At 44.1% G+C, this 461,373-nt stretch carries 429 protein-coding genes, 9 pseudogenes, 3 riboswitches and 1 other annotated feature (2 of these 442 only partly in view); of the genes and pseudogenes, 333 read left to right on the top strand and 105 right to left on the bottom strand.

All coding sequences use genetic code 11. The annotated features are described in order from the left end of the window. The 7 genes from PUW25_RS15495 to PUW25_RS15465 all read left to right on the top strand — a co-directional run. On the top strand, positions 1-54 hold the final stretch of the coding sequence (locus tag PUW25_RS15495) for an ABC transporter substrate-binding protein (RefSeq protein ID WP_205052862.1). The gene continues 972 nt to the left of window position 1, outside the view; the window shows 54 of its 1,026 coding nt (coding positions 973-1,026); its start codon lies beyond the left edge, outside the window; the stop codon is at positions 52-54. A gap of 215 nt (positions 55-269) precedes the next feature. After that, the gene (locus PUW25_RS15490; RefSeq protein WP_081872244.1) at positions 270-599 is read left to right on the top strand and encodes a YnfA family protein; all 330 of its coding nucleotides are present in this window, start codon (positions 270-272) and stop codon (positions 597-599) included. A 135-nt stretch (positions 600-734) separates the two neighbouring features. After that, positions 735-1,814 (top strand): class II fructose-bisphosphatase, encoded by a 1,080-nt coding sequence (gene glpX / locus PUW25_RS15485; protein ID WP_205052863.1) that lies wholly within the window; start codon positions 735-737, stop codon positions 1,812-1,814. A 183-nt stretch (positions 1,815-1,997) separates the two neighbouring features. Further along, entirely contained in the window at positions 1,998-3,059 is a 1,062-nt protein-coding gene (locus PUW25_RS15480) for a LacI family DNA-binding transcriptional regulator (RefSeq protein ID WP_205053775.1), read from the top strand. A gap of 4 nt (positions 3,060-3,063) precedes the next feature. Further along, complete coding sequence (locus PUW25_RS15475; RefSeq protein ID WP_047910519.1) at positions 3,064-4,233, top strand: Gfo/Idh/MocA family protein; 1,170 nt, start codon at positions 3,064-3,066, stop codon at positions 4,231-4,233. 95 nt (positions 4,234-4,328) lie between these two features. Further along, positions 4,329-5,051 carry a ThuA domain-containing protein gene (locus tag PUW25_RS15470; protein WP_205052864.1) on the top strand — a complete coding sequence of 241 codons (723 nt, stop codon included), beginning with the start codon at positions 4,329-4,331 and terminating at the stop codon, positions 5,049-5,051. Positions 5,052-5,090: 39 nt separating this feature from the next. Further along, positions 5,091-6,197 (top strand): Gfo/Idh/MocA family protein, encoded by a 1,107-nt coding sequence (locus PUW25_RS15465; protein ID WP_205052865.1) that lies wholly within the window; start codon positions 5,091-5,093, stop codon positions 6,195-6,197. 166 nt (positions 6,198-6,363) lie between these two features. Here PUW25_RS15465 and PUW25_RS15460 read toward each other — a convergent pair whose 3' ends face one another. Further along, positions 6,364-8,895, bottom strand: coding sequence for a pectate lyase family protein (locus PUW25_RS15460; RefSeq protein ID WP_274337277.1), 2,532 nt, complete (start codon positions 8,893-8,895; stop codon positions 6,364-6,366). A 253-nt stretch (positions 8,896-9,148) separates the two neighbouring features. On the opposite strand from PUW25_RS15460, the gene PUW25_RS15455 reads away from it, so the two are divergent. The 4 genes from PUW25_RS15455 to PUW25_RS15440 all read left to right on the top strand — a co-directional run bounded on the left by PUW25_RS15455 (position 9,149) and on the right by PUW25_RS15440 (position 13,210). Continuing rightward, positions 9,149-9,928 (top strand): AraC family transcriptional regulator, encoded by a 780-nt coding sequence (locus tag PUW25_RS15455; protein WP_274337276.1) that lies wholly within the window; start codon positions 9,149-9,151, stop codon positions 9,926-9,928. A gap of 195 nt (positions 9,929-10,123) precedes the next feature. Continuing rightward, a complete protein-coding gene (locus PUW25_RS15450; protein ID WP_047910515.1) occupies positions 10,124-10,477 on the top strand; it encodes a hypothetical protein in 354 nt (117 codons plus the stop codon). A 267-nt stretch (positions 10,478-10,744) separates the two neighbouring features. Continuing rightward, entirely contained in the window at positions 10,745-12,097 is a 1,353-nt protein-coding gene (locus PUW25_RS15445; protein ID WP_274338418.1) for a cation:dicarboxylate symporter family transporter, read from the top strand. 243 nt (positions 12,098-12,340) lie between these two features. Beyond that, positions 12,341-13,210, top strand: coding sequence for an SDR family oxidoreductase (locus tag PUW25_RS15440; protein WP_047910514.1), 870 nt, complete (start codon positions 12,341-12,343; stop codon positions 13,208-13,210). Positions 13,211-13,326: 116 nt separating this feature from the next. Here PUW25_RS15440 and PUW25_RS15435 read toward each other — a convergent pair whose 3' ends face one another. Next, positions 13,327-14,682, bottom strand: coding sequence for a lytic polysaccharide monooxygenase (locus PUW25_RS15435; protein WP_047910513.1), 1,356 nt, complete (start codon positions 14,680-14,682; stop codon positions 13,327-13,329). 293 nt (positions 14,683-14,975) lie between these two features. Here PUW25_RS15435 and PUW25_RS15430 point away from each other — a divergent pair, with 293 nt between their 5' ends. The 5 genes from PUW25_RS15430 (at position 14,976) to PUW25_RS15410 (ending at position 19,500) form a co-directional block, all read left to right on the top strand. Beyond that, a complete protein-coding gene (locus PUW25_RS15430; protein WP_047910512.1) occupies positions 14,976-16,130 on the top strand; it encodes a type III polyketide synthase in 1,155 nt (384 codons plus the stop codon). Further along, positions 16,117-16,830: a methyltransferase domain-containing protein gene (locus tag PUW25_RS15425; RefSeq protein ID WP_047910511.1), complete on the top strand. Its 714-nt coding sequence runs from the start codon at positions 16,117-16,119 to the stop codon at positions 16,828-16,830. Before PUW25_RS15430 ends, PUW25_RS15425 begins: the two co-directional genes overlap by 14 nt. Positions 16,831-16,865: 35 nt before the next feature. Next, positions 16,866-18,047 (top strand): NAD(P)/FAD-dependent oxidoreductase, encoded by a 1,182-nt coding sequence (locus tag PUW25_RS15420; RefSeq protein WP_238546291.1) that lies wholly within the window; start codon positions 16,866-16,868, stop codon positions 18,045-18,047. A gap of 469 nt (positions 18,048-18,516) precedes the next feature. Beyond that, complete coding sequence (locus PUW25_RS15415; RefSeq protein ID WP_047910510.1) at positions 18,517-18,852, top strand: hypothetical protein; 336 nt, start codon at positions 18,517-18,519, stop codon at positions 18,850-18,852. Positions 18,853-18,921: 69 nt separating this feature from the next. Beyond that, complete coding sequence (locus PUW25_RS15410; protein ID WP_152557652.1) at positions 18,922-19,500, top strand: hypothetical protein; 579 nt, start codon at positions 18,922-18,924, stop codon at positions 19,498-19,500. Positions 19,501-19,523: 23 nt separating this feature from the next. Here PUW25_RS15410 and PUW25_RS15405 read toward each other — a convergent pair whose 3' ends face one another. The 4 genes from PUW25_RS15405 to PUW25_RS15390 form a co-directional block, all read right to left on the bottom strand. After that, positions 19,524-21,230 (bottom strand): recombinase family protein, encoded by a 1,707-nt coding sequence (locus PUW25_RS15405; protein ID WP_274338417.1) that lies wholly within the window; start codon positions 21,228-21,230, stop codon positions 19,524-19,526. A 103-nt stretch (positions 21,231-21,333) separates the two neighbouring features. After that, complete coding sequence (locus PUW25_RS15400; protein ID WP_047912606.1) at positions 21,334-21,630, bottom strand: hypothetical protein; 297 nt, start codon at positions 21,628-21,630, stop codon at positions 21,334-21,336. Between the two features lie 61 nt (positions 21,631-21,691). Then, a complete protein-coding gene (locus tag PUW25_RS15395; protein WP_193746061.1) occupies positions 21,692-21,853 on the bottom strand; it encodes a hypothetical protein in 162 nt (53 codons plus the stop codon). Beyond that, the gene (locus PUW25_RS15390) at positions 21,853-22,425 is read right to left on the bottom strand and encodes a helix-turn-helix domain-containing protein (RefSeq protein WP_047912607.1); all 573 of its coding nucleotides are present in this window, start codon (positions 22,423-22,425) and stop codon (positions 21,853-21,855) included. Before PUW25_RS15390 ends, PUW25_RS15395 begins: the two co-directional genes overlap by 1 nt. 152 nt (positions 22,426-22,577) lie before the next feature. Between PUW25_RS15390 and PUW25_RS15385 the strand changes: the two genes are divergently transcribed. Next, positions 22,578-23,522, top strand: coding sequence for a hypothetical protein (locus PUW25_RS15385; protein WP_274338416.1), 945 nt, complete (start codon positions 22,578-22,580; stop codon positions 23,520-23,522). A 766-nt stretch (positions 23,523-24,288) separates the two neighbouring features. Here the strand turns inward: PUW25_RS15385 and radC are convergent. From radC to PUW25_RS15370, 3 genes are all read right to left on the bottom strand, one after another. Next, a complete protein-coding gene (radC, locus tag PUW25_RS15380; RefSeq protein ID WP_274338415.1) occupies positions 24,289-24,897 on the bottom strand; it encodes a RadC family protein in 609 nt (202 codons plus the stop codon). Positions 24,898-25,129: 232 nt separating this feature from the next. Next, the gene (locus PUW25_RS15375; protein ID WP_274338414.1) at positions 25,130-25,858 is read right to left on the bottom strand and encodes a hypothetical protein; all 729 of its coding nucleotides are present in this window, start codon (positions 25,856-25,858) and stop codon (positions 25,130-25,132) included. Between the two features lie 47 nt (positions 25,859-25,905). Further along, on the bottom strand, positions 25,906-26,136 hold the full coding sequence (locus PUW25_RS15370) for a hypothetical protein (RefSeq protein ID WP_274338413.1): 231 nt from the start codon (positions 26,134-26,136) through the stop codon (positions 25,906-25,908). Positions 26,137-26,432: 296 nt separating this feature from the next. Here PUW25_RS15370 and PUW25_RS15365 point away from each other — a divergent pair, with 296 nt between their 5' ends. From PUW25_RS15365 to PUW25_RS15330, 8 genes are all read left to right on the top strand, one after another. Then, complete coding sequence (locus PUW25_RS15365) at positions 26,433-29,675, top strand: helicase-related protein (protein ID WP_274338412.1); 3,243 nt, start codon at positions 26,433-26,435, stop codon at positions 29,673-29,675. A gap of 20 nt (positions 29,676-29,695) precedes the next feature. Next, the gene (locus PUW25_RS15360; protein ID WP_274338411.1) at positions 29,696-30,448 is read left to right on the top strand and encodes a DUF4391 domain-containing protein; all 753 of its coding nucleotides are present in this window, start codon (positions 29,696-29,698) and stop codon (positions 30,446-30,448) included. Beyond that, a complete protein-coding gene (locus PUW25_RS15355) occupies positions 30,449-32,287 on the top strand; it encodes a site-specific DNA-methyltransferase (RefSeq protein WP_274338410.1) in 1,839 nt (612 codons plus the stop codon). Between the two features lie 14 nt (positions 32,288-32,301). Then, positions 32,302-35,289 (top strand): type III restriction-modification system endonuclease, encoded by a 2,988-nt coding sequence (locus PUW25_RS15350; RefSeq protein WP_274338409.1) that lies wholly within the window; start codon positions 32,302-32,304, stop codon positions 35,287-35,289. A gap of 109 nt (positions 35,290-35,398) precedes the next feature. Beyond that, a complete protein-coding gene (locus tag PUW25_RS15345; protein WP_274338408.1) occupies positions 35,399-35,731 on the top strand; it encodes a helix-turn-helix transcriptional regulator in 333 nt (110 codons plus the stop codon). Positions 35,732-35,870: 139 nt separating this feature from the next. Continuing rightward, positions 35,871-36,293 carry a hypothetical protein gene (locus tag PUW25_RS15340; protein ID WP_274338407.1) on the top strand — a complete coding sequence of 141 codons (423 nt, stop codon included), beginning with the start codon at positions 35,871-35,873 and terminating at the stop codon, positions 36,291-36,293. Beyond that, entirely contained in the window at positions 36,293-37,480 is a 1,188-nt protein-coding gene (locus tag PUW25_RS15335) for a DUF6575 domain-containing protein (protein WP_274338406.1), read from the top strand. The genes PUW25_RS15340 and PUW25_RS15335 overlap by 1 nt, the downstream gene beginning before the upstream one ends. Positions 37,481-37,574: 94 nt before the next feature. Then, a complete protein-coding gene (locus tag PUW25_RS15330; protein WP_274338405.1) occupies positions 37,575-38,078 on the top strand; it encodes an LURP-one-related family protein in 504 nt (167 codons plus the stop codon). Between the two features lies 1 nt (position 38,079). Here the strand turns inward: PUW25_RS15330 and PUW25_RS15325 are convergent, their stop codons facing one another. Further along, the gene (locus tag PUW25_RS15325; protein ID WP_047910507.1) at positions 38,080-39,321 is read right to left on the bottom strand and encodes an MDR family MFS transporter; all 1,242 of its coding nucleotides are present in this window, start codon (positions 39,319-39,321) and stop codon (positions 38,080-38,082) included. 393 nt (positions 39,322-39,714) lie between these two features. Between PUW25_RS15325 and PUW25_RS15320 the strand changes: the two genes are divergently transcribed. The 8 genes from PUW25_RS15320 to leuA all read left to right on the top strand — a co-directional run bounded on the left by PUW25_RS15320 (position 39,715) and on the right by leuA (position 48,141). Beyond that, a complete protein-coding gene (locus PUW25_RS15320; RefSeq protein WP_047910506.1) occupies positions 39,715-40,278 on the top strand; it encodes an RNA polymerase sigma factor in 564 nt (187 codons plus the stop codon). Then, entirely contained in the window at positions 40,268-41,038 is a 771-nt protein-coding gene (locus PUW25_RS15315; RefSeq protein ID WP_047910505.1) for a hypothetical protein, read from the top strand. The genes PUW25_RS15320 and PUW25_RS15315 overlap by 11 nt, the downstream gene beginning before the upstream one ends. A gap of 3 nt (positions 41,039-41,041) precedes the next feature. Further along, positions 41,042-41,941 carry an ABC transporter ATP-binding protein gene (locus PUW25_RS15310; protein ID WP_047910504.1) on the top strand — a complete coding sequence of 300 codons (900 nt, stop codon included), beginning with the start codon at positions 41,042-41,044 and terminating at the stop codon, positions 41,939-41,941. Then, complete coding sequence (locus tag PUW25_RS15305; protein WP_274337273.1) at positions 41,928-43,061, top strand: hypothetical protein; 1,134 nt, start codon at positions 41,928-41,930, stop codon at positions 43,059-43,061. The genes PUW25_RS15310 and PUW25_RS15305 overlap by 14 nt, the downstream gene beginning before the upstream one ends. A 160-nt stretch (positions 43,062-43,221) precedes the next feature. Beyond that, entirely contained in the window at positions 43,222-44,364 is a 1,143-nt protein-coding gene (locus PUW25_RS15300) for a hypothetical protein (RefSeq protein ID WP_047910502.1), read from the top strand. Between the two features lie 152 nt (positions 44,365-44,516). Then, a complete protein-coding gene (locus PUW25_RS15295; RefSeq protein ID WP_274338404.1) occupies positions 44,517-45,443 on the top strand; it encodes a sugar phosphate isomerase/epimerase in 927 nt (308 codons plus the stop codon). Positions 45,444-45,509: 66 nt separating this feature from the next. Further along, complete coding sequence (locus tag PUW25_RS15290; RefSeq protein ID WP_047910500.1) at positions 45,510-45,998, top strand: tetratricopeptide repeat protein; 489 nt, start codon at positions 45,510-45,512, stop codon at positions 45,996-45,998. Between the two features lie 148 nt (positions 45,999-46,146). Further along, positions 46,147-46,404 (top strand) — a binding site (T-box leader). Between the two features lie 72 nt (positions 46,405-46,476). Further along, positions 46,477-48,141 carry a 2-isopropylmalate synthase gene (gene leuA, locus PUW25_RS15285; RefSeq protein WP_205053777.1) on the top strand — a complete coding sequence of 555 codons (1,665 nt, stop codon included), beginning with the start codon at positions 46,477-46,479 and terminating at the stop codon, positions 48,139-48,141. A gap of 123 nt (positions 48,142-48,264) precedes the next feature. Here leuA and PUW25_RS15280 read toward each other — a convergent pair whose 3' ends face one another. Together PUW25_RS15280 and PUW25_RS15275 are read right to left on the bottom strand one after the other, a co-directional pair. Further along, a complete protein-coding gene (locus PUW25_RS15280; protein ID WP_193745991.1) occupies positions 48,265-48,396 on the bottom strand; it encodes a sporulation protein YjcZ in 132 nt (43 codons plus the stop codon). Between the two features lie 115 nt (positions 48,397-48,511). Continuing rightward, positions 48,512-48,655: a sporulation protein YjcZ gene (locus PUW25_RS15275; RefSeq protein ID WP_193745990.1), complete on the bottom strand. Its 144-nt coding sequence runs from the start codon at positions 48,653-48,655 to the stop codon at positions 48,512-48,514. A 165-nt stretch (positions 48,656-48,820) separates the two neighbouring features. Here PUW25_RS15275 and PUW25_RS15270 point away from each other — a divergent pair, with 165 nt between their 5' ends. The 10 genes from PUW25_RS15270 (at position 48,821) to PUW25_RS15225 (ending at position 64,822) form a co-directional block, all read left to right on the top strand. Next, positions 48,821-50,599 carry a cache domain-containing sensor histidine kinase gene (locus PUW25_RS15270; protein ID WP_205052884.1) on the top strand — a complete coding sequence of 593 codons (1,779 nt, stop codon included), beginning with the start codon at positions 48,821-48,823 and terminating at the stop codon, positions 50,597-50,599. Beyond that, complete coding sequence (locus PUW25_RS15265; RefSeq protein WP_205052885.1) at positions 50,592-51,797, top strand: response regulator transcription factor; 1,206 nt, start codon at positions 50,592-50,594, stop codon at positions 51,795-51,797. Before PUW25_RS15270 ends, PUW25_RS15265 begins: the two co-directional genes overlap by 8 nt. 72 nt (positions 51,798-51,869) lie before the next feature. Further along, the gene (locus PUW25_RS15260; protein ID WP_205052886.1) at positions 51,870-53,186 is read left to right on the top strand and encodes an ABC transporter substrate-binding protein; all 1,317 of its coding nucleotides are present in this window, start codon (positions 51,870-51,872) and stop codon (positions 53,184-53,186) included. 7 nt (positions 53,187-53,193) lie between these two features. Beyond that, positions 53,194-54,060, top strand: a complete 867-nt coding sequence (locus PUW25_RS15255) for a carbohydrate ABC transporter permease (protein WP_047910496.1) — start codon at positions 53,194-53,196, stop codon at positions 54,058-54,060. Then, positions 54,057-54,887: a carbohydrate ABC transporter permease gene (locus PUW25_RS15250; protein ID WP_205052887.1), complete on the top strand. Its 831-nt coding sequence runs from the start codon at positions 54,057-54,059 to the stop codon at positions 54,885-54,887. The genes PUW25_RS15255 and PUW25_RS15250 overlap by 4 nt, the downstream gene beginning before the upstream one ends. A gap of 27 nt (positions 54,888-54,914) precedes the next feature. Beyond that, complete coding sequence (locus PUW25_RS15245; protein WP_274337272.1) at positions 54,915-56,468, top strand: alpha-L-rhamnosidase-related protein; 1,554 nt, start codon at positions 54,915-54,917, stop codon at positions 56,466-56,468. 200 nt (positions 56,469-56,668) lie between these two features. Then, on the top strand, positions 56,669-57,643 hold the full coding sequence (locus tag PUW25_RS15240) for a GNAT family N-acetyltransferase (RefSeq protein WP_274337271.1): 975 nt from the start codon (positions 56,669-56,671) through the stop codon (positions 57,641-57,643). A 697-nt stretch (positions 57,644-58,340) separates the two neighbouring features. Next, entirely contained in the window at positions 58,341-62,294 is a 3,954-nt protein-coding gene (locus PUW25_RS15235; RefSeq protein ID WP_274338403.1) for a S8 family serine peptidase, read from the top strand. An 89-nt stretch (positions 62,295-62,383) separates the two neighbouring features. Further along, a complete protein-coding gene (locus PUW25_RS15230; RefSeq protein WP_274338625.1) occupies positions 62,384-63,616 on the top strand; it encodes an S-layer homology domain-containing protein in 1,233 nt (410 codons plus the stop codon). Positions 63,617-63,781: 165 nt separating this feature from the next. Beyond that, the gene (locus PUW25_RS15225) at positions 63,782-64,822 is read left to right on the top strand and encodes a serine hydrolase domain-containing protein (protein WP_274338402.1); all 1,041 of its coding nucleotides are present in this window, start codon (positions 63,782-63,784) and stop codon (positions 64,820-64,822) included. A 130-nt stretch (positions 64,823-64,952) separates the two neighbouring features. Here the strand turns inward: PUW25_RS15225 and PUW25_RS15220 are convergent, their stop codons facing one another. Genes PUW25_RS15220 through garR form a run of 3 tightly spaced genes read right to left on the bottom strand, consistent with a single transcriptional unit; the run spans position 64,953 to position 68,704 of the window. Continuing rightward, complete coding sequence (locus PUW25_RS15220; RefSeq protein WP_274338401.1) at positions 64,953-66,395, bottom strand: four-carbon acid sugar kinase family protein; 1,443 nt, start codon at positions 66,393-66,395, stop codon at positions 64,953-64,955. 41 nt (positions 66,396-66,436) lie between these two features. Beyond that, positions 66,437-67,780, bottom strand: a complete 1,344-nt coding sequence (locus PUW25_RS15215) for a GntP family permease (RefSeq protein WP_047910489.1) — start codon at positions 67,778-67,780, stop codon at positions 66,437-66,439. A 30-nt stretch (positions 67,781-67,810) separates the two neighbouring features. Beyond that, complete coding sequence (garR, locus tag PUW25_RS15210) at positions 67,811-68,704, bottom strand: 2-hydroxy-3-oxopropionate reductase (RefSeq protein ID WP_047910488.1); 894 nt, start codon at positions 68,702-68,704, stop codon at positions 67,811-67,813. A gap of 281 nt (positions 68,705-68,985) precedes the next feature. On the opposite strand from garR, the gene PUW25_RS15205 reads away from it, so the two are divergent. The 5 genes from PUW25_RS15205 to PUW25_RS15185 all read left to right on the top strand — a co-directional run bounded on the left by PUW25_RS15205 (position 68,986) and on the right by PUW25_RS15185 (position 74,677). Beyond that, the gene (locus tag PUW25_RS15205; protein ID WP_047910487.1) at positions 68,986-69,603 is read left to right on the top strand and encodes a GntR family transcriptional regulator; all 618 of its coding nucleotides are present in this window, start codon (positions 68,986-68,988) and stop codon (positions 69,601-69,603) included. Positions 69,604-69,798: 195 nt separating this feature from the next. Beyond that, on the top strand, positions 69,799-70,083 hold the full coding sequence (locus tag PUW25_RS15200; protein ID WP_047910726.1) for an HPr family phosphocarrier protein: 285 nt from the start codon (positions 69,799-69,801) through the stop codon (positions 70,081-70,083). 287 nt (positions 70,084-70,370) lie between these two features. Further along, a complete protein-coding gene (locus PUW25_RS15195) occupies positions 70,371-72,587 on the top strand; it encodes a bifunctional alpha,alpha-trehalose-phosphate synthase (UDP-forming)/trehalose-phosphatase (RefSeq protein ID WP_205052893.1) in 2,217 nt (738 codons plus the stop codon). Between the two features lie 16 nt (positions 72,588-72,603). Then, entirely contained in the window at positions 72,604-73,482 is an 879-nt protein-coding gene (galU, locus tag PUW25_RS15190; RefSeq protein ID WP_047910485.1) for a UTP--glucose-1-phosphate uridylyltransferase GalU, read from the top strand. A gap of 220 nt (positions 73,483-73,702) precedes the next feature. After that, on the top strand, positions 73,703-74,677 hold the full coding sequence (locus PUW25_RS15185) for a phosphotransferase (protein WP_052511750.1): 975 nt from the start codon (positions 73,703-73,705) through the stop codon (positions 74,675-74,677). A 25-nt stretch (positions 74,678-74,702) separates the two neighbouring features. Here the strand turns inward: PUW25_RS15185 and PUW25_RS15180 are convergent, their stop codons facing one another. From PUW25_RS15180 to PUW25_RS15165, 4 genes are all read right to left on the bottom strand, one after another. Further along, complete coding sequence (locus tag PUW25_RS15180) at positions 74,703-75,725, bottom strand: serine hydrolase domain-containing protein (RefSeq protein WP_274338400.1); 1,023 nt, start codon at positions 75,723-75,725, stop codon at positions 74,703-74,705. Between the two features lie 276 nt (positions 75,726-76,001). Beyond that, positions 76,002-77,831 carry a UbiD family decarboxylase gene (locus tag PUW25_RS15175; protein ID WP_274338399.1) on the bottom strand — a complete coding sequence of 610 codons (1,830 nt, stop codon included), beginning with the start codon at positions 77,829-77,831 and terminating at the stop codon, positions 76,002-76,004. 140 nt (positions 77,832-77,971) lie between these two features. Further along, complete coding sequence (locus PUW25_RS15170; protein WP_274338398.1) at positions 77,972-78,508, bottom strand: chromate transporter; 537 nt, start codon at positions 78,506-78,508, stop codon at positions 77,972-77,974. Between the two features lie 10 nt (positions 78,509-78,518). Continuing rightward, positions 78,519-79,148: a chromate transporter gene (locus tag PUW25_RS15165; RefSeq protein ID WP_274338397.1), complete on the bottom strand. Its 630-nt coding sequence runs from the start codon at positions 79,146-79,148 to the stop codon at positions 78,519-78,521. A 343-nt stretch (positions 79,149-79,491) separates the two neighbouring features. Between PUW25_RS15165 and PUW25_RS15160 the strand changes: the two genes are divergently transcribed. The 3 genes from PUW25_RS15160 to PUW25_RS15150 all read left to right on the top strand — a co-directional run bounded on the left by PUW25_RS15160 (position 79,492) and on the right by PUW25_RS15150 (position 82,333). Then, entirely contained in the window at positions 79,492-80,340 is an 849-nt protein-coding gene (locus PUW25_RS15160) for a serine/threonine protein kinase (protein WP_274338396.1), read from the top strand. 35 nt (positions 80,341-80,375) lie between these two features. Continuing rightward, positions 80,376-81,302 carry an AEC family transporter gene (locus tag PUW25_RS15155; RefSeq protein ID WP_274338395.1) on the top strand — a complete coding sequence of 309 codons (927 nt, stop codon included), beginning with the start codon at positions 80,376-80,378 and terminating at the stop codon, positions 81,300-81,302. Between the two features lie 128 nt (positions 81,303-81,430). Beyond that, on the top strand, positions 81,431-82,333 hold the full coding sequence (locus tag PUW25_RS15150; protein WP_047910479.1) for a hypothetical protein: 903 nt from the start codon (positions 81,431-81,433) through the stop codon (positions 82,331-82,333). A gap of 79 nt (positions 82,334-82,412) precedes the next feature. Here the strand turns inward: PUW25_RS15150 and PUW25_RS15145 are convergent, their stop codons facing one another. From PUW25_RS15145 to PUW25_RS15125, 5 genes are all read right to left on the bottom strand, one after another. Further along, a complete protein-coding gene (locus PUW25_RS15145) occupies positions 82,413-83,393 on the bottom strand; it encodes an HD domain-containing protein (protein ID WP_047910478.1) in 981 nt (326 codons plus the stop codon). Positions 83,394-83,420: 27 nt separating this feature from the next. After that, complete coding sequence (locus PUW25_RS15140) at positions 83,421-84,776, bottom strand: MFS transporter (RefSeq protein ID WP_047910477.1); 1,356 nt, start codon at positions 84,774-84,776, stop codon at positions 83,421-83,423. Positions 84,777-84,913: 137 nt separating this feature from the next. Continuing rightward, the gene (gene tatC / locus PUW25_RS15135; protein ID WP_047910476.1) at positions 84,914-85,654 is read right to left on the bottom strand and encodes a twin-arginine translocase subunit TatC; all 741 of its coding nucleotides are present in this window, start codon (positions 85,652-85,654) and stop codon (positions 84,914-84,916) included. Beyond that, positions 85,651-85,890: a twin-arginine translocase TatA/TatE family subunit gene (gene tatA / locus PUW25_RS15130; protein WP_047910475.1), complete on the bottom strand. Its 240-nt coding sequence runs from the start codon at positions 85,888-85,890 to the stop codon at positions 85,651-85,653. The genes tatC and tatA overlap by 4 nt, the downstream gene beginning before the upstream one ends. Before the next feature lie 63 nt (positions 85,891-85,953). Continuing rightward, positions 85,954-87,630: a PhoX family protein gene (locus PUW25_RS15125; RefSeq protein WP_238546286.1), complete on the bottom strand. Its 1,677-nt coding sequence runs from the start codon at positions 87,628-87,630 to the stop codon at positions 85,954-85,956. 383 nt (positions 87,631-88,013) lie between these two features. On the opposite strand from PUW25_RS15125, the gene PUW25_RS15120 reads away from it, so the two are divergent. The 18 genes from PUW25_RS15120 to PUW25_RS15035 all read left to right on the top strand — a co-directional run bounded on the left by PUW25_RS15120 (position 88,014) and on the right by PUW25_RS15035 (position 104,929). After that, positions 88,014-88,337: a DUF3870 domain-containing protein gene (locus PUW25_RS15120; protein ID WP_047910474.1), complete on the top strand. Its 324-nt coding sequence runs from the start codon at positions 88,014-88,016 to the stop codon at positions 88,335-88,337. 223 nt (positions 88,338-88,560) lie between these two features. Continuing rightward, complete coding sequence (locus tag PUW25_RS15115) at positions 88,561-89,385, top strand: M55 family metallopeptidase (RefSeq protein ID WP_047910473.1); 825 nt, start codon at positions 88,561-88,563, stop codon at positions 89,383-89,385. Between the two features lie 15 nt (positions 89,386-89,400). Beyond that, complete coding sequence (locus PUW25_RS15110; protein ID WP_047910472.1) at positions 89,401-90,333, top strand: ABC transporter permease; 933 nt, start codon at positions 89,401-89,403, stop codon at positions 90,331-90,333. Between the two features lie 3 nt (positions 90,334-90,336). Next, positions 90,337-91,263 (top strand): ABC transporter permease, encoded by a 927-nt coding sequence (locus PUW25_RS15105; protein ID WP_047910471.1) that lies wholly within the window; start codon positions 90,337-90,339, stop codon positions 91,261-91,263. A 3-nt stretch (positions 91,264-91,266) separates the two neighbouring features. Continuing rightward, the gene (locus PUW25_RS15100) at positions 91,267-92,346 is read left to right on the top strand and encodes an ABC transporter ATP-binding protein (protein WP_274337270.1); all 1,080 of its coding nucleotides are present in this window, start codon (positions 91,267-91,269) and stop codon (positions 92,344-92,346) included. 104 nt (positions 92,347-92,450) lie between these two features. Then, the gene (locus PUW25_RS15095; protein WP_047910469.1) at positions 92,451-94,076 is read left to right on the top strand and encodes a peptide ABC transporter substrate-binding protein; all 1,626 of its coding nucleotides are present in this window, start codon (positions 92,451-92,453) and stop codon (positions 94,074-94,076) included. Between the two features lie 104 nt (positions 94,077-94,180). After that, a complete protein-coding gene (locus tag PUW25_RS15090; protein ID WP_047910468.1) occupies positions 94,181-95,110 on the top strand; it encodes a S66 peptidase family protein in 930 nt (309 codons plus the stop codon). 70 nt (positions 95,111-95,180) lie between these two features. Further along, positions 95,181-96,284: a dipeptide epimerase gene (locus PUW25_RS15085; protein WP_047910467.1), complete on the top strand. Its 1,104-nt coding sequence runs from the start codon at positions 95,181-95,183 to the stop codon at positions 96,282-96,284. Further along, complete coding sequence (locus PUW25_RS15080) at positions 96,281-97,429, top strand: C40 family peptidase (RefSeq protein ID WP_274337269.1); 1,149 nt, start codon at positions 96,281-96,283, stop codon at positions 97,427-97,429. Before PUW25_RS15085 ends, PUW25_RS15080 begins: the two co-directional genes overlap by 4 nt. 48 nt (positions 97,430-97,477) lie before the next feature. Continuing rightward, a complete protein-coding gene (locus PUW25_RS15075; protein WP_047910466.1) occupies positions 97,478-98,566 on the top strand; it encodes a DUF1835 domain-containing protein in 1,089 nt (362 codons plus the stop codon). A gap of 59 nt (positions 98,567-98,625) precedes the next feature. Beyond that, positions 98,626-99,498 (top strand): DUF1835 domain-containing protein, encoded by an 873-nt coding sequence (locus tag PUW25_RS15070; RefSeq protein ID WP_047910465.1) that lies wholly within the window; start codon positions 98,626-98,628, stop codon positions 99,496-99,498. A 114-nt stretch (positions 99,499-99,612) separates the two neighbouring features. Then, positions 99,613-99,891 carry a YkgJ family cysteine cluster protein gene (locus PUW25_RS15065; protein ID WP_047910464.1) on the top strand — a complete coding sequence of 93 codons (279 nt, stop codon included), beginning with the start codon at positions 99,613-99,615 and terminating at the stop codon, positions 99,889-99,891. Positions 99,892-100,064: 173 nt separating this feature from the next. After that, positions 100,065-100,718 carry a hypothetical protein gene (locus PUW25_RS15060; RefSeq protein WP_047910463.1) on the top strand — a complete coding sequence of 218 codons (654 nt, stop codon included), beginning with the start codon at positions 100,065-100,067 and terminating at the stop codon, positions 100,716-100,718. A 500-nt stretch (positions 100,719-101,218) separates the two neighbouring features. Beyond that, the gene (locus PUW25_RS15055; protein ID WP_047910462.1) at positions 101,219-101,599 is read left to right on the top strand and encodes a GntR family transcriptional regulator; all 381 of its coding nucleotides are present in this window, start codon (positions 101,219-101,221) and stop codon (positions 101,597-101,599) included. Between the two features lie 33 nt (positions 101,600-101,632). Continuing rightward, the gene (locus PUW25_RS15050) at positions 101,633-102,733 is read left to right on the top strand and encodes a DUF1648 domain-containing protein (RefSeq protein WP_047910461.1); all 1,101 of its coding nucleotides are present in this window, start codon (positions 101,633-101,635) and stop codon (positions 102,731-102,733) included. 200 nt (positions 102,734-102,933) lie between these two features. Continuing rightward, on the top strand, positions 102,934-103,314 hold the full coding sequence (locus PUW25_RS15045; protein WP_047910460.1) for a GntR family transcriptional regulator: 381 nt from the start codon (positions 102,934-102,936) through the stop codon (positions 103,312-103,314). Further along, positions 103,311-104,180: an ATP-binding cassette domain-containing protein gene (locus PUW25_RS15040; protein WP_047910459.1), complete on the top strand. Its 870-nt coding sequence runs from the start codon at positions 103,311-103,313 to the stop codon at positions 104,178-104,180. The genes PUW25_RS15045 and PUW25_RS15040 overlap by 4 nt, the downstream gene beginning before the upstream one ends. Continuing rightward, entirely contained in the window at positions 104,177-104,929 is a 753-nt protein-coding gene (locus tag PUW25_RS15035) for a hypothetical protein (RefSeq protein WP_047910458.1), read from the top strand. The genes PUW25_RS15040 and PUW25_RS15035 overlap by 4 nt, the downstream gene beginning before the upstream one ends. Positions 104,930-105,031: 102 nt before the next feature. Here the strand turns inward: PUW25_RS15035 and PUW25_RS15030 are convergent, their stop codons facing one another. Then, a complete protein-coding gene (locus PUW25_RS15030) occupies positions 105,032-105,808 on the bottom strand; it encodes a sporulation protein (protein ID WP_047910457.1) in 777 nt (258 codons plus the stop codon). A gap of 235 nt (positions 105,809-106,043) precedes the next feature. Here PUW25_RS15030 and PUW25_RS15025 point away from each other — a divergent pair, with 235 nt between their 5' ends. Both PUW25_RS15025 and bshB2 read left to right on the top strand, forming a co-directional pair. Then, complete coding sequence (locus PUW25_RS15025; protein ID WP_047910456.1) at positions 106,044-106,388, top strand: YojF family protein; 345 nt, start codon at positions 106,044-106,046, stop codon at positions 106,386-106,388. A gap of 15 nt (positions 106,389-106,403) precedes the next feature. Beyond that, complete coding sequence (gene bshB2, locus PUW25_RS15020; protein WP_047910455.1) at positions 106,404-107,054, top strand: bacillithiol biosynthesis deacetylase BshB2; 651 nt, start codon at positions 106,404-106,406, stop codon at positions 107,052-107,054. A gap of 97 nt (positions 107,055-107,151) precedes the next feature. Here the strand turns inward: bshB2 and hflX are convergent, their stop codons facing one another. Further along, positions 107,152-108,423: a GTPase HflX gene (gene hflX, locus PUW25_RS15015; RefSeq protein WP_047910454.1), complete on the bottom strand. Its 1,272-nt coding sequence runs from the start codon at positions 108,421-108,423 to the stop codon at positions 107,152-107,154. A gap of 503 nt (positions 108,424-108,926) precedes the next feature. Between hflX and PUW25_RS15010 the strand changes: the two genes are divergently transcribed. The 5 genes from PUW25_RS15010 (at position 108,927) to PUW25_RS14990 (ending at position 112,271) form a co-directional block, all read left to right on the top strand. After that, positions 108,927-109,274, top strand: a complete 348-nt coding sequence (locus tag PUW25_RS15010) for a hypothetical protein (protein ID WP_047910453.1) — start codon at positions 108,927-108,929, stop codon at positions 109,272-109,274. Between the two features lie 84 nt (positions 109,275-109,358). After that, positions 109,359-109,949, top strand: a complete 591-nt coding sequence (locus tag PUW25_RS15005) for an SLOG family protein (RefSeq protein ID WP_047910452.1) — start codon at positions 109,359-109,361, stop codon at positions 109,947-109,949. A 100-nt stretch (positions 109,950-110,049) separates the two neighbouring features. Beyond that, positions 110,050-110,376 carry an antibiotic biosynthesis monooxygenase family protein gene (locus PUW25_RS15000; RefSeq protein ID WP_047910451.1) on the top strand — a complete coding sequence of 109 codons (327 nt, stop codon included), beginning with the start codon at positions 110,050-110,052 and terminating at the stop codon, positions 110,374-110,376. A gap of 314 nt (positions 110,377-110,690) precedes the next feature. After that, positions 110,691-111,707 (top strand): pectinesterase family protein, encoded by a 1,017-nt coding sequence (locus PUW25_RS14995; RefSeq protein WP_202964129.1) that lies wholly within the window; start codon positions 110,691-110,693, stop codon positions 111,705-111,707. Positions 111,708-111,815: 108 nt separating this feature from the next. Continuing rightward, a complete protein-coding gene (locus PUW25_RS14990; protein ID WP_047910450.1) occupies positions 111,816-112,271 on the top strand; it encodes a GNAT family N-acetyltransferase in 456 nt (151 codons plus the stop codon). A gap of 74 nt (positions 112,272-112,345) precedes the next feature. On the opposite strand, the gene psiE is transcribed toward PUW25_RS14990, so the two are convergent. Further along, positions 112,346-112,753 carry a phosphate-starvation-inducible protein PsiE gene (psiE, locus tag PUW25_RS14985; protein ID WP_274338394.1) on the bottom strand — a complete coding sequence of 136 codons (408 nt, stop codon included), beginning with the start codon at positions 112,751-112,753 and terminating at the stop codon, positions 112,346-112,348. Positions 112,754-112,924: 171 nt separating this feature from the next. On the opposite strand from psiE, the gene PUW25_RS14980 reads away from it, so the two are divergent. Then, positions 112,925-113,614 carry an N-acetylmuramoyl-L-alanine amidase gene (locus PUW25_RS14980; RefSeq protein ID WP_047910448.1) on the top strand — a complete coding sequence of 230 codons (690 nt, stop codon included), beginning with the start codon at positions 112,925-112,927 and terminating at the stop codon, positions 113,612-113,614. A 64-nt stretch (positions 113,615-113,678) separates the two neighbouring features. Beyond that, positions 113,679-113,999 carry a hypothetical protein gene (locus tag PUW25_RS14975; protein WP_152557650.1) on the top strand — a complete coding sequence of 107 codons (321 nt, stop codon included), beginning with the start codon at positions 113,679-113,681 and terminating at the stop codon, positions 113,997-113,999. 93 nt (positions 114,000-114,092) lie between these two features. On the opposite strand, the gene PUW25_RS14970 is transcribed toward PUW25_RS14975, so the two are convergent. The 3 genes from PUW25_RS14970 to nirB (PUW25_RS14960) are packed head-to-tail and all read right to left on the bottom strand — an operon-like array spanning position 114,093 to position 117,721. Beyond that, positions 114,093-114,926: a formate/nitrite transporter family protein gene (locus tag PUW25_RS14970; protein ID WP_047910447.1), complete on the bottom strand. Its 834-nt coding sequence runs from the start codon at positions 114,924-114,926 to the stop codon at positions 114,093-114,095. A gap of 31 nt (positions 114,927-114,957) precedes the next feature. Further along, positions 114,958-115,281, bottom strand: a complete 324-nt coding sequence (gene nirD / locus PUW25_RS14965) for a nitrite reductase small subunit NirD (RefSeq protein ID WP_047910446.1) — start codon at positions 115,279-115,281, stop codon at positions 114,958-114,960. 22 nt (positions 115,282-115,303) lie between these two features. Continuing rightward, positions 115,304-117,721 (bottom strand): nitrite reductase large subunit NirB, encoded by a 2,418-nt coding sequence (gene nirB, locus PUW25_RS14960; RefSeq protein ID WP_274338308.1) that lies wholly within the window; start codon positions 117,719-117,721, stop codon positions 115,304-115,306. Positions 117,722-117,999: 278 nt separating this feature from the next. On the opposite strand from nirB (PUW25_RS14960), the gene PUW25_RS14955 reads away from it, so the two are divergent. The 20 genes from PUW25_RS14955 (at position 118,000) to PUW25_RS14860 (ending at position 147,008) form a co-directional block, all read left to right on the top strand. Beyond that, positions 118,000-119,793 carry a sensor histidine kinase gene (locus PUW25_RS14955; RefSeq protein ID WP_047910444.1) on the top strand — a complete coding sequence of 598 codons (1,794 nt, stop codon included), beginning with the start codon at positions 118,000-118,002 and terminating at the stop codon, positions 119,791-119,793. Further along, entirely contained in the window at positions 119,768-121,381 is a 1,614-nt protein-coding gene (locus PUW25_RS14950; protein WP_274337268.1) for a response regulator transcription factor, read from the top strand. Before PUW25_RS14955 ends, PUW25_RS14950 begins: the two co-directional genes overlap by 26 nt. A 186-nt stretch (positions 121,382-121,567) precedes the next feature. Next, on the top strand, positions 121,568-122,506 hold the full coding sequence (locus tag PUW25_RS14945) for an ABC transporter permease (RefSeq protein WP_047910443.1): 939 nt from the start codon (positions 121,568-121,570) through the stop codon (positions 122,504-122,506). A 21-nt stretch (positions 122,507-122,527) separates the two neighbouring features. Beyond that, complete coding sequence (locus PUW25_RS14940; protein WP_047910442.1) at positions 122,528-123,436, top strand: carbohydrate ABC transporter permease; 909 nt, start codon at positions 122,528-122,530, stop codon at positions 123,434-123,436. 40 nt (positions 123,437-123,476) lie between these two features. Then, complete coding sequence (locus PUW25_RS14935; RefSeq protein WP_047910441.1) at positions 123,477-125,036, top strand: ABC transporter substrate-binding protein; 1,560 nt, start codon at positions 123,477-123,479, stop codon at positions 125,034-125,036. Positions 125,037-125,224: 188 nt separating this feature from the next. Next, positions 125,225-126,235 (top strand): LacI family DNA-binding transcriptional regulator, encoded by a 1,011-nt coding sequence (locus PUW25_RS14930; protein WP_047910440.1) that lies wholly within the window; start codon positions 125,225-125,227, stop codon positions 126,233-126,235. A 332-nt stretch (positions 126,236-126,567) separates the two neighbouring features. Beyond that, on the top strand, positions 126,568-127,551 hold the full coding sequence (gene iolC, locus PUW25_RS14925) for a 5-dehydro-2-deoxygluconokinase (RefSeq protein ID WP_047910720.1): 984 nt from the start codon (positions 126,568-126,570) through the stop codon (positions 127,549-127,551). A 65-nt stretch (positions 127,552-127,616) separates the two neighbouring features. Next, positions 127,617-129,080 (top strand): CoA-acylating methylmalonate-semialdehyde dehydrogenase, encoded by a 1,464-nt coding sequence (locus PUW25_RS14920; RefSeq protein ID WP_047910439.1) that lies wholly within the window; start codon positions 127,617-127,619, stop codon positions 129,078-129,080. A 20-nt stretch (positions 129,081-129,100) separates the two neighbouring features. Further along, positions 129,101-131,038 carry a 3D-(3,5/4)-trihydroxycyclohexane-1,2-dione acylhydrolase (decyclizing) gene (gene iolD / locus PUW25_RS14915; RefSeq protein WP_274338393.1) on the top strand — a complete coding sequence of 646 codons (1,938 nt, stop codon included), beginning with the start codon at positions 129,101-129,103 and terminating at the stop codon, positions 131,036-131,038. 57 nt (positions 131,039-131,095) lie between these two features. Beyond that, complete coding sequence (gene iolE, locus PUW25_RS14910; protein ID WP_047910437.1) at positions 131,096-131,992, top strand: myo-inosose-2 dehydratase; 897 nt, start codon at positions 131,096-131,098, stop codon at positions 131,990-131,992. A gap of 30 nt (positions 131,993-132,022) precedes the next feature. Next, the gene (locus tag PUW25_RS14905; RefSeq protein ID WP_047910436.1) at positions 132,023-133,123 is read left to right on the top strand and encodes a glycoside hydrolase family 88/105 protein; all 1,101 of its coding nucleotides are present in this window, start codon (positions 132,023-132,025) and stop codon (positions 133,121-133,123) included. Between the two features lie 55 nt (positions 133,124-133,178). Then, entirely contained in the window at positions 133,179-134,231 is a 1,053-nt protein-coding gene (iolG, locus tag PUW25_RS14900; protein ID WP_047910435.1) for an inositol 2-dehydrogenase, read from the top strand. 22 nt (positions 134,232-134,253) lie between these two features. Next, positions 134,254-135,060 (top strand): 5-deoxy-glucuronate isomerase, encoded by an 807-nt coding sequence (gene iolB, locus PUW25_RS14895; protein WP_047910434.1) that lies wholly within the window; start codon positions 134,254-134,256, stop codon positions 135,058-135,060. Between the two features lie 336 nt (positions 135,061-135,396). After that, positions 135,397-137,649: a helix-turn-helix domain-containing protein gene (locus PUW25_RS14890; RefSeq protein WP_047910433.1), complete on the top strand. Its 2,253-nt coding sequence runs from the start codon at positions 135,397-135,399 to the stop codon at positions 137,647-137,649. Between the two features lie 360 nt (positions 137,650-138,009). Beyond that, positions 138,010-139,611: an extracellular solute-binding protein gene (locus PUW25_RS14885; RefSeq protein WP_047910432.1), complete on the top strand. Its 1,602-nt coding sequence runs from the start codon at positions 138,010-138,012 to the stop codon at positions 139,609-139,611. Positions 139,612-139,694: 83 nt separating this feature from the next. Beyond that, a complete protein-coding gene (locus tag PUW25_RS14880; protein ID WP_047910431.1) occupies positions 139,695-140,597 on the top strand; it encodes an ABC transporter permease in 903 nt (300 codons plus the stop codon). Positions 140,598-140,621: 24 nt separating this feature from the next. After that, positions 140,622-141,494, top strand: coding sequence for a carbohydrate ABC transporter permease (locus PUW25_RS14875; protein WP_047910430.1), 873 nt, complete (start codon positions 140,622-140,624; stop codon positions 141,492-141,494). A gap of 88 nt (positions 141,495-141,582) precedes the next feature. Then, the gene (locus tag PUW25_RS14870; protein ID WP_047910429.1) at positions 141,583-142,545 is read left to right on the top strand and encodes a sugar phosphate isomerase/epimerase family protein; all 963 of its coding nucleotides are present in this window, start codon (positions 141,583-141,585) and stop codon (positions 142,543-142,545) included. A 28-nt stretch (positions 142,546-142,573) separates the two neighbouring features. After that, positions 142,574-144,346, top strand: coding sequence for a hypothetical protein (locus PUW25_RS14865; RefSeq protein WP_047910428.1), 1,773 nt, complete (start codon positions 142,574-142,576; stop codon positions 144,344-144,346). A 106-nt stretch (positions 144,347-144,452) separates the two neighbouring features. Then, positions 144,453-147,008 (top strand): beta-mannosidase, encoded by a 2,556-nt coding sequence (locus PUW25_RS14860; protein ID WP_047910427.1) that lies wholly within the window; start codon positions 144,453-144,455, stop codon positions 147,006-147,008. Between the two features lie 134 nt (positions 147,009-147,142). Here PUW25_RS14860 and PUW25_RS14855 read toward each other — a convergent pair whose 3' ends face one another. Beyond that, positions 147,143-148,204, bottom strand: coding sequence for an anthranilate phosphoribosyltransferase (locus PUW25_RS14855; RefSeq protein ID WP_047910426.1), 1,062 nt, complete (start codon positions 148,202-148,204; stop codon positions 147,143-147,145). A 21-nt stretch (positions 148,205-148,225) separates the two neighbouring features. Continuing rightward, on the bottom strand, positions 148,226-148,813 hold the full coding sequence (locus PUW25_RS14850; protein WP_047910425.1) for an ANTAR domain-containing response regulator: 588 nt from the start codon (positions 148,811-148,813) through the stop codon (positions 148,226-148,228). A 412-nt stretch (positions 148,814-149,225) separates the two neighbouring features. On the opposite strand from PUW25_RS14850, the gene nirB (PUW25_RS14845) reads away from it, so the two are divergent. The 23 genes and pseudogenes from nirB (PUW25_RS14845) (at position 149,226) to PUW25_RS14735 (ending at position 166,811) form a co-directional block, all read left to right on the top strand. Next, entirely contained in the window at positions 149,226-151,652 is a 2,427-nt protein-coding gene (gene nirB / locus PUW25_RS14845; protein ID WP_274337267.1) for a nitrite reductase large subunit NirB, read from the top strand. A 24-nt stretch (positions 151,653-151,676) separates the two neighbouring features. Further along, positions 151,677-151,991: a Rieske 2Fe-2S domain-containing protein gene (locus PUW25_RS14840; protein ID WP_047910423.1), complete on the top strand. Its 315-nt coding sequence runs from the start codon at positions 151,677-151,679 to the stop codon at positions 151,989-151,991. After that, entirely contained in the window at positions 151,988-152,770 is a 783-nt protein-coding gene (cobA, locus tag PUW25_RS14835) for a uroporphyrinogen-III C-methyltransferase (RefSeq protein ID WP_047910422.1), read from the top strand. Before PUW25_RS14840 ends, cobA begins: the two co-directional genes overlap by 4 nt. A gap of 222 nt (positions 152,771-152,992) precedes the next feature. Continuing rightward, the gene (locus PUW25_RS14830; protein ID WP_274337266.1) at positions 152,993-153,883 is read left to right on the top strand and encodes a serine hydrolase domain-containing protein; all 891 of its coding nucleotides are present in this window, start codon (positions 152,993-152,995) and stop codon (positions 153,881-153,883) included. Between the two features lie 6 nt (positions 153,884-153,889). Next, complete coding sequence (locus PUW25_RS14825) at positions 153,890-154,063, top strand: NUDIX domain-containing protein (protein WP_274337265.1); 174 nt, start codon at positions 153,890-153,892, stop codon at positions 154,061-154,063. Positions 154,064-154,101: 38 nt separating this feature from the next. Beyond that, positions 154,102-154,344, top strand: a complete 243-nt coding sequence (locus tag PUW25_RS14820) for a hypothetical protein (protein WP_274337264.1) — start codon at positions 154,102-154,104, stop codon at positions 154,342-154,344. A 46-nt stretch (positions 154,345-154,390) separates the two neighbouring features. Continuing rightward, positions 154,391-154,870: a hypothetical protein gene (locus PUW25_RS14815; protein WP_274337263.1), complete on the top strand. Its 480-nt coding sequence runs from the start codon at positions 154,391-154,393 to the stop codon at positions 154,868-154,870. Between the two features lie 82 nt (positions 154,871-154,952). Next, positions 154,953-155,333 carry a glyoxalase superfamily protein gene (locus PUW25_RS14810; RefSeq protein ID WP_420799953.1) on the top strand — a complete coding sequence of 127 codons (381 nt, stop codon included), beginning with the start codon at positions 154,953-154,955 and terminating at the stop codon, positions 155,331-155,333. Positions 155,334-155,356: 23 nt separating this feature from the next. Beyond that, complete coding sequence (locus PUW25_RS14805; protein ID WP_274337262.1) at positions 155,357-156,226, top strand: serine/threonine protein kinase; 870 nt, start codon at positions 155,357-155,359, stop codon at positions 156,224-156,226. A 67-nt stretch (positions 156,227-156,293) separates the two neighbouring features. Further along, positions 156,294-156,764 carry a hypothetical protein gene (locus tag PUW25_RS14800; protein ID WP_274337261.1) on the top strand — a complete coding sequence of 157 codons (471 nt, stop codon included), beginning with the start codon at positions 156,294-156,296 and terminating at the stop codon, positions 156,762-156,764. 235 nt (positions 156,765-156,999) lie between these two features. Continuing rightward, on the top strand, positions 157,000-157,239 hold the full coding sequence (locus PUW25_RS14795) for a DUF3977 family protein (RefSeq protein WP_274337260.1): 240 nt from the start codon (positions 157,000-157,002) through the stop codon (positions 157,237-157,239). Positions 157,240-157,460: 221 nt separating this feature from the next. Next, positions 157,461-158,459 carry a phosphotransferase gene (locus PUW25_RS14790; RefSeq protein WP_274337259.1) on the top strand — a complete coding sequence of 333 codons (999 nt, stop codon included), beginning with the start codon at positions 157,461-157,463 and terminating at the stop codon, positions 158,457-158,459. Positions 158,460-158,613: 154 nt separating this feature from the next. Then, positions 158,614-159,462 (top strand): MBL fold metallo-hydrolase, encoded by an 849-nt coding sequence (locus PUW25_RS14785; RefSeq protein WP_274337258.1) that lies wholly within the window; start codon positions 158,614-158,616, stop codon positions 159,460-159,462. 181 nt (positions 159,463-159,643) lie between these two features. After that, a complete protein-coding gene (locus PUW25_RS14780) occupies positions 159,644-159,853 on the top strand; it encodes a hypothetical protein (RefSeq protein WP_274337257.1) in 210 nt (69 codons plus the stop codon). A 55-nt stretch (positions 159,854-159,908) separates the two neighbouring features. After that, complete coding sequence (locus tag PUW25_RS14775) at positions 159,909-160,391, top strand: GNAT family N-acetyltransferase (protein WP_274337256.1); 483 nt, start codon at positions 159,909-159,911, stop codon at positions 160,389-160,391. A 32-nt stretch (positions 160,392-160,423) separates the two neighbouring features. Beyond that, positions 160,424-160,909, top strand: a complete 486-nt coding sequence (locus tag PUW25_RS14770; protein WP_274337255.1) for a hypothetical protein — start codon at positions 160,424-160,426, stop codon at positions 160,907-160,909. An 18-nt stretch (positions 160,910-160,927) separates the two neighbouring features. Further along, positions 160,928-161,323, top strand: coding sequence for a DUF6508 domain-containing protein (locus PUW25_RS14765; protein WP_274337254.1), 396 nt, complete (start codon positions 160,928-160,930; stop codon positions 161,321-161,323). A 148-nt stretch (positions 161,324-161,471) separates the two neighbouring features. Further along, positions 161,472-161,720 (top strand): annotated as a pseudogene (locus tag PUW25_RS14760) (NucA/NucB deoxyribonuclease domain-containing protein); the annotation flags it as partial. A 168-nt stretch (positions 161,721-161,888) separates the two neighbouring features. Then, positions 161,889-162,626, top strand: coding sequence for a response regulator transcription factor (locus PUW25_RS14755; protein WP_274337253.1), 738 nt, complete (start codon positions 161,889-161,891; stop codon positions 162,624-162,626). Further along, complete coding sequence (locus PUW25_RS14750; RefSeq protein WP_274337252.1) at positions 162,623-164,149, top strand: HAMP domain-containing sensor histidine kinase; 1,527 nt, start codon at positions 162,623-162,625, stop codon at positions 164,147-164,149. Before PUW25_RS14755 ends, PUW25_RS14750 begins: the two co-directional genes overlap by 4 nt. Then, entirely contained in the window at positions 164,106-165,233 is a 1,128-nt protein-coding gene (locus tag PUW25_RS14745) for a LolA family protein (RefSeq protein WP_274337251.1), read from the top strand. The genes PUW25_RS14750 and PUW25_RS14745 overlap by 44 nt, the downstream gene beginning before the upstream one ends. Positions 165,234-165,433: 200 nt before the next feature. Next, the gene (locus PUW25_RS14740; protein WP_274337250.1) at positions 165,434-166,048 is read left to right on the top strand and encodes an AAA family ATPase; all 615 of its coding nucleotides are present in this window, start codon (positions 165,434-165,436) and stop codon (positions 166,046-166,048) included. 154 nt (positions 166,049-166,202) lie between these two features. Beyond that, entirely contained in the window at positions 166,203-166,811 is a 609-nt protein-coding gene (locus PUW25_RS14735) for a TetR/AcrR family transcriptional regulator (protein ID WP_274337249.1), read from the top strand. Positions 166,812-166,861: 50 nt separating this feature from the next. Here PUW25_RS14735 and PUW25_RS14730 read toward each other — a convergent pair whose 3' ends face one another. Then, positions 166,862-167,632 carry an SDR family NAD(P)-dependent oxidoreductase gene (locus PUW25_RS14730; RefSeq protein ID WP_274337248.1) on the bottom strand — a complete coding sequence of 257 codons (771 nt, stop codon included), beginning with the start codon at positions 167,630-167,632 and terminating at the stop codon, positions 166,862-166,864. A gap of 275 nt (positions 167,633-167,907) precedes the next feature. Here PUW25_RS14730 and PUW25_RS14725 point away from each other — a divergent pair, with 275 nt between their 5' ends. From PUW25_RS14725 to PUW25_RS14670, 12 genes and pseudogenes are all read left to right on the top strand, one after another. Then, positions 167,908-168,744: an arylamine N-acetyltransferase gene (locus tag PUW25_RS14725; protein ID WP_274337247.1), complete on the top strand. Its 837-nt coding sequence runs from the start codon at positions 167,908-167,910 to the stop codon at positions 168,742-168,744. 20 nt (positions 168,745-168,764) lie between these two features. Further along, the gene (locus tag PUW25_RS14720; protein ID WP_274337246.1) at positions 168,765-169,349 is read left to right on the top strand and encodes a GNAT family N-acetyltransferase; all 585 of its coding nucleotides are present in this window, start codon (positions 168,765-168,767) and stop codon (positions 169,347-169,349) included. 48 nt (positions 169,350-169,397) lie between these two features. Continuing rightward, on the top strand, positions 169,398-169,925 hold the full coding sequence (locus PUW25_RS14715; protein WP_274337245.1) for an ATP-binding protein: 528 nt from the start codon (positions 169,398-169,400) through the stop codon (positions 169,923-169,925). Between the two features lie 19 nt (positions 169,926-169,944). After that, complete coding sequence (locus PUW25_RS14710) at positions 169,945-170,409, top strand: DUF402 domain-containing protein (protein WP_047910404.1); 465 nt, start codon at positions 169,945-169,947, stop codon at positions 170,407-170,409. Next, positions 170,406-171,464, top strand: a complete 1,059-nt coding sequence (locus PUW25_RS14705; RefSeq protein WP_274338392.1) for an aminoglycoside phosphotransferase family protein — start codon at positions 170,406-170,408, stop codon at positions 171,462-171,464. Before PUW25_RS14710 ends, PUW25_RS14705 begins: the two co-directional genes overlap by 4 nt. 1 nt (position 171,465) lies before the next feature. Beyond that, the gene (locus PUW25_RS14700) at positions 171,466-172,155 is read left to right on the top strand and encodes an HAD family hydrolase (RefSeq protein WP_205052978.1); all 690 of its coding nucleotides are present in this window, start codon (positions 171,466-171,468) and stop codon (positions 172,153-172,155) included. A gap of 35 nt (positions 172,156-172,190) precedes the next feature. Next, positions 172,191-172,718, top strand: coding sequence for a GNAT family N-acetyltransferase (locus PUW25_RS14695; protein WP_205052979.1), 528 nt, complete (start codon positions 172,191-172,193; stop codon positions 172,716-172,718). A gap of 193 nt (positions 172,719-172,911) precedes the next feature. Further along, positions 172,912-173,406: pseudogene (locus PUW25_RS27535) on the top strand (RICIN domain-containing protein); the annotation flags it as partial. A 48-nt stretch (positions 173,407-173,454) separates the two neighbouring features. Beyond that, positions 173,455-174,027, top strand: a pseudogene (locus PUW25_RS27530) (pectate lyase); the annotation flags it as partial. 192 nt (positions 174,028-174,219) lie between these two features. After that, positions 174,220-175,074 (top strand): SPFH domain-containing protein, encoded by an 855-nt coding sequence (locus PUW25_RS14680; RefSeq protein ID WP_047910400.1) that lies wholly within the window; start codon positions 174,220-174,222, stop codon positions 175,072-175,074. A gap of 18 nt (positions 175,075-175,092) precedes the next feature. Next, positions 175,093-175,278 (top strand): type II toxin-antitoxin system antitoxin, encoded by a 186-nt coding sequence (locus PUW25_RS14675; protein ID WP_047910399.1) that lies wholly within the window; start codon positions 175,093-175,095, stop codon positions 175,276-175,278. A 273-nt stretch (positions 175,279-175,551) separates the two neighbouring features. Beyond that, positions 175,552-175,974, top strand: coding sequence for a cupredoxin domain-containing protein (locus PUW25_RS14670; RefSeq protein ID WP_047910398.1), 423 nt, complete (start codon positions 175,552-175,554; stop codon positions 175,972-175,974). Positions 175,975-176,095: 121 nt separating this feature from the next. Here the strand turns inward: PUW25_RS14670 and PUW25_RS14665 are convergent, their stop codons facing one another. Next, positions 176,096-177,328 (bottom strand): nitrate/nitrite transporter, encoded by a 1,233-nt coding sequence (locus PUW25_RS14665; protein ID WP_047910397.1) that lies wholly within the window; start codon positions 177,326-177,328, stop codon positions 176,096-176,098. 461 nt (positions 177,329-177,789) lie between these two features. Here PUW25_RS14665 and PUW25_RS14660 point away from each other — a divergent pair, with 461 nt between their 5' ends. The 3 genes from PUW25_RS14660 to nasC are packed head-to-tail and all read left to right on the top strand — an operon-like array spanning position 177,790 to position 182,022. Next, a complete protein-coding gene (locus tag PUW25_RS14660) occupies positions 177,790-178,962 on the top strand; it encodes an NAD(P)/FAD-dependent oxidoreductase (protein WP_274338391.1) in 1,173 nt (390 codons plus the stop codon). Continuing rightward, entirely contained in the window at positions 178,851-179,807 is a 957-nt protein-coding gene (locus tag PUW25_RS14655; protein ID WP_420800548.1) for a (2Fe-2S)-binding protein, read from the top strand. Before PUW25_RS14660 ends, PUW25_RS14655 begins: the two co-directional genes overlap by 112 nt. 55 nt (positions 179,808-179,862) lie before the next feature. Continuing rightward, on the top strand, positions 179,863-182,022 hold the full coding sequence (gene nasC / locus PUW25_RS14650; protein ID WP_274338389.1) for an assimilatory nitrate reductase catalytic subunit NasC: 2,160 nt from the start codon (positions 179,863-179,865) through the stop codon (positions 182,020-182,022). Positions 182,023-182,486: 464 nt separating this feature from the next. On the opposite strand, the gene PUW25_RS14645 is transcribed toward nasC, so the two are convergent. Together PUW25_RS14645 and PUW25_RS14640 are read right to left on the bottom strand one after the other, a co-directional pair. Continuing rightward, positions 182,487-182,969 (bottom strand): hypothetical protein, encoded by a 483-nt coding sequence (locus PUW25_RS14645; protein ID WP_274338388.1) that lies wholly within the window; start codon positions 182,967-182,969, stop codon positions 182,487-182,489. 47 nt (positions 182,970-183,016) lie between these two features. Next, positions 183,017-183,511, bottom strand: coding sequence for a hypothetical protein (locus PUW25_RS14640; RefSeq protein WP_274338387.1), 495 nt, complete (start codon positions 183,509-183,511; stop codon positions 183,017-183,019). A gap of 154 nt (positions 183,512-183,665) precedes the next feature. On the opposite strand from PUW25_RS14640, the gene PUW25_RS14635 reads away from it, so the two are divergent. The 6 genes from PUW25_RS14635 to rbsB are packed head-to-tail and all read left to right on the top strand — an operon-like array spanning position 183,666 to position 189,352. Next, positions 183,666-184,655: a LacI family DNA-binding transcriptional regulator gene (locus PUW25_RS14635; protein ID WP_274338386.1), complete on the top strand. Its 990-nt coding sequence runs from the start codon at positions 183,666-183,668 to the stop codon at positions 184,653-184,655. Then, positions 184,652-185,539 carry a ribokinase gene (gene rbsK / locus PUW25_RS14630; protein ID WP_274338385.1) on the top strand — a complete coding sequence of 296 codons (888 nt, stop codon included), beginning with the start codon at positions 184,652-184,654 and terminating at the stop codon, positions 185,537-185,539. The genes PUW25_RS14635 and rbsK overlap by 4 nt, the downstream gene beginning before the upstream one ends. After that, positions 185,539-185,934 carry a D-ribose pyranase gene (rbsD, locus tag PUW25_RS14625; RefSeq protein ID WP_274338384.1) on the top strand — a complete coding sequence of 132 codons (396 nt, stop codon included), beginning with the start codon at positions 185,539-185,541 and terminating at the stop codon, positions 185,932-185,934. Before rbsK ends, rbsD begins: the two co-directional genes overlap by 1 nt. 29 nt (positions 185,935-185,963) lie before the next feature. Further along, a complete protein-coding gene (locus tag PUW25_RS14620) occupies positions 185,964-187,448 on the top strand; it encodes a sugar ABC transporter ATP-binding protein (RefSeq protein ID WP_274338383.1) in 1,485 nt (494 codons plus the stop codon). 1 nt (position 187,449) lies between these two features. Next, positions 187,450-188,418, top strand: a complete 969-nt coding sequence (locus PUW25_RS14615) for an ABC transporter permease subunit (protein WP_274338381.1) — start codon at positions 187,450-187,452, stop codon at positions 188,416-188,418. A gap of 16 nt (positions 188,419-188,434) precedes the next feature. Beyond that, positions 188,435-189,352 carry a ribose ABC transporter substrate-binding protein RbsB gene (gene rbsB, locus PUW25_RS14610; RefSeq protein ID WP_047910713.1) on the top strand — a complete coding sequence of 306 codons (918 nt, stop codon included), beginning with the start codon at positions 188,435-188,437 and terminating at the stop codon, positions 189,350-189,352. A gap of 474 nt (positions 189,353-189,826) precedes the next feature. Here the strand turns inward: rbsB and PUW25_RS14605 are convergent, their stop codons facing one another. Together PUW25_RS14605 and PUW25_RS14600 are read right to left on the bottom strand one after the other, a co-directional pair. After that, positions 189,827-190,006, bottom strand: coding sequence for a hypothetical protein (locus PUW25_RS14605; RefSeq protein ID WP_047910388.1), 180 nt, complete (start codon positions 190,004-190,006; stop codon positions 189,827-189,829). An 18-nt stretch (positions 190,007-190,024) separates the two neighbouring features. Beyond that, positions 190,025-190,453, bottom strand: coding sequence for a hypothetical protein (locus PUW25_RS14600; RefSeq protein WP_047910387.1), 429 nt, complete (start codon positions 190,451-190,453; stop codon positions 190,025-190,027). A 30-nt stretch (positions 190,454-190,483) separates the two neighbouring features. On the opposite strand from PUW25_RS14600, the gene PUW25_RS14595 reads away from it, so the two are divergent. Continuing rightward, positions 190,484-191,020: a DinB family protein gene (locus PUW25_RS14595; RefSeq protein WP_047910386.1), complete on the top strand. Its 537-nt coding sequence runs from the start codon at positions 190,484-190,486 to the stop codon at positions 191,018-191,020. On the opposite strand, the gene PUW25_RS14590 is transcribed toward PUW25_RS14595, so the two are convergent. Continuing rightward, positions 191,011-191,859 (bottom strand): AraC family transcriptional regulator, encoded by an 849-nt coding sequence (locus PUW25_RS14590; RefSeq protein WP_047910385.1) that lies wholly within the window; start codon positions 191,857-191,859, stop codon positions 191,011-191,013. The two genes, PUW25_RS14595 and PUW25_RS14590, sit on opposite strands and share 10 nt — an antisense overlap. Positions 191,860-192,118: 259 nt before the next feature. On the opposite strand from PUW25_RS14590, the gene PUW25_RS14585 reads away from it, so the two are divergent. The 5 genes and pseudogenes from PUW25_RS14585 to PUW25_RS14565 all read left to right on the top strand — a co-directional run bounded on the left by PUW25_RS14585 (position 192,119) and on the right by PUW25_RS14565 (position 197,683). Then, on the top strand, positions 192,119-194,410 hold the full coding sequence (locus PUW25_RS14585) for a beta-L-arabinofuranosidase domain-containing protein (RefSeq protein ID WP_274338380.1): 2,292 nt from the start codon (positions 192,119-192,121) through the stop codon (positions 194,408-194,410). Positions 194,411-194,479: 69 nt separating this feature from the next. Continuing rightward, a complete protein-coding gene (locus PUW25_RS14580) occupies positions 194,480-195,451 on the top strand; it encodes a glycoside hydrolase family 43 protein (RefSeq protein WP_047910383.1) in 972 nt (323 codons plus the stop codon). A 167-nt stretch (positions 195,452-195,618) separates the two neighbouring features. Beyond that, a pseudogene (locus PUW25_RS14575) lies at positions 195,619-195,822 on the top strand (class II aldolase/adducin family protein); the annotation flags it as partial. 117 nt (positions 195,823-195,939) lie between these two features. Then, complete coding sequence (locus tag PUW25_RS14570) at positions 195,940-196,791, top strand: amidohydrolase family protein (protein ID WP_205052988.1); 852 nt, start codon at positions 195,940-195,942, stop codon at positions 196,789-196,791. Between the two features lie 142 nt (positions 196,792-196,933). Continuing rightward, a complete protein-coding gene (locus PUW25_RS14565; RefSeq protein WP_205052989.1) occupies positions 196,934-197,683 on the top strand; it encodes a glycerophosphodiester phosphodiesterase in 750 nt (249 codons plus the stop codon). A gap of 132 nt (positions 197,684-197,815) precedes the next feature. On the opposite strand, the gene PUW25_RS14560 is transcribed toward PUW25_RS14565, so the two are convergent. Then, a complete protein-coding gene (locus tag PUW25_RS14560; RefSeq protein WP_205052990.1) occupies positions 197,816-198,673 on the bottom strand; it encodes a helix-turn-helix domain-containing protein in 858 nt (285 codons plus the stop codon). A gap of 165 nt (positions 198,674-198,838) precedes the next feature. On the opposite strand from PUW25_RS14560, the gene PUW25_RS14555 reads away from it, so the two are divergent. Beyond that, positions 198,839-201,544 carry an alpha-L-rhamnosidase gene (locus PUW25_RS14555; RefSeq protein ID WP_205052991.1) on the top strand — a complete coding sequence of 902 codons (2,706 nt, stop codon included), beginning with the start codon at positions 198,839-198,841 and terminating at the stop codon, positions 201,542-201,544. A 123-nt stretch (positions 201,545-201,667) separates the two neighbouring features. Here PUW25_RS14555 and PUW25_RS14550 read toward each other — a convergent pair whose 3' ends face one another. Next, a complete protein-coding gene (locus PUW25_RS14550) occupies positions 201,668-201,838 on the bottom strand; it encodes a hypothetical protein (RefSeq protein WP_193745988.1) in 171 nt (56 codons plus the stop codon). Between the two features lie 145 nt (positions 201,839-201,983). Then, positions 201,984-202,562: a TetR/AcrR family transcriptional regulator gene (locus PUW25_RS14545; RefSeq protein ID WP_205052992.1), complete on the bottom strand. Its 579-nt coding sequence runs from the start codon at positions 202,560-202,562 to the stop codon at positions 201,984-201,986. Positions 202,563-202,765: 203 nt separating this feature from the next. Between PUW25_RS14545 and PUW25_RS14540 the strand changes: the two genes are divergently transcribed. After that, the gene (locus PUW25_RS14540) at positions 202,766-203,524 is read left to right on the top strand and encodes an SDR family oxidoreductase (protein ID WP_047910377.1); all 759 of its coding nucleotides are present in this window, start codon (positions 202,766-202,768) and stop codon (positions 203,522-203,524) included. 186 nt (positions 203,525-203,710) lie between these two features. Further along, a complete protein-coding gene (locus PUW25_RS14535) occupies positions 203,711-204,346 on the top strand; it encodes a DUF1796 family putative cysteine peptidase (protein ID WP_047910376.1) in 636 nt (211 codons plus the stop codon). Here PUW25_RS14535 and nrdG read toward each other — a convergent pair. Then, positions 204,343-204,855 (bottom strand): anaerobic ribonucleoside-triphosphate reductase activating protein, encoded by a 513-nt coding sequence (nrdG, locus tag PUW25_RS14530; protein ID WP_205052993.1) that lies wholly within the window; start codon positions 204,853-204,855, stop codon positions 204,343-204,345. The genes PUW25_RS14535 and nrdG overlap by 4 nt on opposite strands. After that, on the bottom strand, positions 204,852-206,810 hold the full coding sequence (locus PUW25_RS14525) for an anaerobic ribonucleoside triphosphate reductase (RefSeq protein WP_274338306.1): 1,959 nt from the start codon (positions 206,808-206,810) through the stop codon (positions 204,852-204,854). Before PUW25_RS14525 ends, nrdG begins: the two co-directional genes overlap by 4 nt. 299 nt (positions 206,811-207,109) lie before the next feature. Between PUW25_RS14525 and PUW25_RS14520 the strand changes: the two genes are divergently transcribed. From PUW25_RS14520 to PUW25_RS14485, 8 genes are all read left to right on the top strand, one after another. Continuing rightward, the gene (locus PUW25_RS14520; RefSeq protein WP_274337241.1) at positions 207,110-208,633 is read left to right on the top strand and encodes an MDR family MFS transporter; all 1,524 of its coding nucleotides are present in this window, start codon (positions 207,110-207,112) and stop codon (positions 208,631-208,633) included. Positions 208,634-208,863: 230 nt separating this feature from the next. After that, positions 208,864-209,697, top strand: a complete 834-nt coding sequence (locus tag PUW25_RS14515; RefSeq protein WP_047910373.1) for a hypothetical protein — start codon at positions 208,864-208,866, stop codon at positions 209,695-209,697. Next, positions 209,697-210,293, top strand: a complete 597-nt coding sequence (locus PUW25_RS14510; RefSeq protein WP_047910372.1) for a hypothetical protein — start codon at positions 209,697-209,699, stop codon at positions 210,291-210,293. Before PUW25_RS14515 ends, PUW25_RS14510 begins: the two co-directional genes overlap by 1 nt. A gap of 77 nt (positions 210,294-210,370) precedes the next feature. Next, the gene (locus PUW25_RS14505; RefSeq protein ID WP_047910371.1) at positions 210,371-210,913 is read left to right on the top strand and encodes a hypothetical protein; all 543 of its coding nucleotides are present in this window, start codon (positions 210,371-210,373) and stop codon (positions 210,911-210,913) included. Between the two features lie 396 nt (positions 210,914-211,309). Further along, positions 211,310-211,786 carry a DUF2975 domain-containing protein gene (locus PUW25_RS14500; protein ID WP_047910370.1) on the top strand — a complete coding sequence of 159 codons (477 nt, stop codon included), beginning with the start codon at positions 211,310-211,312 and terminating at the stop codon, positions 211,784-211,786. An 11-nt stretch (positions 211,787-211,797) separates the two neighbouring features. Then, positions 211,798-212,028: a helix-turn-helix domain-containing protein gene (locus PUW25_RS14495; protein WP_047910369.1), complete on the top strand. Its 231-nt coding sequence runs from the start codon at positions 211,798-211,800 to the stop codon at positions 212,026-212,028. A 406-nt stretch (positions 212,029-212,434) separates the two neighbouring features. Then, a complete protein-coding gene (locus PUW25_RS14490; protein ID WP_274338379.1) occupies positions 212,435-213,499 on the top strand; it encodes a copper amine oxidase N-terminal domain-containing protein in 1,065 nt (354 codons plus the stop codon). A 208-nt stretch (positions 213,500-213,707) separates the two neighbouring features. Further along, complete coding sequence (locus tag PUW25_RS14485) at positions 213,708-214,217, top strand: PTS sugar transporter subunit IIA (protein WP_205052995.1); 510 nt, start codon at positions 213,708-213,710, stop codon at positions 214,215-214,217. Between the two features lie 59 nt (positions 214,218-214,276). On the opposite strand, the gene PUW25_RS14480 is transcribed toward PUW25_RS14485, so the two are convergent. Together PUW25_RS14480 and PUW25_RS14475 are read right to left on the bottom strand one after the other, a co-directional pair. Continuing rightward, the gene (locus PUW25_RS14480) at positions 214,277-215,014 is read right to left on the bottom strand and encodes a class I SAM-dependent methyltransferase (protein WP_205052996.1); all 738 of its coding nucleotides are present in this window, start codon (positions 215,012-215,014) and stop codon (positions 214,277-214,279) included. Positions 215,015-215,209: 195 nt separating this feature from the next. Further along, the gene (locus tag PUW25_RS14475; RefSeq protein ID WP_205052997.1) at positions 215,210-215,953 is read right to left on the bottom strand and encodes a cupin domain-containing protein; all 744 of its coding nucleotides are present in this window, start codon (positions 215,951-215,953) and stop codon (positions 215,210-215,212) included. A 213-nt stretch (positions 215,954-216,166) separates the two neighbouring features. On the opposite strand from PUW25_RS14475, the gene PUW25_RS14470 reads away from it, so the two are divergent. Beyond that, complete coding sequence (locus tag PUW25_RS14470) at positions 216,167-218,410, top strand: AraC family transcriptional regulator (protein ID WP_205052998.1); 2,244 nt, start codon at positions 216,167-216,169, stop codon at positions 218,408-218,410. A 101-nt stretch (positions 218,411-218,511) separates the two neighbouring features. On the opposite strand, the gene PUW25_RS14465 is transcribed toward PUW25_RS14470, so the two are convergent. After that, the gene (locus tag PUW25_RS14465; protein ID WP_047910364.1) at positions 218,512-219,408 is read right to left on the bottom strand and encodes a carbohydrate ABC transporter permease; all 897 of its coding nucleotides are present in this window, start codon (positions 219,406-219,408) and stop codon (positions 218,512-218,514) included. Between the two features lie 374 nt (positions 219,409-219,782). On the opposite strand from PUW25_RS14465, the gene PUW25_RS14460 reads away from it, so the two are divergent. The 6 genes from PUW25_RS14460 (at position 219,783) to PUW25_RS14435 (ending at position 227,427) form a co-directional block, all read left to right on the top strand. Beyond that, positions 219,783-220,688 carry an ABC transporter permease gene (locus PUW25_RS14460; RefSeq protein ID WP_081872274.1) on the top strand — a complete coding sequence of 302 codons (906 nt, stop codon included), beginning with the start codon at positions 219,783-219,785 and terminating at the stop codon, positions 220,686-220,688. Positions 220,689-220,723: 35 nt separating this feature from the next. Continuing rightward, complete coding sequence (locus PUW25_RS14455) at positions 220,724-222,238, top strand: extracellular solute-binding protein (protein ID WP_047910363.1); 1,515 nt, start codon at positions 220,724-220,726, stop codon at positions 222,236-222,238. A gap of 148 nt (positions 222,239-222,386) precedes the next feature. Beyond that, positions 222,387-223,553 carry a glycoside hydrolase family 88/105 protein gene (locus PUW25_RS14450; RefSeq protein WP_047910362.1) on the top strand — a complete coding sequence of 389 codons (1,167 nt, stop codon included), beginning with the start codon at positions 222,387-222,389 and terminating at the stop codon, positions 223,551-223,553. Next, entirely contained in the window at positions 223,550-224,908 is a 1,359-nt protein-coding gene (locus tag PUW25_RS14445; protein WP_047910361.1) for a glycoside hydrolase family 28 protein, read from the top strand. The genes PUW25_RS14450 and PUW25_RS14445 overlap by 4 nt, the downstream gene beginning before the upstream one ends. Further along, positions 224,905-225,804, top strand: coding sequence for an alpha/beta hydrolase family protein (locus PUW25_RS14440; protein WP_047910360.1), 900 nt, complete (start codon positions 224,905-224,907; stop codon positions 225,802-225,804). Before PUW25_RS14445 ends, PUW25_RS14440 begins: the two co-directional genes overlap by 4 nt. A gap of 114 nt (positions 225,805-225,918) precedes the next feature. Continuing rightward, positions 225,919-227,427: a glycoside hydrolase family 43 protein gene (locus tag PUW25_RS14435; RefSeq protein ID WP_047910709.1), complete on the top strand. Its 1,509-nt coding sequence runs from the start codon at positions 225,919-225,921 to the stop codon at positions 227,425-227,427. Positions 227,428-227,568: 141 nt separating this feature from the next. Here the strand turns inward: PUW25_RS14435 and PUW25_RS14430 are convergent, their stop codons facing one another. After that, positions 227,569-229,089 (bottom strand): phytoene desaturase family protein, encoded by a 1,521-nt coding sequence (locus PUW25_RS14430; RefSeq protein ID WP_047910359.1) that lies wholly within the window; start codon positions 229,087-229,089, stop codon positions 227,569-227,571. Positions 229,090-229,260: 171 nt separating this feature from the next. Between PUW25_RS14430 and PUW25_RS14425 the strand changes: the two genes are divergently transcribed. Continuing rightward, the gene (locus PUW25_RS14425; RefSeq protein ID WP_052511734.1) at positions 229,261-230,388 is read left to right on the top strand and encodes a glycosyltransferase family 2 protein; all 1,128 of its coding nucleotides are present in this window, start codon (positions 229,261-229,263) and stop codon (positions 230,386-230,388) included. Between the two features lie 20 nt (positions 230,389-230,408). Continuing rightward, on the top strand, positions 230,409-230,927 hold the full coding sequence (locus PUW25_RS14420) for a glycosyl-4,4'-diaponeurosporenoate acyltransferase CrtO family protein (protein ID WP_052511732.1): 519 nt from the start codon (positions 230,409-230,411) through the stop codon (positions 230,925-230,927). Between the two features lie 28 nt (positions 230,928-230,955). On the opposite strand, the gene PUW25_RS14415 is transcribed toward PUW25_RS14420, so the two are convergent. The 3 genes from PUW25_RS14415 to PUW25_RS14405 form a co-directional block, all read right to left on the bottom strand. Continuing rightward, positions 230,956-231,519, bottom strand: coding sequence for a sugar O-acetyltransferase (locus tag PUW25_RS14415; protein WP_047910358.1), 564 nt, complete (start codon positions 231,517-231,519; stop codon positions 230,956-230,958). A 128-nt stretch (positions 231,520-231,647) separates the two neighbouring features. Next, positions 231,648-232,592, bottom strand: coding sequence for an aldo/keto reductase (locus PUW25_RS14410; RefSeq protein WP_274338378.1), 945 nt, complete (start codon positions 232,590-232,592; stop codon positions 231,648-231,650). A 49-nt stretch (positions 232,593-232,641) separates the two neighbouring features. After that, entirely contained in the window at positions 232,642-233,640 is a 999-nt protein-coding gene (locus tag PUW25_RS14405) for a Gfo/Idh/MocA family protein (RefSeq protein ID WP_047910356.1), read from the bottom strand. A gap of 127 nt (positions 233,641-233,767) precedes the next feature. On the opposite strand from PUW25_RS14405, the gene PUW25_RS14400 reads away from it, so the two are divergent. After that, the gene (locus PUW25_RS14400) at positions 233,768-234,616 is read left to right on the top strand and encodes an AraC family transcriptional regulator (RefSeq protein WP_047910355.1); all 849 of its coding nucleotides are present in this window, start codon (positions 233,768-233,770) and stop codon (positions 234,614-234,616) included. A 254-nt stretch (positions 234,617-234,870) separates the two neighbouring features. Here the strand turns inward: PUW25_RS14400 and PUW25_RS14395 are convergent, their stop codons facing one another. After that, positions 234,871-235,764, bottom strand: coding sequence for a helix-turn-helix domain-containing protein (locus PUW25_RS14395; protein WP_047910354.1), 894 nt, complete (start codon positions 235,762-235,764; stop codon positions 234,871-234,873). A 148-nt stretch (positions 235,765-235,912) separates the two neighbouring features. Here PUW25_RS14395 and PUW25_RS14390 point away from each other — a divergent pair, with 148 nt between their 5' ends. Next, entirely contained in the window at positions 235,913-236,821 is a 909-nt protein-coding gene (locus tag PUW25_RS14390) for a DMT family transporter (protein ID WP_047910353.1), read from the top strand. A gap of 62 nt (positions 236,822-236,883) precedes the next feature. After that, the gene (locus PUW25_RS14385) at positions 236,884-237,132 is read left to right on the top strand and encodes a hypothetical protein (RefSeq protein WP_047910352.1); all 249 of its coding nucleotides are present in this window, start codon (positions 236,884-236,886) and stop codon (positions 237,130-237,132) included. Positions 237,133-237,195: 63 nt separating this feature from the next. Here the strand turns inward: PUW25_RS14385 and PUW25_RS14380 are convergent, their stop codons facing one another. Then, positions 237,196-238,914, bottom strand: coding sequence for an ABC transporter substrate-binding protein (locus PUW25_RS14380; protein ID WP_047910351.1), 1,719 nt, complete (start codon positions 238,912-238,914; stop codon positions 237,196-237,198). A 116-nt stretch (positions 238,915-239,030) separates the two neighbouring features. Here PUW25_RS14380 and PUW25_RS14375 point away from each other — a divergent pair, with 116 nt between their 5' ends. The 22 genes and pseudogenes from PUW25_RS14375 to PUW25_RS14270 all read left to right on the top strand — a co-directional run bounded on the left by PUW25_RS14375 (position 239,031) and on the right by PUW25_RS14270 (position 255,296). Beyond that, positions 239,031-240,644: a DUF4153 domain-containing protein gene (locus tag PUW25_RS14375; protein ID WP_047910350.1), complete on the top strand. Its 1,614-nt coding sequence runs from the start codon at positions 239,031-239,033 to the stop codon at positions 240,642-240,644. Positions 240,645-240,691: 47 nt separating this feature from the next. Continuing rightward, positions 240,692-241,357 carry an HD domain-containing protein gene (locus PUW25_RS14370; protein WP_047910349.1) on the top strand — a complete coding sequence of 222 codons (666 nt, stop codon included), beginning with the start codon at positions 240,692-240,694 and terminating at the stop codon, positions 241,355-241,357. Between the two features lie 81 nt (positions 241,358-241,438). Next, on the top strand, positions 241,439-241,939 hold the full coding sequence (locus PUW25_RS14365; protein WP_047910348.1) for a CYTH domain-containing protein: 501 nt from the start codon (positions 241,439-241,441) through the stop codon (positions 241,937-241,939). 184 nt (positions 241,940-242,123) lie between these two features. Then, positions 242,124-242,309, top strand: coding sequence for a hypothetical protein (locus PUW25_RS14360; RefSeq protein ID WP_047910347.1), 186 nt, complete (start codon positions 242,124-242,126; stop codon positions 242,307-242,309). Positions 242,310-242,479: 170 nt separating this feature from the next. Further along, positions 242,480-242,884: a hypothetical protein gene (locus PUW25_RS14355; protein ID WP_193745987.1), complete on the top strand. Its 405-nt coding sequence runs from the start codon at positions 242,480-242,482 to the stop codon at positions 242,882-242,884. Further along, entirely contained in the window at positions 242,782-243,627 is an 846-nt protein-coding gene (gene yidC / locus PUW25_RS14350) for a membrane protein insertase YidC (RefSeq protein ID WP_047910346.1), read from the top strand. The genes PUW25_RS14355 and yidC overlap by 103 nt, the downstream gene beginning before the upstream one ends. A gap of 153 nt (positions 243,628-243,780) precedes the next feature. Further along, entirely contained in the window at positions 243,781-245,799 is a 2,019-nt protein-coding gene (locus tag PUW25_RS14345) for a bifunctional diguanylate cyclase/phosphodiesterase (protein WP_274337234.1), read from the top strand. A 105-nt stretch (positions 245,800-245,904) separates the two neighbouring features. Further along, positions 245,905-246,318: a hypothetical protein gene (locus tag PUW25_RS14340; RefSeq protein ID WP_047910344.1), complete on the top strand. Its 414-nt coding sequence runs from the start codon at positions 245,905-245,907 to the stop codon at positions 246,316-246,318. A gap of 299 nt (positions 246,319-246,617) precedes the next feature. Then, a complete protein-coding gene (comI, locus tag PUW25_RS14335) occupies positions 246,618-246,713 on the top strand; it encodes a competence inhibitor ComI (RefSeq protein WP_019419116.1) in 96 nt (31 codons plus the stop codon). 426 nt (positions 246,714-247,139) lie between these two features. Then, on the top strand, positions 247,140-247,700 hold the full coding sequence (locus PUW25_RS14330) for a GNAT family N-acetyltransferase (RefSeq protein ID WP_047910343.1): 561 nt from the start codon (positions 247,140-247,142) through the stop codon (positions 247,698-247,700). A gap of 214 nt (positions 247,701-247,914) precedes the next feature. Next, positions 247,915-248,317, top strand: a pseudogene (locus PUW25_RS14325) (VOC family protein). 76 nt (positions 248,318-248,393) lie between these two features. After that, entirely contained in the window at positions 248,394-248,489 is a 96-nt protein-coding gene (gene comI / locus PUW25_RS14320) for a competence inhibitor ComI (protein WP_152557644.1), read from the top strand. A 533-nt stretch (positions 248,490-249,022) separates the two neighbouring features. Next, positions 249,023-249,532, top strand: coding sequence for a DinB family protein (locus PUW25_RS14315; protein ID WP_047910342.1), 510 nt, complete (start codon positions 249,023-249,025; stop codon positions 249,530-249,532). A gap of 114 nt (positions 249,533-249,646) precedes the next feature. Next, positions 249,647-250,069 (top strand): NUDIX hydrolase, encoded by a 423-nt coding sequence (locus tag PUW25_RS14310; protein WP_047910341.1) that lies wholly within the window; start codon positions 249,647-249,649, stop codon positions 250,067-250,069. 111 nt (positions 250,070-250,180) lie between these two features. Continuing rightward, positions 250,181-250,651 (top strand): DinB family protein, encoded by a 471-nt coding sequence (locus PUW25_RS14305; RefSeq protein WP_047910340.1) that lies wholly within the window; start codon positions 250,181-250,183, stop codon positions 250,649-250,651. Positions 250,652-250,848: 197 nt separating this feature from the next. Further along, the gene (locus tag PUW25_RS14300) at positions 250,849-251,664 is read left to right on the top strand and encodes an AAA family ATPase (protein ID WP_047910339.1); all 816 of its coding nucleotides are present in this window, start codon (positions 250,849-250,851) and stop codon (positions 251,662-251,664) included. 134 nt (positions 251,665-251,798) lie between these two features. Next, positions 251,799-252,047 carry a type B 50S ribosomal protein L31 gene (locus PUW25_RS14295; RefSeq protein ID WP_047910338.1) on the top strand — a complete coding sequence of 83 codons (249 nt, stop codon included), beginning with the start codon at positions 251,799-251,801 and terminating at the stop codon, positions 252,045-252,047. 29 nt (positions 252,048-252,076) lie between these two features. After that, the gene (gene rpmG, locus PUW25_RS14290; protein ID WP_076313791.1) at positions 252,077-252,226 is read left to right on the top strand and encodes a 50S ribosomal protein L33; all 150 of its coding nucleotides are present in this window, start codon (positions 252,077-252,079) and stop codon (positions 252,224-252,226) included. Between the two features lie 64 nt (positions 252,227-252,290). After that, entirely contained in the window at positions 252,291-252,560 is a 270-nt protein-coding gene (gene rpsN / locus PUW25_RS14285) for a 30S ribosomal protein S14 (RefSeq protein WP_047910337.1), read from the top strand. A gap of 127 nt (positions 252,561-252,687) precedes the next feature. Further along, positions 252,688-253,890, top strand: a complete 1,203-nt coding sequence (locus PUW25_RS14280) for a GTP-binding protein (protein WP_047910336.1) — start codon at positions 252,688-252,690, stop codon at positions 253,888-253,890. Positions 253,891-254,019: 129 nt separating this feature from the next. Further along, positions 254,020-254,544, top strand: a complete 525-nt coding sequence (locus PUW25_RS14275; RefSeq protein WP_047910335.1) for a GNAT family N-acetyltransferase — start codon at positions 254,020-254,022, stop codon at positions 254,542-254,544. Between the two features lie 194 nt (positions 254,545-254,738). Beyond that, on the top strand, positions 254,739-255,296 hold the full coding sequence (locus PUW25_RS14270; protein WP_047910334.1) for a hypothetical protein: 558 nt from the start codon (positions 254,739-254,741) through the stop codon (positions 255,294-255,296). Between the two features lie 133 nt (positions 255,297-255,429). Here the strand turns inward: PUW25_RS14270 and PUW25_RS14265 are convergent, their stop codons facing one another. Next, the gene (locus tag PUW25_RS14265) at positions 255,430-255,882 is read right to left on the bottom strand and encodes a hypothetical protein (protein ID WP_047910333.1); all 453 of its coding nucleotides are present in this window, start codon (positions 255,880-255,882) and stop codon (positions 255,430-255,432) included. A 421-nt stretch (positions 255,883-256,303) separates the two neighbouring features. Between PUW25_RS14265 and PUW25_RS14260 the strand changes: the two genes are divergently transcribed. Both PUW25_RS14260 and PUW25_RS14255 read left to right on the top strand, forming a co-directional pair. Next, the gene (locus PUW25_RS14260) at positions 256,304-256,921 is read left to right on the top strand and encodes an RNA polymerase sigma factor (RefSeq protein WP_047910332.1); all 618 of its coding nucleotides are present in this window, start codon (positions 256,304-256,306) and stop codon (positions 256,919-256,921) included. Then, positions 256,833-258,134 (top strand): DUF4179 domain-containing protein, encoded by a 1,302-nt coding sequence (locus PUW25_RS14255; RefSeq protein ID WP_047910331.1) that lies wholly within the window; start codon positions 256,833-256,835, stop codon positions 258,132-258,134. The genes PUW25_RS14260 and PUW25_RS14255 overlap by 89 nt, the downstream gene beginning before the upstream one ends. Before the next feature lie 177 nt (positions 258,135-258,311). Here PUW25_RS14255 and PUW25_RS14250 read toward each other — a convergent pair whose 3' ends face one another. Continuing rightward, entirely contained in the window at positions 258,312-258,431 is a 120-nt protein-coding gene (locus PUW25_RS14250) for a YjcZ family sporulation protein (RefSeq protein ID WP_152557642.1), read from the bottom strand. Between the two features lie 216 nt (positions 258,432-258,647). Between PUW25_RS14250 and PUW25_RS14245 the strand changes: the two genes are divergently transcribed. The 4 genes from PUW25_RS14245 to PUW25_RS14230 all read left to right on the top strand — a co-directional run bounded on the left by PUW25_RS14245 (position 258,648) and on the right by PUW25_RS14230 (position 262,251). After that, entirely contained in the window at positions 258,648-259,928 is a 1,281-nt protein-coding gene (locus PUW25_RS14245) for a TolB-like translocation protein (RefSeq protein WP_274337233.1), read from the top strand. A 295-nt stretch (positions 259,929-260,223) separates the two neighbouring features. Continuing rightward, positions 260,224-260,748: a P-loop nucleotide/nucleoside kinase family protein gene (locus tag PUW25_RS14240; RefSeq protein ID WP_337999950.1), complete on the top strand. Its 525-nt coding sequence runs from the start codon at positions 260,224-260,226 to the stop codon at positions 260,746-260,748. 121 nt (positions 260,749-260,869) lie between these two features. Beyond that, the gene (locus PUW25_RS14235) at positions 260,870-261,826 is read left to right on the top strand and encodes an IS30 family transposase (RefSeq protein WP_274337161.1); all 957 of its coding nucleotides are present in this window, start codon (positions 260,870-260,872) and stop codon (positions 261,824-261,826) included. A 188-nt stretch (positions 261,827-262,014) separates the two neighbouring features. Further along, positions 262,015-262,251: a hypothetical protein gene (locus PUW25_RS14230; RefSeq protein ID WP_274337232.1), complete on the top strand. Its 237-nt coding sequence runs from the start codon at positions 262,015-262,017 to the stop codon at positions 262,249-262,251. Between the two features lie 119 nt (positions 262,252-262,370). On the opposite strand, the gene PUW25_RS14225 is transcribed toward PUW25_RS14230, so the two are convergent. After that, on the bottom strand, positions 262,371-262,499 hold the full coding sequence (locus PUW25_RS14225) for a sporulation protein YjcZ (RefSeq protein WP_143042106.1): 129 nt from the start codon (positions 262,497-262,499) through the stop codon (positions 262,371-262,373). Positions 262,500-262,698: 199 nt separating this feature from the next. On the opposite strand from PUW25_RS14225, the gene PUW25_RS14220 reads away from it, so the two are divergent. Next, entirely contained in the window at positions 262,699-263,979 is a 1,281-nt protein-coding gene (locus PUW25_RS14220; RefSeq protein WP_274337231.1) for a TolB-like translocation protein, read from the top strand. Positions 263,980-264,269: 290 nt separating this feature from the next. Next, the gene (locus tag PUW25_RS14215; protein ID WP_193745985.1) at positions 264,270-264,803 is read left to right on the top strand and encodes a P-loop nucleotide/nucleoside kinase family protein; all 534 of its coding nucleotides are present in this window, start codon (positions 264,270-264,272) and stop codon (positions 264,801-264,803) included. A gap of 91 nt (positions 264,804-264,894) precedes the next feature. Here PUW25_RS14215 and cyoE read toward each other — a convergent pair whose 3' ends face one another. The 3 genes from cyoE to PUW25_RS14200 all read right to left on the bottom strand — a co-directional run bounded on the left by cyoE (position 264,895) and on the right by PUW25_RS14200 (position 267,461). After that, complete coding sequence (gene cyoE / locus PUW25_RS14210) at positions 264,895-265,824, bottom strand: heme o synthase (protein ID WP_047910330.1); 930 nt, start codon at positions 265,822-265,824, stop codon at positions 264,895-264,897. A gap of 245 nt (positions 265,825-266,069) precedes the next feature. Beyond that, complete coding sequence (locus tag PUW25_RS14205) at positions 266,070-266,528, bottom strand: DUF4385 domain-containing protein (RefSeq protein ID WP_193746001.1); 459 nt, start codon at positions 266,526-266,528, stop codon at positions 266,070-266,072. A 54-nt stretch (positions 266,529-266,582) separates the two neighbouring features. Then, positions 266,583-267,461, bottom strand: coding sequence for a LysR family transcriptional regulator (locus PUW25_RS14200; RefSeq protein ID WP_047910328.1), 879 nt, complete (start codon positions 267,459-267,461; stop codon positions 266,583-266,585). 152 nt (positions 267,462-267,613) lie between these two features. Here PUW25_RS14200 and zwf point away from each other — a divergent pair, with 152 nt between their 5' ends. The 8 genes from zwf (at position 267,614) to PUW25_RS14160 (ending at position 281,216) form a co-directional block, all read left to right on the top strand. Beyond that, the gene (gene zwf / locus PUW25_RS14195; protein ID WP_047910704.1) at positions 267,614-269,170 is read left to right on the top strand and encodes a glucose-6-phosphate dehydrogenase; all 1,557 of its coding nucleotides are present in this window, start codon (positions 267,614-267,616) and stop codon (positions 269,168-269,170) included. Positions 269,171-269,312: 142 nt separating this feature from the next. Then, entirely contained in the window at positions 269,313-269,978 is a 666-nt protein-coding gene (gene fsa / locus PUW25_RS14190; protein ID WP_047910327.1) for a fructose-6-phosphate aldolase, read from the top strand. A 41-nt stretch (positions 269,979-270,019) separates the two neighbouring features. Then, a complete protein-coding gene (gene gndA / locus PUW25_RS14185; RefSeq protein ID WP_047910326.1) occupies positions 270,020-271,456 on the top strand; it encodes an NADP-dependent phosphogluconate dehydrogenase in 1,437 nt (478 codons plus the stop codon). A 387-nt stretch (positions 271,457-271,843) separates the two neighbouring features. After that, positions 271,844-273,484 carry a hydroxysqualene dehydroxylase gene (locus tag PUW25_RS14180; protein ID WP_047910325.1) on the top strand — a complete coding sequence of 547 codons (1,641 nt, stop codon included), beginning with the start codon at positions 271,844-271,846 and terminating at the stop codon, positions 273,482-273,484. 183 nt (positions 273,485-273,667) lie between these two features. Continuing rightward, positions 273,668-274,000 (top strand): hypothetical protein, encoded by a 333-nt coding sequence (locus tag PUW25_RS14175; protein WP_047910324.1) that lies wholly within the window; start codon positions 273,668-273,670, stop codon positions 273,998-274,000. Next, positions 273,993-274,796 carry a lipase family protein gene (locus PUW25_RS14170; RefSeq protein ID WP_052511730.1) on the top strand — a complete coding sequence of 268 codons (804 nt, stop codon included), beginning with the start codon at positions 273,993-273,995 and terminating at the stop codon, positions 274,794-274,796. The genes PUW25_RS14175 and PUW25_RS14170 overlap by 8 nt, the downstream gene beginning before the upstream one ends. A gap of 1 nt (position 274,797) precedes the next feature. Continuing rightward, positions 274,798-275,949 carry a hypothetical protein gene (locus PUW25_RS14165; RefSeq protein WP_047910323.1) on the top strand — a complete coding sequence of 384 codons (1,152 nt, stop codon included), beginning with the start codon at positions 274,798-274,800 and terminating at the stop codon, positions 275,947-275,949. Between the two features lie 110 nt (positions 275,950-276,059). Then, positions 276,060-281,216: a protein kinase domain-containing protein gene (locus PUW25_RS14160; protein ID WP_193745983.1), complete on the top strand. Its 5,157-nt coding sequence runs from the start codon at positions 276,060-276,062 to the stop codon at positions 281,214-281,216. Here PUW25_RS14160 and PUW25_RS14155 read toward each other — a convergent pair. After that, the gene (locus tag PUW25_RS14155) at positions 281,189-281,947 is read right to left on the bottom strand and encodes a response regulator transcription factor (RefSeq protein ID WP_047910321.1); all 759 of its coding nucleotides are present in this window, start codon (positions 281,945-281,947) and stop codon (positions 281,189-281,191) included. The genes PUW25_RS14160 and PUW25_RS14155 overlap by 28 nt on opposite strands. Positions 281,948-282,162: 215 nt before the next feature. Between PUW25_RS14155 and PUW25_RS14150 the strand changes: the two genes are divergently transcribed. Further along, positions 282,163-283,365: a hypothetical protein gene (locus tag PUW25_RS14150; RefSeq protein WP_047910320.1), complete on the top strand. Its 1,203-nt coding sequence runs from the start codon at positions 282,163-282,165 to the stop codon at positions 283,363-283,365. Between the two features lie 53 nt (positions 283,366-283,418). Here PUW25_RS14150 and PUW25_RS14145 read toward each other — a convergent pair whose 3' ends face one another. Next, on the bottom strand, positions 283,419-283,943 hold the full coding sequence (locus PUW25_RS14145) for a hypothetical protein (protein ID WP_047910319.1): 525 nt from the start codon (positions 283,941-283,943) through the stop codon (positions 283,419-283,421). A gap of 162 nt (positions 283,944-284,105) precedes the next feature. On the opposite strand from PUW25_RS14145, the gene PUW25_RS14140 reads away from it, so the two are divergent. Next, positions 284,106-284,786 carry a CPBP family intramembrane glutamic endopeptidase gene (locus PUW25_RS14140; RefSeq protein WP_047910318.1) on the top strand — a complete coding sequence of 227 codons (681 nt, stop codon included), beginning with the start codon at positions 284,106-284,108 and terminating at the stop codon, positions 284,784-284,786. An 88-nt stretch (positions 284,787-284,874) separates the two neighbouring features. Here the strand turns inward: PUW25_RS14140 and PUW25_RS14135 are convergent, their stop codons facing one another. The 5 genes from PUW25_RS14135 to tlp all read right to left on the bottom strand — a co-directional run bounded on the left by PUW25_RS14135 (position 284,875) and on the right by tlp (position 287,062). Beyond that, entirely contained in the window at positions 284,875-285,171 is a 297-nt protein-coding gene (locus PUW25_RS14135; protein WP_047910317.1) for a putative quinol monooxygenase, read from the bottom strand. Positions 285,172-285,201: 30 nt separating this feature from the next. After that, positions 285,202-285,630 carry a MarR family winged helix-turn-helix transcriptional regulator gene (locus PUW25_RS14130; protein ID WP_047910316.1) on the bottom strand — a complete coding sequence of 143 codons (429 nt, stop codon included), beginning with the start codon at positions 285,628-285,630 and terminating at the stop codon, positions 285,202-285,204. Between the two features lie 110 nt (positions 285,631-285,740). Beyond that, complete coding sequence (locus PUW25_RS14125; RefSeq protein WP_047910315.1) at positions 285,741-286,379, bottom strand: nitroreductase family protein; 639 nt, start codon at positions 286,377-286,379, stop codon at positions 285,741-285,743. A 227-nt stretch (positions 286,380-286,606) separates the two neighbouring features. Continuing rightward, positions 286,607-286,795 (bottom strand): hypothetical protein, encoded by a 189-nt coding sequence (locus PUW25_RS14120; RefSeq protein WP_047910314.1) that lies wholly within the window; start codon positions 286,793-286,795, stop codon positions 286,607-286,609. A 39-nt stretch (positions 286,796-286,834) separates the two neighbouring features. Further along, positions 286,835-287,062 carry a small acid-soluble spore protein Tlp gene (tlp, locus tag PUW25_RS14115; protein ID WP_047910313.1) on the bottom strand — a complete coding sequence of 76 codons (228 nt, stop codon included), beginning with the start codon at positions 287,060-287,062 and terminating at the stop codon, positions 286,835-286,837. Positions 287,063-287,365: 303 nt separating this feature from the next. Between tlp and PUW25_RS14110 the strand changes: the two genes are divergently transcribed. From PUW25_RS14110 to PUW25_RS14090, 5 genes are all read left to right on the top strand, one after another. Continuing rightward, the gene (locus PUW25_RS14110; RefSeq protein WP_047910312.1) at positions 287,366-288,718 is read left to right on the top strand and encodes an amino acid permease; all 1,353 of its coding nucleotides are present in this window, start codon (positions 287,366-287,368) and stop codon (positions 288,716-288,718) included. A 276-nt stretch (positions 288,719-288,994) separates the two neighbouring features. Continuing rightward, positions 288,995-289,981 (top strand): ABC transporter substrate-binding protein, encoded by a 987-nt coding sequence (locus PUW25_RS14105; protein WP_274337230.1) that lies wholly within the window; start codon positions 288,995-288,997, stop codon positions 289,979-289,981. A 32-nt stretch (positions 289,982-290,013) separates the two neighbouring features. Then, a complete protein-coding gene (locus PUW25_RS14100; protein ID WP_274337229.1) occupies positions 290,014-291,249 on the top strand; it encodes an amidohydrolase in 1,236 nt (411 codons plus the stop codon). Then, positions 291,246-292,442 (top strand): amidohydrolase family protein, encoded by a 1,197-nt coding sequence (locus PUW25_RS14095; protein ID WP_274337228.1) that lies wholly within the window; start codon positions 291,246-291,248, stop codon positions 292,440-292,442. Before PUW25_RS14100 ends, PUW25_RS14095 begins: the two co-directional genes overlap by 4 nt. After that, the gene (locus tag PUW25_RS14090; RefSeq protein ID WP_274337227.1) at positions 292,439-293,734 is read left to right on the top strand and encodes an amidohydrolase family protein; all 1,296 of its coding nucleotides are present in this window, start codon (positions 292,439-292,441) and stop codon (positions 293,732-293,734) included. The genes PUW25_RS14095 and PUW25_RS14090 overlap by 4 nt, the downstream gene beginning before the upstream one ends. Before the next feature lie 114 nt (positions 293,735-293,848). Here PUW25_RS14090 and PUW25_RS14085 read toward each other — a convergent pair whose 3' ends face one another. Further along, complete coding sequence (locus tag PUW25_RS14085; protein ID WP_047910308.1) at positions 293,849-295,510, bottom strand: PucR family transcriptional regulator; 1,662 nt, start codon at positions 295,508-295,510, stop codon at positions 293,849-293,851. Between the two features lie 155 nt (positions 295,511-295,665). Here PUW25_RS14085 and PUW25_RS14080 point away from each other — a divergent pair, with 155 nt between their 5' ends. The 4 genes from PUW25_RS14080 to PUW25_RS14065 all read left to right on the top strand — a co-directional run bounded on the left by PUW25_RS14080 (position 295,666) and on the right by PUW25_RS14065 (position 299,936). Next, positions 295,666-296,148: a hypothetical protein gene (locus PUW25_RS14080; protein ID WP_047910307.1), complete on the top strand. Its 483-nt coding sequence runs from the start codon at positions 295,666-295,668 to the stop codon at positions 296,146-296,148. Between the two features lie 178 nt (positions 296,149-296,326). Continuing rightward, complete coding sequence (gene pdxR / locus PUW25_RS14075) at positions 296,327-297,790, top strand: MocR-like pyridoxine biosynthesis transcription factor PdxR (protein WP_047910306.1); 1,464 nt, start codon at positions 296,327-296,329, stop codon at positions 297,788-297,790. Positions 297,791-297,822: 32 nt separating this feature from the next. Then, on the top strand, positions 297,823-298,758 hold the full coding sequence (locus PUW25_RS14070) for a D-alanine--D-alanine ligase (RefSeq protein WP_047910305.1): 936 nt from the start codon (positions 297,823-297,825) through the stop codon (positions 298,756-298,758). Beyond that, a complete protein-coding gene (locus PUW25_RS14065; protein ID WP_205053792.1) occupies positions 298,758-299,936 on the top strand; it encodes an aminotransferase class I/II-fold pyridoxal phosphate-dependent enzyme in 1,179 nt (392 codons plus the stop codon). The genes PUW25_RS14070 and PUW25_RS14065 overlap by 1 nt, the downstream gene beginning before the upstream one ends. Here PUW25_RS14065 and PUW25_RS14060 read toward each other — a convergent pair. Continuing rightward, a complete protein-coding gene (locus PUW25_RS14060; protein WP_274337226.1) occupies positions 299,911-300,792 on the bottom strand; it encodes a PhzF family phenazine biosynthesis protein in 882 nt (293 codons plus the stop codon). The genes PUW25_RS14065 and PUW25_RS14060 overlap by 26 nt on opposite strands. 385 nt (positions 300,793-301,177) lie before the next feature. Between PUW25_RS14060 and nhaC the strand changes: the two genes are divergently transcribed. Further along, positions 301,178-302,575, top strand: a complete 1,398-nt coding sequence (nhaC, locus tag PUW25_RS14055; protein WP_205053030.1) for a Na+/H+ antiporter NhaC — start codon at positions 301,178-301,180, stop codon at positions 302,573-302,575. A 151-nt stretch (positions 302,576-302,726) separates the two neighbouring features. On the opposite strand, the gene PUW25_RS14050 is transcribed toward nhaC, so the two are convergent. Continuing rightward, the gene (locus PUW25_RS14050) at positions 302,727-303,242 is read right to left on the bottom strand and encodes a hypothetical protein (protein ID WP_205053031.1); all 516 of its coding nucleotides are present in this window, start codon (positions 303,240-303,242) and stop codon (positions 302,727-302,729) included. Positions 303,243-303,514: 272 nt separating this feature from the next. Between PUW25_RS14050 and PUW25_RS14045 the strand changes: the two genes are divergently transcribed. Then, complete coding sequence (locus PUW25_RS14045; protein ID WP_238546282.1) at positions 303,515-304,828, top strand: alkaline phosphatase; 1,314 nt, start codon at positions 303,515-303,517, stop codon at positions 304,826-304,828. A gap of 259 nt (positions 304,829-305,087) precedes the next feature. On the opposite strand, the gene PUW25_RS14040 is transcribed toward PUW25_RS14045, so the two are convergent. After that, positions 305,088-305,963 (bottom strand): hypothetical protein, encoded by an 876-nt coding sequence (locus tag PUW25_RS14040; protein ID WP_047910302.1) that lies wholly within the window; start codon positions 305,961-305,963, stop codon positions 305,088-305,090. 291 nt (positions 305,964-306,254) lie between these two features. Here PUW25_RS14040 and PUW25_RS14035 point away from each other — a divergent pair, with 291 nt between their 5' ends. The 3 genes from PUW25_RS14035 to PUW25_RS14025 all read left to right on the top strand — a co-directional run bounded on the left by PUW25_RS14035 (position 306,255) and on the right by PUW25_RS14025 (position 310,541). Beyond that, the gene (locus tag PUW25_RS14035; RefSeq protein WP_047910301.1) at positions 306,255-306,833 is read left to right on the top strand and encodes a TetR/AcrR family transcriptional regulator; all 579 of its coding nucleotides are present in this window, start codon (positions 306,255-306,257) and stop codon (positions 306,831-306,833) included. A gap of 58 nt (positions 306,834-306,891) precedes the next feature. Continuing rightward, positions 306,892-308,379 (top strand): DHA2 family efflux MFS transporter permease subunit, encoded by a 1,488-nt coding sequence (locus PUW25_RS14030; protein ID WP_047910698.1) that lies wholly within the window; start codon positions 306,892-306,894, stop codon positions 308,377-308,379. A gap of 452 nt (positions 308,380-308,831) precedes the next feature. Next, positions 308,832-310,541, top strand: coding sequence for an ABC transporter substrate-binding protein (locus PUW25_RS14025; RefSeq protein WP_047910300.1), 1,710 nt, complete (start codon positions 308,832-308,834; stop codon positions 310,539-310,541). 98 nt (positions 310,542-310,639) lie between these two features. Here PUW25_RS14025 and PUW25_RS14020 read toward each other — a convergent pair whose 3' ends face one another. Beyond that, positions 310,640-311,620 (bottom strand): YpdA family putative bacillithiol disulfide reductase, encoded by a 981-nt coding sequence (locus PUW25_RS14020; protein ID WP_047910299.1) that lies wholly within the window; start codon positions 311,618-311,620, stop codon positions 310,640-310,642. A 249-nt stretch (positions 311,621-311,869) separates the two neighbouring features. Then, positions 311,870-313,348: a DHA2 family efflux MFS transporter permease subunit gene (locus PUW25_RS14015; protein WP_047910298.1), complete on the bottom strand. Its 1,479-nt coding sequence runs from the start codon at positions 313,346-313,348 to the stop codon at positions 311,870-311,872. A gap of 167 nt (positions 313,349-313,515) precedes the next feature. Here PUW25_RS14015 and PUW25_RS14010 point away from each other — a divergent pair, with 167 nt between their 5' ends. Then, on the top strand, positions 313,516-314,079 hold the full coding sequence (locus PUW25_RS14010) for a TetR/AcrR family transcriptional regulator (protein ID WP_047910297.1): 564 nt from the start codon (positions 313,516-313,518) through the stop codon (positions 314,077-314,079). Between the two features lie 55 nt (positions 314,080-314,134). Here PUW25_RS14010 and PUW25_RS14005 read toward each other — a convergent pair whose 3' ends face one another. Further along, positions 314,135-315,088 carry an L-lactate dehydrogenase gene (locus PUW25_RS14005; protein ID WP_047910296.1) on the bottom strand — a complete coding sequence of 318 codons (954 nt, stop codon included), beginning with the start codon at positions 315,086-315,088 and terminating at the stop codon, positions 314,135-314,137. Between the two features lie 89 nt (positions 315,089-315,177). Between PUW25_RS14005 and PUW25_RS14000 the strand changes: the two genes are divergently transcribed. The 3 genes from PUW25_RS14000 to PUW25_RS13990 are packed head-to-tail and all read left to right on the top strand — an operon-like array spanning position 315,178 to position 318,956. Continuing rightward, positions 315,178-316,734, top strand: a complete 1,557-nt coding sequence (locus PUW25_RS14000; protein ID WP_081872222.1) for a spore germination protein — start codon at positions 315,178-315,180, stop codon at positions 316,732-316,734. A 3-nt stretch (positions 316,735-316,737) separates the two neighbouring features. Then, positions 316,738-317,832 (top strand): GerAB/ArcD/ProY family transporter, encoded by a 1,095-nt coding sequence (locus PUW25_RS13995; protein ID WP_047910697.1) that lies wholly within the window; start codon positions 316,738-316,740, stop codon positions 317,830-317,832. A 2-nt stretch (positions 317,833-317,834) separates the two neighbouring features. Further along, on the top strand, positions 317,835-318,956 hold the full coding sequence (locus tag PUW25_RS13990; RefSeq protein ID WP_274338624.1) for a Ger(x)C family spore germination protein: 1,122 nt from the start codon (positions 317,835-317,837) through the stop codon (positions 318,954-318,956). A gap of 87 nt (positions 318,957-319,043) precedes the next feature. On the opposite strand, the gene PUW25_RS13985 is transcribed toward PUW25_RS13990, so the two are convergent. Further along, the gene (locus tag PUW25_RS13985; protein WP_238546281.1) at positions 319,044-319,148 is read right to left on the bottom strand and encodes a DUF6254 family protein; all 105 of its coding nucleotides are present in this window, start codon (positions 319,146-319,148) and stop codon (positions 319,044-319,046) included. Between the two features lie 279 nt (positions 319,149-319,427). Between PUW25_RS13985 and PUW25_RS13980 the strand changes: the two genes are divergently transcribed. From PUW25_RS13980 to PUW25_RS13920, 13 genes are all read left to right on the top strand, one after another. Beyond that, a complete protein-coding gene (locus tag PUW25_RS13980) occupies positions 319,428-320,204 on the top strand; it encodes a TerC family protein (protein ID WP_047910293.1) in 777 nt (258 codons plus the stop codon). 265 nt (positions 320,205-320,469) lie between these two features. Next, on the top strand, positions 320,470-321,618 hold the full coding sequence (locus PUW25_RS13975; protein WP_274337224.1) for a glycosyltransferase family 4 protein: 1,149 nt from the start codon (positions 320,470-320,472) through the stop codon (positions 321,616-321,618). A gap of 25 nt (positions 321,619-321,643) precedes the next feature. Beyond that, positions 321,644-322,525 (top strand): patatin-like phospholipase family protein, encoded by an 882-nt coding sequence (locus tag PUW25_RS13970; RefSeq protein WP_274338304.1) that lies wholly within the window; start codon positions 321,644-321,646, stop codon positions 322,523-322,525. Positions 322,526-322,539: 14 nt separating this feature from the next. Next, on the top strand, positions 322,540-323,745 hold the full coding sequence (locus PUW25_RS13965; RefSeq protein WP_274337223.1) for an NAD-dependent epimerase/dehydratase family protein: 1,206 nt from the start codon (positions 322,540-322,542) through the stop codon (positions 323,743-323,745). Positions 323,746-324,011: 266 nt separating this feature from the next. Next, positions 324,012-325,211 (top strand): MFS transporter, encoded by a 1,200-nt coding sequence (locus PUW25_RS13960; protein ID WP_152557664.1) that lies wholly within the window; start codon positions 324,012-324,014, stop codon positions 325,209-325,211. 36 nt (positions 325,212-325,247) lie between these two features. Further along, complete coding sequence (locus PUW25_RS13955; protein WP_177178700.1) at positions 325,248-325,424, top strand: hypothetical protein; 177 nt, start codon at positions 325,248-325,250, stop codon at positions 325,422-325,424. Between the two features lie 186 nt (positions 325,425-325,610). Then, positions 325,611-327,866 carry an excinuclease ABC subunit UvrA gene (locus tag PUW25_RS13950; protein WP_274337222.1) on the top strand — a complete coding sequence of 752 codons (2,256 nt, stop codon included), beginning with the start codon at positions 325,611-325,613 and terminating at the stop codon, positions 327,864-327,866. Between the two features lie 14 nt (positions 327,867-327,880). Next, positions 327,881-328,591 carry a ferredoxin--NADP reductase gene (locus PUW25_RS13945; protein WP_047910289.1) on the top strand — a complete coding sequence of 237 codons (711 nt, stop codon included), beginning with the start codon at positions 327,881-327,883 and terminating at the stop codon, positions 328,589-328,591. A 48-nt stretch (positions 328,592-328,639) separates the two neighbouring features. Beyond that, entirely contained in the window at positions 328,640-328,948 is a 309-nt protein-coding gene (locus tag PUW25_RS13940) for a hypothetical protein (protein ID WP_274337221.1), read from the top strand. 328 nt (positions 328,949-329,276) lie between these two features. Next, a complete protein-coding gene (helD, locus tag PUW25_RS13935; protein WP_274338302.1) occupies positions 329,277-331,700 on the top strand; it encodes an RNA polymerase recycling motor HelD in 2,424 nt (807 codons plus the stop codon). Positions 331,701-331,845: 145 nt separating this feature from the next. Further along, positions 331,846-333,030, top strand: coding sequence for a serine hydrolase domain-containing protein (locus tag PUW25_RS13930; protein ID WP_274337220.1), 1,185 nt, complete (start codon positions 331,846-331,848; stop codon positions 333,028-333,030). A 33-nt stretch (positions 333,031-333,063) separates the two neighbouring features. Continuing rightward, entirely contained in the window at positions 333,064-333,603 is a 540-nt protein-coding gene (locus tag PUW25_RS13925) for a LytTR family DNA-binding domain-containing protein (RefSeq protein ID WP_274338377.1), read from the top strand. 10 nt (positions 333,604-333,613) lie between these two features. Next, on the top strand, positions 333,614-334,051 hold the full coding sequence (locus tag PUW25_RS13920; RefSeq protein ID WP_274337218.1) for a hypothetical protein: 438 nt from the start codon (positions 333,614-333,616) through the stop codon (positions 334,049-334,051). Between the two features lie 153 nt (positions 334,052-334,204). On the opposite strand, the gene PUW25_RS13915 is transcribed toward PUW25_RS13920, so the two are convergent. Then, positions 334,205-335,536, bottom strand: coding sequence for an APC family permease (locus PUW25_RS13915; protein ID WP_274337217.1), 1,332 nt, complete (start codon positions 335,534-335,536; stop codon positions 334,205-334,207). Between the two features lie 253 nt (positions 335,537-335,789). Next, a riboswitch (guanidine-I (ykkC/yxkD leader) is annotated at positions 335,790-335,897 on the top strand. Between the two features lie 71 nt (positions 335,898-335,968). On the opposite strand from PUW25_RS13915, the gene PUW25_RS13910 reads away from it, so the two are divergent. The 8 genes and pseudogenes from PUW25_RS13910 (at position 335,969) to PUW25_RS13875 (ending at position 345,467) form a co-directional block, all read left to right on the top strand. Beyond that, positions 335,969-336,694 carry an urea amidolyase associated protein UAAP1 gene (locus tag PUW25_RS13910; RefSeq protein WP_047910284.1) on the top strand — a complete coding sequence of 242 codons (726 nt, stop codon included), beginning with the start codon at positions 335,969-335,971 and terminating at the stop codon, positions 336,692-336,694. Next, positions 336,694-337,362, top strand: a complete 669-nt coding sequence (locus PUW25_RS13905; protein WP_047910283.1) for an urea amidolyase associated protein UAAP2 — start codon at positions 336,694-336,696, stop codon at positions 337,360-337,362. Before PUW25_RS13910 ends, PUW25_RS13905 begins: the two co-directional genes overlap by 1 nt. After that, on the top strand, positions 337,355-340,972 hold the full coding sequence (gene uca, locus PUW25_RS13900; protein WP_047910282.1) for an urea carboxylase: 3,618 nt from the start codon (positions 337,355-337,357) through the stop codon (positions 340,970-340,972). Before PUW25_RS13905 ends, uca begins: the two co-directional genes overlap by 8 nt. After that, the gene (locus PUW25_RS13895) at positions 340,969-342,702 is read left to right on the top strand and encodes an allophanate hydrolase (protein ID WP_274337216.1); all 1,734 of its coding nucleotides are present in this window, start codon (positions 340,969-340,971) and stop codon (positions 342,700-342,702) included. The genes uca and PUW25_RS13895 overlap by 4 nt, the downstream gene beginning before the upstream one ends. 165 nt (positions 342,703-342,867) lie before the next feature. Beyond that, a riboswitch (guanidine-I (ykkC/yxkD leader) is annotated at positions 342,868-342,966 on the top strand. A gap of 101 nt (positions 342,967-343,067) precedes the next feature. Continuing rightward, positions 343,068-343,400, top strand: coding sequence for a DMT family transporter (locus tag PUW25_RS13890; protein ID WP_047910280.1), 333 nt, complete (start codon positions 343,068-343,070; stop codon positions 343,398-343,400). 3 nt (positions 343,401-343,403) lie between these two features. Further along, the gene (locus tag PUW25_RS13885; protein ID WP_047910279.1) at positions 343,404-343,718 is read left to right on the top strand and encodes a DMT family transporter; all 315 of its coding nucleotides are present in this window, start codon (positions 343,404-343,406) and stop codon (positions 343,716-343,718) included. Positions 343,719-344,083: 365 nt separating this feature from the next. Continuing rightward, the gene (locus PUW25_RS13880; protein ID WP_274337215.1) at positions 344,084-344,659 is read left to right on the top strand and encodes a LysE family translocator; all 576 of its coding nucleotides are present in this window, start codon (positions 344,084-344,086) and stop codon (positions 344,657-344,659) included. A 21-nt stretch (positions 344,660-344,680) separates the two neighbouring features. Further along, positions 344,681-345,467: pseudogene (locus PUW25_RS13875) on the top strand (helix-turn-helix domain-containing protein). A gap of 51 nt (positions 345,468-345,518) precedes the next feature. Here PUW25_RS13875 and PUW25_RS13870 read toward each other — a convergent pair. Next, positions 345,519-346,481: a helix-turn-helix transcriptional regulator gene (locus tag PUW25_RS13870; RefSeq protein WP_047910276.1), complete on the bottom strand. Its 963-nt coding sequence runs from the start codon at positions 346,479-346,481 to the stop codon at positions 345,519-345,521. A gap of 106 nt (positions 346,482-346,587) precedes the next feature. Between PUW25_RS13870 and PUW25_RS13865 the strand changes: the two genes are divergently transcribed. The 3 genes from PUW25_RS13865 to PUW25_RS13855 all read left to right on the top strand — a co-directional run bounded on the left by PUW25_RS13865 (position 346,588) and on the right by PUW25_RS13855 (position 348,562). Continuing rightward, positions 346,588-347,067 carry a GyrI-like domain-containing protein gene (locus PUW25_RS13865; RefSeq protein WP_047910275.1) on the top strand — a complete coding sequence of 160 codons (480 nt, stop codon included), beginning with the start codon at positions 346,588-346,590 and terminating at the stop codon, positions 347,065-347,067. 19 nt (positions 347,068-347,086) lie between these two features. Further along, complete coding sequence (locus PUW25_RS13860) at positions 347,087-347,566, top strand: phage tail protein (RefSeq protein WP_274337214.1); 480 nt, start codon at positions 347,087-347,089, stop codon at positions 347,564-347,566. A 213-nt stretch (positions 347,567-347,779) separates the two neighbouring features. After that, positions 347,780-348,562, top strand: coding sequence for a tyrosine-protein phosphatase (locus tag PUW25_RS13855; RefSeq protein WP_274337213.1), 783 nt, complete (start codon positions 347,780-347,782; stop codon positions 348,560-348,562). A gap of 98 nt (positions 348,563-348,660) precedes the next feature. On the opposite strand, the gene PUW25_RS13850 is transcribed toward PUW25_RS13855, so the two are convergent. After that, on the bottom strand, positions 348,661-349,431 hold the full coding sequence (locus tag PUW25_RS13850; protein WP_274337212.1) for an EcsC family protein: 771 nt from the start codon (positions 349,429-349,431) through the stop codon (positions 348,661-348,663). 395 nt (positions 349,432-349,826) lie between these two features. Here PUW25_RS13850 and PUW25_RS13845 point away from each other — a divergent pair, with 395 nt between their 5' ends. Then, positions 349,827-350,471 carry a FusB/FusC family EF-G-binding protein gene (locus PUW25_RS13845; RefSeq protein ID WP_274337211.1) on the top strand — a complete coding sequence of 215 codons (645 nt, stop codon included), beginning with the start codon at positions 349,827-349,829 and terminating at the stop codon, positions 350,469-350,471. A gap of 110 nt (positions 350,472-350,581) precedes the next feature. On the opposite strand, the gene PUW25_RS13840 is transcribed toward PUW25_RS13845, so the two are convergent. Both PUW25_RS13840 and PUW25_RS13835 read right to left on the bottom strand, forming a co-directional pair. Next, complete coding sequence (locus PUW25_RS13840; protein ID WP_274337210.1) at positions 350,582-351,343, bottom strand: SDR family NAD(P)-dependent oxidoreductase; 762 nt, start codon at positions 351,341-351,343, stop codon at positions 350,582-350,584. A gap of 60 nt (positions 351,344-351,403) precedes the next feature. Beyond that, entirely contained in the window at positions 351,404-352,165 is a 762-nt protein-coding gene (locus tag PUW25_RS13835; protein ID WP_047910270.1) for a glucose 1-dehydrogenase, read from the bottom strand. Between the two features lie 175 nt (positions 352,166-352,340). Between PUW25_RS13835 and PUW25_RS13830 the strand changes: the two genes are divergently transcribed. From PUW25_RS13830 to PUW25_RS13795, 8 genes and pseudogenes are all read left to right on the top strand, one after another. Next, positions 352,341-352,916 (top strand): TetR/AcrR family transcriptional regulator, encoded by a 576-nt coding sequence (locus PUW25_RS13830; RefSeq protein WP_274337209.1) that lies wholly within the window; start codon positions 352,341-352,343, stop codon positions 352,914-352,916. Between the two features lie 6 nt (positions 352,917-352,922). Continuing rightward, positions 352,923-353,648: pseudogene (locus PUW25_RS27525) on the top strand (DUF3885 domain-containing protein). A gap of 99 nt (positions 353,649-353,747) precedes the next feature. Continuing rightward, on the top strand, positions 353,748-354,146 hold the full coding sequence (gene tnpA / locus PUW25_RS13820; protein ID WP_205054219.1) for an IS200/IS605 family transposase: 399 nt from the start codon (positions 353,748-353,750) through the stop codon (positions 354,144-354,146). A 5-nt stretch (positions 354,147-354,151) separates the two neighbouring features. Continuing rightward, positions 354,152-355,213, top strand: coding sequence for an RNA-guided endonuclease InsQ/TnpB family protein (locus PUW25_RS13815; RefSeq protein WP_274338301.1), 1,062 nt, complete (start codon positions 354,152-354,154; stop codon positions 355,211-355,213). Between the two features lie 160 nt (positions 355,214-355,373). Beyond that, positions 355,374-355,733, top strand: coding sequence for a hypothetical protein (locus tag PUW25_RS13810; protein WP_274337207.1), 360 nt, complete (start codon positions 355,374-355,376; stop codon positions 355,731-355,733). A 129-nt stretch (positions 355,734-355,862) separates the two neighbouring features. Continuing rightward, the gene (locus tag PUW25_RS13805) at positions 355,863-356,846 is read left to right on the top strand and encodes an aldo/keto reductase (RefSeq protein ID WP_047910266.1); all 984 of its coding nucleotides are present in this window, start codon (positions 355,863-355,865) and stop codon (positions 356,844-356,846) included. Positions 356,847-356,900: 54 nt separating this feature from the next. Then, positions 356,901-357,437 carry a P-loop NTPase family protein gene (locus tag PUW25_RS13800; protein ID WP_274337206.1) on the top strand — a complete coding sequence of 179 codons (537 nt, stop codon included), beginning with the start codon at positions 356,901-356,903 and terminating at the stop codon, positions 357,435-357,437. A gap of 73 nt (positions 357,438-357,510) precedes the next feature. Next, a complete protein-coding gene (locus PUW25_RS13795) occupies positions 357,511-357,873 on the top strand; it encodes a DUF423 domain-containing protein (RefSeq protein WP_152557636.1) in 363 nt (120 codons plus the stop codon). A 98-nt stretch (positions 357,874-357,971) separates the two neighbouring features. Here the strand turns inward: PUW25_RS13795 and PUW25_RS13790 are convergent, their stop codons facing one another. Then, positions 357,972-358,649, bottom strand: a complete 678-nt coding sequence (locus tag PUW25_RS13790; RefSeq protein WP_420799952.1) for a TetR/AcrR family transcriptional regulator — start codon at positions 358,647-358,649, stop codon at positions 357,972-357,974. A gap of 135 nt (positions 358,650-358,784) precedes the next feature. Here PUW25_RS13790 and PUW25_RS13785 point away from each other — a divergent pair, with 135 nt between their 5' ends. Further along, positions 358,785-359,978, top strand: a complete 1,194-nt coding sequence (locus PUW25_RS13785) for a YhgE/Pip domain-containing protein (RefSeq protein ID WP_274337204.1) — start codon at positions 358,785-358,787, stop codon at positions 359,976-359,978. A gap of 69 nt (positions 359,979-360,047) precedes the next feature. Here PUW25_RS13785 and PUW25_RS13780 read toward each other — a convergent pair whose 3' ends face one another. Continuing rightward, on the bottom strand, positions 360,048-360,863 hold the full coding sequence (locus PUW25_RS13780; protein ID WP_274337203.1) for a MerR family transcriptional regulator: 816 nt from the start codon (positions 360,861-360,863) through the stop codon (positions 360,048-360,050). 158 nt (positions 360,864-361,021) lie between these two features. Between PUW25_RS13780 and PUW25_RS13775 the strand changes: the two genes are divergently transcribed. Beyond that, entirely contained in the window at positions 361,022-362,227 is a 1,206-nt protein-coding gene (locus PUW25_RS13775) for an MFS transporter (RefSeq protein ID WP_338000031.1), read from the top strand. 60 nt (positions 362,228-362,287) lie between these two features. On the opposite strand, the gene PUW25_RS13770 is transcribed toward PUW25_RS13775, so the two are convergent. Continuing rightward, positions 362,288-362,647, bottom strand: coding sequence for a MerR family transcriptional regulator (locus PUW25_RS13770; protein ID WP_047911964.1), 360 nt, complete (start codon positions 362,645-362,647; stop codon positions 362,288-362,290). A gap of 120 nt (positions 362,648-362,767) precedes the next feature. Here PUW25_RS13770 and PUW25_RS13765 point away from each other — a divergent pair, with 120 nt between their 5' ends. Beyond that, a complete protein-coding gene (locus tag PUW25_RS13765) occupies positions 362,768-363,406 on the top strand; it encodes a nitroreductase family protein (protein WP_047911963.1) in 639 nt (212 codons plus the stop codon). 124 nt (positions 363,407-363,530) lie between these two features. Further along, positions 363,531-364,073 (top strand): hypothetical protein, encoded by a 543-nt coding sequence (locus PUW25_RS13760; RefSeq protein ID WP_152557727.1) that lies wholly within the window; start codon positions 363,531-363,533, stop codon positions 364,071-364,073. 1 nt (position 364,074) lies between these two features. Here the strand turns inward: PUW25_RS13760 and arsC are convergent. The 3 genes and pseudogenes from arsC to PUW25_RS13745 all read right to left on the bottom strand — a co-directional run bounded on the left by arsC (position 364,075) and on the right by PUW25_RS13745 (position 366,162). Beyond that, positions 364,075-364,498: pseudogene (gene arsC / locus PUW25_RS13755) on the bottom strand (arsenate reductase (thioredoxin)). A 40-nt stretch (positions 364,499-364,538) separates the two neighbouring features. Next, a pseudogene (locus PUW25_RS13750) lies at positions 364,539-365,830 on the bottom strand (arsenic transporter). 14 nt (positions 365,831-365,844) lie between these two features. Then, entirely contained in the window at positions 365,845-366,162 is a 318-nt protein-coding gene (locus PUW25_RS13745) for an ArsR/SmtB family transcription factor (protein ID WP_047911960.1), read from the bottom strand. A gap of 243 nt (positions 366,163-366,405) precedes the next feature. On the opposite strand from PUW25_RS13745, the gene PUW25_RS13740 reads away from it, so the two are divergent. Further along, positions 366,406-366,741, top strand: coding sequence for an ArsR/SmtB family transcription factor (locus PUW25_RS13740; RefSeq protein WP_370510355.1), 336 nt, complete (start codon positions 366,406-366,408; stop codon positions 366,739-366,741). Positions 366,742-366,807: 66 nt separating this feature from the next. After that, positions 366,808-368,130 (top strand): NAD(P)-binding domain-containing protein, encoded by a 1,323-nt coding sequence (locus PUW25_RS13735; protein ID WP_081872474.1) that lies wholly within the window; start codon positions 366,808-366,810, stop codon positions 368,128-368,130. A gap of 89 nt (positions 368,131-368,219) precedes the next feature. Here PUW25_RS13735 and PUW25_RS13730 read toward each other — a convergent pair whose 3' ends face one another. After that, the gene (locus tag PUW25_RS13730; protein WP_047911959.1) at positions 368,220-368,699 is read right to left on the bottom strand and encodes a hypothetical protein; all 480 of its coding nucleotides are present in this window, start codon (positions 368,697-368,699) and stop codon (positions 368,220-368,222) included. A 134-nt stretch (positions 368,700-368,833) separates the two neighbouring features. Here PUW25_RS13730 and PUW25_RS13725 point away from each other — a divergent pair, with 134 nt between their 5' ends. The 8 genes from PUW25_RS13725 (at position 368,834) to PUW25_RS13690 (ending at position 376,937) form a co-directional block, all read left to right on the top strand. Then, a complete protein-coding gene (locus tag PUW25_RS13725; protein WP_047911958.1) occupies positions 368,834-369,586 on the top strand; it encodes an alpha/beta hydrolase in 753 nt (250 codons plus the stop codon). 75 nt (positions 369,587-369,661) lie between these two features. Beyond that, on the top strand, positions 369,662-370,108 hold the full coding sequence (locus tag PUW25_RS13720) for a VOC family protein (protein WP_047911957.1): 447 nt from the start codon (positions 369,662-369,664) through the stop codon (positions 370,106-370,108). Positions 370,109-370,222: 114 nt separating this feature from the next. After that, the gene (locus PUW25_RS13715; RefSeq protein ID WP_047911956.1) at positions 370,223-370,855 is read left to right on the top strand and encodes a LysE family translocator; all 633 of its coding nucleotides are present in this window, start codon (positions 370,223-370,225) and stop codon (positions 370,853-370,855) included. 87 nt (positions 370,856-370,942) lie between these two features. Further along, positions 370,943-371,773 (top strand): manganese catalase, encoded by an 831-nt coding sequence (locus PUW25_RS13710; RefSeq protein ID WP_047911955.1) that lies wholly within the window; start codon positions 370,943-370,945, stop codon positions 371,771-371,773. 244 nt (positions 371,774-372,017) lie between these two features. Next, positions 372,018-372,590, top strand: a complete 573-nt coding sequence (locus PUW25_RS13705) for a DUF6609 family protein (protein WP_274337202.1) — start codon at positions 372,018-372,020, stop codon at positions 372,588-372,590. A 157-nt stretch (positions 372,591-372,747) separates the two neighbouring features. Beyond that, a complete protein-coding gene (locus PUW25_RS13700) occupies positions 372,748-373,527 on the top strand; it encodes an IclR family transcriptional regulator (protein WP_238546376.1) in 780 nt (259 codons plus the stop codon). 220 nt (positions 373,528-373,747) lie between these two features. Then, complete coding sequence (locus tag PUW25_RS13695) at positions 373,748-374,482, top strand: type 1 glutamine amidotransferase (protein ID WP_238546375.1); 735 nt, start codon at positions 373,748-373,750, stop codon at positions 374,480-374,482. A 154-nt stretch (positions 374,483-374,636) separates the two neighbouring features. Continuing rightward, the gene (locus PUW25_RS13690; RefSeq protein ID WP_047911951.1) at positions 374,637-376,937 is read left to right on the top strand and encodes a heavy metal translocating P-type ATPase; all 2,301 of its coding nucleotides are present in this window, start codon (positions 374,637-374,639) and stop codon (positions 376,935-376,937) included. A gap of 177 nt (positions 376,938-377,114) precedes the next feature. Here the strand turns inward: PUW25_RS13690 and PUW25_RS13685 are convergent, their stop codons facing one another. Next, on the bottom strand, positions 377,115-379,700 hold the full coding sequence (locus PUW25_RS13685; RefSeq protein ID WP_274337201.1) for a glycosyl hydrolase: 2,586 nt from the start codon (positions 379,698-379,700) through the stop codon (positions 377,115-377,117). A gap of 260 nt (positions 379,701-379,960) precedes the next feature. Between PUW25_RS13685 and PUW25_RS13680 the strand changes: the two genes are divergently transcribed. Both PUW25_RS13680 and PUW25_RS13675 read left to right on the top strand, forming a co-directional pair. Continuing rightward, positions 379,961-380,596 carry a hypothetical protein gene (locus PUW25_RS13680; protein WP_047911949.1) on the top strand — a complete coding sequence of 212 codons (636 nt, stop codon included), beginning with the start codon at positions 379,961-379,963 and terminating at the stop codon, positions 380,594-380,596. Between the two features lie 160 nt (positions 380,597-380,756). Further along, complete coding sequence (locus tag PUW25_RS13675; RefSeq protein ID WP_047911948.1) at positions 380,757-382,100, top strand: FAD-binding oxidoreductase; 1,344 nt, start codon at positions 380,757-380,759, stop codon at positions 382,098-382,100. A gap of 65 nt (positions 382,101-382,165) precedes the next feature. Here the strand turns inward: PUW25_RS13675 and PUW25_RS13670 are convergent, their stop codons facing one another. Further along, entirely contained in the window at positions 382,166-383,002 is an 837-nt protein-coding gene (locus PUW25_RS13670) for an alpha/beta hydrolase (RefSeq protein WP_047911947.1), read from the bottom strand. A 297-nt stretch (positions 383,003-383,299) separates the two neighbouring features. Here PUW25_RS13670 and PUW25_RS13665 point away from each other — a divergent pair, with 297 nt between their 5' ends. After that, positions 383,300-384,301, top strand: a complete 1,002-nt coding sequence (locus tag PUW25_RS13665; protein WP_193746036.1) for a WxL protein peptidoglycan domain-containing protein — start codon at positions 383,300-383,302, stop codon at positions 384,299-384,301. A 57-nt stretch (positions 384,302-384,358) separates the two neighbouring features. Beyond that, positions 384,359-385,012 carry a hypothetical protein gene (locus PUW25_RS13660; protein WP_047911945.1) on the top strand — a complete coding sequence of 218 codons (654 nt, stop codon included), beginning with the start codon at positions 384,359-384,361 and terminating at the stop codon, positions 385,010-385,012. A gap of 430 nt (positions 385,013-385,442) precedes the next feature. On the opposite strand, the gene PUW25_RS13655 is transcribed toward PUW25_RS13660, so the two are convergent. After that, positions 385,443-386,288 carry an SDR family oxidoreductase gene (locus PUW25_RS13655; protein ID WP_274337200.1) on the bottom strand — a complete coding sequence of 282 codons (846 nt, stop codon included), beginning with the start codon at positions 386,286-386,288 and terminating at the stop codon, positions 385,443-385,445. Between the two features lie 70 nt (positions 386,289-386,358). Then, a complete protein-coding gene (locus tag PUW25_RS13650) occupies positions 386,359-386,907 on the bottom strand; it encodes a TetR/AcrR family transcriptional regulator (protein ID WP_047911943.1) in 549 nt (182 codons plus the stop codon). 233 nt (positions 386,908-387,140) lie between these two features. Between PUW25_RS13650 and PUW25_RS13645 the strand changes: the two genes are divergently transcribed. The 6 genes from PUW25_RS13645 to PUW25_RS13620 all read left to right on the top strand — a co-directional run bounded on the left by PUW25_RS13645 (position 387,141) and on the right by PUW25_RS13620 (position 392,331). After that, the gene (locus tag PUW25_RS13645) at positions 387,141-388,199 is read left to right on the top strand and encodes an NAD(P)-dependent alcohol dehydrogenase (RefSeq protein WP_047911942.1); all 1,059 of its coding nucleotides are present in this window, start codon (positions 387,141-387,143) and stop codon (positions 388,197-388,199) included. 228 nt (positions 388,200-388,427) lie between these two features. Beyond that, complete coding sequence (locus tag PUW25_RS13640) at positions 388,428-389,066, top strand: SDR family oxidoreductase (protein WP_047911941.1); 639 nt, start codon at positions 388,428-388,430, stop codon at positions 389,064-389,066. 35 nt (positions 389,067-389,101) lie between these two features. Then, complete coding sequence (locus PUW25_RS13635; RefSeq protein ID WP_238546374.1) at positions 389,102-389,947, top strand: SDR family oxidoreductase; 846 nt, start codon at positions 389,102-389,104, stop codon at positions 389,945-389,947. A 49-nt stretch (positions 389,948-389,996) separates the two neighbouring features. Continuing rightward, positions 389,997-390,398, top strand: coding sequence for a cupin domain-containing protein (locus PUW25_RS13630; RefSeq protein ID WP_047911940.1), 402 nt, complete (start codon positions 389,997-389,999; stop codon positions 390,396-390,398). Between the two features lie 59 nt (positions 390,399-390,457). After that, positions 390,458-391,438, top strand: coding sequence for an aldo/keto reductase (locus PUW25_RS13625; RefSeq protein WP_047911939.1), 981 nt, complete (start codon positions 390,458-390,460; stop codon positions 391,436-391,438). A gap of 35 nt (positions 391,439-391,473) precedes the next feature. Further along, the gene (locus PUW25_RS13620) at positions 391,474-392,331 is read left to right on the top strand and encodes an aldo/keto reductase (RefSeq protein ID WP_047911938.1); all 858 of its coding nucleotides are present in this window, start codon (positions 391,474-391,476) and stop codon (positions 392,329-392,331) included. A 127-nt stretch (positions 392,332-392,458) separates the two neighbouring features. Here the strand turns inward: PUW25_RS13620 and PUW25_RS13615 are convergent, their stop codons facing one another. Further along, entirely contained in the window at positions 392,459-393,241 is a 783-nt protein-coding gene (locus tag PUW25_RS13615) for a helix-turn-helix domain-containing protein (protein WP_047911937.1), read from the bottom strand. Positions 393,242-393,359: 118 nt separating this feature from the next. Here PUW25_RS13615 and PUW25_RS13610 point away from each other — a divergent pair, with 118 nt between their 5' ends. Next, on the top strand, positions 393,360-394,499 hold the full coding sequence (locus PUW25_RS13610) for a DUF2264 domain-containing protein (RefSeq protein ID WP_047911936.1): 1,140 nt from the start codon (positions 393,360-393,362) through the stop codon (positions 394,497-394,499). Between the two features lie 29 nt (positions 394,500-394,528). Then, positions 394,529-395,644, top strand: a complete 1,116-nt coding sequence (locus PUW25_RS13605) for a glycoside hydrolase family 88 protein (protein WP_047911935.1) — start codon at positions 394,529-394,531, stop codon at positions 395,642-395,644. A gap of 81 nt (positions 395,645-395,725) precedes the next feature. On the opposite strand, the gene PUW25_RS13600 is transcribed toward PUW25_RS13605, so the two are convergent. Continuing rightward, entirely contained in the window at positions 395,726-396,517 is a 792-nt protein-coding gene (locus PUW25_RS13600) for an SDR family oxidoreductase (RefSeq protein WP_047911934.1), read from the bottom strand. Between the two features lie 185 nt (positions 396,518-396,702). Between PUW25_RS13600 and PUW25_RS13595 the strand changes: the two genes are divergently transcribed. From PUW25_RS13595 to PUW25_RS13575, 5 genes are all read left to right on the top strand, one after another. Then, complete coding sequence (locus PUW25_RS13595) at positions 396,703-397,902, top strand: YhgE/Pip domain-containing protein (RefSeq protein ID WP_047911933.1); 1,200 nt, start codon at positions 396,703-396,705, stop codon at positions 397,900-397,902. Between the two features lie 50 nt (positions 397,903-397,952). Further along, entirely contained in the window at positions 397,953-398,492 is a 540-nt protein-coding gene (locus PUW25_RS13590) for a PadR family transcriptional regulator (protein WP_047911932.1), read from the top strand. 311 nt (positions 398,493-398,803) lie between these two features. Then, positions 398,804-399,244, top strand: a complete 441-nt coding sequence (locus PUW25_RS13585) for a helix-turn-helix transcriptional regulator (protein WP_205053060.1) — start codon at positions 398,804-398,806, stop codon at positions 399,242-399,244. Continuing rightward, positions 399,241-400,422: a macrolide family glycosyltransferase gene (locus PUW25_RS13580; RefSeq protein ID WP_274337197.1), complete on the top strand. Its 1,182-nt coding sequence runs from the start codon at positions 399,241-399,243 to the stop codon at positions 400,420-400,422. Before PUW25_RS13585 ends, PUW25_RS13580 begins: the two co-directional genes overlap by 4 nt. A gap of 29 nt (positions 400,423-400,451) precedes the next feature. Continuing rightward, positions 400,452-401,021 (top strand): cysteine hydrolase family protein, encoded by a 570-nt coding sequence (locus PUW25_RS13575; RefSeq protein ID WP_047911929.1) that lies wholly within the window; start codon positions 400,452-400,454, stop codon positions 401,019-401,021. A 91-nt stretch (positions 401,022-401,112) separates the two neighbouring features. On the opposite strand, the gene PUW25_RS13570 is transcribed toward PUW25_RS13575, so the two are convergent. Both PUW25_RS13570 and PUW25_RS13565 read right to left on the bottom strand, forming a co-directional pair. Beyond that, the gene (locus PUW25_RS13570; protein WP_047911928.1) at positions 401,113-401,874 is read right to left on the bottom strand and encodes an SDR family NAD(P)-dependent oxidoreductase; all 762 of its coding nucleotides are present in this window, start codon (positions 401,872-401,874) and stop codon (positions 401,113-401,115) included. A 116-nt stretch (positions 401,875-401,990) separates the two neighbouring features. Further along, a complete protein-coding gene (locus tag PUW25_RS13565; RefSeq protein WP_047911927.1) occupies positions 401,991-403,508 on the bottom strand; it encodes a PucR family transcriptional regulator in 1,518 nt (505 codons plus the stop codon). 166 nt (positions 403,509-403,674) lie between these two features. Here PUW25_RS13565 and PUW25_RS13560 point away from each other — a divergent pair, with 166 nt between their 5' ends. Both PUW25_RS13560 and ppsA read left to right on the top strand, forming a co-directional pair. Beyond that, complete coding sequence (locus PUW25_RS13560; protein ID WP_047911926.1) at positions 403,675-404,415, top strand: SDR family NAD(P)-dependent oxidoreductase; 741 nt, start codon at positions 403,675-403,677, stop codon at positions 404,413-404,415. Positions 404,416-404,719: 304 nt separating this feature from the next. Continuing rightward, positions 404,720-407,338, top strand: coding sequence for a phosphoenolpyruvate synthase (gene ppsA / locus PUW25_RS13555; protein WP_047911925.1), 2,619 nt, complete (start codon positions 404,720-404,722; stop codon positions 407,336-407,338). A gap of 84 nt (positions 407,339-407,422) precedes the next feature. Here the strand turns inward: ppsA and PUW25_RS13550 are convergent, their stop codons facing one another. Then, positions 407,423-408,418, bottom strand: a complete 996-nt coding sequence (locus tag PUW25_RS13550) for a tyrosine-protein phosphatase (protein WP_047911924.1) — start codon at positions 408,416-408,418, stop codon at positions 407,423-407,425. Between the two features lie 535 nt (positions 408,419-408,953). Beyond that, positions 408,954-409,691, bottom strand: coding sequence for a class I SAM-dependent methyltransferase (locus tag PUW25_RS13545; RefSeq protein ID WP_047911923.1), 738 nt, complete (start codon positions 409,689-409,691; stop codon positions 408,954-408,956). Positions 409,692-409,885: 194 nt separating this feature from the next. Here PUW25_RS13545 and PUW25_RS13540 point away from each other — a divergent pair, with 194 nt between their 5' ends. Beyond that, positions 409,886-410,815, top strand: coding sequence for a VanW family protein (locus PUW25_RS13540; protein ID WP_370510351.1), 930 nt, complete (start codon positions 409,886-409,888; stop codon positions 410,813-410,815). Between the two features lie 14 nt (positions 410,816-410,829). Here the strand turns inward: PUW25_RS13540 and PUW25_RS13535 are convergent, their stop codons facing one another. After that, the gene (locus PUW25_RS13535) at positions 410,830-411,747 is read right to left on the bottom strand and encodes an EamA family transporter (RefSeq protein ID WP_047911922.1); all 918 of its coding nucleotides are present in this window, start codon (positions 411,745-411,747) and stop codon (positions 410,830-410,832) included. Between the two features lie 123 nt (positions 411,748-411,870). On the opposite strand from PUW25_RS13535, the gene PUW25_RS13530 reads away from it, so the two are divergent. From PUW25_RS13530 to PUW25_RS13510, 5 genes are all read left to right on the top strand, one after another. After that, positions 411,871-412,761, top strand: coding sequence for an AraC family transcriptional regulator (locus PUW25_RS13530; protein ID WP_047911921.1), 891 nt, complete (start codon positions 411,871-411,873; stop codon positions 412,759-412,761). Between the two features lie 78 nt (positions 412,762-412,839). Then, positions 412,840-413,586, top strand: a complete 747-nt coding sequence (gene map / locus PUW25_RS13525) for a type I methionyl aminopeptidase (protein WP_047911920.1) — start codon at positions 412,840-412,842, stop codon at positions 413,584-413,586. A 734-nt stretch (positions 413,587-414,320) separates the two neighbouring features. Next, a complete protein-coding gene (yfmT, locus tag PUW25_RS13520) occupies positions 414,321-415,775 on the top strand; it encodes a benzaldehyde dehydrogenase (protein WP_047911919.1) in 1,455 nt (484 codons plus the stop codon). Positions 415,776-415,793: 18 nt separating this feature from the next. After that, positions 415,794-416,660: a methyl-accepting chemotaxis protein gene (locus tag PUW25_RS13515; RefSeq protein WP_047911918.1), complete on the top strand. Its 867-nt coding sequence runs from the start codon at positions 415,794-415,796 to the stop codon at positions 416,658-416,660. 63 nt (positions 416,661-416,723) lie between these two features. Then, a complete protein-coding gene (locus PUW25_RS13510; protein ID WP_047911917.1) occupies positions 416,724-416,957 on the top strand; it encodes a helix-turn-helix domain-containing protein in 234 nt (77 codons plus the stop codon). Positions 416,958-417,041: 84 nt separating this feature from the next. On the opposite strand, the gene PUW25_RS13505 is transcribed toward PUW25_RS13510, so the two are convergent. Next, positions 417,042-417,962, bottom strand: coding sequence for a TauD/TfdA dioxygenase family protein (locus PUW25_RS13505; protein ID WP_047911916.1), 921 nt, complete (start codon positions 417,960-417,962; stop codon positions 417,042-417,044). 489 nt (positions 417,963-418,451) lie between these two features. Between PUW25_RS13505 and PUW25_RS13500 the strand changes: the two genes are divergently transcribed. Next, the gene (locus tag PUW25_RS13500; RefSeq protein WP_274337196.1) at positions 418,452-419,228 is read left to right on the top strand and encodes an ABC transporter ATP-binding protein; all 777 of its coding nucleotides are present in this window, start codon (positions 418,452-418,454) and stop codon (positions 419,226-419,228) included. 165 nt (positions 419,229-419,393) lie between these two features. Here the strand turns inward: PUW25_RS13500 and PUW25_RS13495 are convergent, their stop codons facing one another. Beyond that, positions 419,394-420,026 (bottom strand): TetR/AcrR family transcriptional regulator, encoded by a 633-nt coding sequence (locus tag PUW25_RS13495; RefSeq protein ID WP_274337195.1) that lies wholly within the window; start codon positions 420,024-420,026, stop codon positions 419,394-419,396. A gap of 117 nt (positions 420,027-420,143) precedes the next feature. On the opposite strand from PUW25_RS13495, the gene PUW25_RS13490 reads away from it, so the two are divergent. The 6 genes from PUW25_RS13490 to PUW25_RS13465 all read left to right on the top strand — a co-directional run bounded on the left by PUW25_RS13490 (position 420,144) and on the right by PUW25_RS13465 (position 423,396). Then, positions 420,144-420,272, top strand: coding sequence for a hypothetical protein (locus PUW25_RS13490; protein WP_274337194.1), 129 nt, complete (start codon positions 420,144-420,146; stop codon positions 420,270-420,272). A gap of 2 nt (positions 420,273-420,274) precedes the next feature. Further along, positions 420,275-421,042, top strand: a complete 768-nt coding sequence (locus PUW25_RS13485; protein ID WP_047911914.1) for an alpha/beta fold hydrolase — start codon at positions 420,275-420,277, stop codon at positions 421,040-421,042. 213 nt (positions 421,043-421,255) lie between these two features. Continuing rightward, positions 421,256-422,281 (top strand): NAD(P)-dependent alcohol dehydrogenase, encoded by a 1,026-nt coding sequence (locus tag PUW25_RS13480; RefSeq protein ID WP_081872479.1) that lies wholly within the window; start codon positions 421,256-421,258, stop codon positions 422,279-422,281. Between the two features lie 135 nt (positions 422,282-422,416). Beyond that, a complete protein-coding gene (locus tag PUW25_RS13475; RefSeq protein WP_274338300.1) occupies positions 422,417-422,725 on the top strand; it encodes a PadR family transcriptional regulator in 309 nt (102 codons plus the stop codon). Then, positions 422,722-423,069: a DUF1048 domain-containing protein gene (locus PUW25_RS13470; RefSeq protein ID WP_047911912.1), complete on the top strand. Its 348-nt coding sequence runs from the start codon at positions 422,722-422,724 to the stop codon at positions 423,067-423,069. The genes PUW25_RS13475 and PUW25_RS13470 overlap by 4 nt, the downstream gene beginning before the upstream one ends. 9 nt (positions 423,070-423,078) lie before the next feature. Next, positions 423,079-423,396: a DUF1048 domain-containing protein gene (locus PUW25_RS13465; protein ID WP_047911911.1), complete on the top strand. Its 318-nt coding sequence runs from the start codon at positions 423,079-423,081 to the stop codon at positions 423,394-423,396. Between the two features lie 98 nt (positions 423,397-423,494). Here the strand turns inward: PUW25_RS13465 and PUW25_RS13460 are convergent, their stop codons facing one another. Then, positions 423,495-424,472: an NAD-dependent epimerase/dehydratase family protein gene (locus PUW25_RS13460; protein WP_047911910.1), complete on the bottom strand. Its 978-nt coding sequence runs from the start codon at positions 424,470-424,472 to the stop codon at positions 423,495-423,497. A 297-nt stretch (positions 424,473-424,769) separates the two neighbouring features. On the opposite strand from PUW25_RS13460, the gene PUW25_RS13455 reads away from it, so the two are divergent. The 4 genes from PUW25_RS13455 to PUW25_RS13440 all read left to right on the top strand — a co-directional run bounded on the left by PUW25_RS13455 (position 424,770) and on the right by PUW25_RS13440 (position 431,391). Continuing rightward, positions 424,770-426,374, top strand: a complete 1,605-nt coding sequence (locus PUW25_RS13455) for a response regulator transcription factor (protein ID WP_081872471.1) — start codon at positions 424,770-424,772, stop codon at positions 426,372-426,374. A 53-nt stretch (positions 426,375-426,427) separates the two neighbouring features. Next, positions 426,428-427,588 carry a family 43 glycosylhydrolase gene (locus PUW25_RS13450; protein WP_047911908.1) on the top strand — a complete coding sequence of 387 codons (1,161 nt, stop codon included), beginning with the start codon at positions 426,428-426,430 and terminating at the stop codon, positions 427,586-427,588. 494 nt (positions 427,589-428,082) lie between these two features. Beyond that, the gene (gene ltrA, locus PUW25_RS13445; RefSeq protein WP_047911907.1) at positions 428,083-429,483 is read left to right on the top strand and encodes a group II intron reverse transcriptase/maturase; all 1,401 of its coding nucleotides are present in this window, start codon (positions 428,083-428,085) and stop codon (positions 429,481-429,483) included. A gap of 126 nt (positions 429,484-429,609) precedes the next feature. After that, positions 429,610-431,391 (top strand): cache domain-containing sensor histidine kinase, encoded by a 1,782-nt coding sequence (locus PUW25_RS13440; protein WP_274337193.1) that lies wholly within the window; start codon positions 429,610-429,612, stop codon positions 431,389-431,391. An 82-nt stretch (positions 431,392-431,473) separates the two neighbouring features. Here the strand turns inward: PUW25_RS13440 and PUW25_RS13435 are convergent, their stop codons facing one another. The 3 genes from PUW25_RS13435 to PUW25_RS13425 form a co-directional block, all read right to left on the bottom strand. Next, positions 431,474-432,364, bottom strand: coding sequence for a carbohydrate ABC transporter permease (locus PUW25_RS13435; RefSeq protein WP_047911905.1), 891 nt, complete (start codon positions 432,362-432,364; stop codon positions 431,474-431,476). Positions 432,365-432,380: 16 nt separating this feature from the next. Beyond that, on the bottom strand, positions 432,381-433,271 hold the full coding sequence (locus tag PUW25_RS13430; protein WP_047912007.1) for an ABC transporter permease: 891 nt from the start codon (positions 433,269-433,271) through the stop codon (positions 432,381-432,383). A 95-nt stretch (positions 433,272-433,366) separates the two neighbouring features. After that, positions 433,367-434,968 carry a type 2 periplasmic-binding domain-containing protein gene (locus PUW25_RS13425; protein ID WP_052511958.1) on the bottom strand — a complete coding sequence of 534 codons (1,602 nt, stop codon included), beginning with the start codon at positions 434,966-434,968 and terminating at the stop codon, positions 433,367-433,369. A 298-nt stretch (positions 434,969-435,266) separates the two neighbouring features. Here PUW25_RS13425 and PUW25_RS13420 point away from each other — a divergent pair, with 298 nt between their 5' ends. From PUW25_RS13420 to rarD, 3 genes are all read left to right on the top strand, one after another. Further along, positions 435,267-435,980 (top strand): glycosyltransferase family 2 protein, encoded by a 714-nt coding sequence (locus PUW25_RS13420; protein ID WP_047911904.1) that lies wholly within the window; start codon positions 435,267-435,269, stop codon positions 435,978-435,980. 131 nt (positions 435,981-436,111) lie between these two features. Continuing rightward, entirely contained in the window at positions 436,112-436,687 is a 576-nt protein-coding gene (locus tag PUW25_RS13415; RefSeq protein WP_238546372.1) for a sugar O-acetyltransferase, read from the top strand. A 186-nt stretch (positions 436,688-436,873) separates the two neighbouring features. After that, positions 436,874-437,752, top strand: a complete 879-nt coding sequence (gene rarD, locus PUW25_RS13410) for an EamA family transporter RarD (protein WP_047911903.1) — start codon at positions 436,874-436,876, stop codon at positions 437,750-437,752. Between the two features lie 136 nt (positions 437,753-437,888). Here the strand turns inward: rarD and PUW25_RS13405 are convergent, their stop codons facing one another. Then, the gene (locus PUW25_RS13405; RefSeq protein WP_052511955.1) at positions 437,889-438,527 is read right to left on the bottom strand and encodes an NADPH-dependent F420 reductase; all 639 of its coding nucleotides are present in this window, start codon (positions 438,525-438,527) and stop codon (positions 437,889-437,891) included. 126 nt (positions 438,528-438,653) lie between these two features. On the opposite strand from PUW25_RS13405, the gene PUW25_RS13400 reads away from it, so the two are divergent. Together PUW25_RS13400 and PUW25_RS13395 are read left to right on the top strand one after the other, a co-directional pair. After that, positions 438,654-438,968, top strand: coding sequence for a winged helix-turn-helix transcriptional regulator (locus tag PUW25_RS13400; protein WP_047911902.1), 315 nt, complete (start codon positions 438,654-438,656; stop codon positions 438,966-438,968). Positions 438,969-439,015: 47 nt separating this feature from the next. Beyond that, a complete protein-coding gene (locus PUW25_RS13395) occupies positions 439,016-439,834 on the top strand; it encodes a pentapeptide repeat-containing protein (protein WP_047911901.1) in 819 nt (272 codons plus the stop codon). Positions 439,835-439,855: 21 nt separating this feature from the next. Here PUW25_RS13395 and PUW25_RS13390 read toward each other — a convergent pair whose 3' ends face one another. Then, the gene (locus PUW25_RS13390; protein WP_047911900.1) at positions 439,856-440,740 is read right to left on the bottom strand and encodes an AraC family transcriptional regulator; all 885 of its coding nucleotides are present in this window, start codon (positions 440,738-440,740) and stop codon (positions 439,856-439,858) included. Positions 440,741-440,905: 165 nt separating this feature from the next. Here PUW25_RS13390 and PUW25_RS13385 point away from each other — a divergent pair, with 165 nt between their 5' ends. The 16 genes from PUW25_RS13385 to PUW25_RS13310 all read left to right on the top strand — a co-directional run. Continuing rightward, a complete protein-coding gene (locus PUW25_RS13385; RefSeq protein ID WP_047911899.1) occupies positions 440,906-442,057 on the top strand; it encodes a Gfo/Idh/MocA family protein in 1,152 nt (383 codons plus the stop codon). 305 nt (positions 442,058-442,362) lie between these two features. Continuing rightward, entirely contained in the window at positions 442,363-443,565 is a 1,203-nt protein-coding gene (locus PUW25_RS13380; protein WP_047911898.1) for a glycoside hydrolase family 5 protein, read from the top strand. Between the two features lie 325 nt (positions 443,566-443,890). Beyond that, positions 443,891-444,034, top strand: a riboswitch (cyclic di-AMP (ydaO/yuaA leader). Between the two features lie 287 nt (positions 444,035-444,321). Continuing rightward, on the top strand, positions 444,322-445,221 hold the full coding sequence (ehuB, locus tag PUW25_RS13375) for an ectoine/hydroxyectoine ABC transporter substrate-binding protein EhuB (protein WP_052511953.1): 900 nt from the start codon (positions 444,322-444,324) through the stop codon (positions 445,219-445,221). 1 nt (position 445,222) lies between these two features. Beyond that, positions 445,223-445,876, top strand: coding sequence for an ectoine/hydroxyectoine ABC transporter permease subunit EhuC (gene ehuC, locus PUW25_RS13370; RefSeq protein ID WP_047911897.1), 654 nt, complete (start codon positions 445,223-445,225; stop codon positions 445,874-445,876). A 2-nt stretch (positions 445,877-445,878) separates the two neighbouring features. After that, positions 445,879-446,541 carry an ectoine/hydroxyectoine ABC transporter permease subunit EhuD gene (ehuD, locus tag PUW25_RS13365; protein WP_047911896.1) on the top strand — a complete coding sequence of 221 codons (663 nt, stop codon included), beginning with the start codon at positions 445,879-445,881 and terminating at the stop codon, positions 446,539-446,541. A gap of 83 nt (positions 446,542-446,624) precedes the next feature. Further along, positions 446,625-447,407, top strand: a complete 783-nt coding sequence (gene ehuA, locus PUW25_RS13360) for an ectoine/hydroxyectoine ABC transporter ATP-binding protein EhuA (protein WP_081872477.1) — start codon at positions 446,625-446,627, stop codon at positions 447,405-447,407. Between the two features lie 30 nt (positions 447,408-447,437). Beyond that, positions 447,438-447,950 (top strand): diaminobutyrate acetyltransferase, encoded by a 513-nt coding sequence (ectA, locus tag PUW25_RS13355; RefSeq protein WP_047911895.1) that lies wholly within the window; start codon positions 447,438-447,440, stop codon positions 447,948-447,950. A gap of 17 nt (positions 447,951-447,967) precedes the next feature. Then, entirely contained in the window at positions 447,968-449,260 is a 1,293-nt protein-coding gene (gene ectB / locus PUW25_RS13350; protein ID WP_047911894.1) for a diaminobutyrate--2-oxoglutarate transaminase, read from the top strand. Beyond that, complete coding sequence (locus tag PUW25_RS13345; protein ID WP_047911893.1) at positions 449,257-449,634, top strand: ectoine synthase; 378 nt, start codon at positions 449,257-449,259, stop codon at positions 449,632-449,634. The genes ectB and PUW25_RS13345 overlap by 4 nt, the downstream gene beginning before the upstream one ends. A 28-nt stretch (positions 449,635-449,662) precedes the next feature. Beyond that, a complete protein-coding gene (gene thpD / locus PUW25_RS13340) occupies positions 449,663-450,568 on the top strand; it encodes an ectoine hydroxylase (protein ID WP_047911892.1) in 906 nt (301 codons plus the stop codon). Positions 450,569-451,014: 446 nt separating this feature from the next. Next, positions 451,015-452,610, top strand: a complete 1,596-nt coding sequence (locus PUW25_RS13335; RefSeq protein WP_047911891.1) for a sensor histidine kinase — start codon at positions 451,015-451,017, stop codon at positions 452,608-452,610. After that, on the top strand, positions 452,607-454,112 hold the full coding sequence (locus PUW25_RS13330; protein WP_047911890.1) for a response regulator transcription factor: 1,506 nt from the start codon (positions 452,607-452,609) through the stop codon (positions 454,110-454,112). Before PUW25_RS13335 ends, PUW25_RS13330 begins: the two co-directional genes overlap by 4 nt. A gap of 218 nt (positions 454,113-454,330) precedes the next feature. Beyond that, complete coding sequence (locus tag PUW25_RS13325) at positions 454,331-455,269, top strand: ABC transporter permease (protein ID WP_152557736.1); 939 nt, start codon at positions 454,331-454,333, stop codon at positions 455,267-455,269. Positions 455,270-455,281: 12 nt separating this feature from the next. Further along, complete coding sequence (locus PUW25_RS13320; protein ID WP_047911888.1) at positions 455,282-456,151, top strand: carbohydrate ABC transporter permease; 870 nt, start codon at positions 455,282-455,284, stop codon at positions 456,149-456,151. A 51-nt stretch (positions 456,152-456,202) separates the two neighbouring features. Then, the gene (locus PUW25_RS13315) at positions 456,203-457,858 is read left to right on the top strand and encodes an extracellular solute-binding protein (protein WP_047911887.1); all 1,656 of its coding nucleotides are present in this window, start codon (positions 456,203-456,205) and stop codon (positions 457,856-457,858) included. Between the two features lie 198 nt (positions 457,859-458,056). Beyond that, positions 458,057-461,373, top strand: partial view of a DUF5107 domain-containing protein gene (locus tag PUW25_RS13310; RefSeq protein WP_047912001.1) — the 5' portion only. The gene runs 16 nt beyond the window's last position; only the first 3,317 of its 3,333 coding nucleotides appear in the window; it begins with the start codon at positions 458,057-458,059; the stop codon falls past the right edge of the window.

Raw genomic sequence — 461,373 nt, 5'->3', positions numbered from 1 at the left:
AAAGATTTGGATGTTAGTGAAGTATTCACGACAGAATATTTACCTGCCAAATAAGTGGATACTGGGTTATTAGCAGGATATTACTCGGTTATAAATGGATAGACAAAGGCACAGAGTACATTCATTATTGAATGAGGCTCTTTGCCTTTTTTTTTATTGAGCTGCGAATTCGATTCAAATGAAATTCATGACATAAAATTGAGGTGTATGACAGCCTCGGGATGAATACTTAATCCGATCATTTCATTATAGAGGAGTAGAGAATCTCAATGGGTGTATCTATCATTTTGTTTATACTTGCCGGACTTGCCGAAATTGGCGGAGGATATTTAGTGTGGCTGTGGCTTAGAGAAGGAAGACATTATTTCTATGGAATTGCAGGAAGCTTAATTCTAGTACTCTATGGCATCATCCCTACGCTGCAGCAATTTCCCACATTTGGCAGAGTGTATGCGGCATATGGAGGCGTCTTCGTCATTATGGCAATATTGTGGGGCTGGGGAGTCGATAAGAAAACACCGGACTTCTACGATTGGCTTGGCTCCTTCATTTGTCTTGCGGGGGTTGCAATTATTCTATGGGGACCAAGAAACGGTTAGCACTTCACTTATATGAAGGGGAATATTCATTTAAAATTCATCCATTTCATTATAAAATAAGGGATGAATTGGTAGATTTATGCTTCCTATTCTATTATGATAAGACTCAAACGGGAGAAAGGGTGTGGAAGCAAAGTGGAACGTGAATTGGCGCTTGAGATAGTCAGAGTAACAGAACTAGCTGCATTGGCATCAGCTCCTTGGATGGGCAGGGGGGATAAGAATAGTGCGGATGAGGCCGCCACTCTGGCGATGCGCGCCATGTTTGACTCTGTATCCATTAAAGGGACGGTAGTCATTGGCGAAGGGGAAATGGATGAGGCTCCAATGCTGTATATCGGTGAAGAAGTAGGAAACAGTGAGGGGCCGGAAGTGGATGTTGCTGTGGACCCGCTGGAAGGAACCGAGATTGTAGCCAAGGGACTGAATAATGCGTTATCTGTTATCGCTGTTGCAGGCAAAGGGAATTTGCTTCATGCTCCAGATATGTATATGGAGAAGCTTGCTGTCGGACCAGCGCTGGTCGGAAAAGTAAGTATTGAAGATCCGATTGATGTCACCCTGCGCAAAGCGGCCACTGAGTTAAACAAGAATATCTCTGATCTAACCGTTATGATTCTAGACCGTGATCGCCATGAGAGCATCATTAAGACGCTGCGTAAAGTAGGCGTTCGAATTAAATTTTTGAGTGATGGAGATGTGGCTGGAGCGATGGCACCGGCATTTCCAGAAGCGGGGATTGATATTTATGTCGGTTCAGGAGGGGCGCCTGAAGGAGTGCTGGCTGCTGCAGCGCTGTCTTGCCTCGGAGGAGAAATCCAAGGTAGATTAATGCCTGCGAATGCAGATGAATATCAGCGCTGCTTGAAGATGGGAATTACCGAGCCTTATCGAGTGCTGACAATGGAGGATATGATCGGTAAGGACGATGTCATTTTTGCAGCCACGGGAGTCACTCCAGGTGAAATTCTTGGCGGAGTCAGATATCTGGCAGATGACAGGGCCGAGACGCAGTCGATTGTCATGAGAGTCAAGACCCGAACCATCCGCTACATAAGAACTCAGCATTTTCTTCCGGGCAAAGAGGTGCTGCATAAAGTCAGACAAGCCCAGTCCTCAGAATCTGCACCTAGCAGTACGCTGAAGAAGCAGTCCAAAGCGAGTAAAGAGGAAAATATTGCGGGCTCCGTAAAAGAAGCATTGAAGCAAAGCTGATGTAAAAAGAACATTACCGTTGTCCATACATACGCTCATGAATCTCTAACACCTGTAAATGAACCATTTCTTCATGGTCAGGTAGAGATCATGGGCGTATTATTTTTTGTAAAATATGTATCAAATCAATTGACAATCGAACCTCTCCATGAGAAAATGTACGCGCGTACATTAGATAAGGAAATGAGTGGATCTATTATTGCAACACGAAGAGAAGTTGCTGATTTAGCGGGTGTATCTGAGGCTACGGTTTCCCGAGTACTGAATGGCGTGGGTCCTATTAAAGAAGAGACGCGGATCAGAGTTCTGGATGCTGCCAACCAGCTTGGTTATGTGCCCAGTAATCTCGCGCGCAGCTTTGCCCGCCGCAAGAGCGGGAATATTGGCGTAGTTCTGCCTTATATTCCGAAGGCAAGGCTGTTCTCAAGCTACTATTTCTCTGAAATACTCAGTGGCATGGGAAATACGGTGCGGGAGCAAGGCTACGATCTTCTGGTTCTGTTTCGCAGTGGAGAGGAAACACCGGAGTATGAATCATTTTTCCGGATGCAGAAGGTGGATGCCCTTGTTGTGCTCGGTGCAAAGGATGAGCCGGGAGAACGGGAAGCCCTTCGAAAGCTGCGGGAGTCAGGGCATCCCTTTATTGTGGTCAATCAGCATTTTGACGGGGAGAATTTCCCGGAAGTGGATGTAGATCATGAGGAAGGAAGCCGAATGGCTGTCGAGCACTTAATGGATCAGGGTTATCGCAGTATTGCATTCCTGAACGGACCACTCACGTATTCGAACAGTCTGGATCGTTTCAAGGGTTTTGAGAAAGCGCTTCAGCAGCGGGGGCTTGAACCGGATGACAGACTTCTATTTGAAGGGAATTTTGGCAGACGAAGCGGCTATGCCATAGGTGATGACATTGCGAAGAGGATCGATGAGGTAGATGCCGTCTTTGTAGCCAATGATCGGATGGCTGTTGGTCTGCTTCAGAGGCTGCGGGAATTACTCCCGGATCAAGAGCGTTTTCCCGCAATTGTCGGTTACGATGATTCGGATTCTGCAGACATTTGTGTACCTCCGCTCAGCAGTGTCAGAGTCCCATTTTATGAGATGGGGGAGCTGGCTGCACGACTGATGCTGACGGCATGTGAAGATTCATCCAATGGGGCCGAGGTGTTCAAGGAGCATCCGAGATATTTGTTACAAGCTGAACTAATCGTTCGAGATTCATCCAAAAAACGTACAGGAGGGTAATTTCATGAGTTCTGTTCGCGTAGGTATGATTGGTTATAAATTTATGGGTAAGGCGCACAGCAATGCGTATCGCAGTGTCCCTATGTTCTTCCCCCAAGCCGTGAAACCTGAAATGTCGGTTATTTGCGGCCGTGATCCCAAGGGAGTGAAGGAAGCACAGGAGCAGTTCGGCTGGCAGGAGAGTGTGACCGACTGGAGAGAGCTTGTGACTAGAGAAGATATTGACCTTATCGATATCAATGCGCCAAGTGATGTCCACAAAGAAATTGCCATTGCTGCAGCGCAGGCAGGCAAGCATATTTTCTGCGAAAAGCCGCTTGCCTTGAATCTTAAGGATTCCCGTGAAATGCTGGAAGCGGCCGAAACTGCAGGCATCAAGCATATGATTGGCTTTAACTATCGTTTCTCACCGGCCGTTCAGCTGGCCAAGGATCTTGTGGAGAGCGGCAGACTGGGGAAGATTTATCATTTCAGAGCGAATTTCCTGCAGGACTGGATCTTGGACCCTGAATTCCCGCTCGTCTGGAGACTCCAGAAGGAAATTGCTGGATCTGGTTCACACGGCGATCTGGGAGCGCACTTGATTGATATGGCTCGCTATTTGGTTGGAGAATTTACAGAGGTTATCGGTATGAGCGAGACCTTCATCAAGGAGCGTCCGATTGCATCGGAGATGACAGGACTAACTGCGAAGGGGAATAGCAACACGGAAAAAGGACCTGTAACCGTCGATGATGCGACACTGTTCCTAGCCCGGTTTGAAAGCGGTGCCATCGGCAGCTTTGAGGCAACTCGCTTTGCGGCGGGTCATCGCAGCACCAACTCGTTTGAAATTAATGGCAGCCTGGGCAGCGTAAAGTTTGATTTTGAACGGATGAATGAGCTTGAGGTTTACTTTGTAAATGATGCAGAGGATGTGCAGGGCTTCCGCCGAGTCATGGCGACAGATGGGGTTCACAAGTATGCGGAGGCATGGTGGCCGACAGGGCATCCGATTGGATTTGATCACACCTTCACTCATGAAGTAGTGGAGTTTATGAATGCGATTGAAGAAGACAGACAGCCTGTACCGAATTTCCATGATGGAGTTGCCTGCCAGGCGGTTCTTGAAGCGGTAGAGCGCTCGGTGGAAGAGCGCCGCTGGGTGACACTGTCTGAAATGGCTGAAGACTAATTGTTTAGAAATCTATATGACCAAAGTATAGGTCAAATTTTGTTTTACACGAATCCACGATTTAATCTAATAACGTTTAAGGAGAGTGTATCAGGATGAAAAAAGCACTGATCGTATGGGGCGGCTGGGACGGCCACGAGCCGGAGCAGGTATCAGCATTGTTTAAAGCATGGCTGACGGAGCAAAATTTCGAGGTGGAAGTAGCGAATACACTTGAAGCATATCGTGATGCGGAGAAGCTGAAGGCTCTAGATCTCATTATTCCCTGCTGGACTATGGGTGAGATTGAGAAGGACCTCGCAAGCAACGTTTCAACAGCTGTCATGGAAGGGGTGGGACTTGCAGGACTCCATGGAGGAATGTGTGATGCCTTCCGCACGAATGTTGACTGGCAGTTTATGACGGGTGGCCAGTGGGTAGCACATCCGGGGAATGACGGCGTGGAGTATATGGTAAATATCAAGAACAGCTCCAGTACACTGCTTGCTGGTATTGAAGATTTCCAAGTGAAAAGTGAACAGTATTATCTCCACATCGACCCCGCTGTCGAAGTGCTGGCTACGACAAGATTCCCGATTGTAGAGGGGCCGCATTCTACGAACGGTGCAGTTGATATGCCTGTCGTATGGACGAAGCGCTGGGGACAAGGCAGAGTGTTCTACAACTCGCTTGGCCATCACGCGGATATTGTGGAAATGCCACAGGTCAAAGAAATCATGGTCCGCGGATTCTTGTGGGCTGCAGAGGGCAAGCAAGCAGCAGCGGCTAAGAAAGGTAAGGCGATACAATATACAGGCATGGGCGATAGTCAGATCTAATACGAGACCTTACACAGGTTGAAGGGAGAACAACATTCGATGGATAAAGTGAAGGTGGGTATTATCGGCTGCGGTAAAATCAGCAGCATCTACATGGAGAACTGTAATAAATTCGAATGTCTTGAATTGGTGGCCTGTGCTGACCTTGACCTGTCAAGAGCAGAAGAGCAGGCCAAGACATACGGTATACCAAGAGCGGTCAGCGTTCAGGAGCTGCTGAATGATCCCGAGATTGAGCTGGTTATCAATCTGACGATTCCTGCCGTGCATGCGGATGTTTGTCTGCAGGCAATAGAAGCGGGCAAGCATGTGTATGTCGAGAAGCCTCTGGCGGTTACCCGGGAAGAGGGGGCTGCGGTACTTCAGGCTGCGAAGGAGAAGGGACTGCTCGTTGGTTCTGCACCCGAAACCTTCTTTGGCACAGGCATTCAAACCTCATTGAAAATAATCGAAGAGGGGCTTATCGGCACACCTGTAGCGGCGACCGCTTTTATGATGAGTCGTGGTCATGAATTCTGGCATCCGGACCCTGAATTTTACTATGCCAAAGGGGGAGGCCCGATGTTTGATATGGGGCCCTACTACCTGACTGCACTCATTCAACTGCTGGGTCCGATCTCAAGTATCACAGGGATGACAGGTAAGGCACTTGATGAACGTACGATCAGCAGCGAGAAGAAGTACGGTCAGAAGATCAAGGTAGAAATTCCTACCCATGTCGCAGGTTTGCTTCGGTTTGAGCAAGGCGCAATCGGCACCATTGTAACCAGCTTTGATATTTTTGGAGGAAGCCAGCTCCCTAATATTGAGATTTACGGAACTGAGGGGACACTTCGTGTGCCGGATCCGAATACTTTCGGCGGACCTGTACTGCTGAAGCGCATGGGAGAGCAGGATTGGCAGGAGGTTGAGCTATTGCCAGGCTACGATCAGAACACCCGGGGAATTGGACCGGCAGATATGGCGTATGCCATTCGGAGTGGACGTGAACACCGGGCCAGCGGTGAGCTCGCCTATCATGTCCTTGAAGCCATGTGGGCCTTCCATGACGCATCAGATGACGGTCATCACTACACGATGAAGAGTACTTGTAAGCGCCCGGCATCACTTCCAGCAGATCTTCCACTATATACGCTGGATAACTAGTCATAAATCCGGAATATATATGGATTCGAATGTAAAATAAATAATGACCACAATAGCCGCTTATTTGCGGCTATTTGTGTTTTTCATAATAAAAAAGCGCCGGTGCTTGTAACTCACACCCTGCGCTTTGCAAATAGGAACAAGAATTATATGATGGCTTCATCAGCTAATCAGTTATAGGTTCAAAGCCCTCGGTCAAGGAAAGATTAGAGAATTTTGCATAATTCAACTGTTCAATTTCATTAGCAACATCATTACTGTCAACCGCAAAGCCGACATAGACGGAGTCCGGCATGGCAACAGTCTTTTCTCCGATATTGCTCCAGTCAGCTCCGTTCGTAGAACCATAAGCATAGAAAGTGTCGCCCTTACGGCCAAGCTTGAGCCAGTATCCCTGTGAGGCACCGTTGACTTTGAAAGGAATGTCGGCTAACAACTGGATTCCGGCAGATTCAGCTGCCACTGGACTATCCAGCGTCTCAGTCAGCTCATCAAATGGGGCTCCCGCCTGATTTCTACCGGCGAGATAAGCTGACCAGCTGGTGTCCTTCGACAGCTTCACCCAAGATAGACCAAGTACGGCCGCCGGGCTGTCCAAACGGAGATCCTCACGAATCATCAGTCCAGTAAAAGCGTGGTTATCGATTGAGCCGATGTCTTCCAGTTTTGCGGTAAGCTCCATATCGCCACTCATCTTCTTGTATACAAAATGGAAATCATCCTTCGCAGCGTCTCGCTCAGGTGACCGTTCACTGCTGCCTTCGCTTTTGCCAAGTTTACCGTTCCCTTTTACCGTCAGAATCCCATCGGATATACTGCCCAAGCCTCTGAGATCTGGTGAACCGATGTCCTTCGAAGACCAGCCGGCTTGAGCAAGCGTATGATCGCTCGTGTTCACATGAATGCTGGCAGCTGTCGTTTGTGTCTCATGACCCTCTGAATCGGTCACTCGGGCAGAGATAAAGTAAGAAGCATCCTTCAGCCCCTTGATGGTGTATTGATACGTATTTCCTCTCTTCACAGCGTCTCCAAGATACTCAGAACCGTTATATATTGCAACTTTCTTGATTTTGTGCTTGAACTTGGAGGCAGCATTGACTCTAACCTGAATGGGTTCTCCGAGCTTAAATTGATCATTATTAGAAGGGGATTGGAGCTTCGCTTCAGGGTTCTCAGCAACATGCTCCATATCGACCAGACTGTTTATATATAGCTCAAGCCAAGTGTAGCCAGAACGAGTAACGGTCTTATATGCATCCTCAACATCCCAGATCTTGTTCTTCTTCTCCCACTTGTCTTCAATCCCGTTAAGGTTGGAATCATACCCATCCGAATGCTGATCTTCGATTACACCGAAGCTGCTGATATATCCACCAACCTCGTGCTCCGTATTGATATATCTTCCGAGACCTTGCTCTACTTCGGCTACAATCCGAGCATCGATGGCATCTCGGCGGGGATACGTTGCACCGGCCTGACGAAGAATGGTATTCAGCAAATGCCCATTGGCATCGACTACGCCTTGGAGGACATGCTGGTCGAAGCTCTTGTTCGTTACGCCGTGATTAACCCCTGTGCTGTCCGCGGATAAATAAGGCTCGGCTGCAAATGTCGTTAACTGATCACCGCTTGAATCACCGGAGCTCTTTACATAAGCCGAAGAACCATCCAGCCAGCCGGTGAGCTTACCGTTGATTCGGTTACCTGAAATATAGAATCCGCCAAGCTTGCCGGACTCTCCAGCATCAATGACACGATGGGTTACATTATCCCTGGTGCCGGGCCCTGCAATTTCAATATTGTTCATAAAATTCGTGAAATTGAAGCCGCCACCATATGTGCCGTTAAAGCCCCAATTGTAAATTACATTGTTAGCAAATTGGACAACGGCCACATGATCCTTATCTGCTTTGCCTGCATATCCACCCCCGAGTCTGGGGTTTCTGGACGTATGACTCGTGTAAAGATTATGATGGAATGTCGTTTTGTCACCGCCGGCAATACCGCCATAGCCATGTCTACCCTTGGAATGTCCAGATAGCGTCAGACTTTCGGAGATGATCGACCACTGAACGGTCCCATTCTCACCTCGGTATAACGATAAGGTCTCATCAGTGTTCCAGCTGAAGGAGCAATGGTCAATTATAAATTGGTTATTGTCTCTGCCCCAGAGTGCATCCATGGAATCACTGCCATTCAATACGTTGCTAGCACCGGGCCTAAAGGATAGGTAACGAATGATGATGTTTTCTGAATTGCTGATATTTGTATCCCAGCCCGCAATCGTTATACCATTACCAGGGGCAGTTTGACCTGCAATCGTCAAATTTTTAATATTGTTTAAGCGCAAGGAGCTCTCAAGCTCAATCGTACCGGAAACATGAAAGACGATGGTGCGTCCTTCTTGCGGCGTGGATAAGATACCGTACCGCAGCGAGCCTTCAATCGGTTCCTCATTTTCCTTATAATCTTCTAGGTTAGTTACGATGTATACATCTCCACCCCGGCCGCCTGTTGCATAAGCACCGCCGCCTTCCGCACCCGGAAATGCAAGAACAGAGGCATCAGGAACAGGTTTCTTAGTGGCCTCAAGAGCCATGGCAGCAGTAGGGGCTTGGACACTCATAATTGAAAGCGCTACCGAAAAACTCAAGCCGATAGACATTAATCCTTTGAATCGCTTATGATTCGATTTCATTTGCAATTTGTCTCCCTCCGGTTCAATTTTATAAGTCAAAAGCTTCCGTATGTGAATTCACTCCTCCTTATCGATCTTCCTTACATCTATATACTTTAAGACTTTTGGAAAATATTTACCTGCCACAATTTTGCGCTTTCGTGCCAAAAATTGATCTTTTCTCTTGTGCGCAGGTGCAAATACATATTATGTTTTGGTTAGTGTGAGATGCAGAATTTGCAGGTGCTTCTATACTGTGTTGGAGGGATCGATTATGAAGATTAAATATCAGCAGCGTGACCAGCAGTTCCATGCATTCATATCCAGGAATAACACGTATCCTCTTCATTTGCACAAGAACGTTGAGATCGCCATGCTTCTCTCGGGAAGCATTCAAGCGAATATTAACCGTGATACGTATTTGCTCACGACAGGAGATATGCTCCTGATTTTTCCTAATCAGCCTCACAGCTATAAGACCATTGAGCACAGCGAAATGATGCTCATCTTCTTCGATGCTTCTTTTCCTGGGGATTATACGGGAGATCTGCTTCACTATGCTCCGAGTCGTCCTTTGATTACCGAGAATGAATTACTGACTCAAGTGATGTGGACGCTATACCATCTCTATAAAGAACAGGGCGAGCAGCGGCTGCTAAAGGCCTATACCTCAGTCATTCTAGGACATGCAATGCCGTTACTTTCCTTGCGGAGAGTGGAATATTTGAAGGAGGTTGACGAGGTTCAGAAAATTTTAGCTTATATCGATCGTCACTTTTTGGAACCCCTTACATTGGATGTGTTAGAGCAAGAGCTTGCCATTAATAAATATCTTATTTCCCGAATCTTCTCAGAACAGTTTCATGTCTCCTTCCGTGATTATATCAATGGTTTGCGTGCGGCTTTTGCCCATATGCTGCTAAGATCGACGACGGATGCCGTAACCGATATCGCTTTTGATTCAGGGTTTAACAGCCTGCGTTCATTTTACCGCGTCTTCAAAAAGGAGTATGGGGTCACTCCGAATGAATATCGGCGTCAGACATATATGTGAGGTATATCACATAGGATCGGATCAAATTAGATTAGAATAAAATGGAAAGTGAAGTGAAGTTACGGAATCAATAAGTAACGATTTAAGTAACTTTTCAAGTTAACTTTTGCAAGAAGATCAATTGAACTCTTGAAATTCTTATAAAACCTAGTATAATACTTGGTAAAAGAGAGTAAAGGAGACACTGGATCAATCATGACAATACAACGCATGACCAATTCATTACAAATAGATGATTATTTGGATCTCCTGAATTATGCGATCCGAATGAATGACACAGAATGGCAGCAAGAAATCATCAATTCGATGAAGAATTATACAGAGGAAGAGACGAACAAGGATACACCGGTATTGCGAAATGAATTATGGATGCAATTTGATGCGTTGAACGACGAGCTGTTGTCCTTATTCAGGCAGTTAAATCTGGAGAAGGATGAAGCGGAGAAAGCCAAAGTAACCGAACGGATATGGGAATTGAAACATGAACGGGTTATGATCTCCCAGAAGCTGGAGTCTATTGTGAATAGGAAGCATCACCCTTCTAAATAATAGAGAAGAGATAGATTGTGTATAGAACCGGATTGCATTTGCGATCCGGTTATTTATATGTGATATGATAGTGAATGTAACGTGAATACCAAATGAATTACATATAATACCATTAATTATGATGTATACTTGCATTTTTTGTGTATCATGCCCAGTTTGTCTTCGCTAAATAAGCATTCCTCCAAAATTATGTTAGATAAATTGACGTCAAATATTGCCCGGCATATAGTTATAAAAAAAGTACAGGATGGATATGGGGGCGTTATGATGGAGGCTGCACAAACGATAGAGCGGAAGCCTTTTTACAAAGGTTTGTTTTTTCAAATTATGGTGGCCATTGCACTCGGAATTGCTGTGGGTTATTTCTGGCCTTCCTTCGGCATAGCACTCAAGCCACTCGGTGACGGATTTATCAAATTAATTAAGATGATCATATCACCGCTTGTCTTCGTCGTTGTTGTGCTAGGCATAGCAAAGGTAGGTAACATCAAAACTGTTGGCAGAATCGGCGGAAAGGCTTTGATCTATTTTGAAGTGGTTACCACCATTGCGCTGATCGTCGGTCTAGTAGCTGCTAATGTCATGAAGCCAGGACAAGGAATGAATGTGGATCCTGCCAGCTTGTCCGTTGACGAGGTTGGACAGGCCACGAAAAATTCTGAGCTGCCAACAGGGACCGAGTTTATCATGAACATCATTCCAGAGAGTGTCGTGTCCGCATTCGCATCGAATGCTATGCTGCAAGTACTGCTTGTCTCTTGTTTATTCGGTTTCGCACTCGTTCGAATCGGAGGCCGGACATCCGAATTTTTGATTGATCTGCTGGATCATGTCAGCAAAGTTATTTTTCAAATTATGGGCTTCATCATGAAGCTGACCGTCATTGCGACTTTTGGAGCGATGGCTTATGCGGTAAGTCAATATGGAATGCAGACCCTGCTCGCTTTCGGCAAGCTGTTCCTGGCCATGGCCGTTGCCTGCCTCATTTTTCTGCTTGTTCTTGAAGTCATTATGCGGATCTTTGTCGGCATTGGTTTGTGGGGTGCGATTAAACTAATTCGAGAGGAAATTATTTTCTCGTTTGCTACCGGTTCAACAGAAGCGGTTATGCCGCAGCTGATGACGAAGCTGGAGAAAGCAGGCTGTGATCGATCCGTCGTAGGATTGGTGGTGCCAACAGGCTACTCCTTTAACCTTGACGGGGCCTCGATTTATCTGTCACTCGCACTTGTATTCTTGGCTCAAGCGACAGGAACAGATCTCGGCTTGTACGAACAGCTGGTGCTCCTTGCTGTGCTGCTGCTTACATCCAAAGGGATGGCAGGTATACCGGGTTCTGCGTTTGTTGCCTTGTCTGCAACGGCGGCAAGCACAGGCTTCATTCCCATCGCAGCTGTTGCACTGATGCTGGCTCCAGACCGAATTATGGGGAATTTCCGTACGACAATTAACTTGATTGGTTATGCCGTAGCAACGTTCGTCGTTGCGAGATGGGAAGGACTTCTAGATAAAGAACAGGCTGTACAGGTGATGAAATCTGGATTGATTACAGAAGAAGTGGTATCTCCTGCACCGACTGTCTCTGATTTACCTGCAGCTAGAAAACTAGAAGTAGAGTAATCGTGCTGAAATGAAATAGAAGCCGCTGACCCCGATAAACCGCTGAAAAGGAATGATTTATTCCTTTCAGCGGTTTTTTTATACAATACATACTCTTGATTGAAGCAGTTAAAGGTAAGATACAAAGAATTTTTGGATTTAACTACGACAGGTATTGTCATATTTCACATTTACAATAAGAAAGAAGGACAGCAGAAGTTTGCGATTTATAAGAAAAAGAATACCAGAGGAGTGAAAGAATAAGTGACAGCCTTAAAAGGTCAAGTTGCAGTTGTAGCAGGTGCCACCCGCGGAGCAGGAAGGGCGATTGCCGTTCAGCTGGGAGCGAGCGGAGCCGTTGTTTATTGTACGGGAAGGAGTACTCGACAGGATAAATCGGATATGAACCGAGCAGAAACGATTGAAGAAACGGCAGAGCTGGTGACAGAGGCTGGAGGAATCGGAATTGCGGTACAGGTCGACCACACAGATCCAGAGCAGGTAGAGCGGTTGTTTGCGCGTGTTGCCCAGGAAAGAGAAGGCAGGCTGGATATACTCGTAAATGATGTGTGGGGAGGTGATCCGCTTACAGACTGGTCCAAACCGTTCTGGGAGCACTCGCTGGAGGATGGATTAACGATGCAGAAGCGGGCAGTCCATTCGCACATGATCACCAGCAAATTTGGAGCACCGCTTATGGTGGCAAGGAAGCAAGGGTTGATTATTGAAATAACGGACGGTGTTGATGATAGATACCGAGGTAATCTTTACTATAGCTTGGCAAAAGTGTCTGTTATTCATTTAGCAAAGGCCATGGCTGAGGAACTGAAGCCGCACAACGTTACAGCACTGGCACTCACCCCGGGCTTCTTACGTTCAGAAGCCATGCTGGATTACTTCGGCGTGACGGAAGACAACTGGAGAGATGCTGTACGTACGGAGCCTCATTTCATTGCTTCGGAAACACCTGATTATGTAGGCAAGGCGGCCGCATGTCTCGCAGCAGATCCCAAGGTGCATGAGAAGAGCGGGCTTGCACTCAGCTCATGGGGATTGTCCGATGAGTATGGATTTACAGACAGGGATGGTAGCCGGCCTCACTGGGGCAGATATGCAATAGAAAAAGGACTGTAACGATATATTCTGATTAAGCAGCTGATAGAGAAATAATAAAAAGCAAACAAAAACAAAGCTCCTGCCTTTCCTGGAGCTTTGTTTTGTTTGTTCATTTTTAACTCACTGCATATGTGTTAATTCTCGATCCACAGCGCCAAAGTGGTTGCCGGTTCCCATCCGGTCAAAGCCGTATGAGCCTGGCGGCATTTGTACACTACGCCGTTGTAAGTTACAAGATCATTCACTTTATACGCGGTTCCTGGTGTCCACGCAGGTGCTGTCGTTGAAGGCGGCGCCGAAGTGGAAATGGTTAGTGTATTGCTCGCAGGAGAGACGTTGCCTGCCGCATCCTTGGCTTTTACTGTAAAGGAATAGCTCGTATTGGCAGTAAGACCCGTTACATTATATTCCAAGGTAGTACCGGATACCGTAGCGACCAGTGTGGAGCCTCTGTAGATTTCATATCCTGTTACGGCTGTATTATCTGTTGCTGCTGACCACATTAGGGATACGGAGCTCGCCGTTACACCCATCGAATGCAGCCCGCTTGGAGCTGTTGGGGCAGAAGTATCGGGTGTACCCGCGCCGGAGGTTGTAATGCTTAACGCGTTGCTCGCTGCAGATACATTGCCCGCCGCATCCTTCGCTTTAACTGTGAAGGAATAGCTTGTATTGGCTGTAAGACCTGTAGCATTGTAAGTCAGGGTTGAACCCGATACGGTAGCGACCAATGTAGAGCCTCTGTAGATTTCATACCCAGTGACACCTACATTGTCTGTCGCTGCTGACCACATCAGGGAAACGGAGTTAGCAGTAACACCCATGGAGTGCAGTCCGCTTGGCGCTGTTGGGGCTGTCGTATCGCCAGGGTTTCCTCCGCTGCCACCAGATAAATTGACATCAATCGTGTTGTAAAATGCATTCCCTGTATCTGCAACTTCCCACACGGCAAGAATAAGATGGTAGCCGCTGCGGTCAGCAGGAATGTTGCAAGTATGTGTTACGGTATAGTCCGGTCTTTTACCGCCGTCATTGATGGAACAGAACAATTCAATATCGGAGCGAGCAAGTGCTTTGCTCTGATCCCAGCCTGGTTTCGTAATGTAATATTTCCATTCCTTTGTCGCATGAGCAGCTGTAAGCGTCCAAGTAAATGTGTTTGAACCTGTGTTCATGTTGACCTTATTCCAGCGAGTAGGAGACTGTTCATTCATCTGCGGGAAGATTCCAGCTCCTGAGATCTGTCCGTCGGCAGGTCCTCCTGTCGGGAAATTACCCTTCGCCTCTAAGGATTGGGGCTCATACTGTACATTTCCGCAATTTGTGTTCTGACCCAGCTTACATTGATATGCACGGCTTTGTGGAGCACTTATGTAACCATGAGCCGAGGCAATCTCTGCAATGATCAAGCATGTGATGAATGCGAATACGATTCCAAGCAACAATCGAAAGTGGAACTTCTTTTTGCTTTGGACCAACACATTTTCCATTTACTACATTCCTCCTCAACATTTTTGGACTGGCGAATTCTGTTTATCGCCTCCTAATTCTAATTTTAAAGATTCCAGATGAGTTGGTAAGGGTAAATAGTTTTAAAACATGGGATAAAAATATAAGAAACATCACAGTGATGACCGATTTATTAACATTTTATGTAATTAAAATTGGTTAAAAAGTACGTTGTCAACAGAATATATGGAGTAGTGATTGGCTTGTACAAAATTCTGACGGTGGGGAAATACTCTATTTACAGGCATATACGCAAAAATAGGAGGAAAATTGGATGAACGATATGTTAAACTCACGTATTTCTATAATAGGACTTGGGACTGCGCTCCCAACTCACTCATTGTCGCAGACAGATGCAGCCAAGTTGATGGAATCAACACTCGGGGAGAAGCCAGAGCTGGCTCGTTTCGCGAGAAGAATATTTAGATCCTGCGGTGTTGAGATGAGATATACGTGTGAACCCAGCTTTACAGGGAACCCGGAGGACTGTGAGTATCTGCCTTCCAATCCAGATCACGAGGTTCCATCTACGGAAGAGCGCATGAATACATATAAAAAAGAAGCGGTACCGCTTGGGATCCAGGCGGCGGAAAGAGCACTCAAAGATTCGAATACGGCACCTGAGGCAATTACGCATTTGGTTACCGTCAGTTGTACAGGTCAATTCTTGCCAGGGCTGGATGTGCTGCTGATCAAGCATTTGGGCTTGTCCCCACGAACGACGCGTATTCCACTGATCTTCCAAGGGTGTGCGGCAGGACTGAGAGCCATTCAAGCTGCAAGGGACGTAGTGCAGGGTTCACCAGATGCTAAAGTGCTCGTTGTGTGTGTGGAGCTGTGTACACTTCATTTTCAACCGGTGATGGAACGGGAAGCGCTGTTCGCCGCTTCATTCTTCGGAGATGGAGCTTCGTCATGTGTTGTGAGCATGGCTGAAGAGCAGCATCAGCATTACTATCAGCTGGGTAAGGGCTACTCAGTTCTATTGCCGGATTGTGCCGAGGATATGACTTGGGATGTGGGGAACACGGGCTTTGATCTGTATCTGTCTCCGCGAATTCCCAAGCTGCTCGGAACCCATCTGGCTGAAGAAATGGATTATCTGCTCGAAGGTGCACCTCAGCCTGAATTATATGCCATTCATCCGGGTGGGCGAGGCATTGTAGATTCGGTTCAGGAAGTCCTTGGACTTCGTGACGATCAGACCAAATACAGCCGGGACATCCTGAAAAATTACGGCAACCTGTCTTCTGTGACCATCATGTTTGTGCTGGATGCGATGCGCAGCGAGCTGAGATCTCAGCAGCGTGAGACAGCAGAAGGAGTGGCGATGGCTTTTGGCCCCGGGTTAACGGCAGAGCTTATGAGATTCTCCTATGTTCCTTCATACCGTTCTTCATCCGTAGAGGCAGATCATGTCTATCTTTAGGAAGCTGGATCGAAGAGCAAAGGAAGAGGAATTAATGGATGATTTCTCCTTGGGCGGAGCGGAGCTGACCGAAGCGCTTAAGCATTTAAGGAGATTAAATAAAATTTTTGCAGCTCCGGGCCCAACGAAATATGGAGTTGAGAAGCTGTGGAAGGAGATGGGCAGGCCGAATTCCTTGTCCATTCTAGATGTAGGTGCAGGGTCGGGTGACGTGAACCGCAAGCTGCTTCGCTGGGCAGATGAACGGGGTATCCAGCTGAGTATCACGCTTGTTGATATGACAGCAGAAGCATGTGATGAAGCAAGGGCTCTATTCAAGGGAGAGAACAGAGTAACTGTGCTGCAGGCTGATGTATGTGACCTGCCGGATGCATCAGCTGATATCGTCACAGGCTCCCAGTTCGTACATCATTTTGACGGTGAGAAGCTCGTTGAGATCGTATCCCATATGCTGCGTGCGTCGAGATACGGGGTTGTCATTAATGATATTCATAGGCATACCGTTTCCTATACGGCCGTATGGATCACAACAAGGATTATCTCGAGAAATCGTTATATACGGCATGATGGACCGCTATCTGTCGCAAAAGGGTTTAAAGGCTCGGACTGGAAGGAGCTGCAAACACGGCTTAATCATCAATCCATGACTTATAACTGGAAGCCTTTGTTCCGATATGCCGTAATTATCCCGAGACAGTAAAGGAGCCGCAAATAGAAGAAGGGAAGGTGAGGCATGTGGACAATCAGAGTGAATTACACATGGAGCAACAAGTGGATGTCATTGTCATAGGAGCAGGAATCGCGGGAAGTGCATGTGCTGTGCAGCTTGCAGGTATGGGCCATGACACAGTCTTGTTAGACCGCAAAGCATTTCCTAGACATAAAACATGCGGGGAGTTCATGTCACCGGAGACTTTAGAGATGCTGGCTTATGTGGGTGTTGATCCGTTTGCTTTTCAAGTGGAGCCCAGCGTGATGAACAGTGCAAAGATCATCATGCCAAATGGAGGCGAGATCGATTCAGCTCTTCCAGGCCAAGCCTGGGGAATCAGCCGATATGAGCTGGATATGATGCTGCATCAACAAGCCGTCGAAGCAGGTGCAAGCATCGTATCTAAAGCGATGGTGCTGGATATTGTTCAGCTTGATGATCACAGCTATCGTGTATCCGTACGGCAAGGGAAGGAGGTCGTCCATTATCATGCCAAGTCCGTTATTGGCGCCTATGGAACTCCTAGACCCAAGTTTGTCCAAGGGGTGGATATCGATGCCCCACTAGATTCGGAGGTTTATGTCGGGGTAAAATCCCATTATACTGGCATCAAGACAGAGCCCCGAGTGGAGCTGTATTTCTGTGAAGGCGGCTATGTTGGGATATCTCCAATTGAAGGAGGAGAGATAGCCAATGTTGCTGCACTGCTTCCGTTGAAGACGGTTCAGCGTATAGGGAAGTCGGTATCCGAAATATTACAGGCGGCAGCACAGGATAATGAGAAGCTGTTCGCCAGACTGAACGAAGGAGCCCCTGCCCCAGGAACGCAGGTATCTATTGCTCCGGTCAGATTATCTACGGTTCCCGAGCCGTGGTCGATCTTCCCCCATATTGGAGATGCCCTAATGGTGATCCCTCCTTTGTGTGGTGACGGGATGTCTGTTGCCTTAAGATCCTCTATGATCTGCTCGGCTGTAACCGATCAATATTTAAAATCAGAGATTACTTATGAAGAGTGGCAGAGCGAGTATACTTTGGAGGCAAACCACCATTTTGGCAAGCTGCTGAAACGGGCTAACCGTATTCAGAAGCTGGCTTTTGCCAAGACCAATCGTCTCTATCCCGGAGCCGCAAAATTGTTCCCAAGCCTGGCTTCTTATCTCGTGAAAGCGACACGTTTGTCCGAAATGGGGATTCATCGTTAAATTAAATCTTCAAAAGCTGAGCCCAGTTTTATTAATAAGCTGGGTTTTTTAATGGTGTTTTATGAGTTAGATCGGTAAGTTCAGGAATCAGATTCATTCTTCGAAGTTAAATATTATATTCAGAAAAAAACATGATATGAAAAATTCACAAAAGATCATATTCCTTCATTATACCACCATACCTGAATCCATTTTATAATACCTTTAGCTGCTTCAATCAGGTTATAAATTTAATTATGGCAGTAATATGGTAGTTGGAGTGGTAAAGAAGGGCTAATCCATGAATTATTTCTCGGGTAATCGCACGATTCTGTATTTTTCGACATGGAATTATTAATAACTCAACTATTTAATTAAATGAGAATAACTGGTATTATAATTAATATTAAATGTGCCATGATATTTCAAAAATAACTTTTGCTGCTTGAATAAGAGTTGATGTAGATGAGAGAAAAAAGGAGTGGATTAAATGGATATTCAAATCAACAAAGATCTTATTGAAGATGATCGAGGCAATATTTACCTAGTCGTCGATAAGAGTAATGACACCCTGGTGCTGGTTAATGCTTTTGTCAATGCATCATTTAAGCATCGGATCATGTTTGATACAGCATTTAAGGACCAGTTCAAAGATTACGAGGGACAATACATAGGCAAACCAGCCATGGATGAGGTAAGACATGATTATGTGTTCGCACTGCGTGAATGGGATGGGAAATTATTTTCCCTTAGCGAAGTGGAGAGCAACTATTCATTACAGTTCATTAAGATGATTGAGTATTACAAGCATCCGGGGACGTTATAAGTGAGAGGAACGATGATGATGTATTTTTGGAAAAAACATAAGAGTAAACTAATCATAGGATTGCTATCGATGCTGCTCGTTTCAAGTGTAGTGCTGAATATTCATCTAATGAATTATAAGGATGCCCAAAGGGAAACCAACGAGAGCTTATGGAATGAAGCGGTTGGCAGGGGGTTCACTCTGCCGATAGAGGATATTGCCTATTTGACAGAGAAGCTTAAGACAAATGAATTTGTAGAGACTGATCAGGTGGTGAATCGACTTGATGAGGCAGCGCGCAGTCTGGAACTGGGCAGCATGTCGCTGCAGAAGATGGAGCCTTACTTTAGGCAGCAAGACAGTGCATCCACCCGTGTGATGGCAAATCTCTTGCAGGACTATCACCAATATGTTGAGAGTGATCTCTTGCAGCCATTGCAATCGACAAATCACCTGCGTCATAAATCACATCAGCTGCTTCTGAAGGATTTGAATCGCCTGCAGGAGGATCTGGTATATCTCAAGAGCGTGATGAGCAAGCAGTCGATTACAAACGATAAGCCGACAGAGATCCAGCAGACATGGAAGCAGGCCATCCAGAAGATGGTTGAGCAGAATCCGGATCATGCCTTTCATCAGGGGATAAGAGAGAAGTATGACTGGATCTAAGTCATTGTAAGGTGTGTATTACCTTATGGAGAGGGGAACCGTATCATAAGTGAGGGTAAAATAGAAAGGGACTTCAATGTGTCCCTTATCTCTTTATCCGTTGGATTTTGCTTATCTAAAGCTGATAAATCAACCTTCTTATCAGGAGCATAGCTTCCCATCTTCCTTATGAGGTCTTTTGACTTTTTTTTTATACCAGCTGGCGTGAAATCGAAGTGTAGATGTATCTTGTGTATTTGTCTTCCTTCTTTTCGAGAGGCAGCCGTAGGCGTGATCTCTATTTCTTTAATGATCATCCGAAGGAGTTCTTTCTTTTCCTCGCTATCAGCCTGTTCTAAAATGCTATCGAGATTTCTGACAAGGTAAAGCAACGCCATAAGGTCGATAGGTTTACTCGTTGTATTTGCTAGCTTTTCTTCGGTATCTTCTAGTTGCTGCTGATAGGAAAGTTTTGCTTGTTGCTGTTCATTTAGTTTTTCTCTGAATATAGGCAATAGTTCAGGATCTTTCATTAAGTTGTCAGTAATATTAGCAATATACTTTTCGCATTTATTTAAGGATGCTTCAAGCCGTTTCTTTTCTTCCAATAGTGGTTCTTTAGCGTGCTCTCTTTCCTTATTCATTTTTTGAACTAGTCGCTGCAAAAATTGCGACTCTGTGACAATACGTTTGAACTCTTCTAGAACCTGGCGCTCTGCGACATCAGCATTAATGCTATTGGAAGAGCATTCTGAAGCTCCTTTATTATGAAAGGTACCGCATTTATAGTATCGATAAGTTTTATTTGCACCTTTGGATTTGCCAGCCACCATCCCAGCACCGCACTGTGGGCAGCGTATAAGTTTGGTAAGAATATAAGGCTGGTCAGATTGAACAGCTTTGTATGAACGAGCAGAGCGCTTCTGCTGAACCCTTTCCCATAAGTCTTCAGGAATAATTGCTTTATGTTCACCCTCAACTATAATGGCATCTTTGTTTTTACCTGACCTTCTTTTTTCAGCCCAGTTCTCATACTGGTTAAAGCGAACTTTTCCAATGTAAACTGGGTTGTCCAAAATGCCTTTCAACGTACCTATTGAAAAAACATTGCCTCTCTTGGTGATGTAACCCTTACGGTTTAATAGGCCTACAATTTTTTTATAGCCAAACCCCTGATCAGCATAATCAAATATTTCACGTACAATCTTGGCTTCAGCATCGTTTATTTCAAGCCTTTTATCCTTTGCGTCATAGCCAAAGCATAGGCCACCATTCCATTTGCCTTCCTTGGCTCTTTGAGTCATCCCCATTTTCACACGGCCCACGATTTGCTTTCTTTCCATTTCAGCAATGGAACTTAGTATTGTAAAAAACATGTAACCATGTGGTGTAGTGGTGTCGATGTTCTCTGATAGGCTTATCAGCTGAATTCCGTGGCTACTCAGTAATTCTGCTATATCAATTGAATCCCTTGTACTTCTTGCTAAACGATCCAATTTGTACACAATAACTGCATCAAATGAATTTTTCTGAGCATCCTCAAGTAGGCGGGACATTTGAGGACGACCAGCGATGCTCTTTCCACTTTTTCCGTTATCTATATATTCATCGGTGATAGTAAGGTTGTGCCTTTTAGCATAATCTACTAATAGCTCGATTTGAGCTGGGATACTGTATCCTTCAGCTGCTTGCTCATCTGTACTTACACGGGCATATATCACAGCTTTTAATGTTTTTATCACTTTAATCATTCCTCTCGTATTTATAAATGAAGAGGCATAAATGTATGCCTCTTTTTAGATAGGTTGACGCACAGTTCATCTACTCTGCTACTACCTGTTTTTTTCGTAGAATTTACTTTGGATAATTTGGATAGTACCCTTGTAAGTTTTCTCCGATTTTATATACCTCATCATAGACTTCAGAGTAGTTTACCATTAATACGGATAAAGCATATTCCTCAGAGTGAAGTAATTCAAGAATATGACCATGAAGTTCGTCAATATCTTTAAAAAGGGCTGATTTCTCTGCATCATCCACTTCAGTGAGTTCAGCTTTTTCAACCATAGAGCGTAATAAATCTTGTAATGATTCTATGCTTTGCCCCTTATATTTAAATAACGCTGGAAAAATAGACTTAAAATCATGCATAAAATATCCTCCTCAATAATTATTAAATAAAATGCTGCTTATCAAATGTTGAAGATGAAAGCTATCCTTCCTTTTCCTCCACGGTCTTAGTTCGCTCCCACTCTGCTATTCCTTTTTTGGCAATACTGATGAATGCATTAAGAAATGCTTCTTCATGCGGAATAGTCAGCGAAGCTTCGAATCCTTTATTTTGACTTTTTATGCATTCTGGAATTTTCTTCATTAGAATTCCTCCACTCCATTTACTAGCTTTTCATAAGCTGCCTGTTTGATCTTCCAGTGTTTTCGTCTATTTCTTACCTTTAAAATAAGTGCATCCACTTCATTAGCGAACTCCTCGTGTTCAATTGGTGATAGAAAAACTGTTTCTTCAATGTTTTTATAGTCCAGCCCCTGATGTGTTTTTATTGATAATGAAAGAGTTGCCTCATATTGAGTGTCGAGCAAGCTAAAGGGTCTCTTTGTTGAACCTTGTAGATTACTGTCTTTCTTTTCACAAATGGTAAAAGGTTTTCCACCATCTTCGTAATAGGAATCAGTAAACACAGCGATAGAGACTCCTAATTGTGCAGCAATCTTTTCGAGTAGATCGACTCTTGGTTGAGTACCCGACTCAATACGGGATATTGTTGATTGAGCGACTGAAATGCTTTCTGCAAGTCGATAAACCGTGAATAAAGGACTGTTATATTCATTTGCTTTCTCCCTTATCCACTTTAAACGCCCACCTAAGTTTTCGTTTTTGAGATACATTAAATCATTTTCTTCCACTCGGTACATCTTTAAATCTGTCATGAAATCACTTCCTTTTTTGTATTTGTCTCAAGATTATCACGGTTAATGCGTTATTGCAAGTAATGTGCATAATACTTGCTTAAACGGATACAACTTGATATCTTTTACATAAAGGCATGCACTTAGTGTTGTCGAGGAAAGGAGGAAATCTTATGAGTAAGTCACAACTTACAAAAATATTAGAGCAGGCAGTAGATGGAGCTCTTACAGCTGAACAAGCCCGTAAAGAAATTGGTAGCAAATATGATGTTCGAAATAAAAACCAAATGGCAGGATTTCAGAAAAAGTTCAAGAAAAGATATGAACATGTTATAGAGTTTCATACTGTTCACGACCTGTATTCTCAAATGAATCATGCAGAAGTGGGGACATTCTATAAATTGGTGCTCTATCTTCAATGGGACAAAGAAGGTGTCTTAATTAAAGATGGAAAATCAATGAAACTGAAAGAGCTAAGAACCATTACTGGTCTTGGGGACCGTCAACTTCGGAAGGTACTTAATCGATTAGAGGAACTTGGGTTAATCATTAAGAGTGGTTCTAAGAAAGATCAAGAGTACATTGTTAATCCAATGTTCGTAAGAATAGGTAACACGAAAGGAAACAAAGCTCCATTTACACGGCTCTACAAAAAAACTGGGCGCTATATCCAAGATAAATTGGATACTAAACAGTTGGGATTTCTATTGAAGTTAAGTCTTTTCATTGACTTTAACACGCTCATAATAGCTCAGGACCCATACGAAAAGAATCCTGATAAATTGGTACCACTCAGGGTTAAAGAAATAGCTCAACAAATGGGTGACAGTGAACAGACAACGAAAGCCTATATTAAGGCACTAGGAAATGCAGGCATACTATATGAAGACGGACCAGCAGGGAGCCCATTAACAAAGAAGATTTTCTACATCCATCCACAGCTTGTCTCCAGAGGAAATGAAGAAGGAGATGTCTATTCAAAAGTGATGGGATATTTCGCTAATCTACACCGACAAATGAAATATGACTCAGAAAGAGACATTAAAGCAAAGATGAACCTATTAATTGAAAGATGTGATATTGCTAAGAAAGCCCATTCAAAGAAGGTCACTAAATAAACTAAACAACTGCACAATGAGTTAGAAATCCTCCACAATTAGCGGGAGGATATGGTTGCTGCCTTAATGGATAAACAACTGCGGGGCATAGACCAGTCCTCCACACTCTATGTGGGCAAACGGCATCTTTAAAAGAAGAGCTCCTTGGCTAGAACGAAGTAACTTTCATTTTATAAGGCTGGATGGATTCATTGTCGTATCCACTCCCATTCACCATCACGCATGTATAGTTCTCTAGTGGGATCACGCATGTAATATCTGAATTACCTTCACTACGTTTGGTAAGTGGCATTTCGCTTTTACGCTCATGCCTATTGTCTCTACCACGCAGTTACTTTTTGGTGGTGGGTTTTTCTAATTTGAATTAGCTAACAAAAGGATGCTCTCTGCTCAAGATGATTCAGTTTAAGTACAGCATGCATGAATAGATATAAATACTAAGAGGGTAAAAGGCTATTTTAACCTTAGATTCATTGTTATAGCAGGGTTTATAGATGATTTTTAATCGGCATTATTTTATCGTTTTATTAGGTTTAATCGGCACTTTTTCACTAGAACAGTAGCAAGCCCCACCTTAGATGTACCATGAAAGACATTCTGTAATAAAGTGATCTTGGATTAGAAAGTCCTGTCACATAGCGGTTTATGCAACTTTTCGAAGGAGATTTTATGAAGGGTGGTGTAATTTTAATAGAAATCAGATATTCTTGGCTGACATATTATTTAAAGAGGGCTAACTGGATATAGATAGCCCCCACAATAATTCTTACAAATATCCTTTTTCCTTTAAGCTGACATACTTTTCATGTCCAATGATAATGTGATCAAGCACTTCAATGCCGACTACTTTTCCGACCTCTGCAAGGCGTTTCGTAACATCAATGTCTTCCCTTGAAGGGTCTGGCTGTCCTGATGGATGGTTATGAGCCACAATACAACTAGCGCAACTTCTTTTTATTAATGGCAGGAAGGTTTCTCTTGGATGGACGATTGATGCGTTAAGAGAGCCAGTGAAGACAGTTTGTCTAAACAATATTTCATTCTTGGTGTTCAGTCCTAAGCAAACGAATTCCTCACGAGTCAGATACTGCATGTCTTTAAGGTAATCGTATGCATCCTGTGGTGAACGGATAGCATATCTTTCCTCTGCCGTAGTTGGATTTAATCTCGCCAGCCTTAATGCAGCGATAATTTGCTGAGCTTTGATTCTTCCAATACCTTTAATAGATAGAAGCTCTTCCTCAGTAACATCCAATAACTCCTGAATTGAAGGGAAGCGGGTAAAGATTTCACTAACGATGTAGCTGTCATCCTTTTCACGGATTGTGGTAGCCAGCAATAGTTTGAATGTAAATTTATCGAATTGAGTAGTCATTATATTTTTCCTCCTAATAATTGAAATGAAAAAAGGAGAGACGAATGAACGCCTCTCCAATTGATTGATATTGATTTTTTCTGTATGATATAGTTAGTCGATATTATTACTGATGAGTCCGTTCTAGCGGCTCATCTTTTTTGTGCAAAAAAAAAGCCCTCTGAATGCGTGCTGCACTCATAGAGCTTCATTGATTCAAGGTATTAACTGATTCCATACATTCTCACCTCCTTTAAGGCTTGATTTTCAATAGTAACAAGTCTTGTATGAAAGAGGATGCTTGTTGTTTTGTGAGCTTGGTACTGTGATCTACTTGAAACATCATTTGCATCATTTCTTTTGCGACTTCTGGACGCATATTCAACTCTGATACCGTTCCGAATATCATTTGTAGTTGCTTATCTGTGGCTGGTGCCTCACCCCCTTTGTTTTGCGGGATATCCTTAGGTAAGTCCTCGATATCCTGTGTGAATAGACCACTAGCTCTTGTAGCTGAAAGAACAGCATCAATTAATGCTCTTTTCTTAGCCATCTTAAGAAGTGTATTAACAACGCTAAAAGGGTCCTGGTCTATAAAGGACTGTTCTTTATTGTTGCAAGTCCCGATCCCTTCTGCTTCCATAAAACCTGTTTGTTTGCTGACAAGAGTCACCTTCACTTCATAAGCAAAAATTCCTTTTTCCCAGTTTTCAATACGGTTAATAATATTCACATGTTTGGAAAAACCGAAGATGTCACAAAGCTTCTCTGCCCCAGGTTTAAAAAGAGTCGGCTTCCGAAAGCCTTCAATAATTCCGTAATCCAATCCTTCTTTCATCATTTCTTTTACAAATTGCTGCAACATGTCTATTCTTTCTTTGGCTTCAGCTAATGAGATAGCTAGACTTGGTACTAGACTCACTTTTACATTTCTTTCCCTAATGGGTATCACGTTACGATTGCCACCATTTTTTTCAAGCATTTTGTAAGTTCGCTCCTTCATATAATTTTCGCTTACTAAAAATCATCCTACTTTTTATAGAAGGACACACGATTTCCTAATTCACGATTACAGTTGTAGTAAGCAAACCGATTAATGGCTTTATCAAGTTCTTCTATGCTAGATACCGTGACTCTAAAGCCTAAATGCCAACACCCCTTAACATGAACAGGATTCACTTTGTTTGCTACAAGAAAGCCAGTCCAGTAACCATTCTTAGCGATTAAAGACTTTACCGTATTTTTATGCTGCTTTTCCATTTGACTCACCTCCTTTCATTGATATAAATAGCATTGTTAATGCCAACAGCAACTTCGCCTCCTTTTAAAAGGAACGGGTGGGCACCGAACAAAGTACAAACCTTTCAAATAACACATTACCTGGGGTCAAAAAATTTCAAAATTTTCCACTGTATAACATTTACATATTTTTACATATAGCAAGCTGGTAGAATGTGCAATTACTATTTTTGTAAAATTGATTTAACGATGATAGAAAGTCTTGTAGAATAAAAGTAGTAGAATAGTTATATTTTTGTCTTTTTGGGGGTGTAGGAATGATAGGGAAAATGTTAGATAACAAAAGGTCTGGCATTGTAGGAGATGCATTGAAACCATATTTTAAAAAAGATGCCAAGGTAGCGATCATGTCATCCTACTTTACGATATATGCGTTCGAGGCTTTAAAGAAGGAATTAATGAAGGTGGAAGAGGTACGGTTTTTATTTATCGATCCTACCTTTACTTCAGAAAAACATACAAAAGGTACTACAGACATTGATAAGTCAGGTCGAGAGAAAAGGTTATCTGGTTCAGAACTCGAAATTAAGATGCGGAATGAACTTACACAGGCGAAAATCGCTAAAGAATGTGCTGACTGGATAAGTTCAAAAGTAAAGATGAAGTCTTTGACGTCACCATTAACACAGAATCGCCTGTTCCATATTGAAAACAAAGATGGTTCATCAGTGGCTATTCAAGGGAGCTCCGATTTTACTAGCAGCGGATTAGGCTATACATACTCGCCTAGTCTTCATATGAATTCACTAATGGATGAACCTCTATTAACAAAACAATATATCCAGTGGTTCAATGATGTTTGGAAGAACGATGCTATTGTTGAAGAGGTACAAGAGGAAGTTTTGGGAAGAATCGCAGCAATTTATGAAAATCATTCTCCAGAATTTCTTTACTATGTCACGCTATATAATATTTTCAGTGACTACCTGGAAGAATTCGATGAAGATGCGATTGTAAAATCAAAAACAGGCTTTAAAGACACCACGATATGGAATAAGCTTTATAAATTCCAAAAAGATGGTGTACTCGGAGCTATTGATAAATTGGAAAAGCATAACGGTTGTATCATTGCAGATAGTGTAGGTTTGGGGAAGACATTCGAAGCCCTTGCAGTTATTAAGTATTACGAGTTGAGAAATGACAGAGTACTAGTTTTGTGCCCAAAAAAATTAAGAGAAAACTGGCTGATTTACACTCAAAATGATAAGAGAAATGTCCTCTCTACTGATCGCTTCAACTACGATGTGTTAAATCATACCGATTTGAGCCGTACAGGCGGTTTGTCAGGGGATATTAATTTGTCTACTGTGAACTGGAGTAACTACGACTTAGTTGTTATTGATGAGTCACATAATTTCAGGAATAACCAGGCTAGAAATGACAGGGAAACTCGTTATTCGAGATTGATGAACCAAATCATTAAAGCAGGTGTTAAGACAAAGGTCTTAATGCTATCAGCGACGCCAGTAAATAACAAAATGAATGATTTGAAAAACCAAGTTGCTTTTATTACGGAAGGTAATGATGAAGCACTGGAATCTGCAGGTATTGAAAGCATCGAACAAACATTAAGAAAAGCACAGCTTTCATTCAATAAATGGCTCAAGTTAGGTGATGAGGAGCGCAAGTCCGACACCCTACTTGAAATGTTAAACTTTGACTACTTCAAATTGCTCGATGCAGTGACTATTGCTCGTTCAAGAAAACATATTGAAAAATACTATAATATGTCGGAGATTGGGAAATTTCCAGAACGGTTGAAACCAAGAAATGTACATGCTGATATTGATGAGAGCAATGAGTTCCCTGAAATAAAGGAAGTCAATAAGTTAATTAACAGGCTGAATTTAAGTGCGTATTCTCCATTAAAATATGTAATGCCCGAAAAGCAAGAGGAATACAGCAGAAAATATGATATGAAGGTAAAGGGTGGTTCAGTATTTAAGCAGATTGACCGTGAACGCAGTCTTGTCCATTTAATGAGGGTTAACTTGCTTAAACGGATGGAAAGCTCTATACATTCATTTGGTATGACAGTAGCAGCTCTTTTGACAAAAATTGATGACCTGTTATTAAAGCTTGATAACATCCAACAATACTCCAATGCCGATATTAATATTAATGAAATCGATATTGACGATGATGATGTTGAAAACATGCTGATAGGATCGAAAGTAAAAGTACTCCTTCAAGATATCGACCGCATTAAGTGGAAGCAAGATTTGCATGATGATAAGGAAAAACTTGAGCAGCTACTTATTGAATCAGCAAAAGTTCAAGCTCCACGTGATGCCAAGTTGAATAAGCTTAAATCCATGATTGACCAAAAGCTCCTTCAACCCATTAATGGAGAAAATAAGAAAATCATCATTTTTACAGCTTTTGCAGACACAGCAAGTTATTTGTATAAAGAGTTATCACAATGGGTGGCCAAAAAGCATGGTGTTAACTCGGCGCTTGTCACAGGTTCTGGAGGCAACCAGACTACATTAAAGGGTATCCAAAAAGATCTAAACTCCATTTTGACCAACTTTTCACCCGTATCGAAGGAAAGAAATAAAATTGATTCAAAGATACGTGAAGAGATCGACATATTGATTGCAACTGACTGCATTTCGGAAGGTCAGAACCTCCAAGATTGTGATTTTTTAATCAATTATGACATTCATTGGAACCCAGTCCGAATTATCCAACGGTTCGGTCGAATCGATCGTTTAGGCTCAAAGAATGATGTTATTCAACTGGTAAACTTCTGGCCGAATATGGATCTTGATGAGTATATTAATTTAGAAGCACGTGTAAGCGGCAGAATGGTGCTTCTTGATATTTCAGCAACAGGTGAAGAGAACGTAATTGAATATGATGAAAAGAAGCAAATGAATGATTTGGAATATCGTAAAAAGCAATTGAAACAGCTACAAGAAGAAGTGGTTGATTTAGAGGATATCTCTGGCGGAATCTCTATCACTGATTTGACTCTGAACGACTTTAAAATGGATCTACTTGATTATATGGAAGCCAATAAGAAGAAAATTGAGACTGCTCCCCTAGGATTACACGCAGTTACCTCGCTTCAGTTGGCTCCATCTTCTGATACTGAACCAGGGGTGATATTCTGTATCAAACAACGAAATGCAGCAGCACAAGTAAAAGAAACAAGCGCACTGTATCCATATTATCTTGTGTATATGAATATGGATGGAGAGGTCTCACTAGGACATTTAAAGACAAAGCAGATACTGGATCTCTTCCGTAAAGTTGCTAATGGTCAATCAGACGTGTTCAATGAGTTAATTCATCAGTTCAATCAAGAAACAGAGGATATGAACGACATGTCTTCTTACAAGTATCTACTAGACAAAGCGGTCGAATTTGTTCTCGGTATTGTTGAAGAGCAAGGAATGGAATCGTTATTCAGTCTTGGGAATTCTAGTCTTTTACAGGATACAGCAACAACTTCGGATGACTTTGAATTAATATCATTTTTAGTGATAAAGTAGGTGATGGAATGAGGGAATGGTTGATTAATCGATTGGAGTTTCCTCCCCGTACTGTTTTAAATCGTAAGATACCTAAGAAAGCCTTTTTTACACAAACCGATCTTTCTACAACGGAAAAGGAAATGTTTACTTCCGATATAGAGGGGATTTATTTGTTAAGTATTATGAATCAGCAGAGTACAAATATCCCCATCTACCAAGATGATGAATTCAATTATGCAGAAGTAGTATGGATATACGTTGAGCTTCGAACGGACAAAAATATAAATAGGATTATTGGTGCTATTCATAAGACTATCCCTAATCCAGCCGTATTAATAATGAATTCATCAGAAGATCAGATTCTTTTGAGTACCAGTCACAAAAGGCTAAATAAAACTGACAAGACCAAAGTTGTTGTCGAACAACCTACCATTACTCAACGGTTTAATCCCAAGGAACCTGATATTGGATACTCGAAATTACTGAACTCATTGGTCGTTACAAATTTATCTTTTGAAAACCTATATAGCATATACGAGGACATTCAACAATGGATAAAATGCGAAGAAGTAATTCAGTTAGTAGGAACAATACCTACCAGTAAAGAAAAGCGAGAAGAAGTGGTCAACATATTAAGAAATGTTCAGAAACATCGTAAGGGTATCGAACAATTGCAGCTTGAGCAGAAAGGCCAAGTTGACTTTGGTAAAAAGATGGATTTGCACATGAAGATAAAGCGGCATGAACAGCAAATCAACATTCAAATTCAACAAATAAGGGAGTTGTGTTAATTGCAAAAATTAGAAGGAAAAACATTCAATGTAGTACAAGATAATATTGAGAAGTTAAAAGAGCTATTCCCTGAAATACTGACAGAAAATAAGATTGATATTGATAAGTTACGTATTGCTCTTGGTGAGCATGTAGAAAAAGAAAAAGAACGCTACGAGTTTTCTTGGAATGGGAAAACAGAAGCGATTCAACTTGCTCAAAAGCAAACAACAGGAACACTACTTCCATGTAAAGAAGAGAGTGTTAATTGGGATTCAACTCAAAACCTGTTTATTGAAGGTGATAACCTTGAAGTTCTTCGAATACTTCAAAGCTCTTATCGTAACAAAGTAAAAATTATCTATATAGACCCGCCTTATAACACTGGAAATGATTTTGTTTATAATGATGATTTTCGAGATAATCTAAAAAATTATAAAGAAGTAATTTCTGAAAATATGAAATCAAATCCTGAAACAAATGGTAGATTCCATACGGATTGGTTAAATATGATGTACCCTAGGTTAAAGATTGCAAAAAATCTATTAAAAGACGATGGATTAATACTAATTAGTATTGATGCTAATGAAATGAAAAATCTGAAAGCAATATGTGATGAAATTTTTGGTGAAGAGAACTTTGTAGAAAATATAATCTGGAAAAAAAGATACGGGGCAGGAGGAGGAACAAAAGGCTTTGCTAATATTCATGAATATATTTTAGTTTATAGTAAACGCCCAATTGAAAACCTTGAGTCTCCATTAAGTGAAGAACAAATTGAAGCATATAAAAGTAAAGACGAAAAATATCCTCAACGTGGTGGTTATATTACCCAACCATTAGCAACAAGTAGTAAAGGGGAAAGAAGTAATTTAATGTATTCAATTTCACATAATGGTAAGGAAATTTCACCTAAAAAGGGAAGCAGATGGTTATGGTCAAAAGAGAAATTCGAAAAAGCTTATGCAAATAATGAAATTGTAATTAATGAAAGTAAAAGTGGTTTCAGTGTAAGATTTAAACAATATTTAAAAGACGAAAATGGGAAAATAAGAAATGGTAAACCATTATCCATAAAAGCAGATGTTTTTAATCAAGAGGGAACTCGAGAAGTAGCAGATTTGCTCGGAAAAAGAGGAATCTTTGATTTCCCAAAACCAGTAAAACTAATCGAGTATTTGTTTTCATTTATAATTAACGATAATGATGATGACAAAGATGGACTTTATTTAGATTTTTTTGCTGGTTCAGCAAGCTCCGCTCATGCTGTCATGAAGCTTAATTCAGAAGATGGAGGTAATCGGAGGTATATAATGGTTCAATTTCCAGAACCTTGTGGAAGTGATTCGGAGGCGTATAAATCAGGTTATAATAATATCTGTGAAATAGGTAAGGAGCGTATTAAAAGAGCAGGTCAAAAAATTATAGAAGAAAAAAACAATGCCTTAAAAAATATAGATATCGGTTTTAAGGTGTTTAAGCTTGATGAAACCAACTTGAAGGTTTGGGACCAGGAGTCAATGAATCTAGAAAAAGAATTATTGGACTTTGTAGAACCAGTTAAAGAGGGCCGTACTCAAGAGGATGTTGTTTATGAAATATTACTTAAATATGGTATTGATTTAACAGTACCTATTGAGGAAACTACGATTGCTGAGAAGGCAGTTTATTCCGTTGGTATGGGGTATTTGCTAATCTGTCTTGAACGTGATTTAACTTTGGAACAAATTGAAGAAATGGCTAAACAACAACCAGAACGTATTGTTTTTTATGATGAGGGATTCGAAAACGATACTGTTCGTACAAATGCCCAGCAAATATTGAAACGTTACGGTGTTGAAGATATCCGTGTAATTTAAGGAGGAATGGCGATATGAAGATTAAGTTTGATGAACAACAATACCAGCTTGATGCCATTCAATCAATCACTGATATCTTTGAGGGTCAAGCGGTTAAGGTCTCTAACTTTACTGTAAGTATGGGTGATATTGTTGGGCAAGAAATAACAGAGCTTGGAATTGGAAACAAGCTGGAGCTATCGGCAGCAGAAGTACTTGAAAATGTACAAAAGGTACAGCTGAGAAATCACCTTAAAAAAAGCGCTAGCATTCAAGATTGGAATTTCACTGTTGAAATGGAAACAGGTACTGGAAAAACATATGTTTATACCAGAAGTATATTTGAATTAAATAAAAGATATGGCTTTTCAAAATTCATCATTGTTGTGCCTAGTGTTGCTATTCGTGAAGGCGTATATAAATCGTTTCAGATGACTGAAGAGCATTTTGCAAACGAGTACCCTGGGCAGCATTGTCACTACTTTAAATATGATTCATCTAAACTGGAGCAGGTTCGTGAATATGCAACAAGCACAAATATTGAAGTAATGATTATTAATATTGATGCCTTTAAGAAAAGCTTTGATGACCCAGAAAAAGAAAACAAAGCTAACCTTATTCACCGTGAAAGAGACACAATGAACGGGAAAAAACCCATTCAATTTATTCAAGAAACAAACCCTATCGTTATTATTGATGAACCGCAAAGTGTTGATAACACGGATAAAGCAAAGGAAGCTATTGCCTCTTTAAATCCACTTTGTAAATTGAGGTATTCTGCTACCCATAGGGACACATACAATCTAATGTACAAGCTAGACCCCGTTGATGCTTATGAGAAGAAGCTTGTAAAAAAAATCGAAGTACTATCTGTCAATTCAGATGACGATTTTAATGATCCATATATTAAGCTTATCAGTGTCTCTAATAAAAATGGATATAAGGCCACTGTTGAAATAGATGAGAAAAAGAAAAATGGTACTGTCACCAGAGTGAAAAAAGAAATAAATCCTAACAATAAAAACAACTTATATTTATTATCTGGTGAGCGGGAACTATATCGTGGTTATATTGTAGAAGGTATCGACTGTTATCCTGGAAACGAAATGATTGAATTCGAAAATGGCAAGGTACTGAAACTGGAAGAATCGATTGGTGCTATCGATGATGGCTTACTCAAGAGATACCAAATAAGAGAAGCGATTCGCACTCATTTAGATAAGGAAAAAAGGCTTGTCCACCAAGGAATCAAAGTACTTACCCTTTTCTTTATAGATAAAGTAGAAAACTATCGAGTTTATCCAAAAGGACAGCCTTGGCAAAAAGGAAAGTATGCCAAGATTTTCGAAGAAGAGTATGTTTCCCTTATTAGGACACCAAAATATCGATCGCTCTTTGAAGAAGACCAGTATATTTCGAACCAAAGTGCTGAAGAGGTTCATGACGGATACTTTTCACAGGATAAGAGCGGAAACTATAAAGACAGTAAAGTTGCGAAAGATGGCAGCCTGCGGTCGAATAAAGATGATGAATCAGCATTTGAACTCATCATGAAAGAAAAAGAAAAGCTACTAAGCTTTGAGACGCCGTTGCGATTTATCTTTTCCCACTCTGCCCTTAAAGAAGGATGGGATAACCCAAATGTCTTCCAAATATGCACTTTAGTTGAAACCAAGGACCCTTTCACTAAGCGGCAAAAAATTGGTCGTGGCTTGCGCTTATCTGTAAATCAAGATGGACAAAGACAGTATGACGAGAATATTAATGTTCTTACAGTAATAGCAAATGAATCGTATCAACAATTTGCTGAATCGCTTCAGAAGGAAATGGAAGATGAGACAGGTGTTAAGTTTGGATACCTTGAAGAACAATCCTTCTCTACAATTACTCTGACAGATGAGGTCACTGGAGAGTCCAAGGAAATAGGCTATGACTATTCTGCCAAAGTTTATTCCTTCCTTGTTAAAGAAAAATTCCTTGATAAAAAAGGAAAGGTTGAAAACAAGCTGAAGGAAGCAATTGCAGCTGAAACTTTCGATGTTCCATATGAATTTAAGGAAATAAAGCAGGATATTGAAAGGGTCATAAGAAATTCCATTAAGAAGCTGCCGATCTTCAATAAGAAAGACGAAGTGGATATTAAGCTGAATAAAGAGGTTCTCCTAAGCGACGAGTTTAATCAATTATGGAACCAGATAAAATACAAGACGACTTATTCAGTAGATTTGGACTCCGATACACTTAAGGGCAGATGTATAGATGCAATACAAAAGCTGGATGCATTTAAGGCTAGGAAAATTAAACGAGAAAATGCCCTATTGAAAGTGGACCAATCAGGTGTGTCTGGAGAAGGGCAGACAATGCGTGTATATGAAGCGCTGGAAGAGAAACGACGTCTGCCAGACATTCTGCGTTATTTACAGGAACAGACCAACCTTAAGAGACGTACACTTGTTGATATATTAATTGGCTCCAAACGCTTGAAAGACTTTGAGAAGAATCCACAAGCATTCATGGAAGCTGTTATGAAAATCATTAACAGAGAAAAGAAGAAGTTAATTGTGGATGGTATTAAATATGAGCGTATAGGTGACCATGCGTTTTATCAGCAATCATTATTCGAGCATCAGGAGCTTGTCGGTTATATGAAGGCTAATGCAGTTGAAGTGTCAAATGATAAATCAGTCTATAACTATATCCGCTATGATTCCAATGTAGAGCGAGCATTTGCAGAAAAGCTTAACAATGATGAGGACGTTAAGTTATTTGTTAAGCTCCCTTCATCATTTGTAATAGATACACCACTGGGCAATTATAACCCTGACTGGGCAGTATTGGTTGAAAAAGAGGGAGTGGAAACCCTATTCTTCGTTGTTGAAACAAAGGGGAGCACCGACCAGGAGGATCTTCGATTGAAAGAAGATGGGAAGATCACATGTGGTCGGAAGCACTTTGCTGCATTGGAGAACGGGGTCACATACAAGCTCGCTAACAGCTATGAAAAATTCAAAATGGGAATATAGACCCATCTTTTCCCCTTGCATTATCTGTACCTAATGGTTCTACTCAAATTAACAGACGGGATAAACACAATACACTCTGTTTGTAATTTGACTAAAAGGTGCGGATAATATGAAAAGCAATTTATGCCATGGTTTTATGTATGAAACAGAAGAAGAACTCCGAGCGCTAGTGGGTATAGAGGAATACCTGGACATGGAGTTTAATAAAGGTAATGGCGAATGGGAACCAGATTGGGATGATGACAGCGATGCTTACGAGCTGCCGTCATCATTAGCAATGGACGTTTATTGTAAACGGAAAGCCGAAGGCCTAACGCAAAAAGAGCTAGCTCTGAAACTAGGGATTGGTCTAGAAACCTTATCAAAGATTGAGAATGGTCATGAGAACCTTCGAACTAAAGTGAAAAAGAAAATAAAAGATTATTTGAATGAAGAAGATTAGGGTAATCGAATTCCAGATCCGAGATATCATTTTATCTCGTGATCTGGATTTTTTTGTTTATTAAGCAGGAAAAAAGTAACGTTATATCGAAATAAGGCTTATGATTCCGATATATTAGAGCAGTTTAGAGGTGATTTAAATGGGAGAGAATGATTTGAAGGAGTTCCCAAATTATTTTCCAGATAGTTGTCCCCCAATTGATAAAGCGATAAAAGAAGAGATGAAAGTATATAGAATAGTTCCTTCGAGCTCTATAAAAGCAAAGGATTTTATAGCACCTGGTGTTAGAAGAAAGCAATATGCATCTGCTACCTGTGATAATCTTGCTCTTTCTGTTTTGAGTAGTACTAATGACATACCTGTTGCACACAAATTTTTTTCTGGGATAGGCATGAAGAAAATGAATAAGGTAGCGGTCGGACATATTTCACCAGATACTGGTGTCTTCGTTCATGACCCTAGTCAAACAGTTGGATATTCTCATGTAAATTGGTGGACATTTATGGGTGTTGAACCTCATACATATTTTAATGAGATATTAAAGATAGGAGAGGACATATAATGCATGGTGAGCTATACACACCATTAGGATGTCTGAAAATTTTGGATGTATTTTTCTATTATGATGGACCTCGTATATTTACATGTAAAAATAAATCAATTGAATTTCTTGCTTTTTTGGTCGATGAACTAGAGGAATCAGACCATTGGTTGTTTATTCCCGTAAGCAAATCAAGAGTTCAGGAGATTAAAAGTGGTAGGATTTCTATTAGAGATGCAATTACAAATGCTGAAGACCACCTATATGAGGTACACCTTCCTGTAACAGAAGAATTTAAACCCATTATCCAAATCCTATCCAGTGATGATATTCCAGATGAATATTTACCAGAGGAAGATTCCTATGCACCTTTAAGTACAGATACTCACTACTCAGAACTTCCGCCAAAGCCTTCCCCTACATTGGAAGAAGCTTTTGAAAGCCGTAGGGACATTTTGGATATTGCTATAGAAGGTGGAGAGGAAGCTTATGAGCTTGGTTGCCAAAAACTTGGTGATACACTAACCTCAATCCAATATACCTTATATTCATTAGATCCAAGATGGGATGCAAATATGAGAAAGCCTCCTTTAGCTGTTATAGAGGATAATTCAGCGAATGTTACATCTTTATTTGAATCTTCATTTGGAATTAGAATAAAGTCAAAAAAATCAGCGAATATATTTAATGTAACACCAGCTACTGAAGCAATGAATCAACTATCTGACCTTCTAATTAAAAGTAAGAACAATGAAACATTAAAGCAGAGTTTGAGGGGGATTAATCCAAGAGCGGTTATGTGGTATCAGAAGTTTCTTAATTCTGTTCAAAGTACCTCTGGAAGCTTAAAATTTGAATGGGCATCACCTAATTCAGAAAATAGATCCGACTCAATATCGAAAGACCAGTTGGATTCAGCCATTAAACTTATCAATGAAAACTCTGAAACATATCACCAAATGACTGTAAAAGGAAAGCTAATAGCAATCAATCTGAAAAGGAACACTTTCTACATAGAAGGTGATGACGAAAATGACTACTCTGGAAATTTATCTGAACAGATTAAAACAATAGTACAGAATGGTTACACTTTTGAGGTTCCGATGGAAGTAAATGCATTGATTGAGACAAAAAAGGTCATTAGTACATGTACAGATAAAGAAAGCGTATCGTATAAGTTACTTGAAGTTCATACAAAACAGTCTTAAGAGCATTTATAATATATAAAGGGTAAAAGGCTGCGTAAGTCCTTCTACCCTTTTTTGTTTTAGTTTACCCTATCCAACGTTACGGTGAAGCGGAATGGAGCTTAATTTCAGGAATAACTTTTTCAGCTCGGGTATGACAGAAATTGTGGATGGCACGGGACAGGAAGCCGGAAGTATCGATTTAAAGAGTGCTTTCGGCACTTCTCTGGACATTTATGGTCCATCCCGAGATTTGGTTTATTCAGGTAAATTTCGTGCGTTCTCGGGAAAGTGGAATGTAATGGATCCTGGTGAAGAGATTGTTGGAATCGTCAGAGCCAAGATGAGCTTTTTCACGAAAAGGTATGAATATCATGCGGGCTCACGAGGAATCTATTCCATCACTTCTCCGGCTTTCTCCAAAGAATATACGATTGAGGATGAGTCAGGGAAGGTTGCTGCGACCTTTACAAGAACCTCGGGCTTCTTCGGACCCGGCTCGTATCGTTTGGATAACCTGTCAAGTGAAGTGGATTCTTACGCCGTAAAAGACACAAGTACTGTGTCTCTTTTTTTCTATTATAGGCAATTGCACGCCATATTTCGGATGCTGGAATGATTTATACGCCACTTGATTGAAGTCCTCGAAATAACCCATAGTACAGTAATGCACTGATCATCGATGAAGCAAAAATCAGGCTGAAGATACCGAGCGGGGCAACCCAGGCAGATAAAAAAACAGTAACGGGTGCAAACAGACGTCCGGCAATATACTGCAAATGGTCTGCCCCCATATATTGACCTCTGGCGTGCTCTGGAGCGTAATGGCTGATGAAGCTATGCATCACGGGTGATCTTACGATTTCTCCGATTGTGAAAATGATTGTGCAGCCAAACAAGTACCAGATATTCGTGCCCAGTCCGAGTAGAAATGTACCGATTCCTGTCAGCAATGCAGACAGAATGAATACGTTCCGGTCTTGAACAGGACGCAGCCATCGGGTGACTGGAAGTACAAACAGCACAAACATCAGACCGTTCAAGCCGAGAACCCAGCCCAATATTTCAGTATGCTCCAACTGGATGTGTATATCAAACATAGAAATTAAGGACTGTGCTGGCACGTAATTTGTAATATAGACTGCTAAATAAAGATCCAGCTGCATGATTGAAATGAGTGAGAATATTCCTGCCAGCAAGTATAGAAGAAACATTTTGTCTCGGAAAATAATCCCGTAGCCTGTCCATTGTTCCCTCAGTAAGCTCATAAATGAATGGGATGATGTACGATCGGTATCATATTCAGGCTTGCTCTCATGAACGAAGAACAAGATCAGAGCCGAGTAGATCAGCATGATGGATGTACAGCACCACAGCAGCTCTTGCCGATATTCGAAGAAGAAAACAGCGCCTAAGGCAGGCCCAAGCACGGCTCCTAAATTGTTCGCCGTCGTATAAGCAGCAAATACTTGTCTACGGTCCTCCTGCGGGACCAGATCTGCCACCATTGCGGAACTGGCGGGTTTGTACAGGGCGGAACCGAGACCAATACCAATAAAAGCCGCATAATCCACTACATGATGAGTCGATACGGCAAACAGGGCAAACATGATGGTCTGCAGTGCTGTACCGATAAGCATTACGGTACGTCTGCCCAGACGGTCAGCCATGTATCCGCCAATTAAGCTGCCAGCCAAACTGAACAAGGGAGGAACCGTCATCATTAGCCCAGCTGTCTGTAATCCAAACACTTCGCTGAAATAAACCGTAATGAAGGGGAAGTACATCCAGTACAGCATGTTGAACAGCGATTCCCCAAATAATCGGATCTTCAGATTGGTACTCCACAACCGAATCTTCACTTCCAGCTAGCCTCCATTCATGAACCCAATGTATTCACCTGGCCAGGTCTATCAAAATATAGATGATTTATTTGGAAAAATATAGACTTATATTTATTCAGGATTTATACTAATAATATGAAAAGCGAGGCGACGCCTGTCTAATTCCGAAGCTGCAATTATCGAACATATGTTCTTTTATTGGGGTTCTAAATGACCATTTAGCTTAATCTAAACATACAGCTGTTTTCAAATAGTTAACCTATTTGAGGACAGCTTTTTTTTGCTTGAACATCATTTATAGTTCGTTTTGCTGCTGTAATGAAAAATATATTTAATCTTGTGTCAAACTATTTGGACAAGGACTACGCATATATAAACGAACCGGTTTGATAGGAATGGAGCGCTTTGTTTATGGAATCTGAGAAACAGTGGATCAGGCAGATCAAGAGACAATCGAATAAAGCCGCGGCGGATAAGCTGGTATCGTCCTATTACAAGGAGATTTACAGCTACGTATATAGACAGACGATGGACAAGGAGCAGTCGATGGACCTCACACAGGAAATTTTTATTTCCATGCTGCAGTCCATTCAGCACTTTGACGGGAAGAGAGCTGCGTTTCGTACCTGGCTGTATCGGATCGCCACCAATCGAGTGATCGATTATTATCGGTCCAGAGCCTTCCGCTATCGTCAATCGACGGAAACGATGGAGGAGGACCAGCATGTCATGTCCGAGCCGGAAGACTTTACGATCCGTGTAGAGAACAGAGAGGAAGTCATGAGAATTATGCACGTTGTTAGTGAATTGGAACCGGGCAGCCAGTCCATATTCAGGCTTAAAATTTTTGGCGAATATACGTTTCTTGAGATCGCGGATATGCTGCAACTCCCGGAATCTACAGTAAAATCCAAATACTATGCAATGATTCGCAAAATAAAAAAGAAGCTGGAGGTGAATACCGATGCCTCATAATGACAAGCCGTTCTATGTTGAATTCCCGGATGAGGATACCATCCGTACCGAGGTGGAGCACATCGTAGCAAGAGGATTGATGCCGAAGCCATCGCTCTCACGGAACTTGATGGATATGGCACGCCAGCTAGGCCTGCGGGTGCTGTTCAAGGATCGAGCAGAAATTGCGTTGATTACAATTGTTGGACTCCTCATTATGGTGCTGTTTGGCTATGCTGCCGGAGAACAAGTAAATTCAGCTTCTCCATGGTCTATGTCCGTACTTATCTTCACGACATCGCCTGTGCTGTATTTTACGATTGCGGTAATGTTCTTCGTTCAGCTTCGTACCAAGAGCACCTACGAAACAGAGATGGCGTGCAAATATAACGTCCATCAGCTGGCTGCATTTCGAATGCTCATATTCAGCCTGCTCAGCCTTGCCGCAAATATGATCTCAATTATGGTGCTTGCCGTGCAAATTGAAGGGTTTGATGTGGCAAGAAGCATCCTTATGTCAGCCAGCTCGCTGTTTATTTTTTCAGCCTTGTTCATGTACTTTCAGCTGCATGTGAAATCGGGCTGGTCCTGGCTTATCGCTGGTATGAGCTGGATTAGTGTTAATGTACTGCTCTCCTTGGGGCTGGGACCGGTCTTTGAGCAGGTCTTGAACCAGGTTCCACTTCTCGTGTACGGATTTATCGCGATAGCGGGCTTTATGCTGTATGCCCGTCATCTCAAACAAATGTTTCAATTACAGCAGGCAGGAGGCTATAGATAATTCATGTTAACCATTAATCAAGTAACGAAGAAATTCGGTACCTTCACTGCGCTGGAGGAGATCAGCTGTGAGCTTGCGAGCGGGGTGTACGGTTTGCTTGCTCCGAACGGAGCGGGCAAAACGACACTGATTAAAATGCTGACAACCCTTCTTTTTCCAACAAAAGGCGAGATTCTGTATGGCGGAGAAGACATCGTGCAGATGGGGGAGAGATACCGAGATCGACTCGGCTATTTGCCGCAGCAGTTCGGATATTATAAGAATGATACGCCGGTGCAGTACCTGCACTACATTGCTGCTCTGAAAGGAATGGGCAGGGAGCAGGCCTCGACCAAGATTAATGAATTGCTGGCACTTGTAGCATTGGAGAGTGTCAAAAACAAGAAAATGAAAAAATTCTCTGGCGGGATGATCCAGAGAGTTGGCATTGCTCAAGCGATGCTGAATGATCCTGAGATATTGATTCTGGATGAACCAACGGCAGGGCTTGACCCGAAGGAGCGGGTGAGATTCCGTAATTTGCTTACCCGGCTGGCACGGGATCGAATTATCATTTTATCTACGCATATTGTGTCTGATGTGGAGCTCATTGCAAACGAAATCCTGATGATCAAGGATCGGCGTTTGCTGTATAAGGAGAGTGTGGAATCCTTGTGCGCACGTCTTGAAGATAAAGTGTACGAGACGGAGCTGAGCTATGAGGAGGCAGAAGTGCTGAAAGAAAAATATTTGATCTTGTCCGAGAAGCAGGAGCTCGGCAGGCTGAAGGTTCGCTTCTTAACAGAAGCAGGCGAGCCGGATATCGTTTCGAGTAAAGTCATACCAAGTCTTGAGGATGTGTTCATATACACTTATCAGGATGAGGTGAACCTAGCAGGAGATGAAGTCTATGCGGGGCATTAAAGGGTATGAGCTGAGAAAAGTGCTGAAAGCACCGGTATTCCCGATCCTGCTCGTTATATTCATTCTGTGGAATGTGTTTCTGATCTGGCCCGTGACTTACATTAAGGAGGATTTACAGCTGGTTAATGCGCTTACGGCAGAATATGGAGCGGAAATGGATGAGGCAGCTCTTGCGGGTTTGAGTCAGAAGGCGAACGAATCGCTGGGTGAAATGAATGCGGTGACGGAGTCTAGAACAGAGCAGAGTTATGAAACGGCTGCAAGCTTTTTTGAGAAGGATAATCTGACGAAATACGTTTATAATCAACCTGGCTTATACACGGAAGATGAGCTGCAAATATTTCATCAAGCGATGCTGATTGAGCATTATTACGTGAAGTCACAAACCGCAGATACCGTATATAAGCAGCTAGATGTAGAAGCTTATGCGGAAGATGCAATGGAGCTGTATGGTGTTACAGGCAGCCCGGCTGAATTTATTAGGACACAATTTGCTGCACTTGGTGAACGGCTGGGAGAGCTGATCGACAAGGAAGAGCATAAGCAGTTGTTCTTTGATGGGGGCATGTATCGCATGCATTCGAAGTTGTTCGAGACCCTCTTCGGCGGAATCGCGATCGAGCTTATGGTGCTGGCGGTACTGATCACAGGCTTGATCTGCAAATACGAAACGGAGCACCGCAGCGAGCATGTCGTCTATTCGACCCGAAGAGGCCGCAAGCTGATGTGGGACAAGCTCTTCGCCTCATTGACCGGTTCATTCATCTCGGGTGTGCTCCTGATTATAGCGAGCTTGGGAGTCTATTTTCTCATGGCAGATTATTCAGGACTGTGGAATGTATCCATGAGCAGCCTATTTATATCCGATAAAAACTTCCCTTATATCCCTTGGTGGGAATTAAGCTTCTTAGAATATCTCATGCTGGTCATTCTCATATTTGTGATGGCTCAGCTGATGTTTAGCAGCATGGCGTTCATTATATCGATCTTGGTCAGGAACAGCTACTATGTATTTGGGGTATTTGCCCTATGTCTGGGCATCATTGTGGCATGGCGGTCATTTATATACCATCAGACAGCTTCCTCATTCTGGCCAGTTTATTTAACTCATTTCATATGATCTTGGAAGCTCAATATATGTTCATGGGTCAATCGATCTTTCGCACATACCAATGGTACGAACTTGTTACACTCCTGAGCTGGACTGTCCTGCTGGCATTTGGGGTTGTCTTATGCATGCGCAAATTCAAGAAGCAGGGGCTGTGAAAGGAGGGGAATACATGAAATTAATTGGTTATGAGCTGCGGGAAATTTTTAATCCGAAGGTGCTTATCTTTCTTGCTTTGTTCCATGTGATCTTTTATTTCTTGTTTTTGGAATTTTCATTTAAATATTTTCCTAATGGCAGACCGAATGGGGACGTGCACCAAGTGACGATACAGATGCTCGGACAATACGGGGACCATATGGGTACAGAAGAATTTGAGGATTTCAAGCAGCAATTAACGGATCTGGAGCAGAAGGCAGACCAGCTTATCAAATCAGATCCTTATTTCAAGGAATACAGGGTCAATTCTTATGAGGAATACAAACAAAAGTCGGGTGAAGGAATTCTGCCCTTTGAAGTCAGCAGTTATGTCTACAATCATAAGGAGCGCAACGACTTGTTTTATGGAATAGGGGCAAGAGGGAGACTAATTGAGCAATATGAGAGCAAAAATACTGCTGCAATAATGGATTTAAATGATGCACAGCTCGAGAAAGTTGAACAATATGAAAAAGAAGGCATCTTTACTTCTCTTTTCTCCGATGAGTTAATGCAAAATTATACGATTCTGCTTGGGTTCCTTCAAATCTTGGTCCTCGTGAGCAGCATGTTCCTGCTTATTCCCTTATATATCAGGGATCGAAGTAATGGGGTCATCTATTTGCAATATTCGTCCAAAACAGGGCGGAAACACTTCCTGATCAAATGGTTAACAGCAATTCTGGCGGTGACCGTACTATATGCCATTCAGCTCTCCGCATTCTTTATGTTTTATTCAGATGAGATTAAGAGTGTGTTCTACCCGATCTCGATTAACTCCTATTTTAACAGCTGGCTGGGCCCGTATTGGTATGATCTAAGCTTCATGGAATTCATCTTCATAACGATGGGGCTCTTGTATGTGCTGCTGCTCCTGTTCACCACCTTGACGGCGATGATCTCAAGTCTGGCTCGTAATTACGTTATCATTATCGCAGCGCTGGTGCCCTGCGTCATATGGATGCTGAGTCCGTTCTTCGATATCATGCTGGTAAGAACCGCAAGGATTGTTGATCCGTTACTTTTACAGCCAATTCTGTATGTGGTCTTGATACTAATGATCGGCCTGTTCTTGCTGCTTCGGTGGAGAAGGGAACGAGTGGGAGATATAAATTAACTGTTGGAAGTGACGCAAAATGATCTCTTATTTAGAGGTCATTTTGTGCATTTTATTGCATTCATTGTTGTATGGGAGAATTTAACTATTGAGGTGGTAATATGATATAGTACTAGAGAAATATCACTTGTACATATGAGGAGAGAAGTTAGATGCCTGCCCAATTTTTAATCGGACAATATGGTGGATTTGACCTGGGTAAATATGAAAGGGATTTCAAAAGTCATTTTTTCGGGATTGAGAATTGTTTATATGAGTCTGAGGAGGATTTTGATAGGCTCTTGTCCTTGTCGCATAAGGATGTGTTTAAATATGGGTTCCATTTCGCTCCCCGATCTGGACAGCATGAATTTCGGGATGCGCTGTTTATGTCTTCAGATGAGAATGTAAGAGAGGAAGCCTTTGGTTTCATTGAGCAAGAGCTAGAGTATCTACGTGACCGTCATTTAACTCCGGCATATGTACTGTTCCATTATCCTAAGCCGGTAAGGCTGGATCCGCAGAAGGATTGGGAGCTGTGGTATTTCGACAATGAAGCGGAGTATGAATGGGACAGGGAGGATTCGGAGTTATCCTTTGAAGCCAGAAGTGAAGAGGTATTTCAGAGATTATCTCATTATGGAGAGCTCTACGATTTTACACCGGTTCTTGAATTTGATGCCGTACCGCGTGTTATCGTGGAAACCGATTTGCTGATTCGATTACTGGAGAAGTATCCCTCTATTCGAATCTGTCTGGATACGGCGCGGCTGTTCCTTCAGACATTGACCGATCCGGATTTTGATGCAATGAAAGTGATTCACGAGTACGCCCGCTATGCCAAGCTAATACATTTATCCAATGCCCGTTATACAGATAATGCGGTTCTAAGACACCATCCGGTACTTCCGGGATTATCTCCTATTGATGGCTGGGCACCGATCGAGGATTATTTGATCGCCATTCGGGAGCTGAATTCGAATGTCCTTATACTGTTCGAGCACCGATCTGATCGTATCACGGATGTTGAACTTGCGGAATGCTATGAGTGGGTAGATGGACTTATGAACAGGGAAAAAACAAGTATAATTAATCAGTGACTTCAATGTGGATTATGAGCTTGTTAAGATATAACTGCAAGCATGCTACGAGAAGGAGTATTCATTATGGATCTAATCGAGGAAGCCATTAAATTAAGAAATGAAGGAAACAAGGAAGAAGCGCTGGAGAGATTACTGCATATTAAAAATAGATCTGAAACTGAGGAAACGGCGCAATTAAGCTATCAAATTGCCTGGACTTACGATTCATTAGGCCTTGAGCAAGAAGCTGTTCCTTATTATTTGGAGGCCATCTCTATAGGGATCCAGGGAGAAGATAGATCAGGAGCTCTGTTGGGACTGGGCAGTACATATCGAAACTTGGGTCAGTATGAAGCTGCCGAGAACGTATTACGGCAAGGCATAGAAGAATTCCCAGATAATAGAGAGTTTAGAGTCTTTCTAGCAATGGTTCAGTATAATCTCAAAGAATATGCATCCGCCATGAGGCTGCTGCTCGAGGAAATTGCTGAAAATTCTAATCATTCCGGAGTTCAGAGCTACAGACAGGCTATTGCCTTCTATGCAGACAAACTGGATCAGCGCTGGGATTAACTGGAAAAAGTTCTTTCGTTGAAGAAACGTTAAGTATTCTGCTCCCGATTGTTCGGGACTTCGATGTCATTGAATTTACGGAACTTGTAAGTTTTTTCGTGAATTCACTTGCTAACTTCAATTTTGTAGTATAAAATGACATCAATATTTAAATACGATGAAGAGGAATAGTACATCAATTCCAAGCGATCAGAGAGCTGTTGTCCGGTGCAAAACAGCCGCATAGGAATGTTGGAACTCGCCTTGAAGTAGCTCGCTGAACTGTAGTAGGTGGAGCCGGAGTCCTAACCGTTATCAATTAGGGGATATAAGTTCACTGCAAATGGACCTGTATCTGCCTGAGTGCATACCATATGGTATGAATTAGAGTGGTACCACGTAAGATGTAAAGTCTTTCGTCTCTTATGAAGAGATGGAAGGCTTTTTTTGCATCCATAAATCAGATGTACATACTATTGGGAAAAGGGTGGTCGTTATGATGAAAAATGTGGAGAAATATGCCAGAGGTTATTTTATGCCCCCGAAGACTAGCATGAACTGGGCAAAGAAAGAATACATTTCCGAAGCACCAACCTGGTGCAGTGTCGATCTTAGAGATGGAAATCAGGCGCTCGTGGTACCCATGAACCTTGAAGAGAAGTTGGAGTATTTTAATCTCCTTGTGAACATTGGATTCAAAGAGATTGAGGTCGGCTTTCCAGCCGCCTCCGAGACCGAATTCGCTTTCCTTAGAACCTTGATTGAGCAGAACCTTATTCCAGATGACGTAACGATCCAAGTACTTACCCAATCCAGAGAGCATATTATTCGCAAGACCTTTGAATCCCTTAGAGGAGCCAAAAAAGCGGTCGTCCATCTGTACAACTCAACAAGCCTTGCTCAGCGTGAGCAGGTGTTCCGTAAATCCAAGGAAGAAATTATTGATATTGCGGTATCCGGGGCAAAGCTGTTGAAGCAGTGTGCAGAGGATACAGAAGGGAACTTCAAGTTCCAGTATTCGCCTGAGAGCTTTACCGGTACGGAGATTGAATTTGCTCTTGATATCTGTAATAGTGTGCTTGATGTATGGCAGCCTGCAGCTGACAATCAGGTAATCATTAATCTGCCAGCTACCGTATCGATGTCCATGCCGCACATTTATGCGAGCCAGATCGAATATATGAGTGAACACTTAAGCCATCGGGAACATGTAATCTTGTCGGTCCATCCGCATAATGATAGAGGAACGGGTGTAGCAGATGCGGAGCTGGCGATGCTGGCAGGAGCACAGCGGGTAGAAGGAACCTTATTTGGGAATGGAGAACGCACAGGGAATGTAGATATCGTCACTTTGGCACTGAATATGTATTCTCATGGTGTAGATCCTCAGCTTGATCTTACCAATATTCCTGAGATTATCTCGGTATATGAACGCCTGACGAAAATGAATGTGGATGAAAGACATCCATATGGCGGCGAACTGGTATTTACGGCCTTCTCAGGCTCGCATCAGGATGCCATTGCCAAAGGGATGAAATGGCGTGAGGAGGAGCAGCGTGCTCACTGGTCTGTTCCTTATCTGCTGATTGATCCAATCGATATTGGCCGTGAATATGAAGGTGACATCATTCGAATCAACAGTCAATCCGGCAAGGGCGGTATCGGCTTCGTACTACAGCAGAAATATGGTCTTGATCTTCCGCCGAAGATGCGCGAAGACTTTGGTTATGTCGTCAAGAATGTGTCAGATCGTACTCAAAAAGAGCTGATGCCTAATGAAATTTACGAGATCTTCATGAAGGAATATGTAAACATTTCAGCACCCGTCGAATTTGTCAAATACCAGTTCCCGGATGATGAGGACTTCCATACGATCGTAACGATTCAATCTGGAGGAGAGGTTAAACAAATTACCGGTAACGGTAACGGAAGACTGGATGCCATCAGTAATGCGCTGCAGAAGCATTGCGGATTGGAGTATACCGATCTCGTATACCGCGAGCATGCACTTGAGACGGGCTCCAAATCACAGGCCGTTTCTTACATCGGTATTACATCCAGTAATGGAACCGTATTTTGGGGCTGCGGCGTTGACGCCGATATCGCCAAATCTTCAGTTAAGGCTTTGTTTAGCGCCGTGAATAAGATGAACCAGAAGCAGTAAATGATGATGGCCAGTCAGAACTGGCTACAGATGGATTGGTTTGAGCGGGGTTTCATATCTCTGCAGTACAGCACACAAAAAGAGGCGTTCCACGCATGGAACACCTCTTTTGTGCTTAATCCATTAGTAACCGCCGAATCCGCCCCATCCGAAAGATGCAGCAATGATAACCAAGAGGATAAAGAGAACCAGGATTGCACCGATTCCGTATCCGCCGCCTTGGCCGTAACCGAAACCTCCAACTACTCCGCTCACAGAAATTCCTCCTTTACCATCAAGATAAAATATTTTTATGTTGCATTGAGTCCATTGGTCTGGACTTTTTTACCCTGAATTTCACGATCAGAGCCCTGTCTTAATGACTCAAATATCAGTAACCGCCAAATCCGCCAAGTCCGCCCCATCCGAATGAAGCCGCAATAATGACGAGAAGAATAAAGAGTACCAAGATTGCACCAATTTTATTTCCACCGCCGTAGCCACCTACGCCGCAACTTTCTACTACTCCACCCATCTGAACTCCTCCTTTGATCGAAGATAAGATAGGGTATGACAGAAATATGGAATTGATCTAGACGAATGTGGAATTGGCAAAAAGAGAAAATTCTTTAACAATGCTATGAAATTGTAATATAATCTGCTCATCCTCATCGAGATAATTAGGGAAAGGAGGTTATGTATGAATAATTGGAAACGCTTTCTCGTGAGTTCTATACGTTTCAAGAAGCTGAGAACCCGGTTTTTATTTGCAATGATTGCTCTATCGATCCCTCCTTTGTTTATTCTCGGCTATTTCTCCTTTCAAACGACTACAAATACAATGATGCGAACTCATGCGCAGACCAATTCCGATCATTTAAAGACGGCTAGCGAGATGGCAGATTTGTTATTTCGTAATTTAATCAATCTGAATCGGGCTCTAGTGCTTAATGAATCGATTCGCAATGAGCTTATACATATCAAGAACGGTGAGCAAGCGGCTTCACCATCGGGAACAAGTGAGCGAATGGCTGCTCAAATTCAGCGTGTTATCAATACCCATCTCCTGGACAACCGCTTCGTTAATTCCATCTGCATACTGGATTATCACTTTCAAATCTACTGTTTAGGCCGCTCAGACGATGCAGGCACATATGAGCATGATACGAAAATAACACAGATTCAAAATGCAGAATGGTACCAAAAGGCCGTTAACGCCGAGGGTAGAGTCATTTTTTATGGAACAGACGTGCTTAGTGATACGAAAGATTCCTTCTCGACCATCAAGCTGTTTCGAGATTCGGAAGGTATGAATGGAGAGAGCTTGGGCGTGATTATTGTCAATGTATCCAAAAATATATTTGACAGTGCATTTAATGTTCATCACCATACCGGAAGCTATATGGCAATTGAGGATACGCAGCTGAGAAGCAGGGTCGTATTTCCTGACGCCTCGGAAGGAGATCATCTGGTCTCTCCATACAGCTCTGCCAGTGAAGCGATTCAAAAATTAAAGGAGGAAAAATATCTGGTAAGCTCCTATCGGAACGAGACGACGAATTGGACCTTTATTCATTCAGTACAGAAGAAGGAGCTGCTGGCAGAGTCAAACCGGATCGGTACGGCAACTATGGTCATTGCACTGTTAATTTCACTTACCGCTCTTGTTCTGTCGTACATATTGTCCGGCACCATTACCAAACCGCTGATCTCGATTAAAAAAATGATGATGGAATGGAACAAAGGAAAAAGAGAGTTCACGGCTACATTTGAGCAGGATGAAGTCGGTGTCATCGGCGAGACTTTTAAGCGTATGGCTTCTGAAAATGATGAACTGAATGAAAAAGTCGTGTCCCTTGTACTTAAGGAAAGGGAAGCTGAGCTAAGGGCACTACAGGCACAGATCAAGCCGCATTTCTTATATAACACGCTTGATTCCATCTATTGGATGGCCATGCTCAAGGGAAGTCCGGAGGCCGCTCAGATGGCTATTTCTTTATCCGAGAGCTTTAAGCTTAGCCTGAACAAGGGCAAAGAGCTGATTCCTATTTTTAAAGAGCTGCAGCATATTAAGCATTACTTGAACATTCAAAATATCCGGTACAATAACCGTTTTCACTTTGAGGAGGACATCGAAGAATCCATGATGAGCATGGAGATGATCAAGCTGCTTCTGCAGCCGCTGGTTGAAAATGCAATTTATCATGGACTCGAGCCCAAAGTTGGGGAAGGCCGGATTCGGCTGACAGGACGAAGAGAAGGTGAATTCATTGTATTTCGTGTTGAGGATGACGGGGTGGGAATTGAAGACCCGGCAGCAATCGAGCATGGTTATGGTTTGAGCAATGTGAAGGAAAGGCTGCGGCTCTATTATGGATCCTCAAGCAGATTTCAGATTGCCAGCATTCCAGGGAAGGGTACGTGTATTGAGCTAAGCTTTAAACCATTAACACAAGAGGAGGGACGCAGGCATGCATAAAGCCGTAATCTTTGATGACGAATACATTGTAGTAGAAGGGCTGAGGCAAATGGTAGATTGGAACGGCCTTGGCATTCAGCTTGCCGGTACAGCGAATGACGGCTGCAGGGCACTGGAGCTTGTGAGAGATGTTCGGCCGGATTTAATTCTTACCGATATTCGCATGCCGGGAATGGATGGACTGAAGCTGATCGAGTTGGCAGCGAAGGAGGTACAGAACGCTTCTTTTATTGTCTTCAGCGGCTTTAACGAATTCGAATATGTCAAAAGAGCGATCCAGCTCGGAGTAGCCGATTATTTGGAGAAGCCCTTTACGATCGAGCACATCAATCAGGCATTGACCAAGGTCCTGGGCCACATATCTAAACGGGAAGAAATGGAGGTGCTCCGCAGCGATTGGGAGGGCAATAGAAAGGCGCTGGTCGAAAGAGCGCTGCTGAACCTCCTGCTCAATAACGAAAGCTGTCCGAATGCATGGTCTGAGCTTCATGAGCTGGAGCATACCGGCGTTATCTGCGCTACAGTTCTTGCATTTCGTGCCGATCATTTTACAATTCACGCTAGTGAAGAAGCAGTCATTCAGCTTCAGATGGGTAAGGATAAGCTCGCAGTGATGCTGCACCGTACAATGCCAGGCGAAGATTACTGGGCACAGCATGCACAATATTACCGTGACAAGGATTATCCCATTGGGCAGGGGGAGATCGCGATTCAACCAGCGGATCTGTTCATCAGCCTGGAGACGGCAAGATATGCTCTGAAGCAAGCGGAGGAAGTGGGATGGACAGGGCTGTGCCCGTATAAGGCCAAAGCTCGAGATAAGAACGAATCTAAAGGCAAGGAAGCGATCGAGAAGGCTCTTGCCTATATCCATCTGAACGGAATGCGGGACCTGTCACTCGCTGAGGTTGCTGAGCATGTTGGCTTGAATGCAGCCTACCTCAGTGTCCTATTCAAGGATTCTGCGGGAGAGTCCTTTATCAAATATTTGACCAGACTGCGGATGGAGAAGGCAAAGTGGCTGCTGCAGAGAGGATTGAAGGTCGCGGACGTCAGTGAACGGGTTGGTTATCATACGTATCGCCATTTTTCCGAGGTATTCAAGAAATATACAGGTGTTCTTCCAGGTCAATATAAGGAGGACCCAAAAAATACGGACATCAATCCAAAAAATGACCCACTGACTGAACCTGAATGAAAGCATTTACAATGTACTCAGGGGATGTAGTAGTCCCGAATGTCAATTCATTCAGGTAGGGGGCCAGTATTTATGAAAAAAGGAAGAAAAAGAGCTGCACTGATCATTTCTGTACTGCTTGCGGTTGGGTTACTATCAGGATGTGCTGCTGGTGGAGAAGAGGGAGCTCCATCATCCGCAGAGGGAGATGTGACATTGACGCTGCTTAGTGATAACACGCAGGATGCACTAAACAGTGCAAAAGCGATGATCGCTGCTTTTGAAGAGAAGAACCCGAATATTAAAGTAGAAGTCGAGACGAGACCCGGAGGAGATGAAGGAGACAATCTGGTCAAGACAAGGCTGTCTACTGGGGATATGACCGACATCATCATGTATAATTCAGGTTCATTAATGCAAGCGCTTAACCCGGAAGTGAATCTGCTGGATTTGACCAATGAATCGCTTATGGACAATGTAATGGACACCTTCAAACCGACAGTTACGTATAACGGGAAAATTTATGGAGTCCCTGCGGGTTCCACGATGGCTGGCGGCTGGTTCTACAACAAGAAGGTATATGAGCAGCTGGGGCTGACCGTCCCTGAAACCTGGGAAGAGCTGATGGTGAACAACGAGACAATTAAGGCTGCCGGCATCACTCCGGTCATTGGCACATACAAGGACAGCTGGACCTCTCAGCTAGTGGTTCTTGCGGATTATTATAACGTTCAATCTGATGCTCCGGGGTTCGCAGACGATTACACCGCAGGAACAGCGAAATATGCGACCACACCTGCAGCGCTTCGCAGCTTCGAGAAGCTTCAGGAAATATTTAATAAAGGTTATCTGAATAAAGATTTTCTGGCAACAACTTATGATGCTGGATTGAAGATGCTGGTTGAAGGAACAGGCGCACATTATCCAATGCTGACGTTTGCCATCCCTCCGCTTGTCCAGAACTATGCGGATCAGATCGAAGACATCGGATTTTTCCCTCAGCCGGGTGACCGTGCTGATGATCACGGCTTGACCGTCTGGATGCCAGGCGCAGCCTACATCTATAAGAATACGGAACACCCTGAGGAGGCTAAGAAATTTGTATCATTTATTGCTTCTCCAGAAGGAATGGCAGCCAGTGCTACCGTATCCATGCCGACAGGGCCTTATGTAATCAATGGGGCCGAGATGCCGGAAGATGTAGCTCCTGCCGTTAAAGATATGGTGCCTTATTTTGAATCGGGAAAAACAGCTCCTGCCCTGGAATTCCTCTCTCCAATTAAAGGACCGAGCTTGCCGCAAATTACGGTGGAAGTAGGTGCCGGAATCAAATCCTCCGCCGAAGGTGCCGAGGTATACGACAAGGATGTAGAGAAACAAGCCAAACAGCTTGGACTGGAAGGCTGGTAATTGCCGTATGTCCAAAGTATTCCGAAAAACCTATTCTTACATGTTTCTGCTCCCAGCAGCCATCATCTATTTCGTGATCTTTATTTTTCCTACCATCATGTCCTTTTTCTTCAGTATGACGAGGTGGACATTGGCCGATTGGGAATTTATCGGATTCGAAAATTTCATTACCTTTTTCCAGGAATCCTCACTAAGCATCGGATTTAAAAATACATTCATCTATGCGGTCGTGACTTGCAGTCTAAAAGTAATCCTCGGTCTGCTGCTGGGTGTGTTTCTTACCTCCAAGCTGCGTACCAAAGGGTTTCTGCAGTCTGTAATCTTTTTCCCGACCCTAGTGAGCACCATCGCCATCGGTATAGCCTTCAGCATGATGATGCATCCGACCGAGGGGCTGATTAATACTGCGCTGTCCTTCATAGGCATCACCGGTCCGGATTGGCTGGGTGATACGCGGATCGCCCTGCTGTCGGTCGCTCTGGTGGATGTATGGAAGGGAGTCGGCTTTGCAACAGTCATATACATTGCGGGGATCTTATCGATCCCTGCTGAATATTACGAAGCTCTTCAAATCGATGGGGGCGGCTCTTTCCGCAAGTTTTGGAATATTATCATGCCTCTGAGCCGGCCGGCCACCAACTCCGTAATTATTCTGTCCTTTATCGGCGGGCTGCGCTCCTTCGATCTTGTATGGGCGATGACCAAGGGAGGCCCTGGCTTCACGACAGACCTTATTGCGTCTATTATTTATAAGCAATATCAAGGAGGGTTCTACGGACTCGCGACAGCGGGCAATGTCATTCTGTTCCTGTTTGTAACGGCACTCGCTTTTCCGCTGTACATGTATTTGAACCGGAAAGAGGTTGACCTATGAAGAAGTCCATTCAGAGAGCTATTGTCGAGATTGTATCTGTCCTTCTTACGGTCATTATATTTATCGTTCCGCTGTATTTCGTGCTGGTCAATGCATTGAAGGATCAAAAGGAGGCGGCGGTACTTAATCTGAGCTGGCCCTCTCAAGTTCATCTGTGGGACAATATCCGTGAAGTGATCACAGCCCGTGATTATATGTTACTTACTGCATTTGTGAATAGTACCGTCCTCACTTTGCTATCCATCTTTGTTCTAATTGCCGTCTGTGCGATGGCCGGGTATGTCGTTCAGCGAAGGGTCAGCAAAGCGACGCCATTCATAAACTTTTTTATTCTCGCCGGGCTGATCATCCCTCCTGCAATTGTCCCAACGATCTGGGTACTGGATAGTATCGGTCTATACAAAACGATGATGGGTCTCGTACTGGTAGAAGTGGCGCTCAGCTTTCCTTTTGGCGTGCTGCTGTATAAAGGGTTTATGTCCCAAATTCCCCGGGAGGTTGATGAGGCGGCGGTAGTGGATGGGGCTAACGGCTTTACATTGTTTTACCGAATCATTTTTCCTTTGCTTCAGCCGGTTACGGCGACGATTATTATTACTTCCTCGGTCAGCATCTTTAACGATTTTACTAACCCGCTGTATTTCTTCCCAGGCGCGAAGAATGCAACGGTCCAGCTGACACTATACAATTTTCAGAGCCAGTTTAATACACAATGGAATCTTCTATTCATGAATATTTTGCTGATTACTATACCGCCTCTGCTGCTGTTCATTATATTCAACAAAAAGATTGTTGCCGGAATGACGGCGGGTGCCGTGAAGGGCTGACATTATGAATGAAGGGAAGATTACAACATGCCAATGCTCGTACCTGGAGGAAGTCTGCTGGAGCGTGCCCAAGATTTACTCCCCAAATTATATGAATCTACTATTTATCCAAGAGAAGCGGTACAGGTCATCGCTGACGAAACTGCATTTCAAGGCTGGAGGATGCAGCCCCAGTCGGCAGTGGAGGATGTATTGGACAGAACGTACAATAGTAACGAGAGCTTCATTCTGGATTTTGGTGATCATCATGTAGGCTATGTATCCTTTAGCGTTCGTGCTGCCGGAAGCCCCCAGGATGCCCCGCTGCGGCTGAAGCTTGTCTTTGGGGAGATGCCCTGTGAGATGGGGGAAGAATTCGATTCCTATAACGGATGGCTCAGCCGTTCCTGGCTTCAGGATGAGGTTATCATTATTGATGTATTGCCACAGCGGATTGAGCTGCCGCGTCGGTATACCTTCCGCTATATGAAGGTCATTGTGCTGAGTACCTCTCAGAAATACAAAGTTCAATTTGCGGACATTCAGGCAAGAGCAGTCACATCAGGGAACTTGGCAGAGGTTAAGCCGCTGCCCGCAGGTCTTCCGGCGGATATTGCAGAAATGGATCGAATCGGCATTCGCACCCTGCAAAACTGTATGCATACGGTCTTTGAGGACGGGCCCAAAAGGGATCGCAGACTATGGCTTGGAGACCTGAGGCTGCAAGCACTGGCGAACTATTACACATTTAACAATCATGATCTGGTTAAGCGCTGTTTGTACTTATTTGCCGGACTGCGAGCGGATCAAGGCCAGATATCAGCATGTATCTTTGAACAGCCTGAGCCTCATGCAGATGATACCTTCTTGTTTGATTATTCACTGTTTTTTGCATCAACCCTCTATGATTACTACAATGCGACAAAGGATAAAGCCACAGCGGAGCTGCTCTGGCCGGCAGCGAAAGACCAGATACGATTTGCGCTCGAACGAGTGGATGATCGGGGAATCGTGAGAGATGATCCCCAGTGGTGGTGCTTTGTTGATTGGCATCCGGAGTTGAATAAACAGGCCCCTGCACAGGCTGTATTGATCTATTGCCTTAAGCGTGCAAGGCTGCTGGCTCAAGAGCTATCGGAGTTAGAATTAAGCAGCATGCTTTCAATGGAGATCGATCGATTGACCCAAGCTGCACTGGAGTATTTGTGGGACGAGAATCTAGGTTACTTCATTAGTGGCGAGGATAGAAACCTGTCTTGGGCCTCCCAAATCTGGATGGTGCTTGCGGAAGTGCCGGATAAGGAAGATCGGGCTGAATTGCTCGACAGACTGTTTATAGATCCACCGACGGTTGCTCCCATGACACCTTACATGGTGCATCATCTCATCGAGGCGTTGTTTGAAGCAGGCAAGAAGGAGAAGGCCTTGGATGAAATGCGCAAATATTGGGGCGAAATGATTAAGGACGGGGCGGATACCTTCTGGGAGGTATACAATCCAGATGATAAAAAAATGTCGCCATACGGCAGCAATCTGATCAACAGTTATTGTCATGCCTGGAGCTGTACACCGACCTATTTTATTAGAAAATATCTGATTTGAGCTATTAGGCCAAAGGCTGTCTTCTACTAAGGGGACAGCTTCTTTTTGTTATAGAGAGCTCAATGAGATATATTGGCTGAAAAATGAATTGGCTATAATTATTCTTACCCTTGCGGGAAAGTAGAAGAGACGGTAAGGTGATTGTCGAATAAATAAGTACAGATCTATTAACTTGTGAAAAAAAAAGGAGGACTTGCAGCGTGGCTGAATTTGTCCGTACACCCCCGATTCAAGAGATCGCAACGTTTATCGCCAGAATGAATAGCAGTAAGAGCAGCAATGTTGGTTATGCAGGAATGAATAGACACGAGATTGAGGCTAGTCTGACAGAAGAATTCTCAGATTTGTCTCTTGAAGACTCTATCGTAGTTTATATGGAGGAAGGAAAAATTGTTGGCATCCTTGGGTTTGATGTCGAACTGGAAGCAGGAGCAGCAGAAATTTGGGGGCCTTTTATCGACACGGAGTTTGGACCCTTGTGGCAGAGGATTGCCACTGATCTATGGAATACAGGCCTAGCCAAGCTAGAGAGTCGTGTACATACATTCAAAGGCTTCTATAATACGGCGAACGATCGTGGAAGAGAGTTAATGAACCAGTTAAAGGCTGATTATAAACAGAAGGAAACGGTTCTTGTAATTAAACCAGATGCATTAATAAAGGAACAAGGAGGGGCATACTTCCATCATGCTTCAAATGGTTCAATAGAAGCTTGGGATGAGCGGTGGGCAGCGCCCTTCTCGACGTTGCATGATCAGTGCTTTCCAAGTACCTACTATAATTCAACAGCAATTCTAGAACGACGGAGTAACGAGAATCGACTATTTCTATATACTCAAGAAGAAGAGCTCCTCGGTTATGTCTACACGGAAGGAAACGAAGAGCATGCTGAAGGCAGCTTGGAATATATTGCGGTAGCTGCTGCAGCTCGAAATAAGGGGATTGGTACTGCACTAATGCGGTATGCGGTAACGGATTTGTTTGAAAGAGCTATTGAAGAGGTAAAGTTATGCGTGTCGAGCTCTAATCATACAGCGCTTGGGGTCTATTTAAGGGCGGGTTTTACTGTCGAGCAGGAGCTCGAATTCTACATTTTAAATACTGAAGAATGCACAAGTGCTATCAAGAGAAGGAAACAGAATGAAATCAAATATGATGGACCCAGCAATTGTTGACGTTGCCGACTTACCATTAGGGTGGGTTGCATGGCGAGAAGACATAGTTAGCCCTTGAAACAGAGAGAAGAATCAAATTAGATTAGTAAACCTTGATTGGCTTCCCGCCTCTCAAGGTTTTTTTGATGGTTCGACTCAATGCCGAACAAATCAAACATTTATAAGATTACACCTATTTTCTCAAATAATTCTCGATAGATTGACCAACCCACTTACTTCTAGATGTAATTTACAGCTTCTTTAGTTCTAGTACAATTCGACTAAGTATATAACCATTTCGATACAATGTGTAGCACTAAATTCCTGTTTTTTAATATTCGATTCCGAGAATACGAGTCGATATGACAAAAGATCTATCCATTATACAGCATTCAACCAATGGTAGATTAGAATCGATGTCAAATAACTTCACCTAAGCAGTTTGGTATGTTCGATTTTATGCGAAAATAGCTCGAGTTTTGTGTAAAAATAAGGCGTTTGACAACAATTCTACCATCATGTGAGGTATATCAGGAAATTCTACAATGTTTTTAAGCGTGTTGAATTAAAATAGTTTTCGAAGAACGATAGTGTTACTTCAAGCTACATAAGAAGAAGTTTATCGAAAAAGGAGACATGCGATGAGGAGAGGACATGAAGAAGATTGATAGAGTATTGCAGAAACTTAGCTTACATTGAATAGTATAGGAGGAGTAGTATGCAGTCTAAGCCCATTCGACGTAGATTGATGTCATTATCGGTTGTCTCCACGTTATTCCTATCCACAGTATTTCCCGCGGTAGTCTCCGGAGCTGAAGCAACGAATAGAAAGTTTGATCCTTCCTTATTTAATTTAGATGAGAGCAAGCTGAACTCTCAGATGAATGGTGTCACATTGAATAGTAGCAAGAAGCAAGCTGCATTAAATAACACAGATCAGAGTACGAATACCGGTTCGAAAATTGAATCCTATACACAGAGTGATAATTCCGAACGAGCTTCCTCAGTAATTACCCCGCAAAATTATGTTCCTGAATCAGACAGTACAAGTACAATCAGTGTAATCGTAGAGTTATCAGAAGAGCCGATCGCACTCTATGAATCGAAGTCTTCTCAAAATTTAAACTCGGGAAATAACGATCAGCGCAGCCTCATTCAGAAACAGCAACAGTCTTTTGCCTCTGCTGCAAAAAGACTGAATGCCACGCTGAAGACACCATATTCTGTTGTTTTTAACGGGTATGCAGTAGATATCCGGGCTGATCGGGTTGAAAGCCTGTTAGCGATTCCGGGTGTCAAAGCCGTGTATCCGGATAGTGAGATGAAAGCGACGCCAATCAACAGTATTACTCCTAATATGGATGAAAGTGCACCGTTTATTGGTTCAGATACGTTCTGGGATATCGGATATGATGGGGCAGGCATTAAGGTAGGTGTACTGGATACGGGAATTGATTATGAGCATCCAAGCTTAGCTGATGCATATAAAGGCGGATATGATTTCATTGATAATGATGATGATCCTTACGAAACACCTCCAGATCCTAATGATCCTGAAGCTGCTACCGATCATGGAACGCATGTGTCCGGTACGATTGCCGGCCGCGGCAATCCGCTTGATCCAGAAAGTGGAACAGGCTGGGTACGGGGCGTAGCCTATGGAGCTGATATATATGCGTATCGGGTGCTCGGTCCAGGCGGCAGCGGTCCAACATCAGGAGTAATTGCAGCAATTGAACAGTCGGTTGAGGATGACATGGATATCATAAATCTATCTTTGGGAAGCGAAATGAACAACGAATTTGATCCTGCTTCCGTTGCACTAAACAATGCGGCTCTGGCTGGTGTTGTTGCCGTGGTTGCTAATGGTAATTCGGGACCAGATGATTATACACTTGGTTCGCCGGGAGCTGCCGAAATACCCATCTCGGTAGGTGCTTCTACTCCCCCTCTTAATGTACCAACAGTTGATGGTGAGGGGCTACTTACTTCTTATGGCAGCCTGATGACATTCTCTCCGGATTTATCCACACTGGATGGAGAAACAATAGAAGTCGTTTATGCAGGTCTTGGAACGACGGACGAAACAGAAGCAGTCGATTTGACTGGAAAGGTTGCACTTATCCAAAGAGGAAGCATTTCCTTTACAGAGAAATCTGTAAATGCACAGGCTGCGGGTGCTGTAGCTGCCATCATTTATAATAACGAACCAGGGAACTTTGGTGGAACCTTGGGTGTACCAGGGGATTACATCCCAACCCTTAGTATATCTCTTGAGGATGGTACAGCCTTGAAGAGCAAGATCGAGGCTACTCCTGGTTATGAAATTACATTCGGAATTGACTTACAGCAGGACTTAATGGCAGATTTCAGCTCCAGAGGTCCCGCTCTTCCTAAATATGGAATCAAACCGGATATCTCCGCACCTGGTGTTGCGATTCGTTCTTCAATTCCAGCCTATGGTGGAGATTATTCAGAAGCTTATGCGGACTTCCAGGGTACAAGTATGGCTACACCGCATGTTGCGGGAGCAGCTGCACTGCTACTGGATAAGGATGCGAGCTTAACCCTATCTGAAATCAAAGGTTTAATGACCAATAATGCACTTAAACTGAGTGATCTAAATGGAAACCGGTATGAGCACAACATTCAAGGGGCAGGCAGGCTTGATCTGGAGAGTACCTTGGAAGCGAAGGCAGTAGCCTTGGTTCAGGAGGAAACAACCGCAGTAGAGTCGGGTGAAGAGACTCCTTATGAGACAGGACTACTGAGCTATGGAATACTTGATGGAGGATCGACATCAACCAAAACGATTGAAGTCAGTGATGTGGTGGGTGAAGGATCTTCCTACAGCGTATCCACAGAGTGGTATGGTACTCCTCCAGGGACGCTGAGTGTCAGTGAATCCAGCATTTCTGTTCCCGTTAATGGAGAAGCTTCGATTGATGTAACGATTGCAATGAGTAATGGGATAGCGGATGGAAATTACGAAGGCGAGCTTATATTGACGGAAGCTGGCGGTCACCAGCTGAAAATTCCAGTCTATGTGTACGTTGGTGAGCCTGTTGAAATCCCTGTCGTATCCGATGTTGCGGTTGACCCTCAATTTTTCTCACCTAATGAAGATGAGCTGTATGACTATACAGATGTATATTTCTCCGTGAATGCAGGGAACGAAAAAATAGCTTTAGATATTCTTAATCCTAATGGAAAATGGCTGGGTTCAATTGATGAATCTAATGGAGAAATGGAGCCTGGAGATTACTGGATACAACAATGGGATGGAACGATCATTAATGGGCCTAACATTATCAAACTTGAGGATGGAATTTACTTTGCCTCTGGATCAGCTTTAATAAATGGAGGCTGGATAGAGTATCTAGATGAAGCGTATCCATTTGTTCTCGATACGGCAGCACCAGTGTCGACTCTGGATGACCCACAAATTACCGTCGAAGGTGACGTCGGGACCATCCGGGGGCAGATTGAATCCGACCTTATGGTAGATGCTCTGGGTGATTATTCAGGTATTGGTGTTGAGGCAGGTTACCTTGTTGATGGCGAGTGGGACTATGCAATTGGATCGATCTCGGATAACGGTGAATTTACAATTGAAGTACCCATTGTAGAAGGCCAAAATGATTTCGAAGTGTATGTCTATGATTACACAGGCAATGGGTTTATTGAACCTTCACATCTTGTCAGCTACGAAAGTGACGGAGAAGAACCTGGCGAACCGACACCAGGCGAAATCTCCTTAACGGTGGATCCTTCCGCTGATGAAGTTGGTGTCAATGAATCCTTCAATCTGGACATTGATTTCTCCGAAGTGGAGGATCTCTATTCTGCTCAGTTCAGCTTGACGTATGACGAGGATCTGGTAAAAGGCACAACAGCACCAAGCGTGGTTCTCGCAACGTATCAAGAAGAGCAGAATCCGGGCGTAACACCATACGTCTATGAAGAAACAACGGCACTCGGTAATGGGCTGGCGAAAACAGACTACGTCATTACTTTGGTAGGATTGGAGTCTGGGTATACCGGAGAGGGTGCACTTGCATCGTTCAACTTCGCTGGCGCAAGTGAAGGCGAATACGACTTCGAATTATCGAATGTTCGTGCACTGAACAGTACTTCTGCAGATATTGCTGTAGGTGACATAACCGGAGCGTCTGTAACGGTAACAAGTGATCCTTCACCAGGTCAATACTCCATTACAGGCAGCATTGATGCCGAAGCCTTCGCTGACGGTGTTGACTACAGCGAGACTTGGTACCAAGGTGCGGATGGCGTACACAAGGTCGTTGTTGAAGCTGTTGATAGCAACGGTTCAGTAGCAGGTGTTGGAACGGTTCGGGCTGACGGTACGTACACCATTGAGGTTCCTGAAGGAACTTACACAGTACGCGTTGTTGTTCCGGGTCACATCACGGAAACAGCAGGCGTAACCGTAGACGGCAATGAAACATTGAACTTCGGACCGCTGACAGCAGGTGATGTCAATAATGACGGTGCAGTGAATCTCGTAGATCTGCAGCTGACAGCCAAAGAGTTCGGCAAAACGAAAGGTTCCGCTTGGACAAATGCTAAAGCCTCTGCAGCGGACATCAATCGTGACAGCGCAATAGACCTGCTGGACATCTCATACATCATCGGAAACTACGAGCTGTAATTTCGAATGAATGAACGAATCAGTAAGCTGGAGGGAGGACCACAAGTCCTCTCTCCTTACATATTAAGATGACAGGAGCTGTACTCTTGATGACCAATTCTCCGATATCGAAGAAATTAGCCGCAATTCTACTGGTAAGCAGTCTAGTACTTACTATAAATTCTACAGCGATCTTTGCTGCAGAATCGACAGCCGTTACTTCTGCCTCGAACAGCCAATCCGATCTTCCGATGGTTCGTCTCGTGCCCTCTTCATACCATGTCAAGACAGGAGATGTCGTTGAAGTTGCGATATGGCTGCAGGGTTTTACGGGAGACTACAGCAAAGTACAGGGCTATGAGGTTCACTTGAATTTTGATAAAACACTGCTTGCGCCTGTCGAGGGAGAGACCAAGCTTACGCCAAGCGTTTTTAAGAAAACGAGCAATCCGATGAGCCTGCTTAATAAAGTGAATGCGTCAGGTAACGTACAAATTGCCGAGGCAATTACATCGAAGAATGCGAAGCTGTTTATGGGCTATGGTAAAGTAGGTACGGTAAAATTTCGCGCATTGAAGGCCGGGGCAGCTAAACTGACCCAGTCCAAGTCGATCATTATTCAGCCGGATAATCCTGGCATTAACATCATACATCGTGTGAACCATCCTACAATTACGATCTCAGGGAGCGGATCAGGAGCAGGTAAAGTAAATGAAGTCATTGAGACCGTGGGAGATAAAGCTGAGCAAAAAGTGAGTCTGCCGACAAGTAAAGAGATCATCTCCGGGTTTAAAGATCAGTCGGCATTAACCAAAGTCAAATGGGCAGAGAATGCCATCATTCGTCTGGCTACAAGTGAAGTGCTTGTCGGCACGAATGAGGGCAACTTTGAACCGCTCCGCAATATGACAAGGGCTGAATTCGCCAAAGCGGTTGTAACTGCACTTGAGCTTAATATGGCTCAGACGATGGCACCCTCATTCTCGGATATCAAAACGACCGATTGGTATTATGATTATGTGGAAACCGCTGCGAGTTACGGTCTGATTCAGGGCTCCAAGGATAAGAGTGGGGCGCTGACGTTCAAGCCGAATGCTCCCATTACAAGAGCAGAATTAGCTGCGATCCTATCCAGGCATCTTACGGCAGGGACAAGTGAGTCGACCGTTAAAACGGCACCATTTACAGATATTCAGAATCACTGGGCCCAGTCCTCCATCTCCTATCTGTACAACAACCAGCTGATCCAAGGTAAATCCCAGTCCAAATTTGCACCGAATGACATGGCGAATCGTGCTGAGGTCAGTGTCATGCTGAATCGAATTCAAGAGTGGACTGACTAAATGTTCTGCTCCCCGAAATTTCATAGGAACATCGTCTGCTTCCTTTGCTAAGGAGCAGACGTTTTTTTGTAACCAATAAATTTCCGTGTTACGATATGGGATGGGCTAGTAGTAAGCACGACAAAATCAGCCCCAAATTTACATATTTAGATGGAGGTATCAGGAGTGAGCCAGCAATTAAGTCAATTTGAACCCATGTATCGTTACATCGAACAGAAAGTGCAGGCTGGAGCATGGCCATCTGCTGTACTTGGCATCACAGATAAAGAGCATTCCATTGATCTGCGGTCTTATGGCATGCATGATCATGGAACAAATATAGACAGTACGAGCACTTATCCGGTATTTTCCATCACGAAGCCCATGTTTGGATTAGCCATTATGCAGTTATGGGAGCAGGGGTTACTTCATCCATCCCAGCTTATAACTGAGCTGCTCCCTGAGTTCGGTGAACAGGGAAAAGACAAGCTTGCCTTATGGCATTTGCTGACCCATACGTCAGGATTGGATGAGTCCTATATGGCAAGATGGGCTCAAGGCAAGCTTGAAGCAGACGGAATGAATCATTCCAAGATCTTCACTTCTCTCGTATCCAGTACCTTAACAGCTGCTCCAGGTACTTCAGTAAGCTACAACAATATTGCATTTACTGTGCTTGCGGAGATCATCGAGCGTATCAGCGGCATGACCTATGAAGATTATCTGAAGACACATATTTTTGATCCGCTGGGGATGAAGGATACCGGCTTTGGTGAACCTGGTGCAGATCAGTCCAGAATGGCACCTATAGGAAGCTTAGAAGCGATAGCGGGGCGAATGGACCAGCTGATGAGTGCGAAGCTGCCCTTTGGCGGCTTGATCAGTACAGCGGATGATCTGATGATCTTCGCAAAAGCCATGCTGAATGAAACGAAGTATGCGGAAGACAAGCGTCTTCTACAGCCACTGACGTTCAGACAGATGGTTACACCTCAGACGCTTCATATTGATGAGGTCGATTCGGATTACGGATTTGTATGGAAAATGCCTGCGCGTCACAAAGGGTACATCGAACGGGATATTTTTGGTCATAACGGTATAGGCGGCTGTATGGTCTGGATGTATCCGAAGCAAGGATATGCATTTGTACTGATGACGGCGCAGCTGGCCAAAACGGTAGACAATATTCATGTGCACAATGTATTTAGCTCCTGTCTGAATGAGTAGAGACACATGTAACCTGAGCATCCCTTCGTAATGAACGAGAATTCAAGAGCGAAGTTTCGATAATATAAACAAGGGCTGACGGATATCCGTCAGCCCTTGTTTATATTGAATACGTGATAATACTCCTGAACTATTGTTGATCTAACAGCTCGACCGTTTCTTTGAGCGTGTTCTGATCTCCGACATTACCAGGGAAGATGATATAAGGAATGTGAGGGAACTTGCTCTCTTCACCTGTAATCCACACCGGAACGCCGGGTTTGATCTGACCAGCAACGGTAGCACGCTGCACCTTGAGTCCCTTGGTCCCGATATCGCTCGAAGTAATACCGCCCTTGGCTACGATAAAGCGCGGACGCACGTTGAGCTGCTGGACGATACTTGTTACGGCATCGGATATTTTTACAGACTGCTTCAATTCCTCATTCTTCATGCCTTCACCGAGATCCAGCCGTTCACGGCGAGTATATACGGTACAGGTCTTGCCTGATGCAATGGTTTGCTCGGCTTCCAAGATGACCCGTTCTGTTTCAGCTGCAAATGCGGTGTCATCGGTAACGAGATGTACATCAAATTCGATAAATGCGATATCCGCCATTGTTTTTAGTTGTTCAAGCTGTTCTGTCGTCTTTTGAACATGGGAACCGACCAGAATCAGTCCGCCTTCATTAGAAGGGGAGGGGATTAGCTCTTCCCTGTTTAGCAGCGGCTTGTCGCTGATTCCTCCAATGACCTTGGTGAAGGAGGCTGCTGTACGGAACATGAAATTTTTCCCGCCGCGGATGGCACGGATCAGCGCTATTGTAAAGACCTTCACATCTACATCGTCAACGGCGTTAACCACGACTTTGTTAAAGTGCTGGACCTGCATAAGCTGCTCTACAATCGTATCAATATCCATAGAGCGCAGTGTATCCAGAGCAATGTAAGTGGTGTTCTTGGCCAGATAAGCACCCTCAGATTTCTCCTCAACCCAATCCCCCAGATGAGAGCTGGTATAACCAAAGGTTCGATCCTTGGCAAATTCAGTTTCGCCAGCAGGAACTAGCTTATCGCCATACTGTACATAGTGAATGTTGTCGATCGTATAACGTCCGCCTGCCTTGAAATAAGGAAGAATAACTTCTCCATCAAATGTGGAGCCTGACTCCGCTTGAATCGTATCCTTCAATGTATCTGTTTCCAGCGGATAATGGCCCCGTAATGTGGAATCACCTCGGCTGATGATGAGAAAAGGCTTATTAAGCTCTTTAGAAGCCGCAGCGGCATTGCGGGCAATTTCCTTGTGAGCCTCTTCTGATTCAGTGGCCACCATGGCACGGGAATTCGTCAGGATGAAGAACATGGACTGCTCCTCGCGAAAACCATTCAGCATGGTGGACATAGACCAGTCCGTGTATACAGATATGCCGTGTACGGTCTGCACTCCTGTCGGATCATCATCCAGAACGATAATTTTTCGATCCAGCTCCTTAATTTCTATGGACAGAAGCTGCTGCACCATCTCATGATCTAGTGAAGGGAGCTGGTCTAATATTTCCGCAGCATCTCGTTTCTCTGTCGTTCCACTCATCGTATCCACACCTTATCTATATATTGTAATTATGGTATTGATTAAATTCCCGGCAGAATTCCGCTGAACAAGCTTAATACATAGACTGTCGCAAGCGCTGTCAATCCTGCGATAAATCCACCCAGTGTCCATACCTTCAGAGTCTGGGTAACCGTCAGCTTACCAAACCGGTTAACAACCCAGAATCCGGAATCATTCGGAAGGGACAAGCCGATACCCCCGGCACAGATGGCCAGTCCAAGCAGGATCGGAGATACACCAAGATCCGCAACGAGCGGTCCCATAATGCTTGATGTAGTAACGAGGGCAACAGTTGAAGATCCTAAGGATGCTCTCAGAATTTGTGTGAATATGAATGCCAGCAGCAGCACAGGTATGCTCCAGCTCTGCATCGTCGTAATCAGATAGTCACCAATTCCGCTGTGATTAATGACAGCACCGAACGCGCCGCCGGCACCGGTAATCAGAATGATCATACCGCCTGTTGCGATGGCTTCGGTGTACAATTTGCCTGAATCTTCTGCAATATAAGGGCGAAGCAGGACAATAGCAGCTAATACACTGATCAGCAGCGCAACATTCTTGTCTCCCAGAAATCCGAACAACGTTTCAATGAATGTCCCAGGAAACAGCATCTGTGAAATTGTGTTGGCAAGGATCAGGATGATCGGAAGGGAGAGCATGCCGAAGGACATCGCTGTGCTGATTTCCTTACGCGGCAGTTGTTTAACTTCTTCCTCAACGGTTTCAACTTCATCCTCCGTCTTGATGCGCTTTCCTATGAACATTCCATAGATGTATCCCCCAACAAGAGTTGCCGGAATCGCTACGATAATGCCGTACAGAATAAACAGTCCTAAATCCGAGCCTGTATTCTCAGCTACAACCATCGGGCCTGGCGTTGGCGCAATCATATTATGTGCGGTAATTAATCCAACTCCGAGAGCGGTTACAAAGGTAACGATTGAGATACCTGTACGTGAAGCAAGACTCTTAAGCAGTCCGCTCAAAATGACAAATGCAGCGTCAAAATAGACGGGGATCGACACCACGGTACCGGACAGCGCCAGTCCTGCAGGCGATTTTTTGATACCGAATATTTTCAGCATGGAGCTGGCAATTTTCTCAACGGCACCAGATGCCCCCAGAAATTGACCGAAAATCACACCAAGACCGATTAATATACCGACCCCGGTCAGTGTGCTTCCGAAACCGGAGGTAACAACGCCGGGAACCTCCTTCATAGGAATGCCAATGGCAATTGCTGTTGCAAATGCAGTGAAGGCGAGAGCCAGAAACGGCTCAACCTTCCACTTGATAATAAGAAGAAACAGAAATGCTAATGCAATCAGAAACACGACGATCAGCATAGGTCCTGTCAACATGTTGTTTCCACCTTTACTAGAAGATTAGGATTATTGCTGCGCTTTGCGGACTTCTACACCAGCCAGCTTCTCATAATATTGCACGATGCCCCCATGATCATCAGCTTGTTTTCCTTCATTTTTCAGGGACTCGAATATATGCTTCACGTGTTCAGTAAGAGGGAGTGACATCTCATAAGCATCTGCCGTCTCCATAACATTGGTCAGATCCTTCAAATTAATGTCTACACGTCCTCCGGCTTTGAAGTTGCGTTCAATAATCATGGGAAGCTTAGCATCTAATACAGCGCTTCCAGCCAGTCCGCCGCGAATGGCGTGATACATTTTCTCGATGTCAATGCCGGCCTTGGCTGCCAGTACTAGAGCCTCTGACATCGCGGCAATGTTAACGTTTACCATAATTTGATTCGCCAGCTTGGCTGTAGCTCCACTGCCGCTCGGACCAACCCAGGTAATATCCTTACCCATGCAGGCCAGAATAGGCTTAACTTGATTAAATGCGTTTTCATTTCCACCCGCCATAACAGACAGGGTTCCGTCGATCGCTTTAGGTTCTCCACCGCTGACAGGTGCATCCAGCATTTCGATCCCTTGCTTCTTCAAAGCCTCGGCAATTTCAGTTGCCGCAACCGGTGAGATGGAGCTCATATCAACGACAATCGAGCCTTCCTTCGCTCCATGGATGATGCCTTCTTCACCCAAAATGACACTTTTAACAATCGCATTGTTAGGAAGCATGGTAATGATGATATCGCTTTCAAATGCAACCTGCTTAGGGGTGTCGCCCGTGTCTGCCCCAAGTGCCTTCAGCTCTTCCACAGCCGAATGGTTTAAGTCATTGACGATAATGCTGTATCCCTTCTTTAAGAGATTCGCTGCCATCGGCTTACCCATAATTCCTAGTCCTATGAAGCCAATTCTCATGATGAAATCCTCCTTGTATGATCGTTTGACCATTATTTTGTAATCTTGTTTGGGTCTTAAGATTTTCGTATTTTCAAATGTATTGTACACAAAAAGTTCAAATATGTACACAATAAATATAAAATTGTATACAAAAATAATAAAAATGAATACAAAATATCATAGATCTTCTGCTTTATTTTGGTGATTTTGCTTTTATTAGAACGGATTTTCCCCTATAATGAAGGTCAGATTCCCATTTATAGAGGGTTTTAAGAGGATGAAAAGGATGAGAACAACATATGGCAAAGCAAGGTTTACAAGCGGCGTACCTCCATTGCTATGAGCAAATTAGAGACAAAATCTTAAACGGGGATCTGCCTGCTGGTACAAAGCTCGTGGAGGAGAGACTGGCAGAAGAGATGGGAGTCAGCCGTACGCCGGTCAGAGAATCCATTCGGAAGCTGGAGCAAGAGGGTCTGATTAAACGCAAGCGAGTCGTTAGTCCGACAGATGAGGACCTGAGGCATATATTTGAAGTGCGGATCCTGCTTGAGGGATATTCAGCTCGATGTGCTGCGATATATATGGACGAGGCTTCCCAGAATCAACTTCAGCATTGTATCGATATGGCACAGCACGGCAATGTGGAGGAGACGATGGAAGCGAACAAGCAGTTCCATGATATCATTGTCAAGGCAAGCCGCAACCCTGAGCTGGTTAACATTATTGAACGCATGCAGTCCATTATTTACTTATTCCGCAAAGCAGTCGTCCACTACAAGCGTCCTTTTTTGATCGAGGAGCATCAGCAAATTCTGGACGCCATTAAGACACATAATGGAGAAGAGGCCGAGCGGCTGATGAAGATTCATCTTGAGTCTGATCTTAATTTCTATCTGCATTTAAGCAAGGATTGAAGAAGCTGCCACCCAACATATGAACATCACGATGCTCAGAATATGAGCACGTACTTTGATTCTTTGTAACCGTTTACCAATGGGCTCATTTCCTTTAAAATAACTGTACAATCAGATATGGCTGATAGCCTGTATCACCAACGGATCTATATCTGCATAAAGCTATTATCAAAAGACAGACGAAGGGTGATGGATGTGAGGGTACATGAATTCATTGTGCAATCGGAATATGCTCAGCAGGAACTCATTCAAATTTCGAATCTGGCTTCAAGCTTTGTCTCTCAAATTATCATCACGTACACTGATCCTAACGACAATGAGCATGTAATAGATGTGAAGAGTCTGCTAGGTATGATCCTGCAGCCCATTCACGCGGGGACGAGGATTCGATTGTCCACGAGAGGGAAGGATGAGCTCGAGGCGCTTGAAACGTTGATTGATTGCTTTAGCAGAGTACCGGGATTGGAAGCGGAGCATTAGATTCATATCAGATTTATATATTGAAGAAGAGAAAGGCCTGGAAACCTGATTTCCAGGTTTTTTTGCTGTGCTTATTGTCCTCGTAAACTACTTGTCTATTGTTCGGAAAAAGACCGCCATTATCGGGTTTATCCTATGCGTTTGCGTCATTTCGGTTGAAAGCGGGTATGAAAGTTACAGGTAACTTGCTTGGAAGAGCGCAATTTCAAGCAAAACAGAATTATATAATCTAGAGAACAGAATAATCTAGAGAACAGAGAAACCTTTACTGGAAAGGGGATCAACACTTGAGTAAACTTATTTTTGTATCAAATCGTTTGCCTGTTACTGTCAAGAAGAACGAGTCGGAACTCACCTACAGTAAGAGTATTGGTGGTCTGGCAACGGGACTAAAGAGCTACCATGAACAAGGAAACAGTGTCTGGGCCGGATGGCCGGGTATCTCCAGCAATGAGCTGTCTGACGCGGAGCAAGCCTCCATTAACACCGAACTGTCAGAGCAATACAACTGTCTTCCTATTTTTCTATCAGAGCAGGAGATTGATCAATATTATCATGGCTTCTGTAACGAAACGATCTGGCCTTTATTTCATTACTTCACGAGCAATACGGAATACAGCATAGATACTTGGGAGGCCTATAAGCGAGTTAATCAGAAGTTCTTTGATGCACTGGATGAAGTCATTGAGCCTGATGACACGATATGGGTGCATGATTATCAGCTGATGCTGCTGCCCCAAATGATTCGAGAGAAATACCCGAATGCCAAAATCGGATTTTTCCTCCACATTCCTTTCCCTTCATTCGAGATATTCAGACTATTGATCTGGCGCGAAGAGATACTTCAGGGATTGCTCGGGGCCAACTTGATCGGCTTCCATACTTATGATTATGTTCGGCACTTCCTCAGTACCGTACGCAGAATACTTGGCGTGGAACACAGCTTGAACAAGCTAAGCTATGAGACACATACGGTGCAGGTCGAAGCCTTCCCAATGGGTATTGATTATGATTATTTCTCCAAATCAGGCACAGTGGAATTGTCGAGCGAACTGCAGGATTTTGTAGAAAGCACACGCAGCATCCAGAACATTCTGTCAATCGACCGACTGGATTATACTAAGGGTATTCCTGACCGAATCAAAGCCTTTAAGCGGTTCTTGACGAAATATCCGGAATATCACGAGAAGGTTCGTCTGAATCTGATCGTTGCTCCGTCCCGAGTGGAAGTGGAAACCTATGACACGTTAAAAAAACATATCGAAGTGCTCGTCAGTGAAGTAAACGGTCAGTTCGGTACAGTCAACTGGATGCCGATATGGTTCTTCTTCCGAACGTTCAGTCAGGATGATCTGATCGCTTTCTATCGCCATAGCGATGTGCTTCTGGTGACTCCGCTTCGAGACGGTATGAACCTTGTAGCGAAGGAGTATATTGCTTCCCGCAATGATTTCAAGGGCATGCTGGTGATGAGTGAAACAGCCGGAGCGGCGAGTGAGCTGGGTGAGGCAGTTATCGTTAATGCGAATGATCATGGTGCCATTGCTGAAGGTCTGAAGACCGCACTAGATATGCCGGATCATGAGAAGATTGAACGCAATAAAATGATGCATCATCGTCTATCCAGATACAATATTAACTTCTGGGCAGATGAATTTATTACAGCTCTGGGGAATAGCGAGACCGGGGCCCTGCAAACGAAGCCTTTGGTCGAGGTCTCTGATTCTTCGGTGATAAAAACCGCCTATACGGATGCAGAGCGGCGCCTGATCCTTCTGGATTATGATGGAACGCTTGTCGGCTTCAAGCCGACGCCGGATCAAGCTAAGCCAGATGAAGAGCTAAGGCAGATGCTGGCTGGTTTATCACAGGATCCGAAGAATACAGTCGTTATTATTACTGGCAGAGATCGCGGCGTTATCGAAAAATGGCTTGGAGATCTGAATCTCCATTTGATCGCCTCCCATGGATTGTGGTTTAAGCAAGCTGGAGGGGAATGGATCAAGACCATTAATGTCGATAATGATTGGAAGGATAAAATTCGCCACATTCTCGAAATGTATACAGATCGGATGCCAGGCTCGTTAATTGAGGAGAAGGAATATTCCCTGGCTTGGCACTATAGGCAGTGTGAGCCTGATGTCATCGCACTCAAGCGGGATGAGCTTAGAGAAGCATTGATATCCATTACGCAGTCCATGAGCCTTGGTGTACTTGAAGGAAATAAAGTGCTCGAGGTGAAGGACAGCCGAATCAATAAGGGACACGGGGTTCATTTGCTGACACGGGCAGAGGCCTTTGATTTCATTATTGGTGCGGGTGATGATTATACAGATGAAGATATGTTTAATGCACTTCCGGATGAAGCATTCTCTATCAAGATTGGTTCTGGGAACACGAATGCCAAATATCAGCTGAAGACCAATAAGGAATTCAGAACACTGCTTAAAAGACTTGAGGAACTAAGTGACACAGCTAAGTTGCATCCACAACAGCAGCAATGAGGAGGAGGAGAACAACATGAAAATTCGTAAAGCCATTATACCGGCAGCAGGTATGGGAACTCGCTTCCTGCCGGCAACAAAAGCAATGCCCAAGGAAATGCTCCCAATTGTCGATAAACCGACAATTCAATATATTGTAGAGGAAGCCGTTGCTTCCGGTATTGAAGATATTATTATTGTGACAGGAAAGAGCAAACGCGCAATCGAAGACCATTTCGACAATTCGTTTGAGCTAGAGTATAATCTGGCTGAGCAGCATAAATGGAAACTGCTGGATGAAGTGCGCAAATCGTCTGAAATGGCAGACATTCACTACATTCGCCAAGGTGAACCACTTGGACTCGGCCATGCGATATGGTGTGCCCGTAAATTTGTCGGCAATGAACCCTTTGCCGTAATGCTTGGGGACGACATTGTAGAGTCCAAGGTGCCATGTCTCAAGCAGATGATGGACATATACGAGAAGCATGAATCTTCCATTGTCGGCGTACAGCCGGTGCCTTGGGAGCAGGTCTCGCGATATGGTCTCGTCGATGGTGAAGAGCTGTCAGAGCGAGTATACAAGGCGAATCGCTTTGTAGAGAAACCGAAGCGTGAGGATGCACCGTCCAATCTGGCCATTCTCGGCCGTTATATTTTGACACCTCGTATTTTCGATATTCTGGGTGAAACTCCAGCCGGGGTTGGCGGGGAGATCCAGCTGACCGATGCGCTCGCTAAATTAGGTCTTGAAGAGGATCTGATCGCGTATCACTTCGATGGTACTCGTCACGATGTAGGCGAGAAGCTGGGCTTCATTCAAACGACCATTCATTATGCCATGCAGAATGAAGAATTGAAGGATGACCTCGCGGTTTATTTGAAGAAGGTGCTTGAGCAGCGTGAATTGGTTTAAGGGATTTTGAATTACGCTAATCAAGAGTAACGAAGGATACGCCTTATTGCTGCAGTACTCACTGCTTCTGTGCCCTTGATAGCAGCAGGAAGCGGAGACTGGGCAATGAGGCGTTACTTTTTGCTGCCCATTTAGAGTATACTTGAATCAATTTTGTAAATCAGATGGATTCACTTCATGCTGATTTAACGTTCTGTTAACAAAAGGGAGATGCTTGAGATTGAAGGAAACAATAGAATCCGGGGATAGGCCCCTCCCTAAAGGGATGCTTGATCAGGGGTTCATTGTCCGTAACCGTGCAGTGCTGCATGTCGGGCTGGAAGGACGACAAGTAGAGCGTCTGACAGGGGATGATACAGTCAGTTATATATTAAAATACCTTCCAGACGAGACGGTTCTTACAGGTGAAAGCTGGGCCTATGCCAAAGTACTGACACAGCTTCCTGTCATCTATCCTCGACTAATTGCTCAATCGGATCAGGAGGGAGAGGAGAGACCTTGGCTTCTTTTTGAAGATGTAGGCACCATTAGTCACGAAGCAGAGGAAGAGGTACTGATCCAAATTGCCGAATGGATGGCGATATGGCATGCAGTTCCGCTAGATTCGTATCCGGAGCTGCCTCATGCAGGTCAGAAGCCGCGGCTTGAGCAAGTCGTATCTGATCTCTTGGCCCAGCAGACCAGCATCAGTGCATTGCTCGAGGCCCTAGGCTTCAATTGGAGCGAGGTAAATACGTTTTATCAATTGCTGGATACATTTCAGCTCTCCCCAATAGAGGTCTACTCGCACGGCGATCTGCATCCCGGTAATTATGGAAGGACATCCTCCGGCAGAATCGTTGTGCTGGATTGGGAGCATAATCATCGTAACACCCCGATGTGGGACTTATACCATCTGCTGGATATATCACATCCGCTGTTTCCAAGAGCTCATGCCGCGCACATTCGCAGCAAGGTGCTGGATACATATCTTCTATACTCCAGACAGCTCGGCAAAGACTACGAGGAAGAAGTGTTCAAGAGAGAGTATCAGCTGTTCTCTGCCTTCTTCTCCCTGTGGATGCTGCTCTTGATTGACCGGGATTTACAGAGTCCAACGCCGTTCTGGCCTCATGACAACCTGGTTACACAGCGGGAAGAGACATTGCTGTCGATCAGGGAGCTGCTGTACATATTATTGAAGGGGCAGGCGTAGAGCTAGAATTGTATTACCTCATGACCTATGCTCTAAAGGCTTGCTCAATCTCCCGGATAATCTCATAAGCGCCGTCTGATTGATTCGAGCACACGACAACATGCAGCGACGCATCAGGATAGAACAACGCACGGAAGTTAATTCCGGGATCGTAGCCCATAAGTACGTATTTCTCAACCTGCTCGGAAGCTGAATGCTTCGTCATCCATATTCCGTATCCATAGCTTGTATGATCATCTACCTCCGCATGCGGTGTCAGCAGGAGATCCGTCATTTCTGCACGGATGAGCTGCCCGCTGCACACGGTTTCCCACAGCTTCATCATGTCACCCACTGTTACATAGGCACCTCCATCAGACCCTCCTCTTGCCGGCAGCGAATAGATGTTAGTACGATAGCCATTTTCCGTCTGGATGTAGCCAAGCGCTGTCCGTTCAGGCAAGTGATCCATTTCAAAATAACCTGAATCAGTCATTCCTGCCTTGGCAAAAATATGGGCTTCCACGTACTCCTGAAAACCCATTTGGCTTATCTGCTCGACAATGAGCCCAAGCAAAATATACCCAGCATTGTTGTAATGAAATGGACTCCCGGCTGAATGCTTCATAGGCTCATTCTGGAACAAAGGGAGGAAATCCTCCAGACGACGGATATGATACATAGGTCGTTGAACCCACAGTTCCTCAAAGTCATCCATTACATCTTCATCGAAATAGTCGGGGATACCTGAAGTATGCGTTAGCAATTGATGAACGGTAACGCTGAGATCCAAATAAGGAAAGGAATAGGCGCTGAGACATTCTTCAATTGTTGTAGTGAAAGCGAGTTTCTTCTGCTCAACCAGCTGACAGATTGCAATCGCAGTGAACAACTTACAACCCGAAGCCATACCGAAGCGTGTATTCTCTTGGTTTGGAATCTGCTCTGAACGATTTGCATAACCATGACTTAGCTTAAGCATATCGATATTATTCGATTTGACGTGAATGCTTCCTGAAAAATGGATTTGTTCCATTCGCTCTTGAATTCGTTCTCGTAGAGTGTTCATATCATTGATCTCCATTCTAAGTAAGTGTACTCATCCATGTTAGCATGGTAATTGCCGCCAAAGTGGTGATAAATCAATATAATGGTTTTTTACAATACTTCATGCTTGGAGAGCTATTTCGTACAGTGGCTGTTTGATTTTGCTCTACACCCTCATCGGTTTATGCCCCAATCGGTACAATATCAAAGACTCCAAGCCTAACAAAAAGGCGAGCGTCCAATCACATGGAGCTCGCCTTGACTTGAAAATCAGGAGGGTACTGTTTACGATTTTGGGTTACAGAACACCATGTAAGCTGCCGCTCTTCGCAAACAAGCGGTCGATTCGTTGCTCAACAGCCTGATCCGGAATGAGTGGTGGGGCATGATGAGGCTTGGTTCGAGCATCAATAATGATGTTGTCGCAGCCCCAATGCTTATATGTATATTCCGCATTTACTCCGTAAATATCATGAGATGGGTTACTCCGTGTAAAAGTTGCCCATAAGAAATTATCGATGGATCCACTTAGAAAATGGCTGTCATCACATAAAATTATGAGCGGGCAGCCCGGCATGTCTCCTCGCACACGGATCGCGCTTGTCAGTTCTTCGAGCTGCTGTGCTGCATCAGAATAACTGCTGAAAGCAGGGCCTTCCAGCGCCACAACACCTGGCAGCACAAGCCTAGGATTAACGAAATTCCGCAGCCCTTGAAGGTGTTCTGGAGCTTCCGTACAGAGCTCGCGCTTCTTGTCTCCACATGCAGCGAAGACCACCTTGCTCCCTTGATTCAGTCCGCTGCCTGAGTAGTCCAGCGTATCGATCGTAGTATTGGTCTGGAAATGAATATCCCGCTTGAGATCGATGCGCTCCAGTATGTATGAGAAAAATTCGGATACATGATGTGTGCTGAGCGGCTGCTCTTCCTCAGCAGCGATGAATAAGTACTTAGCAAGGCTGAGCTGTCCAGTGCCGAGAATTCGATTCGCAATCGTAAGCAGCTCGGCTGGCTGCTTCACCTTGGTATAAGGTGTATATCGTTCCGAGCCAATTGCAAGTAGAAGAGGGTGAACGCCTGCTGCATCGACAGCGTGAACCTCTTTTACTCCGGGTACCTCCTGCTTAACTGCCCCTCCGGTCAGCTGGTGAATGAGATCTCCAAATGCAGTGTCTTCCTGTGGAGGACGGCCAACGACAGTGAACGGCCAGATGGCATTCTGCTTGGCGTACACCTTTCGAACCCGCATCATCGGAAACGGGTGAATCAAGCTATAGTAGCCAAAATGGTCTCCGAACGGACCCTCCGGCTTGGTTTCGCCGGGATGAATCTCACCGGTTATGACAAAATCCGCATCGTGACTAATGCAGAAACCGTCCGCATCATATCCGTACCTGAATCTTCTTCCCGATAACAGACCTGCAAATAATAGTTCACTTAACCCTTCTGGCAGCGGCATAACCGCCGATAGCGTGTGTGCGGGTGGTCCACCTATGAAGATGCTCACCTTAAGGGGCTCACCTTTGCGATTGGCTTTATGCTGGTGAATCCCGATTCCGCGGTGAATTTGATAATGCAAACCGATATCTTCATTGGCTGTGTAATCATTCCCGGTAAGCTGTACGCGGTACATCCCCAGGTTGGCTTTCATGATCCCTGGCTTGTCAGGATCTTCTGTATACACTTGAGGAAGTGTCACGAAGGCGCCTCCGTCCATGGGCCAGTGCTTGATTAACGGAAGATCGGTTATTCGAATTTCTTTGAAGCCTGAGACGCTGCTTCCCCGTTTGAGCGGGAGGGCTTTGATTGCCGAAGTCGCCGCACTGACGTGGCGAAACGGATTTTTAAGTGCTTTCATGGGATCGTTGCGGAGCGCAATCACATTTTGAGTTGAATCCCAGGTCTGCCGAAACATAAATTTGCTGCGTTCAATCGTTCCAAACAGGTTCGATACCGCACGATATGACGAGCCTTTTACATTTTCAAATAAGAGAGCGGGTCCCCCTGCTTCAAATACTCTCAGGTGGATAGCGGCCATTTCGAGCTCGGGGTCCACTTCTTCCCGAATCCGAACCAGATGTCCGTTCCGCTCCAAGTCAATTAAACATGATTCCAGTGTTGTGTACATTAATATAAAGTCACTCCTAGCTGAGCCTATTCTACATGTTCTGACGATATGAAGCTGAGCTTAAATACAATAGCTCTTCCTTTAATAGTACTTTCCAGCCATTAAATACTCAACTTCATATTGTTTAGTTCGCTGATTTGTCAAAATAAGACGATTCCGACACATGCAGAGAGCAGGATGACCACGAGCGGATGAAGCTTATATTTGATATTCGCCAGAAAAGCAGTTGCAGCCGTAAATAAGGTGGCAAATGTACTCCATTGAAAAATCGTTTCACCATTTCCACTGAAGCCGAAATGAAGGGCAGCATAGACAATCAGTCCGGTAATGATCGGACGAAGTCCGTAGAACGAGGATTGTACCAGAGGATTCTTGTTGATCTTGAAAAAGAAGGCGGCAATCAGTATGACGATTAGCAGGGAGGGAAGGATGATGCCTGTTGTTGCTGTAACTGCCCCCGGAATACCAGCGGTATGATAGCCTATAAGTGTAGCGCTGTTGGTAGCAACCGGGCCGGGGGACATTCCGGCGAGAGAGACGATTCGTTGAAACTCTTCAGCGGAGAGCCAGCTATATTTTTCAACCTCGAACTGAACCATCGGGATAACAGCGTAGCCACCACCGAAGGATAGAAGTCCAATCTTAAGAAAAGTAATGAATAATTCCCAGTACAGCATAGTAAGTCTCCTAAATGTAATATTCGATTGTTGCTGCATGTTCCGAAGCGGATTTTTTCTCGGTTTGTACGCTCATTCCGAGTTTTTTCTTAACAGAGATAATGATCATCCCTAATACAAGTCCAATCAGGATCATGAAGGTTGGATTGATGCTTGTTGCGATCAATACGATGAGAGATGCTGCGGCAATGGCAATCGTGGTACGATCAAACAGGGCGTTCTTACCCATGTTATAGGCAGCGACGGCAATCAGACCGATAATCGCACCGTGAATTCCCTTCATTGCGGCCTGTACCTTCGGTTCATGCTGAAAGACAGAATAGATGCTGCTTAGAATAAAAACGATAATAAAGGTCGGAAGCGTAATCCCGACAGTGGCGGCAATAGCTCCCGGCACTTTACCTATTCGGTACCCGATAAAAGCAGAGGCATTAACGCCAACCCCGCCCGGAGCAGATCCGGCCAAGGACATTAAGTCATTCATTTCCTGTCTGCTGATCCAACCCCGCTTCTCCACGATCTCTCGTTCCAGCACGGGGATCATAGCATATCCACCGCCAAAGGTTGATGGTCCTATTTTAAAGAAGAGCCAGAATAATTGAAAATAACGTGAAATGGTGTTCTTCATGCCTGATGTCATGCGGCGATTTCACCTCTTGTAGACTGAATATATCGTCATTATAGCATCTTTTTATCAAAATGAAATTAACTTATGGTAAATTAGCGATTATAAGTGATATATCCACATCAAAGTTCGAATACATTTGTAAAATTAAGTAATCTTTATTCTAATATGGAATAAACTTCGTCTGTGCTCATGTACTATCCGCTAACCCTCTCGTTATTGAAGATAACGCAAAACTATCCCAATCATTAGTGTAATCGCGAAGTCCACGTTCACGGATTGGTGCTATAATAGATGGGCAATGCGAACATAAAAAATAGCGTTCACAGTCTATTCATCAAAGGAGAATCGTTGATTTATGCGTTTTTTTTCATTCCTGAGCTCATTCCTATCTGCGTGGCGGGATTATCCGGCTGAAATAAATACGGTGCTTGGGGATCGTTATGTCAATATGCAGCTGCTGGGTGAAGGAAGCTATGGCATGACATACAAATGCTTGGATCAGAAGAGTGGAGCGGTCGTTGCTCTTAAGCAGTCCAGGCCCAGTAAGGGGGAGTATGCACAGTATTTGCTTCGAAGAGAGAGGAACATCCTGCAGGCCCTCCGTCATTCGCAGATTCCTGAACCGCTTGATTTTTTTGTTGAAGGCAAGCATACCTATCTTGTCATGACCTATGTGGAGGGAGATACACTCGAGGATTTGATCTTTGAGCAGGGCTGCACATATGATGAAGTCTCTTGCATTGAAATGACTCTGAAGCTGCTGGATGTAATCCAGTATATTCATAAGAAAGGGTATGTTCATCTGGACCTGCGAATTCCGAATGTGCTATTTCGGGAGGAGAGACTCTCATTAATTGATTTTGGCCTGGCAAGACAGATCGGTGAAGCTCCCCCGACGACAAGGAGGTCAACGACTGCTCACCCGTGGAAGAAAGCCCGCAGTTCCTATGCAGCACAGTTCAAGTTGGCTGAGGAGCAATCTGATCTTACCGATATTGGTCATTTTATGCTGTTCATGCTGTATTCGACCTATGAGTCTGAGGATGGCACAGATACTGAGCGGAGCTGGCAGGAGGAGCTGTCAATTTCGACCGAGCTACAGGAGGTCATTGAGCGGCTGCTCGAGCTGAAGGAGCCCTATTTAAGTACCGATGAGTTCATTCATGATTTGCATGTTTTGAAACAAAATCATTCCTCTAAGTAGAGGAAGTCTTTTTTCATAGAAAGGATATTACCATCATGGCCTTATTTTTAAACATATTGCTGAACAACGTCATCCCCTTATTTCTTGTCATTGCTGTGGGCTTTATCGTCCGCCGTACGAGAGGACTCGATGTCAAAACCTTATCGAACATTAACTTTTACATCCTGTCCCCGGCTGTCGTTTTTAATCTTTTATACACGACAGACATTACCGTGTCTCTGTTTGGGCAGGTGATCGGCTTCTTCTTTATTTTCATGCTGCTGCAATACATCGTATGCTCTGTCATTATCAAAATTCGTAAGCTGGAGGGTGGAATGCCAGCAGCACTGCGAAACAGTGTCTTGTTCGCCAACAGCGCAAATTATGGACTTCCGATTAATCAGCTTGCCTTCTCGGGCAACCCGCTGACGCTTGGAGTGCAGGTCATTATTCTTATGCTTCAATCCTTTATACCCAATACATATGGAATATACAGCGTCAATGCGCATCGTGCCAAGCTGAAGGATATTTGGAGAACTATCGCAGGGCAGCCCGTAATTTATGCAATTCCTGCAGCGCTTCTGTTGAGGTTCCTTGAAGTACCTCTCCCCAATAGCATTCAGACGCCGCTGAATTATTTGTATACTGCCTTTATCGGTATGGCATTACTGACGCTGGGTGTACAGCTCGGAGCGATGAAATGGACTTTTGCGAAAAAGGGCAGCACGAATGTAGCCATATCTGTGTTTTTAAAACTGATTGCCGGTCCGCTTCTTGCCGCACTAACCGTATGGATGATGGGGATTGAGGGGCTCGTTGCCAAGGCCTTGATCGTTTCCTCTGCAGTACCGACATCACTCAGCAGCATGATTCTTGCGGTACAGTTCGATAATGAACCGGAATTTTCTTCGCAAACGGTCTTTTTTTCGACACTGCTGAGTACGCTGACAGTAACGGGAACGATTGCAGTTCTGCAAATTTAAGCCAATGAGTGCCTGCTCCTATACGGAAAACAAGGACTTCTGACCAATGTTCGAACGCAGCTGCATCGTATATAATAGGGGAACATACATACCCATATATCCAGACCTGACGATGATGGAGGGAGAGGATGAATGTGCAGAAGATTGCGGTCATTGTGGTGCATGGACTCGGGCTTCAGAAGAAGGAATATGCTGAGAAGTTCATGAAAAAGCTCGATAAAGCCTTCTCAAGTGTGATGCAAGTGCCTTCCGCCAGACCATATATTGAAGTAGAGCCTGTATACTGGGCTGATGTATTTGGTAAGGAGGAGGAACGGATCTATCAGGAGCTGGTGTTGAGTAAGAAGCTTCGCTACAAGCATCTCCGTCGTTATCTTATCTACTATTTGGCGGATGCTGTCGCATACCAGCCGGTCGATACGAACGGGCATAATTATGATGCCGTACACCAGACCATTAGTAATGCACTGCACAGCTTATCGCAAAGAGTAGGGAAGAATGCCCCGCTATGTGTCGTATCACATAGCTTGGGCAGCGTGATAGCCAGTAACTTCTTCTACGATTTGCAGTACACTTCCAGGCACTTTCCAGGAGTGATCGATACGACTTCTCCCTTGGAGAGGGGAGATACCCTGACGCATTTTTATTCACTCGGTACAACGCTGCCGTTATGGAGTCTGAGATATCGTGATTTTAGCAAGCCGATTGTTGTACCTTCCAAGGAAGGTCAAGCGATTTTCCCGGGGCTGCAAGGAGAATGGGTTAATTTTTTTGATAAGGATGATATTTTGGGATATCCCCTTCGAAATATTGATCCCGCCTATGAGAAGGCGGTGAAGCAGGACATTGATCTGAATGTGGGGAATCCGCTGACCTTCTGGAATCCGTTCTGTCATAATGGCTATATGAAGAACCGCAAGGTGGTCAGGCATATTGCGGAGAAGCTGGCCGAAACGTATACGTTTGTTAACCGGGATAAGGATTCATTAAACACGGGGAGCTCTTCTAGTAAAGGACGAAAAAAGAAGTAAGCATGCCTAATGATGCTGAGTATAAATAGAAGCGATCCACTATGAACTGATATAAGTTCGTAGTGGATCGCTTTTTCATTCAGAAAGATATAATTCTTACGCAAACCCCTTGTTGTGCTTTGATACGGGCATTCTCATTTATAATACAAACTTCCTCTGATCGTTGAGAAGCTGGAATAAGTTCGGTTCCGTGAAGAATAAATGGGTCAATGAGTCTTACTTTTGTGCTACGACACATATCATAACTGTTCTCATCTACAATAACGGTCACATTTGAATGGAGCATGGACAGAATATTCTGAATATTCTGATCATAAGATGTCCGTAGTAGAGACATGATGTCATTATCCGTTCCTAACATCATTTCTAGGCTAATTATTTGTTTATCTAATGCGAGCTTCAGAATTCTAGTTAGAAGTTCATTTGCGTAAATATTGAGAGGATCTAAGAAAAAATCAATGACCTCCTTGTAATAGACTCTAACAAACCAATTCGCAGTCGCTACATTTTGGACAACAATTATTCCATTTGCGACAGTTATATTGTCTAAAAAGGATTGAATTTCTTCTAACGTGATGATTCCATAGTGATACAAGTCTCTAAGTGTATAATCGATTCGGTCTGCACAGAGCTCAGGAGCGGGTCGTTCAAGCAATGTCCATGATAAGTTGTCAAAAAGGATCTTTTTATAATCATAATTATGACGACTTAAGATATCCGGAATTGATGACTCGATAATGATTTTTTGATAAATGTGCTCATGGTAATTTTCCTCTGTGTTATCTAATACAAAGTCAACAACATGTGAAAAGGCAGTATGAGAAATGTCGTGTAATAGTCCTGCAATTTGTTCTTCAATTGAACCTCCCAGTTTCCTAATCAGCAGCATTACCCCTATCGAATGATCATATCGGGTCACATTCCATTTTTCATTAACCAAATAACTTGCTCCGCCTTGATGAATTTCCTTTAACCTTTGAAACGCACTACTACATATCAACTCCTCAAAAACTTCTTCAATTTCATCCCATTCACCGTAAATCGGGCAAGTCAGCTTCAATAGTCAAATCCCCTTTTTAGAAAATAGTTAAATAGGTTTACTTGGACTGGATGATTTGCCTGACACAGATTGCTCCAGTTTGTTGTTATGTTTGTTTCGGAACACCAGATAGAACCAGGTAGAAGCCAGGACATATAGAACGCCGGTGATTGTAAATGTGATGGCATAGCCGTGGTAGCTGCCGTAAGTTGTAACGAGATAGGATTGGACAGGTCCCATTGTAGCCCAGCCGATCATGAAAGCAGTCTGCATGAGTGAGTTCGCAATACCTCGTCTTCGATCTGACACGTGGTCAATTAATATCGATGAAAAAATCGGATTGGCTGCATTCATGAGCGCTTGTCTAAACAAGAAGCTGACGGAAGCAATGAGCACCGAATAGGTGAACCCGGTCAGCAGAAGGAAAGGCAGAGACATCGTTTGGAAAATGAAAACGGCTCGCACGGGTCCAACCCGGCTCACAAGAGAAGGTCCAATCATCATCGAGATGATGGTCATGACTTGGCCTAACGATATCAGGGCACTCATGAGACTGAGACTGATATGAAACCGGTCCGTAAAATACAAATTTAAATATGGAACGACAAGACCTGATCCAATGCCGATCAGCAGCTGTGTCATCACAAAGTGCTTAATAATCCGAAAGTCTGATTTGGACTGCTCTGCTGCCATATTGGAAGATACACTTCTGTTCATATTCGATGCAGACACGGTGTTCGAGCGAATAGCAGATACAGGGTTATGTATAACGGGTGAATCTTTTACTAGAAATAACGGAAGTGTACCAAGAAATGTAGCTATACCGCCCAGGAGCAGAACGATCTGTAAGCTGGAAATGCTATGGATCCCAATAAACCCAAGCACATCAGCAAGCACTCCGCCGCCGAAGCTGCCGATGACCTGAGCCGCCAGCACGAGGGAAGCGTGAATGCTAAACAGCCGAAGTCGATTATGCTCGGAGACATTGGCCGCTAGAAAAGGGATCGCGAGCACTTGAAAGAAGGAAGCAAATAATCCTGAAGATATCGCCAGCCATAAGAGATGGGGCTCCCCTATAGCAAAGGCTCGTCCAACAAAGGTTAGTCCGCTGAAGAGTGCACCAATAATGAGAATCGGCTTCTTGCTTATACGGTCTCCGAGCAGCCCTATAGGGATGAACATGATTGCCGTGGCAATGGATTGCACGCTGATAATGGTGCCGTTCATCGTTGCGTCGTAGCCCAGATCTTGTATGTACAAATTGTAGAGCACGGAGAACATGCCTCCGCCCATTTGATATAGGATGTTTGCAAGAAAAAAAAGCTGGATATTGCGGGGCCAGCTTCTGATTTCCGCTTTCCATTTTTGCCAGATACTCAAGATGTCTTCTCCTCCTGTTCTCATCTATTAAGCCTCTATGCAGAGCTGTTTGTCAAGATAAGGATAACAAAACGTAAACAGCCCTGAGCATGCTCCACCCGGGAATGAAGGAGCATGCTCAGGGCTGTTGGTGATGTAACCTGAGAAGCGGAACGGTCAGCTTACGCGGCCAGGCTCGTCTCGGACTGAGCCTGAAGCTGCTTGCGGTAGACCATTCTTGAGATCGTCAAACTTACTTCATATAGCAGGAATAAAGGGATAATGACTAGAATGTCGGACATGATATCCGGCGGTGTAATCGTGACGGCAACGACGACGAGAATAAAATAGGACACCTTGCGTGCCTTGGCGAGCTTGGCCGGATTTAATATCCCAAGCTTGGTTAGGAACATGACAACGACAGGCATTTCAAACAAGAGTCCAAATGGGACCGTCATGTGAATCATAAACGTGAAGTATTTCTGTGCGGTATACATCGTCTCAAACGAATCAGCTGCCATCTCATTCAGAAAATGCAGCACCATCGGGAACAAAATAAAGTAACCGAAGGATATGCCTAGAATGAACATTAGAGTGAGCACGGGAATAAAGATCAGCGTAGATCGCTGGGCAGCAGTCGGTACAGCAGGCTGAACGAATTTCCATATTTGATAAGCTGCCACAGGAATCGTTAATGTAACAGCAACCACACCTGCGATCATGAAGTACACCCACATGACATCTGAAGGACCAAGAATGATCAGCTTGCGCTCCATATCCGAAACGAGAATATCATAGATGTCCTTCACGAAGATAAAGGCGATGACCATCCAGAGCAGGAAAGTGATGAGCGTCCGGATGAGCCGGCTTCGCAGCTCATCCAAATGCCCAATCATATTTAATTCGTTTGGATTGTTACTCATTGTGACTTAGATCCGGAGCTGCTAACCGAAGCGGAAGTGCCAGCTTCCGCAGGTTTTTTCTTCTCATCCTCATCATTGTCCCCGCCCATGAGTCCGCGAGTGGCTCCCTTGAACTCACTGAGCGTCCGGCCAAAGGCACGTCCAAGCTCAGGCAGCTTCGAAGGGCCAAATATGATGAGTGCGATGATAAGAATCAGAATGAGTCCGCCGATTCCGATATTTCCGATTCCGGGCATAATATCATCTCCTGTTGAATGTTAGATTACAATATGATTGAATAAAAAGCTTATCGTCGAAACTTACAGTCCTAGCTTGAATCCACTAATCGCCGCAACGCCACAGCGGGCCTTCTTATCTCCCTTTCGGTGAGGCCATGTGCTTGTTGGGTTGTTCAGGTCTGTAGTCATTTCGCCGGGATGCTGTACAGAGATGAACAGTGTTTGCTCATCTGGTGTGAAGTATGGACCGGTCAGCTCCGAATCCTTAGGACCAGATGCGAATTGCAGTGCTTGTCCCTGGCTCTTGCCGCTTGTAGGGATGACGAACAAACCGTTGTTCATGAACGATTTATATACGCCCTTGTTGTGACTGCTCGTGGAAATGTCGGTCACGACCCACAAATTGCCGTTCGAATCGAATGCCAGATTATCCGGTGAGCTGAAGCCGGACTGTCTGCCGCCGGCAGCAAAGATTTCGAAGTTGAATTCAAGGGATCCGAGATCATCGTTGTTCTCAAAAATACGTGTAATATGACCGTGTATATTGCCATGAATATCGTTATTCGTGTGGCAGATAAAGACGGTGCTGTCGAAAGGCGAAATTTCAATATCCTCCGGACGATCGGTTGGAGTTCCGCCAACAATTAGAGCAGCTTGGTTGCAATAGGTAACGACATCCGCTTGGGAAGTGAACTTTTTAAGTAACTCTTCCTTCGTACCAGACACGCCATATGGATTCTTATAGCTGTCGGAGGAGAGAACTTCCTTCACGGCTTCAATCGTTACAGGAGCCCATTTCCCTGATTTAAGATTGGCAACATATAGTGTGCCTTCTTCAAGCAAGGCAGAATTGGAACGGCCGATGGCTTTGTTGTACTTTCCTTTGCTAATAAATTTGTATACGCAGGCATCCTTCTTGTCATCGCCCATGTATACAACAACACGTCCGTCTTTGGCAATACCCATCGCTGTATTCTCATGATTGAATCGACCTAGAGCGGTATGCTTTTTGCGGAAAGAGGCTTCAAAAGGATCGATCTCTACTACCCAGCCATAGTGTGTTTCTGGCAGCTTCGCTTGTCCGGCAAGCTCTTCAAAATTCTCCTCACAGGACAGCACCGTATTCCATAATGTGACGCCGCCGGAGCAGTTAGCAAATGTACCTTGTGCTTTGGTCGCATTTCCAATTGTTGCGGAGCCTTTGGCAGGACCTGTGATGTCGAAGGAGGTGAAGCCTGTGATACGACGTGCATATTTTGATGTCGGATCAAGCTTCCATACCCCTTGCTCATCACGGTACACTTCCGTTACCGACATCCCTTGGTAATAGAGGCTTTGCTCGATTTGTTTCTTGGTGGGACCGCTGTCCGCTACAGGACCGATGGCAAAGATGTTTGTGTATTCATGATTCGTAACAAGGAGTCCTCTCGTATTCGAGCCTTCAATAGGGAAAAATGCGTTGTAATCTGCACCCTGCCCAAATTTCTCACCTGCCGGATTAATAATGTCGTCAAAGGCAGCGACAACGTCATACTTAAAGTTCTTTGGCAATACGAGCTCGTCTTCCATAGTAGGCTCAATCGGATCGAAGAAGCCTGTAACTTTGTTCGTGTTAAATCCGAAGAGGTGGTTCGCACTGGAAGCTGCGGAGGCTTTACCGTCAAGTGTACCAAGACCGGCAGAAGCAGCAGCAAGTGCAGCAGCGCCTGTACCTAGATAGGATAGAAAGGTTTTGCGATCGATCGTTTTTTCGCTCAAAAGAACACACTCCTTGTCATTTATCAGTCGGATTTTGCCAAATCCTCATGTAAACAAGCATAAGTGTAATTTGTAAATTCCAAATCATCCCAGTGCAATCAAAATGTAAAATAAGCAGATTTGAATGGATGATTTCCAGTTGTTATATAACATATAACTGACATAATTCATGCTTGAATGAAGAGGGAATAGGAATATTCAAACATCATTTTACATAGATGAAACAAATTCACAAAGGTTATTTACAAATAAGTGAGTTTGTTGTTAGAATAAATTACACAATTCAACTTCAGATGTCTAATCAAGTCGCAGGCACTCGGGACAAGAGTCATCTGCATCCTTGATTAATCCATAAGCTGAAGCTGATCCAGGAGGACAAGCTATTGGACTATAATACGGATACGATATATATCGTGGGCGATGCTCAGACCTCGGTCAATAATCCGATTACTCAGCAGTTCAGTGCTTTTTTTATCGGTCTGGTAATTGATACAACCAATGATAAGATTGTGGATGCCGGATGCTCTTCGACCATTCCGCTGACCTCCGCCTTTGTCAGAACCCTGTTTGTTGGGAAGACAATGCATGATCTCGATATTATTAGTGAACAGGTTCGGTCCAGATATCACGGCTCCTCTCAGAAGGCGATTATTGTCGCCTATAAGGATGCACAGAAGAAATATCGTTCGATCGTTAACCATAATTAAATAAGAAGATAGGCTGCTTTATTTATTCGCATGTACCGGCTGTGTCATCATTACAGGCCTTGCGTACAGCATATCGTAAATGAAATCCAGCAAATCATAATCCGGGTCAGACATGTTCTTATGCTAGGAGCAGCTGCCCGCGTTATGGTTTGCTGTTTTTTTTATACTCAAAAGTAGATGTAAGCACTAGCATTCAATTATGACGAATAGGGGGCCGATCAGCATGAAACTGTACATTTCAATGGATATGGAAGGCGTCACGGGTCTTGTGGATGATACGTTTGTCGATTCGGCGAAGCGGAATTACAACCGGGGACAGCGGATCATGACGGCTGAGGCCAATCACGTGATCGAAACGGCTTTTGGTGAAGGCATCCATGAAGTTGTGGTTAATGACAGCCATTCCAAAATGAATAATTTGATCATCGAGGAGCTGTATCCGAGAGCTCAGTTAATATCAGGAGATGTGAAGCCCTACTCCATGATGCAGGGTCTCGATTCCAGCTATGGAGGTGCAGTTTTTCTAGGCTATCATTCTCGAGCGGCACGACCGGGAGTGATGAGCCACTCAATGATCTTCGGTATTCGCAATATGTACATTAATGATGTGGCCGTAGGAGAGCTTGGCTTCAACGCTTATGTCGCGGGACATCATGGGGTTCCCCTTCTGCTTGTGGCAGGAGATGATGAGACTGCTGCGGAGGCGGAGGAGCTGATACCACACGTCACAACCGCTATTGTGAAGAGACAAATCTCACGCACGTCAGCCCTGTGCTTGACCCCCGCCCAGAGCGGTGAGCTCCTGCGGGAGAAGACGATTCAGGCCATAGCGAACAAAGAGCGGGTTCAACCGCTGACTCCTCCAGAGAAGCCGCTTCTGACACTAGAGTTCGCTAATTACGGTCAGGCAGAGTGGGCCCATCTCATGCCCAAAACCCGGATGGAGCGCTATTCCCCGGTGGTATCCTATCAGGCAGATGATATCCTCGAAGCCTACCAAGCCATGCTTGTGATGACTGAGCTTGCAATGAGAACCGCATTTTGCTGATAAAGGAGTCCTGTCATGGCACAATTTATTCTCCGTAAATTTATATCCATGGTCGTCACTTTATGGCTGATTATAACGATTACCTTTCTATTAATGCACTCTATACCGGGTTCACCGTTTGATCGTGACGGTAAGGAGGCAAATGCCAATGTCATTCAGAACATGATGTCCTTCTATCATCTGGATGAGCCTCTCTACATTCAATACATTGAATATATTAAATCTCTTCTAACTCTAGATCTCGGACCTTCCATATCTCATTATCCTGACAGCGTGAACAGTATGATAGAACGCGGATTTCCCGTATCCTTTCAGCTGGGCATAGTCGCTATATGTATCTCCATTCTCATCGGCATCCTTCTCGGAACCATTGCTGCGCTGCAAAAAAACGGCATCATCGATTACATCGCCATGATTATTGCCGTGATTGGAGTGGCTGTACCGAGCTTTGTTCTTGCCCCGCTGCTCATCAAATATATTGCAGTTGAACTGAAGCTGCTGCCGGTAGCCACATGGGGAACGTGGAAGCATATGGTATTGCCTGCGCTGGCACTGGCGGCAGGACCCATTGCAACAATCGCTAGATTAACACGCGCAAACCTCATAGAGGTGCTCACCCAAGATTATATGGATACCGCCAGATCCAAAGGTCTTCCGCCCCTCGTCATCGTCGTGAAGCATGCTCTGCGCAACGCAGTGCTTCCGGTGATTACACTGCTTGGCGTGCTGCTGGCCAATGTGCTGACAGGGAGCTTCGTTATTGAGAAGATTTTTGCCATACCGGGTATGGGAAAATACTTTGTTGATGGCATTAACAATCGGGATTATTCCGTCATTATGGGAACGACCGTATTCTACAGCGCTTTGCTCATCATCATGATGTTCCTGGTTGATATTTTGTACGGCTTGATTGATCCGCGTATCAAACTGCATAAGAAAGGGGCCTAGGTTATGCAAGCATCCGACGTACCTGATCATCTATTTGTACCCATGAAACGTGAAGCTGGAGAGGCTGAGGCGATCGTTAGACCCCGAATTCCTGCATGGAAAAGGGCATGGATACTGCTGTACAAGAACAAGCTTGCGTTTGCAGGACTTATTGTCATTATTTTGCTGGGGATACTCGCTGTCTTCGGTCCCTTCATAGCTGAACACGGCTATGCAGAGCAGAACTTAGTGAACGCCAATCAGCAGCCTTCTGCGGTCCATTGGTTTGGGACGGATGATCTCGGACGTGACGTATTTGCCCGTATTATATACGGGGCGCAGATTTCGCTCGGCGTAGGCGTGATCGCGGCTGTTATTGATTTTGCGATCGGGGTCATATACGGCGGAATTGCCGGTTACTTTGGAGGAAGAATCGATAATGTCATGATGCGGTTTGTTGATATTTTGTACGGAATTCCCTATTTACTCATCGTTATTCTGCTCATGGTTGCCATGGGTCCCGGCCTTCTAACAATCATCGTGGCACTAACTGCGACAGGATGGATTGGGATGGCACGCATCGTGCGTGGACAGGTGCTGCAGTTGAAATCCTCTGAATATACGCTTGCTGCCAGAGCACTCGGAGCAGGATCATGGAACATTATTCGAAGACATTTGCTGCCTAATGCATTCGGCGTCATTATTGTGCAGGTTACATTCTCGGTTCCGTCGGCCATATTCTCAGAAGCGTTCCTCAGCTTTCTCGGTCTTGGTATACAGGCGCCGCTTGCAAGCTGGGGCACGATGGCCAATGACGGGATGTCTACGATTTTGTCCGGATATTGGTGGCGCTTGCTCTTCCCTTCCTTATTTATCTCTTTGACGATGCTGGCATTTAATTTGCTGGGTGACGGTCTACATCAGATATTTGATCCGAAACAGAGGAGGTAACGCATGATGGCAACGAGGAATGAAGGGGCAGCTCCGCTGCTCGAGGTGAATAACCTGCATGTTTCGTTTGCTACGTATGGCGGGAGTGTACAGGCCGTGCGTGGTGTCGACTTAGCCCTCTATAAAGGAGAAACGCTGGCGATTGTTGGGGAGTCGGGAAGCGGTAAGAGTGTGACGGCAAGAAGCATCATGCGTCTCTTACCCAAGCAAACGGCGACGATTAACAAGGGCAGCATTAAGTATAAAAATATAGAGCTCGTCAGCATGAGCGAGAAACAGATACGAAAGCTTCGCGGAAGCGAGATAACCATGATATTTCAGGATGCGATGACAGCACTTAATCCCACCATCTCGATTGGCGAGCAGCTGATGGAAGGAATCAGGCATCATCAGAAGCTGTCCAGAGCAGAGGCGAAGAAACGCGCTATGGATATGTTACAGCTCATCGGGATTAAAGATCCGGAGGCCCGTATGAAGCAGTATCTGCATGAGTTCAGCGGCGGGATGAGACAGCGGGTCATGATTGCGATCGCTGCCATAGGGAATCCTTCCATCCTTATTGCGGATGAGCCGACAACAGCACTCGATGTAACGATCCAGGCACAAATATTGGATTTGTTTAAAATGCTGCAGGCAGAAACCGGTGTATCCATCATTATGATTACTCATGATCTGGGGGTCGTCGCTAATCTGGCTCAACGTGTTTGTGTCATGTATGCAGGTAAGATCGTGGAATCCGGTACGGTAAGGCAAATCTTCTATGATCCAAAGCATCCGTACACACAAGGACTGCTTGCATCCATGCCCCGTGTAGACGGTGATCGCAGCAAGCCGCTTATTTCCATCCCTGGAACACCGCCGGATTTATTTTCACCACCTATAGGCTGTCCATACTCAGCCCGTTGTCCATATGTTATGGAAGTGTGCGGTTCATATGATCCGCCGTCAGTCAGCATGGACGGAGCGCCTGAACATACAGCCGCCTGCTGGCTGCTCGACGAACGCTCCAAGGGTGTGTTTCCGAAGAAATCTGTACCCACACCAAAAGTGCTTGAACCGGCGATTCGTTCTTCTATTAGTTGAGCGAACAATAGACACATGTATTGCCGGAATTCGAATCAATTTCACTATGAAACAGCTATGAAATTGATTCCATATCCATTCATAAACTTAAGGGGGAGTAATCAATGAAGAAACATCGGTCCATGCTGTTGCTCTACTGTATTGTGATTCTGTGTCTTGTGCTGGCGGCTTGTGGAGGAGAGGGTAGTGGAGCAGACGGAGACGCTGCTGATGTGAACAGTAAGATCCTGCTCGTCAATAACGGCAAGGAGCCGACGTCTCTTGATCCGCCTGTTGGCTTTGACCAGGTATCGAATGATGTGCTGAACAATTTCATGGAAGGGTTGACCCGTCTTCAGGAAGACCATACGCCAGGTCCAGGAGTAGCCAGTGAGTGGACGGTTACAGAAGATGAGAAGCAGTATACGTTCACTTTGCGGGAGGATGCCAAGTGGTCTAACGGTGATCCGGTTACAGCCTCAGATTTTGAATTCGCATTTAAACGGATACTGGATCCGAACCTTGGCGCTGCATCTGCAACGCTTGCCTATGTTATTGATGGAGCCGAAGCGTATAACTCGGGAGAAGGAACTGCAGATGATGTACAGGTTACAGCAGTAGATGAGCATACCCTCGAAATAAAGCTGAACAAGCCCGCTCCCTGGTTTCTCGGTATGATGTCGAACCCTGCGTTCTTCCCCGTACATAAGGCAACCGTCGAAGGAAATGCGCAGTGGGCGGCAGAGGCTTCTTCCATTCTAAGCAACGGACCGTTCAAATTAACGGAATGGAAGCATGATGCCGAGATTCAAATGGTGAAAAATGATCAGTATTGGGATGCTGACAATGTACATTTGGATGGCATCACGATGAAGATGGTGGATGATTCCACGACAGCTTATCAACTGTATGAGAGTGGAGAACTGCACATTACAGGAACCCTGCCGCCGGATGTAATTCAATCTCTGATCGACGAAGGTAAAGCAACGATTGAAGATTCAGCCGGAACATACTTCTATCGTTTTAATACCACGATGGAGCCCTTCACAAATGCGAAGATCCGCAAAGCCTTCACCTTGGCTGTAGACAGACAGCAAATTGTAGATCTTGTGATCAAGCAGAAGCATAAGCCGGCAACCGGGCTGGTCTCCTATGGCCTGCTCGAAGGTGAGAGCGGAGGGGACTTCCGTGAACAGGGCGGCGAGCTGGTAAAGTTTGATATTGAAGAAGCGAAGCGGCTTCTAACCGAAGGGATGGAGGAAGAAGGGTATGATACTCTCCCTTCCGTTACTTTATCCTATAACACAAATGACCTTCATCAGAAGATTGCGGAAACAATGCAGGCCATGATCAAAACAAATCTTGGCATCGATATCACACTGGCGAGCAAGGAGAGCAAGGTGCTGACCGATGAGCAGAAGAGCCTGCAGTTCCAAATGTCAAGAAGCTCCTGGCTCCCTGACTTTGCAGACCCGATTAACTTCCTCGACATCTTCGTATCCGGCAGTCCTAATAACCGGACAGGCTGGAGCAATAGTGAGTATGACCAGCTGATAGCAGCTGCTTACAGCGAGCCGGATGTGGAGAAACGATTTACGTATTTGCATGAGGCCGAGAGCATACTTATGGAAGAGATGCCGATCATGCCGATGTATTTCTATAATTCCGTGTACTTGCAGAAGGATCATTTAACTGGGGTGCTGCGGCATGCATACGGATATATTGATTACAAGTACGCAGAGTTACAATAAGCAAGGACTTCATTCAAGCACTTGCATGCAGGTTCTCCCGGTGATCGAACCAGATCACTGGGAGTTCCTTTCTATACGAGCCCAAGAGGAGTTGAACGAAGGAGATGAACGTAGAGCTCAAGACGATATATCCTGAACCATTACGTATGGGAGACACGGTCGGAATAATGGCTCCGGCAAGTCCGGGGGACAGTACCCGCATAACCAAGGCAGCTGATCATCTGCTTCGACTTGGTTTACAGGTTCAATTTGGCAAGACAGTATACAATGAGAATGATTACGGATATTTGGCCGGAACGGATGAAGACAGAGCTCGTGAGCTGAATGACATGTTCGCCAATCCGAAAATTAAGGCCATCGTATGCGCGAGAGGCGGATATGGAACGGCTAGAATGTCGGATCTGCTGGATTATGAGCTCATTCGGCGTCATCCAAAGTTTTTCTGGGGCTATAGTGATGTTACATTCCTGCATAACGCGATATTTCAGCGTACGGGTTTGATTACATTTCATGGACCTATGCTGACCTGCCTGGCCGCTGATTTTGTTGATCCACTTACTCTCAAAGGCTTTGATCTGTTGTTTGGTAAAGATATACCGCCCTATACAGAGGCAATTTCTCCGCTTGAGGTCCTCTGGCCCGGAACGGCAGAAGGGGTTATCGTCGGCGGCAATCTCTCACTGCTTGTGACGACACTCGGCACTCCTTATGAGATAAACACAACAGGCAGGCTTCTCTTGATTGAGGATATTGGCGAAGAGCCATATCGCATAGACCGCATGCTGAATCAGCTTCTTCAAGCAGGCAAGCTGACGGAAGCAGCGGGTATCATCGTTGGTGATTTTCATCATTGTGATCCAGTTAAGCGAGAATTGTCCCTATCACTGGAAGAGGTAATACAGCATTATATTGCGAAGGCGGGCAGACCCGCTATGGCTGGGTTTCGGATCGGTCACTGTTCCCCGAATATCGCCATTCCATTAGGGCTTCCTGCACAGCTGGATACAAGTCGCAAGCTGCTCCAATTCGGGTAGGTGTTGAATGAATTGTTCTAGTGGGATTTAGGTAAGATCCTCGCTTAAAATTTCAAGGAGGTACATCAAAGTGCAAATTCAGAATATTGAGGTTATGCGCAAATATACGCCATTAATCAAGCCTTTTAAAACTGCGTTACGAACCGTTACACAAAGCGAATCGATATTGGTTCGAATGACAGCCAGTGATGGACGAATTGGATGGGGTGAAGCGCCGGCTACCGTTGTAATTACAGGAGACAGTCTTGACAGTATTGAGTCAGCAGTGCTTCACACCTTAGGTCCTGCTATTCAGGGAAGAAGCCTGCTCGCTTACGAGCAGCTACTACAGACAATACATACGGTCATGGTGGGTTCCAGCAGTGCAAAGGCGGCAGTGGATATGGCGATTTACGATTTGCTCGCACAGTACAGTGGTATGCCTCTATATCAATTCCTTGGTGGATATCGGGACCGGATCGAGACGGATTTTACAGTAAGTGTGGGAACGATGGCAGAAATGGCAGATGATGCGGAGCGCTGTGTAGCTGAGGGCTTCAATGTGCTGAAGATTAAAGTGGGGAAAGACCCGATCGAAGAGGACATTGCCAGAATTCAAGAAATTCGCAACCGTGTCGGTAACCAGGTAGGAATCAGGCTGGATGCCAATCAGGGCTGGCAGGTCAAGGAAGCGATCCGCTGTATTCGTAAGCTGGAGGATCTGAACCTGAATATAGAGTTGGTAGAACAGCCCGTGAGAGCGAGTGATCTGACAGGGCTCAAGACCGTAACAGACGCTGTGGATACACTCATTATGGCTGATGAAAGTGTATTCACTCCAAGCCAGGCACTTGAAGTGCTGCAGCACCGTGCTGCGGATTTGATCAATATTAAGCTGATGAAAGCCGGGGGGATCTATAAGGCCCAAATGATTAATCAGCTTGCCGAAGAATACGGTGTAGAGTGTATGGTGGGAAGTATGATTGAATCCAAAGTTGCGGTAACCGCAGCCGCCCATTTTGCAGCCAGCAAGAAAAACATAACAAGGTTTGATTTTGACGCGCCGCTAATGATGGATTGCAGAGATATAAACGGTGGTGTAGTTTATGACGGCAGGGTTATCCGTTTTACGGATGCAGCTGGACTCGGAATTCATGATGTACACATTCAAGAAGGGATGGGGGTAACCGGATGAAACCTTCTGAATACAGACCCGGACTGAAAAAAATGGTAGTGAGTGTCCCGGTTGCAACGGTATGGACTACACCGGAGTCTCCGCGGGCAATGGATATGAACGTGCTGCAAAATAAAGCGGATATGAGAGCTTGGCTCAGCAGTCTGACTCCGGATGAACGGCTGGACTTGTGCACATCAAATCGCACCCAAACCCAGGTTCTATATGCCGAGGAAGTTGTAGTCATAGAGGTGAGGAATGGATGGGCGAACATCCGCATACCTAACCAAGCCACAAGGAAGGATCCGCTCGGATATCCGGGCTGGGTTCCTTATATTCAGCTTACGGAATGGAGCCGTGACATTGCACGTGACAGCGGAGTACGATTAAATGCACAGGTGCAAATCAATTCATATGCGCAGAAGAGCGCTCAGGGGCAAATGAATACGGTGGTGGAAGTTAATGCTCCTGTGCAGAATCAAGAGAAAGATAATACTCACGTGCATGATCATGTTCAAGATAGAGGTACTGATTATATTCATGCTCAGACTCATGAAAATAGGCTGGTACAAGTTTATGCTAAATTTGCCAAGATGGCGCTATTGTTAGAAGATGCAGAAGCTCCGTATTTGGAACTCAGCTATTTAACAAAGCTTCCATTAATAGAAGTGAGAGATACAGAGGTCTATGTTCATTCTCCTCATGGAGTGGGAGTACTCAGCATGAAGGATGTTACCTTCTTAGATCATCATGCCGGAACAGGCTTAGACATAGGAAGCCGCATTGCAGCAGAAGCAAACAGATTTCTGAATTTGGCATATTTGTGGGGAGGATTGTCCTCATATGGCTATGATTGTTCGGGTTTTGCATATAGTATGTATGCATCTCAAGGAATTACCATTCCACGGGATGCTTCAGATCAGGCTCTAGCAGGAACAGAAGCAGTGAGTAATCGGCTGCGTCCGGGAGACCTGCTTTTTTTTGCATATGAAGAAGGAAAAGGACGCATTCATCACGTAGGTATATATATAGGGGACGGCAAAATGATACATTCACCTGATTCGAAGAGCTGTATTGAGGTGGTCGAATTAACAAGTTATAAATTGATTAAGGAGCATTGCGCTTCAAGAAGATATGATGCTTCACTTAACCATTTTATACAATAGAAATGGGGACTTACAATTAGGATTAGTTATAACAATGAAATTAACGAGATGGATCACTATAGATTAAAGCAATTTGTTGATTGGGTGCTGCAACAAAGCGATTCTTCAATCGGAGAGTCGGGCTCGGAGAGCGAAGAGCTGGGCCGTAGAATTAAGGAGACTTGGCGTGAATGCTTGGAAGAATCTCGAATCCGTAAATTAACTCAAGATGTTACTCCTCGGAGTAACTTATTGAATACGGAATTAACTCAAGAAGTTACTCCTCAGACTATCTATATAACTTCGAATCTATTTACAGCTGGTAAGTTAAAGTTCTCCTTATCGAAGGCAGGGATTCGGCAGGAAGCCATCGTATACAGCTTGGAGGATTTCTATGCGGTTGGACCGTTGCGCCATATTGACCAGCAGCAATATGAAACAGAACGTTACATGTGGATGATGAATCATATGGGCTATGATCATTATTTTAGTAACGGATTACATCATATTACAGCAATGAAGCCAATATTTGAGAGCATTCCGGATCATAAACGGATTACAATATGGGCAGAGAGCAATGCGCATGACTATATATTTACATGTTTAGTACTGCATTTGCTTCGCGGAGTACAGGCAGAGGTTCGGGTCTTAAATCCTGCAGAAGAGTATAAGCCTTTACTTGGGAGAAATCCTTTGCCAGATGTCGATAAAAAAGTGGACCACACGGTCTTACATCAGCTCCAAACGAAAGATTTCTCTCAGCTCATACAGAGAACTCAGGGGAATTTGTTATCAGAAGAGGATAGAGCACGATATGCGAGTGAATGGCTGTATATTTCAGGCCGCAGTGAAATGCTGCGCGTATTAATAGAAGGTGAACTCCAGTTTTTGGCGGAAGATGCCTACGATTCTTTAATCATGGAAGTCATTCACGAACAATATAGCCATATTCATATGGTGGATGATAAATATATTTATAACAAGGAATATGTGTCAGCAGGACTATTGATTGAACCTATACTCGAGCGTTATCCTGAATTAACGAGTGCTCATCTGATATCATTTCGGTTTCGATCGTTAATTGCGAATAAGAAGCTTGAATTTGCTGGTGTTCCTAATGAGACTTACCAGTATTATCTGAAGCCTCCTAAGGTATAACATACGTCCTACCGGGAATGGCTGAAATTACATCCCTATTATAGAAAGAGGTGGCATACATGACGGAGCAGCATGTTCATTTAATGTTTGGGATGTCAGAGCAGGGAGTCATGAAAGCTGCATTACATAAAGCGGAAATTCGTCATTCACACAAAGTACTTTCGTTTAATGACTGGTTTGCATATGGCCCACTGTCTGGCATTGATCTTACAGATGGAGAGAATAGCCGTATATCGTGGATGTCCCAGCGATTGTCCAATTATGACAAACTGTATACGTACAATCCCGAGCATCAGATTGGAACAGTCATCAAAGCAATCAAGTCGATTCCGGAGGGAAGCAGAATTACGATCTGGCACGGAGATCACGCACATGATCAGATTGGTTTGCGATTTGCGGTTTATTTGTTACAGGATCGGGAAGTACAGATCGTATTGAATAACGTTGCGGAGGAATACCAAACGCTCTTTTTAAGTGAAGCTAGTGACATAGAGGCTGAGAATAAAATGCCTGTTTTGTTACCTGTAAACCTAGCCCAGCTTAAAAAGGAACATTTTATTCCGATGCTGGGTCGGCTGGAACAGAAGGTCTCTCTAAATAGTGAACAAAGAATCCAGCTCACCAAGGATTGGCAAGATCTCTCTCTGAAGGATTTACCGCTCAGACTATGGGAGAATAATCAGTTTAGATGCAGCGATGAGAACGCACTGGATGATATCATCGATGAAGTTGTAACGGAGCTTGGTTTGCAATTTGATGATCACTACGTTCCTGCTTCCAAGGTTGTGGCTGAGGTGCTTGTTAAGCTTCATCGTTATTATTTGCGCAAGGATTTCTTGGAATTTAGATTACGGTCACTGATTGAAACTAAGAAGCTGCAGTTCAAGGGAGCACCTGGACAACTGCATCGTTATAGTGTAAAGACAGGCTAGGTTCAGGTTCTTCGAGCTCTATAGAACAAGCAGTTATATTGCGCTATGTCTTTCGCATAAGCTAGTACAAATAAGCCTTGGCTTGCGAACTGGCTATAATGAGAGGTGTAGAAGATGGAGTGTAGAACCGGTTGTGGGGCATGCTGTATTGCAGCATCCATATCATCTCCGATTCCAGGGATGCCCGATGGTAAGCCTGCTGGCGTAAGATGCGTTCAGCTGACAGAGGAGAACAAATGCAGGCTGTTTGGCCTTCCCGAGAGGCCCAAGGTATGCAGCAGACTAAAGGCAGAGCCGGCGATGTGCGGTGATACGAATGATGAGGCCTTCAACACGCTGGCGGAATGGGAGAGACGGACTGCACCAGCTCCCAAAATTACAAGAACAAGCTAATATAGGAGGCAGAGCCAGATTCATTGATCTGGCTCTGCCTTTTTGTGTGGATAGTATATTTAGCATACAGCCAAGATCTCAACTCAAGGACGAATGTAAACTCGTACATAATGGAACCAAAACGGGATCCTATTTAGTCTAGTTAATCTAGAAGACTGAATGGAGATGACGACATGAGAAAAAGATTAACTGTGATAACCCTTTTAGCGATTGCTTCCACGATAGGATTAAGTTTAATCAATGTACATGGAGATAGAAGTACTGCCGAGCCGGTTGCATCAAAACATATTAACTACAGGCTTGGAACAACACAAGCCAGGATGCCGATCTATAACAATTTAAGCATGCTTGAGGAATTATCTGATTTCATCGTTGTTGGGCATGTTTCAGGAGAACAGGGAACCTATCAAGTGAAAGCAGGAAATGGAGAAGTAATAGAGGAGCTCGGAAAAACACCGTTCAGCATTGACACAGTGATTAAGGGAAAAGAGATATTAGAAGAAAATAATCGTATAACCGTAATGGAAGATGGCAGATTTCATGAAGGTATATACTATAATTTAGAGGGCTATGTGAAAATGAATGACCTAGATTCGTATTTGTTGTTCTTACGTAATACTGGCGAGAACACGTATGCTATAAACGGTTCATATCAAGGTAAGTTTAACATAAATCAATTGAACAACAATGTATTGGAGTTTGAGTCCTCCCATATTTCTGCAGAACAACTGAAACATGCCGAGTACATAGGAGATGATGTACATCGACATTACTATAATGAACTAAAAGATCAGGTCCGACAGAAATATAGCGGAATGTTAGATTAGAAAAAAAGCTTACACATCAGATATCACGATCCATAACATACGTAATTACGTTACAACCGTCCTTGGTTATTACCGAGGACGGTTGCTTTTTTGTGAGCAACGTCCAGAGGGGAACACTGGACGCAAACACCACCCTAGTGGAATTTTTGGATGACGAACGACTTTCGCAAAGCGACTGGAGAGAGGCAGCCAAAAATGGACCGTCCATATAAACACTTATATTCCGCGCAGCCAGAATCTAAAAGTGATTTAATCAACAACGTCCAGAGGGGAACACTGGACGTAAACACCACCCCGAGTGGAATTTTTGGATGACGAACGACTTTCGCGGAGCGACCGGAGAGAGGCAGCCAAAAATGAAACGTTTGACTTTCGTGAGCGACCGGAGAGAGACAGCCAAAAATGGAACGTTTGAAACGTCCTATTTACAATTATTCATTCTAACTGTTATACTACATATATAACACATACAACAAATGCATCGGAGGTGGAAACAAATCATGATCATTGAGCTTGATATGGAGTCAGATCTGCCTATTTACACACAGCTGACGAATCAGATAATTGAGGGAATTGCGAGCGGGAAGCTGCAGCCGGGAGAAGCATTGCCATCTGTGCGCAGTATGGCGCAGGACATCGGGATTAATCTTCATACCGTTAACAAAGCCTATAATTTGTTGAAGCAGGATCATTACATTCATGTACATCGTCAGAAGGGTGTTGTCGTTAATCCAGACGGGATGCCACAGGTGGATGGCGATTTTGCAGCAAGACAATTGAAGCAGCTTCGTCCCATCATTGCGGAGGCCATTCTTCGTGGGATGACTAGAGATGAATTGGAAGTCATTGTAAACGATATCTATAAGGATATTAAGCCATAGTCAATAATGTAAAGACTGGAAGGAGAGATGAGCATGCAATGGATTCATTTTGTAATGCTTGGAGTTATGTTTTTACCTATCACTCTGCTTATTGCTTTCACGCCTTACTTTACCCGGCGGACAGAAAGCTTTGGAATAACGGTGAGTGAAGAGGTGTTCTACAGCGAACCTTTGAAGAGAATGAGAAGAAATTTTGCAGCTGTCATCATCATTTTGCAGGTAGCCCTTCTCGCTATATGTCTGTGGGGAACGAGCCTTGTTCAGGATTCGGCTAAGCAGGCAACATGGATGATGATCTATATTTTTGGCGTAGTCATTATTCACTTCATCACCTTGTTCTACTTTCACAATAAAATGAAGAGATATAAGGCTGAGCAGCTTCCTGCCTCAATTAAGCCGTCCAAGATGAGCATAGACACTACATTTCGCAAAAAGAAGCTGGTTATATCTAACAAGTGGTACTTCATTCATGTCCTCATTATTATCGGTACCGCTATATTCACTGCCATAAACTACGATCGCTTCCCGGATCAAATTCCGTTTCAGTATGATCTGCAGGGTAATCCGACGACAATTCGGGATAAGAGCCTGGGAACAGTCTATATGCCTGTCATAATGCAGTTGATGATGACCCTCTTGTTTATCTTCATAAACTCTATGATCTATCGCAGCAAACAACAGGTTGATACAGATAACCCTGAGATTTCATTAAGTAAGAACCGAATCTTTCGGATGAGAAACTCTGTTTTTAATGTTATTACTTCCTTGCTGCTGGTGTTGCTGTTCAATTTCATGCAGTTTACCATGTTATATCCTGTGGATGCAGGTGTCATGATGGCGGTCGTTATTGCGGTTGTATGCCTAGTACTTGTCGGTGTAGCGATTCTGTACTTCACAACGGGCCAGGGCGGAAGTCGAGTGAAGCTTCAAGCAGAGCCTTCCTCTCTTGAGCCCTATGGGAACGATGAGAGCTGGAAGCTGGGGATGTTTTATTTTGACCCGAAGGACCCTGCTATCTTTGTGGAAAAAAGAATGGGTTATGGCTGGACGATTAATCATGCAAGGCCGATGGCTTGGTTCTTATTCGTCAGCATTATTGGGACGATCCTGGCGGTGACCTTTCTGATTAGCTGATGATTGAATCGATCTCTCACAAATATTAGATGATAAAAAGACTGGATAAAGAGGCGAGTACTCTTTTTCAGTCTTTTTTTGTATTTAGGCAGATCAAGTGTCATTTCAGCTTGACTTGTCATAAATATGTGATATGGTTATATACATAACTATATAACCATATATCGAACGACGCATGGTGAACAGGTGGTGAGAGTATATTGAGCAAAGGACTAACGGATAACAAACCTATTTTTCAGCAAATCAAGGAAAAGATCGAAGACCAGATCGTGAACGGTGAGATTAAAGAACACGAACAAATTCCATCAACCAATCAACTCGTGCAGTTCTATAAGATTAACCATCTTACGGTTTCGAAAGGGATCAATCTTATGGTCGATGAAGAGATTATTTATAAAAAGAGAGGTGTAGGCATGTTTGTCGCGGAAGGGGCAAGAGAGAAGCTGCTTGAAGGGCGTAAGGGTGCCTTTGCGGATCAATACATCCTGCCGATGCTGCAGGAAGCAGAGAAGCTCGGGATGACAGATCAGGAGCTCATTAAGTTAATTGAACAACGAAGAGCAAGGGGGACGAATTCATGATCATTGAGATGAATCAGCTCGGTCTGAAATATGGGAAGCATGTAGCGCTCGATAATTTATCCCTAAGTTTGGACAGTGGCAAAATATATGGGCTGCTGGGGAGAAACGGTGCGGGTAAGACGACCTTATTAACGATACTCGCATCGTTTAGACGCCAGACACAAGGCACTCTTCGAATTCATGGAGAGAACCCGTATGAGAATGCCAAAATTATGCGTCATGTGGCTTTTGTGTACGAGATGGATTACTCCGCTGAGACGGAAAAAGTAAAAGTGATGCTGGAATCGGCTGAACGCTACAGGCCATACTTCGATATGGATTATGCGTTGTATTTAGCGAAACGCTTCAAGCTTCCACTCGATAAGGGGATGAGCAGTCTGTCCAAGGGGATGCAGTCCGCAGTTAACGTAACGATTGGACTTGCGGCCCGAGCTCCCGTTACTTTATTTGATGAAGCTTATCTAGGAATGGATGCACCGACTAGAGAGCTGTTCTATAAAGAGTTGTTGGAAGATCATGCGAAACATCCTCGGACGATTATCATGTCTACACATCTGGTATCTGAAATGGACTATTTGTTCGAAGAAGTCATTATCATCAACAAAGGACAGCTTGTACTCAAAGAGACTTCAGATGAGCTCTTGTCTCGAAGAGCTACTGTCACAGGAGCAGCTTCCACCGTCGATGCATTTACGAAGGGGATGAAAGTGCTGAATGTACAGCAGTTAGGCGGTACGAAATCAGCAGTCATCTATGGGGAGTTATCACAGGAGCAGCGCCTGACCGCTCAGCAATTGGGGCTGGAGTTAGGGAATGTCCCGCTGCAGGATCTATTCATTCTATTAACGGAGGAGGAAGAATCATGATGGAAATGAAACCTTTTGAGAACAGCAAGAAGATCGCATTCGATTTGTTTTATGTCCAGATGGTTTGGACTCTGTGGTATGTCTCATTCTTATTTGTGGTTCAGTTTATGATGCTTCTCCTTCCCGATTTCATCAAGCTGAACGTATCTGATGCGGAATCCCCAGCCTCCATGTATTTTATGAATTTTGGACTTACTGCATCTAAGACCTACATGCTCGTAATCGGGATTATATCCTCTTATGCTTTCCTGAAGCACTATATTCATCAAGGGGTAACTAGGAAGGATTATTTTGTAGGTTCTACAATAGCTGTCATTCTTCTATCCATCCTTCTCCCGATCCTCATGTGGATCCTTTCAGGAGTTCAGTACTTGATATTGGGATGGGCTGGAATACCCCGTCAAGAATCCGTTGTTATTGGATATGAGATGTTTAGCTTGATGCCGTTTATAATATTTACATTGCAGTTTCTAGTTTATTATTTAGCAGGATGGATGGTTTCTATGAGCTTTTATCGCTTTGGCTTCTTCGGCGGGATGCTATCGATTCCCGTAGGACTCGCTGGTCTCATCCTCCTTGATATGGTGTGGGGCGGCGGTGATGCAGAGGAGCTGCTGTCTGACTGGATTCCTATCTACCCTATAGAGCTGACGACGACAACGGCGATGCTTACTTCATTGGTCCTTGCTGCTGTGTTTATCCTCCTCCACCGATTGATATCCCGAAACATCGTAATCAAAATTAAGTAACTTGTCGTGTGTAACAAGAACACTTCAACCATCATAAATGAAAAAAAAGAACGCTGGTTATTCTCACTCGAAGTGAGAATAAACCAGCGTTCTTTGTATAAATTATCTGGATTGATCGTGAATAACACGTTCAATCTGACGAGCAATATGCTCTGTGCCTTGAGCAATATCCGCCCGGTCAAAGTATAGCTTGACATGACGCTCATCCAAATCGAAAGCCTGTTCAAAAAATCCTCCAAGCCCACGTGCCCTGCGGTCAACCTCTACGAGCACATGAACACCGTCTTGATCCAGATTCATCATGAGCTCGAGCTCTTTAACGCGTCCAGAGAAGGAGCTGCTCGGGTAATATTCAAACTCTTGTACAAAAGGAACGCCGCGGCCAAGTCTGGAAGCATGCTCACAGGATGAAGTTTTGTATCGGAAGCCGAGGTGTTCTACCGCTTCAAAAATAGCTGACATATAATGATGCGGTTCAACTTGAATCGAATCATGGTCTTTTGGATCAATCGCCATCTCAATATCAAGACCTGTACTCAGCCATACCGGCTGACGATTATATGTTACCGGTGTTTCGAGCGGAAGTGGGAAGGAGAATGGAATTTCCAGCTGCTCGTTACTCTCAATCCGAAGGTTCTTAGATACGTTGAATTTGGCAAGTGTATAGTTATAGTCTACTTTCCGGTCATCCTGTTCACGAATGTAGCGGGTCATCAGCTGAATATAAATTTTCTCTATTTCTTGTTCAACGCTGCCGCCTTTTATGCGAACAACACCTTTGACCGTTTCACCCGGTACATAAGATGTTTTTTCCAACAGCGTGTCAATTTCTGCAGCCCCAATTCCGACCTTGGCCAGCATTTTATTAAAAAACGACATAGAATAAGCAGCCTCCTTATAAATTCATGCATTACTCTTCCATATACGCAGCATAAGTAAGAGTAGTTTCGTTAAGATGGAATAAATTTCGTATCAATCATTTTATTTTCCCTTTTTTTTAAGCTATACTGCTATAAGAGCCTGTTAACGAATATGGAGTATCGTGCAGGCTAGGAGAAGTCATATCTGTGATCTGTAAATGCTCACGGAATGCAGGAGTAACGGAGGAATTGTTATGCAGCTAATAAATATAGCCATGGTGCAGGAGCAGCTTGACCGGTACGCGAACGAAGATCTGTATCTTCATATGGAAATGACGATGGGTGCTTATGCAGCCCATAATGATAGCTCGAAGCATCCAGCCGCGAATTTTATCAAGAACGTTCCGGTGAGATACAGTAAGGGAACCATTGTCGGCGATACCTACTATAGAGTTGGCTTGAAGACGAAGGAAGGCTGGGTTTATACAGAAGGTTTGACGCATTGGGAAGAAAATGAAGAAGGACGCATACTGCTGGCAGGTCATGACAAAGAAGGCCGATTGATCGTATCTTTGCTGCTCAGTAGAACGTTGTTTTAAGGAAGTGGGGTTCTTATGACACAAAATATATTAGTTGTACTTCCGCATCCGGATGACGAATCTTTTGGAATGTCGGGAACACTGGCGAAATTTGCAAGCGAAGGAGCACAGGTTACATATGCTTGTCTCACACTCGGGGAAATGGCGCGGAATATGGGAAATCCTCCAATAGCCAACCGTGTCACGCTGCCGGAGATTCGCAAGGAAGAGCTGAAGCAATCCTGTAGAGCCATCGGAATTCAAGATTTACGGATGCTCGGCTTCCATGACAAAACGATTGAGTTCGAAGACCGTGATCTGCTGGATGGAGCGATTTCTGCACTGATTGAAGAATTAAATCCTTCGATTGTATTTACATTTTATCCAGGCTATAGTGTTCATCCGGATCATGATGCAACGGGTGCAGCGGTTGTCAGAGTAGTTGAAGCAATGGATCGGGATCGGAGACCTGTTGTGCAATGCCTGGCGTTCTCCAACGGTCACAAGGAAGCTATCGGTGAACCGGATGTATTCTATGACATTCAGAAATTTAAGCTGAATAAGGTACAGTCCATCGCAGCACACAGCTCACAGTTCCGTATCTTATCAGGTGAGTCGCTTCTCAAGGACAAGCAATTTGCAGATCGGCTGATGACGGAATACTTTTGGACGTACCCTTTAAAATAGTGCTGAGGATATAACGAATACTCACGCTTATACGGATAATAAGGAAAATAGCCAATCCCTTAATTATAACAAGGGATTGGCTATTTTTTAAACTTTTTTATTCTGCTTGCAGATGGCTCCATTTCTTCACTTCAACAGGTGAAGCCTCAATGGTCAGCTTCGTACCATCCTCTTCATAAAGAACCGTTTCGACATTCGCATGCTCATGGAAATAGGAGAGCAGATGTCCTTGGTCATATGGAATGTTTAGCGCCACTCGCTCATAATGCCCAAACAGCTGCTCCTTAATGGCATCTTCCAGCTGGTCGAGTCCTTGACCTGTTTTGGCCGATACAAAGACAGCTGGCCTACGAACCTGTATTTCCTTCATCAATTCGCTGCTGAGGTCGATTTTGTTATAGACATAGACGACCGGGATTTTATCGGCACCGAGATCCTTCAATGTTTGATTGGTCACTTCAATGAGCTGCTCGGCATCGGAATTACTCGCGTCTACAACATGCAGGAGCAGATCGGATTCAAGCACCTCTTCAAGTGTAGAACGAAAAGCCTTTACAAGATGATGCGGCAGCTTGCTAACAAATCCAACTGTGTCGGTGAGAAGAAATCTCTTACGATCTGGAAGTGAGATTTGTCTTACCGAAGTCTGCAAGGTGGCAAAGAGCATATCCTTAGCCAGTACAGCCTTGTCACTTGCAGCATCGTATTTATCAAGCATGGCATTCATGAGACTGGATTTGCCTGTATTCGTATAGCCGACCAGGCTCACGACCGGCATTTCTGTCTTTTGGCGGCGACGGCGCTGCGTTTGGCGCTGGGAAACGAGCAGCTCCAGTTCACGGTTCAGCTCTGTAATCTTCTCTTCGATCCGTCTTTGGCTTAGCTCCAGCTTGGTTTCTCCTGAACCTCTGTTCTTCGTGCCGACCCCGCCGCGCTGTCTGCCTGAGGAAGAGCTGATTCCGGACAATCTTGGGAGTACATATTGAAGCCTAGCCAGCTCTACCTGGAGCTGGGATTCTCTAGATCTCGCACGCTCGGCAAAGATATTCAGGATTAGTGTTGTCCGGTCCAGCACAGCCGCATCCAGTCTCTTCTCCAGATTGCGAACCTGAGAAGGAGAGAGCTCATCATTAAAGATCACAATGGTGGTCTCCAGCATCTTCAGCAGATCAGAGAGCTCCTCAATCTTGCCGCTGCCTATATAGTGAGCCGGGTGAATTCGCTCAGCCTTCTGTGTAAGCACGGCTGCGACCTCGATGTCGCAAGCGTTAGCCAGATTACCAAGCTCCTCCATGGAGTGCTCGAAATCCTCTTGGCCGTTCATTTGTAGTCCTATAATTACTGCTTTATCTTTAAATGGTTGTGTCATACCATCGTCCTCCTTATGATTACACCTGAAATATAAAAAAACACAGGCTAAACCTTCTGCCTGTGTACAGGTTCAAGAGAACTCGGAGTTACAACGGGAATACAGCCAGGTAGTGTCCTAGAATCACAGCGCGCAATCGGCATGGTAAAGGGCACACCCGTTTATTTGTATAAGAAAAAAGGCCAGGGATCTCACTCCTGTCCTCTTCGTCTATCTTCTGTGAAATACCAGCGTATGGATAGATCGAATCCGAGTTCTCTGCCTTACACATAAGAGCAGAGTCTTTGCCTATTTAGTTAAGGGCAAAAGAAAATCTAACTCGAATCCAATTAATCATAGCGGTATCCCTCCGTTCCTAAAGTTAACGCTATCTTAGCATAGCTGTATACATAATTCAATGGGCATGCGTTGACTATAACTGTTTTCTACCAGTTAAGCTGTTGATCTGTCGTTGAACCTGGGCTTATTGCATATACATCTATAAAGAGGAGCGTGATGATGAGATGATAGATCAAATGGAGCGTTATTTTGAGCTGAAGAAGCTGAAGAAAGATATAGATGATGAGCTGTCGAGCCTGCGCCTGGAGATGATTGATCATCTTACAGCAGAGAATGCGGTCCGCATGGAGCATGGAGAATATGAAGCCAGGATCGTTGTCCAGAACAGGAAGGAATACGATGACGAACTGCTATATAAAGCATTGCCAGATCCAGAGGTGTGGAAGCTTCTGTCGAAGGCGGATACTGGGAAAATAGCAAGTCTGATTAAACTCGGAGTCCTCTCCGAGGAAGGCATTTCACACACGTATGAGACACGAAGAACAGAGCTGCTGATCGTGAACAAAAAATAGCTGGAGTGATTATGAAATCGATTCATGTATGTTACGATATATAGAAGCACATGACAGTGAAGGGCGGTATGACAAAGACAGGCTATGAAAAACGTGTTAGTTACTGGATACCGGGCCAATGAGCTCGGCATCTTCAATCAGAAGCACCCGGGTATTCCTTATATTAAGCAAGCGATCCGATCCAAGCTGATTACGCTTATTGAGGAAGGCGCCGAGTGGATTATCACCCCGGGTCAGTATGGTGTAGATCTGTGGGCATGCGAGGTTGTCATTGAACTAAAGAAAGAATACCCGCAGCTAAAGCTGTCCATTATATCTGCATTTATGAATCCGGAAGAGAAATGGTCTGATGACAAGAAGGAGTATTACGAAGATATATTAAGAAATGTTGATTATTATGGTATTGTCAGCAAGCAGCCCTATGCGGGTCCTTGGCAGTTTGCGGCGAGAGACGAGCTTCTCTTTCGGAAGACGGATCATATTCTACTGGTTTATGATGAAGATAATGGTCCCGGCAGTCCGCGTTATATTAAAGAAAAAGCGCTTAAAAAGCATCAAGCGGACGGCTACGGCATGACCCTGATCTACTCGGAGGATATTCAAAATATAGCAGACGAGATGAGCGCTTCCATACTGACAGAGGATGGGCAGGGCGAGGATAATGATTGGATGTGAATATATAATTTAGCAAGCGTAGAACACCCTTTTATTGACACTGATAATCATTATCGTTTACTATATTTTTATACTTGTCTATCATATGGAGGGTGTTCACATGTTGATTCAAATAAGAGCAATTACCGTTAAAGAAGGCTTCAGCGATGCTGTCGTTGAGCGTTTTGGCCAGCCTGGCGGTCCAATGACAGAAATTCCTGGATTTATTGACCGTACGGTGATGGTGAAGAAGAACCGCAAGAAGGACGAAGAGGTAGAAGAGGTTGTCGTCATGATCCGCTGGGAGTCGGAGGATGCCTGGAAGGCTTGGGAGAAGAGCCCTGCTCATATTGCAGGACATCGGAACAGCCGGAATCAAGAGAAGCCGGATTATCTGCTGGAGACGAAAGTATCTATGTACGACGTGAAAGCGACGGTTGCTGAATAATATTTTACCGGCATTCACGATATGTAAATTGATTCTTACTATATTGTGTCTCCCTTTCTATTAATATGTTAAAATCAACCACATATGATATTTATAGGTGGGGTGATCTATTGACGATTTTATGGGAGAACATCATAATAACTCTATTGGTAATTCTTATTCCAATCGCAATTATACTAGGTATTGCAGTATACCTGTTTCGTTCGCGCAAACGTCGTTGAATTTTTCAATGCATAATGAATTAAAAGTCAGTTGGAGAACTCATTCAGTCTAAGGATTGATCGGGTTCTTTTTGCTAAAGGAGGGCTAATCAAGTGATTGAAATAACGGTATCTCAAGATGGCACGGCTGACTTTACTTCAATTCAGGAAGCGATTGATCATCTTCCCCATCTTAGAGCCGGGAGCTCTGAGTGCTGCACCATCTATATAAGAGCAGGCATTTATCATGAGAAGATTCATTTAAGTCATCCGGGTATTAATCTTGTAGGCGAGGGTGCGGAAGACACCATCATTACATACGGAGATTATGCACGCAAGTTATTCCCGGACGGCAGTCCGTACCACACGTTTCATACATATACACTCTTAATTTCCAGTGATGATGTAACGGTCAGCCATCTGACTATAGAGAACAGTGCAGGAAGTGGAGAGGCGATCGGACAAGCCATCGCGGCCTATGTGGATGGTGATCGGGTTTCTTTTTACCATTGTCGAATGCTTGGACATCAGGACACTCTGTTTACGGGGCCGCTTCCGGAACAGCCGATCGATCGAGGCAGCTTTGGAGGTCCGCGTGACATTTTCCCGAGACGCCCTGTTCGTCAATATTATGAGTCCTGTTATATCGAGGGAGATGTTGATTTTATTTTTGGTTCGGCGACGGCGGTCTTTGTTGAATGCGAGGTCTGCTCCAAGCGCAGAAATGTAAATGGAGATGGAATCATGGAGGGTACAGCTCCTGGATATATAACTGCAGCATCGACGGCGAGAGACGTGAATTTCGGATATGTATTCTGGAACTGCACCTTAACAGGTAATGCAGAGCCAAAGTCAGTGTACCTAGGCAGACCCTGGCGTGAATATGCCAAAACGACATTTATAAACTGTGATCTCGGGCAGCATATTCACCCGGCAGGCTGGCACAATTGGGGGAAGCTGGAGCGAGAGCAGACGGTAGGCTATGCGGAGTATGGCAGTCATGGTCCCGGCACAGAGGGTGATAGAGTCGAATGGGCTAATGAACTTAAACCAGAGCAGCTTCATACCTATTCACCAGCTGAGGTTCTACAGGGGAATGACGGTTGGAATCCGGCTCTGAAGAAGAGTTAAACAACTGAGGCGGCAGAAAAATTCTGCTTTTGTACATCCTCATATCCTGTTAAGATGAATTCAGATCACGAGAATATGGCAGTGAAAACAGGAGAGTGACGGATACGGATGGAGATTAGAATTGACGATTTAAGCGGTAGGGAGATTCAAGATTTGATAAGACATCATATAGCAAGTATGCTCGATTATTCTCCTCCTGAGAGCGTACATGCGCTGGATCTTAACGGCTTGAAGCAGCAGGAGGTCACGTTCTGGAGTGTCTGGGAGAATGGTGAACTGCTGGGGTGCGGCGCTCTTAAGGAGCTCGATGCTGAACATGGTGAAGTGAAGTCCATGCGAACCGCTGACGGGCATCTGCGAAAAGGGGTGGCCAGGCTGATGCTGAATCACATCATGACAGAAGCCCAAAATCGTGGATACCGGAGACTTTCGCTGGAAACAGGATCAACGGACGATTTCATCCCCGCAAGGATCATGTATGAGAAATGCGGATTCGAGTATTGCCCTCCGTTTGCGGATTACATAGAAGATCCTTATAGTGTCTTCATGACGAAAGTGTTATAACAGAATATCTCTTACATAAAGAACGGCAGTGACTCTTGATCGCTGCCGTTCTTTTCATTATGAGCAGTGCTGCATCAGGTGCCATCCATATTTCTTGAGTTGACAATAAAGAGCGTTATAACGAGAACGAGAATGGCTAGACAATACGTAAATGTATCGATAGGATCTTCGTGGTTGATAATAATAAGCCGAATGATAGCGGTGATTCCGACATAGATGAAGTAGCGAAGTGGAAAGTGATAATTATGCGTAAAGTATTTTACAATAAGAGATAGAAACTCAAAGTACAGAAAGTAAACCAATATACCTTCCGCCAGATAATAATATGAAGTGGGCTCGCTTTGAATCAGCAAGGTATCGAGGATGAGCATCGTTTTACGAACGAGAAACATGGAGAGAATGACAGCCAGCAATAACAGCATGACATTGAGCAGCTGCTGCAAGTACTTGGCGATGTAGGATTCTTTTTTTATTTCTTTCACATGAGTCACTCCTAACCTCAGACAAAACATACAGCTTGTTTATCTTCCTATGAATCAATAACTAGCTTATGCGGCTCCATCGCATTGCAGAAGTATTTTACTCGGAACAGATTCGAAGTGTCCAAGCATATGTGAGCACAAATTCATAGAATGATAGCGGAGGTGATCAATATGGTCAAAATATTTATTGATCCAGGTCATGGAGGAACAGATAGCGGAGCTGTAGGAAATGGGCTTCAAGAAAAAGCGCTGACACTTACCATTGCAAATAAGGTTCGTTCGATCCTGCTGGCTGAATATCAGAATGTATCTGTATTGATGAGCCGTACAGGTGATGAGACCGTCACATTGACGCAAAGAACGGATGCTGCAAACGCTTGGGGGGCAGATTACTTCCTCTCTATTCATATCAATGCTGGCGGGGGCACTGGCTACGAGGATTATATCTATCCTGGTACGACAGCACCGACGACAACCTATCAGACGAATATTCACACAGAGGTCATGAAAATGATCTCAATGACAGATCGGGGACGAAAATCGGCTAATTTTCATGTGCTTAGAGAATCCAATATGCCTGCGATCCTAACTGAAAATGGATTCATCGATACTGCGGCGGATGCCGCGCTGCTGGCGTCCAATGCGCATCTAGATGCTGTAGCTCGCGGGCATGTAAATGGGCTCGTCAAAAATTTCAGCCTGGTCAAGAAAACGAATGTTATCTATCATACGGTTGTGAGCGGAGATACGGTCTATGCGCTAAGCCGCAGATATGGAAGTACCATTGCGGATATGAAGACGTGGAATGATCTCGATGCGAACTATACTATTTATGTAGGGCAAGTTCTGCGAGTGAAGTAGAGATGAGTGCCTTACCATATTGTGGTATAATGACTGGGATTGTACCTGATAGGGAGGCACTACTGTGGGACATACTAGAACCATATACTGTGTACACTGTCATGCTGAGATTGAATCCAGGCACGATTTGGTTGTCAGCTTATCATTCATGTCATTGTTGGCTTACCATAATGCTTGTTATGCCAGCGCTCTCAAGGGATGTCAATCCTTCGTTATTAGTGATGAGCCGATCAATGGGACCGCAGCCAATTGGATGACTGCTGTATCAATTCTACTCTCCATCATTTCATTTATTTTTATTAATGGGTATGTGGGTGCCATCCTTCTACTGGTTCCCCTAATTCGTTTCTGTTCATGGTTTATGTATGAGCGGCATTTGGATTAGTCGTAGTTATAGAATAATTTATTAGTACAAAATAGGAATGGCTCTGTGGATTATCCACAGAGCCATTTTTTAATAATTACATTTACGATGAATCTATGATACATGCTTATGAACTTGATCTGCATGTTCCGTAGCAGCCTTGGATACGTTCTTGGATCTTACCGGCGAGATAAACCAGTAAGCCATGCCCATAAACAAGATTCCTCCAACCATGTTACCAAGGGTAACCGGAATCATATTGTGGAGCCAGCCTCCAAGTGTGATCACTTCGGGTGCATTCGGGAGCAGAGAGGCGAGTGATAACAAGGTCATATTGGCGACACTGTGTTCATAACCGCTGGCGATGAATGCGAACAGGCACCACCAAATGAGGACAAGCTTTGAAATATCGTCTTTGGCCCGGAAGCTCATCCAGATTGCGAGACAGACGAGCCAGTTACATAGTATTCCTCGAAAGAATAGTTCGGTTAACGGAGCGGTCATTTTATTCGCTGCAGCTGTAAATATAAGGTGCTCGGCAGGAGCTGCCTTGAATAATCCGGTACCGAGAATCAGAAGACATAGCAGCAATGCGCCGATTAAATTGCCGACAAATACGATTCCCCAATTTTTGAACGTATCCTTATACGTCGTTCTTCCAGCCAATGTGCTCATGGTAAAAAACATATGGTTACCTGTAAACAGCTCAGATCCTGCGAAAATGACCAGGGTGAGAGCCAGCCCGAAGGATGCGCCCATGACCAAGCCCTGGAAGGGAGATCCGGCTGCCGCTAGTGGGCCTCCCAGGGTAAATATTAAGATAATGGCTAGACCAACATAGGCTCCTGCAAGCAGGGTGGATATGAAATATCGGGGCAGCTGTTCATTCATATGATCTCTCTTGCTTACGGCTGCTTCGATGATGGCTTCTACAGTAGGTTTAAACATGGATAGTGCTCCCTCCACTCCAATAGGTGTGCTAGACTGCGATCCAGACCGTATGATCTTCGGTTTTGACAGGGAAGACCTGAACCTCTCCCGTATCGGGCTCCTGCACTTGACCTGTGTACAGGTCAATTTTCCAATCATACAACGGATCATATACATAATGTCCTGATACGATGCCTTCTGCAAGAGGACCGCCCTTGGGATGAGGATTATGATTCTCTACGGCACAGACATCTCCGTTTGAGAGGTGGAAGACGGCAATCTCTTTATCTTTAATCGTAACAACCCGGCCTAATTGTGCAGGGAAATCAGAGATTTGTCCTGCGGTGTAAAATGTTGTAGCCTCAGTGTTCATGCGGAGTATTCTCCTTTCAAGATCAGTTCACTTTCACGCCATACAATTGCTGCTGTACTTCAGTATCTCCCAGAACCTTCTTCCATGGATCCTCTACATAACGAAGGGCAAGCTCGACTCTTTCTTGCAGGGCTTTACGTTCTTCTTCATTATCCATTATAACGGCTTTGATCTGTTCGAGACCCATCCGTTCTACCCACTCGGACGTTCTTTCGAGGTACTTGCCGGTTTCACGGTAATACTGTATTACAGCACTGCATACTTCAATAAGCTCTTCGTCTGTCTTCACTTTACCGATGGAATCTGCAAGACGAGCCTTGATTCCGCCGTTTCCGCCGATAAAGATCTCCCAGCCGCCGTCATTACCGACAATCCCGATATCCTTCGTGCAGGCTTCAGCGCAGTTCCGTGGACAACCGTTAACGGCCATCTTGAATTTGGCAGGAAAATCGAGCCGTTCAAACTTATGCTCTAGAAGGGAGCCCATACTCATGGAATCCTGTGTTCCGAATCGGCAGAACTGGGAACCGACACAGGTCTTAACGGTTCTTAATGATTTGGCATATGCATAACCTGATGGCATATCAAGCTCTTCCCATACTTTAGGCAGGTCTTCCTTCTTGACACCGACCAAATCCAGGCGCTGGCCCCCCGTTACTTTGACAAGCTTCACATTGTATTTCACAGAAACATCGGCGATCTTCTTGAGATCCTCAGGTGTCGTCATACCGCCATACATCCGAGGTACAACCGTGTATGTGCCGTCTTTTTGAATGTTGGCGTTCAAGCGCTCGTTAACAAAACGCGATTCTTTCTCATCCTTGTGCGTTTCCGGATGAACCATGCCTAGATAATAATTAATGGCAGGGCGGCATTTGGAGCAGCCTTCCGGCTGCTGCCAGCCAAGCACATTCATTACTTCTTTGGTGGTGCTAAGACCTTTATCGCGGATCTCCGCGACAATCTCATCTCGGCTGAGATCGGTGCAGCCACAAATTCCTTGTTTGGCATTTGCCGCAAAGCCGTCTCCAAGCACATATTGTAGAATCTGTTCTACGACAGGCTTGCATCCTCCGCAGGAGCGTGTTGCACCGGTGCATGCCTTAATTTCATCGAGAGTGGTCTTGCCTTCGACGGTGATGGCATTGACAATGGTACCTTTGGTAACCCCGTTACATCCGCACACGATTTCATCATCAGACATGGTCTCCACAGTGCTTACTTTCTTATGACCGCCGCAGCCGGTTCCCATGAGGGAGCTGTACAGTTCATCTGTCATGACAGCGTGCTGCTTGATCAGCTTCTGCAGCTCGGCAGAGCTGTCGATATCGCCGAACAAGACGGCTCCGACCATAACATTGTCTTTAAGCAATATTTTCTTATACGTACGTTTCCAATCGTCCTTCTGGGAGATGACCGTGTGTTCTTGTCCTTCGATAAATTCTCCGGTTGAGAACACATCGACTCCGGATATTTTTAGCTTAGTGGATACGACAGAGCCTTCATAAGGAGCTGTATCCGCTCCACTAATGTGCTTGGCAAGCACCATACCTTGCTCAAACAGGGGAGCGACAAGACCATAACAAGTGCCGCGATGCTCTGCACACTCTCCGACCGCATAGACATGATCCATAGAAGTGCGCATATAATCATCCACCACGATACCACGGTTTACATCTATTCCGCTATCCTGTGCAACACCGATATTTGGCTTGATGCCAACCGCCATAACGACAAAATCGGCTTCCAGCTCCGTATCGTCAGCAAATCGCAATCCTTGGACTCTGCTGTCGCCGAACAGCTCTTTGGTTTGTGCCCCCAGCTTGAACTTAATTCCTTGCCGCTCAAGCTCTGCTAAGAGCATCTGTGAAGCATCTCGATCCAGCTGACGCTCCATGAGGGTGTCCATTAAGTGAACTACAGTTACGTCCATTCCGAGCTGGACTAAGCCTTTTGCAGCTTCAAGACCGAGCAATCCGCCGCCAATTACAGCCGCTTTGCTATATTGTTTAGACGCTTCTAGCATTTCATTACAGTCAGCAATGTCCCGGAAACCAACAACACCTTGTTTGTCGCTGCCTGGAACCGGAAGGATAAAGGAGCTTGAGCCTGTAGCAATAATAACCTTGTCATAGGGCACCTTGATACCATTTGCTGCAATCACTTCACGTGTATTCGCGTCGATACGTTCCACTTTGGTTCTTGTAAAGAGACGAATACCTTGATTGCTGTACCAATTCAGATCGTTCAGAATAATATCTTCCACCGTTTTACTGCCTTCCAGAACGTAAGACAACATAATCCGATTATAGTTCGGATAAGGCTCACTGCCAAAGACCGTAATATCAAATCGTGTCGTCAGCTTGAGGATCTGTTCAACCGTGCTGATCCCAGCCATGCCATTGCCGATGATGACCAATTTTTCCTTCGCTGTATCCATCATGCTTGCCCCCTAGCGTAATCCGTTATTTATGTCTTTATCATAATAAAAGAGGAAAGATTATATTGTGATTGATTTCACATAAATTGTAATTCTATTACTTGTTATGTAACCTTTATGACCATGTGTTCAGGATGATTGACAAATGAAGCCATGCAATAAAAATCCTCAAATTAAGACGGAAAAGAAAAAAGGATTCGTCATTGTTCCAGCGAATTACAGAAGATGTCATTTTTGATAACGTTTTCAAGCATGGTAGGAAGTGGAGAGTGCAGCAGATGAAACTCCGTACAAGATCATCCTTGCGTTTTAAATTCATCACCGGCTTTTGTTTAATTATGGCTCCGCTCGTGCTGTTTCTATACTTTAACAATGTGTATGCGATGAGTGTGGTTCGCGACCAGGTATCCCTGACCAATCGCAATTATGTCCTCAAAAATGTCGAGGAGAACGAGCGGATCCTTAAGGAAACGAATCGCTACTTATATAGCCTGGGGGAACAGGACCCAGATATCATTTCGTTGTTTTTTCTGCCCTATGGCAGTGGTGACTACACGATTGCCAAGCAGCGGATCGTAAATAAATTCAGAACAGATCTCGGATTCTATGATCTCTTGGACGGCTTATTTCTGTATGATACCGTTCACAAGGATACGCTGCTAGCTACGCAGCGGGGGTATGACGAGAAGATCAACGCGCTCTCAACCATGATGCCTGCAGCTGCTTCGATGAGCGCAGAAGTCCCGACACATAAATGGGAAATTGTTCAGACTAAGGGAACCTATCATCTCGTAAAAACGGTGCGGATTAACGAGCAATTCATCGCTGGGGCCTGGGTGCCGATCAACAGCTTGAATGAGCGTGTACACCGTGCGGATTGGGGCGAAGGCGGAGGGGCGGTTATTTTGTCAGGAGAAGGGGAGGCGCTCTCCGGCACAGTGGTACCTGACCATGTAGTGAAGCTTGCGTCCGCATTTCAATTAGAGAATTCAGAAGAGGATTCGCTCTACGACATCGTAGGTGATTCTGAACGCGAAGGACGATATTTGCTAATTGATGTTCCCGCACATGACGGAGCCATTCATTATGTCGTTATGCTGCCCGAGGCGAGTATTGTACGGAACTTGCCTGTATTTCAGCAGATTATCCGGTTTATCCCAGTCGTGGCTGCTCTATTACTTGTCTCTGTATTGTTCTTCTTGAGACAGGTTTTGTTTAAACCGATGAATACACTGATAACCGGAATGAGAAAGGTCAGCAGGGGCGATCTGAGTGTAAAGCTTGGCCCATCCTCATCTCCTGAGTTTACTTTTGTTACAGATACGTTTAATCAAATGACTGCAGAAGTTCAGCAGCTGAAGATAGGCATGTATGAGGAGCAGCTTCGTGTACAGGAGGCCGAGCTCAAGCAGCTCCAAATGCAGATCAATCCGCATTTTTATCTTAATTCACTTCACATTATTCATAGTCTTGCCGCACTTCACAAGAATGAGCTCGTTCAGAAGATGGCGGAGCATCTTGCCGGGTATTTTCGCTTCAGTATGCAGGCGGATCGAAGTCTGATTACGATCAAGGATGAACTTCTGCATATTAAAAATTATCTCGAAATTCAAAAGCTGCGTTTTCCTGAACGTCTGCAATATGAGCTGACCGTAGACCCGGATATCGAAGAAATGCTGATTCCACCGCTCACCATACAGCCTTTCGTAGAGAATTCCATTGTGCATGGCTTCCGCAAAGGGAGAAGTATACTGCGTTTGGACATTACGCTCGATTTTGTCCCTAATGAACAGCAGCTAAGAATACGAATTCAGGATAACGGCACGGGCTTCGCCGAGGACGTATTAGTTAGGCTTCAGCAGGGGGAATTGCATCCCGAAGAAGCAACAGGACGAAGCATTGGGATATGGAATGTCAAGCACCGGCTTAAGAAGGTAAAGGGGATAGAGCCTCAGATCCAGTTTGAGAACAGCCCTGATGGCGGAGCCCTTGTGTACCTGACGATTAACTATATAGAGAGCAGCAAGGTGAGGGAGGAGAATAAGGATGTACAGCTTGCTCATCGTGGATGATGAATATTACGCGCTGGAAGCCATGAAGCATGCCGTGGATTGGAGTGATATCGGATTTGACAGGTTATACACGGCGATGTCAGCTGACGAAGCAAGAGAAGTTCTCACACAAGAGAAGATCGATATCATGATCTGTGACATTGAAATGCCGGAGGAGGATGGGTTATCACTGCAAAGCTGGGTCCGTGAGCATGTGCCGCAGCTGGAGACCATCTTTCTGACGGGACATGCCGAGTTCTCTTATGCACAAAAGGCAATCCAGATGCACAGCTTCGATTATCTGCTGAAGCCGATTCAATCCACTGATCTGATCCATACCGTGAAGCGTGCATTAGAGAAAAAAAGTCATGACGATGAATTTGCCCGGCTAAAAGAACAGTATCTGAACTATTTAAATGAAGATCGATTCTGGAGCACGAAGCGAATCACTAAATTCTGGAAGGATCTATATTCGGGCCGATCTCATCTCACAGAATCTCAGTTTCATGAGCTGAAGCTGATCTATCACGCAGATGTCGAGGGCGGCATGAGCATCCTGCCGGTTCTATTTAAAGTTGAGGAGTGGCTCAGGACATTCCCGTCCAAAGACCTGGATATCCTTGAGTTCGGACTAAGCAATGCGGCGGAGGAAATTGTGCTCAGCGGTGCAGCGGGACATGTCATTTTAGATCAGAGAGGATATGTCCTTGTCCTGCTACAGGAGCCGCTCGCTGCCCATCAAATACTGGATCACTGTAAAGATTATATAGCCAGATGCAGTACATATCTCTCGGCCCGGATCTCATGTTGTATCGGAAATTATACAAGTATATGGAAGCTTCCCGATGCTTATAAGATGCTGATGCAGGAGCATCGGCACCATATCGCAGGGAGTGAAGATGTTTATTATCTTCGCTCAGACCGCGCAGGACAAGCAGGCGTGAAGGAGCTGGTGCCTCTGCCTTGGATCGAGGATATTGCCGTACTGCTCGCAACTGGAAAAATCAAGGAAGTGCTGCAAAAGGCAGATGAGCTCATAGATTGGATGCAGCATCAGAGCTCGCTCACCGCTGAGCTGCTGGAGTCATTTTATCATGCGCTTCTTCATACCATCATCCCGCTTCTGCACAAGAACGGTATTGCTCTGCACAGCTTATACTCGGGAGATGAGCCTGAAGAGAGAGAAGTAACTCGTTCGATCCAAACGCTCAGAGATTGGGCGCATCAGTTAATTACACGCGCATCGGCTCTTCTTCACCCCGAAGGGGAGGATACGTATTCTGCGATTGAGAAGGTCTGTCTGTATATTGATGGAAGGCTTGAGCAGGACCTGGGCAGAGAGGAGCTCGCTGAGTTTGCAGAGCTGCATCCGGCTTATTTATCACGATTGTTCAAAAAAGAAAAAGGGCTGTCCATATCGGAATATATTGCGCAGGCGAGAATTGCAAAAGCGAAGGAGCTGCTCTGTGCAACTCTGTCGACAGTGACCGATATTGCAAGTAAAGTCGGGTATTACAATTATCAGCATTTCACGAAAATGTTTAAGAAGCACACAGGAGTGACTCCTCAGCAGTATCGAAGACAGCACAGTCAGAATACAGAAGGGTAATAAGCATGAAGGACGGTCGTTTAAGAACGGTCGTTCTTTTTGTATAAATGACGGATGTCATGAAAACACATACCCGGGGTTACGAGACCTGATATTCGGCATGCCCTGTACCTTCTTATAATAAAGCTACCGCTGCAGTAGGAGGGGCTGTGAAGCATATGAGAAGGGGGAGTCGAAGGTAAAGCTATGCCGAACACAGTAAAGAAAAAAAGGACCGTACTGTACAACCTTAAGAAATACAAGGTGCTGTACCTTATGTTTTTGCCGGGTGTCGTATTTTTGCTGATCAACAATTATTTGCCGATGTTTGGGGTTGTCATTGCATTCAAGAATGTGAACTACGCGGATGGAATTATGGGGAGTCCGTGGGCGGGGCTGGACAATTTCAAGTATTTGTTCGGTACCTCTGATGCTTGGGAGATTACACGCAATACACTGGCCTACAACGTCGTGTTCATTCTGCTCAATCTGGTGCTCGGTGCAGGCCTAGCGATTTTGCTAAGTGAAGTGAAGGGGAGATTCTCATCGAAGTTCTATCAATCCGTGATGCTGCTTCCTTACTTCCTGTCCATGATCGTCGTAAGTTATCTGGTGCTTGCCTTCTTGGGCAAAGATTCAGGATTTATGAACACAAGCTTCCTGCCGCTGTTCGGTAAGGAGCCGATTGATTGGTATACGGAGACGGAATATTGGCCGTACATTCTGCCTTTCGTGAATACCTGGAAGAACATTGGTTATTATGTGGTTATTTATCTGGCAGCGGTCATTGGCATTGACGAAGAGTATTATGAGGCTGCCGTGCTGGATGGAGCGGGGAAATGGAGCCAGGTGTGGTATATCACTGTACCGTTCCTATATCCATTAATGATTGTTATGACACTGCTTCAAATCGGACGTATTTTCTATGCAGATTTCGGGCTGTTCTATCAGGTACCGCTTGAATCCGGTGCGCTGTTCCCGGTCACTAACGTGCTTGATACGTATGTGTACCGTACGTTCCTCATTGGTGGAGACATCGGCATGTCGTCAGCTGCAGGTTTGTATCAGGCTGTGGTTGGATTTGTGCTTGTATTGGTGTCCAATTCCATCGTCCGCAGGATCGATAAAGATAACGCACTATTCTAGTCAAGGAGGAGAGTTCCTGATATGAGTTCCAGTAAACCGCTGCAAGTATCGGGCAAATCGAAGGTTGTCATTCATGCCTTTTTTATCTTCTATGCCGCTATATGTATTCTGCCGCTTGTGCTTGTGCTGTCTATTTCCCTCTCAGATGAGACAACAGTCATCGCAAACGGATACAAGTTCATTCCCGAGCAGTTTAGTATAAGCGCTTACGATTTCTTGTTCAAGGATATGGAGCAGATCGTTCGCTCTTACGGCGTATCTATCTTCGTAACCGTAGTTGGGACCGTCATCAGTGTGGCGTTGACCGCTTTTTATGCGTATCCGCTGTCCAGACGGGACTTACCGTACAAAGGATTTTTCGCCTTCTTCATCTTCTTTACTATGCTGTTTAACGGCGGACTTGTTCCTTGGTATCTCGTCTATGTCAATCTGCTTGATCTGAAGAACACCCTATGGGTCCTGATCATGCCGATGCTCATGTCACCATTTTTTGTACTCGTCATGCGGACCTTCTTCGCCAATTCCATACCTGTCTCGATCCTCGAGTCCGCGAGAGTGGATGGAGCCGGAGAGCTGCGGACATTTATCAGAATTGTACTGCCGTTATCTCTGCCCGTACTTGCAACGGTAGCGCTGTTCAGTACGCTGAATTATTGGAATGACTGGTATTTGAGCATGATCTTTATTTCGGATAACAAAACGATCAGTCTGCAATATTTGATGTACCGTACCTTGCTGGATATCCAGTATTTAACGAGCAACTCTAACGTTGCTTCACAGATCTCTTCACAAGGCGGAATGCTGGATCTGCCGAACAAAACGCTGCAGATGGCCATGGCGGTCGTGGGGATTGGACCGATTGTGCTCGCATATCCGTTCTTCCAGCGTTATTTCATCAAGGGTCTGACTGTAGGAGCTGTAAAAGGCTGATTTTATGTGTTCATAAATCATTATTGGGAGGTCTATGCAGATGAATCAACAGAGAAAGGCTCGGGGGACACGTGCAAGGAGGAAGCCATTATTCCTCGCTGCAATTCTAACCTTTGTCATGGTACTGAGTGCTTGCGGAGGAGGAGAAGCGGAGCCTGCAAGCAGTAATACAGGAACGAGCGGAGGTACAGATTCGGGTGGTAAAACGGAGAAGCCTTATGAAGTCTCCCTGTTCTATCCGGGAACTCCGCAGAAGGATGTTGCACTTGTAGAAGCGGAGATCAATAAGTATATGGAACCGAAGATTGGCGCAACGCTGAAGATTAATGCCATCGATTGGGGCCAATGGGATAACAAGCTGAACCTCATGATCTCGTCGGGGGAGAAATCGGATATTATCTTTACGGCAGCCTGGCAGAATTACACAGTCAACGTGGCGAAGAGCGCGTTCCTGCCGCTGAATGATCTGCTGGAATCTCATGGACAGGATATTGTCAAGAATTTGGATCCTGCCTTCCTGGAAGGCTCCCAGGTCGATGGAAAGAATTATGGCGTACCGAGTAACAAGGAGCTGGCGGCTACCCGTGGTGTCCTCGTCAGAAAGGATCTGCTGGAGAAATACAAATTGGATATAACCAATGTGAAGACCTGGGCAGATCTGGAGCCGCTGCTCAAGACCATCAAAGAGAATGAACCAGGCGTGACTCCGTTCTATATGTCTAACTCGACTGGGAATGGTCTGCTTGATAACCTGGATTGGGACTATCTCGGCGATGCCTCCGTACCAGGTGTCATTCGTAAGATTGGTTCCGAAACAACGGTGCTGAATGAAGTGGAGACACCCGAATTCAAGGAAGCGGCAGCGCTAGCTCGCAAATGGTATGAGGCCGGCTATATTAATAGTGATGCAGCAACCTCGACCGTCTTCCCGAAAGATCAGGCCAAGGCAGGTAAAGTGTTCATGTGGACGGACGGGATGAAGCCGGGCAAGGACAAGGAAGAAGAGAGCTATGTCGGATTCCCGCTGACTCAGATCGAGATGACGCAGCCGACCATTACAACCGGGGATACCTCCGGAGCCATGCTTGCCATCTCCCGCACTTCCGAGAATCCGGAGAAAGCAATGCAGGTCATTAACCTGCTGCACTCCGATCCGGTTGTCAATAATTTGCTTAACTTTGGAATTGAAGGCACACATTATGTGAAAAAAGAAGGCAGTGACAGCATCATCAGTCTTCCTGAAGGAACCGATCCGAATAACCGGACTTATAACCCGGGTGCTCAGTGGCAGCTTGGTAATCAATTCCTGAACTATTTGTGGGATAATGAGGACCCGGAGAAATGGGATAAGTTTAAAGACTTTAATGCCAGAGGTGTAAAATCGCCTGCACTTGGATTCACATTCAACAGCCAGCCGGTCAAGAATGAGATTGCTGCTGTCAACAATGTTAACAAGCAATTCAAGCCTGCACTGACCTCCGGTGCCGTAGATCCGAATGAAATGATTCCCAAGTATGCAGATAAGCTGAAGGCAGCGGGAATTGATAAGATCATAGCGGAGAAGCAGAAGCAGCTGGATGCATTTTTGGCGAAGAAATAAGGATTAGGATCGTATCTAAGCGACCAGCACCCCAATCGGGTGCTGGTTTTTAATTTCTCTGAAGCAAGGAGTCATAATAATCAAAGTTTTGCCAATACGATATAAATTTCCTATAATATCAGACATGCAGATTAGCGTCTTAACAACTCTTGAATTTAGACGACAAAACTTAAAAGTGAGCGGAAAGTATGAAACCAACCATATATGACGTAGCAAGGGAGGCCGGCGTTTCCATTGCTACTGTATCAAAGGTGCTGAATAACAATGGCCGCATCAGTGATAAGACACGGAAGAAAGTTCACCTTATCATGGAACAATTAAATTATCAGCCCAGCATGGTCGCCTCAGCACTGACCAGTCAGCGGACGGGAACCATTGGACTTATGATTCCAGATATTGCGAATCCATTCTTTGCAGAGGCTGCCCGTTTCTTTGAGGATTATGCGCAGCAGGCAGGCAGTGACCTTATTATTTGCAGTACGGATCGTGACGATGAAAAAGCGGCCCGCTATATCTCTCTCCTGCAGCGAAAACGTGTTGATGGGCTTATCATTGCTTCACATGTGGGCAATCCCGAGCTGATTCATCGGCTGCTTGAGAATAAGGTGCCTACCGTTCTTTTCTCTGCTGACGTACGGCTGCTTGATTGTAACAGCATTACAGTGGACGACTATAAAGGCGGATATATAGCAACAGAATACCTTCTGGCCCTCGGCCATCGCAGACTGGGGATTATTTCTGACAATTTGCCTGGAAGCAGGTATAGAGAACAAGGATTTCTGGATGCACTGGAGGCACACGGGGTCTCTCTTGATCATCCAGACCATATGGTACAGACCTCGGCTACACTCGAGAATGGCCGCAAGGTCGCCCATAGAATGCTGGGGGAAGAGGGTGGCCAACGGCCAACGGCCATTTTTGCTTGCAACGACCTGCTGGCGATCGGGGTGTTACAGGAGGCGCGTGAAGCAGGCTTGAATGTTCCCGAGGACCTGTCCGTTATCGGGTTCGATAACACCATGCTTGCAGATATTTGCCATCCCTCTTTAAGCAGTATTGCACAGCCTCTCCGAGACATGACTGAGCAGGCAATGCAACTGCTCAATGAATCTATCGACGATCCGGAAGCAACTAAACGAAAAATTTCACTACCCCCCGAACTTGTTATTCGTAATTCTACCAGCAAGGCCCTTGAGTAGACAGGGGTCTTTTTTTTGTCCATATCACTCTACATTTAATCAAAATGCTTATTTCTGCTTCTATCCAATTCACATTTGCAGAGCAACCAAATTCATAGTAAAGCGCTTAATCTAAAAATTGTATTGTAAATCGCTTACATATAGAATATAATCTGCCATAGAAAAGGTTAAGCGCTTACCCTAAGATTGTTGTTTTCTATCCATAAGGAGGAATAGCAATGAAAGAAAAGCCTATTAATGTTGAAGGTGGCCCGGTCACGGATCACTTCGAACAACAGGAAATAACACAAAGCCACTCTGCCCCCCTTCTTAAGCTCGACCCCAAACGATCAATGGATTTAGTGGCCCTAGGTCGGCTATGCATTGACATGAACGCTAACGAGACAGGACGCCCGATGGAAGAAACAGTAACCTTTACGAAGTATGTTGGCGGATCACCGGCTAACATCGCGATAGGCGCGGCAAGACTGGGCTTACGCTGCGGCTTTATCGGCAAAATTGCCTCTGACCCGATGGGTCGTTTTATTCGAAACTATCTTCGTAAGGAAGGCATCGACGACAGCCAGGTTATTGAGGATACGACAGGCGCGGTTACAGGTCTTGCTTTTACCGAAATAAAAAGCCCCCAAGATTGCAGCATACTGATGTACCGTGACAATGCAGCTGACCTTCTACTAAGTACAGACAACATTTCCGAAGATTACATTCGTAATACGAAGACCTTGCTTATATCTGGAACTGCCTTAGCACAAAGCCCCTCCCGAGAAGCGGTGTTTTTGGCACTGGAATTTGCTGTAAAGCATGGTACGACCGTATTTTTTGATCTTGATTATCGTCCTTATACCTGGAAATCGAATGCAGAGACCGCAGTGTACTACAATCTGGCTGCTGAGAAATGCGATTACATTATTGGCACACGCGAAGAGTTTGACATGATGGAAAGCCTGTATGGCGACACAGGCTCTAATGATCAGTCCACTGCAGCACATTGGTTCTCGCATCGTGCAAAGCTTGTTGTCATCAAGCACGGAGGAAATGGATCTATCGCATATACTGCTGACGGAGGAGCGCATCGAAGCGGTATTTTTCACACCAAAGTATTAAAAACATTCGGAGCAGGTGACTCCTATGCCTCTGCGTTTATATACGGACTGATGAAAGGAGACAGCGTCAAAGAAGCGATGAAACGAGGTGCAGCATCTGCTTCCATCGTAATCTCTCGCCATAGCTGCTCGGACGCAATGCCTACAGCAGAAGAGCTGGACCATTTTATACAGAACAATGAGGAAGTTGTAGAAGAAGTTCAGAAAACATAGCTATCCAGAGCTAATCCAGACAGATGAGGCAAAATGCAAGAAATTAGGAAGCGGAGGAGAGTCGCATGGAGAAGCAGGCAGTCAAAGTATTGGATAACTATATCGGGGGGAGGTGGACTCAAGCCTCAGCATTAGGAACGGAGAAGGTAGTTAACCCTGCCACTGGAGAAACGCTCGCAGAGGTTCCGTTATCCACTGCGGAAGAGGTGGGCCGTGCAGTTGAAGAGGCAAGAGCAGCCTTCGGTCCCTGGTCCAAGACACCGGTGCCAAGAAGAGCCCGCATCCTGTTTAAATACCAGCAGCTGCTGGTAGAGCACTGGGAGGAGCTGGCAAAGCTGATCACTATGGAGAACGGAAAAAGTTATAAGGAGGCTTATGGGGAAGTGCAGTGCGGTATTGAATGTGTTGAATTCGCCGCGGGAGCTCCAACCTTAATGATGGGAAGGCAGCTGCCGGATATTGCCGGCGGCATTGAATCAGGGATGTATCGTTACCCAGTAGGCGTTGTGGGCGGCATTACTCCTTTTAATTTTCCCATGATGGTGCCTTGCTGGATGTTTCCGCTCGCCATTGCCTGCGGAAATACATTTGTATTGAAGCCGTCCGAGCGCACACCGCTCCTGGCAGCGCGTCTTGCCGAGCTGCTTGAGCAAGCAGGGCTCCCCGCAGGAGTATTTAATATAGTGCACGGCGCACATGCTGTGGTGAACGGTCTGCTGGAGCATCCGGACGTTAAAGCCATCTCCTTTGTCGGGTCTCAGCCGGTGGCTGAGTATGTTTACAAGAAGGGGACAGCTCACTTGAAACGCGTTCAGGCGTTGGCAGGAGCTAAGAACCACTCTATTGTGTTAAATGATGCTGACCTGGTCAGTACGGCCTCGCAGATCATTACTGCTGCTTTTGGTTCTGCTGGAGAACGCTGCATGGCTTGTTCTGTTGTAGCCGTTCAGGAAGAAGTTGCGGACGATTTGATCCAATTGTTGATACGTGAATGCGATGACATGGTTATCGGTAATGGCTTGAATGACGATACGTTTATCGGTCCAGTGATTCGTCAGAGCCATAAGGACAGAACCATTGCTTATATTGAACAAGGAATTACCGAAGGGGCCACGCTGCTGCGTGACGGACGGACGGACAGCGCTGTTCAAGGTGAAGGGTACTTCATAGGTCCAACCCTCTTCGATGATGTTACCCAGCAAATGAAGATTTGGCAGGACGAAGTGTTTGCTCCTGTATTGTCCATTATGCGTGTTAAAGGTATCGAGGAAGCGGTTGAGATTGCAAACAACTCACGTTTTGCTAACGGGGCCTGCATTTTTACGAATGACGGCGGAAAAGTTCGCTATTTCCGTGAAAATATCGATTCCGGGATGCTTGGAGTTAATGTAGGAGTTCCGGCACCTATGGCGTTCTTTCCTTTTTCAGGCTGGAAAGACTCGTTTTACGGGGATTTGCATGCGAATGGCAGTGACGGCGTTGAGTTTTATACTCGTAAAAAAATGGTCACTGCCAGGTGGCAGCAATAACTACGAAGGGCGGGAGTAATTTGACTAAAATCAGAATGACGACGGCTCAGGCACTGATCAAATTTTTGAATCAACAGTTCATTGAAACGAAGAGTGGGACTCAGCGCTTCGTTCAAGGCATCTTTACGGTGTTCGGCCACGGTAATGTGCTTGGCTTGGGCCAGGCTCTCGAAAGTGATTCGGGTGAGCTTACTGCCTATCAAGGTCGAAATGAGCAGGGAATGGCACATGCTGCTATGGCGTTTGCTAAGCAAAACAATCGAAGACAAATTATGGCTTGTACTGCCTCCATTGGTCCCGGCTCCGCCAACATGCTGACGGCAGCGGCAACAGCCACTGCTAATCAGATTCCCGTATTGTTGCTGCCAAGTGATACCTTTGCATCACGGCAGCCAGATCCTGTGCTGCAGCAGATGGAGCACACATATAGTGCGGCAATTACTGTGAATGACGCTTTCAAGTCAGTGTGTAAATACTGGGACCGTGTATCCCGGCCAGAACAGCTTATGGCAGCGATGCTTAACGCGATGCGTGTGCTTACCGATCCTGCGGACACAGGGGCTGTAGCTATATCGCTTCCTCAGGATGTTCAGGGGGAGGCATGGGAATATCCCGAGTCCTTCTTTCAGAAGCGGATTCACCGGATCGAACGCCGCCTTCCACATCCTCGTGATATTACAGAGGCAGCAGATTTGATTATACAGAAGTGCAAGCCGGTCATCATTTGCGGTGGTGGTGTTCGCTATTCCGGAGCCGGAATAGCCCTTAAGACATTTGCTGAAAAGTTTGGAGTACCTTTTGCAGAGACGCAGGCAGGTAAAAGCGCGGTGGAGAGCAGCCATGCATACAATCTTGGCGGCATTGGTGTTACAGGCAATGCAGCTGCAAACAAGCTTGCATCTGAAGCGGATTTGATTATTGGAATAGGAACTCGCTTTACGGATTTCACTACGGGCTCCAAAAGTCTGTTTCGTAACCCGGAGGTCGAATTTATTACGTTAAATGCTTCTTCGTTTCACGCTTCAAAGCTGGATGCAACAGCTGTTGTATGTGATGCTGCTGAAGGGCTAGATGCGCTGACATCTCCTCTAGCAGAGCGAAGTTACCAGACCAGTCCAGACTATCAAGATGAGATTTCTGCAGTTAAGTCCGAGTGGAGACGTGAGCGGATGCGTTTAGCTGAAGTGGAATATTCCGCCGAAGGCTTCATGCCTGAAATTGCGGGCCATTTGGATGAGAAGCTTGCCGAATATGCTGGAGCTTTGGGATCAACGCTCACCCAAACCCGTGTGCTCGCTGTAGTTAATGATATGATTCCAAATGATGCGATTGTAGTTGGTGCGGCAGGGAGCCTGCCAGGAGACATGCAGCGCATGTGGGAAAACACCGTCACTGACACCTACCATATGGAGTATGGTTTCTCCTGTATGGGCTACGAAATCGCTGGGGCTTTGGGTGTAAAGCTTGCTGAACCGGATCGTGAAGTTTACGCCCTTGTCGGAGACGGCAGTTATCAAATGCTTCACTCAGAACTTGTGACGAGCCTTCAGGAACAGAAAAAAATAAATATAATTCTGCTCGACAACGGCGGGTTTGGATGTATAAACAATCTGCAAATGGAACATGGAATGAGCAGCATTGGGACAGAATTCCGTTACCGGGGAAGTGACGGAACGCTAAACGATAAGTTGATGGCGATTGACTATGCAGCAAGCGCAGCCGGATATGGAGCAGTAACTTACCGGGTTACTAGCATTGAAGAGCTTAAGGCAGCGATTAGAGATGCTCGCCTGCAGAACGTTTCAACCCTGATTGACGTTAAGGTGCTGCCAAAGACAATGACACATGGGTATGGATCGTGGTGGCATGTCGGAGTTGCAGAGGAAACGGACAGCGACACGGTTCGAGCAGCTCATAAACGGAAACTTCAGGGACTGGAACGGGCCAGGCTTTATTAATGAACAGGCAAAGTAAAGAAGTCTTGCTCACCTTACCTGGAAAGGAACGAATAAGAAATGTTCAAAGAACATGCGGTTAAACTGGCGATTGCTCCCATCGCTTGGACAAATGATGATATGCCTGAGCTAGGGGGAACCAATACCTTCGAGCAATGCATTAGTGAGATGGCACTCGCCGGTTACCAAGGCAGTGAAGTCGGCAACAAATATCCGCGCGATCCAGCTGAATTGCGGCAGGCTCTAGAACTGCGGAGTCTGGAGATCGCCAGCGCCTGGTTCAGTGCTTATCTTACCAACAGACCTTATGAGGAAACAGCCGAGAAGTTCATAGCACATCGTGACTTTCTACATGCCATGGGTGCGAAGGTCATTGTCGTCTCCGAGCAGGGCCGGAGCATTCAGGGTGAGATGACGACACCACTCTTTGCCCATAAGCCCGTGTTTACCGATGCTGAGTGGGCCTTGCTGGCAGAAGGACTTGGCAAGCTCGGCAGGCTGGCGGGAGATATTGGAATGAAAGTCGTCTACCATCATCATATGGGTACCGGTGTTCAGACAGCCGAAGAGATTGGTCGATTAATGGAGCTGACAGATCCAAACGAAGTATCGCTGCTATTCGATTCGGGTCATCTTGCTTTTTCAGGAGAAGATCCTTTGGTAGTATTGAATGCTCATCTTTCCCGTGTTAAGCATGTACATTTGAAAGATATTCGTAAGGAACAGGTAGAGCAGGTTAAAAAGCAGGGACTTAGCTTCCTGCAGGCGGTAAAGGCCGGTGCGTTTACAACTCCTGGTGACGGCTGTATTGACTTTGATCCTATCTTTTCGACGCTTGCTGCTTCAGAATATTCAGGCTGGTTTGTCGTTGAGGCGGAACAGGATCCTGCTATTGCCAATCCGCTTGAATATGCGATCAAAGCAAGACGTTACATTAAGGAGCGCTGCGGGTTGTAATTCATTGCAGAGGCACAAGGAGAGCATGACATGGATAAACACGTACTGATCAGCAAGCTGGATGTAATTACTCATAAACTCATGAGTCTGGAGCGGCCAGGGAATGAACAGGAGCTTCGGGAGATGGGGGAAGCTGCAGAGCGGCGAGGGTATTATGCCCGTGATTTCGGTATGGAGGAGTGGGATTGGCCTCAAGGTGTTGGACTGTACGGATTAAGCAAAATTGGCCATTACTTTAGTGACGACAGGTACGCCTCCTACGCAGTGCCTTGGCTGCAAAAGCAGCTGAACAAAGGCTTGCCCAGCCGCAACATTAATACCACGGCTCCGCTTCTCTCACTAATGGATCTGCAAGAAGCCCGGAATTTAAGCCTGGAATGGATGAATTGGCTGATGAATGAACTTCCTCGTACAGAAGAAGATGGTTATCAGCATGTTACAACAGGTGCTGCTCCAAGCGAGGTGAGTCTCCATGAAAATGAAATTTGGATTGACACCTTGTTTATGGCGATCTTATTTACAGCCAAGATGGGAGTAAGACACGATAACGAGAAATGGCGGTATACTTCAATCCATCAGCTGCTTGTGCACATCAAATACTTATTTGATAAACATACAGGATTATTTTACCATGGCTGGCATTTTGGTGAGCGGCACAATTTCAGCGAAGCCTTCTGGTGCAGGGGGAACAGCTGGTTTACGCTTGGGCTGCCTGAGTATCTGGATCTGATGCGACCTCATCTTGACGAAGGGGTATTTCTATATCTGCAGCATACGTTTCAGGCTCAAGTCGATGCACTACTGTCACTTCAAGATGAAACTGGGCTGTGGCATACGCTGCTGGATGATCCAGACAGCTATACAGAAACATCCGGATCTGCTGCAATCGCTGCAGGTATTCTGCTTGGTGTGCGGAAAGGATTGCTTCCTGTCTCCTATAAGCAGGCAGCTCTCAAAACGGTTCGTGCTGTAATCGAGAGAGTGGATGAAAAAGGTGTTGTCCAAGGGGTCTCAGGCGGAACACCAATCGGAGCTGTCAAAGAGGATTATAAGAACATTATTATCGCTCCAATGGCTTACGGTCAGGCGCTCGCGATTGTTCTCCTTGGAGAGGCGCTGTATTTCTACTGATGCGTTCAGATGTGATTCTGCTCCATATTATCTCTGTACAGGAGGCTAAGACTTAATGGGAAAGTCAATCGGAGTCGGTATTATCGGCGCTGGGCGAATCGGCAGGCTGCATGCAGATAATTTGCTTAACTTGCCTGCATTTTCTTTGAAGATGATCGCAGAGATGTCTGTGACCGAAGAACTGATGGAATGGGCTCGAATTCGCGGAATTACACAGGTAACAAGCAATGGTGAACTAGTGGTTAATGACCCGGATATTGAAGCGGTTTTTATTTGTACACCTACTTTAACTCATATCGAATGGATCAAAAAAGCAGCCAGAGCAGGCAAGCATATTTTTTGCGAAAAGCCGATCAGTATGTCAAAGAAAGATACAGCCGAGGTTCTTCATATTGTTGAGGAATCAGGAGTAAAGCTTCAGATCGGATTTAACCGGCGGATGGACCCCAGCTTCCGTAAATTGAAGCAGCTTGTGGAGGAAGGCAAGGTAGGAAAGCCGCATATCCTGAAAATAACTTCACGGGACCCCATGCCTCCCAGCGAAGAGTATGTTCGAACGTCTGGCGGAATGTTTATGGATATGAGCATTCACGATTTTGATATGGCGCGTTATTTAATGAATGAGGAAGTTACAGAGGTCTACGTGCAAGGTGCAAGCTTGATTGATCCAATGTTCGCTCGGCATGGGGACATAGATACAGCAATTATAACTCTTACCTTCGCCAGTGGAGCTATCGGTGTAATCGATAACAGCCGTCAGGCAGTTTACGGATACGATCAGCGAGTGGAGATATTTGGTGACCACGGTGCGGCTTCTGCGGATAACTGTCGTCCCACAACGGTAGAATTATTTACTGCTTCAGCCGTTCTGCGTGATAAGCCGTTCCACTTTTTCTTAGAGCGCTATAACCAGGCCTATATGGATGAGGTAGCAGCCTTTGCAGAAGCCATTGCATGCAATAAACCTGTTGTTTGCACAGGGTTTGACGGTTTACATGCAGAGAGGATTGCGGAAGCGGCGAAGGAATCGCTGAGGACTGGATTGCCAGTTAAGCTGGCGGCACTTATCGCTCACTCTTTTGATAGCGGCAGCTCAGTGAATTTATGATCACGATGGGGGAGGGGAGTCTATGTCACGATTAATCATAAAGGCCGGTGAACCAGATAAGGACGGGTGCATTGTGGCCGTTACTCCGGAAATGGCTGGTTGGAAATATGTAGGTTTTGAGGTTTATCAGCTGCAGGTTGGAGACACGCTGCCCCGATTTACGGATGGAAATGAGGCCTGCCTCGTTATTCTTTCGGGAAAGGCTGACGTGGAGGCAGGAGAACAGAAGTTTACGGGAATAGGCAGCCGGATGACGGTGTTTGAGGATATTCCACCATATGCTGTATATGTTCCTGCAGAGGAGAGCTACAGTGTAAAAGCACTAACTGAGGTGGAACTGGCAGTTTGCTTAGCTCCGGCTACAGGCAAATATTCAGCGAAACTCATCACTCCTTCTGAAATGGAAATAGAAGAGCGCGGTTCAGGAAGCATGTCACGTCAGGTGATCAACATTCTGCCTGAGCATAAGGAAGCGGAGAGTCTGCTTGTTGTTGAGGTGCATACAGGCGGGGGTAATTGGTCCAGTTATCCGCCTCACAAGCATGATGTGGATCAGCTTCCAGACGAGTCTTATCTGGAGGAGACCTACTATCACAGAATAAATCCGCCGCATGGTTTCGTAGTTCAGCGAGTATACAATGATGATCGCAGTCTTGACGAAACCATGGCAGTTACTGACCGGTCGGTCGTGCTTGTCCCAGAAGGATATCATCCGGTAGCGGCTCCGCCCGGCTATGCTTCATACTATCTAAATGTAATGGCAGGGCCGGTACGGACCTGGGTATTTCGAAACGATCCGGAGCATGAATGGCTCTTTGAGCAAAAATAAAATTATTCTTCTATATCTCTTAAAGAAGATTAACAAGCTAGAGAGGGGCTTCAGCTTCGCTAAATCAGCGATAGATGAAGTCTCTTCGCATATGTACTATACATTTTGTTATCGGTAAAATAGCCAAAGTTTTGACGTGATTTTGACGTAATATAGTGATTTAGCTTATTGATATACTTGTATGGCTCAATGGGACAGCAATATGCTATAATTACAAAAACTAGAAACGGGTATTAACATTCAGCATACTATGTCATAATAATCGACCAGCTGCACGGAGTGGAAGCGTTATAAAGAGGTGTATTCAGCACACGAGGTTAGAGGAGTTGTTGTCTATTGTCCCGTACCTGGTATCATCGATTGCTGCTCTCTTATTTTCCGATATTTTTACTGACGGTAACGATTCTTATATTTGTCTCCTTTGTTTTTGTTAACGATATTTCGAGAATGGAGACAAGGAAGGCAGATCACATCGCTTCCAGCTATCTGGTAGACAGCATTGACCGGACATTGAAGGAAATCGAATTGTCTGTGCTGGAGTCAGTTGAAAGCACGGGAGCTTACAAGCAGTATTTTAACAAAAATGAGGCCAATACGGATGAAATCTATGCGATTGCCAAGAGTCTACGCGAGCTTACTTCCAGTTCTCCTCTTGTTCAGTCGGTGTATTTGTATGACAAGAATAATGAAAGCGTTTTAACGTCAGGTGGAATGGAAGAAGTGAACGGCTTCTCTGATGAAGCCTGGATTAGAAATATAACAACAGGTGAGATGCCTTCTGGCTGGCAAAGCGTCCGGGATTACGATGCGGGACTTATTCAGCGCACGCCGATACGTGTGCTCAGCATTAACAAGGGCCTGCCTTTACCATTTGGTTCGGACGGAGTGCTCGTCGTTAATGTGAAAATGAGTGGCATTGAGCAGATCGTTGACAGTATGGTTAATGGTCAGCTGTCTTTTCTTCATATATTGGATCGGGAAGGTCGAGTCATTTACCGCGCACATTCTGGCGGAGAAGAAACAGAGAGCGGTAAAGTACTTAATTCTCTTCCCTTGGATAGGCTTGGGTGGACGATCGAAAGCGGGATTAAAGCTGGAAATTTATTCGGCTGGGTATCGGTTATATCTTATCTGTGGGTTGCTATTGCCCTTGGGACGGTGCTGGTTGCCATTATATATCTCGTGTACATTACCCGACGTAATTACAAGCCGATCCAGGTCATAATGAAACGAATAGAGGCTCTTCAAATCCGTACAATGGACTTGTCTGATTCAAAGAATGATGAAATGAAGCTTATTGATGGTGTTCTTGAAAATTTAATCCACCATATGTCCGACTATGATAAGAAAAGCAGAGAAAATTTATTGCTTCAGCGCAGCAAGCTGTTCTCTGACCTGCTGTACGGTGAACATTTAGTCCACAACATGGCTGTAAGGCTTAGTGAGCTGTCTCCATTTACGGATATTCAATCTTCATCTCGTTTTGCTGTCGTCGTGAGTGAAATTAATCGCTATGAGAAAGTCTTCGAGGAGCGGTACTCGAGAGTCGAGCAGAACGCACTTAAGTTTGCGCTGATTAATGTGTTTCAGGAACAAGCAAGAGGCGCAAATTTGCAATGCTGGGTAGAATGGATCGGCCATGACCGTTCAGCTGCGATTTTTCATGCGACGGAAGTGAATGAAGATGTGCAGGAAACCATCAGACAAGTTGCTGAAGAATGCCGTAGCTGGGTAGAGCAAAATTTGCGAATCTCACTCAGCTTTGGCATTGGGCAAGCGGCGAATGGAATGTCCAAAATCCGTGATTCCTATATAGCTGCCGAATCAGCAATGCAGCACAAATTACTGAGAAACGGTGATATTACACTCTCCGGGACTGGTGAATCAACCCAACAATTGTTAGAGACATATACCTATCTACAAATGATCGCTGAATTTGTTAAGCAGTTTCGTATGTCCAGCAGCAACTGGCGGGATCAATTAGAGCGTATTTTCGAAACATTTGAGAAGCATTACTTACCTGATGAGCATATTCGATCCCTAATTCAGGCTATGCTGCAAATGCTCAGCAGGGAAGTCGCCGTTATGTCAGAACAGCTGGAGGAGGAGCTGTCGGGAGAGAGTATTGAGAACACCATGAAGCTGCTGGATGAGGCAGAAACGCTAGATGGGATCAAGTCTATTCTCAGTGAATATTTAACTGACCTGTTTCGCACCTATGTTTCAGTCAGTGAAACCAAGAGCTATCGAGCAATGGTTAATGAGATGAAGGATTACATAGAAGAGCACTTCACGAATCCCGATCTTTCCTTAAAGCATCTGAGCGACCGGTTTCAAATATCTGGTAAATACGCAAGCTACTTATTTAAAACGGAATTCAACATGAAGTTTGTGGATTTTGTTACCGAGCTTCGAATGAAGGAAGCACAGAAGCTGCTCCTTACTACAGACTGTTCGCTGCAAGAAATAGCTCTTCAGGTTGGTTATGCGAATGCAATATCTTTTGGAAGAGTGTTTAAACGGCTGGAGGGAATAACACCAGGGGATTTCCGAAGATTAAAACGTCTACCGTCTGTCACTGAGACATAAAAATGCCGCTGGTCACAAATCTATACTCAATGATTAGACTCTCAGTAATATGCATCCATGCAAGCCTCTGCTCATAGAGAAGGCGAAGCTTGGATGCTTTTTTATTAAGCAATTTTATTAATATGAATCACTTTGCGAATATAAGCAGTTTGAGAAAATGGTTTATTCCTGGACTATTGGGTAGTACAGAATGGCTGTAAATGACACTTTGCGAATATGGTTAGCCCTGCGAAAACAGTTGAAGCCATAAACCGAAAGTCCAATTCCTCTTAAAGATGGTGAGCCGAAACTAGTTTATTGTCAAATTGGCAGCCTCTATGAAATACTTTGAGCACATCAAACCTTGAAGGAGATGGAAAAATGAAAGTAACGGCACACCGACGAGCCTTGAAAAAGGCAATTGGACTTAGCATGACAGCTGCTCTTATCGTGTCCATGCTAGCTGGATGCTCAGCAAGCTCTAATGAAGGATCATCAGGCGATCGTGTTGGTGAAGGGGAGCGAGTTACTTTAAAAGTAGAAGTGTTTGACAGAGGGAACAGCCCGGCACCGTATACGATCACGAATAACTATCTAAGCAATCTTGTGCAAGAGCGATTTGGAGACCCGAATAATATTGATGTCGAATATGTTCCCATTCAGCGCTCAGAGGAAGTGACCAAGCTAAACGTTCTTATGGCAAGCAACACCGATGTGCCTGATATTGTGTTTGTATACGATTCAAGCGTATTTTATCGCTATGCACAGCAAGGCGGACTGACGGATGTCGGTGAGCTGATTGATCAATATGGACCGAATCTGAAAAAATTTCTAGGTGAGGATACTCTTAAATTCGGCCAGCTTGAAGGACAGCAGTTTGCGATTCCAGGGAAGCGTGCGATTACCGGCCGCTACAGCTCTTACATTCGTCAAGATTGGCTGGATAAGTTAGGGCTTCCTGTACCAACAACAACTGATGAGCTGTATACAACCTTGAAAGCGTTTAAAGAACAGAATCCCGGCAATCTGGGAAGCCAAAATATACCGATGGGCATGGCGCTTGCTCCTGCTCAGTTTGAAACCTTGATCTACTCCTTTATCAAACCGGTAAGTGGTGACTTGACCTATGGTCAGCGGTATGAGCTGCCGCTTCATGAAGGGTTTAAGGACGCGATGCAGTTTATGAACAAGCTGTATAATGAGGGATTAATCAGCAAGGATTTCAGCTTGGATGAGGATAAGTCACAGCTGGTGAAGGATATTCAAAACGGAAATGTTGGATATTGGTCGGAGGATGTCGATGTTCTATTCTACAAAGACGGCACACTAGATAACCTGTATAAAAATGTAGAAGGCAGCGAGGTCCTTCCTGTAGATGTGTATACAAATGCTAACGCAGACAACAAGTACATCAAATCCCGTTATGGAACGAATGGTATGTATATCATGATTCCGAAGAGCAGCAAACGTGCTGTAGAAGCGATCAAATACCTGGACTGGATGGCTTCAGAGAACAATCTGATCGATATATACAGCGGGGTTGAAGGTGAAAACTACGATTTGGTAGACGGTATTCCAGTGGTGAAGTCCGATGTTTCTCAAGAGTTTGCGGATCGACTTTTTAACGCAGGTGATATGGCCATTATTTCAAATGGTAAGAACATCGGAGATCAGGCTACGAATGAAAAAGCATGGATTATGGGCTTCCCTGAACATAATCAAGAGCTGTTAAGACAGTCCATTGACATCGCCAATACAGATACGGTGGGTCCGATTATCTTTGATAAGCCTATAGAAGCTGAGTCCAAGTATGGTACGGCATTAAAAGACAAGCTTAACGTTATTATCGTTAAGACTGCCATGGCAAAACCCGAGGAATTCGAGAAGGTATTTGAACAGGAAATGAATGATTATATGTCTATTGGCGGAGCAGAGCTGAAGAAAGAATTGGAGCAGGCTCTTCAAGAACTTCCAGCTGAGTAACAACAAAATGTTAAGGGAAACTGGGGCGAGTGGTGTTGTCCAGCTGATCGTCCCGGTTTTTTTCTCAATAGGAGGAGACTGATTTGACCAAAGCGGCATACTTAAAACGTTATTGGCAGCTGTACGCGCTTCTATTACTGCCCATCCTATATTTTCTCATTTTCCGCTACGGCCCGATGTATGGGGTACAGATCGCATTTAAGGATTTTAACTTGTTCCAAGGCATCAGCGGCAGTGAATGGATCGGCTTCGATGCTTTTCGTGAAGTCTTTGCCATGCGGGATTTCTACACAACACTTAAAAACACGTTTATGCTGAATTTCCTTGATCTGCTTGTCTCGTTTCCGGCCCCAATTATTCTGGCTATTATGCTATATGAAATTCGATCGGCGTGGTTCAAGAAAATATCTCAAACCATTCTTTACATCCCTCACTTTATTTCATGGGTTATCATCGGCGGGATCGTCTATCAGCTATTCGGCAATCAATCAGGAATGGTCAATGGAGTGCTCATTAGTATGGGACTCGATCCTATCCCGTTTCTAACCGAGAAAAACTCTTGGCTTGTAACTTACTTATTTACAGGAGTTTGGCAGAGTGCAGGTTGGGGAACGATTCTATATCTAGCTGCCCTGACAGGAGTCAATAAGGAATTGTTTGAAGCGGCAGAGGTGGATGGGGCTACTCGTTTGAGAAAGATATGGCATATTACGCTGCCTAGTATTAAGCCGACCATCGTTACTTTGCTGATTCTTAACCTAGGAAAAATGGTCAGCATCGGCTTTGACCGTCCGTATATTATCGGAAATACGGCGGTACGTGAATATTCTGACGTCCTTAGCACCTTTGTTTATCGGATCGGTCTAGAATCCGGACAGTATACTCTGGCCACCGTAGTCGGCTTGTTCCAGGCTGTAGTCGGACTCGTATTCATTCTCGGCTCTAACTATATATCGAAGAAAGTAACGGGTGACGGAATCCTGTAACAAGGTGAGAAAGGGGATGAAGAAATGAGTGAACGTGCTTCAAACCGGATTTTTGACATCGTTAATATTACGTTTGTCGCTCTGTTTGTGTTATTCTGCTTGGCTCCATTCCTGCATACGATTGCCGTTTCATTGAGCTCTAACCGAGCAATTACTTCCGGTGAAGTGACGCTTTTTCCGATTGAGCTGAACTGGGACGCATATAAACAAGTGTTCTCTGACCAATCCATGATTCGATCGCTTGGATTCACAGTGATTTTGACCCTGGCTACAACGGTGCTGTGCATGCTGTTTACGATCGCTGCCGCTTATCCGCTGACCAAAAAAAATTTAAAAGGGCGCAAGCTGTTCATGTACGTCATCATTATTACAATGTTCTTTAGCGGCGGGATCATTCCAGAATATTTGCTGATTCGAGATCTGGGGATGATCAATTCAGTATGGTCACTTATTTTACCGGGGCTGGTGAGTCCGTTTAACTTGATTATCCTCATTTCATTCTTCAACAATATCCCGTCCAGTTTAGAAGAGTCAGCCGAGATTGATGGCAGCTCCCATCTTCACACCCTGCTGAAAATTATATTGCCGCTGTCTATGCCGGTAATGGCCACGCTGGCTCTCTTTTACGCCGTTGGACGATGGAATGGATTTCAGGATTCATTGATGTATATTACCAACCCCGATTTGTACCCGCTTCAGTTAAAGCTGTATCAGATGGTACAGAACAACATGGTAAGTGAGCTGACTCAGATGGAGGGGGCGAACCGTACACCGCTTACACCGGAGAGCTTGAAGGCGGCTACCGTCGTTTTTGCTACGGTACCTATTCTATGCGTATATCCATGGCTGCAAAAATATTTTGTCAGCGGGGTTATGCTTGGAGCAGTTAAAGGCTAAGCATTCCATGAGTACTGGCATGAACAGCTTATGAACTAATCATTTGCATTTGCACAGAGGTACAGCTTCAGAAGGGAGATTTCGGAGGATGCAGGACAAAGGAGAATATTCTTTTTCTACTTGCTGGAATATCAAGCGTCACTCTGTCGGGGACAGTATGCTCACTGAAATAGCTGAGCTTGGCTTTCGCAGGGTCGAGCTGAATTACAATGTGACTCGAGAAATGCTGGCTACAATAGAACCGATGGTCGAGCAAGGTAAGATGGAAATCTCGAGTGTTCATAATACGTTTCCGTATATTCCTGATCCTGATTATGGAACAGATTCCGTATTACTTGGCTTTGAAGACAAGGACAAGCGGGAGCGGGCTATTAAATTGCTTGTTGGCTCGGCAGAGTACGCACACCGGTATGGCGCTCGGGCCGTCGTAGTACACCCCGGCGAGGTGCCATTTCCAACGGATATAAGCAAGGAGCTGTACACCATTTATAACAGCGAAGGAAATCAATCTCGTGCCTATTGCCAGAAATGGGCTGAGCTGATGGAGCGGCGGCAGGAGTTTAGCACGGGTTATGTCCAGTCCATCATAGAAAGCTTGGATGAAGTGTGTAATCGTGCACTGTCCAAAGGGCTTGATGTGCGGTTTGGTATTGAAACCCGCTCTAAGCCGCAGCAAATTCCTACACTTGCAGAGGCAAAAGCGATTATCAACGCTTTAAAAGGTGCTCCTGTTGGTATCTGGTATGATACTGGGCATGCCATCATGATGGATCGGCTCGGATTATACGATAGCGTAAATGAGATGGAGGGACTGATGGATGATATTGTAGGAGTCCATATCCACGAAACGATCGGTCTGTCCGATCATTGGTGTCCCTATGTGCATAGCCAAGACTTAACCTTCTATGATGCTTATCTGCCGATGATTAAGCAGGCTCAGATCAAGGTGTATGAACTGAAGGCTGCCTGTCAGCCGGAACAGATTCATGAGAGTCATCAGCTGCTTGTTTCTAAGCTGAACGAAGGAAATTCCCATTCACATTCGCAGTGAATTTGAACAGATAGGGAGGTAGTCCTAATTGTACAAACAACTGGTAGCATTCAATGACAAAGCAGTAGAGGAAGGATTGTCCAGACAGGTGCTTGATCCAGGCAGTCGTTACTATGGAGGGACGGTGGACCCTGGAACGGGGATCGCATGGGTTAACCATACAACAGGGACGCCATCAATCATGAGCTATTGGGGTGCTGCACTGGTCAATCCGGATTCAGATTACTATCGGGATATGGAATTACTCTCGAGGCTCGAGCTTGCTGCGGAATTTGTATTGCGCAGGCAGCACAAGGACGGAACCATCTCGCCCGGATGGACGAATTTTCATTCTCCTCCGGATACGGCTTTTGTCGTTGTCGGCTATGCTCAGCTGTATCAGCTTCTGAAACAGCACGATTGGGAGCCGCTTTCCACTGTGCGGGCGAATATGCTCCTCTTCCTGGAACGGACTATTCCGGCTCTGCTGACGGGGGGAGGCCACACCCCAAATCATCGCTGGGTGCTATGCGCTGCACTCGGCTTTTTGCATGAGCTGTTCGGATTAAAGGAGGCGGTAAATCGCGCACAGGAATGGCTTGCGGAAGGTATGGATATGACTCCAGATGGAGAATGGACAGAAAGGAGCAACGGCATATATAGTGCGGTCAGTGATATCATGCTTATTCATGCTGCCCGGCTGCTGAATTTTTCGCAGCTGCTTGATCCTGTCCGGTTGAATCTGCGGATGATGATGTATCTTGTGCATCCAACAGGAGAGATTGTTACTGATTATTCTGGTCGCCAGGATCTCGGGCGTTACCATGATTTGTCGCCCTACTATTTGGCATACGCCATTATGGCTCAGCTGGATGATAATGCTCAGTTCGCTGGAATGGCTGAGATGGCGGGGAGCGTACTAACAGACCCAGGAGTCTGCTCAGTCAATGTGCTCGTACGGATGCTCTTGGAGCCGGGACTTCGGCAAGCTTCCAATCATATCGAATTCATACCAGACCGTTACGAAAAAATACTGAACGGCGACTTTCTTCGTCGGAACTACCTAGTAAGTATGGAAGAAGCGGGTCATTATGGACGTATATTCCACAGCCGGCTCCATACGGATTTTGGCGCTCCTGTTGTTCGCATCCGTGAGGAGAGGACCAGTGCTACGCTGATGACCGAGACACCTTCTTTCTTCTCACTGCGTCATGGGACTGTACGATTGTTAGGCGTTCAACTCGCATCCTTCTTTAATCCGGGCTACATACCGATGCAGGAAATCACGAAGCTGGCGGGCGGATACCGTATGTCTGGTGAACAAAAAAAGGGCTACTACGGTCCTGTAGCTGAAGGTCTCCTTCCTGCCACGTCAAAGACTCCTGTAAGTCCATGGTACCTGCTTCCGCACCAAAGTCGTTTGCTGACACATGAGCAGACATTCCGAGTGCAGATCGATGTAATCCGTAATGAGAATGGCTGGACGATGCATTTGGAAGGAAGTGGCTTGGAAGATATTATGACGCAGATATCGTTTGTATTTGGTAATGAAGGGGAGCTGACTTCCGGGGATCTGTTGATAACGGAGGAAGGACATTATATATGGACCGGGGATACGCTGAGGTACACTTGCGGTGAAGACTGGATCGAGCTGAAGGGTGTCAATGGACTTGAACACAGGGCACCTTCAGTAAGAGAGGCTTCGATGCCCGCGAACTGTAAGGTTATACTGGCCAATGCGATGACTCCTTTTTACAAGACGATACACGTCACAATATCTCCTTCGTTAAGAAATACAGATAAACAGGTAAAGGCGCCTTAAATATACTATGGATATTTTCTCTGATAACGCTTCCATTAAAGAATGCTCCGATGTAAACTAGTAGGAGGAGTCAATAAAAGAAAATATAGGGAGTGGCATACTGGGGATGGAACTATCAGGGATATGGAAGCTGATGCATTTTGACGTAGGCGAGAAGAATCCGCTTGAGCTTGCTGCACCCGGCTTCGATGATCGATTCTGGATCGGGGCGAGTGTACCGGGAGATGTTCATACGGCTTTAGTGGAACGAGGGATTATTGATCCGCCGTATTACGGTCATAATGACATCAAGAGCCGGTGGATTGAGCAAAAAGAATGGTGGTATCGTACAACGTTCACCTTGGATCAGGTCAGCGAGGCCGGGGAGAAGACAGAGCTTCATTTTGCAGGTCTGGATACGTTCGCGACCATCTATGTGAATGGACATGAGATTGGCAGGACGGACAATATGCTGATGTCGCATCATTTTGACATTACTCGAATTGCCCGTAAGGGCTGGAATTCAATAGCCATTAAATTTGATCCGTTGTCGCTGCACCATAAGGACAAGGAGTTATTTGATTGGTCTTCCTATACGAAAGAACGTCCGTGGATCCGGAAGGCAGCGATGAACTTTGGCTGGGATTGGGGTCCCCGTATGGTTACTGTCGGTGTGTGGGGTAAAGTCCATGTGAAGCAATACCGACACGCCAAAATTGAGCATATCGGGACTGTGACCACAGCTCTATCGGAAGTGAAGGCAGAGGTTCATGTGAGTGCTGCTATTAAAAAGTTCTTAAAGCAGGCGGATTATCGCCTTACAATAAATATAATCGAGCGTGATGGGAGCATCGCTGCTGCAGCTGAGCAGCCAGTCGAACAAACGGGTGTAGGCTTCAAGCTTGATATTCCTTCACCTAGGCTCTGGTGGACGCATGATTTGGGAGAGCCTTATTTGTACAGGATTGAGGTCAAGCTATATGAGGGCGATGACTTGCTCGATACTTACGAAGAAGCGTTAGGTATTCGAACACTTGAGCTTGCACTGAAGGACTCGCAAGGTAGAAATTCGTTTGCATTTATATTAAATGGAGTCAAGGTCTATGCCAAGGGGGCCAACTGGATCCCTGCCGATCATCTGATCGGATCGATTCCGGATCAGAAGTACTGTGATCTGATTGATCTTGCGGCAGAGGGACAGATGAACATGCTGCGTGTATGGGCAGGCGGCATTTATGAGAAGGACGTTTTTTATGAAGCATGTGACCGCAAGGGCATCCTCGTATGGCAGGATTTCGCTTTTGCTAATGCACTTTTCCCTGATTTTAACCGGGATTTCATGGATAATGTGAGACGTGAAGTGGTAGATAATGTGCTGCGGCTGCGGAATCATCCATCTCTAGCAATGTGGTGTGGAAATAATGAGATTGACTGGCTCTATGATATGAAGACCTCCAGTGGAGATATCCGGAGTCCATTCTACGGGGAGAGCATTTATCATGAGCTCATTCCTGAAGTGCTTGAAGTGCTGGACCCTTCGCGTCCGTACTGGCCTTCATCACCTTATGGCGCTGAGTCAGGACAGGATGCGAATGATCCCGCTACAGGGGATCGGCATAATTGGCAGGTATGGCACGGATCCGTCTATCCAAGACAGTATGGGGAAGAGCCCGTGCTGGATTATAGTATTCAAGGTGTTACCTTCAAGAATTATAAGCAAGATTATGCGCTGTTTAGCAGTGAATTTGGCATGCATGCCTCAGCTAATCGCTATACACTTGAGAAAAATATGCCCCCAGGCGAGTTCTATTGGGGAAGCCAGGAAATGGCTTACCGGAATAAGGACACCAATCATCAGAAGGGGATATTGTTAATGGAAGGCTATACAGGCATTCCGTCCGATATTGAAGAGTACATGAATTTCTCTATGCTTACACAGGCGGAAGGACTGAAGTATGGCATAGAGCATTTCAGACGAAATAATGACCGCAATAGCGGTGCACTTGTCTGGCAATTGAATGACAGCTGGCCGGGAACGAGCTGGGCGATGATTGATTATGAACTTCTTCCCAAAGCCTCGTACTACTACGGTAAACGATTCTTTCACCCACTCCTGTTATCCTTAGAATATGAAGCAGGTGAACCGCTTCGTTTATGGCTTGTCAATGATACGCCGGACTCCGTAAGTGGAGTGATTGACCTGAAGGTATATACTTTTGATGGAGAGATCGTGTATGCGGCTTCCTATGACGCACAAGCAGATCCAATCTCGTCGACGATGTATGCTGTCCTTGATGAAGCAGAAATCCTGCAAGGATTCGGTCCAAGTGAAGTGATGATCGAGCTGTCATCCGGTTCGCTGCAAGTTCCTGCCAATCGCTCTTACTTAAGAGACCCGAAGGATCTTAGTCTGGAGAAGACTCACCTTCACGTTCAGGTAGATGAGATGAATAGCACGGTAACGATTACGGCAATTGATCATATGGCTCGATTCGTCAAGCTGGAATTGCCTAAGGGAAATGTCAAATTCAGTGACAACTACTTTGATCTGCTTCCTGGTGAGCAGAAAGTTGTAACGATAACCCATCGTCACGGAGAAGATTTGCCTTGGTCAGAGCTTAGAGTCAGTGCACTTAACGAGGCATCAGCTACTCAAGTGAAGCAGACGAGTCGTATTCATTAAACTTACTGAAGAAGCGGCAGCTGGAGTAAAATCCATACAGAAAGCTTAAAAATGCTGCATGCAGCAAACAAGCCCTTCCTCCAACGACTGCTGGAGAGAGGGCTTGTTTGTTATTCGTTTTACCTTACATTGAATCATTGTAACTCCGTCATCACACTTGCCGGCTCCGGGTTCAAGGTGATATGCTCACGAAACAGCTGATAGGTGTTCCAGGCGTCTCCACTCTCGAGCAGAGATTTGCTGATATATATCCCTTCCTCGATCGAAGGTGCATGCTCTGCGACATATAACCGGACCCCTGCATTAAAGATGACCTGATTCATAAATGGCATCATTCCTTTGCCTTGCAGAACTTCAAGTGTGACTTCAGCCTGCTTGGCTGCGGTCCATTTGGTATCAGGAACATAAGAATCAATGTCATACATTTCGGGATCAAGCATGAGCAGTGTGGTCTGACCGTTCTCTACAAGATAGGTTCGGGTAGGTCTGTGGATATGCAGGTCTTCTGAGCCTTCCGAGCCTTGAATGATCATAGCTCTTCGATAGTTCAAATCTGTTAACAGCTTGGCTGTCTTCTCAAAGACGGTATTATGGAAGATACCAAATACTAAATAAGGAGAATGACTGTAATCAATCAGCTTCTCTGCGGTATTAAAAATGGTGCGCAGCCCCATTTCCTCACGGAGCTGACGGAGCCCGCTCAGTTTACCGCTATACCTATCCGCTTGTATGAAGCGTACGCCGCTAGCTTCCGCTGCCCGCTGGCAGCGGGTATCATCAGCAGTGTCGGTGTTGATACCTAGAGCTCTGAATAATACCGGATAGGTTACGCCCCATTTGGGAGGAAGCGGCTCAGAGCCATGCAGTGTTACTTTGACTCCGGCAGCTGCAACGACAAATGCCGTCGCTAGTGAAGCGTAATAAGAATTGCTGCGTCCATCATATGGTCCGGCAAAATCAATGCCTTCATGGGAATAATTGCGATCAGCATATTTGCGGCAAATGTCAACAAATGCTTTTAATTCATCCGTGCTTTCCATTTTGAGTCTTGCCGATGCAAGGAAAGCACCGATCTGAACAGGCGTTGCCGTTTGTGACAAGATTAACTCTGCACACATAGCAGCTTCCTCGTAGGTCAAATCACGAGAGCCTCTTTTACCTCTGCCCACTTCCACAAGAAAATGGTTCATATTCATACGGTTACCTCCTTACGATGCTTAAGCTTTGAGCATTTGATGGGCCTTGACGATGGAGACGGCGACGTCTACGATCCGTTTACGTTCATTCATCGCCTTTTTGCGGAGCAGGTCGTAAGCCTCGGATTCACTAATACGATTAATATCACTGAGAATTCCTTTAGCCATATCAATCCATTTACGATCCTCGATCCTAGCGAGCAGCTGTTTGCGTTCACTTGCCCATTCTTGTCTTTCGAAAAACCGTTTCTCACTAAAGTGCAGCGTCCAATCGAGTTCATGTTCTTTCATAGCAGGAGTCAAAATCCCATCGATGGGTGCCTCGACCTCACAGGAAGTTATGGAAGCACTAGCTGCATCCGCACTGCACCACCACAAGAGAGGCAGAGGCTTGATTTGAATCAGCTTCTCGCTCCACGACTGAATCTCGTACACAGGCAGGTGAAGTACGGCCGCATCTGCCTTGGAGATGTGAGCGTGGATGTCGGCTTCATTACCCGCAGCGAGAACAAGATAACCACTAGACTCCAGCAGGGATTCGGGGCGAGTATGCTCTTGTGACAGGCCGTCATCTTGGACATGGGTCTCTACAAGTAATAAAGAACGCATGGAAGCCTGGGCACCTCCTTATTTGTTGAAAAATCGTAATGACATGGATTGGTTCCGTTTCATCATTTTGTTCATTTTCTCTCGTTTGTTTCCAAAAAGCAATCCTTATTTTGTGAAAAAACGCACTGCATTCATTAAATTTGTGAGAAAACCTCACGTCAGATTTGGTTGTTATTCGTATATATTAATGTAACATTGATCATTGCGTAAAGTATATTGACATTAAATAAAAAACAAATTATAGTAATAACATCAAATTCATAAACGTCTTCGAATACAATGGCGTATTCGTCTAGGAATGGCAACGAAGCCTGACCTCGTTAGATCCAGGGAACAACTGTGTTCACTGTTGATAGCGCGGCAGGCTTTTTTTGTTCATAAAGAGAGGGATTTCGGAAGGGAGAGGTACAATATGTCTGAACGCAGCAAATTAGTACTTGTCGGTAACGGGATGGCAAATATTCGAACCATTGAGCATCTGCTCAAGCTTGCACCGGAGAAATACGAAATAACAGTCTTTGGTGATGAGCCTTACCCCAATTACAATCGCATTATGTTATCTTCGGTACTCGCAGGTGGAACATCTGTGGATGACATTATTATAAATGAATGGTCATGGTATGAGGAGCACCATATTCGCCTATACACAGGGGATCCTGTTATTGAAGTTAATACGATGAAGAAGACGGTCACTTCCGCATCAGGAGTACAAGCGCCATATGATCAGTTAATTTTTGCTACAGGATCCAAAGCCTTTATCCTTCCATTGCCTGGGGCAGATAAGGAAGGAGTCATCGGCTTCCGAGATGTGAAGGACTGCGAAACGATGTTCGAAGCTTCCGCTAATTATAAGAAGGCGGCCGTCATCGGGGGAGGATTGCTGGGCCTGGAAGCGGCGCGGGGTCTCCTGAATTTGGGCATGGATGTTACGGTTATTCATAATAGTGAGTATCTAATGAACCGACAGCTCGACATTCCAGCATCCACGATGCTGCGCAAGGAGCTCGAAGGTCAGGGCATGAAGTTCTTACTGAATAAGCAAACGGCAGAGCTAGTCGGACGGAGGCGTGTAAGTGGGCTCAAATTCCGGGATGGAGAGAAGCTGGAAGCAGACCTGGTTGTCATGGCGGTCGGCATTCTGCCCAATGTAACACTTGCCAAGAGTGCCGGACTTGCTGTGAAACGCGGGATCATCGTGAATGACAGTATGGAAACCAGTATCCCGGATGTATATGCCGTAGGTGAATGTGCAGAGCACAATGGAATTACTTATGGTTTGGTCGCGCCGCTCTATGAGCAGGGAAATGTATTGGCTAAGCATTTGGCGAGTGTGGAGCATCAGGGTTATCACGGCTCTGTCACTTCTACGAAGCTGAAGGTGTCCGGTGTGGATGTATTCTCGGCAGGAGATTATCTGGATGCAGAGGATACTCGTTCCTTGCGGTACCAAGATGATATTGACGGTGTTTACAAAAAAATCGTGCTCCGCGGTGATCAGCTGGTTGGAGCGGTATTGTTCGGAGATACAAATGATGGAGCGTCCTTGTTCTCGCTTATCCGCAGCGGGGAGTCGATTGCTGGACGAGAGAAAGAGCTGCTTCTAGGAATGAAGCTGGATACGGCTTCTGCAGGAGCCAAAATCATGGATATGCCCATGGACGAAATCGTCTGCGGCTGTAACGGCGTTACGAAACAGACTGTCGTCGATGCCATAGGTCAGGGCTGTCATAGTGTTGCCGAAGTCAAGGGTTGTACCAAAGCATCAGCCTCATGCGGCGGCTGTAAACCAATTGTTGAACAGCTGATTACCGCTTATGCAGGAGATGCGGCCAAGACAGGGATGAAGGAAGGGATCTGTTCCTGTACAACACTTGATCGTGAGGAGATCATTGCAGGCATTAAGGAAATGGGTCTGAAAAATGTGAAGGAAGTCATGAACGTCATGGGCTGGAATGAGCCGGAAGGCTGTACCAAATGCAGACCCGCACTGAACTATTATCTTGGCATGCTGTGGCCGTCTGATTATGTAGATCAGAAGGAGTCCCGTTTCACGAACGAGCGTTATCATGCGAACATTCAAAAGGATGGAACGTTCTCGGTAGTACCACGGATATATGGCGGTGTTACTTCCCCAGGTGAGCTGAAGCGCATTGCAGAAGTTGCAGAGAAGTATGAAGTGCCTATGGTCAAATTCACGGGCGGACAGCGTCTCGATCTGCTTGGTGTGAAGAAGGAGGATCTGCCAAGCATGTGGGAGGATCTCGATATGCCTTCTGGTCATGCTTATGGTAAAACACTGCGTACCGTCAAGACTTGCGTGGGATCCACCTTCTGTCGCTTCGGAACCAAAGACTCGATCGGGATGGGAATCCGGCTCGAAAAGACATTCGAAGGATTAAATGCTCCGCATAAAGTGAAAATGGCGGTATCCGGTTGTCCTCGTAACTGTGCCGAATCCGTAATTAAAGATGTCGGCGTGGTCGCACTGGATGGAGCATGGGAAATCTACGTCGGAGGAAACGGCGGGATTAAGGTGCGAGCCGGGGAGCTGTTATGCACAGTGAAGACAGAGGATGAAGTAATCGAATGGTCTGCTGCATTCCTTCAATACTATAGAGAACAAGCAAGCTGGGGTGTGCGTACTTCAGATTGGATCGAGAAAGTTGGTCTCGAATCAATCAAGGAAGCGTTGGCTGATGCACAGTATAGAGCAGAACTCGTGTCACGGATCAATGAAACTTTGGCAAAAACGGTAGATCCATGGAAAGAGATCGCTCAGAACAAAGAGCTTCGGAAGAACTTCGAGCCGCTGAATCGTTATCAGCTCTCACACGAATAGGATAAATAGGGGGAGACATAAGCCATGAGTCAGAAATTGTTGGTAGCATACGAATCCGATATTGATGTCCTAGGAACAAGAGTCGTGATGATTGAGAACACAGAGGTTGCTCTGTTCAAGCTGAGTGACGGTACCATTAAGGCGCTCGAAAATCGTTGTCCCCACAAGGGGGGGAAGCTCTCAGAAGGGATGGTATGCGGCAGTAATGTGCACTGCCCGCTTCATGATTGGAAAGTGCATCTCTGCAGTGGAGAGGTTCAAGCACCGGATGAGGGTAAGGTTGAAGCCTATGCGCTCGAGGTAGATCCGGCGAGCGGTGCCGTTTATGTAACGTTATGAAGAAGAGCAGCGGATATGTTAGCATAGTTGGCGCAGGACCCGGAGACCCCGAGCTGCTCACGTTAAAGGCGCTTCGGTGCATTGAGAAGGCAGATATTATTCTGTATGATCGTCTAGTTAACGAAGAGATTCTCGGATATGCGCGGCCTGAAGCAAGAAGGATTTATTGCGGAAAAGCGCCTGGTGTTCATGCCATGACACAGCAAAAGATACAGCAGAAGCTTATCGAATACGCAGCAGCAGGCCTTCATGTCGTCAGATTGAAGGGCGGAGATCCGTTCGTCTTCGGCCGGGGAGGCGAAGAGGCGCTTGCTCTGGCTGAACGAGGAATTGCTTACGAAGTAATTCCTGGTGTTACCTCTGCGATTGGAGCCGGCAGCTCCGCTCTTATTCCACTTACGCACCGTGGTACAGCAGTATCGTTCGCTTGTATAACGGCAAGCCGAAAGGAAGAGGGTGGAGACCAGCAGGAGATAGGGAAGCTTGCCATGTGCGTGGACACTTTAGTCATATACATGGGAGTGAATCATATTTCTGCTATTCGCACTGAGCTGATTACATCTGGAAAAAGAGCAGATACGCCGGTTGCAATTATTGAGAGAGGGTCTACGGAGCAGGAGCGTATCGTTGTTTCAACATTGGATCAGCTTGAGGAAACTGCCAGGATCAATGCGATTGAGAATCCAGCTCTCATTATTGTTGGTGAGGTTGTGAAGGTGAGGGAAGAGCTGATGCGGTTACAGCAGCAGCTGCCTGCTCGAATGGAGCAAATTGGTTAAGGGAATAGTTATGGTAGTTTATAAACCATCATTTTGAAGAGCATGCCAAGAGATAGGCGATTACGTCTACCTTGGTGTGCTTTTTTAGTATGCTAGAGGCGTGAAAAGATGGACATGAGATTGCGAGTTACAATATTTACATTATATTGCTATAATTTAGTTTGTTTCGTCCTGAAAACACTATTTGCTAAGTTAATAGATTGAGCGAAAGGAGTTGTTAGATTGAGTAGTTTAGACACCCTTGAAAGAGCACTTAGAAAAGATAAGATCGTTAGCTGTGTTGTATATAAAGGTGAATCTGTCATTTTTGAATATTACAAAAACCGGAAAGCCAAAGAGAAACCCTTCAAAATCAATTCGGTTACCAAGAGTATTACGTCCGCATTGTTCGGGATCGCGATTGAGCAAGGCTATATTGAGAACGAGGATGTTGCGATTGGTCATTATTTCGAAGACATGGATAGTACAAAGAAGAACATAACGATAAGACACTTACTAACGATGTCCTCCGGCTTGAAATGGCCAGGTAATGAAGCGATGATCCCATCCAAGAACTGGGTGAGGTTTGTTCTCGAACAGCCCGTTGAGTCGGAGCCAGGCAGGTATATGAAATATAGCTGTGGTAATTCGCATCTGTTAAGCGCTATATTGCAGAAGGCAACACAAATGAATACAGTTGATTTTGCGAAGAAGAATCTGTTTGGACCGTTAGGTATTGAAGATTTTAAATGGTATCAGGATGCACACGGGATTGCGATCGGTGGATTCAGCATGGCAATGAAGACAGAGGATATGCTGAAATTCGGGCTGCTATACTTACATGACGGAAAATGGAATTCGAAACAGCTGGTTCCCGCCGAGTGGATTGATAAATCAACAAGAAGCCTGGCGGTAGAGGAAACGTCATACGGCTACCATTGGTGGATATTAAGAGACAAGAATACCTTAAGCGAAGAGGATAAGACCTTCTATGCCATGGGTATGGGCGGGCAATACATCTTTGTTAACAAACAGAGACAGCTAGCTGCTGTGTTTACAAGTAATCTAACCGATGATGTTTCAAGTCCAATCCATTATTATAAGAATTATATTCTGAAGATGCGAGAGGGATAAACGAAGATGGAAATTATCGTAACAGGTGGAGCAATTATACGAGATAAGCTCGGCCGGATATTAATGCAGAGAAGATCGGATTATGGGGATTGGGGTCTCCCAGGTGGTGGAATGGAGGCTGGTGAGTCGATCGAAGAGACAATGATTAGAGAAGTTTTGAGGAAACTGGCCTCCAAGTAACACAACATGAACTTTATTCCATATATAGCGGCGCGCGTATGAAGTACAGGTATCCGGATGGAAATGAAGTCGTTTTTGTCATGTTTATTTTTCATGCGGAAGCAGACTTGGAAGGCAGGATAGCCGAGGACAATAAGACGCTCATATATAACGATGTCCACCAAGAATCGATAAACCTTGAATTTAAGTTCTTGGAAGATATTCTGATCGAGGATATAAGCTCCGTGCAAAGACCAGTATTTGAAGATTTGAAGAGAGATCAGCAATGGACTGTGATGTGATTAATATGAGGAAATAAATGATTGAAAAAGGGGTGATGTTAGACACGTGCCAAAGCATGAATTCGTTGTAGAGAGTAATACAAACGATAAAAATCCTTGTTATATAAACTATAGCTGGGACTCTGATGGGAAATTACATAGAGAAGGTTTGACAGATGAAGATCATGTTTCTATTGATGATGAGTTCATCATGTATTTACATGATTCGCTGAAATGGCTGTCTTGCTGGAATCCAAGTACGAAAGAAGCTTGCAAAGGACTTAATGTTCATGGAGTAACAATAATTGAAAAACAGAATCTAATAACGTTCAGAGGAATTATTCAGGCTTGGGTTGACTTGTTTGGATTTGCTCCTGAGAAGATTGAACTCAAAGGAAGTTACACATTGGATAGCAAAGATGAGTGTGGAGAGTATGAGATACTCCTGTTTATCAAAGAGGACTTGTTCACGAACCTGAATAAGCTGATAAGAATAATAAATAAAGCTCATGATGAAGAGAGATGTATCCTTCACTTAGGAATTTGAAGCATATGAATTTACTCTGAGATGTGGATTAATCTTGGGTTGCTGACTTAATAGAAATATCATACTAAAAGGAGATGTTCTTATGTCTATGAATATGAGATTTAGAGAAGTGATTCCTATCCTACGGATCTTCGATGAGAGGAAGGCAAGAGAGTTTTATATCGAATACTTAGAGTTTCAGGTGGATTGGGAGCATCGTTTTGAGATGAATCTACCTTTGTATATGCAAATATCTAAGAATGGGCTTAGGATACATTTAAGCGAGCATTATGGAGATTGCAGTCCAGGAGGAGCCATCCGAATCGAAATAGATGATATTCATCATTTTCATCAAAATCTGCTAGCCAAACAATATCACTTCTCCAGACCTGGATTAGAAAGCACGCCTTGGGGCAGTGAGGAATGCTGTGTCATTGATCCATTTGGAAACAGGCTCATTTTTTATGGGTCCACAGATAAGTAACAATTATGAGCAGGAGGAGAAGAATGAGCAGCCCTATCATCTATCAAATAGATCAGGTTTCCTTTTGCCTTAAGGAACATCTTGATTTCAGTTGGCTTAGTCAGCTTGGAACTGTATTTACGGTGTTTGATCAGCAGGATTCAGGTAATATCAGCTTTGGGGTAGAACGGGCAGGGGAGAACCGGTTTGTAAAATTTGCCGGAGCCCGGACGATGGAATACGAAGGAGACCCTCAGCATGCAGTCACTAAATTGGTGGAAGCTGCCTCGTTGTATAAGGAGCTACAACATCCGGTGCTAGTGGAGCTTATTGATCATTATGAAGTCGCTTCAGGCTATGTGGCTATATTCAAATGGTTTGATGGCGAATGCCTTCACTCTCACTGGGCTTATCCTCCCCCAGCCAAATATACAGATCTTGATTCTCCCTTCTATAGGTTCAAGCAGTTATCCATTGAGCACAGACTGCAGTCATTAAACCGCATCTTTGACTTTCATGTTTTTGTTGAGGAAAAAGGCTATGTCGCCATTGATTTCTATGATGGGAGTCTTCTATATGATTTTGTGAATGGCGAAACTAAAATTTGTGACATTGATTACTATGAGAAGAAACCATTTTACAATCAGATGGGAAGATTATGGGGATCATCCAGATTCATGTCTCCAGAAGAATTTGAACTCGGCGCAGAAATTGATAGTCGAACCAATGTCTATACTATGGGAGCGACGGCATTCGTGTTATTGGGCGGTGAGCTTGATCGATCCTTTGAGATATGGGATGCAAGTGAAGCGCTGTATAAGGTGGCACGGAAAGCAACTAGTCAGGACAGTCACGAGAGATATAGCTCTGTAAAAGAGTTTTATAAGGCATGGAATGAAGCTCTAGATGAGTAAGTATGTAAAGAAAGAATAGAGGAATAAGTTCGCTACTATTCAATTTGAAGTTATGAAGGAGCAGTAAATGAATAAAGAGCAATATTTCAAAAATCTTGAAGATGTAATAACTGATCCAATATTTATCGGAACTTCTATACACGACTTAAATAAAGAAATTTCCAATAATATGTGGGCAATTTCATTGGAAGAAGAAATAGCAAAGGAATTACGCATAGAAGACTTCCTTAATTTCTTTAATAGACTACTAGCTAATCGAGAATATCAAGTAAGAAAAGCAAATAAAAAACAAGGTATGATTTTTTATCTATGGTTTGACGCGATGGCGAGTCAATTAAGATTTAATTTGATATCAGGCGACCATGGACAATTACCGTTCAAATGCGAACTAGAACTAATCGATCATATGGTACCCATTCTTGAGGATTTGTTAGCCTCTCCATATTTAAACGGATTGTTTACCGAAGATGATTCTGATGATACGAGTGATAGGCCATACAAATTAAAAGTCTATAAAAAGCTCTTAAAGGGAAACTAACCATATCGACTATATTGTCATTGGCAGAAGTTAGTAGGTTGTTCCATACGATGATGTGGTCATTCCCCACGACTGGATAAAAGAGATACGACATAACGATAAATACATCAAATTTATCGGCCAAGTAACATATGAATAAGTTATTGCTGGCTGATCATTAGCTGGACATGCTGATATAGAGATACGCATTCTACATATAAAAAGTACGATAAGATTGACTTGGAGGCTGAATACTTTGAAAAAATTTACCGAAATCGGCATCGGAAATCGCTGGTTCATCCGAACCGAATTTGAGCATGAGGATGGATCGGAAAGTGAAATCAAGGGGTTTACAAGACCGTTTATACTGAAATCGGTATATATTCGAATTTGGGTGGGCAAGAAAGTACTCATAATGGATACAAAGGAAGGAATAAAGTGGGTAGGTAAGGGAAAGAAGAAACTCAAATTGTTAGTTGGGTTTTATGGGGCTTAATAAGGAATTGAGTCGTTTCAATCATATATTGATAGTGAGGGGCCCGGCCTAAGATAGTAAAGATCTATCTTTGACTGGGTTATTTGTTTATTCAATTACCTATTATTTGGAAGGGAACAAAAGTTTGGTTATAATCAAATATTACCAGTAAAAATATGGTATGATTCTTTCGTGTCAGATAGGAATACATCATGTATCAATGAGACGGAGGATCATAAGATATGATGACAGTAACTTATAACCACTCAGTAGTTTCCTCAAATTCGTTACTAATTCTGGTGAATAAGTTGTATTCGATTGGGGAAGTGAAGGAGTGTCGTTTTCTTGTAAACGGATTAAATGATACATACATAGTCAAAACTCTCGCAGAACAATATGTTCTGAGGATTTACAAGGCCCATTGGCGTACCAAAGCAGATATTTTGTTCGAGGTGGAGCTTCTGAATGATTTGAAAACAAAGGGAATATCCGTCTCTTCCCCGGTACCAACAAAAAATGACGAGTATTTGTATGATTTACTGGCGCCAGAAGGTTTACGTTACATGGTGCTATATACATACGCAGACGGAGAGTATTCTGAAGCTGAGGATAAATGTGAATTATTTGGTGAAGAGGTAGCTCGAATGCATCTTGCTATGGATGAGTTTAAAAGTGAACATGCCAGATTTGAGATTGATCTGAATCATCTATTGGATGAACCGTTGCAGAACATTCGTCCTTTTTTATCACACAGACCTGAGGACTTTAATTATTTGGAAACGTTATCAGTGGAACTTCGAAGTCGAATTGAAGAATTATCACATGATCTTGAGTGGGGAGTATGTCATGGTGATCTCCACGGAGGAAATGTACATTTTCAAGAAGATACGTTAACTCAGTTTGACTTTGATTGCTGTGGATATGGATACCGATCGTATGACGTTTCGGTTTATCTATGGAGCAAAGTGATGTTTAAAGACAAGGAAGCTTTCGAGAATAAGAACTGGACTTTATTTATTCATTCCTATCAAAAGATCAAGCCCCTGTCGAGTACTGAGCTCAGCGCCGTACCTATATTTGTAGCCATCAGAGATATCTGGCTAATGGGTCTTCATACAGGTAATGCACCGATATGGGGAGCTTGGCAAAATGATCATTATTTTGATGAACATCTAAAGTTCTTGCGGAATTGGTGTGAGGTTCAAGGGATTGTCGCACAAAAGCAAGTGTCTAACGGCTAATTGAGAATGTGATAAATTGGAAGCCAGCGGTATTTGAATATGAAAAAGTGAGGTGTTTCCATTGGTAATTAAATAAGATGAGAGAATCTAAATGTGAAATAGCATGCAGATTTTCTCTTTATAAGTTCAGAATCAATTGAAGAGGAGAATTGACATGCTGAAAAAATTGAGTGAATCAATTTATTATTTATCTAATCAAAATGATAAAGAAAGACCAACATTGGGGTTAGTTTGTGGAGAAAAGTATAGTCTCGTGGTCGATGGTGGGAACTCCGCTGTACATGCTAGACAATTTTTGAAGGAAATCGAACATTTAGATGTACCGCCTATCAAATACTTGGTTATAACTCATACCCATTGGGATCACTTCTTAGGTATGAATGAATTCAATGCGACGGTTATTGTGAATAGCTTAACCCATCAGAAAATGGAAGTTTGGCAAAAGTATTCCTATGATGATCGTTCACTTCAAGAGTATGTAGATTCTAATAAAATAACTTTGCATTGTATGGAAATAATTCAGCAAGAAATACCGGAGAGAGAGCAATTTAAATTGAGTTATCCCGATATAGTGTTCGAAGAATCTCTAACTGTTGATTTGGGGAATAAGGTCTGTATTCTCGAACGGATTAGAAGTACACACACAGATGATTCTACAATCGTTTATGTCCCCGATGATAAGACTATTTTTCTAGGTGATAGTGTGTATGGAACGACTACGGATGCAATATTTCATTATAAAGCCTCACAATTACGACCTATGATCGAAGATATTCAAAAATATGATGCAAATCATTTTCTGCTCGGCCATGAATCCATTTGTGATCTGGATGAGATGAACGTATTCTGGGATCAACTCACTTCGTGCAATAGAGCTGTGAATTCCACATCATTGGATCATGCGATTGAGTGTTTTGAGCAAAATAATCTTAGAAGTCCTCAGGGTGACGAGCTTTTCTTCTTGAAAGCCTTTGTAAATCATCAAATATTGATATCGAAATAAAAGAAGTTGGCAGCCACCAGCCTTGGATAAGAAATATCTAGGGCTGGTGGTTATGAATCTATGCAGTATATAACCGTATAAGGCAGAGGCAGAGCAAATATCATTTTAGGCTATTATTGATTTTGGAGCAGGTCATTCTGTATATGAAGATCCAGAGTTATTTGGGAAAGTTGAGAAAGCAATGTTAAATGAACCTTTTGTCTTCTTGTTAATTCCATCACAGGATCGGGAGAAGTCAGCGCAAATTCTATGTGAACGGTCGGGGCTTGACTTCAACCGACACTTTGTTGACCATGAATCGAATTATAAGCTGGCCAAGCAAATCGTATATACCGAAGATCGAGAACCGGAAGAAACGATGAAAGAGATTTTAAGTCAAATTTTAAAATGATTATGGGCTATCCATTAATTGCTTTGTAGCCATGATAGTATAAGGAGTGAATGGTATGTATGTTCATCGAAGTCTGGAAGAACAGGATCTTGAGATCATTAGTTCATTTCCGCAAACTGAAAAAGAATTAAAATATGTAAGTCCCAAATTCACGTATCCACTAACACCCTCGCAAATACTTCAAATATCTGAAGGTCGGTTAGAGCTAACGGTAGTACTGGATCAAAGAACTAGCGAAGTGGTTGGCTATGCCAATATTTATAGGGATATTTCGGACGAAAGTATTTGCTGGCTGGGTAACGTTATTGTTTCGCCTATTTATAGAGGTCAAGGAGCAGCTCCGTATTTAATTGAAGTCATGCTGAGCAAGGCTAAATACAACTTGGGGTATCATACGGTACGATTAGCATGTCACAGCACCAACTCGAGAGGTTTAGCTTTTTACACCAAGCAAGGCTTCAAACCGTTCGATATTAAATTAATGAACTTTGGAAATGAGAGATTGATAACGATACATATGCACAAAGAGCTTATTTGAAATTTTATAAAACGGAGAAAGAAAGGATAAACATGAAAATTAGAAACATTGTTATCATCATTTCTGTTTTATTAAATCTAGGCTTGATTGCTTACATTTATTCAAGGTCGGATCATATGGAAGATGTCTATTCGGGCATGTCCTTCAATCTTCAGCATGAATTAATTCAGTTAGAGGACTCAATTGGTTACCAAATAGAGAAGGATTGGTCAGAAGCGGACACCGTAATTGAAAAAATAGAGGATATCAATGAGGATATTGATACGTTAATGGATACCGGTAAAGCATTGGCCTTGATCTCAGAAGAGCAGGAAGAAGATTTGTGGAATCTTTCCCGTTATTTTTCACAGTTTCCGACGTATTCCGGATATCCTAATATAGATTTAACTGCTAGTGATATGAATGAACTTGTAGAACTCAGAAATAATCTTAGGTCAGTCGGATGGGGTATGCACGTAGGGTACTCTGGAGATTGGGACAGCTTCTCAGCAAAAATATATGAATTGATCCGGCTATAATGAAAGGGATATGATCATATGCCATACGATGCCGTAATAACGAGTAAAGAAATAAATATATTGGTAGAGTATCTTCCTTATTTTGAAGACCCAGATTCTATTTTTTTCACTGAGAAAAATGGGTATCTGCTTGAAAGCGAAGAAGTGTTAAGGTTCCGCAAAGAATTGGATCGTACCGGATTTCTCATGGTCTTTGATTGGGCAGCGTGGATCAGTGAACATGAGATTTATAGAAATGTGGAACACGATGTTCAAGACCACATTATGAAGTTAGATATGGAAGCCCTTAGAAAATTAATGACCAGCTACATCCGTGGTGATCGATTCAATGAAGGGTTGTTTATACAAGCCATAATTAAAGGACATATCACGCATATACTGTGTAGAACCAAAGAACTTTACAAAATATTGTAGCTCTAGTTAAAACCACGAAGGAAATCGTACCGCTATAACGTCTTCATTTCGAAAGTTGGAAAGAATTCCTTTTTTGAGATATGATGAAACTGCCATATGGATACGAAAAAGGAGCACGATCGCATCCAGATTATACATCGGAGGAAGTCCTGAGACAGCAGAGCATATCCAAGCCGCAATAGATGAAGGCCTGTCCAATACATGTACCATTGATCGCGGCGGGGCAGACGAGAACAGACAAGAGTCATTAAGAGGGATCCCGACGAAGCGTGGTTATGATTGTGATGAGTGGCCCATGGCTATGTGTGCGGAAGGCGGAGAAGGAGCCAGCATTGACATAGATCCGTCAGATGATCGGGGAGCGGGCAGAACAAGAATTGAATTCATTTTTAATTGAACATTTAAAGGAGGGATAGAATCTATCTCTCCTTTTGTTTTTTACTCGACTTGAATTCATTTCAAAAAAATTAATTTAAGCAGCTGGATTCAATTTATAAAGAATTTATTAACTTTTCAAAATCTACAGTTAGACAACTTAGAATGAAGGTCAAGGGGAGGATACAGCATGGAGAAGACAAACGGCAATGCATATCTCGAAACCAGAGGCAATCTGCTGATCGTTGAGGATGATCCTGGAATAGGAAGGATTGTGAGGGATCATTTGCGGCGGGACAACTACTCGATAACCTGGGCGACAACAGGTCTGGAATGCTGGGAGGACTTCTGCAGCGGAGAATATGATTTGGTCTTGATAGATTTAATGCTGCCTGAGATGGACGGATTTATGTTATGCAAAAATATTCGGCTCAAGAGCGAGGTTCCCTTGCTGATCATGAGCGCGAGGAGTGAGGATGAGAGCAAGGTGCGTGCCTTTGGACTCGGAGCAGACGATTATATTACGAAGCCCTTCAGCTTGACCGAGCTCTCTTTGCGAGTGGAGGTTCACCTGAGAAAGTATCGTAAATATCAGAAGGACGCCGAGGAAAAATCTCCTATTTTAACCTATTACGGCGGTCTCACTATTGATCCCGCGCTGAAACAGGCTATGGTTGAAAATGAACCTATTGCGCTTACGAGTAAGGAATGGCTGCTGCTCATGCTGCTTGCTTCGCATCCTGGACGACAATTTAGCAAAAGTGAGCTGTATGAACATGTATGGCAGCAGGAGGCGATAGACGGTGGAAATACGGTAACCGTGCATATTAAGAGTCTGAGAATGAAGCTGAAGGATAATATCCGAGATCCCAAGTATATTCAGACCGTATGGGGCAGCGGATATCGCTTTATCGGTGAGCCCGAATGAAGCTGAGAACATGGCTGTTGATTGCCTTTGTAATTCTAATGCTGCTTCCCCTTGCGGCTGGAATCGTCCTGTATCAGCTGATTGGTAAACTGGATGAACAGCGTTCTTTTACAGATTATATGGCTGCTTCATCGGAAATATCTGCAGCGGAATCCTATTTGCAGAACCCGGAGCTGTATCGCTTCAGAACGGTATGGGATGTACAAGAGCTTGATCTGCTCACGAATGACGCGTTAAAGGTTGAACTGTTTAATCCCTATGGTGTGTTGATCTATTCCTCAATGGAAGATAGTGAATATACAGGGTTCGTGCAAACCAGTGAAAGATTGTACAGCAACTTGTACGAAATGCAGATCAATCCCCGCAGTTATATGTTAAAAAAACCAGTGTTTGAGAATGGCAGCCTGGCTGGGATCTACCAGATCACACTAGCTCGCCAGGAATGGAGAGCAGATATTAGAAGCCGGACGGTATGGGTAGCTGGAATTCTTGGCGTATTTATAGCTGTTCTGTTTGTTATTGTTCTGCTCCTCACCCGTCGCAAGCTGATTCTTCCCATGCGTATACTTATCAAGCAAATGAGCTCCTTTGCTGCAAATGAGCCGGTTCCTCCATCTGAGTACCGAGGGGGCGGGGAGATGCGTGAACTGATGGCTCACTTTGAGGATATGAGACAAACCATTGAATCCTCACGGAAGAAGCTTTTACAGCAGCAAGAAGAGAAGGCGTTCATGACGGCCGCTCTTTCCCATGATTTGAAGACACCACTCACCTCCATTCGGGCTTATGCTGAGGAACTCGATACGAATAAGCTTACAAGTGAAGAGCGTCAGGAGTATCTTGGCGTCATGATGGGGCAGGTGGATCGGATGAGACACATGCTGGATGATTTGAACCTCTATGCAACGCTGGAATCCAAAATAACGAATAAAGAGCGTGCACTTGTCGATAGTGAGGAGTTCATGGAAATGCTGCTGGCGGGTTATGAGTCACTGGCGTGGACCAATAACATTCATCTGGAAACGTCCATTTCAGTGAGTGGAAATGTTGAACTGGATCCTCAGCTGATTCTGCGGATGATGGATAATCTGATCGCGAATGCCATCAAATATTCACCGCGGGGAAGCGTGCTTTATCTTGCAGCGTTATCCCCTGGGTGCAGCGTCCCGGAATGGATTTGTCCTCCGTATAGATCCAGAGTAGAACAGCAATTAAAGGATCCGGTTAAGAACATACTGCTGCTCATTCAGAATGAAGGGGAGTCCATACCATTCGAAATTCAGGACAGGCTGTTTGAGCCGTTCTATCAGAGAGAAGCGTCGAGGAATCAAGCCAGTTCAGGCAGCTTCGGACTAGGTTTGACGATTGCTAAGAGAGTCATTGAACAGCACCAAGGAACGATAGAGCTGATGTCAGAGGAGCCGTATGGGACACTTGTTGTATGCGGATTGCCTCTTCACAATAAGGAGATGAGAATGAATGAGACAAATCAAGTATGCAACGATGAGCACACGAAAAGGTAATCAGGTGATGGGAATCCTCGGAAGTGTATTGCTTACAGGGATGCTGTTAACCGGCTGCCAGTCTGGAGAAGCATTAGCCTACACAGGTGAAGAGATGGTGGAGAAAGCGATCCAAGTAAGTAATAAGCCCGTCTCTTATTATGCCGAAGGAGAGATGACCCTTTTTGAAGGAGAAAAGAAAACAGAAAGCATGACGATTAAAGAGTGGTATAACGCTGATAATGGCAACAACCGCAATGAAATTGTTACACCGGATACGGGGAAGAGCATCTCAGTAAACGATGGACAGCAAGTTACTGTGTATGAGGAAGGCGGAAATACTGCCTACACAATGGAGTCTCTTGAAAACGAAGCGATGCAAAGCTCGCCAAAGGATAAAGTGTTAAGCCAGCTCGAACGTATGCGGAGCACACATGCCATTGAAACCGTAGGCAAAGAGAAGTGGCTCGATCAAGATGTATATCATATTAAGGCCACTCCATCAGATAAGGATGCGAATAGCCTGATCGGTTCACAGGAATACTGGGTGAATGCTAAAGATTGGATGGTTGTGAAATCGAAGGTCACCTCAGGAGATATTACGACGGAATTTGCTTATACTTTGCTGGATAAGTCACCGAAATTCACACCTGATACATTTAAACTGAATATTCCTGAGGACGCAGAAATTATCGCCTTGGACAATATGGGGCCTCAAACGATAACAATCGAAGAAGCCAGGGAGGCAATAGGTCAATCTTTCTTGCAAATGCCTGCTGAAGGATTTGATCAAGTATTTGTAGAAATGTACGAAGCAAGCGGAGAGCTGGATCGAAATGAAGTTTCAATCAACTATTTGGTAGACGGTAAGACACCGCTAAGTCTGTCTATTTTCAAATCTCCCGGGGATGATGTTCAGGATGGTGAATTTGGAGAGAAGGTCACAGTAAGAGGTCAAAAAGGGGACTATATGAAAGAAATCAATATCATCAGCTGGGATGAGGAAGGTCTCAGGTACAGTCTAATGGCCGATCAGCAGGGAGCTCAAACCGAGATCGATCAGTTACTAGAATGGGCGGAATTACTGACAGAGGAACGGGAATGAATACAAGTTACCATACTCTATAGCGGTTACAGAGAACGATTTAGCGTATGCTGGGTCGTTCTTATCATGACTGCACGTAATTTATACTTCAGGCTTGGATGATAGAAGTATAGGCTTGATCAGACTAGAGATTCTTGCTTTTAAAGCGAACCTCACTTGTAATAAAATGGATATAAGTTAAGGAAGGAGGAGGTATATCAGTGAGCAGGTTAGTCATCATCACCGTGGGTAAGACACATAGTGGAAAAACGACGTTTGCCCGAGCTTTGGAGCAAGAGCTTCATCGTTCCCTCGTCATTGATCAAGATAATCATGCAGCATTTATCAATACATATTATAGAAGCTTATTGCCTAAACATGGGCCTAACCATATCAAATTCGCTGTCACTCAAACCATTGTCGACTATGCGGTAGAGCAGACAGACTATCATCTCATTCTATGCAATTCGAATCGGAGCTACAGAAGTCGTTTAGATTTGTTATCCAGGTTTCATAAAGATGGATTTATCAGCGTCATTGTTCATCTAGATCCTCCGGATCATGTCCTTCAGGAGCGAGTTGCTCGTAGTCAGCGGGATACAGCGATATTTAGAAGTGCGACATCTTTTAAAGAGGTGCTTCACCGACAGCAAGCTGAGACAAGGAATGCCGATGTGGTATTACCATCCGAAGGAGAAGCGAATTATTTGTTTCATGTAACTCATCCTGATGGAATCCGTGAAACCATTCATGGCATTATTGATCTGGCTAATCTACATTTGTCGCCTTTTGATAAAGCAGCCAGGAAAATGCAAGAACAGGACGGAGAATTGTGAATACAGTTGTTTATTCAGAATTACTTTTAAATTGGAACTACTGTCGTTTTATTATTTTTCCTCTAATAGTATAATAAATGTATCCATTAATAGAATGAGCAAAAACTAGAACGCTTCTTTGGTAAATCTGTTAGATAATTAAAGGGGAATGGTTATGATTAAAACGCAGCCAGTTGATCGGAGAGTGACTAAGACCAAACAGGCATTAAAAGAGGCTCTGCTGAAGTGGATGTTATTCAAATCATTCAATGAAATTACAATAACGGACATTGTAATTTCAGCAGAATTAAATAGAGGTACTTTTTACAAGCATTACTCCTGTAAAGAGGAGCTGTTGGAGGAAGTTTTTGAGGATGTTCTATCTGATCTGATCTACGCGTATCGGAGCCCTTATATGAATTATCAGAACTTTAATATACAAAGCCTAGATCCGTCAGCCATTAAAATTTTCGACCATGTACAGCAATTTCGTTCCTTCTATACTTTATTAGTAAAATCAAGTATATTGCCGGAGTATTATACTCGCATATACGAAGCGCTAAAAAATTTATATATGGAGGATGTAACGATAATTTCTCCTAACCCGGCGATTGATAAAGAACTCATGGCATGCTATCAGGCCAATGCTGTCCTGGGAATGATTACAGAATGGGTGCAAAGTAATTATAAATATAATCCTACGTATATGGCTGAGCAGCTGCTGGAATTGACAAGGCTTAATCGTTCGAATGAAACATATCATACAAATTTTAGTGAGGCTTAAAGTAAGAGCTTCGGTTGTTCATCACCGAAGCTCTTACATAGCTTTATTTATCAGTTGCTTGTCCAGCCGCCATCGACAGGTAATTCTACGCCAGTGATGAATTTGGCTTCATCGGAAGCAAGGAACAAGTAAGCATGAGCAATATCCATAGCTTCCCCTGCATGAGGAGGGAGGGGTGCCAAATTCTTGTAGTTCTCACCCATCTCTACTTGTGATTTAATGCCGGCCTTCTCAACCATTCCAGTGAATATAGCTCCCGGGTGAACAGAGTTAACACGGATGTTATCTTTTCCGAACCATTGAGCTGCATGCTTAGTCAATGAACGGACTGCGCCTTTAGAAGCACTATATGCAGCACCTTGTGCGTCGGCGATACCGCCAATAATTCCTGCAATCGAAGAGGTATTTACAATAGAACCCTTCCCGTTCTTTTGCATGTGTGGAATGACAGCTTTCATACCGAGCCATACACCAGAAGTGTTAATGTCCATAACCTTATTCCAATCGGTTACTTCAGCATCGAGTATGCCTTTAGCAATATGAATACCGGCATTGTTCACTAGAATATCGATCTTTCCATATTTAGCGATCGTTTCTTCCACAACGACATTCCATGATTCAGGATTTGATACATCAAGCTTAAGTGCGACGGCATCTCCTCCTGAAGCGATAATTTCGTTTACTTTTTCTTGCAGGACGTCTTGGACGACGTCAGTAGCTACCACCTTTGCTCCTTCACTTGCAAAGAGTTGGGCTCCAGCAAGACCCATGCCGCTAGCTGCTCCTGTGATGATCGCTACTTTACCTGTTAATCTTCCCATGTTCAAACATCCTTTCTATTAATACATCATTAAGGTATAAGAGTGGTGTATTCCATCCGTGTAGAACGTCGAATTTCCTAACCCTACGTGTTACGGTATTAGTATAATTTGAATGCTACTGAAGCTCAATCAGCAAATGAAAGCGCTTTTGTTGCTTAAGCAATACATAAAACTGTTGTGATGATTATGTTAGGTAATATGTAAGAAAACGAACAGATGCATAGTAAAGTGTTTATTTTTGTGTTGTTCTCATTATCAGAATACAGGGGGCCGATATGGAGAATTTATGCGATCAAGTGACCCGTTATTTATCAATACTTAATGTCCCATTACAGAAGCCGTCCTATATATATCTAGCACAGATATGTCAGGCGCATTTGAATACGTTCCCTTTTGAAAATGTAAGCAAATTGCTCTATTATTATCAAAATAAAGATAGGAATATCGACATTCCGAACATTTCACAGTTCACTGGCCATTATAATGACTATAACTTCGGAGGAACATGCTATACATTAAATAGCAACATGTTGACCTTATTAAGAGGGTTAGGATTCCGCTGCTACCATATCATGCTGGGCAAAGAGCATATCGGCATCATCGTGGATGTTGATCATCAGTGCTATTATGTAGATGTTGGTGCTGCCGCTCCATTTTTCAAACCGATACCTTTTGAGTCTGGATTCCATAGTAGAGCACATTTTGGTAAGGATGAAGTATGTATATTACCAGTGGATCCAAGCATGAATGAATTCAAATATGTTCGTTATACAAATGGGAAACAAAGTGGGAAGGAATGGTACTTTAATTCAAAACAAGAAGTAACAATCCATGATTTTCGTGAGGTGATAGAAAAATCATATCTGCGTGCTGCCCCATTCATGTCCATATTTAGATGTCAATTATATCAATTGGATCAGATGAGAAGTGTCTCTATAGTGAACAATAAATTTAGCATTCAAAACAGTAATGGAGAAATTGAAGTTAAATACTTAAGTTCTTCACAACAACTAAGACAAGTGGTGGAAGAGGAATTTCGGCTGCCCAAGCTGCCAGTACAAGACGCCATTGAAGTATTAAATGCGTTGAAGATGAACATCTTTGCAGATTAGAGAGGTGGAGGAAACGGAACATGAACATCGATAAGCTATTCGAAACTGAACCGGAGTTTGAAACGAGTAAGCTGTTATTAAGAAAAATAACGCTGGATGATATAGATGCGTACTATGAGCTAGCTTCTGACCCCGCTGTTGCCAAGTATACATTGTGGGACACGCATCAATCTATTACAGATTCCAGAGCATTTTTAGGACAATTAATTCAGAAGTATAACGAGAAGAAAGCATATCACTGGGGCATTATTGATAAAGCCCAAAATAAGCTGATCGGCAGAACAGGATTTATTCAGTGGGATTTGGCTCACGAGAGGACTGAGATTGGATTTGCCCTTTCGCGTCTGTATTGGAATCAAGGTATAATTACGGGAGCCACCCGCCTGATTATCGAGTATGGTTTTATGCAGTTGGGTTTTAATCGCATTGAAGGGAGATGCAGTTATAATAATGCTGGCTCGGCACGGGCAATGGAGAAGCTGGGTATGAGATGGGAAGGGATATTAAGAGGTCAGCTGAAAATGAAGGGAGAGTTCGTGGATCAAAGAATGTATGCCATTTTAAGGGATGATTTTGATAGGGTTAACATTAGTTCTAGATTATAAGTTCTCAAAGCTCTCAAATTCTGAAATCAACGACAGGAGGTAAAAGCAATGATCGTTATGATCAATGGGGCATTCGGGGCAGGAAAGACTACGCAAGCAGAAAATTTAGCAAGGCTTATTCCTAACAGCATGATAGTAGATCCAGAGCTGTCTGGTTATTTGCTAAGAGAGTTAATACCTGATTCGATGAGACAGGAGCATGAGCGAAGCGGAGATTTTCAAGATTTGGACTTGTGGAGAGTGCTTGTGGTAGAAGTTGCGAAGCTGGTCAAGCTCAAGTATGACAGAAACCTTATTGTGCCAATGACGCTGTATAAATCACAAAATTATAGCTACATTAGAGAATCGTTTGAGAAGCTGGATACAGTATACCATTTCACGTTGATGGCTTCTAAGGCATCGATCCATGAGAGGTTAACCATTCGAGGAGATACTGTAGGCGGATGGCAGTTTCAACAGACAGAAAAATGCTTGAGTGCTCTTCAAGCTAGTGCCTTCGCAGAACATATTGATTCCGAAAAACTCAGTGCAGATGAAATCACGCAGTACATATTGAAGAAAATTGGATTACAATGAATGTTTGGGAGGGGCTAGATTGAAAACATTCACTGTCATTTCCCGATTAGGCGAGTTTCAAGGATATGGTACAAGCGAGGTTGTATTTTTTGATCGCTATGACGAGCTATCCCAAAAAGTCATTCGCCACTATATTCTCATGCATGAAGGCGTCAAAATAATGCACGAACCTTTTGGATGGACAAACGAATGGTATGTTGATTTAGTAGATATTAAAATGAATAATGACGGTGAGATCAAGTTAACTGATTTGTACATAGATATAGTTGTAGAAGGCAAAGGACCGACTTACAGATTGATTGACTTAGAAGAATATGCAGATGCGGTAAGCCAAGGTTTAATCGACATAAAGGACATGAACAAGCACTTGGCTCAGGTTCAAATGTTTCTTGAAAATTATCTTCATAGAGGAAAAGTGTTCCCTCCTAAACAGATTGAAGAGCTTTGCAAAGTAAATATTGGTGGAGAGGACAACTGCCGATGATTGATGCAAAGGATTTTGCACAAATTCAGGAATTATGCACCAGATTAAAGCTGGGCATAGTTGCACGAACACCAGAGCAGGTTACTGGTGGATTGCTGCACAAGATGTATTCCATTGTTACTGACCGCGGAACCTATGCAATAAAGATGTTTAATACTGAAATAATGCAGAGGCCCGCAGCACTTCAGAATTACAAAGATGCCGAACGTATTTCTAGAATGGCTGCAATGAATCAAATATCTGCATTGCCTGCGATCTCAGTCGATGACGAGTCTATTCATCTGGTTGGATCTAACATTTATCTCGTATTTGACTGGATTGAAGGGGGAAGCTTGAGTCTGGACCAAATACGGCCGACTCATTGTGAGATCGTTGGGGATTTGCTGGCAAGGATTCATGCTGTTGATTTTGCGGTTATAGGTGTTGCTGATCATAATTCACAAGATGTTAATTCACAAGATGTTTCCATTATCAATTGGAACTATTATTTAGAAAATGGAAAGGCCGCTAGTGCGGTTTGGGCTAAGCTGTTAGAAGAAAATCTGGATCTAATGTATGAGTGGAATGCTCGAGCAGTGGCTGCCGTTAAGGTATTAAGTGCAATGGATCGGGTTATAAGCCATCGAGATTTGGATCCCAAGAATATAATGTGGCATGATGATGTGCCTATAATTATTGACTGGGAAGCAGCGGGTTACATAAATCAATGGCAGGATATGACGGAGACGTTACTCTATTGGTCTGTTGATGCAAATGGACGAATAATTCCTGAGAAATTCACAGCTTTCATGAGAGGATACAAAAAGCAACCAGCTTCGATGGAGATAGACTGGCGACCTGTGCTGTATAATGGAATGGTAGGGAAGCTGGATTGGCTGGAATATAATTTAAAACGATCTTTGTGTATGGGGTGCAGGGATGCACAGGAACAACATCTAGGAGAAAAACAGGTTATATTAACGCTAGCAGAAATCCGACATTATATCGAATTAATCCCTACCGAGAGAAATGGTTGCAATACGATTTCAATACATGAGTGTAAAAAGGAGAATTGAGATGCCATACACTAACCTATTGTTTGACCTGGACGGCACATTGACTGATCCGAAGCTGGGTATTACAAAGTCGGTTCAATATGCGCTGGATAAAATGAATATTGCTGTTGCTAGTCTGGAGGAGCTGAACAAATTCATCGGACCACCGCTGCGTGTTTCCTTCAAAGATTTTTATCAATTGGATGAGGCACAGATTGAAGCTGCAGTTGATTATTATCGAGAATATTTTAGTGTTACCGGACTGTTCGAGAACGCTGTATTTCCTGGAGTTAGAGAAATGCTCGATCGTTTAAGCAGCGATCCACAGATGCGGTTGTTTATTGCGACTTCCAAGGCGGAAGTATATGCGAAGCAAATATTGGAGCACTACGAGCTCAGCTCCTATTTTGAATACATATGTGGAAGCGAGCTGGATGGTGCACGATCTGCCAAAGCTGAAATTATCGGTTATCTGATGGAGAATTACAATTTGGATCCAGACCAAACGGTAATGATTGGTGACCGTAAACATGACATTATCGGTGCTCATCATCAACATATCGCCTCCATCGCGGTGGGATTTGGGTACGGTTGCGAGGAAGAGCTGACAGCAGAGCAGCCAACACACTATGTAAAAAGTGTGGAAGAATTGAGCGATTTCTTATCTTTGAATCACCAACAAGTCAATCCGTTTATACAATTGCAGTTATAGCTTGCTATAACTAATTAGAGAATTGGAGGTTGACCATGATAACTTATCGAGAGCTCACCCCTGCAGATGTACATCAATTAAAGGAGATTGATCGCTCTGAGCATATTGAGCTCATATACGAAATGGAAAATGATCAGCTAGTTGAGATCAAGACGGATCACGAGTGTCCAAACTGGGACGACGTGTTGCTGTGTGAAATGGAGGAAAGGTTCATCTACGAGCTTGAAAAAGGCGGGATGGCCGTTGGTGCATTTGCAGGCGATATCTTGGTCGGATTCGGGGTGCTTGCCCACAAGCCTAGAGGTGTTCGACAGGATCAACTACAAGTGGATCTTATGTATGTGTCGAGACAATACAGGAGACAAGGCATTGGGACTCAGCTGTTGGATAGGCTCTCAGAAGAGGCCAGGTCCAGGGGAGCTGCCGCTTTATACATCTCGTCAACGGAGACAAGATCAGCGGTTTCTTTTTATCAGAGTAATGGAAGTCATTTAACTAAAGAAATCGATGAAGAGCTGTTTAACAAGGAACCAAAAGATATTCATATGAAGATTAAGCTTTAAGAACGGCTTCATGCTGTGGTAGTTAATGTCGATGTTAATTAATTAAATTTTTTAGAGATATTACTTCGAAAACGTTTCATATATATTCCATAATTGTTTAATTGTGCGTTATATTGATAATGTTTCAATTATCCAAGGAAAGGAGATTGCAGGCGTTCGATTTATTTATTCGAAAATAATAGGAGGTGTCCCGATGATTAGAAAAAAACTTTTCTCAGTTCTGGCATCCGTAACGCTTATTGCAACTTCTCTGTTTATTCCACATCAGCCGGCTGAGGCGGCAAGCATCACAAACAATGCAACTTATCAGTTGATTAACCGCAACAGTGGCAAGGCGCTTGAAATCTTCGAGTATTCACATGACAACGGCGGAAATGCGGTGCAGTGGGCTGATCTAAATGGGGACAATCAGTATTGGCGCTTTGTTAGTGTTGGAAGCGGTTACTATTCTTTGGTTAATGCGAATAGTGGCCGTGCTCTTGAAGTATTAGGCTGGTCTACAGCAGACGGTGGAAATGTAGTACAATGGCAGAATTTTAGACAGAATTATAATCAGCACTGGAGATTGGTCGATATTGACGGACACGTTCAGTTGATCAACCGCCATTCAGGCAAAGCTCTTGAGGTATATAATCATTCGACTGCCGATGGAGCAAATGTCGTACAGTGGACAAGTACAGGGAATCCTAACCAGCAATGGCAGCTGGTCAAAGTATCACCGAATGGAACAACGACCGTAAATTCGACGATTGTCGTTGAAGCAGGACAAGTATTTGATGGGCTCGGACGGCGCTATGTCGCTGGATCGGCACTAGGTGATGGCAGTCAGGATGAGGGACAAGATCCAGTGTTCCGTCTGGAGAATGGAGCAACATTGAAAAATGTTGTGATTGGTGCTCCAGCAGCGGATGGTGTTCACGTATATGGTAACGCTTACTTAGCCAATATTGTCTGGGAGGACATTGGGGAAGATGCACTCACTCTGAAGAGCTCTGGAACGGTTACTCTGAACGGTGGAGCAGCTTACAACGGAGCAGACAAGGTCATCATGTTAAATGCTCCTGGTCGGTTGAATGTATACAACTTTGTCTCAAGCAATGCAGGAAAGCTCATCCGTCAAGTTGGAGGATCTACTTTTAAAGTTGAAGTCTTTATTGATAGCTCTGACATCTCCAATATGGATGAATCGATATTCCGAACAGATAGCACAACCAGTACGGTATCTATGACGAATACAATCTATTCGAATGTCGGTCAGAAATGGTACAACGTGAAGAATGTATATGAGAATAATAACACGGAGTATTAAATAATAGGTGCAGTAATGCATTTTATAAAATGATATGATCGAATAAAGAATGGGACGTTTTCTAACACACAGAAGCGTTCCATTTTTTATGTTCAATAATGTATTAATTCATAAGTTTGGTTTACAATTAAAGTAAAAAGTGATATCATAAATATATCAAAACAATATTGTAGAGAGATGCGGTGATGTTTATTGTTCCAGGAGAAAAAAGTATTTCGTGTAAATGGATTTGTAGGTCTGCTTGTAGTTTTTGTGCTAATCGCTGCAGGAGTCTTTGCCTTTAGTACAGGTGAAACTGCAGGATATATTAATGGCTCCATTCTTGCTGTCGTTGCTGTCTTGCTGTCTACGGGAATGACAGTTGTCCAGCCGAATCAAGCGATGGTACTTACATTTTTCGGTAAGTATATGGGGGTTATTCGTGACAGTGGGTTTTATATGACCATTCCGCTCTCAGCACAGAAGAAGGTTTCGCTGCGTGTCCGTAACTTCAACAGCTCGATGCTCAAAGTAAATGATGTAGAAGGGAACCCTATTGAGATTGAAGCCGTAGTTGTTTTCTCTGTCGTGGATTCCGCAAAGGCACTGTTTGAGGTTGATGATTATGAATCCTTTGTAGAAATTCAGAGCGAGACTGCACTGCGCCATGTGGCAAGTAAATATGCTTACGATAATCTAGACGGAGCTGGATTCTCTCTGCGAAGCAATGCGGAAGAGATCGCCATGGAGCTCACCAATGAGCTGCAGGCTCGTCTGGAAATTGCAGGAGTTAACGTGCGTGAATCCCGCCTGACACATCTGGCATACTCTACTGAGATTGCAAGTGCAATGCTGCAAAGACAACAGGCATCTGCCATTATCTCCGCTCGGGAGAAAATAGTAGAAGGTGCGGTAACAATGGTACAGCTTGCGATTGAACGGCTTGAGAAAGAAGGAGCTGTTGAACTTGACGAGGAACGCAAAGCTGCGATGATTAATAATCTGCTTGTTGCTGTCGTTTCTGATCGTTCTGCCCAGCCGGTCATTAACACCAGCACCATTTATTAATGAGAGACATCCGTATTAATGGCAGGTAAGAAGAAGAGCTTCCCTCTCCGCCTCGACCAGGCTACGTATGAGGCTTTGGAGCGCTGGGCAGCTGATGAATTCCGAAGCGTAAATGGTCATATTGAGTTTCTGTTAAGAGAAGCTCTAAGAGATGCGGGGAGACTACCCGGCCCTAAGCGGATTACTGACAATAACGAAGAGTGACAAGAGTATAATGTAACAAGACTTTCGCATCAGTTAGGTTAAGCCTTAACAATTACGTATATAATAGGGAATAGGAAGAAGAGGAGCTGTCTTTTAGATGACGCTGCTCTTTTCCGCATTTCAAGGCTTCATTCACATAATGTTTATAATTTTGACAAAAGAATGTTAGGAAATAGCTACAAAGGGTCATTTAGTTCACTGACAATATGGTTTATCCTTAACATATAAAGCAAAGCAATACATTAGAAGTTTCTCGAGAGGACTTGTTTACGTATGAACAAAAAGCTAATGAAATCTTGGCCGTTCCTGGCAATTGGGCTTGCAGCCATTCTTGTTATAGGTGGTTTGATCATCTTCTTCCAAGGGAACAGCATGGTTCCATCTGCTCTGGATAGAGGACAGACCGTACAAGAAGAAGAGGATTTAAGTAATTATGAGATTGTAACTGTTGAAATTAATGATAAGGGGTTCTCTCCTAGTCATATCGAAGTGAAGCAAGGTGTACCAACGAAGATCAACTTTAAGAAGGTGACGAACCTTACTCATATTACCAGCCTTGTCTCAGAGGATTTTGATATGCTTCAATATTTGGAAAAAGGCGATAATTATTATACCGTGGATACAACACTTGAGCCGGGAACTTATAATTTCAATTGCGGTATGTATATGACCTTTGGAACACTAACCGTTAAATGACAATAGCAAGAAGCAGTGTCTTATCGTTATCGCTTAGGATAAGATCACTGCTTCTTTTTTTGTAGCTTGTTTAAAGTTTTGGTTGTCCACCTATTTATTCAATAATCTATGCGTTGACTTCCTATGCGTTGACTTCAGCAGCGATGGCAGCAGTCTTCTTGCCCTGCTTCTGCAGCCATGTTTTTCTCCATTGCAGACTCATGGTAACCACGAGAATACAAGCGGCAGCAGCGACGACGCTTAAAATTAAGAATCCAGGGGTGTAGCTTCCAACCGATTTGTATAGGTTTCCGAGAAGAAGCGGCAGCGCATATCCACCCAATCCTCCGGCCGCACCGACAATTCCTGTCATGAGACCAATCTCGGCGCCGAACCGCAGCGGAACGAGCTGAAACACGGAACCGTTACCCGCACCAAGGCACATCATGCCGATGAACAAGAGCACAACGACGACCGGGAGTGGAGGCAGGAATGAAACACCTACCAGCATGAGAGCAGCTCCTGCATAGAGGAATGTCAGAATACGTGTTCCGCCGAAGCGGTCAGAGAGCATGCCCCCGACGGGCCGGAAGAAGCTGCCTGCAATAATACAGAAAGTTGCGATATCGGCTGCCTGTACAGCAGATAGCCCATATTGAGTATTGAAGAAGATCGTTAGATAATTGGATAGACCGACAAAACCACCGAAGGTAACACAGTAAAATAAACAGAGAATCAGTGCGTCCTTTTGTTTTAAGACATGGGCATATTGAGCAAAGGTCTTTGGAGCAGGACGATTCGGGCTGTTCTTGGCAAAGATCGTAAAGAGGATAAAGACGATGATGATGGGAATCATGGCGAGTCCGAATACGACTTCCCAGCTTCCGAAATGTGTAGCAAGCCGGTTGGCAAATAGAGTAGCAAGTACGGTTCCACTGTTACCTGCTCCGGCAATTCCCATGGCCAGACCCTGATGCTCTTTGGGATACCACTGGCTCGCCAGCGGAAGTGCTGCGGCAAAGGAAGCGCCAGCTACACCAAGGAGCAGTGCAACAACATACAACTGATCAAGTGAGCTGACCCACTGCCAGCCGAGAACTAAAGGAATCAAGGTAACGATCATCCCGATCTGCGCGGTAAGCTTGGGACCAATGTGGTCGGTCAGATACCCGAAGAGCAGTCGAAGGATAGAGCCGCTCAATACCGGGAGTGCAACCAGATTTGCTTTTTGCGCCGCATCCATCGGATAATCTCCTGCAATAACAACACTAAGCGGACCAATCAGGCCCCAGATCATAAAGCTGATGTCGAAATAAAAAAATGCACCGAAGAGTGTGGGGTTATGCCCGCTTTTCCAGAAACTTTTTTTCTCCATCCTAATCTCTCCCTTTTTATCTTTAATAGATCAGACCCATCATGAAGAGGGATCTCCACTGCATCAAAAAAAGCCGCAATTCGCCCCTTAATTAAAAGGGTTCGAGCTGCGGCCTCATTGCCGTGACACATGATTCACTTCATTGTGAATCACTATGTATTCTGTTTGACTGACTGTACACTGAATTATAGAAATTGAAATTCGATATGTCAAGATACTTAACGCAAATTATTGAAAAAAATGAAAGTAATCGTTTGAAAGCATTTTGTGTTAAAAATATTGACATAGGATCAGGTATCCTATATTCTCTTATATATAAGTTCAGCACAACGGAGTGCTGTTTCGTGAGGCAGCGCAGCCCCTTTTTCTTATGATGAAAAAGGGGCTTTTTTGTTCTTTTTCACTTATATAAAAGATCGTGGTTTCTCTACAGAGATAGGCATGGGATGGAGGAATACTAGATGAAGAAGCAGTTGATTGTCGTTGGGAACGGTATGGCCGGCATGAAATGTATAGAAGAGATTATTCAATTAAACCATGAGCTTTATGAAATAACGGTGATTGGCGCAGAGCCTAGGCCGAACTATAATCGGATCGAATTGTCCAAAGTGCTTCAGGGCGGAACTTCATTTGAAGATATTATTATTCATGACTGGACCTGGTACGAACAGAACGGGATCAAACTTTACACGGGAGAGAAGGTCACACGGATTCATCGAAAGAAAAAAACGATAGAAACTTCCTCTGGAATGAAGCTGTCTTACGATGATCTTCTGATTGCGACAGGCTCATCAGCGTTTATCCCGCCGATCCCGGGAAGTGATCAGGAAGGTGTTATTGCTTTTCGAAGCATGGATGATTGTCTTCTTATGATGGAATACGCCAAGAAATTTAAGAAAGCCATTGTTATTGGCGGAGGACTACTGGGGCTGGAAGCCGCAAGAGGTCTGCTGAACCTTGGGATGGAGACGGAAGTGATTCATAATGCAGCGTACTTGATGAATAGACAGCTGGATCCGATGTCCGCAGGACTGCTGCAGACGGAGCTGGAAGCGCAAGGAATGAAATTCCGGCTTGGACAGCAAACGGTCCAAATCATTGGAGATGGCCGGGCAAAGGGAATTCGGCTTGCCAGCGGAAGCAAGCTGATGGCGGATCTGGTTGTTTTTGCTGTAGGAATCAGTCCTAATGTGGACATCGGAAGAGACAGCGGGCTTGCCGTGAGTCGGGGGATTATTGTTGATGATTACATGCAGACGAGTGATAAATATATTTATGCAGTCGGAGAATGTGCCGAGCATCAGGGAATCTGTTATGGACTGGTTGCACCACTGTACGATCAGGCAAGAGTGCTGGCACGTAAGATGTGCCATATGGAAACCGAAGCCTATCAAGGCTCAATTCCCTATTCCAAGCTGAAGGTGTCCGGTGTCGATCTATTCTCTGTTGGGGAGATTGGACCGGATATCAGCATAGCAGTTCAGGAGTATGACCGGCTGCAATTCAAATATAAAAAAGGACGATACGTGACGGTAAGCTTGCTGGTGCTATTTTATATGGAGATACGACCGAATCTCAGACCATGCTCGGATACATTAAACGTCAAGCAGATGCTCATGAGCTTGCGGCAATAAAGCCCGCACCAGCTGGTGAGAACCGAATGGAAGCTCTTGTTGCCGCGATGCCGGGAGGCGAGACGGTATGTGCCTGCAATCAAGTGTCCAAATCTGCGATTATGAAGGTCATGGAGAAGGATGGGCTTACGACTGCGGATGAAGTAAAGCAGAAGACGAAGGCATCCGGATCGTGTGGTGGCTGCAGGCCCATGCTGGAGGCACTTGTGAAGGTTACACTGTCCGGTGCTTCGGCGCCAACCAGCGGCATGGAGCTGGAATCCGCTACAGATCACAGCATCTGCCCCTGCATGACAACCGGACACGAGGAGCTGATACAGCTCATTAGTACGACGGGCACTGAATCGTCAGAAGAAGTACGAGAGCTGCTTGATTTAACTACAGACACAGATGGATGCCGGACCTGTGAAGAAACGATTGCATACTACATACAGCGAAACCGATCGCAAGGAACTGAGCATCCATCATTGCCGATCGATACATTTGATGAATTTATAAGCTGGTGCGCTGAGCAGCCGGTTCCTTCTACCATCTATGCTGCCGCCTCAGAGGAAGCAGAGTCCGTGTTCGGGATCTTGCTGCATGATATAGCTGTTCAGTCGTGCCCGGCTGGATACGAAATCTACGTAGGGGGTCATGCAAGGCATCCTGTAACAGAGGGACAGCTCTTATGTATTACGGACACGAGAGAAGAGGCGATCCGTGCTGCTCAGTTTACGGTGGAGCTCTACAGTACCGAAGGCTGGTTCAACGAGAAAACGTGGGAATGGGTTGAGCGCGCAGGGATCGGAAGCATTCGAGAACGCGTTATGGGGTTGGAGCATAGGCTGCTGGAATTTGCATGAACGATATACATGATAGATATAGATGTGGAGATAAAAGGAAGGAGTGGAATGCAACATGAAAATAGCAGGCTCTACAGAAGTAATAAATCATAATCAAGAAGCAGCTTCGGAACTGCAGGGTGCAATACATCATGCAACGACCCAATGCCCATTCTGCAGTGTGCAGTGCAAAGCGGAGGTCACGGTCGAATCCCGTGAGCTTGTCTCTAAATCGACACCCCGGTTATTTCAGTATGTGACAGAATCCAAAGGGACGCAGAACAAAGCTTCCGAAGGAAGAATGTGTGTCAAGGGCATGAATGCGCATCAGCATACGACAAGTGCAAGACGCATTACGTCCCCGTTAATTAAGAAAGACGGTAAACTGATGGAAGCTTCCTGGGACGAAGCGATTCAGTATATTGCGGGAAAGATACAGTCTGTACCTAGCAATGCTGTCGGCGTATACGGCGGCGGATCACTGACTAATGAGACAGCATATATGCTCGGGAAATTTGCGCGGATCGGCATAGGCACTAAATATATAGATTACAATGGCCGATTCTGTATGTCGGCTGCTGCATCCGCTGGAGCTAAGGTGTTTGGAATGGATCGGGGTCTAACCTTTCCTTTAGCTGATATTGAGCATGCAAAATGTATCATACTTGCGGGCACCAATATTGCAGAATGCCAGCCTACACTTATGCCGTATTTTACTAGAGCTCAAGAAAAAAATGCTTCTATTATTGTGATTGATCCGCGCAGAACATCGACAGCTGCTATGGCTGATCTTCATTTGGCTGTACGTCCGGGTATGGATATGCTGCTTGCTGATGGAATGCTGAAACGGCTGAGGGAGCAGGGGCTCTTGGATCAGGCTTTTATTACTAATAGAACAAATGGCTATGAACAATTGACGGCATATCTGGATAAGCTCAATTGGAATTATATTACAGATAACACCGGGGTATCCGAAGAAAATTTGAAGCTTGCAGCTGACATGTTTGGTAAGGCCAAGACAGGTATGGTGTTAACGGCGAGAGGGGTGGAGCAGCAGACAGATGGACACCTCGCGGTCAGACATTTTATTAATTTGCTGCTTGCGACAGGGAAGATCGGCCGTCAAGGCTGCGGGTACGGAGCAATCACAGGTCAAGGGAACGGACAGGGAGGCAGGGAGCATGGTCAAAAGGCTGATCAGCTTCCTGGATACCGCTCCATTGAGGATGAGCAGGACCGTAATTACATCGCTTCTGTGTGGGGAGTAGAACCTGATGAAATTCCTAGAAAGGGAGTATCTGCTTACGAAATGATGGAGCTCGTTAATACAGGGGCAATTGAAGCGCTGTTTGTGATGGGCTCGAATCCCATTGTTTCGAATCCTAACGCTACACTCGTCGAAGAAGCACTGGAGAAGGTTCCTTTCTTGGCGGTGGCGGATATGTTCCTATCCGAAACGGCACGTTTAGCGGATGTTGTTCTACCCGTAAGCTCATATATAGAGAACACGGGTACGCTCACGAATCTGGAAGGGCGGGTACTCCTGCGTGAAGCGGTGACGCCGCCGCCCGGGGATTGCAGGCATGATTGGGAGATTCTTCGGGAGCTTGCAGCAGCTATTGGTAAAGGCAAATACTTTGACTATACCTCGGCAGAAGACATATTCAACGAGCTTCGAATCGCCAGTAAGGGTGGTATTGCCGATTATTATGGCATCACTTATGATCGGCTGCGGAAGGAAGAAGGAGTGTACTGGCCTTGTCCTGCGGAAGACGAAGAGGGAGTCGGCAGAATCTTTGAAGAGCGGTTTGCACATGCTGATGGCAGAGCTGTATTTACAGCAGAAGAAAGTGAAATGGTGAAGGAAAGATTGTCTAAGGAATATCCACTTATGCTGACGAATGGCCGGGTGCTGTCTCATTATCTGACAGGAGTACAGACAAGGCTGAGTCCAGGACTTGCTTCGCGTCAGGTCGAGAACTTCGTCGAGATTCATCCAGACACGGCACGTCACTATATGATTAAGGAACAGAGCTGGGTAAGAATCACCTCTCGATACGGAGAGTTCCAGGTTCGGTGCCGTTTCAATGAGCAGATCCGAAAGGATACTTTATTTGTACCAATGCATTGGGGAGGAGTCCAAAATGTGAATCGAGCCACACGCGGCGAGCTGGACCCTTTTTGTAAAATGCCGGGATTTAAGACGACAGCGGTACGAATAGAAATGAGCTATTAACACGAATGTGAATCATCTTGATCAGTATGGTGCTATAACGAAGCTCATTTATAAAAATATCAAAGGCTCCTTCCAGCATTCCGCTGAGAGGAGCCTTTGATTCTAGAGAACAGATTTAATGGAGTAAAGCTCTATTTAATGGTTAATCACTTTTTCAGCTAAATGTATGTCGCTTTTTTTTACGAAGATTTCATACTGTGCAGAGAATCCGCCCAAACTGACTCCAGAGGAGCCGGTATTTGTTATTTGTGTCCTATAATCAACCTGATGGCTGTTTAGCTTATAAATGATTTTCTGGAAGTGTTCTTGATTGTGTGACATGTAGATACTAATTGTGTATCGAGAAAAGATCCTTCGCCAGAGAACAAAGAGTAACTTATCTAGATTTCCAATCATCTCACCACTCCTTTATACCTTCACATAGATGCCTATATCAAGAATACAGAAATGTGTATCTGCAGAATTCAGCTGCTGCATCCGCCGCCGCAGGAAGAACCTCCGCACGATGAGCCTCCATCCGATGTATCACTTGGTGAAAAGTCAGAAGTATTTGATTCGGATCGTTCATGTTCATTCGAGTGGAAGCCGGAACATCCGCCGCCACCGCTGGTATCTTGCGCTTTACGAAGCTCTTCCTCAGAAGGTGGAGCCTCCTCGAATAAGTAAGAAGTAGACGTAGATATGAGCAGGATAGAGAGAACAGGGTCCATCACCGCATTGCTTCGTAACACATTCGGTGAAGTCTTCTGTTGGTTTTTTGCAGACAACGTATCTTGACTTAACAAGTCATCCAAGTGCAGATGAGCTTCTCTGATCTGATGGCTAAGTGCAAGCAGCAGCTCCTCCTGAAGCTGCTTCACATCGAGATCATTGGTTGCCCTTAGTCTTGCGGTTATCACTTCATCGTTCGGATCATGCTCTATTCTCCTGAGGATGCCTTCCTCCATAGGCTGCTTGAAGAATGGTCTGGATAATTGCTCATTCTCTGGAAAGATTATAAAGAGACGACTGTATAGGAGATCGTACCAAGATCTCTCACTGACACGCTCGGCTTCGCTTGGCTGTACACTATGCGGCTGATGATGGATGAAATCACCGGTGAATTTCCGACAGAAGTCCTCATAGTCTGTGTAAACATCAGCATTTCATGCCATATGACATCAGTATCGTTGCTGTACATAGGCACATGTTTGAGTACAGAGCAGAGAATAAAGTATCGCTTAAGCTCAAGCAGCATCCAGTTATATTTCTCGGCTGTATAACGATGCTTGGACATGACTCGGTCTCTCACCTGATTCATATATGTATCGTTTAATGCATCCTCAAGACGAGCAGCCAATCTGTTCAGTGAATGGACAGATGACATGATTCCTAGTTGCTCGGGAAGGTTATGTGAGTAGATAAATTCAGGCGTTTCAATCCTCTTCTTCGGATTAGGCTTGTGCTCATTTGTACCAAATAGGGAAGTGATCTTTTTAAATAATCCCATGGCGCTGTACCTCCTATCCATATACTTAAAGCTTACCTCCATCTTACCATGAAATAATATGGCAGAATATAGATGTTCATTATGAGCTTGCAACATGTGAGAAACTGTGTTATCTTAAACCTGTAACCGGTTACACATAGTCGAGGTGACAGAGATGGCAACAATTAAGGATGTAGCGCGTCAAGCAGGTGTATCGGTGGCCACGGTGTCCCGGGTGCTCAATAGCGCAGGTTATGTACATGAAGATACACGTAAGAAAGTAGAGGATGCCATCCTGGCATTGGATTATTCACCGAATGAAGTTGCGAGATCTTTATATAAACGCAAGTCGAAGCTGATCGGACTGCTCATTCCTGACATCACGAATCCATATTTTCCTCAGATCGCAAGAGGTGTGGAAGATGAAATGCGAGAGAATGATTACCGTATCATTATCGGAAACAGTGATGAGAATGAACAGAAAGAGCTGGAATATTTGCAAACGTTTACTCAAAATAATGTGGTCGGCGTAATCACGCTCACAAATAATCCGGATACGCATACGTACACATCTATTAACTTGCCTGTCGTATTCCTAGATCGAACATCACATGATAAGCCTTCGGTTTATGCAGATGGATGGCAGGGCGGCAAACTTGCCGCGGGAGCAATTATCGCAGGGGGCAGCAGAGAAGTTACGGTGATGCAGGGTCCTGCTCATGTCAAACCGGCTCAGGATCGATATCAGGGAGCTGTACATGCTCTCGAGGAAGCGGGAATGGAATATCATGTAATCCAGACTTCAAGTTTTTCTTTTCATAACGTAGATAAACTGGCTACAAATCTGTTTGATACTTATCCTTCTACGGACGGCATTATTGCAAGTAATGATCTGGCAGCGATTGCGGTCATTCATGAAGCCGTAAGACGAGGCAGAAGAGTTCCAGAGGATGTGCAGATCGTTGGATTTGATGATATTCCGATCAGCGGATTGTTATCACCGGCATTGTCAACCATTAGACAGCCTGCATATGAGATGGGAAGAGCTGCTGCCCAGCTGCTGATACAACTAATTGATAACAAACATAATATGGAGACCTACATTCAGTTTCCAGTTGAATATATTGAACGGAATACAACCCGAAAGGTGGCGCAAAATAAATGAGTAAAAAAGCGAAAGTAACGGTCATTGGCAGCTCCTCCATGGACCTTGTCGTGACGTCCAATAAACGCCCTGGTGCAGGAGAAACGGTGCTTGGAGAATCCTTCAAGACGGTTCCGGGAGGCAAAGGTGCTAACCAGGCAGTCGCTGCTGCCAGACTCGGTGCTGAGGTTACCATGATTGGACGTGTGGGTGATGACCATTACGGCGAAATCATCCTGAACAATTTCAAGCAAAATGGAGTTAATGTCGACTATGTGGAACCGGTTACAGAAATGGAAAGCGGTACGGCCCATATTATCCTTGCTGAAGGCGATAACAGTATTGTCGTTGTAAAAGCAGCCAATGATGAGGTGACACCGGCCTACGTTGATCAGATCGTGGAAGTGATTAAGAACTCGGATATCGTGCTGATTCAACAGGAGATTCCGGAGGAAACGGTGGAGCATGTTGCAGCTCTGTGCAGTGAACTAGGCGTGCCGCTCATGTTAAATCCGGCACCTGCGCGCTCAGTGAGCGATGAAGTGATTGAAAAAGCTGCCTATATTACACCGAATGAGCATGAAGCTAAGATCATCTTTGACGGAGCAAGCGTGGAGAATTCGCTCCGCAAGTATCCGAACAAGCTATTTATTACGGAAGGAAAGAACGGAGTTCGCTACTACGATGGAACGGAAGAGATTCTGGTTCCCAGTTATGCTGTGGAAGCTGTCGATACGACCGGTGCAGGTGATACGTTCAATGCTGCTTTTGCCGTTGCTCTAGCAGAAGGCAAGTCCCTGCAGGATAGCATCAAGTTCGCTAACCGTGCGGCATCGCTGTCTGTCATGAAGTTCGGCGCACAAGGGGGAATGCCGACACGTAAAGAAGTGGAGGCGAATCTGTAATGAAGAAGCAAGGGATAATAAACAGTCATATCTCAAAGGTGCTTGCAGATCTGGGGCACACGGATCAAATTGTGATTGCGGATATCGGACTTCCGGTGCCTGAAGGTGTTCATAAGATTGACCTTTCTATAAAGCTGGGTACCCCCAGCTTTATAGAAGTGGTTGAGGCGATTACTGAAGATATGGAGATTGAGAAGATCATTCTGGCGGAAGAGATTAAATCGGAGAATGTAGAAGCGCTCCATTTTATAGAAGAGAAGTTTACAAATCAGTCGGTGGAATATCATTCGCATGAGCAATTTAAGAAGCTGACACAGGACGCTAAGGTTATTATTCGCACAGGTGAAGCAAAGCCTTATGCCAATTGCATCTTACAGTCCGGTGTGTACTTCTGACAGATTGTCATCGAGGAGGGAAATCAAATATGCATATTCAAATGAAAGGAATTCATAAGGCATTTGGAACGAATCAAGTGCTGACAGGTGTGGATTTTGATCTGGTTGAAGGTGAAGTTCATGCACTCATGGGTGAAAATGGAGCCGGCAAATCAACACTGATGAATATTCTAATCGGACTGCATCCGCGGAACGAGGGAACGATTCTGATTGACGGGAAAGAGACCTATTTTTCTAATCCCAGAGAAGCAGAGCAGTTCGGTATCGCTTTTATCCATCAGGAGCTGAACATTTGGCCGGATATGACAGTGTTGGAGAATTTGTTTATCGGCAAGGAGCTGACCAGCAAAGCGGGGTTTTTAAATACGAAACATATGAAAGCGTTGGCAAAATCACAGTTTGAGAAGCTGGCCGTCAGCATTCCGCTGGATCAGGAAGCCGGAGAATGCTCGGTAGGGCAGCAGCAAATGATTGAGATTGCCAAAGCGCTCATGACGAATGCCAAAGTTATCGTAATGGATGAGCCGACAGCTGCTCTGACAGAACGAGAGATTGAGAAGCTGTTTGCGGTCATTAACTCGCTGCGCAAGCAGGGCGTATCCATCGTATATATCTCGCACCGGATGGAGGAGATCTTTACGATCTGCGATCGGATTACGGTAATGCGTGACGGGAAGACGGTGGATACCAAGCCGATTCCAGAAACAAGCTTTGAAGAAGTCGTTCGGAAGATGGTTGGCCGAGAACTAACAGAACGTTATCCTGCTAGAAACCCGAAGCCGGGTGAGGTCGTGCTGGAAGTCAAGAATATTGGGCGCAAGGATGCTTTTGACAATGTAAGCTTCAGCGTCAGGTCTGGTGAAATTGTGGGCTTCTCCGGACTCATGGGTGCAGGAAGAACTGAAATCATGCGTGCCCTGTTCGGACTTGATTCCCTTCATAGTGGAGAGATGTGGGTGCGGGGCAAGAAGGTCAATATCCGCAAGCCCGATGATGCAGTGAAGCACGGAATTGGCTTTATAACGGAAGATCGTAAGGATGAAGGTCTGGTGCTTGATTTTTCAATCCGTGAAAATATGGCACTCCCTAATCTGTTCAGCTTCAGCGGCAAAGCAGGTCTGATCTCCAGTAAGAAAGAGAAGGACTTTGTGGACACACTGATCAAACGGCTTCTGATCAAGACGGAATCGTCAGAAACGGCAGCGAGAAATCTATCAGGTGGGAATCAGCAGAAGGTTGTTATTGCTAAATGGGTAGGTATTGGACCAAGTGTGCTGATCCTTGATGAACCGACACGAGGCGTTGACGTAGGTGCCAAGCGGGAAATCTACCAGCTGATGAATGAGCTGACAGACCGCGGTGTTGCCATTATCATGGTATCTTCAGAACTGCCGGAGGTGCTCGGTATGAGTGATCGGATTATCGTTGTCCATGAGGGACAGATCAGTGGAGAGCTCAGCCGCGATGAAGCCACACAAGAGAAAATTATGACGCTAGCAACAGGAGGGCAATAACATGACCAGTGTAAAGGAAACGAGTAATAAAAAAGGACTTCAGTTGTCGCAGCTTGCAGGGAAGCTTGGACCACTGCTCGGACTCATCTTGCTCATCGTCATTGTAACGATTATGAACCCGGGATTTTTGGAACCGCTTAACATATTGAATTTGCTAAGACAGGTATCGATTAACGCACTTCTTGCATTTGGTATGACCTTTGTCATTCTGACTGGCGGTATTGATCTGTCCGTCGGTTCGATTCTGGCACTGTCCAGTGCCATTGTCGCTAACCTAATGCTGTCCGGTCTGGATCCGATTCTTGCCATCATTGTCGGGGTACTGCTGGGCGGAATTATGGGGATGATGAACGGACTCATGATTACCAAAGGTAAGATGGCACCTTTCATTGCAACACTTGCCAGTATGACGATCTTCCGGGGATTAACCCTGGTCTACACGAACGGGAATCCGATTACGGGTCTTGGAGACAGTATGGCATTCCAGCTGTTCGGACGTGGATATTTCCTCGGCATTCCAGTGCCGGCCATTACGATGATGATTACATTTGCTATTCTGTGGGTCATTTTGCATAAAACTTCGTTTGGACGCAAAACGTATGCCATCGGAGGTAATGAGAAGGCGGCGCTTGTATCAGGTATTAAGGTCGATCGTGTCAAAATTATGATTTATTCTCTTGCAGGTATGATGGCAGCACTAGCGGGTGCTATTCTGACTTCCCGCCTTAACTCTGCACAGCCGACAGCCGGTGAATCTTATGAGCTTGATGCGATCGCTGCTGTCGTATTAGGGGGTACAAGCTTGACAGGAGGCCGCGGGCTTATTGTAGGGACCTTAATCGGGGCACTGATTATCGGAGTTCTTAACAACGGTTTGAACCTGCTCGGCGTATCATCATTCTATCAAATGGTCGTTAAGGGTGTCGTGATCGTTATCGCGGTACTGATTGACCGTAAGAAATCTGCATAAGAGGAGTAGTGACATGATGAAAAAACTAACCTTATTGTTCACCGCAGTGCTCATGATCATTATGACGGGCTGTTCTATGCAGCCGCCAGAGTGGGCTAAACCGAACAACAACGGTAACACAGATGAAATAAAAATCGGACTATCCATATCCACATTGAATAATCCATTCTTCGTTGCCCTAAAAGACGGCGTTGTTGCTGAAGCAGAGAAGCAAGGGATCGAGGTTGTTATTGTGGATGCACAGGATGATTCCGCGAAGCAATCCAATGACGTAGATGATCTGATTCAGCAAGGCGTTAATGCACTGCTCATTAACCCGACGGATTCGGCGGCAATTTCAAACGTAGTACAAACAGCTAATTCGCTCGGTATTCCTGTTATTACGCTGGACCGTTCTGCAGACCAAGGTGAAGTAGAAGCATTGGTGGCATCGGATAACGTGAAGGGCGGAGAAATGGCAGCTCAGTACATCATAGAACAGCTTGGCGAAGGAGCAAAAGTCATTGAGCTGGAAGGGGTGGCAGGTGCGTCCGCGACACGGGAGCGTGGTCAGGGCTTCCACAATATTGCTGATGAGAAGCTTGATGTTGTGGCTAAGCAGCCAGCCGATTTTGATCGAACCAAAGGCTTAAATGTTATGGAGAACCTGCTTCAAGGTAATCCGGATGCGAAGGCCGTATTTGCCCACAATGATGAGATGGCGCTCGGAGCACTTGAGGCTATTCAAAGCTCAGGCAGAGATGTAATTGTTGTTGGTTTTGATGGTAATGAGGACGCGATTAAGTCCATTAATGCTGGAGGGCTGACCGCTTCAGTAGCACAGCAGCCGGCACTAATCGGTGAACTCGCTGTCCAAGCCGCAGCGGATGTGCTTCAAGGCAATGAAGTAGAAGAAATGATTGCTGCACCACTGAAGTTGACGACGAAAGAATAGTAGATTTGCTTAAAATTAAAACACCTTCAAGAACATTCACGACTTTCTGAGGTCGGAGATGAACTTGGAGGTGTTTTATTTTAATTGGATCGTTGATACAAGCTTAAATGTGTTATTATGAAAAAATAATACTGTAAGGATCTACCAAATATAATAGCCGGAATTTTATTATAGTGAGGTGCTAATTGTGAGTGTTTCAATGATGACTCTAATGATCATGGGAATCATAATCTTCTATGCCATTGCAATCATACTCATTGTTAATTTCATTGGCAGGAAATTTTTTAAGGACAAAACGAATATGATTTTTGTATATGCTGGCATCATATTGGTATGTCAAATGTTTGTTGTAATTAAAGATTTAATATCAGATCAGGCCATTGATCCCATCAGCATTGTCTTATTCTGTATTGGATTGGGTTGGATTGTCCAAGGAATCAGAAAAAAGCGAGCAAATAATCATAATCAATAGAATTATATGACTTCCCCATTACTCTGAACAATCTCAGTATACGATCGGAAGGGATGATTCCCCTCCAGGCTGCTCAGAAAACGATCAAATTCATATTGCAATGCTTGTAAATTGCGCCCGACTTCATCAATTACGTTATAGTAGGCGGCAGTATTATGTTCATCGAGAATGGCAATGATCATCTGGAACCTCCTTAGCCCTCAGCTTAATTTTATAATCTTCATGCCCTCTATCAAATCTTGAGACATGTCAATACGAGCTAGCAATTGTTCTCTCAATTCTTGCTCAGAGAGGAAAGCGATATACTTGCTATGCTTGCTCAGCAGTTCTTCTTCGTTTTCTGTAATTCCCATTTCTATAATTTCAACGGATTCATTGCCGTTGTTTAAATAACGGTGTCGCACACCTCTCTCATGATATCCAATGGATGCAATTGCATAGATAACCTTTAAATCGATCAAGGAGCAATTATCTAATATTTGTTCGAGCACTGACTGCTGGCTGTCCCATAGATTTTGCTTCTCGAGATCTGAAATTTCGTCAGATGTTACATCATTTCTAGAGAGCCTATATACATCAACGATTTGTTTAACGACTGCAGCATTTTTCTGTGCTGTCCTATAATCCATTATTTATCATCTCCTAGGAGGAATCATTCAATGTTATATGATCTAAAAAGTGACTCTGAAATGTCTTCAATCGTAGCTATGTTGTATTCGGCTGTGGAACAAAATTGCGAGCGCCTTCGGCAGATTACACAGGGTATGACGCAAGTTGAGCTGGATTATAGAGGGCCTGACGATCGCCATAATAGCGCTGCCCAGCTGATTAAACATCTTATATATGTCGATTTGAACTGGGTGTATAGAATTAATGGACAACCCTTGCCTTCAACTTATAGGGATAAATATGGCCCCATGATTGATCAAGATGGCAGACTTCCCAGGATTACTGGAGTTTCAATAGACACATTTATGTCAGATTATACAGAAGTATTAGTAATGTTAAGAGATACATGCAGAAAGCTGACAGATGAAGATCTGGAACAAGTCGTCAGGTTCGGACATGAGAATGAGAAGGAAGCAACGATTCGCTGGGGGATATGGCACATGGCAGACCATAACCGTTATCATCAGGCTCATATTAACCAGCTTCGAAAATGGTATCGAAACAAGGTCCAAGTGAATCACTTGTAATACAGCAGTCTATTAGCAGCGGCGTTTCGGAAGTCCGTTGGGGTGAGATGTGTGATCTGTTTGAAGGACTTCATAAAATGCTGGCTGTCATGGTATCCGAGCTGCATGGCAATCTCCTGGACGGTTTGATTAGTGTCTGTCAAGAGAAAAGCAGCCGCTTCCATCTTCTGCTGTACAATATACTGTTTAAGGGTGACGCCTGAAACCGATGCGAACAAGTGCGACAGATACTTCGAATTATATCCGAAATAATCAGCAATTTCCGATACCTTGACTGCTTCAAACCGATTCCAGTTGATATAATCCACAATATCATTATAGAGCTGAAGCTGCTTCAGCTTCTTGCCGGATACATTGTCAGCAGCATAGGACTGATGATACAGCTCGCACAGAATGGTAGTCGCCATGTAATTACCGAGTGTCGAATCCTGATAACTGCGCAGGGAGTCCTGCAGCTGTTTCATCATGATGACAATCTTGTCCATGCCTCGAAGGCGGCCTTTATGCGGAATGAAGATATGGTGCTGAACAGGCTGATAATCACGGATAGGAATCATACAGGATGGTTCTTCAGATGTAAAATGAAGCCAATAAAAGCTGCAATCGGACTCCTTATAACCGAATTGCTTCGTTCTAGGAGGCATCAGCAGAAAATCTCCTTCTTCAAGTACATGCTCTTCTCGATCATCTGCGATATACAGCCTGCCCTTGGTCTGTACGAACAGCTCGTAATCCATCAGAATTCTGTTCATATGTACCCAGTCCGGAGCAGGTGATGCGAACTTTCCGGTCATTTGTAATAGCAGGGGCTTCTCTATGTTAAATGTGTATCCATCCATTGATGTATATCCTCCGTATGTATCTGTCTTTTTCACACCTTCAGCTTGCTGTATCTTATTATAATGGATGGGGATGAAAAGGCACCACTAGTTGGTCTTAACTATGATTTTAAATTCTATGCTCATATACATCAATACGCAATCGTCTGACTTTTTTACACGAATTCGAACGTTTCTCCACTTCACTCCTAGATATGAAATCGTTATTCTGAAATAGCAAGCTGAACCGTATAGAAGAGTTTCGGAAGGTGGAAGAAAGATGTCTGCAAAGGAAGAAGCAGTAAAAAGTCATGTACTGCAGGATTTTGCTATCAACCAGGTGCACTTGACTGGAGAGTTTCATATTAACGCATTTGAGAAAGAGCTCCACTATTTACATAGCTATGACCTGGATCGTCTGCTCGCTGGATTTCGGGAGAACCGAGGCCTTCCTCCGAAGGCAGAGAAATATCCGGGATGGGAGGACACCGAGATTCGGGGACATACGCTCGGGCATTTCATGACTGCATGTGCTCAAGCTTATGAGCAGACGAGAGATCCGGCTCTGCTTAACAAATTGGATTATATCATAAGCGAGCTTACCGAATGTCAGTTTGAAAGCGGTTATTTGTCGGCATTTCCCGAGAGCTTGATCGATAATGTGGAGAAGAGACAACCCGCCTGGGTTCCGTGGTACACCATACATAAACTGATCGCCGGACTCATCGCTGTTTACCAGAGAGCGAATGTGGCTGATGCCAAGAGCCTGGTCTGTAAATTAGGAGACTGGGTTGCCTTACGCACATCCCGCTGGTCTCAAGAGCTGCAAACAATCGTGCTGTCTGTAGAATACGGCGGTATGAATGACTGCATGTATGATCTTTATAAAATATCATCCGATCCGAAGCACTTGGAAGCAGCTCACAAATTCGATGAGATTCCCTTGTTCAAAGCAATTGCTCAGGGTGCAGATATATTAAAAGGCAAGCATGCGAACACAACGATTCCTAAATTTCTGGGAGCGCTTAACCGTTATCTAACACTTGGTGACAGTGAGAAATTTTATTTGGAGGCAGCCAAGAAATTCTGGGATATTGTTGTTTATCATCACACGTATATGACAGGAGGCAACAGTGAATCCGAGCATTTTGGAGATCCGGATGTTCTGGATGCAAGGCGGTCCGATATCACCTGCGAGACTTGTAACAGCTATAACATGCTGAAGCTGACTCGTGAGCTGTTCAAACTAACCCGGGACAAGAAGTATGCCGATTATTATGAAACGAGCTACATGAATGCAATTCTATCCTCGCAAAATCCCGAAACGGGAATGACCATGTATTTCCAGCCAATGGCTACTGGTTATTTCAAAATATATAGCTCTCCATTTGAGCACTTCTGGTGCTGTACAGGTACGGGAATGGAGAGCTTTACGAAGCTGAATGACAGCATATATTTTTACAATGACAACGAGCTGTACGTGAATCAATTTATTAGCTCCAGGCTGGATTTTGCACAGGAGGATATAACAATTACGCAAACCGCCTGTATACCGGATCGTGATGATGTCCAGTTTACGATGGAAACGGCAGATGGCCGAGACAAGGCGATGAAGCTCTATATTAGAGTGCCTTATTGGGTTAAGGGTGAAATAACAGTTCTATTAAATGGCAAGCGGTTTGAACCTGAGATCAAAAATGAATATCTGGAGGTAGACCGCACCTGGCACAACGGTGATGTGTTGCATATCGTTCTGCCGATGAAGGTGCTTGCCTGCAGGCTCCCTGACAATCCCGCGGCGGTTGGCTTCCAGTATGGTCCAATTGTACTCAGCGCAGCTCTAGGGAATGAAGATATGTCACTGTCCAGCACAGGCATCATGGTACAAGTGCCAACAAAGCGAATGCTAGTGAAGGACTTTATCATTCCAAACGGAATGAGTCCTAAAGAATGGATTCTGTCCATAGAAGAGCATATGGTCAAAGAAGAGGATCGAATGGAATTTCGATTAAGGAATACCGATGAGGATGACCGGTTGATTTTTACACCGCACTATAAGCAGCATACAGAAAGATACGGTATCTACTGGAACATAGTTGAATCCAACTCGAAGGAGTTGGAGCGTCATTTGGAGCTTGGCAGGCTTGAGGCCCTCACGAAGCAGGCAACGATTGACAGTGTTCAGGTAGGCAATGATCAGTATGAGCTCCAGCATGGGATCAAAGGAGAGAATACGTTCAGCGGAGCTTGGGATGGCCAGAATGGCAGGCTTGCCAATGAGGAAGGCTGGTTCAGCTATACGCTGGCTGTCGATCCAGATGATGAGAATGTGCTTCAGGTGACGTACTTCCTCATCAATCATAATCGTGCCATGAACATTTATGTGAATGATCAGCTTCTCGCGCGAGAGGAAACCGGGTATGAACGTAGAAGAGAATTTGTAACCAAGGAGTATCCGATTCCGCAAGCCTTAATCCAACAGAGCAGTCAAATTGTCGTTAAGTTCATGCCAGAAGCAGATTTGAATGGAATTTATGGTGTGCTGCGAACGATGCGGCCGCTTAACATTTAAGCATGAGTCACCTTGGTTTAAAAATAACACTAGATCATTCCCTTAAATCTCAGAAGGAGGAATTTAGTAATGGACGCTTATCTATTTGTGCATTTCAAAGAGAAGAAAACACCGGACGGTGAACAGGTTTATTTTGGTCTGAGTACGGATGGTCTGAACTGGGAGCAAGTCAATGATGGAAATCCTGTGCTGTGGAGTAAACAGGGTGATCGAGGAGTTAGAGACCATACCATCGTCCGGACGAAAGAAGGAAAGTTCTTCATTATTGCAACGGATTTGAGTTTGGCAAATGGATTCAATACGAAGTATAAGAGCAGCTGGTCCCGTATTTCAAGAGAAGGAAGCAAGTGCTTGTCTTTGTGGGAGTCGGAGGATCTGGTGAATTGGTCTGAGCAGAGAATGATTGAGCTTGGAGATGAGGACTTTGGCTGTCTGTGGGCACCCGATGTCATTTATGACAGCAAGAATGAGGACTATGTTCTGCACTGGTCTTCTGCTCATGCCTCCAACAATTATGGACATAAGGCGATCTATTACTCCCGCACGAAGGATTTCGTTCATTTCTCGAAGCCGCAGATGCTGTGCCGCAAAGACGGGAGTGGAATTATTGACTCGGCCATTTATGAGGAGAACGGAATCTTCTATCGTTTTCTAAAAAGCGAGAAGGATCCAGAGGGGATCATTCTCCAAAAGGGCAATACTCTTACTGGTGAGCATACCCGGATTGAAGCGTTTGATGAAGAGATGGCGAAGCTGGGACATCATGCTTATGAAGCGCCAACGGCATTTAAGGTCAAGGATGGCAGGTGGTGTCTGCTGCTCGACTTTTTCGGTGTGGAAGGTGAAGGACAGGGCTATGTACCATTTTTGGCAGATGATATCGACAGTGGAAGGTTTATTCGTTCTGACGAGAGCTTCAGCTTCCCATATGGTTTCAAGCACGGAACCGTGCTGCCGATTACCTTGGAGGAGTATGAGCGCATTAAGAATTGGAATTTTGCACAGGATCGTCTGACGAAGCAAGAAGCGGAAATACGATAGTTGAAGTTGAAGTAGAAGTTGAATGATCAGATCATTCGTGATTGAAAAAATACAGCTGGTTTAAATGATAGATAACGTAAGACGGACTGCATGGTTACTAGAGTCTGTCTTACGTTTATTTTTTTGTAACAGGAATATATTATTTGTTTGTGTTGTTTCGTACTGATATGCAGGATTTAAAGCTGTATCTTGAATTTTTGAAAATAGATCCAACGCATCGCACCATAATTCATACACATCCGGCGCATGTCATTGCGATGACATTTATTCATGAATTGGAGGATCGTCACTTCACGCAGTCCTTATGGGAAATGTGTACAGAATGCATCGTTGTGTTTCCAGAAGGAGTAGGCATCATTCCCTGGATGGTTCTTTAGCTGCGCTTGCCAAAGCATTTAAAGTCAATCCGCGTAAAGGGATTCTAGATCAAGAAATCGAAAGAAATGAGAAGGAGATGAAAGAATAGATTCATAGAAAGCAGGGATGTAATGAGCACAGTTCGTATCGATGCCCATCAGCATTTTATTGATTATGCATCCGGTGATTATCCTTGGATTGATGATCGTCATGAAGCTTTAAAAAGGCCCTTTATGCCAGCAGACCTAAAGCCTCTTCTGGATTCCTTGTCATTTGATGGTTCGATCGCCGTTCAAGCTAGACCATCACTCCACGAAACTGAATGGCTCCTCTCGCTTGCGGATGAATTTGAATTTATTTACGGTGTGGTCGGCTGGGTCGATCTATGTTCACCGGCGGTGTCAGCGCAATTGGAGAGATTCAGTGCTCATCCTAAGCTGAAGGGAATCAGACATCTAATTCAGGATGAGCCTGATGATCACTTTATGCTGCGGGATGATTTTCTTCGCGGACTCCGTCTCTTGAGCAAGTATGGATTAACGTATGATCTGCTTATACATGAGCGGCATCTTCCGAATGCGGCAGCCTTAACACAAATGTTCCCGGAGCAGAAGTTTGTCTTGGATCATTTAGCAAAACCTAGGATTATGGAGGGGAAGGGGCAACTGGACTCATGGAGAAGTGGTATACAGGAGCTCGCCAAGTCACCTAATGTGTATTGTAAACTGTCTGGAATGGTAACCGAAGCAGACTGGGCACATTGGAGGTCGGAGGATTTTGTCCCTTACCTGGATACCGTCTTTGAAGCCTTTGGTCCGGAACGATTGATGATTGGCTCTGATTGGCCTGTTTGCACGGTGAGCCGGGATTACAGAGCAGTGATGGGTGTAGTTACTGCGTATATTCATCCGCTTCCATCTGAGATCCAAGCCCGTATTCTGGGAGGGAATTGTGCACGATTCTATAACATTGATGAAATGTAAAGCCTGGTCCGAAGCTGTTTGCATCTTTTAACACAAAAAGGTAGAACTCATCTCCTGAACTTCATATACTTAACATGAACGACATGTCCGTACAGGTCGTAAGCGAAGCAATGAATCCAATGACAATCAGGGAGTGTGACCAATGAATTCGACGATGCCTATCATTATCGCACACAGGGGAGCAGCGGGAGTAGCACCCGAAAATACACTGGCTTCTTTCGAGCTTGCTCTTACGCAAGGCTGTCATGCATTTGAACTGGACATTCATCTCTCCAAGGATGAGGAGATCATGGTCATTCATGATTACACGATTGACCGTACAACAGATGGTACGGGAGCGGTTCAGGATATGACCCTGGACGAACTGAGAAGCTTCGATGCCGGGAGCTGGTACGATGCGCAGTATCAAGGGCAGAAGATCCCTACGCTGAGAGAAGTTTTTGAATTAGCACCTAAGGATCTGATGATTAACGTAGAAATTAAAGGTGGACTGGAAGCAGGGATCGAACAGAAGCTGGTCAACCTCCTGCGGGAATATGACCGGACAGAACAGGTTGTCGTTTCTTCCTTCCACTTTGGAGCATTACAGAAGCTTCAAGCTCTCGATGCTACGATTAAGCTCGGACTTCTGTACCATCAGGATTTTCAGCATCCTGAATTGCTGCCAGATGCAGTAGGAGTGAATACGTATTCCCTTCATCCTTACTATAAGCAGCTCACAGACAACCAGTTAGCCGTGGCTCTGGAAAAAGGACTTGAGGTGTATCCCTGGACGGTAAATGAAACAGAGGATATGAAACGTATGGTAGAGCTTCGAGTAAGTGGAATCATTACAGATTACCCGGAGAAGTTACAGCAAGTATTGGCTGAGCTTCAAGCGAGTCTGAAGTAGTCAGCATAGAAGCATAATGAATCAGATCTGTAGGTATTGCTGGCCCATATAGATACGATAAAACAGTGCTCGGATGCAGACATGACTGATGTCCATACCGGCACTGTTTTTTTGCGGAATTCAAATAGAAATTCAAATCATCCGTCGATACTCAATTGGCGTGCAACCTGTCTTCTGTTTGAATAGAGCATTGAAATAGGACACATCCTGATACCCTACAGCGGATGCGATGTTACTGACTTTTTGCGAGGTCGTACGAAGCAGACGTCCTGCCGCATGGATTCTTATATTTTGCAGATAATCGGTCATGTTCATCCCCATATGGCGTTTAAAAACTCGATGGAATTGCCGCTCACTGAGCCCCATTTTATGCGCCATTTCCTGTACGGTGATTCGATAGCCATATCTTTCATGCAGCTCACTTAGTACCGCTTCCAGATGAATGGAATTCTCACCTTCTCTAGGATCCTCTGCCGTTTCCATTCGGTTAATGAGCAGGAGCAGCTGTAAGATGCCACTGTACAGTGCGAGCTCTCTTCCAACCTTCTGAGCTTGGTACTCCTGGTGTAATTGCTGGAATATAGTAAGTAGTTTTCCATATTTATCACTGTATTGGCGATATTCATGCATTGTCAGCAGGGTGTTCAGCACATCGCTGCCAGGAATGGGAGCCACGGACTGTCTAAATTCTTCAAGTGCTAATATACAATTGTAGACAATAAGCGGCTGTCCGCTCGTTATGCCGTGAGGTCTGAAGACATGAGACGTACCTTGGGGCAGTAAAAAGAGATCCCCTTGCTTAACCGGCAGGCTCGTACTGCTCAGGATATGTGTGCCGCTGCCTTCAGCAACATAGCTGATCTCAAAGAAGTCATGCTGATGCTCGGATAGCTCATATGATTCCACACTGCGATTGAGATATAACGGTAAACCCTGTGAAAAAAAGGATTCGCCTCTGATCATATCGATTCTCCGTTTGGCACTGATCATATCGCCTGCCTCCTCATGTATTGTCTCTTCTTAAATAATGTCTGATCAGTCTGTATGTTTTGTCTGATTACACCATATAAAGCGCTATCATTCATCGTAAAATGAAAGAGGGAAAAACACAAGGGAAGATATTCGACATTCGACAAAGGAAGGCAGGAGAGGTTGATGAATCCACAAGCAGCACTTTCAGTGAGCCAAGTCACCTGTGAATATCGTGAGGAATTACTCGGGACCGATCAGTTCGTCCCCCGATTTGGATGGAAATTGAGTTCGAAGGAAAGAGGAATCAAGCAGCAGGCGTATCAGCTTGTTGTCTCAGATCTGCCTGACTTCAGCCTGTATCTATGGGATACCGGAAGGATTGAATCAGATCAATCCATTCATATTGAATATACCGGTCCCGCTCTACAGTCCAGAACACGCTACTATTACCGAGTTAAAGTGTGGGAACAGCAGGGCAATTGTTCCGAGTGGAGCAGTACAGGATGGTGGGAGACCGCATTTCTTGACTCTGGTGAATGGCAGGCAAAATGGATTATGCCGAAGCAGCTGCCCGCTGTGCAGCAGGCTCAGGAATGGCCTGATTCACCACCTGTTTCACTGCTCCGAACAACGTTCCAGCTGAAGGAGAATATCGTATCTGCCCGAGTGTATGCTACGGCAGCAGGCTTGTACGACTTGCATTTAAATGGGGAACGCGTCGGCGAGGAGCTGCTTGCCCCAGGATGGACCAGCTATCATCACCGGCATCAATACCAAACGTACGATGTAACTCGTTATCTGCAAGCAGGCGGTAATGGTATCGGCATTCAAGCAGCAGATGGCTGGTATTCAGGGCGCATCTCCTGGGAGAAGGGATATCGCAGCGCTTATGGAGAGCATCGTGCCGTCCTGCTTGAGCTGCATGTGCAATATGCAGATGGCAGTGAAGAGGTTGTAGTAACAGATACGACATGGAAATCATCAGAAGGACCTATTCGTTACACCAGTATCTATGATGGTGAAATCTATGATGCGAGACTTGAGCAGGCAGGATGGAGTAAATACGATTATGATGACAGCGGCTGGGAGGACGTCTCTCGATCGGATTTGCCGTATCATCCGCTGATCGCACAAGAGAACTGGCCAGTGAAGGTAACGGAAACGATTCATCCGGTGTCGGTACTGCATACTCCTCGTGGTGAAACGGTGCTCGATATGGGGCAGAACATGGTTGGACGTATCCGGATGAATATGAATCTGGATGCAGGGACGAAGATTACGCTAGATCATGCGGAAGTACTGGATCGGGAAGGGAATTTTTACACCGGCAATCTGCGAAGTGCGAAGCAGTTAGTCGTATATACAGCACGGGGAAATGGTGAAGACAACTATGCACCGGCATTTACCTTCATGGGATTCAGGTATGTTCGTATTGTAGGGCTTGAGGAGCTTGATGATTCGGTACTCCTAAAGGGCTTCACAGGGGAAGTCATGCATTCTGATATGGTTCAGACGGGACAATTCGACTGCTCAGACGAACGGGTGAATCGGCTTCAGCACAACATCGTTTGGGGACAACGCGGCAACTTTGTAGATATTCCAACCGATTGTCCGCAGCGGGATGAACGTCTCGGGTGGACCGGCGATGCTCAGGTATTTATACGTACAGCCGCATTTAATTATCAGGTGGCGCCCTTCTTCGCCAAATGGCTGCGGGATCTGGCGGCTGATCAGAGAGAAGATGGAAGTGTACCCTTTACGATTCCGAACATTTTGAAATGGAATAAAGATACTTCGGCAGCTTGGGGCGATGCGGCGGTCATCTGTCCTTGGACACAGTACCAATGCTACGGAGACATCAGGCTCTTGTCCGAGCAGTATGACAGTATGAAGGCTTGGGTGAACTATATTCGAGGCGAAGGTGAATACGAATATTTATGGAATACTGGTCATCATTTCGGAGACTGGCTTGCTCTAGATGCGAAGGAGAACAGCTACGTGGGGGCGACACCACTCGATCTGATTGCTACATCGTTCTATGCGTATTCTGTTGATCTCGTAAGAAATGCGGCTGTCGTTCTGGGCAGATCCGAAGACGTAAAGGAATACAGTGATTTGCTGTATCAGGTGCGAAGAGCTTATCTGAATGAATTTGTCACACCTGCCGGTCGTCTGGCTGCTCCTATGCAGACTGCTCATGTACTTGCACTAATGTTTGGCCTCGTTGAAGGAGACACCAGAAGAAGAACAGCAAGTGAACTTAACCGAATGGTCGTGCAGAACGGCTATCATTTAACGACCGGTTTTGTAGGAACGCCTTATTTGTGCATCGTCTTGTCTGAAAATGGCTATCATGAGACCGCCGTTAAATTACTGCTGCAGGATAGTTATCCATCATGGCTGTATTCGGTTACGCAAGGGGCCACAACGATATGGGAGCATTGGGATGGCATCAAGCCTGATGGCTCTTTCTGGAGTGATGATATGAACTCCTATAACCATTATGCCTATGGTGCAATTGGCGACTGGATGTATCGGTATCTTGCAGGTCTTGATATGGAGGATTCGGATATTGCTTATAAAAAGATACGCATACATCCAAGATTTGCAGCTGGACAGCTTAAGCATGCTTCGGCTAAGCTGGATTCCCCTTACGGACGGATTGAATCGTCATGGCAAGAAGATAAGGGACTTAGAACGGTACGAATTCAGATTCCAGTAAATGCAGAAGCTAAGATTATTCTGGAGGGAGCGGATCACGCTCATTTATTGGAAAGCGGTCATCCCGTAGAGGATGTGAAAGGAATAATAGAAATAACCAGTACAGCTGAAGCGGTAGAGCTTAGAGCAGGCTCAGGCGAGTATGTGTTCAGCTATAAATATTCATGATTTACTGAATATTACGTATAAGCCTACTATTCGTCAGTAGGCTTATACGTCTTATGAGAATGATGAAGCGCGGAATAGCTGCGACGATATGCGGATGAGAGCCAAATACCCCGCGCTTCCTGCTTATCGCTTTTTTGTTTTCTGTTCCTCATCCGGCGCCTCCAGTATATCTTCGGTCAAGTTGGCTTTCGTTATAGAACCGGATTGATCAAGTACGTCAAAAGGCTTATGGTTCTTGTCTGATTCAGGAATCGGTTCCACGCCAGCTCCGCGATCGGTTTTATCGTGAGTCACTAGAATCACCCTTTCCATTCTTGACTTAGTATGCACGCTGGTCAGCGTAAATATGTACGTCATTACCTCTGTTTCGGATCAATGAAACATTCAGGGAATGACAGCTGGACACCATTTTCAATGGGAATTCACATAACCTTCTTATTCATTCTTTATTCTGACTTACAATCTCAAGCAGCTGTTCAGACATATATTCTGGGCTAAAGGTAAGGCCGCCATTAATCCATTCAATAATAATGCCGAAGATAGCATAAGCAATGTAGCTGGCTTGGATGTCAGGATTGATCTTCGTATGTGGTCCGTGCTCTGATATGCTCTCGAGAGACAGATCCTTCAGTACGTTGCAGATACGATTCTGGAAACCGGATAACTTGTCTGATTTAACGATCAGAATATAGAAATCAGCGAATTTATATACATGATCAAATACCTTTACAGCAGCAGAGGTCAATTTGCTGATATCCAGCACCTCGACATGCATATAAGGATCACGATAGGATTCAATCAGATCGGAAATCACATCATCTAAGACTTCCTCTAATATATCTTCTTTATACTGATAATGCTTGTAGAAGGTGCCGCGGTTAAGATTAGCTACCTGAACCAAGTCAGTGATCGATATCTCTTTGAATTCTTTTTTTTTCATCAGTTGGATGAGTGCATCCTTCAGTGCCTGCTTCGATTTAACGATCCTACGATCGATGGAATCATGCGTATCCGTCATTCTCGAAGACCTCCTATTGAGATAGAAAATGTGTTAATAGACATTTAACTGTGTAATTGTATGTTAGCATACAAATCGCTGCTTTTTTGCTGATTGAATAATTGTTTGCACATTCATTATAATATAAAAGTGAACAGTTAATGAACAATTGTTCGTTATTTTATCAATGTAAACGCATACGATAATATAGGAGGTTATACAAAATGAGACTTCAAAACAAAGTAGCTATTATTACAGGTGCTGCTTCCGGTATGGGTAAAGAAACAGCGATCCTATATGCTCAAGAAGGAGCAAAGGTTGTCGTGTCCGATCTAAATCTAGAAGGTGCTAACGCAACCGTCGAAACGATTAAAGCAGCGGGTGGAGAGGCTTTTGCAATTAAGACCAACGTCGCTTCTCTGGAAGATATTAATACGCTGATTGATACAACAGTGGAGAAATACGGTACGGTGGATGTTCTGGTGAACAATGCCGGAATTATGGACAACTTTGAACCGGCTGGTGAGGTTGAAGATGAGAAATGGGAGCGTATTTTCGCTATCAATACGACGAGCGTAATGCGTGCTACACGTAAAGTGCTTCCGATCTTCATGGAGAAGCAAAGCGGCGTTATTATCAACATTGCATCCGCTGGTGGACTTCAAGGTGCTCGTGCAGGTGCTTCTTATACAGCATCCAAGCATGCTGTTGTTGGCTTCACCAAAAATACAGGCTTCATGTACGCTAAAGAAGGAATCAGATGTGTGGCTATTGCTCCAGGTGGAGTAGAGACTAACATCAGCGCATCCATGACTGGAGTGAGTCAGTATGGCATGGGCCGCTCCCAAGCAGGACTGGCTATCAATCCACGTATCGGTAAACCAGCTGAGATTGCTCAGGTTGCCTTGTTCCTCGCATCCGACGAAGCCAGCTTCGTGAACGGCACGGTAATTAGCGCAGATGCCGGATGGATGGCATACTAAGATTGTTGTGTTTAAATAGAATAGATAAGGCCCGCTGTTTGACAGCGGGCTTTTTTTAATAATTATGGGTGAAGGTATTATATCAAATGCATCAATTTAACAATAAATAGATTGGAATACAAGCAGCCATGGCACTAACGTAATCTACTATATGGAGACGTGAATTATAAAGGAGGATCCTATCTGGTGAAGTGGGCAGATATTAAAGGGCACTATGACGTTGCTTATAGTCTTGGTCACAATTGTCTGGCTGCAAGTCAGTTGAATCACAGCCGAATTCGTACAATGGCAGGCGTCATCGACTGGATGATTACACCTCAGCTGTCAGGTGTAACGGAGCTGCTTCGTAATCGCTTCAAATATATGATGCAGCCTGAGAATATGGCTGTAATCGGGGTTAATCCACTGGCAGAGTGCTATATTGTGAGAGATGCTGCATATGATATATACTCACATCATGATTTTCCACTGGTACTGAACACCCCTCATCATTTAGCCAGCTATTCCATATTACAAGATAAAATAGAGCGTAGATCCGCACGATTCTTGAATAGAATGAACCTTAACAAGAGAACTTTGTTTTTACGTACAGAGGCTACACGGCATGAAACGTCTGAGCTGATTGATGTATTGCAACAGATCACAGCAGGTGAATTCAGGCTCTTGGTAGTTAACCATGCTTCGGTTCAAAATGTGGTAGAAATGGATTGGGAGCTCCCCAACGTTTGCACCCTGCTGATCCCTCAAGTCGATAATATGTTTGAAGACAATCATGGCATCTGGCGGTACATTCTTCAGGATATATATGCGACGCAATATTAATAACTTACTCCCTCGTTATATAGCACGATTCTGTTGCTCCTCAAGCTGCATTTTACATCAATAATTCTCTGATTACGACTTCCCCGATAGAGTAGACTTACGTCCTTCTTCTCCTCTATAAACCTCCCATCGATAAGCATGTCACACAGAAGCAGAAGTTGTTTGCGTTTCCTGTTGGCAAGCAGTGCTTCAAAGGTAAAGCCGGAATAGGCCCAGATCGTTTTGTCAGGACAATGCTCTTTGAAATGCTCGATAAATTGAATGCATTCCTCTGCCGAGAAAAATGGATCTCCGCCGCATAAAGTCAAACCATCCACAAGAGGGTTATGTTTAATATCTCGAATGATGCGCATCTGTTCTGCTTCTGTAAATGGTGTGCCTGCCTCAAAATCCCATGAATCCTTGTTAAAACAGCCAGGGCAGGCATGCCGGCACCCACTGATAAACACGACGGCTCGCAGTCCTGCCCCTTCATTAACGGATTCAGGGATATACCCGCATATATTCATTGATGCTTCACCCGATCACGTACCTCAGCTTGCTTGGCCTCGTTAAATCGGATTGTGTAATCTCCGGTCAAGTATCCTGTAACTCTGCGCAGCCGGCTAAAATGGACTTGTTCTTCAGTCACACCACAAGAGGGACATGATGTACCGATAACCCCTTCATATCCGCAATCAGGACATCGGTCAATCGGGTGATTAACAGAGAAATAACCCATATTTTGTGCGAGCGCATACTGAATGATCTTGCGTAAAGCCATTTGATTATGGCGAACATTTCCATCCAGCTCTACATAGGAGATTGCACCAGCATTGCACAATTCGTGAAAAGGAGACTCAAGCTCTATTTTTCGGGCACAGCTCATGGAGTAATAGACAGGAATATGAAAGGAATTCGTGTAATATTCCCGATCCGTGACTTCAGGTATCTGTCCATATTGTTCTCTATCCATCTGCGTAAATTTGCCGGATAACCCCTCTGCCGGAGTGGCAAAGAGCGTAATATTAAGGTTATACTCCTCACTTTTGCGATCACAGAATGCCCGCATCGTTTCAACAATTTTGACTCCTTCCTTATAGGCAAGCTCACTTTCCCCATGATGCTGTCCAAGAAGGGCCTTGAGGCATTCAGCCAGTCCAATGAATCCGATAGAGAGTGTCCCATGCTTCAGGAGCTCGCCAACTGGTTCGTCAGGATGTAGCTGTTCTCCGCCTTCCCAGACACCTTCTCTCATCATGAAATCAGAAGCTTTGGCAGGCTGAATGGATTGGAGTGAGTATCGATGGAGTAGACCCGAGAGGGCAGTCTCCATGGAATAATGCAGATTTTTATAAAAACCGTCCAGATTAGCCGAGCGCCGTTGATGAAGAATGATGCCGTGCTCAATGCCTAGTTTGACCAAATTGACCGTATTAAAAGAGAGATTGCCCTTCCCAGACAGCCTGTTTCTGCCAAAACGATCTGCAATCGTTCTCGTTCTGCAGCCCATCGTCGCAATAATCGTATCTGGTTCTCCTTCCCGATAGTAAGGGAGGTTGAATGAAGCATCGACATTTACAAAATTGGGGTACAGCCTGCGGCTGGTGCAGTCTACTGCCTTTAAGAACAGATCATAATTTGGATCGCCTTCCTGCTGATTTACACCTTGCTTGCACTGGAAAATATGCTGCGGAAACACAGGCGTTTCCCCATGACCCAAGCCTGAGATCGCCGCATCGAGAAGAGAGTGGGACACGAGTCGCCCCTCTGGTGAGGTGCACATTCCGTAATTCAATGATGTGAAAGGAATCTGACCGCCAGCGCGGCTGCTCATGGTATTCAAATTATGTATCAGCGATTCGGCAGCTTGTCTTGTTTCTAGGATCGTTTCTTCATGAGCAAATGTGAAGGATTTGGGTGAGAGGGAACGTGCCTTCTCGCTTGCAAAGTGGATGTCTGTATCTTCGATTGCTCTAATTTCTTCAAACAATCGCTGTCCTTTGCGGTAATGTTTGATGAAGGAGCGATTCACATAAGGAGCCAGGTCCCAATCGATCTTGCTGGCGGATACACCACCGAACTGACTATTCTGCTGAGATTGAAAAATAATGGCCACGAGTGCCATGGCTGACATAATCGATCTTGGTGTTCTGACCGAGCCATTCCCCGTGTTGAATCCTCGTTCTAACAGGCGGTCAAACGGAATAAATATACAATTTGTGGTGCCCAGTGCATATTGGTCCAGATCGTGAACATAAATATATCCTTGTTCAACAGCTCGTGCGACATAAGGGGGGAGAATATGTTTTAATGCGAATTCCTTAGATGCTTCAGAACCAATCTTGCTCATCTTCCCACTGAAAGAGTCTCCGTTCAAGTTCGCATTTTCCCGAAGCACATCCTGTTCCTTTGAGTCAATAATCCGTTTGATCATATCGGGGAGGTCACCTGATTTCTTCTGCATTGTCATCGCAGCTTCCATTTGTGCCATTTTGCTCCTCCTTTGAATTTTGAATATATGAAATGATGTAGACATACATACAATATGTAGATGTTTATATTTATGATAATTACTATATATAGAAATGGGTATGACAAATATCACAGTGGCTTGCTGCTGTTTATGACATACACCTGCCTTAAAGCAGGGTGGTAGAAAATGATTTAAGACATAAACCACCGATACAAAGCTCTGGAACCATGCTATGTTTGGATTGCATTTTTTCTTGGAATTGCAAAATTCATCAGTAACGATGAAAACAAAGATGGAGGAGGATGGGAGTGGAAGCAAATATGCAGGCAGGAATATCAGCGAGCGGAGAGGATAAAAAGATACCGAAGGTCGGCCAATTACTTGCCGTCCTGCTGTCAGGGGCATTTGTCGCCATACTTAATGAGACACTGCTGAACGTTGCGCTGGTTCAAATTATGGGTGATCTCAGCATTGAGCCGCATTTGGCGCAGTGGTTGTCAACTAGCTACATGCTTGTAATCGGCGTATTGATTCCGGTGTCTGCTTACCTGGTTCAACGCTTTACGACGAGACAGCTGTATTTATCAGCTATGATTCTTTTCTTAACAGGTACATTAATCGCCGGCTTCAGCGCAAACTTCGCAATATTGATATCAGGACGCGTTGTGCAGGCCATTGGTACGGCAGTGCTTATTCCCTTAATGACCAACATTATTCTGGCTGTCATACCGATTGAACGAAGAGGCGCTGCAATGGGACTGGTGGGGCTTGTACTTATGTTTGCACCTGCAATCGGACCTACCTTATCTGGTTTTATACTTCAATTTTTATCTTGGAGATGGCTGTTTTTCTTGGTTGCTCCGATTGTATTGATGACCATCCTATTCGGATATTGGAGACTGAAGAACGTTACACGGACTTCCAGACCGAAACTGGATGTCATCTCGATTATACTGTCAACCATTGGCTTTGGTGGATTGGTATTTGGCTTCGGAAGCCTTGGAGAAGGCGGCGGTGAGGGGGCAGTCAGCAGTTACGTTTATTATGTGCTTGGTGCAGGTGCAATCTCCTTGATTCTCTTCGTATTGCGTCAGATAAGATTGAAGACACCAGTCATGGATATGCGGGTATTTCGTCATTCCATGTTCACTATTGCGGTTGTGTTATCCATCATTGTGACGATGACGATGTTCGCCATGATGCTGGTATTACCTATATATCTGCAGCAGGTCCTTCTGTACAGTACGCTAACAACAGGACTTGTCATGCTGCCAGGAGGTCTTCTTAACGGACTGATGTCTCCCGTGATGGGCCGCCTATTCGACAAGTATGGACCAAGGGTGTTGTTAATTCCAGGCATCAGCATGCTCATCTTGACGATTATTGGCTTTATGCAAACCGAGCTTCTTCAATCGCCATGGATCGTAATGGGACTGCAAACCGTGCTGATGATTTCAATCGCGATGATTATGATGCCTTCCCAAACGAACGGACTCAATGCTCTGCCTGCTGAGCTATATCCTCACGGAACCGCAGTGCTGAGTACATTGCAGCAGACATCTGGTGCGCTTGGAGCGGCTGTGTTTATATCCATCATGCAATCCGGTCAGAATAAAGCACTTGCAGGGATAGCAAACCCAGGTCAGACAGAGCAGGCTGCCGCGATGACAGCTGGAGTGCAGGATGCATTTATGATTGGGCTCATTCTTGCCTGTGCCGGGTTTGTAATTGCTTTGTTCGTGAACAGAGTTAACACAGGCGGAGGTTCCCACGGAACGCCTGAACAGAAGGAAGAAGTGAAGGAACTGGCCGCGAATCCGGCAGTAGAATAGTACCAGTAAAGCGACAGAGCAACAGAGCAACAGAGCAACAGAGCAACAGCGCAACAGAACAGAAGGAACAAGTTGTTTAGTTGCAAAACTGGTGGAGTTTAGAAAGAAGGAGCAGCCGCGCATCATTAAATGTGCGGTTTTTTTCTGCAGTTTGGGTCTGTAAAGTTAATAATTATGGTAATATATAGTCTTGCAGAAAAACACAAACTGAAATGGAAAGGAAGTAAGGATTGCTTAAATTTACATCACACAAGAAATCGGTATGGAAATGGACCTTCTTTTTCTTGCTGCTCCTGCTTAGCTGGGTATGGAATCTGGCTTATTACAACAGCATGCAGCTTGATAAACCGTTATTTCCTAAGCAGTATATGACTGCCATTAATCAACTTACGGAGATCAAGGTTTATTTTTTGGAGAATAAGGATCAGGGGAAGAAAGTGAGCCAAATTCATATTAAAGAGCTGCCTCATACCGCAATCGGAAGTCCAACAACCCAAATAGAATATGATTACCAGAATCTTAAACGGTTTTATATTGATCTCAGACCGGAAGAGAATACGAAGATAGATACAGAACAGGACAAGGACATCGTCATTCGGGAGATTGAGGTGTATTACGATGATGGTTCTACAGAGACGGTTCCGATTGGTGAGATCGTTATTCGGCCTTATCCTGATAAAGGATATGTCACGGATATGAGTTCAAGTGGAGCATCCTCAGATGGAAGCGGTCATGATTACCCGAGAGTAGCGGTTAAAGCCTGGCTAACGAAGATAGAGATGACCCATTCGGAAGAGCTCTCTTCACTCATTGATTTTACACTGTACGGTAAGCCGGCAGATCAGGTCACTTATCCGAAGGAAGTGGTCCCTGACGATCGGATCACCTTAAGATATCAGTGGAAGCTTCCTGAGGATCCTAGTGAGTTCATGATCTACGAAGCGTTGGCGTTAATGCATTTTAATACACCGGATGGCAAAGAAATTGTAGATTTCAGCTTTATGAGCAATAATCTAAGTTATTCCGAAGAACAGATCCGGTCCATTGTACAGGAGGTGAACTAATGTCTCCATCCATACAAAGCACGGCGGCACCCCTTCGCAGAATGGCATGGGGATTTCTATTTGTACTCATTGATTTAAACTTGGGTCCTATTGATATCCTGCCTGATTTTGTAGGTTTTATCTTGATATACTTCGGCTTAAGCCGGCTCGGTGAGCGTTTCAAAGATTTTAGCCGAGCTAAAGGATTCAGCCTTATTTTATTATTCATGTCCATAGCCGGTATATTTGTTCCGCCAGTCGATTATAACAGCTTTGCTTCTATTCCTCTGTATGTTCATATATTTGCGGAATTACTTAGTCTGCTTACGCTGTTCCTGCTTGTCTTTATATTTAGAGGACTCACAGTAATCGGAGAATCCGGTGTGTTTCATAATGTGAAGATTCAGGAAGTGATCAGTCTCAGAAAAAATGGATTACTTGGTCTACATGTCCTTCTCATGATCATGTATCCCTTGGCATTTAATATGAACGATACGATATTATCGACCATATTCATTTTCACTATAATCCAGCTTCTATTCTATCTTCTGTTCATTGCACTGCTGTTCCGGATGGCCAAAGTCATTGAGAAGTGGAAAGGATCTGTCAGCGTATAGACTGTTTATTGATTCATGACTGAATACACAGGTATTGGTTTAAAATAACGGTATAACTGTAGAAGGGAAGGGAAGCCATGGCAAGGGAAGTCTATTCCGTTCCCTATGGGTATGAACCCAAGGAGGACGCGACCAAGGGAACCCTGATTTACTATGATGACTTTGACGGAGTGGAGGACAGGGAGCTGGCAAGCGCATTAAAAATAACGGAATCCAAGCAATTCAAGAAGCTGGTTCTCTATCCCCTTCACGATGCTACCATTAAGCGCATGCTGAAGCACAATACGCAGCCCTTCTATAAGAGAGAGGATCGGCTGCATGATTGGAAGCGTGAGCAGTCCAATGAGAGGCTCATTATGGTTGAAGGCTGGGAGGGCAAGCGGAAGAAATATACACCGATGGAGGCTGCACTACGGCATTTGACAGAGTACTATCCAGCACCTCATTTCGTATATATCTCTCCCTTGTATGCGAACTTGTTCGCTTCTTACTCCTTCTTTGAAGAATGGATCAAGAAGATCCGATTAATTATAAATGATACGCCGAGAGAGCTTCATCCGAGCCTAATGAAGTATGGGCATCGTTTTGAGATCATCACGGGTCGAGATGAGAACAAATAACGGTTACACCAAACCGCTTCCTTGAATAAAGGAGCGGTTTTTTTATTGTTATCGACAACCAACAACCTATTTACTCAACACCTGAAAAATTCATAATAGTAATAATGACTTCGATAATTACAATGTTCACATAGAATCTATGGTATAAGTATTAACATAAAATAATTTCAACACCTGAAAATTTCATAATAAGATAATAATTATTTTCTCTGGCTCATACCAACTTACGCAATCTTGTAGTTGTACTTATATCAGAAATAGAGACAAAGAGAAGTGAATTCAAAGCGGAATAATCCTTTAACAATAATTATATAATAAATAAGAGTAAAAATTTATTGTAAAACGATAAATAATGTGCTAAATTCAATATGAAATTTATTTTGGTGAGGTGTTTGTATGAAACGAGGTTCAACATTGTTTCTAAAAGCAGCTGTTTTTCTTATCGGAATTCCGGTGCTTGTGTTATGTGTTGTTGGTCTGCCTTGGTTATTGAATAACCCAGTGAATCCAGAATTTGCGCATATGCTTTATCCGATTGTAACAATTCTGTATGTGTCCGTAATCCCATTCTGTATGGGGCTCTTCCAAGCGATCCGACTGCTGAGCTACATTGACAAGAATAAGGCGTTCTCGATAATCTCAGTTAAAGCTTTAAAAATGATTAAGATCTGTGCATTCTCGATAAGTATCCTGTATGTCATCATGCTGCCGTTCATTTTTCTATTGGCAGAGAAAGACGACGCACCGGGTCTAATCATTATAGGCATGGTACTGATCTTTGCTCCCCTGGTGGTAGCCGTATTCGCCGCCGTTCTCCAGAAGCTTATGCAAGAAGCGATCGAGATTAAATCAGAAAATGACCTAATCATCTGAGGTGGAATAATATGGCCATAATTATAAATATTGATGTCATGCTGGCGAAGAGAAAAATGAGTGTGACAGAGCTCTCCGAGCGAATCGGGATCACGATGGCGAATCTTTCAATACTGAAGAATGGAAAGGCCAAAGCCATTCGGTTATCAACGCTGGAGGCGATATGTATAGCATTAGATTGCCAACCAGGAGATATTTTGGAATATCGAATGGACGATGATTCAGCAGAAGCAGAGCTTTGATTATTATCACATCCGTTCAGCCGATCCGTTGACGAACCCCTTGAAGTAAGAAGACTTACGTAAGGGTACAGCGTTGACTAGATCGGCTGATTTTTGTCATGGCTAGAAGCTGTAATCAGTTTACATAATATCTAATATGTATGATTATAAAGTAAGGTGGAGCCTAAACTTGTTCCAAAGTAGATCCAATGTTATTTATAATTCTACATTCATCGTTGACCAACAGAATAGCATTTCTTAAAATGGTTAATTAAGTTGTAACTTAATCAATTTCATAATACCTTTTGCTGCTTCAATCAAGAGTGAAATTGATTCAATTAATACTTAAAAGAAAGATACAACCTACCAAGAAGAGAAAATTCTCCATATTGAGCCTCATACCTCTGAAATGAAAGAAGGCGGACTGATGAACTGGAAACGGATCGCCCTAACGGGTGTGATTACGACGTTATTATCGACTGTCCACGGATTTCCCCACCACGAGGCATCAGCAGCAGTGAACAAAAAGATTCAAGTGAATATTGACGACGAGCAAGGAACTCTGACAGCTTCCTCGTATCTTGAGCAGGGTACGGTGATGGTTCCAATCACGATGCTTCACAAGCTGTCGGAGGCCCAGATCAATTGGAATAATGCTGACAAGACCGCTACTGTGCGAATGAATGGACAATCCTTTGCTCTTAAACCCGGTGCAACAAAAGTTTCATATGCAGGTAAGGTGTACAATTTAAAAGAAACGGTTCAATTAATTAATCATCGTGTCATGGTGCCTGCTGCATTCCTCAGCGAAATCTCAGACACAGATATGCGATTTGATAAAATGGATCGAATCTTATATCTAATCACCGATCGCTACTACACAATGACTGTTCCCAAGCATGAAGAAATTCAATTACAAGCAGCACAGGTGAATCAGTATGATTATGTAGAAGGCATGAACCTTATCGTTAATGGAGATTCTCATCCTTTTACGAGTTGGGAAGGCATGTGGGACTGGAGCTATAAGCCTGATATTTATGTGGAGGACCTTACGAATGACGGACGAGAAGAGCTTGCAGTCATCAATACACTCGGATATGGAACAGGACTGATGCAGAAGGAAGTTCACATTGTAAATTTGCAAAATCACAAGGAAATTCCGATTGAATCCTTCGAGGATATTACCAAAGAATGGATTGATTCTTCTATTACAACGCAGGATGGGAAGGTCACTGCGTCTGTGAAAATAAAAGGGGAAGAGGAAATCAAGCATGTACTTGATGAATATCTAGGACCTCCTCCGGAACATTTCTATTCAGAGCTTGGCTTCGGCGCAGTCGTCTATTATTTCATTGATAATGGAAAGCTTACTGCTCGTCTTGGGGCATCGGCAAGCACAGTTACTTTCTCAGGAGATGTAATCATTGATTACAAATATGAGGAAGGTCGTTTCCTAGCAGACAAAGTGAGCTATATTCCTCATCAGAAATAAAGCCATCACGACATGTGTATATAGCACATCTGGTATCGACTTTTTAATATGATATGGAAATTATTACAATTGATATGTGAAAAATTCATGATAAAGACAGGATTTGTTTTCGAACGTTTTTCGGAATTATGTTATGATGAATGACGGAGAGATTTTTATCTAAATATAAATAAATACAAATGATTGTTTTATTATTGGAGGAGATTCGATGTTTAAATGGTTAAAAGGCAAATCTGCTGAAAAAATGGATGTTCTTGATATTGCAGCCCCGCTGACAGGAAATGTAGTTCCACTCGCGAATGTTCCGGACGAAGCCTTCGCTTCGAAGGCCATGGGTGAAGGAGTAGCGATTGAGCCGACAGAAGGCAAGGTTGTAGCCCCTTTTGATGGTAAAGTCGCTCATTTGATTGAGAAGAGCAAGCACGCTGTTATTCTTGAGCATGTAACAGGAGTGCAAGTACTAATTCACATCGGTGTTAACACCGTTTCTATGAAGGGTGAGGGCTTCAAGGCTCATGTCAGCACAGGGGATGAGGTAAAAGCAGGTCAGCTTCTGATCGAGTTTGACATGGCAGCAATTCAGGCAGCAGGCTATCCGGTGATTACTCCTGTATTGATCCCAGCTGGCATTGATGCAGTGAAAAGTGTGGAGCCGAACGAATCCGCTGGCAGCGTAAGTGCGCAGTCCGGCAGTGTCATTAAAGTTCATCTAAATTAGGTTGAGTGGGACCTCATTTCTTACATGAATTTAAGAAATGAGGTCTTTTTTATGCAGGCTCAGCGTTCCTTAACCGCAGATATAAGCATAAACATAGGTCTCCTCAGCTCTTCTTCGTATGCTGGGTTGGAGCTTAGCATCTCGGATGTCGGCTTCAGCTCGGATAAACGAGTCAGCTGAAAGCCTGCAGACAAGAGCCCATTTACGTAGCTGGCAACGGTACGATGATATTTCATTACCGTATGACCTAGAAAATTAGCTTCCCGAATTCCCTCCAGGTGGTAGTTGTCAACAGGCCAGTGTAATTTAGTGCCGGAGTTATCATAATAGAAATCTTGGGCTTCCAGTGCTGTAAACATCGGATGCTCCACGGAGAAAACAAAATGACCACCAGGCGACAGTAACTGATGTACTTTATGACACAAGTGCTCAAAGTCTTCAATATAGTGGATTGCCAGCGAGCTGAGTACCACCTCAAATGAGTCGTCATCCACACTCAGATCTTCAATGGCAGCTCTTCTATATTCAATATGCTCGTGATCAGTCAGAAGTCTTGCACGTTCCAGCATTTTCTCCGATATATCAATTCCAAGTACATAGGTAGCTCCTTGTTCTTCAGCATAGCGACAATGCCAGCCGTAACCACAGCCTAAATCAAGGACGGATTTGTCCTTAAGATCTGGGAGCATTCGTCTCAGCTCGGGCCATTCCCCAGCGGCCTCCAATCCACCGGTCGAGCGGGGCATGCGGCTGTATTCGTTGAAAAAGGACGATTCATCATATTTATTTTGCTTCATTACGGCAGGCTCCTTCTCTAGTCATATCAACATTCAAGACTCTACGGAATCGTGGTAAAAGAATCTAGACTATAGACTCATTATAATCAATTATTACCTTGAGGAGCAGTCAATCCAATATGAAAAACCGCAGCTTCACCCCGTATGACGGGTAATGAAAGTGCGGTTTAATGTCTATTGTAATTGTATGCATTACTACGGCTGATAGTGTGAAGAGCTGTGAGGATAATAATAATTATACGGACTGGCCTTGACCCATTCGTAATCATCGTCCGAATATCCATGAGGACCATAACTTGATTGATGAAAAACACCTTGAGCAGGGATGTTATTCCCTTGTGCAACCGGTTCTGGTGTGTGATTCATAGTCCGATGCGTGCTGTTCTTTCCTTGCGAGCTGCTCTTTGCTTTTTTACAGCCAGGCGGTGGACCAAGGATAACAGATTCTTGAATAGGTAGGGCCGCTTCCGCATATTTTTGTTCATCTACACAGTAAGCAAGATTCATAATTTCTTTCGGTGTGAACCGAAGGAAGTCAGAGCCGTAAACAATGTCAGGTGTCGGTTCATCAAAGATCGTAAGGAAATGTGTATTGTCCTTCATGGACACGATCCAGTGGAACCAACCTTTAGGAAACATGGAGACCTGACCGGGCCTCAGCCGATAGGACATCAGCTTCTGTGTAAAAGGATCAAACACGGAGGTTACGACTTCTCCGCTAATGACATACACCAGCTCATTAACGTTCGTGTGCCAATGAGGCTGAACGATGATATTCTTGCTCATATGTGCACTGAAAAAACCGGTTTCGATCGCAGGCATTTGCTCTGCAAACATTTGTGTAATGTAATTATGCGCATCTCTCTTATAAGTAGTGACTGCATTGGAATCCCCGCTAAGATTGAGGGATGGAGATTGTAAGACTGGATTGGTCTTCATGAGCTGCTGTTCCTCCCATTCTGTACACCACATTCTGTACGTGAGCAAGTTTTTTTCAGCATATGCCTAGATCATTTGATTTGCTCCTGGGTGCGATAATTTTTAATCGTTTTAGGAAAAAGGTTTGTCGAAATTGATATGAAAGCGCTATAATTGAAATTAATGTAAAAAGAACATCCAAATTCATATCATGGGGTTAAGGGAGCGGAAATAATGAGAAAGAGCAAGACATTCTATAATATATTCATTCCTGTTCTCATCCTGAGCTTGGGACTCGTTATATCCTTTGGAAGTTATATTTATGTGTCGACTACTAACTCTGTCGTTGAACGAATTAGCGACAGTCAGCAAAGTCTGATCTCCCAGATTCGAAACACACTAGAGCAGAAGATTCAGACGATTGAATATGCCTTTAACACTTACAGTACAACCAAATCCTTCACTGATGTAATCAATAACCCGCTCACAGAGCAGGAATTCCAGACCTATCAGGAGGTAAATTCCCAGCTGAATTATATTGCTTCACTTGGGCTGGATGGTGTTCAGTATTCTCTCATTAGTCTGAAGCAAGACTGGAGCATTGCCAATGGCTCCTTATCCAGGCTGACAGGGGAAGAGAAAAGAGAATTGTACAATAAATATATAAGCGAAAAGAGCGAGGATCTATTCTGGGTAAAGACAGCGGACGGAATTCAATTTGTACATACCCTGCCCGTATTCTCGAACAATAAGCAAGCCATTGCGCTGTCTTCTATATCGTTAAAGACGCTCAATAACACACTGCAGTCACAGCCGGATACACCGGTTTATATTTTGAACAAGCAAGGTGAGCTCCTGTACTCGGCGGACACGGAACATCCTCAGCTGACTGATGTTCAGATCAAACAAATCATGGATGCAGTCTCCAGTCGGCCGCAAACAGGAAAGCTGGCGATCCCGGGCGATACGCAGGCAGAAGTGAATGTCATTTATGCCAAATCCTCGTATAATAACTGGACGTTTGTGACGCTGCTGGATGATAAAGCGGTTAGTGAAGCGATGTCTGCTACACGCATCGGTATCGTTGTCATGGGCTTAATCATCATGATATTAATTTTTATCATCGCTTACTTCTTGTCCGTGTATCTGTCTAAGCCGATTCGCAAGATCCAGCGCAGCTTAGCGAACAGCTCCGAACCGATGATGAAGGACGAGGTAGACTGGATCATCAGATCTATTGACTCAATCGTATCAGAGAAGGAAAGTCTGGAGCATTTAATGGAGGCGGAGAAGCCGAAGCTCGAAACACAGTTTGTACTTAATCTGCTGCATAACCGATTAACACCTGAAGAGGCTTGGCGCAGTATGTCACGCTTCGGATATCGAGTACAAGAGGACAAGGTGTATGTGACCATGCTCGTACAATTGGACCGCTATCATGATAAACAATTGTCAGATAAGGATGTTTTACTGCTTGCGGTAAACAATCTCGTACAGGACATCGTTCCCCAGGAAGGAAGACTGCTCCCGGTTGTTATGAATGAGCGTACGCAAGCTACGATCCTTATGTTCGACGGAGACAGCGAGCAGGAGATCCGTAAGAAGATTATCACCTACGCCAAACAGATCATCCGATCCTCACGAGAATATTTAAGACTGCCTGTCAGTATTGGGGTAAGTCAGTGTTATACCGATTTGCTTAAGAGCCGTGAAGCTGGCGAGATGAGCATTGAGGCCCTTCATCACAGACTTAATTTAGGAAAAGAGTCGATCATCTTCTTTGATGATATCTCGACGGTCATCTCAGGACCGATGGTTCTTCATTATCCAGCAGAGCTTGAGACACAGCTGTTTGATGCAATCCGGCTGGGTGATGAGAGTGCTGTTCTTCGCTCGCTGTACCCATTGCTGGCTGACATGATGAAGCACAGCAAGAACCCGATGAATCTGGAAGTGACACTGATGCGCTTCGTTAATAATTTGATTCAACTAGAACAGCACATTGGTGCTGAAGTACTCTTAACTCCGGATAACGCTAATTTGTACCACCGCTTATTGAATATTCGCAACCCGGAGGAGATTGAACGTATTCTGGTCGATGAAGTGATACTGCCCATGGTCAAATGCATGAAGGAGAAGACCAATCACCAATTCAGGTCGATCGCCGACCGCATTGCATCCATCATCCGAGCGGAATACGATCAGGAGTTGTCACTAGAATCCATCAGTGAAAGACTGCACTATAGTCCCAATTATCTGAGCAGCATCTTTAAGAAGGAATATGGCATGACGTTCACAGAATTCCTGATGAATTATCGACTAGATATCGCAAGAAAATGGCTGGTGGATACGGATATGACCATTAAAGACATTGCAGAGCGATTACAATATCAGAATCCTCAGAATTTTATTAGATCCTTCCGAAAGAAAGAGCATGTGACACCCGGAGCATATCGAAAAATGAAGCTGCAAGCATGATCATTAAGCTTGAAGTTCAGGCATGTGTCAAACAAAAGAAGTTCGGAGCACGCGGAGCATAATGACATGCGCGTAGCCGAACTTCTTTGTTCTTAATGTAGCTATCCTTTTACAGCACCAAGCAGTGCGCCTTTGGTAAAATGCTTCTGTACGAACGGATAAGCAATCAGCATTGGAAGTGTAGCCACAACGATGACGGCCATCTTGATGGTCTGCGCCGGCGGGATAATATCTACCGCAGAGCTGTCGCCTTCCATACCGCTGGAGACGATAACAATTTGTCTTAGAAGGACCTGCAAAGGCCATTTGTCCGAATCCGTCAGGTACAGAATCGCATTCGTGTAGGTATTCCAGTAGGTAACCCCATAGAACAAGGACAGCGTAGCAATCGACGGAAGGGCGAGCGGCAGCATAATGCTCCCTAGAATTCGGAAATCATTCGCTCCGTCGATCTTGGCAGATTCCTCAAGGCTATCCGGCAGTGCTTGGAAGAAGTTTCTCATAATAATGAGGTTAAATGCATTGATAGCAACGGGGAGGATCAAGGACCAATATGAATCAATCAACCCGACGGCTTTGACAATCAGAAAGGTAGGAATCATACCACCGCTGAACAGCATGGAGAATACAACAATGAAATTAATGAAGCTTCTTCCATATAAATATTTGCGGGACAAGCCATAAGCCATCAGCGCAGTCAGGAGCATGCTTACGGCCGTTCCCACGATCGTCGTACCAATCGATACCGCTAGACCTTGGAAGATCGTCGAGGTCGAGAAGATGTACTTGTATGCATCCAGGGAGAAGGTCGTAGGGAATAACACGAACTTCTTCTCAACCAGCTCCTGTGTAGATGCAAATGAGCTTGCGAGTACATTAATGAAGGGAAGCAGACAAGCCAGTGCGATCAGAGCAAGAAGCGTATAATTGACGATATTAAATATACGGCTTCCAAGGGACTCTTTTTTATAGGTGGGTTTCTTGGCAGTTGCAGCCATAAGATGAGGACCTCCTTCTATTTCGGATGTAAGTATTATTGAGATATATACACCTTATCAAGGGGACCAAATTCCGTATATAATCATGTCCTACGACATTCATTTCATGTGAAAAAGCCGCTTCTTACACTGATAATCCTGATATTAAATAATGATCATGAGCTACATTGATCCCTGTTAAACCCGTATTCCAGCAGCGAATATAGCTGATGATTATATACGTAACGGACCATCAGAGGGTATGCTTGGCTTCGAACAACCGACTCAGCATCATTGCATGTTGAAAAAGTATTTTTCAAGGAGGTCGACAGCGATTGAAGGAAGCAGATACCCCGGCCGTTTCATATCAGGTGGGCACACGTAAGAAAAAAGAGATGTTTCAACCCTTTCATTTTTTGAAGAAATACAAGCTGCTCTATTTAATGATTTTACCCGGATTTCTATTCTTTGTTGTATTTAAGTACTTGCCAATGGGCGGACTCATTATTTCCTTTCAGGATTATCAGCCCTATCTTGGTATTCAAGGGAGTCCTTGGGTCGGGTTCAAGCATTTCATCAGGTTGTTCACTGAACCGACATTCGCCATGCTCCTCAGCAACACCTTAATCTTATTTGCACTTGAGCTTGTCGTCTTCTTCCCATTACCTATTATACTTGCACTCATGCTGAACGAAGTCAGACACAAGCTGTTCAAGAGCTCGATTCAAACGATCATTTACATTCCGCATTTCATGTCATGGGTTATCATCGTCTCCATTACATATGTATTTCTGAATGTGGATGGCGGTGTTGTAAATGAGATCATTGCTGCATTAGGTGGTCAGAAGATCAGCTTCTTAACTTCACCGGAGTGGCTGCGTCCGATGTACATCGGTCAAATTATCTGGAAAGAAGTCGGCTGGTCTACCATTATCTATCTCGCAGCGATTACAGTGGTAGATACTCAGCTCTATGAAGCCGCTGAAATGGACGGTGCCAGCAGGCTCCGTAAGATTTGGCATGTCACTTTGCCGGCCATTCGTCCCGTGATCATTACACTGCTCATACTCAAGATCGGCAACACGCTTGAACTGGGATTTGAGCATATGTTCCTGCTCCTGAACTCACTCAATCGGGAGGTTGGGGAAATCTTTGATACTTATGTATATACTGCGGGTCTGAAGAATGGACAGCTCAGCTTCAGTACCACAGTAGGCTTGTTTAAAGGACTGGTAGGACTCATTCTCGTCATGATTGCCAATAAGCTGGCCAAGAAGTTTGGAGAAGACGGTGTGTATTAATCTTTTTTTATCATATATAAAAAGGGGATATGTACATGAAACAAAAGCAATTATCTAAATTGTTAGCGCTTACTCTTGCAGGTGGACTTGTGCTTAGTGCTTGTGGAGGAGATACGTCAGGATCTTCTGAGCCTTCCGTTGATGCGGATGGCAAAGCCAATATTACTTGGCTGAACATTCTGCATACGGCATCACCTCCAACAGAAACAGTGCTGAACAAGATTGAAGAGGCCACAAATGCGAACATTGAGTTCTCATGGATTCCGGATGCATCGAAGGAAGAGCGTCTGAATACATCACTTGCGTCGGATTCCCTGGCTGACATTGTAACGATCACATTGATGGAGAACTCTTCAGTCCGTAACGCGCTAAAAGCAGGTGTATTCTGGGAGGTCGGTCCTTACCTCGATGAATTTCCGAACCTAGCGACGATTTCAGAAGACATGCGTAATTCCGCATCCATTGAGGGCAAGCTCTACGGAATTCCGATGCAGAAGCAAGTGGCGAGAAATGGTGTCGTCATTCGGAAGGACTGGCTGGACAAATTAGGACTTGAAGTGCCGAAGACGACAGACGAATTAATGGAGGTTGCCAAAGCCTTCACAGAGCAGGATCCTGACGGAAATGGTGCGAAGGATACGACAGGTTTCATGGACCGCAGTGACCTGATCTATGGCGCATTCAAGACCTTAAGCTCCTATTTTGGCACACCAAGTGTATGGAGTGTAGGAGAGGATGGCAAGGTAACGCCTGAATTTGAGACAGAAGGCTATGTTAAAACGATGGATTATATGAAAGAGCTTTATGAGAACGGATACATTAACCAGGACTTTGCTGTTACAGCGAAGACAGATCAGCAGCAGAATTTTGCTCAAGGTAAAGCCGGTATTTATGTAGGTGCTCTATTCGACAGCAAGAACCTGCTTAACATGGCCAAGGGGGTTCAGGACGATATGGAGCTTACGCTTGTCAACGACATTACATCGACGGGCAATGAAGCGGATCGCGCAATCTGGTCGATCTCCAATGGGGTTGGCGGATTGCTGGCATTCCCTAAATCGGAAGTCAAGGACGAAGCTGAGCTCAAACGCCTTCTGCAATTCATGGACGATCTCATGTCCGAGGAAGTCTACACACTGATGACCTACGGTATTGAAGGAACACATTACACGGTAAATGAGGAAAAAGCAGTAACAATTACGAACACAGAATTGTGGCAGCAAGAGGTTCAGCCATTTGCATCCTCCAGACCTAACGAAACCGGTTACGAGATTCATGACAACGATCCACTAAAGAAGGAATCTGATCGTTTGATCGAGGAGAATTCAACGTTTGCCGTGCTGAACCCTCTGTATTCGCTCGAATCCGCTACCTTCTCATCTCAAGGATCTGAGCTGCAAAAAACGATCGTTGATGCAACCTACAAATATATTCTGGGCAAAATCAACCTCGATCAATTTAATGAAGCGGTGAGCAGCTGGAGAAAAGCAGGTGGTGATCAAATTATCACAGAATACGAAGCTGCTTACCAGGCTGTGCATGGTCAATAACCCGATCCTTATGACATATTCTTCTTGATCACTGCGGATGTATTTCAACTAGATTCATAGTCGTTAAAATGTATTGCCGCTCCGTTCTTTTAGCAGGACTTATTGAAAGCGGAGCGGCTTATCTATTTAGAAGGAGGATGACAGGGAGATGAATCAGACAAACCAGACCAGCTGGGCACAAAGAATGGCACATTCCATTATGGAGCGGACACCAAGGCTGTATGAAGCTAAAGGGTATAACGAGAAGTGGTCCTATGATTACGGGGTTATCCTCAAAGGATTTGAGCGTTTATGGCGCATCACAGGCGATCAGCAATACTTCGATTATATCAAGAGCAATATGGATCACTTCATTCAGGAGGATGGATCGATTCGAGGCTATAGGCAGGACGAGCATAACATTGATCACTTGAATAATGGCAAGCTTCTATATGTCCTGTATAAGGAAACGGGTGAAGACAAATATAAACTGGCCGCCTCTACTTTACGGAAGCAGCTCCTGACGCATCCCCGGACTTCCGAGGGGGCTTTTTGGCATAAAGAAATATATCCTTATCAGATCTGGCTGGATGGCTTATATATGGGCTCTCCGTTCTACCTGGAGTATTTGCTTACGTTCGAGTCCGAGGGGGATCTTGGTGATGTAACGAAGCAGTTCATTCTATGTGAGAAGCATACGAGAGACGACAGAACCGGGTTATTATTCCACGCTTGGGATGAGAAACGTGTACAGCCGTGGTGCGACAAGAGTACCGGACTGTCACCGAATTTCTGGGGCAGATCACTGGGCTGGTTCCTCATGGCCATCACTGACGTTCTTGAACTCCTGCCTAAGGAGCATGCGGACTATAACGAGCTCGAACGAATATTCAAGGATACGCTGACGGCAGTTGCAGACTTTCAGGATGCGGAGTCCGGAGTATGGTATCAGGTTGTGAATGAGGCTGGACGCAAAGGTAACTATTTGGAAGCCTCGGCTTCCAGCATGTTCACCTATGCGATGGCGAAGGGAATTCGGCTGGGACTTCTCGGTTCTGAATGGAACAATCCATTACAGCGGGCATTCCAGGGACTTATTGCTGAATTTATATTAGAAACCAAAGAAGGGTGGCTTAACCTCAACAAGACTTGTCAAGTGGCTGGACTTGGAGGGGCAGATCGTCGTGATGGCACCTATGCGTATTACATCAGCGAACCGATTATTACGAATGATCAGAAGGGGCTCGGTGCTTTCCTTTTGGCTTGTGCTGAATACGAGGAACTGATCCAGACAGGTGAGCTAAGCCTGCCTGTAACGGAAGGAGCTCAGCAATGACCATCTATAACATTGATGACTACGGTGCACATAAAAACAGCGGTCAGCTGTCCACCAAAGCCATTACAGCGGCTATCACTGCTGCTGAAGCAGCAGGGGGAGGAACAGTAGTGATCCCTGCGGGTACTTATACTACAGGAGCAGTTATACTGAGGAGCAACATCCACCTATATTTAAGTCCGGGAGCTACATTGTCCTTCAGTGACAAGCCAGAGGATTATCCTGTAGTCACCTCTCGCTGGGAAGGAGTAAGACGGGAGGTTCACGCTTCCTGTATCTATGGTGAACAGCTGGAGAACGTAATGATCTCAGGGACTGGCCGGATTGAAGGCAATGGTGCATTGTGGTGGGATAAGCAGAGGAATCATCCGGAGGAGCTTACGTATCCTAGACCGAAGCTGATCAGCTTCGACAGCTGCCGCCGAGTGACGATCAAGGATGTACAGCTGTTTAACTCGCCGAGCTGGACAGTGAATCCGATTCTATGCCATGACGTCACTATCGATAATCTCTCAATTCTGAACCCCGCCGATTCACCGAATACGGACGGCATTAATCCCGAATCCTGTTCGAACGTTAGAATCAGCAATTGTCATATCGATGTAGGAGATGACTGTATCGCGATCAAAGCAGGTACGGAGGATACAGCTCACCGAGTTTCGTGCGAGAACATCACAATAACGAACTGTACAATGGTGCACGGGCATGGAGCTGTCGTTATTGGCAGCGAGATGAGCGGCGATGTACGTAATGTAGTGATATCAAACTGCGTGTTCAAGCATACGGACCGGGGCATTCGTCTTAAGTCAAGACGGGGACGGGGCGGCACGGTTGAAGATATTCGCGTAAGCAATATCGTGATGGAGGATGTCATCTGTCCATTTATATTAAATCTGTATTACTTCTGTGGTCCTCGCGGTACAGATAAATATGTGTGGGACAAAAATCCGTATCCTGTAACGATTGAAACTCCACGATTTCGACGGATTCATTTCTCAGGGATTACGGCCCGTAACGTTCATGCAGCAGCAGGCTTTATATATGGTCTGGCAGAGCAGTATGTCTCTGAAATTACATTTGATCAGGTTGATATTTCCATGGCTGAGGATGCGACACCTGCAGTTCCTGCCATGATGGCAGGAATTGAAGAGATGAGCAATCGCGGATTCTTCCTTGGGAATGTAAGGGATGTAAGGTTCCGGAATGTGACGATCGAGAATCATCAGGGTCCTGCCTTTTATGTGGAGAATGGTGACACCGTTAAATTTGAGGGCTGTGAGTCGAGAAACACAGACCGTGCAGAAGAGCTTATTCACGAAGTTACGGTAAAGCCTTCTCAGGAGAATCCGGTATGAAGCCATCATCCGCGGATCCACTGTGGCACCTATTAGGAGACCTGCCTGAAGGAGGCGTAACAAGCTCGCGACTGCTGGCTGAGGAGGAGAAGGAGGGGTATCTTCTTCAGACGATTATGCTAGAACTGTATGGAATGGAGCAGGTATCCATATCAATGGCTCTGCCGCTAGAACAGAAAGGTCCATACCCTGTCGTTGTATTCAACCATTCCCATGGGGGCAATTATGCGGGAGGACGCAAGGAATTTGTAACGAGCAGCCATTATCTGCAGCAGCCATCCTTTGCTAAGACACTGACCTCCATGGGATATGCGGCTTGTTGTATGGATATGCGTGGATTCAACGAGCGCTCGGGCCGAACAGAAAGCGAGCTTGTCAAAGAAATGCTGTGGCGGGGAGAAGTATTATGGGGCAGAATGCTTCGTGATAATCAATGCTTGCTTGACTATATTTGTACGCGAGAGGATGTAGATTCCAGCCGCATCGGTACGATCGGCATGTCTATGGGGGCGCTTATGGCGTGGTGGCTTGCGGCACTGGATGATCGAATCAAGGTGGTCGTTGATATTTGTGGTCAGGTCGATGCCCACACCTTGATTATGAAGAGAGGCCTTGATCATCACGGGTTCTATTCATATGTACCCGGACTGCTGAAGCATTTCACAACCCTATCCATTCAGGAAAGGATTGTCCCGCGCCCCAGACTGAGCCTAAACGGGCGGGATGATCGGTTATGTCCTTATGAAGGAGTCATTCTGCTCGCTGATGGCCTTGAATCTGCATATGAGAAGGCAGGATATCCTGAGCACTGGCAGCATATAGAGACCGGATCGGGACATATGGAAACAGCAGAGATGCGTTATGCCTGGAAGGATTTCTTAGTCAAGTATTTGTAATCTACTATTCATCTTGTAAAGGGAGGCGTTAGCTTGATTACGAACAATACGAAAGAGACGAATATCAAGACCATTCAGAATCCGATACTTCCTGGATTTAATCCTGACCCTTGTATGATCCGTGTGAACGATATGTATTATATTGCGGTTTCTTCCTTCGAATGGCTGCCAGGTGTTCGAATCTATCAATCGGATAATTTGGCGGATTGGGAGTTTTGCACGGATGTGTTAACAGATCAAGTGAACCTGAAGGGGAATCCCAAGAACTGCAGTATTTGGGCTCCACAGATCAGCTACCATGAGGGTCTGTATTACTTAATGTATACCGATGTGAAGAGCACGAAACGACCTTTTAAAGATACCCATAATTACCTCATTACATCCCAGTCAATTACAGGGCCATGGTCAGAGCCCATCTATTTGAACAGCAGCGGCTTTGATCCATCCCTGTATCATGATGACGACGGGCGAAAATGGCTGTTAAACTGCTTGTGGGATTATCGAATTACGGAGGGGAATAAGTCCAGCGGAATTGTCATACAAGAATATGACCCGGAGCAGCAGAGATTGATTGGAGAACCCATTAAGCTCTTTGATTGTACGCCGCTCAAGAAGACAGAAGCTCCTCATATCTATAAACGAAACGGATATTACTACTTAATTACAGCGGAAGGTGGAACGGGCAGCGGACATGCGGTTACTGTAGCCCGGTCTACGGAGCTGCTCGGTCCTTACGAAGTGGATCCTCAATATCCGATGCTGACTTCAAGTGATAACCCGGAGCTTGAGCTTCAGTGCGCCGGGCATGGGAGCTTGGTCGAAACGCCTGAGGGTGAGTGGTACATGGCTCATTTATGCACTCGGCCGGTTGAAGGAAAGTACCCTATACTTGGCAGGGAAACCGCATTGCAGCAGGTCTACTGGGATTCGGAAGGCTGGCTCCGATTAACTTCTGGCGGACATTCACCTCAGACAGAGGTTCCTCTTCCCAAGGGTGCGGTGGTTAGAGGGAAGCGCAGCACAGACTTCTATGATGATTTTACGGGAGCTGGGTTGAGGCCTGAGTGGAATACACTGCGTATCGTGGCAGACGATCAATGGTGCAATTTATCAGAGAGGCCCGGATATTTGAGAATTCATGCAGGAGAATCGGCCCAAAGTCTGTTCGAGCATCATATCTTGGCAGTTCGACAGGCGGATACGCATTTCCGAGCTGAAACAGAGCTGGACTACGAGCCAGCGATGTATCTGCAAATGGCAGGACTCATGCTGTATTTAAACGAAGACAATTATTGGTTTGCTTATGTAACTCGAGAGAAAGAACAGGGTAAAGTGCTTCGTCTGATGCGCTGTGAAAAAGAAGAATTTACACTGGAGCCCGTCATTGTGAAGCTGGAAGAGGGTAAGCCTTTACAGCTCGCTGTCGATATATCCGGCGTAAATGGACAATTCTATTACCGGACAGAGGAAGGCGAATGGAATGAGCTCGGTGAGGCCCATCATGTCGGATTTTTATCCGGAGGGTTCACGGGGAACTTTGTTGGAATTGCAGCTCATGATATGAATCAGTTCATGGGCAGCTATGCGGACTTTTCTTATTTTCGTTATACAGGCAGGAAATAGTTAAAGTGCAACTACATTACAGTGGACAAAAGGAAATAAGGCATAAGTCATCTTCCATCCACAGAAGAGGCTCATGCCTTATTTTGTGATGCATACACAAGAGCTGACACAGAATCAGATCTTATTCCTCATATAAAAGCCTTAGTTTGCTTTTTTGGCTTTTCCTGACTTGGCGGCTCTTGAGTATTGTTCCTTGATAAGATCAGCAGTCAGCTGGCCTGATAAAGTAACCATAGGGACACCTCCGCCCGGATGCGTAGAACCGCCGACAAAATACAGATTCTCAATCAAGTCACTGCGGCTAGGTACCTTGAATCCACCGTTCATCTTTCGGTCTGTCACCACACCATAAATGGAGCCGCCATTAGCGCCATATAACCGCTGAAGATCGTCGGGGATAAAAGTATACTCGAATTCGATGTGCTGGCGTATATCCGTAAGTCCCATTCGTTCAAGCTTATTCAGGACAAGCTCCCGATACGCTTCTGCATTGGATTCGAAGCTCTTACCCGGCTTAAGCGGCGGAACGTGGGTGAGGACGAACAAATTTTCTTTTCCCTCCGGAGCTTGAGTGGCATCTGATTTACTAGAAACCCCGATATACACGGTAGGATCATCGGAAGGAATACCCTTGTTAAAGATGTCGTCAAATTCCTTCGCCGGATCCTGAGAGAAGAAGAAGTTATGATGGAGCAGCTGCTCGTACTTCTTGTTGACCCCTAATAGTAGAACCAGCCCGGATACGGTTGGCGCGAATTTATTCAGTTTTTTAGCTGAGTTCAGAGCTCCGTTCTGATCCTTCAATAATGAATGATAGGTTGGAATGGCCTCCAAATTAGAGACGACAAGGTCGGCATCCAGCACGGTTCCGTCTTGCAGCGTCACGCCGGTTGCGATCTTATCCTTCGTATTAATCTTCGTCACCTTGGCGTGGGTGCGTATAGTTACACCTTGCTCATCAAGAACCTTCAGCATTCCCTCTGCGATATTGTACATCCCTCCATCTACATAATAGATCCCGAGTCCGAGCTGCACATAGATGAGCTGAGACAGAACAGCAGGAGCATGGTAAGGGGAGGAGCCGATATACATAATGAAGAAATTAAACAGCTGTCTTAAATGCTTATCCTTCAGATATTTGTCGGTGCTTTGCGCCATGGTACGGAGCGGGTCCATTGCCAGCAGCTCTTTGATTGAATGCATCCCGCGAAGCTCATCAAGACCCGAGAGACTTCTGGCATAAATGCTGCGTCGATTCATATCGTACTGCTTCTGACAGTACTGAAGATATTTTAAGAAATCTGCGGCATCCTCTGAAGAAATATCCTTAATGGTGGACAGCATCTCAGGCAAGTCACTAGTTACGTCAATGGTTACACCGTCTTCAAAAAAAGTTCGCCACTGCGGCTCAATCCGTACCAGCTTCATATAATCTGCCAGCTTGCGTCCAGTGCTCTCAAACAGCTGCTCTAATACCCATGGCATCGTCAATATAGACGGACCTGTATCGAAGGAATACCCTTCACCCGATCGAACGTTCAGCTTACCTCCTGCACGTTCATTTTTTTCAAGAACGGTAACTTCATGACCATCGGCTGCGAGTCTCATTGCCGCTGACAGGCCGCCCAGTCCACCGCCGATGACAATCACTTTTTTGCGCATATTTATTCTCCTCTTCTCCTTCTCTGATCTCGTCGCACCGTATAAAGAGGGTGATATACGGATCATAATTGAAGTAAAAATGCTTAATTACCATACTTACCGGAAGTGCGAAGAAATAAACAGCAGGTGACGCTCCATTTCCTGCTCATATACAGAGGAGGTATATATGTGATGTCACTCATATGGATCCTGGCTGGCCTGATTTCCGGCATCTTATTATGGTCAGAGCTTAAACTGCTGCCGGGAACTAGCGTAAGGCAATCAAGGCGCAAGAACAATCGAGAAGAGCCCCTTGGTAATCCCGCACAAGAAGCGAAGAAATTGACCATAAGTGTGATCATTCCTGCACGGAATGAAGAGAATAATATTGGCAGACTGCTGAAGTCCTTGCGAGAACAGATGAATTCACAGGATGAGATTATTGTCGTGGATGATGAATCGTCAGATCGAACTACAGAGATCGCATACAAGCGGGGGGCAAAGATTATTAAAGCAGGTCCGCTTCCGAGGGGATGGATGGGAAAATGTCATGCCTGCTTCCGAGGGGCTGCGGCTGCGAATGGAGAAATACTGATCTTCCTCGATGCGGATACATATCTGAAGAAGGGAGGGCTTAGTCAGCTGGTACATGCCTATCAATCTGGCTTGATGTCTGTTCAGCCGTTTCATGACACCTGGACCGCTTACGAGAAGCTGTCCGGCCTATTTAATATCGTAGTTGCGGTGTCTGCCGGAAGTGGCAAGAAGGGAACAGGTGCTTACGGTCCATGTGTAGTGACTAGTAGAGAAGCTTATGATAGCGTCGGCGGACATGAGCAGGTAAAGGGCGAGATATTGGATCATCATGCACTGGCTCTTCGATTTGAAGCCGCAGGATATTCGGTTGTTAATTATATTGGCAGAGGAGCGCTTCATTTTCGGATGTATCCGGGAGGCGTTAGAGAGCTGTTTCAAGGCTGGATTAAGAGTATGGCTTCGGGTGCAGCCGCAACCCGATTTACCAAGCTTTTTACTGTCGTTCTATTTCTGATAGGCGCATTCACGGCAGCTCTGACTCTCCTATTCTGGGACTACGGATTGATGTCTGTCGCTGTTTATGGACTGTATTCAGCTCTTATGGCAGGACTCCTTCGCAAAGTAGGGAAGTTTGGAGCTATATCGGCCATACTTTACCCTATCCCGCTGCTTGCTTTTATCAGTGTATTCTCTGTATCGATGCTGCACACCTTTGTTAACAGGCAGGTTCGCTGGAAGGGAAGGGAGCTTGCCCTTGATCCAGAGGAGAATCAACAAGGATAAAGAACAGAAGAGGGATGTCCATGGATTCGCAGATGTTGAGTGTTATATGGAATATAGGAATAAATGCTGGGGCGTGGCTTCTGCTTCACCTGCTTGTGACTGCAGTTCACGCCCGGCTGCCGGATCGCTGGTTTGCAGTCACTGGATACCCGGCTTCTAAAAAGGAACTGTTATTCTACACGAACGGGCTAAAGATCAAAGCTTGGAAGAAGCGTCTTCCTGATGGTGGAGGCTGGTCGAAGCAAGGCTTTCGTAAAAAAAGGATCGAAGAGAGGAGTGAAGCCTACTTGGAGCGGTACCAGCTTGAGGCTCATCGTGGGGAGTGGTGCCACCTCATTTCTATGCTGCCTGCGCCTTTGTTCTTCCTCTGGAATCCTCCCATGGTTGGGATGATGATGGTCCTGTATGCGCTCGCAGCCAATCTGCCTTGCATATTTGCCCTCCGGTATAATCGGGCTCGGATCCTCCGTCTTCTAGATCGAAGAGCTGCACCAATCGCCAGCGATTCTGTTGTACAAATAGACCCAGGCACAAGATGATCGCCTGGGTCTGATATCATTAAGATGCTTATACTTCAATGGATTTAATGATGCGGGCAGGGTTGCCCCCAACGACGACATTGTCCGGTATATCCTTGGTAACAACGGCTCCACTGGCAACGACGACATTGTTCCCAATAGTTACACCAGGATTAATAATGGCGCGTCCGCCAATCCAGACGTTGTCTCCAATGGTAACTGGTTTGCCGAATTCCTCATACCGTTCACAGCGGGACAGCGGGTCGAGTGGATGCGTTGCCGTGTATATATGTACACCTGGCGCGAGCAGACAGTTGTTTCCGATTCTAACCTCGCACACATCAAGGATTACACAGTCAAAGTTGGCGTAGAAGCCGTCTCCGACATGAATGTTGTAACCATAATCGCAGCGGAAGGTAGATTCCACACAAATATTGTCTCCAACACTTCCAAACAATTTGCGAAGCAGCTCACTCCGGTGTTCGCGGTCGCTTTCAATAGACTGATTATAGAGCCGGGTCAGCCTTCTAGCGTGCTCACGGTCCTTCGTAAGCTCGGCATCTCCTGCCAAGTATAACACCCCTGCAAGCATTTTTTCTTTTTCTGTCCTCATGTTGAGTTTTCCTCCTGGCGTATTCATTCACTATAAGATTATCGCTAAATATAAGATCTCGTGCAAGGAGGAAGTCCGTGAACTTTTTTTCTTATAACTGCGGTGATGTGTGTAATCCCTATGGATGGTTAGTACTGTACACCTTCACTGGTCAAGTCCAGCCATTCTACTTCCTGTTGTGTCAGCTGAACGTTGGCCCCTTGATCGCAGGAAGCCAGCTCCGCTGGATTACGGGCGCCGATCAAGGCACAGGTTGGGTAGTTCTGATTCAGTACATATGCGAGTGCGATCTGAATAACGGTAACGCCTTTATCTTCTGCAAGCTGCTTCGCTCGACTGAGTCGCTCCCAGTTCTGATCATTATAGAACACACGCACAAGATCAGCATCATCCTTGTTATCAGGTGTAAATTTGCCAGTGAAAAATCCACGGGCCTGCGACGACCAGGATAACAGAGGGAGCTGGGTTTCTTCATGCCACTTGCTCGTTTCTTGATCGACGGATACACATCCCGGCCAGAAGGGTTCATTTGCCTTGGCAAGACTTAAATTCGGACTGCTGAATGTAAAGCCAGCAAGTCCATTGCTTGCGGCATATGCATTCGCTTCGGTAAGACGCTGCCAGCTCCAATTGGATGCACCTGCGGCTCCAATCCGGCCGGCAGCAATATGCTCATTCAGTGCATCGATGATATGCTCGACTGGAATTGACGGATCATCCCGATGAAGGCCGTACAGCTCGATGTGATCGGTCTGCAGACGCTCCAGGCTGACAGCCAGATCGTGATCAATAGCCTGTTTGTTCACCCGCGGACCTTGTCTGTCGTGATGAGCCCCCTTTGTGAAGATGGCAATCTTGTCCCGATTGCCTGACTCCTGCAGGTAGCGTCCGATAACCTCTTCACTCTGACCTCCGGTATAGATATGTGCAGTATCGATCGTGTTGCCGCCGATGGCCAAGAATGCTTCGATATTGGTCACGACCTGATCAAAATTTTCATGCATGAAATAATCGGAACCTTTAATCAAACGAGAAATAGGCTTCTTTGATCCTTGAATCGAAATATATTCCATATCCATTTCCTCCTTAAGAGTAATGTGCAGAATTGTTCTTCTTGACTAATTAGAGGGTGATTCTTTCCCGCTTCGTAGCCGAGACAAGAGCAGACTCAACGACTCTCATATTGCGGACGGCATCCGACGGTGTAAATGCGGGTGTACTGCGTTCAAAGACGACATCGGCAAAATGATCCACCATAGCAGAGTATTGATTAATGACCGGCACCTCGATCTCACGTTTGCCCAGCTTGCCATTCACGATAAATCCTGCTTCGCTGTCATGACTGCAAACGAAGGCAGAAGGGACTTCAATGGTTCCTTCCGTACCGAGCACTTCAAGCCGATTCCGGAAGGACGCCCACATACCACAATCGAAGATCAGCGAGACATCGTTCGGAAATTCGAGGAATCCGGAAGTCATCATGTCTACATCGCCGTGCTTCGGCGAGAAGAACGATTGTGCTGTTACGGCCTCCGGCTCCAGTCCGGTCAAGAAGCGGGCAGCACTGATTGGATAGCAGCCGACATCATATATAGACCCGCCGCCCATCTCCTTGTTAAAGCGGATGTTGTTTGTACTGTCTCCGCTGTTGAATGTAAAGTTCGCATGAAGACCACGTACGGTGCCGATCTCACCGGAAGCGATTACATCTTTGATCATTTGATATCTGGGATGATGGCGATACATGAATGCTTCAGCCAAGTGAACGCCTGCTTGCTCACAAGCGATTACCATTCGCTCAGCTTCCTCAGCCGTTAACGCGATGGGTTTCTCACACAGCACGTGCTTACCTGCTTCGGCCGCTTTGATCGTCCATTCCATATGCAGATGGTTCGGCAATGGGATATAGACAGCATCGATGTCGTCTGAGGCAAGCAGATCTTCATAACTGCCATAAGCATGTTTGATGTTCAGTTCCTTGGCGGCTTCTTCTGCTTTTGCTTGATCCCGGCTGGCGATCGCAGTAACTTCATTAAACTGGGAGTATTGCAGTCCGGGAATGACGGATTTTCTTCCTATATTGGCAGTACTGAGTATACCCCATCGAAGTTTTTTACTCATATGCTTTATATCCTCCTGACTAAATATTATGATGATATTGTCATTGTATTGAATTTGGAATGAAATTAAAATAATACGATTTTGTGTTCGAATAACACAATATTGTTCTACATTGGAGGAGTAGGCGATGCAGCGGCAAAGTCACTTGGTCACAACTCAAAATCCTCGGTTTTTTTGTTATCCCGAATCGGTAGGAATGTACAGCGATATGCCTAAACATACGGTGACAAGACAGAAGGGAGCATTAAACAATTTTAATATTCACTATATTGCTTCCGGTAAGGGCTACATCGAAATCGATGGCATGCTGCAGGAGCTCGGGGCGGGTGATGCCTTCTTGTACTTCCCGCTGCAGGAGCAACGATATTTCAGCAATGAGCAAGAGCCATGGGACATTCGGTGGGTCCACTTCTATGGAAGCAATATGACAGAATATATGCTGGATCAGGGATTTCAGCATCATCGAATATGGAGCCTGCGGAATGGGGCCGAGTGGGAAAAAGCTCATCTCGAGCTATTGACTGAAGCAGAAAATAACAAGATGTTAAATCCGACAATGCTGTCTACGCTTACTTTTGCCGTCGTGACGGAGTTTGTCCATCAGGCTGTCCCGCGTACAGGCAATGGCAGCAGATCCGGTGGATCCATTCAGCGTATTCTAGATCTGCTGCCTGAGCTTCAACAGGAGGCGGTAAAGCCGTTCGAGCTAGAACTGTGGGCAAATAAAGCGGGAGTTAGCGTTCATTATTTTTGCAAATTGTTCCGTAAGGCCATCAATATGACACCGATGGATTTCGTAACCCAGTGCAGACTCCAATATGCGAAGCAGGCGCTACTGGTACAGGAAGAGCGTACGATAGGAGACATCGCCTCAGAAGCGGGGTACCCTAGCAGCAGCTACTTCAACCGGAAGTTCCTGGAGCATGAGGGAGTGACGCCCACGGAGTATCGGAGATTATTTGGCAGGACAAATTGAATAGCAGAACAAGCTTGGGCTGCTTGATCCAAGAGAGCATCCGAGCAGCATTATGCCTTTTTCTTATGTTCTAAATGGATTGTTTTTTTACGTAGCTGCTTGTTTAATCCTGTGGATCGCGAACCGAGTGTACATTATCATTCGGAGATAGGGACTGAATAGTAATTACATTAGAGCCGCTGACTTAAACTGGACCCCTGTTGCTGGACAACCTTCTAACAGCTGGAGGTTCAGTACAGTTTTTGCGGCTTTTTTCAATATCGTAGTGCGTTTTTGTTGTTTCGATATTCTTTTGGGGTCATCTGATGATGTTTTTTAAACGACTGAATAAAGTGATTCACTTGATTGAACCCAACCTTCTGGGCAATCTCTGTAATCGTATATTGGGTAGATTCTAGCAGCTCACAGCTTCTCTTAATGCGGTACTCAACTAGATAGGTATATGGAGTCCTATGTATGCTTTTCTTAAAGCTGCGGGTACACTCCGATATACTCAAATGCGCTTCGTCTGCAATTTCCTTCAACGTTATCGTGCTCGTGTAGTGTTGGTGAATATAGCTAAGCATCAATTGCATTCGTTCCTGCTGTAGTTTGTTATGTTTAGAAGACTCTTCTGAAGATAGTGAAATATGAGAGATGAAGATGAGCCATAACTGAACCGTATCTATGGAAATTTCATATTGCCATCCCCACTTTTTTGGTGAATCAAATTTCTTCTTCAGCTTCCAGAGGATTTGCAGGATTTCATTATGCCACGCTTCATTCCCCGGGATCTCAACGGACAGCAGGGAAGAATTCGTGAAGGGAAGAACATGGGTTTTCTCCATCGCACTATTAGAGTAAAAAGCGAGCAGCTTCTCAGGAAAATTAAAACTGACATACTGGCCGTCTGAAGTTAAGTGCGTAACAATATGAAGAACCCCTTTATTAATAAAAATAGCCTGTCCCTCTTCTAAATCATAATTAATTCCATTAATTTGAATCGTTAATTTCCCTCTGGTTACTAAAGTGAACTGTAAGTCCTCATGCCAATGCAGATCATTAAATCCCCGTCCTCGCGGAATCGACTCACGGACGGAGTGGGTGTACATAATGTAAGGAAATCTCTCGTCAGGATATTGGATGGTTTCGTGCAATGGTTTTTTCAATCGTAAGGCTCCTTTAATTGACGATATTTCTATATAATTCAATGATATATTTACACAAAATAGCAAATGGTGATGATATTATTATATCCAGCTTCGGCTTATCTGTGCACAGATAATCAATTTGTAATCATGATTACTGGGAGGAGCCATGTTAAAACATAATAAACCATCCATGATTTCACATCCATTTGTTCTGTTGTTTATCAGTATTTTATCCGTTTCGATATCTTCCATCATGATCAAGTTCTCGGATACACCGACTTCGGTGGCTGGGATGTACAGACTCTTCATCTCCGTTATCATCATGCTCGCGTTCGTTCCGAGGAAGCAGCTCGTTTCCATTCAACTGAGTAAAAGAGAAGGCTGTATCGTTCTTCTTGCTGGTGTATTTTTAGGGTTATACTTTTTGTTTTGGATGGAATCGCTTGTCTACACCTCTGTTGCAAGCTCTATGGTGATCTTGTCATTGCAGCCGTTATTTGTAATGCTCGGTTCCTATTTTTTGTTCAAGGAACGTGTTAGCCTGCTAACGGTTGTGTGTATGATCATTGCTCTTTTTGGCTCCATCTTCATCGCATGGGGAGACATCAGCATATCAAGAGAAGCTCTATTTGGAGATGGCTTGTCCTTCATCGGTACCCTGTTCGTGTCGGCTTATTTACTCATGGGCCAAAAAGTAAGCAACAAAATCGATGCCAATGTTTACAGCATCATTGTCTTTTTTATCGGTGGTACAGTGATGCTCATCTATAATTTGTTTCAAAATTATTCACTGGTTCAATATCACCTATCGGACTGGATCTATTTTTTGCTCCTTGCCATTATTCCGACTATTTTTGGCCAATACATTTTTAATATATTGTTGAATTCTATTGGGGCAACTACCGTTTCAGTAGGAATCATCGGGGAGCCGGTGCTCGCCATTATTCTTGCTTATTTCTTCTTAGGGGAAATGATATCTGTGTTTCAGCTCATAGGCGGCATGCTGACTCTAATGGGTATGGGCTTGTATTTCTGGTCAAAATCGTTGAAGTACAGTGTTCAGCGTACGAACTGATTTGATGTATAATGATGATCTAACTAACATGAAGAGCCTGTCGTAGGAGTGGAGTCGATTTAATGCTTAAAAAGTTTGGATTTTGGTTACCATTATTCAGTCTATTCGTGTGCTTATATAATGCTATAGGTGAGGATGACAAGAACTTATTACTATATTTCACGAGTCCTCATCTGATGTTTATTGAGAGTTACACCTCCATTGGACGTCAATTCAATGGCATGTTAGCACTTTACTTGATTAATATCGTCGGATGGCTTGTGATCGGTATCATGATTGATCTAATCGTAAAAGCGATAAAACGAAGATAAAAAAAGGCAGCATTTCAAGCAGGGGGGAGTTCCACCTATCACTTGAACTGCTGCTATTTTTATCTAAATCGACTCAATCTGTCCCACGTCAGGCGGGAACCAGAGATACCGCAAATCAACCCATCCTTGTGATCCGGGCCTGATGCCTCGGACGGAGGGCAGGAAGGAGGTCTGAAAGGGACGGTCGTACATGACGTACAGATGATCCTGTTCGATCAGTTGTTCTTCGATCTGCTGCAGCATACGTAATCTCTCATCTGCGCTCCGTACCAACAATATCTGGTTTAGGCCATTTAATAGGTTCTCTTCAACAGAACACTCTACATGGGAGGATAAAGTTAAGTACAAGTCATGACGTCGGAGAGACTCGTCCCAGTCCATTAGGAGAGAGAACAGAATGAGATCAGACTCCATCCGAATAGGACCTTTAAAATCCTCGGGCATAAACACCTTTACTCTTACTTTGTAACCAAATCGCTCTAGGCGCTCCTTAATATTCATCGCGTCCGGCCGATATTGCGGAATCGTAATGAGTACAAGGTAGGTTCCGTCTACGCTATCTGGCAGCAGAGCTTTTGGGTGGATTCCGGATAAGGTCTGCTCTTCATACTTAATACACTGAAACACATGTTTGCGTACTTTGGGATCTTTCAGCGGTCCTTCTTTTCTCGTATTGCAGGTCAGCAGCTTGCGTACCAAGGTATGTGAACTATACTGGCTCTGGTTCTGCTTAATATTGCTGTTGCCAAGCAGCACATGGAAGAGCGGGTCCGCTCCGTCCTGGGCTTCCGCATTCTGTTCGGGCAGTGACCAAGGAATCTGAATAATCTCCACAACATCCAGGTGAGGACGCGAGATAAAATAAGCCGAGAACGCCTCAAGGATACACATGCTGGAGTTAAACTCCGTTATCTTAAAGGGACCCGTTCCACTGAATCGGATCTCATCGTGTTCTGCTGCTTCATCCAGTCCGGAAGGAACGATCACTGCCCTGCTTGTACATAAGAACGGCAAAAAGTGCTCGTTCGGAGCGTTCAGCGTAAACCTAACACAGGTGCTGCCGAGCGCTGTAACGGATGCGATGGACTGTACGACAAAATTATAAAGTAAAGGCTCTCGATGCTGTCTTAATCGTTCAAAGGTGTATACGATGTCGTCAGCAGTGAGCGTTTTTCCATGATGAAAGTAAACATCCTTGCGCAAATAAAATATCCACGTCATTCGATCCTCACTGACATCGTAGTCATGAGCAAGATGAGGAATAACTTCTCCCGTCTCGTTCCGAGTCAGAAGTCCGTCGTAGATGTGACTTGTGACAAAAGACTCTGCCAGCAGATTCATAGCCAGCGGATCCATCGTGTGAATTTGCTGACGTAGTGGCAGGCGAAGGATATCGATCTGCTCTTTATCCTCATTCACCTGGGTGTGATGTCCAAAATAACGCATAAGCCATCCTTGCAGACGGCCGGGCAATTTAGCCGAATCGGTATATTCTTTAATGTCATCCATGACTTTCTTAATCTCATGGCGGTCAATCGCCTTGATCATGGAGATGGCGGCAATCTCTTCTGGATCAACCCGAAATTTAAGCTCAGAGCGCTTACCTCGTCCCCGTTGTGAATGCCACTCAATCCAGCCTTCGGCTTCCATTTTACGAATAATATTAAGGGCATTGCGGTGTGTGCATTCCAGCGTTTCTGCCATCTCATCGAGAGTAATTTGTACGCTTGCTTCGCTTCCATAGTAACCATGCAGTCGTAAAAATTGGGAATGAAGCTTCATTCGTCATTCAGCCCCTTACTAAAATACGAAATTTACATAAGTATATTTTCTATTTATTTTCATATTTTATCACCTAAAATTAGGATTATAAACCTAAAGTTTTGGGGGACGCTCAAATGAAGTTAAATTTACCTGTCATAAAATCACCCGCGCGCAGCTTATTCACACTCCTAGGTGCTGTGATTCTTGCGATCATCCACCAGAATTTGTTCTTCGAACATGCACCTGGAGTATCCATTCCTGTATTTATCCTACTGTTCTATGGCTATGTGCTGGGATTTGCCGGGGATCGACTGCACGGACTATCACCCTTTGCTATTTTTTTGTTTGCAGTTATTTTCATGCTGTCGTTAACTTACTTACTCTTTGATAATCCGATATTTTATGTGCTCAATATCCTGATCCTCCCCGTCCTGGTTGCTTACCATGTGACATTGCTGCTGGGCTACAACCCTCAGGTCTGGTGGAAGACTGGAATTATTAAAGATATACTGTCGCATTTAATTCCAAGGACCCTTAGACATATCCCTACCGCCTTTACCAGTATCACTTCTACATACTCTAAGCGGGTTAATGAAGGTTCAAGAGCCATCAGCCGTAAAATCGTATTCGGAGTTGCCATCTCCGCACCGCTTGTCATTATTGTGATCTCCTTGCTGTCTTCTGCTGACGGTATGTTCGAGAGAGTGATGTTCGGTATTCCGAGGTGGTTAGATGAGATTACCTATAGTGAAGGATTTTTTCGATTCATGTGGATCTTGATGTTCACGTTGTTCTTCTTCGGATACGTATATGGATTTATTCATCCAGTGTCCGTGAGGAAGACAGATCCGGAGACGACGCATTGGAGAGAGGCAGACATCGCCACTCCTCAAGAAGGAGATCTATTGAAGGGGGAACCTGAGTGGAGATCATTAGCAGAAACAGCGGGTACTAAGGATAGAATATCAGAGAGCGGGCCTGATTCTCTTCGTCTGCGACTGGATCCGATTATTGCCTCCACCGTTCTGACGATGGTGAATGTCGTCTACCTGGTGTTCGTTATTCTGCAGTTCACTTATTTGTTTGGAGCCTTTGAAGGAGCACTGCCCGATGGCATGACTTATGCCGACTATGCAAGAAGGGGCTTTGCCGAGCTGATGCTTGTCGCGCTGCTTAATTTCGGAATTCTGATGGGGGTACTCCTGTATACGGACGATAATGGCTCAGGCGTACTTCAAATTATTCAAAAAGTGCTGCTCTACATTCTCGTAATCTGTTCGATCATCATTTTGTATTCAGCCTTTTCCAGACTGGCATTATATGAAGAAGCCTATGGCTTTACTTATCTCCGATTTCTTGTGCATGCTTTCATGCTGCTTCTCGCCATACTTATGGTTATTGCCGGTCTGAGGATCCATTTTGAACGAATTCCTCTGGCCAAGTGTTATATCGTCTTCGGGCTTGCAGCGTATGTTGCGATCAATTATGCGGGGATGGACAACTATATTGCCGAGAAAAATATCGAGCGGTATCACATCCACCAAAAGATGGATCCTTATTTCCTTAGCTCATTGTCTATGGATGCTGTGCCTGTGCTCATTGAGTTCAGCAGGGAGTATCCCGAGATTCAAAATGATCTTAAGGCAGACTATAATAGACTGAATGAGAGAGAACAAGCTTGGCCTTCCTTCAACGTAGCAGAATATCGCGCGCATCAAGCACTGAAGGCATATTTTGAGCAGGAGTAGAGCCATATCTTTCTCTTACAACATATAGATCGCGGGGATATTAACGGATGAAGAATTTGTCAGAAATCGAACAAAACATATTGCAGTCGGCTGAGGTATATGTGAAGCATGAATTGGGGCAGGAGAAAACAGGCCATGACTGGTGGCATATTCACCGGGTCGTAAGGTCAGCTGAAAAAATAGCTGCCGCAGAGCAGGCGGACATGTTCGTCTGTATGCTTGCTGCCTATCTTCATGATATCGCTGATGAGAAGCTGAATCCTTCCAAAGAGGCAGGGATGGCCAAGGTTGAGAACTGGCTTCAATTTCACTCGGTAACCGTTAAAGATCGGAAGCATATTCTGGAGATTATCTCTACCATGTCCTACAACGGCGGTCATAACCCGCCAATGCGCACGATTGAAGGTCAAGTGGTTCAGGATGCGGACAGGCTGGATGCGGTTGGTGCGATATCCATTGCCAGGGCGTTTGTCTATGCAGGGGCCAAAGGTCATTTGATCTATGATCCATCCATTAAGCCAAGAGAAGCTATGTCGACAGATCAATATCGCAATGAAGAGAGCACGGCAATTAATCATTTTTATGAGAAGCTTCTGAAATTAAAGGATCTAATGAACACCGAGTACGGACGAAAGCTGGCAGAACAAAGGCATGCCTTCATGGAGCAGTACTTGGAGCAATTTTTTAACGAATGGGAAGGTGAAGTGGTGTAAGCAGTTAAAGGACATATGAAATTGATATAGGTAGTGTATAATAGTTGCAAATAGATTAAAAGACAGAGGAGCTACATCACAATGGGAGTAGAGATCGAACGCAAATTCATGCTTACAGCCTATCCAATAGCTTTAATACAAGCTGGAGATATTGTCATGATGAAAGAGCAGTTTATAGAACAGACGTATCTTGCGCTGGACGGGGATCAGGAGCTGAGAGCCCGGAAGATAACAGATCTGAGCACAAACGAAGTAGAATATACCCATACCTTCAAGAAGGGGTGGGGCTTGGCACGAGAGGAAGTCGAATACCATATCTCGGAAGGGCTGTACAATCAGATTATGGAGGCTCACGGGACCATTCCGCTGACGAAGAAGCGAACTACCGCTGCGTGGAATAACAGAGTAATCGAGATCGATGAATATGACCAGATCCAGCTGGCGGTGCTGGAGGTGGAATTCCTGAGTCTGGAGGAAGCAGAGAACTTCATCGCACCCGAATGGTTCGGCCGGGATATTAGTACGAGCAAGGAGTACAGTAATAAGAAAGTATGGAGTGATCTGCAGAACCGGGGCGAGTAATAGAGTAAGAGTATGTGGATATTGGTATAGATGTAGTGGAAGCTGGCTCGAGCCGGCTTCTTTTGCATAATGGAAGAAAAATATAAAGTAAATGAAGAGATTGGTCAATATGTGAAAACAATCACAAATCGATATTAGGATTCATGTTACATTGTAGTCAAGAGATAAGAAGGAGATGAGAGTCATGAGAGAGTTAATGCCCGATCAAATAACGCGCTTGTATTTACAGAACTGTTATACCTGTGAGGATGCTGCATTATGCGCTACAGAAGAGGATTGCCTCAATTGTTGGACAGAGCAGGGCTTAATTGACAGGGAAGAAGAAGCAGGGGAGAATACACAGCATTATTTACGGATGATGCATGTGTGATGAATGGAGAGAATGAGCGCCTTAATTAAATATAGGCTGAATAGCAGCTGATCCAAAGCATGGAGGCGTATGCTTACGACGACATGCTTTTTTTTGTTGGCGGAAGCTTCCCCTTATATCCTGGGATTAAAAAGAGTATAATGATAGATATCTAAAGGAGGTGAATCCTTTTGCTATGGTTTGAGCTTCAAGATCTGCATCATTTGATTCCATATTTGGCATCTGCCGGCTTGGTATTTGCCGTAACCTGTGCATCGCTGCTTCATCTGATGGGAAGACTCGAGGAGTTTGGGATACGGAGAACTGCGGAATGGCCGGAATTCAATCCACCTCAGCGCCTGACCCGTGTGAAACGGGCTGTACGCTCCATATTAAGAATGATTCGTAGAATCAAAATTTCTCCTGATGATGATTCAGATGAGTGCCTTCCCTCGTTGATAACACGCAAGATCGATCAACGAGGAGGATATCAATGGACAAATCAAAAGGATTCCCTGGACGGACGTTACGGTTATACGGCATTATCGCGAGTGTACTCATCGCATTATTGTTATCAGGCTGCGGTTCGAATGTAACAGAGATTACGAGTAGTACGCCTGGTTTTTTTAATCATTACATTGTGTTTCCTATATCTTATGTGATCACTCATATGGCGGGATGGTTTCAGGGAAGCTACGGACTTGCGATTATTGTATTGACGATTGTTGTACGCTTGCTGCTGTTCCCGCTCATGCTCAGACAGACGAAATCTCAGCAAAACATGAAGCGTGTGATGAAGGGGATGCAGCCAGAGCTGGATGCACTCAAGAAAAAATACGAGAATAAGAAAGATCCGGAAAGTGCGCAGAAGATGCAGCAGGAGATGCTTGAGCTCTACAAGAAGCACAAGTTCAACCCGCTTAATATTGGCTGTCTGCCGATTCTAATTCAGCTGCCTATATTGACTGGTGTATATACGGCCATTAGGCTTATGCCGGAAATGAGCAGTCACACCTTCTTGTGGTTCACACTTGGAGAGCCGGATGTGATTCTGGCGATCATTGTAGCGGCGATCTACTTGCTGCAGACCCGAATTTCGATGAAGAACATGCCTGCAGAGCAGCGGAAGCAGTTTGCCATAATGGGCTATGTATCTCCGATTATGATGGCTTTCTTCTCGATCAGTGCACCTGCAGCGATTCCATTATACTGGATGGCCGGAGGAACTTTTCTTATAGTTCAGACCCTGCTGTTCCAAAAAATGTATCCAATGGAGCCTGCCGAAGATGATAGTCCTGCTTCCCCAGCACCCAAGACCAAAGGCACGAACCCAGCTTAATTAGGATAAAGCCCTTTTACTTCGTTTATGAAGTAGAAGGGCTTTTTTGCTTGGATAGGATAAATGGATTCGATCATTGTGACGATATTATATAGAGTCTGCTGTATTATGATCCTCTGAGCGAAACATTTCTGAATACATAGGAGTGAAAAAATGATTATTCAAGGGGGTTACAACTACTATATTGTAGTGCTCTCCATTATTATTGCCATTCTGGCTTCTTATTCTGCTCTCAGTATCACATCTAAAATATCAAACTCTAAAGGTAAAATGCAGCTATTCTGGCTGTTTGCCGGAGCCCTAGTGATGGGAGCTGGCATATGGTCAATGCATTTTGTCGGAATGCTGGCCTTTCATGTGCATACGGCCGTGGAATACGATGTGTGGCTTACGGTGCTCTCTATGGTAGCGAGTGTCGTTTCCTCCTTTATTGCGTTTTACATCACCAAGCCCCAAAATGTCAGCCGGTTGAAAATTGCATTCGGCGGGTTTTTCATGGGCAGTGGGATCATTATGATGCATTATGTAGGGATGGAAGCTATGATCATGCCGATGGACATCAGCTATGATCCCGTGCTGTGGATCCTGTCTGCGCTCATCGCTTATGCCGCATCGTATGCAGCGCTGTTCTTGTTCTTGAAATTCCGGAATCAAGCCTCTGCCAGCTGGTTGAAATGGGTATCCTCCATCGTTATGGGCTTTGCGGTCTGCGGAATGCATTACACAGGTATGAAGGCCGCTACATTCACAGGTCATGATCAGATGCCGACACATGATCACGCAGCTTCGGTGGATTTGTTTTTATTGTACGGAGTGACGGTGGCTACATTCATTATTTTACTTGTGTCATGGTGCGCCTTATTTCTTGACCGCCATGTGCTTGAGAGAATGGCCTACGAGGACAGTCTTACAGGGCTGCCTAATCGCAATGAGATGAATCGATTCTTTGATACTTATGCAGGCGATGAAGAGCTGGCCGTGTTATTTCTGGACCTGGATCAGTTCAAAGCGATTAACGATACCTTGGGCCATGACATCGGTGATCTGCTCATTCAGGAGGTAGGCACCCGCTTAAAACCGTTTATAGCTGTTGATCTGCAGGCTTTTCGAATTGGTGGGGATGAGTTCTTGTTCATCATTAAGAATTGCAGCTTACAACAAGCAGAAGCTTATGCGGAGAGAATCATCAAAGAAATAAAGAGGGTCCATCGCATTGAAGGAAATGAGCTCTATGTGACAGGCAGTATTGGAATCAGCATCGGATCCATTCAGCATACAGAGCGGTCTAGTCTGTTAAAAACGGCGGATACCGCCATGTACAAGGCTAAAGGACTCGGCAAAAATCAATATTGCATCTATACGGAGGATATGGGTGTCAAAGAAGTAAGGAAGATGGAGCTGGAGAAGGATTTGCAGCTTGCAATCGAGCAGCAGCAGTTCTATATGGTGTACCAGCCGAAGTGTAATGTGCGGACGAACAGCCTGGTCGGATTTGAGGCTCTGATCAGATGGGAGCATCCTCGATTAGGTCAGATATCTCCAGGTGAATTCATTCCGATTGCCGAAGAGACGGGACTGGTGATACCGATGACCAAATGGGTGCTGTTAGAAGCTTGCCGCCAGTGTAAAGAATGGCAGTCGCAGAGGATTCATCAACCCATTTCGGTCAACTTATCGTTTCGGCTATTTCAGACGGATAACCTGACGGAGTTAATCCCATGGGTACTACAAGAGACTCGGCTGGAGCCAGAGATGCTTGAGCTCGAAATTACGGAGTCCATGGTGTTTCACGATATCAATGACATCATTTCGCAGCTGCATCGAATTCGAAATACAGGAGTCCGTGTCTCCATGGATGATTTTGGCACAGGTTATTCCTCAAATGGATTACTGGACCGACTTCCGATCGACACATTGAAGCTCGATCGGCTGTTTACATACGACCTGGACACACCGAGTAAACGTGCGATCGTTCATGCCATTATATTGATGGCGGAGAAGCTCCAGCTGGAAGTCATTGCGGAGGGAGTAGAGAATGAGGAGCATATCGAGTTCTTAACTGAGCTTGGATGTTATGTCATGCAAGGGTATTACTATGGAAAACCGATGAAGAATGAGCGGATAGGACAGTGGATTGAGGACTTTCAAGTACCGGAGAGAGTTAGTAGTTAAGTATAAATAGAGAGGCTGCCATCAAATATGGTGGTCTTTCTTTTATGTAAGGGAGCTAACAACTTTCAAGACAGACGAAACGTCTTACTCTAGGGAGGGATTGTTGTGAACAAGAATGAGGGGTCTGACAAATTTAGCAAATTCGTATTATGGGTCATCATTAGCACCATAACCGAAATAATTACCTTGTATGTTCTTAGCTCAATGAATCCACACGATGACGGTTTTAATGCCTATTTTCGTTCGGTTAGCGGCTTCTTTTCTTTCTTTATAGGGTTGATCATTCCACTTACGATAATCATATTTCTATTCTTTTTTGTAATGCTGCTGCTGCATGACCGGCTGAGAGGTTTAACCCAGCTGAGTAAAATCGTCTACTATTTGTTTATATGCGTACTTTCAGGGATATTGCTGCACTTCGTATTTAATCCGGATTGGTATATGCTCTACTTTAGTTCATTCATTCCACCAGTCTTATTTGGCATTGTGCTAGAGAAGGGTTGGTTGAGACAAACTTAAGAGTTAGGTCAGTAGATTAGTATCTCATTGTATAATTAGGAAGTTAGACACCATGCATTATTCTTGTTGAAGCATCGTGATGGTTGTTGTACAGATAATCTCGTTGTTTGAAGTTTGTAAGTATGGGTTGTTTGAGAATATTTCTGAAGTTCAGACATAAGAGAGTTATATGAAAGGGATGCAAGATAGAGATTGTAATACAAATCAAGAACACTTGTACGCAGTTATAAATAAAGGTAAAATATAACTACAATTGAATCTTGGGTGGGCATGGTTTCCCTTCGAAAGGAGGTGAAGCCATGGAAGTGAAAGATGCATTAACGATTATGTTCCTCTTTGGGACGTTCATTCTTGCTCTTTTAACATACATCAATAATAACAACAAGAAAAAGTAAAAACCCACCCAAAGGTTGAGGCCAGAGGTGGGTTTTGTTCCTTTACGACTTAGAAGGGAATAGACCATCCAAGCCAATTGTACTGACCAAGTGTTCGCTGCACTTGGTCTTTATTACATATATAATATCACAAAGATAAAATGTATCAAAGCGTGAAATAATATTGAAAGTGATAATAAGAAAAAAGTGATAAGTTGAACGGTAAAACGAAGATGACATCCCCATCATATAACATAGTATTCACGCATCGGGGCTATCGCCCCTCGGTTGTTTAGATGTATAATCGTGGAAGAAGTTCAGACAACAAACGCCCCAGCCCAAGATAAGAGCTATCTATGGCTGGGGCGTTTCGTGAATACAAGAACGTTATAGGAAATCAACTCAAGATCGGATAAAACCAACAAAAAATACAGAGGGGATTAAAGAATGAATCCAATACTAATTGACTTTCCAAACCAATTTACAACAGAAAGGCTATTGATCAGAATACCTCAACCTGGTGATGGCAAAATAGTGTACGAAAGTATAATCTCATCGATCAATGAGCTCAAGCAATGGTTACCTTTTGCACAATACGAACAAAGTGAACAGACAATCGAAGCAAATCTACGAGAAGCACATGTAAAGTTCATTAAGAGAGAAGATCTGAGATTTCTGATATTTGATAAAGAAACTAACCAATTCATTGGTTCATCTGGATTGCATAGGCCAGATTGGGAGATTGGCAAATTCGAAATCGGTTACTGGATTGATACGCGTAAGAGTGGAAATGGATATATGACTGAAGCAGTGCAAGGGATAACAAATTTTGCCTTTGCAGAGTTGAAGGCTAGAAGAGTAGAAATTCGTTGTGATACTTTAAATTATAAAAGTAAGGCTATTCCAGAACGGATAGGCTTTCAATTTGAAGGTACATTAAGATGTGATGATTTATCAGTAGATAAAAGTCAAACAAGAGATACTCATATATATGCTCTAGTTAAATAAATAATTGGTGTTAGTGGATCGAATAGGCGTTGACCTCCTATAACAACATATTCACGCACTGAGATATCCATCTCTCGGTTCGGCAGAGAATTTCGGGGAAGCGGGAGCAGCTGGACAACTCTGCACTGGCTAAGTCTGTCGGACCCGGGGCATGCGCCACTTAAGCCAGTATGGGATTGTTAAAAGATTATCATATTATTTTGGAGGGCATAAAATGATCTTTGAAGTGACTACTCAAGTTCGGGTATCTAATATTGAAGAGGGACAAAAGTGGTATGAAATACTCTTAAATAGAAAACCTGACGTTATACCACATTGGGGAATTTGCTGAGTGGGAGCTAATCCCTGGGTGCTGGTTACAGGTTGCTGAAGGAACACCTACTGAAGGTAATGGTCCATTACGTTTGGGAACAACAAATATTGAGGCTAAAAGAGATATACTTGTAAAATTATTAAAAATAAACGATTTTGAAATATACTTAAGACCCGAGGTTTCAGTCAAATGGGGAACCTTTTCAGATCCTTGGGGAAATCGTCTTGGATTTTTCGAGTATTTGAATAAGAGTGAAGAACAAGAACGTATAAAGACGATCATTGGACCTAAAGAAATAGAATGAAAGAATGGATCAATCAAGAATTTAAATAGAAGAGCTGATTGGTGGGCATGGTTTCCCTTCGAAAGGAGGTGAAGCCATGGAAGCAAAAGACGCAATAACGATTATGCTCCTTTTTGGAACATTCATTCTTGCTCTTTTAACATACATTAATAATAACAACAAGAGAAAGTAAAAAAAACCACCCCAAGGTTGCAGCCAAAGGTGGGTCTATCTCCGTATTGACTAAGAAGGGACTACCCATCCAAGCCAATTGTATGGACCAAGTGTTAGAGCACTTGGTCTTTATTAAATATATACTACCATAATTGAAAAGATGTATCAAAGAATTAAATGAAATCAAATTCCAGGGCAGCACTTATTGATAAATTAAGATTTAAACAACTTAGAAAAAACATAGTAGAAAGTGTTGGCGAAGATCATAAGGATCTTGTACTTATCGATTATTTTGAACAAGAAAGTGAAATTATCTGTGAGTTTAAAGTATACAAAAAATATTAGTTAATGAAGGATATGTATACTACATCATCTCTTCTTCATTTGGATTAAATGGATGGATATTAGCTAAGAAAATTAAAGTTAATAAGATGGACTAATCGGAGTATAACTTAGAGAAGGCAGGATTTTTTAACAACATACTCACGTCGGTGGTAATATCTGAAAATGAGCGCTATAATCTTCCATATATTCATAGAGAGGGGACCACTCATGAACCAAAAGCCGTCAGAAGAAGAATACGCTGGTGATATTGGTGCGTATATCCGGTTAGTTCCGGAAGGCAACATCATTGACATCTTGCTCGCACAGGAAAAGCAAATGACGAAGCTGCTGTCATCCTTGACAGAAAGCCAAGGTGCTTATCAGTATGCCGAAGGAAAATGGACGCTTAAAGAAGTCGTGGGCCACATTGTGGACTCGGAGCGGGTCATGACGTATCGCCTGCTCCGGTTTGCAAGAGGAGACCAGACACCTCTGCCCGGGTTCGACCAGGAGGTGTTCATTCCTCCTTTTGGAAACTGGACAATTGCGCAATTGGCCGAAGACTACATGGCCGTAAGACAAGCGACGATAACGCTGCTACGCGGGCTGCCGGTGGAGGCCTGGTCTCGTAAGGGCACGGCTAACGACGTAAACATTACCGTGCGTGCCCTCGCGTACGGTATTACGGGACATGAACTCCACCATATGGGGGTCATCCGCACACGGTACCTAAGTTAGACGTTAAGAAGATTCGGGCGGAAGCTGCATAGACAAAGTGGCTTCCGTCTTGTTTTTCCATGCCCAACCCTCCCGTTCAAATGCAGATAGGAAATCAGAAGGGAAGTAGAATCCATGAAACGAGTTAATGTAGCATACTCCTTAATAACAGATCAATCTAAATCTAAAGTACTCGCAGTCAAGAATGTAGGACGCTCGAGTTGGTCTCTGCCTGGCGGTGCTGTCGAGCCTAATGAATCATTAGATCAAGCTGCTGTTCGAGAAGCCAAGGAAGAAACAGGGCTAGATGTTAAAGTCTACGGTATTGTAGCAATCAACGAATGCCAATTTGATAAGCTACAGGAGCATGCACTATTTATAACCTTTAGAGCAGAGATCATTGGAGGGATCGAAGAGATATGGAGACCAGATGAAATTTCTGAAATTGCTTGGTTAGATATCGAACAGGCAGATGAATTAATGCCTTATCATAAGAATGGCTTTAGGAGCTTAATCTACGGCAATGAGATTACCTATTTTAATGAAGGGATCAAATAAATGAGATCAACGGGATTTCATATATAAGAACACTTGTGCGTAGAAATAATTTGAGGTAAAATTTGACTGAAATCAAATCTAGCATTGAACAAAAATGAGGTGTTTTATCTGATGAAATCCACGGATCTGATTATTCTGAATTTTGAAGAAGTACGAAGAAGAAGTATGAAAGTATGGACATCCATACCTTCTGAGTATTTGAATTGGAAGCCAGATGATCAAGCAATGAGCTGCATTGAAATGATTCGTCACGTATTAGAATCGGAACATTATTACCATTTAGCCATATTAAATCGTGGAAGTTTAAAGAGCTTTGCTTCACCATTTGAGTCGCATCCGTATACATCGGTGGAAAGAGAAATTGAATTTGCTACGCCATATAGAAATGCATTTCTCGAAACAGTCAGTTCATTTGAACAATCCGACCTGGAGAATATAAAAATTGATCGCTCAGATGTTGGGTATATAAGAACACTCGGAGATATGTTATTAAGAATTGCATATCATGAATCTGTACATACGGGTCAATTGCTTGATTACTTACGGACTGCAGAGGTTCCAAGAATAAGAATATGGGATTAAGAGTCGTCCATGATCGATAGGTTGACGAATAGGCCGTTTCCTTAAACAGGGACGGTCTATTTCTTTTTCCTGTAGTATCAGTGATCTGCTGCCTGGACCTTTTAAAACTTTGACAAAAATAAAGAAATGCAATACTATATTCTTTGTTAATCGTAATAATTACTAATAAATAAAAGCAGATATGACAGGAGAATTCCATGGGTCAACAGAAAAACAAATCAAAGATGCTGCCAAAATCAAAGGGAATCGATGCCGCATCTGTATATAGTCCAGCTGAGTGCAGAAGAAAGGTAAAGCATATCGTACTGAACGAAGCGAATGCCAAGATTGTTGAGGAGTTTTTGCAGATTCAACAAATGCAGGATAAATTTGAAGCTGCTGATGTACCGATGCCGAATAAGATCGTGATGTTCGGACCTCCGGGTACAGGTAAAACGCTGACTGCTTTTTATATTGCTGAACGATTGAATCTGCCGCTCATCATGGTTCGCTTGGATGCGATCATTCACAGTCATTTGGGGGAAACAGGCAGTAATTTGCGAAAAATATTTGAATATGCCAAATCTACTTCATGTGTGCTGTTCTTGGATGAGGTGGATGCTATAGCTAGAGCCAGAGATTCAATTGATGAAGTTAAAGAGATGGCTCGCGTTGTTAATACTCTGCTCCAGTGCCTGGACGAATTTGATGGCTCCAGTATATTTGTAGCTGCCACCAATCTTCAAGCTGAACTTGATCACGCCATTTGGCGCAGATTTGATACGCGGATGCACTATGATCTGCCTGAGGAGACGGAGTGCAGGAGTTATATATCTAAGTTAATGGGGAATGAGGCTGTGGAGTCCAATTTAATTGATGACGCTGCTCAGTTGTTAAAGGGCTGCAGCTTTGCAGATATGGAGCAGGTGATGATCAAAGCAAGACGAAAAGTAATCATTGAAGAGAGCAGCATGGATTACACGAAGATAAAAAATGCATTTAATGACTATTTTCCGAACACGATGGTCCAATAAAGCAAGAGTCATAGAACTGATCAACAATATTCTTTTTCGTCTTAGGTTGACAGGAGAGAAAGAATGTAATAAAGTGTTTTTAGTTAATCGTAATAATTACGAATAAATAACATGCAAAGAAAGAGAGGATCATGATGCAAAAAGGAATCCACCCAAACTACCAAACGGTCATTTTCTTGGATGCAAGTGCAGACTACAAGTTTCTCAGTGGCTCTACTAAGACTTCATCAGAGTTCATGGAATGGGAGGACGGCAACAGCTATCCCGTCATTCGTGTCGATTCAAGCTCAGCGTCCCATCCGTTCTTTACAGGAAGACAAAAGAATACGGAAATTGGCGGGCGTGTTGATAAATTCAAACAGAGACTTAAGCATAAAAAGTAAAAATTTATTATAAAGGGACGTGAAACGTAATGAGAGTAATTGTGACTTTGGCTTGCACTGAGACAGGTGATCGGAATTATACAACGACGAAGAACAAACGGAATCACCCCGAAAGATTAGAGATGAAAAAATACAGCCCGAGATTAAAAAGATATACGCTGCATCGTGAAACTCGTTAATTCTAAGAATTGCAATATGTCTGATATAGGGTGTTGAATAAAAGTTCGAAAGAAGGTTGTTTCGTTGGCAAAGAAATCCAAAGTAGTGAAGGAACTAAAGAGACAGCAAATGGTTCAAAAATATGCGGATAAACCCAGGGAGTTAAAAGAAAAGGGAGATTATGAAGCACTGCAGAAGCTGCCGAGAGATTCTTCACCAACAAGACTCCATAATCGTTGTGCAGTCAGCGGAAGACCACGAGGATATATTAGTAAATTTGGTGTGTCCCGAATTGTATTCCGAGAACTGGCGCACAAGGGTCAGATCCCTGGAGTAAAGAAATCCAGCTGGTAACCTTGTAATGGATACTCTATAAGGCTTCCTTACTTATATGGAAGCCTTATTGTACTAAGTGGTGATTTTAATACTTCCATCTATTTGTTATTCAATCCAGAAATTACATTTGAAAGGGAGCTGTACAATGGATCTGCAAAACGTTACGAACGATGGCAGAATACCCGTTACTGTACTAAGTGGTTACTTAGGTGCTGGAAAGACAACAATCATGAATCACGTGCTAAACAATCGAGAGGGTCTTAGAGTAGCAGTCATCGTTAATGACTTGGGCGAGGTCAATATCGATGCTGATTTGATACGAGATGGAGGCGGCTTATCTCGAACAGATGAGAAATTGGTTGAGATGTCTAATGGCTGTATCTGCTGTACGCTGCGTGAAGATCTTCTTGTCGAAGTGGAACGTCTTGCTAAAGAACAAAAGTTTGATTACATATTAATAGAATCAACCGGGATCGGAGAGCCCGTACCCGTAGCTCAAACTTTCAGCTATGTAGATGAAGAGAACGGCATAGATCTAACTAAATATACTCGCCTTGATACGATGGTTACGGTGGTGGATGCTGCACAGTTCTGGATCGATTTTAATTCTAAAGAATCTTTAAAAGACCGCGGTCAGGCAGTCGGTGAAGAAGATCAACGTGGGATTGTACACTTATTAACGGATCAGGTCGAATTCTGTGACGTACTGATTCTTAATAAGATAGATCTTATTACAGAAGAAGAATTGATTCGTCTTGAGAAGGCATTAACTGCCTTACAGCCCGAGGCGAAGCTGATTCATGCAGTACAAGGACGTGTAGATCCACAAGATATTCTAAATACACGCCGATTCAACTTCGATAAAGCAAGTCAGTCTGCGGGCTGGATTAAAGAAATGTTAAAGGAAGAACACGTACCTGAGACAGAAGAATACGGAATTCACTCCTTTGTGTATAAACGCAAGGTCCCCTTTCATCCGGAAAGGCTGCTTCGCTGGATATCTAAATATCCTTCGACGATTGTTCGATCCAAGGGACTGGTGTGGTTAGCTACCCGCAATAATCTAGCCTTATCCTTTAGTCATACAGGAACATCGAAACAGCTCTCTCCGGCAGGAGTATGGATTGCTTCGCTGAGCCAGGAAGAGATAGATTTTCATTTTAATGGAAAGATCCCGGAAATTCCTGACTGGGATGATGTATGGGGAGATCGGATTACTAAGCTGGTGTTCATTGGAATGGATATGAATCGCATCGAGATTGAGGAGAGTCTTGATTCAGCATTATTAACTGAAGCTGAGCTTCTTTCTAATTGGAGAGAATTCAAGGATCCATTTCCTAAATTCTAATAAACCTAAGCGAAGTCCTTGAGAGTGTACATACTCAGGGGCTTCTTTTTTATGGAATTCATATAGCTTCACAATATAAATTTAGGATACAATAACTCTACAACAATACATGCAGCAGAAGGAGAATATATGAGCAACATCAATTTAGCGAAAGCCTACACGATACGCAAGATCGAAGAAGGACCTTATGATCAGGTTATTGCCTTTGTCATGAGAATAAGGAAGGAAGTATTCCCTATGCTGTCATCGGAACAGCTTCCACAGGACTTGGATCAATTCGAACAGTATTATGTGTATAGAAAGAATGCTGCATTCTTTGCTGCTATATCCGAGGACGGAACTGTGCTGGGTACGATTGGAATCTGTCCCTATGATGGAAGGCTTAAGCAGATCGAAGGAATGTATGACTTAACTACAACCGCTGAGGTCGTTAAGTGTTACACGGACTCTACTTGTCGGCGTTCTGGTATTGGTACGGCGTTATTCGAAGCAGCGGTCTCTTTTAGCCGGGAATCGGGTTATGAAACATTGTATTTGCATACGCATGCTTTCTTACCTGGGGCTATTCCTTTTTGGACAGCAAAAGGCTTCAAGGGCAGATTGGCTGAAGATGATCCTGTGTGGCAGACGCTGCATATGGATATGAGACTATAACGAACGATTAAACCTAATGCAGTAAGGATGACTTCTGATTCATCGGAGGTTGTCTTTTTTTATTTCTGCACACATATTAAACCGGATTATGTAACTATCCGTTATTTATTGCGTTCTTACATAGAGGTACCATTTGGGGCATCGACTCCAAACATGCACTTGGAAGGTGAACGACAAGCGGAGGGAGCTTGAATATGAAAAATAAGAGCTATATCTATTTGTGTATTGGATTTCTGTTTATATTAATGCATTTTCAAATTCAATTAGCCAATGGAACTATAAATTTTGATATTCTACCTGATATTATTGGCTATGGATTATTTGCAATAGGCTTACACCAGCTGCGACATGAACATGAGCAATTTAGAATGGCGAAAAATTTGAACGGGTACCTCCTTGGTCTTTCTATTTTCAACTTGATTGAAGTGGAAGGGGATCCCGAAAGTTTGACAGTTGTTTCCTTTACGGGGCTAATTAGTATAGTCCAATTGATTCTTCTCCTTCGTATGGTTTATCGTATGCTGGAAGGTATTCAGGAAGTTGCCGCAGTGAAGGATCAGAGAGAACTGCTCTATCTCGCTCAAAGTCGCTGGGATCATTTCTTAGCATTTAATATCGTATCCTTGCTCTCTTTTATCATTATGTTTATCCCTGTTGTCAATGTTATATTTATCTTTGGCTTGTTAATATGGATGATCGTTATTGCAATTATGATGATGTCATTTATGTATAAGAGCGCAAAGCTCCTGTAAAGAACACGCAATGTATTGTAAACGATATGAATTATGACCAGATAGTGTTTGCCTTTTTTTGCTATAATGCGGATGGCCGTAAGAATTCTACGCCGAATGGTGGACTTAGAAACTTAACGGCCGGCTATTACACTTAATATTCTTTCTTCCTACGATTACGAAACATACGAACAACAGCGACGATTACGATAATCCATAATGCAAAACTGAGTAGGGAGAGTACAGGAGCCCCTAAAGAGAAGCCGGCAAACGGATTAAACAATGATCCTATAATTGTACCTAAAGCCAACCCACCGAACAGGCCGCCAAGACCGCCGAATCCTCCTCGTGCAGGTGTTGTTCTTGGTTGGGAGGGGTTATTTACATTATTATCTTGTCTTCCCTGATTGGTTCGATTCGGGTTGCGAATTCCGGGATTATAGCTGCGTCTTGGCGAACGAAAACCCCCTCGTCTAAACGGTTCTATATTACTGCGTTGTTCCATTCGGTTGGATTCTTCAGGTGGATCGGGAGTGGCGCTAATCTCAGCGATTGAAAATCCATTCATAAGTATACAGATAAGGAGCACGAGCATCCATTTTTTCATATATTATCACCTCGACCGTAGTTTACCCCTAATGACATAGAACATTCGAAAAGGAAGGAGGGAGTAACATACCTAAATTTGGTAAAGATAACGACAACAATTTTGATAAATCATCTGTCGTAATTGAAGTAGCCGAGATCATTACTACGAAGGTATATAGGGACAAATTAGAAGCTAACGATGAGGATAAGGAAGTTCAGCGCTCAGACAAACAAATGAAACAGGATATGGACGAAGCTATTCCAAGGATTCGTGAGAGGTACGCCAAAAGAGTGGAAGAGCTCCGAAGACTACGAGAGCAAGAAAATCGATAAATAGGAGTGTCGAACAGGCCGATCGTAGGATCGGCTGCTTTTTTGTGATTTTTTGCTCAAAAATGAACTTTTATAGAATCTCTTATCTATGAAAAGGGGGGGAGACTATGAACATAAGCCGTCTTGTTAGACAAGCTCAAAGGGGGAACAAAGAGGCTTTATTGCAGCTCATCGTAGCCGATCAGGACGCTTATTACCGTCTTGCCTACAAATACATGGGAAATCAGCATGATGCTATGGATGCAATGGAAGATATGATTGTAACTTTATATGAGAAGCTTGATCAGTTACAGAAACGAGAAGCATTTTACAGTTGGAGTAAAACGATACTTGTTAATCATTGCAGATCATTACTCCGAAAAAAAGAAAAATGGATTCTCATGGATGGAGAACAGGAGCCATTGATAGCAAATCTGACTGAAGAAGATCCATACCTTCAATTTGAATCTGAAACGGATCTGAGAGAGCTTCTGTCGAGGCTTAGTCCTCGTCAGCGTGAAGCGATCGAGCTTCGCTATATACATGACCTTCCTTATCAGGCCATCGCAGACATGACCAATACACCGATGGGTACGATCAAGTCCAGAATCTCACAGGGGTTAGTGAAGTTGAAATCAATGATCGGAGGTGATCGTTATGAGAACGATCGAGGAGAGATTACAAGAACACAAGCAGGCCTCGGAGAGAATGCAGGCACCGCCAGAGCTGGAGAGCAGACTTCGTAATGCACTAGATCGAGTGCCGAATAAAAAGAAGAAAAATGAAGCCGTACTGTGGTTTGGGCTATCCGCAGCAGCCTTAGTGCTTATTATCGGAACCTATCAATATCCGGCACTGACTTATTACGGGAACAAAATGTTCAATATGGAGCTGAACGCATCCAGCTTCTCAGAAGCTGCCGAAGAAGGATACGGGCAGGTGGTAAACAAAAGTACAACTCTAGAAGATGGCACTGTGATTACGGTTGAGAGGGTAATAGCCGATGATAATGCATTCACGATGCATTACTCTATTGATCGACCATCAGGATCCGTATATAGTAGTGGTTCATTTCGATACAATGTAGGGAATATTCAAGGCTTCATGACGAATTCGTCTACTATTGGAGGTGGAGGAAATTCCAGTGGAGACGAAAGACAATATGAAGGAGAATATAGTTTTGAGCCAATCAGTCCCTTCTCCAGAACATTAACTGTTACATTTAATGAGTGGCTTGAAAATGGTGAATGGGTATCTTATCCAATTTCTTTTAAATTTGACACAGGTAAAGCAATGAAGAGTCTGGTTAAAGAGAAAATTTCTCAATCTGTTGCTGTAGATTCAGGAGTAATGTATTTTGAATCCATTACTGCTACGCCAAGCTCAACCCTTATTAAAGGGCATATTAGAATAGATGAAAAGGAGAAACACTGGTTTTTTGGCAGGACACAGCTCTATGTAAATGGAATGGAAATGAATCCTACAACAACGCAAATCCAATTTAACAAGACTACCGGCTTGAGTGATTTTGAACTTAGATTCGATGCACTGCCAACTGATATGATCAGTAGTATAGAGCTATTAGTTAAAGAATCCAGCGGTTATTATAAAATTCCAGAATCCATCTCTCTTGCCTCACCCTCTGATCAATCCATTAAAGTGGGTAATGAGAAGCTATGGATTCGAAGTGTGAGCAAAACGGACGCAGGATATGATGTTGTAGTGGCCTCCAAGCAATTTACTATTCTGGATAAGGACAATATATTTGCAGAAGCAGGAGGGAGTCAGATTCCTGTGTCATCCATTTCATCTGGGCGTCCTTGGGATTTAGGCAATGGCAATGTTTTGTGGGAACGAACCTATTCCTTAAATACATCAGACCGACCGGAGACGTTACATCTCAATGGATATCATTATATGAAGACATATAATAAGCGTGTAACCATTCCAATTGAATAATGAAGGAAGCTGTAAACTGCACATATGAGAATGATATTGATCGCTATACCCGATAAAGAAACCGTGAGAAGAGTAGTAAGCATTTAAATTAACCGGAACTACCCGAGCCAGTAAAATGATGGCAAAGCCCATCCGATAACACATATCGGATGGGCATATTTTGGCTTCTACTTCTTATTAGTATCCTTTAAAAGCCTTTGCGATGATAACTAACAAAATGAACAATACAAGAATGGCAGCAACGCTGTTGCCATAACCTCCGTTGTAAGCACCGCCAACAGATTCATATCCGCTCATGTAATCCACCTCCTTACTGTTCATGCTATATTCTATGCAATGTTAATGGAGTTGACTGGATATACATCCTTTACGATAAAATATCCTCACATGTCATCGTGCGATAACGCATTTCACTACAAACACGATTGAATACGTGACAGTAGCCTAATTGAGCTTACCTGAATAACCTAGACATATGAAGATTTAGGTCAGGTCTAGGAAAGGATGTTGGTCATGCAAGCGGGTTCTCAAGACATTGAAAAAGGGTGGATTGTGTACACGTCCAACCTTGGTGGAGCTTATGACATTTGGCTATACCAGCTTGATGGAGGTGTGAATTCGAGGTTAACGAATGGACTCGGCATGGAATTCTCTGTCCCTTATTGGGCTCCGGATAACAGCAAAATTGCTTTCATTGGCGTGAATAATGTGGTCTTTGTGCTCGATATCGCGACGCGAGCGATAGCCAGGATCGATCAGATTGAACCTTATACGCTGCTCGATTGGTCACCAGACAGCCGGTCACTTGTTTATGTCAAGAATGGGCGAATTATGATCTATGATACCTTCGCACACCGGAGTTACTTCTTACCAGAGATTGGAGCAAGTGATGTACAGTGGTTCCCTTCCGGTAAAGAGTTCATATTTGCAGCTCCGGACATTAACGGAAATACCCAAATCTACCGTAGTCGGACCGATGGTTCGAATCGGAGACAAATTACGCGGAATACGGGTGGACCGCTTCATCAGCTTCGGATTTCTCCAGATGGCAAATTTGCGCTGTACACTTTCCCGGGTGCAAGCATATCATTGATCTCGGTTGTGAATTTAGAAACCGGGGCTACGAACACTCTTACAGGGGGATCACTTTCCAAAAATTATTACCCTGCCTGGTCTCCGGATTCACAAAACATCGCTTACAGTACAACCGAATATAAGGAGCCTACTTATTATTCGCTCATTCAGATCGACAGTTTCATGGGTAACAATCAAAGGACGATTGCGATATCTAATTGTTTCTCCACACCCGTTGACTGGTCTCCAGACGGTAAGAAAATCGCTTATTTATCGGGTTGTACCAATACAGAAAGTGCGAGTCAGCTCTGGATAGTGGATATCAGTGAGCAGAGGCCGACAAACCTGCTTAACGGAGGCCAAATCACGGCACTTCAGTGGTCCCCTAAGATCCGAAAATCGCCGTATTATACCTTCACAAGCTTCACATACCGTGTTTCCTTTCCATATCCCGCTAACTGGAGCCAGGTGAGTGAGGAGAGATACGAAGGACCCGACGGTTTTTTTCAAATATCCGCTATCTCCGGCAGTGATCATATTTCTGATGTGTGCAGTTCAGAGGCCTATCATCCATTAATGCCCTATGGCTCTTCCCCAATGGTGATCGAAACATATATTCAGCATCAAGAGGCATGCTTTATTTTTCCATCAGCAGATCAGCCTCCCGAAATGAATAAACAAGCAGCCCTTATTGTCAAATACCCACGCCCTGTACGCTGATGTGAATCATATTCGGTCAATTGGCGGAAGATTGATATTTATTTAGTAGTATGTAGCGGAAATCAACTTCTTAAATATGAATGACCGATTGCGACCTCAGGTTTAGTTTAGTAAGAGTGATTTCCGCTATATTCAATATTTACCAGGTCAAGTGATGCAAAAAACGTTACAATATATTCAGAAAACAGTTCTCAAGAGCTACGGTTCGGCTGCTTCATGTATTATGTGTATCGTTGGACTACTCTTAATCTTTTATGGCGTTGATTATTTATAAGGAGGGAGGCGTGGCTCTTGGATCATACCGAAAAAGACACCATCTGTTTATCTTATCTCTGGTCCACTGGGCGTTGGAAAGTCCACGGTCTCCAAGGCTTTGGCTGATACAATGAACCAGTGTGCTCTAATTGAAGGGGATCTACTTCTCCACATATACCGTGGAGATACTGAACCCGAATGGGAGGAGCGCCTTCGAATCGCATGGCTAAATATTACGGCAGTTACAAGGAACTTGATTCAGAACGGAATTCCTGTCGTTATTGATTTTGTCGTCGAAGATGAGCTTGAGTGGTTTCAGGAACAGTTATCTGATCTCGGTGTGGAACTTCACTACGCAGTGCTGCATGCAGAGCCGGATACGCTGAACACACGACTTCAACAGAGAGGGGATGGACAGTACATCGAGCGTTCACTCTTTCTGCGAACCCAATTGATATCTTCTTCTAGCAATCAAGCCTTCCTGTTGGATGCCGGTCATAAGCGTCCAGATGAGCTTGCAAAGGAAATTTTAGAGGATATAAGGTTTCGTCTAACTCATACATAAATTCAAATAAGACGGATTGTAATATGAAGTGCGACACCTAATTTAAAATAAAAAAGGCCCATAGGCCTGATTCGTGTAGAATAAAGTCACCACAACCACATTCACACAGGAGAATCAGTCCATGAGCTACTCACATCTTACCATAATAGAACGAAGTAAACTAGAAGCACTCTCTCAGATCGGATTGTCTGCTCGAGCCATTGCCCGTGAATTGGACCGCCATCACTCTACAATCAGCCGAGAACTAAAACGAAATCACCGTTTAGAAGGTTATCAAGCGGTAGATTCAAATGAGCGGTATCAGCGCCTTCGCCATGCCCGAAGTTCACGCGGAAAATGGACTGAGGTACTTGGTGAAGAGATAGAGAGAAGACTTCAGGAAACATGGTCACCTGAGCAAATTTCAATGAGCTATGTTCAAAAGGATATGCCCATGGTTTCATTCAAAACGATTTACCGGTGGCTGTATGAAGGCCGCTTAACTCGCACTACAGTTCAGCAGTTAAGACATAAAGGTAAGAGACAGAAACCTCAGGAAAAACGAGGCCGCTTCCTTGTAGGCACTTCTATTAAACAACGTCCTAAAGAGATTCGTTCTCGCGAAACCTTCGGCCACTGGGAACTGGATACGGTTGTCTCCAGCCGAGGGAAAAGCAAAGCTTGTGTCGCTACATTTATCGAACGAAAAACACGACTATACACTGCGATTAGCATGCCTGATCGTACCGCACTATCCATGGAAATTGCTGTAGGCGTAGCCGCTGCACAGCACCCAGTGGGTACCTTTCAGAGTGCTACTGTGGACCGCGGTAAAGAGTTCGCATGCTTTCAAAATCTAGAAGAAACACACGGTATGAAGGTGTATTTTGCAGATCCGTATTCTTCTTGGCAAAGAGGTTCCAATGAAAATGGAAATGGTCTCCTACGTGAGTTCTTTCCAAAAGGAAAAGACTTCGCAGAGGTAGGGGATGAAGAGTTAGAACATGCTCTCCATCTCATTAACAACAGACCAAGAAAATGTTTAGGCTGGAAAACAGCCCACGAATCTTTTGAGTATGAAGTGTCGCACTTGGATTGACAATCTGTCAAAATAAAAAAGCAGTAAACTGCACCCTATTGCTGTAGATACCAAACAGTAGAGTTGCAGTTTATTTTTTATCGGAGCAAATATAAAAGAATGTATGGTTGGAACTTTATGTTAAATGTCTCGTATTTAAGCTTGTACATATAATGCTGAATTGACGAGATTGAAGAATGGGAGAGAATATGTTGAAGAAGAATGTTAAGCGAATAGGATTACTCGTTTTCATACTTATGATCGGTAGCATCATACTGAATTTTTACTTGAACTACTTTACGATTGCATATGCACTAATGGGTGTACTGCTGCTGTTCATCTCAGGATGGGGAGCGGTTGTTAAAGTGAAGAATGATGTAAATATGGATACTGATCAGTATAAGAGGAATACATATGAGAATGATATTGATCGCTATACGCGATAAATAAACGTGCGACGAGTAGCAGACATTTGAAGTAACCAGAGCTAGCCGATCCAGCTATATGATGGAAAAGCCCATCCGACATGCAAATCGGATGGGCATATTTTTGCGACTACTACTTATTAATATCCTTTAAATGCCTTTGCAATGATAACTAGCAAAATGAAGAGAACGAGGATCGCAGCAATGCTGTTTCCATCTTTATGAGAACCACCGTTGTAAGTTCCGCCAACATATTCATATCCGCTCATTTACTTCACCTCCTTGCTGGTCATGCTTACATTCTATGCATTTACATTTGAATTGACTGGATAAATGTCCCTACAGTGTAAATATCCTCAAATGACTTAGAGGGGTGACAACTTCACCAATACGTGACAGTAGCCTAATTGAGCTTCACTGAATAATCTAGAACGTACGATGAATCAGGTCTATGAAAGGATGTTGGTCATGCAAGCGGGTTCTCAAGACATTGAAAAAGGGTGGATTGCGTACACGTCCAACCTTGGTGGAGCTTATGACATTTGGCTATACCAGCTTGATGGAGGTGTGAATTCGAGGTTAACGAATGGACTCGGCATGGAATTCTCTGTCCCTTATTGGGCTCCGGACAACAGCAAAATTGCTTTCATTGGCGTGAATAATGTGGTCTTTGTGCTCGATATCGCGACGCGTGCGATAGCCAGGATCGATCAGATTGAACCTTACACACTGCTCGATTGGTCACCAGACAGCCGGTCACTTGTTTATGTCAAGAATGGACGAATTATGATCTATGATACCTTCACACACCGGAGTTACTTCTTACCAGAGATAGGAGCAATTGATGTACAGTGGTTCCCTTCCGGTAAAGAGTTCATATTTGCAGCTCCGGACATTAACGGAAATACCCAAATCTACCGTATTCGGACCGATGGTTCGAATCGGAGACAAATTACGCGGAATACGGGTGGACCGCTTCATCAGCTTCGGATTTCTCCAGATGGCAAATTTGCACTGTACACTTTCCCGGGTGCAAGCATATCATTGATCTCGGTTGTGAATTTAGAAACCGGGGCTACGAACACTCTTGCAGGGGGATCACTTTCTAAAAATTATTTTCCTGCCTGGTCTCCGGATTCACAAAACATCGCTTACAGCACAACCGAATATAAGGAGCCTACTTATTATTCGCTCATCCAGATCGACAGTATCATGGGCAACAATCAAAGGACGATTGCGATATCTAATTGTTTCTCCACACCCGTTGACTGGTCTCCAGACGGTAAGAAAATCGCTTATTTATCGGGTTGTACCAATACAGAAAGTGCGAGTCAGCTCTGGATAGTGGATATCAGTGAGCAGAGGCCGACAAACCTGCTTAACGGAGGCCAAATCACGGCACTTCAGTGGTCCCCTAAGATCCGAAAATCGCCGTATTATACCTTCACAAGCTTCACATACCGTGTTTCCTTTCCATATCCCGCTAACTGGAGCCAGGTGAGTGAGGAGAGATACGAAGGACCCGACGGTTTTTTTCAAATATCCGCTATCTCCGGCAGTGATCATATTTCTGATGTGTGCAGTTCAGAGGCCTATCATCCATTAATGCCCTATGGCTCTTCCCCAATGGTGATCGAAACATATATTCAGCATCAAGAGGCATGCTTTATTTTTCCATCAGCAGATCAGCCTCCCGAAATGAATAAACAAGCAGCCCTTATTGTCAAATACCCACGCCCTGTACGCTGATGTGAATCATATTCGGTCAATTGGCGGAAGATTGATATTTATTTAGTAGTATGTAGCGGAAATCAACTTCTTAAATATGAATGACCGATTGCGACCTCAGGTTTAGTTTAGTAAGAGTGATTTCCGCTATATTCAATATTTACCAGGTCAAGTGATGCAAAAAACGTTACAATATATTCAGAAAACAGTTCTCAAGAGCTACGGTTCGGCTGCTTCATGTATTATGTGTATCGTTGGACTACTCTTAATCTTTTATGGCGTTGAATAATTATAGTGAGGAGGCTAATCCCATGATTCAATTGAAAAAGACACCATCTGTTTATCTCATCTCTGGTCCACTGGGTGTTGGAAAGTCCACTGTCTCCAAGGCTTTGGCTGATACAATGAACCAGTGCGCTCTAATTGAAGGGGATCTCCTTCTCCATATATACCGTGGAGATACTGAACCCGAATGGGAGGAGCGCCTTCGAATCGCATGGCTAAATATTACGGCAGTAGCAAGGAATTTGATTCAGAACGGAATTCATGTCGTTATCGATTTTGTCGTTGAAGATGAGCTCGAGTGGTTTCGCGAGCAGTTATCTGATCTGGGTGTGACTATTCACTACGCAGTGCTGCATGCAGAGCCGGATACGCTTAACACACGACTTCATCAGAGAGGGGATGGACAGTATATCGAGCGTTCACTTTTTCTGCGAAACAAATTAATATCTTCTTCTAGCAATCAACCCTTCCTGTTGGATGCCGGTCATAAGCGTCCAGATGAGCTTGCTCAGGAAATTGTAGAAGATATGAGGTTTCGTCTAAATGAACCCGTTTCATAACTCATACATAAAATTCAAAAGAGCCCTAAGATTTTCAATGTTAGAAAATCTTAGGGCTCTATTTTTAATCAAGCAATATGCTATGAGTTCACTATCTTAGCATTTGAGCAATCAGGGAGAAAATAATGACGATCAAGAACAATAAGGTCATATGATTCAAGGAGAAGATGAACATCTTCTTCGCCCAGCCGGTAATATCTGATTTGCGGTAGCTCACCAAGCTGAAGATAAACCAGGCGAGACTTAAGGCAAAGGCAATTCCGGCAATGTAAGGATTAAACGGCCAAAACAGGGCACTTGATGCGATAAGCAATATCAGATAAAAATTCGTTTGCAGATAAGTCCGCTTGATTCCTTTTACAACAGGCAGCATAGGGACTTTGGCTGCTTTGTACTCGTCCAATCGGCGGATGGCGATCGCATAGAAATGCGGCATTTGCCATATGAGCATCGTCGCAACAAGCGCCCAGATTTCGAAGTGTCCGAGCTCGCTCGAGATAACAGACCATCCAATAAGCGGCGGAACGGCTCCGGAGATACTGCCAACTTCCGTATTGTAAATGGTTGTCCGTTTGGTCCACATTGTGTAAGGCACAACATATAGGAATAATCCGAGAAATCCAAAAAATGCAGCCATCGGTGAGCTTAAATAGAGCAGCAATATACCGAGAGCACTCATCAGGAATCCGAGGATCAGACCTGACTTAGTATCCACTTTGCCTGTGACGGTCGGGCGATCCTTGGTTCGCTGCATAATGGCATCAATATCCCGGTCGTACAGATTGTTAAATGTACCCGCAGAACCGATAACGAGCGAGGAGCCAATAATCGACAAGATAATAGCGCCCAAATGGTCAATAAACGAAACATTGAATACATAGAGCGCCATACTTAGTCCGGCAAACATCGCGATGAGATTTGATTTTATGATTCCTGTCTTAATGGTCGCAAAGAAAACCTGTGGCAGGGATTGAACATCCGCTTGCGCACTTGATCCTGAACTGTTATTAATTGTACTCATAATTCCACTCACTTCTATGATTAAATTAGTATATCTATATAGATTGAACTAAATTTGATCTACTGTCTAGCCTGAATATTACATGTTGCTGTTAAATCTTTAGTTCAACTGTATACAGCATACCAATTTTTAAAGAAAAAATGTTTGTTTGTTAAATATTTAATAATTCATTCAATAAATTGTGAACTTCTTATTAACTTTTTCATAAAGGTATTTTAATATTCAGAAAATGTGTTCTTCCTATGCTATGCATTTTCATACTTTTGTCGATGAATGTCTTTCATTTTTACATAATCTGGATCAGTCTTCGCAATCTCCCATTGGGCTTTAAATATGGCGGCTGCCTCCGCTTTCACAGGATCATTTTGAAAGGGCAGAAGGGAGCCGTCCTCCTTGGCATATTTTCTCCCGCCTTTATGATTTGCATATCTCCTTGCCCGTGTGTAGCCCATCTGCAGAAATTTACGTGCCATGTCCATTCCTACAAAATCCTTCTGCTCCTTATATTGAACAAACATGTCGTATATCTTCTTGGAGGATTCCTTCGCGATTTCTGGTGATTTGAATTTCCAGTGGGGGAGAATCTCACTCTTGTAGGGTTCAACAAGAAGAACACCTTGTTCACCCCGGCCAATCGTATAGAGCTCCGGATGCTGTCTAAGGTCAAGCTCGTCATAATTCAAATCATAGTCGAATGGTTTCATCACAGATCAGATCCTCCTGTTCGCTGAGTATACTTCTATATACCCGGCCTAGAGTCACCTCACCATTTCAAGGAACCTTGTTGCTGCACTGGATATGGGCATATTACGCATAATCATGACGCCTACCTTGGATGGAGGCAGGTTGATATCCAGTTCAATCTCAAATAAGGAGCCTTCCCTCAGTTCTTTGGATACAAATTCACGAGTGACATACGAGATACCTAAACCCCTGCGAGCAAATTCAATAAGCAAGTCCACACTGCCGACTTCAATCTCAGGCTTCAGCTCATATCCGTATCGTTCAAACAGCTCAGTGACGGCCATTCTGGCCCGGCTATTGCGGGAAAATAAGATGACGGGATATTCCATCAGCTCTTCCATAGACAGCTGTACTCCCTTGAGCTCGGCATAATGCTCTCCTGCGACAAAACAATCCTGAAGCTGAATGCTCTCGGATACTTCAATATGAGAATCGACGATTGGCATTCTGACGACACCAAGGTCAATACGGCCTTCTTTGAGGTATGAGATGACCTCTGGTGTGGTTCCATGGTTTAGATGCAGCTTGACACCCGGATACTTAGCGTGATAGTCCTCCAGAAACGGAAGCAGATAGTGTTTGAATAACGAATCGCTGCCCCCTACTCGGAGCTCTCCGCTGTCCAGTTTTTTTAAGGCAGCCATTTTTTCCTCGGCGAGTGAGATCATAATTTGAGACTGTTCGATATATGAAAATAAAATGGTTCCTTCTTGTGTTAGATTAACTCCCTTGGAAGTACGGTAAAAGAGCGTCACGCCAAAGCTCTCCTCGAGCTGCTTAATGGCATGGCTTACGCTAGGCTGGGTAAGGTACAATGCTTTTGCTGCCTGGGTTAAACTCCCTGTTTTGGCGGCCCAATAGAAAACTTTATATAGTTCATAATTATTTGCCATAGATGTGGTCTATATCTCCTCTGAAATATATTAATTACATGTATAACTGTGCTTTGTATTATAGTGTATCTAAGAAATAGATACCAGAGACGATCACAGCAATACGAAATTTTCGGTAACTGTGCACTCTCAGCAGGAAGGAGATAATGGAAGTGAATCCTACAACTTTTGTATTGTTTGGAGCTACAGGCGATTTGGCCAAACGAAAAATATATCCTGCACTTTATCATTTGTTCCTAAACGGAAAGCTGCCGGAGACATTTTCTCTGATTGGACTGGGGAGAAGAAGCTTATCTGATGAAACCTTCCAGGCCCATGTTAAGCAATCTCTTTTTGATTTTTATCGTTTCGAAGTAAAGGAAGATCATACGTTACAAGCATTTCTAAGCTTATTCGGCTTTAATATTTTGAATATTGATAAACAAGAGGATTTTGTTCAATTAAAAGAACGCGTGGAGGCGTGGGAGCAAGGTCATGAAGGCCGTGTGAATCGTTTCTTCTACCTTTCTGTAGGACCCGAGTTCTTCGGAACGATCGCATCCCAAATCGAGAACAGCGGACTTGGTGAAGTTACGGGCTGGAAGAGACTTGTCATTGAGAAACCTTTTGGACATGATCTGGCTTCGGCTCGAGTGCTTAATGCTCAATTAAGCGAGGCATTCGCTGAAGAGGAAATATACAGAATTGACCATTATCTTGGCAAGCCGATGGTTCAGCGTCTTGAAGCATTACAGCAGGCGAACCCGGTAATTCAAGCCTTGTGGAATAATCGCTACATCGCGAACGTTCAGATAACAGCTGATGAAACCGTTGGAGTGGAAGAGCGTGCAGGCTATTATGATCATGTGGGCGCTGTACGGGATATGTTCCAGAATCACATGCTCCAGCTGCTCATGATGCTGGCGATCCAAGTACCTCAGAACAGCACAACAGCGGAAAATGTACGATTGAAGAAGAAAAAAGTGCTTGAAGCGATTGAACCATTGCAGAGACAGGATGTTGCTAAACGCATTGTGCGAGGTCAATACGCTGGAGGAACACTTCATGGCACACCGGTCCAAGGTTATACTTCTGAGCCGGGTATTGCAGCAGACTCGATGAACGATACGTTTATCGCTGCCAAGCTGAACATTGATAACTACTACTGGCGTGGAGTTCCGTTCTATATCCGTACAGGTAAACGTTTGAAATCCAAGCATACACGTATGGTTGTCGAATTCAAAGATCCGATTAAATCACTCGGCAGCGCACAGCAATCCATTACGCCCAATCTGCTGATCTTTGATATTGGTCCAGATGAAGGAATTACACTGCAGCTGAATACGAAGGACCGCGAGCTGAAGGGTGGATTCAAGCCAGTCAACATTGATCTGTACCCTGACCGGACGGAGGCGCCGGAGGCTTATGAGACCCTGATTAACGATGCCCTCATTGGCGACTCCACCTTCTTTGTCCACTGGGATGAAGTGGAGCTCTCATGGAAATGGGTACAACCGATACTTGAGGCTTTTGCTGAGAACGAAGTACCGCTTCATCACTACCCTGCGGGTTCTCATGGTCCGGCAGCAGCGAATGAACTGCTCGCTCAGGACGGTTACCGCTGGTGGTTTGATGAGCCGGATGAGACCTTTGTCGTACATGAAACGGAGAGAGCTGCTGAAGATGAATCCTCAGAAGCTACTCCTGTTGCACAAGTTATTGTAGGATAAATTTTGGGTAAGTTCTGTTCATCTGAATGAATCTCACAATCTTTATATCATATAAGAAGTGAGAGGTGAGATTCATTCGTCTACAGATTATTTTATAGTGTTACCACATCATTATTAATACACATTACAGGAGGCTACACAAATGAAATTCTTTATTGACACAGCGAATGTACAGGATATTAAAACCGCGTATAAAATTGGAGTACTATCTGGAGTAACAACGAATCCATCTTTGGTAGCCAAAGAAGGCGTGAAATTTGAAGATCGAATTGAAGAAATTTTGCAGCTTGTACCTGATGTTGAATCCGTATCTGCGGAAGTAACGCCTGACGCAAAATCGGCAGAAGAGATGATTGAGCAGGCAAATGAGCTCATTAAGATCAACAACAACGACAAGAACATAACGATCAAGCTGCCAATGACGCTCGCAGGTCTTGAAGCATGTCGTTATCTTGCTAATAAAGGTGTCAAAACCAACGTTACATTGATATTCTCAGTAAACCAAGCGCTTCTAGCTGCACGTGCGGGTGCAACTTATGTATCACCATTCCTTGGCCGTCTGGACGATATCTCAGAAGATGGAGTTCAATTGGTATCCAAAGTAGCTGAACTGTTCCGTACACACAGCCTGGATACACAAATTATCGCAGCCTCTGTGCGCCATCCGGATCACGTAACACGTGTTGCTATGGCAGGTGCACATATCGCTACTGTACCTTTCTCTGTTATTGAGCAAATCTCTAAACATCCACTGACAGATCAAGGTCTTGATAAATTTGCAGCGGATTGGCAAAAAAGCGTGAAGTAATCCAAGTAAACTGGAAACAGTAACAGGAGGAGAAGAGATTCGTGAGCAAACAACAAATCGGAGTAGCTGGCCTTGCGGTCATGGGTAAGAATCTAGCCTTAAATATGGAGAGCAAAGGCTTCACTGTAGCTTTATATAATCGTTCGTCTGAGAAGACGAAAGAACTGTTGTCAGAAGCAGAAGGTAAAAATTTTGTAGGCACATACAGTATTGAGGAATTCGTCGCATCCATTGAAACACCGCGTAAGATCATGATGATGGTCAAAGCCGGCGAACCGACGGATGCGCTTATTGAACAGCTTGTACCTCACTTGGAAGAGGGAGATATTCTTATTGATGGTGGAAACGCCTATTTCCCTGATACTGAGCGCAGATATCAAGAGCTCGCAGCCAAAGGACTACGCTTTATCGGAGCTGGTGTTTCCGGCGGCGAAGAAGGAGCACTTAAAGGACCGGCCATTATGCCTGGTGGGCAAAAGGATGCTTATGATCTCGTGGAACCTATTCTTACGGCCATTTCTGCAAAAGTAAATGGAGATCCTTGCTCGACTTATATTGGAGAAGGCGGCTCCGGTCATTATGTGAAGATGGTGCACAATGGTATCGAATATGGGGATATGCAGTTAATCGGTGAGGCATACCACCTCTTGAAGGATGTACTTCATCTGAATACAGATGAGCTGCATGAGATCTTCACAGAGTGGAATCGCGGTGAGCTGGACAGTTACTTGATCGAGATTACAGCGGATATCTTCTCCAAACAAGATCCGGATACAGGTAAGCCGATGGTTGATGTCATTCTGGATGCTGCTGGTCAGAAGGGTACCGGTAAATGGACAAGTCAGAGCTCTCTTGACCTGGGGGTTCCGCTCTCCATCGTAACTGAATCTGTATTTGCACGCTTCCTGTCGGCAATGAAGGAAGAACGCGTACAGGCCAGTAAGATTCTAAGCGGTCCTGATACCAAGCCTTATGATGGTGACGCAAAAGAATTTATCGAAGCCGTTCGTAAAGCTTTGTATGCGAGTAAGATTGCTTCTTACGCCCAAGGATTTGCACAGCTTCGATCCGCATCAGATGAGTACAACTGGAATCTGAATTTCGGAAGCATTGCCATGATCTTTAGAGGAGGCTGCATTATCCGTGCCCGTTTCCTCGAGAATATCAAGGAAGCTTATGACAAGAATCCGGAGCTCAAAAATCTGCTGCTGGATGATTACTTCGGCTGGGTCGTGAACAACTATCAGGAAGCTTGGAGAAAAGTAGTTTCTATTGCCGTTCAGTATGGCATTCCGGTTCCTGCGTTCGCTTCTGCTCTCGCCTACTATGACAGCTATCGTACTGAGCGTCTTCCGGCGAACTTGCTGCAGGCTCAGCGCGATTACTTCGGCGCGCATACGTTCAAACGTGTGGATAAGGAAGGAACCTTCCATTACCAATGGATGGAGTCCGCTGACAAGGTTCTGGAGACGAAATAGAACTGCAATATAAAAGATGATTCGAATGATCAGAGTGCTCATGACTGCCGTTAGGTAGTCATGAGCACTTTTTTTAATAGTAGCAATTCACACAGTGTTCAATCCTCTTCCGCATATAGGAGGTTATAATACAATGTAGACAACCTCATGGATCGTGAGGGAATGAGGAGGAACATTTCAGGTGTATGCAGGTGTATTTTTTGCGATAGGTATTATTGTAGTAATATTGATAGGCAGAGTCGTATTTGAGAAGATGACGAAGGAACCGGATCCTGACAAGCATGATCATGATGATAAATAAATTTTCTAGATGAATATAATACTTTTTTGTCGAAATTTGCTATGATGAGGGAGAATAACACTTCATATAACATGGGGAGGGGAAGTATGGGCAAGAAAGTGGCAGTATTAGGTGGAGGCGTGGCTGGTCTAACGGCAGCACATGAGCTCGTCGATCGCGGTTTTGAAGTTGAGGTGTACGAATTCAAGGAGATTCCAGGGGGAAAAGCACGCAGCATGCCTTATTCCGGTTCTGCTGTAGGGGATCGTTCGGATCTTCCAGGAGAGCACGGATTTCGGTTATTTCCGAAGTTCTATAGACATGTCATTGACTCGATGAAGAAAATCCCTTATGAGAATGGGAAGATGGTATACGATAATTTGGTGGAAGTGCCCCGTCTGGATATTTCTACAGAGACACATCCACTCGTTCCACTCGTGACCGAGATGAAATTCTCACTTGATGATCTCCGTGATTTAATCAAATTGTTATTTGATAATGGACTAGGCTTAACAGAAGCTGATCTGGAACAATATACATCCAAGCTATGGCAGGTCATGACCAGCTGTGATGAGAGACGAGAGAATGAATATCAAGACATACCTTGGTGGGATTTCATTGAAGCAGACAAATATTCTCCAGCCTTCCGCAAAGTGTTCGGCAATATAACGAAGACACTGGTCGCCTGCAAGTCCACTAAAGCGAATACCAAAACGGTAGGTACAGTTGCGGCACAGATGACGCTGGATATTTTGACCCCAGGCTTATCGTTTGTACGCATACTGGATGGACCTACGAACAATCGCTGGATCGACGCCTGGGTTCATTATATCGAGAGCAAAGGTGCCAGCTACGAAACTGAGGCGCAAGTGAAGGAATTCCATTATGAGAACGGTCATATCACCGGAGTATCGGTAGTGAAGAATGGAGAGAGCCGCACGATCACAGCTGATTACTATGTAGCTGCGTTTCCGGTAGAGATCATGTCAGATTTTATTACGAACGAAATGGCAACGGCTCATCATGAATTAGGGAACATCCGTCTGCTGTCGAAGTCCATCGACTGGATGAACGGAATTCAATTTTATTTGAAGGAAGACGTCCCTGTGGCCCCTGGTCATGTGATGTACTTTGATTCACCATGGTCATTAACCTCCATATCGCAGGCCCAGTTCTGGGATGGCTTCGATTGGAGCAATTATGGAGACGGACAAGTTAAAGGCGTCTTGTCAGTAGATATATCCGATTGGGAAACCGAAGGAATACATATTCGCAAACCGGCTATGGATTGTACACCGGAGGAGATTAAAGAAGAGGTATGGGAGCAGCTAAAGAGGGGATTGAATGTAGGCAGCACCATTTTACGTGATGAAGTGCTGCATTCATGGTTCCTGGATACAGATATACATTTCGAGAATCCGCATCATACGGTGAATCTGGAGCCCCTATTAATCAATGAGGTAGGAACTTGGGAACTGCGCCCGAATGCGTATACCTCCATTCCGAATTTATTCCTCGCCTCCGACTATGTTAAGACCAACACGGATCTTGCTACGATGGAAGGTGCTAATGAAGCAGGGAGAAGAGCGGTGAATGCCATTCTTCATGCAGCAGGCTCTAGTCAGAAGCAGTGCAAGATTTGGGAGATGTATGAATATGATCTTCTTGGTGTCGATTATTTGGCACCATGGCATGCACATGACCGTCACCGCTATCACAAGGGACTTCCTTGGGACGGTAAAATCTAATCGATAATTCCCCAAAGCATCGTCTTGTAAAAGACGGTGTTTTTTTGTGCTTAAATTTAGCATCTTCAAGTTTAAAGAACGATCTTTAACTAATCTTTAGATTGGCTTGAACGTAACTTTAACCGATTCTAGTAAGATCATAAGTACCAAGTGAGGAACCTAAATATAGAAAGGAAGATTACGATGCATACCCAATCAATTCCTGTGACAAAAGTTATCGTCAGATTGGCGAAGGGGGAGGAAACGTTTGTTGCTGTCAGTAACGATTCGGGTTCTACCGAATACGACTGGAGAGTTGAGCCGGGTTCTCCCATAACGGTTACCAGTGAGGTATATGCCTCTGTTCCCGTTAAAGATAATGCATCATTATCTCCTTCCGTTCTGCATGTATTTACCCTAAGGCTTGAACAAGAATTGACTGGAGAGTGGATCGAGCGAATTGAGCTGATCTCTCCGGCACAAGGCGAGACGATTCGAGTGATTGAAGTCCATATTGGAGCTGTTCATCATGGTTAATCCGGTGCTTAATCGAGATGAGGCGATGCGGTGGGGAAACATGATCAAGGCTTTATATATAGCAGATGAAGGAGCTTTCGATGAGGGGACTTCTGCAAAAATCCCTTGTCCTTCCAATTGGTGCATCATTGCGAATATTACACTTGAGCCTTCCCAATTCCAATGTCATTCGGAACAATATATCGGTTATATTGTTCAGTCGGTCACCGATCCGTCCATCCGGGCGATCCTATTCCGTGGGACAGCTGCGCTGCTTAAATGGGCAGAGCATTTCGATTTTTTCCTGCTGTCCTATACTGAACCAGGCGGAATCGGCAAGGTGGAGGAAGGATTGGCGAGGATGTACCGTTCCTTGAAGGTATGCTGTACGTCGACAAATAAAGTGCAGATGCTCACATCCTACCTTGAGGAAATGAATGCTTCTCATTTGACCGTGGCAGGCCATAGTCTCGGGGGTGCATTAGCTAAGCTCACTGCTTTTGCAGCCGCTTTTTACAATATAGATACAGAGGTTTACACTTTCGGTTCACCCATGGTGGGGGATCGGGTATTCACAGAGACATATGAACAGGCTGTTCCTCGTACGTTTCGTATATATAATGTGCCAGATATTGTTCCGAAGCTGCCGAGCTACGAGCTGGGGTACGTTCATCCGGAATCAGGATATCAAATGAATTCCTTGAACAATCCCGTGATTGGACGTGGAATTACCGATTACCACAAGCTTGATACATATCTGTCATGTATTGCTCAATTCAAGTTAGAGCACGATCAGAATAAAGAAAGAGTTGGATGATATGCACAATTTATTCCCGGATAATCATAAACGTAGAGCTAGGTGGATTGAGCTGTATACCGATATAGAATCCCTGCTTCCCCAAATGAAGGAAAAGTATAAGCATTTCAAGGAATTAAACGATGAACTACATGATAAACTGGGCCTGCTGTATACAGAGCATGACTGTGCTCCACATGCAGAGCTCCATGATATATGGAAGGTGTCTGAATTGACACAAGGTGCTGCGGCGAGCAGTACACTGCTGAGGATATCCAGCCTAATGATGTGTACGGCTGCAGTGTTCAGCTCAATTCAGCTGTTTGCTCCTGAAGCTGCAGCTGCAGTACAGCGCATCGGAACCGGATTATTTGATTCGGCTTGGGCAGCGGGGATCGCTGGCTCAGCCTTCGGCGCGGAGGGGAGTGCCGTTATGACTGCAGGCGCGCTGACAGCTGGTGCTGTTGTAACGATTGCGGCGGCTGGAATCCGTGCTGCACAGCAGATGGCGGTAAGAAATAAACTGCGCAAAAATATTCATCATCTGAATCAAATTCGAGCAATGAAGCTATTGACCTTGAATCGACTAGATATCATCATTCGCTCTATGCACTACATAAAGTGTGAATTAGACCAAATGCAGGACAGAGGGGATGCCGTTACTCGGGTCACATTGCAGCAGATGGTCATGAATTTTGTAGAACCTGCTGTAACCAAAGCAAACGCACTTCAGCTGTCAGATGCGGTGCTTCAATTGGATCAGATGGACCAAGCTCGTGCCTCATGGACGAAGGACGATGTGGTCCCTACAGCTTCACCTAAACCTCAGCGTTTTTTTCAAATTGATCAGGTTCCGATACAAACCCTACCCTTAATTCCGGCAGATCTAAAGGCACTGAGCCTGACTTCACCTGACAGCCTTGAACCCAAAGAGGTCTATCCTGTCTTAAGATCCAATAGCTGTACCTATTGGCCGCTCAGCTACGCAGATCATCGAATGGGGATGGCTATTGTCGTGTATGACTCTGAGGGGAATTTGATTAAACGGTGGGACAAGATCGGCGCGAGATATATTGTTGACATCATGGCCAATCCGACGAATCAAGCGATGATCTTCAGAGGAGAATCCAATCATTATTTTTCGATGTCATGGTCAGAACTGGGGGCAATGTAGATAGAGGAATTTTGTCGAATAATGGAAGAAAACTTCTTCTCACTGACAACGCTTTTACGTATAATGAACTCAATACCACTGCCATAAGTATAAGTGAAAAGGTGAAGAAGATGAGAATTGGCGAATATTCCGGTTACGAACGATTGAATGACGGGAAGTATGCAAGTGTTTTTCGAGCACGCTCTAGCAAGAATAATCTGAAATACATACTTAAAGTACCGAGAACGGAACCTCCTATTGTTGAAGAATGGCAAAAATTAAAGCAAGAATATGATATGATCAACAGTCTACCTATAAAAGGAATCGTCAAATCGATCGAGTTGATTCCGTACTACAATGGCTATGCGCTTGTGCTTGAGGATAATGATGGCGTATCCCTTCAGCAATTGATTAAAGAAAATTCTCTATCGCTTGAAGCTGCTCTGGAGATTGCCATCTCTATTGCTTCCATCGTAGGGCAATTACACCGACATCGAATTATTCACAAAGATTTAAAACCAAGAAACATTATCGTAGAGCCGGAGAGCAGTCGTGTTTGGATTACAGATTTTGGTATAGCGAGCCGCTTTCAGTCTGAGTATGTTGGATCGACAGCTTATGGTCAATTAGAAGGAACACTGTCCTACATGTCACCAGAGCAGACGGGGCGGATGAACCGAATGGTGGATTATAGAACAGATCTATATTCTCTTGGTGCAACCTTCTACGAAATGCTCACTGGTGTTCCCTTATTCCAGGCGGAATCGCCGATGGAATGGGTATATTGTCATTTGGCGCGTACACCGATAGCGCCTTCACATTTGGATGCTCGAATTCCTTCGGTTTTGTCTGACATAATCATGAAATGTTTGTCCAAGAACCCGGAGGATCGATATCAAAGTGCACAAGGCTTGGAGTATGATCTGTCCTACTGCCTTAATGAACTGGAGCAGCATGGATATGTAACCGAATTTGTAATTGGTGAGCAAGATAAGAAGGATGTCTTCTACATACCAAGCGGTCTCTATGGGCGAGATATGGAAGCAGCCAGACTTAGACAGCTGTATGAGCGCCTTCAGTTTGGAAGCACGGAATGTGCGATGGTAAGCGGGCTTGCCGGTTCTGGGAAGTCGAGTTTGGTTCAGGAGCTCATGCTGGATGTTACACTTGGCGGAGGACTATTTGTATCCGGTAAATTTGATGTCTTGAAACGTCAGGTTCCTTATAGTGGTGTGCTGCAGGGATTGCGTGGAATCTTACGCTCCCTATCATCTGAAACTGAAGATGAGCTTGCTGTATGGAAGGATCGTATTACCCAGAAGCTCAAGGAGAGCACGCGTGTGCTTGTTCATATGCTGCCCGAATTAGAGTGGATTATTGGTCCCCAAGATGCGGTGGAATCCCTGACGGCTCTATCGGCTGCAGAAGCAAAGAATCGTCTGCATTTTGCGGTATTTCAGTTGCTTGAATGCTTGGCAGAGCATAGACCGATTGTATGGTTCGTGGATGATCTTCAGTGGGCAGATCCGGGCTCGCTGCAGCTCCTTCACTTCTTAATGACGGCGTCCAATGCGCCTTCACTGATGCTGATCGGAGCATACCGGGCAGAGGATTGGGAGAAGGAGCATTTGCTCAGATGGTTCGTGGGAGAGCTTAGTTCACGTTTAGAGAGAACGGAACTTATTACACTGGCTCCTATGGATGAAAAAATATTAAATGCACTGCTTGAAGATACATTTGGGTTAGGTATACAGCAGTCTCATCGCTTCCAGAAGATTGTGATGGAATATACCGGAGGTATTCCATTTGATGTGAAACAATTTATATATGGTCTCATTGAGCAAAATTTAATGTGGCTGGATGAGGATTCAGGAGCTTGGATGTGGGATGAGGATCAGCTGCTGACAAGGAAGGTATCCGATCAGATGTCAGGATTCCTCTTGCAGCGAATTGATCAATTGGCAGAGTGCGAGAAGGAGACGTTGAAGTATGCTTCATGTATTGCAGACAGATTTGATTCGGAGCTTCTTGCCGAACTGTTGCAAGTCGAGAAGGCGCAGCTTCAGCTTCAATTAAATCCGTTGGTTGATCTAAGATTAATTGCACCGTCTGGGCCCTCTGAATATATCTTCCTCCATGATCGAATTCGTTATTTCTTCTATCATCTATTGAATATGGACGAGAAGCAGCAAATTCATCTTCAGACGGCCAGACTTATTGAACGCAGTACGAATGGAGATCGCGAGGAACGATTATTCCTGTCGGCACATCACTACCGGCTAGGCTTATCATTGCTGAATGATAAATCCGAGAAACTGCACATTGCACAGATCTTTCAGCTTGCCGCGGAGCAAGCCAAAGCCTCGGGTGCATACGACTCGGCTGCAGAATGGTATTCTAGTGGAATTGAGCTTCTTGAGGAGCGGGATTGGGAGCTATCCTACGAGCTGGCATTCCGTTTATTTCTCGGGAGATGGGAGTCTAATTCACTGCAAGGAAGATTTGAAGAAACGGAACAAGGATTTGAAGAGATTCTCGAGCTGGCAAAGACTTCAACCCACCGTGCAGCGGTCTACACCGTTATGATTAATCAATATACGCAGAGTGGACAGCACGAAAGAACGATATCCATGGGGATGGAAGGACTCAGCCGTATCTTTGGACTTCAGTTAAATGCGGCTCCAAGTCAAGGCTCCCTGCATTTGTCACTACTCGATATTATGTACCAAAGGGTTAGAAAAGGAAGTAGAGAGAAGCGAAACTCACGGGCTCCGGAGATTCAAGCTGAAGTTAGAAGTCAGATGAAGCTCCTGATGGATACAGCGACTTCTGCTTATTTCGTTAATCCAACTCAATATTTATATATGATGCTGACGATCGTCAAATATTCGATTCATTATGGTAATTTTACCGAATCTTCTAACGCTTATAATGCAATGGGATTACTGTTAGGCTCGGGGTACGGAATGTATAGCCGAAGTTATGAGCTCGGTTGTTATGGGGTGGAGCTTAGCAACCAGTTTAAGCATCCAGGACTTCGCTGTAAGACACATTTTACCTTTGCCGTATTTATTTCTCCCTGGAAACGTCATTTACGTCATACTGTCGACGACTTATGGACTTCCTATCATGCTGGAATGGAAGCGGGGGATCTAGTCTACGCAGGCTATGCAGTAACCTATATCCTTCTTGCTCACGATTTTCTCGGTCTGCCTGCTGAGCGTTGGATTGAAGAGGCGGACAGGCATCTGCCTTTCTTGAGACAAACGGGCAATCCAGAGACGGTGCATATGATTGAATTGGTACGCAAGACACATATTCGCCTTACAGAAAGCTATGGTCCAAACGTAATGTTGTCTGATTGTGAGACCGAGGAAGAGATGTGGATTAAAGAGCTCGAGGGAATTCAGAACCAGGTCGTCATCCAGGTCTTTTACATGAAGAAAATGATGCTGTCTTATCTATCAGGTGACTATGAAAACGCTTATGACATGTCAAGAAGATCAAAGGGAGCGCTGGCTGCTTCATTCGGCTTGTTTCATAAGGTCGAACATGAATTATACACGGCGTTAACGATATATTCGCTGATTGAGCAGGCTTCGAAGGATCGGAAGAAGCTCCTGCTTCAGGAAGCCCGCCAGTGCGAACGCAAATTGTATCGCTGGGCGCGAGAAGCACCTGAGAACTATGAGCATCTCTATTTGTTGGTCAGAGCAGAAAGATATCGTGCTGAAAGCAAGTTGAAGCAGGCCGAGAGAAGCTATGAGCAGGCGGTAGAGGGAGCTAGAGCTAACGGGTTTTATCATTTTAACGCGATTGCCGCTGAACGCATGGCAGACTTCTGTTTGGCTGAAGGCCGGATGACGGCAGGCCGGCTGTACATGGCGGAGGCTTACAATTTATATGAGCAGTGGGGTGTCGTGAACAAAGTGAGAAGAATCGGAGATGCTTATCCGGAATTTAAATCAGGCTCGTATAATACAACCACGACCATATCGACGGATTTTCTGGATCTGGAAGCCATAATGGGCGTCTCACAAGCGCTGTCACAGGAAATTGTGCTTCAAACTCTGCTTGAAAAAATTATGACGATCCTGATTCAGATATCAGGAGCAACCAGAGGTGTACTCGTTGTTAAACAAGCAGAGGGTCTCTATGTAGAAGCTGAAGGAGAAGGTGGAGGCAAGGTTGGAGACGGCATAGCCCGACATACAGCGGCTGAGGAGATCCATAGCTATAAGGAAGTTCCATTGTCCATTGTGCAGTATACAGCGAGAACTAGTGAAGATGTAGTGCTTGATGACGCTTCAAGACAAGGATTGTTTGTCAAAGACCCCTATATACAAAACAATGAAGTGCGCTCTATCTTGTGTATTCCCATTCTGCATCAAGGCACGTTAAATGCGATTGTATACTTGGAGAACCGGTTTACCTCTCATGTGTTTAACGATGAGCGGAGAATGGTTGTTCATATGCTGGCAGGTCAGGCTGCGATATCCATCGAGCATGCGAAATTGATATCAACTCTCGAGCATAAAGTAAAAGAACGAACAGAAGAATTGATGCAGATGGAGAATGATCGGCGGAAGCTTCTCGCTAATATATCGCATGATCTTGGAACACCATTGACCTCGATTCAAGGCTATGTTGAAGCCATCCTGGACCGTGTCGTAACAGAAGAAGAACAACAGCGCAAATATTTAAGGGTAATTCATTCCAGAGTTCTCAGCATACAAAGATTGTTCAAAGATTTGGTGCAGCTGAGCCGAATGGAGGCCAAGCAATTAACGATGACCAAGACTCCAATGCATGTGGGAGTATTCGTACAATGGTTATCACAGAAATATGAGCTCGATATTGAGCAGGCGGGAATTGAGTACGTGGTGAGTCTTGACCCTACTGTGATGGATGCAACGCCTGGGGAAGACATGCACATCTTGGTGGATCGGGAGCGGATGGGACAAGTATTTACGAATCTGATCAGCAACGCCATCAATCATACGTCCAAGGAAGGTTCAATCACTTTGTCAGCGGTCATTAGCGATGAAGGTCATCATTTAATTGTACAGGTGAAGGATACGGGGGTAGGGATTTCGGAAGAAGATATACCTTATGTATTCGAAAGGTTCTATCGCGCTTCGAAATCCCGAAATTCAAAGTATGGTGGAAGTGGACTGGGTCTTGCTATAGCCAAAGAAATCGTTCAATTGCATGACGGTGAAATCTGGGTAGAGAGCACCCTGGGTCATGGCAGTGCGTTCTATGTTAAACTTCCTTTTATTTCTTGAGAACTTGAAGCAGCCGGCTGTGCGTAGAATTTATAACCGACTCCGCGCACGGTCTGGATGTATTGCGGCATTGATGGATTTGCTTCGATTTTTTTGCGTAAATTGCTGATGTGAACCATTACCGTTCTGGTGTCTCCATAGTGGTCTGCTCCCCATATAAAGTCAAACAGCTGCTCAGTCGGGAAAACACGTCCCGGCTGGCAAGCCAGCTTATGCAGGATATTGAATTCCGTAGCAGACAGCTGCACAGCTGTACCGCGAATATGTACTTCATGCGTTGTTTCATTAATTAACAAATCTCCGAAGTTTAGAATATGACTATCATTGAATACCTCATTACTGGTGACTACAGACTGAGGCTGCCGATGAACCCGGCGAAGATGTGCCTTAACTCTGGCAACCAGTTCTCCCGGACTAAACGGCTTCGTCATGTAATCATCCGCTCCTACACTCAATCCACTGATCTTATCCCAGTCCTCACCTTTGCAGCTTAAGAAAAGAATCGGGGCAGGGGTATGATCTCGAATCTGACGGCAAATTTCTAATCCGTCCATGTCGGGAAGCAGAATATCAAGAATAATCAAATCAGGCTGCAGCTCGTAAACAGCTTGAATCGCTGCCTGACCTGTACTTACCGTAGTTACATGATACTGTTCTCTCTCCAGGTATAATCGAATAAGTTCACTGATTTCGAGCTCGTCATCCAGTACGAGAATGGATTCATGGGACATGCTAATTTCACCTTCTTGCATTATTTAATAGTCAAATTATACCTGACCCGTGTCAGATGCGAAATAACTTATAGATAAAATGACCTATAAATTTTGATAAGCTCTGTTTCATCAAGAAAATAATTAGGATATTAAGGAAATTTTGATGGTAAGAAGGTATAATAGTGTGTGGTTTTCACTGCAATTGTACTTTATCTTATAAAGGAGCTGCCTTAATGTCTTCTGTATTACAAGAGCTAAGCGAAAGGAAAGTATTACCCTCCTACTGGATTTATATTTTTGAATTCTATGTGATTGGAATGCTCTTATCTCTTTCCCTCACGGCAGGCCCGGTCATCCTTGTGTTAAGGTGGCCCACGGTTTGGTCTGTAATTTCTCTTATAGCGATCCCGGCAGGTATCTTTTTCTTCATTAAGTTGTGGAATGGATTGAAGCAATGGATATGGAGAAATAATCATTTGGATCATTTTCAACTGCATGAGGATCGGCTGGAATTTACACTGTGGGATCGCGATACGAAGGAAAAATCGGAAGGAAGTCTGCACTTCTCAGAGGTAACGGACCTGTATTATGGCCGTCATGTTGTTTCATCTAATTATATTTACAAGAAACACAAGAAGGGAGAGCGCTATGAGAATATATCCCTGCTGCCGATCCTCTATTTTGTTTATCAGAACGGATCAGAGGAGATGGCTGTGGCTCTTCCATTTGATGACGAACGGGAAGCGAATCGATGGCTTGAGTTACTCAGTGCCAAGCATATTCCACTATCATTAACCTCCGTCGTTACCGTCAATTTTCAGCAGGACCCTGTACCCGAAGAGATGAAGGCGGACACGTATTTGACCCGTGCCGAATTTAATGGGAACATCGAGTGGGCCTTCCGGGATTTCATTGACCGAATTGTGGAGGAAGAGGAGACTAGGGAGCCGACAGAGGAAGAGCTGGCTGAGCTTGAGGATGAGGAAAAATGGCATGAATATCATTTGGAGCTTGAACGAAGGAAATCTTCTTTTAGCGGCATGGGCAAGCTGGCATGGATCATTTTTCCGATACAATATGGTGTTGGGGTCTGGTATGTAGATTTAGCTGTTAATGGAAGCGTCGAGCCAGACGGAATGCTGATTCCTTTTCTCTTATCAACGATGTTCGGAATTCTGATGTTTATAATAGTCAAATGGATGAGTTGGAAGCAAATTCTATTATTCCATGGAATCTCATTCTTTGGCTTTTGCTTTATAAGCAGCTCCGACATGGAGACAGATCCTACATATTTAGCGACTCAAGGCTTACTTGTGGCAAGTGTATTTTCCGTAATATTTATCGTGCCTGCCTATTTTATAATTCGTTTTCTTAGAAAAAATCGGGATGAGAAGAGCATGCCGGTTCCTCCAAGCAGAGGACAGCATATGACGTGATGCTCAGCCTTTAATAGTAAAAACGCAGACCGATTGGACTGCGTTTTCTTTTTTTACGGTTGTGTAGTATAACTATAACGGAAGGTTTGCATCGGCTGTGAGGTATAGATCTCGTCGATTTCTTTTTGCGCTCCGGGCTTCAGATGAATTCCCTCGTATGTTTCTGAGAAAACAGTGTTCATTCCCTGATCAAATACAACGACCTCTAGATCACCATCAAATGTGGTGTTTGAATAATTCCCGGCATATACAAGCACATGGGCTGACTCTTCATCCTTAAAGGCTCCGACTGTGATGTACACTTCATCATTCGATTCCGCATTCAACTTGTGAACAGGAGAAGCGTGCTCTTGATCCAGCTCCTCAAGCATCATTTCTTCCTTATAAGAGCTCTCCTGAACAATCAGTCCAATAGGAATCGTGACGAAGAAGTAGATGACAAGGGCGGATATGCCCGTGCTTTTTAGAATAGTTCTCTTATCATATTTACCGATTACAAGAGCAGTGAACGCAATGATGACGAGTACAACGACAATTAGATGCCAGGGGGAGATGAACATTTCTGGATATAATTTCATTTCAATTCCTCGCTTTATGAGATGGTAGAATAGAAGTGATTAATTATATAGGATGCATCCTAATAGATTAATAGTTCAATGCTATCAAAATTACATTTTAATTGTTTCATATTAGTGATGCAGATGTAGAAGTTTGTCGAAATCATGTTAGGAGATTAATTAATGTTAAACTCAAGAAAAAATCTGGTAAGTATAATACTCATTGTGGTATTCAGCTGTGTCGTCATGGGGTATATCGATGCTGTACTCAAGCCTGATTATGCTGTTAAATCCATTATCAAAATCATTCTGTTTCTCACCTTACCGGCGCTGTACGCCTATTTCAGCAGGGAGGTTTCTTTTCAAGCCCTGTTCAAATTCGATAAGAAGAGTCTAAAGTTTGCCATGCTGCTTGGCATCGGCGTATTTATCATCATTTTGGGAAGCTACTTTCTCATTGGACCTTACTTTGATTTTACCCAAGTGACGGGAGCACTGCAGAATAATATGGGGGTCAATGCGGGTAATTTTGTATTCGTAGCCATCTATATATCGATTGTCAATTCATTGCTCGAGGAGTTTTTCTTCAGAGGCTTTGCGTTCTTAACTTTGAAAAAGCTTGCCGGCCGCAGGTTTGCTTACCTGTTCAGCGCAGGAGCATTCGCAGTCTACCACATTGCGATGATGACGAGCTGGTTTACGATTGCTTTGTTCGTATTACTGATTGTCAGTCTCTTTGTCGCAGGTGTGATCTTCAACTGGCTGAATGAACGAAACGGGAATATTTATGCCTCGTGGATGGTACATATGTGTGCTAACCTCGCCATCAATACCATAGGTTTTATCTTGTTTGGGATCATTTAAAAAAATCGAGGTGTTCCATATGAAAGACCCTGGGATACACATGATCCCAAGGTCTTTTTAAGTTACCGTCATAAATAAAAATGTCAGTTTATATATTCAGGGGTTCGCCGCTGAATATTTGAAGTTCCATGGGTGCAGCTAGAAGCTCTTTTGCCTTATGAGTGAAGGCAGTGAAGTGAGCACTTGCATTATGTGCTCCTGCAGCCTCCATATCCTTCCACAGCTCGACCATGGTGTACTTGTGTTCTTGCTCCGTTGATTTCATGAGCTCATAGCTGATATTTCCTTCTTCCGCTCTTGTTGCTGCAAGAAGCGATTTGACTTCTTCGAGAAATACAGCTTCCTGTTCTGGTTTAATGAATAAATTAGCATGAACGATAATCATGGTGATGACCTGCCTTTTCCTAAAAGTAAGTTAGTATTTGCTAATATTGCTCTGCATGCGCTGCAGCATATCATTGAGAGCTTCGACTTCTTCCTTGCTGAAATCCTTCAGCATTTGATTCACAAATGTCATCTTTTCTTTCTTGTAGTTCACAATATGCTTCCGGCCATCTTCGGTCAGTCGAACAAAGGTTACTCTGTTATCAGAAGGATTACGTCTTCTAGCGACCATTCCGTCAGATTCAAGTTGTTTCAGATGACGAGTAATGGCGGCACTGTCAATATTGATCGCTTTCTGCAGGTGAGTCTGGTTGACCTCGTCTGCAAGATACAGCTGATATAATAAGTCATATCGAGAAGAGCTGATCCCGGTATATCTTTCAAACTTGGGGCTGATCTGATTATTCAGATTCTTTAGCAGATGCAGAATGTGCTCCTGTTCTGAGAATGAGCATTCCATATAATTGACCTCCACTCATTATTTGAGCTATCAATTAATATAATGCAAATTCCCATGGTGTGCAAGGTAACACGAATAGGAATACAGCATACTCTCCATCTAATTACCGATCATTTCCACACAGCGACTTTATCTACAGGCAAACGATAAGAGGTGAATCCTTCACTTGCTGCTTTACCGATGGTGATGAGCATGACGGGTACATAACGCTCTTTGTCCAGACCGAATGCTTCCGCAATCTGATCCTTCTCAAAACCACCGATTGGATTGGTATCATAGCCATGGGCACGTGCAACTAGCATGAGCTGCATTGAGACAAGACCGGAATCCAGCAAGAGAATATCACGCATAGCTTGATCTGACATATTTTCATACATCGGTTTAAACGCGCCAAGCTGCATATCTTTGACTTCCTGAGGCATATAGCCAAGCTCAACGGCATTTCCATAAATCTCTTCGGCATAATCAAAATTATTCATGTCTCCGAACACCGCAATTACAGCAGAAGCGGAGAGTACTTTGTCCTTATTGAATCTTGCGAGTGGAGCAAGTGTAGCTTTGGCCTCATCGCTATCGATGACCACAAAACGCCAAGGCTGCATATTGATTGAAGAAGGAGCTGTAACCGCCTCTTCCAAAATCTCTGTCATTTCTTCTTTGCTGATCTTGACGGCAGGGTCATATACTTTGATGGAACGACGTCCATACACGATTTCGTTAAAATCATTGGTTTGTTGATATTTACGCATAGTTATTACGACACTCCTTGGTTATCTATTTAGTTGACTACTCAATATTTGATAAGTCAATGGTTGATACGTCAATTAATATATGATATCGCTGTCGATTTTGCAATACTTAATTTCTAATGACAAGTCACCAATCCAGGGGAAACCCTTGCCGTTCTAAGACTTAAGAGATCATAAAAAAAGCCGATCCACACTGGATCGACTTGGCTCATCGCGTATAGATCTGATCAGGCTCTTTTATTCTCGACCGATTTCATGCGGTTCTGATCATCGAGCTTGCGATCCGTACTGAATTCCTGCCCTGCTTCTAATTCCGTATGACCTGATGCACTGCGCGCAAATTTGGTAAACTGTTCTTTCTGTTCATCCAGCTTGTGCTTTTGCTGCAGCAGCTCTTGTGGATCCTGTTTTGTCATATAAAGCGAACCTCCTTCTTTAGTCAAAGTGCAGATACCTTAAGAATGTGACTGATGATCAGCCTCATCTTTAATTTCCTCACGAAAACCGGAAATACTATGCTTGCGGCGTTCATTTTTTTCTTGAATTTGGGCTTTTTCCTGAGCAGGAATTTCATCTCCGAACTCTTCGAGATAACCCTCAGCCTCACGGTAGTTCTCCATGGTGTTTTGTACTGCATTTTGCAAATGCTCTACATTATCCTTGCGATTATCTGGCTTAGCCATACGAAATACCTCCCATAAATGATGATGTTGGATTGGAATTTGGACAAAATCCTTACTTAGGAAGTTTTCCTTAAGACAGACACGCTTATGCATTTAAGCACTATTTTTGATCACATTCAGGTGGAAGGATGAGCTTAACCGTAATGTGTAATAATAAGCAGGATACAGGAGAATAAGCCCATATGGATGATACATTCGTTCCATTTACCTATGTAATTGAGTGCGGAAGCAAGTATGATATAAAAACGGGAGATGGAGCTGTCTAACCGAATTGACATCAGAGAAAGAGAGTGAAACTAACCCATGGTACAGGATGAGAATTTGACAAGAGGGTTAAAAAACAGACATGTACAGCTTATCGCCATAGGTGGAGCGATTGGCACCGGTTTATTTCTGGGTGCAGGTAAATCCATTCATTTGGCTGGTCCTTCGATATTATTTGCTTACATAATAACGGGCATCATATTATTTTTCATTATGCGGGCACTCGGTGAATTGTTATTAAGCAATCTGAATTATCACTCGTTCGTGGATTTTGTTAAAGATTATATGGGGAATGGAGCCGCCTTTGTCACGGGCTGGACCTACTGGTTCTGCTGGATTTCAATTGCCATGGCAGACTTAACGGCTGTCGGTTTATATACTCAGTTCTGGTTTCCAGAAATCCCTCAATGGATGCCGGGTCTTATTGCACTTGTGATCCTGCTGATCATGAATTTGGCAACCGTGAAGCTGTTTGGGGAAATGGAATTCTGGTTTGCTTTAATTAAAGTTATCGCGATTCTTGCCCTCATCGTCATTGGAATCGTGATGATCGTGAGAGGATTCTCCACAGATCAAGGTCCTTCCAGCTTCGCGAATTTATGGGAGCACGGAGGCTTGTTTCCGAATGGGATGAACGGCTTTTTACTATCCTTTCAAATGGTAGTATTTGCTTTTGTAGGAATTGAGCTTGTTGGTCTGACAGCGGGCGAGACGGAGAATCCGGAGAAAGTCATTCCGCAGGCGATCAACAATATCCCTATCCGAATTTTGATCTTCTATGTAGGTGCACTGCTGATCATTATGAGTATCTATCCATGGAATGCGATTATTCCGGATGAAAGTCCATTCGTACAGGTATTTCTGGCTGTAGGTATTACTGCAGCAGCAGCAGTCGTTAATTTTGTCGTGCTGACCTCTGCGGCCTCGGCTTGTAACAGCGCGATTTTTAGTACAAGTCGTATGCTGTATTCCTTAGCGAAGGACGAGAATGCTCCTAAACGTCTAAATAAACTGAACAGAAGAAGCGTGCCCTCGAATGCTTTGTATTTCTCTTGTGCGGTCATATTAATCGCCGTAATTCTGAACTATGTGATGCCGGAAGGAGTATTTACATTAATTACGAGCATTTCGACCGTGTGCTTTCTCTTCGTCTGGGCAATGATCGTCATCAGTCATTTGAGATACCGTAAGATGAAACCGGAATTGGCACGCAGCAATAAGTTTAAGCTTCCGTTGTATCCGTTCTCTAACTATTTGGTCTTGGCCTTTCTTGCCTTTGTGCTTGTTATTTTGGGGCTGGCTGAGGATACGAGAGTAGCTTTGTTTGTAACTCCGGTATGGTTTATTATCGTTATCGCAATTTATCACCTTCTTAAGAAGAAAATAGCTTAAAGATATTCTCAACTAGAGTCAAGGCTGTGTATGCCTTGGCTCTTTTTGTGGTCCAATTCTAGCTGATTAGATAAGGATCACATATAACAATTCGCACCCCCTAGTAAGTTGACGTTATATTAAATAACTTTCTAAGTTATTTAAGGCAATATCTTTGTACGGATTGAATAAATCAGCATCCATATTTTGTATTCATGATCCAAAGACGTAAAGATATATAACATATATAATTGCTTCAAGGTACAGATCAATTCCAGAGAAAAGGGTGGAGAATCGATGGAAATCAAGAAACTGGGTCAAAAAGTAACGGGTTTACTGGCTAGTGTGGCTGTGGTCATTGCTTTAAGCGGCTGCGGGGGGACAAATGCTTCTGGAGCCCAAGAAGTAAAGGTCGTATTGAATTGGTTTGCTGCTCCTGGGCATGGAGGGATCTATGCTGCCAAGGATCAAGGATATTTCGAAGAGGAAGGACTGGATGTGACGATCGAGCCCGGTGGTCCTCAAGTATCTTCTATTCAGATTGTTGCCTCTGGCAAAGCAGAATTCGGTCTTGCCCATGGAGATCAGGTGCTCATCGCACGTAATCAAGGAATTGATCTAGTCGCTCTGGCTGCGCTTAATCAGCGAAGTCCGCAAGCTTTTATGTTTCATAAGGGACATGGGATTGAGAGCTTCGAAGAGCTGAATGGACGAACCGCCTTTATTCAAACTGGAATACCGTATTGGGATTATTTGAAATCACAATACGATCTAAGCAACGTTAGAGAGCTTCCCTACTTAGGCGATTCTACGAATTTTATTAATGACAAGGAGTCCGCTGAACAGGTGTATATCTCAGGTGAACCGTATTTCATGAAGGAGCAGGGGATTGAAACGGAAGTTAAGTTTATTTCGGATTCAGGCTATGATCCATATAATTATGTGCTCTACACGACGAGAGAATATTTAGATAAGAATGAAGAAACGGTACGCGATTTCGTGTCTTCTATGGTAGAAGGCTGGTCCTACTACAAGGAATCTCCGGACGATATTCTTAAGATCATTAATGAATTCAATCCGGATATGACCTTCGATTCGCTGAAGTTTCAAGAACAAACGTTAAAAGAGTATATTTATGGATTTGACGCCGCAGAGCATGGAGTAGGTTACATGACTGAGGAACGGTGGAATACACTCATAGATCAGCTGTACACCGCTGGCTTACTGAAGGAAAAATTCGAGGCTACCGAAATGTTCACAACAGAATATTTAGAAGCTGAATAAACGAGGACAGAGCAGATTGGAGACTAGAGCGGATGCATAAAGCCTATTGGTTAGTCAATGTCAGACTTGAAGATGGATATGAAGTTGAGGATGGCACTCCTGTCAGGACGTTAACGAAGGAATATCATTTATTCATCGAAAATGGAAAGATCGCTAGCATTGTTTCAGCCGAAGAGCAGATCAAAGATGACTACGACAGAATTGAGGGGGCTGGTCTGCTAGCCCTTCCGCCTATCGCTGACAGCCATTTTCATCTGGATAAATCTTATTATGGAGAAGAATGGAAGGCTGTTAAGCCGGCAGCTCATTTACTTGATCGACTCGAAGAGGAAGCGCAGATTCTGCCTGGTAAGCTTAATACGGTAGAAGCGACTGCCCGGCTGCTGATTGACAAAATTATGGAGGCCGGTACGACTCATATTCGAACTCATGTGAATATCGACCCTTATGTTGGACTTAGACACCTCGAGATTCTGCGGGAGGTTCTAGGCGATTATCGTGATCGACTTACGTATGAAATTGTTGCTTTTCCACAGCATGGACTATTGAGGACAAATGCAGCAGCGCTCATGCGTGAAGCAATGAAGAGTGGTGCCACGCATGTTGGGGGCCTGGACCCTGGAGGTATAGATCGAAACATCGAGCGCTCCTTGGCTGATATGATGGATATTGCGGTTGAAGCGAATGCAGACATTGATATTCATCTGCATGATCCCGATTATTTGGGACTATACACAATAAATAAATTGCTATCCCTTACGGAAGAAGCAGGGTGGAAAGATCGGGTCGCGATTAGTCATGGCTTCGCCCTCGGAGGAGTCACACTGTCGGAAGCCCGAGAAACGGCAGACCGGATGGCCACATCCGGAGTTCATCTAATCTCAGCTGCTACGTTGCGAGCAAGAACGACGCTTCCTCCCCTGCAGGACATGAAGGAGAGGGGAGTGCAGGTAGATTTAGGCTGTGACAGTATATTCGATTGGTGGGGTCCTTTTGGAAATGCGAGCATTACCGATCGTCTTAGCCGGCTTGCTGAATATAACAGCTGGGTTGATGAGCGCTCTCTAGCAGAATCGCTCAGTTACATTACGAGAGGGATCATACCGCTCAGCGGGTCTGGCGATAGAGTGTGGCCGCAAGCAGGTGATGATGCAAGTATGATTCTGACAGAGGCACAGTGCTCTCCTGAATTTATAGCCAGAAGAGCACGAGCCGTGAAGGTCATTCACCAAGGCGTTCTGCAGACGAAGAGGGAGGAATTTGCTTGATATCAACTTGGAACAAAGTGAGAGTCGGTAATCGGCTGTATAATCTAGAAATCAAGAATGGTTATTTTTCCGCGATTACTCCCTATCAGCATGAACAACATTTAACAGGTTCACCTAGTGTAAGCACTCATGATGCAGATGGTTTGTTATACATTCCCGCCATGAAGGATATGCACTGCCATCTGGATAAGCATTTTTTGAATGAACCGAAATGGTATTCGCGCCAAACCATTGATACACTGCCTAATCAGCTGAGACGTGAGAAAGAATTGCTGGGTCAGCTGACCCAGAGCGTCGAAGAACGGGCCAGAGTAATGCTGGATACTATGCTGCAGCTAGGAACGACTCAGATTCGAACCCATGTTGATGTAGATCAAGAGGTTGGAGTCGAATCATTAGAAGCTGTGCTCAAAGTCCGAGAGGAATATCGAGGTATTGTTGATATTGAAATTGTCGCTTTTCCCCAGCAAGGGCTCATTCGTTCACAAGCTCTGCCGCTGATGAGAGAAGCCATGCAGATGGGTGCGGATCTTGTCGGAGCCGTAGACCCTGGTGGGCTGGATGAAGCGATTGATCCATGCTTAGAAGAGGTTTTTGGACTCGCTGCGGAATATCAGGCGGGTGTAGATATTCATTTACATGATCCCGGTCACCTTGGTGTATATACCATTGAGCGGATGACAGAGTTTACAGCCCAAGCCGGACTCAAGGATAGAGTGGCGGTAAGTCACGCCTGGGGCCTGGGCCATATCTCGGATGTGGAACTTAGCAGGCTCGCTGACAAATTAAGAGAGCAGGGTGTAGCCGTTATCAGCAGCGTTCCCATCGACCGTCCAATGCCGAATCTACCCTTGCTTCGTTCACTTGGCGTAGTAACAATGATTGGCACCGATAATGTACTCGATGCTTGGTCCCCATATGGAAATGGAGATATGCTGCAGCGTACCTCCAGACTGGCTGAACGATATCATTGGGTTGAGGACGAGCAATTACTGGGAGCATTTGAATACGCAGCAGTCGGAGCAGTAGAGCCCAAATTAGGTGAACGCGCCGATTTCATGCTTGTGAATAACGTTATTAATGTAGAGCACGCCCTGTGTAAAGTGCCAGAACGGGAGTGGGTTGTGTCTCATGGCCAGATCGCGGGCGGGACAAGGGCAGGTATAAGGCATAAGAGAGCGTTAAGCCGATGATAATGAATGATCGTAAGGAGCTTAATGAGGTCCAAATCATCTATAACTGCCGACTTCCAGAACGTACAGGTTTATATGACGTTACCCTACGAGGAGAGCATATTGATCAAGTAAGACCACGGATTATTGATGATGAAGCACTTAAGTCCGAATTAGAGCAGGATCTTCTGTCCAATGAATCGAAGGTAGATGCAGCAGGTAGACTGCTGATTCCTGGATTAATAGAGCCTCATATTCATATGGAAAAGGCAATGCTTCTCGATCGAATGCCGAAGGAAGCTGCTTCGCTGCAGGAAGCAATTGCAATGACAGTCAAGCTGAAGGAAGGCTTTACCAAGCAAGACATGATTGCACGATCCATGGATGTAGCGTATAGACTAATCTCTTATGGAGTAACCACTGCAAGATGTCATGTAGAGGTAGATCCCGTCCTCGGTCTATCGGCAATAGAGAGCTTGCTAGAGGTAAAAGACAGACTGAGTGACCGGATGGATTTGAACATCGTAGCCTTTCCACAAGAAGGCATCTATGCTGCACCAGGAACTGCTGAGTTGATGAAGGAGGCAGTTAAGCTCGGGGCTGATGCTGTCGGCGGAATTACGTATATGGATCCTGATCTGGACGAACATTTAAGCTTTGTTTTTAGATTAGCCGCCGAGTATGATCTCCCGCTAGATTTTCATGCCGACTTTTCTCTAAATCCATGTGACCGCGGGATCATGCAAATTGTACGCAGAACGAAGGAATTCGGCTATGAAGGCCGAGTAGCAGCCGGTCATGTCACCTCACTCGGAGCGATGCCTAGAGAAGAAGCTGTACTCTGTGCACAGCAAATCGCTGAGTCAGGAGTTCATATCATTGCCTTGCCTGCGACAGATCTCTATATGAACGGAAGGCAGGATACAGATAATGTCCGCCGTGGACTTACTCCGGTACGACTCCTGCTAGAACAAGGGGTAAATGTCCTCTATGGCGCTAACAATATCCGTAACGCATTTACGCCATTTGGCACGGGTAACGTGATGGACATTGCCTGGCTTCTGGCTCATACGGCATACATGGGAAGTGAGAAGGAAGCCAAGCTGCTGGTACGGATGGGGACCACACTGGCAGCACAGGCACTCGGAATATCAAATTACTGCATTACAGCTGGACAGGCTGCAGATCTGGCGCTGTTTCCAGTCACTTCCGAGAGAGAACTGCTGATTGAACGCCCTAAACCCTTAGCGGTCTGGAAAAATGGAAAGAGACTAAGGCCAATAAAAAGGGCTGAGGATAACTTTTATAGTTGAATAATGATAATGATTGTGACAAGAAACCCGCCTGCCAGGCGGGTTTCTTACGCAGTCCCGTGTTGTTTCTTGTAGCACGAGCGTGATCTTCCGCAGTTCTTCTTAACATGCTGCTCATGAACCCCCATGAGGAAATATCATGGATTCTATGGCGAATGCCATTCGAAAGCGGAGGCTGGTTGAAGTGTCCTTTAACCGGAGTCCGGTGATCTTCTCACATTTGTCCAATCGGTATACGACTGTGTTTCGATGAACATACAGCTGTTTGGAGGTTTCTACGAGCTGGCACTGGGTATCATAGAATACCCTTAACGTACGCAGTAATTCTTCGCGCTCCTGCGGGTCCACCTGATGGAATGAACGCAATGTATCCTCATAGAATTGGCGCAGCTCATCCTGAGGAAGCAGCCGGAACAGGTAGGCCGTATCCTTGGATTGAAAAGATTCGACGAATCGATTCATGTTCATCTGATAGCCATACTGCAATGCTTTGACTGCCTCGTTATAAGAAAGTCCGATGTCCAGTACACTTGTAACGAGATTCCCTATTCCGAACGATATGCTGATCCCAGCATCGTTAAATAGGGCATCAACTCTCGCTCTCAGCTCATCTATAAGAAGAGGCTCATCCCATGTCATCTCGTCAACAGCGAGCAGGATTGCAAAATTGTCGTTCTTGGTGAACATCTTAAATGGATATCGAAGACCGCGAAGCTGCCATTTAATGAATTCGTACTGTACGTCTCGTTCTGATATGGACAGCTCATTCAGATTCGAGCTTCGCTTATGCAGGGAGCGGGTACGATCATGCTCGTCCATTCTGGCAGCTGCAACAGCCCAGTTCACATTAGGAATCAAACCAAATTTCTTTCCGGAATGAAACACCTCAGCTTCTGTACTATAGTACCCTTCGATTAGATCAGAGAAGAACTCGTTCTTGTATCTTCGAGAGCGTTCCTTGACGGCCTGTGCTTTAGTCAGCTCCATTCCGATGACATTCACTGCCTGCTCCATGGTTAAACCGTATCGGCTTGAGGGCGAGGGGGAACCGTGAAAGGATAGAAGATAGCCTTCAAGTCGGTAAGTGTGGACAGGATAGAGAAGTACATGTGAATAGTGACGGAACCTGGTTTCGATTAAGCAAAATGTACTTGAGGCGCCAGCAAGATGAGTCGAATCTAGCGCTGATGCGATCATTCCGGTCAGTTCCTCAAGTTGGGATGGAGAGAGCTTCGAGCTTGTAATCAGCTGACGTTTGTCGTTCAGCAGCACAATGGGTGAGGATAACAGCTTGGAGAGTGCGGCAACGATGTCAGCGATGCTCTTGCCCTGCATCGACATATCACAGAAGCGCTTGTGGATATGAAGCGCATATTGTAATTCCTCATTTTTGTTGTCGAGTATAAGACTCGTGGACCTCTGTAATATTTCGCCCAGAGAGAATTTGGATTCAGAGATCTCAATGATTGGAAAATGCAGTCGATCTGCTTCAGCAATAACGTCATCCGGAATCGTGATGCCAAAACGTTTGGTTTTGATGGCGATTCCCGAGCAATTCAGCTGCTGCATATCCATCATCAGCCTGGGCAGCGTATCCGGAGCCGCCTTCACAAAGAATCCATTGGTGAGCAGCAGTTCATTAGGCTTCAAGAAATGTATGATATCGGGAGCATCCATAATATTGACGGTTTCAACCTGACGAGACAAGCCTTCCGCTCCGGCAAGAATTTGTGAGCCGTCATAAATATCACTGCGAATTAGTTCATCTAAATTCATAACTCACCTCAATTCCAACGATGCTTCTGTTATCAAAGCTAGCACTAAGTCCTAAAGTAGTAAATACATATGTTAGGTATCAATTTTGAATGGAACGAATTTGCAAATTATGTAGTCTATACTTAATAACGCAGGTCATGATGAAGGAGGTAAGTATGCAGAAGATTTTATGTCTTATATTGTTTAGCTTAGTACTCATCACTGGTTGTGAAAGGGGAACATCAAATCATTCACCGCTTACAGGGAACAAGCCTCCTGGAGTGCAGATCAAAATTGCAGATCAATTCTACGATACGAAGCTAGGTACATATTGCTGGTCCAGCAATAATATGGGAGTCTGTGTAGATACAGCGGGTCCTGTCGAGCACTTGGAAGATGTAACGCCGCTTAAAGTATCACCGGAAGCCACGATACAGTTTGTAATGAACTATGAGCCTAAGCCAAATCAGTTTTCGCTGCAGCAATATAGTGGGGTGAATATTCATAAGAAAGTAAGTATTGAAAATAACGCCTTTACTGCTCCGACTCAAGAAGGCACTTATTATTATTCATATGGAGCCTGGTGGATGGATGAGGAGAATGAGCAAGTATCTCATGGGGATGCATTTTATCATTTTGTAATAGAGGTTGAAAAATAAACGTTTATTACTACTAAACACAGCTATAAATGTAAAGGTAACGGACCCTTCGATCGGGTAATCGAAAGGTCTTTTTTATTATAATATAACAAACCACTTCTACGGCGAATATGTGACATCGTGGATCTAGTGGTTAGACAGATTATATGCGATGATGATGGCGAGGGGGCTGCTGAGAATGTATTCAGATTTTGTACTAGCGAATGACCGACCGGCTTATATACAAGTCAAAGATTATATAAGACGGCTAATAACAACAGGCGCGCTGCAAGGTGATCAGAAGCTGCCTTCTACCCGTGAACTATGCGGACTTCTCCATGTTAGCCGTAATACGGTCATAAATGCTTACTCGGAGCTCGAGGCGGATGGCTATATTTATACCGTCAAAGGTCAGGGACATTTTGTTAGTTCGTCTGCTGCACCTTCAAATTCTGTATTTCAGTCTCACGATGTAAAGATGAACTGGAGTACGAAATTAAACGACTATGCCAGGCTGGCTGAAGAGCATGATCTAATGAAGCATGGCATTCGCGGACAGAAACAAGCCATTTCTTTTACCAGTATTGCACCTGATGAGAAGTTGTTTGATCTGCAAAATGTTAAAAGGGCCTTTATGGACCGAATGTCATTAGAGGGAGACGTGCTTCTGAATTACGGCTATGCCAAAGGATACAAACCGCTGATCGAATATCTGCTGAACTATATGGAGAACAAAGGCGTGGACCTAGCGGGAAAGGATCTGCTCGTGACGAGTGGTTTTACGGAAGGACTCAGTCTGGTATTGTCTAGCTTCAAGCAAGGAAGCGGGAGGATTCTGTGCGAGAACCCTACTCATCATACAGCGATCAAAGCTTTTAAGATGCATGGATACAAGATTACAGGAGTGCCTATGGAGAGAGATGGTATTAATCTCAAGGAGCTTTCACGCGAGCTTGCCTCACAAGCCTATGATCTGGCTTATCTTATACCCTCTTATCATAATCCGACGGGGATCGTCATGTCTCATCCAAAAAGAAAAGAAGCGCTGCGGCTTCTTCAACAATATCACGTTCCCATTATCGAGGACGGGTTTAATGAAGAGCTGCGATATTCGGGATCGCATATTGCACCGCTTGTCGTGAGTGCGGGTAGTGGAAATAATAGTGTCATCTATATAGGTAGCTTCTCTAAAATACTATTTCCCGGTCTGCGTGTCGGGTGGATTCTTGCTGATTCAACTTTGATTGATTATCTGGAGAGCGTGAAGCGTGCACGAACCATTCACACATCAACGCTGGATCAATCCTTGCTGTATCAGTATCTATATAACGGTAATTTTGAGAAATATCTTAAACGGGCGAAGACGGAGTACAAGCGAAAACATGAGCTGGTCGTCAGAAGCTGCCAAGAATGGCTGCCTGCACATCAGTTGTCAAGTGATGGAGGGCTTCACGTATTTATTGAGTTTGCAGCCGGCGTTGATACAAGGGAGCTGTTGAAGCTCTGCTCAGAACAAGGGGTTTTATTTACACCGGGTGACATTTTTTATACAGACGGCAGGGGTCAAAATACACTTCGGCTGGGGTTCTCACGCGTATCGGAAGCGGATATTCAGAAGGGAATTCAAATCATCGGTTATTGTGCGGAAAAGCTGCTGTCATAAGCACAGCGTATGAATTCAAGGGAGGTATTGTTGTGAAGGTTGGCATCATGATGGGCGGAGTATCCTCCGAAAGAGAAGTTTCACTACAAACAGGCAAGCAAATGATGGTTCATCTTAATAAAAGCAAATATAGTCCGATATCGATCGAGATTAAGGATAAACGTGACCTGATCACGAAGACAGAAGGGATTGACATCGCTCTGCTTGCGCTCCATGGAGCTTTTGGTGAGGATGGAAGAGTACAGGCCACACTGGATACATTAGGGATTCCATATACAGGAAGCAGTGTGCTGTCCAGCAGTATTTGTATGGATAAAGACATGAGTAAGAAGCTGCTGAGGCAAGAAGGTGTTCGAACCCCGGACTGGATTATTGTTAGCAGCTTAGAAGAGCTGAAGACTGTAGATACCGAAGCTATCGAATTTCCGGTCGTCGTCAAGCCGAATAGCGGCGGGTCTAGTATCGGAACTCAAATTGTTCGCTCGGCTGAGCTTCTTGAGGAAGCCGTATTAGCCGCATTGAGATGGGACCGTCATGTCATGATAGAACATTATATAGATGGAGAAGAGCTAACTTGCTCTATATTAGACGGTGAGCTTCTGCCGATCATATCGATTAAGCCCAACGCTGAGTTTTTTGACTATGTGTCCAAATATGAGGCAGGGGAAGCGGAAGAGCAGATCGTTCAACTCACTGATAAGCTCCAAGACGAGGTGAATGAAGTGGCATTAAAGTGCTACTTGACCTTAAAATGCAGTGCATATGCCAGGGTGGACCTTATGTTGAAGGACGGTTCGGTCTATGTGTTAGAAGTAAATACGCTTCCTGGTATGACTCCAACGAGTCTGTTTCCGCAGAGCGCCAGAGCAGCGGGTATAGGGTACGAAGAACTGCTGGAACGAATTATTACAGCCTCCTTGGAGGATAGAAGCAGAGAGAATCTTCGTATTGTGGGGGAACGATCATGATGAATCTTAAGAACACCTTCCTATCTCCTGTCGTACAGACGATGCCTCCCTCGGGAATTCGCCAATTTTTTAATGCAGCTGAAGCCGATCCTGAGGTAATCTCTCTAGGTGTCGGAGAACCGGATTTCGTTACACCTAAGCGAGCGATAGAAGCATGTGTTAAGGCACTTAACAACGGAAAAACCATGTATACGCCGAATGAGGGACTCATGGAGCTTCGGGAAGAGATTGCGGGTTACCTGAACAAGTTTTTTAAGATGAGCTATGATCCTATAGGTGAGATCCTCGTCACCGTTGGCGGTAGTGAAGCAATTGATCTTGCGCTGCGGGCACTCATCACACCGGGTGATGAGGTCGTCATACCCGTGCCAGGTTACGTGGCTTATTCTCCGCTTGTACGATTAAACGGCGGAGTTCCGATTGAGCTGGAGCTGCTGGATAAGCATGATTTCAAACTGAACGAAGAATTACTAGAGCAGGCCATTACTTCGAGAACGAAGGCCTTGATCGTCAATTTTCCTAGTAATCCGACAGGCGCAGTAATGAAGAAAGAAGACTGGCTGCCGATTGTTCGTCTGGCCATACAGCATAATCTCATCGTGATTACAGACGAAATGTATGCTGAACTCACATATGATGGTCATCATGACAGTATCGCATCACTGCCTGGTATGAGAGAACGGACGCTGGTGGTCAGCGGCTTCTCCAAAGCATTCGCGATGACGGGGTGGCGAGTAGGTTATTTATGCGGACCTATGGAGCTGCTGCAGGAAATGGTCAAGATTCATCAATATACGACCTTATGTGCACCTATTATGGGGCAAATTGCCGCATTGGAATGTTTGAGAAACGGACATGAAGAAAAAGAAGAAATGAAGAGTGCATATAATGAGCGGCGAAAAATGTTCATCCAGAGCTTAAGTGAAATGGGACTGTCATGCCGGCAACCGAAGGGTGCCTTCTATGCATTTCCAGACATTACGGTAACAGGCATGAGTTCTCAGGAGTTTGCAGGGAGGCTGCTCCAAGAGGGTAAGGTAGCCGTGGTGCCTGGTCAAGTGTTTGGCAGTGGTGGCGAAGGTTTTGTCCGATGCTCCTATGCATCCTCATTCATTCAGCTGGAGGAAGCGCTGGAGAGAATCAGCCGCTGGCTCAGATTAACACATGGAATTCATTGACATAAACCGCACTGCCTGTGATCTCAATCGTGCCATCGCTGGTCACATTTACTCTTACTCGGCCATCCTTCCCTAATTCCTGACCTTGTTCTACGAGCAGCTCAAACGCTGTAGCCGATTCATTCTTTATATATTTTGCGTAGTAAGCTCCTAACACACCTGAAGCTGTGCCCGTAACCGGGTCCTCAATCGTACCCGAATAGGGGGATGAGAAATGCCTGGCATGGATATGTGCAGCTTCATCATAGGTTTGTAAGCAGAACGGATGAATTGAAGCACGAGGCATTTCCTTGAGTAGGCTTGGAAAAAGATTGTTCTCAGGCTTCATCCGCCTGAACGCATCCAGGGTTCTTACCGGGACTAATAAGGTCCATGTTCCCGTGCTGCCATAGACGATGGGGATATCTGTATCGATATCGCTGACTTCAATTTCGATCGAATTCGAAAGTTCTTGAATGGAGCCTTGAAAGGTGTGAAATTCGGGAGCCGCCTGCTTCATCGTAATAAATAACTGTTGCTGTTCCAGATTCAGTCTAATCGGCAGGACGCCGGCTTTAGTTTCAATCGTAAAATTCATCTTATCCCCAAGCATGCCTGATGAATACAGGGCATAAACGGTAGCCATGGTGGCATGACCGCATAGATTGATCTCATGTCCAGGTGTAAAATAACGAATTCTTAGATCAGCGAAGTCCGACTTTAACGGAAACGCGGTTTCATTAAATCCTACCTGTTCAGCCACCTGTCTCATTTGCTCCTCAGTCAGATCCATACTGTCTAGTACAACCCCGGCTGGGTTTCCCATACCAGGAATATGACTAAATGCATCGTAATGAAAAACTTTTATATTTCCCATATAACCTCCAGTAATATGTAAGTCGTCCGTTTTAATCGTTTGTGATTCTATCATCGACATTTAGCTTAGAGTACCTTTACTTCCACATGCTCGCTGTCCAGCATGTCAATGGATTTTTGACAGAAGGAACGAAGTAGTGTAAAGTGATGTCTGCACACACGATTTAACGCTTAAAAGCATTTTAGCATCTTAGTGAAAAAGTTGATAATTGTATTTTGTCAACAGATGGATATATTTCGCACCTAGACGGTAACAAAGCTTACAGAGAGTTGGAGTTCTGAATGATTCCTCCGCTATAAGAGCGGTGCTAATGAGTCCTTTCGTCACTAAAGCGAAGGGGCTTTTTTATGTTGACGTGCATTACGATTTTGATATGGAGGCAAATATGAATCAAGAAAATAAGGTATTAAAGATCCATTCCATAGAAGCTGTAGTGATAACGGCTCTGTTAATGGGACTGCTTGGGTACCTGATAATTGGAGTTAAAGCAGTTCCTCATATTGCAGTGATATCCGGTATTGTATTTTTGTTAATTTACGGTGCTATAAAGAGGGTCGGGTTTAAAGAATTGGAAGGAGCTATGGCAGAAGGGGCTAAATCCGGAATTGGTGCTGTCATGATCTTCTTCTTCATCGGCATGCTGATCAGCAGCTGGATGGCTAGCGGGACGATTCCAACCTTCATCTATTTATCGGTCGAGCTGGTGTCGGGTAGATTCTTCTATGCGATCGTCTTCCTAGTTACCGCTATTATCGGAGTTAGTCTTGGCAGCTCACTAACGACGGCAGCAACCTTGGGTGTTGGGTTCATAGGTGCGAGTACGGCACTGGATATGTCACCGGTAATCACGGCCGGAGCCATTGTTTCAGGAGCATTTTTTGGGGATAAGATGTCACCTCTATCAGATACAACAAACCTTGCTGCTACGGTAGCGGGTGCGGATCTATTTGATCATATTAAAAATATGGCCTGGACGACAATTCCGGCATTTATTATATCATTCATCGTATTCCTAGTGCTGTCTCCTGAACAAACGAGTACAAGTATAGAACAGATCGAGCTGGTAAAAGAGACCTTGATCCAGTTGAATCTTGTTAATGGATATGCACTTCTTCCATTTGTCATCCTTGCGGTGCTTGCCTTTATGAAGGTGCCTGTTACCGCTGCCTTGCTGGGAGGTACGTTGTCGGCGTTAATCATCTCCATCTGGACGGGTAATGGCCTGGAAATGAAAGGAATGCTGGAACTGCTCTATTCTGGTTACCAATCTGCCAGTGGTGTGGAGGATGTGGATTCCATGCTGACTAGAGGCGGAATAGAGAGTATGATGTTCAGTGTGTCTGTTATACTGCTCGCGTTAAGTATGGGAGGCTTGCTGTTCAGACTTGGAATTATACCTGCGTTATTGTCTATCGTACAGCGATTCTTAAATCGTGTTTCGATCCTCATTTGCTCTACCGCAGGAATGGCTGTAGCCGTCAATTTTATTATTGGAGAGCAGTATTTGTCGGTCTTATTAACAGGAAATGCGTTTAAAGATTATTATAAAAAAGCAGGGCTTGAACCAAAGCATCTGTCACGTGTGCTTGAGGATGCGGGAACGGTAGTGAATCCTCTTGTACCATGGAGTGTGTGTGGTGTGTTTATTACCTCTGTGCTGGGAGTTTCCGTTGTGGAATATGCACCATTTGCGATGTTCTGCTTGTTATGTCCTCTCATCACGGTGTTCTATGGATTCACTGGCATCTCATTGCCAAAAACGATAAAGAACACGCAGAAATGAATCATCTAGTTATAGTAAATAATTAAGCAGCCGAATACAGAGCACTAGTACCTGTTGTGAAGGAAATCTAGAATAACTAGTAACTAGTGTCTCTTAGCGGCTGCATATATATTAGCGAACTACAGCAAGTTTAAGAGATGTAAGGCTTTATTTAATCCCAATACTTTACGGAGCCGGAGCCGCTGAAGCTTTCGTATACATAAAATTCTGCCTTTTTGTTGTCCCCATCCACATAGCTTCCGATTCCCCTATAGATAAGTGTGTCTCCAGGGTACAATAAGTACTCGTAACCGGTTACGAGCTCATCCGCATTACTGCCCGGATCATATTCACGTAACTGATACCAAGCGCCGCCACTTGGTCCGCTGGCAACTTGAAATTTGAAATCACCACCTCCAGAGTGGACATAGTTTGTGGGATTTTGAGAGGATACGGTTGATCGCTGACCGAGATAATCCCATTCACCTGCTTCCATAGGAGAAATAACTTCACCATTGGCCCGAATAATAGTCACGTTAGGTGCACCAACAGCAGATTTATCTACTTGTCTGACTTCAGCTGTGGAATCCTCAGCCATAACCGACGAAATGGGAATAGCCACTGTTAATGTTAGAGCTGCAACCGCAGCAATCATCCACTTCGCCTTCGATTTGTTCCAATACTTCACATCATCATCCTCCATATCGTAATTTATATTTGAAACCAGAGTTAATGTAGCATGTATCGTGTGTCGAAGTAAGTAGAAAATAGCAAAATAATTCCATAAAAACAAAATTAATACTTTAGTCTTATTTGATACTCTAATCGTCTTATGTAAATTGATTCATGCAGAAATGAGGGCAGTTTATAATTTATTACATAGAGTAAACGATAAGAAAATATAGAGTTAATATAAGAGCCTTATATTCTAATAGATTTGAATTCAAAGGAGGAATCATAGTGAACAAATTGAGAAAAAAGGTAATTACGATTTCGGCCGTATCAGCAATTGCTCTTGGAACTATAACTGCTGGAAGTAACTTGCCCATCCTAGATGCAAAGGGGAATCAAAATAATAATAGAAAAGTCGATAATGTCATCTTTATGGTTCCGGATGGCTTCTCTGCTTCTTATGCAACGAATTATCGTTGGTACAAAGGAGAAGAAACAGCACTGGATTCGATACTAGTCGGAATGCATCGTACATACTCTGCAAACTCAGAGATTACAGATTCGGCTGCAGCAGGCACCGCTTTTGCAACGGGTGTCAAAACAAACAACGGCATGATCAGCACCTCCCCAGACGGCAAAGAACTCAAGACCATTCTTGAAGCAATGGAGGAGAAGGGCAAGTCTTCTGGTTTAGTTGCGACTTCTACCATTACACACGCAACACCGGCTGTATTTGCCTCACACGTAGCCAGCCGATCAGATGAGTCCGCTATTGCTCCACAACTTATCGATAACGACGTAGATGTGATTATGGGCGGCGGCAAAAAATATTTCCCCGACTCGCTAATCAATGAAGCAAAAAAGGATGGATATCAGTACATCTCAAGCAAAGGTGATTTGAAGCGTGCTGAAAGATCGGACAAGCTGATTGGTTTATTTGCAGAATCTGGAATGGCTCCGGAATTGGACCGTGAAACGACGAATGAGCCTAGCCTGCAAGAAATGACCGAGACGGCATTGAAGGTCCTCAACAAAGACAAAGATGGATTCTTCCTTATGGTAGAGGGAAGTCAAATTGATTGGGCAGGCCATGATCATGATGCAGCCTGGGCTATGAAGGATTCAGAAGCATTTGAGAAGGCTCTGGAGTCTGTATTGGAATTTGCCAAGAAGGACAAGAACACACTGGTTGTCGTAGCTGGGGATCATGATACGGGAGGAATGTCCGTTGGCGGAAACGGTCCAGGGGATGTCGATCTTGAGGTCATTCGTAACGTAACGGCTACAGGTGATTATATGGTTACCCAGCTGAATTCCACACGCAGTAATGTCAAAGAGGTTGTGAAGAAATATACTACACTTGAGCTTACAGATGAAGAGGTTCAATTGATTAAGTCCTCGGAGCAACCGGCGATCACAATTAATGAAGTTGTCTCTGCCCGGGCCAATATTGGATGGACAAGTCTGAACCATACAGGTGTAGACGTACCGCTGTATGCATATGGGCCGGGTGCAGATCTATTCATCGGACTTCATGAGAATACAGATTTGCCTGTATTAATGGCAGAAGCGCTAAAGATTAAATTTACACCAGGAAAATAATCCAAAGCATTTCTCGTTGCTCTGAAAGAAAAAGATCACTGGGGAGGTGAGAGAATACCGATCCCAAGTGATCTTTTTCCATTAAGAACAGACGATCATTTATTCTATAATATGAACGAAAAAAGACTATCCACAGCACATGAAATAAATGTGTGAATAGCCTTACATTATGTAGTTCATCGCTGGCAAGGAGATCATTGATTATTTAGGTCTAAATTCAGAACCGTGATCAAGAAGCTGGATTGAATTCGGTACAAAGTCAGGATAAATTACGAAGATGAACAGACCCAACACTGTCAGAGCGGCTAGAATACCTTTTTTCATTGGGGAGATCTCCTCTCATAAGAATTTTATTGAGTATATCATAACACGTTTTGAGCTGAGAAACAGTACCAAATTTCCTAAGAATTTCAAACAAGGATATTGCCTTTTTGAAATACTTGTCATTCCTCATTTCATCGGCGGCATCCAAAATATGAAGTGTAATATCAATAGCGGTAGAATGTTCCTCATTCATATTTCGGTACAGTGCGAGCTGATATTGGTAGGACAAGTAATGTGCTGCTTTTACTTTATCATTGTAATGAGTGTAATCTTCTACGTAAGCTGATAGGTGAGTGATGATCGAGTCCACATCATAATTAAATTGATTCGCAGAACGAAGGATGTTGATTAGGCCTTGAAGTACTTGATCGGGGTTTGCATCCAGGAATTGAACATATTCGGGAAGCCGATCCTTCTTACCATCCAGAATATCCAGCTGCAGTTCATTGGCAGAAGAGAAGAATTTGAAGTGTTCGATCAGATATTTGCCGGTTTCAGTAGAATCATCAAGCCAGTCCAGATTGGCATAGAAGGAGATGTACTCTCTGGATTTGGTGAAATCACCCAGCTTCTGATAGGAGAGACCATTCATTAGATGACTGTATCCAAAGTAATAGATGATATGGTCCTTATAAACATGTGACGTGGAGTCTGTCTCAATTAGCTCCTGATGAACTTCCTTGGCTAGCTGCATGAGCTGATCGGATAAGGATAGAACCTCTTCCCAATTCTCGATCGTATAGTTGGATTGGATCAAATTTACTAGAGAGTCCAAATCCAGAGGCTCATCGTAAGGAAAATGTACACTCATTTATTCCTCTCCTCGCCATAATTTTCATAATATTTACTATATATTACAGGAGAAGAATTGAGAGGTCAATAAAGCTTTGATTGTATTCAATAGATTTAACACGTATTTAATTATGATCATGTATCAGATAAATATAGGAAGTGTAAGATGATGCATGTCGAGCCATAAGCTGATGTTATCCGCACTATAACGATGTGCAGCACCCTTCTCAAAATAATGCTTGACAGTAAGCAATGATATGGTTTTAATTATATAGACCAATCGTTATAATGCTTAAGGATGTGACTCTGCTTGAGTGAGAAGTCTAATGCGAAGGAATGCATCGTTAATACAGCAGCCAGACTGTTTTTTTCACAGGGATATCACGCGACCGGGCTGAATCAGATTATTAAGGAAAGCAATACACCCAAAGGCTCGTTGTATCACTACTTCCCTCATGGTAAGGAAGAGCTCGCCCATGTATGTATTCAAAAAGCAAACGAGGATATTTTGCAGAAATTTGAAGCTTGCTTTGCAGCCAGCGACAATACGGGAGACGCCATACAACTCTTCGTTCATAAGCTTGCTGATGAGACTGAAGCAGCTGGTTTTACTGGGTTTTTGCCATTTAGCTTCTGGGCAGCTGTCGAGACATCGTGCATAAGTCATCAGCTGCGAGAAGCCTGTCAGGGCGTATTTGCAGATTGGCAGCAAGTGATTGCCAAGAATCTCATTAAAGATGGCATTAGTGAACAGAAGGCACGAGAAACGGGTTTATTGGTCATTTCCTTGCTGGAGGGAGCACTCATTATAAGCCTCACCAATCAAGACAAACAGCCGATGCTGACGGCTGCAGATTATTTGTCGGTTGTTGCAAAGAACGCAAGGTAGATTTAGAGAGAGATCATTATTATGGATTAAAGAGGAGGATGGAACCGTGGAGGTTACCATGAAAGCTGAAGCTGATACTGTACAAGAGGGGCAGGAGCAAAAACAATATAAAGTGCTGCCCATTTTGTTCGCTATGCTGCTTAGCGGATTTATCGGTCTGTTTGGGGAGACGGCACTTAACGTAGCAATGACTCCGCTGATGGATCTGCTGGAAGTAGGACCTACAACCATTCAATGGCTGACTACTGGTTATTTGCTGGTACTGGGTATTCTAGTACCTGTGTCTGGATTGCTGCTGCAATGGTTTACGACAAGACAATTGTTTACAACTTCATTAATTTTTTCAATTGCAGGTACTGTGGTAGCTGCGCTGGCACCAACCTTTGAAATGCTATTAATTGCAAGGGTGCTTCAAGCGGTGGGTACCGCATTATTGCTGCCACTGATGTTTAATACGATATTGATTATATTCCCGATTGAGAAGCGGGGATCCGCGATGGGCCTGATCGGACTGGTAATTATGTTTGCGCCAGCGAGCGGCCCGAGTATTTCTGGATTGATTCTAGCTAACTTGACCTGGCATTGGATCTTCTGGATTTCGCTGCCGTTCTTTATTATTTCGCTGGTGTGCGGTTTAATGTTCCTGCCGAACATCTCGAAATTGACGAAGCCCAAAATTGATGTACCTTCCATTATCCTATCCACACTTGGTTTTGGGGGGATCGTATACGGATTTAGTAGTGCAGGCGGACACGGTGAAACCGGCAGTGGATGGAGCAGCCCTGTAGTTATCGTCACCCTGGTGATCGGTGTCTTGTCCCTGCTCATCTTCAGCATCCGTCAGCTCAGAATGAAGCAGCCGATGCTGGATCTTCGTGCATTCAAATATCCAATGTTTACAATTGGGCTCATTCTCATCTTCTTCTGTATGATGATGATGTTATCGTCCATGCTAATATTGCCGATGTATTTGCAGCAAGGTCTTGCGGTTACTGCCCTGACAGCCGGATTGGTACTATTGCCGGGCAGCTTGTTGAACGGATTCTTGTCTCCAGTTATGGGTCGTTTGTTTGATAAATTTGGCCCTAAATGGCTGGTTCGTATTGGATTAGTGGTCGTGGCTGCCGTTCTGTTTATGTATACTGGAATTGAACCTACGACTCCACTGGGCTTGATTATTACACTGCATCTATTCATGATGATCGGTATTTCCATGATCATGATGCCTGCTCAGACGAATGGTCTGAACCAGCTTCCGCCGGAGTATTATCCGCACGGAACGGCTATTATGAATACACTTCAGCAGGTGTCTGGAGCAATTGGTACAGCCGTTGCGGTAAGTATTCTGAGTGCAGGTCAGTCAAGCTTCTTGAGCGGAGTGACGAATCCGGAAAGTCCGGAGAATCAACTCATGGGATTCACAACGGGTGTCCAAAATGCGTTTATGTTCGCATTAATCTTGGCTGTCATCGGGCTTGTCATCTCCTTCTTCGTTAAGCGGGTGCAGGTTACTGGACAACAGAGTGGGCAAGGTCCTATGCATTAATCATGATATTTAAGTTATAAAACGGTAGACTTCCTGTGTTTCAGGAAGCTTACCGTTTTATTTATTTTGCAGTGAATTTATTACCTTCTAACTTTGGCTTCTGCAAACAAGAGGATAAGTTGTGTAATTGATCCAGGTAAATGTGAATGAGGAATATTTTTAAAAAATAGGATTGACTTATTCCATGATATTTCATACACTGAATCCAATGAAAGCACTTACATTTTGGATACGAAAACGTTACCTCATTAGTTTTTCCGATATGCTTCCTCTTTTTCGCTAGCACACTGCACTATAATCAGCAAATGCTCTATTTATCAATCTCATTTTGTTCCTAAAGCGCTTTATTTCAAGGCTTACAATGGTATGTATGTTTCCTCGCTTTTCAATTCGGTATATGCAGGGATGCCTGTTATACAATATAAAAAGCTATCTAAGGGGGATTACAGCAAATGAAACACAAAGCGCCAAAAACGGTGGCCATGCTTCTACTTGCAAGCACAATGTTGTTTACTGCTGCCTGTGGAAATACGAATGATGGAGCTAGTACCGGAAATGAAGGGGCTTCATCGGAATCGAATTCGACAGAACCGATCACCTTTACTTTCTTCGGAGCGGACGCAAGTCCGAATTGGAACAAGATGCAGGACGCAATAGGCCAGAAGATAATTGAAGAGACGGGTGTAACGATCAATGCCGAGTTTGATGTATCCAGCGGGGGCGGAGATGAGAAGATCCCTCTGATGGCAGCAAGCGGTGATTATCCTGATCTCATCTATCCTAAAGGCAACTTGTCCAAACTGGTTGATGCAGGTGCGATGATTGATCTTACCGATCTCATTGAAGAGCATGCACCGAATCTGAAGAAGGTTTACGGAGATCAAATGAACCGCCTTAAATACAGTAATGAAGATCAATCCATATACTGGCTGCCAACGAATGCGGGTGTCGGAGAGACCTTGTTCGATGCAGGAGGCGGTTTCTCAATACAGCATCAAGTGGTGAAGGAGCTGGGTTATCCAGAGATCAAAACCCTTGAAGATTTTGAGAATGCGATTCGTGCATATTATGAAAAGCATCCAACAACAGAAGATGGACAGCCAACCATTCCAATCTCGCTTAGTGCAGATGGATGGAGAATTATGATAACGGTTACAAATCCAGCTTTCGGTGTAACTGGAGCACCGGATGATGGTGAATATTACATTAATCCTGAAACTTACGAAGCGATGTTACATTACAAGCGTCCAGAGGAGAAAGAGTTTTTCCGCTGGTTGAACAAAATATACAACGAAGGTCTGCTGGATAAAGAGAGCTTCATTCAAAAGGATGATCAGTACAAGGCTAAGATTGCAAGTGGACGCGTACTTGGGTTGCTTGACCAAGGATGGGGATACAGTGATGCAGAGAATGCTTTGAAATCTGCAGGAAAGTATGAACAGACCTATGGTCACTACCCTGTATCTTTGGACGAAACATATAAACGTGCCGATTTCCAAAGCATCGGTCTGGATGCATACGGTATCGGAATCACAACGAGCTGTGAAGATCCGGTTCGCGCCATTAAATTCCTTGACTGGCTCGCTTCTGACGAAGGCCAGGTGCTTCGTAATTGGGGAGTTGAAGGAGAGCATTATGTTGTAGAAGATGGTGTTCGTAAGATCCCGACAGAGGTTCAGGAGAAGAAAAATAACGACAATGCAAACTTTACGAAGGAATCCGGTGTCGGTCTGTATAACATCTTCAGTGCGCATTATGGTGATGGAGTGAAAGATTCGACAGGCAATTATTATACAACGAACTTCCCTGAGGAAATTATTAAGAACTATAACCCCGTTGAGAAAGAAACACTTGAAGCGTATGGGGTAGATACTTGGAAAGGCTTGTTCCCAACGGAAGAAGATTTCCCTGTGAAAGAGTGGGGCGCAGCATACAACATGCCGGTTCCATCGGACACAGATTACAACGTGATTTTCCAGAAAACCCAAGATATTATTCGCAAGCGAATTCCAGAAGCGATTGTCTCATCTCCGGATCAATTTGATCAAATCTATGACAGCATGCTGGCGGAGATTGATAAAGCAGGTGCGGTTGAGATGGAGCAGCAATACACAGAATGGCTTAAAGAGCGTATTAAATTATGGACAGGTAAAGATGTGTAGTAAATATCACATCCTTGAAGGATATTTATAACGGGAACGAAGAAGACAGCCGAATGTTGATGCTCGGCTGTCTTCTGTTGTATTCATCCAAATAGCTGTTACACGGATACAAGCAGTCTCTTTTGTACCTCGTCCGCAATCTTTCCCCCATGAAATCTGCCGTCCTCGATATATACACGATTCGTCGTTCCACCTGTAACAACCCCAGCCAGAAACAAGTTGGGAACGTTGGACTCATACGTATCAGCTCGATAGGAGGGCACAGAGGTCAACGCATCCACTTGAACACCGGCTTGACTGAGCAGACTAAAGTCTGGCCGATAGCCTATTAATGAAAATACGATGTCATTGGGTATGCTGACCAGCTCTTCTGGAGTGCGTATAGAGACTGTACTGTGGGTGATTTCTTCCACATGGGACAAGGGATAAAATTTAATTTTTTCCTTCTCTACAAGATTGCGAATGTCAGGAATTAGATAAGGCTTTATGCCGACATGTGCGGATTCTCCTCGATGAACGAGTGTAACATGGGCTCCAGAGCGATAGAGATCAATAGCGGCTTCAATAGCTGAATTCTTACCACCAATCACCGTAACCTGTCGTCGGTAATATGAATGCCCTTCCGTATAGTAGTATTTTACTTTGTTCAGATCCTCACCTGGTATATGCAGCTTTCTTGGATTATCATAGATGCCTGTGGCAACGACAAGAAATTTACTATGGTATGTATGCTGGTTTCCTTTATCATCCACCGATTGTACAGTGAATAAGTCAGGGCTTGAAGTTATACCGACCACATTCTGATAACAGTGTACGTTTAGCTCCTCTCGCTCTGTTACAAGTCGGTAATATTTCAGCAGCTCCGATCGGGTTGGACGTGCTTCCTGTGTAAGAAATGGAGTTCTGCCGATTTCCAAACGATCCGAAGTACTGTAGAACCGCATATCGGCTGGGCAATTGACAATGGAGTTAACAATCGCTTCTTTTTCGAGAATGATATAGGAAATCCCTTTTTCCTGCAATGCTAAACCCGCTGCTAACCCGCAAGGTCCTCCGCCAATGATAATTACATCCACCATATATATTGCCTCCCTTTAATTCAAATGCAAACCGGTTGTCATTCTCATAATTCGTATTCGTGTTACTTATTCTATCATACGTGCTACTATTTAGCTCTGATTTCATGAAAAAAATTGATGTGTGGTTGATATCATGTCATAATTAATGCCGCAAACGATTGGATATTCAGTTCAACAAAAAAAGAAGAAGATGGACAGCAGCAACGGCTGATCGCATCTTCCTCAATTACATTATACTCAGTTAAAATGCTATTTAGATAGTACAGTCTCTTTCTTCTCAACTGCTTGCTCCGTGACCTGTCTTTGCGCTTTTTTACCAGGCATAAGCAGCGTCAGTACAAGTGCAATGATCCCTATAATCGTCATGAAATAGTATGCGTCGCCTGAGCCTAATATGGAGGACAAGGTCGCGATAAACTCGGATGAAGCCGTTGGATTTTGACTTTGAACCTCGATCGAATGACTTGCTGCTTGAGCAGTATAGATCGTAATGACAACGGCTGTTCCGATCGCTCCTGCAATTTGCCGAACAGTATTGTTAACTGCAGAGCCATGTGTGCCCAGATGTCTTGGCAAGGCATTTAGGCCGGCCGTGTTTAGCGGCATCGTGATAAAGCTTAGGCCAATTCGCAAGCATATGGTTCTGATCATTAAATACATATAAGATGTGTCACCGGATAAGTCAGTCACCGCCCACATGGAAGGGATAATGAACAGCAGACCAGTAACAAACAGTGGTTTTGCACCGAATTTGTCATACAGCTTGCCTGTGACCGGAGATAACAGCGCATTAATCACTGCACCAGGCAATAGTAACAGCCCAGCTTCAAAGGCGGTAAAGCCTTTGCCGCTCTGCAGATACATTGGCAGCAGGATCAAATCCGCATACATGAGCATCGTAACGAGTACGTTGATGAGAGAAGTAAAGGTAAACATCTTATTCTTAAATACATCCAGGTTCAATAAAGGATCCGGGGACTTGATTTGCCGTACACAGAATAGAGAGGTAAATACCAGTCCGATAATTAAAGACAGGATCACACTTAAGGAATCCCAGCCCTTACTCCCAGCGGTACTAAATCCATACAATATAAAGCCGAAGCCGATTGTAGACAACACAACACTCACGACATCAAGTTTGGATTTGACAGTCTGAGAAACGTTAGCCAAGTATTTTAATGATAGTAGAATGACAATGGCTGCAAAAGGCACCAGCCCAATGAAGAGCCATCTCCAGGATACATATTCAATAATAAAACCCGCCAGTGTAGGGGCGATTGCAGGTGCAAAAATAATGGCAAAGCCGATTAAGCCCATGACGCTGCCTCTTTTTTCAATGGGAAAGACAATGAGGATGACACTCATCATGAGTGGTGTAATAATTCCTGTTCCTGCAGCCTGGATCATTCTCCCTGTAAGTAAAATACTGAAATTAGGGGATATTGCACAAATGACACTTCCGATTAACAGCAGCAGCATGGAGCTCACAAATAACTGTCTGGTGGTGAAACGCTTCATGAGGTAAGCTGTGGCGGGAATCAACACACCGTTCACCAGCATAAAGCCGGTTGCAAGCCACTGTATGGTTGTAGCCGATACTTTGAATACGTCCATCAGATCATTTAGAGCTACATTGAGCAAGGTTTGATTCAAGGTCGATAAAAAACAACCTAAAATTAAAATAAATAATAGGATTCCTTTTTTTACATCTGGTTTCTCTTGTTCCATTAAGATACTCCTTCCAAGCATTGCTTTATCAACACCGTATCAATAAAATAGATGGTACCACAATGAAAATGGATTGACTATTTGCAATATTTTTCAAAGCGTTGTTTAATCAACAGGGAAGGAGAATTCGAATATAAACATCGATTTAATCGACAAAGGAGAAAGAATTGTCTATGAGGAAAAAGGAAGATCCACGAGCGATTCGCTCTAAAAATATGTTTAAACAAGCTGCGCTTTCGCTTCTGATCGAGGAACCATCCATTACACAGGTCACGGTACAGAAGGTAGCCGAACGCGCAGAATTAAATAGAGCCACATTTTATTTGCATTATGAGGATATACATGATCTGATCACCAAGGTGACGAATGAAATCTTTGACGAGCTGTCGATGAAGATAGAGCCGCTTGTCCAATCAGAAATACTGGATAACGAAGTGGATCTTACGCGATTCTTGGATTATATATACGATAACAGGAAGCTCTTTGCTGTATTGTTTGAGCACAAAAGTTATGAATCGAGGCTGTTTACTCTCTTCAAGAATTTGATTGAAACGAGAAGAGATAAAGCACTGACAACGAGAGGATTACCCGAACAGTTAGTATCGATTGAGATCCTGACAGCTTCAATTATAGGGGTTATTATGTGGTGGATTCGTGACGGAATTCACTTTAGCTCAGAGCATATGGCGAATCAAATTTCTATGATATACAAAAGATCGCCTATAAGTTAGCCATAAATTCAATATATGAACATGAAAAATCCCTCCATGGGGAGGGACATTCAATCTACTTATTATATATTGTGCCAATCATTTCTTTGAGAACAGAGGCAGAGTGATTGAATTTCTCGGTTTCTGTCTTGTCCAGTCCAATTTCGATAACTTCTCGAATACCACCGCGGTTGACTATTGCCGGTACTCCGATATATACATCTTCTTGGCCATATTGGCCTTCCAGAAGACAGGATACGGTAAGAATGCTGTTCTCGTTTCCGAGAATGGCCTTAGTGATCCGAACGAGACACATTCCGATTCCGTAATAGGTGGCCCCCTTTCGCTCAATAATATGATAGGCGGCATCCCGTACATTGACGAAGATCTCATCAAGCTTGGATCGGTCTTGTGGATTATTCCGGCGCTCCAGTACTTTAGACAAGCTTTCAATTCCAATAGAAGCCTGACTCCATACTGCAAATTCGGTATCACCATGCTCCCCGATAATCGCCGCATGTACATTACGAGGGTCAACCTGCAGGTAATCACCGATCATGTAGCGGAAGCGTGCAGAATCCAGTGTTGTGCCGGAACCGATGACTCGCTCCTTCGGCAGACCGGATTCCTTCCAGGTTACATAAGTGAGGATATCTACGGGATTGGTAGCTACGAGAAAAATTCCGTCAAATCCACTGTCCATAATCTCGCGTATAATGCTCCGAAATACTTTCGTATTCTTGTCAATGAGATCGAGTCTGGTCTCGCCTGGCTTTTGAGGAAGTCCTGCCGCAATAACGACAAGATCTGCCGTGTTACAATCTGCGTAAGTACCGCTCCACACTCGGGTTGGTGTTAATGTAAAGGCCATTCCATGATTCAGATCCATGGCTTCGCCTTCTGCTCTGCTCTCGTTAACATCTATTAGCACGAGCTCTTCAGCTAAGCCTTGATTGATCATGGAATAGGCGTAGCTGCATCCGACTGCTCCTGTGCCAACAAGTACAACACGGTTGACATTATTCTTCAAACGATTCACCCTCCTTTATATGTATGATTAACCAGTTCTTAGAGGTCTGCTTCATTTTATCAGCTGAAGAACCTTTATGAAAGATCGTCATGCATAGTACACTCCATAATCGTCATAATAAGGAAAACTACGGGCGAAGGAGACAGGATGACGTGAATCCATTGTATGAGAATAATGGGCAAGGAGAGCAGCTCACTACCAGCTTAGATGACTCCATAATTACCATTAATACGATATTCACGGATACTCCAGACTTGATTCTGCGCCGATTACATATTAAGCAGACCGGAGAAGAAGCTGTAATTGTATATCTGGATGAATTAACGGATAAGACATGCCTGAACCATGATGTGCTTGCTCCGCTTCAGCTTGAGTCGGGTAATCCATCTGGAGATTTTATAACTCATGTCGGTTACATGAAGCCTGAATCCGAGTGGGAAAAGCTCAAATTGAATATAATGCAGGGTTATAGTCTATTATTCATCCAGGGCAGAGGCTCTGCTTATGTATTGGACACAAAAGGATTACCGCAGAGAGCCATCGAAGATCCGCAGCAGGAGCCTTCATTAAAAGGAGCCCATCAAGGCTTTATTGAGATCGGTTCACAGAACATTGCCATGATTCGGCGCATTATTCCTGATAAAGAGCTCAAGATTAGACAGTATGTTGTAGGCCGAAGAGGACAGACGACGGTATCTCTGGTTTATTTGGATGATGTCGTACAACCCGATTTTGTAAAGGCGCTTGAAGAACGTATTCAATCGATTGATGTAGATGCCATCATAAATACTGGAGAGCTCGTGGAATTCATCGAGGATCAGCCCCTTGCTCTGCTTCCACAAGTCATTACCACCGAAAGACCGGATACCGCTGCTTCACAAATATTGCAGGGGCGGTGCGCTGTTGTCGTAGATGGTTCACCAAGTGTGCTGATTGCGCCTATTACCTTTATGTCCTTCTTCCAAACGGTAGATGACTACAGCTCGCGCTGGTCGATATCATCTTTTCTGCGTATGTTGCGTATTTTCGCTTTTTTTGTCGCTGTTCTATTACCTGGTTTTTATATTGCGGTCATTTCCTTTCACTTTGAAATTATACCGATGAAGCTGCTGCTGACACTAGGAGAGTCCAGAGGTCAGGTTCCATTTCCTCCTTTCGTAGAGGCCATCATTATGGAGCTTACTCTTGAAATGCTTAGAGAAGCGGGAGTTCGGCTGCCGGCACCCATTGGTCAAACGGTTGGTATTGTTGGCGGTATCGTTATCGGACAAGCGGTCGTACAAGCGGGGCTGATCAGTAACGTTATGGTCATTGTTGTCGCGTTTACAGCGATTGCTTCCTTTATTATTCCAAATCAGGATATGATGGCCGCCGTTCGACTTATGCGGTTTATGATGATGATACTTGCGTCATGGTTCGGATTTGTTGGACTCGTGGTCGGTATGATGACGTTTATTGGGCGATTGATCACCTTAAACTCACTAGGCAACTCCTACAGTACACCGATGGCTCCATTTAGATTGACAGACTGGAAGGATACATTGATCAGGGTACCGCTGTGGCTGATGAACAATCGTCCTACAAGTACAAGGGCTGCTCAGTCAAGAAGGCAGGGAAGGAATCGAGGCTGGAAGGAGAAAGAGTGATTGATGAGAGGGATTCGGCAGGTATCCATGCTTCAATTTATACTGATTATATCAACGTTTCAAATTAGTGTTGCATTTCTATCCATACCTCGGGAGCTGGCGAGACTGGCAGGCTCAGATGGATGGATTGCGATTTTTTTTGGCTGGGGGCTGGCATCTGCTGCGGCTGTTGCTATTGTTAAAGTTATGAAATATAGTCCGAATAGCTCTATTCTTGAACTTATGCAAAGGTACATGGGAGTATGGGGGGCAAGAATTGCTGCCATTGTGTTTATCGCCTACTATTTGCTGCTTGCTTACGATGGATATATGATTGCTTCTCTAGTAATCAAGCTGTGGTTATTACCAAGCACCTATATCTATGTGTTAGTCCTCCTAATGCTCATTCCTACCTTTCAAATCGCACAGCATGGATTTCAAGCCATTGGACGTTACAGTGAAATTGTAGCGATGATCTCCATATGGATTCCGTTTGTTTATTTATCAACACTTCGGCACGCACACTGGCTTTACTTACTCCCTATATTGAAGGAAGGCTGGATTCCTGTCCTCTCAAGTGTAAAAACCATGATATATCCAATGCTTGGCATTGGACTCATCTTTTTTCTATATCCTCATCTGGTAAACAAAGATAAAGCTCTGCCAGCTGTCATCCTATCCAACACACTTAGTTGTCTCGTGTATCTCGGGATCACAATTATTTGTTACGTATATTTTAGTCCTGATGAAATTGGCAAATTTAATGATCCGGTGATCAGCATCATGAAGTCGGTTGAATTTGAGTTTATCGAACGGGTCGAGGTGCCTTTTATTGCTGTTTATTTATTTGTTTTTTCTTGTATTTGGATCCCGTCCATGTATATAGTATCGTCAAATTCGGCGTGGCTGCTCGGAAAAGGGAGCGACCGGACTCATTTGGCAGTGTGGTCGATGCTGATGTTAATCGGTTTTTTCTTATACAGACCAAGCTTTTTTGATGCTGCTATTATAAATGACTCTCTGAACTATATAGGTTTCACTATCGAATTTGCGATGCCTTGTTGTCTCCTTCTATATTTGTTCATCCGTGAGAAGTTTAGGAGGGGGAAGCTGAATTGAAAATGAAGTATAAGCTGTTCGTTGCTGCAATGTGCTGCTTGTTCATATTCTCGCTGATTGGATGCAGTAATGACAAGACAAATATTGATGAAGCGACGGTTCCATTATCCTTGGGTCTCGATGTAGTAGATGAGAAGCTGCATTATTATATTTCCGCTCCAGTCTTCAGCAAGGAAATCCAGAAGAAGAGCCGGGAGGGAGAAGGAATTGCAGAAGGTCTAAGACAGTCAAGGAATCAGCAGGATGCCCAGTTTCCAGGTTCGGTATCAGGGAGAAACTATCAGGTGATTGTGGTGGGTAAAGAGCAGCTGCAATATAAGAATTGGACTAATGTTCTGGATGTAACGTTCCGCGACCCGCGTAATACGATCACAGATCGCGTCATAGCATTTGATGGACCGGTTGCAGATATTATTCATTTTCAAGCAAAGGATCAGCCGCCAACCTCAATATTCTTGAGAGCATTGATCGACTCGGGCAGTGAAAGATCGACGACAGTAAAGACTACAGCCCAGGAATTGCATAGACAATTAAACGATCGGGGAATCACGCCAACGATATCTGAGATCATGATTGAGAATGGCAAAATATTGCTCAAGGGCTCGGCTCTGCTGTCTCAAGAAGGGCAATATCGCGGCTCCTTAACTTATCAGGAAACCTCAATGCTGCAAATTTTGAAGAAAGAAGCTGAACCAGGTATAAGTCTTACATTTTCCGTTGATGGAACAGAGGAAGAACTCCCCTTTAACACAGAAAAGGTTAGCTTTAGTGTAGGTGATGTTTCAGTGAAGATTAAATCTGATCATGAAGACGGTAAATTTCAGTACAAGATTAAAGTGGATGCCGTGGTTAGTGTGACGGAGAAGTTTCTTGAGTATGAGCTTCTTGAGAACTCCGAAGATATGGCTTATGAATTAAGCGAGGAAATGGAGAACAGCATGGAACAGCTCATTAAGAAATTTCAGCAGCTCAAAGTCGATCCGGTAGGGTTTGGAATCTATTCGAGAGCATATCAATATCCATTCTTTAAAGAAGTACAAAATGACTGGGGTGAGGAGCTATCTCGAGCTCAATTTGATGTAGATGTGAATCTTCGGATCCTTGCTTCAGGAGCGGTTAAATAAGCTGATACGGTAGCGCCTGCAGCTAAAAAAAGACTGCGGGCTATATATGCCAGCAGTCATCTTTAATCCTCGCAGTAAATCCATCTCTTACTCGCTTGATAATTCCTTTAGCGATTTTACTTTACCATGCGGATGCTGATCTTGCTTACGTGACTTCCAGGCAGCTTCTTTCCTTCTTTTCTGGTCGGCCATAACAGTAATCCTCCTTAGGTAAAATGAGATGTATACTACTTCTATAGGGTGTCATTGCACGGCAAATTTCATTCGTATATATCAAGCTAGGCAGTCTCAATATAACGAAGTTTGTAAAATTTCTTCTGCTAACGAAACGAGATTGAGCCTGATGTCGTAATTAAAAAAAGGAAATAAGGTAAAACTATGTAAGCTTTCATTTCCGATCATGGTGAAGGTCATGAGCTGTGAAACAGAGACTGTTGCAAGGACATTCTAACAGGAGAGAGGGTAACACGATTGGAGTCTATTTGGCTGGAGTATGCATGGGCACTGCTGATTCTTATTGGATTGGAAGGATTATTATCCGCGGATAATGCCCTTGTTCTGGCGGTAATTGCGAAGCACTTGCCGGAAGAACAGAAGAAGAAAGCGATCAATTATGGAATTATTATGGCCTTTGTGTTTCGTTTTGGTGCTTTATTCGCCATCTCGTTTATAGCAAACGTTTGGCAAATACAAGCCATTGGTGCAGCGTATCTTCTATACCTCGGATTAAAGCATGTCATTAAAGCAAAATTCGGGAAGAAAAACGAGAAAATTCGTGAGGACGTCAAGGAAAAAGCGGCGGGAAAAAGCTACTGGGTCACAGTTGGTAAAATCGCGCTTGCCGATATCGCCTTTGCGATCGACTCTATACTGGCTGCAGTCGCCCTTGCACTTGGACTTCCGGATTCACCGCTTGGCAATTTCGGAGGGATGGACGGAGGTCAGTTTATCGTTGTAGTGCTCGGTGGAATTGCTGGACTGGTACTCATTAAGTTTGCTGCCACATGGTTTGTTAAGCTGCTTGTTGACCGCCCGGCACTGGAAACAACAGCCTATGCGATCGTTGCATGGGTTGGTGTGAAGCTGGCAGTAATTACCCTCGCTCACGAGGACATTGGAGTGCTGGATCATCACTTTCCACACAGCACAGGCTGGACGCTTGTATTCTATGGTGTGCTGGTTGCCATTGCGCTGTGGGGCTGGTTTGCTCCATCAAACAAGAAGCAGACAGCAGAAGATATTGTATAAGATCAAGCTGCTGTGAGCAGCGAAATATAACTTGTCGTTGACAATTTGAGTATGGAATTTCAGGAGCTGCGCATGACGCGGCTCTTTTTGTATTTTATATCTGCGAATTCTTACCATATGTGTGGGTGATTTGATAATATACATAGTAAATAGGTTACTCTATGATTCCGTTCATTTATTTCTTTCTTCAGTATTGTGAAATTAACTCAGCCTTAATAGAAATTAAGTATCATTAGAATTGGATTAACTATGGAGGAAGTGTACTATGAAAATTGCGATCATTACAGAAACATTCCTTCCCTCAACTGACGGAATCGTTACCCGTTTAACAGCTTCAATTCGCCATTTTTTAGCCGAGGGTCACGAGGTGATCATTATCGCGCCGGATTTGGGAATCACAAGCTATGGTGAGGCCAGGGTATATGGAATTCCAGCACGTCCACTTCCGTTATATCGAACGAAGAAATTTGCAATGCCAAGTCCCAGAGTTGGAAAGCTGCTGAAAGAGTATGACCCTGATGTCGTACATGTCGTCAATCCGGCTTTGCTTGGAGCTGCAGGAATCTACTATTCGCGAAAGTATGGGTACCCGTTGCTGGCATCGTATCATACCAACCTGTCACAGTATCTTGATTATTATAAGCTTTCTTATTTAAAAGGTTTGATGTGGTCCTATATTCGATCACTTCACAACCGGGCAGCTGTCAATCTGTGTACTTCTCTTACTGTGAAGGAAGAATTAACCTCTAGGCAGTTTCGGAATGTCATGCTCTGGAAACGAGGTGTTGATACCGAATTGTTCAGCCCGAAGCAATACAGTTTAGTCATGCGTGAGCGGCTGTCTCAAGGACAAGAGGGTAAGAAGGTATTGCTCTATGTAGGCAGATTGGCAGTAGAGAAAGAAATAGAGAAGCTTCGAGATCTGTTTGATGCTTCTGATCAATTTGTTCTGGCCATTATCGGAGATGGACCGCATCGACAGGCGCTGGAGGCTCATTTTAAGGGTACTCCTACACTCTTTACGGGCTTCCTATATGGTCAAGAGCTGGCACAGGCCTTTGCTTCCTCCGATGTTTTTATTTTTCCATCAACCACAGAAACGCTGGGTCTTGTCCTCCTTGAAGCCATGGCCTCCGGTCTTCCCGTCGTTGCCGCAAGAAGCGGTCCGACAAGCGAACAGATCAGACACGGGCATTCGGGATTATTGTATGATGCTGATGATCACAGCGATTTTATCTCCGCTGTTTGTCGGTTTGAAGATGAAGCTGTAAGACATAGGATGGCTGAGGCTGCATATCAAGAAAGTATAGGCAAAGGTTGGTCAGAGGCAGCAGAGCAGGTGCTTGGCTATTACAAACAGACGATCTTAGAAAGGAAGCTCAAGCATAACGAAGAAATCTTGAATTCCAATTAGAAGGAGAGATGTCGGCTTGAATTCAGTGGTGAATGATGTCGGACTTATTCTGGAAGGCGGGGGAATGAGGGGGTTATACACAGCAGGCGTGTTGGATTGCTTAAGCGATTGGGGCATCCACTTTCCGATTGTTGTATCTTCTTCCTCCAGCGCACTGATTGGAAGCTATTATATTTCGAAACAGAAAGGGAAGATTTACGAGGCCTTTAACCAACTGCTCGATGGTCGAAGTCTTGTATCGCTGAAGCGTATGCTGACCCATCAGGAGCTGTTTCATATGGATCTGATGTTCAGTATTCTGCCGACACAGCTGGCACCTTTTGATTTTAATCGCTTTTCTGAGTCCAATGCATTGTTTCTGATCACCACGACAGATATGGCATCCGGTTCTGCATTATATCATGATCATTATGATACTGTGGAAAATCTGTTCACCCTGGTTCGTGCTTCAAGCAGTCTACCTGTGCTCTCTCCAAGTGTATTATTCCAGGGCAGACGTCTTCTTGACGGCGGCGTAGCAGATCCAATCCCGATTCAGCCTTCCATTGAACGAGGTTACAAACGTCATCTTGTCGTTCTAACCCGTAATAAAGGGTATATCAAAAAGCCCGAGCCATACGGCTGGATGTATTATGGACTATTCAGGCAATTCCCGCATCTCCAGCATCAGCTGAAGGAAAGGCATCACTATTATAATCAAACCACGAAGCGCTTGATCCGAATGGAAAGGGATGACGAGGTATTTATCATTCAGCCTGAACAGCCTTTAATTGCAGGGAGAACGGAACGTAATAAGCGTGTGCTTATGCAGCTATATTGGCAGGGCTACCGTGAAACAGAGCAGCAGAAGGATGCGCTTTTCCGATTTTTGTTTAATTCACAAAATAAGAACAGATTGAATGCGTAAAGGATGGGTTAAAGATGACAAACATGGATGTACATAAAAAAATTATCGTATTTGGCGGCGATGGCTTCTGTGGTTGGCCGACCAGCCTTCACTTGTCCAGCTTAGGACATGAAGTGATTATTATTGATAACCTATCCAGAAGAAGAATTGATGAAGAGTGCCAGACCAATTCTCTCACACCAATTCAGTCCATGGAAGATCGTCTTAAAGCCTGGAAGGAAGTATCAGGCAAGCGCATTCAGCATTACCTTCTAAATGTTGCTGAGGATTACGATGATCTGCTAAATGTGATTATGGAGGAAAAACCAGATGTAATGATCCATTTTGCTGAGCAGCGATCTGCGCCGTATTCTATGAAATCCTCTCGTTTGAAGCGCTATACGGTGAATAACAATATTAACGCTACGCATAACATACTCAGTGCAATTGTGGAGAGCGGCTTAGATATTCACTTGATTCATTTAGGAACGATGGGTGTCTACGGATATGGTACGGCAGGGATTGCGATTCCTGAGGGATATCTCGATATTGAGGTGGTTACTGAAGCTGGCGATCGAGTGCAGCAGCAAATTCTGTATCCTACGAATCCGGGTTCCATCTACCATATGACCAAATCTCAAGATCAGCTGTTGTTTGCATTTTACAGTAAGAATGACAGGCTTCGCATTACCGACCTTCACCAGGGAATTGTATGGGGAACGCATACTCAAGAGACTCAATTAGACGAAAGACTGATCAATCGATTCGATTATGACGGAGATTATGGTACGGTCCTCAATCGGTTCCTTATGCAGGCTGCGATCGGACATCCGATTACCGTGCATGGGACCGGAGGACAAACAAGGGCATTCATTCATATTCAAGATACTGTGCGATGTATACAGCTTGCTGTAGAACATCCTCCTGCAACAGGTGATCGAGTACTCATCATGAACCAAATGACGGAGACACATCGAGTTATTGATCTGGCCCAGATGGTGAGTCGGTTGACCGGAAGTAGAATTGCTTATGTTCCGAATCCAAGACAAGAGGCGGCTGAGAATGATCTCCATGTCGAGAACGCTCTTTTTCTATCCAAGGGACTGGTTCCGATTACGCTCAATGAGGGTCTGTTATCGGAAATCACGGAGATCGCGAGGAAATATGGCAAGCGTGCCGATCATTCAAAAATTCCTGCCATGAGTACCTGGACGAAGCAGCAGCAACCCGGTATACTGTAATCTATTCATTTATAGACTTTAATAGCATGGGTTGAAAAAGGAGCAGCTGCCGTTTGTGTGGACGCTCCTTTTTGGGCTGGTGTGATATCATAAGTTCCCTATTTTTATATGCAACCGTATTAATCTTATATTTAAAACATGAGCGGTTCGGGCTAATATATAGCAGCGAAGGGTATTGTCTAATTCGTGTAAATTCGCAAAGTGAATACATAAGGAGACTTCTTAGAGTGAATAAACGTACAGGAACATTCAACAAAATTTATGCGATGCAGCTGGCAACGATATTTATTGGCTTCATCATATTCGGTTTATCTGAAAATATTAAAGGTCCTGCCATTCCCCGCATTCAATATGACTTCATGCTGGATGAATCTCAGCTCGGTACATTGTTATCGCTAAATGCACTTGGCTATTTAATTGCCTGCTCATTCACGGCTTATTTAACTAGAATATGGGGGATCAAGGTCATAACGGTATTATCCTTTGCCGCTATGGCGATCTCGGGAATATTCATCTTCCTATCCCAGCATTATGCCTTATTCTCAGCCTCCTATTTCTTGATGTATATCGGTAACGGTATGCTGGAGATTGGGCTCGCCATCCTTGGTGCTCGTATATTTGTGAAGAACACGGGGACGATGATGAATTTGACCCATGGATTCTATGGTCTTAGCTCGACAGTTGCTCCTCTAATTGCAACAGGACTTATGGAGGTTACAATTAACGGCTATACGCTGGATTGGCGAGGAATGTACCTTGTCATGCTGCTTCTATCCGTGATTCCTATCATTTTTGCACTATTCAGTTCATTTCCTGGTGATGATGTCGCCCAGGAGGATCGTTTGCCGCTAAAAGTTCTCTTGAAGGACCCCGTGCTATGGCTTATGGTTCTGGTGTTGTCATTTGGAGTTGTATCTGAATTGGCTGTCGGAGGGTGGCTCGTTAACTTCCTTGAGAAGGCTTACGGCTGGGACACCGTGTCGGCCTCAGGTATGTTATCAACCTTCTTCCTATGCTTCGCCCTGGCGAGATTGATCTTGGGGCCTGTTACAGACAGAATCGGATTTACCCTGTCTTTGATTATCTTTTCAGCCATATCTGCGATCTGTACATTTATTGCTATATTTGGTGGAGAGCAGCTTGCTTTTCTATTTGCAGCATCCGGGATCGGCATTGCGATGATCTATCCGACGGTGATGGCCTTCATCGCTAGACGTTATCCGAACGGAAGTGACACCGCAATTACGTTTACCGTCACCCTGATGGGGGTAGGAAGTGTGATCGGGAATTATCTTATTGGAGCTATAACGGAGTGGACGAAGAATTTTTTTGGCGCAGATACTCAGCTTGGACTATTCCGCGGGCTGCAGGCGGGTTATGGATTCATCGGATTATGTGCCGCTTTGTGTGCAATTACAGGCATCTTTCTCTATATTTATTTATCAAAACGTAAGCAAGTAATATAATGAGGTAATACGCTTTGTAGAAAGGATCGTATTTACATGTATTATAAAGGTGCGCTTCCAGGAGTTGATAATTTGATCTATTTCAAGAGCGACGTTCAATTGAAAGAAAATGACGTCGTTGTCTTGAATGATCAGAAATATTTCATTCAAAGTATAGAGAATGGATTGTTGCTGCTACTAAGAGTTGGCTCGATAGTTACGGTAAGTGTGTAACAGCATCTGATAGATATGGAGTCTATAGTTTGAAATGGGAAAGTCGCCTGATCTGGCGGCTTTTTTCGTGTAAATTGGTTATCGGTGCTTCGCGTTGACATGACCTGATTGGAGTCTTATAATCGTTTCGTCAGTGTGCAGCTTAGTGAAGAAGAAACAATCAAATGATTATAAAGGAGTGTAAGCATGACAGAATGGAATCAAGAGTACATTGTACTCTCCGGGGCAAGGGAGAATAATTTGAATGATGTGTCCCTGCGCATCCCGAAGCGAAAGATTACCATCTTCACCGGCGTGTCGGGCTCGGGCAAGTCCTCCATTGTATTTGACACGATTGCAGCAGAATCTACTCGCTTGCTGAATGAAAATTTTAGTATGTTTGTGCGTAATTTTCTCCCGCGTGTACCGCAGCCGGATACGGATGCGATAGAGAATTTAAGCATGGCTGTTATTGTGGATCAGAAAAGACTAGGTGGAGGGTCGCATTCCACGATGGGTACGATTACCGATATTTCGCCGATCCTGCGCCTGCTGTTCTCTCGAGTCGGTCAGCCGCATGTTGGAGCAGCTCATATGTTCTCTTTTAACGATCCACAAGGGATGTGCCCGGAGTGCAGCGGCTTGGGACGGAAGCTGGGTGTTAACATGAACAAGGCTATCGATAGATCCAAGTCTCTCTCCGAAGGAGCCATTATGCTGCCTGACTATTCGGTGAACGGCTGGGAATGGAACATGCTGATGCAGTCGGGAGACTATGATCCAGATAAGAAGCTGAGTGATTATTCGGAGGAAGAGCTGGAACAGCTGCTCTATTCTAAAGCACGGAAAGTAAAGATGGATTTTGCCGGAAAAGCAACGAATGTGACAGTAGAAGGTGTCATTGAGAAGTTTACCAACAAATACATCAAGCAGGATGTAAAGACCAAATCCGAGCGGACACAAAAAGCAGTTGCTCCTTATATCTCCGAAGGCCCTTGCTCCAGTTGTCACGGTGCGAGACTCAGCCAAGCCACTTTAAGCTGCAAGATTAATGGGCTTAATATTGCGGATATGTCCTCTATGGAAGTAGGGGAGCTTCTTGATGTGATTCAGAATATTAACGAGCCGATTGCAGCTCCTATTGTTAAATCGCTGACTGAGCGGCTTCAGCATCTCGTCGATATTGGACTCGACTATTTGACGCTGGATCGTGAGACAGATACCTTGTCTGGGGGCGAGTCTCAGCGGGTCAAGATGGTCAAGCATTTAAGCGGAAGTCTGGTTGATGTAACTTATATTTTTGATGAGCCCAGTGTGGGTCTGCATCCACGAGACGTACATAGACTGAATGAATTACTACAGAAGCTGCGCGATAAGGGCAATACGGTGATCGTAGTTGAGCATGATCCTGATGTCATCAAGGTCGCGGATCATATTGTGGATGTAGGTCCTTATGCCGGAAGTCGCGGCGGAAATATCGTATATGAAGGCAGCTATCAAGGTCTGCTTGAGTCGAATACGCTGACGGGCAACCATATGAAGCTTCCCCTTCAATTGAAGCAGGAATCGAGACGCCCATCAGGGCAGCTCTCGATCAAGGATGCATCGCTGCATAATTTGAAGAACGTGAGTGTTGATATTCCAGCAGGCATTTTGACCGTTGTTACAGGAGTTGCTGGTTCAGGGAAAAGTACGCTGATTAACGATATATTTCTCAGCGAGCATCCCGATGCAATCGTCATCGATCAATCTGCAGTAGGTGTCTCAACACGTTCGAATCCGGCTACCTATACGGGGATTATGGATGATGTGCGCAAAGCGTTTGCTTCCGCAAACAAAGTAAACCAAGGCTTATTCAGCTTTAACTCCAAAGGGGCTTGTGAGAATTGCCAGGGGCTGGGGGTTGTATATACGGACCTGGCATTTCTAGATAGCGTGAAGCTGCCTTGTGATGTGTGTGGAGGCAAACGCTTTAAGGAAGAGGTGCTGGAGTACAAGCTGAACGGCAAATCGATTGCAGATGTACTGGCAATGACGGTTGAGCAGGCCCTGGAATTCTTTGAGCTTAAGGAAGTTGTCCGTAAGCTGCAGGCGATGAGTGATGTAGGATTAACCTATGTGACACTCGGTCAGCCCCTCAGCACGTTGTCTGGCGGAGAATGTCAGCGTATCAAGCTGGCAAGCGAGCTGCACAAGAAGGGCAGCATCTATGTAATGGACGAGCCGACAACAGGTCTCCATATGTCTGATATTGGGCATTTGCTTGCTATCATGAATCGTCTCGTAGATACCGGAAATACGGTCATTGTCATTGAGCATAACCTTGAAGTGATCAGCCAAGCGGATTGGATTATTGATCTGGGGCCTGATGGAGGAAGCAAGGGCGGTCAAATCGTGTATGAAGGTCCCCCTGCACAGATCCTTCAAGCAGAAGCATCGATTACCGGAAAATACCTGAGGTAAAGGGTGGTAGAGGTATGAGTTTTCTTAAAGATATGTTCTCTATATTTAAGAAAAGAGAGCTTACATTATTGGAAAGCTATAAAGAAACGAATGATGTGTATACTTTCGTATTTGAGAAGGATCAAGATTTTATATGGAGAGCGGGTCAATACGGGTTATTCAGTATTACACATCGAGCAGTAAAGAATGGGACCAAACCGTTCAGTATCGCCTCCACTCCGTCCGAGAAGGTTGTCAAGATAACGACACGGATTGGGAATACACCGAGTGACTATAAACAGGCAATGTTAGAGCTGAAGCAGGGGATGAAGATGAAGGTAAGCGGTCCGGTTGGGGCATTTTACCTTGATAACAGCAGCCCTTCTCTGCTAGTTGCAGGAGGTATTGGAATAACGCCAATCCGGTCAATTCTGACAGAGCTTGAGACAGCGAAAGATGTAGTGGAGAGACCTATTCAGGTGCTCTATCTGGACAGCCATAGCTCCTATTTATTTAAAGACGAGCTCGATGAGATGGCTGGGCGCCGCCCTTGGATCCAGGTTATTTATCTGGATTCAAGAGAGCAGCTAGATCAAGCAATCAGCCGATTTGTAAATGAATATAACAATCGTGGCAAATACTATGCTGCCGGGCCCAAATCTCTGGTAGAATCAGTATCTTCTCACTTGCAAAAAAATGCGATTACTAAGCAGAATATTAAAAAGGATGCTTTCTTTGGTTATTGAACGATGTATGTTAGAATAACAGCTTAATTTACTTCTGGAGGATATATAATGAATCAACGATTTCGAATTACAAGATCGATGCAAGATGCTGGAGAAGCTCAAGATATTTCTTTAGATGAGTGCAAGGCATATTTTGCAGGGAAGACTGATTTTACTTATGAGACCGTACTGACTGTAAAGGGTCCTGAGAGTACGATGTCTATTAAGGGTGATTTCTTCATGTGGGAGCTGGGAGAGATGCGGATTCCGTTCCGACATTATGATGGGGATATTTATGTAGCCATTTCTCAAGAAGAGGTAGTACCTATGATGATGGAAGTCGCGTCAGATCTACGTGCAGATATTGTGGAAGGTTAATGAAGTTCGCGTTTAGGCATAAAGAATGAATAAATAGATACTATCAATTAGAGCCACCTTACAGGGTGGCTTTATGTTTTATAAAGGGAGCGTCTTAGACAAGGCAGAAGATGGGAGTATACAAAAAAACAGCCCCGACAGGCTGCTGAGTCTGATTATGAATAAAAAATGATTTGCACACAAAAAAGCAATGTGATACTATGTTGAAACGAATGTCTCAATGCTTTATCACAAGGCATAATGATCCTATTTTTTAATCTCACACTATAATCGTATCATATGCTTAGTGGATTGTCAAATTTCGAATAAAGGAGCGGATCTACAAGTGATGAATGCGAAGGAATGGACCCAAGAACAGGAACGGCTAGATCAGGTTGTACGTGAGCTGGAAGCGAGAATAATTGAATTGGAACCGGAGGTTACAGGACTACATGATCAGGTAACAGGTATTCGCCGTCGTTTCTGGGAAGAAGTGACGGTCAATACCAATACGCATGAGGACTTTGAAGAAACGTTTTACAGCATAAGGCAGCAGGAGGTGCTATTATCTGAACGGGAAAGAAGCCACAAGCTTCGTTTGCAGCAGTTAAAGAATATGAAGCGATTGCTGGGCTCGCCTTATTTCGGCAGAATTGATTTTGTGGAAAAAGGGATGAACTTCACGGAAAAGGTCTATATCGGAGTTTCTTCCTTTGTAGATTCGGAAGGAATGGATTTCTTAGTTTATGACTGGCGCACCCCGATAGCAAGCATGTATTACGATGATGAGCCGGGAGTGGCAGGCTATGATACACCAAGCGGACATATCACAGGTACGATGACGCTGAAGAGACAGTACCAGATTCGGCAAGGCAAGCTGCACAATGTGTTTGACACGAGTCTGACGATCGGAGACGAATTATTGCAACAGGTGCTTGGTCAAGGTGCTGACCATCAGATGAAGAGTATTGTAGCTACAATACAGAAGGAACAGAACGCCATTATCCGAGACGATACCAGTCGAATGCTGATCGTTCAGGGTGCAGCAGGCAGCGGCAAAACTTCAGCAGCGCTTCAGCGTGTTGCATATCTTCTCTACAAGCATCGGGATAGATTAACTGCGGATCAAGTCGTTCTATTCTCACCAAATCCGATGTTCAATAGCTACGTGTCGACTGTACTGCCTGAGCTCGGCGAAGAGAATATGCAGCAGGTGACCTTTCAGGAATATCTTGAATATTCGCTTAGCGACACATTTCATCTCGAGGATCCGTTTGATCAGATGGAATATATATTGACAGCACAACCATCCAATGAAGAAGAGTACGCAGCAAGGTTAAGCGGTATAAAATACAAAGCTTCTGAGGCATTCCTGATGGCTATACAAAACTACGCAGATGGGCTTATGCGGGAGGGGATGCAATTTAGTTCCATTCGGTTTCGTGGACATGATCTAATCACAGCAGAGCAAATAAAATCTAAATTCTACAGCTATGATGCTTCCATTCGTCTAGCCAATCGGATTGCACTGCTGAAGGAGTGGTTGTTAAGTGAACTTCGTATTCTTGAGAAAAAAGAACGGGAAGCTTCTTGGGTACGAGATGAGCTTGATTATCTTGATCAGGATGCATATGCCCAAGTATATCATGAATTGCATAACGAGAGGGCAGTCTTTGACTTTGCCGAGCAATATGAAGAGGTCAGAGAGAGATTAAATAACCGGCGCAGGGCGGATGAAGGGGATTTTGACTTCGCCGATCGGGAGGAAGAGCTGCTAAGAGCAATGGTTGTGAAAGAACAATTCTCACCTGTAAAACAAAGTGTAAAGCGGTTGTCTTTCATTGATATGGTGAAGGTATACTCAAGTTTATTTGAGGAAGAACGTGTGTTTATGCTGAAGACGAATCAAGCCGATGTCCCCTCGTTATGGGCCCAAATTTGTCAGCAGACGAAGGATAAGCTCTGCCGGCTAGAACTGTTCTACGAAGATGCCACCCCCTATTTGTACTTAAAAGAGCTCATTGAAGGCGTTCGGACAAATACCGGGGTGCGGCATGTGTTCGTGGACGAGGGGCAGGATTATTCGATGTTTCAATATGAGTACCTCAAAAAAATGTTTCCTCGTGCTCGAATGACAGTTCTGGGAGATTTCAGCCAGGCTATTTACACGCAGGCAACGGAGCTCTATGGTGTGGACTCCCCGCTCATTCGGCTATATGGCGAAGCGGACACAAGTTTATTTCACCTGATACGCAGTTATCGTTCGACGAGAGAGATTGTTACATTTACCAAAGCAATGCTGCCCGAAGCCAAAGAGGTTATCCCTTTTGATCGAAGTGGCAGGAAGCCTGACCTGTATAGCGTTGAAAATGGAGAGAATCGGATCATTCGTATGGCCGAGCACCTCACTTCTCTTAGGGAAGAAGGACTCACCTCAATTGGCATCATCACAAAGACGGCAGCCGAGAGTAAAGAGGCATATGAGCTGCTTACAGCAAGAGGCTGCCAAGATGTGAAGCTGATCACAAAGCGTACGCTCACTTTTGAAGCAGGTGTGTCGATTATCCCTGTCTACTTAGCGAAGGGTGTGGAATTTGATGCTGTCCTAATCTATGATGCGTCTGCAGATACGTATCATCAGGAGAGCGAGCGTAAGCTCTTCTATACGGCCTGCACACGTGCGATGCATCGGCTGTTGATCTATTCAGCAGGAGAATGGACGCCGTTTATCCAATCACTGGATGGAGATTTGTATGTGACGACACAGTATTAACAGATCCTCTCATAAGCTGCGTTGAGCCTTTAAAAAAGATGACTTAGCCTTAAAAAATGACCACTTACCGTAGAATGGCATCTATTTTCCAATCTACGGATTAGATTATGTATATAAATACATGAATCGAAAGGTGGTCACACAATTGAGAATTGTCATTAGCATTTTGGCAGGCATCGTTATCATTATTGTTTTAGGATGGGTCATATTAGCTGTGATGAACAGGCCGTTGTCAGAAAAAGAAGCCAGCGAACAGATCCGCAGCCATTTAACCAAAACGGTCAATAACAACCCTGATTTATCCAGTGTCTTACTAACGATTTACTCCAACCAAACGGGATACAATGAACAATTTGCTGTAGGAAAAGTAAATCATTCTTCAGAAAAAGCTGTTCATGCTGACAATCCGTATCATTCTGCCAGTATCGGTAAAACGATGTGTGCTGCTATTTTTGGTTTACTGGTCGATGAAGGCAAGCTTGAATATGACGACAAGATCATTAATTGGCTTGATCAGGATATACTTGAGAGATTATTTGTGATAGACGGCATAGATTATAGTGATCAAGTAACGATTAGACATCTCTTGACTCATACGTCAGGAGCTGCAGATTATTTTGAAGGACCTGTATTGCACGGAGAACCGATGCTGGCTAGAATCTCATCCAATTCAGATCTTGCCTTCACTCCCCAAGAGCTAATCTCGTTCACGAGAGATCATCAGGAACCCATTGGAATTCCAGGACAACAATTTTATTATTCGGATACGGGGTATATTTTGCTCGGACTTATCCTCGAAGCAGTGGAAGGTCAATCTTACTCGACGATTCTAGAGGAAAAAGTATTCAAGCCATTAGGGATGGATCATAGCTATTTGTTCACTACCGAGCGACCGGCGGCGGCTGAATTACTTGGAATCTACATCAATGATATTGACTTTAGCAGAAGAGATGCACTATCGGTTGACTGGGCAGGCGGGGGAGTGGTCACGACAATGAATGATTTATTAACGTTCATGCGAGCACTAGAAGGAGGAGAATGGTTGTCGGATGAGGTGTATCGTCAGATGACGAGCTTTGATCAGCAATATGAGAAAGGAATTCATTACAGTATGGGCATGATGTTATTTGACTTTAGTGAGCTGTCCTTTCTGCTGGGCTCAATGACGGATCTGTATGGCGGTGTCGGCGCTACTGGGACTTATATGCTCTATGATAAACAAAAGGATACGTATTTTATTGCGAATTTCGGTTCTCTGAAGTACAGGAAAAAAGGAATTGAGGAGTTAGTAAAAATCAGGATGATCTATGATAGGATGGTTGTAGAATAACGAATTTTGTATGCTGTCAATAGGAGACTTCGGATGGTTCAATTGATATGTTCAGATAAGGTTCGTGATAAATTAAGGCAAGAATTGATCAAGTATCAGATCGAAGTGTCGCAGGATAGCAGCATTGCGCTCGTAGAACAAGGTCATGATCTGCCCAAGGAGAAGCTTAGTATTGTCTTCGATGCGCTGGATTATATGGATGTAATCAAACTGCTAGTGTCCGGTATTCGTGAAGATCATCAGATCAGGAATACACTAACCGGTTTTATGGACAATAAATTTGCGGTCATCGATCCAACAAATATCCTCTATGTAGAAGCAGGATCGGAGGGGATTATGGCCCATACGAGCACAAATCATTATAGTATCAAAGAGACCTTGCAGTATTATGAGAACCTCTGGGCTGTAAAAGGATTTGTGCGAATTAATAAATCCCAGCTCGTGAATTTGCTGCATGTCAAAGAGATTACTCCTTGGTTTAACTCCAGATATGTCATTCGTATGGACAATAATACAGAACTGGAAGTATCAAAGATGTTCTCGAAGAAGCTTAGGAATACACTTAAAATATAGGAGAATCCCGATGGAAAAGATTCATTATGCAAACATTATAAAGTCATTTTTTCTAGGCCTCTTCATGGGTGTGATCCTCCAGTTTCTAGACACATCAGATACAGCGTTCACCTATAGAGCGATGATCGTATTGGCAAGCGGAAGTATTGGGTTCATTATCGGGTTCATTACGGAATGGGTTACAGCTCTTCTTCCGATCCAAATTGCAAACCCCCGAACTTATTTTTTTATAAACAATCTGATAGCCCTGCTGGTGACGGCATGCATAATGATTACTTTTTACGTGTTAAGCAGAGGCGAAATAGAGAGCAGAGGAGAGTTTACCTCGACCCTGCTGATTGTGCTCGGCATCATTTGTATGGCGAATGTAATGGATTATTTAATGTACCGACGAGCGCAGAGAAGGTTGGAGAGATTCAAGAGTGAGGTTAAGAGAAATAACCTGTAGCTGAGAAGTGTTATATCATATAAAGCACATGGATCGACAGCCCATTTTAAAGAATATCTAGTGGGTTGATTATTGTATTGAGCAATGCAACAAAACAGCAGCTTTTTGGCTGCTGTTTTTTACTTTCTATCTGGATCTATGTGTATCTATGTGTTAAACTGCCTTTTCAATCTCACCTAAGACCACGCCATCTTTTGCCGATCTCGCTCTGTTGATGGTATACAATATGAGTCCTAACGCAATCCAACTGGTCCCGAGCAGGAGAGACGAAAGCTCGAGCAAGGTGATCAGATAGAATACAAATCCAGCACCAATAAGCGGGAATGCAAGGCGGAATACGAGGTCTTTAGGTTCTCGCTGCTTATTCCGGATTATGTAATGAAATATGACAGATAAGTTTACGAACAGAAATGCGGTCAGTGCTCCGAAGCTGACAAACATGATGGCAGTTTCAAGACGGATAAACATAGCGAACAAGGAAATGATGCTGACGAGTACGATGTTAAACACCGGAGTCCGGAATTTGGGATGAATGGAGCTGAATTTGCTCGGAAGCAGGGAGGATCTGCCCATGACCAAGAGAAGGCGTGACACCGTAGTCATGGAGGCCATTCCTTGCGCAAGTATGGAAAAGATAATAACAAAAGTGAAAATCGATGCAAGTAAACCCCCGCCAATCATCTGCATGAGTTCGAATCCGGCAGCGTCGATATGACTAAATGTGAGGGAGGGATATAGCTGCTGAATGAGGTATGCTGTCACAAAATACATGATTCCTGCAGCGATCACAATAATCATGATGGCACGAGGAATGGTCTTCTTGGGGTCTTTGGTTTCTTCCGCCATTGTTGTAATCGAATCGAAGCCAAGAAATGAAAAGCAGACAAGGGAAGCACCGGCCAAAATAGAGGAGAAAGAAACTCCACTCGTGCTGCTCAAAGGATTCAATCCGGCAGTAAATCCTTCAGTTACTGCTTTGTAGGCAAGAAATGCGCAAAAGCTGGCGATAAACAAAATTTGCATCATGACAAAAATCTTATTTATGTTGGCAGAGGTCTTTATCCCGATTATATTAATGGTCATGACGACAAGCGTCAGCAGGGTGATCCATGCATAAGAGGGTACAGTCGGGAACTGGGCATGAAGATTAATGCCAAACATCAGAACGGCGACAATACAGGAGAACAAGTAATCCAGCAATATGACCCAGCCGACGATGAAGCCCATAAAAGGGTTCATTGCTTTACTTACATAGGTATAGGCAGAACCGGATACAGGAAACGCCCTTGCCATCTGACCATAGCTTGCTGCTGTAAATAAAATCGCTGCAAAGGCCAGAACATAGGCTGCCAGCAGCATCCCTCCTGAACCTTCATGAAGCACGCCGAAGCTTGTAAAGAAAATCATGGGGGACATCCAGGCAAGTCCCATGGTCACAACATGAGTGAGTGATAGATCTCTTTTAAGTGTTATGGTTTCTGACATATACATCCTCCTCCAATTGCTCATTTCTCTGTTAATTCGTTCATGTCATTTCTTCTCACATTGTTTCAGGGTTTTTTTCAAAAATCAAGCATTATTTTTGATACATATGGGATCATAAGTTCTGTTTTGTTGAAAAATACATAAAGAATAGTGCTTTAATGCAAATAAATTAGTGGAATTCCGTGATAATTTGGAAATACATATTGCATTATCGGATAATTAGAGTTAGTATTTATGACATCAACAATTACATACCAAAGTTTTCTAGGGTTCCGGGTCGTATACACGGCTGGCTGGTCCGAGAGAAAACGCATCAGTGGTTATCCACTGATGTACACGGCGGGAAAAAAGCCCGGGAGAATCCATCAAAGTGTTCTTTGATGTTTCTCCCGGGCTTTTTTATATTTATTTGCACATTGGAGGAATGAGATCATGACAGCATTATTCTCAATTACAGTAGAGCCGGGCGGCAAATGGTCAGCTTATGTGGGCAGAGGTAAATCCATTACCTTTACAGCGCAAAGTGACAGGGCCAATCTGACTACATTATTGTTTCACGCACCTTATCCATCGGAAAGATACAATATGCCAGATACACTGAAAGCTCAGCATACTGCATTTTTGACACAAGGACATGTGTTAATGAGTGATCAGGGCAGAGTACTGGCCTCGATTACTGCGGATTCGGTTGGTTGGCATGATCCGCTCTCCGGATATACAACAAAGCAAATGACGGATGACAAGTATGGTGTCACAAATTATCAGAAGGATTGGAACCAGCGGCTGAGAAATGGGGAAGAGAATTTAATTGTGGAAATGTACAGACATCATCTGTCTCCGCGGGACTTGAGTACACCCATCAACTTCTTCTCGAAAGTTATCTGTGAGCTGGATGGAACGATGAAGTATGTCTCTCAATCCACGGCAGGTAGATCGGTGACCCTTCGAACGGAAATGGATGTGCTGCTGGTCTTGTCTAACACGCCTAATCCATTAGATCCTACGACAGAGTATCCTGCATCGAGTGTTCAAGTGGATGTCGCGGATGCGGCGCCTGTTACTGAAACCGATCCATGTGTAACGCATTGTGATGAGAACAGACGAGCGTTTGAGAATACCTGGAATGCTTACGCATTGATGAAGGGAGCGAACGAATGATGAGTACAATGAATTCTGTAACAAGCGGTCTCAAGGCAGAAGATGCTGTGTATAAACAGATCATTCCGGCAGGCGAAGGCTGGCTCTATGATCTGAAGCAGGGGCAGGTGCTGCGAATCGTAGATGTGGAAGGCAATCAGGCAGTGGACACTCTTTTTTATTCAAGCGAGAATCCAACCGATCATTATAGTGCTGTACGCACCATATCAAATCAGGGCAATATCTATCTAACAACAGGCTCCACATTACTGGCAGAATCCGGACTGGAGCTGCTTCGCATTACGGCTGATACTTGCGGCAGACATGATACGATCGGAGGAGCTTGTTCGGCGCAGAGCAATACCGTACGTTACGCACACGACAAGCTTCCGATGCATAACTGCAGAGACACCTTCATGCTGATGTTATCTGAGCGTAATGAGTACACCAAGCGGGATCTGGCTCCTAACGTAAACTTCTTTATGAACGTACCTGTTACACCGGAAGGTGAGCTGACTTTTGCAGATGGAATCTCTGGTCCAGGGCGATATGTAGAGCTCATTGCTCTTGTGCCGGTGACTGTGCTGATCAGCAATTGTCCGCAGCTGAACAATCCTTGCAATGGCTATAATCCTACTCCGGCAGAGGTTCTGATCTGGGAAGCGAAAGGGGAGCAATTCGATGTTTAAAAAAGTACTTGTTGCCAATCGCGGTGCTATCGCGGTTCGAATTATTCGCACATTGAAAAAGATGGGGATTTCATCTGTGGCTGTGTATACGAAGGCCGATCGAGACAGTCTTCATGTCGAGCACGCGGATGAAGCGGTTCTTATCGGGGATGGACCCGCTAAGGAGAGTTATGTGAATGCAGAGCTCATATTAAAAACGGCTCTGGAGTCAGGCGCGGATGCTATTCATCCGGGATATGGGTTCCTGAGTGAGAATGCGTCCTTTGCGCAAGCCTGTGCGGATCATGGAATTGTCTTTATCGGGCCATCTGCAGAGCATATTGAGCTCTTTGGTCTAAAGCATACTGCACGTGCCATGGCAGAGAAAGCGGGTGTTCCGCTTCTTCCGGGAACCGGGCTGATCGATACCGTTGAAGCAGCTATACAGCAGGCAGCAGCGATCGGATATCCTGTCATGCTGAAATCAACTGCAGGCGGTGGAGGAATCGGAATGCGGATCTGTGAGGATGAGACTGTGCTCCGAGCGGCCTTTGATTCGGTAACTCGCCTCGCGATAAGCAACTTTAATGATGGCGGCGTTTTTCTCGAGAAGTATATTGCAAGAGCACGTCATGTGGAGGTACAGATCTTCGGCAGCTCGAACGGTGAAGCTGCTGCCCTTGGCGAACGAGATTGCTCTGTACAGAGACGGAATCAAAAAATTATTGAGGAAACACCGGCACCTCAGCTTCCAGATCATGTGCGGTCAGCGATGCTGAACAGTTCACGGAGGCTTGCTATGACGGCAGGTTATCGGAATGCGGGTACGGTTGAATTTTTGTACGATCCAGAGCATGAACAATATTATTTTCTCGAAGTGAACACACGTCTTCAGGTAGAACACGGCGTCACGGAAGAAGTGCTGGGTATAGATCTGGTGGAATGGATGGTAAAAGAGGCGGCGAATGAACTTGATATATTAAATACAGATATGCCTCAGTCCAAGGGCCACAGCCTTCAGGTTCGTTTATATGCCGAGGATTGTGTCCATGATTTTCGTCCAAGTGATGGCCGAATTGATGCGATTCACTGGCCGGAGGGTGTACGTGTGGAATCCTGGATTCAAAAAGGGGTGGAGATCACGACCCTATATGATCCGATGCTGGCCAAGTTGATCGTCCATGCGGATACCAGATCTGAAGCCATTGCGAGAATGATAGAGGCTTTACAACGTCTTCGTATTTATGGAATCACTACAAATCAATCTTATATTGAGGCATTCCTCCAAACCGAGCTCTTTCAAAAAGGTGAAGTATACACCCGTATGCTTGGAGGTTTCATGCCTGAAGAACGTGCGATCGAAGTGCTGGGCGGCGGTGTGCAGACGACGGTACAGGATGTTCCGGGAAGAACGGGATATTGGGATATCGGCGTTCCGCCTTCAGGACCGATGGACCGTCTTGCTTTTCGGATCGGCAACAAGCTCCTTGGTAACAAGGAGGAAGCGCCAGGTCTTGAACTGACCCTTCGAGGTGGAGAATATCTGTTCAGAGAGAAGATTACATTCTGTATCACGGGTGCAGATATGGGGGCAGAACTAAATGGTGTGCCTATAGAATTGTATACACCGACGGTAGCACCTGCAGGTGCCATCCTTAAGTTTGGTGAAGCTAAGCAGGGGATGCGAGCTTATCTGCTCGTAGCAGGCGGTCTTGATATGCCTCTCACATTAGGTAGTGCATCGACCTTTACACTAGGCGGCTTCGGAGGACATACGGGGAGCGCTCTGAGAGCCGGCGCTGTTATTCGTGTATCCAGCCAGACCGATGGAGGAACGCTGCAGCCACTTGCTGAAGGTTCGCGTCCGATATACACAAGAGAATGGACCATTGGAGTTATACCGGGACCGCATTGTACGTCAGAGTATCTGCTTCCTGCATATTTGGACCAGCTCACTGAAACAGAGTGGGAGGTTCATTTTAACAGCTCAAGAACAGGTGTGAGATTGATAGGCCCTGCGCCGCTGTGGGCGAGAGAGGACGGGGGAGATGCAGGTCTGCATCCTTCGAATATCCATGACAATGCTTATGCGGTTGGTGCACTGGATCTAACGGGTGATATGCCTATATTACTCGGACCGGATGGCCCAAGTCTAGGTGGATTCGTCTGCCCGGTAACAACGGCATCAGCTGAGCTGTGGAAGATCGGCCAATTAAGTCCAGGGGATAAGGTGCGATTCCAGCTGATTACGATAGAAGAAGCAGAGCAGCTAAGATATGAGCAGGAGCAGTACTTGAATTCTCTATCACGAGACTCCGTATTGCCATTGCTGCCAGAGCATTCTACGGGAGAATACATGCCTGTACTGGCATTTGATGAGGAGCATAGACGGTTTCCCATTACGGTCCGTTGTTCCGGGGATGAGAACATTTTGATTGAATATGGAGAGCGTGAGTTAAATCTTCTCTACCGCTTCCAGGTGTATGTGCTCATGCAAACACTGCAAGATAGCGGAGATATTCCTTATATTGAAATGACACCTGGCATTCGTTCCTTGCAGGTTCATCTGGATGCTTCAAGAATGACGGTCAAAGAAGCAGCAGCTCGAATCATGGAGATTGATCTGCAGCTTCCAGAATTAGAGTCAATTGAAGTGCCTTCTCGGATCGTGAAGCTTCCTCTATCCTGGGATGATCCGGCTACGAGGCTGGCCATTGAACGTTATCAGCAAAATGTTAGACCGGATGCACCATGGTGTCCGAGCAATCTTGAATTCATTCGTAGAATGAATGGACTTGGTTCCCTGGAGGAGGTTGCGGAGATTGTATTTAATGCTTCTTATCTGGTGATGGGACTTGGCGATGTTTACTTAGGAGCCCCTGTTGCCGTACCGCTAGATCCAAGACACCGGCTAGTCACGACCAAATATAATCCGGCGAGAACATGGACACCGGAGAATGCGGTAGGAATCGGTGGAGCTTACCTATGTGTATACGGTATGGAGGGCCCTGGAGGATATCAATTTGTCGGACGAACTGTTCAAATGTGGAATAAGTTCAGGGAAACAGACAATTTTGAACAAGGTAAGCCCTGGCTGCTTCGTTTCTTTGACCAGCTTCGCTTCTATCCCGTATCCGAGGACGAGCTCTTACAGATGAGAGAGGATTTCCCGAGAGGTGAGTTCAAAGTGGAGGTCGAGGAAACAACCTTTAAGCTTGGTGAATATTTGCACTGGCTCGAGAGCATCGAGAACGAATCAAGTGAATTCCGTCATCAGCAGCAATCGGCCTTCCAGGCAGAGAGAGCTTATTGGAAGGAGCTTGGTATTGCTGAGTATTTAGCTGAGCCTGAGGTCCATGCCTCATTTGGAGAGGAGGATCTGCCAGAAGGGAGTCTCGGAGTTAACAGCTCGATGTCGGGAAGTGTATGGAAGGTATTAGTGGAAGAAGGGCAGCAGGTTAAGAAAGGCGATACCATTATAATAGAAGAAAGTATGAAAATGGAGTTCCCACAGACGGCTCCATTTGACGGTATCATCTCATCTATTTACGTAACCTCCGGTGATCAGGTTCGCTCCGGCGACTGTATTGCTGCGATTACACCGGTTGAACAGGAGGCGACAGCATCATGACATGGAATGCCGTACCGTTTAACATGACCTTGGAATCCTTACGTTCAGGGTATTTGAAACAGCAGTTTACACCGCTTGAGGTTATTGAGGTCATTATTCAAAGAGCGGAAGAAGACAAAGACAAAAATATATGGATATTGCCGCCTTCCATTGAACGGATATCTTCATATATACAGCAGCTGGAGGATTTAGATGTGGCGGAGTACCCTTTATGGGGAATCCCCTTTGCCATAAAGGACAATATCGAGGTTGCCGGCTGGCCTGTGACGGCAGGGTGTCCGGACTACTCCTATACTCCAGCTGAGCATAGCGAAGTCGTAGCGAGATTGATTGCAGCCGGGGCTGTTCCTGTCGGCAAGACGAATCTAGACCAATTTGCGACCGGTCTGGTCGGTACAAGAAGTCCCTATGGAGAAACACATAACGCACTGAGGATGGAATTGATTAGCGGCGGCTCCAGCTCAGGATCGGCTGTAGCTGCTGCACGGGGGCAATGTGCCTTTTCACTTGGAACAGATACGGCTGGATCGGGTAGAGTTCCAGCAGCATTAAATGGATTGGTAGGCTATAAGCCTGCTGTAGGTGCATGGCCGTCAGCAGGATTGATTCCGGCTTGCCGCAGTATTGATTGCATTACAGTGTTTGCGCATAGTGTTGAAGATGCTGAGAAGATCGATCATTTGGTTCGCGGAAAAAAAGAAGGTGATGCGTATTCCAGAGATCTTCCGCTTGGAAATGCTGTGCTTCCTGAGAAATGGCTGCTTCCCCGAGGAGAGCTTACCTTCTATGGCCCTTTTGCTGCTGCATACAAGAAAGCATGGGAGGAAGTAAGACACAGCATCACTTCATCCGGGCATCTAGTGGAGGAAGTCGATATTTCCATCTTGCAGGAAGCAGCAGCACTGCTCTATGAAGGACCCTTGGTCGCAGAGAGATGGTCTGATCTTCAGTCATTTATTGAAGCCAATACAGACTCTGCCTTCCCCGTAACAGAGCAAATTCTTAGATCTGGAGCCAGAGAAGATTTCACTGCTGCCGCTTTGTTCCGTGCACAGCATAGATTGGCTGAAATTAAAGAAATAACTAGAGGAATGATGACAAATTGCATCTTGATTCTTCCTACATGCGGAGGCACCTGGACACGTGAGCAGGTTCGTACCGATCCGATTCATACCAATAGTCAAATGGGACTCTATACGAATCATTGCAACCTATTGGATCTGAGTGCAGTTGCTATTCCAGCAGGGAAGGCAGAGGAGGATTTACCGTTTGGAATTACGTTGTTCTCACTTCCCGAAGAGGAATCAAGTATAGTCGAGGCAGCAAAATGGTATCAGCAGCAAGAGGATCACGTTACGATTGCCGTGTGTGGACTTCATATGAAAGGTATGCCGCTAGAGAAACAAATGACCGCACTTCGTGCCGAGTTTATTGAAGAGACCTATACCTCTTCACATTATCAGCTGTATAAGCTGGATACATTACCTCCGAAACCGGGTCTGGTTCGAGTGAATCATAACGGAGCGGCAATTCAGCTTGAGCTGTGGAAAATGCCTGTGGCCTCGTTCGGTCGGTTTACAGCTTCTATTCCTTCACCCCTTGGAATCAGTAAGATTGAACTTGAGGATGGGAGGTGGGTATCTGGATTCATATGTGAATCAGCAGCAGTTCAACATGCACTGAATATAACGGCTTCCGGCGGCTGGAGAAATGCTGTCGTTCATAACTAACCTGATGTATTGATAATAATGGTCCATACTCATGATTATTTTATGAGTATGGACCATTTTCATAATGATTATTACGATTGATGCGTCTTCATTGTTATAAATTGTAAATAAATATTTATTGAATTTTATTATGAAGTGTGTATAATTCTAACCATAAGTTAATAACCAAATGTTATCTAGGGTTCCGCGATGATGTATCGGCTGGTCCGAGAGATAACTCACAGCCTTACGGCTGTGTCACGGAGGGATAAAAGCCTGGGAGATAAACTGTCTGAATGACAGTTTGTTTCCCAGGCTTTTTCATATTTTAGCTGCATTTGAAAAATAATACATGCAGTGTAATTTTAAAAAGGAGTGTGATACACATGAACAAAACGTGGTTGTCTGTTATTATCGCCGCAGTGTTCGAAGTAGGTTGGGTTATTGGTCTAAAGCATGCGAGTGGGATCCTCGAATGGGGGGCTACCGTGATTGCCATCATCGTAAGTTTTACCTTGATGATCAGAGCTTCCCGCTTCCTGCCAGTAGGTACGGTATACGCCGTATTCGTTGGATTGGGCACCGCAGGTACAGTGCTGGCTGAAATTATACTGTTCGGCTCTCCTGTGCAACTGGAGAAGATGGCGCTGATTGTATTGCTGCTGCTAGGTGTCATTGGACTTAAAATGCTGAGTAAAGAAAAGAAGGAGGCAGCGTAAATCATGGATTGGTTTTATCTTATATTAGCGGGTCTCTTCGAAATGTTCGGTGTTCTTATGATTAACAAGCTGAACAAAGATCGGAATGTCGTCTCATTTCTACTGCTGGTCGCTGGATTTGGACTGAGCTTCTTGTTCTTATCTCTTGCTATGAAAACTCTGCCGATGGGAACAGCATATGCGGTATGGACAGGAATAGGGGCATCGGGTGGAGCCATTTTGGGTATGATTTTTTACGGTGAGCCAAGGAATATTTTAAGAATTGTGTTCATTGCCATGGTACTGGGATCAGCAGTTGGATTAAAGCTAGTCAGCTGACCCGATTTCAGATATTGATCTAGAAGCGGCCCGTTCTTGGGTCGCTTAATTTTTGTACCTATTAGGGCTTGAAGGGCTTGAAACCGAATCAACATATAATTATTTCAACATATGAAAAATTCAAAATAATAAAATCCAATATATTTATAACATTCGCACGTTACCACACTGACAACGAATCTACGTCCATTAATTGAAAAAGGGATTGCACAAGGTCTAGATAAAATGAAACTGTAATTTTGCAGCGAAGTACGTAAGTTTACATAATATTTACTATGTGTCTACTCACGAAGCTGCAATAATGTACTATAGGCTCAGTAATCCAAGATGTATGATATGAGGACCACATATGGAGAGAGGTTCTTATGAATATGACATCTTTTCTGATCTATTGCATCATCGCGACATTTACTCCGGGTCCTACCAATATCGTCATTATGTCGACGGTACAGCAATACGGAACCAAAAGAGCAATCCAAGATACGTATGGGGCGACGATAGGTTTTGCCTTATTACTGCTCTTATCTGCTATATTAAATTCAGTGCTGACAACAATACTGCCTAAAATATTGATTGTCATGCAAATCATTGGAAGCTTGTATATGGTGTATCTTGCTTATCTGATCTGTATGAAGAAGTCATCTGACGCAGGTCCCAGGCAACTGGCTACGTTTTGGTCCGGCTTACTTATGCAATTTCTCAATCCTAAGGTAGTGCTGTTCACACTGACAGTTATACCGACTTTTATCATGCCCTATAATAACTCAGCAGCGGTAATGATGTTTGGTATTATGGTTATTACACTCGTAGGATTTGCGGCATTTATGACATGGGTTATATACGGAACCTTGTTTAAAGCATTTCTGCAGAAACATCAGAGGCTCGTTAACTTGATCATGGGGATCTGCCTCATGTATGCAGCATTCATGATATGGATATAAGCAAGTGAGGAGGTATGACGAATGGAACAGTTTATATATAAAAAATCAGCAGGCATTACAGTGTTATCAGCGAATATGACCGAGTTTAAATATAAAAAACATGCACATGAGGAGTATGCCATTGGTGTTACGTTGCGAGGTATACAGCATTATACTTTGGATGGAGGCTTACAATTATCGTATCCGAACGGGGTCATGATATTTAATCCGGAACAGGCTCATGACGGGATGGCTCATGATCATTCGGGACTGGAATATGTGATGCTCTATGTGGAGCCCCATTTATTTTTGGAGGCCGCTCATCAAAAAGATGTTGTACAGTTCTCACAGCCTATTGTGTATGATCGCATGCTAAAGCAGCAAATATTAAGCCTGTCTTATCACGTGTTAAATGAGAAGGATGAGGCACTGTGTAATGAATTGTTTCTCTCCCTTACAAATCGTCTATTTCAAGTCGATTCTATCGCTATCGCTGATGCCAAACAAGACAACAGGTTCATCTCCATTGCAAAGGATATGCTTCGTGCCAATCTAGATCAGGTTCTCATGCTGGATGATATATGCAGGGAACTGGAGTGCTCCAAATTTCAGTTTATTCGGATGTTCAAAGCCCATACTGGCATTTCACCGTATCAATATTTTCTGAACTGTAAAGTAGAACGTGCGAAGCAGATCATTGAAGCGAGCAGAGATATTTATCTCGCCGTAGCTGCCTGCGGATTCGTTGATCTCACCCATTTGAACAGGCATTTCAAAAGTGTGTTATGGCTTAACCGCATATGAATATATGACTCATATACATAGGTGATGGCCCAATAACTATAGCTTAGCTTGAAAGCTGTGCATTAATGAACATGATCTATATGCGGTATATTCCTAGCCTTTTCTCTATTTCGATTGAAATTGCAGCAGGCACTTCACGCAGCTTAATATCCTTACCTAAGAAGAGCAGCCAATCTGTTATCTCAGTGAGCTCTTCCGGGTGATGAGTATTTACGAACATCTTAAGCAAGGCCGTGGTTTGATATGGATTCGTGTAGGATATGGAGACATGGAGCGGATGATATTTTTTATACTGCGTAATTGCCTTAGGACCAAGCTCAACAACAAGATTATTGACTTCCTCCTGCTTATTTAATTTCCCAAGGATTTTTTTCTTGCTTTCTCTTCTCTTCACAGGGTAGGTGACCACGTCGAGCAGATGATCGACAGGGATGATCTGCCTTTTTTCTTCTTCTAAATTAAACCCTTCGATTAGCCACACACTTTTCTCACGGTACAAATGCAAGAGATAAATAGGGTAGGATCTTATTTCCGTCGCTTCCTTAACGGTAACCAGCAAATAGCAATCGGCCAGCAATATTTGAATCAGCTTCTCTAATACAGGATGCGGCAGATCTGACAGATCAAGCAGGTCAGGATTGTGCGGATTCGTACCTTCAAATCGTAGTATTTGATTCAGAACAACAAGATCCTCCTGCAGGTTCTGGGAGAGGAGTCCGAGTAATTTTTCAGTTAAAGAGTGGCGGCTCTTTAGATAAGGAAGCTGTTGGTTTCTTGTAGCCATAAATGCAATAAATAGAGCTTTGATCTCATTATCAGTAAAGCGAACCGTAGGAAGCACGGAGTTATTCATTACAAAATAACCCCCGTCTCTTCCAACCTCCGCCACAAGCGGCATGCCCATGGCTTCAATCTCTCTAATGTCCCGAATCGCGGTTGAACGAGAAATATTAAATTCTCGCATGATTTCCGAAATCGTAAATTGGGCTCGGTTGTTGATATATCGCATGATGATGTTTATTCTTTCTACTTTTTTCATCCGGCACCTCTAAACAGTATCATTTTTTGACATGATTAAAGTTTATTATAAACCCATCAAGTGAAAACTCAAATTATAACAAAAAAAGAAGAGGAAGGTGCTTAACATGAGCAACTATGTAATCGAGGAAAAAGAAAGCTTTATCGTATTGGGAATTGGCACTGAGCTAAAGAGTGACTATACGGATTATGCTGGTATTCATAAGGAGAAGACGGAATTCTGGAGCACGATTGAGCAGGATGGCAGATTTGAACGTTTAAAATCAGTGGCCGAGAATGAGTATGTATTCGCTGTAAACGAAGCCGTAAATAACAAAATGATGTACTATGCAGGTGTAATGACAGAGGCAACGCTGCCAGAACAGACCCGAATCATCCAATTTCCTGAAGGTGAATATCTGGTTGTCAGAGGAGAAGCGAACACACCCGGAGAACTCAGCAGCATGCTCACAGGCATTGCCTTCGGTCAAGTATTGCCGGAAGTGAACGAAGTTGCTTATGTCGGAGGCCCTAATGCTACGGTTGAAATGGGAGAACGAGATGGCCATGTTTATGGAGAGATGTGGATTCCTGTCGTTAGAAAATAGATAAAGTGAGGTAGAATAAATGTCCTATATTGTAGACTATACCCGTGTGTCCAAAGCTGGCTTGGAGTCTTCAACCGCAGCTGAAGCGCTTGCCGGGCTGCGCGCCAATGAAGCTCGATATTTTATGAACAAGTATAAGCACGTGTTTACGGTGATCCCTGCCAGCGAGAGCCAAGACACACTGGATTATGTGAACCGTATATTGCGTGAAGAACGTGACATTCGCTTTGCAGCTAAGCCTTTGGAAACCTCGCGATTCCAGGTGGAAAATATGAAGTTTGCTTATGTATTTTACGACAACGGTCTTTCGGTCAATGTAATGTATGCAGTCGATAATCCCAAGAAGCGTGCGGTTGGATTCAAGCTGTCGGAAGGAATTGAAGTGCCAGAGGAGCTGGAAGGGAAGTTCAAGTTCGCGAGGCAAAAATCGAAACTAGCCGGCACGATTCGCGGATCATTCTTTGTCATCAAGGGACAATATGAGATAGAGAATATGTAAGGTACAACATAAGCTCAGCTCAGCTCAAAGTCTGCTTGCTTGCAGGCAATTGGGTCTGGGCTGTTTCTTTTTATTTTGGATTTGATAGGTGTTTAATGATTTTACAATAAGCGTAGTTTAATAAAACATTCTACATACAAATCATCGTTATGATGAATTCATAGCACTTACATACAAGTTGCATACAAAATTAAACTTAAGAGGTGTATGATCATGTCGATGATATTAGAGCATTATCCGAATAACCGTGTACTTCCGTTTGAAGGGGTATTGAACTTCCGTGATATGGGTGGATATGAGAGCATGGACGGCAGGAAGGTGAAATATGGTCTGTTTTTCAGATCGGCGGAGCTTACCGGAATGACTGCTAAGGATGTAGAGCTGTTTACATCACTTGGTATCAAGACGATTTTTGATTATCGAACAGATAAGGAAGCAGAGCAGAAGCCCGATCCCTTGTTTCCAGGAGTATCTAATCTGCGGTTTACGGTATTGGAACAAGAGGTTCCTGTAGATGATAAAGAAACTTATCATGCAAGCTATCTAAAGAGCATGACACCGGAAGCTCTGAAAGCGATGTATATTCAGATGGCAATCAAGAATGAATCCTACCGAAATCTGATGACGACGATCATGAACACAGACAATCTGGGTATTCTTCATCACTGCGCAGGTGGACGTGACAGAACCGGTGTGGGCGGAGCACTCATCCTGCTGGCACTAGGTGTCCCTGAAGAAACGATTATCGAGGACTACCTGATCTCTAATACCACGCTTATTCCTATGAATAATAAGATGAGAGAACAGCTTGCCTTCGTCCTATCGCCAGAAGAAGTCGATGAGGTCATTGCCAATCTTGAGCTTCGCCGGGAATTTATGGAGGCTGTATTTGCAACGATCAAGAATAGCTATGGCACCATTGAGGCATTCCTGGAACAAGAATTTGGTATGACAGCAGAGCTGCGAGCACAGCTGCAAGATTTCTGCCTAGAGTAAACGATTAGAACCATTCGTAGAAAAAGATTCGTATAACAGCTCAATTCCAGTTCACTGCGGTTCAAGCAGTTAAACGGATTTGAGCTGTTTCTCATTTTTTATATGGGGTCCATTCGATAGCTAGTACGCTTATCCTCAGTATCATCATGTAATCTGCGCAGTCGGTAAGCATTCATAGCGAATTCACGCAGCTCCTCAAGGATCGTATAGTTCGCCCAAGCCCCTGCAATAGCACCGATTCCAGGCACCATTTGCAGCATTTTTCGAAAATCAATCGCATCTCGGTATTCCTTCTGAAAGGACTCCCAGTCCATGTTCTTGGAATAGTCAGCGTCAGAGACCCATTGTTCCTTCTCGATATGCCAATGCTTGATGGAATCGAGCAGATTGGCACGGTTCTCAGCACCCGAATAAGTCATCTGAAATACCTTGAGAATAAATATTTTCTCGGAGAACTGCTTGGTGTCATAACCGTAAACATGCGCGGTTTCGAACAAATACTTCATTTTGATGCCGATAAGAGCTGGAAAATCCACCATACTGAACATGATTCCGCCTGCACCGGTTCCAGCACCTTCAGCTACCGCGATTTTTTGGTAGAGCGTAAACAGCTCCTTGGCTTCCTCATCTGCAGTCTCTAGATCCAAACCATGCTGAACCGAGCGTCTCGGAGTATATTCTGCACCAAATAATGCTGTACGAACAATGGATTTGATGGTAGTCGTTATAACGGTGTGCACCTTCGGGGGGATGATGTGGTTAATTCGAGTGCCGATCGTTTTCGATGTTTTTTCGAGCCATCCCGGTGGTTTAAAGAGCTGGCGTTCCCAATCTTCCACTTCTTTCTGAAGTTTAAGCTCATAATTCATTCATGATCGCTCCTCTAAAAGTCTTGCCTATATTTTAATGGATAATCCGCTGCAGCGTAAACAGACCATAGCAGGTTCGTATGCTCGACTTAAGTCCAGTATCGTACGGCATAGCTCCTACTAATACTTGTCTTGACCATATTTGTTGCTCCCATGCGTTTATCCGGTTATAATTTTGTTACATTATTTGAATTGGGGGTTATACCGTGGCAATGTTGGCAGCAGTGCTGGATTGCTCGTTCGCTAGAACGCCTTACGCAAAGCCTGAATGGGGCGAGCTTTGTGTAGGGCGCAATCATAATCGTAGCTAGACCGCCCTTGTTATCGATATGCCTTGCCCGCATTCGGCTTTGCACCTTATTCATTCACTACTATATAATAAGGGGCTCAAGACGATGCAAACACCATTTATTCAGAATCATCAATATAATGAAATTAAGAAACAAGCAAACTTCCTGTTGAAAACGTTACGTACGATTGCCGATCGGAAGGTGCTGGATACGGTCAGAAGTACAACAGTGAGCAACGCAATTGCGGCTTTTAACGAATTGAACGTTGAAGAGCGTCATCTTTTGGAGCAATTGTCTAACCACGAGGTGCCACATGAGCTGCAGAATTATTTGGATAGCCTGGAAGCCTATATTGTGCCATTTCCACATGTGACACAGAAGCAGATACAGAAGTTGTTTCCGAAAGTGAAGAAGCTCAAAGTACCGGATCTGGAAATGATCGATTACAACCATACCACTTACTTGAGATGGATTGATATCGCTACGAACCGCTTGTTTATCGTGTATCCTTATAAAGGACAATTAGTCGGTCTCGAAGGTTCAATCACACCGATAAACAAGAAGGGGTACTGTATGTTCTGTAACAGGCAGCATGAGCTTGGATTCTTCAATGTCAAGACAAAAAAAGGCGGATCGCAAGACAATTTCTCATCGATAGGCCAGTACGTTTGTATGGATGGGGAAGCATGTAACTATAACATTACAGATCCTTCTGTCTTAGAAAGATTTATTCATTCCACAGGAAAGTAAAGAAGAGAAACTGTAGCAAGAATTTATTAAAAAAGGTGGGGCAGACTACCAAATTAGTAGCTGCTCCACCTTTTTTATTATAGTATATTCGTTTGAGCTAAGTTAACGTGTTATTCTTTTATCGATTGACCTCCATCGATAATCAGTTCTTCACCTGTGATGAATCTTGATTCATCTGAAGCTAAGAAGAGAGCTGCATGAGCAACATCGATGGGATTCCCCAAGTATCCTAATGGAATCTGGGACAGAAGGTGGTTCTTCACCTCTTCATTAGATGTAAATTGAGTAATCATCGCTGTTTCGATAAAGCCTGGATGGACCGAATTGACACGGATATGACTTGGTCCGAGATCTCTTGCAGCACCTTTTGTTAAAGTACGCGTCGCACCTTTGGATGCTCCATACGCACCAATGCCACCCAGTCCATTAATGCCGGCAAGGGAAGATATATTTACAATGGAGCCTTGTCCTAGCTTCTTCATTTCTGGAACAACGTGTTTAATGCCCCAAAGGTTTCCGAGCGCATTTACATTCATCACTTTATTCCATTCTTCAATCGTAATATCCTGAAGCTCTAAAGATTTACCCGTAATACCGGCATTATTGATGAGTATATCAACCTTGCCAAATTTTTGAATCGCTGCTTGAACCACATGAATCCAGTCGCTTTCTTCCGCAACATTATGTTTAACTGCGATGGCGACCTCACCATATTCACGGTTAATCTCGTCGACTACCTTCTGCAGTAATTCTTCCTGCATATCCGTAGCAACCACTTTTGCTCCTTCTTGGGCAAATAATCGTGCTTCCACAGCGCCTTGACCACTTGCTGCGCCTGTTATAATGGCGACCTTGTTAGATAATCTTCCCACTATAATCATTCTCCTAACTTTGATAATATTATGTGTTGACTATTATAGTTATTCTTACAATTATCTTGCAGTCCATCCACCATCGGCTTTAATAACATCTCCGTTTACAAAGCTGGAATCATCCGAACCAAGGAATAGGGCTACACGTGCAATCTCAATGGGGTCAGCCAGTTTACCAGAACCTGCATCAGCAAGTGCAGCGGAGCCCAGCGGATGTGGAGCAGTAATTGTGGATTGAATATTTGTTTTTACACCGCCTGGTGCAATGCAGTTCGCTCGGATATTACCACCTTCACGGCCGTAAGTGGCTGCAATATTCTTTGTTAATCCGACCAGACCATGCTTGGAAGCGATATAAGCTGCTCCACCTCTTGTCCCAAACAAGCCGCCGACAGAAGCGTTATTGACGATAACTCCACCGTTTGGCTGATCCTTCATAATGTTAATGGCTGCGCGGCATGCCATAAATGGACCCTTCAGGTTAATATCAAGAAGTCGATCCCACAGCTCGTCGGATACATCACCAACAGGCGTGAAGTTGTCCATAATTCCGGCATTGTTAACGAGAATGTCCAAAGAACCGAATGCTGAAGTCGCTGCGTTGATCATTTTCTCAACATCTTCTTTCTTAGCCACGTTTACCACTTCACCTAATGCTTCCCCGCCGTTTGCTTTAATCTCGGCAACTACTGCATTTACACTATCTTGGTTAATATCTGCAACAATAACTTTGGCGCCTTCTTGTGCATATAAACTTGCAATTGCTTTTCCCATACCAGATCCCGCACCTGTAACGATGGCTACTTTGTCTTGAAGTTTCATTTATATTACTCTCCTTATTAAATCGTTTATGTTCAAATTTTGGACACAACCTATTTTACTGCTGAGATAACGCTTTCTTCAATTGACAACAAACCTGCATTTGTTCGAAGTTAGACATTTGTTTATAATTTGTTCAGAATAATAATCAAATTGTACATAACAAGGAGAAAAATTTGTGAAAGACAATAATGGCGTAATCCGGACCAAAAAGGCGCTCAAGCATGCATTGATATCCTTACTCAATGAGAAGCAGCTTAGAGAGATCACGATTAAGGAGATTGTATCGACTGCGGGTTATACGAGAGGGACTTTCTATGCGCATTATCAATATAAAGAAGATCTGTTAGATGAGATCATTATAGATACGATTGATGGTTTTGTACTGGCTTTTAAAGAGCCTTATGAAGGGAAGAGAGAGCAGTATGACATACGATTCTTGACCTATTCAACAGTTAAGATTTTTAATTATGTGAGCGAGAATAACGAAGCCTTTAGTTTATTTTATAAGAGAGAAAATATGGGTTTTCAAGAGAAGTTGATGGAGGCCATTTCAATTATTTATAATGAAGAATTTGACTTTCTTTTTCCCGGCGTACCTGACCATATCAATCGTGAGATTGTAATTAATCAGAATGCATTTACGCTATTAGGGCTGTTATCCTATTGGATAAAGTCAAATTATAAGTATTCCGCACAATACATGACAGAGCAGACACTTGAAATCGCAAGGCTGAATCATATTAATAAATAGATAGAAATGAAGGGAATACATCGAGTGAATATTGTTGAAGAGATGATTACCAAGGGTGCAAGTATTCGATATGAACTTGGAGTGGAGTCTTTAAAGGATGAGGAATATCGTACAGAGTGTCTTCATCGTGCACATACGATATTGTGTTCGATTTTTAACCCGGAGGATGATGTGACCTTCATACATCGCACATTCCATGATGTAAAGGACAAGCCAACAGATAAGATTCGCTTAAAGCGATTCTTCAGAACGCAAATAAAACAGCTGCGGTCTCACACCACGTCTCACTGGTATGAAGAACCAGATGATCAAATGTATATACGTCAATGGGCTGTGGATGTCAAAATGAAAGATATCCGTATTGCCTATGTCATTGAATGAATCTGCAACTCAGATTTTGCGCGAAAACCAACTCCCGATGGTCAAATTTATCTTTATAATAAGAGAAACGGCATACTGTTTCATATGTATGATGATCGCGGATGTGATGTTTGCAGCTTGGATCAAAATGTCTTGTTACCGCTCTATCACCTGCATCGAAAATGGATCTTGGATTACGACCGATACGACATCGATCAGCTTTTTAATGAAGGACTAACGGGTATTACTGAGACAAAGGAAGAGAGAGAACTTCGACAGAAACTGAATGACCAAAAAGTAACTGACTCCAAAATGGATCTTAATATAGTTAGCGAGCGAGAAAGAAAGCCCACTCCTTTAGGGGTGGGATGAGAGCGCGTTTGGAGCAGGTGTATCTTTTCAGACGTTAAATGTTCCAATATTAACAAAAATAATGTTTCAGTTTTTATCGGTAACTGATACAATGAATACATGAATGATTATAGAAGAACCCACACTACCGTATCGTTAATTAATTATCACTTTGTTTTTTGTCCTCGTTATCGAAGAAATATATTTCTCAATTCAAAAGTAGAAGAAAGATTTAAATCAATTGTTAAAGATGTTTGTGCTCAGTTGGACATACAAATTATCGCCATCGAAACAGATAAAGATCATGCGTATCTTTTTTTGAATGCACTTCCCACATTAAGTCCATCTGACATTATGGCTAGAATCAAAGGAACAACTTCAAAAATATTAAGAGAGGAACATAAGCACTTGTCGCATTTACCTTCGCTTTGGACACGTTCATACTTTGTAAGTACAGCAGGTAATGTTTCGAGTGAAACAATCAAACGATATGTAGAAGAACAAAAAACAAGGGGGTGATTTGCATACAACCCATCACAGTAAAAATCCGCTTTTTTCCGAAAGACATATCCGGTTTAAAGGAACTGAGTAAAGAATATATTCGTACTGTTAATACTTTAACTGAACGAGCCGAGATAGAAGGTTCATTCCCTAAAGTCACAACAAAGAATATTGAAGCTGCTCTCCCCTCAGCGGTGTTGAATCAAGTTATACGTGACGCTAAAAGCGTATTTAGAATAACAAAGAAAAGAAAAAAACGCCCCGTTCTGAAGAAGCCAACCTACTGTATAAATAACCAAAACTATAGCCTAGATCAATCTTCACTTGCTTTTCCGATAATGGTCAACGGAAAAGCGAAGAAAACCATCTTCCCCGCCCTAATAACAGAAAGAGACAAAAAAATTCTCCAAGCAGCCAAATTAGGGCTAATGCGCGTCGTGGAGAAATCAGGGAAATGGTTCGCACAAATCTCCCTGGAAGTGCCAACCCCGTCTCAAAAGCCAACAAAAGAACAATTGATGGGTATTGACTTAGGATTAAAAGTACCGGCCGTTGCAGTAACTAATGAAGGTAAGACAAAGTTCTTTGGAAACGGAAGAGAAAATAAATTTATGAAACGAAAGTTCCGCAAAACAAGAAAGTGCTTAGGAGAAAAGAAAAAACTTAGTGCCCTTCGCAAGTTGCATGATAAAGAACAACGGTGGATGAAAGGTAAAGACCATAAAATTAGTAGGGAAATCGTTAATTTTGCGGTAGATAACCAAGTGTCTATTATTCGATTAGAGCAACTAACTAATATAAGGAAGACGACAAGAACAAGTCGTAAAAACGAGAAGAATTTGCATACATGGTCATTTTATCGCTTGGCTCAATTCATTGAATATAAGGCGAATATGGTAGGAATTAAAGTAGAGTATGTGGACCCAGCGTATACATCACAGAAATGTCCTACTTGCGATTCAAAAAACAAAGTAAAGGATAGAAAATATGCTTGTTCATGTGGTTATAAAACCCATCGAGATAGAGTGGGTGCAATCAATATTATTCACGCACCTGTGATTGGCGGTAACAGCCAATCAGCCTAAGATGCTATACGCACTGTCTTAGGATGGCTGATGGCACAGCCTCATCTTGAGGTCATACTCCGATACCGGAAACGGACTTCGGTTTCATCACTCAAGAATCCCAATGCTTTAGCTGTGGGAGTGTCAAAAGGTAATCAACAAAATTAATGGGAAAGAGCAAGTGGTAACTGAACTAAAAGAGCTGTCTTTTATTCAGACATCCAAAGAACCTATTAGCTTTGAAAAAGTGAACTTTGAAGAGGCCGATGTTTATTTCTTGACCCCACAGTATACAGGCGGACACGGTTTATCTGCTTATTCATTTGTGGTTAATAAGGATAATGGAGAGGCTGCACCTCTTAAGTTTGTTAATCATGGAGTAACAACCGACACTTTAAACTACGCCATGGAAAATTTTCCATTCAATAAGAATGGAGCTTTAATCGTCACTCCAGGAACGTCGGCTGGTACATCCGAAGCTAAGGCGGAGACAGTTCAATATAGATTGGATGTGGTCAACCAGTATTTTATTGCAGACTAGAAAAGGGTTGTTGGAAGGATATGACTTGTCATAAATGTAAGCGTTATATTATCCTGGTTTAGAGCGGTTATGAATAGGTGTATACCGAGTTCATGTAGATGATTTTTTGTGAGAGGGGATTGTTATAATATGATTTATCGCGAATTAGGAAATACCGGCATGAAGATCAGTGAAGTAAGCTTTGGAACTTGGGCAATTGGAGGCTCCTGGGGAAAGACAAGTGATACGGAAGCGTTAAGATCTCTGGAATATGCAATGGAACAAGGGGTGAATTTCTTCGATACAGCTGATGTATACGGAGATGGTCACAGCGAACAGTTATTAGCTAAGGCAACAAAGGGCAAAGAAGATCAAATATATATTGCGACCAAATTCTGCCGCCAAGGAGATATTGCAGATCCAGCAAATTACAGCTATGAGCAAGTATCTGCGTATTGTGAAGATAGTCTGCGCAGGCTAGACAGAGAGGCGATCGATTTATTTCAAATTCACTGCCCGGCAACAGAAATCCTGAAGGATGGACATGTATTTGAAGTGCTCGATCGTCTTAAGGAACAAGGGAAGATCCGGCACTATGGCGTAAGTGTGGAATCGGTAGAAGAAGGGCTCATATGCTTGAAGTATCCAAACATGAAGAGTCTGCAAATTATATTTAACATGTTCCGGCAGAAGCCATTAGAACAACTGATTCCTGAAGCTTATCAGAACGGCGTCGGACTTCTCGTCAGGCTGCCTCTCGCCAGTGGACTGCTGACAGGTAAGTTTACTGCAGACTATACGTTTGAAGCGGATGATCACCGCCGATTCAATGAGAACGGAGAAGCCTTTAATGTAGGGGAGACCTTTGCTGGACTTGGATTCAAGAAAGGGGTGGAGCTTGCAGATCAGTTACGGTGGATTGGAGAAGGCCGTCCATCCATGGCTAGTGCTGCTCTGCGCTGGATTCTGGATCATAAGGAGATCACTTCTATTATCCCTGGATTTAAAAATGTCCAGCAGGTGAAGGATAATCTCACGGCACGGGAGACCCAGTCATTTTCAGAAGAAGAGCATCAAAAAATACAGCAGTTTTACCAGGAGAACGTCGTTGATTACATTCGAGGACCATACTAATAAATGAAGTGCCTCATAAGTATGCTATCCGATTGGATATAAAGGGATGGTTCAATGAACAGTAAGGCTTCAAATCCTGCCAATGCCGAAATCGTTGGAAGTAAGATTCTTATTATCGGCATTGTCGCGAGTGGCAAGACTACCTTGGCCCAAAACTTAGCCAAGCAACTCGGTATACCTTGGTATGAGCTCGACTCTATAGTCCATCACCTGACTCCTGCAGGCAGATCTAAACGCACGGCAGCAGAACAAATGGAAGTGATCCGGGAAATTGACGCGAAAGGAACATGGATATTTGAAGGAACCGACCGAGATTCCTATCAAAGTCTATATGCGATCGCGGACAAGATTATATTCCTGGATCCTTCCCTATGGAAGCGAAAAATTCGGATCATGACGCGATTTGTTAAACAAAAGCTTGGAATCGAACGATGTCACTACAAGCCGGATTTGTCGATGCTCAGAAGGATGTACAAATGGACGAGCGAGTTCGAACAGAACCGGGAGCATTTTGAGGCAAAGCTCCAGCGATACGATGAGAAAGTAATCCGGTTAAAAGATAGGAAGGACATCCTTCTCATCCTTCGCTAGCCTTCTTAAATTGGCCTCATGTATGATACAATCAGGACATTGTTGTTGAAATCATTAGAGGAGATGAACTTAAGTGCAAATATTGATTGTACTTGGAAGTATACTGATGGTTATAGCCGTGGCTCTGGGTGCATTTGGTGCGCACCTACTTAAGAGTAAATTCGAAGAGGGGAAACAGAAAGTATACGAAACCGGTGTCCAGTATCATCTAATTCATGCGTTAGCGATCATCATAGTGGGAATTCTGGCGGGTCAGTATCCGGAAGCAGGACTGCTCATAACAGCAGGGTGGTTGATGGCGGTTGGAATTCTGTTGTTTTCCGGAAGCTTATACATACTCAGTCTGAAAAAGATCCGAATTCTCGGTCCCATTACACCACTGGGCGGGCTTTCCTTTATCGTCGCCTGGATCCTTGTTGCTATTGGCGTAATGTAGAGAATGAAGAAGTTGCAATAAGATATCATATATCATCAATTAGGAAAGTACCTATTTTATTAGTGTACTTTCCTTTTTTTGTTCGAAGATTCAAGCGCCTAATATTTATGCGCTGATGTTGAATCGACACCGTTATTTTTTAAACCGGCTGCATAAAACGGACCATTAATGGTAATTGTGGATAGGATTTGAGCCATTTGTTCAGGAGATTCTTCTCCTTCACTATTCAGCCATTGCTGGATCACTCCAATGTGGGCAGAGGCGATGTATGAAGCTAAATAGGGAGCTGGAACAAGTAGATTCTCTTCTTTGATTAGAGGGTGTGAACTGTTTCCGAATATTTTGTTCCACATAAACTGCTTCAGTGTGGTTTGGAAGGTCAGATCTCCTTTTGGACTTAAAACAGCTCTCATAAACCGCTTGTTTCTATGCAAACATTTAAAAATGGAAACAGCGATCGTAAGAGGCAATTGTGGAGTGGTCTTCATTTCGGTAACGATATCCGGGAATTTCTCTTCCGCCAAATATCCCAATTCATGCATAAGCTCTTCCTGACATTTTCTCATTAAGTCAAACTTATCCTGATAATGAGCATAGAAGGTTCCTCGGTTGATTCTTGCCTTTGTGGTTATATCTTTTACAGTAATGGCTTCAAAGCCTTTATCCTCCATTAACTCAATTAATGCTTCTCGAATAGATTCTTTTGTACGAATAACACGCAGATCCATGTTCTGATTACTCAAGTTCCTTCCTCCTACCCAACACTTTTTTATCATGTGTACTTTAACCGACGCATCTTCTAATTCTGATTATTGGATTCAGATCATTCTCCAGCTATAATAAGCTCCAGATAAACAACATGTTGTTTATCTGGAGCTATATTATACGGAAAGTGAGAGGATTTCAATCCTATGTTCAAGAACAAACTTCTTATCATGGCACCAGTCATTGCGTTGGTTGTTGTGTTTATTTTTTCACTGACATTATTTCCGACGGTTCAGCCACAAGCCAAAAATTTACCTATTGCCATTGTTAATGAGGACGAAGGAGTGGAGGTTCCAGGTCAACCTCAGATGAATATGGGGCAAACCATCGTTGACAATGTTCAGAAATCGACAAGTACAGAAGAGGATTCTCCAGTTCAATGGATAGAAGTAACGGATGCAGACGCGGTTCAGCAGGGATTAGATCAGCAGCAATATTATGCAGCCTTAGTCATTCCTCAGGACTTTAGTGCCAAACAAGTATCTTTACAGTCACCCGAGCCTTCATCTCCTGAGGTGCAGATCTATATTAATCAAGGAATGCATATGGCGGCATCCACGGCAGCGAGTCAAATATTGAGTGGAATCATTGACAACATGAACGTAAATGTTCGCAATCAAATACTTGAAGGGTTTGAAGCACAAGGTCAGACATTGACACCAGAACAGGCATCACTACTAGCAATGCCAATTGTCAAGAATGTGATCAATGTAAATGAAGTTGGTCAAAACAGCGCGAATGGTAATGCTCCTGTATCTCTCTTTCAGCCCTTGTGGATAGGAAGTTTAGCTACGGCTGCCATTATTTTTATGGCTTCTAGCAAAATGCTGCTGCGTACGAAGAAAGAAAGTCTCATGCTAAAAATCGGACAGATCTTAATTGGAGTTGTTGCAGCGCTGGTGATTGGGTTCGGTCTAACTTGGATTGTTGATGGTATGGTTGGATTAAATATTCCAGATTTCTATGATACCGCCATATTTTTATCCATTACTGCCCTAAGTTACTTGTTAATGATATTGGCTGTCATGTCTTTAGTCGGGTTTAAGGGAATTGCCATATTTGCCTTATTACTGTTCTTCGGGGCACCTTTATTGTCACTCGCACCTGAAATGCTGTCTCCGTTCTATCACGATTACATTTACTCCTGGCTGCCGATGCGCTTTATGGTAGAAGGACTTCGACCAATACTATTCTTTGGTCAAGGGCTCAGCTGGAATTCTGATCTATCGGTCCTTGTGTGGATTGGAATCGTAAGCATGCTAGTGATACTTGCTACAGCAGTAAGAGCAGTGAAAGTACAAAAAGATCACGAACATCAAACCGCAGAGGCCGCAAATTGATTTCACAAGAACAGGTGAACCAGGATTCGTACTGGTTCACCTGTTCCACTGTTAAATTGCCCGATTTTATTAAGAAATACCGACTGAAATTCGAATGATGAAGTTGTTATGATCCTTTTCGGTAACATAGTTTAACAGATCCTCCTCATATACCTGTCCCGTTATCCTCCTGTTTTGACTCGTTATAAACTCTTTTAACCTCGAATATGTCGTATTCATGGTTTCATAAGACCCAACATGATCCATAACGGCATATAAGCCTTTCGGTTTAATGATGGTCTTCTCTCCTGGAATCGGCTCCTGGATCTTGTTCGCAACATAATTCGGATAATAGTTCCCTGATATAAATGTCTCTCTCTGCATAATGGTCCAGGCTGAAAATGAATGAATAATATAATGATCTTCACAATATTTACGATGCTCGCTTAATTTTAAGGCGAAGTCTATATCACTATTTTCCTCTATACTAGTGGCAATATAATATTCTTCCTCACAATACTCTTCAACCGGTATGTTTCTAAGTCCCTTTTTCGCTTTTTCCGTCATATGCAGAGCATCTTCCAACAAATTTTCCATTTGCAGCATCCTTTGGAGCTCGATCTTGAGATCCTTCTGTTTTTGCTGTATAAGATGAACGAACTGATCTGTACTTTGATTGTGCAAGAATGTCTTGATCTCCTTCAGAGAACTCCCTGTCTTCTTTAATACATCAATAATATCAAGGGTATAGCATTGCAGAATGGAGTAATAACGGTACCCGTTCGTATGAACGTATTCAGGCTTCAACAGTCCAATTTCATCATAGTGAAACAAGGTATGCTTGGTGACGCCGCAGATTTTAGCAATCTCACTAGTGGTAAAATATTTATTCTGAATTTTTGACAACGGGGCAACTCCTTTGGATTTACAATTATTCATCTCTAATTATAAAGATCAGCAGGGCACTTGACTATAGGGTTACCCGATAGTTTATGGTTTAGTATAGTGTGATGATTTCACAACTTAGAAGAGAAGGTAGTTAGAGGTGGAGTATGAATTCTTTAATGAAAAACAGAGTATTTCTTATCGTGCTGTCAGCGGATCTGCTACAGCAGATGGGGATATGGATTCGCAATATGGCACTACTTTTTTACATCATGGACCAAACGAACAATAATCCGACCGCGGTTTCACTGCTAACTGCCTTAGAGTACTTACCGATCTTCATTTTCTCCCTGATTGGTGGTACCTTTGCAGATCGCTGGAATCCCAAGAAAACAGTAATATTAGGCGACACGTTAAGTGCTTTATCCATGTTAGCCATCCTATATCTGGTTTCCATCGGGGTATGGCAGGCGGTATTTGCAGCTACCGTTGTCTCGGCGATTGTCAGTCAGTTCTCACAGCCTTCATCTGCCGTATTATTTAAAAAGCACATTCCGAATGAATTGGTGGGTACAGCTGTTGGATTTAATCAGAGTCTTATGGCTATGTTCACCATTTTCGGACCGATGCTTGGAACGTTTGTGTATACGCAGCTGGGAATTACGTCTTCCATTACTGCATTGATTATTATCTTTACAATAGCGGCCATTATTCAACTATTCCTGCCGTCATCGAGCCGAACCGAACGAGTGAGTAAGACCTCACCGCTAAAAGATATCAAAGAAGGTTTTGCGTATGTAATGAGCAACACAAATTTGAAGCTCATTGCAATTATGTTCCTCATATCGGGTCTTGGGTGGGGGATAACGCAGCCGCTGGATGTGTTCGTAACCATGGAGCGCTTGGGACTGCCTAAAGAGAACGTCCAGTGGTTTGCAGCATCGGAAGGTGTGGGCATGCTGGTCGGGGGAGCCATCGCAGCTGTATTAGCAGCGAAAATCAGCCGTCACCGCAGAGTCATTATATCCGTCACAATGGCTATATGGGCTTTCATTACCGTGGTTGAAGTCCTCTCTGTATGGCCGCTGGTTACAGCAAGCGCGAGAATACTCTCCGGTGTGGCGACCGCTTTCTTTCAGGTCACCTTCAGTGCGATGATGATCCAAGAAATCAAGGAAGAGTATATTGGAAGAACGAATGGCATTATGATTCCGCTCATGATGGGAGGTATGCTGCTCGGAAGTGCATCCTCTGGATTTATTGTGAATCATTTAGATCTTATGGGTACCTACTTCCTGGCCGCCGGAATCACCTTATCCTGTGTCATTTTTACACTTCGCTTAAAGACCAATCCGATGAAGGATGATGTTGTGAGTAATGTATGACCCAAAAAAGCGCGGGAACGATCCCGCGCTTTTTTGCATTTTTGAGGAGCTTCCACGGTCTCAGCACTCTTTGTGAAACTTTGCTGTACCTTCCAAGATCGTTTTCAAATATTGCTCAGACCGGTTCAATTGATTCTTAAGGTCATTGATTTCTTTGACCTTTTGCTTAACGAGCTTAAGCTTGTCCTCATATGATAGGTTAATCTCGTCATTAACTAGCAGGCTCAGCTCTTCTATAGAAAAATCCGCAGATAGCAGTGCCTTCACATCGTTCAGATACTCCACAATTTCCTCTGAATATACACGGTAATTATGTATATCTCTATACATATAGCTGCCCGGAATCAGCTGCTTGCGCTCATAAAATCTTAAGGTAGATATCGGCAGACCCGTTAATTTCGAAACCTCATTTATTCTCATAATGATCCCTCTTTAACTTCTTGCTATAAACCTAGGTTCATAGCTCATAATGTGATCATGATAACGAACGGCATATCAAATGTCAAAAAAATCTAACGTTATCACGAAGGAGAGAGTCATATGTTCAACTATATTCAAAGTAATGATTTCACGGATATCGTGAAGGGACGTCGTTCAGTTCGCAATTATGATGAGCATTATAAAATTCCGAGAGAAGAGATTACTGAAATAATATCTGAAGCCAGCCTGGCTCCTTCCTCAGCTAATATGCAGCCATGGCGAGTCGTCGTCGTGGACACTCTGGAAGGGAAGAATAAGCTTACACCCTTAGTTCGATTTAATACACTTCAGAATAGTACCTCTTCAGCGATGCTATTAATTTTTGGAGACACATCAAGTTATTTATATGCAGAAGAAATATACAACACAGCAGTAGAACAAGGATTAATGCCTGCGGATGTGCGAGATCGGCAGCTTGAAACCATATCGTCGATTTTTCCAACACTGACAAAAGAAATGAAAGTGGAAATTGCGAAAATAGACAGCAGCCTCTTTGCCATGCAGCTTATGTTAGTCGCCCGCGCACATGGATATGATACCAATCCAATGGCAGGCTTTGAAGCAGATCGGTTAGCCCGAGAGTTTGAATTAGATGAGGAGCGTTATGTTCCGGTCATGATCATCTCCATGGGTAAGGCCAAAGAGGAGGGATATGAATCCATTCGATTAGATGCCGAGAAGATTACATTTTGGGCATAACCTCTGATATGCAAAATAAGGCTGCTGATGATTCAGCAGCCTTATTCCCGGGTGCAGGATTGTTGAGTGACAACATAGAATTACAACATTTGACAATTGATTTCTTCGAGAGGTGGCAACCCCTGTGGTTAGAATGATGAACAAACGAGAATTTATTGAGATGACCGTTAGAGAGGAACGCTCTGTTGTCATTAGAGTCAAAGATCATAATGAACTTGTCCGTGGCGTTTCCAAACATATGAATGATCACTGCTTGTTCATAGATACAGAAGAAGGGAACTCTCTGCAGTATGAAATGGATGATATCATTGAAGTCTTTGCGATCCAATCACTGACTCCTTCTCAAATGTCGGTACAATCTCATCTTGCCCAGTCTACCGATAGTGATGATGAACTAGAAATTCTGGTGCAGGAGTTCAATGGTTTAACTGAAGATCATCAGCATCGACTAGCGACCAGATTATCTCAAATATTTAATAAGGATGTGATTATTTCAACCTCGGAGCTGGAAACCTACAGTCCTGCAGAGATTCACATGCTTACGGACATCATAAATGGATATATCCTTACTGTAAGAACACCAGATCTATTCCCTAAATCAATACATTCGATGAATTTACCATCCAAGATAGAGTTTGGACATCGCCCACCCATGGAAGAGGAATAAGTTAATGGCCAGACTCCACAAAACTTTGAATGCGTGCTTTAATGTCATCACGGACAGATCTGAAACTCGCTCATGATATCCTCTTTCGTTCCTGTCGCTTTTGCCGGATCCTCAAATCCCCAATGCCATTTGATAACCTCTGGATTGGATATTACCGGACAATGCTCATCTGCGTGACCGCATAACGTTATGACATAATCAGCACGGTTAAGGATAGCTGGATCAATCACATCCGAAGAGTGACTAGTGATGTCAATTCCTGCTTCATTCATCACTTGCACAGCTCTAGGATTAAGACCGTGAGCTTCTAATCCGGCGCTTTTCACTTCATACTTGTCACCGCCAAGCTCCTTCAAGAATCCATCGGCCATTTGGCTGCGACAAGAATTTCCTGTACATAAAAAGTATACGAGTTTTTTCTCCATGTTCATTCTCCTTTGGTAATCTTCATTTGTATATTTGCAATCAATAAATTAGGGTCAGCCATAGGTAGAGGCCGAATAAGGTAATTAAGAGTACCGGCAAGGTAAGTACAATTCCAACCTTGAAATAATATCCCCATGTTTTTTGACGTTCTTCCTAGCCAGCACATGCAGCCATAAGAGGGTAGCGAGCGAACCGATAGGCGTAATTTTTGGGCCGAGATCCGAACCAATGACATTGGCATAGATGAGAGCTTCTCTTAATACACCTTGTGTGTTGGTTGCTTGAATCGCTAGAGCATCAATCATGACCGTTGGCATGTTATTCATTACGGAAGAGAGCAAGGCGGCTACAAAACCAGCACCGATCGTGGCTGTAAGTAGTCCTTGATCCGCAAGCCATTGGAAGAGGTGGGCAAGCTCATCCGTCAAACCTACATTACGGAGACCATATACAACCACGTACATGCCGATCGAGAATAACACAATCGACCATGGCGCTCCTTGAATGACCGATTGAACGTTGACTACCGGACTGTATCTAGCTCGTACAATAAATACAATTGCAGCAACTCCAGCCATGATGGATACAGGGACATTGATAAATTCACTCAGCAGGTAAGCAGCGAGCAGCAGCGCAAGAATGATCCAAGATAACTTAAACATACGCGGATCTTTAATGGCTTCTCTTGGATGCTTAAGCTGTTGCAGATCTACCGTTTTGGGAATGCTCTTTCGAAATAGCAGGAATAATACGAGCAAGCTGCTGCCAATGGAGAACAATGTCGGTACGATCATTCTGCTAGCATACTCGACAAAACCAATGCCGAAGAAATCCGCCGAAACGATATTTACTAAGTTACTGACGATTAGAGGAAGGGATGCAGTATCTGAAATAAATCCGCTGGCCATGATGAAAGGTAAGATCATTCGATCATTGAACTTCAAGGCTCTAACCATAGCTAACACAATCGGAGTTAAGATAAGGGCTGCTCCATCATTGGCAAAAAATGCAGCAACCGCAGCTCCAAGCAAGATCACATAGATAAACAACACTCTTCCATTTCCATTGGAGAAGCGGGCCATATGAAGGGCAGCCCATTCAAAGAACCCGATCTCATCCAGAACTAGGGAGATCAGTATAATGGCCACGAAGGCAAGCGTCGCATTCCAGACGATGCCGGTCACATCCCAAACATCCTGCAGACTCACAATGCCGCACATCAGTGCTAAGACCGCACCACCCATGGCAGAATAACCGATGTTTAATCCTTTAGGCTGCCATATTACAAAAACAAGAGTAACCAGAAATATAAGGCTTGCTGTCAATAACATCATTTCCTCCTTAGCTACCGGCAACAATCAGGATCCAGCTGATCGATTTGCTCCTTCATTGAAGGCATCTCATCCAATATCCCCTGTAGGTAAGGCTTTTCATCCATATTGAGTGAATAATAAACCCATTGCTTCCTTTTGGTCTCCGTTACAAGTCCTCCGTTCTTCAGCTTTCTTAGGTGCTGACTTACATTGGGCTGTGTCGTTTGCAGAAGATCGACCAGATCACACACACATAATTCTTTTTCCTTGAGAAGTGCCAAGATCGTTAACCTAGTTCCATCAGAGAGCAATTTCAAAGTGTTGGCTATCGCTTCTATGTCTTGAGACAAATGTATTCCACCTCACGATCAATTTCATCTTGTATTCGTCATGACTTTGTTAATTATACATAGGATTGAATATAAGTAAACAGTTATATAATCAAATGATTATGTTAAATTTAATAAATCAAGATTTTTTGATGAATTATTGACATCTGTATTTCTCAAGTGATAAAGTGTGTGTATAAATCAAGTTATTTTGATATAAGATATAAGATATAAAATAAGAGATAAGGAGGTGGGGGATTGGATATTAAGTTTCCCGAAACCAACGAGCACCCAATTGATTTTTCTACATATGAAGCCAAGTTCAAAGCATTGGCGGATCAGAAAAGGCTGAAGATTATGTATGTACTTACACAGAGAGGTAATACCTGTGTATGTGATCTAACCGAGATCTTTGATATGCAGCAATCCAAGCTGTCATACCATTTAAAGATACTATTAGATGCGGGGCTGATTAAGCGTGAAACCAAGGGAACCTGGAGCTATTATGAATTAAATAGTACGGAAGTAAACAATCTTTTATCACCGGAACTGTGCTGCATATTCCGAAATGTAGAGGAACAAAGAGGCGATTGCTGTTGAATCGCTTTTACTTTTCATTAATTAATCAAAAAAAATTGATTTAACTTGAATAAGGAGGGTTTTAACATGAGTAATTGTTGTAATAGCTTAAAAATTAATACGGTAGTAGCTAAGAATTCACCTATGGAGTATGTTAATAAGAACAGCGAGCTTCCTGTGGCTATTATTGGAGCGGGACCGATTGGTCTAGCTGCTGCAGCACATCTGGTTTCAAAAAACCAGCCTTTTATTTTATTTGAGTCAGCTCAACAAGTCGGGGGAAATGTAACAACATGGAGTCATGTTCGTTTATTTTCGCCTTGGAAGTACAACATAGATAAAGCAGCGAAGCAATTATTAGATGTAAGCGGCTGGACCGAGCCAGGTGAAGAAGAGCTTCCTACTGGAGCACAGCTGTTAGAACAGTATCTTATTCCTTTGTCCGATCTACCAGAAATAAAGCCTTACATTCATCTAAACACTATAGTCACTGCCGTGAGCCGAAAAGGGTTAAGTAAAATAAAAACGGCAGGGCGTGATAATTTCCCTTTTGTCCTACATATCCAAGAAAATGATACTCGTAAGGTGGTCGAAGCTAGAGCCGTAATCGATGCTTCAGGAACATGGGGGTCACCTAATCCCGCAGTATCCGAAGGAAACTGGACAGATAGCGAGCTGAATATACAACACAAGATGTTCTACGGTATTCCAGATATATTCAATGTTCACCGTAATCGATATGCGGGTAAACATGTGCTCGTTGTGGGTAGTGGTCATTCAGCCATTAATGCACTCTTAGATCTGCAAAGTCTGCAAGAGTTGGAGCCCTCAACCCGAATTACTTGGATTCTGAGAAAAGATAATGTAAGTGAAGTATATGGAGGTCAAGAAAATGATGGTTTGGCTGCACGGGGAGCTTTGGGAACTCAATTGCAGCAGTTTGTAGCTTCCGGGAAAATAGAAGTATTTTCTTCATTTCAAATTGAAAGATTCCAATACTCTGCAGATCAAATATCGATATCTGGAGTGCGACATGGACAGGAGAGCAGGGTGAACTCCGTCGATGAGATCATCATCAGTACGGGCTCTCGTCCAGACCTGAGTTTTCTAAGAGAAATAAGATTGGACATGGATAGTTCTATAGAAAGTGTTCGTGCGTTAGCTCCACTCATTGATCCCAATATACACAGCTGCGGAACAGTTAGACCTCATGGTGAACGAGCGCTGCGCCAACCAGAATCTAATTTTTACATTGTAGGAGCTAAGAGTTATGGCAGAGCCCCAACCTTTCTAATGACAACAGGTTATGAACAGGTAAGATCCATTACCGCTGCACTCGTAGGAGATTACGAGGCAGCAGAAAAAGTTGAATTAGTCCTACCTGAAACAGGAGTATGTAGAAATTCTTAATGGACTTACGTATATTACATGTAAGAAATGCAAAGCTGACTAAGAGAGAAGAAGTTTAGAATGAAGAGAGATCATTAACCTTGGTCTCTTCAATGTTTCATTAAAATATTTAAAATATCCTCTACGTTATAAACGTCGTTATTCACTTTCCATTCATCAGCCTCCTTTAGCAAATAGATGGTACCTTCGAGATCTAGTGATTCTTCTGCTAATGAGACCGTCCCTGTATAATTCAGTTCAATCTGTGTATCTGCTGCGTTTCTTTCGGTAAATTCAAGGTCGGTCAATCGGACCTCACTTTCTTTCAGCTCTGCTAATTGAGAGCCACGGATAAATACTCGGGAACGAACTGATCTTTCATAGAACACTTCCGTTGTTAGAGGCTCCATTGCCTCATATTTTTCGGATATGACTTGCTCCGTAACCTCATTAATTTGTGGGCTTTCCAATTCAGCAAGCTTATATTTCTCTGCCACTTCAGCTGCGCTCGGAACATTCGAATTAGCGCATGCGGAGATGAATAACATTGTGAGTAGTGCAGTGAGCATTACTATACTGGATTTTTTCATGAATTGGCTCCTCTCTGGATCGGTTAAAAGTATATTACCATATTTAGGATAATCGATAAATGTACATATCTCGTGCTAACTCCTGCTGTTTGATATACTAAATAGAGCAAAAAGTATACAAGGAGATGGGATTAATGCGGGGGAAGCTGACTACATACCAGATTGAGAACAGGAACATTTATATCTATACACCACCGTCTTATGATGACAACAATGCGGATTTGTTTCCCGCTGTAATTGTCCAGGATGGCAGCTATTTGTTTGTAGATTCGATGGAGGAATTAGAGGCAGATTTTGCAAGCGGTGCTACGCAAGAGGTACTCTTTATTGGGATTGAGCCAAGCAGACGCGATTGCGAATATACCCCATGGGAGGCAGAGCCTCTGCAGGAAGGTGAGGTCTTCGCAGGAGAAGGGGATCAGTACTTGGACTTTGTGACAGAGAGAGTACTTCCTTACGCGAGGGAACGGTATCGAATTACAGAGGATGCATCCCAGATTGGAATTACGGGAGGATCACTCGGGGCGTTGATATCGCTGTACGCTGCTTTTCAAGAGCCGGACTACTTTGGACGATTCATTATGATGTCAGCTTCGCTTTGGTATGATAGGTTTGTTGCGTTTGTAGAGAGCAGTACCTTGACTCAGAATGATGTGCGCATGTATATGTATGTTGGTGAGACGGAGGGGGTAGGGCGGGATAATCTGCAGCAGTACATGGTCCCGAATACGAAGAAGGTCTATCACATCTTACAAGATAAAGTTCCTAGTGGAACGGATCATATTATGCTGGAGACCGATCCAGAAGGTATTCACAGTCACCAATATTTCAATAAGTATTTCCCGAGTGGAATGAGATTTGCATACCCGGGTCCCAATGCGGATTAGCGAGCGTTGTATACATTAAAATAGGATTAGGGAAAATGATAAGATGAATAAATTTAGATTAGGAGCGTGTAGACGATGGTTGGAGTAGAACTGGATATGGTCGTAACCGACAGTTTAAAAGCACTGGAGATGTACAAGGGTATATTCGATATTGAGCTTGTGGAAGCTTCTAAGCTTCCTCGAGGTGAAAATGAGGTGGTGTTTACTCTATATGGCGTCCGGTTTCATCTGTTGGATGAGAACCCGCAATTTCATCTCATTGCACCAACTCCTGAGCATCCTCAAACCAGCTGGGTAAATGTCACCGTCCCTAATATTGAAGAGACTTATACCAAGGCGATGGAATTAGGCTGTACAGAAATTCAGCCGGTAACGGAGCTGCCTGACTATGGAATAGCGAATGCTATTTTTACAGATCCTTTTGGTTATGTATGGATGCTGCATCAGGTATATAAAGAGGTTAGTCATGAAGAACGAATTAGGCTGTGGGAGGAAAAAAAGGGAGAACTAACTTCTGATTAAGCGCATTACTTGATGTTAACTGCCATATACGGTTTTTAAAATAAAATAGTCGTACAAGCCTCCTTCTGCGAATAGGATATATCGATGTATTGTTGCTATCTAAGGAGGAGGCATATGTTAACAAGTGCTTATATTGCCTATATGCTGCTTGGTTTGTCGCTCGCCGCTCCCATTGGCCCTCTGAATGCAGCTCAATTAAATATTGGGATTCGGCGGGGATTCTTTCACTCCTGGGTATTCGGACTCGGGGCTGTGCTGGCAGACGTGGTCTACATGCTGCTCGTGTATTTGGGTGTGGTTCATTTTCTGGATACTCCATTTGTTCAGACATTTCTATGGTTATTCGGCTTCTTTGTATTAGTCTATACCGGAGTGGAAAGTCTGCTGAGCAGCGGTCAAATCAAGGAGTCGGAAGCATCAGAGAGGGAGCCGCTGGGCAGATCATTTCGATCTGGATTTTGGATGTCCTTGTTTAATCCGATGTCCATTTTGTTTTGGCTCGGCATATTTGGCTCCGTACTCGCACAGGAAACAGCGGCCAAGAGCACTTCGCAGATTGTACTGCTCAGCCTGGCCATTGTCGCTGGGATCCTTGTGTGGGATGTTACAGTTGCTGCAACATCGAGTTTTTTTCGCAAAGTGCTGAGTGCTCCTCTGCTAAGAGGGATATCTATCATATCAGGACTATTTTTAATCGGCTTTGGTGTACATTTTGGTGTGCAAGCCGTCAAGGTTTTATTCTTCTAGCATTTTTAGAGTGTGTTTAATTCTGATCTATCGGTTTAATTACAAATTAGAAAATTGTAAAAAACCTTTTAGATTAGGAGTGATATGATGTTCCGTCATCAGAAAGAATTGCAGTTTGAAGTTAAGGTTGATCGTCCAGATCCGATGCTGGCACGTCAGGTTCAAGAAGTACTTGGTGGTCAGTTTGGAGAAATGACGGTCATGATGCAGTATTTATTCCAGGGCTTTAATTGCCGTGGTGAAGAGAAGTACAAGGATATGCTGATGGACATCGGTACCGAAGAAATTGGACATGTTGAAATGCTCTGTGCATTGATCAGTCAGTTGCTTGATGGTTCTTCTCCAGAGGCACAGGATGAGGCGGCAAAAGATCCAGTGACCGCAGCGATTATGGGCGGGGTGAACCCGCAGCATTTGCTCGTTAGTGGTCTTGGTGGACTACCAAGTAATTCAAATGGTGTACCTTGGAATGGGTCTTACATTGTAGCCAGCGGCAATTTGCTCGCAGATATGCGTTCTAACCTCCATGCAGAAAGCCAAGGCAGACTTCAAGTGGCGAGACTATACCATATGACAACGGATGAAGGGGTTCGTGCAACGTTCCGAAAGATGCTGGCACGTGATCGCTATCACCAATATCAATGGATGGCAGCCATTCAAGAGCTGGAGGAGAAAAACGGAGTTGTCGTTCCAGCTACCTTCCCTCCGGAAGCAGAATTGGAATCACAGCCAGAAGCTTATGAATTCTGGAATCTGTCTGAAGGCAATGAATCCTCCGAAGGACTGTGGGCTACGGGCAGCGCTCCTGACGGAACAGGTAACTTTGTCTATGTAGCAGAACCGGTAGCTAAAGGCCAAGTATATAAACCTGCTGTTCCACCAGAATCCATTCATCATGATCTGGATCCACAAAACTAACTTTAATCTGATAATTAACGAATTAACAAGCCTTACAGTTGCATGCATCCTTGCAATTGTAAGGTTTTTTTGTTAATCAACTTACTGAAGAATGGATACAAAACGACATTTACATCATGAGTATGTTAAATATGCTAGTTCATGGCAGGATCGTGTGATCATGTGAAGAATTAAATCTTGTTGGGGTCTAAGATCTAGTTAGACATCATCAATCTATTTAACATTCTATCATTAGGAGGCGGATATGTTTCAAAAACTAGGATATGATCGTACTGTTCCCTTGCAATTCAACTACAAGAAGGTCTGTGGATTATGGCTGGCCATCATCGGCTCTGTCATCATCGCATCGACAATATTTGGCGGTTCCTTTTATTTAAATCCTTTCATCTTTATGATCGGTTATTTCATCGGTTTCTATATTTCGTTTTTTAATGCGAGAGTTCAGCACAGATTAGCTGAGGGTCCCAGCACCCCTTTTCAGGATCGAATGGGAAATATCGGTGTTATCTCTTTATTCGTGCTGATGTTCTTGATCGCAGGGCCTTTTTTCCCTAGCTTGGATTGGCGGATGATCTGGCTGGGCACGCTTCTGGCAACAGGTATTCATTTCTTCCTGTTTTATTATGTCCACGGGAAGTCGATGCTTGTCATCGGTTCGATGGGCACCGTGATTGCAATAGCGGGGATGGTTCTCGAATCGATACCCTTTTTCTACTTTGGAATAGCAGATGGCCTCGCCAAGCTAGGAGTAGGACTATATCTATTATTCTATTCCAAGCCAAGCCGTCAGAGCAGGGCACATCAGCTTTCAGCATAACAAAAGTAGCAGCATCTAGGATTATAGTATTGGAGACATAAGTAGTTTCCTTCAAGCAGAAGTACATAGACAGATTAGCCGTCGTCTATTCGTTCCTGAACAGAATCGTTCTACCCTTGATATGATATAATCATGGCAAAGTTCTAGACGAGGAGATGTGAACGGATTGTCTGGCGTTATTAACAAAGTAGTGCAAATCTTGGACCTGTTACTTCCTCAGGGTACCGAAAAAGAGATGAGTGTAACGGAGATCAGTAAAGCGTTGAATATGCCGATACAGAGTGCACATCGATTACTCTCCTCTCTTACTGAGCATGGTTTTGTGTCGCAAAATGAGAAAACGAAACGGTATAAACTGGGCCTGTCTCTGATGAAGTATGGCTTTCTCATGTGGGATAGTTTGATGCTGCGCACGATTGCAAGACCGTTCATGGAGGAGCTATCGAAGCGTACTAAGGAAACCGTATACTTATCCGTTCGTGAGAATGCGGAAGGGATCTACATTGATTCAGTGGACTCACCGCAAGTTCTGAAAATATCGGAACCAATAGGGCTGCGCTTGCCATTATTTATTGGAGCATCGAATAGAGTGATATTAGCCTTCCTAAAGCCTGAACTGCAGAAGTCACTGCTGGATTCGTTTGATTGGGATGACGTCCCTTCGTTGAAGCCGCTGTCCCGAGCCTATATTGATCAGGAGCTTACAGCAATTAAACAGCAAGGATATGCAATGACGACGAATGAGGCAACAGAAGGGACCACAGGAATTGGAGTCCCGATCTTTTCCTACGAGAATACAGTTATCGGGTCTTTGAATGTGGCAGGTCCTTCGATTCGTTTCAGTGAAGAGAGTATTGGTAAATATTCAAGTATGGCTCGAAAATATGCAGCCCTCATATCTAACGAGCTTGGGTATCGCGGACGTAACCTTCAATGATCTCCAGGTGAATTGACATCCTATGAAGGATAACCTTTTCTTAAATTGTAGCAGACCCCTGTCATTTAATGACGAGGGTCTTTTTCTGTTTTATTTATCTCATTATTCGGGATAGACATAAACAATACTCAATATTTCTCAATATTATCTCACTATGTGGGATAATGGCGTTGATATCCTCCCTATTTGAGATACTATAGAATTATTCATATCATTCGAGGTGAGCCTATTGAACATCATTGTTTTCCGTCATTTTTCATTTGATGATCCATCCGTAATCGTGTCGTGGTCCAAACAAGCTGGGCATGATCTGATCGTACATGACCCTGCCAACGGGATACCGCCGGAATGGCTTCACTCGTTAGACCTGCTCGTTATTCAAGGGGGACCCATGAGTATCTACCAGGAAACGGAATACCCTTGGCTTATTCAAGAGAAGCACTTTGTAAGAGATGTCATTGAAGCGGGGAAGAAGGTGCTTGGGATATGTTTGGGAGCACAGATGATCGCAGAAATCTTGGGAGGAACGGTATCTCCGATTGGAGCAAATAAGGAGATTGGATGGCATCAAATCTACAGAAATAAGGAACGTCATCCTTGGCTGGCTCAGCTTCCGGAACATTTTATTTCTTTTTCATGGCATGGTGATACCTTCTCAATGCCTGAAGGTGCCAGACATCTGATGTACTCGGAAGCTTGCGGTCAGCAAGCATTTGCCTATGGTGATCATGTCTTGGCCTTGCAGTTTCACTTAGAGTCAACACCCGATTGCATCGAGGAAATGCTGTCCAGATGGTCACATGAACTGATCGATTTATCATTTATTCAGCAGGATGCAGGAATTCGCGAAGGGATGAATCATAGTGAACCTGCGAACAGGCTGCTGAAGGGAATATTGGATCAAATTGCGTTGAGCATATCAGAAAGCGCAGACGAAAGCGTGCTTTCATCATAATGACGAAGAAGTCGATTTATGGAGAGGCCTCTTAACCTATGAAAAGTGTAGGTTTGGAGGCTTTTTTTGACCCTAAGATAGCAATCATGAGAATCGAGAGTACAACGTATGATATGTAGAGGATAACGTTTAGTGAAGGAGAGCGCTATATCTTATGGACCCACTTTCGAATAATCACTATTCAACGAACGATAAATTAACAGACCATACTTATCAGCAAGCGAATCTAAAAATAACAGGGATGTCGTGTGCCGCATGCTCAGCTCGAATCGAAAAAGGCCTCAGCAAGCTTCCCGGAGTGAAGCGAGTAAATGTGAACCTTACTTTAGAATCAGGACAGGTTGAGTTCGTATCAGGAGCACTACAAGCTTCAGATCTTATCCATCAGATCAGGCAATTTGGATATGAGGCGTACATTCAAACAACAGATGAAGAATCTCTTGTACTGAGAGAACGGGAACTACAACGAAAAAAATGGAAGTGGATCTTGTCAGCGATACTCTCTTTTCCCTTATTGTGGTCCATGGTTTCCCATTTTTCGTTCACCTCTGGAATAGGTGTCCCTGACGTGTTATTCATTCCTATTGTTCAATGGTTATTGGCAACGCCGGTACAGTTCTATTTTGGCGCGACTTTCTATAAAGGTGCGTGTAAAGCGTTGAAAAACCGAAGTGCCAATATGGATGTACTGGTCGCCCTTGGGACAAGCTCGGCTTATTTTTATAGTGTGTATCTTATTTTGATGACCAGTACCGGGGGGGTGCTGGGTCATATTCACCAGGCGGTAGATGGGGCCGGACAAGCTCCACTCCAGCTTTATTTTGAAACAAGTGCAGTGCTGATTACGTTAATTTTGTTCGGCAAATGGCTGGAGGCTCTGGCTAGAGGAAGAGCTGTAAGGTCCATCCGCAGTTTGATGCAGTTAGCTCCGCAAACGGCAAGAGTCGTTCGAAATGGCAAGATTATTGAAATCCCCTCTGAACATGTCCATACCAATGATCTTGTTCTTGTAAAGCCAGGCGAGAAGATTCCTGTGGATGGAATCGTGGAAGAGGGAGCTTCCTCGGTAGATGAATCCATGTTAACCGGAGAGAGTCTGCCAGTGGACAAGAAGCTTGGCGACACTGTTGCTGGAGCAACACTTAACATCAATGGTCGTCTCGTTATACGTGCGACACAAGTAGGAGCTGACAGCGCCTTGGCAAGGATCATTCACATTGTCGAGCAGGCTCAGGGATCAAAGGCTCCCATCCAGCGTGTTGCAGATACCTTATCAGGAATATTCGTGCCTGTCGTTATTAGTCTGGCTGCGATTACATTTTTATTTTCATTATTATTTGAGAGCACAGGCAGCTTGAGTACTGCTCTGGAAAAAGCAATTGCTGTATTGGTCATCGCCTGTCCATGCGCACTGGGTCTAGCGACTCCGACATCCATCATGGCTGGTTCGGGTCGTGCAGCTGAATTCGGTATCCTGTTTAAAGGTGGGGAGCACCTTGAGAATGCAGGTTATATTCAGACCGTGATATTAGATAAAACCGGAACCGTCACTCACGGGAAACCGATGTTGACCGATGTAATTACTTCGCAGGACTGGTCCTCGAACGAAATGTTGAAACGAGTAGGAATTGCGGAGCTCAGCTCGGAGCATCCCATTGCTCAAGCCATAACGGAAGGGATAGAAGACAGGGGCATTAAAATTCTGCTTAAACCAGAGCGGTTTGAGAATATGCCGGGGTACGGCGTTCGCGCCCGCGGTTACAGCCAGGACATTCTTGTGGGAACGCGGCGGCTGCTTACGGATGCGAAGGTACGGATTCCTGCTGAAGCAGGGGTTCAAATGTCTGAGCTTGAAGGTCAAGGGAAAACGGTGCTGCTCGTGGCAATCAATAATCAATGGGCAGGAATGGTCGCTGTCGCTGATACCGTGAAAGAAACCTCTGCACAGGCCGTCAGCCGTCTTCAAGCAATGGGGATTGAAGTGGTATTAATGACGGGAGACAATGAGCGTACGGCTCTGGCTGTTGCGAGTCAGGTAGGAATCTCCAAAGTCACTGCAAATGTCCTCCCCGAGGAGAAAGCGGCAGAAGTAAAGAGACTGCAGCAATTGGGACATCAGGTAGCTATGGTAGGAGACGGGATTAATGATGGGCCTGCACTTGCTGTCTCTGATGTAGGCATATCTGTAGGCACTAGTACGGGAATAGCCGCAGAAGCAGCAGAAGTTATATTGATGCGCGGAGATCTGAATCAAGTTGCTGACGCGATCCAATTAAGTAAAAGCACGATGCGTAATATCAAGCAAAATCTATTTTGGGCGCTTGCCTATAATGTAGTGGGCATTCCCATTGCTGCTATGGGTCTCTTAGCACCGTGGCTGGCTGGTGCAGCGATGGCGTTCAGCTCTGTTTCGGTTGTGCTGAATTCCCTGCGTCTCCAGAAATTGAAGCTGTGAAAATGCTGCTGCCTCATTTGAACAAAAGTTGCTGCTCTTTCATTTTAAATAGAAGAAAAAGATATATCGAAGTGCAATTATGGAATAACAAGCCTATATAGAAGACCATGCGAAGCTGAATACAGAACAAGGGCTGGAGATAGGTCAGAACCTGTTCCGGCCCTTGTTTCTATAGAATTACGGTTCAATGCCCCAGCTAAGCTGATTGTTCAAATATCCAGTAACTTGATTGCTATTTACATATTGTGTGCTGGTCGCATTAAAGGAGTAGTCGTTCGATTGCGTGTAATTGGACCAGTTGTTTTTAGAGAAGCGTGTTTGAACTTCTGCACTCTGACCGGGGCTTAATGTTCCAGCCGCACTAGAGAAACTAATCTCCAAGTAATGATCAGCCCCGGAAACCGGAGTCGTCAGTTTAACGAAAGCACTGCTCACATTAGCACTTCCTACGCTGGACCAATCAGACCAGAAGCTCTGCCCTTGTTCCCCGTCAATGGTGTAGTAATACCGAATCTTGACATCACTCAATGAAATGTCGGAAGTCCCCGAGTTAACTACTTTGAATTTAGGCGAGATTCCGTTGGTAGATGTACTTGTGTTGCCATTATAAGCTTGAATCGTGATGGCCCCGTCAGGGGAGGGAACGGTTACGCCGCTGTCAGCAATATTCACGGTAAGGATGGCTTGACCACCTCCGCTGAATTGGAAGTTGATCGTACTCTGGCCAAGCGGCAGAGTGGACAGATAGGATTTGTTCAAAACGACAGAAGAGCCTGTCACCGTATAATCCTGACCGGATATAAGCGCATAACTGCTATTATTAATACTGATGAGCTGTAGTCCATTCAAGGAAAGAGCAATTGTAATGTTTTGCTGAAGATTGGCTGCTTTATCGAATGTGGTATTTACGGGTGAGATTGACGCAGCACTCGGTGTTGAATTGACGACCTTAACTTTAAGTGTAGGATCTTGACCTTGACTGAAATCAAATGTGAAGGTATGTTCGCCAACTTGCATCTGTGACAAGAATTCTTTTTTGAGTACAAGTGTGTTACCGCTTAAGGTATAGTCCTGGCTCGGGGTGAGTGCCTGAGTGCCCATACGGATCGCAGTTAACGTATGGCTGTTTGAATTTAGGATGATGGTTTGGTCACTCTGATTAGGTGTATACTTGTCGAATTCAATGTTGGAGGGTGATAGGGATGCATTTGGAGTTGGATTATTGGATTGCAGATTCGGAAGCTCATCTAACGTAATGACATAATCACTTTGATATAGAGTTGTCAGTGTGGCAGGATAGTTGAAGGCAGAACTCATCAGATGCTCACCATACCATGGACAGAAGTAGAGCCAGCCGGATTTTTCCTCAACTAAATTCTGTAAGCTCGGAACGGTATCATTCTCGGTCATGGCCACCATCTTTGTTCCATTCGTCAGATCAACCAGCTTATAGAAAATTGAAGTAATGGCGTCCTCGTTCGGAACGCCGGACAATCCGTCATCGCGATTGTAGACCGTATTGTATTTATCGTAGCCTACAAGATCGACCTGATCATCTCCTGGATACCATGCGGGAGATGTACTGTACACATAGCTGTTATAAGTCCAGATCAAGTTGTGCAAGTCGTACGTTTCAGTTAGTTCGGTATAGAGCAGATCCCATAGATCTTTGTATACTTCTGCACCTGCTGAAGCCCACCAGAACCATGCACCTTCTCCATTCAAGCCTCCGTTTCCTTCGGCCTCATGATAAGGACGGAATAGAACGGGTACATTGTTATCCTGCAAGATTAGCAGCTGCTCCGCCAGATCCTCAATCGTCATCATGACGTATTGATACTCTTTCGTACCAGGTATGACCGCATTTGCTGTATTGAAATTGGTTTCGGATGGCTTATAGGTGGCATCCTTCCAATCTACAGCCTGCCCAAGCTGATAGGTCGTGAAATTCTTGGGTACATTGATATGCCAAGCGGCTGTCGCAATACCGCCTCGATTGTTTACCCAGTCGATCATCCGATCAGTCGTGCCGTCTTCCCAGCCGTACAGTGGATTATAGTTCATAAAGTCAAAGCCGCGAATGGCTGGATACTTGCCCGTTAGATCATGGATCCATTCAAATTCGAGCTCATAATCGCCGTCATTACCGCCTCCATAGATCTCCTGCTGACCCGAGATAATATGGTTACCATACACTTCAGTTAAGTAATTCATAAGAAGCTGAGTCTCAGGTGTCGCTTGAGTATCTGTGAGGACAGGCTGTACATCCAGGGGATCAAGATCAGCATGATCTACAGTGAAGGAATCGAAATATGCAAATCCCCAGCCGGCCTTCAGTTGAATCGTATTGCTGCCTTGATTTAGTTTGAAAAATCCATAATTGTAATCGGACCAAGTAGTCGCATAGGGCAGCATAAAAGTTGATTTTGTAACCCCATTTACCGCGAGTGATTGTTGCCTGCCGTCAGGACTTACCTCCTGCATATACCGTGATGAAACTTCATACATGCCTGTTTCTGGGACAGTCACGTTGAAGGTAATCGTCCCGGAACCCTGCATCCAGACAAATCCATCTCCTGTGTATCCAGGCTTAGGCTGGCCGTAGATTTCCGTGACCACTTGAAGATCAGAACTGAGCTGAGCATCTTCACTTTCGATAGTCAAGAGTGGGGCGTCGTCTGCTTGAGCAGGGACTGTTACTAACCCTACGAGCAGAGCGAATACCATCAGTATTGCGCTTGACTTTTTGAACAATTGTACCATTAACATCTTCCCTCCATATAAAATATGATGAAGAATGGATACTCTGCTCGGTCATGGTTGCGCTTTCAAAGTAAAGATAACATGATTGCCATTAATTGTAAATATTCTGATTTTGTTATTTTGAGAAACTCAAATTCGCCTATCTATATCAAGTGTACTGCATTCGACTTCATTCCCCTAAAATAAGCGAGTATTGAATCTCAGAGTCGGTTAATACATATTATGGAATCTCAATAAACGATTGAAAGGAGAGCTGACAAATGAAAAAGGAGCATCGCTATTGGATTACGGTTCCACTCTTCGTTCTGGTAATTGTAATTTCTGCTTGTTCAGGGGAAACAGAGCATGTGACGAAAACGGCAACTGGAGAAAGTGAAAATCAATCCTCTGTGCCTCCTTCATCTGAGCAGGAATCTCCCGAAGAGAAGACGCGGGAAGAGACCAAGAGCTTTGAGATGTTGACGTCTGAAGGAAATCAGTTATTTGAAGGACGCTTGCAGTACGGCGAGGGATTTAGTATGTATGTCTTTGAGAAGTTTACATTTGATGCAGATACCGGCCGATTGTCTTTGACTAGCAATCCAGATTACTACGTGGATATTAAACCTTTACCAGCCGATTATAATTTAGAGCAGCTTGAAGCTGCCGCCAAGGAGGACTTGAGTGAAGCAGGAGAAGTGTCTGATTATAGTGGTGAGTTAGTCGAACATCCCCTTGGGTTCGCTGAGCTTTACCTTCAAGCTTCCGGAGTGGAAGGCATCAGCGATTATATGGTATGGACAACAGAACAAGGGGATGCTTTTGAATTCCGCCTTCATAATCCGAAGAGTGAGGAGGCTTCCGATTTCGCAGGACCCGTTCTTGTTTCCCTGTCGACTGTGCAAAAAAATAAGTAGTTCATTTCGTTCAGAGTCGCATTCTTCGTGCGGCTTTTTTTATGCGCTTGGCGATTCAGAAGCTGTAACTACGCATAAGCCCAGACCAGATGATGAACGCATTCATACATTAAATGGTATCTGCCTAATAGAACTTTTATATAAAGGAGCAGGATCATGGATGAGTTCAAAAGTTAAGCTCACAGGGCGAGTCATTTTTAAGGGAGACCCTGGTTACGAAGCTGCTCGTAAGAATTGGGACCCGCATACAGATCGATTTCCTAAGGTGTTCGTTTTTGCACAAAAAACACAGGATGTGGCCAATGCCATCCGATGGGCTCGTCAAAATCATGTTCCATTGCGCGCCAGAAGTGGAAGACACGCCCTGGAAGGGAATCTTTCACAGATCAATGGCGGCATTGTCATCGATGTAAGTGAGATGAAGAAGATTACTTTGGATAAAAAGAGCGGAACGGTCATCGTTGAGACAGGTAATCAGGTAGGAAGAATTGTGGATACGCTCGCGCGGCAAGGGTTTATGGCTCCATTCGGTGATAGCCCAACAGTGGGAATTGGAGGTATAACGCCAGGAGGGGGGATTGGACCGCTGCAACGGACAACAGGCCTCATCTGCGACAATCTCATCGGACTTGAAATGGTTGACGCGAAGGGGAGAGTCATTCGAGCAAATCACAAACAAAATTCGGATTTATTGTGGGCTTCCCGTGGCGGTGGCGGCGGCAACTTCGGCATCTATACCCAATATAAATTTAAAGTCCTGCCTGCTCCAGCCAAAGCTACCGTATTTAGCATCACGTGGCCTTGGGAGCAATTTGAGGAAGTCGTAAGGAAATGGCAGGTATGGGCTCCTAACGCCAGCAACAAATTAGGCAGCGAGTTAAGTGTCGGTCCTAAAAAAGGCGGTAATGTCAGCATGTTAGGAATCTACCTCGGCTCAAAGGTCAAGGCGCTTCACCAGCTGAAACCTATTCTCAGCGTGGGCACGCCGACTCAAAAAGTAATTCGTTACCTGCCTTACACGGAAGCTACGAAATTCATGCTTGCCCCCGATCCGGTGCTTACTCAAAGATATAGCAATCAGTTTTCAAGTGGTTTTGGGAAACAGCCATTTCCCGATAAAGCCTATAAAGTGATGCGCGAATTTCTGGAGAAAGCTGAGGGAGGGACTCCGGCAGGCTTCTTTTTCCTAAACTGGGGCGGAGCCGTAAGCAGAGTAGCTCCACAAGCAACGGCGTTCTACTGGCGACAAGCTAAATACTATGTGGAATGGAATAGTTCGTGGGTTAAACCATCCCATGCAGCCCGAAATATTGCCTTGGCCCGGAACACAAGGAAGAAATTAAAGCCTTATATTGTAGGTTCCTACATCAATGTTCCTGACCAAGGGATTAAATGTCCAGGGCCCGTCTATTACGGGAAGAACTATGCTAGGTTGAAGAAAATCAAAGCGAAATACGATCCGAAAAATGTATTCAACAATCCGCAAAGTATTCCTCCAGCATAAAATACAGAGCCGTTGATTCCATTCTATCAGCGGCTTCATTGATTATGCCATAGTAGTGTTTAACCTTAGGGCTGGAGCAGCCAGCGGTGTGCCTCAGGAAATAACTTACTCCAAGTCGATTCGTGATGTGTTCCTTCGGGAACGGCATCGAATCGAACCCGGTCCTCCGGAACCCCTGCGGCAATCAGCGTCTGACGGGCAAGCTCAACATGCTCGTACGCGGTCTTATTAAATTCGGGATTGTCAGTTTCTTGTCCTCCAATGCTAAGATAGACCCGCAGAGCGGGTGATAACACTGAGCTCTGGATCAATTGCATAATCGCGCCGTTATCGTGCCACATAACAAAGGAAATCCCGCCTACACGGCCAAATTGTTCTGGATAGCGAATGGCCGTATAAAGTGCGATATAGGCACCAAAAGAGCTCCCGGCAATCGTTGTATGCTCTGGTTCTGGGCGTGTACGAAAGTGTTTATCGATATAAGGCTTGAGCGTTTCTGCCAGGAAAGCAGTGTACGCCTCACCTTTGCCGCCGAAGCCATACTCGTCGTTGACTGTAAAATTGTATTCATTATTACGTTCCTTGCCCCCATGGTCAACGGCGACCACGATCGCTTCTAAAGAAGGATTCTCAAGTCCCATCTGCGAAAGGGTCTCATCTACACCCCATTCGGTGCCCCAGGATGTTGCTTGATCAAATACATTCTGTCCATCTTGCATATAAATGACCGGATATCTCTGTTCTCCAATGTTATAGCTGCCAGGCAGATATATCCAGATTCTGCGCTCGATTTGCAGCTGAATTATTGGAAATGCATTGAATATTCGGACATCCCCCGTTATAGTATGCGTTCCCTCGTCAGTAAGAACATCTCTCCAAGGTATAGGATCACCAATCTTCATCCTCATTCTCCTAGTACTCATATTTACTAGAATCTTATCGTGCGCTACTAATGAATGCAATACAGTATGAATTTTAGATCGTTTATTGACAATGTTAAGAAGTAGTTATAGTATCTAATTAATTGAAAATTCGATCGAGGAAGCACCTCGCACTTACTTTGTTAAGTGTGGGGTGCTTTTTTTTTGCAATGAAATCAGACAGCGTCATCTAACGCGATGAACCTGGGTTCGTACAAACATATATTGAGGTGGTTGAACTAAATGTTACTTAAAATATGGAGAACGAAAATATTCTGTATGCTGCTGCTCACATTATTTGCCGCAACGGCTTCTGCTGCAGATTTTAATTTGTCGATGAACATCACAGACAAGAAGGCTAAGACATTAGCGGGTGGCTTTCATGCGCAGGTGCAACCAGGGTCTAAGCAAACATTTACAGTTACTGTCACGAATCACAGCAAAGATCGTCAGTCCGAATTTTATCTATATCCTGCGGATGCTGTTCCCAAATTAAATGGAGGTAAGGATTTTACTAATTATGGAGAAGAATTAACAGGGCCAGGTAAATGGATAAAGACAAAGCCCTTAAGGGTAACCCTTCCGCCTTTAGAATCTCAGAATTACTCTTTTGACGTTGAATTTCCTGAGCACTTGAGCTACGGCCAATATATTTCTTATATTGCACTACAAGAATACCCGGAGGCTGTGACAGCAGATACGCAACAACAAGAAGTGAATTTTCATACGGAAGCATTAACCAAAATCGGAATACAGATCATTGCTGATTATAACCCGGGTCAAGCACGTACCCAATTTTCATTTTCTGATTTTAAATATGAATACTTACATAACGGCTTATTAAGCGTATCTCCATATATTAATAATGAAGGGACTATACTCGGTAAGCCTGAAATTGAGATTCAAGTGGTTGATACCGACACGAATACAAGCCTCTATAAGAACAAACTGAGTATGGAATCTGTCTATGGAGGCACAGAGGCGGAATCAAAATTTATATTACAAGGGCTTCACCTTGAACAAGGGGGTTATAAAGCGGTATTAACAGGACAGTGGAAGGATGAAGTATTTACGAAGGAATTTGAATTTGTTCTAAACCGGGCGGAAGCTGCTAAATCTAAGCAATCTCTTGCTGATAAACATCTGGCAAAGGTGCTGCCCCAGAATAATAATGGAGGGATTTCCTCCCTAATGATCTGGTGTTTGCTTGCTATCATCTTCTTGTTACTGAGCCTGCTTATACGGATGAGATTCAAGAAGAACGATGAAAGGAGGGATTAAGGTGTAACATCCGAGGGAAGTACAGAAGCAACGAAACACTAAAGGAGAGATTATAAAATGTCAATCATGAAGAAGTTAGAGACAGCTCTACTCGGCTTAGTATTCATCATGTCAGTTCCACTGACAGCCGCAGCTGAAGAGCTAGATGTACAAAATCCGGAGAGTCAGTTTAGCTTAACCGGAGGTCAGCTCACATTCTCGGCAGATCCAATTATTTTTGCTCCCAAGGAAATCAACAACAAGGACTGGAAGGGAGCAACGGTAACCAGCAACATTCTTCTCACAGACAATACAGGCCGAGGGGACGGATGGACCATTACTCTAGCTGCATCAGATTTTGTAAGCCAGGCGCTTACGGATCCCACATCCGGAGGAAATGGGACATATACACTGTCCTATCCTGCCTCAAATGTTGAAGTTAGATCCGGACAGATTTATGTGAATACGGGGCAGCAAGTAGATACTACGTATGGCCCCTTATCCAAGAGCTTCTATCTATCATCTACACCACAAACCATTTTCAGTGCTGATCCAGGTTACGGTATGGGAGATTATCAAGTTAGTCCAACTTTTTGGATAAATACGCCAAAAACCGTTACCGTCAGTGAGCTTCATGGCACAGGATCTTCTTATGCGATCGGGGATACGGTGGGAGCAGTGGCAACTACATATACAAGTATGTTAACGTACACACTGGCAAGCGGAATTTAATGAACAGAACTTAGTCAAAGCTTGAACGAAAAGAAAAAGATGCCTGCAGAAGCAGGTGTCTTTTTTAGCAAAAGAGCATTTTAAGATTGCTGCTGAATTGCCTGCCTTCATATACATCCAGAGACCGATTTATAATTGGAGCTGTATGGTATACTCACAGAAAATGAGTACTGCACTTGCTTTCTATAACGGTGATGAGGGAAGGGAATATGTGCGATAAGACATGAATGGATAAACATGATTGAATCTTAGATTTTAACAGGTTCAGCAGTTGTATACTTTGTTTCATACAAAAAAGAGAATGATTCCGGAAGAATTCGGAGTCATTCTCTTTATTTTTGCAGGAATATTACATATTAATTTTGGATGCGGCATGCGATGAAGTGCACCTCCAAGCAGTGTAATTCGGTTTGTCCCGGCAGAGTACCGGCTAGAGCCAATCCTGCTTGAAATCCTCAATATAATGCCTGACAGTTGTAGGATTCTTTCCTGTTACCTTCATATAATCATGCTTAATTCCTTTTGCAAGTCCGAGCTTCGTAGGCATATGAATTCCAGCAACCACATTTACGAATGGTTCGTCTATACCTGATTGTGTCATATACTGCTTGAATTCTTTGATTGATGGGTTCGTATATTCAATTTTTACGCCAAGCACTTCCGTCATTATGACTGCTACCTCATAAAAATCGAGTGCTTCATTGCCTGTGATGATATAGATTTGATTTCTATGCTTAGCTTCCTCCATTAACGATAGAGCTGAGACTTCTGCAAGATCTCTTGTGTCCACAAAGCTGGTTTTTCCGTTTCCTGCCGGCACAAAAATGTGGTGTCTTTCTTTAATTTCCTTACAGAGAAAATCACTTAAATTTTGCATGAAATAGCCGGCACGAACGAAAGTATAAGGTATTTTACTGCTTTTGATCCGCTTTTCCATCTTGTAATGATGAATGAATGGCATAAACTGAACGTCTTTTAGCGATAGGTTTGTAATGTGTTTGATCCCTTTTTCCTTCGCCTTCTCGAGAAAGACATCGAACTCAAGTTGTTGACCAGGCGGATACATTAAAAAAATCCGGTCAACCCCTTTGAGCGCTCCATCAAAGGTGCTTATCTCTGAGAAATCAAGACGCACGAATTCATAATCATCTCCATATTTGGCCTTCACCTGTTCAACATTTCGCACCGCACATACGTTCGGAATATTTCTATTCTTCAATTCATTAGCAACCCAGAAGCCAACCTTTCCGTTAAAGCCAGTTACTAATACCTTCATCTGATATCCTCCTTGCTATAGCTCTCCGTTATGTCAGCATATCTGAATTCGGTGCATATTCATCCTGTCCCTAACCACAATTTCGCTCCAATAATGTTCCAAGCTGTTCTGCTAATACTTCATGGGATACAGGTCTTTCATTGCTAAACCACCACTCAACCACGCCTACATAGGAAGATGCTACAAATTGCACAACAAGATCTTTATTCAAGCCCTCGTTTTTCCCTTTAGTGGTATCCACTTCGTCCTTGAATTCTTCAATCAAGAACTCCAAAAACCGATGCCGGAAGAAAGGTGCTCCTTTACTTGCGAGCATCATGGAGAAGAAGGAATAATTGCTCTCCAGGTATTCCGTCCATATTAAGGACCCTTCTACAAAATCCATATCCGCAGCGGCCTCGCATCTGTCGCGAAGCTCATTAATATGGGTTTCTATCAGTTTATCTAACAGATCATATTTATCCATATAATGTAGATATATTGTACCTCTGCTAACATTAGCTCGATCAGAGAGGTCCTGGATTGTAATATCATCAAACGGTTTCTCCCTCATAAGCTCAATGACCGCAGATTTTAACGCTTCCTGTGTTTTAATAATTCTTCTATCGATTTTGCTCATTTCGTTATATTCACCAGACTTTCTCTTTGCATTCGTTTTAGCTCCGTTTGAAGCAGATAATTAACAATATCGATAAATCTATTCATTAATATACAAACTCTTACATAATGACAATTGCTGTGTAATAAGAATTCATTATAATTATAGACATGAGTTCAATAAAATAAAAGTGTTAATTAAGTAAATCAAACTTTTAAGCTGAACACTTTTTTAAAGAAGGAGATGTTTAAGACATGTGTAATAGCCATGAATCTTTTAATACACGGGTACTGAGCGTTCCGGCGGCAAAAGCGCCATTTGAACAAACCACAATCGAGCGGAGAGCATTACGTCCTGATGATGTATTAATTGATATTAAGTATTGCGGTATCTGTCATTCTGATATTCACAATGCGCATGATGATTTTGGTAGTGGAGTATTCCCAATGGTTCCTGGACATGAGATTGCAGGTGTGGTTGCGGCAGTAGGCAGTGAAGTTACGACATTTGCTGTAGGCGATCGCGTTGGTGTGGGCTGTTTTGTTGACTCTTGTGGTGAATGTGTATTCTGTCAAAGAGGAGAAGAACAGTTCTGTCAGAAAGGTGTTACCATCGTGTTTAACTCGATTGGCTATGATGGAGAGCTGACCTATGGAGGATACAGCCAAAAAATCGTTGTGAAGGACAAGTTTGTTGTACGTATTCCGGATCGCATGGAACTGGATGTTGCCAGCCCGCTGCTATGTGCTGGGATTACCACCTACTCGCCTTTGAAGCACTGGAACGCGGGGCCAGGCAAGAAGGTTGCTGTGATTGGCATGGGCGGCCTCGGTCACCTTGCTGTTCAGTTTGCCCATAAGATGGGTGCAGAGGTAACGGTTCTAAGTCATAGCGAGAAGAAGAGGGAGGAAGCTCTCAAATTTGGCGCTGAGCGTTATTTTGTGAGCAGCAATCCTGATGCATTTAAAGAGCTGGCAGGTCAATTTGATCTGATTCTTAATACGGTTTCTGCCAATATTGACGTTGATGCTTATCTGTCCATTCTAAATGTTGATGGAACGCTTGTTAATCTTGGCTTGCCGAACAAGCCGGATCAGTATAATGTGTTCTCCTTGTTTGCTGGAAGACGGAGTATTACTGCATCCAATGTTGGCGGTATTAAAGAAACACAGGAGATGCTCGATTTCTCTGCTCAAAATGACATTGCTCCCATGATCGAAGTCATTCGTGCAGACCAAGTGGACGAGGCGTTCGGACGGGTTCTGAACAGCGATGTGCGTTACCGTTTTGTCATTGATATGGCTACACTATAAAGCTTCAATAATCTCAAGAGCCAATCATGGATTGGCTCTTGTTCACAGCTTGCCACGTAAGCGTCAAGTTAAGTGAACAATAGATGTTGTTTTGTTCATTATTGTACGATGCGAGGATAATTGACTATTAACTTTTGTGCTGAGACAGCATAATCGATACCGCGTGCGGTTAATTTATGACAGATTGTATTTTAGATAAATAGGCTGGTTTAGAGGAAGGTGCGGATCATGAAAAAAATATTAATATTAGGTGCGAATGGACAGGTTGCTCGTCAAGCCATAGATCTGTTCCTCACCGAAACAGATGCTCAGCTGACGTTGTATCTTCGGAATTCGAGCAGGCTGCAGATCTCAGATGCCAATAGACAACGTGTGATTGAGGGTGATGTCAATGATATGAGCCGATTGAAAGAAGCGATGGCTGAGCAAGATGTGGTCTTCGCAAATTTGGGGGATCCCGGTATCGTACAGATGACCCGAAACATGATCAAGGCGATGAACGAAATGCAGGTGAAAAGGGGGATCTTCATTAATATACTGGGCATCTACGACGAAGTACCAGGCAAGTTCGGAGAATGGAATAAGCGAATGGTTGGCAGTGGTATACATGCCTGGAGGGAAGCAGCGAGTTTAATAGAAGAATCTGATCTGGACTATACCATTCTAAGATGTACCTGGTTCACTAACAAGGATGAAGTAGATTATGAACTGACTGAAAAAGGCGAACCTTTGACAGGCACTGAAATATCACGGAAAAGTATCGCTTCTGTGGTTGTCCGTTTGGCTGAAACGGAGAACTGGGGAGTACGCCAAAGTCTAGGAATAAGCAAACCTAATTCGGCTGGTGATAAACCGGCATTTTACTAGAAACCGCAGAGGATGAATCAGAAAGTGGGGAAGCGATGATGAGTAGACGTACATGGCTAATAACTGGAGTTAGCAGCGGTTTTGGTTATGAAATGACCAGACTGCTGCTAGAGAAAGGTGAGAAGGTCATAGGAACGGTGCGTAATAAAGATAAGGTTAGACAGCTGATAGAGCAATATCCGGATCACTTTATTTGCGAGTTCCTCGATGTTACGGATGTGCCTGCTATTCGCAGGTTAATTGACAATTCTTATAAAAAGCTCGGCCGTATTGATGTCATCGTGAGTAATGCAGGTTATGGACTCTTTGGAGCTGCCGAGGAATTAACTGACGAACAAGTGGAGCATATTATTGCGACAAATCTGACAGGCTCTATTCAGTTGATCCGATCTGCTCTTCCTCATCTGCGCAATCAGGGAGGAGGCCGTATTATACAGCTTTCAAGTTATGGGGGTCAGGTAGCCTTTCCAGGCAACTCCATGTACCATGCCACCAAGTTTGGCATCGAGGGCTTTTGTGAATCGGTTGCTCAGGAAGCAGCATCTTTTAACATCGGAATCACACTGGTAGAGCCTGGTGGGGCTCGAACAGAGTTCCGTTATGGCAGCGCCCAGGTGGCGAAGCTTATGCCGGAGTATGACGGTAATCCGGCACACGGTTTTCTTGGAATGCTGGACCCTTCTAACGGATTGGCCCCTGGAGACCCGGTTCGCATGGCTGAACGAATCATAGAAAGTGTTGATCAAGAGCCCGCTCCTATGCGGATGATCCTCGGGTCTCAAGCACTGAAGGTTACTCTATCGACACTGAAGACACGAGTGGAGGAATTGGAAGGACAGGCTGCGCTGGCCGCTTCCACAGACTTTCCTCCGGGAGAGTAATGGCTGCTTAAATCATCTACAAAACTTTAAGTAGAAGGGAGAAATCGAGATGGAGAATGATTACTTAAGCAACAGCACTATTTTTCCGCGTGGGGAAAAGGTGCAGGCGAACTTTACAGGCGATGCTTACCTTGAAATGGTGTTTACAGATCCGGCGCCTCTGAATACCACGATCGGCAATGTAACTTTTGCACCTGGCGCACGAAATAACTGGCATTCCCACAAGGTTGGTCAGGTGCTGTTAGTAACCGGGGGCAAAGGCTGGTATCAGGAAGAGGGCAAGCCTGCCAGACCGCTTACAACGGGGGATGTCGTTAATATTCCTCCTGACGTGAAGCATTGGCACGGCGCAGCTAGGGACAGCTGGTTTGTTCATCTCGCCATGACACCGGGAGAAACCGAATGGTTTGATTCCGTCGATGCGGATGGGTACGACCAATTGGAAGGATAGATTTATGGATAGGCAATAACGCAATTCTATATACATTATAGCGAATGGAGGCTTTAGATATGGAATACATCAAATTCGGAAATACGGGGATGGACGTGTCACGTATTTGTCTTGGCTGCATGAGCTTTGGTGAGGTACTGCCTGGAGGACATCAATGGGTGCTGAATGAGGAGCAGAGCCGTCCGATCATCAAGAGAGCACTCGAGCTTGGCATTAATTTTTTTGATACAGCGAATATATACGCATCCGGTACCAGTGAAGAGATCGTTGGACGAGCGCTGAAGGATTATGCCAATCGAGATGAGATCGTCCTTGCTACGAAGGTATGGGGACGCATGCATCAGGGACCGAATGGCGCTGGTCTTTCGAGAAAATCTATCATGAGCGAAATCGACAACAGCTTAAAAAGATTAGGAACAGATTACGTGGACCTCTACATCATTCACCGCTGGGACTACAATACGCCGATTGAAGAAACGATGGAAGCGATGCATGATGTGGTGAAATCAGGGAAGGCCCGTTATATTGGAGCTTCTGCGATGTATGCCTGGCAGTTCCAAAAAGCGCAGCATATCGCGGAGAAGCAGGGCTGGACAAGGTTTGTTTCCATGCAAAATCATCTTAATCTCATATACCGTGAAGAAGAAAGAGAAATGATGCCGCTTTGTAATGACCAGAAAATAGCAGTGACTCCTTACAGCCCGCTGGCGTCGGGACGTTTGATTCGGGATTGGTCTGAATCCACCCATCGCTCCGAAACAGATGTCATTCAAAAATCAAAATATGATGCGACAGCTGATGTAGATCGGTTGATTGTGGAACGAGTGGCATCGGTCGCTGATCAGCATGGAGTTCCGCGCAGTCACATTGCACTTGCTTGGCTGCTGCAGAAGGAATCGGTAACAGCTCCAATCGTCGGTGTTACCAAAATGGCACAGCTGGAGGAGGCGGCTGCAGCTGTGTCTGTCAAGTTAACAGCAGAAGAAATCTCTTTCCTTGAAGAGCCCTATGTTCCGCATCCTGTAGTAGGGGCACAATAATACCATTTGTAAATATTAGCGAGGAGGAAATGGTTATGAAATATGTGACTTTAAATAATGGTGTTCAGATGCCCATATTAGGTTATGGTGTGTACCAAATCCCTGATCAGGAAGAGTGCGAGAAGTGTGTGCTGGATGCTATAGAAGTAGGTTATCGTTCGATTGATACAGCACAGGCATACCGGAATGAAGAAGCTGTAGGCCGTGCAATAAAGAAAAGCGGAATTCCTCGGGAGGAATTCTTTGTGACTACTAAAGTATGGATTTCCAACGCGGGGTACGAAAAAGCAAAAGCTTCCATAGAAGATTCGATGCGAAAGATGCAGCTGGATTATCTTGATTTAGTACTCATCCACCAGCCCTTCAATGATTATTATGGGACTTATCGTGCGATGGAGGAGTTATACAAAGCCAACAAAATCAGAGCGATTGGTGTCAGCAATTTTTATCCGGACAGATATATCGATCTGGTGCAGTTTAGCGAAGTGGTTCCGGCCATTAACCAGGTGGAGACCCATGTCTTCAATCAGCAGGTCAAGGCTCAGGAAATTATGAAAAAATACAACACCCAGATTGAATCCTGGGGCCCTTTTGCAGAAGGGAAGAATAACTTCTTTACAAACCCTACACTTCAAGAAATCGGAACGAAGCATAACAAATCCGCAGCTCAAGTCGCATTACGGTTCTTGATTCAGAGAGATGTGGTTGTTATTCCAAAAACCGTAAACAAAGATAGAATGGAACAAAATTTGGATGTATTTGATTTTGAACTGAGCTCAAGCGATATGGCGAAAATAGCGGAACTGGATACGGGCGAAAGCTTGTTTTTCTCCCACTATGATCCAGATACCGTTGAATATCTAACTGATTACGGTAAGAAAGGTTTGGAATAAGTAGCGAAGCCGAGTATGATCATAGAAGCGAATATCGACCCGTAGAAGGAGCTTTGAAGAAAAGCGGCCCGTTCTTCGGGTCTTTTTAATATTCCGTAGGAAGCTGCTGTAAACTTGATGTGTCGAATCATGTTTCGCTTCTGAATCGATATTGCCTTGGTGAGACGCCAATGAACTTCTTGAATTGTCTCATAAAATGGGTATCGTTCTCGTAACCACAGGAATGGGCAATGTGAGTTACTGACCACTGGCTGTGATCTAATAGATACTTCGCATGCTCCAGCCTGGCATTGATGATATCGGTCATGACAGAGCATCCGAATAGCTCCTTATAGATGTGCTGGAAATAAGATTTACTCAAATTCAAGCTCAGTGCGAGATCCTGCACAGATCTATATTTCTGGGGACTGCGGTACAGTTCGCTTCGAAGCTCAGTGAATCGGATGTAATAATGGTGGAGCTGGTGTGGAGCAGTTCGTTCCCGCAGGTCTGTCAGTTTCATGAAAAAAGATCGAAGATCACTATCAATAATTCGCTCACGCAGACGGCCGTCAAGTCGATGCCGGTTCGTAAGCTCCATGATGCTTCGGGATATCAGCATTGGATCAGAGGCATCAACCGGAGTGTCCACAGGAAAATGGATATCCAGCAGGAATTCCTGAATGCCATCGCCGTTACAATGAAACCAGTCATTAATAAACGGGCTTTCAAGCTCGCGATAATAATGGGGGGTATGGGGTTGAAAGAGGATAAACGTATTCTTCTCTACCGTCAGGGTGTCGTCATGCAGCTTCACTTCCGCTCTACTATTAAAAAATACAAAAATGTAGTTTTCCGAACCGTTGGGTCTGTTCCGTATAATACCTTCACGGTGTATAGTATGGAACCCACAGGATAACAGCTTAATCATTCGTTTGCACTCCTAAGCACGATAGGTCAGTTTTTGATGATTATAGTTTATTGAATGGCCAGAGGCAACCTTCTATACTCTTTTAGGAAGCATGGATTTAAAAAAGGAGGCCACAGCGATGTCGGTCGATCGAAAGTATTGGGTGGATACCCTGGTTCGCATTGTTCATCCTGTACTGCATTCATTATCAGAACGTCGGCTGAAGTTGGATATGCCTGTTGAAGCAAGGGCTCGTGATCGATCCGATTACACTTATCTAGAAGCACTCGGGCGCACACTTGCGGGGATTTCACCTTGGCTTGAGCACGGCCCGCGTACAGGAGAAGAAGGAGAAATTCGGGCGAAGATGGCCGATATGGCAAGGCGTGCCATAGATATGGCTACAGATCCTGAATCACCAGACTTTATGAATTTTGCGATAGGCGGACAGCCCGTCGTTGATGCTGCCTTTCTTGCGAACGCGGTTCTCCGTGCTCCTAATGAGCTGTATACGTTGTTAGATGAAAAAGTGAAGCGGAATTTGATCTCCGCACTGCAAGCAACTCGCATTATACGTCCTGTATTCAGTAATTGGCTGCTGTTCAGTGCCATAATTGAAACCGCTTTATTCCGAATGGGAGTCGAGGATTGGGATCGGATGCGTGTGGATTATGCACTGAGGCAGCATGAGCAGTGGTATATGGGCGATGGAGCTTATGGGGATGGACCTGCATTTCACTGGGATTATTACAATAGCTTTGTTATTCAACCCATGCTAGTTGACATATTAAATGAAGTTGGAGATCAATATGGAGATTGGGCGGAGCTTCGAGCCAAAGTGTTAACGAGAGCTGAACGTTATGCCGCTATATTGGAACGGTTCATTTCCCCAGAAGGCACATTCCCGCCTATTGGACGATCACTTGCTTACCGCTTTGGCGCATTTCAGCATTTATCGTTAATGTCCTTAAGAGAGGAGCTTCCGAAAGAGCTGGAACCTGCTCAAGTTCGCTGTGCGCTTACAGCGGTCATCAAGCGGCAGATACAGATGCCTGGAACTTTCGATGATGCCGGCTGGCTTCGAATCGGATTTGCTGGACATCAACCAGATATCGGAGAAGCCTACATTTCGACAGGCAGTTTATATTTGTGCACGACTGTATTTTTGCCGCTCGGACTGTCACCTGACGCTGCTTTTTGGCAAGGACAGGCCGATTGGACGTCACTTAAGGCCTGGTCAGGCGGGAACGTATATTTGGACAAAGCCATATTAGGATAACCATAGAGTTCTTGAGAGGAGCATGTAATATGACAGTTCAACCGGATTGGGTGCAAGAAGCTTGGGATCAAACGGTAACAAAAGTGAAGCGAATTCATCATCGAATTGGAGACCGCTTTCCACATGCAAGTGTGAACGGAGAATATCAGCTGGAGCGGGCCTCGTGGTGGACCGCCGGCTTCTGGCCAGGCATACTGTGGCTTGTTTATCGTGATACCAAAGACGACGCACTCAAGGAAACGGCAGAATCCTGCGAACGGCAGCTTGATTCATTACTTACGGATGCCCATCAGGTAGATCACGATATCGGATTCATGTGGACTTTAACAAGCGGGGCCAGGTATAAGCTTCTAGGAGAAGAGGACTCGAAACGGAGAGCGCTGCTTGCCGCTAACCTTCTAGCTGCGAGGTTCAACGTACAGGGAAATTACATTCGAGCGTGGAATGGAGAGAATAACGCAGGCTGGGCCATTATTGACTGCTTGATGAATTTACCCCTGTTACACTGGGCATCCCGGTCGACGGGTGATCCAAGGTATAAACATGTTGCTATTAAGCACGCAGATACGGTATTGAAGCATTTTTATCGTCCTGATGGCTCGGTTGCTCATATTGTCGTATTCGACCCGGAAACAGGAGAGAAGCGGGAAGTGATGGGAGGACAAGGGTACGCACCAGAATCAGCATGGTCTCGTGGAACAGCGTGGGCGATATATGGAATGAGTCTAAGCTACCACTATACAGGTAAACAGGAGTATCTGGATGCAGCTAAACAAACCGCGTATTTCTTTATGGCTAATCTACCGGAGGATCATGTTCCGTATTGGGATTTCCGTTCACCCGAAGGAGTGCCTTCGATTCGAGATTCCTCAGCCAGTGCCTGTGCCGCCTGTGGACTCCTGCTTATCGCAGATCAGGTAAACGGACTGGAGGCGGAGATGTACCGCAAATGTGCAGAACGAATCCTCTACTCCTTGTATACCCAATACGGAGCATGGGAATCGGAGACAGAGGAAGGGCTTATCTTACACGGAACGAGTCATTACCCTGGGAAGAGTAATATTGATGTCCCATTGATCTACGGGGACTATTACTTTACAGAAGGCATATCGCTGTTAATGGGGCAACAAGATAGGTTCTGGTAAGATCTATGTACATAAATAAATATTTCGACCTGTAGCATTTTTTGTACGATCAGCCGCCAATAGGCGGCTTTTTTTCTATATTTATTTAAGAAGCGACTCCGCTCCATCAATATAAATCTCGGTTCCGGTAATATGTGAGGATAAGTCGGAAGCGAGGAAAGTCACTAATTCTGCAATCTGCTCAGGTTGACCCGGTCCATGCTCCAGAGGCTGATCACCTTCAGGATACTGGACGGGGATCTCAATGTCCTTGATATCCGTGGAGCTGTGTATGGAATCTCCAATATGGGTTTTAATCGCCCCTGGGCATATTGCGTTCACGCGAATTTTGTACTGTGCCAGCTCGAGCGCAGCCATCTTCATGAGTGCAATTTGTCCCGCTTTAGACGTGCTGTAAGCCGTATAGCCAGGCTGAGAGAAAATACGGTTACCGCTAACTGAGCTTGTAATAATAATGCTGCCTCCATGCTCTTTCATGAAGGGAATGGCATGCTTAAGCGACAGGAACGTTCCTCTTAAATTGGTATGGATTGTACGGTCCCAATCCTCCTCATTCATTGTTTCAATAGGAGCCATTTCTCCGGCGATCCCCGCGTTGGCAAACACAATATCAAGTCCTCCCCAATGTTCGCTTGCCGTGCGAATTCCCTGCTTGATGTCATAAGTCGAATTGATATCGCACTTGAGAGCTATAGCTTCACCCCCGGATTCCTCAATATGTGCCTTCACGTTGTTCACATGATCCAGATCAAGATCTAACAGACATACCTTCACGCCTTCGTCCGCGAGCTGCAGAGCTGCTGCACGACCTATACCAGAGCCGGCGCCAGTAATTACCGCAATTTTACCCTTTAGGTTAGGTTGCCTTAACATAGGATTGATCCTTTCATTTTTTCGATTTTTTCAAGTATTTTAAACCAGTCATTGATAGATTAAACCCGGAACCGTTTGATTTTTTAGAAAAGAGAGTGTAATATGTAATATACTTTGATTAGAGTACTTTTATTAAACTACTCATAAGAGAGTATTTTTTCACTTGAAAGGAAGAAGATGAGCAAATGAAGTTTAAGTCGTTTTTAAAAACAAGAGGAGCGATTGCTGCCATTTTTATGGGGATTTTTTACGCGGTTGCGATGCTGGGAATATTTCTCCCTGGATATACTGCAATTCCGAACAACATCGATAAACTCCCGGTAGCGATCGTAAATGAAGATGCGGGAGAGTATGGAGGAACGATTGCTGAGCAGCTACAAGAGAATTTGCCATTTGAAGAGATTTCAACGAATTTAACAAATGCAGAGGCTTTAGCTCAGTTAGAAGATAATGATCTGGCACTGGTGATTCATATTCCGGAGACGTTCTCACAGGATTTGCAGAGCGGGGATGTGTCATCCAGCATTGACTTTACAACAAATGCGGCAGGAGCGACCGTCGTCTCCTCGTCCATGACATCCATTGTCAGTGAAATCAACAATCAATTAAGTACTCAGTTTTCAACCCAAACCGCACAAAATATATTAATGACGTTAAATGTTCCGGAGGATCAAGCGGCTGCAATGGCCGAGAAGATCGAAACGACCTATGTCGGAAACTCCGTAACCATTAACGAAATTCCTGCAGGAATGCATAACAATATGCTGCCGATGTTTTTGACAATGGCAGGTTATGTTGGGGCAATGATCGGAGCTATGCAGCTGGTCGGCTCCTATAAGGCTAATCGGGGAACAACAAGCAAGTGGCGTTTATTCCTGTATGTTCAGATTACCGCTTTACTTATTGCAACAGTATCGTCTGTGGCAGCACTTGGCATTTCGTATGCTGTAAACAATTACGGAGCAGACACATTCTTCACACTGTGGGGTCACCAAATCCTGAACTATATGGTATGCTTCAACTTCACGGCGATCTTGATCTTCCTGGTAGGTGAAGGGGGCATGATACTTAATATGCCGATTCTACTCCTTCAAACGATTGCTAATGGAGCAACCATCCCGCGGGATATGATGTATCTGCCTTATGAATGGATGAGTTATATTTCACCGATGTACTATGCTGTACAGGCAAACTTTGAACTACTGTTCACAGATAACAGCTCCGCGTATCATCACTGGATGATGGCCGCTGTAGGTGGAGGAGCTCTGCTCATTAACATGCTGATTGTGGCGTTCCTGCATAAGTCTAAGGCAGTAGATGAACCGGTACAAGATTCAATAACGGAAGAAATGGTACAGCCAAATGTGAAAAAAGCTTTGAAATGACTGTTTAAGATCTGCTACAATAAGGAGAATGATGCTGAAGGAGCTAATGCATGGAAGTTCAAATTTATATTCTAAGCAAGCTGATGGAAGGCAATAATTATCCTTACCTCTTGAAGAAGCAACTGTCGGAGCCGATTCCATTTGATGAATTTACAGGCTTAACCGAAAGCAAGCTGTATTATCACTTTGAAGTGTTGGCGAAGCAAGGCTTGATTGAAGTCGTGGAAGTGGTTCGTGAAGAGCACCGGCCAGATAAACAGGTGTTTGCCATTACATCCAAGGGCCGGGAGGAGCTCCCCAAGAAAATCTACAAGTTGTTCGAAAATGCGGTTCATGTGGGTGGAATGACAATTGGCATTGCTAATTTGCAGTACGTCGATCGGGACAAAGTTGTTGCTATTTTGGAGAAAAAGCTGCAAAAATATCAAGATCGCTGGGAGCAAATTTCTCATTTTGAGCAGTATTTAGAAGTAGATGAACATAAAAAAAGATTTGTGGATTTCATGACCAGCTATTCATCAAGCAAGACGAAGCATACCACCGATTGGCTCGAACAATTAATTTCCCTTATTAAAGATGGAGCAGTATAGTCATCCAACGGACTTACAGTATTGAATATGAAGATAAAATAAGCTTCTAATGCCTAGCTTAGGTATTAGAAGCTTATTTGTTTGTTAATGCTTGCTTAAATGATACTGTTTGCGATATTTGCATATCCGTTCAATCCAGTACTACAATATACCAGTTTCAATCATCGAAGCCTTGTGGGGTCGGTTGGTAGAATAATAAATGAGAAATATAAAGGAAATGCTACAATTCTTAACAAGCAAATGTTAAAGATCGTTGATAGATATCACCTTAGATCTTCTATTAAGATGTAATTTGTAAGGAGATGAAAGATATGATTGATATGAATATTCGTACTTTTCGCAAAAAGCTTAAATTAAGCCAGGAACAATTGGCAGAGAAGGTAAATGTGTCACGACAGACGGTAGCAAAATGGGAGAATGGAGAAGCCGTGCCCGATATATATAAAGGCAAATTGCTTTCTGAGATTTTTCAAGTCACACTGGATCAGCTCTCTCGCAGTATGAGCGAAGAAGAGGTGGACCAGGTTGCTCCTAGGGGGAAGCATTTTTTTGGTGTGGTAAAAGTAGGAGAACGAGGACAGATTGTGATTCCCAAGCAGGCACGAGAAATGTATCAAATTCATGCAGGTGATAAGCTGGTGGTGTTGGGAGAAGACGCAACGAGAGGTATTGCTGTTTTGAAAAGTGACGGTTTCCTGCAATTTGCAGATATGATTAGGACATCCGAAATCATGGAGGAGGGAATAGAATGAGTAAAATTATCTTTTTCTCGATACCCGCTCATGGTCATACCAACCCGACTCTTCCCGTTGTTAGAGAATTAGTCAATCGAGGACACGAGGTATGGTACTATTCGTTTCTCGAATTTCAAGAGAAGATTCAAGCCGCTGGTGCTTCATTTATAGCCTGTGATGAATATTTGCCCAAGCTGTCACCCGAAGAACTGGATCGCAAGGCCGGTAAAGATTTTGCAGCATTGATTGAAATGGTTGCCGATACGACCATAGCTTTAGATGCGAAGGTATGCAAGGAATTACAGGAGTATCAGCCCGATTGTATAGTATCGGATTCTTTAAGTTTTTGGGGGAAGCTCTTTGCCAAAAAATTAAACATTCCCTATATATGCTCGACAACTACTTTTGCGTTTAATCAACATACAGCCAGGCTGATGAAGCGGAGCTTCTGGGAACTATTGAGGATGGTCTTAGGTATGCCCCGAATCAATAAAAAAATGAAGATGCTTAGGGATCACGGCTATGATGTGAGAAGTTTTATATCCATTGTTCAAAACGATAATGATACTAACACAATTGTATACACGTCGAAGGAATTTCAACCGATGGCGAATACCTTTTCTGAACGGTATGCCTTTGTTGGTCCTTCCATTAGAACGTTGTCACCACAGGAGAACAATATAAAGGATAGACAAGTAATCTATATTTCCCTCGGCACCGTTCTTAATAAAAATCGTGAGTTCTATAATAATTGCATCAACGCATTTGCACAATCCAATTATACGGTTGTAATGTCCGTGGGTGAGAAGACAGAGATTAAATCACTCGGTATAATTCCTAATAATTTCGTTGTAAGGAACACGGTCGATCAGATCTCTGTATTGCAAACTGCAGATGCGTTCATTACACATAGCGGTATGAACAGTGTGAGTGAAAGCTTGTATTTCGGTGTTCCCATGGTGTTATTTCCACAACACAGCGAACAAAAAATGGTTGCCAATCGGGTAGCTGAACTGGGAGCGGGCGTATTGCTGAAAGGGAAGAAGCGAGCAGATCTGGCGGCATCAGTAACCGAGGTGCTGACAAATTTGAAATATGAGGAAAACGCGAAGAAGCTATCAAAATCCTTACGGAATGCAGGAGGAGCGGTTGAAGCGGCGAATGTTATTCTGGAGCAGGCCCAGTCAGCTTATTGATATTTTGTAGGGAAGGGAGTATGACAATCATGTCGGTTTCACAGAGCAAAAGCGCACTTCTTGTTATGGATATGCAAAACAACATTGTGTCACGCTACGTTAGCAATAATGAATTGCTGTATCCATTCCAGCAGGCTGTAGAAGCGGCACGCAGAAGTGACATCATGGTGATCTATGCCAAAGTTTCGTTTCGTTCGGGTTACCCCGAGATCAGTCCAAGGAATAAAATGTTCGGGGCAATCAGAGCCCGTGCAGGAGCTGTAACTGTGAGTGAAGCAATGGACATCCATGAAGCGGTAACCCCTCTTCCAAAGGAGCCTGTTGTGACCAAGCTTCGAGTGAGTGCTTTTGCAGGGAGTGATCTAGACATCATTCTTCGGTCCAATCAGATCGACACACTCATTCTGACCGGTATAGCCACTAGTGGAGTTGTACTATCCACTTTACGAGAAGCCGCAGATAAAGATTACACGTTGAAGGTGCTCTCTGACGCATGTATCGATGCAGATGAAGAAGTACATCGTGTTCTGATGGAAAAGGTGTTCCCTCATCAAGCAGAAGTACTCACTGTAAAAGATTGGGTGAATACGATAAGGTAAGGTAACTTTTTATGGATGAATGAATAATAAAAATAGCGGAGCAGCTTATATGTCAAATACTGCTCCGCCAATTTCTAATATTACATGACACTTATGCCAGCAGAGTAAGTCCACCGTCAATACCTATCATCTGGCCGTTCATATAATGAGCTTGTTCACTTGCCATAAATGCAAGAATAGGACTGCAATCTCTGTAGGCTTCACCAACATAACGTACAGGTATAATTCTAGTAAGTTCTTCCATCGCAGCTTTTCCTTGTGGAGTCATATCAAAGCCGCGTGCTTTGATAACAGGGAAGAAGCAGTTGGTCGTAATTCCGTATTGTGCCCACTCTTTAGCTGCCACTCGGGTTAAAGACATGATCGCTCCCTTCGCCATTGCGTAACTTGCGAATCCTGGAGTGCCAGATACGGCTCCACCTGATGATGTGGTAATGATTCGTCCATATTGCTGTTCTTTCATATATGGGAAGCATTTCTGCATCAGAAGCATGGTATATAGAGGACCTGTGGTGTAGCTCTCCAGGGCATATTCTGAAGTTGCATGTATCAAATCGGTCGGATGGCTGAGCCCGCCCTGTGCAATACAAGCTAGAATTTCAATCCTTCCAAATTCGGAAATGGTTTTTTCTACAATATTATTCAGATCTTCTTCCTTGGATACATCAGCAACCAGTGTTACTATTTTGCCTTCCAAGCCTGCTGCTTCTTCGGCAAGCTGGAGCAATCCTTCTTCTTCATTAGAGCAAGCCAGTACATTTGCTCCCTCTTCTGCATAACGCAAGGCACAGCCGTAACCCACGCCGGAGCTCGCTCCGACAACAATTGCTGTTCTACCTTTAAGCATACCCATGTGGCAGTCCACCTTTCTAAGATTAAGAATACAACTTTAATTGTACAGAGCTTGGCCATATTCTATAATCTCTGAAAGCGTAGTTATTTGTATTAACAGCCCTATATTTTTATAGGTTAACGAATACTTGGATTGATCGTATCATGTTGATTCATATCATATAAACGAATACATAACTCTAGCTGGAACCGCTCGTCTGGTGAGGTCAGATCACTTTCCAGCAAGGATATCAATTTATCCCTTCGGCTAAGAAACGTATTCCGTGAGATGTACAGCCTGGCTGCTGTACGTGAATCGTTCCTGCCTTCTTCAAGCCATATGCGCAGTGTTTCTAAATAATCTACAGCTGAAGTTTCGTTATATTGGATTACCTTTACGAAGCCGGCAGGGAATAGTTTGCTCGCAGGCAGCCTTCCTGTGCATTTGCTTAGCACATAACGATTCCAGCAGTCAGAGAAGACTCTCACTTCAGAATCCTTTACATCCGCATATTCTAGAATCGATAAGGCTTCCTGGTAGTATATATTTAGCTGTGACAAGTCGGTAAAGCTATCACTTGCGCCTGCGACAAATTCAATTTTTCCCAGCCAGGCAGAGATGGATTGGTGAAACTTGTGGTTATCCCAGCCCATTCTGGTTTCATTGATTAATCCAACCAAATGATCATCATACAGTTGAGCTATGGATGAGGGGTTTTCCACCTGGAATCGATGCTTAAGGTAGTGTCCGTATTTGGTTGTGACATCTTCCGTGAACTGTATGACAATACACTTGAACTGATCATTAGCTCTGAAATGTAGTGCGTTCTTTAGCTTGAACAGATCAGCTTCTGAGACAGTCACACCCGTGATTAAGGCCTCGAGCAGATTTGTAAAAAAACTTCCGCTTACTTGCGAAGGACGAAGCAATAATGCCTTCACGTAGAAAGATAAGATATCCAGTAGCTGCAAATCATGTATCAGAATGATATGCTCATAAGGATGCACGCTCAATGTTCCTAGATTAATAGGACCATCATTGATGTAGCTGAAATAAACCTGGAAGGATTCCTTTGTTTCTTGTATTTTTTTGAGATCCAGCTTGTAATGATTATTGTCCACTGTTTCAACCGCATGCATGAGTGTATGAAAATTTGTCTCTTTGCTGTAGGTGCCGAGACTGCTGCTCTCAACGCGCTGTCCTTGATATGAAGCAGCCAATTCGTGATTATTCTCATCCGTGACACACAACAAATTATCCAGCACTACAGAGCTTATATCCAGCAGCTCTTGTAGTGTTTGGTGATGATATACAACCTGCTGCATACGATTCTCCCAATCCTGATAAAGGGCAAAAATCGACTGAATTTGATTAAGTACTGCAGCCACAGGAACCTCGGGATCTACAACGATTATTCCGCTGTCTTTATTCAAATCAAGATCCGCAATGGGAATTCCGCAATAAACAAGGCAGCACCCTGCATACGAGGAATTCCTATTATCTGACATAACATAAATATGATTTTTTTGAACAGCTAACGATGATTCGTACAAAAGCGGTGGATGAAGTCCTTCCAGGCTATGTTCGGCAGCCTCATAATGGATGTTCCACTTTTTGGACAACTGATAAACTAGCATTTCAAATGTGATTCGCATAATAAGCTCTTTTCTGAATTTGTTTAAATATAATTTAACATGATTACCTACAATTTTGTAGGGTTGTAACTATTATTTACTATACTTTTGGAGGTTATTTATAAAATCAATCATCGATATAATCTAAAGTGATAAATTCCAGTAAATGAGAGAAGGGAATCAAGCGATGGATCGTATGAAAGGAAAGGTGGCTCTAATTACCGGAGCTGGGAGCGGGATTGGAAAAGCAACGGCAATCCTTCTGGCGAAAGAGGGAGCCAATGTTATTCTAACTGATATTCGAACGGATCATTTAAAGAATGCAGTGACAGAAATCGAAGCATTTCAAGGTGAAGCTGTTGCTATAGAACATAATGTCTCCGAAGAAGCAGAATGGCATACCGTTATACAGAAATCAGTCGACACTTACGGAACCATTGATGTGCTTGTTAACTCTGCTGGCATTAGTAGCAAATTTACAGATACTTTGGAAGACTGGAACCGATTACTGGATATTAATTTAACTGGAAGCTATCTTGGCATGAAGCATGTCATTGATTTGATGAGAAAGGGAAAAGGAGGGGCTATTGTGAATATCGCTTCTCTTGCCGGACTTGTCGGAGGTGGATTTAATGGTTATGCCGCTTCTAAAGGAGGCATTCGTGCCATATCCAGAGCGGCAGCTGTAGATTTTGCCAAGGATAACATTCGAGTGAATTCTATATATCCTGGCATTATTATTACTCCTATGACTGATGGGATACTTTATGTTGAAGAGCTGAAGCGTAAATTCGAGGAAAGCATTCCTCTGCCTCGCTTCGGAGCACCGCAAGATATCGCGAACGGTGTACTATACCTAGCATCCGATGAAGCTGCTTTTGTAACAGGGGCGGAGCTGGTCATTGATGGGGGAACTACTGCATCATAATATATAAGTCTATTGATGGATATTATGTGATATATAATGACAGTCGAAACTCAGACATTATTTCAAATGAACTTTTTGGCAAGAGCACTTATGTGACAGCTGAATAAACAAATAAAGAACCTCGGTAGCCAATACCGGGTTCTTTTGTCTTGTATATGAACAAAAACGCTGATATAATAAAACAGATTTCTTGTCAGTTGTAATATGTAGGCATAATTAACTCATCTTATATAATAAGAATATCATGCCGGCATATGGTGTGTCAAATGTTTTTTTCTCAATCTAGTAGTAAGGGGAGATATGGATGGATTATCCTTTGGTTCTCGGTTTTCAAGAAATGGATAGAACACAGTTATGGCTTGTTGGTGGAAAAGGATTAAATCTAGGAGAGCTGTCCAAAATTCAAGGAATTGAAGTGCCAGATGGATTTTGTATCACAACTAGAGGATATGAAGCAGCTATCGCACATAACAAAGTGTATCAGAAGCTGCTCAATCGACTTGCCATGTTATCTGTAGAGGATCGCGAGCAGATTGGTGCAATTTGTGAGGAGATCCGGCATACGATCAGGGCTGCGGGAATTCCTTCCGATGTTAAGGAAGCTGCAGCTCACTATCTCTCCAAGCTGGGTGAAGAACATGCCTATGCCGTGCGTTCGAGTTCGACTGCTGAGGATTTGCCGCATGCTTCTTTTGCCGGTCAGCAAGACACATACTTAAATGTTATTGGCACTGAAGCGATACTACAGCATATCAGCAATTGCTGGGCATCTCTATTCACAGACCGTGCGGTGATGTACCGTATGCAGAATGGATTTGATCACAAGCAGATTAAAATATCCGTTATCGTTCAAAGGATGGTATTCCCAGAAGCCTCAGGGATATTATTCACTGCAGATCCCGTAACTTCGAACCGAAAGCTCCTCACCATTGATGCCAGCTATGGACTAGGGGAGGCACTCGTATCTGGAATCGTATCTGCAGATGGCTATAAAGTGTGCGACGGAGAAATCGTTGATAAGAAGATAGCAACAAAGAAATTGGCGGTATATGGACGACCAGAAGGCGGTACGGAGACACAGAGGATCCATCCCGAACAGCAAAACACACAGACGCTGACGGACCAGCAAATCATGGAGCTTGCTCGCCTCGGTAGACAGATTGAAGCTCATTATAGTGCTCCACAGGATATTGAATGGTGTTTGGCCAATGATACATTTTTTATTGTGCAGAGTAGACCAATCACGACGTTATATCCAATTCCACATGTAAGTGATCAGGAGAATCATGTGTATGTATCTGTTGGCCATCAGCAAATGATGACAGATCCCATCAAGCCGCTGGGTTTGTCATTCTATCTATTAACGACACCTGCACCTATGCGCACAGCGGGCGGAAGATTGTTCGTTGATATTACGCCAGTGCTGGCGACAGCTGCTGGGAGAAATCACATGATCAACACGCTGGGACATTCCGATCTTCTCGTCAAGGATGCGCTTATAACCCTTATAGAGCGTGGAGATTTTCTTCCCGCATTAGATCCAGAGAATATAGAGGCGAGTAGAAATGCAGGCAGTGACAGCGCGTCGTCTATTGAAGCAGAGGCTTGGGTTGAATTCGATAAGTCCATCGTATCAGAGTTGATCCATAAGACTCAGAATTCCATCGCAGAGCTGAAGCATACGATAAAAGCGAAATCAGGAAGCGATGTATTTGATTTTATTCTGGAGGATATGAAGCAACTAAAGAAGATCTTGTTCGATCCACAAAGTTCACAAATAATTAATGAAACGATGAAGGCTTCAGCCTGGATCAATGAACAGATGTACAACTGGCTTGGTGAGATCAATGCAGCGGATACCTTATCCCAATCGGTACCATATAATATTACTTCGGAAATGGGTCTTGCTCTGCTTGATGTTGCGGATACCATACGTCCTTATCCGGATATCGTTGACTTTTTACAAAAAGCAGAAGATAATCGCTTTCTAGAGGATCTCGGTACTTTTGACGGCGGACAGAAAGTGCAGGATGCCATCTATGCTTACCTGGACAAATACGGCATGCGCTGTGTCGGAGAGATTGATATAACGCGAACGCGTTGGAGTGAGAATCCGATGACGCTCGTTCCTATAATCCTAGGGAATATTAGAAATTTCGAGCAGGGCGCAAGCGAACTTAAATTTGAGCAAGGACGACAGGAGGCACTCAGCAAAGAACAAGATCTACTGGAGCGTCTAAAACGGCTGCCGGATGGTGAGCAAAAAGCGAAAGAGACCAAGCAACGAATCGACCTCATTCGGAATTTCAGCGGATTCCGGGAGTATCCTAAATACGGCATGATCAATCGCTACTTCATATACAAGCAGGCGCTGTTGGAAGAAGCAGAGCAGCTCGTACAGAAAGGCATCATTCAGGATCAAGAAGATATTTATTATTTGACTTTTGATGAATTTCACGAGGCTGTGCGTGCCCTTACCCTGGACTACCAGCTGATTATGAAACGAAAAGAAGAGTATCGTCGATACGAGAAGCTGACGCCGCCACGCGTAATGACATCTGATGGAGAGAAGATAGCAGGCAGATACCACCGTGAGAATCTTCCTCCTGGAGCGATTGCGGGGTTGGCTGTATCAACCGGAATTATTGAAGGACGTGCGCGTGTCATTCTAAATATAGAAGATGCGAATCTGGAGGATGGAGATATATTAGTAACCTCTTTCACTGATCCCAGCTGGACACCCTTGTTTGTAGCTATTAAAGGACTTGTCACTGAGGTTGGCGGATTGATGACTCACGGAGCCGTAATTGCAAGGGAATACGGTATACCAGCCGTCGTCGGTGTAGATGATGCCGTTAAATTGATTAAGGATGGCCAGCGGATTCGTGTTAATGGAACAGAGGGGCATATCGAATTGCTCTAATAGGATTCCTGTGAATGATTGTTAGGAAAAGCGTGATAGTAAAAAAGATTCCGACAATTAGATCTATCCGTCGGAATCTTTTTTTTAGACCAAATATTTGTTTTTCAATAGGAGTCTATCTTCCTCACTAATTCCAAGTCCCTCAGAAAGATAATTCTCGAATGTTCCATAATTTTGATCAACGGCTTCAAACGCAGCTTGCAATAGGTTAGTCTTTATAAGATCTGTCTTTGAGATTTTTTGAAGTTGTTCTATCTGTTCAGAATCTTCAAAGTTTGCGATGACACGCTGCATGATATCCTCTAACGCCAAATCCGTAAGGTTATAATCTTGGATGACTACATCTCGAGGTACGCCTAAGGTGAGGAGAATAAGACCACATACAACCCCAGTCCGATCTCTACCGGCAGCACAGTGTAACAAGGATGTATTCCTGTCTTCTCTTAACAGCTCCTTTAGTATGAGGGAACACTTATCCGTATTTAATATCATTGCTTTATAAACCGCCTTCATATCATGACTGACCTTGAGCATTTCCTCCGGGTTAGCGTGTGACATAAATGGTATATTCGTGTTGATTGCTTTACCAATTATAGGACTTGGACGTTTCAACACTTCAAAGTCACTGCGCAGATCACAAATCCAGCTGATGTCCAGTTCATCCACGATCTGCATATCCGCTTCGCTTAATTCCGTCAAATCTGCGGATCGTAGTAACATACCCCAGCGTGTAGTGCGGCCATCCACAGTTTCGTATCCACCCATATCTCGAAAATTGAGCACTCCATCTGTATAAATCATACGATCAAAGGCTGAAGATACGGAACCGTCATTAAATTTTACATGATAATAGCATCTCAATGGAAAGTGATTCCTTGAAAAAGTGGCCTCAGTAACCTCGACTTGTGCTTCTTTAATTAGCGTACTACCGCTCTCTTCAAATTCTGGCTTCGAAGAATGATAGATCGCATCCACGCCAAATTGTTCATCCTTACTCCATGTAAGGGTTATCTTGTTCTTATCACTATACCTCGTCTTCATAAGTGGTCCTCGTTTGACAAGTGGCCTAGGTGTTAGCATGATAGTCCTCCTATTAATAGCATTCGTTTGTTGAATACAAGTAGGATACAAGATGAGTGTAAAACGTATGTGAATTATATGCAGTACATTTGTAAATTTATTATGACTTGAAGCTTCACATATAGCAAAGGGCTTATCTCATTATGAGATAAGCCCTTTGTCTTTTGGACAAACCATCGTCATCGCTCACTACTGTACGATTTGTACTACCAAATGTTGTTTTCTAAAATCCATGGGGCTTTACACCTAACTGTGTCTTAATAAATTGAAGCTGGAAGGCTGCGTTCACTTGTCATGATTTGAGCGAGAGCTGTAACACAAGACTACCCTCACGAAAATCACAGTACTGTCTGCCGTATTTAAAATCACATTGAGTTCCGCTCAGCAGAAATGTTGAGAAGACACAAGCAGCATTCAATGAAATTACTAAAGTATCAGGCAACTCCAATTTAGACTTGTTTACAGCCGATTTATGTTCTAAGTATTTCTAACTAATGTTATAAAAGAAAGCAGGAGATAATCCCCTGCTTGGATACTATAGCTTTCTTGCTTTGATCACAAACGTTATTGGAAACATCTTTGCTCTGTCCGCAAGCTCACTGTTATCTTCCCGCGAATACATCAGCTCCTCATCCGTTTCCTCAATCATTTGTTCAATAACAAAGCCCGCATTGGATAGCGCATTCACATAGGTTGATAATTTGCGATCCGCTAAGGTTAGTGCGCCTTCATTTAGAGGAACTGGATACCAAGCTTCATCAAAATAGCTCTTATTAAATACAAACATGTTATTTTCAGCAGTTACACATTTGTGTATAGGATGGGACCAGCTGAAAATAAAAGCGCCATCCTTTTTGACATAAGAGGCGATTCGTTTAAAAGTTCCCTCGAGGTCCGTGGTCCAGCCTATAGCATAGATCGAATAGACAAAGTCAAAATAATCCGCTGGTATGCCGCATTCCTCTTCCATGGGTGAACAGATCAATTTGGCAGACACGCCGCATGACTTCAGGTGCTGCGCTGCCTTCTCAATTTGCTTCTCAGATAGATCAATGCCCCATAGCTCAGATGCGTTGTGCTCTCCGTGATACTGTAGGGATTGACCGTTTCCACAGCCGATCTCCAGCAGCTTTTTTTCAGTTACATCGCCAAAGAGCTGATGTTTTTCTTCTGAAATAAATGCTCCATAGTAAGGAAGCACGATGGCTCTTAAGAAGTCATTTCCTATAGTATTCCAATAGTAGCTGTTTGTTTTATGTATCGAAGCATTCATGCAAGACCCTCCTTGACCATCTTAAAATTCAGTACCAATTCCAGGTTCAATCATACCAGAAAACTTCCACACTAATGAATAAAAATGATTAAGGATAGAACATCGATTTCAGCTGTAATGCATGAATTTTTCAAAAGCTTATCATAATACCAGAAGGACTGTTATGGAATCGATCGGAAAGGAGGCAAACGCATTTGAAATGGTTATCCGCCATGGTCCTGTTTGGACTGCTCACGATGCAAGCGAATCCAGGGGATCTATTGACTGTAACCCAAGATGGTAATTCACTGAGTACACTGGATCGGACCGAGTATAATCTTGGCGTGTTTCCGCTCATTAACACGGATACCTATGAACAGTGGGTGGATCAATTGGATCGAAAGACAATAAAGAAGCCTGAAAACGCACGAATTGCGATGGATGGTCATATTGAAGAGGGTCACAACGGATATCGCTTGGATCGACGTAAAATGCTGGCTCTCTTCTACAACTATTACTATGGAAAGGGACCGGCAACGGTTGAGCTTCCAACCTATACTTTACATCCCAAAGTAGATGCCGAGATACTCACATCCATTCGAACGAAGCCAATCGGGTATTATGTCACTTATTTTAATTCCAATAATAAAAATCGCTCGCATAACATCGCATTGGCAGCCAAGGCAATTGACAGTGCTGTTGTGTTTCCTGGAGAGATGTTCTCTTTTAACGAGGTTGTGGGCATGAGAACTATAGATAAGGGGTACAAAAAAGCGGGCGTCATTGTCCGGGGGGAACTGTCGGAAGGTGTGGGAGGAGGGATATGTCAAGTATCCTCCACGTTGTTCAATGCCATTGACAGAGCGGGGCTGCAAATCGTGAAGCGGTACTCCCATAGCCGGAACGTACCTTATGTTCTGGCTGGAAGGGATGCAACCGTCAGTTGGGGAGGGCCGGATTTCGCGTTTCAGAACGCCTATAATGAGCCAATCCTTATTCGGGCTTACAGCAACGGAGGACAAATTGCAGTGGCTGTGTATTCATCGGAATTCATCGAGTATCAGCCACGCCACGTACCCGGTATGTCCAAGCAGCTGCCTGAAGAGATCATCGACCGACGGGAGACATCCGTAAACGGTGAATAGCGGTATTAATTCGATTAGTTCTGTGAGTTCGCGTGATTTGAAGCAGCGTCTTTATTAAGTGTTAGGTAGATCACCATGATCATGATGCAGAGCGTTCCCATCCATTGAAACCCTCCGAAGGAATCCTTTAACCAGAATACGGTCGTCAGCACGGCCGCGACTGGCTCAAGGCTGCCCATAAGACTGGACTCCTTTGGAGACAAGCTGTTTAAGCTCTCAATATAGAACCAGAAGGCCAGCATAGTTCCAAATATGATAACGAAACATAAATATAAATAGGCTTCAATCGGCAAGCTTGTGAACATTAAATGCCAAGGCGGATGAATCAAGCTGATTGCGGCTCCACCGATTAACATTGCCCAGCCGACGATAACTAACGAATCGTAATTCTTGAGTAATTGGACAGCATAAAGGGTATAGAAGGCAAGCGCAGCTCCGGATAACACTCCCCATACAACCGCATCATGCGGTACGGATAACTGGATTAATGAACCATTTGTCAGCAAGAAAAAACATCCAATTAAAGACAGCGCTGCAGTCAACATATCTTTCTTGGTAGGTGCAGATCTTCCCCGGATTAGCAAGTACATCATAATCATGACAGGTGCCAGATACTGCAGCAATGTGGCTACAGCAGCGTTCCCCCGTTCGATCGAAGCCATATACGTATACTGAACGCCGAGCATACCAACGAGTCCAAATATGATGAGCTGGATCGATCGCTTTTTATCTGTCCAGATCTCAAATATATTTCGGCTGCCCTTTTTACAACAATGGATGGTAAGAAGAAGTATCCCCGCAATCAGCAAGCGAACGGTTACGAGCGAACCCATATCTATACCGTATTGAAAGAGCTTCTTCGCTACCGTTCCGCCAATTCCCCAGAATATAGCACCCAGAATAATCAGAATTAAACCTCTTTTTCTATTCATAGCCAACACTCCAGTAAAGTATTAAAATCGTATCCTGCTTTGACTATAATAAATAGAAAATGTATAAATATATACAAAAATCAGATATAAAAATATAAATATATTGAGGTTAGGTGTTCATGAATGCAATTTAAAGAATTTACAATTGACCCGGATTTTAAAGAGCTTACGCAGCACCGAACCACCATATTGCCACTCGCATGCTATCACACGACGATCATTTGTAATATTAACGGATATATCCCAATGCACTGGCATGAAGAACTTCAATTTGTACTTGTTGTCAAAGGGCAAGTTGTTTTTCAGATCCAGGAAGAAAGAGTGAGATTGGCGAAGGGGGAAGCTTTATTTATTAATAGTGGCTGTCTGCACCTTGCCAAAGATGACAATCATTCGGGTTGTGTCTACATTTGTTTGAACATTTCTCCGAGATTTATGCTGTCCCAAGAGTTATACGGAACTTATGTGTATCCTTATATAAAAGCAACAAACTTACCATACATCCTACTGAACACATCAGAGCAGTGGGTGACTAACATTATAAACAGCATCGTTGAGATTGACCGTTTGATCCAGGAGCGTCCACCTGCATATGAAATCGATATTTCTATAGAGCTTGCACAGATATGGAGAAACCTGATTTTGAATCATTTTCAATTAGAATACATAGAAGGGGAGATGTTAAAGAACGAGAAGATGAAGAAGATGTTGAACTGGATACATTTACATTATCCTGAGAAGATCGTTCTAGAAGATATCGCAAGAGCAGGGCAGCTAAGCAGATCTGAGTGCTGCCGCTATTTTCAAAGATTTATAAAGGATACACCGCTGAGTTATGTGATGGAATACCGAATTCAAAAAAGCTTGCTCCTGCTGCAAGCGCCTGAATATAATGTTACAGATGTGGCTTATCAGGTTGGTTTTAACAGCACTAGCTATTTTATAAGTCAATTCAAGAAATCAATGAACATGACTCCATTGGCCTATAAAAAGCAAAAAATATTCAATGATTGATTGGTCGATCATTCTTTAATATATAACTGAGTGATAGATGTGGTAAATTAGATACATGAGTTAAATGGAGGGAATTAGATGACAGTAGGATCGCAGAATGATATTGAAGGTCTGAAGGAAATCGGCAGAATTGTTGCCATGACGATCAAAGAAATGAAAATTCAGGCACGTGTCGGAATGACAACAAAGGAACTTGATGAAATTGGAGGGCAGATTCTGGCCAGGAATGGTGCTGTGTCGGCACCGAAGATCACTTATGATTTCCCTGGAAATACCTGTATTAGTGTTAACCACGAAGTTGCTCACGGTATACCAGGTAATCGAATTATTCAGCCAGGCGATTTAATCAACATTGATGTTTCTGCAGAAGCGGGGGGGTATTATGCGGATGCGGGTCATTCTTTTGTGATTCCTCCATATGAGTCTTCATTAATGCAGCTGTGCCAATACACGCATCAGACCATGATGAAAGTAATCTCTTCACTGAAGCATGGAGTTAAACTGAACGAAATCGGCAGGATTATTGAAATCGAGGCTAAAAAAGGCGGATACAACATTATTAAAAATCTATGCAGTCATGGTATCGGAAAATCACTGCATGAATCCCCAACAGAGATTCTACCCTTCTACAACAAGCATGATAAACGGGTATTGAAGGAGGGCATGGTTATTACGATCGAGCCTTTTCTATCTACAGGTGCAGGATATGCCGTTGAGCAGTCGGACGGCTGGACATTAAGTGTCCCTGACAATAGCTATGTAGCCCAGCACGAGCATACAATTATCATTACAAAAAATCAGCCCATTATCTTGACGGCTGTATAGTATAGCTAATGATTTAGAACAGACGCGTTTGATCCGAGATATCACGGAGCAGCCCGCTATAGCGGCCAGAGCGAGGCTGCTCCTATTATACATATAAGACCATTTGGGGGCGCTTAAGTATTGGGAAGTATTTATAACAAATCGGATGTAGAAGCAATATTGGCTCGGATCGACAATCTTAAACCGGATTAGAAACCACGCTGGGGTAAAATGAAGGCTGCTCAGATGTTAGCGCACTGCTCTTCGTTTCACGATATTGCAACCGGAAATTCCCGTCCTCGGAGAAGTTGGATTGGAATATTTGTAGGGAAGTTCGCGAAGCCTATTTTTTATAATGAGAAGCCTATACCGCATAACATGTCCACGATACCAACCATAATGATCTGAGATGAAAGGGTTTTTGAATGGGAGAAGGATATACTTAAACAAAAGATCATTGCTATTCAGAAAACAAGGATGAAAATCACCAATCCACGTCCCTTTTTCGGTAAGAAGTATCATCTGAACAACATCTGTTAGTTATTGCTGGCAGGTGTTTTTTGTTCATATCTTTTACGTGTTTAATAAACGAGTCACATGATATCCATTCTCCAACTAGGCATTAAGCACCAAATATCATTGATAATCACTGTTTTTGACAAGATTGGTGTAAAACGAGCTTATTCAAAGCTAGTATTCTGACGATATTATATTTGATAATCTGAAGCCATCCACAAAATCAGAGGAGGAAGCATATGAATTATACAGAGCTAGGGAAACAATTTATAGGTGGAGACTGGAGAGAAGGTTCCAGCGAGAAAGTGTTGCCTGATATCAATCCATATAATGATGAGGTTATCACGACGTTTCAGATAGCCAGCGTTAAAGATATTGATGAAGCATACAAATCAGCGCATAAGGCCAAGCTCGAATGGGATAAGGTTAATCCTTACAAGAAACGCGATATTCTGGAGAAAGCTGTTACATACATAGAAGCAAATGAAGAAGAGATTACATCCCTTATCATTCAAGAGCTGGGTGGTACTCGGATGAAGGCCGCATTTGAGATTGGTCTTGTTAAAAACATGATTAAAGAAGCGGCTACCTTTCCGCTCCGGATGGAAGGAAAGATTCTTCCGTCCACAGAAGATGGCAAAGAAAATCGTCTGTACCGAATTCCTGCCGGGGTAGTTGGGGTTATCAGTCCTTTTAATTTTCCGTTCTTCTTATCTATGAAATCTGTTGCGCCTGCACTGGGTGCCGGCAATGGAGTAGTGTTAAAGCCGCATGAGGATACACCGATTACAGGCGGCACACTGATCGGCAAGATCTTCGAGGCAGCGGGTATTCCAAAAGGTCTCTTAAATGTCGTCGTTACCGATATTAAGGAAATTGGTGATGCGTTTGTGGAGCATCCGATTCCTAGAATTATTTCCTTTACGGGATCAACTCAGGTCGGAAGCTATATTGGCCAGCTGGCAGTCAAGAACTATAAGAAGCCGCTGCTGGAGCTTGGTGGAAACAGTGCATTCATTATATTAGAGGATGCTGATCTAGAATATGCAGTTCAAGCGGCCACTTTCAGCAGATTCACACATCAAGGTCAAATATGTATGTGCGCCAATCGTATTCTCGTACAAAAATCAATATATGAACAATTCCTTAAGATGTTTAAAGAAAAGGTTACTACGCTTAAAGTGGGGGATCCTAGCGATCCAGAAACCGTCATTGGTCCTGTCATTAATAGACGCCAGGCAGAAACACTTGAGAAGCTTATTGCGAAGGGAATTGAGGAAGGAGCCGTTCCGCTCCTGCATGGTAAGATAACAGGAAGAATGGTAGAGCCTACGATTCTCATTGATGTCAATCCAGAGATGGTCGTTGCTCAAGATGAGCTGTTTGGTCCGGTTGTCTGCATCATACCTTTTGAAACAGAAGAAGAGGCTATTGATATCGCAAACGATACGAGATTTGGACTTAGCGGTGCAGTCCACACTTCCAACCTGGAGCGTGGAGTAGAGCTGGCGAAGAAAGTGCATACCGGCATGATCCATGTAAATGATATTACGATAAACGATGAGCCCATTATTGCATTTGGCGGAGAGAAACAATCGGGGTTAGGACGTATGAACGGTGAATGGAGCCTGGATGAATTTACAACGATGAAATGGATTTCGGTTAACTATGGACAGCGGAAATTTCCGTATTAAGAGCTAGGAGAGAAGAACATGAATACAGCAACAGAAGTCAATACACAGCACGACCTTATCAAATCATTTATAGCAGTAGCTCCGTTATTGAATAGTCTCTCAAATGATGATATTACCATTGGAATCTACGATACAGAGAAGCTGATCATTAATATTCCGGGGAAGACATTCTCTCTTAACGTAAACCCGGGAGACCCTTTAATGGAAGGGGATATCGTAACCAACGCCATTCGAAATAATACGCCTATATCCGCAATTGTACCAAAGGAACTCTTCGGATTTCCTTTAGCGGCTAGAGCAATTCCATTACATGATGAAGAGGGCAGAGTAATTGGTGGAATTGGTATGGGGACAAGTCTTGAGAAAGCGAGCAAGCTGTTTGAAATGGCGGAGAGCTTCTCCGCCATTGTCGAGGAGTCTACGGCTTCGATTGAGGATATTAGTCGTGCAGTGACACACCTGAATGATCGAGTGACAGACATGACTACACAAATGAAAGACATTAGTTCAAGTGCTCAGCAGATTGGCAAGATATCGACGGTAGTGAAGGAGATTTCGGATCAGAGTAACCTGCTCGGCCTGAATGCAGCCATCGAAGCTGCTCGAGCTGGTGAAGTGGGAAGAGGCTTCTCCGTTGTTGCCGGAGAGATCAGGAAGCTGGCTACGAGCTCCAAGAACAACGTAGATCAGATCAATGGAATTACACAAAATATCCAAGCGTTGCTGCTGCGTTTAAACCAAGCTTTTTCCGATATTCACACTTTAGCTGATACGCAATCAGGTACCATTCAAGAATTTACGGCTACCATTCAAGAGATCAGCGTTAAAGCAGAAGAATTAGCTCAAGTAGCGGAACAGACCTTGTATTCAAACGATAGTCAGTGAGTATATACATGCTGGCAATGGACGACCCTTAAGGTAAATTATAACTTAGGAGGTCATTGATTCTTGAAATTTGAACTTGGACAGTGCTTATTGAATGAACGATTGATGGAATCCGGAAGATCAGTGGAATGGCTGGCAAAAGAAATGCTTATGAAGCCGGAACGATTATATGATTATATGGAAAACAAAAGAGTGATGCCACTCAAAATGGCGATATCTATCTCCGATACTCTCGGTTGTGATGTTGCTGACTTGTATGAACTGATTCCGAACACATCGGAAACAAAGAGAGATTAACCGGTTAACAATTGCTCAGCATAAGACATACTGGATTAAAGATCGATTCATTAAGAATCGATCTTTAAATCTATCTGTAGAGGATTAGTACGGCCGATCCCCTGCAATTGACACCCGCTCTGCCACACGGCGATGGGGGTAATAATCAGACACAGCATAATGCTGAGTTGCTCTGTTATCCCATAGTGCGACCGAATTCGCTTCCCATTGGAACCGAACCTGATATTCTGGAATGTGAGCCTGACGGAACAGGTAATTAAGAAGCTTCTCGCTCTCCCCCTCCTCAAGTCCGACAATCCGGATGGTGAAGGCGCCATTAACGAATAATGTCTTGCGACCGGTTTCGGGATGAGTCCGCACGATGGGATGCTCTGCAGCAGGAAACTCCTCCTGTTTCGCAGCAAGGATCTCCGGCGGCATGTGACGTCCGAACGTCGTCGTAAAATCATGGATAGCAGTGAGTCCGTGGATTCGTTCTTTAATTGCATCGGGGAGGTTGTCGTAAGCTGCTCCCATATCAGCCCAAAGGGTATCACCACCAAAGGGAGGGACCTCAGATAAACGAAGTACAGAGCCGAGGGCAGGATCTTTACGCCAGGTCACATCTGCATGCCATATGTTCTCATTGCCTGTCATATTTGCATTTTTCTCAAACCGCGTAATTTCTTCTGCGCTTCCCCGGGGGAGGAAAGGATGCTTCTCAAGTTCTCCCCACTCTTTGGCAAAAGCCACCTGCTGTTCGCTCGTAATGTGCTGGTTCCGGAAGAACAACACTTTCCACTCCAGAAATGCGCGCTGAATTTCGGCCTTGAGCTCAGGAGCCAGCGGCTTTCCAAGGTCAACACCTTCGATTTCTGCTCCAATAATCGGACCAAGCGGTTTTAATGTGAACAAGGTATAAGGACGATCCTCTAATCCTTCTGCAAGTCGGTTCAAATGTCTCGCTCCTGCTTTAAATTCCCGGACAGGTGCGTAATCACGTGACAGATAAGTGGTTTGACTCATGGATATTAGCCTCCTCAATTATAGTATTCCTACGTTTTCAGTGGACTTTAGAACGAAAAAAAAGACGCCAGAGAAGTCAGACACGAAGAAGAAGGGTTTCATTTCTCGTGTCCGAATCTCTGGTCGTCCAGTTGATCCGTTCATCGTTTACAGACTGATTTATAGTTCAGTGTGTGATGGACCAAATCTTATCAGCAAGTATCGCAAACTGTCAACCTGTATTTTACTAAAATATGTAAGGTTTTCTTCACGAGATAGTTTAGTCTTTTAAACTTACTAATGTAATCTTACCTGTTTAATCGGGTATTGACAATATCCTCCCAGCTCTGCTAAGATGAGCCACAACAACGAATGATTTGGATCCCTTAACGGTAATTTTGAATCGATATGTGTGAATCGACTGGAACGACCAGAGATTCGGCTGACCCCCTTTTTTTCAGAAGGTGAGCCGAGTCTCTTTTTATTTTCACTAAGAATGGGGGAGCCAATATGTCCGAAGAACGAAGATCAATTCTCGAAGTGAACGCAGTAAATAAAACCTTTAGAGGAGACCAAGGCTCTAATCATGTGCTGGATGAGATCAATCTTACAGTGAAGGAAGGTGACTTCACGACCATTATTGGGCCGAGCGGCTGTGGGAAGAGCACACTGCTCAAAATTGTTGCAGGGCTTGATACCGATTACGAAGGGGATGTATTACTCAAAGGGAAACGGGTAGAGCGTCCATCTCAGGAAAAAGGCTTTATCTTTCAGGAGCACAGGCTGTTTCCGTGGCTCAGTGTAGAGCAGAACATCGCGGCGGATTTATCACTAAAAGATTCGGAAGTTCGAAGCCGAGTCGACGCGTTGATTGAACTGGTTAAATTGAAAGGGTTCGAAAAGGCATTTCCAAGAGAACTGTCGGGTGGGATGTCACAGCGGGTTGCCATTGCACGGGCACTGATCAGAAATCCGGAGGTGATGCTGCTCGACGAGCCGTTCGGTGCGCTGGATGCTTTTACAAGAGGCCATATGCAGGAAGCCCTGCTCGATATATGGCAGACCAACAAGACCGCGATGGTTCTCGTCACCCATGATATTGATGAAGCGGTATTCTTGTCCACCAGGGTGGTTGTGATGGACCGGCGTCCAGGTCGAATCAAGGCGATCGTGCCGATTGATCTGCCCTATCCACGTAAACGAACCAGCCGTTCCTTTATCGAGCTGCGCACTTTAGTATTGGATGAGCTGGATCACCGGGAGGAGCAAGAAGCATATAGTATTTAAATGGAACTATGAGAATAGGCGTGATAGCATCCAATTTTTACGCATAAACCATAAGCAGCCCCTGCTAGTAAACAAGTGTAGTAATAGATCGGGTAACCTCGATTTTGCTTACTTGTTGAACGAAGGGGATTTTTATTATGATTCAGACACAAAAACTCGTTAGGCTCACAGGAGGGCGGATGATCCTGATAATGTACCGCGCAAGAAAATGTCCACGAGCTCCTTGCCTAGCTTAGCAGCGGAATTATATTCACTTACCGTTTCATTCTTATTCCCGATCACCATCATGGTTGAGAAAGTTTGTGCTAGAAGCATTGGATTATTCTTTCGAAGTATATTACGTTCCATCGCCTCTCGAAAATAGTCAGCTAATTCCTCGTAAATTTGATTTTCAGCTTCCCTAATTTCGCGTATCTGTTCCTCACTCAGAAACTTCTCCGCTTCTCTTAGAAGCGTCTCAATTTCCGCATGGGGATTGGCTAATCTTGCTTCTGCAACCTTTAGTAATCCTTCTTCCAGATGCTCTGCATCTCTTAATAATCGTGACGTATGTTGATGCACATTATTGAACATGATCGTAACCGCGGCTTTAAAAAGCTCTGACTTACTGGTGAAATGATAGTAGATGGTCGGTTTGGTCACATGGCAAGCTTTAGAAATTTGTTGGAGCGATACGGGCTCATAGCCATGCTGCATAAACAGCTGTGCAGCTGTTTGGAGAATAAGTTCTTGTTTGGATAACTCTTGTTCTGCTTGTTTCGGTCTTCCTGGTGAACGTTGAATCTCTTTATTTGCCATTAGAACCTCCGTGAAAATTTTGTGACAATTGATCGATGTGAACAAATATATCAACAAATGAACTTGTAATTATACTTACTGGTAAATATAATTTACTAGAAATGATCCATTAATTCAATGACAATGAAGAAAGCGAACGGTATCTTCATCCTTACAGAGCCTAAGGTTGGATACGGGGACGAATCGCTGATTGCTGCAGTCATTGAAGATGGGCATCGAAATATAATGATTAAGAAGGTGTTATAGCTTTGACAAAAAAGGCAAAAAAGGTGAAATGGAATAAAATATTATTATGGGGCTGCCTGCTCATCGTAGTTGTTGTTATTGGTTTATGGGTGTACTTAAATTCCATAACTTATAGTCCTTCCCAACAAGCAGAGTTCGCTTCACAGAGTGATGATCAGGTTAAAGTAACGAAGGTCAAAGAGGGTTATAAATTTGAGCCTGAAACTGGAAAGATTAACGAGCCTAATATTATTTTTTATCCAGGCGGGCTAGTCGAACCGGAAAGCTATTCTCTCTTTGCGAGAGAACTGGCTAAACGGGGACATCGAACATACATTGCCGAGATGCCTCTTAATTTGGCCATATTTGGTCAAAACAAAGCGGACTCTTTTCTGGAAGAACATCCAGATGAGTCGTTTGTAATTGGGGGACACTCTCTAGGAGGCGCATTTGCAGCCAGATATGCTAATGAGCATAGAGAGGAGCTTGAGGGGGTATTTTTCTTGGCTTCCTATGCTGACGAGTCCGGAACATTAAAAGATACGGATCTGTCTGCGCTGCAAATTACAGGTACAGCGGATGGAGTGCTTAATCAGGAGGTTTGGGAGAGCTCCAAGACGAACCTGCCTGAAGATACCTTTTATGTTAGTGTAGAAGGAGGCAACCATGGACAATTCGGATCCTATGGGAAGCAAAAAGGGGATAATGATCCAGCCATTGATGAAGAGGAACAATTACAAGAAGTTGTTACGGCTATAGAGGATTGGATCACCGAAATTAACAATCAATAATCATACTGAAGAACCGCGGCGAACAGTATTGCTGCGGTTCCTTTTTGTCATTTAATATCGGAATAGATCGAATGTGAAACCTCTAAATATTCACAGCGTATCAGACATTTGGAAGTGAATGATTTCTTGTGAATAAGAATGATCATTATTTATGTGTTTTACGGGGGATTTCTGAATATCGACACACATGAGTCTATTGAATGGAGAATGATCATGAGAGAAAGAATGGATAACAATGGATTGTCCGGCAAGCAGGGTACACACTTCATGAAGGCGATGGTATACGATACCTATGGAACGCCAGAAGCTCTAAGATTAGATAAAGTAGCAGTCCCTGTGCCCAAGGAAAATGAAGTATTGATTGAAGTCCATGCGACCTCAATAAATTCCTGGGATTGGGATCTGCTTCGTGGAAAGCCATTCGCAAACCGTATCGGTGCATTTCAGCAGCCTCGTTACCGAATTCTGGGCGCTGACGTAGCAGGAAAGGTAATTACGGTTGGAGCGGATGTCACCAGATTTAAACGAGGAGATGAGGTGTTTGGGGATCTTTCTGGATGTGGCTGGGGTGGATTCGCAGAGTATGTATGTGCTAACGAAAATGCCTTAACACCAAAGCCTGCTGCAATCAGCTATGTTCAGGCAGCCGCCATCCCTCAGGCAGCCGTTCTAGCCCTGCAAGGTCTGCGTGACAGGGGAAGACTGCAACAAGGCGAACGTGTTCTTATTAACGGAGCCGGTGGGGGAGTAGGAACGTTTGCCATTCAATATGCCAAATTGCATGGAGCAGAAGTGACAGGAGTAGACAGTGCAGAGAAGCTGGATATGCTGCGAGCTATAGGTACGGACCATGTCCTTGATTATATGAAAGAGGACTTTACTACAAGGGGGATTAAATACGATTTAATTCTTGATGTCGTTGGAAATCGCTCCGCATTTTCTTTAAAACGAGCACTAAACAAGGGCGGGAGATATGTGATGATCGGCGGCACGATGTTTCACATTTTCCAAAATCTATTGCTCGCCCCTTTCGTTTCTAGAATAGAAAAAAAGAAAATGATGCTGCTCATCCACAAACCAAACGACGGAGATCAGCAGGTGTGGAAGGAACTTGTCGAAATAGGACAGGTCTTGCCGGTAGTTGATAAGGAGTACCCACTGAGTGAAGCAGCCCAGGCATTTCGAGATATTGGAGAAGGCCGGTTGAAAGGAAAAGCCGTCATCGTTATGAAGGGTTAGACAGTAAAGTATTATTGAACAGCAAAGACTTGACTTTGTAAGCTACTACGTGATACTTTATAGCGGTAGTAAGTAATACTGCATACCAGTCATACAGAATAGTGAAGGGTGAATGTGTTGGAAAACTTAACGGAAATGCTCAAAGGTGTGCTTGAGGGCTGTGTCCTTGAAATTATAAGCCGCGAAGAAACCTATGGATATGATATTACCCGGAGATTAAACGCCCTCGGCTTTACCGATGTTGTGGAGGGAACAGTGTATACCATCCTGATCCGACTTGAAAAGAACAAACTGGTGGAGGTTACTAAGAAGCCTTCAGACATCGGACCACCACGAAAATTTTACGCAATCAACGATACAGGGCGTAAGGAGTTACAGAAGTTCTGGGTCAAATGGGAGTTCGTATCCTCAAAAATGAATGAGTTAAAGGAGGGGATAGAATGAATTTTTGGGAGAAAATTACCGGCAGTGATATGACGAAAGAAATGAAAGCTTTTGATTCGCGTGCGAAAAAGCTGCCTGCAGATTATCAAGCCGCATGGGAAGAGATTAATATCAATCTCTGGCCTCACTCCGATTTCTCAGGCCGTAATCTGATGCCTATTCTAGACGGTGTACTTGGCCTGTTCGAAGAAACAGCGGCAGAGGGTCAGAGTGTCCAAGAGGTGCTTGGTGGTGATATTAAAGGCTTCTGTTCAGCACTGGCCGGCGAAGAAGGAGCAAAGTCTTATCGAGATAAGTGGCGTGATCAGTTCAATAATAATATTGCCAAAAAATTAGGTAAATAGGAGGGTGAAATGCGAATACAAGATATCATCGAAGGCAAAAAGGAATGGCGAGCCCACGTTGCACGTGTCAAAGCGCTCCCGCAGGATTATCAGATTGTCTACAAAGAAATTCAAAAATATCTCTTTAAGGTGGGTCCTGTAGAATTGACCGAAGGAACAGGTTTGCTCTCGGGGATTGTCGATCTTTTTGAAGAGGGTGCTGCCTCGGGTAAAGGTGTGCTCGAGGTAACGGGCAGTGACGTAGCTGCTTTCTGCGATAACCTTATCAAAGATTCAAAAACCTATGCCGATATCTATCAGGAGTCTAATAATCAAAAAGGTAGTTAACTTATCAAAAAACCTTATGGAGCATCTTACATCTACAAAGCTCCATAAGGTTTTTTGAAATTACTAGATTTGTGTACCTATTTAACGTTATCCAATTCTTAGCGCACTTGTACACAGTGGTTCAGGGTTTCTCGTATACTAGCATAAATGTCATCTTTCTCATATTTCAGTATTGGCATCGTGTCTTCGGGATCTAGATAGGCATCACGGCTTTGAATGACAGCAGTGACATCCAAATGGATGCCATGCTCTTTACCAGCGGACATGACCTGAGCATTATGCTGTTCCATTGCTGGTTTCATGGCCTCAAGTGGAACTTCCACAATCTTAGTATTCGTCTGACCAAGTTCATCAGCGATCATCTGGAAGAATTCGGTATGCTTCATATTTGTATCACAGATCGCGTATTTCCCTTGGTGCTGACCAAATTCGATGGCGCCAACAGCCGCCTGTGCAACTTGCTGTGCGGTAACCATAGCAGTGCCGCCCGGTAATACGGGTACGCTGTCCTGGTCTCTTACTCTATCAACCATCATCGTCCATAGCGGCGTCCGACCCGGCATTGTACCAAAAATATACGGCAAACGGAGTGTCATAACATCCATCTGACCATGGCTTTCCATGATTGCAATTTCCTCCTGCAACAAGCGTGTACGTGGATATGCATGATGTGTTTTGAGGTTAAGATCGGTCCATTTTTCTGCAAAGTGTGCAAAGTAAGAGCCGAACAAGACAAATTTTTTGACACCAGCTTGTCTGGCAAGTCGGGCTAGCCGCTGGGTAGGCAAAACATTTGCTTCGTAAAAAAACTTCACAGCAGGAGCGTCAGGAACGATTCGCTCATCCGCACCTGCCGCATAGATGAAGGCATAGACACCATCCAGAAGCTTAATAATTTCTTCGTCTGTATATTGGTTGAGGTCCCCGTATAATTCCTCGATTTCTTCAGGGAACAGGCTGTCAGCAACAGCTGGAGGAAGTGAGATACCAGACACTTGATAATGACGCTTATTTAGTTCTAAAGCTGTATAATAACCAAGAAAACCGGTTTGACCAAGAATAAATACTTTTTTCATGTTGAGTCACTCCTTAACGCTTTGTTAGTTTTATAGTTTCTCTTACCCCATAAGATTAAGACCTTAACGTAATAAAATAAGTGAAGGTTTTCACAGTTAACATCAATGATTGGAAAGAAGTGTGAGGAATGGAGGTGATGAAGCTACGGTATACCGACATTTGGGAGATATGCTATAAGTGCTGCGAAATCTTCTTGTATAATTCCAGTATACTTCATTGTGATCAACTACCTACGGCAGGAATTCCGTGTCAACTATCGAATTAGTAGAGCAATTCAGGGAAATCGAGGGATATGGATGTATAAATTGATGATCGTGGATGATGAAATGCTGATGCGAATCGGAATCCGTTCCTCGTTATTGTGGGAAGAGCATGGATTCCGCATTGTCGGAGAAGCAGGGAATGGCAAAGAAGCTCTCGAAATTGCGCTTGAAAGCACTCCTGATTTAATCATTACGGATATCAAAATGCCACTTATGGATGGCCTGGAGTTGATACGTGAAATATCGAAGAGATTTCCGGACTGCAGATATGTCATTCTTAGTAATTTTGATGAGATAGACTATGTTAAGGAAGCACTTAGGCTTGGTGCGCTGGACTATTTAATCAAGAGCGAAATCTCACCGGCATCGCTTACAGACTTGCTGACAAGAATTCGTGGAAAAATGTTGTCCAAGATTGGCAGCGAGGATCGCTTGTTTGCGGCGCCGTTTCATTATACGCAGAGCTTGACTCATCTGAAGGAAAACTTCTTTAAGGATTTAATAAGTGGCCTTCCAATTGGGGAACAGGCTGCCGTCAAGGCGGAACAGCTTCAGGTTCGCTTAAATCCGCATGATCTTGTGATCATCAAATTCAAAATGGATCAATTCGAAGAAGTAAGAAAGAAATACAAGGAGAAGGATGAGAAATTGCTGCGTTTCTCGATCTTGAATGTCATTAAAGAGGTGACACCGACAAGAGCCGACTGCGAAATTATTGTGGAGAGCTCTTCCGAATACCTGGTAATCCGCAATGCAGCTCCAACGGAGGAAGGGTCTTGGCGGAAGGACATAGAGAAGCTGAACAATAAGATTCTCGGGTCCATGAAGGACTTCATGAATATCACTTTTTCCGTCGGAGTGAGCACGATCGTTCCGGATCTCATATCTCTGAAGAGGGCATATCGAGAGGCAGATACCGCATGGCGGCATCGTTTCTTTACCGATAGCAGCAGCGTTCATTTCTTTACAGATGCGACAGTCTCAACCAATCGCGCAGGCGGTCAATATCCATTGATCCGAGATCTTGAGTATGAGCTGCGACTTGTTCTTGAAAGTCATAAGGTGGAGAAGATAAGTAGCTACTTGGAGCAATTTCGTATGAAGCTAGTGGAAGCGTGGGCTGACGAGTATGCTGTCCGCAAGGCCTACGTACTGTTCCTGGAAATCTTCAATACTGAGTTCTCCCAAGCTTCAAGGGAGCTTCTGTTATCCGATAGAATGTCACCTTATGAGTCTGTCTCTGCTGCTGAGACATGGAATGAACTGCACCGGATTGTGCAGGATTATGTGCTGGAATGTTTGCAAACGAAAACCCGCACCATGCAGGAACTCAGCTATGCAGACATCGCTGTCGACATCATCCGTCAGTACTACGCGGAAGATATCACCCTCCAGAGCGTAGCCAGTCAGATTAATGTGAACTCATCCTATTTGAGCCGAGTATTTAAACAAGAGAAGAATGAAAATTTTGTCTCGTATTTGACTCGCGTTCGTATCGAGAAGGCAAAGTCATATTTAGAGGATCGAAGATTACGTATATATGAGGTAGCAGATAAAGTTGGTTACCACAATTACACGTACTTCAGCAAAATTTTCAAAAAAATCGTCGGTGTAAGTCCTGAAGAATATAGAGGTTAGAATTTATGAAAGCGGTTGCGAGATATGAATTTTGAAAGGATACAGGTGCTGAGATGAAAATAACAGACATTAATGATTATTCAGTTAGCTTGGAAATGGGCGAATCGGTACTGCTGCCGCAGCGTGTAGAAGTTCGACTAGAAGGTGGAATAAAGACAACCTTTCCAGTGGTGTGGGAAGAGATCGATTCGACTCTACTCGAGCGGCCAGGTACGATTACCGTAGAAGGAGTAGTAAAAAATGAGGAGTTCCCGGATCCGCTTGTGATGAATCGGGCCGATCCTTACGTGCTTAAACATACAGATGGTTACTATTACTTTACAGGATCTGTGCCCGAATACGATCGAATCATACTGCGACGGTCCAGAACGATCTGCGGTCTATCCAATGCGGAGGAGATTGTGATCTGGACGAGACACGGAGAAGGCGAGATGGGCAGCCATATTTGGGCGCCAGAGCTTCATTATATAGATGGAAATTGGTATCTTTACTTCGCTGCCGGAAGGTCCGATGATAAATGGGCGATTCGTCCGTATGTTCTTGAATGCATAGAAGATAATCCACTAACGGGGCGGTGGATGGAGAAGGGCCGAATCAAGCTGCCGGTCGAAAGCTTCTCCCTCGATGCGACTACGTTCAAACATCGGGAAGAGCGATATTTAGTATGGGCCCAGATTGTCGAGGACTCTTGCCTGTATATTGCTAGGATGGATACGCCTTGGTCCATTGCGACAGAGCCGGTTAAGATCTCTTCGCCAGAGTATGAGTGGGAGATTCAGCGGCATCGTGTAAACGAGGGGCCCGCTGTTCTGGTCAAGAATGGCCGCGTCTTCATGGCATACTCGGCCAGTGGGACAGACGACCGTTATTGTATGGGTCTGCTGACAGCGGATGAGACGAGTAATCTGCTCGATCCATCTTCATGGACAAAGTCGCAGGAGCTAGTATTTGTCAGCAATGAGTCGACTTCCCAGTTTGGTCCCGGGCATAACAGCTTTGTGATGTCTAATGATGACTACGAGATCCTGTTCGTCTACCATGCGCGTTCCTATAAGGAAATTACCGGCGAGCCGTTATATGATCCTAATCGACACGCCCGTGTACAGCAGCTCTTGTGGCTCTCTGACGGTACACCTTATTTCGGGGAGCCGGGCTGGACACTTGAAACGGCAGGCCACACAGCAAAAGCGAAGATTACGATACGTAAAAAATAATTCAGACTAATGAACAAGATGAATAGGGCTGTGAACCATACTTTAGATGGCTTACAGCTCTATATTTAGTGCGCCCGGCATGGGCGATAGCTCGGCGGTGAAAGTCCGCTACAGGCTTGGCAGTAGGAACTGTTAGCCAAAGGCAAGGGTGTCCGCCGCGAGGCGGAATCTGAAGGAAGCCGGAGGCAAACCCTCGGTCTGACGAACAGGAATCACATACAAGGCATGACGGGACGGACGAGCTTGCTAATCAAAGCGAAGTCCAATACTGCCCGAATCCCGGCATGTAAATGTGGCAGATGGATGAGGGGAAGGCTATCGCTCTTACCCGGGGAGGTCTCACAGACGTCCGGTAGGAAAAAAAAAAAATCCGAAAAGACGGAGTAAAGCTTGCTGTGAGAAGTCAGCAGAGGCCATAGTACCGAGAAGTTTTTTTTCGGGAAGGGCCGAACAATCGTAAGCCTCGAGTATAGACTGGAAGGAGCATCGGCACGATGAAAGCAGAATACCGAAAGGGCTGCCTGCAAAGGGATAGCATGGAATGCGAAGAGTATGCGGGAGCGCGGAGTGCCGGCACTCGGGAACGTAGAGAAAGAGGCGGTGCAACGGACATGCTTGAGAGGATACTAAACAGGGATAACCTGAACAAGGCCTACAAGCGGGTCAAACGTAATCACGGAGCACCGGGAATCGATGGAATGACAGTCGAGGAGGCACTACCGTGGTTACGGGAACACAGAGAGGGGCTTTTGGAAAGTATCCGGGACGGAAGCTACAAACCAAACCCGGTACGGCGTAAAGAAATCCCGAAACCAGATGGAAGTGGAGTGCGGAAGCTCGGTATCCCTACGGTAATAGACCGCGTGATTCAGCAAGCGATATCGCAGCAGCTACAACCCCTGTTCGAACCGTTATTCGCGGAAGGAAGCTATGGCTACCGCCCTGGGCGGAGTGCGCAGCAAGCCATTCGCAAAGTAAAAGAGTATGCGGAGCAGGGATACGACTACGCAGTAGAAATCGATCTATCCAAATATTTTGACACGCTGAACCATGAGCTGCTTATGAATCTTTTGCGCAAACAAATCCAGGACAAGCGGGTAACTGATCTGATCAAGAAGTATCTCAAAAGCGGGGTCATGGAGCACGGAGTGCGGCGCGAAACGGAAGAAGGATCACCTCAAGGTGGCCCGCTATCGCCGCTGCTGGCGAATATCTATTTGAATGAGTTCGACCAAGAGATGAAAAGCCGAGAAGTGAATGTGATCCGCTACGCAGATGACATTGTAGTGCTGGCGAAAAGCAAACGTGCAGCAACGCGGCTGTTGGAGTCCTGCCAGAAGTATCTAGAGAAGCGAATGAAACTTCAGATAAATCGACGGAAAAGCAAAGTCGTAAGCATCGTGGCCCGAAAGCATTTTAAATTCCTTGGTTTTGCTCTGGGAAAGAGCAGGGACCGAGTACACATCCGCGCCCATGGACAATCTCTTGCGAAAGCAAAGAAGAAACTGAAGGAACTCACGAAACGCAGCCAGGGCAAGAATGTCCGTCAAGTGATGGAGCAGGTGAAGGTCTATATTCGCGGCTGGATAGGTTACTTCTACGTAGCGGACATGAAACGGACTCTGCAGAGATGGAACGAATGGTTGAGAAGACGATTCCGTATGTACATCTGGAAACAATGGAAGAAGCCAAGAACAAAGGCGCAAAACCTGCGAAAACTGGGAATACCGGAGTGGCAGGCCTACCAATGGGCAAACTCACGACTGGGATACTGGCGCATCGCCGGAAGCCCGGTGTTGTCTCGTTCCATAACAAACAAAAGGCTCGCACAAGCAGGGTATTATGACTTCCCTGCTCAGTACGAGCATTTACGTAACTTGCACTTAAGCGGTTGAACCGCCGTATACCGAACGGTACGTACGGTGGTGTGAGAGGTCGGCTACTCAATTAATGGGTAGCCTCCTACTCGATTAAATAGGATAATTATTGCGTAGCTCACTGATACCACTGAATAGAGGTGCATGATGTGGAAGCGTGCTTCACTCTTTCGAATCAAGAACAAAATCATGGTCATTTGTCTGACCGTAATTATAATTCCGGTACTTGTGATGACCGTCAATTCTTATTATTCCTCCGAACGGTTATTGGCGCAGAATTACACGAAGCTGATGAATGATCTAGCCAAACAGACGAATATTCGCATTGACGAGTTTCTTAAGGAGATTGAGAAAATTTCGTTACTGGCCAGCAACGGACTAAGCAGCAGCGTTTCGGCGACTAACGAAGGCAGCTTTCCAATCCAAGATTACCTAAGAAATGGCGGCAAACAGAACAAAAATACGGCCTACAATATTTTAATGAACTACATCATGATGAAGGACCGCGTATTTTCCATTTATCTCTATAACCTTAACGGAGGAGAAGATCTGTTCGTCAGCCCCAACCAGCCCATCGACACAAGCTACAAAGTGGAGAACGAATTGTGGTTCAAAAAATTTATGCATTCAAAAGATCTCATCATCACGTTGACGACACGGATCGACAATCAACTGAAAAATAAAATATTGGCAGTATCACATGCTCGAAAAATTTATGATGTGGCCACTGGGAAGCTGCTAGGGGTGATTGTGGTCAGCATCGATATCAAATTCATTGAGATCGTGAATCGTAACTTACAGGAAGGCCTTCGTTCGAGGTTTATGATCGTTGATGAGGATGAGAAAATTGTCTATAACGTTAACGACCAGCTCATCGGCACGTTATTTCGGGACAATGTGCGTCCAGACGAATCATTAAACGTCGTTGCGGTCAACCCGCTTAGCCAGCAGAAGTGGACAACATATTTGTACATGCCTATGGAAGAGCTGACTGCCGATGGGGCTATATTGGGTCGTAATCTTGTAACCCTGGCGATCGTGATGTCACTGTTCGCTGTCATTATTTCCATCTTTTTATCCCATGTGATTACGCGCCCTATTAAGAAGCTCATACGGAATATCGGTTTGGTTGAAAAAGGACATTTCGAACAGGTCGAGCATATTCGCTCTCAAGATGAAATAGGATATTTATCGGTTCGATTCAATAAGATGTCCTACGAGCTAAAAAGGCTGGTAGAGAAAGTGCAGCAGGAAGAAATCGACAAAGCAGCAGCGGAGATGCGTGCACTGCATGCCCAGATCAATCCTCATTTTTTGTATAATACACTCGGGTCGGTTAAATGGATTGCATCCATGCAAAGAGCGGATAAGATTGTGGAAATGACAGAGGCACTGATCTCGATGCTCCGCTATGCGACAAGGTCCGATGGAACCTTGGTATCGATTCGCGAGGAGTTAGATCATATATCGAACTACATTACCATTCAGAATGTCAGGTATTATGGCTCTATTCAGATGAACTATGAGATTGAGGCTGATTCACTAGATTATCTTATGCCCAAAATGATCTTGCAGCCGATTATCGAAAATGCGATTTTTCACGGTTTTGCCGAACTCGAAGAAGGTGGCATCATTACAATCCAAATCCAATTCCTAGGGGACGACATAGCCATTAAAATTCATGACAATGGGGCTGGTATGGATCAGGAAACGATTCAGGATTTATTAGAGATGAATAGGACAGATGCAGATGATGGAATCAAGGGGATCGGAGTACAAAATGTGCAGCGGCGAATACAGCTTCATTTCGGTCAGTCTTACGGATTGCAGGCTGAAAGCATACTGGGAGAAGGTACGGTATTTACTATCATGCTGCCTGCGATATTCAATCAACCAGAGACCGTGAAATTTGCAGACAGGAGCTAGTCGTCGACTATTCCATTCGTTCGGAAGAGACACTCTGCGAAATAAATAAGAGGCTTGCAGCATTTGGCTGCAAGCCTCTTATTTACCCTTTGACGCTGCCGAGCACTAAGCCCTTGGTAAAGTACTTCTGCAAGAACGGATAAATGAGCAGAATCGGAATAGCACCTAGAAACATTTGGGCAGCGCGCCCGGTCCTAGCGTTCATCATAGACAGCAGCTGTGTATAATCAGTTCCTGATTTCAGCATAATCTGCTCAAAGCTGAGCAGAAGGGTCTGAAGATAGCTTTGCAGTGGATAATTGGCAGGATTGTTCATATAAATGATCCCGTCAAACCACGAATTCCAATGACCGACGATACTGAACAAGCCAACCGTTGCAAGAGCAGGCTTCAAGAGAGGGAGCAGAATACGGAGAAGGACTTGAAGAGGACCTGCACCGTCAATGATTGCCGATTCTTCGATTTCCTCCGGCAGCCCTCTAATGAAATTCATGAGAATAAGCATGCTGAATACAGGAAGAGCACCAGGGAGGATCAGCGACCAGATAGAATCGATCAGTCCCATTTTAACCACGACGAGATAAGTGGGTATCAGCCCTCCGTTGAATAGCATGGTCACGATGAAAAAACTCATATACACATTGCGGCCCATCAGCTTTTGCTTCGATTTGGCAAGTGGGTAAGCGGTGAGCATCATTAACACGAGATTTACCGTTGTTCCGAGAACGACCCGTTTTATGGCTACCCATAGGGAACTATAGAACTCCCCGCCTGTTAATGCAAATTCATAAGCCTTGGTCGTAAAATCGATGGGCCAGAACGAAACACTGCCAGCGGAAACGGCTGCGCTGCTGCTGAATGAAACGGCCAGCAGATTGATAAACGGCAGTATACAGAGTAGAGAGATTACAATGAGAATCGTGTAGTTAAGGATATGAAATAAGCGTCGTCCCATGCTTTTGTCTTCGATCATAATGGCAGTGCCTCCCTTAGAAGATACGATAGCCCGCTACCTTGTAGGCAAGGAAATACGACAAGGCAACCAGCACGCTGGAGATGACGGACTTGAATAATCCAATGGCTGTACCGATGGAATATTGCGCCTGTTGAATTCCAAGACGGTAGACGTATGTGTCGATAATATCACCGGTCTGATATACGACAGGAGAGTACAGGTTGTAAATTTGGTCGAAGCCGGCGTTGAGTACGTTTCCAAGCGAGAGTACGGTCATCAAGACTATCGTCGGCATAAGGAGAGGTAAGGTAATGTAGATCGTTTGCTTCCACCTCTTGGCACCGTCAATAACGGCTGCCTCATATATTCCTGGATCAATGCTGGTCAGAGCTGCTAAGTAGACCACCGTGCCAAAGCCAAATCCCTTCCAAATATCGCTTAAGATCATTGTCCATGGAAATAACGAAGGCTCGCCAAGGAAGGAGATCGGCCCCATCCCGAATACGCCCAGAAAGGTGTTAACGATGCCATCGGAGCTAAGAATATCCAGCATAATACCGGCCATGATCACCCAAGACAAGAAATTTGGGATATAGACAAGTGTCTGAAATGTTCGTTTGATAGCATTGTGAGCTACTTCGTTCAGAAGCAAGGCGAAAATGACGGGTACAACGATGCCGCCGATAATTTTAAAAGCGGACATATAGAGCGTATTCCAGATCGTTCTTACAAAGTTAGGCTGACTAAATACGTGGGCAAAATTATCCCACCCGACCCAAGGCGAGTTAAAGCCCAGGCCAGGATTGTACTTTTGAAATGCAATAATGAGTCCGTAAAAAGGGATGTAACTAAAGATGAATACCAAAACAATGCTAGGTAACAACATGAGATGGTAGGGGCTCTGCTGCTTTAATTTTCTGAGCATTCCTAATCCTCCGTTCTTGAGTGAATAAGGGCGTGGATCGGTTTCTATAAATAAAGGAGAGGAGAACGTACGCATCCTCTCCTGACAGCAAACGGTTATTTCCCGTATTTTTCGTTAACTGCCTTGGTGGCTTCATCTCCACCAGCTGACCGCCAGTTCTGAACCACCGTATCGAAGTAGTCAATATCTTCACCCATAATGATCTTCGTGAAGCCCTCTGTCAGGATATCGTCAAGTGTTGTACCGTAGCTCGCCAGTTGTTCTGGCATGGCTCCCCACATTGCCGTCTTGGTATAGTTTCCGCTGTCCAGGATATGCTTAGACAGGCCGTACGCCGTTTTTGGAGCACCTTGCTGCAAATAATCGCCGACGGCTCCTGGTGTTGCATTTTCCATAAATTCCACGCTGTTGTTATATTTCTGCCACATCCCGGAAGTTATCAGTCCGCTGGTATCCTTGGATTTAAGGGCTTCCGATACAGCCTCGTATTGCTCGTAATCGGAATTCGGATTGAGAACCCGGAACGCCCCGACCACATGGGCAATATCATTGTCCAGTAAGGCTGACAATTCTTCCTCGGATTCCTTGCCTGCACCTTCGTCCACAATGTAGGCATAGTCATTTAAAAGATTGATGACTTCCTCAGGATGTTCGAACCCTTTTTTCATAACGATATAACTGCCGTTCGCGAAGAAGATCGATTGCTTCGCTTCCTTACCATCGACCGTAGGGATGAGATATGGATAGAATATGGCATCCTTACCCAGATTCGATACGGTATCTACACCTGGGTTATAGCCCCACCACTGGTAATAAGGCTGGATACCAACTTTGCCTGCTACGATATCCGCGTTCATTGCGTTGAAATCCTTGATCGCAAATTCCGGATCGATGATACCTTGCTTATACCATTCCGCCCATTCTGCCAGCGCAGCCTTCATCTCGGGTTGAATGGAGCCGTATACGAGTTGTCCACTGCTATCCTCAATCCACATATCCGGATGAGCATTCCAAGCGATGGCGAGCAGATTCAGGTAATCCAGCGTTTGGTCTACGGCAATGCCGTAACCTCCGTGTTTTTCCATAAACTTCAGCGCAATGTTCTTGATGTCTTCTACAGATTTGGGGTCATCAAGCTGAAGCTCTTCCTTCCAATCGTTTCGTATCCAGATAAAATCCGGCTGTTCGATCAATCCCCAGTGCATTTGTGGAATTCCATACAATTTTCCGTCCTTCTTGCCTGATTCATAGCTGTCTGCATCGGCCTCCATGTAGCCTTTAAGGCGCTCTGATGCTTTTTGATCAAAGACCTCCGTAAGGTCCATCACCATATCCGCTTCGATCAGCTGCTGCAGCTGGGAGGGATTGACTCTGAACACATCGGGGAGGTTATTCGATGAAATGGCTAGATTGAGCTTCGTATCATACTCATCACTGACCCAGTCCGTTTTGACGTCGATATTGAACTTTTCTTTGTACCGCCTAATCCACACGTTGTTTGTAATATCGTCTCCAGCAGGGTATTTTGCGGAAGTGTATTCAGAGGTCACCGTGCGAATGGTTACGTTCCCAGAATCCTTCGTTCCTGAATCCGTATTGACCGAATCCTTTCCTGTACTGCTGTCATTGCTACAGGCTGCCAACAAAGCGGTTGAAATACATAGAGATAGAATTAAAGCTGCCGTTTTCTTAGCCATACTTTGTTTCCCCCTATTCACAATATATTTTCATGAAAGACTTGCTTGAAAATATTGTAAAGGAGGAGGGTATAAAGAGATATCAAAGTTATTGACGAGAAGCGGCAACTTTTTTACCTATATCATGAATAGGCCGGAAGACAAAGCGTCAAACGTGCACAAATTTTACTTTGTACATTCTTTTTTTTACTGAGAGAACTTAACTCACTTTGCTATATGAATTCATTTCTGTTTGCCTACACGGGCTCAACCCTTCTACCATATGATAAAAAATCATGGATAGAAGAGAGGTTAAGCCTTGAAGAGAAAAGGAAGTAAATATGGCGTTTCTATTGTTGTATGTACGAATAGACCGCAATTTTTTAATAATATCCTGACAAATTTTAATAGACAGCAATACAAGAACAAAGAGCTAATTATCATTCTGAATCATGACAGCATGAATCTAGAATCGTATCGTAACCGCATTCGAGCGTACGCCAATGTAAGTATATTCCAAGTTCCCGAAAGGATATCATTAGGACAATGCTTAAATGCAGGTATCGAGCGTGCCCGCTTTCCGTTAATTGCGAAGGTTGATGATGACGACTATTATTCCGCCTATTATTTGAAAGAACAAGTAGGAGCACTGAAGAGGACCAACAGTGATATCGTAGGAAAACATTCTTGTCTCGTATATCTAGGCGCTTCAAAGAAGCTATTGATCAGATCCCCTGATGAGGCAAGCAAATTTGTTGAATTTGTACAAGGCGGGACGATACTGTTCAAGAAGGAAGTTCTTAGAAAGGTTCGATTCACCGATCGGTCAGTAGGCGAAGATGTTACGTTTCTGAGACAGTGCAGGAAGAGAGGATTTAAAACATATGCTACCTCACCTTATAACTATGTGTATCATCGCAGGCAGAACAAGAAGAGCCATACATGGAGAGCCGATGACGAGTTTTATCTAAGAGGCAGCAAATTGATTACGGTCACAGACCAGTTTCGTCCGATTGCAGATAAAGAGTTCTAATCGTATTAACGAAGGAGCAGATTGCCACAGCAGTCTGCTTCTTTGTTATCAATAAGCTATAGTTCATGTTTTTTTGTGAATTATACTTTATAATATTCTAATATTTCAACAAAATCTGGAGGGAAAGCACATTGAATGCAAAAGAAAAAATGTTGAATCAGGAATTCTATATTCCTTGGGACAAAGAACTAACAGATGACAGGGAAAGAGCTAAAGATTTATTGTTTGAACTCAATAAAATAGCTCCATCAAAGCGTGAAGAGAGAAATCACATCATTCAAAAGCTTATTCCTTTTATCGGGGAAAACCCATGGATTGAATCACCCTTTAATTGTGATTATGGTTATAACATGACAATAGGCAACAGTTTTTACGCCAATACAAATTGCACCATATTGGATTGTGCTAAAGTAACAATTGGGAATGATGTCCTGTTTGGGCCGAATGTCAGCTTGTATACACCTAATCATGCATTCGATGCAGGAGAACGAAAAATGGGGTATGAGCGTTCATTGCCCATTACTATAGGTGATAATGTTTGGTTAGGAGGTTCCGTGACGATAGTTGGAGGTGTGACAATCGGAGATAACACAATCATTGGTGCTGGAAGCGTAGTGACAAAAGATATACCAGCTAATGTTATTGCGGCAGGTGTGCCTTGTAAAGTGATTAGACCAATTACTGATGAAGATAAATTAGGACTATAGAAATCGAGTACAAGTATTTAAGCCATTTTGTTTGATTATCCTATATCATTTTTGAAGTGATCCTGAAGAAGCGCCAACCTCCCTTTTTTTCGGTTTCCTCTCGTTGATAAGATAATTTCCTTTACCTCAATGAGTTCGAGGCGTATAATTCCTTCAGACATCAGAGAGAGAAGAGGGAAATTAATAATGAACAGCGGGTTGGTTAATGCGATTATTGCGTACATTATGTGGGGAGTGCTTCCGCTGTATTGGAAGCTCTTTGACAATGTGCCGGCAGGAGAGGTCCTGTCTCACCGAGTTGTCTGGTCGTTCGTCTTCATGGGTATACTTGTCGCATTACAGCGGCGCTGGGGGGATATGAAGCGAATCGTGGCCAGCAGGACGCTCCTGCTGTCACTTACTGCCAGTGGATTACTGATTGCTGTGAACTGGCTGATCTTTATCTGGGCGGTTAACGATGGGCATGTCGTTGAGACAAGCCTTGGTTACTATTTGAATCCGTTACTGAACGTGCTGTTAGCGGTCGTCTTCCTTCGTGAGAAGCCAAACCGAGGCCAATGGTTTGCGATTGCGATTGCTGGTGCGGCAGTGCTCATCATTGCCATCGATTATGGACGGTTTCCATGGATTGCGATTTCTCTTGCCGTATCGTTTGGATTATACGGACTCGCCAAGAAGAAAATCGCACAAGATGCTTCCGTAGGTTTGCTGTCAGAGACGGCTGTAGTCCTGCCTATCGCGCTTGGCTACTGGGTCTATTTGGCCGCAACAGGAAAGACAACAGCATGGACACTGCCTGCCCACACATTCATCGAGCTGCTGCTATCCGGTGTGGTTACGGCGCTGCCACTGCTCTTTTTTGCACGTGCAGCTGCACGGATGCCTCTGTCTACACTCGGTTTTGTTCAATACATTGGGCCGACGATTATGCTGTTACTAAGCGTATTTGTATTCAAGGAATCGGTATCGCCGGTTCTGCTCGTTGGTTTTGCACTGATCTGGGTTGCACTCGTTGTATACGCTGCAGCATCGATTCGAAGCACAAAACTCGCGAAGGCGAGCTGACAGCATTCTGGTAACCTCAATACGCCCATTCCCGCACCATAAGCAGGGAATGGGCGTTTCTTCATTATAATTAAAACAGGATAAGATTATGAAGTGGACAAACAACGAGGATCTAGGTTTCGATGAGAATAATAGCTTAATTTCTCAATAAGGCAAACGCCGATCCTGGCGATTGTAATTGAGTTTCACTGATCACGCACGCTAGCATCATGGATTCTTGTAATCGGCTTTGTCTAATATCACCCAGGTCAACAATCGTGGACCAACCCAGGTCCTTAAGAAGAGTGTTGACCTGATTTTTGGAGGATGGATTGTTCCCAGATATAAACATAATGGGAGAGCCTTCCTTGAAATGGGGATGAATCATAATCTTGTCGCTGACTGTATTTAATGTTTTAACAACATGACTTTCCGGTAACAGCTGTTGGATGACTTCTCCTGCTGATGTATCAACAAGCTGCAAGCGTGGACCGTCATCAAAATATACCGCATTGCTTACATCAACGACCGTCTTATTTTTGAAATAGACAGGATTAATTGTTTCAATGACATCTTTTAAGCAATACCATGGAAGAGCCAGAATAATCAACTCACCAAACAGCGCGGCTTCATGAAATGCTGTAATATCTCCTGCTGTACCTACTTCATGCTTCCATTTTAAATGTTTGGGATCATGTGAAACACGACTGCTGATGCAGACATTATAACCCGCCCTAATTAACCCTTTGCCTAACATTGTACCTACGTTCCCCGCGCCAAGAATCCCGATATTCATGTTCATTCTCTCCCTTCTAGGAGTGATTGTATGAGTTTTAATTCTTATGTACAATTAGGCACTTTTAAGTATCCAATCCGTTTGTATGTGCTTTGGTATATAATTGAAAATAAGTGAGGTGAGATAATGCCTGTCCAGCCGAGTGAATGTCCGGTAGAGTCGGTGATATCTATGCTAAGCGGAAGATGGAAAATTCCTATATATAGGCATCTATTCAATAACAACAAACCAGTACGGTATAGTGAACTGCAAAGGCATCTTCCATCCATTTCAAAAAAAATACTAACAGAGCAGCTACGTGAGCTTGAGGGTGACGGAATTATTGAAAGGAGAGCATATCCCGAACCAAGGCCAAGAGTAGAATATACGTTGACATCATCAGGAAGGTCTATGATTGTATTCCTTGATCAGATGAGCGAGTGGGGTCAGAATCATAATTGAATATGGTTAAAGTGGATTTATAGTAAGAATGAATAGGAAGTGTTTATTTGAATACCAGATTACAATCAGATTGTGAGAATTGCTTTGGAATATGCTGTGTAGCCTTACCCTATGCCAAATCAGCCGATTTTTCTTTTGATAAAGAAGGGGGAGTCCCTTGTCGTAACTTGTATTCAGATCATCGCTGCAGCATACATGAGCATCTGAGAGATAAGGGCTTTCATGGATGTGTTTCCTATGAATGCTTTGGAGCAGGACAACATGTTTCGCAAGAAATTTACAAAGGCAGAGATTGGAAATCCAATCCAGCGTTATCGAATGAAATGTTTGCCGTGTTTCCTATTGTTCAACAATTACATGAAATGCTGTATTACTTACATCAAGCCTTGGATTTAGAAGACACTCACACCATACATGATGAGTTACACAGCGTTTATGAGCAAACTTTATCCCTAACGAGACTTAACCCTAGCGATATATTGAATTTAGATGTAGCAAATCATAGGGCAATCGTGAATGATTTATTATTGAAAACAAGTGAATGGGTTCGAAAAGATTTCATTCAAAGCAATAAAAAAAGTAAAGTACGCAGAGGACTGGATTATTTAGGTGCAAATTTGAAAGGTATTGACTTCAGAGGTGCAAATCTACGAGGGGCCTTATTAATTGCATCTGATCTGAGAAAAGCTGACTTAAGAAAAGTGGATTTTATTGGGGCAGACCTAAGAAACGCTGATTTGTCTGGTGCAAATCTAACGGGATGTATCTTCCTTACTCAAGCACAAGTCAATTCGGCAAAGGGGAATCAACATACTCAATTACCCCGTTATTTGAAATTCCCTGCTCATTGGCTGGCAAAATCTTAGGCGGAGTTGGATTCATTACTTTCAATTAAACGGATGATTAATCCATCTTTTACGATACTGGAGCGGTGTAACACCCATATAGTCTTTAAATAATTTGCAAAAATACGACACATTCATTAAGCCGATTTCCTCTGCAATGACCAGGATCGGCTTGTTTGTCGTTGTTAACAATTGAACAGACTGATGTATTCTGCGAGCCGCAATGTATTGAGAAATGCTGACTCCGGCTGCTTCTTTGAATAAGTGAGCAAGGTGGTAAGAAGAGAGGTGTAAGGAAGCGGCTAAGTCGTCCAAACGATAAGGAGTATGATAGTTTTTTTCGATCCAGCTTAATATTTTTTCCACCTGGTGGTTTTTGCGCTTAACAGGAAGAATTGCCGAATTACCTTCCCGTTCAATCCACAGGGGATGAATTAAATGGAACAAGTTGACAAGAAAGAGTGAAACCTCCTCTGAGCGATTGGACTCGTCTATATTAGGGATACGCTCTTGGAAGGATTTGAATTGGTGAATGAGGATTTGCTGATCGTCAACGTCATACAGGCAGGGAAAGGGCAGATTACCTTGACAAATATGTTTAAAAAAAGCGTGAAGCACAGGCCATTTTTCGAAATAGGAATCATACAGACTGGGTTCAAAAATAGCCATGGATCTTTCAAAACATTGATCATTTGAATAATCCAATGTTAGATGATGAAGCTGATAAGGCTGAAATATACAGAGCATGCCGGGTTTAATCTCATAGCTTCGGTTATTTACGATCATCGTACCGCGCCCATCGTGGATGAATAGCAGCTCGATGCCCAGATGAGAGTGAAATGTTTCCCTATGTTCATTATTAATACTTTTGCGTCTGTACGCGAAATGCAGATTCTTTTCATTAAAATGATGAAGATCATATCGCATATTGCATCATCCTCCCAGCATGTATCTTCAATGCTACCAATATATCGAACCTTTTACAAAACCGCAATATAGCGTTATTTTATCCACATTACAGCATCACAATGAATACTCTTGTTGAGGTATGATCATGGTTGAGGACAACGTTAGGTAAAGGGAGGATGTGCAATGCAAAAGGTTGCGATTATTGGTGCTGGGGCCATTTCCAGAGCTCATATTGATGGTTTTTTACAGTTTAAGGATCGCTGTCAAATAGCAGCCTTATGTGATATATATCCTGACAAGGCTGAAGCAAAGAAAGAGGAGTATGGACTGGGCGCTAAAGTTGTCAGCGATTACAAAGAACTGCTTCATGACGGAATTGATCTCGTCTCCATCTGTCTACCTCCATATGAGCATGCACGGACAGCGATCGATTTTCTGAATGCGGGAATTCATGTTCTGGTGGAAAAGCCCATGGCTTCATCGCTGGAGGAATGTGATCTCATGATCGAAGCCGCCCAGAAGAGCGGTAAAGTATTGTCAGTGGTGGCTCAAAACCGGTTCACCAATCCAATCATGAAGCTTAAAAAGATGCTGGACACCGGGCTTGCAGGACCCATCCTGCATGCTCAAGTGGATTCCTTCTGGTGGCGCGGTCACTGTTACTATGATCTCTGGTGGCGTGGTACCTGGGAGAAGGAAGGAGGCGGATGTACGCTGAACCATGCGGTTCATCATATTGACGCCTTGCTCTGGATGATGGGACGTCCGAGTCAGGTTCAAGCATTCATGAGCAATGTTTCCCATGACAATGCGGAGGTGGAAGATCTATCGATTGCGATGCTTCGTTTTCCGAATGGGGCACTCGGACAGATCACCAGCTCGGTTGTGCATCATGGTGAAGAGCAGCAGTTTATTTTTCAAGGAAGGCATGCTCGAATTTCGGCCCCTTGGAAAATATACGCTTCCTCTTCGAAGTCGAACGGTTTCCCTGAAAAGAATGCCGAGCTCGAAGAACAGCTGCAACAAGCTTATGAGCGTCTGCCTGATCTGCCGTATGAGGGGCATGCTGCTCAAATTGATAATGTCCTGCGTGCTATTGAGACAGGCGAACCCCCATTGATTGACGGAGTTAGCGGACGTACGACCTTGGAAATGATCATGGCTATTTATACAGCGGCCAGTACAGGAGAGATCGTTAGTCTTCCGCTGGCTGCGGGGGATTCATTCTATACGCAAGCAGGCGTCAAACAGCATGCCATTCATTTCTATGAAAAAAGTGGTCATATCGATAATTTCGCTGATCAAGAGATTACTACAGGTACGTCATTGGAATAGTTAAATCCAATAATAGATGAGGTGAATCATAAATTTCATTGACGATCCTTTCGTAAAGCCGCTGATTCAGCGGCTTTTTTGTTGCATCGTGGTGTACGCCTTTGAACGAATGAAATATTTGTAAGAAACTATCGAAATACCATATTTACGCGCTTCCATAATTATGTTATTCTGTTAGTGTTACAACTATATTTTGTTTGTTTAATTGTTAGGGGGAGGAGGAAAATATTGCAACTGAAAGTTATATTAAAGGTTGTTAAATGAATCACTTGTTAAAACAAAATATGATAAACGGAGGATTCGTTATGCTTGCACAAATGAAGAAATTTGGCGTTCTCAGCTTAGCTCTTGTATTACTAGTGACCGTTGTCCTTACAGGTTGGAGCACACGCGCATCCGCAGCTAACTTCAGGTCTTTGTCAGCTTCGCAAATTGTACCTGAGATGGGTGCGGGTTGGAATTTAGGCAATCAGCTTGAAGCAACAGTAAACGGCACCCCGAATGAGACCGCTTGGGGCAATCCAGTCATTACACCGCAGCTGATTCAAAAGGTAAAGGCTGCCGGTTTCAAAACCATTCGAATCCCTGTATCGTATCTTAATCATATTGGAAGCGCTCCCAACTATACAATCAACGAAGCTTGGTTGAACCGAATCAAAACGGTGGTTGACTATGCTTACAACGAAGGCATGTATGTCATTATTAATATTCATGGGGATGGATACAATTCCGTACCTGGCGGATGGCTGTTGGTGAATGGAAGTAATCAAGCTGCCATTAAGGAAAAATACCAAAAGGTTTGGCAGCAAATTGCTACTAAATTCAGCAGCTATAATGAGCGTCTTATTTTTGAATCAATGAACGAAGTATTTGATGGTACTTACGGCAATCCGAATGCAGCATATTACGCAAATCTGAACGCCTACAATCAAATCTTTGTGGATACGGTCCGCAAGACCGGAGGCAATAACAATGCCAGATGGCTCTTGATTCCAGGCTGGAATACCAACATTGATTACACGGTAGGTAATTATGGCTTCGTTCTTCCGACGGATAATTTCAGATCTTCCGCTATTCCAAGCTCGGAGAAGAGAATCATGATCTCGGCGCACTATTACTCTCCATGGGATTTTGCAGGTGAGGAATCCGGCAATATTACACAGTGGGGTGCAACGGCAACGAATCCTTCTAAGAAATCCACTTGGGGACAAGAGGACTATCTGGAATCGCAAATCAAAGCGATGCATGATAAGTTTGTAACCCAAGGCTATCCGGTTGTCATTGGTGAATTCGGCTCTATCGATAAAACGGCGTATGATTCTACTAATAACGTTTACCGTCAAGCTTTTGCCAAAGCGGTAGCAGCAACCTCTAAGAAATACAAATCGGTTCCGGTTTATTGGGACAATGGTCATAACGGACAGCATGGATTTGCTCTGTTTAACCGCTCGAATAATACCGTTACCCAGCAAGGCATCATTAATGCCATCATGCAAGGTATGCAATAATTAAGCGATGCGTTTAATCGTACAAGCGGCGTGTTCCCGTAATAGGGGACAGGCCGTTTTTGGCTTTATACATTTACATACCTAGTCACGAGTCACTGCAACACAAAATTATATAGTTTATGTATTGATGATTTAATTCTGTTACTGCACTTGTATGGCTGATTATACTGCTTATGACCTAACAAACAAAGGAATAATGTGGGTTTGTATTCATTTGTTGAAATAGTATAACGTGGGATAAAAACAGTTGTATATTGCAAAAAACACGGAGTTTCTTCCAAAAAATCAATAAAATCGGTTTGACATTTCCAGAACATCCCTTTATCATGGAATCACGCTTAGTTTTCAGATACAGAATCTGGAAAGCGGGGGAACCAGTATTAATGGGGCGAATCACTTGAATTCGAGTGTAGGGTACCATCTTACCCGAGTCCGTCAGCTAACCTCGTCAGCAGTGGATGGGTCTTGTATACATAATGCATATCATCACAAAAGGCCCTTTTTAATTCTAAGGGGGCCTTTTTCTTCATTTTGACCCCTGCTGGCGGAGCTATGTCTTGTTCCCTGGATAGGCGGTCATTTTTTAATTTTACAAGGGGGGATCATGAGAAAAAACGAAAGAAACTCATAAAATGTCAGTTAGGTGAGTACAAGTAAATCAAAAGGACTTGTTTGGGGCTTGTTTTCATACTGACTCGTGACTTTTTGATGTTTAATATCCTAGTAAAAACATATATATACTAGGTTAATTTTGCTATGCCATTTATCAAGATTACAGAACGTGGAAAGGTTGTGGGATGTTTGAAGAAGGGCGTTATTCTTGTATTGTTAACTGTTTTGGTATTGTCATTGACAGCATGTGGGGAAAAAGGAAGCACCCTTGATCAAGCGATTGATCAGGGATATATCACGGTGGGATTTGCTAACGAGAAGCCTTACGCCTATAAAGACGAAAATGGAGAGCTAACGGGCGAAGCCGTCGAGATTGCAAAAGTTATCCTAGAAAGACTAGGTGTAAAAGAGATGAAGGGCGAGCTTACAGAGTTTGGTTCTTTAATCGCGGGTCTTCAAGCAGATCGTTTTGACATGATTACGGCAGGTATGTTTATTAATCCTAATCGCTGTTCAGCTGTATTATTTGCAGATCCGGAATACAGCATTGGGGAGTCGCTCGCGGTAAAACAAGGGAATCCCCTTAACCTAACCAGCTATGAAGATATTGCGGCAGATGATAATGCCAAAGTAGCAGTTATGACAGGAGCTGTAGAAATTGGTTATATGGAAGAGTCGGGAGTTCCTTCTGACCGTATTGTTCAGGTTCCCGATCAAGCCTCAGCTATTAGTGCTTTGCAAGCAGACAGAGTACAGGCGATCACCATGACAGGTCCGTCGCTTACCGCTATGCTGGAGTCCGCGAGCGATGATCAGATTGAACGTGTTGAAGGTTTCAAGCAGCCTGTCATTGATGGTGAGAGTGTCCGCGGGTATGGAGCGACAGCATTTCGTCAGGCGGATACGGAATTTCAAGAAGCATACAATGCTGAGCTTACAAAAATGAAGGAGTCGGGTGAGCTGTTAGAAATTTTGCAGGAATTTGGATTTACTGAAGAAGAGCTTCCAGGCGAAATGACAGCTGCAGCCCTATGCGGAGAATAACATGCCAAGTTCATGGCTTGATTTTCTCCCAACCCTGCTGAAAGGGGCAGAAATTACAATAACGGTCGCTTTCTTTTCAGCAATTCTGGCTCTAATCGTAGCCTTTGCGGCTGGGCTCTGCCGCTTGTCTAAACTATGGATCGTTCGCACTCTTACTACGATATACGTTGAGATATTTCGAGGAACTTCACTTCTTGTTCAGTTATTCTGGCTATATTTTGCACTTCCGTTCATCGGGATCGAGCTTCCAAAAATGTTGGCTGCCATCCTTGCTGTAGGACTTAATTATGGTGCATACGGATCAGAGATTGTTCGAAGTGCTGTACTCTCGGTACCGAAAGGACAATGGGAGGCAGCAACAGCATTAAATATGAAGCCTGGCCTGCGGTTGTGGAACGTTATTCTCCCCCAAGCCTCCATGCAGATGCTCCCTCCGTTCGGTAATCAGCTTGTGGAGCTCATCAAGTCGACTTCACTTGTATATTTCATTACGATGGCGGATTTGACATATCAGGCGATGGTTCTACGCAACAATTACATTTCCTGGACAACGGAGATCCTTATTCTGCTGCTCCTCATGTATTTTGTCATCACTACGCTCGTTTCAATGGGAGTCAGACAGCTAGAGCGTAAACTGACAGCGGGGAGGTTGTAAGCATGTGGGATTGGAATTATGTCGTTGAAATTTTGCCGGAACTGATTGGTGCTCTCCAAATGACGGTATGGATTACGCTTTGCGCCTTTGTCCTGGCACTAATTGTGGGGCTTCTCCTCGCCTTTGCTGCTCGAAGCAAATTCAAACCGATCTCGCTGATCACCAAAGGAATTATTGAATTTGTAAGAAACACACCATTACTGGTGCAGGTCTTCTTCCTATACTACAGCCTGCCGTTGATCACGAATTTATCCATTCCTGCGTTCTATGCAGGCGTAATCGGACTTGGCCTTCACTACAGCACTTATTTATCAGAAGTGTACAGATCAGGTATTGAAGCAGTGGATAAGGGGCAATGGGAAGCAGCGACTGCACTGAACTATACAAAGGCACAAACCTGGCGCACCATTATTTTACCTCAGGCGATTCCTCCCATTATCCCGGTATTGGGCAATTACTTAATTGTCATGTTTAAAGAAACACCGATTCTGAGTGCGATCACAGTAGTTGAGCTGATGCTGACAGCCAAAAACATCGTGTCCGAGTCGTTTCGGGCATTTGAACCTTATACACTTGTTGGCATATTGTTCTTGATCATTAGCTATGTTTCGTCTTTGCTGGTGCAGCAAGTAGAGAAAAGACTTAATCTGCAACGAGGAAAATAAAAAAGGAGGCTACATGTGTGAGCTCAGTCATTCTGAAAGGTACTGATTTAAGCACAGTACGAGGGGGTACGACAAATACCGAAATGAACCCGATCGTGAAATATAGCGGTGTAACCAAATCCTTCGGAGATGTGGAAGTGCTGAAGGGCATTGACCTGGAAATAAGACCTGGTGAAAAAGTGGCTGTCATTGGACCAAGTGGTTCAGGTAAAACCACATTGGGGCGAATGCTCATGACGCTTGAAGAGCCAACCCAAGGAACCATTGAGGTTGACGGCGAACTGCTATGGCACATGGAGGATAAAGGACGGATCATTCGGGCGAATGAAAAGCATCTTCACAAAATGCGCTGTAATGTCGGTATGATTTTTCAACATTTCAATCTGTTTCCACATATGAACGTACTTCGCAATGTAACAGAAGCTCCAAGAAAGGTGCTTGGTTTATCTAAAGCGGAGGCCGAGGAAAGAGCCATTTCTATGCTTGGTAAGGTAGGTCTTGCTGATAAGTTAAAGATGTACCCTGCAAGCTTGTCAGGTGGCCAAAAGCAGCGAGTGGCGATAGCAAGGGCACTAGTCATGCGGCCAAAAGTAATGGTATTTGACGAAGTTACCTCAGCTCTCGACCCCGAACTTGTAGGAGAAGTACTAGAGGTTATTCGTGAGATCGCGGAAGAAGGGGAGATGGCCATGATGCTCATCACTCATGAAATGGATTTCGCAAAGGATATTGCTGATCGGGTAATCTTCGGTGCAGAAGGAGTAATCGTTGAACAGGGAACACCGGAGGAAATTTTTGATCATCCTCAGAGTGAGCGTCTGCAAAGCTTTCTTGCACGATTCCGTTCTGGAGGAGAATCCAATTGAATTCTGATATTAATGGAAAGGAGGAGCAAGATGACTGTAAACACTCAAAAAGAAGTGACGTACCGACAGCCGGCAGCAGAAGATGGAAGCCGGATATGGGAATTAATTCGAGGAACGGGATCACTTGATCTGAATTCGCCGTATTGCTACATGATGCTCGGGGATTATTTCAAAGATACCTGTATTGTTGCAGAAGATGATGAAAATATAGTTGGTTTCATATCTGCCTTTCGCTCACCGAGAAATCCGGAAACCTTGTTTGTATGGCAGGTAGCTGTCGCTTCTTCTCATCGGAGACAAGGCATTGCCAAGTCTATGCTAACTAGATTGCTTAAACATAGGACGATGCAAGGAGTTCGATTCATTGAAGCTACTGTATCACCGAGCAACATGGCCTCTCGCCGGTTATTTCTAAGCTTTGCCGAAGAGAAGTCAATACCTAGCACGGTCACAGTGGGCTATGGAAAAGAACTGTTTCCAAACGAGTCAATTCATGAGGATGAGCCGCTTTTTGTTATAGGTCCTTTTTTTAATGACATTTAAACAGATGGAGGGAAACAATGGATAATCAAGTCATGGAGATGCCGAAGTTAACTGTGTTTAATGAAATGGAATCGGAAGTGAGGAGTTATTGCCGTAGTTTCCAAACCGTCTTTGATAAGGCAAAAAATTCGAGATTGTGGGATACACAGGGGAACGAGTATATCGATTTTTTCGCAGGGGCCGGTGCCCTGAATTACGGTCACAATAATGAAATAATTCGTAACAAGCTGATTGATTATATGATGCGTGATGGAGTTACCCATAGCCTTGATATGGCAACAGACGCGAAGGAACATTTCTTGACCCGTTTCAAGGAGGTGATTCTGAAGCCTAGAGAATGGGATCATAAAGTGATGTTTCCCGGTCCAACAGGAACCAACGCCGTTGAATCTGCCTTAAAGATTGCGCGCAAAGTGACTAAGAGATCCACGGTTCTATGTTTTACAAATGCATTTCACGGTATGTCACTCGGCTCCCTGTCTGTTACAGGAAATGCCTTTAAAAGGCAAGGTGCTGGAGTAGATCTGAACCACTCCATATTTATGCCGTACGATGGTTACTTCGGTTCAGGGGTAGATACAATTCGGTATATGGAGAAAATGCTTGATGATCCAGGGAGCGGCATACCACTTCCAGCTGCAATCATCGTTGAAGCCGTGCAGGGAGAGGGTGGTCTGAATGCTGCTAGTAGGGAATGGCTACGTAATCTTGAGCGGCTGTGCAAAAAGAAAGGAATTCTTCTGATCCTGGATGATATACAGATGGGATGCGGCAGAACAGGTACATTCTTCAGTTTTGATGACGCAGGGATCGAGCCTGATATTATCTGCCTTTCAAAATCCATTGGTGGATACGGCCTTCCAATGGCGCTAACCCTGATAAAACCAGAGATCGATATCTGGCAGCCTGGCGAGCATAATGGAACGTTTAGAGGTAATAATCTTGGATTCGTCGCAGCAGCGGAAGCTCTAAACTATTGGGAAACGAAGGACTTTCAGCTGGATATTGGGATTCGAGAACATCAGATTCGCAGTACATTAGAAAGTATCTCAATTCAGTACCCTGAGCTTATCGTTCAGTCCCGCGGCAGAGGCATGATTCAGGGGCTTGTTTTTGACAAGCCCGAACACGCTGGAAGATTATCAGAGATCGCATTTGAACATGGATTGATAATGGAAACATCAGGTCCTTACAGTGAGGTAGCAAAAATTATGCCTCCACTTACGATAGAGCTGGAATTCTTGGAAAAGGGACTTGAGATATTTAAGAACAGTATAGACCAATTAGCTAAAGAGGAGAGGTTAACATGATCGTTAAGCATTTAGAAGAAATTATTCATTCGAAGGATGACATTGATACACAAACTTGGAATTCAAGAAGATTGCTGTTGACGAAGGATGGCATGGGATTTTCACTGAATGATACGCTAATCAAAGCGGGAACAGAGACGTTAATTTGGTACAAAAACCATGTAGAAGCAGTGTATTGCATCGAAGGTGAAGGTGAGATCGAGGTAATAGGAGGAGAAACGTATCGGATCTCTCCAGGCATGATGTATGCTTTGGATGGTCATGAAAAGCATTATCTTAGAGCTCGCAGCCATATGCGAATGGTGTGTGTCTTTAATCCTCCGCTGACTGGAGCAGAAGTGCATGACGAAGAAGGAACGTATCCCCTGCTTTAAAAATTCATTCGAAGGAGATGTTATTGTCATGAACAAAAAATTATCTGCCTTACATGAAGAACAAAAAGACCTTTATCCTTCTAGAATCCACTTGGAGCCAAAAATTTTGAACAGAAAGGATCCAGTCCTCTATTCGGAATGGTCCACCCAAGCTCCTATTTCCAAGGAACAGTCAGACTTCTATGAGCGCAATGGCTATTTGTTTATAGAGAACTTTTTCGATGAAGATGAATTACAGCATTATCAGACTGAAGCCAGAAATTTGAAAGAACAAGTGAGCAATATCCAGGATGACAGAATTATTCGTGAGCCAGGTGGTGACGAGGTACGGTCTGTATTTGCCGTTCATAACAGCAATTCGGTATTCGTGAATCTCTCAAAGCATGCTAGAATAGTTGCGATCACAGACTATTTACTCGGAAGCAAGACCTATATACATCAATCTCGTATCAATTACAAGCCTGGTTTTACAGGGAAAGAATTCTATTGGCATTCCGACTTTGAAACCTGGCATGTGGAGGATGGAATGCCGCGTATGAGAGCATTAAGCTGCTCCTTTGCGTTGGAAGATAATTATCATTTCAATGGACCGCTTATGGTGGTTCCCGGTTCTCACAAACAATTTGTGGCATGTATCGGCCGTACTCCTGAAAATCATTTTAAAGATTCGTTAAGAAAACAAGAATATGGTGTTCCTGATCCAGATAGCTTGAGCCAAATGGTTAAGAAAAACGGGATAGATACACCTGTAGGTAAAGCTGGCTCTATACTCTTGTTCGATTGTAACATTATGCACGGATCGAACAGCAATATAACGCCTTACCCGCGAAGTAATATTTTCATGGTATATAATAGTGTTGAAAATAAGGTCGTAGAACCGTATTCAGGACAGGATCCAAGACCAGAATATATTGCTGCTCGTCAATCTATCTAAATTATATAGGTAGACAGGATTTCGGGCGAGGAATCAGGTATATCTATTCGTGGTAAGATCATATTCATATCATAGACTTTTCAATAATAATGGAGCGGTTGGCCTTACGGCAACGGCTCCATTTTTCATTAAATCTGATTAGCAAGTTAGTTGACTTCCAATTCATGAATCATTCAATATAAAAGTGATAGCGGTTACATATGGTTGTATAACTGAAAAAATGGAGGGGATTAAAGATTAGGAAAGGATGGAGGTCGTTAGGAAGAAATTATAAATTTAGCACGAAATTAATTATTGCAATATCCGTTGCCAATATCCTTATATCACTCATCACAGGCATAATTACTTATCGCATTCATTTGTCGTTGTTTAACGAAGAAATCAGTCGTCAGTATTATATGACAACAGAGCAAATTCTCGCTCAACTGGATTCAAGAGTCAACGAGATGTATCGGATAACGGATTACATCACCTTAAATCCGTCGGTCAGTCAGGAAGTCATGAAGCTGAACGAGCAATCCAGCTCCTACGAGCGGTTAAAACTCGAACAATTATTGGACAAGGAAATCTATCAAGTAAGACTGGATGCGCCAGAGATCATGGGGATTCGAATCTACGATCTTAAGGGGAACATTCTCAATCTAGGTTCATTCTCAGGCAGATTCAACAATTTCAACAGTTCTTATCTGAACGAAACACTGACAAGGCTAATTCCAACGGGTGGGGAGTATGTCTGGAGCAGAGCAGAAGAAAACGATTTTCATCAATTAAACACGGCAAATATGGTGGTAGCCGGCCGGCTGATGCGCACCATTGATCTGGATACCTATGGAACCATGCTCATTTTATTTAACAATTCGTTGTTTGAGTCGCATATGAAGGATCTACGTGTTCATGAGGATGCAGAAGCTTATCTATTTGATCAGGAAGGTCGGCTTCTATACTTGTTAAATGACAGAACCTATGCAGAGGAACCGAAACTCGGGGAATTTCCGTCACTAGGAAGTATCGTCCGTAAAGAGAATGGCACTTCCTATATGTATACTAGACAACAATCTGAACGAGTCGGGTTTACGCTTGTAAGCAAGGTTTCTCTTGCGCAAATTCAAAGTGAAAGCAAGGTGATACTGCAAGTAGCTGTAGTTTCTGCACTTGCGAGCTTTGTAAGCCTCAGTATCATCGTCATTGTCATCAGTCGTATTCTACTGCGTCCACTCGGTAACCTTGTGAGAGGAATGAGACATGTAAGAGCAGGTAAGTTCGATGCCCGTGTTCCAATTCAGAGTAAGGATGAGCTGGGCTACTTGGGAGAGAGCTTCAACAACATGACCAGCCAAATCGAGAATCTAATTTATGAAATGTACGAACGCAGAATTAATGAGAAAGAGGCTGAATTGAAGGCGATTCAAGCGCAGCTCAATCCTCATTTTTTATACAATACATTAGGGATGTTCTTCTGGAAATTCTATATGCTTGGAGATGAGAGGTCTGCTCGTCTCATTAACAACCTATCAGAAATGCTGCAATATTCGCTGGAACCTGTTCAGCAAATGACCACACTTCGGGATGAGATCCGTCAGATTCACAATTATGTGGAAATACAGAAAGAACGTTATCCTGATTCACTCACAGTTGATATGAATATGCCAGAAGAAATTATGGAATGCCGCGTGTTCAGGCTCCTCATCCAGCCCATTGTGGAGAATGCTTTCATTCATGCTTTTCGCGACAAAAAGACAGATCGCCGATTAGTGATATCAGGATATATTCAGTCTCATTCTGATGCTGCAGATCCGTCTCTTGTGATCGAGATTCGTGATAACGGCTGTGGAATGTCACAGGAGATGATTGACGGAATAATGATGGCCGCATCGGCTCCGCCGACGGACAAACGTAATCGCATTGGAACGGGAAGTATTATCAGGCGGGTTGAACTAGAGTTTGGTCCCCCATATGGAGTTGATTTCGAATCCGTAATTGGGCAAGGAACTTTGGTGCGTATAAAATTGCCCTATTTGCGATTGGAGCGTGAGGATCGTTGATTGGTAAATTGCTTGTCGTAGACGACGAAATTTGGTTTCGTGAAGGGCTTGTGCAATTGATATCAAGTAATCAACTAGGCTGGGAAGTGGTCGGAGAAGCATCAGATGGGGAAGAGGCAATGCTGTCGGTGGAATTAAACAAGCCGGATCTAATCATAACGGATATTAATATGCCGGTGATGGATGGACTACAGTTCATGGAGTGGCTGTCTCATATGCATCCGGATATTAAAGTGATCATTTTAACAGGTTATCGTGATTTTGAATATGCGCAGCGTGCACTCCGTTATGGAGCGGTGGAATTCCTATTAAAGCCGTTCTCGTTGGATGAAGCATACCGGGTGCTACGTCAAGCTTATGAGGAGCTCCGATTAAAGCAGCTGAATATAAGACTTATGAAACAGCAAAGGCAGATCGAGCTGTTCCGCTCAGCTTTGTTCGGCTTTCCTTGTGAGAGGGGAGTTAGGGAGGAGTGGATGCAGCATTGGAAGGGAGCGTCGTTCTACATCCTTCACATTGACAGCTATGATCTGCCCGGTAGAAATTATAATCCGGATGATATTGATCTTCTCTATTATGCTATAACAAATATTATACAGGAGCTGCAGCAGAGACACGCTGTCGAAGGGATTTATTTGCCGCTGCGCAAGGAAACGTTTGCGTTCTTATTCAAGCATGAGCCTGCAGTGGAAACTTACAGCGAAGCTGTCTTTGAGGCCGTGCGTCATTTTATGGGATTGGAGATAAGCTGGCTGAAGCTCGGAATATTAGATGGGTTTGATGATTTAGCAACCCAATTCACAACTTCCTTCAATCTACAAGGTGAAGGTGTATTAGAAGATTCAGCAGCAATGGATAGCTTCACTATGCTTAAGGAAGAAATTCTGTCTTTACTGATTACTAGTGATCTGTCGGCAGTCGAGCAGAGAATTATGGAGTACGTGGAACGAACAGTAACATCTGAACTGCAGATTTGTAAAATGAGGATGTACACACTGGTGTCAGTACTGTCCAGTATTTTGCTGTCAGATTTCAAGCATATTAGAGCGGAAGTAACAGGAGAAGACTTTAATCCTGCTCAAATCCTTGAATTTCGGACTGTGCAGGAGATCTTGCAATGGGCCAGAGAAAAAGGTGCAGACTTTCTGAGTATTTTTAAACAATGGTTAAACAGTCAACAGGATGATATCGTGTATCAAGCCAAGCAATATATCAAGAACCAATATTATAGTGACTGTTCTCTTCAGGCGGTTGCTGCGTATGTCCATGTAACACCTAATTATCTGAGTAATCTGTTCAAAAGAGAAACCGGAATTGGGCTTACCAACTACGTCAGCCAGCTGCGAATTGAAGAAGCTAAAGGATTGTTACAGTATACACGACTGAAGATGACGGAAATTGCCGAGCGAGTCGGATTTGATAATTCAAGTTATTTTACAGTCGTGTTTAAGCAGTTAACAGGTGTATCTCCTCGTTCTTATAGAAGGCAATATGAAGATTAAAGTTGTGGCAACTATTCTTGGAGCCGGCTGAATTAAGAATTCATTCAGTCGGCTGTTTTTTGTGCGAGAGTTACGCTTAGTGTGTAGAATTTCAATAATAATTCGTAAGATTTTAAATGTTTTGGCTATATGCAATTTGTAAAATTAAGGCATAAGCAATAAACGAAAAACTTGAAAGAGAGGAGTATCCGATGGAGATTAGGAACACGAGTTCAGCCATGTACCCCGAAGGCCCTAAAGTGAAGAGTAAATGGAGCGGCCCAAAATGGAAACGCTTTAAAACAAACATACCTCTGTTAATTATGTTTATACCTGTTATCTTGTTTTATCTTATATTCCGTTACGCGCCGATCGGCGGCCTAGTTATTGCGTTCAAAGACTATAACTTTTATGACGGAATCATAAACAGCCCTTGGGTTGGATTTCAATATTTTGAGCTATTGTTTCAGGATCCCCGAACTTTAGAGATCATCCGGAACACTTTGTTACTAAGCTTGCTAAGCCTCATTGTAGGCTTTCCTATTCCGATCCTTTTGGCCATTATGCTTAATGAAGTACGCAATATGTTCTTTAAGCGAACGGTCCAGACTATTGTTTATATGCCGCATTTCTTATCATGGGTAATCATTGCCATGCTGGTGTCGACGGCCTTTGCCATGGAGAATGGTCTGGTTAATCGAATTGTTGAGCAGTTCACCGGTGAAGCTTACCCATTCATGTATGAGAAATTCTCGTGGGTTGCTATTTTTGTCGGATCAGGAATATGGAAGGATATGGGCTTTAATGCCATTATCTTTTTGGCTGCGTTATCTACAATTAATCCAAACTTATATGAAGCAGCGGGAATGGATGGCGCAGGAAAGTTAAGACAGATCTGGCATATTACCCTGCCCGGCATTCGTCCAACGATTATATTGTTACTTATCCTATCGATGGGCAGGGTGATGGAAGTAGGCTTTGATCAGGTATTCATGCTTCAGAATTCAAATGTAAATCAGATTGCAGATGTAATAAGTACTTACATATATCGGGTCGGTTTACAGGGTGCACAGTTCAGTTTAACAACGGCAATGGGATTATTCGAGTCATTCGTTGCATTTATCCTGGTATTTACAGCCAACTATATCGCACGCAAATTTGATCAAGCTCTTTGGTAAGGAGGAAAGTAAATGCGGGATAGCAAGGGAGAAAAAATATTTTACTTCTTCAATTATGTATTACTTTCACTTATAGCAATAAGCTGCATCGTTCCACTTCTTAACGTGGTGGCCTTATCCCTTAGTGGAGCCGATGCGGTTGCAAGCGGCAGGGTGACATTATGGCCGATAGATTTCAGTTTCTCTTCCTTTAGTAGTTTATTTGCAGGTACTCCAATTCTTCAATCCTTCTGGAATAGCGTGCAAATTACATTGATTGGGACAGCGTTAAGTATGCTGGTTACAATCTTGGCGGCTTATCCCTTGTCCAGACGACAATTCTACAGCCGCCGATTTTTCACAATGGCCATGGTCTTTACAATGATTTTTAACGGGGGGCTTATTCCAACCTATCTCGTAGTGCAAAATCTAGGTCTCGTAAACAGCTATTGGTCATTGTGGCTGCCTGGCTTGGTGAGTACCTATAATATGCTGCTAATGCGATCTGCATTCGAGCAGCTGCCAGGGGAAGTAGATGAAGCTGCTAAGATGGATGGCTGCAGTGAGACAGGAATCTTATGGCGAATTGTCCTGCCTCTAACAAAGCCTATGCTGGCCACTTTAGCCCTGTTCTATGGAGTTGGATATTGGAATTCTTTCATGAGTGTCATGATCTATATCAATGATACAGACAAATACAACATGACGGTATTGGTTCAGAATATGATCAAATCTACGACCATGATTCAGGATTTCGCCGATCCGACAATGATGACCAGCATGACACCTGAGGGCATACGTTCTGCCGCCGTCATTGTAATGATTGTGCCCATACTAGCTGTCTATCCACTGCTTCAAAAGTATTTTGTAAAGGGTGTTATGCTCGGCTCAATAAAAGGTTAGCAAGCCGAACGTTATCCATATTCACATTTTACAGGAAAGAGGGGTATCACCATGAACAAATTGTATAAACTGCCTAAACTTTTGCTCATTTCCAGCCTGGTTGGGGGTATGCTAGCTGGATGTTCGAACAGCAAGGATGGCACAGCTGAGGGGAATGAAAATACGAATAAAGCCAGCATTTCTTCTACCATTTATGATCGAGGGGCTGTACCGAATGGGATGGGTACAATCGAAGATAATATGTGGACGAAGTGGATCAATGAAAACGGTCCTGCCAATGTTAAGTTTGTTGCAATCCCTCGCTGGGAGTCTCAGTCGAAGTTAAATGTGCTGCTGGCTTCAGGCAGTGCACCTGATCTAATATTTGAGTTTGGCACCAGTATTCGAAATCAGTTGTTTGACCAGAAGCAGCTCATGCCACTCGATGATCTCATCGAACAACATAGTGTAGAATACAAAGCGTTAATGGAGAAATACCCTCAGTTGAAGCAAGCAGGTATCAAATCGGATGGAAAACTGTACGAAGTGGGTCGCATGAATGAGGTGTATCCACTAGTCAGCCTGTTTATTCGAGAGGATTGGCTCGAGAATTTGGGCCTGGAAATCCCTAAGACAGAGGAAGAATTCCTGTCCGTAGCTAAAGCGTTCACAGAGCAAGATCCGGACGGAAATGGTGTGGATGATACCTACGGAGTAGGTGGATTTGAATTTGGAGACAATGCCGGACTGTTCCGATATATATTTAATGCGAACTGGGTTAATTTAGATGACAACGGCGGGATTCAGGTAGGCCCAGAGCGCTTGAAGAAAGAAGCGGAATTTAAACGTGCATTGTTTGAAGCCGGTGCCGTCGACAAAGACTTTTTGAGCGATAAGGACGGATCCAAATCCAAACAGGACTTTCTAAATGGCAAAATTGGAATTTACGCATTCATGACAAGCGATTATATAAGCTTTGCTTCTCGTGAGCTGGACACGCTAATGAAGAATGTACCGGATTCTAGACTGAAAGTCATGCCGCTTCCCATAACTTCTGAAGGACAATTTAATACCGTCTGGAATAATCCAGTACAAATGACCGCTGTTGTTAATGCTCGTGCCAAGGAGCCGGAAGCTATTATCAAGTACATTGACTACTTGGTCAAACCGGAGATTGGACGCACGTTCCGATATGGTATCGAAGGAGAGCATTATCAATTGGAGGAAGACGGAAAACCGGTCATTCTTGACCAGGATAAATACAAGAACGAAGTGAGCTGGGCAAGTGACTTTACAATGCTATACAGTCGTTTAGAAGAGGGCAAATATGGTTACGTCGAAAATCAATTCGATGAAGAAGTTCCTGCACAGAAAGAAGCACATCGTCTATTCCAAGAATCCATTGATGCCTATATGAACGAGCTCCCGGTGGGTGAAGGCTTGACTCATTCCGAGCATATGCCTCAGTTGCCTAAGGAACTGCAGCTTAAGTTCAGTAACGTACAAACAGCGGTACATGATATTTATACAAGAGCCATTATTGGTGGTAGTAATTATACTGTGGAACAAGCAGCAATTGACGCGCAGAAACAATGGGAGAGCGGTGGAGGCTCCGAGATTATAAGCTGGTATCAGGAGTGGTGGGATAAGGAGAAGGATAATGTATTGATCTGGAGTGATTTCTATGAAATTTATCAACAACAGCAGAATGAATTAAAAGCTGAATAATATAGAAGGAACGAATAATAGCCGCCAGGGAATTCCCTTGGCGGTTTCATTTGTTAGCTGGCTAGTGAAACGTATGAAGAATTATAAGAATATAGTCCATTAAATACAGAGGATTATCAATTGTCTGCTGGCTATGAACCTTGTAATCTTGAGCTAAGACATGTAAGCAGCTTAAGAAGGATCAAAGGAGTGATTGAGTTGAGTACGAAAGTATTAAAGGCGTCCGTACGGGAAACAATCGTGCAAATTCCTACATATGGAGTGGGTAAACCGGATAAGAATCCGATGTTTTTAGAAAAAAGAGTATATCAGGGCAGCTCCGGCCGCGTGTATCCGTATCCTGTCATCGATAAGATCGAAAATCAGAAGAAAATTCAGGAGTACCGGATGATCATCCTAGAAAATGAGTATCTGCGAGTTGAGGTGATGCCAGAGCTTGGCGGACGAATATACCGTGCCGTGGACAAAACGAACAATTACGATTTCGTCTATCATAATCAGGTGATCAAGCCGGCACTGGTAGGATTAGCAGGTCCGTGGATCTCGGGTGGAATTGAATTCAACTGGCCGCAGCATCACCGTCCGAACACGTTCGGACCCGTAGAATGGAAGCTGGAGGAGTGCGAGAGTGGAAGTGCGACCGCGTGGGTAAGTGAAATCGATCGAATGTATGGAACGAAGGTTACCACCGGATTTACACTGCATCCAGATAAAGCCTACATTGAAATCAAAGCTAACTTGTATAATCGAACGAGTCTTCCGCAAACCTTTCTATGGTGGGCCAATCCGGCAGTAGCGGTGAATGAGCATACACAGTCGGTGTTTCCTCCGGATGTTAACGCGGTGTTTGACCATGGAAAGAGAGATGTATCTCGTTTTCCGATTGCAATGGGCACATATTACAAGATGGATTATTCAGAAGGTGTGGACATTTCACGCTACAAGAACATTCCGGTGCCGACCTCTTATATGGCATACAAATCAGATTACGATTTCGTTGGGGGTTATGACCATCAATTAAGGGCAGGTCTTCTGCACGTGGCTAATCATCATATATCACCGGGTAAGAAGCAGTGGACATGGGGCAACGGTGAATTCGGGCAAGCATGGGACCGTAACCTGACGGATGAGGACGGACCTTATATCGAGCTAATGACCGACGTATTCACAGATAACCAGCCAGACTTTACTTGGCTTGCGCCATATGAGGAAAAGTCGTTCACACAATATTTTATGCCTTATAAAGATATAGGGGTAGTTAAGAACGCTTCCATAAATGCGGCACTCAACTTAGAAACCGATCGCAATAGCGGAGTCGCAACGATACAGGTGTATGTCACTTCGGAACAGAAAGGGGCAAGGATTGAGTTAAGGAGCAGCAAAGGGACGTTTTTGCAAGAGACAGTCGATTTGTCACCAGCCGTTACATTTATGAAGGAAGTGCCAATTCCTCCAGAAGTTAAAGAATATGAGCTAGTTGCTTCCGTTATGGATGGCACGGGCCGTAGGCTCGTGAGTTACCAGCCGCATAAGCCCGAGATCGAGCAAATCCCTGATGCTGCACGAGCGCTTCCAGAGCCAGAAGAGCTGAAAACCAATGAGCAGCTGTACTTGGCAGGCCTTCATCTAGAGCAGTATAGGCATGCAACATTTGAACCTGAAGCTTATTATTTGGAGGGTTTGAAGCGAGACAAAAATGATATTCGGATAAATGTCGCTTACGGTACCTTGTTACTTCGCAGAGGCGAGTACGAGAAGAGTGAACAGCATTTCCGAAAGGCAGTATTATCATTGACCTGGTTAAATCCCAATCCATACGATTGTGAAGCATATTATATGCTTGGCTTATCTCTCCAAGCTCAAGGCCGTAAGCAGGAGGCATATGCTGCATTTTATAAATCGGTATGGTCTTCCGCATGGCAGGACGCAGGCTATTTTTCACTCGCTCAGATCGCATCCGAGGCAGGGGAATACGTTGACGCATTGGAACTGGTAGAGCGTGCACTTGTACGTAATGCACATCATTTTAAAGCAAGGAATTTGAAATCTATTCTGCTCCGTAAGCTGGGACGATTGGAATCTGCAATAGCTTGGTTAGACAGCACCATCGCTATTGGTATAGCTGAGTTTGGCGCGTACTTTGAGAAATCCTTGTCATTAGAAGCACTAGGCCGAGAAGCAGAGGCAGCAGCAGTCAAGGAAGAGCTCCATAAGCTGATGCGGGACGAAGCCCGCAATTATTTAGCACTGGCATCAGATTACGCGGCGGCGGGGATGTACACAGAAGCAGCTATAATCGTAAACGATGCACCAGAAAAGGCAGCCATGGATCCTATGATCCATTATACTAAAGCTTACTTATATGGGGAGCTTGCAATGGAGGAGGAAATGAACCTGGCTTTGTCTTCAGCGGCAGCTGCTTCTCCGGATTATTGCTTCCCTAACCGTCTGTTCGAGCTCGATGTTCTGAATTTTGCTGTCAAAGTCAGTCCAAATGATGCCAAAGCACACTATTACTTGGGAAATCTTTTATATGATAAAAAACGTCATAAGGAAGCGATATTGTGCTGGGAGACTTCTCGTGAGCTGGATGACAGTTATTCTGTTGTGCATCGGAATTTGGCCCTTGCTTACTACAATAAGCTGAATAAACCAGACGAGGCTCTCAATTCGTTGAATAACGCATTTGCTTGTAATTCCGGCGATGCCCGCGTATTCTACGAGCTCGACCAGCTGCACAAGAAGCTGAACACTCCGCCAGATCTTAGACTGGAATTAATGAACGCGAATACAGAACTCATCGTTCAGAGGGACGACTTGTATTTGGAATTTGTAACACTGCACAATACGCTTAAACGGCATGAGGATGCACTAAGACTGATCGAGGATCGAATCTTCCATCCATGGGAAGGCGGTGAAGGCAAAGTTACCGGGCAATATGTACTAGCAAAGGTGGAACTGGCCAAACTGGCAATCGCCGTCGGACAATATGTGAAAGCAGTAGAGAGTCTGAGAGAGGCAACCGTCTATCCTCTTAATCTGGGAGAGGGCAAATTAGCAGGTGCTCAAGAAAACCACATTTATTATTACCTAGGCTGTGCCTATGAATCCCTAGGCTTAACTAAAGAAGCGGAAGAAGCCTTTGCTGCTGCAGCTTACGGTCTTGATGAGCCTGCGAGTGCGATGTACTATAATGATCAGCCGCCAGAAATGATTTATTATCAAGGACTAGCGTGGAATAAGCTCGGAAATGTTAAAGAGGCTGCACGACGTTTCCATAAGCTGATCAATTATGCAGAGAAGCATTTGTTTGATGATGTGAAGATCGATTATTTTGCCGTTTCGCTGCCTGACTTTCTAGTCTTTGATGATGATCTGAACCGGCGCAATGTTATTCATTGCCGATATATGAGAGCATTAGGCTTACTAGGATTGAATAGGGTACCAGAAGCAGCCGAGGATTTCCGGAAGGTGCTGGAGCTGGATCCCAACCATCAAGGAGTATTGTTCCATGG

It is taken from the genome of Paenibacillus urinalis (genome assembly GCF_028747985.1).
GTDB lineage: Bacteria > Bacillota > Bacilli > Paenibacillales > Paenibacillaceae > Paenibacillus > Paenibacillus urinalis.
The sequence above is the reverse complement of the archived record's forward strand: the minus strand, read 5'-3'. Positions and strand labels throughout refer to the sequence as shown.

Excerpts from the sequence above, each read along its gene's own strand:
- PUW25_RS14600 (WP_047910387.1), bottom strand. The coding sequence starts at position 190,453 with ATGGATTATAGGACAGCACAGAAAAATGCTGCAGTCGTTAAACAAATC.
- PUW25_RS15250 (WP_205052887.1), top strand. The coding sequence starts at position 54,057 with ATGAAGAAGTCCATTCAGAGAGCTATTGTCGAGATTGTATCTGTCCTT.
- iolG (WP_047910435.1), top strand. The coding sequence starts at position 133,179 with ATGGGAAAGTCAATCGGAGTCGGTATTATCGGCGCTGGGCGAATCGGC.
- PUW25_RS14615 (WP_274338381.1), top strand. The coding sequence starts at position 187,450 with ATGACCAGTGTAAAGGAAACGAGTAATAAAAAAGGACTTCAGTTGTCG.
- PUW25_RS13705 (WP_274337202.1), top strand. The coding sequence starts at position 372,018 with ATGTTTCAAAAACTAGGATATGATCGTACTGTTCCCTTGCAATTCAAC.
- PUW25_RS14390 (WP_047910353.1), top strand. The coding sequence starts at position 235,913 with ATGTTAAAACATAATAAACCATCCATGATTTCACATCCATTTGTTCTG.
- tatA (WP_047910475.1), bottom strand. The coding sequence starts at position 85,890 with ATGCCCGGAATCGGAAATATCGGAATCGGCGGACTCATTCTGATTCTT.
- PUW25_RS13515 (WP_047911918.1), top strand. The coding sequence starts at position 415,794 with ATGAATACAGCAACAGAAGTCAATACACAGCACGACCTTATCAAATCA.
- cyoE (WP_047910330.1), bottom strand. The coding sequence starts at position 265,824 with ATGAGTACAATTAATAACAGTTCAGGATCAAGTGCGCAAGCGGATGTT.
- PUW25_RS13805 (WP_047910266.1), top strand. The coding sequence starts at position 355,863 with ATGATTTATCGCGAATTAGGAAATACCGGCATGAAGATCAGTGAAGTA.
- PUW25_RS14150 (WP_047910320.1), top strand. The coding sequence starts at position 282,163 with ATGTCTTCTGTATTACAAGAGCTAAGCGAAAGGAAAGTATTACCCTCC.
- PUW25_RS15295 (WP_274338404.1), top strand. The coding sequence starts at position 44,517 with ATGCCTGCCCAATTTTTAATCGGACAATATGGTGGATTTGACCTGGGT.
- ehuA (WP_081872477.1), top strand. The coding sequence starts at position 446,625 with ATGAACCCGATCGTGAAATATAGCGGTGTAACCAAATCCTTCGGAGAT.
- PUW25_RS14805 (WP_274337262.1), top strand. The coding sequence starts at position 155,357 with ATGAGCAGCCCTATCATCTATCAAATAGATCAGGTTTCCTTTTGCCTT.
- PUW25_RS14810 (WP_420799953.1), top strand. The coding sequence starts at position 154,953 with ATGTCTATGAATATGAGATTTAGAGAAGTGATTCCTATCCTACGGATC.
- PUW25_RS15405 (WP_274338417.1), bottom strand. The coding sequence starts at position 21,230 with ATGATTAAAGTGATAAAAACATTAAAAGCTGTGATATATGCCCGTGTA.
- PUW25_RS15095 (WP_047910469.1), top strand. The coding sequence starts at position 92,451 with ATGAAGAAACATCGGTCCATGCTGTTGCTCTACTGTATTGTGATTCTG.
- PUW25_RS13775 (WP_338000031.1), top strand. The coding sequence starts at position 361,022 with ATGAAAAACAGAGTATTTCTTATCGTGCTGTCAGCGGATCTGCTACAG.
- PUW25_RS14120 (WP_047910314.1), bottom strand. The coding sequence starts at position 286,795 with ATGACAAAACAGGATCCACAAGAGCTGCTGCAGCAAAAGCACAAGCTG.
- ehuC (WP_047911897.1), top strand. The coding sequence starts at position 445,223 with ATGCCAAGTTCATGGCTTGATTTTCTCCCAACCCTGCTGAAAGGGGCA.
- PUW25_RS14705 (WP_274338392.1), top strand. The coding sequence starts at position 170,406 with ATGATTGATGCAAAGGATTTTGCACAAATTCAGGAATTATGCACCAGA.
- iolB (WP_047910434.1), top strand. The coding sequence starts at position 134,254 with ATGTCACGATTAATCATAAAGGCCGGTGAACCAGATAAGGACGGGTGC.
- PUW25_RS13845 (WP_274337211.1), top strand. The coding sequence starts at position 349,827 with ATGCAAACACCATTTATTCAGAATCATCAATATAATGAAATTAAGAAA.
- PUW25_RS14485 (WP_205052995.1), top strand. The coding sequence starts at position 213,708 with ATGTTTAAATGGTTAAAAGGCAAATCTGCTGAAAAAATGGATGTTCTT.
- PUW25_RS14040 (WP_047910302.1), bottom strand. The coding sequence starts at position 305,963 with ATGAGTGTACATTTTCCTTACGATGAGCCTCTGGATTTGGACTCTCTA.
- PUW25_RS14490 (WP_274338379.1), top strand. The coding sequence starts at position 212,435 with ATGAACTGGAAACGGATCGCCCTAACGGGTGTGATTACGACGTTATTA.
- PUW25_RS14635 (WP_274338386.1), top strand. The coding sequence starts at position 183,666 with ATGGCAACAATTAAGGATGTAGCGCGTCAAGCAGGTGTATCGGTGGCC.
- PUW25_RS13320 (WP_047911888.1), top strand. The coding sequence starts at position 455,282 with ATGCGGGATAGCAAGGGAGAAAAAATATTTTACTTCTTCAATTATGTA.
- PUW25_RS14825 (WP_274337265.1), top strand. The coding sequence starts at position 153,890 with ATGGAAATTATCGTAACAGGTGGAGCAATTATACGAGATAAGCTCGGC.
- PUW25_RS15155 (WP_274338395.1), top strand. The coding sequence starts at position 80,376 with ATGGCCTTATTTTTAAACATATTGCTGAACAACGTCATCCCCTTATTT.
- PUW25_RS13770 (WP_047911964.1), bottom strand. The coding sequence starts at position 362,647 with ATGAGAATAAATGAGGTTTCGAAATTAACGGGTCTGCCGATATCTACC.
- PUW25_RS13870 (WP_047910276.1), bottom strand. The coding sequence starts at position 346,481 with ATGAAAAAAGTAGAAAGAATAAACATCATCATGCGATATATCAACAAC.
- PUW25_RS14385 (WP_047910352.1), top strand. The coding sequence starts at position 236,884 with ATGCTTAAAAAGTTTGGATTTTGGTTACCATTATTCAGTCTATTCGTG.
- PUW25_RS14940 (WP_047910442.1), top strand. The coding sequence starts at position 122,528 with ATGAGTTCCAGTAAACCGCTGCAAGTATCGGGCAAATCGAAGGTTGTC.
- PUW25_RS14950 (WP_274337268.1), top strand. The coding sequence starts at position 119,768 with ATGTACAGCTTGCTCATCGTGGATGATGAATATTACGCGCTGGAAGCC.
- comI (WP_152557644.1), top strand. The coding sequence starts at position 248,394 with ATGGAAGCAAAAGACGCAATAACGATTATGCTCCTTTTTGGAACATTC.
- PUW25_RS14345 (WP_274337234.1), top strand. The coding sequence starts at position 243,781 with ATGATTATTCAAGGGGGTTACAACTACTATATTGTAGTGCTCTCCATT.
- ehuB (WP_052511953.1), top strand. The coding sequence starts at position 444,322 with ATGCCATTTATCAAGATTACAGAACGTGGAAAGGTTGTGGGATGTTTG.
- PUW25_RS14675 (WP_047910399.1), top strand. The coding sequence starts at position 175,093 with ATGGCAGGTAAGAAGAAGAGCTTCCCTCTCCGCCTCGACCAGGCTACG.
- PUW25_RS13630 (WP_047911940.1), top strand. The coding sequence starts at position 389,997 with ATGGAGAATGATTACTTAAGCAACAGCACTATTTTTCCGCGTGGGGAA.
- PUW25_RS15205 (WP_047910487.1), top strand. The coding sequence starts at position 68,986 with ATGGCAAAGCAAGGTTTACAAGCGGCGTACCTCCATTGCTATGAGCAA.
- PUW25_RS14155 (WP_047910321.1), bottom strand. The coding sequence starts at position 281,947 with ATGTCCCATGAATCCATTCTCGTACTGGATGACGAGCTCGAAATCAGT.
- PUW25_RS14420 (WP_052511732.1), top strand. The coding sequence starts at position 230,409 with ATGGATTCGCAGATGTTGAGTGTTATATGGAATATAGGAATAAATGCT.
- PUW25_RS15025 (WP_047910456.1), top strand. The coding sequence starts at position 106,044 with ATGCAGCTAATAAATATAGCCATGGTGCAGGAGCAGCTTGACCGGTAC.
- PUW25_RS14030 (WP_047910698.1), top strand. The coding sequence starts at position 306,892 with ATGAAAGCTGAAGCTGATACTGTACAAGAGGGGCAGGAGCAAAAACAA.
- PUW25_RS13550 (WP_047911924.1), bottom strand. The coding sequence starts at position 408,418 with ATGCTAACACCTAGGCCACTTGTCAAACGAGGACCACTTATGAAGACG.
- PUW25_RS14945 (WP_047910443.1), top strand. The coding sequence starts at position 121,568 with ATGCCGAACACAGTAAAGAAAAAAAGGACCGTACTGTACAACCTTAAG.
- PUW25_RS14595 (WP_047910386.1), top strand. The coding sequence starts at position 190,484 with ATGTTATATGATCTAAAAAGTGACTCTGAAATGTCTTCAATCGTAGCT.
- PUW25_RS15410 (WP_152557652.1), top strand. The coding sequence starts at position 18,922 with ATGCTGCTCGTTTCAAGTGTAGTGCTGAATATTCATCTAATGAATTAT.
- PUW25_RS14905 (WP_047910436.1), top strand. The coding sequence starts at position 132,023 with ATGGATAAACACGTACTGATCAGCAAGCTGGATGTAATTACTCATAAA.
- PUW25_RS13425 (WP_052511958.1), bottom strand. The coding sequence starts at position 434,968 with ATGGCTAAGAAAACGGCAGCTTTAATTCTATCTCTATGTATTTCAACC.
- PUW25_RS13620 (WP_047911938.1), top strand. The coding sequence starts at position 391,474 with ATGAAATATGTGACTTTAAATAATGGTGTTCAGATGCCCATATTAGGT.
- PUW25_RS15235 (WP_274338403.1), top strand. The coding sequence starts at position 58,341 with ATGCAGTCTAAGCCCATTCGACGTAGATTGATGTCATTATCGGTTGTC.
- PUW25_RS15060 (WP_047910463.1), top strand. The coding sequence starts at position 100,065 with ATGAGAAAAAGATTAACTGTGATAACCCTTTTAGCGATTGCTTCCACG.
- PUW25_RS15400 (WP_047912606.1), bottom strand. The coding sequence starts at position 21,630 with ATGCATGATTTTAAGTCTATTTTTCCAGCGTTATTTAAATATAAGGGG.
- PUW25_RS13400 (WP_047911902.1), top strand. The coding sequence starts at position 438,654 with ATGCCTGTCCAGCCGAGTGAATGTCCGGTAGAGTCGGTGATATCTATG.
- PUW25_RS14275 (WP_047910335.1), top strand. The coding sequence starts at position 254,020 with ATGAGCAACATCAATTTAGCGAAAGCCTACACGATACGCAAGATCGAA.
- PUW25_RS15140 (WP_047910477.1), bottom strand. The coding sequence starts at position 84,776 with ATGAGAACAGGAGGAGAAGACATCTTGAGTATCTGGCAAAAATGGAAA.
- rbsB (WP_047910713.1), top strand. The coding sequence starts at position 188,435 with ATGAAAAAACTAACCTTATTGTTCACCGCAGTGCTCATGATCATTATG.
- nirD (WP_047910446.1), bottom strand. The coding sequence starts at position 115,281 with ATGAACACTGAGGCTACAACATTTTACACCGCAGGACAAATCTCTGAT.
- PUW25_RS15265 (WP_205052885.1), top strand. The coding sequence starts at position 50,592 with ATGCATAAAGCCGTAATCTTTGATGACGAATACATTGTAGTAGAAGGG.
- PUW25_RS13505 (WP_047911916.1), bottom strand. The coding sequence starts at position 417,962 with ATGAGTCAAACCACTTATCTGTCACGTGATTACGCACCTGTCCGGGAA.
- PUW25_RS13880 (WP_274337215.1), top strand. The coding sequence starts at position 344,084 with ATGAATATGACATCTTTTCTGATCTATTGCATCATCGCGACATTTACT.
- PUW25_RS13895 (WP_274337216.1), top strand. The coding sequence starts at position 340,969 with ATGACATGGAATGCCGTACCGTTTAACATGACCTTGGAATCCTTACGT.
- PUW25_RS14640 (WP_274338387.1), bottom strand. The coding sequence starts at position 183,511 with ATGGGATTATTTAAAAAGATCACTTCCCTATTTGGTACAAATGAGCAC.
- PUW25_RS13325 (WP_152557736.1), top strand. The coding sequence starts at position 454,331 with ATGTACCCCGAAGGCCCTAAAGTGAAGAGTAAATGGAGCGGCCCAAAA.
- PUW25_RS15055 (WP_047910462.1), top strand. The coding sequence starts at position 101,219 with ATGATCATTGAGCTTGATATGGAGTCAGATCTGCCTATTTACACACAG.
- PUW25_RS13735 (WP_081872474.1), top strand. The coding sequence starts at position 366,808 with ATGAGTAATTGTTGTAATAGCTTAAAAATTAATACGGTAGTAGCTAAG.
- PUW25_RS13605 (WP_047911935.1), top strand. The coding sequence starts at position 394,529 with ATGACAGTTCAACCGGATTGGGTGCAAGAAGCTTGGGATCAAACGGTA.
- nirB (WP_274338308.1), bottom strand. The coding sequence starts at position 117,721 with ATGGATACAGCGAAGGAAAAATTGGTCATCATCGGCAATGGCATGGCT.
- rpmG (WP_076313791.1), top strand. The coding sequence starts at position 252,077 with ATGAGAGTAATTGTGACTTTGGCTTGCACTGAGACAGGTGATCGGAAT.
- PUW25_RS14790 (WP_274337259.1), top strand. The coding sequence starts at position 157,461 with ATGATGACAGTAACTTATAACCACTCAGTAGTTTCCTCAAATTCGTTA.
- PUW25_RS15300 (WP_047910502.1), top strand. The coding sequence starts at position 43,222 with ATGAAATTAATTGGTTATGAGCTGCGGGAAATTTTTAATCCGAAGGTG.
- PUW25_RS13685 (WP_274337201.1), bottom strand. The coding sequence starts at position 379,700 with ATGGTACAATTGTTCAAAAAGTCAAGCGCAATACTGATGGTATTCGCT.
- PUW25_RS13925 (WP_274338377.1), top strand. The coding sequence starts at position 333,064 with ATGGTTCAATTGATATGTTCAGATAAGGTTCGTGATAAATTAAGGCAA.
- PUW25_RS14015 (WP_047910298.1), bottom strand. The coding sequence starts at position 313,348 with ATGGAACAAGAGAAACCAGATGTAAAAAAAGGAATCCTATTATTTATT.
- rarD (WP_047911903.1), top strand. The coding sequence starts at position 436,874 with ATGAACAGCGGGTTGGTTAATGCGATTATTGCGTACATTATGTGGGGA.
- PUW25_RS14930 (WP_047910440.1), top strand. The coding sequence starts at position 125,225 with ATGAAACCAACCATATATGACGTAGCAAGGGAGGCCGGCGTTTCCATT.
- PUW25_RS13665 (WP_193746036.1), top strand. The coding sequence starts at position 383,300 with ATGCTGCTGCTCACATTATTTGCCGCAACGGCTTCTGCTGCAGATTTT.
- PUW25_RS14785 (WP_274337258.1), top strand. The coding sequence starts at position 158,614 with ATGCTGAAAAAATTGAGTGAATCAATTTATTATTTATCTAATCAAAAT.
- PUW25_RS14225 (WP_143042106.1), bottom strand. The coding sequence starts at position 262,499 with ATGAGCGGATATGAATATGTTGGCGGAACTTACAACGGTGGTTCTCAT.
- PUW25_RS13460 (WP_047911910.1), bottom strand. The coding sequence starts at position 424,472 with ATGAAAAAAGTATTTATTCTTGGTCAAACCGGTTTTCTTGGTTATTAT.
- PUW25_RS13380 (WP_047911898.1), top strand. The coding sequence starts at position 442,363 with ATGCTTGCACAAATGAAGAAATTTGGCGTTCTCAGCTTAGCTCTTGTA.
- PUW25_RS13675 (WP_047911948.1), top strand. The coding sequence starts at position 380,757 with ATGAGTTCAAAAGTTAAGCTCACAGGGCGAGTCATTTTTAAGGGAGAC.
- PUW25_RS15310 (WP_047910504.1), top strand. The coding sequence starts at position 41,042 with ATGTTAACCATTAATCAAGTAACGAAGAAATTCGGTACCTTCACTGCG.
- PUW25_RS14715 (WP_274337245.1), top strand. The coding sequence starts at position 169,398 with ATGATCGTTATGATCAATGGGGCATTCGGGGCAGGAAAGACTACGCAA.
- PUW25_RS14270 (WP_047910334.1), top strand. The coding sequence starts at position 254,739 with ATGAAAAATAAGAGCTATATCTATTTGTGTATTGGATTTCTGTTTATA.
- PUW25_RS14065 (WP_205053792.1), top strand. The coding sequence starts at position 298,758 with ATGAATCTTAAGAACACCTTCCTATCTCCTGTCGTACAGACGATGCCT.
- PUW25_RS14465 (WP_047910364.1), bottom strand. The coding sequence starts at position 219,408 with ATGGCTGCAACTGCCAAGAAACCCACCTATAAAAAAGAGTCCCTTGGA.
- PUW25_RS14235 (WP_274337161.1), top strand. The coding sequence starts at position 260,870 with ATGAGCTACTCACATCTTACCATAATAGAACGAAGTAAACTAGAAGCA.
- PUW25_RS15470 (WP_205052864.1), top strand. The coding sequence starts at position 4,329 with ATGAAAAAAGCACTGATCGTATGGGGCGGCTGGGACGGCCACGAGCCG.
- PUW25_RS15215 (WP_047910489.1), bottom strand. The coding sequence starts at position 67,780 with ATGTTGACAGGACCTATGCTGATCGTCGTGTTTCTGATTGCATTAGCA.
- tnpA (WP_205054219.1), top strand. The coding sequence starts at position 353,748 with ATGAATGATTATAGAAGAACCCACACTACCGTATCGTTAATTAATTAT.
- PUW25_RS15005 (WP_047910452.1), top strand. The coding sequence starts at position 109,359 with ATGAAAAACGTGTTAGTTACTGGATACCGGGCCAATGAGCTCGGCATC.
- ehuD (WP_047911896.1), top strand. The coding sequence starts at position 445,879 with ATGTGGGATTGGAATTATGTCGTTGAAATTTTGCCGGAACTGATTGGT.
- PUW25_RS15115 (WP_047910473.1), top strand. The coding sequence starts at position 88,561 with ATGAAACTGTACATTTCAATGGATATGGAAGGCGTCACGGGTCTTGTG.
- radC (WP_274338415.1), bottom strand. The coding sequence starts at position 24,897 with ATGACTACTCAATTCGATAAATTTACATTCAAACTATTGCTGGCTACC.
- PUW25_RS15330 (WP_274338405.1), top strand. The coding sequence starts at position 37,575 with ATGGAGCTTAATTTCAGGAATAACTTTTTCAGCTCGGGTATGACAGAA.
- PUW25_RS14755 (WP_274337253.1), top strand. The coding sequence starts at position 161,889 with ATGGAGAAGACAAACGGCAATGCATATCTCGAAACCAGAGGCAATCTG.
- nhaC (WP_205053030.1), top strand. The coding sequence starts at position 301,178 with ATGAATCAAGAAAATAAGGTATTAAAGATCCATTCCATAGAAGCTGTA.
- PUW25_RS14695 (WP_205052979.1), top strand. The coding sequence starts at position 172,191 with ATGATAACTTATCGAGAGCTCACCCCTGCAGATGTACATCAATTAAAG.
- PUW25_RS14220 (WP_274337231.1), top strand. The coding sequence starts at position 262,699 with ATGCAAGCGGGTTCTCAAGACATTGAAAAAGGGTGGATTGCGTACACG.
- uca (WP_047910282.1), top strand. The coding sequence starts at position 337,355 with ATGTTTAAAAAAGTACTTGTTGCCAATCGCGGTGCTATCGCGGTTCGA.
- PUW25_RS14570 (WP_205052988.1), top strand. The coding sequence starts at position 195,940 with ATGAGCACAGTTCGTATCGATGCCCATCAGCATTTTATTGATTATGCA.
- ectB (WP_047911894.1), top strand. The coding sequence starts at position 447,968 with ATGGATAATCAAGTCATGGAGATGCCGAAGTTAACTGTGTTTAATGAA.
- PUW25_RS15390 (WP_047912607.1), bottom strand. The coding sequence starts at position 22,425 with ATGACAGATTTAAAGATGTACCGAGTGGAAGAAAATGATTTAATGTAT.
- PUW25_RS13480 (WP_081872479.1), top strand. The coding sequence starts at position 421,256 with ATGAGAGAAAGAATGGATAACAATGGATTGTCCGGCAAGCAGGGTACA.
- PUW25_RS15230 (WP_274338625.1), top strand. The coding sequence starts at position 62,384 with ATGACCAATTCTCCGATATCGAAGAAATTAGCCGCAATTCTACTGGTA.
- PUW25_RS13645 (WP_047911942.1), top strand. The coding sequence starts at position 387,141 with ATGTGTAATAGCCATGAATCTTTTAATACACGGGTACTGAGCGTTCCG.
- PUW25_RS14165 (WP_047910323.1), top strand. The coding sequence starts at position 274,798 with ATGCACAATTTATTCCCGGATAATCATAAACGTAGAGCTAGGTGGATT.
- PUW25_RS13625 (WP_047911939.1), top strand. The coding sequence starts at position 390,458 with ATGGAATACATCAAATTCGGAAATACGGGGATGGACGTGTCACGTATT.
- PUW25_RS15075 (WP_047910466.1), top strand. The coding sequence starts at position 97,478 with ATGGATCACTATAGATTAAAGCAATTTGTTGATTGGGTGCTGCAACAA.
- rbsD (WP_274338384.1), top strand. The coding sequence starts at position 185,539 with ATGAAGAAGCAAGGGATAATAAACAGTCATATCTCAAAGGTGCTTGCA.
- PUW25_RS13670 (WP_047911947.1), bottom strand. The coding sequence starts at position 383,002 with ATGAAGATTGGTGATCCTATACCTTGGAGAGATGTTCTTACTGACGAG.
- PUW25_RS13530 (WP_047911921.1), top strand. The coding sequence starts at position 411,871 with ATGCAATTTAAAGAATTTACAATTGACCCGGATTTTAAAGAGCTTACG.
- nrdG (WP_205052993.1), bottom strand. The coding sequence starts at position 204,855 with ATGAATATATGCGGGTATATCCCTGAATCCGTTAATGAAGGGGCAGGA.
- galU (WP_047910485.1), top strand. The coding sequence starts at position 72,604 with ATGAAAATTCGTAAAGCCATTATACCGGCAGCAGGTATGGGAACTCGC.
- PUW25_RS14500 (WP_047910370.1), top strand. The coding sequence starts at position 211,310 with ATGAAACGAGGTTCAACATTGTTTCTAAAAGCAGCTGTTTTTCTTATC.
- PUW25_RS14260 (WP_047910332.1), top strand. The coding sequence starts at position 256,304 with ATGAACATAAGCCGTCTTGTTAGACAAGCTCAAAGGGGGAACAAAGAG.
- PUW25_RS13385 (WP_047911899.1), top strand. The coding sequence starts at position 440,906 with ATGCAAAAGGTTGCGATTATTGGTGCTGGGGCCATTTCCAGAGCTCAT.
- PUW25_RS13475 (WP_274338300.1), top strand. The coding sequence starts at position 422,417 with ATGCTCAAAGGTGTGCTTGAGGGCTGTGTCCTTGAAATTATAAGCCGC.
- iolE (WP_047910437.1), top strand. The coding sequence starts at position 131,096 with ATGTTCAAAGAACATGCGGTTAAACTGGCGATTGCTCCCATCGCTTGG.
- PUW25_RS15070 (WP_047910465.1), top strand. The coding sequence starts at position 98,626 with ATGACGGAGCAGCATGTTCATTTAATGTTTGGGATGTCAGAGCAGGGA.
- PUW25_RS14020 (WP_047910299.1), bottom strand. The coding sequence starts at position 311,620 with ATGGTGGATGTAATTATCATTGGCGGAGGACCTTGCGGGTTAGCAGCG.
- PUW25_RS14245 (WP_274337233.1), top strand. The coding sequence starts at position 258,648 with ATGCAAGCGGGTTCTCAAGACATTGAAAAAGGGTGGATTGTGTACACG.
- PUW25_RS14105 (WP_274337230.1), top strand. The coding sequence starts at position 288,995 with ATGGAAATCAAGAAACTGGGTCAAAAAGTAACGGGTTTACTGGCTAGT.
- PUW25_RS14970 (WP_047910447.1), bottom strand. The coding sequence starts at position 114,926 with ATGTTTAAACCTACTGTAGAAGCCATCATCGAAGCAGCCGTAAGCAAG.
- PUW25_RS15270 (WP_205052884.1), top strand. The coding sequence starts at position 48,821 with ATGAATAATTGGAAACGCTTTCTCGTGAGTTCTATACGTTTCAAGAAG.
- PUW25_RS15435 (WP_047910513.1), bottom strand. The coding sequence starts at position 14,682 with ATGGAAAATGTGTTGGTCCAAAGCAAAAAGAAGTTCCACTTTCGATTG.
- PUW25_RS14250 (WP_152557642.1), bottom strand. The coding sequence starts at position 258,431 with ATGAGCGGATATGAATCTGTTGGCGGTGCTTACAACGGAGGTTATGGC.
- PUW25_RS14885 (WP_047910432.1), top strand. The coding sequence starts at position 138,010 with ATGAAAGTAACGGCACACCGACGAGCCTTGAAAAAGGCAATTGGACTT.
- comI (WP_019419116.1), top strand. The coding sequence starts at position 246,618 with ATGGAAGTGAAAGATGCATTAACGATTATGTTCCTCTTTGGGACGTTC.
- PUW25_RS13640 (WP_047911941.1), top strand. The coding sequence starts at position 388,428 with ATGAAAAAAATATTAATATTAGGTGCGAATGGACAGGTTGCTCGTCAA.
- PUW25_RS15385 (WP_274338416.1), top strand. The coding sequence starts at position 22,578 with ATGAGTAAGTCACAACTTACAAAAATATTAGAGCAGGCAGTAGATGGA.
- PUW25_RS15415 (WP_047910510.1), top strand. The coding sequence starts at position 18,517 with ATGGATATTCAAATCAACAAAGATCTTATTGAAGATGATCGAGGCAAT.
- PUW25_RS14110 (WP_047910312.1), top strand. The coding sequence starts at position 287,366 with ATGGTACAGGATGAGAATTTGACAAGAGGGTTAAAAAACAGACATGTA.
- PUW25_RS15275 (WP_193745990.1), bottom strand. The coding sequence starts at position 48,655 with ATGGGTGGAGTAGTAGAAAGTTGCGGCGTAGGTGGCTACGGCGGTGGA.
- PUW25_RS14840 (WP_047910423.1), top strand. The coding sequence starts at position 151,677 with ATGAGTCAGAAATTGTTGGTAGCATACGAATCCGATATTGATGTCCTA.
- PUW25_RS15315 (WP_047910505.1), top strand. The coding sequence starts at position 40,268 with ATGCCTCATAATGACAAGCCGTTCTATGTTGAATTCCCGGATGAGGAT.
- PUW25_RS15480 (WP_205053775.1), top strand. The coding sequence starts at position 1,998 with ATGAGTGGATCTATTATTGCAACACGAAGAGAAGTTGCTGATTTAGCG.
- PUW25_RS14670 (WP_047910398.1), top strand. The coding sequence starts at position 175,552 with ATGAACAAAAAGCTAATGAAATCTTGGCCGTTCCTGGCAATTGGGCTT.
- PUW25_RS15395 (WP_193746061.1), bottom strand. The coding sequence starts at position 21,853 with ATGAAGAAAATTCCAGAATGCATAAAAAGTCAAAATAAAGGATTCGAA.
- PUW25_RS14990 (WP_047910450.1), top strand. The coding sequence starts at position 111,816 with ATGGAGATTAGAATTGACGATTTAAGCGGTAGGGAGATTCAAGATTTG.
- PUW25_RS14295 (WP_047910338.1), top strand. The coding sequence starts at position 251,799 with ATGCAAAAAGGAATCCACCCAAACTACCAAACGGTCATTTTCTTGGAT.
- PUW25_RS14080 (WP_047910307.1), top strand. The coding sequence starts at position 295,666 with ATGCAGAAGATTTTATGTCTTATATTGTTTAGCTTAGTACTCATCACT.
- PUW25_RS15335 (WP_274338406.1), top strand. The coding sequence starts at position 36,293 with ATGCATGGTGAGCTATACACACCATTAGGATGTCTGAAAATTTTGGAT.
- PUW25_RS13915 (WP_274337217.1), bottom strand. The coding sequence starts at position 335,536 with ATGTCAGAAACCATAACACTTAAAAGAGATCTATCACTCACTCATGTT.
- PUW25_RS13535 (WP_047911922.1), bottom strand. The coding sequence starts at position 411,747 with ATGAATAGAAAAAGAGGTTTAATTCTGATTATTCTGGGTGCTATATTC.
- PUW25_RS14665 (WP_047910397.1), bottom strand. The coding sequence starts at position 177,328 with ATGGAGAAAAAAAGTTTCTGGAAAAGCGGGCATAACCCCACACTCTTC.
- PUW25_RS15150 (WP_047910479.1), top strand. The coding sequence starts at position 81,431 with ATGAATGTGCAGAAGATTGCGGTCATTGTGGTGCATGGACTCGGGCTT.
- PUW25_RS15365 (WP_274338412.1), top strand. The coding sequence starts at position 26,433 with ATGATAGGGAAAATGTTAGATAACAAAAGGTCTGGCATTGTAGGAGAT.
- PUW25_RS14380 (WP_047910351.1), bottom strand. The coding sequence starts at position 238,914 with ATGAAGCTTCATTCCCAATTTTTACGACTGCATGGTTACTATGGAAGC.
- PUW25_RS15090 (WP_047910468.1), top strand. The coding sequence starts at position 94,181 with ATGAACGTAGAGCTCAAGACGATATATCCTGAACCATTACGTATGGGA.
- PUW25_RS13450 (WP_047911908.1), top strand. The coding sequence starts at position 426,428 with ATGAAAATAACAGACATTAATGATTATTCAGTTAGCTTGGAAATGGGC.
- PUW25_RS14300 (WP_047910339.1), top strand. The coding sequence starts at position 250,849 with ATGGGTCAACAGAAAAACAAATCAAAGATGCTGCCAAAATCAAAGGGA.
- PUW25_RS14310 (WP_047910341.1), top strand. The coding sequence starts at position 249,647 with ATGAAACGAGTTAATGTAGCATACTCCTTAATAACAGATCAATCTAAA.
- PUW25_RS14415 (WP_047910358.1), bottom strand. The coding sequence starts at position 231,519 with ATGAGGACAGAAAAAGAAAAAATGCTTGCAGGGGTGTTATACTTGGCA.
- PUW25_RS13495 (WP_274337195.1), bottom strand. The coding sequence starts at position 420,026 with ATGGCAAATAAAGAGATTCAACGTTCACCAGGAAGACCGAAACAAGCA.
- PUW25_RS15245 (WP_274337272.1), top strand. The coding sequence starts at position 54,915 with ATGCCAATGCTCGTACCTGGAGGAAGTCTGCTGGAGCGTGCCCAAGAT.
- yidC (WP_047910346.1), top strand. The coding sequence starts at position 242,782 with ATGGACAAATCAAAAGGATTCCCTGGACGGACGTTACGGTTATACGGC.
- PUW25_RS14505 (WP_047910371.1), top strand. The coding sequence starts at position 210,371 with ATGGCAAGGGAAGTCTATTCCGTTCCCTATGGGTATGAACCCAAGGAG.
- PUW25_RS14765 (WP_274337254.1), top strand. The coding sequence starts at position 160,928 with ATGCCATACGATGCCGTAATAACGAGTAAAGAAATAAATATATTGGTA.
- PUW25_RS14200 (WP_047910328.1), bottom strand. The coding sequence starts at position 267,461 with ATGGCAAATAATTATGAACTATATAAAGTTTTCTATTGGGCCGCCAAA.
- bshB2 (WP_047910455.1), top strand. The coding sequence starts at position 106,404 with ATGACACAAAATATATTAGTTGTACTTCCGCATCCGGATGACGAATCT.
- PUW25_RS13720 (WP_047911957.1), top strand. The coding sequence starts at position 369,662 with ATGGTTGGAGTAGAACTGGATATGGTCGTAACCGACAGTTTAAAAGCA.
- PUW25_RS15465 (WP_205052865.1), top strand. The coding sequence starts at position 5,091 with ATGGATAAAGTGAAGGTGGGTATTATCGGCTGCGGTAAAATCAGCAGC.
- PUW25_RS14745 (WP_274337251.1), top strand. The coding sequence starts at position 164,106 with ATGAGACAAATCAAGTATGCAACGATGAGCACACGAAAAGGTAATCAG.
- PUW25_RS13405 (WP_052511955.1), bottom strand. The coding sequence starts at position 438,527 with ATGAATATCGGGATTCTTGGCGCGGGGAACGTAGGTACAATGTTAGGC.
- PUW25_RS13855 (WP_274337213.1), top strand. The coding sequence starts at position 347,780 with ATGTCGATGATATTAGAGCATTATCCGAATAACCGTGTACTTCCGTTT.
- PUW25_RS15050 (WP_047910461.1), top strand. The coding sequence starts at position 101,633 with ATGCAATGGATTCATTTTGTAATGCTTGGAGTTATGTTTTTACCTATC.
- PUW25_RS14475 (WP_205052997.1), bottom strand. The coding sequence starts at position 215,953 with ATGAAGACCAATCCAGTCTTACAATCTCCATCCCTCAATCTTAGCGGG.
- tatC (WP_047910476.1), bottom strand. The coding sequence starts at position 85,654 with ATGAGTAACAATCCAAACGAATTAAATATGATTGGGCATTTGGATGAG.
- PUW25_RS14410 (WP_274338378.1), bottom strand. The coding sequence starts at position 232,592 with ATGGAATATATTTCGATTCAAGGATCAAAGAAGCCTATTTCTCGTTTG.
- PUW25_RS13545 (WP_047911923.1), bottom strand. The coding sequence starts at position 409,691 with ATGAATGCTTCGATACATAAAACAAACAGCTACTATTGGAATACTATA.
- PUW25_RS15165 (WP_274338397.1), bottom strand. The coding sequence starts at position 79,148 with ATGACATCAGGCATGAAGAACACCATTTCACGTTATTTTCAATTATTC.
- PUW25_RS14580 (WP_047910383.1), top strand. The coding sequence starts at position 194,480 with ATGGACGCTTATCTATTTGTGCATTTCAAAGAGAAGAAAACACCGGAC.
- PUW25_RS14330 (WP_047910343.1), top strand. The coding sequence starts at position 247,140 with ATGAATCCAATACTAATTGACTTTCCAAACCAATTTACAACAGAAAGG.
- hflX (WP_047910454.1), bottom strand. The coding sequence starts at position 108,423 with ATGACACAACCATTTAAAGATAAAGCAGTAATTATAGGACTACAAATG.
- PUW25_RS14265 (WP_047910333.1), bottom strand. The coding sequence starts at position 255,882 with ATGAAAAAATGGATGCTCGTGCTCCTTATCTGTATACTTATGAATGGA.
- PUW25_RS15260 (WP_205052886.1), top strand. The coding sequence starts at position 51,870 with ATGAAAAAAGGAAGAAAAAGAGCTGCACTGATCATTTCTGTACTGCTT.
- PUW25_RS14060 (WP_274337226.1), bottom strand. The coding sequence starts at position 300,792 with ATGGGAAATATAAAAGTTTTTCATTACGATGCATTTAGTCATATTCCT.
- PUW25_RS14935 (WP_047910441.1), top strand. The coding sequence starts at position 123,477 with ATGAATCAACAGAGAAAGGCTCGGGGGACACGTGCAAGGAGGAAGCCA.
- PUW25_RS14510 (WP_047910372.1), top strand. The coding sequence starts at position 209,697 with ATGTCTCCATCCATACAAAGCACGGCGGCACCCCTTCGCAGAATGGCA.
- PUW25_RS14645 (WP_274338388.1), bottom strand. The coding sequence starts at position 182,969 with ATGGAGGAAGGCATCCTCAGGAGAATAGAGCATGATCCGAACGATGAA.
- PUW25_RS14820 (WP_274337264.1), top strand. The coding sequence starts at position 154,102 with ATGAAGTACAGGTATCCGGATGGAAATGAAGTCGTTTTTGTCATGTTT.
- PUW25_RS14405 (WP_047910356.1), bottom strand. The coding sequence starts at position 233,640 with ATGAGTAAAAAACTTCGATGGGGTATACTCAGTACTGCCAATATAGGA.
- PUW25_RS14585 (WP_274338380.1), top strand. The coding sequence starts at position 192,119 with ATGTCTGCAAAGGAAGAAGCAGTAAAAAGTCATGTACTGCAGGATTTT.
- PUW25_RS13345 (WP_047911893.1), top strand. The coding sequence starts at position 449,257 with ATGATCGTTAAGCATTTAGAAGAAATTATTCATTCGAAGGATGACATT.
- PUW25_RS14215 (WP_193745985.1), top strand. The coding sequence starts at position 264,270 with ATGATTCAATTGAAAAAGACACCATCTGTTTATCTCATCTCTGGTCCA.
- PUW25_RS14620 (WP_274338383.1), top strand. The coding sequence starts at position 185,964 with ATGCATATTCAAATGAAAGGAATTCATAAGGCATTTGGAACGAATCAA.
- PUW25_RS15340 (WP_274338407.1), top strand. The coding sequence starts at position 35,871 with ATGGGAGAGAATGATTTGAAGGAGTTCCCAAATTATTTTCCAGATAGT.
- PUW25_RS14375 (WP_047910350.1), top strand. The coding sequence starts at position 239,031 with ATGAAGTTAAATTTACCTGTCATAAAATCACCCGCGCGCAGCTTATTC.
- PUW25_RS15080 (WP_274337269.1), top strand. The coding sequence starts at position 96,281 with ATGAAACCTTCTGAATACAGACCCGGACTGAAAAAAATGGTAGTGAGT.
- garR (WP_047910488.1), bottom strand. The coding sequence starts at position 68,704 with ATGAGAATTGGCTTCATAGGACTAGGAATTATGGGTAAGCCGATGGCA.
- PUW25_RS14230 (WP_274337232.1), top strand. The coding sequence starts at position 262,015 with ATGTTGAAGAAGAATGTTAAGCGAATAGGATTACTCGTTTTCATACTT.
- PUW25_RS13990 (WP_274338624.1), top strand. The coding sequence starts at position 317,835 with ATGAAGTATAAGCTGTTCGTTGCTGCAATGTGCTGCTTGTTCATATTC.
- PUW25_RS13945 (WP_047910289.1), top strand. The coding sequence starts at position 327,881 with ATGAGTTTTCTTAAAGATATGTTCTCTATATTTAAGAAAAGAGAGCTT.
- PUW25_RS15430 (WP_047910512.1), top strand. The coding sequence starts at position 14,976 with ATGAACGATATGTTAAACTCACGTATTTCTATAATAGGACTTGGGACT.
- PUW25_RS15170 (WP_274338398.1), bottom strand. The coding sequence starts at position 78,508 with ATGCTGTACTGGGAATTATTCATTACTTTTCTTAAGATTGGACTTCTA.
- PUW25_RS14315 (WP_047910342.1), top strand. The coding sequence starts at position 249,023 with ATGAACCAAAAGCCGTCAGAAGAAGAATACGCTGGTGATATTGGTGCG.
- PUW25_RS13455 (WP_081872471.1), top strand. The coding sequence starts at position 424,770 with ATGTATAAATTGATGATCGTGGATGATGAAATGCTGATGCGAATCGGA.
- PUW25_RS13905 (WP_047910283.1), top strand. The coding sequence starts at position 336,694 with ATGAGTACAATGAATTCTGTAACAAGCGGTCTCAAGGCAGAAGATGCT.
- ppsA (WP_047911925.1), top strand. The coding sequence starts at position 404,720 with ATGGATTATCCTTTGGTTCTCGGTTTTCAAGAAATGGATAGAACACAG.
- PUW25_RS15040 (WP_047910459.1), top strand. The coding sequence starts at position 103,311 with ATGATCATTGAGATGAATCAGCTCGGTCTGAAATATGGGAAGCATGTA.
- PUW25_RS13565 (WP_047911927.1), bottom strand. The coding sequence starts at position 403,508 with ATGCGAATCACATTTGAAATGCTAGTTTATCAGTTGTCCAAAAAGTGG.
- PUW25_RS14470 (WP_205052998.1), top strand. The coding sequence starts at position 216,167 with ATGAGAAAGAGCAAGACATTCTATAATATATTCATTCCTGTTCTCATC.
- PUW25_RS14920 (WP_047910439.1), top strand. The coding sequence starts at position 127,617 with ATGGAGAAGCAGGCAGTCAAAGTATTGGATAACTATATCGGGGGGAGG.
- PUW25_RS15370 (WP_274338413.1), bottom strand. The coding sequence starts at position 26,136 with ATGGAAAAGCAGCATAAAAATACGGTAAAGTCTTTAATCGCTAAGAAT.
- PUW25_RS14720 (WP_274337246.1), top strand. The coding sequence starts at position 168,765 with ATGAACATCGATAAGCTATTCGAAACTGAACCGGAGTTTGAAACGAGT.
- map (WP_047911920.1), top strand. The coding sequence starts at position 412,840 with ATGACAGTAGGATCGCAGAATGATATTGAAGGTCTGAAGGAAATCGGC.
- fsa (WP_047910327.1), top strand. The coding sequence starts at position 269,313 with ATGAAATTCTTTATTGACACAGCGAATGTACAGGATATTAAAACCGCG.
- PUW25_RS13595 (WP_047911933.1), top strand. The coding sequence starts at position 396,703 with ATGAAGTTTAAGTCGTTTTTAAAAACAAGAGGAGCGATTGCTGCCATT.
- iolC (WP_047910720.1), top strand. The coding sequence starts at position 126,568 with ATGGATTTAGTGGCCCTAGGTCGGCTATGCATTGACATGAACGCTAAC.
- PUW25_RS14770 (WP_274337255.1), top strand. The coding sequence starts at position 160,424 with ATGAAAATTAGAAACATTGTTATCATCATTTCTGTTTTATTAAATCTA.
- PUW25_RS13920 (WP_274337218.1), top strand. The coding sequence starts at position 333,614 with ATGGAAAAGATTCATTATGCAAACATTATAAAGTCATTTTTTCTAGGC.
- PUW25_RS13390 (WP_047911900.1), bottom strand. The coding sequence starts at position 440,740 with ATGCGATATGATCTTCATCATTTTAATGAAAAGAATCTGCATTTCGCG.
- PUW25_RS13580 (WP_274337197.1), top strand. The coding sequence starts at position 399,241 with ATGAGTAAAATTATCTTTTTCTCGATACCCGCTCATGGTCATACCAAC.
- PUW25_RS13585 (WP_205053060.1), top strand. The coding sequence starts at position 398,804 with ATGATTGATATGAATATTCGTACTTTTCGCAAAAAGCTTAAATTAAGC.
- rbsK (WP_274338385.1), top strand. The coding sequence starts at position 184,652 with ATGAGTAAAAAAGCGAAAGTAACGGTCATTGGCAGCTCCTCCATGGAC.
- PUW25_RS15110 (WP_047910472.1), top strand. The coding sequence starts at position 89,401 with ATGGCACAATTTATTCTCCGTAAATTTATATCCATGGTCGTCACTTTA.
- PUW25_RS13890 (WP_047910280.1), top strand. The coding sequence starts at position 343,068 with ATGAACAAAACGTGGTTGTCTGTTATTATCGCCGCAGTGTTCGAAGTA.
- PUW25_RS13635 (WP_238546374.1), top strand. The coding sequence starts at position 389,102 with ATGATGAGTAGACGTACATGGCTAATAACTGGAGTTAGCAGCGGTTTT.
- PUW25_RS13470 (WP_047911912.1), top strand. The coding sequence starts at position 422,722 with ATGAATTTTTGGGAGAAAATTACCGGCAGTGATATGACGAAAGAAATG.
- PUW25_RS13865 (WP_047910275.1), top strand. The coding sequence starts at position 346,588 with ATGAGCAACTATGTAATCGAGGAAAAAGAAAGCTTTATCGTATTGGGA.
- PUW25_RS14160 (WP_193745983.1), top strand. The coding sequence starts at position 276,060 with ATGAGAATTGGCGAATATTCCGGTTACGAACGATTGAATGACGGGAAG.
- PUW25_RS14540 (WP_047910377.1), top strand. The coding sequence starts at position 202,766 with ATGAGACTTCAAAACAAAGTAGCTATTATTACAGGTGCTGCTTCCGGT.
- PUW25_RS14145 (WP_047910319.1), bottom strand. The coding sequence starts at position 283,943 with ATGAAATTATATCCAGAAATGTTCATCTCCCCCTGGCATCTAATTGTC.
- PUW25_RS15065 (WP_047910464.1), top strand. The coding sequence starts at position 99,613 with ATGGAGTGTAGAACCGGTTGTGGGGCATGCTGTATTGCAGCATCCATA.
- PUW25_RS13660 (WP_047911945.1), top strand. The coding sequence starts at position 384,359 with ATGTCAATCATGAAGAAGTTAGAGACAGCTCTACTCGGCTTAGTATTC.
- PUW25_RS14125 (WP_047910315.1), bottom strand. The coding sequence starts at position 286,379 with ATGCGTAAATATCAACAAACCAATGATTTTAACGAAATCGTGTATGGA.
- ectA (WP_047911895.1), top strand. The coding sequence starts at position 447,438 with ATGACTGTAAACACTCAAAAAGAAGTGACGTACCGACAGCCGGCAGCA.
- PUW25_RS15160 (WP_274338396.1), top strand. The coding sequence starts at position 79,492 with ATGCGTTTTTTTTCATTCCTGAGCTCATTCCTATCTGCGTGGCGGGAT.
- PUW25_RS14205 (WP_193746001.1), bottom strand. The coding sequence starts at position 266,528 with ATGAAACCATTCGACTATGATTTGAATTATGACGAGCTTGACCTTAGA.
- PUW25_RS15035 (WP_047910458.1), top strand. The coding sequence starts at position 104,177 with ATGATGGAAATGAAACCTTTTGAGAACAGCAAGAAGATCGCATTCGAT.
- tlp (WP_047910313.1), bottom strand. The coding sequence starts at position 287,062 with ATGGCTAAGCCAGATAATCGCAAGGATAATGTAGAGCATTTGCAAAAT.
- PUW25_RS15375 (WP_274338414.1), bottom strand. The coding sequence starts at position 25,858 with ATGCTTGAAAAAAATGGTGGCAATCGTAACGTGATACCCATTAGGGAA.
- nasC (WP_274338389.1), top strand. The coding sequence starts at position 179,863 with ATGAAAATAGCAGGCTCTACAGAAGTAATAAATCATAATCAAGAAGCA.
- PUW25_RS14480 (WP_205052996.1), bottom strand. The coding sequence starts at position 215,014 with ATGAAGCAAAATAAATATGATGAATCGTCCTTTTTCAACGAATACAGC.
- PUW25_RS13800 (WP_274337206.1), top strand. The coding sequence starts at position 356,901 with ATGAACAGTAAGGCTTCAAATCCTGCCAATGCCGAAATCGTTGGAAGT.
- PUW25_RS14780 (WP_274337257.1), top strand. The coding sequence starts at position 159,644 with ATGTTAAATGAACCTTTTGTCTTCTTGTTAATTCCATCACAGGATCGG.
- PUW25_RS13500 (WP_274337196.1), top strand. The coding sequence starts at position 418,452 with ATGTCCGAAGAACGAAGATCAATTCTCGAAGTGAACGCAGTAAATAAA.
- PUW25_RS14800 (WP_274337261.1), top strand. The coding sequence starts at position 156,294 with ATGAATAAAGAGCAATATTTCAAAAATCTTGAAGATGTAATAACTGAT.
- PUW25_RS13465 (WP_047911911.1), top strand. The coding sequence starts at position 423,079 with ATGCGAATACAAGATATCATCGAAGGCAAAAAGGAATGGCGAGCCCAC.
- PUW25_RS14725 (WP_274337247.1), top strand. The coding sequence starts at position 167,908 with ATGGAGAATTTATGCGATCAAGTGACCCGTTATTTATCAATACTTAAT.
- nirB (WP_274337267.1), top strand. The coding sequence starts at position 149,226 with ATGTCTGAACGCAGCAAATTAGTACTTGTCGGTAACGGGATGGCAAAT.
- PUW25_RS13910 (WP_047910284.1), top strand. The coding sequence starts at position 335,969 with ATGACAGCATTATTCTCAATTACAGTAGAGCCGGGCGGCAAATGGTCA.
- PUW25_RS15220 (WP_274338401.1), bottom strand. The coding sequence starts at position 66,395 with ATGAGTGGAACGACAGAGAAACGAGATGCTGCGGAAATATTAGACCAG.
- PUW25_RS13560 (WP_047911926.1), top strand. The coding sequence starts at position 403,675 with ATGGATCGTATGAAAGGAAAGGTGGCTCTAATTACCGGAGCTGGGAGC.
- PUW25_RS14255 (WP_047910331.1), top strand. The coding sequence starts at position 256,833 with ATGAGAACGATCGAGGAGAGATTACAAGAACACAAGCAGGCCTCGGAG.
- PUW25_RS15460 (WP_274337277.1), bottom strand. The coding sequence starts at position 8,895 with ATGAAATCGAATCATAAGCGATTCAAAGGATTAATGTCTATCGGCTTG.
- ltrA (WP_047911907.1), top strand. The coding sequence starts at position 428,083 with ATGAAAGCAGAATACCGAAAGGGCTGCCTGCAAAGGGATAGCATGGAA.
- PUW25_RS14980 (WP_047910448.1), top strand. The coding sequence starts at position 112,925 with ATGGTCAAAATATTTATTGATCCAGGTCATGGAGGAACAGATAGCGGA.
- PUW25_RS15000 (WP_047910451.1), top strand. The coding sequence starts at position 110,050 with ATGTTGATTCAAATAAGAGCAATTACCGTTAAAGAAGGCTTCAGCGAT.
- PUW25_RS13490 (WP_274337194.1), top strand. The coding sequence starts at position 420,144 with ATGACAATGAAGAAAGCGAACGGTATCTTCATCCTTACAGAGCCTAAG.
- thpD (WP_047911892.1), top strand. The coding sequence starts at position 449,663 with ATGAACAAAAAATTATCTGCCTTACATGAAGAACAAAAAGACCTTTAT.
- PUW25_RS14855 (WP_047910426.1), bottom strand. The coding sequence starts at position 148,204 with ATGAATATGAACCATTTTCTTGTGGAAGTGGGCAGAGGTAAAAGAGGC.
- PUW25_RS14400 (WP_047910355.1), top strand. The coding sequence starts at position 233,768 with ATGCAGCGGCAAAGTCACTTGGTCACAACTCAAAATCCTCGGTTTTTT.
- PUW25_RS13710 (WP_047911955.1), top strand. The coding sequence starts at position 370,943 with ATGTTCCGTCATCAGAAAGAATTGCAGTTTGAAGTTAAGGTTGATCGT.
- PUW25_RS15105 (WP_047910471.1), top strand. The coding sequence starts at position 90,337 with ATGCAAGCATCCGACGTACCTGATCATCTATTTGTACCCATGAAACGT.
- PUW25_RS13885 (WP_047910279.1), top strand. The coding sequence starts at position 343,404 with ATGGATTGGTTTTATCTTATATTAGCGGGTCTCTTCGAAATGTTCGGT.
- PUW25_RS14305 (WP_047910340.1), top strand. The coding sequence starts at position 250,181 with ATGAAATCCACGGATCTGATTATTCTGAATTTTGAAGAAGTACGAAGA.
- pdxR (WP_047910306.1), top strand. The coding sequence starts at position 296,327 with ATGTATTCAGATTTTGTACTAGCGAATGACCGACCGGCTTATATACAA.
- PUW25_RS13950 (WP_274337222.1), top strand. The coding sequence starts at position 325,611 with ATGACAGAATGGAATCAAGAGTACATTGTACTCTCCGGGGCAAGGGAG.
- PUW25_RS14280 (WP_047910336.1), top strand. The coding sequence starts at position 252,688 with ATGGATCTGCAAAACGTTACGAACGATGGCAGAATACCCGTTACTGTA.
- PUW25_RS14435 (WP_047910709.1), top strand. The coding sequence starts at position 225,919 with ATGATCCGTGTGAACGATATGTATTATATTGCGGTTTCTTCCTTCGAA.
- PUW25_RS13430 (WP_047912007.1), bottom strand. The coding sequence starts at position 433,271 with ATGCTCAGAAAATTAAAGCAGCAGAGCCCCTACCATCTCATGTTGTTA.
- helD (WP_274338302.1), top strand. The coding sequence starts at position 329,277 with ATGAATGCGAAGGAATGGACCCAAGAACAGGAACGGCTAGATCAGGTT.
- PUW25_RS13790 (WP_420799952.1), bottom strand. The coding sequence starts at position 358,649 with ATGATAAAAAAGTGTTGGGTAGGAGGAAGGAACTTGAGTAATCAGAAC.
- PUW25_RS13690 (WP_047911951.1), top strand. The coding sequence starts at position 374,637 with ATGGACCCACTTTCGAATAATCACTATTCAACGAACGATAAATTAACA.
- PUW25_RS14525 (WP_274338306.1), bottom strand. The coding sequence starts at position 206,810 with ATGGAAGCTGCGATGACAATGCAGAAGAAATCAGGTGACCTCCCCGAT.
- PUW25_RS14955 (WP_047910444.1), top strand. The coding sequence starts at position 118,000 with ATGAAACTCCGTACAAGATCATCCTTGCGTTTTAAATTCATCACCGGC.
- PUW25_RS15290 (WP_047910500.1), top strand. The coding sequence starts at position 45,510 with ATGGATCTAATCGAGGAAGCCATTAAATTAAGAAATGAAGGAAACAAG.
- PUW25_RS14750 (WP_274337252.1), top strand. The coding sequence starts at position 162,623 with ATGAAGCTGAGAACATGGCTGTTGATTGCCTTTGTAATTCTAATGCTG.
- PUW25_RS13435 (WP_047911905.1), bottom strand. The coding sequence starts at position 432,364 with ATGATCGAAGACAAAAGCATGGGACGACGCTTATTTCATATCCTTAAC.
- PUW25_RS15445 (WP_274338418.1), top strand. The coding sequence starts at position 10,745 with ATGGAGGCTGCACAAACGATAGAGCGGAAGCCTTTTTACAAAGGTTTG.
- PUW25_RS13985 (WP_238546281.1), bottom strand. The coding sequence starts at position 319,148 with ATGGCCGACCAGAAAAGAAGGAAAGAAGCTGCCTGGAAGTCACGTAAG.
- PUW25_RS13655 (WP_274337200.1), bottom strand. The coding sequence starts at position 386,288 with ATGAAGGTATTAGTAACTGGCTTTAACGGAAAGGTTGGCTTCTGGGTT.
- PUW25_RS15450 (WP_047910515.1), top strand. The coding sequence starts at position 10,124 with ATGACAATACAACGCATGACCAATTCATTACAAATAGATGATTATTTG.
- PUW25_RS15455 (WP_274337276.1), top strand. The coding sequence starts at position 9,149 with ATGAAGATTAAATATCAGCAGCGTGACCAGCAGTTCCATGCATTCATA.
- PUW25_RS14700 (WP_205052978.1), top strand. The coding sequence starts at position 171,466 with ATGCCATACACTAACCTATTGTTTGACCTGGACGGCACATTGACTGAT.
- PUW25_RS14860 (WP_047910427.1), top strand. The coding sequence starts at position 144,453 with ATGGAACTATCAGGGATATGGAAGCTGATGCATTTTGACGTAGGCGAG.
- PUW25_RS14555 (WP_205052991.1), top strand. The coding sequence starts at position 198,839 with ATGAATCCACAAGCAGCACTTTCAGTGAGCCAAGTCACCTGTGAATAT.
- PUW25_RS14590 (WP_047910385.1), bottom strand. The coding sequence starts at position 191,859 with ATGGATGGATACACATTTAACATAGAGAAGCCCCTGCTATTACAAATG.
- PUW25_RS13965 (WP_274337223.1), top strand. The coding sequence starts at position 322,540 with ATGACAAACATGGATGTACATAAAAAAATTATCGTATTTGGCGGCGAT.
- PUW25_RS13785 (WP_274337204.1), top strand. The coding sequence starts at position 358,785 with ATGTTCAAGAACAAACTTCTTATCATGGCACCAGTCATTGCGTTGGTT.
- PUW25_RS15475 (WP_047910519.1), top strand. The coding sequence starts at position 3,064 with ATGAGTTCTGTTCGCGTAGGTATGATTGGTTATAAATTTATGGGTAAG.
- PUW25_RS13600 (WP_047911934.1), bottom strand. The coding sequence starts at position 396,517 with ATGTTAAGGCAACCTAACCTAAAGGGTAAAATTGCGGTAATTACTGGC.
- PUW25_RS14870 (WP_047910429.1), top strand. The coding sequence starts at position 141,583 with ATGCAGGACAAAGGAGAATATTCTTTTTCTACTTGCTGGAATATCAAG.
- PUW25_RS15305 (WP_274337273.1), top strand. The coding sequence starts at position 41,928 with ATGCGGGGCATTAAAGGGTATGAGCTGAGAAAAGTGCTGAAAGCACCG.
- PUW25_RS15320 (WP_047910506.1), top strand. The coding sequence starts at position 39,715 with ATGGAATCTGAGAAACAGTGGATCAGGCAGATCAAGAGACAATCGAAT.
- PUW25_RS14605 (WP_047910388.1), bottom strand. The coding sequence starts at position 190,006 with ATGATCATTGCCATTCTCGATGAACATAATACTGCCGCCTACTATAAC.
- PUW25_RS13995 (WP_047910697.1), top strand. The coding sequence starts at position 316,738 with ATGAGAGGGATTCGGCAGGTATCCATGCTTCAATTTATACTGATTATA.
- PUW25_RS13765 (WP_047911963.1), top strand. The coding sequence starts at position 362,768 with ATGTTCAACTATATTCAAAGTAATGATTTCACGGATATCGTGAAGGGA.
- PUW25_RS13715 (WP_047911956.1), top strand. The coding sequence starts at position 370,223 with ATGTTAACAAGTGCTTATATTGCCTATATGCTGCTTGGTTTGTCGCTC.
- PUW25_RS14370 (WP_047910349.1), top strand. The coding sequence starts at position 240,692 with ATGAAGAATTTGTCAGAAATCGAACAAAACATATTGCAGTCGGCTGAG.
- PUW25_RS13960 (WP_152557664.1), top strand. The coding sequence starts at position 324,012 with ATGCAGCTGGCAACGATATTTATTGGCTTCATCATATTCGGTTTATCT.
- PUW25_RS14455 (WP_047910363.1), top strand. The coding sequence starts at position 220,724 with ATGAAACAAAAGCAATTATCTAAATTGTTAGCGCTTACTCTTGCAGGT.
- PUW25_RS13860 (WP_274337214.1), top strand. The coding sequence starts at position 347,087 with ATGTCCTATATTGTAGACTATACCCGTGTGTCCAAAGCTGGCTTGGAG.
- PUW25_RS14460 (WP_081872274.1), top strand. The coding sequence starts at position 219,783 with ATGTTTCAACCCTTTCATTTTTTGAAGAAATACAAGCTGCTCTATTTA.
- PUW25_RS15490 (WP_081872244.1), top strand. The coding sequence starts at position 270 with ATGGGTGTATCTATCATTTTGTTTATACTTGCCGGACTTGCCGAAATT.
- PUW25_RS14025 (WP_047910300.1), top strand. The coding sequence starts at position 308,832 with ATGAAACACAAAGCGCCAAAAACGGTGGCCATGCTTCTACTTGCAAGC.
- PUW25_RS13315 (WP_047911887.1), top strand. The coding sequence starts at position 456,203 with ATGAACAAATTGTATAAACTGCCTAAACTTTTGCTCATTTCCAGCCTG.
- PUW25_RS14560 (WP_205052990.1), bottom strand. The coding sequence starts at position 198,673 with ATGATCAGTGCCAAACGGAGAATCGATATGATCAGAGGCGAATCCTTT.
- PUW25_RS13835 (WP_047910270.1), bottom strand. The coding sequence starts at position 352,165 with ATGAAACTTCAAGACAAAGTAGCCATCGTTACAGGTGCGGGATCTGGT.
- PUW25_RS14365 (WP_047910348.1), top strand. The coding sequence starts at position 241,439 with ATGGGAGTAGAGATCGAACGCAAATTCATGCTTACAGCCTATCCAATA.
- PUW25_RS13615 (WP_047911937.1), bottom strand. The coding sequence starts at position 393,241 with ATGATTAAGCTGTTATCCTGTGGGTTCCATACTATACACCGTGAAGGT.
- PUW25_RS13610 (WP_047911936.1), top strand. The coding sequence starts at position 393,360 with ATGTCGGTCGATCGAAAGTATTGGGTGGATACCCTGGTTCGCATTGTT.
- PUW25_RS14495 (WP_047910369.1), top strand. The coding sequence starts at position 211,798 with ATGGCCATAATTATAAATATTGATGTCATGCTGGCGAAGAGAAAAATG.
- PUW25_RS14170 (WP_052511730.1), top strand. The coding sequence starts at position 273,993 with ATGGTTAATCCGGTGCTTAATCGAGATGAGGCGATGCGGTGGGGAAAC.
- PUW25_RS15255 (WP_047910496.1), top strand. The coding sequence starts at position 53,194 with ATGTCCAAAGTATTCCGAAAAACCTATTCTTACATGTTTCTGCTCCCA.
- PUW25_RS14430 (WP_047910359.1), bottom strand. The coding sequence starts at position 229,089 with ATGCGCAAAAAAGTGATTGTCATCGGCGGTGGACTGGGCGGCCTGTCA.
- PUW25_RS13575 (WP_047911929.1), top strand. The coding sequence starts at position 400,452 with ATGTCGGTTTCACAGAGCAAAAGCGCACTTCTTGTTATGGATATGCAA.
- cobA (WP_047910422.1), top strand. The coding sequence starts at position 151,988 with ATGAAGAAGAGCAGCGGATATGTTAGCATAGTTGGCGCAGGACCCGGA.
- PUW25_RS15175 (WP_274338399.1), bottom strand. The coding sequence starts at position 77,831 with ATGTACACAACACTGGAATCATGTTTAATTGACTTGGAGCGGAACGGA.
- yfmT (WP_047911919.1), top strand. The coding sequence starts at position 414,321 with ATGAATTATACAGAGCTAGGGAAACAATTTATAGGTGGAGACTGGAGA.
- PUW25_RS14180 (WP_047910325.1), top strand. The coding sequence starts at position 271,844 with ATGGGCAAGAAAGTGGCAGTATTAGGTGGAGGCGTGGCTGGTCTAACG.
- PUW25_RS13650 (WP_047911943.1), bottom strand. The coding sequence starts at position 386,907 with ATGAGCAAAATCGATAGAAGAATTATTAAAACACAGGAAGCGTTAAAA.
- PUW25_RS14545 (WP_205052992.1), bottom strand. The coding sequence starts at position 202,562 with ATGACGGATACGCATGATTCCATCGATCGTAGGATCGTTAAATCGAAG.
- PUW25_RS15425 (WP_047910511.1), top strand. The coding sequence starts at position 16,117 with ATGTCTATCTTTAGGAAGCTGGATCGAAGAGCAAAGGAAGAGGAATTA.
- PUW25_RS13335 (WP_047911891.1), top strand. The coding sequence starts at position 451,015 with ATGTATCGGATAACGGATTACATCACCTTAAATCCGTCGGTCAGTCAG.
- leuA (WP_205053777.1), top strand. The coding sequence starts at position 46,477 with ATGAAAAATGTGGAGAAATATGCCAGAGGTTATTTTATGCCCCCGAAG.
- PUW25_RS13975 (WP_274337224.1), top strand. The coding sequence starts at position 320,470 with ATGAAAATTGCGATCATTACAGAAACATTCCTTCCCTCAACTGACGGA.
- PUW25_RS13940 (WP_274337221.1), top strand. The coding sequence starts at position 328,640 with ATGAATCAACGATTTCGAATTACAAGATCGATGCAAGATGCTGGAGAA.
- PUW25_RS15180 (WP_274338400.1), bottom strand. The coding sequence starts at position 75,725 with ATGAACACTCTACGAGAACGAATTCAAGAGCGAATGGAACAAATCCAT.
- PUW25_RS14440 (WP_047910360.1), top strand. The coding sequence starts at position 224,905 with ATGAAGCCATCATCCGCGGATCCACTGTGGCACCTATTAGGAGACCTG.
- PUW25_RS13850 (WP_274337212.1), bottom strand. The coding sequence starts at position 349,431 with ATGAATTATGAGCTTAAACTTCAGAAAGAAGTGGAAGATTGGGAACGC.
- PUW25_RS14565 (WP_205052989.1), top strand. The coding sequence starts at position 196,934 with ATGAATTCGACGATGCCTATCATTATCGCACACAGGGGAGCAGCGGGA.
- PUW25_RS15345 (WP_274338408.1), top strand. The coding sequence starts at position 35,399 with ATGAAAAGCAATTTATGCCATGGTTTTATGTATGAAACAGAAGAAGAA.
- PUW25_RS14850 (WP_047910425.1), bottom strand. The coding sequence starts at position 148,813 with ATGCGTTCTTTATTACTTGTAGAGACCCATGTCCAAGATGACGGCCTG.
- PUW25_RS14450 (WP_047910362.1), top strand. The coding sequence starts at position 222,387 with ATGAATCAGACAAACCAGACCAGCTGGGCACAAAGAATGGCACATTCC.
- PUW25_RS14875 (WP_047910430.1), top strand. The coding sequence starts at position 140,622 with ATGAGTGAACGTGCTTCAAACCGGATTTTTGACATCGTTAATATTACG.
- PUW25_RS14000 (WP_081872222.1), top strand. The coding sequence starts at position 315,178 with ATGCATAGTACACTCCATAATCGTCATAATAAGGAAAACTACGGGCGA.
- PUW25_RS13590 (WP_047911932.1), top strand. The coding sequence starts at position 397,953 with ATGGAAGTTCAAATTTATATTCTAAGCAAGCTGATGGAAGGCAATAAT.
- PUW25_RS13955 (WP_177178700.1), top strand. The coding sequence starts at position 325,248 with ATGTATTATAAAGGTGCGCTTCCAGGAGTTGATAATTTGATCTATTTC.
- PUW25_RS14085 (WP_047910308.1), bottom strand. The coding sequence starts at position 295,510 with ATGAATTTAGATGAACTAATTCGCAGTGATATTTATGACGGCTCACAA.
- PUW25_RS13680 (WP_047911949.1), top strand. The coding sequence starts at position 379,961 with ATGAAAAAGGAGCATCGCTATTGGATTACGGTTCCACTCTTCGTTCTG.
- PUW25_RS14445 (WP_047910361.1), top strand. The coding sequence starts at position 223,550 with ATGACCATCTATAACATTGATGACTACGGTGCACATAAAAACAGCGGT.
- PUW25_RS14735 (WP_274337249.1), top strand. The coding sequence starts at position 166,203 with ATGATTAAAACGCAGCCAGTTGATCGGAGAGTGACTAAGACCAAACAG.
- PUW25_RS14090 (WP_274337227.1), top strand. The coding sequence starts at position 292,439 with ATGATAATGAATGATCGTAAGGAGCTTAATGAGGTCCAAATCATCTAT.
- PUW25_RS13440 (WP_274337193.1), top strand. The coding sequence starts at position 429,610 with ATGATGTGGAAGCGTGCTTCACTCTTTCGAATCAAGAACAAAATCATG.
- PUW25_RS13725 (WP_047911958.1), top strand. The coding sequence starts at position 368,834 with ATGCGGGGGAAGCTGACTACATACCAGATTGAGAACAGGAACATTTAT.
- PUW25_RS13570 (WP_047911928.1), bottom strand. The coding sequence starts at position 401,874 with ATGGGTATGCTTAAAGGTAGAACAGCAATTGTTGTCGGAGCGAGCTCC.
- PUW25_RS14360 (WP_047910347.1), top strand. The coding sequence starts at position 242,124 with ATGAGAGAGTTAATGCCCGATCAAATAACGCGCTTGTATTTACAGAAC.
- PUW25_RS14100 (WP_274337229.1), top strand. The coding sequence starts at position 290,014 with ATGCATAAAGCCTATTGGTTAGTCAATGTCAGACTTGAAGATGGATAT.
- PUW25_RS14730 (WP_274337248.1), bottom strand. The coding sequence starts at position 167,632 with ATGGGAAGATTAACAGGTAAAGTAGCGATCATCACAGGAGCAGCTAGC.
- PUW25_RS14775 (WP_274337256.1), top strand. The coding sequence starts at position 159,909 with ATGTATGTTCATCGAAGTCTGGAAGAACAGGATCTTGAGATCATTAGT.
- PUW25_RS14660 (WP_274338391.1), top strand. The coding sequence starts at position 177,790 with ATGAAGAAGCAGTTGATTGTCGTTGGGAACGGTATGGCCGGCATGAAA.
- PUW25_RS13730 (WP_047911959.1), bottom strand. The coding sequence starts at position 368,699 with ATGAAAAAATCCAGTATAGTAATGCTCACTGCACTACTCACAATGTTA.
- PUW25_RS15030 (WP_047910457.1), bottom strand. The coding sequence starts at position 105,808 with ATGTCGTTTTTTAATAAAATGCTGGCCAAGGTCGGAATTGGGGCTGCA.
- PUW25_RS14425 (WP_052511734.1), top strand. The coding sequence starts at position 229,261 with ATGTCACTCATATGGATCCTGGCTGGCCTGATTTCCGGCATCTTATTA.
- PUW25_RS15350 (WP_274338409.1), top strand. The coding sequence starts at position 32,302 with ATGAAGATTAAGTTTGATGAACAACAATACCAGCTTGATGCCATTCAA.
- PUW25_RS14175 (WP_047910324.1), top strand. The coding sequence starts at position 273,668 with ATGCATACCCAATCAATTCCTGTGACAAAAGTTATCGTCAGATTGGCG.
- PUW25_RS14140 (WP_047910318.1), top strand. The coding sequence starts at position 284,106 with ATGTTAAACTCAAGAAAAAATCTGGTAAGTATAATACTCATTGTGGTA.
- PUW25_RS15010 (WP_047910453.1), top strand. The coding sequence starts at position 108,927 with ATGATAGATCAAATGGAGCGTTATTTTGAGCTGAAGAAGCTGAAGAAA.
- PUW25_RS14135 (WP_047910317.1), bottom strand. The coding sequence starts at position 285,171 with ATGATTATCGTTCATGCTAATTTATTCATTAAACCAGAACAGGAAGCT.
- PUW25_RS14130 (WP_047910316.1), bottom strand. The coding sequence starts at position 285,630 with ATGGAATGCTCATTCTCAGAACAGGAGCACATTCTGCATCTGCTAAAG.
- PUW25_RS15100 (WP_274337270.1), top strand. The coding sequence starts at position 91,267 with ATGATGGCAACGAGGAATGAAGGGGCAGCTCCGCTGCTCGAGGTGAAT.